441 protein-coding genes, 5 tRNA genes, 11 pseudogenes and 1 other annotated feature (1 of these 458 only partly in view) are annotated in these 453,272 nt (G+C 73.5%); of the genes and pseudogenes, 238 read left to right on the top strand and 219 right to left on the bottom strand.

Translation table 11 applies throughout. The features are described from left to right. The 5 genes from Ae150APs1_RS17520 to Ae150APs1_RS17505 all read right to left on the bottom strand — a co-directional run. Positions 1–872, bottom strand: the 5' portion of a protein-coding gene (locus Ae150APs1_RS17520) for a carboxylate--amine ligase (RefSeq protein ID WP_075299022.1). It extends 370 nt beyond the left edge of the window; only the first 872 of its 1,242 coding nucleotides appear in the window; it begins with the start codon at positions 870–872; its stop codon lies off the left edge, out of view. Between the two features lie 97 nt (positions 873–969). Further along, positions 970–1,911 (bottom strand): DNA-binding protein WhiA, encoded by a 942-nt coding sequence (gene whiA, locus Ae150APs1_RS32115; protein WP_075299020.1) that lies wholly within the window; start codon positions 1,909–1,911, stop codon positions 970–972. Between the two features lie 110 nt (positions 1,912–2,021). Continuing rightward, complete coding sequence (locus tag Ae150APs1_RS32110; RefSeq protein WP_010225175.1) at positions 2,022–2,225, bottom strand: hypothetical protein; 204 nt, start codon at positions 2,223–2,225, stop codon at positions 2,022–2,024. A gap of 129 nt (positions 2,226–2,354) precedes the next feature. Next, a complete protein-coding gene (locus Ae150APs1_RS17510) occupies positions 2,355–3,062 on the bottom strand; it encodes a TetR/AcrR family transcriptional regulator (RefSeq protein ID WP_139316961.1) in 708 nt (235 codons plus the stop codon). A gap of 124 nt (positions 3,063–3,186) precedes the next feature. Next, positions 3,187–3,792: a TetR/AcrR family transcriptional regulator gene (locus Ae150APs1_RS17505; RefSeq protein WP_033198788.1), complete on the bottom strand. Its 606-nt coding sequence runs from the start codon at positions 3,790–3,792 to the stop codon at positions 3,187–3,189. Between the two features lie 255 nt (positions 3,793–4,047). Here Ae150APs1_RS17505 and Ae150APs1_RS33695 point away from each other — a divergent pair, with 255 nt between their 5' ends. The 4 genes from Ae150APs1_RS33695 (at position 4,048) to Ae150APs1_RS32885 (ending at position 7,059) form a co-directional block, all read left to right on the top strand. Further along, positions 4,048–4,317: a hypothetical protein gene (locus Ae150APs1_RS33695; protein WP_249266376.1), complete on the top strand. Its 270-nt coding sequence runs from the start codon at positions 4,048–4,050 to the stop codon at positions 4,315–4,317. Beyond that, the gene (locus tag Ae150APs1_RS17495; RefSeq protein WP_075299016.1) at positions 4,314–5,129 is read left to right on the top strand and encodes an ergot alkaloid biosynthesis protein; all 816 of its coding nucleotides are present in this window, start codon (positions 4,314–4,316) and stop codon (positions 5,127–5,129) included. The genes Ae150APs1_RS33695 and Ae150APs1_RS17495 overlap by 4 nt, the downstream gene beginning before the upstream one ends. 21 nt (positions 5,130–5,150) lie before the next feature. Beyond that, the gene (locus Ae150APs1_RS17490) at positions 5,151–6,113 is read left to right on the top strand and encodes an NADPH:quinone oxidoreductase family protein (protein ID WP_075299014.1); all 963 of its coding nucleotides are present in this window, start codon (positions 5,151–5,153) and stop codon (positions 6,111–6,113) included. A gap of 106 nt (positions 6,114–6,219) precedes the next feature. Continuing rightward, positions 6,220–7,059 carry an excalibur calcium-binding domain-containing protein gene (locus Ae150APs1_RS32885; RefSeq protein ID WP_075299012.1) on the top strand — a complete coding sequence of 280 codons (840 nt, stop codon included), beginning with the start codon at positions 6,220–6,222 and terminating at the stop codon, positions 7,057–7,059. 13 nt (positions 7,060–7,072) lie between these two features. Here the strand turns inward: Ae150APs1_RS32885 and Ae150APs1_RS17480 are convergent, their stop codons facing one another. Next, a complete protein-coding gene (locus Ae150APs1_RS17480) occupies positions 7,073–7,561 on the bottom strand; it encodes a class I SAM-dependent methyltransferase (RefSeq protein ID WP_083680193.1) in 489 nt (162 codons plus the stop codon). Positions 7,562–7,608: 47 nt separating this feature from the next. On the opposite strand from Ae150APs1_RS17480, the gene Ae150APs1_RS17475 reads away from it, so the two are divergent. Continuing rightward, positions 7,609–8,040 carry a DUF1707 domain-containing protein gene (locus tag Ae150APs1_RS17475; RefSeq protein ID WP_157178924.1) on the top strand — a complete coding sequence of 144 codons (432 nt, stop codon included), beginning with the start codon at positions 7,609–7,611 and terminating at the stop codon, positions 8,038–8,040. Between the two features lie 24 nt (positions 8,041–8,064). Here Ae150APs1_RS17475 and Ae150APs1_RS17470 read toward each other — a convergent pair whose 3' ends face one another. Further along, on the bottom strand, positions 8,065–9,231 hold the full coding sequence (locus tag Ae150APs1_RS17470) for an LLM class flavin-dependent oxidoreductase (protein ID WP_075299008.1): 1,167 nt from the start codon (positions 9,229–9,231) through the stop codon (positions 8,065–8,067). Positions 9,232–9,395: 164 nt separating this feature from the next. Here Ae150APs1_RS17470 and Ae150APs1_RS17465 point away from each other — a divergent pair, with 164 nt between their 5' ends. Further along, positions 9,396–9,992, top strand: a complete 597-nt coding sequence (locus tag Ae150APs1_RS17465; RefSeq protein ID WP_010225699.1) for a TetR/AcrR family transcriptional regulator — start codon at positions 9,396–9,398, stop codon at positions 9,990–9,992. A gap of 8 nt (positions 9,993–10,000) precedes the next feature. Here Ae150APs1_RS17465 and Ae150APs1_RS17460 read toward each other — a convergent pair whose 3' ends face one another. After that, positions 10,001–10,402 (bottom strand): hypothetical protein, encoded by a 402-nt coding sequence (locus Ae150APs1_RS17460; protein WP_139316960.1) that lies wholly within the window; start codon positions 10,400–10,402, stop codon positions 10,001–10,003. A 77-nt stretch (positions 10,403–10,479) separates the two neighbouring features. On the opposite strand from Ae150APs1_RS17460, the gene Ae150APs1_RS17455 reads away from it, so the two are divergent. Beyond that, complete coding sequence (locus Ae150APs1_RS17455) at positions 10,480–12,321, top strand: prolyl oligopeptidase family serine peptidase (protein WP_075299006.1); 1,842 nt, start codon at positions 10,480–10,482, stop codon at positions 12,319–12,321. 7 nt (positions 12,322–12,328) lie between these two features. Here Ae150APs1_RS17455 and arsC read toward each other — a convergent pair whose 3' ends face one another. Next, positions 12,329–12,673 (bottom strand): arsenate reductase (glutaredoxin), encoded by a 345-nt coding sequence (arsC, locus tag Ae150APs1_RS17450; protein ID WP_075299004.1) that lies wholly within the window; start codon positions 12,671–12,673, stop codon positions 12,329–12,331. Between the two features lie 64 nt (positions 12,674–12,737). Beyond that, on the bottom strand, positions 12,738–14,189 hold the full coding sequence (locus tag Ae150APs1_RS17445) for a catalase (protein ID WP_075299002.1): 1,452 nt from the start codon (positions 14,187–14,189) through the stop codon (positions 12,738–12,740). A gap of 134 nt (positions 14,190–14,323) precedes the next feature. Between Ae150APs1_RS17445 and Ae150APs1_RS17440 the strand changes: the two genes are divergently transcribed. Together Ae150APs1_RS17440 and Ae150APs1_RS17435 are read left to right on the top strand one after the other, a co-directional pair. Beyond that, entirely contained in the window at positions 14,324–15,517 is a 1,194-nt protein-coding gene (locus Ae150APs1_RS17440) for an MFS transporter (RefSeq protein WP_075299000.1), read from the top strand. A 184-nt stretch (positions 15,518–15,701) separates the two neighbouring features. Beyond that, positions 15,702–16,724: an endonuclease/exonuclease/phosphatase family protein gene (locus tag Ae150APs1_RS17435; RefSeq protein WP_075298998.1), complete on the top strand. Its 1,023-nt coding sequence runs from the start codon at positions 15,702–15,704 to the stop codon at positions 16,722–16,724. Between the two features lie 75 nt (positions 16,725–16,799). Here the strand turns inward: Ae150APs1_RS17435 and Ae150APs1_RS17430 are convergent, their stop codons facing one another. From Ae150APs1_RS17430 to Ae150APs1_RS17420, 3 genes are all read right to left on the bottom strand, one after another. Beyond that, a complete protein-coding gene (locus Ae150APs1_RS17430) occupies positions 16,800–17,879 on the bottom strand; it encodes an aspartate-semialdehyde dehydrogenase (RefSeq protein ID WP_075298996.1) in 1,080 nt (359 codons plus the stop codon). 6 nt (positions 17,880–17,885) lie between these two features. Next, positions 17,886–19,151: an aspartate kinase gene (locus Ae150APs1_RS17425; protein ID WP_075298994.1), complete on the bottom strand. Its 1,266-nt coding sequence runs from the start codon at positions 19,149–19,151 to the stop codon at positions 17,886–17,888. 226 nt (positions 19,152–19,377) lie between these two features. Further along, complete coding sequence (locus Ae150APs1_RS17420; protein ID WP_010243961.1) at positions 19,378–19,866, bottom strand: CGNR zinc finger domain-containing protein; 489 nt, start codon at positions 19,864–19,866, stop codon at positions 19,378–19,380. 56 nt (positions 19,867–19,922) lie between these two features. On the opposite strand from Ae150APs1_RS17420, the gene Ae150APs1_RS31305 reads away from it, so the two are divergent. Next, the gene (locus Ae150APs1_RS31305; RefSeq protein WP_139316958.1) at positions 19,923–20,105 is read left to right on the top strand and encodes a hypothetical protein; all 183 of its coding nucleotides are present in this window, start codon (positions 19,923–19,925) and stop codon (positions 20,103–20,105) included. A 15-nt stretch (positions 20,106–20,120) separates the two neighbouring features. Here Ae150APs1_RS31305 and Ae150APs1_RS17415 read toward each other — a convergent pair whose 3' ends face one another. Beyond that, complete coding sequence (locus Ae150APs1_RS17415; protein ID WP_075298992.1) at positions 20,121–20,426, bottom strand: hypothetical protein; 306 nt, start codon at positions 20,424–20,426, stop codon at positions 20,121–20,123. A gap of 285 nt (positions 20,427–20,711) precedes the next feature. Between Ae150APs1_RS17415 and leuA the strand changes: the two genes are divergently transcribed. Next, the gene (gene leuA / locus Ae150APs1_RS17410; RefSeq protein ID WP_075298990.1) at positions 20,712–22,508 is read left to right on the top strand and encodes a 2-isopropylmalate synthase; all 1,797 of its coding nucleotides are present in this window, start codon (positions 20,712–20,714) and stop codon (positions 22,506–22,508) included. A 68-nt stretch (positions 22,509–22,576) separates the two neighbouring features. On the opposite strand, the gene Ae150APs1_RS17405 is transcribed toward leuA, so the two are convergent. Together Ae150APs1_RS17405 and Ae150APs1_RS33690 are read right to left on the bottom strand one after the other, a co-directional pair. Next, positions 22,577–23,626, bottom strand: coding sequence for a DDE-type integrase/transposase/recombinase (locus tag Ae150APs1_RS17405; protein ID WP_249266375.1), 1,050 nt, complete (start codon positions 23,624–23,626; stop codon positions 22,577–22,579). After that, positions 23,619–23,786: pseudogene (locus Ae150APs1_RS33690) on the bottom strand (helix-turn-helix domain-containing protein); the annotation flags it as partial. The gene Ae150APs1_RS17405 and the pseudogene Ae150APs1_RS33690, both read right to left, overlap by 8 nt. Positions 23,787–23,978: 192 nt before the next feature. On the opposite strand from Ae150APs1_RS33690, the gene Ae150APs1_RS17400 reads away from it, so the two are divergent. Then, the gene (locus Ae150APs1_RS17400) at positions 23,979–25,385 is read left to right on the top strand and encodes an FAD-binding oxidoreductase (RefSeq protein ID WP_075298988.1); all 1,407 of its coding nucleotides are present in this window, start codon (positions 23,979–23,981) and stop codon (positions 25,383–25,385) included. Positions 25,386–25,401: 16 nt separating this feature from the next. Next, complete coding sequence (locus tag Ae150APs1_RS17395; protein ID WP_010243854.1) at positions 25,402–26,157, top strand: decaprenylphospho-beta-D-erythro-pentofuranosid-2-ulose 2-reductase; 756 nt, start codon at positions 25,402–25,404, stop codon at positions 26,155–26,157. An 18-nt stretch (positions 26,158–26,175) separates the two neighbouring features. Here Ae150APs1_RS17395 and Ae150APs1_RS17390 read toward each other — a convergent pair whose 3' ends face one another. The 3 genes from Ae150APs1_RS17390 to Ae150APs1_RS17380 form a co-directional block, all read right to left on the bottom strand. Beyond that, positions 26,176–26,826, bottom strand: coding sequence for a nitroreductase family protein (locus Ae150APs1_RS17390; protein WP_075298986.1), 651 nt, complete (start codon positions 26,824–26,826; stop codon positions 26,176–26,178). A gap of 23 nt (positions 26,827–26,849) precedes the next feature. Then, the gene (locus tag Ae150APs1_RS17385; RefSeq protein WP_075298984.1) at positions 26,850–27,527 is read right to left on the bottom strand and encodes a hypothetical protein; all 678 of its coding nucleotides are present in this window, start codon (positions 27,525–27,527) and stop codon (positions 26,850–26,852) included. A 164-nt stretch (positions 27,528–27,691) separates the two neighbouring features. Next, positions 27,692–29,515, bottom strand: coding sequence for an acyltransferase (locus Ae150APs1_RS17380; RefSeq protein WP_083680190.1), 1,824 nt, complete (start codon positions 29,513–29,515; stop codon positions 27,692–27,694). Positions 29,516–29,908: 393 nt separating this feature from the next. Between Ae150APs1_RS17380 and Ae150APs1_RS17375 the strand changes: the two genes are divergently transcribed. After that, entirely contained in the window at positions 29,909–33,130 is a 3,222-nt protein-coding gene (locus Ae150APs1_RS17375; protein WP_083680189.1) for an arabinosyltransferase domain-containing protein, read from the top strand. A gap of 54 nt (positions 33,131–33,184) precedes the next feature. Beyond that, positions 33,185–35,080 (top strand): glycosyltransferase, encoded by a 1,896-nt coding sequence (locus tag Ae150APs1_RS17370; protein ID WP_075298978.1) that lies wholly within the window; start codon positions 33,185–33,187, stop codon positions 35,078–35,080. On the opposite strand, the gene Ae150APs1_RS17365 is transcribed toward Ae150APs1_RS17370, so the two are convergent. The 4 genes from Ae150APs1_RS17365 to Ae150APs1_RS17350 all read right to left on the bottom strand — a co-directional run bounded on the left by Ae150APs1_RS17365 (position 35,040) and on the right by Ae150APs1_RS17350 (position 42,207). Further along, on the bottom strand, positions 35,040–35,696 hold the full coding sequence (locus tag Ae150APs1_RS17365; RefSeq protein ID WP_075298976.1) for a hypothetical protein: 657 nt from the start codon (positions 35,694–35,696) through the stop codon (positions 35,040–35,042). The genes Ae150APs1_RS17370 and Ae150APs1_RS17365 overlap by 41 nt on opposite strands. A 214-nt stretch (positions 35,697–35,910) precedes the next feature. Further along, complete coding sequence (locus Ae150APs1_RS17360; RefSeq protein WP_075298974.1) at positions 35,911–38,907, bottom strand: arabinosyltransferase domain-containing protein; 2,997 nt, start codon at positions 38,905–38,907, stop codon at positions 35,911–35,913. After that, positions 38,904–40,913 (bottom strand): glycosyltransferase, encoded by a 2,010-nt coding sequence (locus Ae150APs1_RS17355; RefSeq protein ID WP_075298972.1) that lies wholly within the window; start codon positions 40,911–40,913, stop codon positions 38,904–38,906. The genes Ae150APs1_RS17360 and Ae150APs1_RS17355 overlap by 4 nt, the downstream gene beginning before the upstream one ends. A 181-nt stretch (positions 40,914–41,094) precedes the next feature. Continuing rightward, positions 41,095–42,207 carry a mandelate racemase/muconate lactonizing enzyme family protein gene (locus Ae150APs1_RS17350; RefSeq protein ID WP_075298970.1) on the bottom strand — a complete coding sequence of 371 codons (1,113 nt, stop codon included), beginning with the start codon at positions 42,205–42,207 and terminating at the stop codon, positions 41,095–41,097. 181 nt (positions 42,208–42,388) lie between these two features. On the opposite strand from Ae150APs1_RS17350, the gene Ae150APs1_RS17345 reads away from it, so the two are divergent. Then, entirely contained in the window at positions 42,389–43,177 is a 789-nt protein-coding gene (locus Ae150APs1_RS17345) for an IclR family transcriptional regulator (RefSeq protein WP_075298968.1), read from the top strand. Between the two features lie 6 nt (positions 43,178–43,183). Here Ae150APs1_RS17345 and glf read toward each other — a convergent pair whose 3' ends face one another. Continuing rightward, the gene (gene glf, locus Ae150APs1_RS17340) at positions 43,184–44,389 is read right to left on the bottom strand and encodes a UDP-galactopyranose mutase (protein ID WP_139316957.1); all 1,206 of its coding nucleotides are present in this window, start codon (positions 44,387–44,389) and stop codon (positions 43,184–43,186) included. Between the two features lie 133 nt (positions 44,390–44,522). Here glf and Ae150APs1_RS17335 point away from each other — a divergent pair, with 133 nt between their 5' ends. From Ae150APs1_RS17335 to Ae150APs1_RS31300, 4 genes are all read left to right on the top strand, one after another. Beyond that, positions 44,523–46,607: a DUF6541 family protein gene (locus Ae150APs1_RS17335; RefSeq protein ID WP_075298966.1), complete on the top strand. Its 2,085-nt coding sequence runs from the start codon at positions 44,523–44,525 to the stop codon at positions 46,605–46,607. Between the two features lie 146 nt (positions 46,608–46,753). Continuing rightward, positions 46,754–48,970 (top strand): DUF6541 family protein, encoded by a 2,217-nt coding sequence (locus Ae150APs1_RS17330; RefSeq protein WP_075298964.1) that lies wholly within the window; start codon positions 46,754–46,756, stop codon positions 48,968–48,970. Between the two features lie 52 nt (positions 48,971–49,022). Continuing rightward, positions 49,023–49,802 (top strand): class I SAM-dependent methyltransferase, encoded by a 780-nt coding sequence (locus Ae150APs1_RS17325; protein ID WP_075298962.1) that lies wholly within the window; start codon positions 49,023–49,025, stop codon positions 49,800–49,802. Positions 49,803–49,807: 5 nt separating this feature from the next. After that, positions 49,808–51,757: an arabinofuranosyltransferase gene (locus tag Ae150APs1_RS31300; protein ID WP_075298960.1), complete on the top strand. Its 1,950-nt coding sequence runs from the start codon at positions 49,808–49,810 to the stop codon at positions 51,755–51,757. On the opposite strand, the gene Ae150APs1_RS17315 is transcribed toward Ae150APs1_RS31300, so the two are convergent. After that, positions 51,738–52,136 (bottom strand): VOC family protein, encoded by a 399-nt coding sequence (locus Ae150APs1_RS17315; protein ID WP_075298958.1) that lies wholly within the window; start codon positions 52,134–52,136, stop codon positions 51,738–51,740. The two genes, Ae150APs1_RS31300 and Ae150APs1_RS17315, sit on opposite strands and share 20 nt — an antisense overlap. Positions 52,137–52,291: 155 nt before the next feature. Here Ae150APs1_RS17315 and Ae150APs1_RS32880 point away from each other — a divergent pair, with 155 nt between their 5' ends. The 3 genes from Ae150APs1_RS32880 (at position 52,292) to Ae150APs1_RS17305 (ending at position 54,819) form a co-directional block, all read left to right on the top strand. Next, the gene (locus Ae150APs1_RS32880; RefSeq protein ID WP_212567223.1) at positions 52,292–52,840 is read left to right on the top strand and encodes a glycosyltransferase family A protein; all 549 of its coding nucleotides are present in this window, start codon (positions 52,292–52,294) and stop codon (positions 52,838–52,840) included. Beyond that, the gene (locus tag Ae150APs1_RS32875) at positions 52,818–53,174 is read left to right on the top strand and encodes a hypothetical protein (protein WP_212567222.1); all 357 of its coding nucleotides are present in this window, start codon (positions 52,818–52,820) and stop codon (positions 53,172–53,174) included. The genes Ae150APs1_RS32880 and Ae150APs1_RS32875 overlap by 23 nt, the downstream gene beginning before the upstream one ends. Positions 53,175–53,244: 70 nt before the next feature. Next, a complete protein-coding gene (locus Ae150APs1_RS17305) occupies positions 53,245–54,819 on the top strand; it encodes a hypothetical protein (RefSeq protein ID WP_075298956.1) in 1,575 nt (524 codons plus the stop codon). Here the strand turns inward: Ae150APs1_RS17305 and Ae150APs1_RS17300 are convergent. Beyond that, positions 54,801–55,685 (bottom strand): glycosyltransferase family 2 protein, encoded by an 885-nt coding sequence (locus Ae150APs1_RS17300; RefSeq protein ID WP_212567221.1) that lies wholly within the window; start codon positions 55,683–55,685, stop codon positions 54,801–54,803. The two genes, Ae150APs1_RS17305 and Ae150APs1_RS17300, sit on opposite strands and share 19 nt — an antisense overlap. A gap of 81 nt (positions 55,686–55,766) precedes the next feature. Here Ae150APs1_RS17300 and Ae150APs1_RS17295 point away from each other — a divergent pair, with 81 nt between their 5' ends. After that, positions 55,767–56,843 carry a hypothetical protein gene (locus Ae150APs1_RS17295; protein ID WP_075298954.1) on the top strand — a complete coding sequence of 359 codons (1,077 nt, stop codon included), beginning with the start codon at positions 55,767–55,769 and terminating at the stop codon, positions 56,841–56,843. Positions 56,844–56,864: 21 nt separating this feature from the next. Here Ae150APs1_RS17295 and Ae150APs1_RS17290 read toward each other — a convergent pair whose 3' ends face one another. The 3 genes from Ae150APs1_RS17290 to pseB are packed head-to-tail and all read right to left on the bottom strand — an operon-like array spanning position 56,865 to position 60,390. After that, positions 56,865–58,277 carry a lipopolysaccharide biosynthesis protein gene (locus Ae150APs1_RS17290; RefSeq protein ID WP_075298952.1) on the bottom strand — a complete coding sequence of 471 codons (1,413 nt, stop codon included), beginning with the start codon at positions 58,275–58,277 and terminating at the stop codon, positions 56,865–56,867. Continuing rightward, positions 58,274–59,404 carry an aminotransferase class I/II-fold pyridoxal phosphate-dependent enzyme gene (locus Ae150APs1_RS17285; protein WP_075298950.1) on the bottom strand — a complete coding sequence of 377 codons (1,131 nt, stop codon included), beginning with the start codon at positions 59,402–59,404 and terminating at the stop codon, positions 58,274–58,276. The genes Ae150APs1_RS17290 and Ae150APs1_RS17285 overlap by 4 nt, the downstream gene beginning before the upstream one ends. 2 nt (positions 59,405–59,406) lie before the next feature. Beyond that, complete coding sequence (gene pseB / locus Ae150APs1_RS17280) at positions 59,407–60,390, bottom strand: UDP-N-acetylglucosamine 4,6-dehydratase (inverting) (RefSeq protein WP_029239670.1); 984 nt, start codon at positions 60,388–60,390, stop codon at positions 59,407–59,409. An 83-nt stretch (positions 60,391–60,473) separates the two neighbouring features. Here pseB and Ae150APs1_RS17275 point away from each other — a divergent pair, with 83 nt between their 5' ends. The 9 genes from Ae150APs1_RS17275 to Ae150APs1_RS17235 all read left to right on the top strand — a co-directional run bounded on the left by Ae150APs1_RS17275 (position 60,474) and on the right by Ae150APs1_RS17235 (position 68,715). Next, positions 60,474–61,199 carry a glycosyltransferase family protein gene (locus Ae150APs1_RS17275; protein WP_010232775.1) on the top strand — a complete coding sequence of 242 codons (726 nt, stop codon included), beginning with the start codon at positions 60,474–60,476 and terminating at the stop codon, positions 61,197–61,199. 4 nt (positions 61,200–61,203) lie between these two features. Continuing rightward, positions 61,204–62,814, top strand: coding sequence for a bifunctional UDP-2,4-diacetamido-2,4,6-trideoxy-beta-L-altropyranose hydrolase/GNAT family N-acetyltransferase (locus tag Ae150APs1_RS33685; protein ID WP_075298948.1), 1,611 nt, complete (start codon positions 61,204–61,206; stop codon positions 62,812–62,814). A gap of 70 nt (positions 62,815–62,884) precedes the next feature. Next, positions 62,885–63,466, top strand: coding sequence for a biotin transporter BioY (locus tag Ae150APs1_RS17265; RefSeq protein ID WP_033200020.1), 582 nt, complete (start codon positions 62,885–62,887; stop codon positions 63,464–63,466). Next, complete coding sequence (locus Ae150APs1_RS17260) at positions 63,463–64,794, top strand: AMP-binding protein (RefSeq protein ID WP_249266374.1); 1,332 nt, start codon at positions 63,463–63,465, stop codon at positions 64,792–64,794. Before Ae150APs1_RS17265 ends, Ae150APs1_RS17260 begins: the two co-directional genes overlap by 4 nt. Continuing rightward, positions 64,791–65,951, top strand: coding sequence for a thiolase family protein (locus tag Ae150APs1_RS17255; protein ID WP_075298946.1), 1,161 nt, complete (start codon positions 64,791–64,793; stop codon positions 65,949–65,951). The genes Ae150APs1_RS17260 and Ae150APs1_RS17255 overlap by 4 nt, the downstream gene beginning before the upstream one ends. Beyond that, on the top strand, positions 65,948–66,625 hold the full coding sequence (locus Ae150APs1_RS17250) for an ABC transporter ATP-binding protein (protein WP_075298944.1): 678 nt from the start codon (positions 65,948–65,950) through the stop codon (positions 66,623–66,625). Before Ae150APs1_RS17255 ends, Ae150APs1_RS17250 begins: the two co-directional genes overlap by 4 nt. Continuing rightward, a complete protein-coding gene (locus Ae150APs1_RS17245; protein WP_075298942.1) occupies positions 66,622–67,257 on the top strand; it encodes an energy-coupling factor transporter transmembrane protein EcfT in 636 nt (211 codons plus the stop codon). Before Ae150APs1_RS17250 ends, Ae150APs1_RS17245 begins: the two co-directional genes overlap by 4 nt. 28 nt (positions 67,258–67,285) lie before the next feature. Further along, positions 67,286–67,759 (top strand): MarR family transcriptional regulator, encoded by a 474-nt coding sequence (locus Ae150APs1_RS17240; RefSeq protein WP_010240588.1) that lies wholly within the window; start codon positions 67,286–67,288, stop codon positions 67,757–67,759. Beyond that, on the top strand, positions 67,756–68,715 hold the full coding sequence (locus Ae150APs1_RS17235) for an alpha/beta hydrolase (protein WP_075298940.1): 960 nt from the start codon (positions 67,756–67,758) through the stop codon (positions 68,713–68,715). Before Ae150APs1_RS17240 ends, Ae150APs1_RS17235 begins: the two co-directional genes overlap by 4 nt. Positions 68,716–68,731: 16 nt before the next feature. Here the strand turns inward: Ae150APs1_RS17235 and pseI are convergent, their stop codons facing one another. Next, a complete protein-coding gene (pseI, locus tag Ae150APs1_RS17230; RefSeq protein ID WP_060576376.1) occupies positions 68,732–69,790 on the bottom strand; it encodes a pseudaminic acid synthase in 1,059 nt (352 codons plus the stop codon). A 14-nt stretch (positions 69,791–69,804) separates the two neighbouring features. Continuing rightward, entirely contained in the window at positions 69,805–70,800 is a 996-nt protein-coding gene (locus Ae150APs1_RS17225) for a putative sugar O-methyltransferase (RefSeq protein WP_075298938.1), read from the bottom strand. Positions 70,801–70,932: 132 nt separating this feature from the next. Between Ae150APs1_RS17225 and Ae150APs1_RS17220 the strand changes: the two genes are divergently transcribed. The 3 genes from Ae150APs1_RS17220 (at position 70,933) to Ae150APs1_RS17210 (ending at position 73,143) form a co-directional block, all read left to right on the top strand. Beyond that, on the top strand, positions 70,933–71,610 hold the full coding sequence (locus Ae150APs1_RS17220) for a glycosyltransferase family 2 protein (RefSeq protein WP_202796449.1): 678 nt from the start codon (positions 70,933–70,935) through the stop codon (positions 71,608–71,610). After that, on the top strand, positions 71,607–72,092 hold the full coding sequence (locus Ae150APs1_RS17215) for a DUF2304 domain-containing protein (protein WP_075298936.1): 486 nt from the start codon (positions 71,607–71,609) through the stop codon (positions 72,090–72,092). The genes Ae150APs1_RS17220 and Ae150APs1_RS17215 overlap by 4 nt, the downstream gene beginning before the upstream one ends. Before the next feature lie 103 nt (positions 72,093–72,195). Next, positions 72,196–73,143, top strand: coding sequence for an NAD-dependent epimerase/dehydratase family protein (locus Ae150APs1_RS17210; protein WP_075298934.1), 948 nt, complete (start codon positions 72,196–72,198; stop codon positions 73,141–73,143). A 22-nt stretch (positions 73,144–73,165) separates the two neighbouring features. On the opposite strand, the gene Ae150APs1_RS17205 is transcribed toward Ae150APs1_RS17210, so the two are convergent. The 3 genes from Ae150APs1_RS17205 to Ae150APs1_RS17195 all read right to left on the bottom strand — a co-directional run bounded on the left by Ae150APs1_RS17205 (position 73,166) and on the right by Ae150APs1_RS17195 (position 75,940). Next, the gene (locus Ae150APs1_RS17205; protein WP_075298932.1) at positions 73,166–74,323 is read right to left on the bottom strand and encodes a decaprenyl-phosphate phosphoribosyltransferase; all 1,158 of its coding nucleotides are present in this window, start codon (positions 74,321–74,323) and stop codon (positions 73,166–73,168) included. 4 nt (positions 74,324–74,327) lie between these two features. Then, positions 74,328–74,918, bottom strand: coding sequence for a phosphatase PAP2 family protein (locus Ae150APs1_RS17200; RefSeq protein WP_083680186.1), 591 nt, complete (start codon positions 74,916–74,918; stop codon positions 74,328–74,330). A gap of 182 nt (positions 74,919–75,100) precedes the next feature. Continuing rightward, a complete protein-coding gene (locus tag Ae150APs1_RS17195) occupies positions 75,101–75,940 on the bottom strand; it encodes an HAD family hydrolase (protein WP_010240571.1) in 840 nt (279 codons plus the stop codon). Positions 75,941–76,025: 85 nt separating this feature from the next. On the opposite strand from Ae150APs1_RS17195, the gene Ae150APs1_RS17190 reads away from it, so the two are divergent. Further along, positions 76,026–77,138, top strand: a complete 1,113-nt coding sequence (locus tag Ae150APs1_RS17190; RefSeq protein WP_075298930.1) for a nucleotide disphospho-sugar-binding domain-containing protein — start codon at positions 76,026–76,028, stop codon at positions 77,136–77,138. 21 nt (positions 77,139–77,159) lie between these two features. On the opposite strand, the gene Ae150APs1_RS17185 is transcribed toward Ae150APs1_RS17190, so the two are convergent. From Ae150APs1_RS17185 to Ae150APs1_RS17175, 3 genes are read right to left on the bottom strand one after another with little or no spacing between them, the layout of a single operon-like run. Continuing rightward, positions 77,160–77,612 (bottom strand): DUF350 domain-containing protein, encoded by a 453-nt coding sequence (locus Ae150APs1_RS17185; protein WP_083680185.1) that lies wholly within the window; start codon positions 77,610–77,612, stop codon positions 77,160–77,162. A 31-nt stretch (positions 77,613–77,643) separates the two neighbouring features. After that, positions 77,644–78,807, bottom strand: coding sequence for a glutathionylspermidine synthase family protein (locus Ae150APs1_RS17180; RefSeq protein WP_075298928.1), 1,164 nt, complete (start codon positions 78,805–78,807; stop codon positions 77,644–77,646). Between the two features lie 3 nt (positions 78,808–78,810). After that, entirely contained in the window at positions 78,811–79,482 is a 672-nt protein-coding gene (locus Ae150APs1_RS17175; protein WP_050802298.1) for a hypothetical protein, read from the bottom strand. A 254-nt stretch (positions 79,483–79,736) separates the two neighbouring features. Here Ae150APs1_RS17175 and Ae150APs1_RS17170 point away from each other — a divergent pair, with 254 nt between their 5' ends. Together Ae150APs1_RS17170 and Ae150APs1_RS17165 are read left to right on the top strand one after the other, a co-directional pair. Next, entirely contained in the window at positions 79,737–81,092 is a 1,356-nt protein-coding gene (locus Ae150APs1_RS17170; protein WP_075298926.1) for a septum formation family protein, read from the top strand. A gap of 11 nt (positions 81,093–81,103) precedes the next feature. Continuing rightward, the gene (locus Ae150APs1_RS17165) at positions 81,104–81,454 is read left to right on the top strand and encodes a metallopeptidase family protein (RefSeq protein ID WP_075298924.1); all 351 of its coding nucleotides are present in this window, start codon (positions 81,104–81,106) and stop codon (positions 81,452–81,454) included. A 19-nt stretch (positions 81,455–81,473) separates the two neighbouring features. Here Ae150APs1_RS17165 and Ae150APs1_RS17160 read toward each other — a convergent pair whose 3' ends face one another. Genes Ae150APs1_RS17160 through Ae150APs1_RS17150 form a run of 3 tightly spaced genes read right to left on the bottom strand, consistent with a single transcriptional unit; the run spans position 81,474 to position 84,060 of the window. After that, positions 81,474–82,205 (bottom strand): histidine phosphatase family protein, encoded by a 732-nt coding sequence (locus tag Ae150APs1_RS17160; protein WP_083680184.1) that lies wholly within the window; start codon positions 82,203–82,205, stop codon positions 81,474–81,476. Then, on the bottom strand, positions 82,202–83,149 hold the full coding sequence (pheA, locus tag Ae150APs1_RS17155) for a prephenate dehydratase (protein WP_060574374.1): 948 nt from the start codon (positions 83,147–83,149) through the stop codon (positions 82,202–82,204). Before pheA ends, Ae150APs1_RS17160 begins: the two co-directional genes overlap by 4 nt. A 2-nt stretch (positions 83,150–83,151) precedes the next feature. Further along, positions 83,152–84,060: a hypothetical protein gene (locus tag Ae150APs1_RS17150; protein WP_075298922.1), complete on the bottom strand. Its 909-nt coding sequence runs from the start codon at positions 84,058–84,060 to the stop codon at positions 83,152–83,154. A 140-nt stretch (positions 84,061–84,200) separates the two neighbouring features. On the opposite strand from Ae150APs1_RS17150, the gene Ae150APs1_RS17145 reads away from it, so the two are divergent. Beyond that, positions 84,201–84,980, top strand: coding sequence for a DUF2470 domain-containing protein (locus Ae150APs1_RS17145; protein WP_010227522.1), 780 nt, complete (start codon positions 84,201–84,203; stop codon positions 84,978–84,980). A 3-nt stretch (positions 84,981–84,983) separates the two neighbouring features. Here the strand turns inward: Ae150APs1_RS17145 and Ae150APs1_RS17140 are convergent, their stop codons facing one another. Both Ae150APs1_RS17140 and Ae150APs1_RS17135 read right to left on the bottom strand, forming a co-directional pair. Beyond that, complete coding sequence (locus Ae150APs1_RS17140; RefSeq protein WP_010227524.1) at positions 84,984–85,307, bottom strand: DUF3817 domain-containing protein; 324 nt, start codon at positions 85,305–85,307, stop codon at positions 84,984–84,986. Next, entirely contained in the window at positions 85,304–85,861 is a 558-nt protein-coding gene (locus tag Ae150APs1_RS17135) for a hypothetical protein (protein ID WP_083680183.1), read from the bottom strand. Before Ae150APs1_RS17135 ends, Ae150APs1_RS17140 begins: the two co-directional genes overlap by 4 nt. A 93-nt stretch (positions 85,862–85,954) precedes the next feature. Here Ae150APs1_RS17135 and Ae150APs1_RS17130 point away from each other — a divergent pair, with 93 nt between their 5' ends. Then, positions 85,955–86,767 carry a CPBP family intramembrane glutamic endopeptidase gene (locus Ae150APs1_RS17130; protein WP_227012736.1) on the top strand — a complete coding sequence of 271 codons (813 nt, stop codon included), beginning with the start codon at positions 85,955–85,957 and terminating at the stop codon, positions 86,765–86,767. A gap of 19 nt (positions 86,768–86,786) precedes the next feature. On the opposite strand, the gene Ae150APs1_RS17125 is transcribed toward Ae150APs1_RS17130, so the two are convergent. Continuing rightward, complete coding sequence (locus Ae150APs1_RS17125; protein ID WP_083680182.1) at positions 86,787–87,737, bottom strand: pyridoxal-phosphate dependent enzyme; 951 nt, start codon at positions 87,735–87,737, stop codon at positions 86,787–86,789. On the opposite strand from Ae150APs1_RS17125, the gene Ae150APs1_RS17120 reads away from it, so the two are divergent. Together Ae150APs1_RS17120 and Ae150APs1_RS17115 are read left to right on the top strand one after the other, a co-directional pair. Continuing rightward, the gene (locus Ae150APs1_RS17120) at positions 87,736–88,236 is read left to right on the top strand and encodes a hypothetical protein (protein ID WP_075298920.1); all 501 of its coding nucleotides are present in this window, start codon (positions 87,736–87,738) and stop codon (positions 88,234–88,236) included. The two genes, Ae150APs1_RS17125 and Ae150APs1_RS17120, sit on opposite strands and share 2 nt — an antisense overlap. Positions 88,237–88,309: 73 nt before the next feature. Beyond that, positions 88,310–88,843, top strand: coding sequence for a ferritin (locus Ae150APs1_RS17115; RefSeq protein ID WP_010227536.1), 534 nt, complete (start codon positions 88,310–88,312; stop codon positions 88,841–88,843). A gap of 72 nt (positions 88,844–88,915) precedes the next feature. Here Ae150APs1_RS17115 and Ae150APs1_RS17110 read toward each other — a convergent pair whose 3' ends face one another. Further along, positions 88,916–89,851 carry a DUF5926 family protein gene (locus Ae150APs1_RS17110; protein ID WP_010227538.1) on the bottom strand — a complete coding sequence of 312 codons (936 nt, stop codon included), beginning with the start codon at positions 89,849–89,851 and terminating at the stop codon, positions 88,916–88,918. 20 nt (positions 89,852–89,871) lie between these two features. Here Ae150APs1_RS17110 and Ae150APs1_RS17105 point away from each other — a divergent pair, with 20 nt between their 5' ends. From Ae150APs1_RS17105 to Ae150APs1_RS17095, 3 genes are all read left to right on the top strand, one after another. Next, the gene (locus Ae150APs1_RS17105; RefSeq protein WP_075298918.1) at positions 89,872–91,095 is read left to right on the top strand and encodes a cytochrome P450; all 1,224 of its coding nucleotides are present in this window, start codon (positions 89,872–89,874) and stop codon (positions 91,093–91,095) included. Between the two features lie 202 nt (positions 91,096–91,297). After that, positions 91,298–92,026 (top strand): hypothetical protein, encoded by a 729-nt coding sequence (locus Ae150APs1_RS17100; RefSeq protein ID WP_075298916.1) that lies wholly within the window; start codon positions 91,298–91,300, stop codon positions 92,024–92,026. 142 nt (positions 92,027–92,168) lie between these two features. Beyond that, positions 92,169–92,597, top strand: coding sequence for a hypothetical protein (locus tag Ae150APs1_RS17095; RefSeq protein ID WP_010232647.1), 429 nt, complete (start codon positions 92,169–92,171; stop codon positions 92,595–92,597). 606 nt (positions 92,598–93,203) lie between these two features. Here the strand turns inward: Ae150APs1_RS17095 and Ae150APs1_RS17085 are convergent. The 12 genes and pseudogenes from Ae150APs1_RS17085 to Ae150APs1_RS17030 all read right to left on the bottom strand — a co-directional run bounded on the left by Ae150APs1_RS17085 (position 93,204) and on the right by Ae150APs1_RS17030 (position 106,101). Continuing rightward, entirely contained in the window at positions 93,204–94,112 is a 909-nt protein-coding gene (locus tag Ae150APs1_RS17085) for a DUF4328 domain-containing protein (RefSeq protein ID WP_075329490.1), read from the bottom strand. Positions 94,113–94,253: 141 nt separating this feature from the next. Beyond that, positions 94,254–94,583, bottom strand: a complete 330-nt coding sequence (locus tag Ae150APs1_RS17080; RefSeq protein ID WP_010232649.1) for a rhodanese-like domain-containing protein — start codon at positions 94,581–94,583, stop codon at positions 94,254–94,256. A gap of 474 nt (positions 94,584–95,057) precedes the next feature. Then, positions 95,058–96,560, bottom strand: a pseudogene (locus Ae150APs1_RS17075) (cation acetate symporter); the annotation flags it as partial. Positions 96,561–96,652: 92 nt separating this feature from the next. Then, a complete protein-coding gene (locus Ae150APs1_RS17070; protein ID WP_060576379.1) occupies positions 96,653–96,997 on the bottom strand; it encodes a DUF485 domain-containing protein in 345 nt (114 codons plus the stop codon). A 217-nt stretch (positions 96,998–97,214) separates the two neighbouring features. After that, entirely contained in the window at positions 97,215–98,972 is a 1,758-nt protein-coding gene (locus Ae150APs1_RS17065; RefSeq protein WP_075298910.1) for a cation acetate symporter, read from the bottom strand. Continuing rightward, entirely contained in the window at positions 98,969–100,864 is a 1,896-nt protein-coding gene (locus tag Ae150APs1_RS32865) for a hypothetical protein (protein WP_212567220.1), read from the bottom strand. The genes Ae150APs1_RS17065 and Ae150APs1_RS32865 overlap by 4 nt, the downstream gene beginning before the upstream one ends. Next, entirely contained in the window at positions 100,861–101,727 is an 867-nt protein-coding gene (locus Ae150APs1_RS17055) for a LytTR family DNA-binding domain-containing protein (protein ID WP_075302217.1), read from the bottom strand. Before Ae150APs1_RS17055 ends, Ae150APs1_RS32865 begins: the two co-directional genes overlap by 4 nt. A 171-nt stretch (positions 101,728–101,898) precedes the next feature. Beyond that, positions 101,899–102,795: a S49 family peptidase gene (locus Ae150APs1_RS17050; RefSeq protein WP_075298908.1), complete on the bottom strand. Its 897-nt coding sequence runs from the start codon at positions 102,793–102,795 to the stop codon at positions 101,899–101,901. A 100-nt stretch (positions 102,796–102,895) separates the two neighbouring features. After that, on the bottom strand, positions 102,896–104,137 hold the full coding sequence (locus Ae150APs1_RS17045; protein WP_010242571.1) for a histidine kinase: 1,242 nt from the start codon (positions 104,135–104,137) through the stop codon (positions 102,896–102,898). Continuing rightward, positions 104,138–105,016: a DNA-formamidopyrimidine glycosylase family protein gene (locus tag Ae150APs1_RS17040; RefSeq protein WP_010242573.1), complete on the bottom strand. Its 879-nt coding sequence runs from the start codon at positions 105,014–105,016 to the stop codon at positions 104,138–104,140. A 10-nt stretch (positions 105,017–105,026) separates the two neighbouring features. After that, complete coding sequence (locus tag Ae150APs1_RS17035) at positions 105,027–105,467, bottom strand: hypothetical protein (protein WP_010242575.1); 441 nt, start codon at positions 105,465–105,467, stop codon at positions 105,027–105,029. An 85-nt stretch (positions 105,468–105,552) separates the two neighbouring features. Continuing rightward, a complete protein-coding gene (locus Ae150APs1_RS17030) occupies positions 105,553–106,101 on the bottom strand; it encodes a cupin domain-containing protein (RefSeq protein ID WP_075298906.1) in 549 nt (182 codons plus the stop codon). A 271-nt stretch (positions 106,102–106,372) separates the two neighbouring features. Between Ae150APs1_RS17030 and Ae150APs1_RS32105 the strand changes: the two genes are divergently transcribed. Beyond that, positions 106,373–106,858, top strand: a complete 486-nt coding sequence (locus Ae150APs1_RS32105) for a MarR family transcriptional regulator (protein WP_010242579.1) — start codon at positions 106,373–106,375, stop codon at positions 106,856–106,858. After that, positions 106,859–109,621 carry an MFS transporter gene (locus tag Ae150APs1_RS17020; RefSeq protein WP_075298904.1) on the top strand — a complete coding sequence of 921 codons (2,763 nt, stop codon included), beginning with the start codon at positions 106,859–106,861 and terminating at the stop codon, positions 109,619–109,621. It abuts the gene before it with no gap. A gap of 83 nt (positions 109,622–109,704) precedes the next feature. Here the strand turns inward: Ae150APs1_RS17020 and Ae150APs1_RS17015 are convergent, their stop codons facing one another. Both Ae150APs1_RS17015 and Ae150APs1_RS17010 read right to left on the bottom strand, forming a co-directional pair. Beyond that, positions 109,705–111,516 (bottom strand): gamma-glutamyltransferase, encoded by a 1,812-nt coding sequence (locus tag Ae150APs1_RS17015; RefSeq protein WP_249266372.1) that lies wholly within the window; start codon positions 111,514–111,516, stop codon positions 109,705–109,707. An 11-nt stretch (positions 111,517–111,527) separates the two neighbouring features. Beyond that, on the bottom strand, positions 111,528–113,315 hold the full coding sequence (locus Ae150APs1_RS17010) for a TM0106 family RecB-like putative nuclease (RefSeq protein WP_075298900.1): 1,788 nt from the start codon (positions 113,313–113,315) through the stop codon (positions 111,528–111,530). A 167-nt stretch (positions 113,316–113,482) separates the two neighbouring features. Between Ae150APs1_RS17010 and Ae150APs1_RS17005 the strand changes: the two genes are divergently transcribed. Further along, positions 113,483–114,361 (top strand): DUF6474 family protein, encoded by an 879-nt coding sequence (locus Ae150APs1_RS17005; RefSeq protein WP_083680180.1) that lies wholly within the window; start codon positions 113,483–113,485, stop codon positions 114,359–114,361. A 43-nt stretch (positions 114,362–114,404) separates the two neighbouring features. Here the strand turns inward: Ae150APs1_RS17005 and Ae150APs1_RS17000 are convergent, their stop codons facing one another. The 3 genes from Ae150APs1_RS17000 to Ae150APs1_RS16990 are packed head-to-tail and all read right to left on the bottom strand — an operon-like array spanning position 114,405 to position 117,004. Then, on the bottom strand, positions 114,405–115,814 hold the full coding sequence (locus Ae150APs1_RS17000; RefSeq protein WP_075298898.1) for an NAD(P)/FAD-dependent oxidoreductase: 1,410 nt from the start codon (positions 115,812–115,814) through the stop codon (positions 114,405–114,407). Between the two features lie 31 nt (positions 115,815–115,845). Further along, entirely contained in the window at positions 115,846–116,508 is a 663-nt protein-coding gene (locus Ae150APs1_RS16995; RefSeq protein ID WP_075298896.1) for an NAD(P)H-binding protein, read from the bottom strand. A gap of 40 nt (positions 116,509–116,548) precedes the next feature. Further along, positions 116,549–117,004, bottom strand: a complete 456-nt coding sequence (locus Ae150APs1_RS16990) for a DUF4442 domain-containing protein (RefSeq protein ID WP_075298894.1) — start codon at positions 117,002–117,004, stop codon at positions 116,549–116,551. 229 nt (positions 117,005–117,233) lie between these two features. Between Ae150APs1_RS16990 and Ae150APs1_RS16985 the strand changes: the two genes are divergently transcribed. The 3 genes from Ae150APs1_RS16985 (at position 117,234) to Ae150APs1_RS16975 (ending at position 120,119) form a co-directional block, all read left to right on the top strand. After that, on the top strand, positions 117,234–118,262 hold the full coding sequence (locus Ae150APs1_RS16985; protein ID WP_060574387.1) for an NAD(P)-dependent alcohol dehydrogenase: 1,029 nt from the start codon (positions 117,234–117,236) through the stop codon (positions 118,260–118,262). 88 nt (positions 118,263–118,350) lie between these two features. Continuing rightward, a complete protein-coding gene (locus Ae150APs1_RS16980; RefSeq protein WP_010231261.1) occupies positions 118,351–119,382 on the top strand; it encodes an amidohydrolase family protein in 1,032 nt (343 codons plus the stop codon). Then, positions 119,379–120,119 (top strand): iron-sulfur cluster assembly protein, encoded by a 741-nt coding sequence (locus Ae150APs1_RS16975; RefSeq protein ID WP_075298892.1) that lies wholly within the window; start codon positions 119,379–119,381, stop codon positions 120,117–120,119. Before Ae150APs1_RS16980 ends, Ae150APs1_RS16975 begins: the two co-directional genes overlap by 4 nt. A 64-nt stretch (positions 120,120–120,183) precedes the next feature. Here Ae150APs1_RS16975 and Ae150APs1_RS16970 read toward each other — a convergent pair whose 3' ends face one another. From Ae150APs1_RS16970 to Ae150APs1_RS16950, 5 genes are read right to left on the bottom strand one after another with little or no spacing between them, the layout of a single operon-like run. Continuing rightward, on the bottom strand, positions 120,184–120,942 hold the full coding sequence (locus Ae150APs1_RS16970) for a methyltransferase domain-containing protein (protein WP_075298890.1): 759 nt from the start codon (positions 120,940–120,942) through the stop codon (positions 120,184–120,186). Positions 120,943–120,955: 13 nt separating this feature from the next. Continuing rightward, positions 120,956–121,297, bottom strand: a complete 342-nt coding sequence (locus Ae150APs1_RS16965) for a TfoX/Sxy family protein (protein ID WP_075298888.1) — start codon at positions 121,295–121,297, stop codon at positions 120,956–120,958. Between the two features lie 40 nt (positions 121,298–121,337). Further along, complete coding sequence (locus tag Ae150APs1_RS16960) at positions 121,338–122,480, bottom strand: 5-methyltetrahydropteroyltriglutamate--homocysteine S-methyltransferase (protein ID WP_075298886.1); 1,143 nt, start codon at positions 122,478–122,480, stop codon at positions 121,338–121,340. A 60-nt stretch (positions 122,481–122,540) separates the two neighbouring features. Further along, the gene (locus tag Ae150APs1_RS16955; protein WP_075298884.1) at positions 122,541–123,320 is read right to left on the bottom strand and encodes an enoyl-CoA hydratase/isomerase family protein; all 780 of its coding nucleotides are present in this window, start codon (positions 123,318–123,320) and stop codon (positions 122,541–122,543) included. A 59-nt stretch (positions 123,321–123,379) separates the two neighbouring features. Continuing rightward, positions 123,380–124,180, bottom strand: coding sequence for an IclR family transcriptional regulator C-terminal domain-containing protein (locus tag Ae150APs1_RS16950; protein ID WP_060574391.1), 801 nt, complete (start codon positions 124,178–124,180; stop codon positions 123,380–123,382). 50 nt (positions 124,181–124,230) lie between these two features. Between Ae150APs1_RS16950 and Ae150APs1_RS16945 the strand changes: the two genes are divergently transcribed. Beyond that, complete coding sequence (locus Ae150APs1_RS16945) at positions 124,231–124,902, top strand: uridine kinase (protein WP_349289885.1); 672 nt, start codon at positions 124,231–124,233, stop codon at positions 124,900–124,902. A 73-nt stretch (positions 124,903–124,975) separates the two neighbouring features. Here the strand turns inward: Ae150APs1_RS16945 and Ae150APs1_RS16940 are convergent. Continuing rightward, positions 124,976–125,061 (bottom strand) — tRNA-Leu (locus Ae150APs1_RS16940). Between the two features lie 241 nt (positions 125,062–125,302). On the opposite strand from Ae150APs1_RS16940, the gene Ae150APs1_RS16935 reads away from it, so the two are divergent. From Ae150APs1_RS16935 to Ae150APs1_RS16890, 10 genes and pseudogenes are all read left to right on the top strand, one after another. After that, a complete protein-coding gene (locus tag Ae150APs1_RS16935) occupies positions 125,303–126,550 on the top strand; it encodes a DUF3662 and FHA domain-containing protein (RefSeq protein WP_075298882.1) in 1,248 nt (415 codons plus the stop codon). A gap of 108 nt (positions 126,551–126,658) precedes the next feature. Beyond that, positions 126,659–127,129 carry an FHA domain-containing protein gene (locus tag Ae150APs1_RS16930; RefSeq protein ID WP_010231234.1) on the top strand — a complete coding sequence of 157 codons (471 nt, stop codon included), beginning with the start codon at positions 126,659–126,661 and terminating at the stop codon, positions 127,127–127,129. Positions 127,130–127,252: 123 nt separating this feature from the next. Continuing rightward, positions 127,253–128,602 carry a PP2C family serine/threonine-protein phosphatase gene (locus Ae150APs1_RS16925; RefSeq protein ID WP_075298880.1) on the top strand — a complete coding sequence of 450 codons (1,350 nt, stop codon included), beginning with the start codon at positions 127,253–127,255 and terminating at the stop codon, positions 128,600–128,602. Then, positions 128,602–130,080 carry an FtsW/RodA/SpoVE family cell cycle protein gene (locus Ae150APs1_RS16920; RefSeq protein ID WP_075298878.1) on the top strand — a complete coding sequence of 493 codons (1,479 nt, stop codon included), beginning with the start codon at positions 128,602–128,604 and terminating at the stop codon, positions 130,078–130,080. The genes Ae150APs1_RS16925 and Ae150APs1_RS16920 overlap by 1 nt, the downstream gene beginning before the upstream one ends. Then, the gene (locus tag Ae150APs1_RS16915) at positions 130,077–131,546 is read left to right on the top strand and encodes a penicillin-binding protein 2 (protein WP_075298876.1); all 1,470 of its coding nucleotides are present in this window, start codon (positions 130,077–130,079) and stop codon (positions 131,544–131,546) included. Before Ae150APs1_RS16920 ends, Ae150APs1_RS16915 begins: the two co-directional genes overlap by 4 nt. Positions 131,547–131,604: 58 nt before the next feature. Further along, positions 131,605–132,444 (top strand): annotated as a pseudogene (locus Ae150APs1_RS33680) (serine/threonine-protein kinase); the annotation flags it as partial. Between the two features lie 892 nt (positions 132,445–133,336). Then, a complete protein-coding gene (pknB, locus tag Ae150APs1_RS16905) occupies positions 133,337–135,322 on the top strand; it encodes a Stk1 family PASTA domain-containing Ser/Thr kinase (protein WP_075298874.1) in 1,986 nt (661 codons plus the stop codon). Positions 135,323–135,339: 17 nt separating this feature from the next. Then, a complete protein-coding gene (locus tag Ae150APs1_RS16900) occupies positions 135,340–135,975 on the top strand; it encodes an aminodeoxychorismate/anthranilate synthase component II (protein WP_075298872.1) in 636 nt (211 codons plus the stop codon). Positions 135,976–136,152: 177 nt separating this feature from the next. Next, on the top strand, positions 136,153–136,413 hold the full coding sequence (gene crgA, locus Ae150APs1_RS16895; protein WP_010233083.1) for a cell division protein CrgA: 261 nt from the start codon (positions 136,153–136,155) through the stop codon (positions 136,411–136,413). Between the two features lie 62 nt (positions 136,414–136,475). Next, entirely contained in the window at positions 136,476–136,931 is a 456-nt protein-coding gene (locus Ae150APs1_RS16890) for a PH domain-containing protein (RefSeq protein ID WP_139316953.1), read from the top strand. Positions 136,932–137,350: 419 nt separating this feature from the next. On the opposite strand, the gene Ae150APs1_RS16885 is transcribed toward Ae150APs1_RS16890, so the two are convergent. Then, positions 137,351–138,082 carry a rhomboid family intramembrane serine protease gene (locus Ae150APs1_RS16885; protein WP_249266370.1) on the bottom strand — a complete coding sequence of 244 codons (732 nt, stop codon included), beginning with the start codon at positions 138,080–138,082 and terminating at the stop codon, positions 137,351–137,353. A 313-nt stretch (positions 138,083–138,395) separates the two neighbouring features. Continuing rightward, on the bottom strand, positions 138,396–138,941 hold the full coding sequence (locus tag Ae150APs1_RS16880; RefSeq protein WP_033198699.1) for a peptidylprolyl isomerase: 546 nt from the start codon (positions 138,939–138,941) through the stop codon (positions 138,396–138,398). Between the two features lie 43 nt (positions 138,942–138,984). Between Ae150APs1_RS16880 and Ae150APs1_RS16875 the strand changes: the two genes are divergently transcribed. Continuing rightward, complete coding sequence (locus Ae150APs1_RS16875) at positions 138,985–139,377, top strand: hypothetical protein (RefSeq protein WP_010224599.1); 393 nt, start codon at positions 138,985–138,987, stop codon at positions 139,375–139,377. 4 nt (positions 139,378–139,381) lie between these two features. On the opposite strand, the gene Ae150APs1_RS16870 is transcribed toward Ae150APs1_RS16875, so the two are convergent. Continuing rightward, positions 139,382–140,533 (bottom strand): alpha/beta fold hydrolase, encoded by a 1,152-nt coding sequence (locus Ae150APs1_RS16870; protein ID WP_075298868.1) that lies wholly within the window; start codon positions 140,531–140,533, stop codon positions 139,382–139,384. Positions 140,534–140,771: 238 nt separating this feature from the next. Between Ae150APs1_RS16870 and Ae150APs1_RS16865 the strand changes: the two genes are divergently transcribed. Continuing rightward, on the top strand, positions 140,772–141,482 hold the full coding sequence (locus tag Ae150APs1_RS16865) for a hypothetical protein (protein ID WP_075298866.1): 711 nt from the start codon (positions 140,772–140,774) through the stop codon (positions 141,480–141,482). 126 nt (positions 141,483–141,608) lie between these two features. Here Ae150APs1_RS16865 and Ae150APs1_RS16860 read toward each other — a convergent pair whose 3' ends face one another. From Ae150APs1_RS16860 to Ae150APs1_RS16835, 6 genes are all read right to left on the bottom strand, one after another. Continuing rightward, positions 141,609–142,169, bottom strand: a complete 561-nt coding sequence (locus Ae150APs1_RS16860) for a GNAT family protein (protein WP_170918100.1) — start codon at positions 142,167–142,169, stop codon at positions 141,609–141,611. Positions 142,170–142,238: 69 nt separating this feature from the next. Continuing rightward, a complete protein-coding gene (locus Ae150APs1_RS16855; RefSeq protein WP_083680179.1) occupies positions 142,239–143,003 on the bottom strand; it encodes a dihydrofolate reductase family protein in 765 nt (254 codons plus the stop codon). Continuing rightward, complete coding sequence (gene folP, locus Ae150APs1_RS16850) at positions 143,000–143,866, bottom strand: dihydropteroate synthase (RefSeq protein WP_010224605.1); 867 nt, start codon at positions 143,864–143,866, stop codon at positions 143,000–143,002. The genes Ae150APs1_RS16855 and folP overlap by 4 nt, the downstream gene beginning before the upstream one ends. Positions 143,867–143,962: 96 nt before the next feature. Then, on the bottom strand, positions 143,963–144,979 hold the full coding sequence (locus tag Ae150APs1_RS16845; protein WP_075298860.1) for a lipase: 1,017 nt from the start codon (positions 144,977–144,979) through the stop codon (positions 143,963–143,965). A 110-nt stretch (positions 144,980–145,089) separates the two neighbouring features. After that, entirely contained in the window at positions 145,090–145,719 is a 630-nt protein-coding gene (locus Ae150APs1_RS16840) for a dihydrofolate reductase family protein (RefSeq protein WP_075298858.1), read from the bottom strand. Between the two features lie 63 nt (positions 145,720–145,782). Further along, the gene (locus Ae150APs1_RS16835; RefSeq protein ID WP_075298856.1) at positions 145,783–146,679 is read right to left on the bottom strand and encodes an NmrA/HSCARG family protein; all 897 of its coding nucleotides are present in this window, start codon (positions 146,677–146,679) and stop codon (positions 145,783–145,785) included. 144 nt (positions 146,680–146,823) lie between these two features. On the opposite strand from Ae150APs1_RS16835, the gene Ae150APs1_RS16830 reads away from it, so the two are divergent. Beyond that, the gene (locus Ae150APs1_RS16830; RefSeq protein ID WP_075298854.1) at positions 146,824–147,180 is read left to right on the top strand and encodes a MerR family transcriptional regulator; all 357 of its coding nucleotides are present in this window, start codon (positions 146,824–146,826) and stop codon (positions 147,178–147,180) included. Positions 147,181–147,460: 280 nt separating this feature from the next. On the opposite strand, the gene Ae150APs1_RS31290 is transcribed toward Ae150APs1_RS16830, so the two are convergent. Continuing rightward, positions 147,461–148,933, bottom strand: a complete 1,473-nt coding sequence (locus Ae150APs1_RS31290; protein ID WP_139316952.1) for a HEPN domain-containing protein — start codon at positions 148,931–148,933, stop codon at positions 147,461–147,463. Positions 148,934–149,459: 526 nt separating this feature from the next. Here Ae150APs1_RS31290 and Ae150APs1_RS16820 point away from each other — a divergent pair. Beyond that, positions 149,460–150,038: an NUDIX hydrolase gene (locus tag Ae150APs1_RS16820; RefSeq protein ID WP_075298850.1), complete on the top strand. Its 579-nt coding sequence runs from the start codon at positions 149,460–149,462 to the stop codon at positions 150,036–150,038. Here the strand turns inward: Ae150APs1_RS16820 and Ae150APs1_RS16815 are convergent. Both Ae150APs1_RS16815 and Ae150APs1_RS16810 read right to left on the bottom strand, forming a co-directional pair. Continuing rightward, on the bottom strand, positions 150,019–150,831 hold the full coding sequence (locus tag Ae150APs1_RS16815; RefSeq protein ID WP_075298848.1) for a hypothetical protein: 813 nt from the start codon (positions 150,829–150,831) through the stop codon (positions 150,019–150,021). The genes Ae150APs1_RS16820 and Ae150APs1_RS16815 overlap by 20 nt on opposite strands. Before the next feature lie 24 nt (positions 150,832–150,855). Beyond that, entirely contained in the window at positions 150,856–151,146 is a 291-nt protein-coding gene (locus Ae150APs1_RS16810; RefSeq protein WP_139316951.1) for a helix-turn-helix transcriptional regulator, read from the bottom strand. Positions 151,147–151,338: 192 nt separating this feature from the next. On the opposite strand from Ae150APs1_RS16810, the gene Ae150APs1_RS16805 reads away from it, so the two are divergent. The 12 genes from Ae150APs1_RS16805 to Ae150APs1_RS16750 all read left to right on the top strand — a co-directional run bounded on the left by Ae150APs1_RS16805 (position 151,339) and on the right by Ae150APs1_RS16750 (position 158,588). Then, the gene (locus tag Ae150APs1_RS16805) at positions 151,339–151,668 is read left to right on the top strand and encodes a hypothetical protein (RefSeq protein ID WP_075298844.1); all 330 of its coding nucleotides are present in this window, start codon (positions 151,339–151,341) and stop codon (positions 151,666–151,668) included. Between the two features lie 44 nt (positions 151,669–151,712). Then, positions 151,713–152,039 (top strand): hypothetical protein, encoded by a 327-nt coding sequence (locus Ae150APs1_RS16800; protein WP_075298842.1) that lies wholly within the window; start codon positions 151,713–151,715, stop codon positions 152,037–152,039. Between the two features lie 141 nt (positions 152,040–152,180). Next, positions 152,181–152,996: a hypothetical protein gene (locus Ae150APs1_RS16795; RefSeq protein ID WP_075298840.1), complete on the top strand. Its 816-nt coding sequence runs from the start codon at positions 152,181–152,183 to the stop codon at positions 152,994–152,996. A gap of 90 nt (positions 152,997–153,086) precedes the next feature. Next, positions 153,087–153,926 (top strand): FtsK/SpoIIIE domain-containing protein, encoded by an 840-nt coding sequence (locus Ae150APs1_RS16790; protein ID WP_075298838.1) that lies wholly within the window; start codon positions 153,087–153,089, stop codon positions 153,924–153,926. Positions 153,927–153,972: 46 nt separating this feature from the next. Then, a complete protein-coding gene (locus Ae150APs1_RS16785; RefSeq protein WP_139316950.1) occupies positions 153,973–154,260 on the top strand; it encodes a hypothetical protein in 288 nt (95 codons plus the stop codon). Further along, the gene (locus Ae150APs1_RS16780; RefSeq protein WP_212567219.1) at positions 154,257–154,574 is read left to right on the top strand and encodes a hypothetical protein; all 318 of its coding nucleotides are present in this window, start codon (positions 154,257–154,259) and stop codon (positions 154,572–154,574) included. Before Ae150APs1_RS16785 ends, Ae150APs1_RS16780 begins: the two co-directional genes overlap by 4 nt. Continuing rightward, the gene (locus Ae150APs1_RS16775; protein WP_075298834.1) at positions 154,571–154,867 is read left to right on the top strand and encodes a hypothetical protein; all 297 of its coding nucleotides are present in this window, start codon (positions 154,571–154,573) and stop codon (positions 154,865–154,867) included. Before Ae150APs1_RS16780 ends, Ae150APs1_RS16775 begins: the two co-directional genes overlap by 4 nt. After that, positions 154,864–155,244 (top strand): hypothetical protein, encoded by a 381-nt coding sequence (locus tag Ae150APs1_RS16770; RefSeq protein WP_075298832.1) that lies wholly within the window; start codon positions 154,864–154,866, stop codon positions 155,242–155,244. The genes Ae150APs1_RS16775 and Ae150APs1_RS16770 overlap by 4 nt, the downstream gene beginning before the upstream one ends. Before the next feature lie 81 nt (positions 155,245–155,325). Next, a complete protein-coding gene (locus Ae150APs1_RS16765) occupies positions 155,326–155,646 on the top strand; it encodes a hypothetical protein (RefSeq protein WP_075298830.1) in 321 nt (106 codons plus the stop codon). Positions 155,647–155,652: 6 nt separating this feature from the next. Next, positions 155,653–157,140, top strand: coding sequence for a replication initiator (locus Ae150APs1_RS16760; protein ID WP_075298828.1), 1,488 nt, complete (start codon positions 155,653–155,655; stop codon positions 157,138–157,140). Between the two features lie 53 nt (positions 157,141–157,193). Then, positions 157,194–157,355 carry a helix-turn-helix domain-containing protein gene (locus tag Ae150APs1_RS16755; RefSeq protein WP_075312812.1) on the top strand — a complete coding sequence of 54 codons (162 nt, stop codon included), beginning with the start codon at positions 157,194–157,196 and terminating at the stop codon, positions 157,353–157,355. A 3-nt stretch (positions 157,356–157,358) separates the two neighbouring features. After that, a complete protein-coding gene (locus Ae150APs1_RS16750; protein WP_075298824.1) occupies positions 157,359–158,588 on the top strand; it encodes a site-specific integrase in 1,230 nt (409 codons plus the stop codon). Between the two features lie 68 nt (positions 158,589–158,656). On the opposite strand, the gene Ae150APs1_RS16745 is transcribed toward Ae150APs1_RS16750, so the two are convergent. Both Ae150APs1_RS16745 and Ae150APs1_RS16740 read right to left on the bottom strand, forming a co-directional pair. Continuing rightward, positions 158,657–159,865, bottom strand: coding sequence for an acyl-CoA dehydrogenase family protein (locus Ae150APs1_RS16745; protein WP_075298822.1), 1,209 nt, complete (start codon positions 159,863–159,865; stop codon positions 158,657–158,659). 31 nt (positions 159,866–159,896) lie between these two features. After that, on the bottom strand, positions 159,897–160,427 hold the full coding sequence (locus Ae150APs1_RS16740) for an SCP2 sterol-binding domain-containing protein (protein WP_075298820.1): 531 nt from the start codon (positions 160,425–160,427) through the stop codon (positions 159,897–159,899). A gap of 100 nt (positions 160,428–160,527) precedes the next feature. Here Ae150APs1_RS16740 and Ae150APs1_RS16735 point away from each other — a divergent pair, with 100 nt between their 5' ends. Continuing rightward, a complete protein-coding gene (locus tag Ae150APs1_RS16735; RefSeq protein ID WP_083680177.1) occupies positions 160,528–161,166 on the top strand; it encodes a TetR/AcrR family transcriptional regulator in 639 nt (212 codons plus the stop codon). Positions 161,167–161,498: 332 nt separating this feature from the next. After that, entirely contained in the window at positions 161,499–161,873 is a 375-nt protein-coding gene (locus tag Ae150APs1_RS16730; RefSeq protein ID WP_075298818.1) for a hypothetical protein, read from the top strand. A gap of 68 nt (positions 161,874–161,941) precedes the next feature. Here Ae150APs1_RS16730 and Ae150APs1_RS16725 read toward each other — a convergent pair whose 3' ends face one another. From Ae150APs1_RS16725 to deoC, 3 genes are all read right to left on the bottom strand, one after another. Continuing rightward, complete coding sequence (locus Ae150APs1_RS16725) at positions 161,942–162,550, bottom strand: DsbA family protein (RefSeq protein WP_029239192.1); 609 nt, start codon at positions 162,548–162,550, stop codon at positions 161,942–161,944. Further along, entirely contained in the window at positions 162,456–164,033 is a 1,578-nt protein-coding gene (locus tag Ae150APs1_RS16720) for a hypothetical protein (protein WP_075298816.1), read from the bottom strand. The genes Ae150APs1_RS16725 and Ae150APs1_RS16720 overlap by 95 nt, the downstream gene beginning before the upstream one ends. A 97-nt stretch (positions 164,034–164,130) precedes the next feature. Then, positions 164,131–164,853: a deoxyribose-phosphate aldolase gene (deoC, locus tag Ae150APs1_RS16715; protein WP_010230041.1), complete on the bottom strand. Its 723-nt coding sequence runs from the start codon at positions 164,851–164,853 to the stop codon at positions 164,131–164,133. A gap of 192 nt (positions 164,854–165,045) precedes the next feature. On the opposite strand from deoC, the gene Ae150APs1_RS16710 reads away from it, so the two are divergent. After that, complete coding sequence (locus tag Ae150APs1_RS16710) at positions 165,046–165,510, top strand: STAS domain-containing protein (RefSeq protein ID WP_075298813.1); 465 nt, start codon at positions 165,046–165,048, stop codon at positions 165,508–165,510. Positions 165,511–165,531: 21 nt separating this feature from the next. Here Ae150APs1_RS16710 and Ae150APs1_RS16705 read toward each other — a convergent pair whose 3' ends face one another. The 4 genes from Ae150APs1_RS16705 to Ae150APs1_RS16690 all read right to left on the bottom strand — a co-directional run bounded on the left by Ae150APs1_RS16705 (position 165,532) and on the right by Ae150APs1_RS16690 (position 169,049). Continuing rightward, complete coding sequence (locus Ae150APs1_RS16705) at positions 165,532–166,167, bottom strand: AmiS/UreI family transporter (RefSeq protein ID WP_075298811.1); 636 nt, start codon at positions 166,165–166,167, stop codon at positions 165,532–165,534. A 115-nt stretch (positions 166,168–166,282) separates the two neighbouring features. Further along, complete coding sequence (gene fmdA, locus Ae150APs1_RS16700) at positions 166,283–167,536, bottom strand: formamidase (protein WP_010230048.1); 1,254 nt, start codon at positions 167,534–167,536, stop codon at positions 166,283–166,285. 63 nt (positions 167,537–167,599) lie between these two features. Beyond that, positions 167,600–167,887, bottom strand: coding sequence for a zinc ribbon domain-containing protein (locus tag Ae150APs1_RS16695; RefSeq protein ID WP_010230050.1), 288 nt, complete (start codon positions 167,885–167,887; stop codon positions 167,600–167,602). A gap of 82 nt (positions 167,888–167,969) precedes the next feature. Further along, positions 167,970–169,049, bottom strand: a complete 1,080-nt coding sequence (locus Ae150APs1_RS16690; protein WP_075298808.1) for a substrate-binding domain-containing protein — start codon at positions 169,047–169,049, stop codon at positions 167,970–167,972. Positions 169,050–169,112: 63 nt separating this feature from the next. Here Ae150APs1_RS16690 and Ae150APs1_RS34655 point away from each other — a divergent pair. Further along, positions 169,113–169,370: pseudogene (locus Ae150APs1_RS34655) on the top strand (helix-turn-helix domain-containing protein); the annotation flags it as partial. Positions 169,371–169,419: 49 nt separating this feature from the next. On the opposite strand, the gene Ae150APs1_RS33670 reads toward Ae150APs1_RS34655, so the two are convergent. Next, on the bottom strand, positions 169,420–170,310 hold the full coding sequence (locus Ae150APs1_RS33670) for a GntR family transcriptional regulator (RefSeq protein ID WP_083680174.1): 891 nt from the start codon (positions 170,308–170,310) through the stop codon (positions 169,420–169,422). 108 nt (positions 170,311–170,418) lie between these two features. Here Ae150APs1_RS33670 and Ae150APs1_RS16675 point away from each other — a divergent pair, with 108 nt between their 5' ends. Beyond that, positions 170,419–173,298 carry an FAD-binding and (Fe-S)-binding domain-containing protein gene (locus Ae150APs1_RS16675; RefSeq protein ID WP_212567218.1) on the top strand — a complete coding sequence of 960 codons (2,880 nt, stop codon included), beginning with the start codon at positions 170,419–170,421 and terminating at the stop codon, positions 173,296–173,298. Here Ae150APs1_RS16675 and Ae150APs1_RS16670 read toward each other — a convergent pair. The 7 genes from Ae150APs1_RS16670 to Ae150APs1_RS16640 form a co-directional block, all read right to left on the bottom strand. Beyond that, positions 173,253–173,489, bottom strand: a complete 237-nt coding sequence (locus Ae150APs1_RS16670) for a hypothetical protein (protein WP_075298800.1) — start codon at positions 173,487–173,489, stop codon at positions 173,253–173,255. The two genes, Ae150APs1_RS16675 and Ae150APs1_RS16670, sit on opposite strands and share 46 nt — an antisense overlap. A 71-nt stretch (positions 173,490–173,560) precedes the next feature. After that, positions 173,561–174,397 (bottom strand): alpha/beta hydrolase, encoded by an 837-nt coding sequence (locus tag Ae150APs1_RS16665; protein ID WP_075298798.1) that lies wholly within the window; start codon positions 174,395–174,397, stop codon positions 173,561–173,563. Positions 174,398–174,436: 39 nt separating this feature from the next. Further along, a complete protein-coding gene (locus Ae150APs1_RS16660) occupies positions 174,437–175,576 on the bottom strand; it encodes a DUF6596 domain-containing protein (protein ID WP_075298795.1) in 1,140 nt (379 codons plus the stop codon). Positions 175,577–175,584: 8 nt separating this feature from the next. Further along, positions 175,585–175,992, bottom strand: a complete 408-nt coding sequence (locus Ae150APs1_RS16655) for a YciI family protein (RefSeq protein WP_075298792.1) — start codon at positions 175,990–175,992, stop codon at positions 175,585–175,587. A 60-nt stretch (positions 175,993–176,052) separates the two neighbouring features. Continuing rightward, positions 176,053–176,481, bottom strand: coding sequence for a cupin domain-containing protein (locus tag Ae150APs1_RS16650; RefSeq protein ID WP_075298789.1), 429 nt, complete (start codon positions 176,479–176,481; stop codon positions 176,053–176,055). 53 nt (positions 176,482–176,534) lie between these two features. Then, positions 176,535–177,152, bottom strand: coding sequence for a stage II sporulation protein M (locus Ae150APs1_RS16645; protein WP_060574415.1), 618 nt, complete (start codon positions 177,150–177,152; stop codon positions 176,535–176,537). A gap of 154 nt (positions 177,153–177,306) precedes the next feature. Further along, positions 177,307–177,789, bottom strand: coding sequence for a MarR family winged helix-turn-helix transcriptional regulator (locus Ae150APs1_RS16640; RefSeq protein WP_249266368.1), 483 nt, complete (start codon positions 177,787–177,789; stop codon positions 177,307–177,309). Between the two features lie 92 nt (positions 177,790–177,881). On the opposite strand from Ae150APs1_RS16640, the gene Ae150APs1_RS16635 reads away from it, so the two are divergent. Beyond that, entirely contained in the window at positions 177,882–178,532 is a 651-nt protein-coding gene (locus Ae150APs1_RS16635; RefSeq protein ID WP_075298783.1) for an NAD(P)H-dependent oxidoreductase, read from the top strand. 21 nt (positions 178,533–178,553) lie between these two features. Here Ae150APs1_RS16635 and Ae150APs1_RS16630 read toward each other — a convergent pair whose 3' ends face one another. From Ae150APs1_RS16630 to Ae150APs1_RS16620, 4 genes are all read right to left on the bottom strand, one after another. Next, positions 178,554–179,801 carry an AMP-binding protein gene (locus tag Ae150APs1_RS16630; RefSeq protein ID WP_249266367.1) on the bottom strand — a complete coding sequence of 416 codons (1,248 nt, stop codon included), beginning with the start codon at positions 179,799–179,801 and terminating at the stop codon, positions 178,554–178,556. A gap of 36 nt (positions 179,802–179,837) precedes the next feature. Then, entirely contained in the window at positions 179,838–180,005 is a 168-nt protein-coding gene (locus Ae150APs1_RS33665; protein WP_249266366.1) for a hypothetical protein, read from the bottom strand. Between the two features lie 91 nt (positions 180,006–180,096). Beyond that, entirely contained in the window at positions 180,097–180,858 is a 762-nt protein-coding gene (locus tag Ae150APs1_RS16625; RefSeq protein ID WP_249266364.1) for an SDR family oxidoreductase, read from the bottom strand. Positions 180,859–180,905: 47 nt separating this feature from the next. Then, positions 180,906–182,015, bottom strand: a complete 1,110-nt coding sequence (locus tag Ae150APs1_RS16620; protein ID WP_075298777.1) for an LLM class flavin-dependent oxidoreductase — start codon at positions 182,013–182,015, stop codon at positions 180,906–180,908. A gap of 229 nt (positions 182,016–182,244) precedes the next feature. On the opposite strand from Ae150APs1_RS16620, the gene Ae150APs1_RS16615 reads away from it, so the two are divergent. The 8 genes and pseudogenes from Ae150APs1_RS16615 (at position 182,245) to Ae150APs1_RS16575 (ending at position 189,996) form a co-directional block, all read left to right on the top strand. Next, complete coding sequence (locus tag Ae150APs1_RS16615) at positions 182,245–182,622, top strand: OB-fold domain-containing protein (protein WP_249266062.1); 378 nt, start codon at positions 182,245–182,247, stop codon at positions 182,620–182,622. Then, positions 182,619–183,749, top strand: coding sequence for a thiolase family protein (locus Ae150APs1_RS16610; RefSeq protein ID WP_075298771.1), 1,131 nt, complete (start codon positions 182,619–182,621; stop codon positions 183,747–183,749). The genes Ae150APs1_RS16615 and Ae150APs1_RS16610 overlap by 4 nt, the downstream gene beginning before the upstream one ends. Further along, positions 183,746–185,017 carry a cytochrome P450 gene (locus Ae150APs1_RS16605; RefSeq protein WP_075298769.1) on the top strand — a complete coding sequence of 424 codons (1,272 nt, stop codon included), beginning with the start codon at positions 183,746–183,748 and terminating at the stop codon, positions 185,015–185,017. Before Ae150APs1_RS16610 ends, Ae150APs1_RS16605 begins: the two co-directional genes overlap by 4 nt. Continuing rightward, the gene (locus Ae150APs1_RS16600; protein ID WP_075302205.1) at positions 185,004–185,813 is read left to right on the top strand and encodes an SDR family oxidoreductase; all 810 of its coding nucleotides are present in this window, start codon (positions 185,004–185,006) and stop codon (positions 185,811–185,813) included. Before Ae150APs1_RS16605 ends, Ae150APs1_RS16600 begins: the two co-directional genes overlap by 14 nt. A gap of 41 nt (positions 185,814–185,854) precedes the next feature. Further along, positions 185,855–186,499: a TetR/AcrR family transcriptional regulator gene (locus tag Ae150APs1_RS16595; RefSeq protein WP_060574421.1), complete on the top strand. Its 645-nt coding sequence runs from the start codon at positions 185,855–185,857 to the stop codon at positions 186,497–186,499. 267 nt (positions 186,500–186,766) lie between these two features. Continuing rightward, positions 186,767–187,945, top strand: coding sequence for an MBL fold metallo-hydrolase (locus Ae150APs1_RS16590; RefSeq protein ID WP_249266363.1), 1,179 nt, complete (start codon positions 186,767–186,769; stop codon positions 187,943–187,945). Between the two features lie 9 nt (positions 187,946–187,954). After that, positions 187,955–189,201 (top strand): annotated as a pseudogene (locus tag Ae150APs1_RS16580) (IS3 family transposase). Continuing rightward, positions 188,236–188,364: a sequence feature (AL1L pseudoknot), on the top strand. (Overlaps the previous pseudogene by 129 nt.) 27 nt (positions 189,202–189,228) lie before the next feature. Continuing rightward, positions 189,229–189,996, top strand: a complete 768-nt coding sequence (locus tag Ae150APs1_RS16575) for an alkyl sulfatase dimerization domain-containing protein (RefSeq protein WP_249266361.1) — start codon at positions 189,229–189,231, stop codon at positions 189,994–189,996. On the opposite strand, the gene Ae150APs1_RS31280 is transcribed toward Ae150APs1_RS16575, so the two are convergent. From Ae150APs1_RS31280 to Ae150APs1_RS16560, 3 genes and pseudogenes are all read right to left on the bottom strand, one after another. Then, a complete protein-coding gene (locus Ae150APs1_RS31280; protein ID WP_139316949.1) occupies positions 189,983–190,564 on the bottom strand; it encodes a hypothetical protein in 582 nt (193 codons plus the stop codon). The genes Ae150APs1_RS16575 and Ae150APs1_RS31280 overlap by 14 nt on opposite strands. A gap of 60 nt (positions 190,565–190,624) precedes the next feature. Continuing rightward, a pseudogene (locus Ae150APs1_RS16565) lies at positions 190,625–191,410 on the bottom strand (SDR family oxidoreductase). A gap of 40 nt (positions 191,411–191,450) precedes the next feature. After that, positions 191,451–191,813, bottom strand: a complete 363-nt coding sequence (locus Ae150APs1_RS16560) for a nuclear transport factor 2 family protein (RefSeq protein WP_075298763.1) — start codon at positions 191,811–191,813, stop codon at positions 191,451–191,453. 78 nt (positions 191,814–191,891) lie between these two features. Between Ae150APs1_RS16560 and Ae150APs1_RS16555 the strand changes: the two genes are divergently transcribed. Together Ae150APs1_RS16555 and Ae150APs1_RS33660 are read left to right on the top strand one after the other, a co-directional pair. Further along, positions 191,892–192,686, top strand: coding sequence for a MerR family transcriptional regulator (locus Ae150APs1_RS16555; protein WP_075298760.1), 795 nt, complete (start codon positions 191,892–191,894; stop codon positions 192,684–192,686). A 371-nt stretch (positions 192,687–193,057) separates the two neighbouring features. Further along, on the top strand, positions 193,058–193,792 hold the full coding sequence (locus Ae150APs1_RS33660; protein ID WP_249266360.1) for a hypothetical protein: 735 nt from the start codon (positions 193,058–193,060) through the stop codon (positions 193,790–193,792). 837 nt (positions 193,793–194,629) lie between these two features. On the opposite strand, the gene Ae150APs1_RS16540 is transcribed toward Ae150APs1_RS33660, so the two are convergent. The 11 genes from Ae150APs1_RS16540 to dnaA all read right to left on the bottom strand — a co-directional run bounded on the left by Ae150APs1_RS16540 (position 194,630) and on the right by dnaA (position 208,388). After that, positions 194,630–194,705: transfer RNA gene (locus tag Ae150APs1_RS16540), tRNA-Ala, on the bottom strand. Between the two features lie 32 nt (positions 194,706–194,737). After that, positions 194,738–194,848 (bottom strand): DLW-39 family protein, encoded by a 111-nt coding sequence (locus Ae150APs1_RS32860; protein ID WP_010230562.1) that lies wholly within the window; start codon positions 194,846–194,848, stop codon positions 194,738–194,740. Between the two features lie 39 nt (positions 194,849–194,887). Then, positions 194,888–194,961 (bottom strand) — tRNA-Ile (locus Ae150APs1_RS16535). Positions 194,962–195,042: 81 nt separating this feature from the next. Further along, entirely contained in the window at positions 195,043–195,792 is a 750-nt protein-coding gene (locus Ae150APs1_RS16530) for a DUF3566 domain-containing protein (RefSeq protein ID WP_075298754.1), read from the bottom strand. Between the two features lie 103 nt (positions 195,793–195,895). Beyond that, a complete protein-coding gene (gyrA, locus tag Ae150APs1_RS16525; RefSeq protein WP_075298751.1) occupies positions 195,896–198,406 on the bottom strand; it encodes a DNA gyrase subunit A in 2,511 nt (836 codons plus the stop codon). 55 nt (positions 198,407–198,461) lie between these two features. Further along, positions 198,462–200,528: a DNA topoisomerase (ATP-hydrolyzing) subunit B gene (gyrB, locus tag Ae150APs1_RS16520; protein WP_029239554.1), complete on the bottom strand. Its 2,067-nt coding sequence runs from the start codon at positions 200,526–200,528 to the stop codon at positions 198,462–198,464. 396 nt (positions 200,529–200,924) lie between these two features. Next, a complete protein-coding gene (locus Ae150APs1_RS16515) occupies positions 200,925–201,635 on the bottom strand; it encodes a DciA family protein (RefSeq protein WP_337819672.1) in 711 nt (236 codons plus the stop codon). Positions 201,636–201,698: 63 nt separating this feature from the next. Continuing rightward, positions 201,699–202,895, bottom strand: a complete 1,197-nt coding sequence (recF, locus tag Ae150APs1_RS16510) for a DNA replication/repair protein RecF (RefSeq protein WP_010230548.1) — start codon at positions 202,893–202,895, stop codon at positions 201,699–201,701. 7 nt (positions 202,896–202,902) lie between these two features. Continuing rightward, the gene (gene gnd, locus Ae150APs1_RS16505) at positions 202,903–203,850 is read right to left on the bottom strand and encodes a phosphogluconate dehydrogenase (NAD(+)-dependent, decarboxylating) (protein WP_075298748.1); all 948 of its coding nucleotides are present in this window, start codon (positions 203,848–203,850) and stop codon (positions 202,903–202,905) included. Positions 203,851–204,017: 167 nt separating this feature from the next. After that, on the bottom strand, positions 204,018–205,178 hold the full coding sequence (gene dnaN / locus Ae150APs1_RS16500; protein WP_010230543.1) for a DNA polymerase III subunit beta: 1,161 nt from the start codon (positions 205,176–205,178) through the stop codon (positions 204,018–204,020). 1,497 nt (positions 205,179–206,675) lie between these two features. Further along, positions 206,676–208,388, bottom strand: a complete 1,713-nt coding sequence (gene dnaA, locus Ae150APs1_RS16495; RefSeq protein ID WP_075302201.1) for a chromosomal replication initiator protein DnaA — start codon at positions 208,386–208,388, stop codon at positions 206,676–206,678. A gap of 505 nt (positions 208,389–208,893) precedes the next feature. Here dnaA and rpmH point away from each other — a divergent pair. From rpmH to Ae150APs1_RS16455, 8 genes are all read left to right on the top strand, one after another. After that, the gene (gene rpmH / locus Ae150APs1_RS16490; protein ID WP_029239552.1) at positions 208,894–209,031 is read left to right on the top strand and encodes a 50S ribosomal protein L34; all 138 of its coding nucleotides are present in this window, start codon (positions 208,894–208,896) and stop codon (positions 209,029–209,031) included. A gap of 28 nt (positions 209,032–209,059) precedes the next feature. Beyond that, positions 209,060–209,446 (top strand): ribonuclease P protein component, encoded by a 387-nt coding sequence (rnpA, locus tag Ae150APs1_RS16485; RefSeq protein ID WP_075298745.1) that lies wholly within the window; start codon positions 209,060–209,062, stop codon positions 209,444–209,446. 80 nt (positions 209,447–209,526) lie between these two features. After that, the gene (yidD, locus tag Ae150APs1_RS16480) at positions 209,527–209,862 is read left to right on the top strand and encodes a membrane protein insertion efficiency factor YidD (RefSeq protein WP_050802367.1); all 336 of its coding nucleotides are present in this window, start codon (positions 209,527–209,529) and stop codon (positions 209,860–209,862) included. 40 nt (positions 209,863–209,902) lie between these two features. Further along, positions 209,903–211,069: a membrane protein insertase YidC gene (yidC, locus tag Ae150APs1_RS16475; protein WP_075298740.1), complete on the top strand. Its 1,167-nt coding sequence runs from the start codon at positions 209,903–209,905 to the stop codon at positions 211,067–211,069. A 97-nt stretch (positions 211,070–211,166) separates the two neighbouring features. Next, positions 211,167–211,697 carry a R3H domain-containing nucleic acid-binding protein gene (locus Ae150APs1_RS16470; protein ID WP_075298737.1) on the top strand — a complete coding sequence of 177 codons (531 nt, stop codon included), beginning with the start codon at positions 211,167–211,169 and terminating at the stop codon, positions 211,695–211,697. After that, entirely contained in the window at positions 211,694–212,368 is a 675-nt protein-coding gene (gene rsmG, locus Ae150APs1_RS16465; RefSeq protein ID WP_075298734.1) for a 16S rRNA (guanine(527)-N(7))-methyltransferase RsmG, read from the top strand. Before Ae150APs1_RS16470 ends, rsmG begins: the two co-directional genes overlap by 4 nt. Positions 212,369–212,442: 74 nt before the next feature. Beyond that, positions 212,443–213,336 (top strand): ParA family protein, encoded by an 894-nt coding sequence (locus tag Ae150APs1_RS16460; protein WP_010230521.1) that lies wholly within the window; start codon positions 212,443–212,445, stop codon positions 213,334–213,336. Between the two features lie 30 nt (positions 213,337–213,366). Then, positions 213,367–214,338, top strand: coding sequence for a ParB/RepB/Spo0J family partition protein (locus Ae150APs1_RS16455; RefSeq protein ID WP_060574428.1), 972 nt, complete (start codon positions 213,367–213,369; stop codon positions 214,336–214,338). 2,410 nt (positions 214,339–216,748) lie between these two features. Here Ae150APs1_RS16455 and Ae150APs1_RS16450 read toward each other — a convergent pair. Both Ae150APs1_RS16450 and Ae150APs1_RS16445 read right to left on the bottom strand, forming a co-directional pair. Then, positions 216,749–217,699, bottom strand: a complete 951-nt coding sequence (locus Ae150APs1_RS16450; RefSeq protein ID WP_075302199.1) for a D-alanine--D-alanine ligase — start codon at positions 217,697–217,699, stop codon at positions 216,749–216,751. Between the two features lie 76 nt (positions 217,700–217,775). After that, complete coding sequence (locus tag Ae150APs1_RS16445; protein ID WP_249266358.1) at positions 217,776–219,176, bottom strand: PLP-dependent aminotransferase family protein; 1,401 nt, start codon at positions 219,174–219,176, stop codon at positions 217,776–217,778. A 260-nt stretch (positions 219,177–219,436) separates the two neighbouring features. On the opposite strand from Ae150APs1_RS16445, the gene Ae150APs1_RS16440 reads away from it, so the two are divergent. Continuing rightward, positions 219,437–220,168 carry a GNAT family N-acetyltransferase gene (locus tag Ae150APs1_RS16440; RefSeq protein WP_212567217.1) on the top strand — a complete coding sequence of 244 codons (732 nt, stop codon included), beginning with the start codon at positions 219,437–219,439 and terminating at the stop codon, positions 220,166–220,168. 52 nt (positions 220,169–220,220) lie between these two features. On the opposite strand, the gene Ae150APs1_RS16435 is transcribed toward Ae150APs1_RS16440, so the two are convergent. The 8 genes from Ae150APs1_RS16435 to Ae150APs1_RS16400 form a co-directional block, all read right to left on the bottom strand. Next, positions 220,221–221,381, bottom strand: a complete 1,161-nt coding sequence (locus Ae150APs1_RS16435) for an N-acetylmuramoyl-L-alanine amidase (protein ID WP_010243084.1) — start codon at positions 221,379–221,381, stop codon at positions 220,221–220,223. Between the two features lie 216 nt (positions 221,382–221,597). Beyond that, a complete protein-coding gene (trxA, locus tag Ae150APs1_RS16430; protein WP_075298729.1) occupies positions 221,598–221,921 on the bottom strand; it encodes a thioredoxin in 324 nt (107 codons plus the stop codon). A 43-nt stretch (positions 221,922–221,964) separates the two neighbouring features. Continuing rightward, complete coding sequence (gene trxB / locus Ae150APs1_RS16425; RefSeq protein ID WP_075298726.1) at positions 221,965–222,969, bottom strand: thioredoxin-disulfide reductase; 1,005 nt, start codon at positions 222,967–222,969, stop codon at positions 221,965–221,967. Positions 222,970–223,144: 175 nt separating this feature from the next. After that, positions 223,145–223,711, bottom strand: a complete 567-nt coding sequence (locus tag Ae150APs1_RS16420; RefSeq protein WP_139316948.1) for a hypothetical protein — start codon at positions 223,709–223,711, stop codon at positions 223,145–223,147. Positions 223,712–223,797: 86 nt separating this feature from the next. After that, positions 223,798–224,316: a sigma-70 family RNA polymerase sigma factor gene (locus Ae150APs1_RS16415; RefSeq protein ID WP_075298720.1), complete on the bottom strand. Its 519-nt coding sequence runs from the start codon at positions 224,314–224,316 to the stop codon at positions 223,798–223,800. A 72-nt stretch (positions 224,317–224,388) separates the two neighbouring features. Next, entirely contained in the window at positions 224,389–226,194 is a 1,806-nt protein-coding gene (locus Ae150APs1_RS16410) for a protein kinase family protein (RefSeq protein WP_075298717.1), read from the bottom strand. 232 nt (positions 226,195–226,426) lie between these two features. Continuing rightward, complete coding sequence (locus Ae150APs1_RS16405) at positions 226,427–228,763, bottom strand: DUF6049 family protein (RefSeq protein WP_075298714.1); 2,337 nt, start codon at positions 228,761–228,763, stop codon at positions 226,427–226,429. Continuing rightward, positions 228,760–229,254 (bottom strand): NUDIX hydrolase, encoded by a 495-nt coding sequence (locus Ae150APs1_RS16400; RefSeq protein ID WP_075298711.1) that lies wholly within the window; start codon positions 229,252–229,254, stop codon positions 228,760–228,762. The genes Ae150APs1_RS16405 and Ae150APs1_RS16400 overlap by 4 nt, the downstream gene beginning before the upstream one ends. Before the next feature lie 259 nt (positions 229,255–229,513). On the opposite strand from Ae150APs1_RS16400, the gene Ae150APs1_RS16395 reads away from it, so the two are divergent. Then, positions 229,514–230,923 (top strand): CCA tRNA nucleotidyltransferase, encoded by a 1,410-nt coding sequence (locus Ae150APs1_RS16395; RefSeq protein ID WP_283160270.1) that lies wholly within the window; start codon positions 229,514–229,516, stop codon positions 230,921–230,923. Between the two features lie 61 nt (positions 230,924–230,984). Here Ae150APs1_RS16395 and Ae150APs1_RS16390 read toward each other — a convergent pair whose 3' ends face one another. Further along, positions 230,985–232,442, bottom strand: coding sequence for an MFS transporter (locus Ae150APs1_RS16390; RefSeq protein WP_139316947.1), 1,458 nt, complete (start codon positions 232,440–232,442; stop codon positions 230,985–230,987). Positions 232,443–232,486: 44 nt separating this feature from the next. On the opposite strand from Ae150APs1_RS16390, the gene Ae150APs1_RS16385 reads away from it, so the two are divergent. Beyond that, entirely contained in the window at positions 232,487–233,083 is a 597-nt protein-coding gene (locus Ae150APs1_RS16385) for a YqgE/AlgH family protein (protein WP_010227262.1), read from the top strand. A gap of 23 nt (positions 233,084–233,106) precedes the next feature. On the opposite strand, the gene Ae150APs1_RS16380 is transcribed toward Ae150APs1_RS16385, so the two are convergent. Continuing rightward, positions 233,107–233,577, bottom strand: a complete 471-nt coding sequence (locus tag Ae150APs1_RS16380; RefSeq protein ID WP_075298708.1) for an SdpI family protein — start codon at positions 233,575–233,577, stop codon at positions 233,107–233,109. Positions 233,578–233,796: 219 nt separating this feature from the next. On the opposite strand from Ae150APs1_RS16380, the gene leuS reads away from it, so the two are divergent. After that, positions 233,797–236,652 (top strand): leucine--tRNA ligase, encoded by a 2,856-nt coding sequence (gene leuS, locus Ae150APs1_RS16375; protein WP_075298705.1) that lies wholly within the window; start codon positions 233,797–233,799, stop codon positions 236,650–236,652. A 48-nt stretch (positions 236,653–236,700) separates the two neighbouring features. Continuing rightward, positions 236,701–237,450, top strand: coding sequence for a hypothetical protein (locus Ae150APs1_RS16370; protein ID WP_075298702.1), 750 nt, complete (start codon positions 236,701–236,703; stop codon positions 237,448–237,450). Between the two features lie 11 nt (positions 237,451–237,461). Here the strand turns inward: Ae150APs1_RS16370 and Ae150APs1_RS16365 are convergent, their stop codons facing one another. The 4 genes from Ae150APs1_RS16365 to Ae150APs1_RS16350 are packed head-to-tail and all read right to left on the bottom strand — an operon-like array spanning position 237,462 to position 240,119. Further along, a complete protein-coding gene (locus tag Ae150APs1_RS16365; RefSeq protein WP_075298699.1) occupies positions 237,462–237,962 on the bottom strand; it encodes a HEPN domain-containing protein in 501 nt (166 codons plus the stop codon). Continuing rightward, positions 237,959–238,720, bottom strand: coding sequence for a UPF0158 family protein (locus Ae150APs1_RS16360; protein ID WP_075298696.1), 762 nt, complete (start codon positions 238,718–238,720; stop codon positions 237,959–237,961). Before Ae150APs1_RS16360 ends, Ae150APs1_RS16365 begins: the two co-directional genes overlap by 4 nt. 58 nt (positions 238,721–238,778) lie before the next feature. Then, positions 238,779–239,219, bottom strand: coding sequence for a DUF1707 domain-containing protein (locus Ae150APs1_RS16355; RefSeq protein WP_010227250.1), 441 nt, complete (start codon positions 239,217–239,219; stop codon positions 238,779–238,781). Positions 239,220–239,237: 18 nt separating this feature from the next. Beyond that, on the bottom strand, positions 239,238–240,119 hold the full coding sequence (locus Ae150APs1_RS16350; RefSeq protein ID WP_139317625.1) for a DMT family transporter: 882 nt from the start codon (positions 240,117–240,119) through the stop codon (positions 239,238–239,240). Positions 240,120–240,280: 161 nt separating this feature from the next. On the opposite strand from Ae150APs1_RS16350, the gene Ae150APs1_RS16345 reads away from it, so the two are divergent. Next, on the top strand, positions 240,281–241,192 hold the full coding sequence (locus Ae150APs1_RS16345) for a LysR family transcriptional regulator (RefSeq protein WP_075298693.1): 912 nt from the start codon (positions 240,281–240,283) through the stop codon (positions 241,190–241,192). Here Ae150APs1_RS16345 and Ae150APs1_RS16340 read toward each other — a convergent pair. From Ae150APs1_RS16340 to Ae150APs1_RS16320, 5 genes are all read right to left on the bottom strand, one after another. Next, the gene (locus tag Ae150APs1_RS16340) at positions 241,161–241,853 is read right to left on the bottom strand and encodes an SDR family oxidoreductase (protein ID WP_075298690.1); all 693 of its coding nucleotides are present in this window, start codon (positions 241,851–241,853) and stop codon (positions 241,161–241,163) included. The two genes, Ae150APs1_RS16345 and Ae150APs1_RS16340, sit on opposite strands and share 32 nt — an antisense overlap. Further along, positions 241,850–242,575 (bottom strand): nucleoside/nucleotide kinase family protein, encoded by a 726-nt coding sequence (locus tag Ae150APs1_RS16335; RefSeq protein ID WP_083680172.1) that lies wholly within the window; start codon positions 242,573–242,575, stop codon positions 241,850–241,852. Before Ae150APs1_RS16335 ends, Ae150APs1_RS16340 begins: the two co-directional genes overlap by 4 nt. 103 nt (positions 242,576–242,678) lie before the next feature. Then, the gene (locus Ae150APs1_RS32855) at positions 242,679–243,278 is read right to left on the bottom strand and encodes an NlpC/P60 family protein (protein ID WP_075298687.1); all 600 of its coding nucleotides are present in this window, start codon (positions 243,276–243,278) and stop codon (positions 242,679–242,681) included. Positions 243,279–243,638: 360 nt separating this feature from the next. Further along, positions 243,639–244,718, bottom strand: coding sequence for an inositol-3-phosphate synthase (locus tag Ae150APs1_RS16325; protein ID WP_075298685.1), 1,080 nt, complete (start codon positions 244,716–244,718; stop codon positions 243,639–243,641). A gap of 1 nt (position 244,719) precedes the next feature. Beyond that, positions 244,720–245,346 carry a PadR family transcriptional regulator gene (locus Ae150APs1_RS16320; RefSeq protein ID WP_010228793.1) on the bottom strand — a complete coding sequence of 209 codons (627 nt, stop codon included), beginning with the start codon at positions 245,344–245,346 and terminating at the stop codon, positions 244,720–244,722. Positions 245,347–245,546: 200 nt separating this feature from the next. Between Ae150APs1_RS16320 and Ae150APs1_RS16315 the strand changes: the two genes are divergently transcribed. From Ae150APs1_RS16315 to Ae150APs1_RS16295, 4 genes are all read left to right on the top strand, one after another. Next, positions 245,547–245,945, top strand: a complete 399-nt coding sequence (locus Ae150APs1_RS16315) for a DUF5318 family protein (protein WP_075298682.1) — start codon at positions 245,547–245,549, stop codon at positions 245,943–245,945. 576 nt (positions 245,946–246,521) lie between these two features. Continuing rightward, complete coding sequence (locus Ae150APs1_RS16305) at positions 246,522–248,585, top strand: transglycosylase domain-containing protein (RefSeq protein WP_075298676.1); 2,064 nt, start codon at positions 246,522–246,524, stop codon at positions 248,583–248,585. A 182-nt stretch (positions 248,586–248,767) separates the two neighbouring features. Continuing rightward, complete coding sequence (locus Ae150APs1_RS16300) at positions 248,768–250,324, top strand: glycosyltransferase 87 family protein (protein ID WP_075298673.1); 1,557 nt, start codon at positions 248,768–248,770, stop codon at positions 250,322–250,324. Between the two features lie 356 nt (positions 250,325–250,680). Further along, positions 250,681–251,358, top strand: a complete 678-nt coding sequence (locus tag Ae150APs1_RS16295) for a CoA pyrophosphatase (protein ID WP_075302189.1) — start codon at positions 250,681–250,683, stop codon at positions 251,356–251,358. 36 nt (positions 251,359–251,394) lie between these two features. Here Ae150APs1_RS16295 and Ae150APs1_RS16290 read toward each other — a convergent pair whose 3' ends face one another. Next, entirely contained in the window at positions 251,395–252,168 is a 774-nt protein-coding gene (locus Ae150APs1_RS16290; RefSeq protein ID WP_010226883.1) for a deoxyribonuclease IV, read from the bottom strand. A gap of 235 nt (positions 252,169–252,403) precedes the next feature. Between Ae150APs1_RS16290 and rpsF the strand changes: the two genes are divergently transcribed. From rpsF to dnaB, 5 genes are all read left to right on the top strand, one after another. Further along, complete coding sequence (rpsF, locus tag Ae150APs1_RS16285; RefSeq protein ID WP_029239343.1) at positions 252,404–252,718, top strand: 30S ribosomal protein S6; 315 nt, start codon at positions 252,404–252,406, stop codon at positions 252,716–252,718. 13 nt (positions 252,719–252,731) lie between these two features. After that, positions 252,732–253,325 carry a single-stranded DNA-binding protein gene (locus Ae150APs1_RS16280; RefSeq protein WP_075298670.1) on the top strand — a complete coding sequence of 198 codons (594 nt, stop codon included), beginning with the start codon at positions 252,732–252,734 and terminating at the stop codon, positions 253,323–253,325. A gap of 54 nt (positions 253,326–253,379) precedes the next feature. After that, positions 253,380–253,616: a 30S ribosomal protein S18 gene (gene rpsR / locus Ae150APs1_RS16275; RefSeq protein WP_010226886.1), complete on the top strand. Its 237-nt coding sequence runs from the start codon at positions 253,380–253,382 to the stop codon at positions 253,614–253,616. A gap of 14 nt (positions 253,617–253,630) precedes the next feature. Then, positions 253,631–254,077, top strand: coding sequence for a 50S ribosomal protein L9 (rplI, locus tag Ae150APs1_RS16270; RefSeq protein WP_010226887.1), 447 nt, complete (start codon positions 253,631–253,633; stop codon positions 254,075–254,077). A gap of 622 nt (positions 254,078–254,699) precedes the next feature. Next, complete coding sequence (gene dnaB, locus Ae150APs1_RS16265; protein ID WP_010226888.1) at positions 254,700–256,112, top strand: replicative DNA helicase; 1,413 nt, start codon at positions 254,700–254,702, stop codon at positions 256,110–256,112. A gap of 52 nt (positions 256,113–256,164) precedes the next feature. Here dnaB and Ae150APs1_RS16260 read toward each other — a convergent pair whose 3' ends face one another. Together Ae150APs1_RS16260 and Ae150APs1_RS16255 are read right to left on the bottom strand one after the other, a co-directional pair. After that, positions 256,165–256,506: a DUF3040 domain-containing protein gene (locus Ae150APs1_RS16260; protein WP_010226889.1), complete on the bottom strand. Its 342-nt coding sequence runs from the start codon at positions 256,504–256,506 to the stop codon at positions 256,165–256,167. A gap of 157 nt (positions 256,507–256,663) precedes the next feature. Further along, positions 256,664–257,182: a dTDP-4-dehydrorhamnose 3,5-epimerase family protein gene (locus tag Ae150APs1_RS16255; RefSeq protein WP_170918097.1), complete on the bottom strand. Its 519-nt coding sequence runs from the start codon at positions 257,180–257,182 to the stop codon at positions 256,664–256,666. 236 nt (positions 257,183–257,418) lie between these two features. On the opposite strand from Ae150APs1_RS16255, the gene Ae150APs1_RS16250 reads away from it, so the two are divergent. Both Ae150APs1_RS16250 and Ae150APs1_RS16245 read left to right on the top strand, forming a co-directional pair. After that, positions 257,419–258,549, top strand: coding sequence for a class I SAM-dependent methyltransferase (locus Ae150APs1_RS16250; protein ID WP_075302187.1), 1,131 nt, complete (start codon positions 257,419–257,421; stop codon positions 258,547–258,549). 53 nt (positions 258,550–258,602) lie between these two features. Next, the gene (locus Ae150APs1_RS16245) at positions 258,603–258,965 is read left to right on the top strand and encodes a BlaI/MecI/CopY family transcriptional regulator (RefSeq protein ID WP_010226892.1); all 363 of its coding nucleotides are present in this window, start codon (positions 258,603–258,605) and stop codon (positions 258,963–258,965) included. Positions 258,966–258,980: 15 nt separating this feature from the next. Here the strand turns inward: Ae150APs1_RS16245 and Ae150APs1_RS16240 are convergent, their stop codons facing one another. The 3 genes and pseudogenes from Ae150APs1_RS16240 to Ae150APs1_RS16230 form a co-directional block, all read right to left on the bottom strand. Next, positions 258,981–260,639, bottom strand: coding sequence for an SDR family oxidoreductase (locus Ae150APs1_RS16240; protein ID WP_075298663.1), 1,659 nt, complete (start codon positions 260,637–260,639; stop codon positions 258,981–258,983). Between the two features lie 148 nt (positions 260,640–260,787). Next, positions 260,788–260,907: pseudogene (locus Ae150APs1_RS34345) on the bottom strand (AI-2E family transporter); the annotation flags it as partial. Next, positions 260,859–261,689 carry an AI-2E family transporter gene (locus tag Ae150APs1_RS16230; RefSeq protein ID WP_283160248.1) on the bottom strand — a complete coding sequence of 277 codons (831 nt, stop codon included), beginning with the start codon at positions 261,687–261,689 and terminating at the stop codon, positions 260,859–260,861. The gene Ae150APs1_RS16230 and the pseudogene Ae150APs1_RS34345, both read right to left, overlap by 49 nt. 872 nt (positions 261,690–262,561) lie before the next feature. Here Ae150APs1_RS16230 and Ae150APs1_RS16225 point away from each other — a divergent pair. After that, positions 262,562–263,020: a hypothetical protein gene (locus Ae150APs1_RS16225; protein WP_075298657.1), complete on the top strand. Its 459-nt coding sequence runs from the start codon at positions 262,562–262,564 to the stop codon at positions 263,018–263,020. 675 nt (positions 263,021–263,695) lie between these two features. Next, positions 263,696–264,916: a D-arabinono-1,4-lactone oxidase gene (locus Ae150APs1_RS16220; RefSeq protein ID WP_075298654.1), complete on the top strand. Its 1,221-nt coding sequence runs from the start codon at positions 263,696–263,698 to the stop codon at positions 264,914–264,916. Between the two features lie 6 nt (positions 264,917–264,922). Here the strand turns inward: Ae150APs1_RS16220 and Ae150APs1_RS16215 are convergent, their stop codons facing one another. Together Ae150APs1_RS16215 and Ae150APs1_RS16210 are read right to left on the bottom strand one after the other, a co-directional pair. Beyond that, the gene (locus tag Ae150APs1_RS16215) at positions 264,923–266,254 is read right to left on the bottom strand and encodes an amidohydrolase family protein (protein ID WP_083680168.1); all 1,332 of its coding nucleotides are present in this window, start codon (positions 266,252–266,254) and stop codon (positions 264,923–264,925) included. Then, entirely contained in the window at positions 266,254–266,898 is a 645-nt protein-coding gene (locus Ae150APs1_RS16210) for an NYN domain-containing protein (RefSeq protein WP_029239764.1), read from the bottom strand. The genes Ae150APs1_RS16215 and Ae150APs1_RS16210 overlap by 1 nt, the downstream gene beginning before the upstream one ends. An 82-nt stretch (positions 266,899–266,980) precedes the next feature. On the opposite strand from Ae150APs1_RS16210, the gene paaI reads away from it, so the two are divergent. Then, complete coding sequence (gene paaI, locus Ae150APs1_RS16205) at positions 266,981–267,436, top strand: hydroxyphenylacetyl-CoA thioesterase PaaI (protein WP_075298651.1); 456 nt, start codon at positions 266,981–266,983, stop codon at positions 267,434–267,436. 35 nt (positions 267,437–267,471) lie between these two features. Here paaI and Ae150APs1_RS33655 read toward each other — a convergent pair. From Ae150APs1_RS33655 to Ae150APs1_RS16185, 4 genes and pseudogenes are all read right to left on the bottom strand, one after another. After that, positions 267,472–268,575 (bottom strand): annotated as a pseudogene (locus Ae150APs1_RS33655) (nitric oxide synthase oxygenase); the annotation flags it as partial. Between the two features lie 520 nt (positions 268,576–269,095). Then, positions 269,096–269,893, bottom strand: a complete 798-nt coding sequence (gene trmB, locus Ae150APs1_RS16195; protein ID WP_075298648.1) for a tRNA (guanosine(46)-N7)-methyltransferase TrmB — start codon at positions 269,891–269,893, stop codon at positions 269,096–269,098. Beyond that, positions 269,886–270,890, bottom strand: coding sequence for a glycosyltransferase (locus Ae150APs1_RS16190; RefSeq protein WP_075302181.1), 1,005 nt, complete (start codon positions 270,888–270,890; stop codon positions 269,886–269,888). The genes trmB and Ae150APs1_RS16190 overlap by 8 nt, the downstream gene beginning before the upstream one ends. A gap of 77 nt (positions 270,891–270,967) precedes the next feature. Beyond that, positions 270,968–271,930: a glycosyltransferase family 2 protein gene (locus tag Ae150APs1_RS16185; RefSeq protein WP_227012742.1), complete on the bottom strand. Its 963-nt coding sequence runs from the start codon at positions 271,928–271,930 to the stop codon at positions 270,968–270,970. A 689-nt stretch (positions 271,931–272,619) separates the two neighbouring features. Here Ae150APs1_RS16185 and Ae150APs1_RS16180 point away from each other — a divergent pair. Then, positions 272,620–272,970, top strand: a complete 351-nt coding sequence (locus Ae150APs1_RS16180) for a hypothetical protein (RefSeq protein WP_139316945.1) — start codon at positions 272,620–272,622, stop codon at positions 272,968–272,970. Positions 272,971–273,004: 34 nt separating this feature from the next. Beyond that, a complete protein-coding gene (locus tag Ae150APs1_RS16175) occupies positions 273,005–273,313 on the top strand; it encodes a DUF6802 family protein (RefSeq protein ID WP_075298643.1) in 309 nt (102 codons plus the stop codon). Between the two features lie 10 nt (positions 273,314–273,323). Here the strand turns inward: Ae150APs1_RS16175 and Ae150APs1_RS16170 are convergent, their stop codons facing one another. Both Ae150APs1_RS16170 and Ae150APs1_RS34340 read right to left on the bottom strand, forming a co-directional pair. Then, entirely contained in the window at positions 273,324–273,779 is a 456-nt protein-coding gene (locus Ae150APs1_RS16170; protein WP_010241904.1) for a hypothetical protein, read from the bottom strand. An 88-nt stretch (positions 273,780–273,867) separates the two neighbouring features. Beyond that, positions 273,868–274,431, bottom strand: a complete 564-nt coding sequence (locus Ae150APs1_RS34340) for a TetR/AcrR family transcriptional regulator (RefSeq protein WP_033200591.1) — start codon at positions 274,429–274,431, stop codon at positions 273,868–273,870. Positions 274,432–274,565: 134 nt separating this feature from the next. On the opposite strand from Ae150APs1_RS34340, the gene Ae150APs1_RS33640 reads away from it, so the two are divergent. From Ae150APs1_RS33640 to Ae150APs1_RS16130, 7 genes and pseudogenes are all read left to right on the top strand, one after another. Further along, positions 274,566–275,483, top strand: coding sequence for an MFS transporter (locus tag Ae150APs1_RS33640; RefSeq protein ID WP_075298640.1), 918 nt, complete (start codon positions 274,566–274,568; stop codon positions 275,481–275,483). After that, a complete protein-coding gene (locus tag Ae150APs1_RS33635; protein ID WP_283160269.1) occupies positions 275,484–276,173 on the top strand; it encodes an MFS transporter in 690 nt (229 codons plus the stop codon). 183 nt (positions 276,174–276,356) lie between these two features. Next, on the top strand, positions 276,357–276,704 hold the full coding sequence (locus Ae150APs1_RS16150) for a hypothetical protein (RefSeq protein ID WP_010241909.1): 348 nt from the start codon (positions 276,357–276,359) through the stop codon (positions 276,702–276,704). 362 nt (positions 276,705–277,066) lie between these two features. Beyond that, positions 277,067–278,893 (top strand): phosphoenolpyruvate carboxykinase (GTP), encoded by a 1,827-nt coding sequence (locus Ae150APs1_RS16145; protein ID WP_010241910.1) that lies wholly within the window; start codon positions 277,067–277,069, stop codon positions 278,891–278,893. Between the two features lie 200 nt (positions 278,894–279,093). After that, a pseudogene (locus Ae150APs1_RS16140) lies at positions 279,094–281,297 on the top strand (carbon starvation CstA family protein). Then, positions 281,294–281,473 (top strand): CstA-like transporter-associated (seleno)protein, encoded by a 180-nt coding sequence (locus Ae150APs1_RS16135; RefSeq protein ID WP_010241913.1) that lies wholly within the window; start codon positions 281,294–281,296, stop codon positions 281,471–281,473. The pseudogene Ae150APs1_RS16140 and the gene Ae150APs1_RS16135 overlap by 4 nt, the downstream one beginning before the upstream one ends. A 325-nt stretch (positions 281,474–281,798) precedes the next feature. Then, complete coding sequence (locus Ae150APs1_RS16130) at positions 281,799–283,841, top strand: hypothetical protein (RefSeq protein ID WP_060574454.1); 2,043 nt, start codon at positions 281,799–281,801, stop codon at positions 283,839–283,841. A gap of 18 nt (positions 283,842–283,859) precedes the next feature. Here Ae150APs1_RS16130 and Ae150APs1_RS16125 read toward each other — a convergent pair whose 3' ends face one another. Continuing rightward, positions 283,860–284,204, bottom strand: coding sequence for a hypothetical protein (locus Ae150APs1_RS16125; RefSeq protein ID WP_010232052.1), 345 nt, complete (start codon positions 284,202–284,204; stop codon positions 283,860–283,862). A gap of 111 nt (positions 284,205–284,315) precedes the next feature. Here Ae150APs1_RS16125 and Ae150APs1_RS16120 point away from each other — a divergent pair, with 111 nt between their 5' ends. Beyond that, on the top strand, positions 284,316–284,894 hold the full coding sequence (locus Ae150APs1_RS16120; RefSeq protein WP_060574456.1) for a peroxidase-related enzyme: 579 nt from the start codon (positions 284,316–284,318) through the stop codon (positions 284,892–284,894). Here the strand turns inward: Ae150APs1_RS16120 and Ae150APs1_RS16115 are convergent. The 3 genes from Ae150APs1_RS16115 to Ae150APs1_RS16105 are packed head-to-tail and all read right to left on the bottom strand — an operon-like array spanning position 284,891 to position 287,501. Further along, entirely contained in the window at positions 284,891–285,643 is a 753-nt protein-coding gene (locus Ae150APs1_RS16115; protein WP_075302179.1) for an amino acid ABC transporter ATP-binding protein, read from the bottom strand. The genes Ae150APs1_RS16120 and Ae150APs1_RS16115 overlap by 4 nt on opposite strands. A 20-nt stretch (positions 285,644–285,663) precedes the next feature. Next, positions 285,664–286,569, bottom strand: coding sequence for an amino acid ABC transporter permease (locus tag Ae150APs1_RS16110; RefSeq protein WP_075298635.1), 906 nt, complete (start codon positions 286,567–286,569; stop codon positions 285,664–285,666). Continuing rightward, entirely contained in the window at positions 286,566–287,501 is a 936-nt protein-coding gene (locus Ae150APs1_RS16105) for an ABC transporter substrate-binding protein (RefSeq protein ID WP_083680442.1), read from the bottom strand. The genes Ae150APs1_RS16110 and Ae150APs1_RS16105 overlap by 4 nt, the downstream gene beginning before the upstream one ends. Positions 287,502–287,700: 199 nt before the next feature. Between Ae150APs1_RS16105 and Ae150APs1_RS34650 the strand changes: the two genes are divergently transcribed. The 9 genes from Ae150APs1_RS34650 to Ae150APs1_RS16060 all read left to right on the top strand — a co-directional run bounded on the left by Ae150APs1_RS34650 (position 287,701) and on the right by Ae150APs1_RS16060 (position 298,230). After that, positions 287,701–288,051, top strand: coding sequence for an antitoxin (locus Ae150APs1_RS34650; protein ID WP_060574458.1), 351 nt, complete (start codon positions 287,701–287,703; stop codon positions 288,049–288,051). A gap of 211 nt (positions 288,052–288,262) precedes the next feature. Beyond that, on the top strand, positions 288,263–289,453 hold the full coding sequence (locus tag Ae150APs1_RS16095; RefSeq protein ID WP_010224214.1) for a thiamine pyrophosphate-dependent dehydrogenase E1 component subunit alpha: 1,191 nt from the start codon (positions 288,263–288,265) through the stop codon (positions 289,451–289,453). Continuing rightward, positions 289,453–290,427, top strand: coding sequence for an alpha-ketoacid dehydrogenase subunit beta (locus Ae150APs1_RS16090; RefSeq protein ID WP_010224216.1), 975 nt, complete (start codon positions 289,453–289,455; stop codon positions 290,425–290,427). Before Ae150APs1_RS16095 ends, Ae150APs1_RS16090 begins: the two co-directional genes overlap by 1 nt. A 10-nt stretch (positions 290,428–290,437) precedes the next feature. Beyond that, positions 290,438–291,958: a dihydrolipoamide acetyltransferase family protein gene (locus tag Ae150APs1_RS16085; protein ID WP_075298633.1), complete on the top strand. Its 1,521-nt coding sequence runs from the start codon at positions 290,438–290,440 to the stop codon at positions 291,956–291,958. Between the two features lie 29 nt (positions 291,959–291,987). Further along, on the top strand, positions 291,988–292,566 hold the full coding sequence (locus tag Ae150APs1_RS16080) for an FxsA family protein (RefSeq protein ID WP_249266356.1): 579 nt from the start codon (positions 291,988–291,990) through the stop codon (positions 292,564–292,566). 631 nt (positions 292,567–293,197) lie between these two features. Continuing rightward, positions 293,198–294,388 carry an ATP-binding protein gene (locus tag Ae150APs1_RS16075; protein WP_075298631.1) on the top strand — a complete coding sequence of 397 codons (1,191 nt, stop codon included), beginning with the start codon at positions 293,198–293,200 and terminating at the stop codon, positions 294,386–294,388. A gap of 198 nt (positions 294,389–294,586) precedes the next feature. Beyond that, entirely contained in the window at positions 294,587–294,910 is a 324-nt protein-coding gene (locus tag Ae150APs1_RS16070; protein WP_010236182.1) for a co-chaperone GroES, read from the top strand. A 73-nt stretch (positions 294,911–294,983) separates the two neighbouring features. Further along, the gene (locus tag Ae150APs1_RS16065; RefSeq protein WP_170918096.1) at positions 294,984–297,710 is read left to right on the top strand and encodes a VanW family protein; all 2,727 of its coding nucleotides are present in this window, start codon (positions 294,984–294,986) and stop codon (positions 297,708–297,710) included. Positions 297,711–297,804: 94 nt separating this feature from the next. Then, positions 297,805–298,230, top strand: coding sequence for a CBS domain-containing protein (locus tag Ae150APs1_RS16060; protein WP_010229623.1), 426 nt, complete (start codon positions 297,805–297,807; stop codon positions 298,228–298,230). Between the two features lie 67 nt (positions 298,231–298,297). On the opposite strand, the gene Ae150APs1_RS16055 is transcribed toward Ae150APs1_RS16060, so the two are convergent. Then, positions 298,298–300,136, bottom strand: a complete 1,839-nt coding sequence (locus Ae150APs1_RS16055) for an acyl-CoA dehydrogenase (RefSeq protein WP_010229621.1) — start codon at positions 300,134–300,136, stop codon at positions 298,298–298,300. 264 nt (positions 300,137–300,400) lie between these two features. On the opposite strand from Ae150APs1_RS16055, the gene Ae150APs1_RS16050 reads away from it, so the two are divergent. Genes Ae150APs1_RS16050 through Ae150APs1_RS16040 form a run of 3 tightly spaced genes read left to right on the top strand, consistent with a single transcriptional unit; the run spans position 300,401 to position 302,912 of the window. Then, entirely contained in the window at positions 300,401–300,694 is a 294-nt protein-coding gene (locus Ae150APs1_RS16050) for a hypothetical protein (protein ID WP_075298629.1), read from the top strand. Then, entirely contained in the window at positions 300,695–301,645 is a 951-nt protein-coding gene (locus Ae150APs1_RS16045; protein WP_349289908.1) for an N-acetylmuramoyl-L-alanine amidase, read from the top strand. It abuts the gene before it with no gap. A 58-nt stretch (positions 301,646–301,703) separates the two neighbouring features. After that, a complete protein-coding gene (locus Ae150APs1_RS16040) occupies positions 301,704–302,912 on the top strand; it encodes a class I SAM-dependent methyltransferase (protein WP_075298625.1) in 1,209 nt (402 codons plus the stop codon). Between the two features lie 12 nt (positions 302,913–302,924). Here Ae150APs1_RS16040 and Ae150APs1_RS16035 read toward each other — a convergent pair whose 3' ends face one another. Then, complete coding sequence (locus Ae150APs1_RS16035) at positions 302,925–303,497, bottom strand: TetR/AcrR family transcriptional regulator (protein ID WP_075298623.1); 573 nt, start codon at positions 303,495–303,497, stop codon at positions 302,925–302,927. Between the two features lie 128 nt (positions 303,498–303,625). Here Ae150APs1_RS16035 and Ae150APs1_RS16030 point away from each other — a divergent pair, with 128 nt between their 5' ends. Continuing rightward, positions 303,626–305,251 (top strand): GMC oxidoreductase, encoded by a 1,626-nt coding sequence (locus Ae150APs1_RS16030; RefSeq protein WP_075298622.1) that lies wholly within the window; start codon positions 303,626–303,628, stop codon positions 305,249–305,251. Positions 305,252–305,261: 10 nt separating this feature from the next. Here the strand turns inward: Ae150APs1_RS16030 and Ae150APs1_RS16025 are convergent, their stop codons facing one another. Then, positions 305,262–305,897, bottom strand: a complete 636-nt coding sequence (locus Ae150APs1_RS16025; RefSeq protein ID WP_010235791.1) for a 2-C-methyl-D-erythritol 4-phosphate cytidylyltransferase — start codon at positions 305,895–305,897, stop codon at positions 305,262–305,264. 92 nt (positions 305,898–305,989) lie between these two features. On the opposite strand from Ae150APs1_RS16025, the gene Ae150APs1_RS32845 reads away from it, so the two are divergent. Further along, complete coding sequence (locus Ae150APs1_RS32845; protein WP_075298621.1) at positions 305,990–308,680, top strand: LuxR C-terminal-related transcriptional regulator; 2,691 nt, start codon at positions 305,990–305,992, stop codon at positions 308,678–308,680. Here the strand turns inward: Ae150APs1_RS32845 and Ae150APs1_RS16015 are convergent. From Ae150APs1_RS16015 to Ae150APs1_RS16000, 4 genes are all read right to left on the bottom strand, one after another. Beyond that, entirely contained in the window at positions 308,677–310,146 is a 1,470-nt protein-coding gene (locus Ae150APs1_RS16015) for a dynamin family protein (RefSeq protein ID WP_075298619.1), read from the bottom strand. The genes Ae150APs1_RS32845 and Ae150APs1_RS16015 overlap by 4 nt on opposite strands. After that, the gene (locus Ae150APs1_RS16010) at positions 310,143–311,951 is read right to left on the bottom strand and encodes a dynamin family protein (RefSeq protein WP_075298617.1); all 1,809 of its coding nucleotides are present in this window, start codon (positions 311,949–311,951) and stop codon (positions 310,143–310,145) included. Before Ae150APs1_RS16010 ends, Ae150APs1_RS16015 begins: the two co-directional genes overlap by 4 nt. A 185-nt stretch (positions 311,952–312,136) precedes the next feature. After that, positions 312,137–312,949, bottom strand: a complete 813-nt coding sequence (locus Ae150APs1_RS16005) for an IniB N-terminal domain-containing protein (protein WP_010223740.1) — start codon at positions 312,947–312,949, stop codon at positions 312,137–312,139. Between the two features lie 114 nt (positions 312,950–313,063). Continuing rightward, the gene (locus Ae150APs1_RS16000) at positions 313,064–313,894 is read right to left on the bottom strand and encodes a hypothetical protein (protein ID WP_075298615.1); all 831 of its coding nucleotides are present in this window, start codon (positions 313,892–313,894) and stop codon (positions 313,064–313,066) included. Between the two features lie 276 nt (positions 313,895–314,170). Here Ae150APs1_RS16000 and Ae150APs1_RS34335 point away from each other — a divergent pair, with 276 nt between their 5' ends. The 9 genes from Ae150APs1_RS34335 to Ae150APs1_RS15955 all read left to right on the top strand — a co-directional run bounded on the left by Ae150APs1_RS34335 (position 314,171) and on the right by Ae150APs1_RS15955 (position 321,639). After that, positions 314,171–316,213 carry an Hsp70 family protein gene (locus tag Ae150APs1_RS34335; protein ID WP_075298613.1) on the top strand — a complete coding sequence of 681 codons (2,043 nt, stop codon included), beginning with the start codon at positions 314,171–314,173 and terminating at the stop codon, positions 316,211–316,213. A gap of 262 nt (positions 316,214–316,475) precedes the next feature. Next, complete coding sequence (locus Ae150APs1_RS15990) at positions 316,476–316,817, top strand: hypothetical protein (RefSeq protein ID WP_139317624.1); 342 nt, start codon at positions 316,476–316,478, stop codon at positions 316,815–316,817. Between the two features lie 79 nt (positions 316,818–316,896). After that, entirely contained in the window at positions 316,897–317,709 is an 813-nt protein-coding gene (locus Ae150APs1_RS15985; protein WP_139316941.1) for a hypothetical protein, read from the top strand. 11 nt (positions 317,710–317,720) lie between these two features. Next, the gene (locus tag Ae150APs1_RS15980) at positions 317,721–318,443 is read left to right on the top strand and encodes an alpha/beta hydrolase (protein WP_010226091.1); all 723 of its coding nucleotides are present in this window, start codon (positions 317,721–317,723) and stop codon (positions 318,441–318,443) included. 43 nt (positions 318,444–318,486) lie between these two features. Beyond that, complete coding sequence (locus Ae150APs1_RS15975) at positions 318,487–318,834, top strand: MmcQ/YjbR family DNA-binding protein (RefSeq protein ID WP_060574470.1); 348 nt, start codon at positions 318,487–318,489, stop codon at positions 318,832–318,834. Positions 318,835–318,848: 14 nt separating this feature from the next. Further along, entirely contained in the window at positions 318,849–319,814 is a 966-nt protein-coding gene (locus tag Ae150APs1_RS15970; RefSeq protein WP_075298609.1) for a 2-dehydropantoate 2-reductase N-terminal domain-containing protein, read from the top strand. Continuing rightward, a complete protein-coding gene (locus Ae150APs1_RS15965) occupies positions 319,811–320,455 on the top strand; it encodes a maleylpyruvate isomerase N-terminal domain-containing protein (RefSeq protein WP_075298606.1) in 645 nt (214 codons plus the stop codon). The genes Ae150APs1_RS15970 and Ae150APs1_RS15965 overlap by 4 nt, the downstream gene beginning before the upstream one ends. Before the next feature lie 119 nt (positions 320,456–320,574). Next, positions 320,575–321,198 carry a pyridoxamine 5'-phosphate oxidase family protein gene (locus Ae150APs1_RS15960; protein ID WP_075298604.1) on the top strand — a complete coding sequence of 208 codons (624 nt, stop codon included), beginning with the start codon at positions 320,575–320,577 and terminating at the stop codon, positions 321,196–321,198. Positions 321,199–321,264: 66 nt separating this feature from the next. Beyond that, complete coding sequence (locus Ae150APs1_RS15955; RefSeq protein WP_010226082.1) at positions 321,265–321,639, top strand: hypothetical protein; 375 nt, start codon at positions 321,265–321,267, stop codon at positions 321,637–321,639. Here Ae150APs1_RS15955 and Ae150APs1_RS15950 read toward each other — a convergent pair. Then, a complete protein-coding gene (locus Ae150APs1_RS15950; RefSeq protein WP_010226080.1) occupies positions 321,636–322,166 on the bottom strand; it encodes a barstar family protein in 531 nt (176 codons plus the stop codon). The genes Ae150APs1_RS15955 and Ae150APs1_RS15950 overlap by 4 nt on opposite strands. 208 nt (positions 322,167–322,374) lie before the next feature. On the opposite strand from Ae150APs1_RS15950, the gene Ae150APs1_RS15945 reads away from it, so the two are divergent. Beyond that, the gene (locus Ae150APs1_RS15945) at positions 322,375–323,118 is read left to right on the top strand and encodes an alpha/beta hydrolase (RefSeq protein ID WP_170918095.1); all 744 of its coding nucleotides are present in this window, start codon (positions 322,375–322,377) and stop codon (positions 323,116–323,118) included. A gap of 1,233 nt (positions 323,119–324,351) precedes the next feature. Here Ae150APs1_RS15945 and Ae150APs1_RS31260 read toward each other — a convergent pair. The 3 genes from Ae150APs1_RS31260 to Ae150APs1_RS15920 all read right to left on the bottom strand — a co-directional run bounded on the left by Ae150APs1_RS31260 (position 324,352) and on the right by Ae150APs1_RS15920 (position 328,625). Beyond that, complete coding sequence (locus Ae150APs1_RS31260) at positions 324,352–324,879, bottom strand: hypothetical protein (RefSeq protein ID WP_139316939.1); 528 nt, start codon at positions 324,877–324,879, stop codon at positions 324,352–324,354. Positions 324,880–326,982: 2,103 nt separating this feature from the next. Next, positions 326,983–327,789, bottom strand: a complete 807-nt coding sequence (locus tag Ae150APs1_RS15925; RefSeq protein WP_075298592.1) for a protein phosphatase 2C domain-containing protein — start codon at positions 327,787–327,789, stop codon at positions 326,983–326,985. Further along, the gene (locus Ae150APs1_RS15920; protein WP_075298589.1) at positions 327,789–328,625 is read right to left on the bottom strand and encodes a hypothetical protein; all 837 of its coding nucleotides are present in this window, start codon (positions 328,623–328,625) and stop codon (positions 327,789–327,791) included. Before Ae150APs1_RS15920 ends, Ae150APs1_RS15925 begins: the two co-directional genes overlap by 1 nt. 119 nt (positions 328,626–328,744) lie before the next feature. On the opposite strand from Ae150APs1_RS15920, the gene Ae150APs1_RS15915 reads away from it, so the two are divergent. The 11 genes from Ae150APs1_RS15915 (at position 328,745) to Ae150APs1_RS15870 (ending at position 335,645) form a co-directional block, all read left to right on the top strand. Beyond that, positions 328,745–329,146 carry a hypothetical protein gene (locus tag Ae150APs1_RS15915; protein ID WP_075302169.1) on the top strand — a complete coding sequence of 134 codons (402 nt, stop codon included), beginning with the start codon at positions 328,745–328,747 and terminating at the stop codon, positions 329,144–329,146. Continuing rightward, positions 329,143–329,412 carry a hypothetical protein gene (locus tag Ae150APs1_RS15910; protein WP_083680159.1) on the top strand — a complete coding sequence of 90 codons (270 nt, stop codon included), beginning with the start codon at positions 329,143–329,145 and terminating at the stop codon, positions 329,410–329,412. Before Ae150APs1_RS15915 ends, Ae150APs1_RS15910 begins: the two co-directional genes overlap by 4 nt. Before the next feature lie 264 nt (positions 329,413–329,676). Further along, positions 329,677–329,868 (top strand): hypothetical protein, encoded by a 192-nt coding sequence (locus Ae150APs1_RS31255; RefSeq protein ID WP_139316937.1) that lies wholly within the window; start codon positions 329,677–329,679, stop codon positions 329,866–329,868. Between the two features lie 3 nt (positions 329,869–329,871). After that, complete coding sequence (locus tag Ae150APs1_RS15905) at positions 329,872–330,207, top strand: hypothetical protein (protein ID WP_075298586.1); 336 nt, start codon at positions 329,872–329,874, stop codon at positions 330,205–330,207. A gap of 4 nt (positions 330,208–330,211) precedes the next feature. Beyond that, positions 330,212–330,400 (top strand): hypothetical protein, encoded by a 189-nt coding sequence (locus Ae150APs1_RS15900; RefSeq protein ID WP_075298583.1) that lies wholly within the window; start codon positions 330,212–330,214, stop codon positions 330,398–330,400. A 101-nt stretch (positions 330,401–330,501) separates the two neighbouring features. Beyond that, positions 330,502–331,929 (top strand): FtsK/SpoIIIE domain-containing protein, encoded by a 1,428-nt coding sequence (locus tag Ae150APs1_RS15895; RefSeq protein WP_075298579.1) that lies wholly within the window; start codon positions 330,502–330,504, stop codon positions 331,927–331,929. Further along, positions 331,929–332,144 (top strand): hypothetical protein, encoded by a 216-nt coding sequence (locus Ae150APs1_RS15890; RefSeq protein ID WP_075298576.1) that lies wholly within the window; start codon positions 331,929–331,931, stop codon positions 332,142–332,144. The genes Ae150APs1_RS15895 and Ae150APs1_RS15890 overlap by 1 nt, the downstream gene beginning before the upstream one ends. Continuing rightward, positions 332,141–332,818 (top strand): hypothetical protein, encoded by a 678-nt coding sequence (locus Ae150APs1_RS15885; RefSeq protein WP_249266353.1) that lies wholly within the window; start codon positions 332,141–332,143, stop codon positions 332,816–332,818. Before Ae150APs1_RS15890 ends, Ae150APs1_RS15885 begins: the two co-directional genes overlap by 4 nt. An 85-nt stretch (positions 332,819–332,903) precedes the next feature. Further along, on the top strand, positions 332,904–334,250 hold the full coding sequence (locus Ae150APs1_RS15880; RefSeq protein WP_075298573.1) for a replication initiator: 1,347 nt from the start codon (positions 332,904–332,906) through the stop codon (positions 334,248–334,250). Continuing rightward, a complete protein-coding gene (locus Ae150APs1_RS15875) occupies positions 334,243–334,473 on the top strand; it encodes a helix-turn-helix domain-containing protein (RefSeq protein WP_075298570.1) in 231 nt (76 codons plus the stop codon). The genes Ae150APs1_RS15880 and Ae150APs1_RS15875 overlap by 8 nt, the downstream gene beginning before the upstream one ends. Then, positions 334,473–335,645, top strand: coding sequence for a tyrosine-type recombinase/integrase (locus Ae150APs1_RS15870; protein ID WP_075298567.1), 1,173 nt, complete (start codon positions 334,473–334,475; stop codon positions 335,643–335,645). Before Ae150APs1_RS15875 ends, Ae150APs1_RS15870 begins: the two co-directional genes overlap by 1 nt. Before the next feature lie 102 nt (positions 335,646–335,747). Here the strand turns inward: Ae150APs1_RS15870 and Ae150APs1_RS15865 are convergent. Continuing rightward, a tRNA-Gly gene (locus Ae150APs1_RS15865) sits at positions 335,748–335,821 on the bottom strand. Positions 335,822–335,984: 163 nt separating this feature from the next. Here Ae150APs1_RS15865 and Ae150APs1_RS15860 point away from each other — a divergent pair. Genes Ae150APs1_RS15860 through Ae150APs1_RS15850 form a run of 3 tightly spaced genes read left to right on the top strand, consistent with a single transcriptional unit; the run spans position 335,985 to position 338,914 of the window. Continuing rightward, positions 335,985–337,157 (top strand): UDP-N-acetylglucosamine 2-epimerase, encoded by a 1,173-nt coding sequence (locus Ae150APs1_RS15860; RefSeq protein WP_075298564.1) that lies wholly within the window; start codon positions 335,985–335,987, stop codon positions 337,155–337,157. 25 nt (positions 337,158–337,182) lie between these two features. Continuing rightward, positions 337,183–337,767 carry a dCTP deaminase gene (gene dcd / locus Ae150APs1_RS15855; protein ID WP_010226059.1) on the top strand — a complete coding sequence of 195 codons (585 nt, stop codon included), beginning with the start codon at positions 337,183–337,185 and terminating at the stop codon, positions 337,765–337,767. 52 nt (positions 337,768–337,819) lie between these two features. Then, a complete protein-coding gene (locus Ae150APs1_RS15850; protein WP_075298561.1) occupies positions 337,820–338,914 on the top strand; it encodes a hypothetical protein in 1,095 nt (364 codons plus the stop codon). A gap of 72 nt (positions 338,915–338,986) precedes the next feature. Here the strand turns inward: Ae150APs1_RS15850 and Ae150APs1_RS15845 are convergent, their stop codons facing one another. Then, complete coding sequence (locus Ae150APs1_RS15845; RefSeq protein ID WP_075298558.1) at positions 338,987–341,560, bottom strand: heterodisulfide reductase-related iron-sulfur binding cluster; 2,574 nt, start codon at positions 341,558–341,560, stop codon at positions 338,987–338,989. A 618-nt stretch (positions 341,561–342,178) separates the two neighbouring features. On the opposite strand from Ae150APs1_RS15845, the gene Ae150APs1_RS15840 reads away from it, so the two are divergent. Genes Ae150APs1_RS15840 through Ae150APs1_RS15810 form a run of 6 tightly spaced genes read left to right on the top strand, consistent with a single transcriptional unit; the run spans position 342,179 to position 349,753 of the window. After that, complete coding sequence (locus tag Ae150APs1_RS15840) at positions 342,179–342,451, top strand: hypothetical protein (RefSeq protein ID WP_010244125.1); 273 nt, start codon at positions 342,179–342,181, stop codon at positions 342,449–342,451. Between the two features lie 3 nt (positions 342,452–342,454). Then, entirely contained in the window at positions 342,455–343,231 is a 777-nt protein-coding gene (locus Ae150APs1_RS32840; protein WP_060574489.1) for a hypothetical protein, read from the top strand. Further along, positions 343,218–346,232, top strand: coding sequence for an ATP-binding protein (locus Ae150APs1_RS15825; protein WP_249266352.1), 3,015 nt, complete (start codon positions 343,218–343,220; stop codon positions 346,230–346,232). Before Ae150APs1_RS32840 ends, Ae150APs1_RS15825 begins: the two co-directional genes overlap by 14 nt. Beyond that, on the top strand, positions 346,229–348,142 hold the full coding sequence (locus Ae150APs1_RS15820) for a hypothetical protein (RefSeq protein ID WP_075298547.1): 1,914 nt from the start codon (positions 346,229–346,231) through the stop codon (positions 348,140–348,142). Before Ae150APs1_RS15825 ends, Ae150APs1_RS15820 begins: the two co-directional genes overlap by 4 nt. Beyond that, positions 348,132–348,728 (top strand): hypothetical protein, encoded by a 597-nt coding sequence (locus Ae150APs1_RS15815; RefSeq protein WP_075302163.1) that lies wholly within the window; start codon positions 348,132–348,134, stop codon positions 348,726–348,728. The genes Ae150APs1_RS15820 and Ae150APs1_RS15815 overlap by 11 nt, the downstream gene beginning before the upstream one ends. After that, positions 348,725–349,753, top strand: coding sequence for a C40 family peptidase (locus tag Ae150APs1_RS15810; protein WP_060574492.1), 1,029 nt, complete (start codon positions 348,725–348,727; stop codon positions 349,751–349,753). Before Ae150APs1_RS15815 ends, Ae150APs1_RS15810 begins: the two co-directional genes overlap by 4 nt. Before the next feature lie 6 nt (positions 349,754–349,759). Here Ae150APs1_RS15810 and Ae150APs1_RS15805 read toward each other — a convergent pair whose 3' ends face one another. The 4 genes from Ae150APs1_RS15805 to Ae150APs1_RS15790 form a co-directional block, all read right to left on the bottom strand. Beyond that, on the bottom strand, positions 349,760–350,578 hold the full coding sequence (locus Ae150APs1_RS15805; protein ID WP_075298544.1) for an ESX secretion-associated protein EspG: 819 nt from the start codon (positions 350,576–350,578) through the stop codon (positions 349,760–349,762). Beyond that, positions 350,575–351,987 (bottom strand): hypothetical protein, encoded by a 1,413-nt coding sequence (locus Ae150APs1_RS15800; RefSeq protein ID WP_139316936.1) that lies wholly within the window; start codon positions 351,985–351,987, stop codon positions 350,575–350,577. The genes Ae150APs1_RS15805 and Ae150APs1_RS15800 overlap by 4 nt, the downstream gene beginning before the upstream one ends. A 9-nt stretch (positions 351,988–351,996) precedes the next feature. Further along, positions 351,997–352,380 (bottom strand): PE domain-containing protein, encoded by a 384-nt coding sequence (locus Ae150APs1_RS15795; protein WP_139316935.1) that lies wholly within the window; start codon positions 352,378–352,380, stop codon positions 351,997–351,999. A gap of 72 nt (positions 352,381–352,452) precedes the next feature. Further along, on the bottom strand, positions 352,453–353,007 hold the full coding sequence (locus Ae150APs1_RS15790) for a DUF3558 domain-containing protein (protein WP_139316934.1): 555 nt from the start codon (positions 353,005–353,007) through the stop codon (positions 352,453–352,455). A gap of 778 nt (positions 353,008–353,785) precedes the next feature. On the opposite strand from Ae150APs1_RS15790, the gene dnaK reads away from it, so the two are divergent. The 4 genes from dnaK (at position 353,786) to Ae150APs1_RS15770 (ending at position 358,209) form a co-directional block, all read left to right on the top strand. Continuing rightward, positions 353,786–355,660, top strand: a complete 1,875-nt coding sequence (dnaK, locus tag Ae150APs1_RS15785; protein WP_075298532.1) for a molecular chaperone DnaK — start codon at positions 353,786–353,788, stop codon at positions 355,658–355,660. A gap of 35 nt (positions 355,661–355,695) precedes the next feature. Next, positions 355,696–356,418, top strand: a complete 723-nt coding sequence (grpE, locus tag Ae150APs1_RS15780; RefSeq protein WP_075298529.1) for a nucleotide exchange factor GrpE — start codon at positions 355,696–355,698, stop codon at positions 356,416–356,418. A 97-nt stretch (positions 356,419–356,515) separates the two neighbouring features. Then, positions 356,516–357,730, top strand: a complete 1,215-nt coding sequence (dnaJ, locus tag Ae150APs1_RS15775) for a molecular chaperone DnaJ (RefSeq protein ID WP_075298526.1) — start codon at positions 356,516–356,518, stop codon at positions 357,728–357,730. Positions 357,731–357,822: 92 nt separating this feature from the next. Then, positions 357,823–358,209 carry a helix-turn-helix transcriptional regulator gene (locus Ae150APs1_RS15770; RefSeq protein WP_075302161.1) on the top strand — a complete coding sequence of 129 codons (387 nt, stop codon included), beginning with the start codon at positions 357,823–357,825 and terminating at the stop codon, positions 358,207–358,209. Positions 358,210–358,263: 54 nt separating this feature from the next. Here the strand turns inward: Ae150APs1_RS15770 and Ae150APs1_RS15765 are convergent, their stop codons facing one another. Continuing rightward, the gene (locus Ae150APs1_RS15765; RefSeq protein WP_249266351.1) at positions 358,264–359,568 is read right to left on the bottom strand and encodes an MFS transporter; all 1,305 of its coding nucleotides are present in this window, start codon (positions 359,566–359,568) and stop codon (positions 358,264–358,266) included. A 158-nt stretch (positions 359,569–359,726) separates the two neighbouring features. Here Ae150APs1_RS15765 and Ae150APs1_RS15760 point away from each other — a divergent pair, with 158 nt between their 5' ends. From Ae150APs1_RS15760 to Ae150APs1_RS15740, 4 genes and pseudogenes are all read left to right on the top strand, one after another. After that, entirely contained in the window at positions 359,727–361,286 is a 1,560-nt protein-coding gene (locus Ae150APs1_RS15760) for an ABC transporter substrate-binding protein (RefSeq protein ID WP_075298520.1), read from the top strand. Beyond that, a complete protein-coding gene (locus tag Ae150APs1_RS15755; protein ID WP_075298518.1) occupies positions 361,283–362,224 on the top strand; it encodes an ABC transporter permease in 942 nt (313 codons plus the stop codon). Before Ae150APs1_RS15760 ends, Ae150APs1_RS15755 begins: the two co-directional genes overlap by 4 nt. Before the next feature lie 543 nt (positions 362,225–362,767). After that, positions 362,768–363,079, top strand: a pseudogene (locus Ae150APs1_RS33620) (ABC transporter permease subunit); the annotation flags it as partial. A 57-nt stretch (positions 363,080–363,136) separates the two neighbouring features. After that, positions 363,137–363,946: a TauD/TfdA family dioxygenase gene (locus Ae150APs1_RS15740; RefSeq protein ID WP_139316933.1), complete on the top strand. Its 810-nt coding sequence runs from the start codon at positions 363,137–363,139 to the stop codon at positions 363,944–363,946. Between the two features lie 60 nt (positions 363,947–364,006). Here Ae150APs1_RS15740 and Ae150APs1_RS15735 read toward each other — a convergent pair whose 3' ends face one another. Further along, positions 364,007–365,179, bottom strand: a complete 1,173-nt coding sequence (locus tag Ae150APs1_RS15735; protein ID WP_010241398.1) for a globin domain-containing protein — start codon at positions 365,177–365,179, stop codon at positions 364,007–364,009. A gap of 304 nt (positions 365,180–365,483) precedes the next feature. Here Ae150APs1_RS15735 and Ae150APs1_RS15730 point away from each other — a divergent pair, with 304 nt between their 5' ends. From Ae150APs1_RS15730 to Ae150APs1_RS15695, 8 genes are all read left to right on the top strand, one after another. Beyond that, positions 365,484–366,266: a pyridoxamine 5'-phosphate oxidase family protein gene (locus Ae150APs1_RS15730; RefSeq protein ID WP_075298512.1), complete on the top strand. Its 783-nt coding sequence runs from the start codon at positions 365,484–365,486 to the stop codon at positions 366,264–366,266. 380 nt (positions 366,267–366,646) lie between these two features. Further along, positions 366,647–369,268 (top strand): ATP-dependent chaperone ClpB, encoded by a 2,622-nt coding sequence (clpB, locus tag Ae150APs1_RS15725; protein WP_010241393.1) that lies wholly within the window; start codon positions 366,647–366,649, stop codon positions 369,266–369,268. 50 nt (positions 369,269–369,318) lie between these two features. Then, positions 369,319–369,648, top strand: coding sequence for a YbaB/EbfC family nucleoid-associated protein (locus Ae150APs1_RS15720; protein ID WP_010241392.1), 330 nt, complete (start codon positions 369,319–369,321; stop codon positions 369,646–369,648). Beyond that, positions 369,645–369,980 carry a type VII secretion target gene (locus Ae150APs1_RS15715; protein ID WP_075298508.1) on the top strand — a complete coding sequence of 112 codons (336 nt, stop codon included), beginning with the start codon at positions 369,645–369,647 and terminating at the stop codon, positions 369,978–369,980. The genes Ae150APs1_RS15720 and Ae150APs1_RS15715 overlap by 4 nt, the downstream gene beginning before the upstream one ends. Beyond that, on the top strand, positions 369,977–370,813 hold the full coding sequence (locus tag Ae150APs1_RS15710) for a hypothetical protein (RefSeq protein WP_075298505.1): 837 nt from the start codon (positions 369,977–369,979) through the stop codon (positions 370,811–370,813). Before Ae150APs1_RS15715 ends, Ae150APs1_RS15710 begins: the two co-directional genes overlap by 4 nt. Before the next feature lie 82 nt (positions 370,814–370,895). Next, positions 370,896–371,543, top strand: a complete 648-nt coding sequence (locus tag Ae150APs1_RS15705) for a hypothetical protein (protein ID WP_010226297.1) — start codon at positions 370,896–370,898, stop codon at positions 371,541–371,543. An 89-nt stretch (positions 371,544–371,632) separates the two neighbouring features. Then, on the top strand, positions 371,633–372,676 hold the full coding sequence (locus tag Ae150APs1_RS15700) for an SDR family NAD(P)-dependent oxidoreductase (protein ID WP_083680155.1): 1,044 nt from the start codon (positions 371,633–371,635) through the stop codon (positions 372,674–372,676). 54 nt (positions 372,677–372,730) lie between these two features. Then, on the top strand, positions 372,731–373,750 hold the full coding sequence (locus Ae150APs1_RS15695) for an adenosine deaminase (RefSeq protein WP_075298499.1): 1,020 nt from the start codon (positions 372,731–372,733) through the stop codon (positions 373,748–373,750). 13 nt (positions 373,751–373,763) lie between these two features. Here the strand turns inward: Ae150APs1_RS15695 and Ae150APs1_RS15690 are convergent, their stop codons facing one another. After that, the gene (locus Ae150APs1_RS15690) at positions 373,764–375,353 is read right to left on the bottom strand and encodes an NAD(P)/FAD-dependent oxidoreductase (RefSeq protein ID WP_083680154.1); all 1,590 of its coding nucleotides are present in this window, start codon (positions 375,351–375,353) and stop codon (positions 373,764–373,766) included. Between the two features lie 149 nt (positions 375,354–375,502). Between Ae150APs1_RS15690 and Ae150APs1_RS15685 the strand changes: the two genes are divergently transcribed. Genes Ae150APs1_RS15685 through Ae150APs1_RS15675 form a run of 3 tightly spaced genes read left to right on the top strand, consistent with a single transcriptional unit; the run spans position 375,503 to position 377,513 of the window. Next, positions 375,503–376,276, top strand: coding sequence for an SDR family oxidoreductase (locus Ae150APs1_RS15685; RefSeq protein WP_139316932.1), 774 nt, complete (start codon positions 375,503–375,505; stop codon positions 376,274–376,276). Continuing rightward, positions 376,273–376,830: an orotate phosphoribosyltransferase gene (pyrE, locus tag Ae150APs1_RS15680; protein WP_075298493.1), complete on the top strand. Its 558-nt coding sequence runs from the start codon at positions 376,273–376,275 to the stop codon at positions 376,828–376,830. The genes Ae150APs1_RS15685 and pyrE overlap by 4 nt, the downstream gene beginning before the upstream one ends. Further along, on the top strand, positions 376,827–377,513 hold the full coding sequence (locus Ae150APs1_RS15675; protein ID WP_060574509.1) for an RNA methyltransferase: 687 nt from the start codon (positions 376,827–376,829) through the stop codon (positions 377,511–377,513). Before pyrE ends, Ae150APs1_RS15675 begins: the two co-directional genes overlap by 4 nt. A gap of 29 nt (positions 377,514–377,542) precedes the next feature. Here Ae150APs1_RS15675 and Ae150APs1_RS15670 read toward each other — a convergent pair whose 3' ends face one another. From Ae150APs1_RS15670 to Ae150APs1_RS15660, 3 genes are all read right to left on the bottom strand, one after another. After that, on the bottom strand, positions 377,543–378,508 hold the full coding sequence (locus Ae150APs1_RS15670; RefSeq protein WP_083680153.1) for a DedA family protein: 966 nt from the start codon (positions 378,506–378,508) through the stop codon (positions 377,543–377,545). A 79-nt stretch (positions 378,509–378,587) separates the two neighbouring features. Continuing rightward, positions 378,588–378,941: a hypothetical protein gene (locus tag Ae150APs1_RS15665; RefSeq protein ID WP_060574510.1), complete on the bottom strand. Its 354-nt coding sequence runs from the start codon at positions 378,939–378,941 to the stop codon at positions 378,588–378,590. Beyond that, positions 378,938–379,606 carry a sigma-70 family RNA polymerase sigma factor gene (locus tag Ae150APs1_RS15660; protein WP_060574511.1) on the bottom strand — a complete coding sequence of 223 codons (669 nt, stop codon included), beginning with the start codon at positions 379,604–379,606 and terminating at the stop codon, positions 378,938–378,940. Before Ae150APs1_RS15660 ends, Ae150APs1_RS15665 begins: the two co-directional genes overlap by 4 nt. A 177-nt stretch (positions 379,607–379,783) precedes the next feature. On the opposite strand from Ae150APs1_RS15660, the gene fbaA reads away from it, so the two are divergent. The 4 genes from fbaA (at position 379,784) to Ae150APs1_RS15640 (ending at position 383,307) form a co-directional block, all read left to right on the top strand. Further along, positions 379,784–380,812, top strand: a complete 1,029-nt coding sequence (gene fbaA, locus Ae150APs1_RS15655; protein WP_075298490.1) for a class II fructose-bisphosphate aldolase — start codon at positions 379,784–379,786, stop codon at positions 380,810–380,812. Positions 380,813–380,904: 92 nt separating this feature from the next. Continuing rightward, on the top strand, positions 380,905–381,318 hold the full coding sequence (locus tag Ae150APs1_RS15650; protein ID WP_060574513.1) for a DUF3151 domain-containing protein: 414 nt from the start codon (positions 380,905–380,907) through the stop codon (positions 381,316–381,318). A gap of 4 nt (positions 381,319–381,322) precedes the next feature. After that, on the top strand, positions 381,323–382,495 hold the full coding sequence (locus Ae150APs1_RS15645; RefSeq protein ID WP_075298487.1) for an FUSC family protein: 1,173 nt from the start codon (positions 381,323–381,325) through the stop codon (positions 382,493–382,495). Positions 382,496–382,626: 131 nt separating this feature from the next. After that, the gene (locus tag Ae150APs1_RS15640) at positions 382,627–383,307 is read left to right on the top strand and encodes a lysophospholipid acyltransferase family protein (RefSeq protein ID WP_010225289.1); all 681 of its coding nucleotides are present in this window, start codon (positions 382,627–382,629) and stop codon (positions 383,305–383,307) included. A gap of 10 nt (positions 383,308–383,317) precedes the next feature. Here Ae150APs1_RS15640 and Ae150APs1_RS15635 read toward each other — a convergent pair whose 3' ends face one another. Continuing rightward, positions 383,318–383,893: a hypothetical protein gene (locus tag Ae150APs1_RS15635; protein ID WP_075298484.1), complete on the bottom strand. Its 576-nt coding sequence runs from the start codon at positions 383,891–383,893 to the stop codon at positions 383,318–383,320. A 219-nt stretch (positions 383,894–384,112) separates the two neighbouring features. Here Ae150APs1_RS15635 and Ae150APs1_RS15630 point away from each other — a divergent pair, with 219 nt between their 5' ends. Continuing rightward, positions 384,113–385,387, top strand: a complete 1,275-nt coding sequence (locus tag Ae150APs1_RS15630; protein WP_075298481.1) for an adenylosuccinate synthase — start codon at positions 384,113–384,115, stop codon at positions 385,385–385,387. 10 nt (positions 385,388–385,397) lie between these two features. Here the strand turns inward: Ae150APs1_RS15630 and Ae150APs1_RS15625 are convergent, their stop codons facing one another. From Ae150APs1_RS15625 to nth, 5 genes are read right to left on the bottom strand one after another with little or no spacing between them, the layout of a single operon-like run. Then, on the bottom strand, positions 385,398–386,594 hold the full coding sequence (locus tag Ae150APs1_RS15625; protein ID WP_075298478.1) for an MFS transporter: 1,197 nt from the start codon (positions 386,592–386,594) through the stop codon (positions 385,398–385,400). Positions 386,595–386,654: 60 nt separating this feature from the next. Further along, a complete protein-coding gene (locus tag Ae150APs1_RS15620) occupies positions 386,655–387,854 on the bottom strand; it encodes a MarP family serine protease (protein WP_075302153.1) in 1,200 nt (399 codons plus the stop codon). Positions 387,855–387,856: 2 nt separating this feature from the next. Continuing rightward, a complete protein-coding gene (locus Ae150APs1_RS15615; RefSeq protein ID WP_075298475.1) occupies positions 387,857–388,624 on the bottom strand; it encodes a CoA pyrophosphatase in 768 nt (255 codons plus the stop codon). Then, complete coding sequence (locus tag Ae150APs1_RS15610) at positions 388,621–389,277, bottom strand: TlpA disulfide reductase family protein (protein WP_212567215.1); 657 nt, start codon at positions 389,275–389,277, stop codon at positions 388,621–388,623. Before Ae150APs1_RS15610 ends, Ae150APs1_RS15615 begins: the two co-directional genes overlap by 4 nt. Then, the gene (gene nth / locus Ae150APs1_RS15605) at positions 389,274–390,074 is read right to left on the bottom strand and encodes an endonuclease III (RefSeq protein ID WP_212567214.1); all 801 of its coding nucleotides are present in this window, start codon (positions 390,072–390,074) and stop codon (positions 389,274–389,276) included. The genes Ae150APs1_RS15610 and nth overlap by 4 nt, the downstream gene beginning before the upstream one ends. A gap of 227 nt (positions 390,075–390,301) precedes the next feature. Here nth and Ae150APs1_RS15600 point away from each other — a divergent pair, with 227 nt between their 5' ends. From Ae150APs1_RS15600 to Ae150APs1_RS15585, 4 genes are all read left to right on the top strand, one after another. Next, entirely contained in the window at positions 390,302–390,550 is a 249-nt protein-coding gene (locus Ae150APs1_RS15600) for a hypothetical protein (protein WP_010236842.1), read from the top strand. A 171-nt stretch (positions 390,551–390,721) separates the two neighbouring features. Beyond that, positions 390,722–391,396 carry a Crp/Fnr family transcriptional regulator gene (locus tag Ae150APs1_RS15595; protein WP_010236840.1) on the top strand — a complete coding sequence of 225 codons (675 nt, stop codon included), beginning with the start codon at positions 390,722–390,724 and terminating at the stop codon, positions 391,394–391,396. A gap of 64 nt (positions 391,397–391,460) precedes the next feature. Further along, positions 391,461–392,723 carry an MFS transporter gene (locus Ae150APs1_RS15590; protein WP_075302147.1) on the top strand — a complete coding sequence of 421 codons (1,263 nt, stop codon included), beginning with the start codon at positions 391,461–391,463 and terminating at the stop codon, positions 392,721–392,723. Further along, a complete protein-coding gene (locus tag Ae150APs1_RS15585) occupies positions 392,720–393,424 on the top strand; it encodes a hypothetical protein (RefSeq protein WP_075298472.1) in 705 nt (234 codons plus the stop codon). The genes Ae150APs1_RS15590 and Ae150APs1_RS15585 overlap by 4 nt, the downstream gene beginning before the upstream one ends. Before the next feature lie 16 nt (positions 393,425–393,440). Here Ae150APs1_RS15585 and Ae150APs1_RS15580 read toward each other — a convergent pair whose 3' ends face one another. Further along, positions 393,441–394,229 (bottom strand): MBL fold metallo-hydrolase, encoded by a 789-nt coding sequence (locus tag Ae150APs1_RS15580; RefSeq protein WP_075298469.1) that lies wholly within the window; start codon positions 394,227–394,229, stop codon positions 393,441–393,443. Continuing rightward, positions 394,226–395,035 carry an NUDIX domain-containing protein gene (locus Ae150APs1_RS15575; protein WP_075298467.1) on the bottom strand — a complete coding sequence of 270 codons (810 nt, stop codon included), beginning with the start codon at positions 395,033–395,035 and terminating at the stop codon, positions 394,226–394,228. The genes Ae150APs1_RS15580 and Ae150APs1_RS15575 overlap by 4 nt, the downstream gene beginning before the upstream one ends. Positions 395,036–395,087: 52 nt before the next feature. On the opposite strand from Ae150APs1_RS15575, the gene Ae150APs1_RS15570 reads away from it, so the two are divergent. Then, on the top strand, positions 395,088–395,984 hold the full coding sequence (locus Ae150APs1_RS15570; protein ID WP_075298464.1) for a Gfo/Idh/MocA family oxidoreductase: 897 nt from the start codon (positions 395,088–395,090) through the stop codon (positions 395,982–395,984). Here the strand turns inward: Ae150APs1_RS15570 and Ae150APs1_RS15565 are convergent, their stop codons facing one another. Genes Ae150APs1_RS15565 through Ae150APs1_RS31245 form a run of 4 tightly spaced genes read right to left on the bottom strand, consistent with a single transcriptional unit; the run spans position 395,985 to position 399,712 of the window. Further along, positions 395,985–398,465 (bottom strand): hypothetical protein, encoded by a 2,481-nt coding sequence (locus tag Ae150APs1_RS15565; RefSeq protein ID WP_075298461.1) that lies wholly within the window; start codon positions 398,463–398,465, stop codon positions 395,985–395,987. It abuts the gene before it with no gap. A 53-nt stretch (positions 398,466–398,518) separates the two neighbouring features. Then, a complete protein-coding gene (locus tag Ae150APs1_RS15560) occupies positions 398,519–399,085 on the bottom strand; it encodes a hypothetical protein (protein ID WP_075298458.1) in 567 nt (188 codons plus the stop codon). Positions 399,086–399,089: 4 nt separating this feature from the next. Continuing rightward, complete coding sequence (locus Ae150APs1_RS15555; protein WP_075298455.1) at positions 399,090–399,545, bottom strand: RidA family protein; 456 nt, start codon at positions 399,543–399,545, stop codon at positions 399,090–399,092. Then, entirely contained in the window at positions 399,542–399,712 is a 171-nt protein-coding gene (locus Ae150APs1_RS31245; protein WP_010241690.1) for a DUF4177 domain-containing protein, read from the bottom strand. Before Ae150APs1_RS31245 ends, Ae150APs1_RS15555 begins: the two co-directional genes overlap by 4 nt. Positions 399,713–399,870: 158 nt before the next feature. On the opposite strand from Ae150APs1_RS31245, the gene Ae150APs1_RS15545 reads away from it, so the two are divergent. Continuing rightward, a complete protein-coding gene (locus Ae150APs1_RS15545) occupies positions 399,871–400,923 on the top strand; it encodes an ArsA-related P-loop ATPase (protein ID WP_075298452.1) in 1,053 nt (350 codons plus the stop codon). Beyond that, positions 400,920–402,056: an ArsA family ATPase gene (locus tag Ae150APs1_RS15540; RefSeq protein WP_010241693.1), complete on the top strand. Its 1,137-nt coding sequence runs from the start codon at positions 400,920–400,922 to the stop codon at positions 402,054–402,056. Before Ae150APs1_RS15545 ends, Ae150APs1_RS15540 begins: the two co-directional genes overlap by 4 nt. A 6-nt stretch (positions 402,057–402,062) precedes the next feature. Here Ae150APs1_RS15540 and Ae150APs1_RS15535 read toward each other — a convergent pair whose 3' ends face one another. Together Ae150APs1_RS15535 and Ae150APs1_RS15530 are read right to left on the bottom strand one after the other, a co-directional pair. Then, entirely contained in the window at positions 402,063–402,758 is a 696-nt protein-coding gene (locus Ae150APs1_RS15535; RefSeq protein ID WP_010241695.1) for a class I SAM-dependent methyltransferase, read from the bottom strand. Between the two features lie 24 nt (positions 402,759–402,782). Further along, positions 402,783–403,157 carry a WhiB family transcriptional regulator gene (locus Ae150APs1_RS15530; RefSeq protein ID WP_083680152.1) on the bottom strand — a complete coding sequence of 125 codons (375 nt, stop codon included), beginning with the start codon at positions 403,155–403,157 and terminating at the stop codon, positions 402,783–402,785. 163 nt (positions 403,158–403,320) lie between these two features. Between Ae150APs1_RS15530 and Ae150APs1_RS15525 the strand changes: the two genes are divergently transcribed. From Ae150APs1_RS15525 to Ae150APs1_RS15500, 6 genes are all read left to right on the top strand, one after another. Next, a complete protein-coding gene (locus tag Ae150APs1_RS15525; protein WP_060574527.1) occupies positions 403,321–405,735 on the top strand; it encodes a penicillin-binding protein in 2,415 nt (804 codons plus the stop codon). Positions 405,736–405,838: 103 nt separating this feature from the next. Continuing rightward, positions 405,839–406,420 (top strand): hypothetical protein, encoded by a 582-nt coding sequence (locus Ae150APs1_RS15520; RefSeq protein WP_139316931.1) that lies wholly within the window; start codon positions 405,839–405,841, stop codon positions 406,418–406,420. Positions 406,421–406,572: 152 nt separating this feature from the next. Next, complete coding sequence (locus Ae150APs1_RS15515; protein WP_075298449.1) at positions 406,573–408,534, top strand: MFS transporter; 1,962 nt, start codon at positions 406,573–406,575, stop codon at positions 408,532–408,534. Next, positions 408,531–409,682: a DNA polymerase III subunit delta' gene (locus Ae150APs1_RS15510; protein WP_010225396.1), complete on the top strand. Its 1,152-nt coding sequence runs from the start codon at positions 408,531–408,533 to the stop codon at positions 409,680–409,682. The genes Ae150APs1_RS15515 and Ae150APs1_RS15510 overlap by 4 nt, the downstream gene beginning before the upstream one ends. Then, complete coding sequence (locus Ae150APs1_RS15505; RefSeq protein WP_075298446.1) at positions 409,675–410,190, top strand: 2'-5' RNA ligase family protein; 516 nt, start codon at positions 409,675–409,677, stop codon at positions 410,188–410,190. Before Ae150APs1_RS15510 ends, Ae150APs1_RS15505 begins: the two co-directional genes overlap by 8 nt. A 68-nt stretch (positions 410,191–410,258) precedes the next feature. Beyond that, positions 410,259–410,335 (top strand) — tRNA-Thr (locus tag Ae150APs1_RS15500). A 61-nt stretch (positions 410,336–410,396) separates the two neighbouring features. Here Ae150APs1_RS15500 and Ae150APs1_RS15495 read toward each other — a convergent pair. The 3 genes from Ae150APs1_RS15495 to Ae150APs1_RS15485 form a co-directional block, all read right to left on the bottom strand. Next, a complete protein-coding gene (locus Ae150APs1_RS15495) occupies positions 410,397–411,452 on the bottom strand; it encodes a substrate-binding domain-containing protein (protein WP_075298444.1) in 1,056 nt (351 codons plus the stop codon). 84 nt (positions 411,453–411,536) lie between these two features. After that, entirely contained in the window at positions 411,537–413,567 is a 2,031-nt protein-coding gene (locus Ae150APs1_RS15490) for a cation-translocating P-type ATPase (RefSeq protein ID WP_075298441.1), read from the bottom strand. Next, positions 413,560–413,961 (bottom strand): metalloregulator ArsR/SmtB family transcription factor, encoded by a 402-nt coding sequence (locus Ae150APs1_RS15485; protein WP_075298438.1) that lies wholly within the window; start codon positions 413,959–413,961, stop codon positions 413,560–413,562. Before Ae150APs1_RS15485 ends, Ae150APs1_RS15490 begins: the two co-directional genes overlap by 8 nt. 112 nt (positions 413,962–414,073) lie before the next feature. On the opposite strand from Ae150APs1_RS15485, the gene Ae150APs1_RS15480 reads away from it, so the two are divergent. Further along, the gene (locus tag Ae150APs1_RS15480; RefSeq protein ID WP_139316930.1) at positions 414,074–414,451 is read left to right on the top strand and encodes a hypothetical protein; all 378 of its coding nucleotides are present in this window, start codon (positions 414,074–414,076) and stop codon (positions 414,449–414,451) included. 73 nt (positions 414,452–414,524) lie between these two features. Then, positions 414,525–415,232, top strand: coding sequence for a thioredoxin domain-containing protein (locus Ae150APs1_RS15475; RefSeq protein WP_139316929.1), 708 nt, complete (start codon positions 414,525–414,527; stop codon positions 415,230–415,232). Positions 415,233–415,278: 46 nt separating this feature from the next. Here the strand turns inward: Ae150APs1_RS15475 and Ae150APs1_RS15470 are convergent, their stop codons facing one another. Next, positions 415,279–416,325, bottom strand: coding sequence for an alcohol dehydrogenase catalytic domain-containing protein (locus Ae150APs1_RS15470; RefSeq protein WP_075298432.1), 1,047 nt, complete (start codon positions 416,323–416,325; stop codon positions 415,279–415,281). A 226-nt stretch (positions 416,326–416,551) separates the two neighbouring features. On the opposite strand from Ae150APs1_RS15470, the gene Ae150APs1_RS15465 reads away from it, so the two are divergent. Then, positions 416,552–416,941 carry an ATP-binding protein gene (locus Ae150APs1_RS15465; protein ID WP_075298429.1) on the top strand — a complete coding sequence of 130 codons (390 nt, stop codon included), beginning with the start codon at positions 416,552–416,554 and terminating at the stop codon, positions 416,939–416,941. Positions 416,942–416,963: 22 nt separating this feature from the next. On the opposite strand, the gene Ae150APs1_RS15460 is transcribed toward Ae150APs1_RS15465, so the two are convergent. After that, positions 416,964–417,338, bottom strand: coding sequence for an ATP-binding protein (locus Ae150APs1_RS15460; RefSeq protein WP_075298426.1), 375 nt, complete (start codon positions 417,336–417,338; stop codon positions 416,964–416,966). 208 nt (positions 417,339–417,546) lie between these two features. On the opposite strand from Ae150APs1_RS15460, the gene Ae150APs1_RS15455 reads away from it, so the two are divergent. The 3 genes from Ae150APs1_RS15455 (at position 417,547) to Ae150APs1_RS15445 (ending at position 419,508) form a co-directional block, all read left to right on the top strand. Then, positions 417,547–418,218, top strand: coding sequence for a hypothetical protein (locus Ae150APs1_RS15455; RefSeq protein ID WP_075298423.1), 672 nt, complete (start codon positions 417,547–417,549; stop codon positions 418,216–418,218). A 234-nt stretch (positions 418,219–418,452) separates the two neighbouring features. Then, positions 418,453–418,797 (top strand): hypothetical protein, encoded by a 345-nt coding sequence (locus Ae150APs1_RS15450; RefSeq protein ID WP_083680150.1) that lies wholly within the window; start codon positions 418,453–418,455, stop codon positions 418,795–418,797. Positions 418,798–419,115: 318 nt separating this feature from the next. After that, complete coding sequence (locus Ae150APs1_RS15445) at positions 419,116–419,508, top strand: hypothetical protein (RefSeq protein WP_075298421.1); 393 nt, start codon at positions 419,116–419,118, stop codon at positions 419,506–419,508. Between the two features lie 87 nt (positions 419,509–419,595). Here the strand turns inward: Ae150APs1_RS15445 and Ae150APs1_RS15440 are convergent, their stop codons facing one another. Then, a complete protein-coding gene (locus tag Ae150APs1_RS15440; protein WP_075298418.1) occupies positions 419,596–422,103 on the bottom strand; it encodes a cation-transporting P-type ATPase in 2,508 nt (835 codons plus the stop codon). After that, positions 422,100–422,654, bottom strand: coding sequence for a Chromate resistance protein ChrB (locus Ae150APs1_RS15435; protein WP_010223908.1), 555 nt, complete (start codon positions 422,652–422,654; stop codon positions 422,100–422,102). Before Ae150APs1_RS15435 ends, Ae150APs1_RS15440 begins: the two co-directional genes overlap by 4 nt. 102 nt (positions 422,655–422,756) lie before the next feature. On the opposite strand from Ae150APs1_RS15435, the gene Ae150APs1_RS15430 reads away from it, so the two are divergent. After that, positions 422,757–423,719: an aldo/keto reductase gene (locus Ae150APs1_RS15430; protein ID WP_075298416.1), complete on the top strand. Its 963-nt coding sequence runs from the start codon at positions 422,757–422,759 to the stop codon at positions 423,717–423,719. Here Ae150APs1_RS15430 and Ae150APs1_RS15425 read toward each other — a convergent pair. After that, positions 423,683–424,705, bottom strand: a complete 1,023-nt coding sequence (locus Ae150APs1_RS15425; RefSeq protein ID WP_075298413.1) for a helix-turn-helix domain-containing protein — start codon at positions 424,703–424,705, stop codon at positions 423,683–423,685. The genes Ae150APs1_RS15430 and Ae150APs1_RS15425 overlap by 37 nt on opposite strands. Before the next feature lie 122 nt (positions 424,706–424,827). Between Ae150APs1_RS15425 and Ae150APs1_RS15420 the strand changes: the two genes are divergently transcribed. Further along, positions 424,828–425,574, top strand: a complete 747-nt coding sequence (locus tag Ae150APs1_RS15420) for a hypothetical protein (RefSeq protein ID WP_075298411.1) — start codon at positions 424,828–424,830, stop codon at positions 425,572–425,574. After that, on the top strand, positions 425,571–426,485 hold the full coding sequence (locus Ae150APs1_RS15415) for a hypothetical protein (protein WP_075298408.1): 915 nt from the start codon (positions 425,571–425,573) through the stop codon (positions 426,483–426,485). The genes Ae150APs1_RS15420 and Ae150APs1_RS15415 overlap by 4 nt, the downstream gene beginning before the upstream one ends. A 77-nt stretch (positions 426,486–426,562) precedes the next feature. Here Ae150APs1_RS15415 and Ae150APs1_RS15410 read toward each other — a convergent pair whose 3' ends face one another. From Ae150APs1_RS15410 to Ae150APs1_RS15390, 5 genes are all read right to left on the bottom strand, one after another. Further along, positions 426,563–426,775 carry a hypothetical protein gene (locus tag Ae150APs1_RS15410; protein WP_075298405.1) on the bottom strand — a complete coding sequence of 71 codons (213 nt, stop codon included), beginning with the start codon at positions 426,773–426,775 and terminating at the stop codon, positions 426,563–426,565. Between the two features lie 8 nt (positions 426,776–426,783). Further along, positions 426,784–427,263 carry an Asp23/Gls24 family envelope stress response protein gene (locus Ae150APs1_RS15405; RefSeq protein ID WP_075298401.1) on the bottom strand — a complete coding sequence of 160 codons (480 nt, stop codon included), beginning with the start codon at positions 427,261–427,263 and terminating at the stop codon, positions 426,784–426,786. Positions 427,264–427,431: 168 nt separating this feature from the next. Further along, positions 427,432–427,905: a hypothetical protein gene (locus Ae150APs1_RS31235; RefSeq protein ID WP_075298399.1), complete on the bottom strand. Its 474-nt coding sequence runs from the start codon at positions 427,903–427,905 to the stop codon at positions 427,432–427,434. 11 nt (positions 427,906–427,916) lie between these two features. Beyond that, the gene (locus Ae150APs1_RS15395; RefSeq protein WP_075298396.1) at positions 427,917–428,846 is read right to left on the bottom strand and encodes an SAM-dependent methyltransferase; all 930 of its coding nucleotides are present in this window, start codon (positions 428,844–428,846) and stop codon (positions 427,917–427,919) included. Between the two features lie 112 nt (positions 428,847–428,958). Next, positions 428,959–429,498, bottom strand: a complete 540-nt coding sequence (locus Ae150APs1_RS15390; protein WP_075298393.1) for a L,D-transpeptidase — start codon at positions 429,496–429,498, stop codon at positions 428,959–428,961. 357 nt (positions 429,499–429,855) lie between these two features. On the opposite strand from Ae150APs1_RS15390, the gene Ae150APs1_RS15385 reads away from it, so the two are divergent. Then, entirely contained in the window at positions 429,856–430,383 is a 528-nt protein-coding gene (locus Ae150APs1_RS15385) for a hypothetical protein (RefSeq protein ID WP_139316926.1), read from the top strand. A gap of 71 nt (positions 430,384–430,454) precedes the next feature. Here Ae150APs1_RS15385 and Ae150APs1_RS15380 read toward each other — a convergent pair whose 3' ends face one another. Further along, positions 430,455–430,781, bottom strand: coding sequence for a putative quinol monooxygenase (locus tag Ae150APs1_RS15380; RefSeq protein WP_010241481.1), 327 nt, complete (start codon positions 430,779–430,781; stop codon positions 430,455–430,457). Positions 430,782–430,877: 96 nt separating this feature from the next. Beyond that, positions 430,878–431,903, bottom strand: coding sequence for an NAD(P)-dependent alcohol dehydrogenase (locus Ae150APs1_RS15375; RefSeq protein ID WP_075302139.1), 1,026 nt, complete (start codon positions 431,901–431,903; stop codon positions 430,878–430,880). 196 nt (positions 431,904–432,099) lie between these two features. Here Ae150APs1_RS15375 and Ae150APs1_RS15370 point away from each other — a divergent pair, with 196 nt between their 5' ends. The 6 genes and pseudogenes from Ae150APs1_RS15370 to Ae150APs1_RS34330 all read left to right on the top strand — a co-directional run. After that, positions 432,100–432,627, top strand: coding sequence for a PadR family transcriptional regulator (locus tag Ae150APs1_RS15370; RefSeq protein WP_075298387.1), 528 nt, complete (start codon positions 432,100–432,102; stop codon positions 432,625–432,627). A 60-nt stretch (positions 432,628–432,687) separates the two neighbouring features. Continuing rightward, positions 432,688–433,098, top strand: a complete 411-nt coding sequence (locus Ae150APs1_RS15365; RefSeq protein ID WP_212567213.1) for a DUF1707 domain-containing protein — start codon at positions 432,688–432,690, stop codon at positions 433,096–433,098. Positions 433,099–433,107: 9 nt separating this feature from the next. After that, positions 433,108–433,497, top strand: a complete 390-nt coding sequence (locus Ae150APs1_RS15360; RefSeq protein WP_075298384.1) for a hypothetical protein — start codon at positions 433,108–433,110, stop codon at positions 433,495–433,497. Between the two features lie 197 nt (positions 433,498–433,694). Then, positions 433,695–434,165 carry a class I SAM-dependent methyltransferase gene (locus tag Ae150APs1_RS15355; protein WP_249266350.1) on the top strand — a complete coding sequence of 157 codons (471 nt, stop codon included), beginning with the start codon at positions 433,695–433,697 and terminating at the stop codon, positions 434,163–434,165. 14 nt (positions 434,166–434,179) lie between these two features. Then, positions 434,180–434,572, top strand: coding sequence for a hypothetical protein (locus Ae150APs1_RS15350; protein ID WP_075298381.1), 393 nt, complete (start codon positions 434,180–434,182; stop codon positions 434,570–434,572). A 419-nt stretch (positions 434,573–434,991) separates the two neighbouring features. Then, positions 434,992–435,372, top strand: a pseudogene (locus Ae150APs1_RS34330) (transglycosylase family protein); the annotation flags it as partial. Positions 435,373–435,448: 76 nt separating this feature from the next. Here Ae150APs1_RS34330 and Ae150APs1_RS15340 read toward each other — a convergent pair. The 4 genes from Ae150APs1_RS15340 to Ae150APs1_RS15325 form a co-directional block, all read right to left on the bottom strand. Continuing rightward, positions 435,449–436,453: a TIGR03617 family F420-dependent LLM class oxidoreductase gene (locus Ae150APs1_RS15340; RefSeq protein ID WP_249266349.1), complete on the bottom strand. Its 1,005-nt coding sequence runs from the start codon at positions 436,451–436,453 to the stop codon at positions 435,449–435,451. A gap of 5 nt (positions 436,454–436,458) precedes the next feature. Next, positions 436,459–437,349, bottom strand: coding sequence for an alpha/beta hydrolase (locus Ae150APs1_RS15335; protein WP_060576401.1), 891 nt, complete (start codon positions 437,347–437,349; stop codon positions 436,459–436,461). A gap of 64 nt (positions 437,350–437,413) precedes the next feature. After that, positions 437,414–438,358, bottom strand: coding sequence for an alpha/beta hydrolase (locus tag Ae150APs1_RS15330; RefSeq protein ID WP_075298375.1), 945 nt, complete (start codon positions 438,356–438,358; stop codon positions 437,414–437,416). Between the two features lie 93 nt (positions 438,359–438,451). Further along, positions 438,452–439,117: a nuclease-related domain-containing protein gene (locus Ae150APs1_RS15325; protein ID WP_010241465.1), complete on the bottom strand. Its 666-nt coding sequence runs from the start codon at positions 439,115–439,117 to the stop codon at positions 438,452–438,454. Positions 439,118–439,201: 84 nt separating this feature from the next. Here Ae150APs1_RS15325 and Ae150APs1_RS32095 point away from each other — a divergent pair, with 84 nt between their 5' ends. After that, positions 439,202–439,696, top strand: coding sequence for a DUF1992 domain-containing protein (locus Ae150APs1_RS32095; RefSeq protein ID WP_170918092.1), 495 nt, complete (start codon positions 439,202–439,204; stop codon positions 439,694–439,696). 19 nt (positions 439,697–439,715) lie between these two features. Here the strand turns inward: Ae150APs1_RS32095 and Ae150APs1_RS15315 are convergent, their stop codons facing one another. Genes Ae150APs1_RS15315 through Ae150APs1_RS15300 form a run of 4 tightly spaced genes read right to left on the bottom strand, consistent with a single transcriptional unit; the run spans position 439,716 to position 441,549 of the window. After that, complete coding sequence (locus Ae150APs1_RS15315; protein WP_075298370.1) at positions 439,716–440,204, bottom strand: SRPBCC family protein; 489 nt, start codon at positions 440,202–440,204, stop codon at positions 439,716–439,718. After that, positions 440,188–440,520, bottom strand: coding sequence for a metalloregulator ArsR/SmtB family transcription factor (locus Ae150APs1_RS15310; protein ID WP_075298368.1), 333 nt, complete (start codon positions 440,518–440,520; stop codon positions 440,188–440,190). The genes Ae150APs1_RS15315 and Ae150APs1_RS15310 overlap by 17 nt, the downstream gene beginning before the upstream one ends. A gap of 31 nt (positions 440,521–440,551) precedes the next feature. After that, positions 440,552–441,052, bottom strand: a complete 501-nt coding sequence (locus Ae150APs1_RS15305; RefSeq protein ID WP_075298364.1) for a hypothetical protein — start codon at positions 441,050–441,052, stop codon at positions 440,552–440,554. Then, complete coding sequence (locus Ae150APs1_RS15300; protein ID WP_083680149.1) at positions 441,049–441,549, bottom strand: DUF1707 domain-containing protein; 501 nt, start codon at positions 441,547–441,549, stop codon at positions 441,049–441,051. The genes Ae150APs1_RS15305 and Ae150APs1_RS15300 overlap by 4 nt, the downstream gene beginning before the upstream one ends. Before the next feature lie 167 nt (positions 441,550–441,716). Between Ae150APs1_RS15300 and Ae150APs1_RS15295 the strand changes: the two genes are divergently transcribed. The 3 genes from Ae150APs1_RS15295 to aroQ are packed head-to-tail and all read left to right on the top strand — an operon-like array spanning position 441,717 to position 444,101. Beyond that, positions 441,717–442,943, top strand: coding sequence for a sensor histidine kinase (locus Ae150APs1_RS15295; RefSeq protein ID WP_139316925.1), 1,227 nt, complete (start codon positions 441,717–441,719; stop codon positions 442,941–442,943). After that, positions 442,940–443,608: a response regulator transcription factor gene (locus tag Ae150APs1_RS15290; RefSeq protein WP_075298361.1), complete on the top strand. Its 669-nt coding sequence runs from the start codon at positions 442,940–442,942 to the stop codon at positions 443,606–443,608. Before Ae150APs1_RS15295 ends, Ae150APs1_RS15290 begins: the two co-directional genes overlap by 4 nt. A gap of 19 nt (positions 443,609–443,627) precedes the next feature. Continuing rightward, the gene (aroQ, locus tag Ae150APs1_RS15285; protein ID WP_010243642.1) at positions 443,628–444,101 is read left to right on the top strand and encodes a type II 3-dehydroquinate dehydratase; all 474 of its coding nucleotides are present in this window, start codon (positions 443,628–443,630) and stop codon (positions 444,099–444,101) included. 75 nt (positions 444,102–444,176) lie between these two features. Here the strand turns inward: aroQ and Ae150APs1_RS15280 are convergent, their stop codons facing one another. After that, on the bottom strand, positions 444,177–444,584 hold the full coding sequence (locus tag Ae150APs1_RS15280; protein WP_060574549.1) for a VOC family protein: 408 nt from the start codon (positions 444,582–444,584) through the stop codon (positions 444,177–444,179). Positions 444,585–444,711: 127 nt separating this feature from the next. Between Ae150APs1_RS15280 and Ae150APs1_RS15275 the strand changes: the two genes are divergently transcribed. Then, positions 444,712–445,734 (top strand): Gfo/Idh/MocA family oxidoreductase, encoded by a 1,023-nt coding sequence (locus Ae150APs1_RS15275; RefSeq protein ID WP_075298358.1) that lies wholly within the window; start codon positions 444,712–444,714, stop codon positions 445,732–445,734. A gap of 87 nt (positions 445,735–445,821) precedes the next feature. Next, positions 445,822–447,288, top strand: coding sequence for an oligopeptide:H+ symporter (locus Ae150APs1_RS15270; RefSeq protein ID WP_075298355.1), 1,467 nt, complete (start codon positions 445,822–445,824; stop codon positions 447,286–447,288). 85 nt (positions 447,289–447,373) lie between these two features. On the opposite strand, the gene Ae150APs1_RS15265 is transcribed toward Ae150APs1_RS15270, so the two are convergent. The 3 genes from Ae150APs1_RS15265 to Ae150APs1_RS15255 all read right to left on the bottom strand — a co-directional run bounded on the left by Ae150APs1_RS15265 (position 447,374) and on the right by Ae150APs1_RS15255 (position 449,034). Continuing rightward, positions 447,374–447,652 carry a hypothetical protein gene (locus Ae150APs1_RS15265; RefSeq protein WP_075298353.1) on the bottom strand — a complete coding sequence of 93 codons (279 nt, stop codon included), beginning with the start codon at positions 447,650–447,652 and terminating at the stop codon, positions 447,374–447,376. A 129-nt stretch (positions 447,653–447,781) separates the two neighbouring features. Continuing rightward, positions 447,782–448,198, bottom strand: coding sequence for an anthrone oxygenase family protein (locus Ae150APs1_RS15260; RefSeq protein ID WP_010243637.1), 417 nt, complete (start codon positions 448,196–448,198; stop codon positions 447,782–447,784). Continuing rightward, entirely contained in the window at positions 448,195–449,034 is an 840-nt protein-coding gene (locus Ae150APs1_RS15255; protein ID WP_075298350.1) for an NmrA family NAD(P)-binding protein, read from the bottom strand. The genes Ae150APs1_RS15260 and Ae150APs1_RS15255 overlap by 4 nt, the downstream gene beginning before the upstream one ends. Positions 449,035–449,167: 133 nt before the next feature. Here Ae150APs1_RS15255 and Ae150APs1_RS15250 point away from each other — a divergent pair, with 133 nt between their 5' ends. Then, on the top strand, positions 449,168–450,157 hold the full coding sequence (locus Ae150APs1_RS15250; protein WP_145982848.1) for an AraC family transcriptional regulator: 990 nt from the start codon (positions 449,168–449,170) through the stop codon (positions 450,155–450,157). Positions 450,158–450,479: 322 nt separating this feature from the next. On the opposite strand, the gene sigJ is transcribed toward Ae150APs1_RS15250, so the two are convergent. Both sigJ and Ae150APs1_RS15240 read right to left on the bottom strand, forming a co-directional pair. Further along, a complete protein-coding gene (sigJ, locus tag Ae150APs1_RS15245) occupies positions 450,480–451,361 on the bottom strand; it encodes an RNA polymerase sigma factor SigJ (RefSeq protein ID WP_075298347.1) in 882 nt (293 codons plus the stop codon). After that, a complete protein-coding gene (locus Ae150APs1_RS15240) occupies positions 451,358–452,404 on the bottom strand; it encodes an FAD-dependent oxidoreductase (protein ID WP_075298344.1) in 1,047 nt (348 codons plus the stop codon). Before Ae150APs1_RS15240 ends, sigJ begins: the two co-directional genes overlap by 4 nt. Before the next feature lie 125 nt (positions 452,405–452,529). Here Ae150APs1_RS15240 and Ae150APs1_RS15235 point away from each other — a divergent pair, with 125 nt between their 5' ends. Continuing rightward, a complete protein-coding gene (locus Ae150APs1_RS15235; protein WP_075298342.1) occupies positions 452,530–453,267 on the top strand; it encodes an SDR family oxidoreductase in 738 nt (245 codons plus the stop codon). Positions 453,268–453,272: the final 5 nt, after the last annotated feature.

Raw genomic sequence — 453,272 nt, 5'->3', positions numbered from 1 at the left:
TTGAAGCCCGGCGGCCGGTAGGCGACCTCGCCGAAGTACATCTCGCCGTCGGAGGTCACGAAGTACTCCGGATGCACGAACCCGAACTCGATGTCGAAGGTCTTGATGAGCTTCTCGATCTGCGCGGTGATCGCCGGGCGGTACTTCTCGAGCTCCGGGGTCGCCGGGACGAACACCGAGTAGCCCAGGGTGACGTACTCGGAGATGTTCAGGAATTTGATCTTCCCGTTGTGGACCCAGGCCTCGACGGCGAACTCCCAACCGTCGAGGTGGGATTCCATCAGGACCGGGAACTCCTCGTCCGGAATGGTGTCGACCTCGTCCGGAGTACGGATGACGCGGTGCCCGAGGCATCCGGCTTTGTCGAACGCCTTGAGGTGGATCGGGTCGTTCGGGTCGCCGTCGAGCTTGAGGAGCGTCTGGTTGACCCGCTTGAGGAAGCGGATCACGTCCTCACGGTCGTGGGCCTCCTCGAAGATCCCCACCCGGATGCCGCCGAGCTGCGCACGGCGCTTCATCAGCGCCTTGTCGCGGAGCAGCATCGCCTGGCCGAAGAGCCGGGGGTTGTCCATCAGGACGGAGTTGATCGCCCCGGCCCACTCCACCGTCTCCTCGAACAGCGGGATCGCGACGTCGACGCCCTTCTCCTGCAGCGTCTCGGCGATCTCCATCGATCGGTCGTTGAGTCGCTCGAAGTTCCACGGGACGTAGGGGATGTCGTGCTCGGCGCAGTACTCCTCGGCCCATTCCGGAGCGACGACGACATATCTCCGGTCGAAACGGTCGAGCGCCTCGACCGCGTTCAGACTCCATCCGAGGAGAGCGACGTAACCCTTGTCGGAATTCTTGGCGACCGGCTCGGACCGAGGCATCGAAACAGTTCCCCCGTGATAGCGCTTTTCCCAATGAATTCGGGCGGACCACTCGACCCTACCTGCCATGTGTTTGTCCGGCCGGTCGTGGCGTGGATCAGCCCGGTCCGGCGTGCTCCTCGGCCAGGGCGACGAGCCGGCGGAGACGGCCGGCCACGGCGTCCTTCGACAGCGGCGGGTCGGCCCGCTGCCCGAGCCGGGACAACGACAGCGCCGGGTGCCCGACACGCAGCAGACCCGCACTGCGCAGCTGCTCCGGCGCGTCCGGCCCGAGCACCTCGAGTGCCCACCGGACGCGGGCGACGGTCCGGTCGGCGGCCTCGGCCGCCCGGCGCGCGTTGACGGTCTCCAACGGGACGTTCAGCGTCCGCGACGCGACCGGGGGCGCCGCCGCCGCGCACCGGCGCAGCAGGTCGGCGACGCCCGGAGCACCGGTCGCCCGGAGCAGCGCGTCGATGCAGTCCTGATCACGGACCACGACCCGGTGCTCGGTCGCCGTCTCCTGCGCGACGGCCAGCACCCCGAGCCCCCGGGCGGCCCCGACCAGTGCCAGCACCACGGCGGGCCCGGGGCAGCCCACCTGGATCCGGACCCGGCCCGACGACCGCAGGATCCGGCCACGGGCGAGCAGCGCACCGCGCCAGGCGCCGGCGGCGACCGCGGGCCCGCCGCCGACGACCGCGGGCGGGAGCCCGAGGACGGCACGGCCCGTCCGGTCGACGAGGCCGGTGGCCCTGGCCAGGTCGGAGCCGGTAGCCGTCACCCTGACGAAATAGCGCAGCGGGTGGCCCGACACGTCGACGGCGTCGGCGCGGGCCGACGCCCGGCCGTACAGGTCCACCAGTTCACGGCGCAGCCGGACCGCGGGCTCCGGCGAGGTGAACTCGGCACGGACGACGGTGCGGCCACCGGCCGTCGTCACGTCACCCGAGATCCGGAGCTGGGTCGCCGTGGCGGCGTGCCGGACCACGGGACGTTCCTCGCAGACGGCGCCGAGCTCGCGGTGCAGCTCGGCGGTGACGCGCTCGGGATCGAACACGGTCTCTCCTGCAGGTGCGCACGAGGGCGGGGCGGGGTCACGAATCCCCCGATGTGACCCCACCCCACCGGGCCGGACGGGACGTGGGAACGGCCCGTCGTGGTCGTGGGTCAGGCCGGCCCGTCCGGCCCGGCGTGCATCGGGCACCGCGGATCGACGCACGGCTCGTCGACGGCACCCGACCGGAACGCGGCGTTGGCCAGCACCGAACAAAGGCAGCCCCGGGCCTTCGCCCGCGGTCCACCCGGTGCCAGGTCGTCGCGCGATCCGGACGCCGAGGGCTCCGCCCCCTGCCCGCTCGTCGCCTCCGTCATCGGTCCCCCTCCGCACACGATGCGCGCCCGGCGTTCCCCGAGAGGCCCGTGCGCATGTACACGCAGCGACCGGGCACGAACCCGTCGTGCCGGTCGGACACGGAGAGTACTCTATACGCGGAGTAACGCCTATTTCGGCTTGGTACTCACCGGAAGGGGGGCATCGGGGTCGAGATCGATCCCGTTCTCGCGGGCGAGGCCGTCGATCTGGGCCCAGATCAGGGCCGTGAGGTGTTCGGTGACGGCGTCCCGGGACACCGCCCGGTGCACCAGCCACCACTCGGCCGTCGCCTGCACCGACCCGACCAGTGCCTGCGCCCAGATCTGGACCAGCTCCGGCTCGTCGAACCCGAGCGACTCCACGTAGCTCCCGAGCAGACCGGCCAGCGCGCCGGAGATGAACTCCCGGCCGGCGTCGGCGACCTCGTCGCCCTGCCCGGGCAGCCGGCGCCGGAACAGCAGGTGGATGTTCGGCGAGTCGTCGAGGAAGCGCATGAAGGCGTCCAGCGAGGCGCGGATGCGCGGGCGGATCGCGCCCTCGTCGTAGATCGCCGGCATGAGGCGTTCCATCAACCGGTTCGTCGCGCGCTCGGCCATCGCGTCGAGCAGCGCCGCCCGGTCGCCGAAGTGCCGGTAGATCACCGGCTTGGTCACCCCGGCCTCGTGGGCCACCTGGTCCAGACCGAGGTCCGGACCGTCCCGCCCGAGGACGGCCAGGGCGGCGTCCACGAGCTCCTCCCGCCGCCGGGCGCGGTGGGCGGCCCAGCGCGTGCTCCGGCCGTCGACCGGACATCCCGCGGGCGCGGGACGCTTCTCGGGTCGGTCGACGGCGGACACGATCGGGATGATCCTCCTTCGGACGTCTGCCGGGTAGCGCGCGTGCGGCCCCCGGCGAGCACCCGGGCGCCGGATCCAGCCGTACCCGGACGCCAGTGGATCATGCCCTTTCCTGCGCCCCGGTTCACCCTGTGGTGAGCCCCCGGACGACGAACGCGACGAGCCGGTCGGCGAGATCGTCGTCGAGGGGTGCGCCGTGCACGGTGAGCCGCCAGAACGGCACGCTCCCGAGCACGTCCACGACCAGTTCGGCGTCGGCCCCGGCGGCCCGTCCGGCCGGAATCTCGCCGCGCGCGACGGCGCGCTCCAGCACCGCGCCGGAGCGGGCGCGGCGCGGCCCGGCGAGCCGCTCGCGGAACGCCGACGCGAACTCCGGTGAGCGACGCGCCTCCGCCAGCAGGTCGGGCAGGACGAGGCCGAGGCGCGGGTGGTCGAGCCAGTCCCGCATCCCCGCGACGAGCTCGCGGAGGTCCCCGGCGAGCGTCCCGGTGTCCGGGGCGGGGTCGTCCGGCACGCCGAACCGCCCGACGACGTCGACCACCATGCTGTCCTTGCCGGGCCAGCGCCGGTAGAGGGCGCTCTTGCCCACCCCCGCGCGCGCCGCGACGCGCTGCATGGAGAGCCGGCCGTAGCCGACCTCCGCGAGCTCGACGAGCACGGCCTCGACGACGGCCTCGGTCAGTTCGGGCCGGAGCACGGCGGCCCCGGTCGCGGGTCGGCGAGCGGTCATGGTCACAGCATACGACTGGACGAGACGGCCCCGTCCCGTCCATAGTTGGTCGGGACGGGACCGTATCGACCAGACCGGAGTCCCCGATGGACGAGCAGGACCGCCGCGAGCGCGCACACCGCGCGATGGACGCGGCACTCGACCGGATCCTCGGCCACGACATGGCCGGTTTCGCCGCGCTGTGGGCCCCCGGCGGCACGATGGACTTCCCGTTCGCGGCCGCGGGGTCCGTCGCACCTGGACGGGCGGGACGCCGTGGCGCGCTACGTCGACGGCTACAACGACCTGCTGCTGCCCGGCTCCGTCGTGGCGCAGACCCGGCACGAGACCACCGACCCGGACACCCTGGTCGTCGAGTTCACGGTCGAGGGCCGGATCGTCGCGAGCGGCGAGCCCTACACGATCGGCTACGTCGCCGTCGTGACCGTCGGACCGGACGGGATCACCGGGTACCGCGACTACTGGAGCCCACTCGCGGTGCAGGACACGTTGGGGCGCACCGGGCTCGCGGAGCCGACGCGATGACCGTCCTCGTCACCGGCGCGACCGGCACCACCGGCTCCCGGGTCGCCGCACTGCTCGACGACGCCGGTGCCGACGTCCGCCGCGCCGCCCGGTCCACCCCGGTCCGGTTCGACTGGGCCGACCCCGCGACGCACGACGCCGCGTTCGACGGCGTCGACCGCCTCTACCTGCTCCCCCCGCTCGCCACGCCCGACCCGGCGCCGGTGGTCGCCCCGGTCCTGGAGCGGGCCGTCGGACGCGGCCTGCGCCGCGTGGTGCTGCTGAGCGCGGCCGCCGTCGAGCGGGGCACCCCCGGACTCGGCGCCGTGCAGGACCTCGTGGCGGAGACCGTCCCGGAGCCCGTGCTGCTGCGCCCGTCCTGGTTCACCCAGAACCTGCTCGGCGACCACCTCACGGCCCGCGGCCTGCGCTCCGGCGAGCTGGTGACCGCCACCGGCGACGGCCGGCTCCCGTTCGTCGACGCCGGGGACATCGCCGCCGTCGCCGCCGCGCTGCTGCTCGCCGACGGCCCGCCCGAGCCCGACGTCGTCGTCACCGGCCCGGAGGCGCTGTCCTACGACGACGTCTGCGCGGTCTGGACGGACGTGACCGGCACCCCGGCCCGGCACGTGGCGGTGAGCGTGGCCGCGATGACCGACCGGCTCGTCGCCGACGGGATGCCCGCCGACTACGCCGCCGTCCTGGCCGGGCTCGACGGGTTGATCGCCACCGGCGCGCAGTCCGGGACGAGCGACGCGGTGCGGCGGTGGACCGGGCGGGAACCACGGAGCGTGCGGGAGGTGCTCGCGGCCGCCGTGGCAGGCTCGCACTGATCCACGACACGAGGAGGCGCGGTGCGACGGGTGCTCTGCCGGGAGTTCACCGATCCCGAGCGGCTGGAGGTCGTCGAGGAACCGGCGCCGCGGCCGGGTCCGGGCGAGGTGCTGCTGGAGGTCGAGGCGGCGGCGGTCAGCTTCGTCGACGGGCTGATCGCCCGCGGCGGCTACCAGCTGCGGCCGGAGCTGCCCTTCACGCCCGGGTCCGCGGTGGCGGGGACGGTCGCGTCCGGGCCCCGCGCGGGCGAGCGGGCCGTCGCGCTCCTGGGCCTGTTCGGCGGGTTCGCCTCGCACGCCGTCGTCGCGGAGGACGAGCTCGTGCCTGTTCCCGACGGCGTGGACGCCGGCGTCGCGGCCTCCTCGATGGAGGGCTACGGGACGGTCGCGTTCGCACTGGGACACCGGGTGACGGTCCGCGGGGGAGACCGGGTCGTCGTGCTCGGCGCGGGCGGCGGGATCGGGCTGGCCGCCGTCGACCAGGCCCGTGCCGCGGGCGGCCGGGTGCTCGCCGTGGCGTCCACGGAGGACAAGCGGGAGGCCGCGCTGGCGGCCGGCGCCGAGGACGCGATCGGCTACGGCGACTCCCCCGCGGCGCTCAAGGACGCGCTGCGGGACCGGACCGGCGGCGGCGTCGACGTCGTGATCGACCCGGTCGGCGGCCCGAACGCGGAGGCCGCGCTGCGGGCGCTCGGCACCGGGGGCCGGTTCTGCGTCATCGGCTTCACCTCGGGCGAGATCCCGCGGCTGCCGGCGAACGTGGTGCTGCTCCGCAACCGGACCGTCGTCGGCGTCGACTGGGGTGACTGGTCGCGGAACGACCCGGGTGCGGCACGGGACCTGGCCGCGGAGGTGCTGCGCCGGATCGCCGCCGGGGAGCTGCACCCGCCCGCGCCCGCCACGCTCCCGCTGGAGCGGGCGCAGGAGGCGACCCGGCGCTACGCCGAGCGCACCGCCGTGGGGAAACTGGTGCTGGTCCCCTAGCCGTCATCACCCTTGATGACGCCCGGTAATGGCCCGGTGACACCTCCCGATAGGCCGTTCGCAGGCGCGGCAGCAGCGCCGCACGGACCACTCGGGAGGACAGCCGATGACCGCCACCCAGCCCTGGGCCACCACCGTCGAGCAGGCGCCGGTGGCGCGCGGGAACGCACCGGCGACCGCCGGGTTCTGGCTCGGCCTGGTCGGTCTGGTGGCCGGGTTCGTGCCGATCCTGGGGCTCCTGGTCACCGTGCCCGCGGCCGTCCTCTCGCACGCCGGGCGGGCGCGCTTCCGCAGCGGCCGCGCGGCGGGTCCCGGACGGTCGACCGCGGGGACGGTGCTGGGCTGGACCGGTAGCGCGATCTGCGTGCTGATGTCGGTCTTCATGATCGTCGCCGCCGCGAACGCCCCGGTCCAGGCCGTCCAGCCGGTGGCGGCCGCGCCGGTCGCTCCGGCCCTGCTGACCGTGCCGAACGTCGTCGGGATGGACGACCGACAGGCCCGCGAGGTGCTGGCGGCCGCAGGCTTCAGCAACGTCGTCCTCGGCCCGTCGACCGGGTCGATCGCGGGGGTCGCCGCCGGCACCGTGACCACCCAGCTCCCCGGCGTCGCCGCCCTGGCCGCCCCCGGCGACCCGATCGTGCTCGGGGAGGCCGCCGCCCCGCCCGCCCCGCCGGCGCCGGTCGTCGCCCCGCAGAGTGCGCCGACCACCGCCGCCGCACCCGCGGCGCAGGCGCCGGCCCTCGTCGCGGAGCCGGACACCGACGTCGACCGGCCCTACGTCCCGGCCGCGCCGCAGCCGCTCGTCTCGTCCGGCTCGGGCAGCTCGTCGGCCTACTACGCCAACTGCTCGGCGGCCCGCAGCGCCGGCGCCGCGCCGCTGTACCGCGGGGACGCCGGCTACAGCTCCAAGCTCGACCGCGACGGCGACGGTGTCGCCTGCGAGTGACGGCGACGGTGTCTCAGGCGGGGCGGGCGGAGACGCCCGCCCCGCCGTCGCCGGTCACCGGCGTGACCACCCACCCGTGCCGGACCAGCCCCGCCGGTACGGCGTCGGGCGGCGGGCCTTCGTAGAGCACGTGCAGGACACCGCCCGGCGCGAGCGCGGCCCGCAGCACGGCCAGCTCGGGGGCGGGGTCACGGGTCCAGAACAGGTTGACGTTCACGGTGAACGCGACGTCCACCGCCCCATCGGGCACGACGAGGTCGTGCAGCGCGGACTCGCGGACCTCGAGCACCCCGGACGCGACGTGCGCGGCGTTGCGCTCCGTGGTCCGCCGCACCGCGACGGCCGACCGGTCCACCGCGAGCATCCGGCCCCCGGACAGTCGCGGGCAGAGCAGTTCGGCGGCCGCGCCCGGGCCGCACCCGATCTCGAGCACCCGCGTCGACGGCGACGGGTCCACCACGCCCGCCGCGAACCGGATCCGCTCCGGAACCACCCTCGTCACTCCCGCAGCGTGGCACGACCGGGCCGGACACGGGCATAGTCGATGTGGTGAACGAGCCGGTGCACCACGACGACGTCAGGATCTCCGACGCCGACCGCGAGGTGGTCGCCGCTCGGCTGCGTGCCGCCCACTCCGACGGCTACATCGACCTGTCCGAGTTCGACGAGCGCGTCGCCGAGGTGTGGCGGATGCGCACCCGCGGCGACCTGTCCCGGGTGACCCGCGACCTGCCGGTCGCGCGGCCGCAGCCGCGCCGGGACGGGCTGGTGTTCTCGTCGTCGCCGGGTGGCGTCGCGATGCGGGTGCTGTCGATCATCTGGCTGTGCGTGACGGCTGCGGCCGCCGCCGGGACCGGGGTCGTCGCGCTGCTCACCGACCTGTCCCCGTGGTGGTTCCTGCTGGTCGCCGCCCCGCCCGGCGCGGTGCTGGCGTCGCTGTGGCTGGCCGGGATCGGCCGTCCCCGGCGCGGCGGCCGCTAGCCGGCCGCCGCGCCGGGGCGGTGCTCAGCCGGCGCTCCGCTCCTCCTCGTACCGCTTCGTCATCGTGTCGACCGCGTCGAGCTGGGTCTGCGCGTGCCGCTCCCGGGTCGACGACGCCCGGTCCTTCGCCGCGAGCGTCCCGGCGGCCTGGCCCTGGAACTCGGGCATCACGTACTGGGCGATGAGCTCCCCGGACCGGCGGGTCGCCTCCGGGTTGGCCCACTCGTGGCCGAGCAGCAGCATGCACCCGAAGCCGCCGGACTGGTCGGCGAGCTTCTGCACCTGGGCCTTCGCGTCGTCGACGGTCCCGATCGCGCCGATACCGGCGTCGTTGATGAAGTCGATCATCTCCCGGACGTTCGAGCCGTCGACGGCCATCTGCGGGAACGCGGCGACCTTCTGGAAGTAGTTGAACCAGTGCTCGATGCCGTACTCGACGTCGCGGTAGGCCTGCTCCCGCGTCTCCGCGACGTGCATGAGCCCGACCAGCCGCCACTTGTCCCGGTCCGGGGCGGGCTGCCCGTGGTGGGCGGCGCGCTCCTCGACGACGTCCCAGTGGTGGGCGAGCGCGTCGAAACCGTCCTGGGTGAGCGTAGCGCCGATCGACATCAGCCCGACGCCGTGCTGCCCCGCCATCCGCGGGCCGGTCGGTGAGGCGACCGCGGCGACGGCCACGTCGAAGCAGGGATCGGTGTAGGGCGCGAGCTGCAGCTGGGCGTCGATCAGCTTGTGGGTCGGCGTCTCCGCGTTGACGACCTCGCCGCGCAGCAGCCGCATGATGATGTCGAGGTTCACCGCGAGCAGCTCGCGGGTGGCGGTGGGATCGAGACCGATCATCGCCGAGTCGGTCGGCAGCGAGCCGGGTCCGCAGCCGAGCATCGTCCGGCCGCGGGTGAGGTGGTCCAGCATCACCATGCGGTCCGCCACCCACAGCGGGTTGTGGTACGAGATCGACGTGACGCCGGTGCCGAGCCGGATGTTGCGCGTGCGCTCGGCCGCGGCGGCGATGAAGATCTCGGGCGACGCGATGATCTCCGACCCGGCCGAGTGGTGCTCACCGATCCACGCCTCGTCGAAGCCGAGCCGGTCGAGGTGCTCGACCAGTTCGAGATCGCGTTGCAGGGCCAGGGTCGGGTTCTGGCCGGGCTTGTGGAAGGGGGCCAGGAAGGTTCCGAATCGCAGTCTGCTCACGGGGACTCCTCGTCGGGCGCGGGCACCCGCTCCGGTGGGGGCACCCTCCCCGAAGTCCTTACCCGTCGTGACCGGCGTCACGCAACTGTCGAATATTCGGGAACCGGTGATCGGTGAACGGCCGGTGTACGGCCGTCCGTCCCGCTCGGATAGGTTTCCCGATCATGGGACACCGCGAGGAGCTGCTGGACGGGGCGGCGCAGTGCCTCTACGAGAAGGGCTTCGGCCGCACCACCGCCCGTGACGTCGTCGCCGCCTCCGGCACGAACCTCGCGTCGATCGGCTACCACTTCGGGTCGAAGGACGCACTGCTCACCGAGGCCCTCCTACGCGCCACGACCGCGTGGGGCGAGGAGCTCGACCGCGCACTCGCCGAACCCGACGGTGCCGCGACCTCCGACCCGGACCGCCGGGTGGAGGACACGTGGGGCCGGGTGATCAGCCTGTTCTCCACACAGCGACGGCTGTGGGCCACCCACGTCGAGGCGCTCGCCCAGGCGGAGCGCCTGCCCGAGCTGCGGGCCAAGCTCGCCGAGGCCCAGCACGAGGTCCGCGAGGGCCTCGCCCTGACCTTCCACACCCTGCCCGACGACGACCCGGCCGCCGCCGACCGGCGGGTGCACGTACTCGGCGCCGTCTACCAGGCACTGCTGACCGGCGTCATGGTGCAGTGGATGCTCGACCCCGAGTCCGCGCCGAGCGGCGTGGACCTCGCGGAGGGCCTGCGCGCGATCGTCGAGCGCGCCGACGCGCTGGCCTGACCCGGGCCTCAGTGCCGGGGCACGACGCGGCCGATCACCGTGCCGCCCCGGTCCGCGCCCGGCTCGGCCACCCGCACCGACAGCGTGCCGAGGGCGAGGAACCGGATCGTGACGGTCCCGCCCGCGGTGACGTCCACGGCGCGTCCCTGCTCGGGGACCAGCACCCGTCGTGCGACGTCGCTGCCGACCGTCAGCACCACCGTCGTCCCACGGGGTACGACGACCGTTCCCACCGCCTCGACCCCGGCGGCCGAGGAGAAGTCGAACCGCACCGGGGTGAGACCGCTCGCATCGGCCGTCGCGACCCGGGTCGGACCGGCCTGCGCCGCGCCGCCCGCCGTGCCGCACGCCGCCAGCGGCGGCGTCACGACCAGCAGACCGGCGAACAGCAGGCCGGCCGATCTCCGCATGCCCTCCATGCTGCCCGATCCGGTGGTGTGACCCCCGCCCGGTACACCCGGTCGTGGCATTGGGCACGATCGGGAGCGTGACGTCCCACCCCGCCGCCCCGGTTCCCGAGAAGCTCTTCGACGACGAGCGCGAGCAGCGCTGGCGCTCGCGGTTCACGGCGGTCCGGATGTCCCGCCCGGACTGGGCGCTCGACGCGCCGAACCGCACCGCCTACGTCTCCAATGCGACCGGCACGTTCGAGATCCACGTGTGGGACCGGGACTCCGGCGAGCACCGGCAGGTGACCGACCGGCGCAACGGCACGACCTCGGCCGTCCTGCCGCCGGACGGGGAGCACCTGTGGTGGTTCGCCGACACCGACGGCGACGAGTTCGGGCACTGGGTCGCCCAGCCGTGGTCCGCGGCCGCCGGCGCGCCGACCGAGCCCGCCGTCCCCGGCGCCGGTGACGGCTACCCGGCCGGTCTGGAGATCGGCAGGCGGCGGACCGCGGTCGGCGTCTCCACCGACGACGGCACCACCCTGCTGGTCCACGAGCGCGGCTCGGCCGGACCCGCCGGGGTCGTCTACCGGCACACCGAGGACGCCGGGGTCGGCGCGCTGTCCGAGGACGAGACGCTGCTCGCGATCTCGCACTCCGAGCACGGCGACTCCCGCCACCCGTCGCTGCGGGTGCTGGACCTCGACGGCGGCGGGGTCGTCGGCGAGCTGCACGACGGTCCGGGCAAGGGGCTCGCCCCGCTGGAGTTCGCGCCGGTCGCCGGGGACCAGCGGCTGCTGGTCTCGCACGAGCGCCGTGGCCGCGAGGAGCTGCTGATCTGGGACCCGACCACGGGGGCGGTCACCGAGCTGGAGGTCGACCTGCCCGGGGAGCTCGTCGGCGGCTTCTACCCGGACGCGTCCGCGCTGCTGATCGCGCACACGCACGCGGCGCGGACCCGGCTGTTCCGCTACGACCTGGCCACCGGCACTCCCGTCGAACTGGCGACGGCACCGGGCTGCGTCGGCTCCGCCGAGGTCCGCGCGGACGGCACCGTCGAGTACTCGTCGTCGTCGGCGGCGACCCCGTCGCAGATCCGGGCGCTGCGCCCGGACGGCACCGACGACGTCCTGGTCGCGCCGCCCGGGGAGCGCCCGCCCGGCTCGCTGCCGGTGCGCGACGTCTGGACCACCGGCCCCGGTGGCGACGTGCACACCCTGGTCACCGAGGCACCCCGGACCGGCGACCGCCCGGCACCGGCGGTGTTCGTGCTGCACGGCGGCCCGCACGCCGCCGACGAGGACCGGTTCGACGCCGGCCGCGCCACCTGGGTCGACGCCGGGTTCACCGTCGTCGAGATCAACTACCGCGGTTCCACCGGGTACGGCTCGGCGTGGCGGGACGCGATCGAGGGCCGGCCGGGCCTGACCGAGCTGGGCGACGTCGCCGCGGTGCAGGACGCGCTGGTCGCGGACGGCACCGTCGACCCGGCCCGCTGCGCCGTCGACGGCTGGTCCTGGGGCGGCTACCTGGCGCTGCTCGCGGCGGGATCGCAGCCGGAGCGGTGGGCGGCCGCCGTCGCCGGGGTGCCGGTGGCCGACTACGTGGCCGCCTACGACGACGAGATGGAGCAGCTGCGGGCGTTCGACCGGGCGCTGTTCGGCGGCTCCCCCGCCGACCTGCCGAACCTCTACCGGGAGGCGTCGCCGCTGACCTACGTCGACGCGGTGCGGGTGCCGGTGCTGGTCCTGGCCGGGGAGAACGACCCGCGCTGCCCGATCCGGCAGATCGACAACTACCTGGACGCCCTCGCCGGCCGCGACGACGTCGCCTACGAGGTCAGCCGGTTCGACGCCGGCCACGGGTCGCTGGTCGTGTCCGACCAGCTGGACCTGATCGCGACCGAGGTCGACTTCGTCCGCCGGGCCCTGGCCAGCTGATCCGGCCTCAGCCCTCGATCAGCGGCAGCACGTTCTCCGGCGGCCGGCCCAGCACGGCCCGGTCGCCGGAGCGCACCAGCGGACGCTCGATCAGCTTCGGCTCGGCGGCCAGGGCGTCGAGCAGGGTGTCCCGGTCAGCGCCCTTGAGGCCCTGCTCCCGGAACGCGGCCTCGCCGGTGCGGGTGATCACGAGCGGATCGTCGGTGCCGAGCGCGGCGAGCGCGCCCTCGATCTCGGCCCGCGACGGCGGGGCGTCCAGGTAGCGCCGCACGGCCGGCTCGACGCCGTGCTCCTGCAGCAGGGCGAGCGTGGCGCGGCTCTTCGAACAGCGCGGGTTGTGCCAGATCTCCATGGCGCCTCCGGCGCTCGTGAGTGGTTATCGCGGCCAGAGCCACGATAACCACTCACGGGCGGCGTCAGCCGCCTCGCACGGCCTGCTCGATCCGGTCGCCGATGTCCTTGTCGACGTTGCGCCAGTACTCGAAGGCGCGCTGGAGGATGGGCTCGGTGACGCCGTCGGACAGGTGCCCGGCCACGTTGCCCACGAACCGCTCGCGCGCGGCGTCGTCGAACACCTCGCGGACCATCGTGCCGGCCTGGCCCCAGTCGTCGTCCTGCTCGCGCAGGGCGTACGCGGTCCGGACCATGTCGCCGTCGGCGTGCCACTGCGCCTCCGCGACCCGCTTCGGGTCGGCGGCGGGCCCGCCGTAGGAGTTCGGCGCGTAGATCGGGTCACGGGAGTTCGTGATCCGCATGGCGCCGTCCTTGGCGTAGTTGTTCACCTCGGACCGCGGCGCGTTGACCGGGATCTGCTTGTAGTTGACGCCGAGCCGGGCGCGGTGCGCGTCCGCGTAGGAGAACCCGCGGGCCAGCAGCATCCGGTCCGGCGACAGCCCGGTGCCCGGCACCAGGTTGTTCGGCTCGAACGCGGCCTGCTCCATCTCCGCGTGGTAGTCCTCGACGTTCCGGTCCAGGGTCAGCGTCCCGACCTTGATCAGCGGGTAGTCGGCGTGCGGCCAGACCTTGGTCAGGTCGAACGGGTTGAACCGGTAGGTCGTCGCGTCGGCGAACGGCATGACCTGCACGTACAGCGTCCAGCTCGGGTGGTTGCCTGCCTCGATCTGGTCGTAGAGGTCGCGCTGGTGGTAGTCGGCGTCCGCCCCGGCGAGGTGGTCAGCCTCGTCCTGGGTCAGGCACTCGACACCCTGGTCGGTCTTGAAGTGGTACTTCACCCAGAACATCTCGCCGGCGTCGTTGATCCAGCTGTAGGTGTGGCTGGAGTAGCCGTTCATGTGCCGCCAGGTCCTCGGGACACCGCGGTCGCCCATCAGCCAGGTCACCTGGTGCGCGGACTCCGGGGAGAGCGTCCAGAAGTCCCACTGCATGTCGTGGTCGCGCAGGTTGTTGGACACGCGACGCTTCTGCGAGCGGATGAAGTGCTGGAACTTCATCGGGTCGCGGACGAAGAACACCGGCGTGTTGTTGCCGACCATGTCCCAGTTGCCCTCGTCGGTCCACAGCTTCAGCGAGAACCCGCGCGGGTCACGCCAGGTGTCGGGGCTGCCCCGCTCCCCGGCGACCGTCGAGAACCGGATCACGCCGCGGGTCTCCGCGCCGGGCTGCAGGAACGAGGCCTTCGTGTACCGCGAGACGTCCTCGGTCGTCTCGAACCTCAGGAACGCTCCGCCACCCTTGGCGTGCGGCTGGCGCTCCGGGATGCGCTCCCGGTTGAAGTTCGCCATCTGCTCGATCAGGTAGTGGTCGTTGAGCACGATGGGACCGTCGGCACCGATGGTCAGCGAGTGCTCGTCGCTGGCGACCGGGCTGCCGGAGTCGGTGGTGGTCGGCTTGGGCTGCGAGCTCGTCACTGCCGCGCCTCCTCGTGGTGGTGGTCGGCGTTCGTTCGGGTGTTCCCGTCGGGGATTCCCGCGCCCTCCGGAGCCAAACCGGATCCGGCCGGCCCGGCCGCAATCCGGTGGACACCGCCCCGCACGATGGACACGTGCCCGATGCCACGACCACCGCGCCACCGCGTTCCGGGATCGGCGCCTTCGCCGACGTCCTGCGACGGCCGGGGGTCGGCACGATCACCGGGATCGGCATCGCGGCCCGGATCCCCGCGACGGCCGTCGGCGTCACCCTGACCCTGCACACGGTCCTGACGCTCGGCTACGGCTTCGGCGCCGCCGGGCTGGTCGCGGCGGCCGTCCCCACCGGGATGGCGGTCGGCGCACCCCTGCTGGGCTCGGTGATCGACCGCTTCGGGCTGCGCCCGATGGTGGTGCTGACGACGACGTCCGGCCTGCTGTTCTGGTCGGTCGCCCCGTTGCTGGGGTACGCCGGGCTGCTGGCTGCGGCGTTCGTCGCGGGCGTCCTGACGTTGCCGGTGTTCTCCCTGGTCCGGCAGGTGATCGCGGCGATCGTGCCGGCCGGGCACCGGCGTCCGGCGTTCGCACTGGACTCGATGTCGGTCGAGCTGTCCTACATGACCGGCCCGGCCATCGGCTCGCTGCTGACGGTGTGGCTGGGCTCCGCGGTCTCGCTGCGGGTGATCGGGGCCGGGTTCGTGCTGGCCGGGCTGGCGCTGTGGTGGCTCGATCCACCCGTCCGCGCCGACGGCGGCGCCGCCCGCTCCGAGCCCCGGCCACCGGTCCGCAGCTGGCTGTCCCGCCCGCTGGTGGGTGCGCTGCTCACGGTGACCGCCGCGGTCATCGCGATCATGGGGACCGAGTTCGCGTTCGTCGCGGCGCTGACCGCCGCCGACCAGGCGTGGGCGATCGCGCTGGTCAACGCCGGATGGTGCCTGGCGTCGCTGGTCGGCGGGTTCGCCTACGGGGCCGCCCGCCGGGCCGTGCCACTCCCGCTGCTGCTCGCCGTCCTCGGCCTGCTGACGCTGCCGGCCGCGCTCGCCTCGTCGTGGTGGGGCCTGCTGCTCCTCCTGCTCCCCGCCGGACTTCTCGTCGCACCGACGCTGGCCGCCGGCAGCGACGCCGTCGGCGGGCTCGCCCCGGACCGGGTCCGCGGGCTGGTCACCGGTCTGCAGGGCTCGGCGACGACGCTCGGCATCGCCATCGCGAACCCGCTGTCCGGGTTCCTCGTCGACGCCGTCTCGCCGGGCGCCGCGATCGCCGTGTGCGGCTCGGTCGCCGTCGTGTTCGCCGGGATGTCGGCGTGGCTGATGCGGGTGCGCACCTGACCGTCCGCTGCGGAGACACAGCTCACGGGCCTCCCGTCCAGGAGGCGCCGACCCGCGTACCGGCAGCGTGGAGCGGTCGACGGGCGATCACGCAAGCCGGTGTCTGAGAGGGTCCACAGGCGATCGGCGCACCGTCCCCCGGATCCTCCGCTCCGGGGCGGCCCGCTCGGGCAGACTGGACCGGGTGAGCGCGCCACCCCACCCCGACTCCGAGACCCAGCCGATCCGCCGGGGGCCTCCCCGCCGCCGGTTCGGGCCGGTCCGGTGGGCGTTCGCGCTGTTCCTGGGTGTCGGTGCCGCCGGCGCCACACTCCCCGACCTGGTCGGGCTCGACGCCTACTCGCCGTTCGCACAGCTCATCGCGTTCCGGCCCCTCGGGGTCGCGGCGCTGACGGTCCTGGTGCTGGTCGCGCTCGTCGTCACCGCGTTCGCCCGGCGGTTCTGGCCGGTGCCCGTCGTCCTGGCGCTGATCGCGCTGGTGGGCGCCTCGCTGGTGCTCCCCCGCACGACGGCGTCGGCCACCCCCCCCTCGGGCGGGAGCACCCTCAAGGTCCTCGCCCTCAACGTCTACGAGGGCGAGGCCGACGCCGGATCGCTCGCCGCGCTGATCGACGACGAGGACCCGGACATCGTCTCGATCCCCGAGGCCGGCGGTCGCTACAAGCAGCAGCTCGAGCCGTTGCTCGAGCCGATGGGCTACCGCCTCGAGTCGTCGGTGTCGCCCCGGCGGGCCGACGTCACGGGCAACACGGTCGCGATCGCGGAGCGCCTCGGCGACGTCCGCACCCGCGCCGGCGACGACGTCCGCTTCCCCTACATGGAGGCGACCGGCGGCGGGCTGGGCGAGCTGCGGTTCGTCGCGTTCCACTCGGTCGCGCCGGTGCCGCGCTCGGTCGGCCAGTGGCGCTCGGACCTGGGGACGGTCGGGCAGTGGTGCTCGGGCGACACCCCCGCCGTGATCGCCGGGGACTTCAACGCCACGCTCGACCACTCGGTGTTCCGCGAGGCGACCGCCGGGTGCGGCGACGCGGCGGCACAGACCGGCAACGGGCTGTCCGGCACCTGGCCGACCTGGGCGCCTGCCTGGCTGGGCCCGCAGATCGACCACGTGCTGTCCACCGGCGGCATCACCGCCGAGTCGTTCTCGACGCACGTCGTGCCGGGCACCGACCACCGGGCCGTCGTCACGACGCTGCGGCTCCCCTGAGCCGGCCCCACACACGACGACGGCCGCCGTCCCGGGAGTCCGGGCGGCGGCCGTCGGTACGTGCGGCGGGTCCGGTCAGCCTGCGGCGGCGACCGTCTCCGCGACCTCGTAGGTGTTCAGCGCGGCACCCTTGCGCAGGTTGTCGCCGCAGACGAACAGCTCGAGGGTGTTCGGGAAGTCCAGCGCCTGCCGGATCCGGCCCACCACGGTCGGGTCCCCGCCGACGGCGTCGGCCGGGGTCGGCCACTCGCCGGCCGCCGGGTCGTCCTTGACGACGATCGTCGGCTGGGCTCCCAGCACCTTGCGGGCGGCGTCGACCGCCACCTCGCGGGAGAAAGTCGCGTGGATCGACAGCGCGTGCGTCGTGACCACCGGGACGCGGACGCAGGTCGCCGAGACCTTGAGCTCCGGGATCCCGAGGATCTTGCGGGACTCGTTGCGGACCTTCAGCTCCTCCGACGACCAGCCGTCGTCCTTGAGGGACCCGGCCCACGGCACGACGTTGAGCGCCAGCGGCGCCGGGAACGGCGAGCCTGCCTCGGACCCGACCGGGACACCGGCGTCGGACAGCGCCTTCGCGACGTCGCCCGAGACGTTGCCGGCCTGCTTGCCCGCCACCGCCTCGATCTCGGCGTAGAGCTGGTCGATGCCGGGCTGCCCGGCACCGGACGCGGCCTGGTACGAGGCCACGACCAGCGACTCCAGTCCGAACTCGCGGTGCAGCGCACCCATCGCCGCCATCATCGACAGCGTCGTGCAGTTCGGGTTGGCGATGATCCCCTTGGGGCGCTCGGTGACCTTCTCCGGGTTCACCTCGGGCACCACCAGCGGCACGTCGGGGTCCATCCGGAACGCACCCGAGTTGTCCACCGCGACGGCACCGCGCGCCGCGGCGATCGGCGCCCACTCGGCGCTGACCTCGTCCGGGACGTCGAACATCGCGATGTCGACGCCGTCGAACACCTCGGGCTTCAGCTCGAGGACGGTGACGTCCTCGCCGCGGACCCGCAGCACCTTGCCCGCCGAGCGGGCGGAGGCGATCAGGCGGATCTCGCCCCACGGCACGGACTCGCGGGAGTCGATGATCTCGATCATGGTGGTGCCGACGGCACCGGTGGCGCCGACCAGCGCCAGTACGGGCTTGTCCATGGCCATCTCAGCTCACCGGCCCGTTCCCGCGGCGACCACCGCGTCGTCCTCGGCGCCGAGCTCGAAGGCCTCGTGCAGCGCCTGCACCGCGTCGTCCAGCTGGTCCGAGCGGCAGATGACCGAGATCCGGATCTCGGAGGTGTTCATGGTCTCGATGTTGATGCCGGCGTCCGAGAGCGCCTCACAGAACTTCGCGGTGACGCCCGGGGGGTTCCGCATGCCGGCGCCGACCAGCGACACCTTGCCGATGTCGTTGTCGTAGATGATCTCGGAGAAGCCGATCTCGGACTTCGCCCGCTCCAGCGCCGCGACGGCGGTGTCGCCGTTCGAGCGGGGCAGCGAGAAGGTGATGTCGGTCTTCTTGTCGGAGACGTTGGAGATGTTCTGCAGGACCATGTCGATGTTGATCTCCGCGTCCGCGACCGTGCGGAAGATCTTCGCCGCCATGCCGGGGGTGTCCGGCACACCGGTGACCGTGATCTTGCCCTCGGACCGGTCGTGCGCGACGCCGGTGATGATCGGGTTCTCCAACGGAATCTCCTCGATCGAGCCGGAGACCAGCGTGCCCGGCTTGTCGTTGTAGGAACTGCGCACCCGCAGCGGGACGCCGTAGCGGCGGGCGTACTCGACCGCCCGCAGATGCAGGACCTTCGCCCCGGACGCGGCGAGCTCGAGCATCTCCTCGTAGGTCACCGTCTCCAGCAGGCTGGCCTTCGGGACGATCCGCGGGTCGGCGGAGAACACGCCGTCCACGTCCGAGTAGATCTCGCAGACGTCGGCGTTCAGCGCCGCGGCGAGGGCGACGGCGGTCGTGTCCGACCCGCCGCGGCCGAGCGTGGTGATGTCCTTCGAGTCCGCGCTCATCCCCTGGAAGCCGGCGACGAGGACGATGTGCCCCTCGTCCAGCGCCTCGCGCAGCCGGTACGGGTTCACCTCGGTGATCCGCGCGTCGCCGTGCTTCGAGGTGGTGAGCATGCCGGCCTGGGAGCCGGTGAACGAGCGGGCCTCGGCCCCGAGCGAGTGGATCGCCATCGCCACGAGGGCGTTCGAGATCCGCTCACCGGCGGTGAGGAGCATGTCCATCTCGCGGGCCGGGGGCTTGGGCGAGATCTGCTCGGCGAGATCGGTCAGTTCGTCCGTGGTGTCCCCCATGGCGGACACGACGACGACGACGTCATGGCCCTCCTTGCGGGTACGGACGATGCGCTCCGCGACCTTCTTGATGCGTTCCGCGCTCTCGACCGACGAACCGCCGTACTTCTGCACGACGAGGGCCACGCCGACCTCCTGTCCTGGCTCCGGGGTCCGGAGCCGTCGGGTGCTCTCTCTGGGCCGCGGGAACGCGTGGGGACACACCCGCGGCGCTGGTCGGAACGGCACACTACCGGCGGGGGCACCCGATTTCAGGCTCTGGCCCGGCCTCGATGACGCAGCCCACACGGGCGGGCCTTCGCGGCCCCGATCGGGTATCCCGCGCCGCGCGCGGCCCCGCGGGTACATGCGGTCAGGCAGCAGCCCGCCGCCGGTGCCGCCGGACGGCGTCGGTGTTCCCGCAGCGGGCGCTGCAGTACCGCTGCCGGCCGGTCCGGGAGACGTCGGCGTACACCCGTCCGCACTCCGGGGCGGCGCAGCGCCCGAGCCGGTCCATCCCCTTCGTCGCCAGGTGCGTCGCGGTGCCCATCGCGATCAGCGCGTGCAGCACCCCGGCCAGGCCGAGCCCGTCGTCGCGGTGGTGGAGGTGCCAGTGCCCGTCGTGGTCGGTCAGGCGGGGCGGACCGGTCCCCTCCGCGAGCAGCGCGTTCAGGAGCCGGGCGCGCTCGGCGCCCGGACCGGCGTCGACGACGGCGGTCCAGCGTTCCAGCAGGACGCGGACCGCGCCGAGATCGGCCTCGACCGGCTCCCACTCCCGCGCGACGCCCGCGGCCACCGCCCGCTCGGCCAGCTCCCGGAGCGACGACGGCGGGTCGTTCGCGAGGTCGGCGGCGAGCAGCACGGGATCACGACCGTAAGGGTTGATGTGCACTGAGGCATTACAGCACCGTCGTCGTCGTGAGCACACCCCTGGAACACGAGTGGGAACCGGTGTCCCGTCACCGGACGTCCGACGGCGTCGTCAGCTACCTGCGGTGCCGATGCGGGTCGTGGCGCATCCACATGGCAGCGCAGGAGGCGGCGCCGGCCACGTCCGGGACGGTGGCCGAGCCCTTCCCCGGACGCCGGGTCGCGTCCTGACGGTCCGGATCCGGACTAGACGCGGCGCAGCAGCCGGACGACCACGGCCGTCACGATCATCCAGAGGATCGCCGCGACGCCGTAGTTCAGCGTCACCGCCATCTTCGGCTGCTCGGGGGTGAACAGGTTCGCCAGGCCCAGGTTGAACTGTGCGGCCCAGGTCGAGACGAACTCCGTCAGGAAGTTCTGCGGGTTCGCGTCGAGCAGGGTCAGCACGATGTGTGCGACCAGGATCGCGACGATGACCAGCCCGACGATCCGCACGATCGTCGCGATGATCCCGATCCCCTGCCGCACGGTGGTTCCCACGGTTGCCGCCATCGCACACCCTCCACATCGTGACGGGTGCCATGTTCGCACCCGGAGCGCCTTCGCTGCCGGTCCAACGAGGGGGAACGCCCACAGTTGTGATCACTTCGTTGCGACCCGGCAACGATCGATCGGGTCTCCGGGTTGCCGTGCAACGGGGGTCCGGGTCTAACATGGGGTCCATGGCGCGCCTGCTCCTTCGCCGCCGCGGCGGGGTCTGACCGACCGGCCCCTCGTCGCGGGGTTTCGCGTGTCCGCCGGTCGACGACCGCCGAAGCGCACACATGGAGCACCGAAGTGACCACGTCCCCGGACGCGTACGAGTCCCGCGCCAGCAGCAACGTCCGCACCCCCGCGGGTGCCCCGCACGCCGCCCAGCCCGCCTGGAACCGCCAGCGGGGCTCGCAGATGCCGTTCCACCGGTACAAGCCCTTCCATCAGCTGGTCGAACCGGTCTCGCTGCCGGACCGCACCTGGCCGGACAAGGTCATCGACCGCGCCCCGCTGTGGTGCGCGGTGGACCTGCGCGACGGCAACCAGGCGCTGATCGACCCGATGAGCCCGCTGCGCAAGCGCCGCATGTTCGACCTGCTGGTACGCATGGGCTACAAGCAGATCGAGGTCGGGTTCCCGGCGGCCAGCCAGACCGACTTCGACTTCGTCCGCGAGATCATCGACGAGGACGCGATCCCGGACGACGTCCAGATCCAGGTCCTGACCCAGGCCCGTCCCGAGCTGATCGAGCGGACCTTCGCCGCCTGCGAGGGCGCGCACTCGGCGGTCGTCCACCTCTACAACTCGACGTCGATCCTGCAGCGCCGGGTCGTGTTCCGCTCCGACCGCGCCGGGATCGCCAAGATCGCCACCGACGGCGCCGAGGAGGTCCAGCGCTTCTCCGAGAAGTACCCGGACACCGACTGGACCTTCCAGTACTCGCCGGAGTCCTACACCGGGACCGAGCTGCAGTACGCCGTCGACGTCTGCAACCAGGTCTCCGCGATCTGGCAGCCGACGCCGGAGCACCCGATGATCGTCAACCTGCCGGCGACGGTGGAGATGGCGACCCCGAACGTCTACGCCGACTCCATCGAGTGGATGCACCGGCACCTGGACCGCCGCGACGCGCTGGTCCTGTCCCTGCACCCGCACAACGACCGCGGTTCCGGGATCGCCGCCGCCGAGCTGGGCTACCAGGCCGGCGCCGACCGGATCGAGGGCTGCCTGTTCGGCAACGGCGAGCGCACCGGCAACGTCGACCTGGTCGCGCTGGGCATGAACCTGTTCACGCAGGGCGTCGACCCGCAGATCGACTTCTCGGACATCGACGAGGTCCGCCGCACCGTCGAGTACTGCAACCAGCTGCCGGTCCCGGAGCGCCACCCCTGGGGCGGCGACCTGGTCTACACCGCGTTCTCCGGCTCCCACCAGGACGCGATCAACAAGGGCTTCGACGCGATGCGCGCCGAGACCGCCGAGGCCGGGCACCCGGTCGAGGAGCACCCGTGGGAGGTCCCGTACCTGCCGGTCGACCCGAAGGACATCGGCCGCACCTACGAGGCCGTCATCCGGGTCAACTCGCAGTCCGGCAAGGGCGGCATCGCCTACGTCATGAAGACCGAGCACCAGATGGAGCTGCCGCGCCGGCTCCAGATCGAGTTCTCGCACGTGATCCAGGCCTACACCGACACCGAGGGCGGTGAGGTCGAGCCGAAGACGATGCGCGACGCGTTCGACACCGAGTACCTGGGCCGCGAGACCCCGCTCAAGCTCGTGCGGCACCGGATCTCGAGCGACGGCGGGGGCCGCGACGAGATCGTCGCGACCGTCCGGGTGGAGTCCGACCTGCACGAGATCACCGGCTCCGGCAACGGCCCCATCGCCGCGTTCGTCGACGCGCTGGCCGGCATCGGGTTCGACGTCCGCGTCCTCGACTACCACGAGCACGCCATGGGCGGCGGGGACGACGCCCGCGCCGCGGCCTACGTCGAGTGCGCCGTCGACGAGAAGGTCTTCTGGGGCGTGGGCATCGACAGCTCGATCACCAGCGCGAGCCTCAAGGCCGTCGTGAGCGCGATCAACCGGGCACTGCGGTAAACGCTCGTGAGTGGTTGTCGCGGTCCGGACCGCGTGTCGTGTCTCAGCACATCTAAGACAGATCTGTCTCAGCACATCGTGGACGGTTTGCTGGTGGTCCGCTGGTAGCGGACGCTGCGATCGAGGGTAAGGCTGGCGGCGACCGCGTCGTCGATGAGGATGGTGACGCGGTCGCCTTGCCAGAACACCTCCGCGGTGGTGCCGGCGTGGCGGCGGCCCAGACCGATCGAGGTTCCGGAGAAGCTGATGACTCCGGTCTCGGAGACGGTGCGGGTGAGGTGTCCGGCGATGCGGGGTGCGGGTCCAGCCGGTCGGGCGGGTTCGCGGGTGTGGAAACGCTGGTGCGGGGTGTCGCCGTCGAGGCTTTGGTGGCGGCGGTGGTTGTAGCCCTGCCGGTAGGTCTCGAGCAGGTTCTGGAGTTCGGTCAGGGTGGCCGGGGTGGGTCGGGCGGCGAGCCAGCGTTGCAGGGTCTGGTGGGCGCGTTCGTTCTTCCCGCAGGTCTGTGGGTGTCCGATCGAGGACACGATGGTGGTGATGCCCAGCGCGGCCAGGCGGCGTTCGAGGTCGACCAGGGGCCACTGGCGGCGCCGGCCGGAGAAGGCGGTGCCGTTGTCGGAGAGCACGCAGGCCGGGTGGCCGTAGCGGGCGAAGCCGGCGCTGAGCGCGGCCCAGGCGGCCTCGCCGTTCTCGCTGCTCGCGGCGTGGCAGGCGATGTCGAGCCGGGAGTGGTCGTCGATGACCTGCACCACCGTGGCGCGCCGGCCATCGGCCAGTACGGTCCGGGCGCCGTCGATCTGCCAGACCGCGTTCGGGGCCGGCCGGGTGGACGAACCGGTGCGTGCTGCGGCGGGGTCGTTTACGTGGTTGCGGGGTGATCTGGCCGCGGTCGGCCAGCAGCCGGTGGATCGTGGCCCGCGACGGGACCTCGGCCTGCTCGAGTGCCGGGCCGCTGCCGCCGCTACTGCCAGGGCCGCTGCCGGGGCGGGCCGCGTCGAGCAGCCGCCAGCGGATGGTCTGGGCTCCGTGGTCCCAGCCCTGGTCGGCGAGTTCTTTGCGGGCCCGCACCACCGCCTCGGCCACGTGTTCGGCCACCGCGCTGGGACGGGTGTGCGGAGCACGTGAACGCGGTGCCAGACCGGTGCTGCCCTGGTCTCGGAAACGGGACAGCTTGCGATAGAACACCGACCGGGACACGCCGAGTTCTCGGCACACCCGAGCGATGTTGATCTCTTGCCCGGCGGCGGCCCGGGCGACCGCCGCGACGCGGTCGGGATCCATCTCGAACCCTGTTCCACCCACCTGGACCAGGCTGGCCGATCACCAGGATCGACCAACCCGGCCAGCGGGCTACTCAGTGTCCTCGATGTGCCGAGACATCAACTGTGTCGGATGTCCTGAGAACAGGCACGCGGTCCGGACCACGGTAACCACTCACGGGCGCGGAGCGCCCTCTCGGTAGCCTGGGCGGCGATGACGGACACGACCGTTCCCACCAGCATCAGGACCGACGCCCCGGCGCGCCGGACCGCGTCCCTGCACGGCTGGGGACGGACCGCACCCACGCTCGCGCAGCTCGTCACCCCGCGCGGCGCCGAGGACGTCGCCGAGGCGGTTCGCACCGCAGGCGACCGCGGGATCATCGCCCGCGGCCTCGGCCGCTCGTACGGTGATCCCGCGCAGAACGCGGGCGGGGTCGTCCTGGACATGCCCGGGATGAACCGGATCCACGCGATCGACGAGGGCTCCGGCGTCGCCGACGTCGACGCCGGCGTCTCGCTCGACCAGCTGATGCGGGCCGCGCTGCCGCTGGGGCTGTGGGTCCCGGTGCTGCCCGGCACCCGCCAGGTCACGATCGGCGGCGCGATCGGTGCCGACGTGCACGGCAAGAACCACCACACCAAGGGCAGCTTCGGCAACCACGTCGAGTGGCTGCAGCTGGTGACCGCCGACGGCTCGGTGAAGGAGCTGACCCCGGACGGTCCCGAGAAGGACCTGTTCTGGGCGACCGTCGGCGGCATGGGCCTGACCGGCGTCGTCGTGCGGGCGAAGGTGCGGCTGCACCGCACCGAGTCGGCGTACTTCGTGGTCGACATCGACCGAACCGACGACCTCGACGGCCTGCTGGAGCTGCTCACCGACGGCTCCGACGACACCTACGGCTACTCCGCCGCCTGGTTCGACACCACCGCCACCGGGGCGCGGACGGGCCGCTCGGTCCTCACCCGCGGCTCGCTGGCGACCGTCGACCAGCTCCCGGAGAAGCTGCGCGCCGAGCCGCTGAAGTTCGACGCCCCGCAGCTGCTGACCTTCCCCGACGTCTTCCCGAACGGGCTGGCCAACAAGCTGTCGCTGACCGCGTTCAGCGAGCTCTGGTTCCGCAAGGCCCCGCGCCGCCAGCGCGGCGCCGTGCAGAACATCACCGCCTTCTACCAGGTGCTCGACCTCTTCGGTGAGTGGAACCGGATCTTCGGTTCGAAGGGCTTCCTGCAGTACCAGTTCGTCGTCCCGATGGGCGAGGAGGCCGCGCTGCGCCGGATCGTCGAGCGCATCACGCGGTCCCCGCACAAGTCCGGGCTGAACGTGTTCAAGCGGTTCGGCGACGGCAACGACGCGCCGCTGTCCTTCCCCACCAAGGGCTGGACGATCACCGTCGACTTCCCGATCGCGCCCGGCCTGTCCCGGTTCTGCACCGAGCTCGACGAGCTGGTGCTCGCCGCGGGCGGCCGCCTGTACCTGGCCAAGGAGTCGCGGACCTCGCCGGAGGCGTTCGCCGCCGGCTACCCGCGGTTCGACGAGTGGAAGGCGATCCGCGACGCCGCCGACCCGGCGGGCGTCTTCGCCTCCGACATGTCCCGCCGCCTCTCCCTCGCACTCTGAGTCTGGAGCTCCCCACATGATCGACGCCGTCGGCAACCCGCAGAGCATCCTGCTGCTCGGCGGGACCTCCGAGATCGGCCTCGCCACGGTCCGTGCGTTCGCCGCGGACCGCCCGCTGCGGGTCGTGCTGGCCGCCCGTCCCGGGCCCCGCCTCGACGCGGCCCGCACCGAGCTCGAGGAGCTCGGCTGCGGGGTCGAGACCGTCGAGTTCGACGCCGCGAAGATCGAGACCCACGCGGAGGTCGTGACGAAGGCCTTCGCCGGCGGGGACATCGACGTCGCCGTCGTCGCGTTCGGCCTGCTCGGGGACAACGAGCGCGGCTGGACCGACGTCGAGCACGCCGTCGAGCTGGCCCAGGTCAACTACACCGCCACCGTGTCGACCGGCGTCGCGCTGGCCGAGCGGTTCCGCGAGCAGGGCCACGGCTCGATCGTCGCGATCTCCTCGGTCGCCGGTGAGCGGGCCCGGCGCTCGAACTTCGTCTACGGCTCGACCAAGGCCGGGATGGACGCGTTCTACACCGGCCTGACCGAGGCGCTGCGCGAGTTCGGCGTGACCGTCACGATCGTCCGGCCCGGCTTCGTCCACTCGAAGATGACCGAGGGGCTCGACCCGGCGCCGCTCGCGACCACCCCGCAGGCGGTCGGCGACGTCATCGTCGACGCGGTGCGCAACCGCAAGGAACTGGTCTGGGCACCGGCCCCGATGCGGTTCGTGATGAGCGCCCTGCGGCACGTCCCGCGCCCGATCTTCCGCAAGCTGCCGATCTGACGCGGGACGCGCGGCGGCTCACCAGCCGTCGACGTGCAGGACCGTGTCCAGCGGCTGCCGCTTCGCGGGCTTGAAGGTGTCGCCGGTGTAGTACGCGACGGGCAGCAGCACGCCCTGGCGGACGTCCGCCGGCACACCGAGCAGCTCCGAGATCTCCTTCTCGTACTGCAGGTGCAGGGTGGTCCAGGCGCTGCCCAGCCCGCGGGCGCGCAGCGCGATCTGCAGGCTCCACGCGGCGGGCAGCAGCGAGCCCCACAGCCCGGCCTGGTTGCTCGCCGGCAGGTCCGCCGAGGCCTTCAGCGCGCCGATGACCAGGACCGGGACGTCGCTCATCCGCTCCGCGAGGTACAGCGCGCTGTCCGCGACGCGGTTCTGGGTGGCGTCCCGGTCGGCGTCGCCCGAGGTCCTGTTGGTCGGGTACGCCGAGGAGTTGCGGTAGGCTATGAAGGCCTGCCGGTAGTACTCACCGACCGCCTTGCGCTTCTCCGCGTCGGTGATCACCAGCCAGTGCCACCCCTGCTGGTTCGACCCGCTCGGGGCCTGCAGCGCAACCTCGAGGCTCTCCCGGACCACGTCCATCGGGACCGGCCGGTCCAGGTCGAGGCGCTTGCGCACCGAGCGGGTGGTGGTCAGCAGTTCGTCGGGGCCCAGGTCCAGAACGTCGGTCATACCCGCATCCTGCCCCGCACACCTCACTCCGGCCTGCGGGCCACCAGGACGGCGTGCTCGCCGGCTCCCGCGTCGAGGGTCAGCCGCCCCGACGAGCGCTGCGCACGGGCCGGCGCGGTACGCGGGTCGAGCAGGGCGGGGACGCCGCCGTAGGGACCTCCGGTCAGGCCGTCCGATCCCTCGCGGACGATCTCGAACCCGTGCGTGACGAGGATCTCCCGGATCCGTACGTGCCCGCGCGGGACGCGCGGCGGCACCCAGCGGGCCCCGGTGAGCTCCCGCCCGCGGCCCTCCGCGTCGGTCGCGACGACGAGGACGTGGCCGCCCGGCTCCAGCGCCCGGAACCAGCCACCGGGGCCGGTGTCGGATCCGAGGGCGGAGTCCGGTGTCCGGTCCAGCACCCCGACCGCGGTGAGCGACGGCAGCGGGCCGGGCAGGTCGTCGACGCGGCGGTGGACCGGGTAGCCGGGGGCGCCCGCGCGCATGGCGGCCGCCTCCTCGTCGGAGCCGGCGAGGCCGGACACGGGGCCGAACCGCGCGAGCCCGGCCAGCAGCAGCCCACCGGCGCCGGCGACGTCCAGGTAGGGGCCGCGGCCCAGGTACAGCCGGACCAGGCGCAGATACCACTGGCGGGACGCCTTGTCCGGCGGCGCCGGGGTGGGGTCCGGCAGGGCGTCGCGCGGCGGGGTCGTGGGGATCATCGGTCCACAGGGGTCTCGGCGACGGTGGTCGCCGCCATTCTCACCCGTCGCGACCGGCCGCGGCGCCGTACCCCGGCCCCCGACGCGGCCGTGCCCCGGACCGCGGCGGCGGTCCGGGGCACGGCCGGTGTCTCCCGCTCCCCAGCGGAGGTCGTGCAGGCCGGTCAGGCCCCGTGCGCGGGCCGCTTGCGACGACGGCGGGCCGCCGCACCCGACGCGGCGACGATCGGCGTCGCGGCGCTGGAGTGGCTGTCGTCCCGGCGGCGACCGGCGCGACCGCAGTGCTCGGCACCGGAGCGGCTGCCCGGAAGGGCCGCCGCCGACCGGATGGCGCGCGGGGCCGGGACGACCCCGCCGCGCCCGGCCGGGACCTGCGCGTCGCCGGTGGTCGTGCCGGTACCGGCGGCGCCGGTGGTGTCCGGCCGGCCCGCGCGGGAGGCCGCCTGCAGCGACCGCAGCCGCTCCACCCGGTCGGCGGCCCCCGGCCCGTCGACGGTCGGAGTGAACAGCGCCGACCCGGTGCCCGGGCCGCCACTGCGCAGCCGGGCCGCCGCGACCAGGTCCGCGGAGACACCGTCGCCCGGCCCGTCGACACCGGCGGAGCGGGCCGCGGCCAGCCGGTCGAGCACCCAGCGGGCCGACCCGGCCGGGGCGGGCTCGTCCGTGGTCTGCGCCACCGGCCGGGCCGGTGCCGCGTGCTCGCGGCGGGGCCGCGGGGCGACGGCCGGGGCAGGGCGCTGTCCACGCACGGTGTCCACAGGGTTGTCCACAGTGTGGCCGGCCGGCCCGCGGGACTGGACCGGCAGTGCCTCGGTGGCGGCCACGTCGCTCTCCGCGGTGATCACCGGCAGCACGGAGGTCTCCGGGTCGCGACGGGCTGCGTCGGAGTCGATGTGCAGCACGGCCCGCGCCGCGGGCGGCTCGACGGCGTCCGGGCGGGCCGGCGCCGCCGTACGACGGGTGGGCAGCGCGCGCAGCCAGCGACGGGCCGGACGTTCGACGAGCGTGTAGAGCAGGTGTGCCACGGGCAGAGTCCCCACGAAGACGGTGAGCGCGATCAGGTGTCCGGTCTCGCCGCCGGCGGGGACGACACCCGAGTCGCTCAGGAACCAGAAGACCTCGAACACGGGGATGTGGACGAGGTAGAGCGCGTACGAGACGCGCCCGCCGTGCACCACGGGCGCACGGGTGAGCAGGTGGTGCACCGGTCCGCGGTCGGCGAGCGCGAGCGCACCGACGAGGACCGGGAAGAGCAGGACGGCCGTGCCGTGCAGCCCGCCGCCGTGGGCGGCGCCGGCGAGGAGGACGAACGGGACGGCCACCGCGGCGAACGTCGCGACCGACGACGCGGCGGACGCGACGTCCCGGCCGCGCAGCCTGCGCACCGCCAGCATCGCGAGCACACCGGCGGAGAACCCGCCGAGGACCCGCACCAGCCAGCTGTACGGGTAGTAGGGCGACCCGACCACGACGAACGCCGCGGCCAGCGGCGCGACGCAGAGCAGCGACCCGGCGGCGAGGACCACGAACGGCAGGTTCCGCAGGCGGAAGAACACCACCGCGAGCAGCGGGAACAGCAGGTAGGCGAGCCACTCCGCGCTGATCGACCAGGTCGGCCCGACCCAGGACGCTCCGTCCAGGTACGGCTCGGTCCACATCTGGATCCCGACGAGTTGCTCGAACCACGCCACGACGCCCAGCGACGGCTGCACGGCCTGGTAGGCGACCTCGTCGGTGTCCCCGAACACCGCCCGGGCCACCAGCCACACCCCGAAGAGGTGGAAGACGACGGCGTAGGCCGGCCACATCCGTGCCACCCGGGCCCAGACGAACCGGCCTGCCTCCCGCGCCCGCAGCCGCGGACCGAGCTGCTCCAGGTACGTCCAGGCGATGACGAAGCCGCTCAGGACGAAGAACAGGTCCACCCCGAAGGCACCCTGTGTGACCAGCGGACCGAGCCAGTCGGTGACCATCTCGACCCCTGGCATCGGGGGTGAAATGGAAATGGAACGCGACCACCCAGAGCGCCGCGACGATCCGCAGACCGGTCAGCGCGGCGACCTCCCCACGCCCCTCCTGGACGCCGGCCGACGCCGTCCCGCCCAGCTCGGGCGGTACGTCGGGGGTGCCTGACGTCACCGCGGCCGGACCGTCGGCCGCGGAACGCTCGGGGGCGTGGATGCTCACGACGGGGCCAACGAGAATTGCGCGTCACCGTCACCGGTGACCCCCGAAATGGGCCCGAATGTCGCATACCGTAACTGAGCATGACGACTACCGGCTGTACACGACCTTGATACCCCGGCCGAGCGAATCCCGGCCCGCGCGGGCATGCCGGGGGCGTCACGGACGATCCCCGGCGCACGTCTAGCCTCGGACGCGTGCTGACCGCCGACACGGAGCCTGCCCATCAGGCCGGGACCCGGTCCGGCGACCGCGGATCCCGATCCAGAGATCAGGTCCTCGCTGCCGTGCTCGGGCTGGTCTCGGCGGTGCTGGCGCTGGCGATCCCCTTCCTCCCCGTCGTCCAGAACACGGCCACCGTTACCTGGCCGACGGCGGAGACCGGCACGGCGCCGCTGAACGCGCCGCTGGTCGCCTACCGCCCGGAGACCCTGCGGATCACCATCGGCTGCGACGCGATCCGCAGCCTCGACGACCGCACCCCCGGCCCGGCGACCGTGGTGAGCACCGCACCGGAGCAGTCCCCGTCCGCGCAGGCCGTCGGACTCCGGGCCGCCGTCGACAACGGTGTCCTCACACTGGACAACCGCGGCCAGCGCGTCGCGACCGAGGCGATCCCGCCGGCCGGCCCCGGCTGCGCCCTCCAGGTCGACTCGACCGACGCGGCGACCACCGCCACGCTCGGCGGCACCACCCTGCTCGACTTCGACGGCGACGCCCGTCCCCAGGTCACCGGCGTCTACTCCGCCCTCGACGGCGGCCTCGACCCCGTCGCCGGCACGTCGGTGTCGTTCGACGCCGACAACCGCTACGACAGCGACGCCTCCGTCCTCAAGATCGTCGCCGGGGCGATCGCCATCGTCACGCTGTTCGGCTGCCTCTACTACCTGCGCCGGCTCGACGAGCGCGACGGCCGCCGGATCATGCACACCCACCGGCTCGCCGTCGGGCTCCGCGGGCGGGACGGCATCCGCGACACCCTCGTCGTCGCCGTCCTCGCGGTGTGGGCCGTGATCGGCTCGATGACCTCGGACGACGGCTACATCCTGGCGATCTCCCGGGGCAACGACGCTGCGGGCTACGTCGGCAACTACTACCGCTGGTTCAACTCGCCCGAGGCGCCGTTCGGCTGGTTCTACCAGCTGTACTCGCTGTGGAGCGGGGTCTCCGAGGCCGTGCTGTGGCTGCGGATCCCCGCGCTGGCGATGGGCATCGCGTCCTGGTTCCTGATCAGCCGGGCGCTGCTGCCGCGGCTCGGGACCCGGGTCCGCCGGAGCCGCTCGGCCGGTTGGGCGGCGGACGCGGTGTTCCTCTGCTTCTGGCTGCCGTTCGACAACGGACTGCGGCCGGAGAGCGTCGTCGTGATCGCGGCGCTGGTGTCGTTCGTGATGCTCGAGCGGGCGCTGGTCGTGCGCCGCCTGCTGCCGGTCGCGGGAGCTCTGGTGGCGGCCGCGGTCGCCGTCGCGGCGACGCCGACCGGCCTGATCGCCCTGGCCCCGTTCCTGGCGGCCGCCCGGCCGTTGCTGGCGTTGTTCAGCGAGCGCGCCCGGAAGGCGGGCTGGGTGCCGACGCTCGCCCCGCTGCTCGCCGCCGGGCTGATCGTCCTGGTCGCGATCTTCGGGGACCAGACGTGGGCGACGGTCGCCGAGGCGACCCGGGTGCGCACCGACCTGGGCCCGAACCTGTCCTGGTACGAGGAGCTGTCCCGCTACCAGCTGCTGTTCACCGAGTCCCGCGACGGTTCCCTGCAGCGACGCTTCCCGGTGCTGCTGCTGTGGCTGTGCACCGCGGTCGCCGGTGCGGTGCTGCTGCGTCGCGGCCGGATCCCCGGCGCCGCGCTCGGCTTCTCGCGGCGCCTGCTGGGCAGCACCGTGCTGTCGTTCGCCGTGCTGGCGCTGACCCCGACCAAGTGGACGCACCACTTCGGTGCATTCGCCGCACTCGGCGCCGGCGTCGCGGCACTGGCCGCCCTCGCGACCAGCACCGGCGTACTGCGGTCCCGGCGCAACCAGGCGCTGTTCCTCGCGGCGGTGCTCGCGGTGACCGCGCTGGCCTTCACCGGCCCGAACACCTGGTGGTACGTCTCGAACTGGGGCGTGCCGTGGTTCGACAAGCCGCCGTCGGTGGCCGGGTTCTCGGCGACGACGCTGCTGCTCGGGCTGGCCGGGATCTCGCTCGTCGTCGGGGTGATCGAGCACCTGCGCGGCCCCGGGATCCCGCGCCCGGTCGCGATCCCCGGACGGCGACGGCGGCGGATGGGCCAGGCCCAGGCCGTCCGGCTGGGGTCCGCACCGGTCGCGCTGATCTGCGCGCTGATGGTCCTGTTCCAGGTCGCGTCGCTGGCCAAGGGCCTGGAGAAGCAGGTGGGCTCCTACTCGCTGGGCGCCGACATCGTCTCCGACCCGACCGGGTCGGAGTGCGGTCTGGCCGGCCGGCTGCAGGTGGAGACCGACCCGGCCGCCAACGTGCTGGCCCCGGCGCCCGCCCCGGCCGGGGCGGAGCCCCCCGTCGAGCAGGGCTTCACCCGCGACGGCCTGCCGCCGACCGGCCCCGGGTCGCTGCGCGACAGCGACGGCACGGGCTCGACGCAGCCGGCCGTCACCGGTGCCGGCCCGCAGGGCGGGCCGGTCGTCGGCAGCTGGTCGCCGGACCCGGACAACACCGGCGAGTACCGGTCCGGCTGGTACACGCTCCCCGAGGCGGCACGCGACGGCGGCGCCCCGCTCGTCCTCGGCATCGCCGGGACCGTCGGTGGCGGCAACTCGCTGACCCTGGAGTTCGCCTCCGGCGACCGGATCGTCGACGAGATCTCGCCGAGCGGCTCGACCGGCACGGTCACCTCGGTCGCCGACACCGCGGGCACCGCCGCGGGCGGCCGCAGCTGGCGTGACGTCCGGCTCGACCTGGCCGGCCGGGACGCCGCGCAGGCCGACCGGGTGCGCGTCGTCGCGACCGACGACGGGCTGGGACCCAACTCCTGGATCGCCGTCGCCCAGCCGCGGGTGCCGCAGCTGACCCCGCTGACCGACGTCGTGGGGGGCAGGCCCGGTTACCTGGACTGGCCGACCGCGTTCGTCCACCCGTGCCTGCGGCGCTTCGACGTGAACGCCGGGATCGCCGACGTGCCGGCCTACCGCCTGCTGGCCGACACCCAGCAGCGGTCCGTCGGCGACGAGTGGGGCGCGGCATCCGGCGGCGGCCCCCGGGGCTGGACGGCGCTGCTGGGTGCCGAACGGGTGCTGCCGACCTACCTGCCGGGCCAGTGGGACTTCGACTGGGGCCAGTTCCGGGTCTACGAGCCGTACTCCCCGCAGGCGACCCAGGCACTCACCGAACGGGGCACCCGCACCATGTGGGGCTGGGAGCAGGTGGCCCGGATCGGGGACGCGCCGGGAGACCCGGCGCCGCTGCCCCGCTGACGGCGCGGCAGACTTCACCGAAGACCCGATCCCGGCGAGAGGCGACCGCGAGACATGCTGGACACGGCCCGTCCCACCCGCGACGGCGATCCCGCACCGGCCACACCCCCGGCCGGCGAGCCGCGGCCCGGCAGGCTCGTCGTCCAGCGCGGGCACTTCACCGGGCCCACGGCCCTGGTCCCGGAGGACCTCTACGCGGAGGTCCTGCGGGGCGCGGCCCGGCGGGAGCGCGCCCGGATCGAGCTGGCGCCGGCGACGCTGGTCAGCACGAACACCTACTGGGGGCGGCTGCACGCCACCTACTGGCAGCGCTGGACGGCCGTCCCCGAGGTGCGGGTGACACTGCGGGCGAGCGGCCGCGGCCGGGTCTGGCTGATGGCGTCGGACACCAACAAGGTCGCCCGCGCGGTCGAGGTGGCCGACGTCGACGGCGACACCGCGGTCGAGCTGACCGGGTCGGTCGACCGGTTCCTCGACGGCGGCGGCCTCTGGCTGGAGATCGGCACCGACACCGGTGAGCTCGCGGTGTCCGGCGTCGAATGGACGGTGGCCGTGCCCCGCCCGCCGCGACCGACCTCGCTCACGATCTGCACGTACAACCGCGTCGAGGACTGCCTGAACACCCTGCAGGCGCTGCTCGACGACCCGACGGCGCTGGCCCGCGTCGAGCTCGTGCGGGTGGTCGACCAGGGCAGCGACCCGCTGGAGTCCCGGGACCGGTTCGCCGCCGTCGCGGACGCGTTCGGTGCGACGCTCGTCTACCAGCGCCAGCCGAACCTCGGCGGCGCCGGCGGGTTCACCCGCGGCCTGTATGAGGCGACCGCCGGGGACCCGGCGGACGACCACGACGTCCTCCTGATGGACGACGACGTGCTGCTCGACCCGGAGATCGTCGTCCGGCTGACCGGGTTCGCGGCCTGCACCACGAACCCGGCGATCGTCGGCGGACAGATGCTGAACCTGCTGCACCCGGGGCACGTGCACATCACCGCCGAGTACGCCGAGCCGGAGAAGCTCCGCGTCGGCCGCCTGGTGCCCGGTGCCCTCGAGGAGGGCTTCCTGCTCGGGCGCGACGAGCGGCAGCTGCCGATCGTGCAGGACCGCCGCGTCGACACCGAGTACAACGGCTGGTGGTCCTGCCTGATCCCGGCGCCGATCGTGCGCGCCATCGGCTACCCGCTGCCGCTGTTCTTCCAGTGGGACGACGTCGAGTTCGGCTACCGCGCCCGCGAGCACGGCTTCGCCACCGTCTCCCTGCCCGGCGCCGGCGTGTGGCACGCCGACTTCGGCTGGAAGGACTGGGACGAGTGGCACCGCTACTTCAACCAGCGCAACGGCCTGATCACCGCGGCGCTGCGGACCGGCTTCGACCGGCGCACGGTGACGTCGACGGTCGTCGAGCTGCTCGCCCAGTACCTCGTCGCGATGCAGTACGGGCTCGCCGCGACGCTGCTGACCGCGGTCGAGGACTTCCTGGAGGGTCCCGCCGTCCTCGACGACGGCTCCGCCGCCGCGGCCGCGCGGATCCGCCGGATCCGGGCCGCCTACCCCGAGACGGCCGCCGTGCCGATCGCCGACGCGGGCCTCGACCCTCGGGAGTCCGTCGTGCACCTCGCCGGGCACAAGCCGTCGAAGATGGTGCGGACCTGGCTCAAGCGTGTGGTGCTGCAGGCGACCGGCCGGGTGCCGTTCCGGTCCGGGATGGTGCCGGCCGGTGAGGCGCACTGGTGGCACGTGGCGCTGTTCGAGCGGGCGATCGTGACCGACATGGCCGAGACCGGCGTGCGGATCCGGACCCGCGACCGGGAGCGCCTGCGCGAGCTCGCCACCCGGGCCGTGCACACCGTCCGCCGGCTGTACACCGAGGGTCCGGACGCGGCACGGGCCTGGAAGGCCGCCGAGCCGCGGCTCACGGCACGGGAGACGTGGACCCGGCTCTACGAGGACTGATCCCCGGCCGGGGCCGGCCCACCAGCACGACGACCAAAACCACGACCGACGCCACGGGCGCCGGGTGGCCCAGGCCGAACCCCAGACCCAGATCGACGACGACGGCCGCGCACGCCGACGCGAACATCCAGCGCGGCCCGGTGACCGGTCGCGGCCGTCCGGTGGACCAGCGCGTCCGGCCCCAGGGCTTGTCGATCGACAGCCAGGCCTGGAACGCGATCGCCGCGACCATCAGCAGGGTCAGCGGCAGCAGGCCCGCGGGCGAGGTGCCCGCCGGGTCGGCGTGCGCCGCGTCGAGCCGCGCGGACAGCACGACGATCCCCAGGTGGAGCTGGGCCACCGTGATCGCGAACTTCACCGCGACCCAGCGGTGGTGGAAGAACCCGAAGGGCGTCGCCGCCGCGAGCACCATCCCGGTCAGTGCGGAGCCGACGGCGAGCGGGGCGAGCAGCACGGCGTCGAGATGGTGGGCGGCGAGCAGTGCGGGCCCGCGGACCGCAGGGTCGACGCCGAGCACCTGCAGCGCGGCGAGCGACGCGGCGAGCGCCATCCAGCCGACCGAGGTGAGCACGTGCAGCCAGACGGTCAGCCGGCGCCAGGTCTTCGTGGTGAGCACGGACCCAGCCCACCGGAACCGGCACCGCGGCCCATCCGGCCCCACCCCCACTCCACCCGGACCCCCGCCTCGTCACGTCGACGTACCGAGCCACGCCCCGGGACGCTCACCGGTTACGTCGGCGCTCATCCGATCGCGCGAGCGCCGGCTGAACCGGTGAGCGTCTCCGGGAGAGTCCGCCCGGGGAAGGGACGGGGAAGGGGGCGGGGCGGGGTCAGCCCAGGAAGTCCCGGCCCGTGTAGTCCTTGTCCGCCAGGGTCGGCAGGCGCTCCCAGCCCCATCGGCGCTCGGTCCCGACGGCCACGTCGTAGCCACCGGTCGGGTGGTCGTACCCGACCCGCTCGACGTGGCCCCACGCGAACATCGCGCGCCCGGGCGGCGGGTCGAGCCGCGAGGGCAGCTCGTCGAAGGTCGCCGTCCGCCCGATCCCGGCGAGCGCGCCGCCGTTGCCGGTGAAGAACGCGTTGTCCTCGGTGGCGCCCTCGAGGTCGTCGCCGGTGCGGAGCCGCCACTGCGGGGTCTCCGCGATGCCGTGCCGCACGACGATCTGGTCCTCGCACGGCCACAGCAGCGCCGTGACCTGGTCGGCATAGACCGGGTCCCCGCGGACGACGTCGGACGCCGGCCGGTCCCGGGCCGGCACCGGCGCACCGATCCCGAGCCAGCTGTCGGCGCCGTCGGTGGCGTCGGTCACGACCAGCCGGACCTGGGTGACCGGTCCGGGGAGGTCCCCGGCCGCGGCGAGGTCGATCTCCAGGTCGGTCCAGTCCGCGACCTTCTCCCCGGGCAGCGACGCCGTGATCTCGTGGGTCGCGTCGGGCGCACCGACCGGGCCGGAGCCGGCCACGACCTGCACGGTCTGGTCGGATCGGAGGTCGCCGGTGGCGGGCACGAGCAGCCGTGACCGGTCCTGCGGGACCGGGAACCAGCCGGTCTCCAGGGTGCCGGTGCCGGCGTCGTCGGTGTGCCAGACGGGGCCGTCGAGTGCGGGCCGGTCGGGCGGCGGGCCGTCGCGCAGGGCGCCGGTGAGCTGCGGCGGGCCGGCGGCCGGTCCGAGCGGTCCGCCGTCGGGCACCGTGACGGTGACGGCGTCGGCGAACCCGCACGGCCGTCCCGCGAGGGACGCCAGGTTCATCGACGCGACCGACGGTCCGGGCGCCTGCTGGACCGGGGCGAGCGCGAACACGAGGAGCATGAGCGCGACGCCGCCCGCGGTGGCGGTCCGCAGGACCGCACCGTCCGGCCCGGTCCCGGACGCGCGTCCGGCGCGCCGCCTGCGGTGTGCCCACCACAGCGCGACCACGGCCACGAGCAGCCACAGCACCGGGTTGCGCAGGTAGACCGGCCCGAGGTGCGGGGCAAGGACCTGCTGGTGGATCGGGGCGTCGACCACGGAGTGGTTGCCGAACGGCTGGCCCCAGTCCCCGAGCGGTCGCCACAGGTTCGGCCCGGCGTAGATCACCGCCGCCGCGAGCCCGAGCACCGCCGTCCCGACGGCGACGAGCCGGGCGGGCGCCCGGCGCGGCAGCGGGCCACGGGCCAGCGCGATCGCGAGCAGCAGGGTGGCGGGGGCGGCGACGGCACCGAAGTGGTTGACCCACTTGGTGGGGCTCAGGCCGATCGCGACGAGTGCGAGCGCCGTGGCCGCGAGGGCGAACCCGAGCGCCCGGCCCAGCGGCCCGCCGGTGCCGCGCCGGGTCGCCAGGCGGACCGTGCCGAGCAGCAGCACCCCGACGGTCAGCAGGACGGGCAGCCGGCGGCCCCACGTGCCCTGGTCGTCCGGGCCCAGGAGGTTGGCGTAGTGCACGAGTTCCTGCCACCACGAGTACTGGAAGTAGTACCAGCGGTGCACGGCGACGGACTCGCGGACGTCGGCGAGGGTCTGGTCCGCCAGCCCCAGCGGGACGACGACGCTCGCGGCGGCGAACGCGACCGCGACCGTCGCGCACCGGGTGACCCACCCGGAGTGCACGAGGTGCCACCACACCAGGGGCAGCGCGACCAGCAGGGGGACGGCCGCGACGACCGCAGCGGGCGCCGTCGTCACCCCGAGGACGGCGACGGCGGTGGCCGGGGCGAGCAGCCCGACCGCGCCGGTCCGCAGCGCGGCCGCGACGAGGAACAGGACCCCGGCGGCGGCGAGCGTGCCCGCGGGCTCCGGCCGCAGGCTGATGCCGTAGGGCAGGAACCAGGCCAGGTGGGCGACGGCGAGCGCCGCCACGACGACCGGGCGGGTGCCGGCCCGGTCGGCGAGCGCGACCAGCGTCAGCCGGAGCAGCACCCACGTCCCCAGACCGAGCACGACCGGCACGACCCGCATCGGGAGCAGGCCCCAGCCGGCGATCCCGCCCCACAGCTGCAGGAGGTACTGGCTCGTCGCGAACGGGGCCTCGGTGACGTTGAACTGGTAGATCGCGTTGCCGATGGTCCCGGTCTCCGCGCCCTGGCGGGCCATCAGCGCGTACCAGGAGTCGTCGATGTTGACCGGGCCGAGCACGGCCCAGGCCAGCGTCACGACGAGGACGACGGCGTCGGCGATCCCGGGCCGGGGCCGCACGGCGAGGATCCGCCGGGTCCCGGTCCAGGTGCGGACGGCGACCGCGAGCGTCGCGGCCAGCGCGAGCAGGTGCGCGACCAGCAGCGCGACCTTGAGCGGGGACGGCGACGACTCGTAGCGGGCGTCGGTGTGCAGCTGCACCCCGAGCCCGTCGGCGGCCGGTCCCGCGACGGCGGTGGACAGCTCGGCGACCTGCGGCGGCGCGAGCTCCGGGTGCTCGGCGACGGTCGCCCCGTCCCGGGTCACGACGGTCCCGTCCGCTCCCGCGGTGACGACGAGGGTGCAGCCGCCGGCGACGGGCCCGGCCCACAGCTCGGTCGGGCCGGAGCGGATCGTGAGCGTCCCGCCGGCGACGCCCGCCACCAGCCCGGGGGCCGCGACCGGGTCGTCGGCGGCCGCGGGCATCGTGCGCAGCACGTCGCCCTCCGGGAGCGACGCGGCGGCCGCGCACGGGATCGACGCGGTGAACTCCAGCGGCCGGTACGGCGACAGCGGCAGCACCGTCGACGCCGGTGCCTCGCCGGCGCGCGGCCAGCTGACGACCGGGTCGTCGGCGTCGACCGGGGCCAGCGCGGCCCCGATCCCGAGCAGGCAGGTCAGCCCGCCGAGCAGCAGCAGGAGCAGTGGCCGGCGGGTGGACGCCGCCGGGCTCACTCGAAGATCTGCTTCCAGCCGTCCTTGCCGGTGAGAGTGGGCTCGGCCGCCCGGTAGCGGCCGCGCAGCGTCTCCCAGTCCGCGGCCACCGCACGGTGCAGCCGGAACGACTCGGCGACCATCCGCTTGAACATCTGCGGGTCACGACGCCGGAAGGTGACCCCGCGACCGTCCGGTGTGGACACCGTCGCGGAGTCGAGCCCCGAGAGGACGAACCACTGCGCGTTCGCCCACGGGACGTTGCGCTGCGGGCGCTCCTTCCGCCCCGGCGCCGGGGACCTCAGGTTCCGCAGGACGCCGCGGGCCAGCCCGAGCGCGACCTTGGCCTTCCCGACCGGCGGCTCCGGGAACAGCTGGGCACCGAGCGCGTCCAGCTCCGCGAGCGGGACGTCGGTGGCGGAGTCCAGCGGGCGGCCGTCGTCGTACTCGGCGCGGACCGCGCGGATCTCGTCGAGCACCACCGGCAGCTTCGGGAACAGCGCCTCGGGCCCGGCGAGGAAGTCGGTGAACGCCTTGATCTGCAGCGCGACCGCCGAGTACTCCATGAGCATCAGGTGCCGCAGGGTCCGCTTGAACGTCTCCTTCAGCATCGCCCGCGGGTCGTCCGGGCCCCGCAGCGCCGCGGCGACCAGGCGGTTCCGGTAGTGGAAGTACGCCTGCCAGTCCGACGAGTCGTCCTTCTCGATGAAGGACATGTGCCAGATCGCGATGCCGGGGACGGTCGCGGTGCGGTAGCCGGCGGTGCGGGCGCGGAGGCCGTACTCGGCGTCGTCCCACTTGATGAACAGCGGCAGCGGCAGCCCGAGGTCCTCCGCGACGCGGCGCGGGATCAGGCACATCCACCAGGCGTTGTAGTCGACGTCGACGCGGCGGTGCAGCCACGGCGTCTGCCGCAGCGTGCGCGCGGCGAGGTCGTGGTGCGCCTCGGTCCTGGGGGCGGGCCGCCAGAGGAACTGGTTACGGTCGACGACCTCGCCCATCGTGGAGAGCTGCGAGCGGGCCTGCAGCGACAGCATCTGCCCGCCGACCAGCATGGGCTCGCGCGCGAACCGGCTGAACGCGACCGCGCGGAGCACCGAGTCGGGCTCCAGCAGGATGTCGTCGTCCATGTAGAGGATCTGCTCGCAGTCGATGCCGCCCGCGTGCGGGCCGGTCCCGTGGAGCACCTCGTACATGATCCGGGCGTAGCCGCCGGAGCCGCCGAGGTTGGGCTGGTCGATGATCCGCAGCCGGTCCCCGAGCACGGCAGCGGCCTGCTCGTACCCGGCCTCGTCGCGGACCTTCCGCGTGCCCTGGTCCGGCAGGACGATCGCGGTGATCGTGTCGAGGACCTGCGGGTCCGAGCCGAGCGCGGTCAGGGTGGCGACGCAGTCGGCGGGCCGGTTGAACGTCGGCATCCCGACGACGACGGCGGCCCGGCCGGGCGCGTCGTGCGGCGCGTGCCAGCCCCCGCCGTGCAGCGTGAGGTCGCCCTCGTCGGTGGAGAGGTCGAACCAGTACCAGCCGCCGTCCTCGAACGGGCGCAGGTCCAGCTCCATCGTCACCCGGCGGCGGCCCTGCACGACCTCGCCGCCGACGAAGATCTGCGACCCGTCGGCCTTGGTGCGGTACACGTCGACGCGGCCCGAGCCCTCCAGCTCCAGCCGCAGCTCGATCGCGGTCAGCGTCGACCACGCGCGCCAGTAGCCGGCGGCGAAGGCGTTGAAGTAGGCACCGAACGACACCTCGGTCGCCGGGGGCACGGTCGCGCTGGTCCGGTCCTGCACGCGGGTGCGACGGCCCGCCGTCGTGGAGACGGTCAGCGACAGCGGACGGCTCGTCTCGTCCGGCAGCGGGTCGACCGGCGCGAGGGTCGTCCCGGGGCGCTCGTCGAGGTAGAGGGCGCGCACCGCGAACGGGTCGGCGGGGCGGGGAAGGATCACCCGCTGCAGGAGCGTCTCGCCGCTGGTCGGGTCGGGGGTGTCGGGCACCTGGTGGCCTCGCTGGTCCGTGGGGGCGGTGGTCATCGCAGAAACGGCCTCGGGGGTCGGCGGGTTCCGGTCGTGCCCGCGCCTGGACGGCTGCGCCGCCGCACCGCCCGGGCCCGGGAGGAGGTACCCGAGCGTAGCCGCGGCTCGGGGCGGCGGCGGCAGGCGGGCGGGCGCGCCGTGCAAGCGGAGTGGAACGTCCGGTTCGCCGTGCCGGAACTCAGCCGATCCGCCACCGCGCGATCGCGTCCTCGTCGAGCTCGACGCCGAGCCCCGGCGCGTCCGGGACGGCGAGGCACCCGTCCGGGCCGACGGTGACGGGCGTCGCCAGCGGGAAGTCCCGCCGCGCCGGCGTCCAGTCCGGCGGGTCGTAGGGGACCTCGAACCACGGCCCGCCGCCGACGCCGGTCGCGACGTGCAGGTTCGCCAGCACCCCGATGCCGTTGGTCCAGCTGTGCGGGGTGAAGGAGCGGTGCCGCAGCATCGCCAGCTCGGCGAGCGTCCGGGCGCGGCTCATGCCGACCGAGAGGACGACGTCCATCTGGTAGACGTCGAGCACGTCCTCGTCGATCCAGCGCAGGATCTCCGGGACCGAGTGCTGCATCTCCCCGGCCGCGATCCGCAGCCCCGGGTTGTCGGCGCGCAGCGTCCGGAACCCGTCGGTGTCGGGGTACGGCAGCGGCTCCTCGACCCAGAAGACGTCGAGGTCCGCGAGCCGGCGCGCCAGCCGACGGGTGGCTGCCAGGTCGGTGGCCGGTACGACGTCACCCGCCGTCCGCCAGGACTGGTTGAGATCGACCATGATCGTGAACTCGTCGCCGAGCGCGCCCCGGACCGCGGCGACGGTCGCCACGCCCTCGTCGATCCGGTTCCGGTCGATCCTGATCTTCGCCGCGCGGAAGCCCTCCTCCGCCACCTGCGCGGCGATCTCGACCCGATCGGAGGAGGCACGCGGCACGCAGAACGACGCGTACGCGGGCACCCGGTCGTAGGTCCCGCCGAACAACGTGGCGACGGGCAGGCCGGCTGCCTTACCTGCCAGGTCCCACAGCGCCGCCTCGAGCGGCCAGTAGTGGCCGCCGTGCACGGCGCAGGTCTCCAGGGCGCGGACGTGCCGGGCGATCGCGAGGGCGTCCTCGCCGACGAAGACGTCGCGGAAGGCGTCGAAGCCGTCCATCGTGTCGCCCGAGCCGATGCCGACGAGCCCGTCGTCGGTGTACACACGGACGATGGTGGCGTCGAACGCTGTACGCGGCCGGGGGTCCCAGGCGACGCGCAGCGGCGGGTCCAGCGGCAGCCGCACCCGGTCGAGCGTGATGTCGGTGATCTTCATGTCGTCCGGGGGGTTCGCGCCGACTGGTGCCGGCCCGGAGCGCGATCGGGGGCTTCCGCATTCCGAGCCGGATATCCGACGACTGTAGGAAAGTATCCGCTGAGCGACCAGCGCGGGCCGTGGATCGCAATCCACGTTGCGTTCACGCCAACGACGACCACCGTCCCAGTACGGTCGGAGGGTGACCGATGCGCCTCGCAACAGCTACGGGCTGAGCCGGGACGTGGCACTCCTGGAAGCCCTCGCGTCGGACGAGGCGCACCGTGCCGACGGCCTCGGTGTCGCGCAGGTCGCGCGGCTGACCGGCCGGGAGAAGAGCCAGGTGTCCCGGGCGCTGCGCGCACTGGCCGAGGCCGGGCTCGTCGAGCGCGACGACGACAGCCTCGTCTACCGGCTCGGCTGGCGGCTGTTCTCGCTGGCCGCGCGCGGCGCCGACGGGCGGCTGACCGGGGTCACGGAGCCCGCACTGCGCCGCCTGGCGGTCGAGACCGAGGAGACGGCGCACCTGTGCGTGCTGCGCGACGACGCGCTGCTCACCCTGCGGACGGTGTCCGGGCACTCGTTCCGCACGTCCGGCTGGGAGGGGCGCAGGTCGCCGCTCGTCTGCACCTCGGCGGGCCGTGCGCTGCTCACCGACGCCACGCCCGACGAGCTCTACGTACGGTTCGGCACCGTCGAGGACCTGGCACCGGACTACCCCGGCTGCCGGGTCCGGACGGTGCCCCAGCTGTGGCGGGCGATCCGGGAGGCCGCCGAGCGGGGCTGGGCCGAGGCCCGCGACGAGCTCGAACCGGACCTCTCCGGCGTCGCGGCCCCCGTGCGGGACTTCCGCGGCCGGATCGTCGCGGCGCTCAACATCGTCGGGCCGACCGCGCGGATCGGCGAGCGGCTCGACGAGCTGGGCCGGACGACGGCGGCCGCCGCCCGCGCGGTGTCCACCGAGCTGGGCTGGAACCCGGAACGGCCCTGAGCCGGATCAGTCCTCCGACTCGGTGCCCGAGAGCGGGCGCCCCTCGGTGAAGTGCGGGACCAGCCGGTTCTCGAACATGGTCAGCGCCGACCCGATGGCCATGTGCATGTCGAGGTACTTGTAGGTGCCCAGCCGGCCACCGAACAGCACGTTCCGGTTCGCGGTCTCCTTGCGGGCGAGCTCGCGGTAGCGCTCCAGCTTGGCGCGGTCGTCCGGCGTGTTGATCGGGTAGTACGGCTCGTCCCCGGACTCGGCGAAGCGCGAGTACTCGCGCACGATCACCGTCCGGTCCTTCGGGTAGTCCCGCTCGGGGTGCATGTGCCGGAACTCGAGGATCCGGGTGAAGGGGACGTCGGCGTCGTTGTAGTTGATCACCGAGGTGCCCTGGAAGTCGCCGGTCGGCTCGACCGACATCTCGAAGTCCAGGGTGCGCCAGCCGAGCTCGCCCTCGGCGTGGTCGAAGTAGCGGTCCAGCGGCCCGGTGTAGAGGACCGGGGTTCCTGCCGGCAGCGCGTCGCGGACCTCGAAGAAGTCGATGTCCAGCACGACGTCGATGTTCTCGTGGTCGGCCATCCGCTCCAGCCAGGCGGTGTAGCCGTCGACCGGCAGACCCTCGTGGGTGTCGTTGAAGTACCGGTTGTCGTAGGTGTAGCGCACCGGGAGCCGGGTGATGATCGACGCGTCCAGCTCGGTCGGGTCGGTCTGCCACTGCTTGGCGGTGTAGCCCTTGACGAACGCCTCGTAGAGCGGGCGCCCGACCAGCGAGATCGCCTTCTCCTCCAGGTTCGCCGCCTGCTTCGTGTCCACCTCGGACGACTGGTCGGCGATCAGCGTGCGCGCCTCGTCGGGCGTGTGCGCCTTCCCGAAGAACTGGTTGATCAGCGCGAGGTTCATCGGGAACGCGTAGACCTGCTCGCCGACCCGGGCGAAGACCCGGTGCTGGTAGTTCGTGAACGCGGTGAAGCGGTTCACGTACTCCCACACCCGCTCGTTCGAGGTGTGGAACAGGTGCGCGCCGTACCGGTGGATCTCGATGCCGGTCTCCGGCTCGGGCTCGGAGTAGGCGTTGCCGCCGATGTGGTCGCGGCGCTCCAGGACCAGGACGCGCTTGCCGAGGCCGTCGGCCACCCGCTCCGCCACGGTCAGCCCGAAGAACCCGGACCCGACGACGATCAGGTCGTAGCTGGCGAGGTCGTACCCGTCGAGGCTCACGGCACCCGAGGGTAGGACAGGCGTGATCGGGGGCACCGGGCGGCTTCGGTATCCTCGCAGACGGGCCGCGGAAGCGGACGAATCAGGCGCCCCTGCTCGTGTCATCCCGTTCGGTAAAGGAGGCGGACCTGTCGTGAGCTGGCTGTCCGCCGTCCCCCTCGTGGTGCTCGCCGCCGCCTGGCTGACGCTGCCGGGCCTGTTGGTGGGCGTCGCCGCGGGGTTGCGCGGCATCGCCGTGTGGGGCGCGGCCCCACTGCTGTCGGTCGGCCTGATCGCCGGCTCCGCGGTCGCCGGGAGCATGGTGGGCGTCCCGTGGAGCGGTGCCGTGCCGGTCGCCGCGGCGTGCGTGTTCGCGCTGGTGGTCGTCGGCGCCCGGCGGCTGGTACTCGGGCGTCCGCTGGTGCCGGGGCCCGCGCTCGCCCGGGCCCGCACCGCGCAGGCGTGGGCCTCGCTGCGGCAGGGCGGGCCGGACCGCCGCTGGACCGGCCTGGCCGCACTCGGCGGGATGCTCATCGCCTGGGCGCTCGGCTTCCGGGCCGCGATCCGCGGGATGGACCGGCCGGACGCGCTGTCCCAGACGTTCGACGCGAACTTCCACTACAACGCCGTCGCCCGGATCCTCAACACCGCCGACGCGTCCTCGCTGACCGTCGGCGGCCTGGTGAACTCGCCCGGCTTCTACCCGTCGGCGTGGCACGGCGTCGTCTCGCTGGTGGCACCGCTGACCCCCGGACCCGGCGAGATCGTCGTCGCCTCCAACGTCGTCGCGCTGGTGACGACCCTGCTGGTCTGGCCCCTGTCGGTGCTGATGCTGGTGCGGACGCTGACCGGTCGCTCGGCCGGTGCCGCGCTCGCGGCGCCGGTGCTGGCGCTGGGCTTCATCGCGTTCCCGTGGACCCTGGTCACCTACGGCGCGCTGTGGCCCAACCTGCTCGGGGTGGCACTGGTGCCGGCCGCGCTCGCCGCCGTCGCGCTGGCCGCGCGGCCCGGTCTCGGGCCCGACCCGGTCAGCCCGGCCCGGCCCGGCCCGTACCCGCCGGGGCGGGTGGCGCGCTGGTTCCCGGTCGTCGTCGGCGTGCTCGCGCTGGGCCTCGCGCACCCGAACGCGCTGTTCGGCGCCGTCGTCGTCGCCGCGCCGCCGGTGCTGTGGGGGGTGACCGGCGCGATCCGCCGGGGCCTCCGCGCCGGCCGGTGGCAGACCGTGCGCGCGCTGGCGGCGGTGCCGGCCGTCGCGGGCGTCGGCGGGGTGCTGGCCTGGTTCATGTTCGTCTCGCCGGTGCTCGACGGCATCCGCGGCTACTACTGGGAGCCGCAGGTCACCGTCGCCGGGGCGATCGGCAACGCGGTGCTGCACAGCCCGAACGGCAACGACCCCGCGTGGTCGATCGCGGTGCTGACGCTCGCCGGCGCCGTGGTCGCGCCGCGCCGCGCGCGGACGTCGTGGCTGGTGCCCGCGCACGTGCTCGTCTGCGCCCTCTACGTCGTCGGGGCCAGCTCGTGGTCCTCGATCTGGACCGGGGTCTGGTACAATGACGCGCCCCGGATCGCCGCACTCGTCCCGGTGACGGCCGCACCGCTCGCCGCGCTCGGCCTGGTCGCGCTGTGCTCGCTGGTCCGCCGGGTGGCCTGCCTCGTGCGCGACGCGCTCACCCGGGCCGCGCCCGCCGTCGAGTCGTGGCCGCGGCCGCGGGCCGCGGTGCTGGTGGCGGTCGGGGTCCTGGCCGTCGTCGCGACCTCGGGCGGGCTGTACCAGCGCTCGCACATCGACCAGCTCGCCGGCATCTACCAGACCCCGGAGCAGGTGCTGGTCGGCCCGGAGCAGGCCCAGTTCCTGCGCTACGCCGGTGAGCTGCTGCCCGCCGACGCCGTCGTCGCGCAGAACCCGTGGGCCGGTACCGCGATGCTGTGGCCGCTGACCGACCGGAAGGTGCTGTTCCCGCACCTGACCGGGGTGTGGTCACCGGACCAGCAGCTGATCGCGGAGCGGCTGCGGGACGCCGCGAACGACCCCTCGGTGTGCGCGGCCGTCGCCGAGACCGGCGTCGGGTACGTCGTCACCGCGCCGCCCACGTTCTGGCAGCCGGACCCGCTCGCGGAGAACTGGCCGGGGCTCGACGACCTCGCCGACGCCGACGGCTTCGAGCTCCTCGCCGAGGACGGCGACAACGCGCTCTGGCGGATCACGGCGTGCGACGCGGGGCGGATCGTCGGATCCTGATCACTCCCCGGCGCCGGAGAGGCGTCCCGCGCCCGGTGGTGTCCGAGCGGTAATCTCCGGCGCGCCCACCGTCCGGCGCCGGCTGGCCGCGCGGTGACCGACGACGGATCCGGGGCGCTCGCTCCCGGGAGAGGAGCGCCCGCCCGATGGGCACACCCACCTGGCTGTCCGCGGTACCCGTGGCGCTCGCCGCGGCGTTCTGGGTGGTCGTACCGGGACTGCTGGTCACCCGCGTCGGCGGGCTCCGCGGGATCACGGCCTGGGGCGCGGCCCCGCTGGTGTCGGTGGCCCTGATCGCGACGTCCGCGGTCGCCGGGACCGCGCTGGGTGCGCCGTGGAGTCCGTGGGTGCCGTCGGTCGCGGCCGTGCTGGTCGCGGTCCCGGCCGGGCTCCTGCGCGCGTTCGTCGCCCGCCGTCCGGCCGGCAGCCCGCTGCACCGGGGATGGCGCTCCGCGCTGCGCGGCTGGGAGCCGGGCAGACGGCTGCGCACCACGTTCGTCCGGCTGCGCACCCCCCGCGGGATGTTCGCCCAGGGCCCCGAACCCCTGACGACGGCGCTGCCGCAGACCTGGCGCACCTCCGCCCAGCGGGAGGGGGCCGACGGCCGGCGCGCGGGGCTCCTCGCCACGGCCGGGACGCTGCTCGCGGCCGCGCTGGCCTGGCTGGCGGTGGTGCTCGGCTTCGGGCCGGTGGACCAGCTGTCGTCGACCTACGACGCCGTCTTCCACTACAGCGCCGTCGCCCACATCCTCGCGACGCACGACGCGTCGTCGCTCACCCTCGGCACCCTCACCAGCCCGGGCTCGCCGACGGCGTTCTACCCGGGCGCGTGGCACGACCTGGTCTCGCTGGCCGCGATGACGGCCGGGGCCGAGGTGCCGGTGGCCACCAACGTGGCGTCCTGGTCGGTCGCCGCGCTGGTCTTCCCGCTGTCCGCGCTGCTGCTGACCCGGCAGGTCCTCGGCCGCTCGGCCGGTGCCGCGTTCGCCGCACCAGTGCTCGCGACGGCGTTCACCGGCTTCCCGTGGGCGCTGATGTCCTTCGGGGTGCTGTGGCCCAACCTCCTCGGCGTCGCGCTGCTGCCCGCCGCCCTGGCCGCGGTCGCGGTACTGGCCGGGACCGTGCGGGAGCCTGCGCTCCCCCGCGCGGGCGCCGTCGCGCTCGGGGTCGCGGCCCTGCCCGCGCTGGCGCTCTCCCACCCGAACGCGGTGTTCAGCCTGGCCGTGCTCGGGGTGTTCCCGATCCTGTGGGGGCTGGTCCGGCTGGCCCGGCACCGCCTCCTGACGCGGCGGTTCTGGCAGCCGGTGGCCGGGCTGCTGGTGACCGTCGGCGGGGTGGCCGTCGTCGGGTGGCTGATGGTGGCGTCCCCGCTGCTCGCCGGGGTCCGCAACTTCGACTGGCCCGCGTTCACCAGCACGCCCGAGGCGATCGCCCAGGTCCTGCTGCTCTCGACCAACACCCGGCCGCCGCTCTGGCCGGTCGCGGCGCTCGTCCTCGTCGGGGCGGTCGTGTCGTTCCGCCGGGTCGCGACGTCGTGGCTGGTACCGGCGCACGCCGCGTCCGGGTTCCTCTACGTGCTGGCCGCCTCCCAGGAGGGCGACCTCACGGCCGGGTTGACCGGTGCCTGGTACAACGACTCGTACCGGCTGGCCGCGATGGTGCCGGTGACCGGTGTCCCGCTCGCCGTGATCGGTGTCGTCACCGTCGCCGGGCTGCTGCGCCGGGTGCTGCTGCGCGCCCCCGGCCCGGTCGCCCCCGTCGTGCGACGCCGGGGGGCGCCCGCCGCGCTGGTCCTCGCCTGCACCCTGGCGCTCGTCGCCGGGTACGGCGGCCTGCGGGTCGGGGTCCACGCGCTCGTCCTCGCGGGCACCTACCAGGACTCGTCGGACGTCCTGGTCGAACCGGGCCAGCGGGAGTTCTTCGCCGAGGTCGCCGCGCTGGTCCCGCCGGACGACGTGGTCGCCGCGGACCCGTTCACCGGCAACTCGCTGCTCTACCCGATCGCGGGCCGCGAGGTGCTGTTCCCGCACCTGATCGGGAACTGGACCCCGGGGCAGAGCCTCGTCGCGACCCGCCTGCGCGACGCCGCCACCGATCCCGCGGTGTGCGAGGCCGCCGCCGCGACCCGTGTCGGCTGGGTGATCAGCGGCCCGATCACGTTCTGGCCCTCGCACGGCGGCGCGCGCTGGTACCCGGGGCTGCACGACATCGCACCGGTCCCCGGGTTCGAGCTCGTCGCCGAGGGCGGCGGGCAGGAGCTGTGGCGGCTGACCGCCTGCGACCCGGCGGCCCCGGACGAGCCCGCGCCGCAGGCGATGGTCCCGGCGGAGCCGCCCGTCCCCGTGCCCGTCCCGCAGCGGTGACTCTCGTACGGTGAGTCGCCCCCCGACCGTACGAACGGAAGAGTTCCCCGCCGTGGACCCGAGCGAGCACACCGACCTCCCCGAGTACGAGCGCTCGCTGCGCATGGTCGAACGGCGGCGGCTCGCCACCGGCTTCGCCCGGCAGATCGCGATCACCACCGGACCGGTCCTGGACCGGCCGTTCGCCGAGTGCCGCGTAGCCGACCTGGGTTGCGGCTACGGCTACACCGCGCTCGAGCTGGCCGGGATGTGCCGCGAGGTGGTCGGGATCGAGCCGAACGCCGCGCTGGCCGCCGAGGCGACGACGCTGGCCGAGGAGGGCGGCGCCGACAACTTCACCTTCCGCGTGCAGGGCATCGGCGAGTTCGGGCACGGCGAGGACACCGGCGCGTTCGACGTCGCCGTCCTCGACAACGTGCTGGAGCACCTCGACGACCAGCCGGACGCGCTGGAGCGGATCGCGTCCTGCCTGCGCCCCGGCGGGGTCGCCTACATCCTGGTGCCGAACCGCTGGTGGCCGATCGAGGCGCACTACTCGCTGCCGTTCCTGGCCTGGCTGCCGCTGCCGCTCGCGAACCGGTACCTGCGCCTGTCCGGCCGCGGCCAGGACTACACCGACGCCAGCTACGCGCCCGGATACCTGCGGATGCGGAGGCTGCTGGCCCGGCGCCCCGAGCTCGACGCCCGGTTCACCGTGCCCGGCGACGTCAGCCTCGCCGAGGGCGGTGGCTCGGCGCTGTACTCGGCGGGGGTGTCGGCGCTGCGCCGGTTCCCGGCGCTGTGGGCGATCTCGAAGGCGTTCCTCGTCGTCGCCGTGAAGAAGCCGGCCTGAGCCCCGTGTACGACGGCGGCGGCCCGGCTGCGGTGGACGGCTCGCGACCGTGGCCGGCCACCGTGCACCGGGGGCCGGCCGGCTCCGGGCGACCGCGCTCCACCCGCCGTCCGGCGGCGCTCGCGGACCTGGTCGTCGGGCCGGTGGTCGCGGTCGCCGTGACCGTGGTCGTGCTCGCCGCGGTGGACGGGCTGTCGATCCCGGCGTCGTCGAACGTCGGGCTGGCGCTGACCGCGTCCGGCGGCGCGGTGGTCGCGCTCGTCCTAGTCCTGGCGGCCCGGACCGCCCGCCCGCTGCTCGCCGCGCCGCTGACCTGGGCGGGCCTCGCGGCGCTCCCGTCGGTGCCGCTGGCGCTGTTCCTCGCGAACACCCCGCACTACCTGTTCGGGGTGTCCGGCGACCAGCAGTTCCGGGTGCAGTTCCTGACCCGGTTCGCCAACTCCGCCCGGCTCGCCGACTTCGCCTACGCCGACCTGCCGCCGTACTACCCGGCGGCGTGGTTCTGGGTGGGCGGCCGCGCCGCCGCGCTGCTCGGCGTGGAGGCGTGGCAGTTCCACAAGGCGTTCTCGATCGCGACGCTGGCCGTGACGGCGGTCCTGGCGTTCGCGCTGTGGGCGCTGGTGACGACGCGGCGCCGCGCGCTGGGCGCCGCCGTCGCGACGACGCTGGCCGGGCTCGCGACGCTGGCCGCGTACACGCCGTACTCGTGGTTGACCGGTGCGCTCGTCCCGCCGCTCGCAGTCCTGGGCCTGCGGCTGGTGCGCCGCCGCGACGGCGGGCCGTGGGTCCGGACGGCGGTGCTGGTCGGGCTGGTGCTCGGGGTCGCGGCCGTCACGCACACCCAGATCCTGGTGTTCGCCGGGCTCGTGCTGACCGTGCTCGCGGTCGCCGGCCTGGTGACCCGCACCGCGCGCCCGCTGCCGCTGCTGGGGACGGTCGGCGTCGTGCTCCTCGCGGCGCTGCCCCTGACACTGCTGCACTGGCTGCCCTACCTCGTCGCCGCGGCCGGGGAACCGACCTACAGCGCGGGTCAGCACTTCCTCGCCGAGGCCGGGTCGCGCTGGCCGGTGCCGATGCTCGAACCGACCGCGCTGGGCGGGCTGTGCCTGGCCGGGACGGTGTGGATCGTCGCCGCGGCCGGCCGCTCCCCGGTCGCCCGCGCCCTCGGGGCGACGGCGGCCTGCGGGTACCTCTGGTACCTCCTGTCGACGCTGGCGCTGGCCGCGGGGACGACGCTCCTGGCGTTCCGGATCGAGCCGATCATGACGGCCGCGCTGGCGTCCGGGGCGGTGTGGGCGGCCGCCGACCTCCTCGGGCTGCTCCGCCGGTGGGGCCGCGACGCGTCCGCCCGCCGGGCGGGCACCGCCGTGGTCACCGTGCTCGCCGCGGTCGCCGTCGTCGCGCAGGTCCAGACCGTCCCGGAGACGTACGAGTGGGCGGGCTCCGCCCAGGACTACCGGCCCGACGGCACGAAGCCCGACGGCTCCCGGAACCCGGACGAGCCGAACGCCTGGCTCGGCGAGCTCCGCGGCACGATCTCCGGGCTGACCGGGCTTCCGGAGCGGGAGGTCGTCGTCGCGAGCGCGAACCCCGCGTTGCTGACCTACCACCCGTACTTCTCGTTCCAGGCGTCCGGCGCCCAGTACGCGAACCCGCTGGGGAACTACCCGGAACGCACCGACGAGCTCCGCCGCTGGTCGGCCGCCGCCGGCCCGGTGGAGCTGCTGGCCGCGCTGGACCGCGGCCCGGCCCGCGCCCCGTCGGTGTTCGTGTTCTCCCGGACCGCGGACGGATTGCTGCAGCTGCCGACGACCGAGGACCGGTTCCCCGACCCGAGCTCCGGCGCCCCGCCCGCGACGTTCGGCCCGCAGCTGTTCGAGCACCCCGCCTGGCAGCGGCGGGACGTCGGGCCGTACGCGGTGCTGGTGCGGACCGCTACACCTGCACCACGGTGACGACGTTGCCGTCCGGGTCGCGGAGCATGAACAGCTTCGGGGCGCCCGGGGTGTCGTCGGTGGGCATCGGCTCCATGTCGGCGACGCCGACCGCCGACAGCCGGGCGTGCTCGGCGGCCAGGTCCGCGGTCTCGACGCCGATGGCGCTGCCGCCCGGCTCGCCGTACATCGGCGGGTTCAGCGCGAGCCGCGCGGTCGAGCCGGGCGGGGCGACCTCGAGCCAGCGGTACTCGTCGTTCTCGCCGAACCGGGAGTCGCCGCGGACCTCCCAGCCGAGCTTCTGCGTGTAGAACGCCAGCGCGGCGTCCTGGTCGGCGACGGTGAACATGGCGACGCCGATGTTCGTGACGGTGGTGGGTGCCTGGGTGTCGGTGCTCATGCCGGTACGACCGCGCTGCGCACCGGGACTCATCGGTGCGGGCCGGATCGACTCGAACAGGTGAAACCCAGATTCTTGTCATTCTGCCGCAATCTGCTCATAGCGCACCTCGTTGCTCGGGACAGGGAATCGCGAAGTGGCGAGGAGATTGACCGATGACGCTCGACATCCTGCTGCCCTTCTACGGCGACGCGCGCCTGCTCCGGCTCGCTGTGGACAGCGTCCGTGCCCAGAAGAACCCACGGTGGACGCTGCTCGTACTCGACGACCACTACCCCGACCTCGAAGCCTGCCGGTGGATCACCGAGATCGGTGACTCCCGGATCCGCTGCCTGCGGAACGAGGTGAACCTCGGGGCGAATGCCAGCTACCAACGCTGCCTGTCGCACGTCGGCAACGAGTGGTTCACCGTCATGGGCGCGGACGACGTCATGTCGCCGGACTACGTCGACGTCGTGACCTCGGCGACCGAGGCCGCACCGGACGCGGGAGTGGTCCAGCCGGGCGTCACCGTCATCGACGGGTCAGGGCGCGACGTGCAGCCGCTGGCGGATCGGATCAAGACGTTCTACCGACCACGCCACCGTGGCCGCACCGTCCTCGGTGGCGAGGAACTCGCCACCGAGCCTCCTCCGTGCGAACTGGACCTACTTCCCCTCGCTCTGCTGGCGCCGGGAGGCTGTGCCCGACTACGGCTTCCGTGACGACCTGCACGTCGTGCAGGACCTGGCGATGATCATGGACGTCCTCGGCCGGGGCTGGTCGATGGTGCTCGACGACCGGGCCTGTTTCCAGTACCGCCGGCACACGGGCAGCGATTCGGCGATCAAGGCGATGAACGGGACCAGATTCGACGAGGAACGCGCCTTCTTCGTCACCATGGCGCGGGAGATGGACGCCCGCGGGTGGCCTCGGGCGGCACGGGCCGCCCGCCGGCACCTGACGTCACGGTTGAACGCAGCGACTCTCGTACCCGTCGCGCTCCGCCACCGCAGGCGCTCGGATCTCCGCGCCCTGGGCAGACACCTCGTCGGCTGACATTCCGAGCCGCATGTGACACCGCCCGCGTCCGCTCCCGAGGTGCTCCGGGTTCCGGGAGACTGCGCGCATGCTGCGCAGATCCCGCCGGGGCGCCGAGCGTGATCGCGACGCGACCTCACCGTCACCACGGTCCCGCCTGCTCCTCCTGACCGCTGCGCTCGTCACCCTGGCGGTCGGATTGTGGGCCTGCTGGTCGGTGACCGTGGACGACGCCTACATCACCTACCGCTACTCCGCGAACCTCGCCCTCGGACACGGGCCGACCTGGAACCCCGGTGAGAACCCGGTCGAGGGGTACACCAACTTCCTCTGGATGCTCTGGCACGTTCCGTGGGTGTGGGCCGGGGCGTCTCTGCCGGTCGTCTCCAAGCTCACCGCTGCGGCGTGTGCAGGGGCGATCGTCTGGATCCTCGTCTCGGAGCCGAGGACTCGTACCGGCGCGGCGGCCGCCGCCGGGGCGTTCGTGCTGTTCCTGCCCACCTGGGTGCACGTGGACGCCGGTCTCGAGACGGCGCCGTTCGCATTGGTGGTCCTCCGGTCGGTCGTCCTCGTCTGCCGGCTGCTCCGCGACCGGACGGCCTACATCCGGTCGTGGGAGCTGCCCGCTCTGCTGCTCGTGGCCGGGATGCTGCGGCCGGACGGAATCCTCGCCGTCGCGCCCCCGCTGCTCGTGTGGGCATTCCTTCGGCGGGCCGAGCGCCGCACCTGGATCTGGCTCGTCGGAGGAGCGGTCGTCGGCGGGGCCTACACGGCGTGGCGATGGACGTACTTCGGTCATCCCCTGCCGAACACCTTCTACGTCAAGGTCGGGGTCGAGGCGGCGACGGACCTGCGCTGGGCCACGACGACAGTCGTCCTCCTGCTGCCGCTCCTCCTGCTCACCGTGTCCGGACTGACACGGCGGCCCACCGCCGGTCCGGCGGCCCTGCTCGTCGCGAGCTGCGCTGCCCTCTACCTCATACCGGCTCTGACGGCCCCGGCGATGGACTACCTGTCGCGGTTCGCCTGGCACGGGCTCCCGCTGCTCTGTCTGGGTGCCGCCTGGACGCTGGACGGCATCGCACGGCGCCGCCTCGCGGTCTTCGTGGCACTCATCACCGTCGCCTGGACCTGCACTGCGGGGTCCCTGCACCGAGACGGACCCACGATGGTCAACTACGGCGAAGATCTTCGCCGGGCTCACATCGCGATCGGCCAGGGCCTGGCCGACGCCGGCCTCCCCGAGGCCCGCCGGTCGGTGGCGATGACGGATGCCGGTGCGATCCCCTACTTCTCCGGCTGGCGCGCGACCGACTACATCGGCCTGAACGACGAGCGGATCGGACACGGAGCGAGTGCGACCGAGGTCCTGCTGGCAGACGCACCGTCGGTGATCGTGGCCACGGGCCCCGGCCCGGAACTCCCCGCCACCTCATGGGCTACGGACCTGCCCCGCGCCGTGGGCGATCGCGAACTCGTGGCCGTCGTACGCGTGCGCCCCACCTACTTCGAGCAGGTGTATGCCGACCGTGACGTCGCCCAACAGGTCCGTAGCGCGGTACAACGCAGGCTCGTAGAGGCCGACGCGGATACCGACGCGCGGTTCGATCAGACCTACGACCGGTGGCTCGACCGGCTGTCCGGTCAGAACGTCAGCAGGTGATTCCCCAGCGCCCGGACCGCCGCTGCGTCCCGCCGGGCGAATGCCTGAGGTAGCTGGACAGCGGCGTTGAGCCGCGACGAGACGTGGGCCCGGGCAGCCCGCGCAGCCCGGGGCCAGCCCCGCGCCGTCATCCGGTCGCTCTCGGCCCGGAAGTAGCGCCGCTCCTCCGCGAACCGGTTCCCCGCGGCCGCGCCCGATCCGGAGTCGCTGGAGCGGTGCCGCCGGTAGCGGAAGCAGACGTGGTCGTCGATCACCATCGTCCCGCCGTCCGCGATCACCGCGACCGGGAGGGCCAGGTCAAAGACGTCGGCGGACTGCGGGATCTCCTTCAGCGCCGACGTCCGCCAGCACAGCGACGGGTTGTACAGCCAGTTCCCGCGCAGCAGGCTGACGACGAGGTCCTCCCCCGTCACCAGCCGCGGACCGTGGCCCTTCGGCGCGAGCAGCGCCTTCACGCGGTCGGCGAGCGGCCGGACGGGCTCGTCGTGCTCGTCCATGATCGCCACCCCGGGCTGGACGACCGCCGCGTGCGACCACCGGTCGTGCAGCGCGAGCACGGTCTCCAGGTAGTCGGGCGCCATCAGGTCGTCGGCACCCATCATCACGAAGTACGGCAGCTCGACCGCCTCGATGCAGTACCGGTTGTTCGGCTGGGCACCGAGCCGCTGCGGGTTGCGGAGGTAGCGGATCCGGTCGTCGCCGAGGCCGGCGAACCACGGCCCGATCGAGTCGTCGGGGTAGCCGTCGTCGACGACGGTGAGCCGCCAGTCGTCGCGGCTCTGCTCCTGGACGCTGCGCACCGCGCGGCGCAGCAGCTCCGGATCGCCGTAGAAGGGGAGCATCACGTCGACGGTCGGGGCAGGCACGCGCCCGACGGTAGCGATCGCCCTGATCGCTAGGATCGCCCGGCCTCAGCGATACGACGCAGGACGGACCGGAGCACGGCCTTGGACATCCAGAACCACTACTACGGCCACTCGGCGGTCCTCGCCGCGTACGCGGGCCTGCCCCGCCCCCGGCACATCGCCGGCCTGCTGCAGCACGGCTGGACCGCGACGTCTCCGGTGCCGGCACACTTCGCCGACTTCCCGAAGGTCGGGACCGACCCCCGCCAGCGTCGCCTTCTGGTCTGGTCGCACGACTGCCGCGGCTGGTCTCCTACCGACGAGGACCGGACGACCACCGCGATCGGCGCCCCACTGCTCTATCTGGAGCGACTGCTGCGCCGCGGCGGGTGGGAGTCCTCGACGCAGCTCGGGCCGGTCTTCATCCCGTTCCACGGCACCCGTCTGGTCCGGGTGACGGGCGCACACGCCGACCTTGCACGGCAGGTCGCCAAGGTCGACGGTCCTTCGACGGTGTGCCTGCACCACGAGGACATGACCGATCCCGAGATCACGACAGCGTGGGCAGAGGCCGGACACACCCTGGTCACCGCCGGTCGCCGGGACGACCCCCACTTCCTGCTGCGGATCATGCACCTGATCGGTCACGCCAGCCGGGTCTCGTCGAACCGGCTGTCGACCGCGGTGCTGTATGCCGCCGCGATCGGGACTCCCGCCGCCGTCTGGGGTGACCCGTTGACGTTCGGCCACCAGGGCGCCGAGGCGCTCGCGATGCTCCGCGACCGCTGGCCGGAGTTCCATGTCTCCGACCCGGCCGACGGGTCCCGTCCGGTCACCGGCGCCGCCGAGGCGGACGCTGCCGCGACGGAACTCGCCCGCCGTGAGCTCGGTGCTCATCACCTCCTGGAACCGGATGTCCTCAGAGACGCGCTGGGCTGGGGGCGCACGCCGAGCATCGGCCCGGGCCTCCAGTACTACGCCGCATCCCCCGTCAACAAGGCGGCGATGGTCCTGGGCCTGACGAAGCGTTCCGAGGCCAGCCAGAATGCGATGACGGCAGGCGGGTTCGTCTCGTTCAGCCCCATGCTGTGGCTGAAGAACCCGCTCGCGGCGGTCCCCCGGCCGTTGCCGAAGGGACTGCCGGTCCCGATCGCGACGGAGCAGCCGCTCGACGCGTGATCACCCGCCGGGCCGCCCCGGTCAGCGGGTGAAGGTCCGCCGCACCATCCACAGCAGCGCGACCCCGAGCATCGCGGCGAGCCCGAACCGCACCGACAGCCACAGCACGCCGTCGGCGGGCAGGACCACCCCGGCCCCGCAGACGACGAGCCCGGCGGCGAGCGGGCCGAGCAGCACCTGCTCGCGCCAGCTGGTCTCCGACACCCGTCTGCGCAGCAGCGACGTCCCCACGGCGAGCGCGACGTAGATCAGCGGGAACCCGACGGCGACCGCCGTCAGGGACCCGGTCTGCGCGAGCGCGACCGCGGCGGCCAGGCCGACCACCAGGCTGATCGGGCTCGCGACGGCCAGCCCACCGCTGCGTCCGGAGGCGAACACGAGGTGCACGTTCGCCAGGTAGGCGACCGAGACGACGGCGCCGATCGAGGTGACGGCGGCGACCGGGACCAGCTGGGCCGGGGCGAACTCGGCCGGGGCGAGGATCTGCAGGAGGAACGGGGCGAGCAGCGCCACCCCGCCGGACAGCGCCGCCGTCACGGCGGCGACGTCGCGGGCGCTGCGCTCCAGCGCCGCGCCCCGCTCGGCCGGGTCGGTCCGGTAGACCACCGGCGCCCACGCGTTGTTCAACGCCGAGACGATCATCGCGGGCGCCGACCCGAGGAGCAGCGCGATCTGCATGCGGCCGCCGTCGTCGATGCCGAACCAGCGGGTCGCGATCAGGACGAGCGAGTTCTGCACGAGCAGCAGCGCCACCAGGTGCGGGACGGCGGGCAGGCCGACCTTCAGCGCCTTCCGCAGGTCACCGCGCTCGGTCCGCGGCCATCCGTCGCGCAGCGCGAGCACGATCCCGGTCAGGCCGGCGGCGAGGTAGCCGAGCAGCAGCCCGAACAGGTAGTCGTCGGCGTCGCTGGCCCGCCAGACCACCATCGCCAGGCCGAGCAGCGGGCCGCCGAGGGTCGCGACCCCGGACATGACCACGAACGGCACCGGACGGTCCTGCACCCGCAGGAACGCCTGCGCGTTGAGCACCATCGCGAACCCGGCCGCGGCGAGCGCGGCGAACGCCAGCCCGGTCTGCCAGGGCACCGACAGCACCGGCTCGCTCCACAGCGGGCCGGCCAGCACGGCGGCGACGACCAGCAGCGTCGACAGCGCGCTGCCCTGCAGCACCAGCGCCCGCGCGCCGTCCACACCGGACTTCTCGAGGATGCCGTGCCGGGTGATCGACGACGCCAGCCCGAAGCCCGCGACCATGGCGCCGACCTGCACGAGGATCAGGCCGATCGCGACGACGCCGTACTCCTCGCGCCCGAGCACGCGTGTCACCACCGGCGTGACCAGCACGTTCGCCAGGATCGGCGCGACGCTGCCGAGGGTGTAGAGGGAACCGCGACCGAGGACGTCCTTGCTCGCGTTCCCGGCCACGGACGTCATTCCCCGTGTCCGAAGAACTCCCGTACGAGGGCCGCCACCCGGTCCACGTCGGAGTCGGTGAGATCGGGGAACAGCGGCAGCGAGAGCTGCTGCGAGTAGTAGGTCTCCGCGTTCGGGCACAGCCCGCGGCGGTAGCCGAGATCGGCGAACACCGGGTGCCAGTAGGCGGGGACGTAGTTGACCTGCACCCCGATCCCGTTCGCACGCAGGTGCTCGAACAGCGCGCGGCGGCGGCCGTCGAGCACGCGTAGCGGGTAGAGGTGCCAGGCCGGGTCGGCGCCGTCGCGCCGGGACGGCAGGCGCACCTCGGCGACGCCGGCCAGCGCCGCGTCGTAGCGGGCGTGGATCTCGGCCCGGCGACGGGTGAAGGCCGCCAGCCGGCCCAGTTGCGACGACCCGAGCGCGGCCAGGAGGTCCGGCAGCCGGTAGTTCAGGCCGAAGGCGTGCACCTCCTGGTGCCACGGGCCCTCGTCCGGGAACCGCTGCCGCTCCCTGTCACGGACGAGTCCGTGGTTGCGGAACGACCGGGCGCCCTCCACGAGCGACGGCCGCGGCGAGACGACGGCGCCGCCCTCGGCCGTCGTGAGGTTCTTCGTGGGGAAGAAGCTCAGCGTCGTCAGATCCGCCAGGTCGCCCACCGGACGGCCGTGCCAGGTCCCGCCGACCGAGTGCGCGGCGTCCTCCAGCAGCAGGGCGCCCGCGCCGTGCGCGATCTCCCGCAGCGGGCCGGCGTCGATCGGGTGACCGGCGTAGTCCACCCCCGCGACGACGGTCGTGGACGGCGTGAGCGCGGCCTTCGCCGCGTCCGGATCGAGGTTGCCGGTGTCCTCGCTGACGTCCGCGAAGACCACGTTCGCCCCGTGCAGCGCCGCGGCCGACGCCGTCGCGACGAACGTCAGCGGTGCGACGACGACGTCCTGACCGGGCCCGACGCCCGCCGCGGCGTAGGCGACGTGCAGCGCCGCCGTGCCGCTGGTGACAGCCACCGCCGGGTGCCCGGTGACGGCCGCGAGGTCGTCCTCGAACCGGGTGACCGCCGGGCCGGTCGTGAGCCAGTCCGTGCCGAGGACCGCCGTGACGGCCTCGACGTCGTCGGAGGAGATCGACTGCCGTCCGTAGGGAAGCATGCTCAGTCCAGGGCCTCGACCATCTGGCGCAGCTGCTCGGGCGACAGCCACAGGTCGTTGGTGTCCGAGCGGTACGCCTCACCGTCGGGCACCTGCTCGCCGCCCTCCGGCGAGGTGTAGCCCCAGCCGGCGATGTACGGCTCGACGACGTAGCGGTCGGCCAGCTTGAGGGTCCGCCGCGAGTCGTCGGCGGCGATCATCTCCTCGTGCAGCTTCTCGCCGGGCCGGATCCCGATCTCGTGGGTCGCGGCGCCGGGCGCGATGGCCTCGGCCAGGTCCGTCATCCGCATCGACGGGATGCGCGGCACGTAGAGCTCGCCGCCCTGCATCCGGTCGAACGAGTCGATAACGAACTGGACGGCGTCCGGGAGGGTGATCCAGAACCGGGTCATCCGCTTGTCGGTGATCGGCAGCGACTGCCCGTCGGCGGCCAGCTTCTTGAACAGCGGCACGACCGATCCGCGGCTGCCCAGCACGTTGCCGTAGCGGACCACGGCGAACCGGGTCTCGTAGGCGGCCGCGTAGTGGTTCGCGCTCACGAACAGCCGGTCCGCGCACAGCTTGGTGGCGCCGTACAGGTTGATCGGCGACGACGCCTTGTCCGTCGACAGCGCGACGACCTTCTTCACCCCGGCGTCGATCGCGGCCTCGACCACGTTCTGCGAGCCCTCGACGTTGGTCCGGATGAACTCGAAGGGGTTGTACTCCGCGGTGTCGACCTGCTTCAGCGCGGCGGCGTGCACCACGTAGTCGACGCCGTGCATGGCACGGCGCAGACGGGGCTGGTCGCGGACGTCACCGAGGAACCAGCGCAGCCGCGGGTCGTCGCCGAACAGCGAGCGACACTCGTACTGCTTCAGCTCGTCCCGGGACAGGATGACCAGACGGCGCGGTTCGTAGCGGTCCAGCAGGGCGCGCACGAACGCCTTGCCGAAGGACCCCGTCCCGCCCGTGACCAGGACCGACGAGCCCTTGAGTACCGACATCACGCCTCCACATCCACGGTATTTCTCCCGCCCGGCATGATGGCACGCGCTCATCCGGACGAATCGAAGCAGGTAGCGAGCAGGTGCGGATCAACGCGGTCATCCAGGCGCGGACGGGATCGTCCCGCCTGCCCGGAAAGGTGTTGCGGGACCTGGGCGGACGCCCGGTCCTCGACCGGGTGGTCACCGCGGCGCGCACGGCGCCGGGGGTCGACGAGGTCGTGGTCGCGACGTCGACGGCCACCGGTGACGACGCCGTCGCCGACCGGGCCGCCGAGCTCGGCGTCCGGGTGGTCCGCGGTTCCGAGGACGACGTCCTGGACCGCTTCGTGCGGGCCGCCGACGAGCACCCGTGCGACGCCGTCGTCCGGCTCACCGCGGACTGCCCGCTGCTCGATCCGGAGCTGATCGGCCTGGTCGCCGCGACCTGGCGGAACGCGCCGGAGCACGACTACGTGGCCAGCACCCTGGTCCGCACCCTGCCCCGCGGGCTCGACGTCGAGCTCGCGACGGTGGCCGCGCTGCGCGACCTGGCGACCACCGCGACCGGCCACGACCGGATCCACGTCACCTCCGGCCTCTACGCCGATCCCGAGCGGTTCCGGTGCCTCGGGATCGTCGTCGCCCCGGCCGCGAACGACCTGCGGGTGACCCTGGACACCGCCGACGACCTGCAGGCCCTGCAGGGACTGGTGGAGCTGCTCGGCGACCGGACGGACTGGCGGTCCGTCGTGTCGGTGCTCCGGTCACACCCCGAGCTGGTGGCGCTCAACGCGCACGTCCGGCAGAAGTCCCTGGCGGAGGGCTGAGCCGGTGCGGTTGCTGCTCCGCTGCGACGCCGGCCCGTCGACCGGGGTCGGGCACGCCGTCCGGTGCGCCGCCGTCGCCGAGGCGGCGGCGATGTCGGGCCACGAGGTGTTCTGGTCCGGGCGACTGGAGGCTCTCGGCTGGTTGTGGGCCGGACTTCTGCACCTGAACTTCGCTCCCGGCCGACCCGGAGCTCCCGTCGTGCACGAGCCACCCGCGGGCCCGCCCGGAACACTGCTCGACCCGACCACGCCTGCCGGTCCCGCCGACACCCCCGACGACGTTGTCGCACTGTCCCGGGAACTGCGCATCGACGCGGTGCACGTCGACCACTACCTGCTCGGCACCGACCTGCGCGCATCGCTGAACGCGGCCGGCATCGCGCTGTCCACGGTCGAGGACTTCACCACCGGCCGTCGGCCGGGTGACCTGGTCGTCGACCCCAACCTGGGTGCCGACGACCATCCCCGGCCCGACGACGGCTCGACGACGCTGCTGCGCGGACCCGCGTACGCCCCGCTGCGGATCGCGGCCCGGCGCGCCCGCCGGGTGCGGGAGGTCCGCGACCGGGACCTCCGTCCCGCCACCGCCGGGGTCCCGCCCCGGGTGCTGGTCGTCATGGGCGGCACCGACGCGGCCGGGCTGCTCGGGCGGGTGGTGGCGGCGCTGGCCGCCGCGGACGTTCCGGCCGAGGTCGACGTCGTCGTCCCTGCGGGCCGGTCGGTCACGCTCCCGGAGGGCGGCCCGGCGCGGTTCCGCGCGATCGCGCCGCTGCCGGACCTGCCCGCGGCGATGGCCGAGATGGACCTGGTGGTCAGCGCGGCCGGGACGACGGTGTGGGAGCTGTGCTGCGTCGGCGTCCCGATGGCCCTGGTCCTGGCCGCGGACAACCAGGTCGAGGGCTACCGGACGGTCGTCGCCGCGGGCGCCGCGGCCGGGCTCGGCGGGGCCGCGGACCTCGCCGACCCGGAGCCGGGGGCGGCCGTCCTGCGGGACCTGCTGACCGGCCCCGGCCGCAGGGACGCGCTCGGGGCGCGGGCCCGGACCGTCGTCGACGGCGAGGGGGCGAACCGGATCGTGGACGCGCTCGCCGCCGCCGTCGGCGAACCGGACGGGGCCGCCCGGCGGGAGCACGTCGAGCACACCGTCCTCGCGGGTGCCCTGCACGCCCGCCCCGCCCGGCTCGACGACGCGGAGATGCTGCTCGGCTGGCGCAACGACCCGGAGACCCGGCGGTGGTCGCGCTCCACCGGCGAGATCGACCTCGACGCGCATCGGCGCTGGCTCGCGGGCTCCCTCGACCGCACCGACCGGCGGCTGCTCGTCGTGTCCGACGTGGACGGTGCGGTCGGCACGGTCCGCTGGGACCGGGACTGCACCGGCTGGGAGGTCTCGATCACGGTCGCCCCGGAGCGGCGCGGGTCCGGGCTCGCCGTCCCGCTGCTGCGGGCCGGCGAGGACGCGCTGCGGGCGTCCACCGGCCCCGGGACGCCGGTGATCGCCGTCGTGCACACCGGGAACGCCGCGTCGGCCCGGCTGTTCGCCCGCGCCGGGTACGCCGACGACGGCACCGGCCCGGACGACGACGGTTTCCGCACCCTCCGCCGGACGCTCTGACCGGTCGTGTCGCGGTGACACAACCCGCATGATGTGCCGCCGACACGCCGGGGTGACCTACCCTTCGCGCGTGTCCGGATCCCGCCCCGCGCTGCCCGCCGCCGACCTCGCGCGGGTCGTCGTGTTCGCCGCGTTCATCGCCGTCCTCGGCCTGTTCCCGGGGATCGGCGGCGTCGCCGGCGTCCCGATCGTCGTGCAGAACGCCGGTCCGATCCTGGCCGGCGCCATCCTGGGCTGGCGGCTCGGGACGGCGGCGGTCGCGCTGCTGCTCGTGCTGACCGCGATCGGGCTGCCGCTGCTGTCCGGGGGCCGCGGCGGGATCAGCGTGTTCGTCGGTCCGAGCGCCGGGTTCGTCCTGGGCTGGCTGCTGTCGGCGCTGGTCACCGGCCTGATCGTGCAGCGGTCCCGCAGGCGGACGTTCCCGGTCCTGCTCCTCGCCTGCCTCGCCGGGCTGCTAGCCGACTACCTGATCGGCATCCCGGTGATCGGTGCCTACGTCGGTGACCTGGGCGCCGGCCTCGTGCAGTCGCTGGTGTTCGTCCCGGGTGACCTGATCAAGGTCGTGCTGGCCGCGGTGATCGCCGGGCTGGTGCACCGCGCGCTGCCCGACCTGCTGCCGCCGCCGGCGTCCGCGGAGCCCCGGGTCCGGTGACGGCGGGGCACCCCGCCCCGCCCGGACTCGGGCTCCGGCTCCCGGACGACCTGTCCGGGGCCGTCGACGCGGCCCGGACCCGGCTCGCCGCCCTCGGCGCCCGGGCCGGGGACCGGATCGTGCTGGACGCTCCGGCGCGGTCCCGCTGGGACGTCCTTCCCTACCTGCTCGCGGCCGACCGGCTGGGCGCCGCGTCGCTCGTCGCGGACCCGGGGTGGTCGGCCCGTGAACGCGCGTCGGTCCTCGCCGACGTCGACCCGGACCTGGTCCTCCCGACCGGCGACGACCCGGCGCCGGCGGCGCGCGCCGACCGGCCCGCGCGGGCCGGGGACGGCCTCTTCCTGCTCCCGACGACGTCCGGCAGCACCGGTCCCCCGTCCGTCCTCGCCCGGACCCGCCGGTCCTGGCGGATCGGGTTCGACGTGCTCGGTCCGCTGCCGGGACCGGTCCTGGTGCCGGGGCCGCCGTCGTCGACGCTGTACCTGTTCGGCGCGGTGCACGCGCTCCACCACGGGCTCGACGTCGTCACGACCGACCGGCTCGATCCCGCCGACGCCCGCGCCGCCGGCACCGTCCACCTCGTCCCGGCACTGCTGTCCGCGCTGCTCGACGACCGGGAGCGGCACCCGGCCGGGCCCGCGCCGTCGGTGATCGTCTGCGGGGGCGCGCACGTCGCACCGGCGGTCCGCGAGCGGTGCGCGCGGCTGCTCCCGGACACCCTGCTGCTCGAGTACTACGGCTCGGCCGAGCACTCGCTGATCGCGATCCGGCGCGACGGCGGCCCGCTGCGTCCGGTCCGGGACGTGCGTACCGAGCTGCGCGACGGGGTGCTCTGGCTCGACAGCCCGCAGGCCGTCGCCGGACGGCTGCGCCACGGTGTGCTGGAACCGGCAGCGCCCGGCCCGAGCACCGTCGGCGACCGGGCCGAGATCACCGCCGATGGGTCGCTCACCGTGCTCGGCCGCGCCTCCGCGACGATCCCCTCGGGCGGGACGCTGGTCGTCGCCGAGGAGGTCGAGCAGGTGCTGCGCGCGGTCCCGGGCGTCGCGGACGTCGTCGTCGCCGGTACGCCGCACCCGTCGCTGGAGATGCTGGTGACCGCCGTCGTCGAGCCGGTGCCGGGCCACGCGCCGGACCGCCGGGCGCTGCGGGCCGCGGCCCGGCGGGCGCTGTCCCCGGCGAAGCGTCCGCGGCGCTGGCTGGTCACGGACGAGCTGCCGCGGCTCGGCTCCGGCAAGCCCGCGCGGGCGGCCGTCGACGCGGGCCTGCGGGACGGCATCCTCGACGCCCGGCCCTGCGGGACCGGCGGGGACGGGAGCGGCGGATGACCCCCGACGACACCCCGGTCGTGATCGCGGCCCGCCGCACCCCGATCGGCACGGCGGGCGGCGCGCTGCGCGGCCACACCGTCGACGCGCTCGCGGCGCCGGTGCTCGCCGCGCTGGCCGCGGAGATCGACACCCCGGTAGACGACGTGCTGCTCGGCAACGTGTTCGGCCCCGGCGGCAACCCGGCGCGGGTCGCCGCGCTGGCGGCCGGGCTGGGCGAGACCGTCCCCGGGATGACCGTCGACCGGCAGTGCGCGAGCGGGCTCGCCGCGATCGTCTCCGCGGCCGGCTCGGTCCGGGCGGGCGACGGCGCCGCGTACCTCGCCGGCGGTGCCGAGTCCGCCTCCACCGCACCGGCCCGGACCTGGCCGGACGGCACGTCGTACACCCGGGCACCGTTCGCCCCGGCCGGGAGCCCCGACCCCGACATGGGGCCGGCCGCGGACGTCCTCGCCGCGCGGTCCGGGATCTCCCGGGAACGCCAGGACGCCTTCGCCGCACGCAGCCACGCCCGCGCCGTCGACGCGCAGCGCGCGGGCCGGTTCGACGGCGAGATCGTCGCCGTCGGCGGGATCACCGCCGACGAGCGTCCCCGCGACCGGTTCACCACCGAGCGGCTCGCCCGGTTCCGGCCCGCCTTCACCCCGGACGGCACACACACCGCCGCGAACTCGTGCGGCGTGAACGACGGGGCGGCCGCCGTCCTCCTGGTCTCCGAGGCCCGCCGCCGGGAGCTCGGCGTCCCCGGTCTCGCGCTGGAGGCCGCGGCCACCCGCGGCTGCGCCCCCGAGCTGCTGGGGCTCGGCGCGGTCCCGGCGATCGTCGCGACGCAGGGACTGCCGCCGCTGCGTCCGGTCCCGCTGTCCGGCGGTGACCCGCCACCGGGGGATCCCGCCGCGCCGGACGCGATCGAGTTCACCGAGGCCTTCGCCGGGCAGGTCCTGGCCTGCGTCGACGCCGCCGGGCTCGACGAGGACCGGGTCAGCCCGGACGGCGGCGCCATCGCGCTCGGGCATCCGTGGGGTGCGTCGGGGGCCGTGCTCGTCGTCCGGCTGTTCCACCGTCTCGTCGTGCAGGGGCTCGGCGAGACCGGCCTGGCCGCACTGTCGTCCGGGGGCGGCCTCGGCGTCGCCACCCGCTGGAGGGTCGTCCGATGATCGAGTTCGACGGGATCGGCCACCGGTACGGCGAGCGCGTCGTCCTCGACGGCGTCGATCTCACGCTGCCCCAGCAGCGGGTCGCGCTGGTCGGGGCGAACGGGTCCGGCAAGTCGACCCTCGCGCGGACGGTCAACGGGCTGGTCCGCCCGACCGCGGGCAGCGTCCGGGTCGACGGCCGCGACCCCGCTCGCCACGGTTCCGCGGTCCGGCGCCGGGTCGGGTTCGTGTTCAGCGACCCCGACTCGCAGATCGTCATGCCGACGGCCGGTGAGGACGTCGCGTTCTCACTGCGCCGGACCGTCCGGAACCGTGCGGAGCGGACCCGGCTGGCCGCGGAGAAGCTCACCGAGTTCGGCCTCGGCGACCACGTGGAGCACCCCGCGCACCAGCTCTCCGGCGGGCAGAAGCAGCTCCTCGCGCTGTGCGCGGTGCTCGTCCTCGACCCGGACGTGCTGGTGTGCGACGAGCCCACCACCCTGCTCGACCTGCGCAACAAGCGTGCGTTCGCGGAGCGGCTGGCCGGGCTGCGGCAGCAGGTCCTGCTCGCCACGCACGACCTCGACCTGCTCGACGGCTTCGACCGCGTGATCGTCCTCGACGGTGGCCGGGTCGTCGCCGACGACGAGCCGGGCCCCGCGGTCGCGTACTACCGGAAGATCTGTGCGGAGTGACCCCGCTCGGCCTCTACGAACCCGGCACGAGCCCGCTGCACCGCGCGCCGGCCGGCCCGTCGCTGCTCGTCGTCCTGGTGGTGGCCGGGGGCAGCGTCCTGACCTCCGACCCGCGGATCCTCGGGGCGGTCTGCGGGGTGGTGGCGCTCGGCTACGTCGTTGCCCGGATCCCGTGGCGGCGGATCAGGCCGCTGCTGCGCACCCTGGTGCTGCTGCTGGTGCTGATCGGGGTCGTCCAGTGGTGGCTGCTCGGCCCGGACCGGGCGCTGGTGATCGCGCTGCGGCTGGTCGCCGCGATCGGGGTGGCCACCCTGTTCACGCTCACGACCCGGGTGGACGACCTGGTCGGTGCGGTCGAGCGCGGCCTCGGGCCGTTCCGCCGGTTCGGCGTCGACCCCGAGCGCCTCGGTCTTCTCGTCGGGCTGACGATCCAGTCCGTGGGGACGCTGTCCGGCATCGCCGGGCAGGTCAGGGCCGCGGCCCGGGCCCGCGGTGCCGGCAGGTCGGTGACGGCGTTCGCGGTGCCGTTCATGATCCGCACACTGCGGCACGCCGACGCACTCGGCGAGGCACTGGCCGCCCGTGGCTGGGGCGACGGCCCCGACGACCGCAGCGGCCAGTCTTTGCAGTAACTGCTGCAAAGACTGTAATGTCTGTTTCGTGCCACCCACGGAACAGGAACTCGACGTCGTCGACGAGATCGCCGCGTCCTTCGAGCGCGAGGGCCTGCCGCTGATCACCGGCCGGGTGATCGGCTGGCTGCTGATCAGCGACCCGCCCGAGCAGAGCGCCGCCCAGCTGGCCGAGGTGCTCGGTGTCAGCCGCAGCTCGATCAGCACCGCGACCCGGATGCTGACGCCCGGCGGCCTCGTGGAACGGGTGCGCACCCGCGACTCGCGGGTCGAGCTGTTCCGGATCGCGCCCGACGGCTGGAGCCGGATGCTCGCCGAGCGCCACGCCCGGGCCACCGCGTTCCGGCGGGTGCTGGAGCACGGCCTCGACGTGCTCGCCGACGAGCCGGACGCCCGCCGCGACCGGCTCGTGAACGTCCACGAGCTCTACCTGTTCCTGGAGTCCGAGCTGCCCGCCCTGTGGGAGCGGTGGGAGTCCCGGCGCACCGGAGGCGACCGATGACCACCCCGCGCGACCATGTGATCGAGCGGCCCGAGGGGAACCTGCACGTCCACCTCGCCGGGGACACCGGCCCGCCGGTGCTGCTGCTGTCCGGCGCCGGCCTCGACAACGCGATGCTGAGCTGGAAGCACCTGATCCCGGACCTCGCGCGCGACCACCGGGTGATCGCGCCGGACTGGCCGAAGCAGGGCCGCAGCCGGCCGTGGAACGGCCGGGCCACGCACGCCGTCCTGCTGCGGACGGTCACCGACGTGCTGGACGACCTCGGCGTCGAGCGGGCCGCCGTCGTCGGGCTCTCCCAGGGCGGCGCACTGGCGCTCGCCTCCGCGATCGAGCACCCGGACCGGGTGGAGCGCCTCGTCGCGCTCGCCCCGGCCGGGACCCTGGAGTTCCCGCCGGGGGTGCACCAGCTGCTGTGGCTCACCGCGAGGGCGCCGCTGCTGTCGCGGACCCTGCCGAATCTGGCGTTCCGCAGCCGGGTGGCCGTCACCGCCTTCACCCGTCGGGCGCTGTTCGGCTCGGCCGACCGCGTCGCCGACCTCGACGAGATCGTCGACCGGGTGCTGGACGAGGCCCGGGCCGGGAACGCCGGCAGCTCGGACTGGCAGAACGACTCGATCGGCTTCCGCCGCATGCGGCTGGACCTGCGTCCGCGGCTACCGGAGATCCGGTGTCCGGCACTGTTCGTCCAGGGCGACCGGGACGCCGGCGTCCCCCTGGCGCGGACCCGCGCGGCGGCGGACGCCGTCCCAGGTGCCCGGCTGGAGGTCCTGCCCGGGCGGGGGCACTGGTCGAACCGGGAGTCCCCGGACGAGGTGAACGCACTGGTCAGGACTTTCCTGGCAGAGGACGAACCTCGGATCCGCTCCGACGACAGCGACGTCGAAGGGCTCGATCCCGACATCCAGCGGATGTTCTACGGCGACGAGCAGGGTGGCGATGCTGCTCCTCGATAGCCGGGCTCCGACCGGCTTAGACCAGGTCCCAGGTCAGCGGCGTTCCGCGGGCGACGTCGCGGGTGAAGGTGCGCCCCAGCACCGTCGTGATCGCGTCCGTCGGCAGCCCACCGGCGGGGCGGATGGACCGCACGTTGTCGTCGGTGACCTTCTCGCCGGCGGCGACGTCGGCGACGACGTAGAGCGAGCGGCGCAGCGCGAGGGTGTCCCGCTCGGACTCCCGCGGGCCGAACCGGGCCGGGCCCAGCGCGCGCCGGGCCACGTCGGTCTCGGTGACCAGCGACGCCAGCTCGCCGGGCTCCAGGGAGAAGTCCGAGTCGACCCCGCCGTCGGCCCGCTGCAGCGTCACGTGCTTCTCGATCGCGACGGCGCCGAGCGCGACCGCGGCGACCGGCACGCCGATGCCCGGGGTGTGGTCGGACAGGCCGACCGGCACGCCGAACGCCTCGCGCAGCGCCGGGATCGTCTGCAGGTTCGCGTCGACCGGGTCGGCGGGGTACGACGCCGTGCACGCCAGCAGCACGATCTCGGTGGCGCCACCGTCCCGGGCGGCGGCGACGGCCGCGTCGATCTCGGCCAGCGTCGCCATCCCGGTGGACATCACCATCGGCTTGCCGGTGGCCGCCATCCGCCGGATCAGCGGCAGGTCGACGAGCTCGGCCGACGCGACCTTGTAGGCCGGCGCGTCGAGCGACTCCAGGAGGTCGATCGCCGTCGGGTCGAACGGGCTGGAGAACGGGACGAGGCCGTGCTCGCGGGCCCGTGTGAAGAGCGGCGCGTGCCACTCCCACGGCGTGTGCGCCTGCTCGTAGAGCTGGTAGAGGTTCCGGCCGCCCCACAGTCCGTGGTCGTCGCGGATCCGGAAGGCCGGGCCGTCGGCGTCGATGGTGATCGTGTCGGCGCGGTAGGTCTGGAACTTGACCGCCTGCGCGCCGGTGCCGGCGATGGCGTCGACGATCTCCAGCGCGCGGTCCAGCGAGCCGTTGTGGTTGCCGGACACCTCCGCGATGACGAACGGCCGCTCGCCGGGCCCCACACGGTGGCCACCGATCTCGATCGCGTCGGGGATGCGCATGCCGCCGAGGGTAGTCACCGGCGGGCCAGCACCATCACCTCGGACACCGTGCCCTCCGAGTCCTGGCCGTACAGGCCGGCGTCGGAGTCGACGAGCTCGAAGCGGTCGAACATCTCCAGGTACCGGTGCCGGAGCATCGGTTCGCGCACGCCGGGCTTCCCGGTCGGCGAGTTGCGCAGCAGCAGCCAGCGCGCGCCGAGGTCGGTGACCAGGTTCGCGTAGTTCTCGACGACCTCGGGTTCCATCTCCTGGAACGAGATGAAGTTGGCTAACAGGTCGACGGTGCCGGTCAGCCGGGGCAGCTGCCAGGAGCAGAGCACCGTCGCCGGCCGGTCGATCTCGTCGATCGCGATCTTCTCCTGCTCGCGGGTGGCCGCGTAGTCGAGCACCCGGCCCTCCCCCAGCACCTCGCGCAGGTAGTGCGTCGCGACCGCTGCGACCGGCGGGATGTCGACGTCGATGTAGCGCACGTCCTCGGTGCCGGCGAGGATCTCGCCGAGCGTGCCGAACCCGCCGCCGATCTCCAGGACGGTCGTCACGTCGAGATCGGGCACGGCCCGCTTCAGCATCACCAGGCCACGCAGGTAGTTCAGCGAGGACCGGCTGAACCGGCGGCCGGCGAACACGAGCTGCTCGGCCGGCGCACCCGCGGTCGACTCGGAGAACCCGCCGAGGAACGGCGGCCGGTCGGCCGGGTCGAGCGCCGTGACCGAGGCGTGGTGCGCCCGCGCGACCGGGACCTGGTCGATGCGCTCACGCACCAGCCTTCCCGGCTCACCCGCCGTCCCCAGCACCCGCGCGAGCGCCGCCGCGGGCCGGGACACCGGGGCGTACTGCGGCGCGTAGAAGTACTGCGCGGACGGGTGCCCGCGGAACTCCGCGAACCCACGGTCACGCAGGTCGGAGACGACCTTCTCCAGTCCGGTCCGCCAGAAGTCGGTCGGCCGGTACAGTTCCGGCGCGTCATCCAGGTCGGACAGCATCAGCTCGAGCAGCGTCCTCGCATCCATCCCCTCCACCGTACGGAATGCCCGTTAGGTCCGGATCGCGGCCGACCGTCGCGTACCGCCCGGAACGGGACCGATAGCCTGCGGGGTGGCGGACGGGAGCACCCGGCGCCCGGGAGGAGCGAGGGAGTGGACGTGGCCGCCGACACCGGCACCTGGGTGGTGGTCCCCGTGTACAACGAGGAGACCGTCATCGCCGAGGTGGTCGACGGGATCCGCACCCGCTTCCCGAACGTCGTGTGTGTCGACGACGGCAGCCGCGACGCCTCCGCCGAGCGCATCGCGGGGACGGCGGCGCACCTCGTCAAGCACCCGATCAACCTCGGCCAGGGCGCGTCCCTGCAGACCGGGATCGACTACGCGCTGCGGCGCGGCGCCGAGCGGATCGTCACCTTCGACGCCGACGGGCAGCACGACATCGACGACGCCCACCGGATGGCGGAGCTCGTCCGCACCGGTCAGGCCGACGTCGTACTCGGCTCCCGGTTCCTGGAGTCCACCGAGCCGATCCCGCTGCTCAAGCGGATCGTGCTGCGCACGGTCGCGGCGCTGTCGCCGTCGAGCCGGAAGCTGAAACTGACCGACGCCCACAACGGCCTCCGGGTGCTGTCCCGGCCGGTCGTCGAGGAGCTGCGGATCTCGATGAACGGGATGGCGCACGCGTCGGAGATCGTCGCGGCACTGGCCGGGTCGCCGTGGCGGATCCGCGAGGTGCCGGTCACCATTCACTACACCGAGTACTCCCGTTCCAAGGGGCAGTCGTTGTTCAACGGGGTGAACATCCTGTTCGACCTGTCGGTCCGGCAGCGATGACCCAGGAGACGAACACCGTGATCCTGCAGATCCTCCTGCTGGTCGCCACGATCGGCGCGCTGGTCTACTTCGTCCGGAGCGGGCAGAGCGTGGGGGTCCGGGCGAGCAAGCGGCTCGCGTTCGGCGCCTTCGTGGTGCTCAACATCTACGCGATCCTGCGGCCGGACGACGTCACGTTCGTCGCCCGCGCCCTGGGCATCGGCCGCGGTACCGACCTGATCGTCTACCTGCTGGTCGTCGCGTTCGTCTTCGGGATGCTGAACACCTACCTGCGTGGCCGCGAGATCAGCCAGCACCTGACGAACCTGGCCCGGCAGATCGCCGTCCGCGACGCGGAGCTGAGCCGCCGTGAGGAGGAGCTCGCCCGGCGCCTGGACGCCCTCGACGCGCGCGACGCGCGGTCGGCGACGCTCTCCACCAACGGCAACCGCCTGGACGCGGAGGACACCGCTGCCGGCGCGGCCGGCCGGTCCGAGACCTGACCCGGACGACGCTCGCCCGACGACGAGGTCCACGGCCCGGGAAACGTCCGGCTCGTCCGGGACGACCCCACCCCCGCACCGCTCGCTGACACGGGAGGACCCATTGCGCGCGCTCGTGACCGGCGGCGCCGGTTTCATCGGCTCCACCCTCGTCGACACCCTGCTCGCCCGCGGTGACGAGGTGCTCGTCGTGGACGACCTGTCGTCCGGCAAGCGGGAGAACCTCGCCCCCGGCGTCGCGCTGACCGAGCTCGACATCCGCGACACCGACGGGTTCGCGAAGTGCGCCGCCGAGTTCGCACCCGAGGCGGTGTACCACCTGGCCGCGCAGATCGACGTCCGCACGTCGATGGCCGACCCGGTGCACGACGCGTCGGTGAACGTCCTCGGCACGCTCTCGGTCCTGCAGGCCGCGCGGGACACCGGCGCCCGCGGGGTCGTCGTCTGCTCCACCGGTGGGGCGATCTACGGCGACGGCGCGCCGCTGCCGACGACCGAGGACGAGCCGGCCGAGCCCGAGTCGCCGTACGGGATGAGCAAGCTCGCCGCGGAGCGCTACACGCGGTTCTTCGTCCGGGCGCACGGCCTGCCCGCGCTGGTGCTGCGGTTCGCGAACGTCTACGGCCCGCGTCAGCACCCGGCCGGGGGCGCCGGCGTCGTGTCGCTGTTCTGCGACCGCGCGCGGAGCGACCGGCGGCCCACCGTGTTCGGTGACGGCGGCCAGACCCGCGACTTCCTGTTCGTCGGTGACGTGGCGCGGGCCGCGACGGCCTCGGCGGACCGGCTCGCCGACGGGGACCTGGCCGGCGAGGTGTTCAACGTCGGGACCGGGACCGAGTCGACGATCACCGAGCTGGCGGCGACGATCGGCCGGATCGCCGGGATCGACGAGAGCGCCTTCACCCCCGAGCACGAGCCGGCGCGGCCCGGGGAGCTACGGCGCAGCTGCCTGGACCCGTCGCGCGGGATCGCGGCGCTGGGCCTCCCGGCCCCGACGACCCTCGCCGACGGTCTGGCGGCCACCTGGGCCTGGCACACGGGTCGTTCCTGACCCGTGCGCCCGGCCGGGGCGGTCAGCTGTAGACGGCGAGCGTGAGCATCGCGATCCAGGCCACCGCGAGCACCTGGAGCGCCCGGTCGCCCAGCGCGATCTCCTCGGGCTCCCCACCGGAGCCCTTGTCGACGTCGACCGAGTACCGCAGCACGGCGATCACGAACGGGACGATCGACAGCACCGACCACACGGTGTTGTGGTGCGCCTCGCGGATCTCGAACGCCCACAGGCCGTAGGTCATGATCATGACCGTGGCCGACAGCGACCAGATGTAGCGCAGGTACGAGGCCGAGTAGCTCTCCAGCGACTTCCGGATCTTCGCGCCGGTGTCCTCGGCGAGGCGCATCTCGGCGTACCGCTTGCCGGCGACCATGAAGAGCGAGCCGAACCCGGTGACCAGCAGGAACCACTGGGACAGCGGGATCTCGGTCGCGACACCACCGGCGATGGACCGCATCAGGAAGCCGGACGCGACGATGCAGATGTCCAGCACCGGCTGGTGCTTGAGCCACAGGCAGTACGACAGCTGCACCGCCACGTAGACGGCGAGCACGACGATGAGCTGCCAGGTGCTCAGGATCGACAGCACGATCGCCGCCGCGAACAGCACCGCGGACGCCGCGTAGGCGAGCGGCACCGGCACGATGCCGGCGGCGATCGGGCGGCGGCGCTTCGTCGGGTGCGCGCGGTCGGCCTCGACGTCGAGCGCGTCGTTGACGAGGTAGACACCCGACGCGGCCAGCGAGAACGCCACGAACGCGATGAGGCAGTCGATCAGGACCTCGACGCCGAAGAGCCCGCCGCCGACGAACGGCGCGGCGAACACGAGGACGTTCTTCACCCACTGGCGCGGGCGCATCGTCTTGAGCAGGCCGCGGGCGACCATCGCCGTGGTCCGCTCGGACGGGTCCAGCGGGACGTGCGGCGCGGGGGTCCCGCCCGCGGCGTCGGCCTCGTGGCCCTCGGGGGTGCCGGCGTCGTCCGGGGCGTCCGGCTCGACGGGGGTGGTCGGGTCGGCGGCCTCCGCGACGGCGGCCTTCGACGGCGTGCCGGACCCGTCCGCGGAGGCGGCGGTGCCCTTGGAGCCGTCGGTGCCGGACGAGCCGTTCGACGAGGACGGGGATCCCTCGTCGTCGCGGTCGGTGCGGTCGACCTTCGTGGGGTCGGTGCTGGTCATGCGCTCACCCTCCGGTGCTGGGGTTGCGGCGGATCGCGCGTCGCGCGCCGGCGGCGACGGCCGCGCCGAGCGCGGTGCCGGTGGCGACGTCGGTCGGGTAGTGCACGCCGAGGACGAGGCGCGAGAGCGCCATCAGGCCGACCGTGGCGGCGGCCGCCGGCCGGGCGCGACGGCCGAGCAGGCCGCCGTAGAGCACGGCGGCCGCGGTCGTGGACGTGGCGTGCGAGGACGGGAAACTCAGCCGGCTCGGGGTGCCGACCAGGACGCGGACCGAGGGGTGGTCCGGGCGGTGCCGCCGGACGACGCGCTTGACGCCGATCGAGGCACCGTGTGCGAACGCCACCGCGGCCGCCGAACCGAGCCACTCACGGCGGCGCGGACGGTCCAGCGCGGCTCCGGCGAGGCCGATCGCGAGCCAGCCCGCGGCGTGCTCACCGAACAGCGACATGCCGCGCGCGACGCGGACGGAGCCGTCGTTCGCGAGCGTGTCCTGGACGGTCGCGAGCACGGCGATCTCGCCGGTCGCGGACGCGGTGTTCGGGGCGCCGGCGTCGGCGGTCGGTTGCGGACCGGAACGGTCCAGGGTGTCTGCCACGGGGTGGGGCCCTCCTGGCGTGCCGCTGGCACCCGGCTGGCCCGGGCGATGACAGCCCGTGATGGTACGCGCGGGCGGGTCCCCGGCCGGGATCGGGGCACGTCACGGACCCGCGGATGAGGGCGGGGTGAACGGCCGGCGACCACCGCCCGCCCCGCGGGTGCACGGGTGGGCGACCGCCGTCAGAACCAGCGTTCGAGGACCTCGGCGATGCCGTCGTGGGTGTGCGGCGCGGTGACCTCGTCGGCCAGTCCGATCAGGTCCGGGTGCGCGTTGCCCATCGCGACCCCGGTGCCCGCCCAGCGCAGCATCTCCCGGTCGTTCGGCATGTCCCCGAACGCGATCGTCTCCGCGGCGGTGACGCCGAGCCGCTCGGCGACGGCGGCCAGCCCGGTGGCCTTCGTGACGCCGGGCGCGGACGCCTCGATCAGCCCGGACGGGTGCGAGAACGTCAGGTCGGCCAGCCCGTCCACCCGCGGTGCGAGCGCCTTCATCATCTGCTCGCTGGTCAGCTCCGGTGCCCGGACGAGCACCTTGGTGGCCGGGTGGGCGAGGAGCTCGTCGTGGCCGGCCTCGCCGCCGTCGTGCTCGCCCCAGGCGTGCACGTAGCCGGGGCCGGTGAGGAACTCGTCGACGGTGCCCCGCGCGATTCCGCCGGAGACCGCGTTCCCGACCCGCTCGACGCCGAGCCCGCAGCCCGGGAACAGCTCACCGGCGAGCGCCGCGAGGGTGCGGACCGCGTCCGGGGCCAGCGTGTGCGCGCCGAGGACGACGTCGTCGACGGCGTCGTAGAGCACGGCACCGTTCGCGCACACGCACAGCCGCACCAGCCCCTCCGGGAGCCGCGCGACGATCGGGGGGATCCAGCGCGGTGGCCGTCCGGTGACGAGCACGAAACCGGCGCCCGCACCGACCAGCCGTCCGACGACGGCGGCGGTGCGCGGGGAGACGGCGCCGCCGTCGTCGAGGAGGGTCCCGTCGACGTCGGTGGCGACCAACCGCGGTGGCTTCTCGGCGATCACGACACCGAGCCTACGGATACCGGGACGGCTGCCCGATGTCGATGTTCGGCCCCGCGGGGGACGGCGGGGTGGATACCCTCGTCGGGTGCGTGTTCTGGTGGTCGCGGCCCCGCTGGCGGGGCACCTGCCGCCGCTGCTCCCGTTCGCGCACGCGCTCTGGGACTCCGGTCACGAGGTCCTGCTGGCCAGCGGCGGTGAGGCACTCCCGTCGGGCGGTCCCGGGCCGCTGCCCTTCATCGACGTCGCCCGGAACCTGCGCATCGGACGGCTGGCGGCGCGGTCGCTCGTCGCGCACCCGGCGACCGCACGCGCGGAGCTGGCCGGAAAGGGAGGGGACGCCGGTGTCCGGTCGCTGTTCGCGCCGGTCAACGAGGAGCTGACCGACGCGCTGGTGACCGTCACCGAGCAGTGGCGGCCGGACGTCGTCCTGCACGAGCCGCTGGCGGTGGCGGGGGCGCTCGCCGCCGCGCGGCACGACGTCCCCGCCGTGCTGCACGAGAACGGCCTGCTCGACGGCCTCGCGACCGCCCGCACCCTGCTCGACGCCCGCCCGCTGGAGCGCGCCCGGATCCGGCACGGCCTGCGCAGGGTCCCGGCACCGGCGATGGTCCTGACCATCGCCCCGGCGAGCCTGGTCGGGGCGCGGGACGCGCTGGCGGTCCGTCCGGTGTGGCGGTCCTCGGGCGGCGCACCGCCGGCGTGGCTGCAGGAGCCGTCGGTCCGGCCCCGGATCCTGGTCCTGCGCGGCGGCGGTCCGGTCCGCGGTGACCTGCAGGCCTCCGCCGTGCGCATCGCCCGGAGCGGCGACGGCCCAGACTGCGAGCTGGTGCTGGTCCGCCCGCCCGCCCGGCTGGGCCGCAGGCTCGGCCCCGGGATCCGCTCGGTCGGCCGGGTCCCACCGGCGCAGCTGTTGCCCGCCTGCGCGGCGGTGCTGCACGGCGGGAACTCCGGGCACGTGCTGTCCGCGCTGGCCGTGGGCGTACCCCAGCTGGCGCTGCCGGGACCGGGCGACCGCAGGCACAACGCCGCGCTCGTCGAGGCCCGCGGCGCCGGGATCGGCGGCCCTCTCACCCCGGACGCGCTCCACCGGCTCGTGCACGACGGCGAGCTCGCCGCCGCGGCGCGGGAGGTGCGCGCCGAGATCGCCGCGATGCCGCCGCCGCAGGCCCGGGTCGACGTCGTCGCCGCGCTGGCCTGACCCGGCCGCCCCCGACCGGGGTCAGAAGACGGCGACCGCCACGATCAGGCCCAGCGCCAGGTGGGCCGCCGCGACGACCTTCGCCGCCGCGCGGGGCTCGTCGTCCTGGATGACGTCGCCGATGTCGATGCCGGTCACCCACTCCAGCAGCCGCACCGCACCGACCTGGGCGATGATCCCGACCAGGCCGAACACCAGGGACGAGATCATGCCCTGGAGCAGCGACCCGGCCGAGGCGTAGATCGCGAGCACGATGATGAACGCCATCGAGATCATCCCGGCGGCGGTGATGGTGACGGCGTTGGGCAGGCCGGCCCGGACCATCTGCGGCAGCTTGCCCGGCGTCGTCAGGTCGATCGCCCAGAAGCCGACCAGCATCAGCAGCGTGCCGATGACGGCGTAGAGCAGGATCGCGCCGATGCCACGGCCGAGGAAGCCCCAGTAGGTGGCGTCGAGCGCCTGGGCGAGGATCACGGAATGCCTCCGGAGGAGATGCGGGGAGCGGTCAGGACGTGATGCGGTGCGGCACGAACGCCGCGCCGTCGTCGGTGATCAGGCCGGCGGTCTCGCGGATGCCCAGGCCCGCGGCTGTGTCACCGACCAGCCAGGCGCCGAGCACCGGGCGGTAGCCGTCGAACTCGGGCAGCGGGTCGAACATCTGGTAGACGAAGCCCTCGTCGCCGTAGACGCCGCCGGTCGCCGTCTCGTACCCGGGCGCGACGACCTGGATGTTCGAGCCCTCCCGGCCGAGCAGCGGCTTGCGGACGTACTCGGTGAGGATCCCGGGGTCGTTCAGCGACGCGGGCAGCAGGTTGGGGTGCCCGGGGTAGAGCTCCCACAGCACCGCGAGCAGCGCCTTGTTCGACAGGAGCGTCTTCCACAGCGGCTCCAGCCAGAGCGTCTCCGGCAGGCTGCGGGTGACGTGCTTGCCGAAGTCGTCGGAGAGCATCCACTCCCACGGGTAGAGCTTGAAGACGCCCGACATCGGCGCCTCCTCCAGGTCCACGAACCGGTCCAGCGCCGAGTCCCAGCCGATGTCCTCGATGGACAGACCGACGGTGTCGATGCCGGCCGCGGCCGCGGTCTCCTGCAGGTACCCGACGGTGATGTGGTCCTCGCCGGTGGACTCCGCGCCGGACCAGGTGAAGTGCACCTCGGACGACGGCAGTCCCTGCCGGATCTCGCCCCAGCGCTCGACGAGCTTCTCGTGCAGGGAGTTCCACTGGTCGTCGCCGGGGTGGACGTCCTGCAGCCAGTACCACTGCAGGATCGACGCCTCGAGCAGCGACGTGGGCGTGTCCGCGTTGTACTCCAGGAGCTTGCCCGGGCCGGAGCCGTCGTAGCGCAGGTCGAACCGGCCGTAGACGTACGGGTCGGCCCGCCGCCACGACTCGGCGACGGCCTGCCAGCTCCACTCGGGCAGCGCGAAGTCCTTGAAGCGCTCCGTCGTCACCACGTGGTCGACGGCGGTCAGGCACATCGAGTGCAGGACCTCGACGTCGGCCTCGAGGGAGAGGATCTCGTCCATCTCGAAGACGTAGTGCGCCGACTCGTCCCAGTAGGGCCGCTCACCGCCGGAGCCGTCCCGGCCGGGCGTGCCGAACACCAGGCCCTGCTCGGCGACCGTGCGCTGCCAGTCCGGACGCGGGGTGCCGCGCTCGCGTCGCACCGATCAGCTCCCGGACGACGAGGACGAGCCACCCGAGGACGACGAGCTGGACCCGCCCACCCCGAGGCCACCGCGCGAGATGGTGCTGCCGGAGGTGCCGCTGCGCACGGTCGTCCCGCTCTTCGACGCCGCCGGCGGCGGGTTGACCGAGCCACCGGTCGCGACCTGGCCGACACCGCCGGTGCTGCCGTAGTTGTAGTGGTACTGGCGCCCGCCACCACCGAGGAAGATCGGGACGAACGCGAACCCGCCACCGCCGTTGCTGACCTGGCCCTGCTGCGAGGCGCCGGCGCAGTTCTCGTCCGGGACGACGACCTGGTTCTCGTCGACGCACTGGGCGACGACCTCCTCGTCCGGCGAGGACGCGGCGTAGACACCGGCGATCAGCGCGACGACGCCGATGGTGGCGCCGGCCCCGATCAGCACCCGCTTCGTCGTCCGGGAGCGGGCCTCCTTCTGCCGCACGGCCTCGCGGTCGGCGCGCAGCTTCTGCTCGCGGGCCCGCTTCTCGGCCAGCGTGGGCTCGCGGGGTGCGGTGCTGCCGTCCTGCTGACGGATCCGGCCGCGCGGTGCCGCACCGGTGCGGTCCGGCTGCGCCGCAGGCGTACCGGCCGGCGGCGTGCGGTCGTCGGCGCCCTCGGCCGGGTCGTGACCCGGCTGCCGTCCATCGCTCATCGAAGATCACCCATCGCGCTGCATCCCCCCGGGCCGCAGGCTACCCGGCCCATGGCCGGCCCCGGCGCGCGATCCTGATCTCGATTCGGCTGCGTTTCGTCGTCCGCCGGCCCGACGAGTGGTCGCACCGGTTCCGCGTCGGTCCCGCACCGGCGCCGTCACCTGCACGTTCACAGCACGCCGCCGACCGATGACCGCGCCGGCGACCCGGCCGGGTGAGGGTGCGGCGCGCCGGACTGCATCATGGACGGGCCATGGATCCCAGCTCCCCTGCCGGCTCCGCGCCCCGCCGGCCCGCCGAGACCGGTCCCGAGACGACCGGCGAGCAGGCCTACGACGGGTACGACGGCCGCTACTCCCGCGCCACCGGTGGGGCGACGTCGGTCATGGCCCCGCCGGAGCGTGCGACGTCCGCGACCCCGGTGGCCCCCGGCCGCCGTCGTCGCCGGGACGAGACCGACGCCGCCTCCTCCGCGTCGGACGACGGCTCCGTCGTGACGCAGGGCGGCAGCCCCGCCGGGGGCCCGTTCGGTGCCCGCCGGATCGGGATCGGGGTCCTCGTCGGCGCGATCCTCATGTTCACGGTGGCGTCGCTGGACTCGCTGCTCGGCGCCGAGGTGCCCGTCCTGGGGTCGTTCGCCTCGTCCGGGGTGCCGCGCGTCGAGGAGCCGCCGCCGCTGCCGCCCCCGCCGGACGTGCCCGGCACCTGCCTGAGCTGGGACCGTGCCGACGCGACCGACACCGCCGCCGTGAACTGCGCCCAGCCGCACCTGTTCGAGCAGGCCGGCCGGGTCGCGCTCGCCGACCAGCCGGTCTTCCCGACCGACGCGGCCTGGCAGAAGCTCGTCGCGGACCGGTGCACCCCGGTCGCGACCAAGTACCTGAACGGGAAGTTCGACCCAGACGGCAAGTTCCGGGTCGGCGCGCTCAAGCCCTCCGAGGCGCGCTGGAACGAGGGCGACAAGGGCATGCGGTGCGGGCTCCAGATGGCGTCCCGCAGCGGGAAGATGTTCCCGATCACCGGCAAGGTCGCCGAGCAGGACCAGTCCGCGGTCCAGCCGGCCGGCACCTGCCTCGGGATCGACGGCCGCACCGTCGGCGACCCGACGGACTGCGCGGGCCCGCACGCCGTCGAGACGGTGGGCGTCGTGGACCTCGGTACGGAGTTCAAGGAGGGCTGGCCCGCGGTCGAGGACCAGGACAAGTTCCTCCAGCCGGCCTGTACCGACGCCGCCAACAAGTTCGCCGGCAACGACAAGGTGATCGGCGAGAAGAAGCTGACCGTCTACTGGGGCAACCTCGGTGAGGAGTCCTGGAAGGCCGGCAGCCGCAAGGTCAACTGCAACATCGGCACGCTGCTGCCCGACGGCAGCGGGTTCGCGTCGGTGACCGGGTCGGTCAAGGGCAACATCGTGGTCGGTGACCAGGCGGCGCCGTCCGCACCGGCCTCGCCGGGCGCCACCGCCTCCCCCGAGGAGTCGTCCCCGCCCGCAGAGGGCTCGCAGGCCCCGGTCGAGCAGCCGGAGTCCGAGCAGCCGGCCGCCCCCGACACCGGGGTGGCGCCACCGTCGCTGGACGTTCCGCCCGGGCTCCCCGGGCTCGGCGACTGAGGCCGGCTCGGGTGCCGGTCCCGATGCCACCGGACCGGTTCGACGAACTGGTCGGCGAGGCGCTCGATCTCGTCCCGGAGGAGCTGACCCGGGAGATGGACAACGTCGTCGTGCTGGTCGAGCCGCGGAACCCGGAGGAGCCCGAGCTGCTGGGCCTCTACGAGGGTGTCGCCCTGACCGAGCGCACGGCCGACTACGCGGGCGAGCTACCGGATCGGATCACGATCTACCGGGATGCGGTGCTGGAGTTCTGCGAGGACGACGACCACGTCGTCGACGAGGCCGCGATCACCGTGGTGCACGAGATCGCGCACCACTTCGGCATCTCCGAGGACCGCCTGCACGAGCTCGGCTGGGGCTGACCCCGGCCGCCGCCCGGGGTCAGTGCGACGAGGGGGTCCGGTCCGGCATCGGGTCCCACAGCTCCCGGGTCCAGCCGCCGGGGTCCCGGCGGAGGACGACCCGTCCGGTGTTCGGGATCGGGTTGTCCCGGCCGAACTGCGCGTCCGGGCCGTCCAGCAGCGCGAGCGTGAGGAGCCGGATCGCGGCGCCGTGGCTCACCACGACGACGGCCCCGGAGGTGACCGGCTCCAGCGCCGTGGACACGTCCGGCAGGAACCGGTCCCACACGTCCTGCACGGACTCGCCGCCGGGCATCGGCCGGGTGACGTCGCCGTCCCACCAGGCCTCGAAGATCCCGTCGAAGATCTCGCGGGCGTCGTCGTCGGCGCGCCGGTCCAGCTCGCCGACGTAGACCTCGTGGGCGCCGGGCAGCGACCGCACGTCGAGCCCGAGCACCTCGCCGATCGGGGCGGCGGTCTCCTGGGCGCGGACGGCGCGCGAGGCGTACAGCGCCCGGACCGGCCAGCCGCCGAGCAGCCCGGCGACGGCGCGGGCCTGCTCGTGCCCGAGCTCGTCGAGCCCCGGGCCGGACAGCCCGGTGTCGAGGGCGTGCCGGACGTTCGACGGGGTCCGCCCGTGCCGGACCAGCACCAGCCGGACGGCGCCGTCGTCGGGCGGTACGGACGGCAGGCGGGCACCGACCCCGACGGCGGCGAAGGACGCGGCGCCGTCGTGCTCGTCGTCGGGTCGGCCGTCGTGCGGCGCGGTCATCTGCGGGCCCCCTCGCGGACGGCGGCGAGCCAGCGCTCGGACGCCGCGTAGTCGTCGGCGGTGGCGGTGTCCAGCGGCACCACCGGGCTGCCGGTCCCCTGCACGGGCTCCGGCGGCACGTCGGAACGCGGGAACGAGCCGAGGTAGATCAGCCGGTCGCAGCGGCGGTACAGGGCGGCGAGCGCCTCCCCCATCGCCGGCTCCGAGACGTGCCCGGAGCAGTCCAGGTGGAACCAGTACTCGGCGTGCCGGTCCTTGACCGGGCGGGACTCGATCCGGGTCAGGTCGATCCCGCGCACGGCGAGCTCGGTGAGCAGGCCGAGCAGGGTCCCGGGCCGGTTGGTGGTCGTCGCGGCGAGCGTGGTGCGGTCCCACCCGGTCGGCGACGCCGGCGGCGCGGGCCGGGTGAGCAGCACGAAGCGGGTGACGGCGCCGGCGTTGTCGGCGATGTCGTCGGCCAGCACCGCGAGCCCGTGCCGGTCCGCGGCGAGCGGGGCCGCGACGGCCGCGTCGACCTCGCCGCGGGCGGCCTGCGCGGCGGCCTCGGCGGTCGAGGAGCTGACTCGGACCTCGGCGCCGGGCAGGTTCGCCGCCAGCCAGCCGCGGGTCTGGGCGATGCCGTGCCCGTGCGAGGCGACCGTCCGGATCGCGGCGGGATCGGTGCCGGCCCGCCCCAGCAGGCAGAACCGGACCGCGATCCGGGCCTCCCGGGCGATCACCAGCGGCGGGTCCTCCACGAGACCGTCGAGGACCGGCGGGACGGCCCCCTCGACGGTGTTCTCGATCGGGACGCAGCCCGCGTCGACGGAGCCGTCGCGGACGGCCGCCAGCACGGCGGGCGCGCCCGGCAGCGGGACCAGCTCGGCGTCGTGCGACTCGGGCAGCGTCCGCAGGGCCTGCTCGGTGAAGGTGGCGTGCGGGCCCAGGAATCCGATCCGGGCCATGCTCAGTCCAGCAGACCGAGCGCGACGAGATCGGCGATCGGCACCGGGTCCGGGTCGACGCCGCAGCGCGGCAGCACCGTCCGGACCTGCTCCACGGCGGCCTCGGGCAGCTCGTCGAGCTCCCGGGCGAGCGCCTCGCCGTCGGTGGTGTCCAGGGCGTCCTCGACCGGTTCGGGCGAGGCGCTGACCCCGGTCATCCGGGCGACGGCGACGATCAGGTTCAGCAGGCCGTGCCGGCCGCGGGTGAAGGACCCGGACGGCTCCTCGCGCACGATCCGGTCGAATCCCTGCGCGGAGATCCCGCCCGTGCTGCTCTCCAGACCGGCCTGGAGGAACCGGTGCACGTCGCCGGTCTCCGGGACGTCCGACGGCCGGGGGCCGCCCATCCGGATCTTCGGCGTGCAGCCGTGCCCGGCGACCTTCCGGACGGCGGCGAGCCAGGCCTCCGTGCCGTCGGCGTCGCCCTCGACGGGGCGGCGCGGCTCGACGACCGGCGTCACCTCGTCCGGGACGAACTCGGAGACCCGCTCGAGCCACACGCCGTCGACGTCCGGCGGGGCGGCGCACTCGACGGTGCTCGGCGTGAGCAGGCTGGAGCGGGAGAACACGGTCGACAGGGCCTTGGGCACCGCGCCGAGGCCGGTGTCCACGACCAGGGCGAGCTCGGCCGGCCTGTTCGGCGCGGACCGGGCGAGTTCGGTGACCACGGCGGGAAGCTGCGAGGCCGGGCACACCAACCGCCCGACGAGGCCTCCGTAGTGACCGTCGCGAGCGGCGAGGTAGCGGGACACCACCGCGTCCACTCCCGGTGCGACGGCCCGGGGCTGCAGGAGGCTGGTGTCGTCGACCAGCGCGGCCAGCAGCGGACGGATCGGCCACGGGTCGGCAGCTGAACCCGAGGGCACGGTCATCACGCCGACGACGCTAACGGTCGGGTCACGGCCGGTGGACAACGGGGGTTCTCCCCACGTGCCCAGCAGCACAGCCACCGCACTATGGACAGGCAACACTCACGACTGATTAGGTAAGGGTTGCCTAATCGGAGGTGAGAGTGGGAACCACCCGCACGCGACGTCCGCCGACGCCCGCCGTCGCCGAGCGCGCACGCAGCCTGGTCATGCGCGGCGGCACCGCCGCACTCGTCGGGACCGGCGAGCCGGAGCCCTGTGCGCCGCTGATGCACCACACCTGGCCGGACGGCACGACCGACCTGCTGCTGCCCGACGACCACCGGGTGCGCGAGCAGGCACGGCTGTCGGCCGACGGGCTGCCGGTGATGCTGGAGCTCACCGGGCGGACACCGGTGCCGCTGCCCGAGCCGGTCCGCGAGCTGCTGTGGCTCCTGGGGCGGCTGCACGAGCCGGACCCACGGACCGGACGGGAGCGGGCGCTGCGGCTGGCCGAGAAGGCCCCGCACCCCAACCTGCTCGACGCCGGCCGTGGCGCGACGCTGCTGCGGCTGCACCCGTCGTCGGGGGTCTACTCCGACGCCGAGGGCTGCGCGTCGGTCTCGCCCGCCGAGCTGGCGGCCGCCGACCCGGACCCGTTCTGCCAGGTCGAGCAGCCCTGGCTCGAACACCTCGACCAGGCGCACCCCGAGATGCTGTGCGCGCTGCGCCGGCACCTGCCGCACGGCCTGCGCGGGGTCGACGGCCGGATCCGGCCGATCGGCGTGGACCGGTGCGGGCTGCGGGTGCGGGTCCCGGCGCCGGGCGGCGGGACGCAGGACGTCCGGCTGTCGTTCTCCTCCGAGGCGACCACCCCGGCGGAGCTGCAGAAGCGCTTCGCGGAGCTGGTCGGCTGCCCCGCGGTACCGCAGACGGAGGGCTGAGCGTCAGGAGCCGGCGCCGGCGAGGTGCTCGGCCTGCACCTTCTGCGTCACCTTGCGCTCGGCCACGAACGACGCGACCGGGACGGTGCCCGCCGCCAGGATGACGACGGCGAACACCGGCTTCCAGCGGCACCGCTCGGCCAGGATCAGCGTGCACACGATGTAGATCATGTACAGGAAGCCGTGCACCATCCCGATCAGCGCGACCGGGCGCGGGTCGCCGAACAGGTACTTCGCCGGCATCGCGTAGAAGGTCAGGAGCAGCAGCCCCACACCGGTCACCCAGGCCGAGATGCGGTAGGCCCGCAGGGCGGTCGCGACGGTCACGGGGTGGACTCCTCCCGGTGCCGGACCGACAGGCGGGCCAGCTCCTCGTTGTAGGCCCGCAGCTGCGGGTCCGTGCTCCGGGGCGCGGTCACGCCGGCCGGACGGGCGGTGAAGGGCGACGGCCGGGCGGGCTCGTCAGCCGTGGCGTCGGCGGCGTCCGCGGTGGGCTCCGGGGCCACGTCGCGGGGAGCCGGCACGGCGCCGGCCGGCCGGCCGCCGTCGTCCGTGGACGGAGCGGCGGGATCACCGGGCTCGACGCCCACGCCGGCGGCACGCAGGTCGCGGATCTCCATCCGCAGGAAGCGGAACCACATCACGCCGAAGAACACGGCGAAGACGGGCCACTGCAGGCCGTACCCGATGTTCAGGGCGGAGCCCATCGCCGAGCCGGCCCGCTGCCACTGCCAGACGGCGAGCCAGCCACAGGCCACCATCGCGCCGAGCGTGAGCACGTGCCAGACCATCCACCTCGGGGACAGCAGCAGCCGCATCACGCCGACCAGGGTACGCAACCGCCGGACCGGTGAGCCGCGCCCGCCCGAGCGGTACGTCACGTACCTCCCGGGACCGGTCCGACGTGCACGGTGTGCCACTCGACGGGTGTCCGCCGCGGGGGCCGGTCCCGCCGCGATGCCATGATCGGCCGTGTGACGACGGCGAGCACGCTGCGGACCTGGCTGATCCCGCCCCGCCCCGCCGACCCGGCCCCGGTGACCGACCGCCGGGAACGACGGCTGATCGGGCTGGAGATCGCCGTCGTCCTGACGGTCACGCTCGGGCTCTCCGGGCTGCGCAGCGCGCTGTCCCTGCTCGAGGCGCTCCTCGCCCCGGCCCCCCTGGCCGACCAGCAGGTCACCCTGAACGCACCGGCGTCCACCGACGCCTGGATCGACCTCGCGTTCCAGCTGGTCCGGGCGCTCCAGCTCGCCGGCTGGGGCGCCCTCGCCGCCTACCTCCTGCTGCGCGCCGGGTTCGCGCTGCGCCGGGTCGGGCTCGACGGACGACGTCCGTGGCGGGACGCGCTGCACTCCGCCGGGCTCGCCGCGCTGATCGGGATCCCCGGGCTGGGGCTGTACCTGATCGGGCGGCTCGCCGGGATCACCCCGGACGTCGCCCCGAGCACCCTCACCGACGTCTGGTGGCGCATCCCGATGCTCGTCCTGTCGGCGGCGGCGAACTCCTGGGCTGAGGAGGTCGTCATGATCGGCTACCTGCTCACCCGGTTCCGGCAGCTGGGCTGGTCGGAGAACCGCTCCGCGCTCACCGCCGCCGTGGTGCGCGGGTGCTACCACCTCTACCAGGGGATCGGGGCCTTCTTCGGGAACCTGGTGATGGGCCTCGTGTTCGCCCGGTACTGGCAGCGCACGAACCGGCTCTGGCCGCTGGTCGGGGCGCACCTGCTGATCGACATCGTCGCGTTCGTGGGCTACGCGCTGCTGGTGGACGTACTGCCGTTCTGACCGCGGAACGGCGGACGGATCACTCCTCCTCGGCCGGGCCGGAGACCAGCAGCACGACCGTCTCGCCGGCGAACCGGCCCTCGCCGATCGACGTCACCAGCCCGAGCAGCGCCTTGCCGACGTAGACCCGGTCGGGCGCCCACCCGTGCCGGCCGCGGAACCCGGTGAGGAACGTGTCGAGCTCGGGGCTGCGCCGGGCGAACCCGCCGCAGTGGAACCGGTGCTCGATGGTCCAGTTGTCCAGGCCGTGCCCGAGCGCGGCCCGGTGCAGGGCGTCGACGTCGCCGTCGAGCGAGTGCGCCCCGCGCAGCGCGCTGATCCCGACGACGCGGCGCCCCGCCGGCAGCGCCGCCGCGATGCCGGCGACGGTCCCGCCGGTCCCGACCGCACACACGACGGCGTCGTAGGGCCGGTCGAGCTCGCGCACCATCTCGGCGAGCCCGGGCAGCGCGAGGGACGACGTCCCGCCCTCGGGCACCACGTACGGGTCGCCGAACCGCGCGTGCAGCTCCGCGAGCACGTCCGGGTCCGTCTTGCGCCGGTAGGTGCTCCGGTCGAGGTAGTGCAACACCATCCCGCGCTCCTCGGCCCGGCGCAGACCGGGGTTCGTCGGCCGCTCCTCGCCGCGGATGACGCCGATCGTCCGGAGGCCGAGCCGCTCACCGACCGCCGCGACGGCACGCACGTGGTTGGAGTGGGCGCCGCCGAAGGTGAGCAGGGTCCCGGCGCCCCGCTCCCGGGCGTCGCGGACGAGGTACTTCAGCTTGCGCCACTTGTTGCCCGGCACGTCGGGGTGGAGGAGGTCGTCGCGCTTGAACAGGACACGGGTCCGCCCGAACGCCGGATCGCGGATCTCGACCAGCGGCGTCGGCAGCGTCAGCTCCGCCTCCCACACCCCGTCCACGACGGTGCAGCGTACGGCGATCGTGGCGTTGCCCGGCCGGAGCCGACCGGCCACGATCTCGGACATGGGACTCGGGTCGTGGCGGGCACGGCGGGCCTCCGGCGGGGTCGCGCCGGACGGGATCTGGCTCAGCCACTACGGCTACACCAGCACCTCGCGCGGTCCGCTGGAACGCCGTCACCACGTCACCGTCCGGACGAGCAGGCGCGGGCGGATCGTGATCGCGAGCATCCCGGGGTCGAACGACTCGCGGCTCCGGCTCGACCTGGTCCGGGCCGATCTCGTCCTCACCGGCACCTGGACCGAGCACACCGCCACCGACGGCCACTATCGTGGCGCCCGCTACCACGGCGCGATCCAGCTGGTGGTCGACCCGACGGGACGTTCCGCGCGGGGCCGCTGGGTGGGCTACGACCGGGCGGGAGAGGTCGACAGCGGGCCGTGGGAGTTCACGTTGCTGACCACCGACGCCGGCCCCGCCGCGGTCCGTGAACACGCCCGTCCGGCCGCCCCGACGGAGGTCACCCGTCCTGACGAGAAGGGCCCCTCACCAGGGGAAAGGTGACCCTGTCCAACTGAGACGGACCTCAACTCTTGAGCGGTTCAAGAAAGCTCGCGAGAGCGCTAACCTGGGAGCCATGACCGACGTGACCAAGTTCCACGCCCTGCTCCGCGACCAGATCCGGAGCGAGTTCACCGCGAGCCAGCAGTACCTGGCCGTCGCCGTCTGGCTGGACGACGAGGACCTCCCCCAGCTGGCCGCGCACTTCTACGCGCAGGCCCTCGAGGAGCGCAACCACGCCCTGAGCATGGTCCAGTACCAGCTGGACAACGACCTCAAGGCGACCATCCCGGGCGTCAACGACGTCCAGACCGAGTTCGCCTCCGTCGAGGAGGTCGTGCAGCTCGCACTGACCCAGGAGAAGCAGGTCACCGAGCAGATCACCACGCTCGCCCGGACCGCCCGCGACGAGGGCGACTACCTCGGCGAGCAGTTCCTGCAGTGGTTCCTGAAGGAGCAGGTCGAGGAGGTCGCCTCCATGCAGACCCTGCTCACCGTCGTCCGCCGCGCCGGCGACAACCTCTTCCACATCGAGGACTTCGTCGCCCGCGAGCTCAAGGCCGAGGCCGCGGACCCGACGGCGCCGGCCGTCGCCGGCGGCCGCGCCTGAGTCACCCCCGTCGGTCCGCCCGGGGCCCGGTGCCACGCGCACCGGGCCTCCGGGGCCGCGGATCAGCGCAGATCAGCGCAGCGTGATCTGCTTCCCCGCCAGCACCTCGCGGGCCCGGTGCTCGGCGTCCGTCAGCGGCTTCTCGGCCAGCCCCGCCAGGGCCTCGTCCAGCCGCTTCGCGAACTCCGCGGCAGAGCCCGCCCACTCCGACGAGTGCATCTCCCGGTCGACGTCCCAGACCGGGACCAGGAGGCCGTGCGCCCGGAACGATCCGGCGTAACGGGACCCCTCACCGAGCTCTAGCCCGTCCTGGTCGGACAGCCGGGCCAGCGCGTTCATCAGGGCCGTCTCGTCCTCGGTCCGCACCCAGCGCACGTGCGCCTTCGAGCCCGTGTCCACCCAGTACGCGCCGCGCACACCCGGCGCCGCGACCGCCTCGGTCGGCATGATCACCGCGTTGGCGCGCTCCAGCATCGCCTGCGCCTCGGGGTCCGGCTCGTCCCCCGGGATCCACCAGGAGAAGTCGCCGTGCACGGTCGGCTCCAGCGGCGTGTCCGGGTCGAGCACGTCCTGCAGCCGCTCGCCGGTGCGGCGGTCCGGACCCACGACCGGCAGCGACGAGCCCGGCTCGGCCGAGCGGGCCCAGGCCAGCGCGCCCGCGAGGTCGGCGGACAGGTCACCGGAGCGGGTCTGCACCTGCATCCCGATCAGCACGTCGCCGTTGTCCCGGACGATCGCTGCGGACGCACCGGGCAGCACCGACGCCAGCGTGACCGGGCCGCCCGAGCGGACCGGCAGCGGCGCCGTCGCCGACGGCAGGAACTCCCGCATCGCGACGAGATCGGGTTCCACGGCCAGACCCTCGAACGGCCGGATGACGATCACGTCGTCCCCGGCGCCGTGGCAGGCCTTGTACCGCTTGCCCGACCCGCACGGGCACGGCCGGCGGGGGTTGTCGGCCGCGGAGCCCTCGGTACGGGTGGCACGGTTGCGCGTCTTCTTGCCCATCGGAGGCAAGGTAGCGGGTCATGCATGCGTTCGATCCGGCCGACCCCGGTTTCCTCGCCGATCCGTACCCCTCCTACGCCGAGCTGCGCGCCGCGGGCCCGGTGCACGACCACCCCGGGCTCGGCCTCCCGGTCGCGGTGAGTCATGCGGCGTGCTCGGCCGTCCTGCGCGACCGCGGGCTGGGCCGGATCTGGTCCGACGCGGAGCCGGCGGCGGAGCTGGCGTCGTTCAACCTGCTGCACCGCAACTCGCTGCTGGAGCGCGAGGGCGAACCGCACACCCGCCTCCGACGGCTGGTGGCGTCGGCGTTCGCCCGCGGGCACACCGAGCGGCTGGCCCCGCTGGTGCGCTCCCGTGCCGAGGCGCTCGTCGACGACCTCGTCCGGCGGGTGCGCGACGGCGAGCCGGCCGATCTCGTCGCGCTGGTCGCCGAGCCGCTCCCGGTCGCGGTGATCGCCGACCTGCTCGGGGTGCCGGAGGACCGGCGGGAGCCGCTGCGGGACTGGTCGGACGCGATCGTGCGGATGTACGAGCCCGACCCCGGCGACGACGGCCGGGCCGCCGCCGAGCGGGCCTCCACCGCGTTCGTCGCGCTGCTCCGCGAGCTCGTCGCCGAGCGCCGCGCGGGTGGCGGCGGACCCGGTGGCCCGGACGGGCGGGACCTCGTCGGGGACCTCCTCGCCGTCCGTGGATCGGCCGACGAGTCCTCCGACCGGATCTCCGACGACGAGCTCGTCGGGACCGCCGTGCTGCTCCTCATGGCGGGCCACGAGGCGACGGTGAACGTCGTCGGCAACGGGGTGTACGCACTGCTCCGGCACCCGGAGCAGTGGCAGCGGCTGCTCGCCGACCCGTCGCTGGTCGGTACGGCCGTCGAGGAGCTGATCCGCTTCGACGCCCCGTTGCAGCTGTTCGACCGCACCGCCGTGACGGACACGACCGTCGGCGGACACCCGGTGCCCGCCGGGACCCGGATCGGGGCCCTGCTCGGCGCCGCCGGACGCGATCCGGCCGTGTTCGGCGACGACGCCGACCGGCTCGACGTGGGCCGCTCCCCCAACCCCCACCTGGGCTTCGGCGCCGGCGCGCACTACTGCCTCGGCGCGCCACTGGCCCGGCTGGAGATCGCCGAGGCGCTCCGGGCACTGGTGCGCGAACTGCCCGGCGCCGCGGTGCACGGGACACCGGTCCGCCGCCCGCGGTTCGTGATGCGCGGCTGGGCGGAGCTGGCCCTGACCGGCTGAGCCGGACGGACGCTGTTCCACTGCGCCGTCCGACGTACTACGAGATCCGTTCGCTGAATTGCCGACGCCTGCGCGCAATCACAGTTCCAGGAATTGCGGGAACCGGTGGAGGGGATCGGAGAACGCTCGCAGGCCTCGTGGTGAAATCATGCGGGTGGAATCATGGTCGGAAGTGCTCCGCGGCGCATGGGACGCTCCCGGCGTGCGCTATGCGTGCCTGGCCGATCCGGTCGCCGGGACCGTCGTCGCGGCGCACGGAACGACCGGGCACGACCCGGAGCCGGACGGTGGGCACCCGCCGGCGGGGAGCGACGATCCGGCAGGCGCCGTGCCGGACGACGTCGCTGCGGTGCTCGGCTGGGGATCGGCCGAGGCCGGGCGCACCGGACCAGCCTTCGAGGACGCGGTGATCACCACCGGCGAGGCGTACCACCTCGTCCGTGTGCTGCCCCGGGACGGCACGGCGCTGCTCGCCTACCTCAGGGTCGACCGGGTGCGCGGCAACCTCGCGCTCGCCCGCCGGGCGCTGCTGGCCCTTCCGGCAGACCCGTCTCCACCTGCGAATACGTCGATCCTGGAGCCGGCCCCTCCCGCGACGGACCACCCGGACGCGACCGCGTCCACGATGCCCCGGCTCCCGGCCGTCGTCGTGCCGGAGCAGGCCGCGGCCCCCGCGGTGGAGCGGACCCCGCGACCGGTGATCCCGCTCCCGCGCCGGGAGCCCGGTCCGGCCGGCGGCTCGGGGACCCCGCCCGCGGCACTCGCGCCGGCGCCCCGCACCGCCGGGCCGGCGGCCGCCGACGAGCCCGCCGCCGTCCCGTCCGGACCGCCGGACGGACCGGGTGGCGGATGGGCCGACGATCTCCGCACGATGGCCCGGATCCTGGCCGGCCTGCGCCGGCTGGATCGATCGCCCACGACGGACGGTTGACGGTCGGGAATTCAGGGTTATCGTTGTCGTTCTCCACGGTGAAATCGACGAAGATCCGTTCCGGCCCCCCGCAGGAATGGCCGTAGGAGTCGGCTCCCTCGAACTCGAACGCGGCGCTCTGTGCCGTGCGGAGGCAACTGTAATGAACAACATCGATCGTTCGCTGGACATGGCCGCCAACATCAAGGGCGCCTTCGCGGTCGCGATCGTCGACTTCGACAGCGGCATGACGCTCGGCTCCCGCGGCGGCAGCCCCGAGTTCGACCTCGACGTCGCGGCCCCCGGCAACTCGGAGGTCGTCCGCACGAAGCTCGAGGTCATGCAGAAGCTCGGCCTGCGCGAGACCATCGAGGACATCCTGATCACGCTGGACACCCAGTACCACCTGATCCGGATCATCCGCGGCACCGACGAGCAGCTGTTCTTCTACCTCGTCCTCAACCGCGCACAGGCGAACCTGGCGATGGCCCGGCGCGACCTGCGGGTCATCGAGCAGCAGTTCGCGATGGCGTCCCCGCAGTCCGCCCCGCAGGCGCAGGGCCAGACCTACTTCCCCGCGCAGCAGCGCTGACCGGCGCGGAGCCGCCTACCCGCATGGGACGTCACCGGCATGCCGTGGCGGTCCGGACCGACGGCCTCGCCGCCGTGCTCGGACCGCTCCTCGGCGACCCCAGGATCCGGTCCGCCGCGCTGATCGACGTCGACAGCGGCATGGTGCTCGACGTCTGCGGCCCGGACACCGCGGCCGGGCGGTTCGGCAACGGCCGGGCCGCCGAGCACGACCACCGGGACGAGGTGCGCGGCGCCGCACACGCCGAGCTGGTCCGGATCGGGCTCGCGCTGTCGCCCGGCTCGGGTGGGGTGCTCGGGCTCGTCCTGGAGGCGGGCCCGGACCGGCACGTGCTGCACACCGTCGCGGACCCGCACGGCGGGTTGCTCGCGCTGTCCGTGGTCGTGCGTGGCCCGGACCGGGTGGTGGCCAAGGTCCGCAGGCAGCTGCGGTCGGTGTCCGAGGCGGCGCTGACCGCGGGACCCTCGGTCGCGGTCCGGCCCGGTTCGACGGCGTGGTCGGTGGCCCGGCCGGACGGCGCTCCGGCCGATCCGGTGCACCCCGGCCCTGTGAGCTCGGGACCGGTCGACGAAGCGGCCGTGGAGACGACCGCGCCGCACCGGCCCGTCACCGAGCTGCAGGCGCCTCCGCCGGCTCCGGTGGTGTCGGGTCCGGCCGCTCCGCTGCGGGTGGCGCCGCTGTCGGCGATGCTCCCGGCGCCGCGCCCGGAACCGCCCGTACCAGCAGCTCCCGCGGACCCTGTGGATCCGGCTCCAGCAGACCGGTGATCCACCGGACGACGCGGATCGTCCGGTACGCGGTGACCGCGGCGACCGCGTTCGCCCACACGTGCAGCACGACCCCGTCGGCCAGCGCCTGCGTGCCCGACCGGAAGCGCCAGACCAGCGCGACCGTCGCGAGCAGCAGCGACGCGATCCAGAGCCCCCACCACACGAGCAGCTCCCGCGACGGCGAGGGCCGGCGCTGCGGCTCCAGCCCGAGCGCCGCGTGCTCGGTCTCCGCCAGCAGGGATCCGGGAGCGGCGAGGTTCCAGCCCGGCACGACCCAGCCGGCCACGATCCACCGACGGCTGCGCCAGGCCCGCGTCCCCGACCTGTCGGCCGCCGCGCGATAGGCCCACAGGCTCCAGGACACGGTCAGCACACCGGCCGCGATCACCGCCGCCACCGAGGACCAGCCGCCGAACCAGACCATCGCGTCGGACCAGCCGACGGCGACCGGGGACAGCGCGTCGGACCGGCTGACCAGCAACAGGCCGTACCGCCACGCCTCCGCGACCGCGGCGATCGCGCTCACGACGACGAGCACCCACAGCACCGGGATCAGCTGGCCGGCCAGCCACCGGGCCCGGTCGATCGGCTGGGCCGGACCGTCGCCCGGCGACACGGGCCGCCGCCACGGCCCGACCGGCAGACCCCATCCCGGCACCGACCGGTAGCGGGGCGGACCGGCGTAGCGGTCGGTGCCGCCGGACGCCGGCGCCGGATCGGACACGGTGCCCGGCACGGTCGCCACCCAGTCCAGCGCCGCCAGGTACCGGCCGCACCACGGGCAGAAGGCACCACTGCCGGGCGGAGCCGTCCGGCCGCACCGCGGGCACGGCGGCGGTACGCGGCCACCGGTCTGCGGCGGGATCCGCCCGGGTACGGACACGGCTCAGGCGATCCGGGGGGCGCTGCCGTCGTCGGTGATCACGTCGCGACCCGAGGCCGCCCAGTCCTGCATCCCGCCGGCCACGTTCACCGCGGGGAAGCCCTGCTGGGCGAGGTAGGCGACGACCCGCCCGGAGCGGCCGCCGGAGCGGCACACGACGAAGAGCGGGTCGTCGGTGGGCACCTCGCCCATCCGGCCGGCCAGCTCCGACATCGGCAGGTGACGGGCGGCCGGGGCATGGCCTGCGGTCCACTCGTCGAGCTCGCGGACGTCCAGCAACGGGGCGTCGGCGGGCACGTCGGACACGCTCACGGTGGGCACCTGGTCGGACATGGCGCCATCCTGCCACGCACCACCGTCAACACCCGGTGAGAGACGGACGCGCCGGCCCGGGGGTCCCGGACCGGCGCGTCGGACGACGGGTCAGTTCCGCCGGTCGTCGCGGTAGAGCGATCCGTGCGGGATCGTCACTTCGTTCGGGTCCACCGGCGGCACCTGGCGGTACCCGCCGGTGGCGTGCACCGGCCGGTGCCCACCGGTCCCCTGCCCGCCCTGCCACCCGGGCCGGCCGGACGGGCCGACCGCGGGCTGGGTCCCGGTCAGGCCGGTGTTGCCGAACAGATCGCCCGCCTGGCTGCTGGTCCGCGACCGCATGCCCGGCTCGCCGCCGTTGCGGCCGTCACGGCCGTCGCGCGGGGGCCGCGGTGCCTGTGCCGACCGGTCCTGCACCGGCCGGTGGCCGGCCCGGTCGGCCAGCTCGGAGGCCGGCACGGCGGTGGGCCGCGGCTCCTCCTTGGGCGGTGCGGTGGACCGGACCGCACCGGCACCGGTCAGCGAGCGGACCTCCATCTCGGCGTAGCGGGCGGCGTTGAACCGCTCGCGGCCACCGAGCACGGTCCCGATGACGCCCAGCAGGAACGACGCGGGGATCGACACCAGGCCCGGGTTCGACAGCGGGAAGATCGCGAAGTCGGCGCCCGGGATCATCGAGGTCGGCGACCCGGAGACCGCGGGCGAGACCAGGATCAGCCCGACGCAGATCACGACACCGCCGTAGATGCTGCACAGCGCGCCGGTCGTGTTGAACCGCTTCCAGAACAGCGAGAACAGGATCGTCGGCAGGTTCGCCGACGCGGCCACCGCGAACGCCAGCGCCACCAGGAAGGCGACGTTCTGGCCGTTCGCGACGATCCCGCCCGCGATCGCGACGAGCCCGATGACCAGCGCCGTCGTGCGGGCGACCTTCACCTCGGAGTCCGGCGAGGCCTGCCCGCGGCGCAGGACGTTGGCGTACACGTCGTGCGCGAACGACGCCGACGCGGTGATCGTCAGGCCGGCGACGACCGCGAGGATCGTCGCGAACGCGACCGCCGAGATCAGGCCGAGCATGATCTCGCCGCCCAGCGCGTACGCGAGCAGCGGCGCGGCGTCGTTCTGGTTCGCGCGGGTGATCGTCCCCGGCGGCAGCAGGGCCGTCGCACCGTACCCGAGCACCAGCGTGAACAGGTAGAAGATGCCGATCAGCCAGATCGCCCAGACCACCGAGCGGCGGGCCTCCTTGGCCGACGGCACGGTGTAGAACCGCATCAGGATGTGCGGCAGGCCCGCGGTGCCCAGCACCAGGGCGAGGCCCAGCGAGATGAAGTCGACCTTGTTCGTGTACTGCAGGCCCGGGTTGAGCAGGGCCTCACCGCGGTCGGAGTTCTCGGTCGCCCGCTCCATCACGGTGGACAGGTCGAACCCGTACCGGCCCAGCACCCAGGTGGTCATCACGGCCGCGCCGGTGAGCAGCAGGCCGGCCTTGATGATCTGTACCCAGGTGGTGCCCTTCATGCCGCCGAACAGCACGTAGACGACCATCAGCCCGCCGACGACGATGATCACCAGCGCCTGCGAGAACGAGTCGTCCTTCGGGATCTGCAGCAGCAGCGAGATCAGGCCGCCGGCACCCGCCATCTGGGCGATCAGGTAGAAGAGCGAGACGACCAGCGTCGAGGTCGCGGCGGCCGCGCGGACCGGGCGCTGACGCATCCGGAACGCCAGGACGTCGCCCATCGTGAACCGGCCGGTGTTCCGCAGCAGCTCGGCGACCAGCAGCAGGGCCATCAGCCAGCCGACCAGGAAGCCGATCGAGTAGAGGAACCCGTCGTAGCCGTAGAGGGCGATCGCGCCCGCGATGCCCAGGAACGACGCGGCGGACAGGAAGTCGCCCGCGATCGCGGTGCCGTTCTGCGGGCCGGTGAACGCGTGCCCGCCGGTGTAGTAGTCGGCCCGGGTCGCGTTGGTGCGGCTGACCCGCAGCACGATCATCAGCGTCACGATCACGAACAGCAGGAAGAACCCGAGGTTCGCGGTGACCGACCCGACCGACTCGGCCTGCGCGAGGACCTGCGTCGTCGCCGTCATGCCCGCACCTCCCCGCCCTGCTCGACGCGGGCCCGCAGCTCGGCGGCCGGGCCGTCGATCTCGCGCTCCGCGAACCGCACGTACAGCGTCGTGATCAGGAACGTGCTGACGAACTGCCCGAGCCCGATCAGCAGGCCGACGGTGATCGTCCCGGTGACGCGGATGGACATGAACTCGGGGGCATAGCCGGCGAGGCCGATGTAGACGAGGTACCAGGCGAGGAAGATCGCCGTCATCGGGAACACGTAGCGGCGGAGCCGACCGCGGAACGCACGGAACTCCGGGCTGGCCTGGACCTGCTGGTAGATCGTGCCGGTCGAGCGCTCAGCGGGGCTGCTCATGGCGCCGTTCACCGGTCCTTTCACATCACGGGGAGGCGGGGAGCCGGGGCCGGCGCGGTGGGGACCACGCCGTCCCCTCGGGGACACACTTCACCTGCCCAACGACGAGCTCACGGCGCGGGGAACGTCGTTGCGCGGCACACCGTCGAAGTCCCCCGATCCGGCCCAACACGTGGCCTCTTCCGGCTACGCAGCGTCAGCCGTTCGGAGTATCCCTTCAGGTGCGGTCATCCAAACGATCACGCATCAGCCCCAGACGTTCGGGAGCGTGCAGGCGCAGCAGTACCTGACCGGCGTCCGCGGGGCGCCGCGACCGGGTCAGCTCCGACACCACGACCATGGTCAGGAAGGCCAGCGGCGCGCTGACGATCGCCGGCCGGTACAGCAGCACACCGGCCCAGCCGCCCGAGCCACCCGGGAGGAACGCGTCCAGCCCGGCCAGGGCAGCGATCACCGCACCGGCCGAGGCGACCCCGCCGACGACGACGCCCGCGATCGCCCCGATGTCGGTGAGCCCGCGCCACCAGATCCCCAGGATCAGCAGCGGGCAGAACGTCGACGCCGCCACCGCGAACACCAGCGCCACGGCCTCGGCGAAGTTGAGCCCGGTCGGGACCAGCGCGACGACCGTCGGCACGATCCCGGCCAGCACCGTGGCCAGCGGGAAGCGCCGGGTCATCTTGCCGCGCCCGGCGAGGACGTCGGTGGAGATGACGCTGGCCAGGCTCACCAGGAGCCCGGACGCCGTGGACAGGAACGCCGCCCACGCCCCGGCCGCCACCAACCCGCCCACCAGGATCCCGAGCACACCGCTGCCCAGGATCGCCGACGGCAGCAGCAGGACGGCCGCGTCGGTGCGGCCGGTGACCAGCAGCTGCGGCGTGTACACCCGGGACAGCACGCCCATCAGCGTCACCAGCAGGTAGAAGCCACCGAGCATCGCGATGACGAGGACGGCGCTGCGCCGGGCCGCGCGGCCGTCGGAGTTCGTGTAGAAGCGGCCGAGCACGTGGGGCAGGCCCATCGTGCCCAGGAACGTCGCGAGGATCAGCGAGTACGTGGCGAGCAGCTGGTGCTGCTCGCCGCCGCCGAAGGGGCGCAGCCAGCTCTCGTCGTCGGACGGGGAACCGCTGGTCACCGGCACCGGCTCCCCCGCGGCGAAGTCGAGCTCGGTGCCGGGGGCGACCTCGTGGGAGGAACCGGCGACCCAGCGGAGCGGGCCGTCGACCGGCTGCCCGTCGACGGTGCCGCGGGCGGTCACGTCGACCGAGAGCCGGACGTCGAGGGTGACCGGGGTGGTCACCGAGACCGTCGTCGGCTCACGGAACTCGGGCGGCTCGTCACGGGCGAAGGTGTGCGAGTCGCCGAACCAGACGGCCAGCCCGATGACCACCGGGACGGCCAGGGCGGTGAGCTTGAACCAGTACTGGAAGGCCTGCACGAACGTCACCGACCGCATGCCGCCCAGCGCCACCGTGGCCAGCACGATCACGCCCGCGGCGGCGGCACCGATCCAGTCCGGCAACCCGGTGACGATCCCGAGCGTCAGTCCGGCGCCCTGGATCTGCGGCAGCAGGTAGAGCCAGCAGATGACGATGACGACGCTCGTGCACACCCGGCGCAGCGCGGGCGAGGCGAGCCGGGCGTCGGCGAAGTCCGGGACCGTGTAGGCCCCGGACCGGCGCAGCGGGGCCGCGACGAACAGCAGCAGGAACAGGTAGCCGGCGGTGTACCCGACGGCGTACCAGAGGGCGTCGACACCCTGGAGCAGGATCAGCCCGGCGATGCCGAGGAACGACGCCGAGGACAGGTACTCGCCGGAGATCGCACCGGCGTTGAGCCGGGACGGCACCGACCGCGAGGCGACGAGGAAGTCCGAGGTGAGCCGGGTGCGGTGCGCGATCGACCCGATCACTCCGGACACCACCGCGACCAGGACGATCGCGATCAGGGAGACGACGGCGGTCACGGTCATCGATCGGCCACGTCCTCGGCGAACTCCTGCTCGGCTGTCTCGGCGGACCGGACATACCACCAGCCCAGGCCCAGCAGGAACGGGTAGACGAGCACGCCGAGCAGCAACCACGGGAGCCGGATGCCGAGGACCGATATCCCGCCCAGCGCCGGCACGGCCATGAACAGTGCCGGGAGCATCCCGATCCCGAACAGTGCGACCAGGCTGACCCGCAGCGTCAGCAGCAGCTGGGTGCGGACCAGCGAGTTGCGCAGGAGGGTGCCGACCGCGCCCGGATCCTGCACGTCGGAGAGCCCGCGGGACGAGTGGGCCGTCGAGCGGCGCTCGGAGAGCACGATCCGGACCCGGCCCGCGCCGGGGCCCTCGTCGGACTGCTCGGCCTCGTCCTGCTCGGGGGCCGGGGCGTCGGTGGGTGCGGCGGCGAAGCGGCGCGGCCGGGCGCCGGTGTACGGGGCCGGGGAGGAGACGGTCAGAGCGGCCGGTGTCGCGCCGGTGTCGGGAGCGGGGGCGGGCGCGACCGGGGCGTCCAGGCCGGGGGCGCGCCAGATGACCTCGGTGCGTTCGGTCTCGTGTTCCGGCAGGTGCGGACGGCCTGCGTCGTCGGTGTCGTCGTCGTCGAGGTCGTCGCCATCATCGAGGTCCCCGAGGTCGTCGGGCAGGGCCCCGCGCGTCCCGTCGTCGGGAGCGCCGGCCGGATCGGCGAAGGCCGCCGGGCCGGGGAGCGAGACGATCCCGTCCGCGGCGTCGTCGGTCGGCTCGACGGGGGCGGGGGTGCTGCGCCGCCCCGCCGCGGTCCACCGGGTCGGGACGGGCCGGGTCTCCGGATGTTCCTCGGTGGCCGTCCCGTTCTCGGTGGCGGCACCGGCGTGCAGCGCGTCGGGATCGGGCGACCAGCCCCGGTCCCAGACCGGCGACGACGCCCCCGGCACCCGCCGGGGGAGCCCCGAGCCGCCGTCCGCGGGCGGCCACTGCTTGCCGCTGTCGGACGGGCCCGGTCCGGTGGGCGGGGTCCCGGCGACGTCGCGCACGCCCTCCGGGGCGTAGGGGTCGGGCATCCGGGTCGAGCGGGGCCGCGGACCCGACGGACGGCGCGGGCCGGCGGACGGTGCGGGCGCATCGTCGCCGCGCTCGTCGCGACCGGCGGGGGCGTCGTCGGCGGCGGCCGTGCCGGCGGGTGACGACGCGGCGCGGGTCGCGCCGGAGCCGCGGGGCAGGGCGGCCGCCTCGTCGGACGCTCCGTCGCCCGGCTCGTCCTGCGGTGTCGTGGCCCGACCGCGGGCGGGATCGACCCGGGCGTGCCGCCCGGACTCCCCGGACCTCCCGGCGACCCGGCGGGCGATCTCCTGCTGCAACCACGCGGAACCGCTACCCGGGTCGGACGCGGAGTCCGGTCCGGTGTCGTCACGGCGGGCGCGCCGCCCGGACCGGCCGGACGGCTCCGGTGCGTCGCTCGTCTCCTGCGGGGTGTGCGGTGCGGCGGCGCCGGCATCGGTGGACCGCGGAGCAGGGGTGGGACGTTCCCCGCCGGGGTGCGGCGTGGGCGACGGCTCCGCGGCGCCGGTGGCGTACGGCGGCGCCGGACGTGGTGTCCCACCGGTCGTGCCGGAGCGCGGGGGCTCGGCGGGGCGCGGGTGACCGGCCGAGAGGTCCGGGCTGCGCGGGCGCGGCGGGACGGCGCCCGGCGCACCCCCGCGGGGGTGGCCGTCGGCGGGGGTGGGCCCGTCGGCGGAGGCCCCCGGCCAGGACGACGTGCCGCCGGGACCGGCCGGGTGCGCGGCGCCGTCGGCGCGGTCGTCGCCGGCGTAGGGGTCCGCGGACCCGTCGTGGGTGTCCGACGCCTGCTCCGGCTTCGGACGCACCGACGGCTGGACGCCGCCGGTGGGCCTGCTCACCTCTGGCTCCACGCCTGCTTGGTCGCGCGGACGAGACGGTCCTTCAGCTCACGGGTGTGCCGGCGGCTGACCGGCAGCTCGGCCGTCTCCGCGCCGGACCCGATCCGGACGACGTACCCGGACCCGGCCAGCCGCAGCTCGGTGACCAGCGGCAGCGCCACCAGGAACGAGCGGTGGATCCGGACGAATCCGGCATCACGCCAGCGGTCCTCCAGCACCGACAGCGGGATCCGGACGAGGTGGCTGCCGTCGGTGGTGTGCAGCCGGGCGTAGTCGCCCTGGGCCTCGACGTAGCGCACCGCGGACCGTGGGACGAGCTTCGTGGTGCCGGCCAGCTCGACCGGGATCACCTCGTCGTCGCCGCCACCCGTGACGGTGCCCTCCTCGCGGACCGGCTCGACGGCCCCGGCACGCCGGGTCGCGAGGATGCGGTCCACCGCGGCCGAGAGCCGTTCGGTGCGCAGCGGCTTGAGCAGGTAGTCGATGGCACCGACGTCGTAGGCGTCGACGGCGCGGTCGTCGTGCGCCGTCACGAACACGATCGCCGGCTGCACGGCCATGTTCTGGAGCACCCGGGCGAGCTCCAGGCCGTCGAGCCCGGGCATGCGGATGTCGAGGAACACGGCGTCGATGTCGGTCTGCTCGGCGACGTCGGTCCCGCCCCCGGGGCCGGACTGGCCCCCGGCGGGCGCTCCCGCGCGGCGACCGTTCAGGATGCGCAGAGCCTCGGTGGACTCTCCCGCCTTCAGGACGGTCGCGACCCGCGGTTCGTCGTTCAGCAGGAAGGCCATCTCCTCGAGCGCGGGCTGCTCGTCGTCCACCGCAAGCACGACGAGTCCCCGAGCGGTGTCGTTGCTGTCCACGATCTCCTCATCCTGCTTTCGGGCCTGCACCGGAAGCCCATCGTCGGTGATGATCGCCCGGCGCCGCGACCATGGTGACGCGCCGAGGCGCCGGATGCCAGGGCGCGAACCGGATCGGTGACCGTCCGGACACGGCGGGCAGCCCCCTCCAGGGCGTCACCCGGCGCCGGGTCACAGCCCGTAGCGGGCCCAGGTGGCCTTCGTCTCCACCGCCGAGAGCAGTTCGAACGCGACGTCGGCCGGATCACCGAACGAGTGAGCCCGGGCCGCGCCACCACCGGCCCCGAGCCGGGCGAGCAGCGGCCTGCGCTGCTCGACCGGGCGCTGCTCGGCGTCCGGGAACCGCTCGTCCAGGACGTCGTGCACGGTGCCGATGCCGTCGACGAGCCCGAGCTCGCGGGCGCGCTCACCGAGCCACACCTCGCCGTCGAACAGCTCGGTGTCCCCCGCGAGCCGGTCGCCGCGGCGCTCGCGGACCCAGCCGGTGAACCGCTCGTGCAGCTGCTCCTGCAGGCCGGTGAGCCAGGCGACGTCCTCGGCCTTCTCCGGCAGGAACGGGTCCAGCCGCGACTTCGAGCCGCCGGCGGTGTGCAGCCGGCGGGACACGCCCCACTTGTCGATCAGGCCGTCGAGCCCGAACCCGGCACTGACGACACCGATCGAGCCGACGATCGAGGTGGAGCAGGCGTAGATCTCGTCGGCGGCGCAGGCGAGCCAGTAGCCACCGGAGGCGGCGACGTCCTCGCAGAACGCCAGTACCGGCACCTCGGCCTCCGCGGCCAGGCTGCGGATCCGGTCACCGATCAGCTGGGACTGGGTCGGCGAGCCACCCGGTGAATTGATCACCAGGGCGACGGCGGCGAGCCGCTCCGGGGCGAACGCCCGCTCCAGCACCTTCTCGACCGAGGCGGCGTTGAGCACCTGGCGGGGCACCGGTGCGGCCTGGGCGCTGATCACACCGTGCAGCCGGACCACCGAGACCACCGGCGCCCCGGCGGCTCCGACGGTCTCACCGAGCTTGCCGGGCAACCGGGAGGTGACGGCGGCCGGTATGCGCAGGACGTCCATGCCCGTCCACCGTACGCGGGAGCGCTGGGTGACCGCTGGTGACCGGATCGGCACAGTGGGCAGCCGCTCCGCCACCCGTGCGGAGCAGCGCCGGGGGCCGTCAGGCCCGGATGCCCGCCCGGAACTTGGGCACCCGCAAGGTGATCTTCATACCGGCGCCGACGTTGGTGTCGACGACCAGACCGAAGTTGTCGCCGAACGCCGACCGCATCCGGTCGTCGACGTTGCCGAGGCCGACGTGGGCTCCGGACAGGTGGGCGTCGTCGAGGTCCTCGTTCAGCCGGGCCGGGTCCATGCCGACCCCGTCGTCCTCCACGACGATCACGCACTCGGACCCGGCGTTCTCCGCGCGGATGGTGACGGTGCCGCCGTTCGGCTTGCCGGAGAGGCCGTGCCGGACCGCGTTCTCCACCAGCGGCTGCAACGCCAGGAACGGGAGGACCACGTTCTTGATCTCGTCGTCGATCTGCAGCCGGATGTTGAGCCGATTGCCGAACCGGGCCTTCTCCAGCTGCACGTAGCGCTGGATGTTGTCGAGCTCGTCGGTCAGCGTCGTGTACTCGCCGGCGGAACGGAACGAGTACCGCGTGAAGTCGGCGAACTCGATCAGCAGCTCGCGGGCACGGGACGGGTCGGTCCGGATGAAGGACGCGATCGTGGTCAGCGCGTTGTAGACGAAGTGCGGCGAGATCTGCGCCCGAAGCGCACGGACCTCGGCCCGGTTCAGCCGGGCCCGCGAGTCGTCGAGCTCGGCCAGCTCCAGCTGGCTCGACACGTACCGGGCGACCTCGCCGGTCGCCCGCAGGACGGGCGGCCCCGCGGTCGCCGGCGTGAGCGCGGCCAGCGTGCCGATGATGGTGCCGTCGCTCTCCAGCGGCACGACGACGATGCCGCGGACCTCGCAGCCGGGCTGGCTGCACTTGATGGAGGTGTGGCTCATCAGCTCCATCCGGCCGGTGGAGACCACCCGGTCGGCGAGCGTCTGGACGTCCTGCTGGTGCTGGTCGGCGCTGCCGTCCCAGCCCAGGACCGTGCCGCGCGAGTCGGTCATCGCCATCGCGGTCGTCTCGAGCAGCTGGCGCAGGTAGGGCAACGCCTGCGACGCCGAACGCGCCGAGAGCCCCTCGCGCAGCACCGGCGCGGCCAGCGCCACCGTGTGCAGCGCCGAGAACGTGGCCTTCGCCAGGGGGGAGACCATGTTGTTGCGGCGGTTGCGCTGCCAGAGGAAGACGAACACCGCGACCGCGAGGACGACCACGACGACCGCCAGCAGCAGCACCAGCGACGGCGTCAGCACCGTCGTGCCGTCGACGACGGCGAGCACCCCCGACTCCACCCGCACCTACCTCACCAACCGGGACAGCCGCCGGTCGGCGAGCGGCTTGCCACCGGTCTGACAGGTGGGACAGTACTGGAACGATCTCTCCGCGAAGGAGACCTCCCGGACGGTGTCACCGCACACCGGGCAGGGCAGCCCGGTGCGGGCGTGCACCCGCAGCCCGGAGCGCTTCTCGCCCTTCAGCTCGGCCGCGCCCTGCCCGACCGACCGGCCGACGGCGTCGGCGAGCACCCCGTGCACGGCCTCGAACAGCGCGTCGCGCTGCTCGGTCGTCAGCCGGCCGGCCGTCGCGTACGGCGACAACCGGGCGGTGTGCAGGATCTCGTCGGAGTAGGCGTTGCCGATCCCGGCGACCGTCGACTGGTCGGTCACCAGCGTCTTGAGCCGGCGGGTGTCGCCGTCGAGCAGCTCGTCCAGGCCCGGGCGGGTCAGCTCGAGCGCGTCCGGCCCGAGCTTCGCGATCCCGGGGACCAGGGCGGGGTCGTCGACCAGGTACACGGCGAGCCGCTTCTGGGTTCCGGCCTCGGTGAGGTCGAAACCCGGGCCGCCGACGGCGTCGAGGTGCACCCGCAGCTGCAGCGGACCCCGGCCGGGCTTGGGCGGGGTGGCGCCCGCCGTGGCGTGCCAGCGCAGCCATCCCGCCCGGGAGAGGTGGGTGACCAGGTGCAGCTCGCCGTCGTCCGGCCGGTCGGCGAAGTCGACCGACAGGAACTTGCCGTACCGGGACGCACCCGTCACCACGCGGCCCACCAGGGCGGACACCGCGGGATCGAACGTCTTGAGCGCGCTCATGGAGGCCACGTCCACCCGCGCCACCGGGCGGTACACCGCGTGCTCGCGCAGGTGGTGGGCGAGCGCCTCCACCTCGGGGAGTTCCGGCACCGCGCGCCTCCTAGTTCATCGGCTGCAACGGGCTGTCCGCGTGGCCCGGGGTGGACCGGTTCTTCAGGCTGCGCACGACCACCCGGGTCTCCTCGCGCGCGGTCGCGAGCCCCCGGACCATCCCGGTCCAGCTCTCCGGGGGCAGGTCGTACCCGCCCTGGGTCTTCGCGGTGATCGTGAACGGGCGCCGCAGCAGCCAGCGGGCCGGGAAGAAGCCCAGCCCGACGACCACGACGAGCCAGTAGAACCACGGGAAGATCACGTTGTCCGGGACCCAGACCAGCAGCATCAGCCAGAAGAAGGCGAGCGAGGAGAGGATCAGCACGACGGCGCCGCTGCCGGCGTCCACGTCGTGCTCGAACTCGTCGCCCACAGCGGGCGTCGCCCACTCGATCCGCCGCTGGACCTGCCACTCGCGGTAGTCCGCCGCGATGACCGTCTTCGTCGCCAAGGTCTCCGCTCCCCTGCCCGTACCCGAGTCGATGTTCCCACAGGTCACCGACAGAACCGAGTGTCCGCGCGGGAGCGCCGGGACGTCAGCAGGCCGGTTCGGTGGACTCCCGATCGGGGACGCCGGGCGCCAGCAGCTCGGAGCGGGTCAGGACGACCGGCTCGGGCCCGTCGTTGCGGAGCTCGTTCGGCTCGCCGTCACCGAGGAAGAACGCCTGCTCGGCCCCGAACGTCTGCGGCTCGCAGCGGCCGGCCCGCTGCACCGTCACGGTGCCGGAGCGGACGGCCGACACGGCCGTGCCGGGGTGCCGGATCCATCCGGTGGCCTGACCGGGCTGCAGCACCTCGGTCCGCACCAGCAGCTCCGACGGGCCGGGCGTGCCGATCTCGATCGGCCGCTCCAGCGCGCCCCGCGCGTCGGACCCGGCCTGGGCGACCGGGACCCCGGGGACACCGGGCGCCGCGGCCGGCTCCTCGCCGGGACCGGTGGACGGTCCCCGCGCCGGTGCGGACTCCCCGGCGGGAGCGGCGGCGGGGTCGTCGGGATGGCCGAGCTGGCCGGGCTGCGCGCATCCGGCGAGCAGCGCGCCGATCAGGACGAGCAGGACGGTGCCGGTCAGGGAACGGATGCGCACGGACGGTCCTCCCGGGGAGCGAGACGGATCACCCGCGAGGCTAGTGGCGCGTCACCACGCCGGCCGCAGCCGGGTGACGACGACCGCGCCGTCCGGTGTGCGCCATCCCCTTCTCACGACCGAGCCGGGTCCGCCGAGGCAGGTCGTACCGGCACGGCAGGCCCATGGTGTAGGTCACAGCGAACCGGTTTGCATTGCGCAACGCAGAAGCGCATCCTTGCATCCGTCAACTAGTTGCGTGATACATGCACCACCGGGAGAGGGGCGCGCGATGAGCACCGCGAAGCCCGCGACGGCCGAGCCGGACGAGGCCGACATCGAGCTCGCCGACACCGTGGTCCGTGAGCTGTTCATGCTGGTCCGCCAGGTCAAGAGGTCGGCGGAGCGGCACCGCCCCGACATGATCGTCGACATGGCCGGCTACCACGTCCTGGCCCACCTGCACTTCGGCGGACCGCAACGGGCCACCGAGATCGCGGCGGCCTTCCACTCCGACCCCTCGACGATCAGCCGCCAGGTCTCGGCGCTGGTCAAGGCCGGCCTCGTCGAGCGCCGCGCCGACCCCGGCGACGGCCGCGCCTCGCTGCTCGCCGCCAACGACGAGGGCGTCCGGGTGATCGAGACCGAGCGACGGCGCCGCGCCCACGTGATCGCCGAGGTGCTCGGCGGGTGGGACCCCGCCGACCGCGTCGCGCTGACCACGCTGCTCGACCGCTTCCTCGACGACTACCAGACCTTCGAAGCACGGGAGTCCTGAATGTCCACCGCTGCCGCCGCTGCGCGGCCCGCCGCCGCGAGCGCCGACGGAGAGCTGACGCACCGGCAGATCCTCACCGTCCTGGGTGGACTGATGCTGGGAATGTTCCTGGCCGCCCTGGACCAGACGGTCGTGTCGACCGCCATCCGCACGATCGCCGACGACCTCTCCGGCCTGTCCCTGCAGGCCTGGGCGACCACGGCGTTCCTCATCACCAGCACGATCACGACGCCGCTCTACGGCAAGCTCTCCGACATCTTCGGCCGCAAGCCGCTGTTCATGACCGCGATCTCGATCTTCCTGATCGGCTCGGTGGCCTGCACCCTGGCCTGGTCGATGTACTCCCTCGCCGCGTTCCGTGCGCTGCAGGGCCTCGGCGCCGGTGGCCTGATGTCGCTGGCGCTGACCATCCTCGGTGACATCGTGCCGCCGCGGGAGCGGGCCCGGTACCAGGGCTTCTTCCTGGCCGTGTTCGGCACGTCCAGCGTCATCGGCCCGGTCGTCGGCGGCCTGCTGTCCGGTGTGGACACCATCGCCGGGATCGACGGGTGGCGCTGGATCTTCCTGGTCAACGTCCCCATCGGACTGATCGCCCTGGTCGTCGTGCAGCGGATGCTCAACATCCCGCACGTCCCGCGGAAGGCGCGGATCGACTGGCCCGGCGCGATCGCGCTGGCGCTGTGCCTGGTGCCGCTGCTGATCGTCGCCGAGCAGGGCCGCGAGTGGGGCTGGGACTCCACGAACTCGATCGTCTGCTACGTCATCGGCGGGATCGGGCTGCTGCTCTTCCTGCTGGCCGAGCGGGCCTACGGCGACGACGCGCTGCTCCCGCTCCGGCTGTTCCGCACCGGCGTCTTCTCGCTGTCCAGCGTCATCAACCTGATGATCGGCATGGCGATGTTCGGCGGGATCGCGCTGCTCCCGCAGTTCCTGCAGATCGTGCACGGCGCGACCCCGATCGAGGCCGGCTTCATGATGCTGCCGCTGGTCGGCGGGATCATGGTCGCCTCGGTGCTGTCCGGCCAGCTGACCTCGCGGACCGGTCGCTACAAGATCTTCCCGGTGATCGGCACCGCGCTGATCACCGTCGCGATGGTGCTGCTGTGGCTGACCGTCACACCGGAGATCCCGCTGCCGCAGCTCTTCGCCACGATGGCGGTCCTCGGCCTCGGCCTCGGCCTGTGCATGCAGACCCTGGTGCTGGCCGTCCAGAACGCGATGCCGGCCCGCGACATGGGCGTGACGACCTCGGCCGTCACCTTCTTCCGGCAGATGGGCGGCACGCTGGGCACCGCCGTGTTCCTCTCGGTGGTGTTCTCCACCGCCGGGGACCGGATCGGCGAGGCGCTGCGCTCCGCGATGGGCACCGCAGGCTTCCAGGCGGCGGTGACCGATCCGGCCGTGCTCGCCGACCCGGCGAACCGGCAGGTGGTCGAGGGGCTGCAGACCGGCGCGATCAACTCGTCGGTGCTGAGCGACTCGTCGTTCCTGCAGCAGATCGACCCGCGGCTCGCCGCCCCCTTCCAGGAGGGCTTCACCAGCTCGATGACGCTGGCGTTCCTCATCGCCGCCGTCGTGATCGCGGCCGCGTTCGTGCTGGTGCTGTTCGTGAAGGAGCTGCCGCTGCGGACGATGTCCGGTGCGCAGGCCGCGCGGGCGGAGGCCCAGGCCAGTGCGTCGGCGAGCCTCCCCACCGGTGACGCGACGACCGCGGCCCCGGTGCCCGCCCCGGCCGGTCGCGGTGCGGGCGTCGAGCCCGGCCGCGCGATCGACGCCCCGCCCACCACGCCGATCCCGGTGATCGGCCGTGCCGACGGCTCCCGCAACGGCACGCCGCAGCCCGACGGCGCCGCACACCCGGCTCCCGCCACCGGGCAGCCGGCAGCCGCACCGGTCGCGCCGCCCGCGCCCGCGGCGGCCCCGCCGGCCCGGGGCGGCGGCCCGGCCGTCACCGGACGCGTGCAGCACGGTTCCGGTGACGCGCTCACCGGGGCGGTCGTCACCGTCGCCCGGCTGTCGGGTGACCAGGTCGGCCGCACCACCACCGACGACGACGGCCACTACCGGATCGCGCTCGACGGCCCGGGCCGCTACCTGGTCGTCGCCGCCTCCGGCGCGCTGCCGCCGCACGCCGCGACGGTGTCGGTGGGCACCGAGCCCGTCCGGCACGACGTGCGGCTGGCCGGTGGCAGCGGGATCCACGGGACCGTGCAGGACGCGGCCGGCCACGGCGCGGCGGGCGTGACCGTCTCGCTGATCGACGCCGGTGGCGACGTCGCCGCGTCGGGCCGCTCCGGCGAGGCCGGGCGCTACGCCCTCACCGGGGTGCCGTCCGGGCGGTACACGCTGACGGCCGTCGGCGAGGGGGTCGACCCGGTCGCGGTCGGGGTGGAGGTCCCGGCCACCGGCTCCGCACTGCAGGACCTGCGGCTGCCGCAGCGCTCGCGCCTCACCGGCCGGGTGACCGCCGCACCGGACGGCCTGCCGGTCGGCCAGGCACTCGCCACCCTGATCGACTCCGAGGGTGCGGTCGTCGGGTCGCGGCTGTCCGGACCCGACGGCACCTTCACCTTCGAGGGCCTCGCCGCGGGCAGCTACACGCTCGCGACCAGCGGCTACCCGCCGGTGGCGACCGTCGTCGCGCTGGAGCCGGGCCGGGTGACCCACTCCGACGTGGAGTTCCCGCACCCGCTCGACGAGCCCGGCCCCGTCCCGTCGCCGAACGGCAACGGCCGGCACGTCCGGGAGGGTGACCCCCGGTAGGGGTTCCACGTGGAACGGCCCGGCACCCGAGCAGGAGGGGTGCCGGGCCGTTCCCGTCGAACGCCCGAGTGCACGGCCGGTCGCTACACCGCGATCGCGGCGCCCACCCCGGACCGCGGGTCCACCGCCGCGTGCAGCGTCCCGGCGCCACCGCCACCGGGCACCGCGTCGCCCCGGCCGGCCGCACACATCCGCCCGAGCGCCCACGGCCCGGCGTCGTCGACCGCGTGCCCGCGGTCCCGCAGCGACGCCAGGGTCGCCGCGCCGAGCCGCGACTCGACGACCAGCCCGTGCGGCTCCCACCCGCGCGGCGCGAACGACGCCGGGAAGGCCGTCGAGTGCCAGGCCGGGGCGTCGATCGCGGCCTGCAGGTCCAGGTCGCCGTGGATCATCGCGAGCAGGAAGCACAGCTGCCACTGGTCCTGCTGGTCGCCACCCGGGGTCCCGAACGCGACCGCGGGCTCGCCGTCGCGCAGCGCCAGCGACGGGCTGAGCGTGGTCCGCGGCATCCGGCCCGGCGCCAGCGAGCTCGCGAGGCCCTCCTCCAGCCAGGACATCTGACCGCGGGTCCCCAGGCAGAACCCGAGCGACGGGATGGTCGGCGAGGACTGCAGCCAGCCACCGGACGGCGTCACCGAGACCATGTTCCCGGCGGCGTCGACGACGTCGACGTGCACGGTGTCCCCGCGGGCGACCCCGTCCCGGCTCACCGTCGGCTCGCCGGTGCCGGGACCCTCCGTGCCCGAGCCGCGGGCAGCACCCGGGGTGGCGGCGTGGCGGCCGATCCGCGGCTCGCGGCCGCCCGGGGAACCCGGCCGCAGACCCGGATCGGACGTCGCTCCGAGCAGCGCCCGCCGGGCGTCGGTGTAGGGGTCGGAGAGCAGGTCCGCGACGACGCCGTCGCCGCCGGGGTCGCCGTACCAGGCCTCCCGGTCCGCGAACGCCAGCTTCGCCGCCTCGGCGGCGAGGTGCACAGTGTCCGCGGTCGCGACACCGCCGGGCAGCTCGACGCCGGTACCGGCCAGCAGCCGCAGCTGCTGCAGCAGCACCGGGCCCTGCGACCACGGCCCGCACTTGGCCACCGACCAGCCCCGGCCCGCGTCGGCGACCAGGGCCGGCTCGTAGTGCGCCGACCAGCCGGCGAGATCGTCGGCGGTGAGCAGGCCCGTGCGGTCGAGCCCCGTCTCGTCGCGGACCGGGGTGGTCGCGCAGAAGCGTCCGATCTCCTCGGCGACGAAGCCGCGGTACCAGGCGTCGCGGGCCGCGTCGATCCGCGCCTCCCTGCTCGGGCCGGTCGCGGCGGCGAGCAGCCGCCGCCAGGTCTCGGCCAGCGCGGGGAGCCGGACGCTCTCGCCCGGTGCCGGGACGCGGCCGTCGGGCAGCCAGGTCGCCGCCGACGTCGGCCAGTGCGCGCGGAAGTGGCCGGCGACCGTCGCCAGCGCGGCGGAGATCCGCGGGACCAGCGGGAACCCGCCCGCGGCGTAGCCGAGCGCCGGTTCGAGCACGTCGGCGAGCTCCCAGGTGCCGTGGTCCCGCAGCAGGGTCAGCCAGCCGTCCCAGGCGCCGGGAACGGTGGCCGGGAGCAGGCCGGTCCCCGGGACGGTCTCGCAGCCGGCGTCGCGCATCCGGTCGATCGTCGCCGCGGCCGGGGCGACGCCCTGGGCGCACAGCACCGTCGGGGACGGGTCGGCGGCGGTGACGAACACCGCGGGGAGCTCACCGCCGGGGCCGCACAGGTGCGGTTCGACGACCTGCAGGACGAACCCGCAGCTCACCGCCGCGTCGAAGGCGTTTCCGCCCCGGGCGAGCACGGTCGCCGCGGCGGCGGTGCCGAGATGGTGGGTGCTGCTGACCGCGCCACGCGGGCCGATCCGGTCGTATCCACGGGGAGCCACGCCCCGCATCGTCACACGGGCAGGTCGGTCAGCTCCGTCACCAGTGGCACCTCGAGCACCCGATCCGACGACATCCACTCCCGCAGCGCGTGGGTCGCCAGCACGTCGTCGGTGTTGTAGCCGAGCAGCCGCTCGCGCTGCGCGGGATCGGGCTCACCGCCCTCCAGCGCGACGGCGTCGCGGTACCACCGCATCGAGTTCTCTCCGCCGGCCTCCGGGTCCCGCCAGGAGAAGCCCGCCGCGGGCGCGATCTTCTTCAGTCCCTTGCCCTGCGCACACAGGAACCAGGTCGACACGACGCCGTAGAGATCGACCCAGCACGGGTCCTCGATGAACTCGCGGACTTGTGCCTCGGTCGGGACGCCGGGCATCCCGGCGAACCGGTGCGCCGACGACAGCATCCACCGGTTCTCGGCCTGCTCGTTGTAGCAATAGGCGGCGAACGACCGGCCCGACGCGCGGGCGGCCGCGCGGATCCCGGACAGCCACGTCCAGAACTCGCCGAACGAGCGGCCCTCGTCGCGCGTGGGGAGCGGGTCCCAGGTGGCGAACGCGCGGTAGCCCGGGTCGGGGTCGCCGTCGCGCGCCCCGCCGGGCAGCGACAGCAACGCTCCCCAGAGGTACGCGCCGGACTCGCCGAAGCTCTCCATGTCGACGTCGACCTCGACGTCGGCACGCGGCACCTCCACCCGCGGCACCCGGCGGGCCACGGCCAGCCCGTGCCTGCGAGCCCGCGCCAGTGCCACGAGATCCCCGAACGGCGGTCCGGGCAACGGCGCGGCCAGCTCCGACGGCGGGTCGGCCGGATCCAGCCCGGCCAGTCCGGCGACGGTCGCCACACCGGCCGACCGCAGCAGCCGCGCCGTCTCGCCGTGGGCGACCAGGCTGACGTCGTCGGCGCTCTCCAGGGCGGCCTCGCACGTGGGCCACCACGGGCAGCGGCGGCACTCGGTGATCCGCGACGGCGCCGCGAGCGCCGGCCCCCCGGCCGCGGCCGACCGGGCGACCGCGGCGCGGTCGGCGAACCGGACGTCGTACTCCTCCAGGGTGGAACGCCCACCCGGCCAGTGCCCGGTGTCCAGGTCGTGCCAGACGACGACGTCGGCATCCAGCCCGATCACCCCGCCGAGCCGCGGCGCGGGCTCCGGCGGCGCCCAGCCCGCGGCCTCCAGCAGCCGGGTCAGCTGGGCCAGGGCCAGGAGGTCGCGGGGCTGCGAGCGGACCTTGCGGTCCGGGTCGTGCCGGGCGCGCTGCGGCCAGGGGTCGGTGACCGCCGTGGTCCGGGCGCCCTCGCCGGGATCAGTGATGCGCCGCCGCACGACGAGCAGCGGGACGTAGCCGCCGCCGGGCGCCCGCACCAGGAGCTCCGCGGTGCCGCGGCGGTCGTCGTCGAGCGGGAGCACGGCACCCCAGATCAGCGGGGTGCCCGCCGCCACCAGTTCCGCCGTCCGGGCGGCCCGCGCCGCGCGGGACCCGGCGGGTGGCCCGGACGCCTCGCCGTCGGACGCGGCCGCGACCGGGACGCCCGCCGGACCCTCCGCCGTGGCCGGGCCCGTCGCGCCGCCGGGCCAGGTGCTCGCCCAGGCCCCGCCCCAGGTGCCGGCCAGCAGCTCGCCGATCCGCGCACGGTGCGCGGCCGCGTCGGCCCGGCGCTGCTCGATCGCGGGGTCGGGCAGGGCCCGGGGTGCACCGCTCGCCGACGGGTCGTGGTCCAGGTGCACCCGGCGGCGGCACCCGGTCAGCGCGGCGGCGTCGAGCAGGACGCGCGGCGCCGCACGGGATCCGGTCGAGGTGCTCACGGTGGTCGAGGGTAGAGACCGTCCCCGACAGTTCCGACGGGTACCGATCCGGTGGACGACGCCGTCACTCCGCGGTGTCGGACCTGCGCGGGCGGTGGGACGGGCCTTAGGCTCCGGCGACGACATCGCGATCAACTGTGGTCGGACCGACCCCGGGAGGACACGACATGGGACTGCTGCGCAGGAAGCCGCGCGCCGGCGAGCGCGCCGCCGCGGCGACCAGGGAGGCGGCGGTCGACGCGTCCGAGCGGGTGCACACCGCCGCCGTGCAGACCGCCGAGTTCACCAAGGAGACCGCGGACCTGGCGTCGGAGAAGCTGCACCGCCGGGCCGAGTCGGCGAGCCGCCGCGCCGAGAAGGCGGGCCGGCGGGCGGCCCGGACCACCCGTCGTGCGGTGGACTCGGGCACGCACTCGGTCGCCGCCGCCGCGAACGGTCTGCTCACCGAGGCCGACCTCAAGGCGCGTTCGGCCGACCGGAAGACCGCGAAGACCGCCGCGAAGGCGGACGCCGGCGCCCGCAAGGCCGAGGCCAAGGCCGCGCAGGCCGCGGAGAAGGGCCGGCTCAAGAGCGAGGCCCGCGCCGCGAAGGACGCCGAGCGCGAGCGCGCCGCCCGCGAGTGGAACGCCAAGCGGGTGCAGCGCTACCTCGGCATCGCCAAGATCGTGGCGCCGCTGGTGGCCCCGTACGCGATGGCCGCCGCGGGCACGCTGCGGCACCGGCTCGACGACCACCGGTCCCGGCGGCTCGGCGTCTCGCCGGACGAGCTGGGCGGCTACTCGGGCCCCGGCGGGAAGCTGCACGCACGGCTGTCCCGGATCTCGCGGACGATCGCCGAGCTGCGCGCGGACGGCACCACCGACCGGGACGCGAACGCCAAGCGGTTCGCCGACGAGACCGAGCCGCGGCTGCACGACCTGGCCGCCGCCGTCCGGGCCGCGGAGAACATGCCGGCCGCCCGCCGCAAGGCGGCGTTCCGCACGATCTCGCACGACCTGGACCGCATCGAGGTCGAGCTGCTGGACCACCTGGGCGTCCGGGCCTGAGCCGGACGGGCGCCGCACGCACCGTGCGCGCGGCGCCCGTCGCTCAGCCCGCGCGGTAGGTCTCCAGCAGCCGCAGCCACACCTCGCTGACCGTGGGGAACGCGGGTACCGCGTGCCACAGCCGGGCCAGCGGGACCTCGCCGACGACGGCGATCGTCGCCCCGTGCAGCAGCTCCGCCACACCGGGTCCGACGAAGGTCACCCCGATCAGCACCTCCCGGCGGGTGTCGACGACCGCGACCACGCGACCGGCCCAGTCGTCGGCGGTGAGCGACGACCCGGCGACGGCGATGTCCATGTCGACGACCCGCACGTCCAGGCCGTCCCGCCGGGCGGCGTCGGCGGTCCGGCCGACCCAGGCGACCTCGGGATCGGTGAACACCACCTGGGGCACGGCGTGGTGGTCGGCCGTCGCGGCGTCCTCGCCCCAGGCGCCGTCGTCGAGCCCGCGGCCTGCGGCCCGGGCGGCGATCGCGTGCGCGGCGATCCGCGCCTGGTACTTGCCCTGGTGGGTGAGCGGTGCCCGGCCGTTGACGTCCCCGACCGCGTAGAGCCAGTCCCCGCCACCGTCGACGAGGCCGGAGTCGTCGACCGGGACGGCGCCGCGCCCGGTCGTCGTCACCCCGACGGTGTCGAGGCCGAGTCCGTCCGATGCTGGACGGCGCCCGGTCGCCACCAGCAGCCGGTCCACCTCGACCACCTCCCCGCCGAGGTGCAGGCGGGTCGCGTCGCCCGCGGCCTCGACGCGGTCGAGCCCGGTGTCGAGGCGGACGTCGACCCCGGCCTCCCGCAGCCCGTCGGCGACCCGCTCGGACGCGACGGGCTCGGCGTTCGGCAGCACCCGCGGTCCGTGGTTGACCAGCGTCACCCGCGACCCGAGCCGGGCGAAGGCCAGCGCCATCTCGCACCCGACGACCCCGCCGCCGAGCACGCCGAGCCGGGGCGGGATCTCCTTCGCCGAGGTCGCGCCCCGGGAACCCCAGTACTCGACCGTGTCGAGGCCGGGCACCGGCGGCGTCACCGGCACGCTGCCGGTCGCGAGCACCACCGCGCGGCGGGCCGTCACGGTCGTCTCCGTCCCGTCGGCGCCGGTGACGACGACGGTCCGCTCCCCGGCCAGGCGGCCGCGGCCGCGCAGCACCGCCGCCCCGGCACCCTCGGCCCACTCGACCTGCCCGGTGTCGTCCCAGTTCGAGGTGAAGGACGTCCGCCGCTCCAGCACGGCGGCCGGGTCGAAGTCCGCGGTGACGCCGGGCAGCCGCCGGGCGTCCGCGACCGCCTGCGGGGTGCGCAGCAGCGCCTTCGACGGGATGCACGCCCAGTAGGAGCACTCCCCGCCGAGCAGCTCGGCCTCCACGATCGCCGCGGAGAGTCCCGCGTCGACCGCGTAACCGGCGGCGTTCTCGCCGACCGGCCCTGCTCCGATGACGACGACGTCGTACTCGTGACTCATGCCACCAGCATTCCCCGCCGTCGCCGGGTTATCACCCCTGGAGTGCGGCGACCGCCTGCGCGAGCTCGACGTCGCCCTCGCGGAGCTCCAGGGTCGACCCGATCGTGTGGTCCGCGGTCAGCAGCGCCGCCAGTACGGCGGCGGTGTCGTCACGGGTCACGTCGTCGCGGTCGACCGGCGGCGGCGCCAGCAGCACCGCGCCGGTCCCGGGGTCGTCGGTGAGCCTGCCGGGACGGAGGATCGTCGCGTCGAGCCGGTCGTCGGCGCGGATCGCCTCCTCGGCGGCCTTCTTCGCCCGGATGTAGGCGGCCCAGACCTCGCCGCGCTCCGGATCCGGCTCGGCGTCCACCCCGGTCGAGGAGACCAGCAGGTAGCGGCGGATCCCGGCGGCCGCGGCCGCGTCGGCGAGCAGCGTCGCGCCGTCGCGGTCGACGGTCTCCTTGCGGGCCGCCGTGCTGCCCGGCCCGGCGCCCGCCGCGAACACGACCGCGCCGGCGCCCCTCAGCTGCACGGCGAGCTCGTCCGCGGTCGCCGACTCCAGGTCGGCCACGACCGGCCGGGCGCCGGTCGCCGCCACCTCGTCGGTGTGGTCGGGGTTGCGCACGATCGAGCGGACCGTGTGCTCGTTGCCCGCGAGCAGCGCGGCCAGCCGCATCGCGATCTTCCCGTGTCCTCCGGCGATCACCACGTCCATGGTCCGAGGCTAGGCCCGGACCGCACGTCGCGCGCGGTACCTACCGGCGGTTCGGCTTCAGCGTCCAGACGATCGTCATCGCGCCGGTCTGCACGCCGTCGGCGTCGGTGATCGTGACGTCGACCGAGAACTCCGGCCGGGTGCCGCCGTCGAGCTCGGCGAGGACCTCACCCGCCGGACGGGTCAGGACCGCCTCCGCCCGCAGGTCGCCCGTCGCCAGCTTCAGGTAGCGGATCTCGGAGCGGACGACGAGCGGGACGGCCCGGTCGCCCGCCGAGGCGAAGGCCGCGAGGCCCACCGCGCCCGAGGCGGTCTCCCCCAGCCCGAACATGACCGCGGCGTGCGGGCCGCCGACATGGTTGTGCTGGTCGGAGCGATCGGGGAGGAACGCCTCCACCCGCTCGGTGGTGATCTCGCCGAAGGTGATCCCTGCCGTGCCCACCCACGGCACGGCCTGCGTCATCGCCCCGGCCACCCAGCTCGCGTCGTCAGCCATGACCCGGAGGCTACTCGTCAGTAACCGGTTCGGGTAGCCGCCCGATTCGTCCGTCGTATCGCTGGGCGAGAAAGGATCCCCTTGTCCGCGGTCCGCGGTGGGGTTCTGATCGATGTGACAGGCGGCACAACGCGATCACGGTCACGTCGGCGCCGCTCCCACAGCAACGACCGCGAGTCCCACCACGATCGACGCGCACCGCCGCGCGTCCGACGCCAGGAGGTACCCCGTGAAGGCCGTGCGGGTGCACGCGTACAAGCAGGACCCCCAGCTCGAGGACATCCCCGAGCCGACGATCCAGGGACCGCTCGACGTCATCGTCAAGGTCGGCGGTGCCGGTGTCTGCCGGACCGACCTGCACATCATCGACGGCGACTGGGCCGACATCCAGAACCCGGACCTGCCCTACGTGATCGGGCACGAGAACGCCGGGTGGGTGCACGCCGTCGGCGACGGCGTCACGAACGTCAAGGTCGGCGACACCGTCATCCTGCACCCGCAGCCGTCGTGCGGGCTGTGCACGATGTGCCGCTACGGGCGGGACATGCAGTGCACCGGCGACGCCTTCTTCCCCGGCCTGTCGAACAACGACGGCGGCATGGCCGAGTACCTGCGCACCACCGCCCGGGCGTGCGTGAAGCTGAACCCGGACACCAACCCGGCCGACGTCGCCGCGCTCGCCGACGCCGGCATCACCGCCTACCACGCGGTCCGCAAGTCGGTGCCGTTCCTCTACCCGGGCACCACCGCCGTCGTGCAGGGCGCGGGCGGGCTCGGGCACATCGGCATCCAGGCGCTCGCCGCGCTGACCGCGACGAAGATCATCGTCGTCGACAAGAACCCGGCCGCGCTGGACCTGGCGAAGAAGATCGGGGCGGACGAGACGGTCGTCGCCGACGGCAACCACGTCGAGGCGGTCCAGGAGATCACCGGCGGCGGCGCCACCGTCACCTTCGACTTCGTCGCCGAGCAGGGCGCCGAGCTCGACGCCTGGGCGATGACCGGTCCGGCCGGCTACCAGTTCATGCTCGGCTACGGCGGCGAGTTCAAGGCCCCGACGCTGGACTTCGTCGCCGGCGAGAAGAACGTCATCGGCAACATCGTCGGCACCTACAACGACCTGGCCGAGCTGATGGTCCTGGCGCAGGCCGGGAAGGTCACCCTGCACACCGTGCAGTACCCGCTGGACCGGGCGCTCGACGCCCTGCACGACCTCGACGCGGGCAAGGTCCGCGGCCGGGCGATCCTCGTTCCCTGATCCCTGATTCATACGTCCGTCCAGGACGTACGTACGGAAATCCTGATCCACCACCGATCAGCAGAGCAGCTGACGCAGGAGGAACCACATGTACGAGAAGGATGGCGAGAAGTACTTCGTCGTCGACTCCCACTCGCACTTCTGGGACGCGTCCCGGGAGAACTGGGTCGAGGGTCGCGAGCAGTACGCCAAGGGCTGGATCGACTGCTTCTACGGCTACCACCAGCTCGGCCCGCCCGAGACGCACTGGGACTGGGAGCACTACCTCAAGGTCTCCGCCGACGACTTCGAGCGGGACATGTTCATCGAGGGCCACGTCGACTACGCGATCTTCCAGTCGACGTACCTGAAGGAGTGGTACAAGAACGGCTTCAACACGATCGACCAGAACGCGGAGCTGCTCGAGCGGTTCGGCGACCGGGTCATCGTCAACGGCCGTTTCGACCCGCGCGAGGGCGACGCCGGGCTCCGCCAGCTCGAGGCGGACATGGAGAAGTACCACTTCAAGGGCGTGAAGCTGTACACCGCGGAGTGGAACGGCGACTCCCGCGGCTACAAGCTGACCGACCCCGAGGCCTACCGCTTCCTGCAGGCGGCGCAGGACCTGGGCGTGAAGAACGTCCACGTGCACAAGGGCCCGACGATCTGGCCGCTGGACAAGGACGCGTTCGACGTCGCCGACGTCGACCACGCGGCCACCGACTTCCAGGGCCTCAACTTCATCGTCGAGCACGTCGGCCTGCCGCGCATCGAGGACTTCTGCTTCATGGCGGTGCAGGAGCCCAACGTCTACGCCGGCCTGTCCGTCGTCGTCGGCGGCCTGATGCACGCCCGCCCGAAGTTCTTCGCCAAGGTGATGGGCGAGCTGCTGTTCTGGGTCGGCGAGGACAAGATGCTCTTCGGCGGCGACTACAACATCTGGACGCCGAAGTGGCAGGTCGAGGGCCTCGTCGACTGGCAGATGCCGGACGACGACCAGTTCGCCGACTACCCGCGCCTCACCACCGCGAGCAAGAAGAAGATCCTCGGTCTGAACGCCGCCCGGCTCTACGACATCCCGGTGCCGGACGAGCTCAAGCTGCAGGACGCCCCGGGCGAGCAGCTGGTCGCGGGACAGTGACGCCCGGGCCTGTCGACAGCACCGTCCGGCAGGCCGTGTGGTCCGCGCTGGGGACGGTGCTCGATCCGGAACTGGACGAGCCGATCACGGACCTCGACTTCGTCGAGTCGTGCACCGTCTCCCCCACCGGTGAGGTCACGGTGGGCCTGCGGCTGCCGACGTTCTTCTGCGCCCCGAACTTCTCGTTCCTGATGGTCGCCGACGCCTACGACGCGGTGACGGCCGTCCCCGGGGTGAGCAGGGCGCAGGTGACGCTGGCCGACCACCACGCCTCCGACGAGATCAACGGAGGGGTCGCGGCGCACGCCGGGTTCGTGAAGTCCTTCGAGGGCTCGCTGAACGGCGAGGCCGCGGCGGAGCTGGACGAGCTGCGCCACACGTTCCTGTCCAAGGCCGCGCTGGCCGGGCAGGACCGGGTGGCCCGGCCGCTGGTCGACGCCGGTCGCGGACCGGAGGAGCTCGCCTCGCTCACGCTCGGCGCGCTCACCGGCACCGACGCCGACACCGATGAGCTCGCCCGGATGCGTCGCCGCCGGGAGGCCATCGGCCTACCCGCCGGGGACGACGCGCCGCTGCTGGTGCATCCGGACGGAAGCCCCGTACAGGTCGAACAGGTCCCGCTCCACCTGCGCCGGGCGCGGCTGCAGCGGGTCGGGATCGAGACCAACGGGGAGTACTGCAAGTCGCTGCTCAAGATCCGTTACGAGCAGCGGGAACCCGCCGCGACAGGCGGGTGAGGACGGGCCGGACCCTGCCGGCCCCGCACCACGTGAGCCGTGCCCCTCTCGCCGGGGGCACGGCTCACGTGCGTTCCGGGGTGGCGTCGAGGACGCGCACGGTGTCGACGAGCCGGTAGCCGTCACCGGCCCGGAACGGCTCCAGGGCGTCCAGCAGGGCCGTCCGGACGGCCGCCGGTCCCGCCGAGCGGGCCGCGTGCCGGCCCGGGCCGGACTCCAGGACCCCGGCGACGAGGTCGTCGGCGTCCGGGTGGTCCGCCGGCACCCGGACGACGGCGATCTCCCGCACCGCGAGCCCGGCGAGGCCGGCGAGCCTCGCCAGCCGCTCCGGGTCGGTCAGCGGCGGGGCCCCGGTGCCGCTGCGGTCCGGGCCGGGCGGCCGGTCCTGGCGGGGTGCGGGGGCCGCGTCGGTGAGCGGGGCGAGCGCCGCACCGATCACCGCCGCGTCGCACTCGTCGGGGGTGCCCCAGACGGTGGCCCGCACCGTCCCGCCGGGTGCGCACACCCGCCCGGCCTCCCGGAGCGCCTGCACCGGGTTCGTCAGGTGCTCGAGCACCTGGACCAGGGTGACCAGGTCGAACGCGTCGTCGTCGAACGGGAGCTCGTGCGCGTCGGCGACGGTCAGCGCGGCCGACGGCGCGGCCCGCTCCGCCATCGCGAGGGCCCGCCGCTCGACGTCCACGCCGGACACGACGAGGCCGTCGCCCACGGCGCGGGCGAGCAGGCCGCCGGTGCCGCAGCCGACGTCGAGCAGCCGGGCGCCGGGTCCCGCACCCGCCAGCACGCGGTCGTGCAACGGGGAGGCGGCGGCAGCGGTGCTCACACCGGTGAGGATCTCACTTCGGCGGCAGGGTCCGCACGAAACCGGCGCCCTCCGCCACCCATCCGGCCAGCTCCGGACCGTCGAGGTCGTCGATGTCCGGCTCGCCCGCCACCCGCAGCCAGCCGGCCGTCTCGCGGCCGCTCATCACCATGCGCGAGGCCCCGCGGCGGGTCAGCAGCTCGGCGGACCGCGCCGGGTCCACCCGCACCATCAGGCCGCCGCTCCCGCTGGCGGCGACGGCCATGTGGCCGTCGAGCAGGAAGGCGAGGCCGCCGAACATGCGCCGCTCGGTGAGCCCGGGCTCGTCCGCGAGCAGGGTGCGGATGCGGGCGGCGAGCCCCTCGTCGTAGGCCACCCGACGAGTATGTGCCCGGCCGGGGTCGTGCGGGGAGGTCTCAGCGTCCCCAGACGTCCTCCGCGACCGAGACGATCAGCTCCAGCTTCCGCCGCTGGTCGTCGACGGTGAGTTCGTTGCCCTCGACGGTGGAGGAGAAGCCGCACTGCGGGGACAGGCAGAGCTGGTCCAGCGGCACGTACCGGGCGGCCTCGTCGATCCGCCGCTTCAGCACGTCCGGGTCCTCCAGGGCACCGGTCTTGGTCGTCACCAGCCCCAGCACCACCTGCTTGCCGGACGGGACGAACCGCAGCGGCGCGAACGTGCCGGAGCGCTCGTCGTCGAACTCGCAGAAGAAGCCGTCGACCTCCAGGCCGCCGAACAGTGCCTCGGCGACGTGGTCGTAGCCGCCCTCGGCCGCCCAGGACGACCGGTAGTTCCCGCGGCACATGTGCGTGGTGACGGCCAGGTCCGCGGGACGGCCGGCGATCGCCGCGTTGATCTGGCGGATGTAGCGCAGGTGCTGGGTGTCCGGGTCGTCGCCCTTCTCCGCCAGCTGCTCGCGGTGCGCCGGGTCGTTGAGGTAGGCCAGCGCGGTGTCGTCGAGCTGCAGGTAGCGGCAGCCGCGGTCGTACATCGCGGCGAGCTGGTGGGCGTAGGCACCGGAGAGGTCCGCCCAGAACTCCTCGATGTCAGGGTAGACGTCGGAGGAGATCACGGCCCGGCCGCCACGGGCGTAGACCATGCTCGGCGAGGGGATAGTCAGCTTCGGCGTCGCCGTGGTGACCTGCGACGCGAGGAAGTCGAACGCGGTGCCGAAGATCGGCTCGTCGAGCCCCACCTTCCCGTCGACCGCCATCCCGGCCGAGGTGAAGTTGTTCTGCCCGGTGGCATTGCGCATCGCCACCTCGACCTTCCCGGAGGTCCGGGAGACGCCGCCGAGGGCGTAGATGAAGTCCATGTGCCACGACGTGCGGCGGAACTCGCCGGCGGTCGCGGAGCGGAGACCGACCGACTCCTGCAGCGCGACGACGTCGGCGATCGCGGTGTCCTCGGCGGCACGCAGACCGGCGGCGTCGAGCTCACCGGCGGCGTGCCGCTCCCGGGCGGCGAGCAGGGCCGGCGGCCGCAGCAGGCTGCCGACGTGGTCGGCGCGGAACGGCGGGACCGTGCGGACGAGTTCGGACTGCGCTGTCTCCGGCATGCGCCCGAAGGTATCGCCGCGCGTGCATGTCCGCCGACCGCGCTTCCGGAGGGCGGAACGTCAGCGGGCCCGCCAGACCGGCGCCCGCCGCTCCCGCGCCGCCGCCGCTCCCTCCGCCGCGTCCTCGGTGGCGCCCACGACCCGGCGCATCGTCTCGCCGAACCGGATGGCCTCCGTCGTGCCCATCTCGGGCCCCCGCACCGCCATCTCCTTGATCGCGCGCTGGGCGAGCGGGGCACCCGCGGTGAGCCGCTCCGCCAGGCCGCGCGCCTCCTCCATCAGGGACTCCCCGGGGACGACGCGGCCGGCCAGCCCGATCTCCCGCGCCCGGTGGGCGTCGATCGTCTCCCCCGTCATCAGCAGCTCCATCGCGGCCTGCCGGTCGATCATCCTGGGAAGCCGCAGTGCGCCGACGATCGTCGGCACGCCGAGCCGCACCTCGGGGAAGCAGAACGTCGCCTCCTCCGCAGCGATGACGAAGTCGCACCAGGTCAGCAGGGTGACCCCGTAGCCGACGGCGGCGCCGTTCACCGCAGCGACGATCGGCTTGAAGATCTCCCAGCCACTCTCCAGCGAGTTCACGGTCGGGCGTTCCCAGAAGCTCCCGGGGAAGTCGCCGGCGGGGTTGCCGGTGGTCGAGCGCAGGTCCGCCCCGGCGCAGAACGCCTGCCCCGCGCCGGTCACGATCGCCACCCACGCGTCGTCGTCGGTGCGGAACCGGTCCCAGGCCGCGTTGATCGAGCGGCGCATGTCGCCGTCGATCGCGTTGCGCTTCTCCGGCCGGTCGTAGGTGATCGTCACGACGTGCCCGTCCCGCTCGTAGCGGACCTCATCAGCCATCCGGCCATCCTCGCGGGACCGGCGCGGGCGGGCACCCCGGCGGTGAAGTCCGGGGCCGCTCAGCCCGGCGCGGCGAGGGGCGTGGCGGCAGCGAGGTGGCGGGCCAGCGGACCGGCCGCCTCCCGGACGGCCTGCTCCAGCTGCCACCGCCGGCCGGCGAAGTCCGCCCGGCTGACGACCACACCGAGCGCCGCCGTGCCGTCCCCGGACGGGACCGCGACGGCCAGCCCGGCCCGGCCACGGGCGTGCTCCTCGACCTCCACGGCGACGCCCGCCGAGCGCACCCGCAGCAGGTCCCGGTCGAGGAGCCTGCGGTCGGTCAGCGTGTGCGGGGTCAGCGCGCCGAGCGGGCCGGCGCCGAGCACCTCCGCGAGCCGTCCGGCGTCCAGCCCCGCGAGCAGTGCCTTCCCGGGTGCGGTGGCGTGCGCGGGGACGGGCTCGCCCGGCATCGCCCCCGGTCCGGGGTGCGCGGCGCACGTCTCGCTGTGCGCGACCACGACGTCGCCCGCCCGCAGCACGGCCAGCACGGCGGCCGCCCCGACCCGGACGTGCAGGTCGGCGAGGATCTCCCGGGCAGGCGCCGGCGGCACGATCCGGTCGGTCATCCCGCGGTAGAGCCCGACGACCCGGTAACCGAGGCCGTAGCCGCGCACCGCGTGCAGCCGGACGAGGTAGCCCTCCTCGACGAGCGTGCCGAGCACCCGGTACGTCGTCGGGAGGGGCAGGTCGAGGCGGCGGGCGAGCGCCTTCGCGGTCACCCCGTCGCCGATCTCGGCGACGGACTCCAGCACCCGCAGCGCACGCCGCAGCGCGGTGCCGGCCGTTCCGCCGGGGACACCGGTGCCGTCCTCACCCGCCACCCGCCTAGTGTCGCCGCCGGACACGACGGGCACCAGCGGACGGAGGACGCGTGGCGGGTGGGTTCCGGCCGACGGACCGCGACGGGCTCGCCGCCCACCTCGTGGAGCGGGTCACCGCCGTGCCCGGACGGCTGCGGGTCGTCGTCGACGGCTCGCCGCCCACCGGGCCGGTCGAGCTGGCACGCGCCGTCGCCGGCCTGCTCCGGGACCGGGGCCGGGACGCGCTCGCCGTCGACGCCGACGACTTCCTGCGGCCCGCATCGGTCCGCCTGGAGTTCGGCCGGACCGATCCCGCCATGTTCCTCGACGGATGGCTGGACGAGCCGGCCCTGCGCCGCGAGGTGCTGGGGCCGATGGCCCCGGACGGCAGCGGATCGGTGCTGCCCCGGCTGCGGGACGTGCACCGGGACCGCGCGTTCCGCGACGAACCGGTACCGCTCGGCGCAAGCGGTGTCGTCCTGCTCGGCGGTGGCCGGCTGCTGGGACGAGGCCTCCCCGCTGATCTGACGGTCACCTGCGGATGGGACGGGCCGCCCTGGAGCGCCGGCTGTCGCCGGATCTCGCCTGGACCGCGGCCGCCTACACCCGGTACGAGGAGGAGGGCGATCCCGGCGCGTACGCGGACGTGCTCGCGATGGCCGACCATCCGGAGCGTCCCGCTGTACGTGACCGCTAGGCGCCGGACGGTGACCGACATGCGTGCGCCACACCGGAACGGGTGATAATGGATACCGATCGCGCGATGGCGACGGTGACCCTCGGGGAGGAAGAATCTCTACCGGAGGTGAGAAGTTGTGGTGGGCGAGGAGGGAGTTGAACCCTCACGTCCTTTCGGACACACGGACCTGAACCGTGCGCGTCTGCCATTCCGCCACTCGCCCGGAGCGACAGGAAGAAAGCTAGCACCCCGCCGCGGACCCGTTCGCAGGGGGTCCCCGCCGGCCGCCGGCCGGTGCCGGGGGGTGCGCGGGACCGGCCGGACGGGTAGATCGGAGAGGGCACGGGTGACCAGCGGACGGCGACGGCGTGGGCCGTTCGGTCGGGCGCCGCCGGGGCCGCGGGTTAGCACAGATACCATCGGTCGCACATCACCGACACGCCGATGCGGACGGAGGAGATCATTTGGGCCGCGTGGATCGCTTCGAGCGCCGATTGCAGGGGTTCGTGGGCGACGCCTTCGCGCGGGTCTTCGGAGGCAGTGTCGTCCCACAGGAAGTCGCACAGGCACTGCTGAGGGAAGCCGAGGACCACGTCGAGCAGCTCGCCGGAGGTCGCCTGTTGGCGCCCAACCGGTACACCGTTCTGCTCAGTCCCAGCGATCTCGACCGGATGGCGGGCGACGAGGACGGGGTCGTCCGATCCCTCTCGTCGCACGTGGCGAAGGAACTCACCGACCAGGGCTGGGACACCTACGGTGAGGTCGTAGTCTTCCTGGAGCGCTCCGAGGCGCTGCACACGGGACAATTCCGCACCCGCTCCGCTGTCGATCCCGACGCTTCCCGTCGGGCCGCCACCAGAGCACGCACCGCAGGAGAAGCACCCATGAGCCAGCAACCGGGCCACCCCGAGGAGAACGGGCAGTACGGGTACGACCGTGGCGCCCCCGGCAGGTACGGCCAGCAGACCTACGCGCCTCCGGGGTACGACCAGGAGCAGGGTCAGCAGGGCTACGGCCAGCAGCAGGGCGGGTACGACCAGTACGGCCAGCCGCAGGGCGGGTACGGACAGCCCCAGGGCTACGACCAGTACGGCCAGCCCGCCTACGGGCAGCCGCCGCAGGGCTACGGCCAGCCGCAGCAGGGCTACGCGGACCCGAACCAGGGCTACGGCGGATACCCGCAGCAGCAGCCCGGCTACCCGCAGCAGGGCTACGACCAGGGCTACGACGGCTACGGCCAGCCCCAGGGCTACGCCCAGCCCGGCGGGTACCCGCAGCAGGGCTACGACCAGGGCTACGACGGCTACGGCCAGCCCCAGGGTTACGGCCAGCCGCAGGGCTACGGCCAGCCGCAGGGCGGGTACGACCAGGGCTACGACGGCCAGGGTTACGGCGGCCAGGGCGGCTGGGGCGCACCGGTGCAGCTCACCGCGATGCTGATCCTGGACGACGGGTCGAACCGCAACTACCAGCTGGTCGAGGGCACCCACGTCATCGGCCGCGGTCAGGACTCCCAGTTCCGCCTCCCGGACACCGGCGTCTCCCGCCGGCACCTCGAGGTCACCTGGGACGGCCAGGTCGCGACCCTGAACGACTTGGGCTCGACCAACGGCACCACGGTGAACAACTCGCCGGTGCAGTCGTGCCAGCTCACCGACGGCGACGTGATCCGCGTGGGTCACTCCAGCCTGGTGTTCCGGACCCAGGGCTGAGCCCGCTCGGGCGACAGGTCAGACTGGACGGGACATGACGGTCCGTCCGCCCGGCCCCGATCCGGGTGGGCGGACCGTGCAGGCGGACGAGAAGGGCGAGCAGGCGAAGTGCCGGAACTGGTGCTGCAGCTGACCAGAGGTGGCTTTCTGGCCCTTCTCTGGCTGTTCGTCCTGCTCGCACTGCAGGTGGTCCGCTCGGACCTCTACACCGCCTCCGGGCTCAAGGGCGCCGTGCCCGGCCGGTCGGGAGGCAAGGCCCCCCGTGCCCGTGGCGCAGGCCGCGGGAAGGTGGCCCGCCAGCTGCTCGTCACCCAGGGCCCGCTGACCGGCAGCCGGATCACCCTGGACTCGCGGCCGATCCTCATCGGCCGCGCGGACGACTCCACCCTCAAGCTCGACGACGACTACGCATCCACCCGGCACGCCCGCATCTCCCAGCAGGGAGACGAGTGGTACGTCGAGGATCTCGGGTCGACGAACGGCACCTATCTCGAACGTAATAAGGTCACCGGGCCCACCCGGGTCCCGTTGGGGACGCCGGTCCGCATCGGCAAGACGGTGATCGAGCTGCGATCGTGACGGCCCTGGACCAACCATGACCACCACGCCGCGACCGCCCGCTCCCCCGGTGCCGCGGCCGCTCGACCGGTCCCGCGGCGCGGGATCGCCCCGACGTGCCCCGACCGAAGCCGGAGCCGCCCCGTGACACTGGTGCTGCGCTACTCGGCCCGCAGTGACCGCGGACTGGTCCGGCAGAACAACCAGGACGCCGTCTACGCCGGCCCCCGACTGCTCGCCCTCGCCGACGGCATGGGTGGGCACGCCGCCGGCGAGGTCGCCTCGTCCCTGGTGATCTCCGCACTGGCCCCGCTCGACGACGACGTTCCCGGCGACGACCTGCTCGCCGAGCTCCGCGACGCGACCCACGAGGGCAACGACGCGATCTCCCGGCACGTCGCCGACGCCCCCGATCTCGAGGGCATGGGCACCACGCTGACCGCCATCCTCTTCGCGGGGTCGCGGCTGGGCATGGTGCACGTCGGCGACTCGCGCTGCTACCAGCTGCGCGGCGGCGAGTTCGCCCAGATCACGAAGGACGACACGTTCGTCCAGTCGCTGATCGACGAGGGGCGGATCACCGAGGAGGAGGCGCACACGCACCCGCAGCGCTCGCTGCTGCTGCGCGCCATCACCGGGCAGGACGTCGACCCCTCGCTGTCGATCCGCGAGTCCCGCGCCGGCGACCGCTTCCTGCTCTGCTCGGACGGGCTCTCCGGCCCGGTCAGCGACGAGACCCTGCAGCAGACGCTGGAGGACTACGCCGACCCGCGCGAGTGCGCCGACCGGCTGATCGAGCTCGCGCTGCGTGGTGGCGGGCCCGACAACATCACGTGCATCGTGGCGGACGTGGTGGACGTGGACTACGCCGACGACGCGCCGATCATCGGTGGGTCGGCCGGGCGGAGCCCCCGCGCGGGCGACGGCGACTACCGGCACGACGAGCGTGCCCCGGACACCTCCGCGCAGCGGGCCGCGGCGACCACCCTGCCCCGCACCGAGCCGGTGCGGCTCGAACCCGACCGGACCGGGTCCGACGGGCGCCGGCGCGGGCTGCGGCCCGTGCTCGCGCTGCTCGGCGTGCTCGTGGTGCTGGTGGCCGGCGTCTTCGTCGCCCGGGCACTGGTTCTCCAGCAGTACTACGTGGGCGTGGACCAGAACCAGGTCGCGATCTACCAGGGCGTGCGCGGGAACGTGCTCGGGGTCCCGCTGCAGCGGGTCGCCGAGCGCTCCGACATCGACCTCGACGACCTCCCGCAGTCGGTGCGCACCCAGGTCTCCGGCGGGATCGTCTCCGACGACGGCGACACCGGCGCCCGCGACACCGTGGACCGGCTGCGCGAGCAGATGCTGCCGCTGTGCTCGACGCTGAACCCGCCCCCGGCGCCGCCCGTGGTCGCACCGCCCGCCGTGCCCGGCGGACCCCCGGTGACCACCACGCCGCTGCCGACCATGACCCCGGACCCGGGCCGCAACTGCCGGCTCGACAGCTGATGACGGCGGGCAACGGCGCGCCGGAGCCGACGACCGGCACCGGCCGCGGGATCGAGTTGGTCATGCTCGGCCTGGCGGCGGTGCTGACGACCGGTGCACTCGTCCTGGTCGAGGCGAACCAGGAGCAGTCGCTCACCACGGACCTGCTCCTGGTCGGGCTGGCCTACCTGGTGCTGTTCTCCGGCGCGCACCTCGCGGTGCGGTGGCTGGCGCCCTACGCCGACCCGCTGATCCTCCCGTCGGTGGCGCTGCTCAACGGCATCGGCCTGGTCATGATCCACCGGCTGGACCTGGCCAGGGCGGCACGCGCGGAGCTGCTCGGCCGGGAGGTCCCGAGCGGGCTCATCACGGCCCAGATCACCTGGACGGTGGCCGGGCTCGCGCTGTTCGCGCTGGTCCTGTACTTCCTGCGCGACCACCGCGCCCTCGCCCGCTACGGCTACACGGCCGGCTTCCTCGGGCTGGTGCTGCTCGCGCTGCCCGCCGTGCTGCCGTCGTCGATCTCCGAGGTCAACGGCGCGAAGCTGTGGATCCGGATCCCCGGCGGCCCGGGCATCCAGCCCGGCGAGTTCGCCAAGATCCTGCTGATCGTGTTCTTCTCGGCCTACCTGGTCCAGAAGCGCAACCTGCTCTCCACGGCCGGCCGCCGGTTCCTCGGCATGGAGCTGCCGCGCGCCCGCGACCTGGCGCCGCTGCTCGCCGCCTGGGGCCTGTCGATCGGCATCATGGTCTTCTCCCGCGACCTCGGCAGCTCGCTGCTGATCTTCGGGCTGGTCCTGGTCCTGCTCTACACGGCCACCGAGCGGATCTCCTGGATGGTGATCGGGCTGACGGCCTTCGCCGTCGGCGCGTCGATCGCCTACCAGCTGTTCGGGCACGTGCGGGTCCGCGTGCAGATCTGGCTGGACCCGTTCGAGGACTACGACGGCGGCGGCTTCCAGCTCGCCCAGGCACTGTTCGGGCTGGGCACCGGCGGGGTCGGCGGGACCGGCCTGGGTGCCGGCCGGCCGGACCTCGTGCCCTTCGCCGAGTCCGACTTCATCTTCTCCTCGCTCGGCGAGGAGCTCGGCCTGATCGGGCTGGCGGCGATCCTGGTCGTCTACCTGGTCCTGATCACCCGCGGGCTCCGCTCGGCGCTGGCCGTGCGCGACTCCTACGGCAAGCTGCTGGCGACCGGGCTGGCGTTCTCGGTGGCGCTGCAGATCTTCGTCGTCATCGGCGGGGTGACCAAGCTGATCCCGCTGACCGGTCTGACGCTGCCGTTCCTGTCCTACGGTGGGTCGTCGCTGCTGGCGAACTACGTGCTCGTCGCGCTCCTGCTGCGGATCTCGCACGTGGCACGGGCGCCGCTGCCGAAGCGGCCCGCCCAGCAACGGGCGCCGATCGCGGAGGCGAGCACCGAGCTCGTCCAGCGCCCGCAGAGCTCCCGCCCGTCGACCACACCCACGCCCGCGTCCCAGGAGAGGAGCGACCCGTGAACCGCCCGGTACGCCGCGTCGCCCTCGCCGTGATGGTCATGATCGTGGCGCTGCTCGCGAACATCACCTACGTGCAGGTCGTCGTGGCCGGCCAGTACCGCGACGACCCGCGCAACCAGCGCACGCAGATCGACGAGTACTCCCGCCAGCGCGGCCAGATCACCGCGGGCGGCCAGGTCCTGGCGCAGAGCGTCGACAGCGACGGCCGGCTGCGTTACGCCCGGCAGTACCCGGAGGGCCCGGCGTTCGCGCCGATCACCGGGTTCCTCTCCACCGTCTACGGCAAGGGCGCCCTCGAGCGGTCCACCGACGACGTGCTGAACGGCACCGACGACCGGCTGTTCGTGCGCCGGCTGTCCGACCTGATCACCGGCCGGGACCCGGCGGGCGGGAACGTCGTGACCACGGTCGACCCGGACGTGCAGCGGGTCGCCTACGACGGCCTGCAGTCGCGCGGCTACACCGGCGCCGTCGTCGCGCTGGAGCCGCAGACCGGCAACATCCTGGCGATGGCCTCGACGCCGTCGTACGACCCGAACCGGCTGGCCGCCCCGGACGCGGCCGAGCAGCAGGCGGCCTGGCGCGAGTACAACAACGCCGAGCTCAACCCGCTCACCAACCGCGCGATCAACGAGATCGAGCCGCCCGGGTCGACGTTCAAGCTGGTCACGACCGCGGCAGCGCTGCAGAACGGGTACACCCCGGAGAGCAGGCTCACCGCGGCCCGCAACATCCAGCTGGCCGACTCGACGACCACGCTGGAGAACTACAACGGCTCGCAGTGCGGCGGCGGCGACACCGCGTCGCTGCGCGAGGCGCTGGCCCGCTCCTGCAACACCGCGTTCGCCCAGCTGGGCCAGGAGCTCGGGGCGGACAAGCTCCGGGCGCAGGCCGAGGCGTTCGGGATCGGCCGGTCGGACCTGCAGATCCCGATGCCCGTCACCGCGTCGCAGGTCGGTCCGATGTCCGACGTGCCCTCCACCCAGCAGTCCGCGATCGGCCAGCGCGACGTCCGGCTGACCCCGATGCAGCTGGCGATGATCGGCGGCTCGATCGCCAACGGCGGCCAGACGATGGCCCCGCACCTGATCAAGGAGATCCAGGGCGCGACGCTCGACGTCGTCGACACCACCGAGCCGGACCGGATGGCCCGCTCGATGCCCGGCGACGTCGCCCGCACCCTGACCGACCTGATGATCGGCTCCGAGGACCGGACCCAGGGCGGCGGCAAGATCACCGGCGTCCAGATCGCCTCGAAGACCGGTACCGCCGAGCACGGCACCGACCCGAAGAACACCCCGCCGCACGCCTGGTACGTGGCGTTCGCCCCGGCCGACAACCCCCGGGTCGCGGTCGCGGTGCTGGTCGAGAGCGGCGGGGACCGCGGTGCCGAGGCCACCGGCGGTTCGGTCGCGGCACCGATCGGCCGCGCCGTCATCGCCGAGACCCTCCGGGACGCCCAGTGAGGCGGGGACACGCCGCGGGAACGGCACGGCGCAGGTCCCCGGCGGGCCCGTGAGCGCGCTGGCGGCCGGGCAGCTGATCTCCGAGCGCTACCAGCTGGACCGGCGGATCGCGGTCGGCGGGATGGGAGAGGTCTGGGAGGCCTCCGACACCCGTCTCGGGCGGAGCGTCGCCGTGAAGGTGCTCAAGGCCGATCTCTCCGACGACCCGGAGTTCCTGCACCGGTTCCGGATCGAGGCGCGCACGGTGGCGTCGCTGGACCACGCCGGCATCGCCTCGGTGCACGACTACGGCGAGGACGACGGCCCCGTCGGTGGCGGCCGCACCGCGTACCTGGTGATGGAGCTCGTCCGCGGCGAGCCGCTGTCGACCCGGATCGGGCGCGGGCCCATCCCGTCCGACGAGGCGCTCGACATCCTCGAGCAGGCCGCGCGGGCGTTGCAGGCGGCGCACGAGCGCGGGTTCGTGCACCGCGACGTGAAGCCCGGCAACATCCTGCTGCGCACCGACGGCGTCGTGAAGCTGACCGACTTCGGCATCGCCAAGGCCGCCGACGCCGTCCCGGTCACCCGGTCCGGGATGGTCATGGGCACCGCGCACTACATCGCGCCGGAGCAGGCCTCGGGCGACGAGGCCGGCCCGTCGGGCGACGTCTACTCCCTCGGCGTGGTCGGCTACGAGTGCCTGGCCGGGGTGCGCCCGTTCCGCGCCGAGAGCGCGGTCGCCGTCGCGATGATGCAGGTCCGCGACGACCCGCCGCCGCTGCCCGACGAGATCCCCGAGCGGATCCGCGAGCTGATCACCACGGTGCTCGTGAAGGACCCCGAGCAGCGCTACACCGACGGCGCCGAGTTCGCCGAGGCCGTCGCGGCCGTACGACGCGGGCACCGCCCGCCGCCCGCCGGCATCCCGGCCCCGACCGGGCACGCACCGGGTTTCCGGCCCGACGACGACCCGCAGGGCGGGCCGCGCCGGCACGCCCGTTCCGACGCCGACGGCCCGGAACCCGCGGGCCGCCCGCCCGAGATCCCCGGCCCGGCGGACCCGCCGGCCCGGTCCCCGCGGCACGGACTGCAGGCCGGTGACGACGCCGGCGGCCGCCCGCCTACGGGACCGGGGTCCCGTCCCGTCACCGGCGGGAACCGGCCACCGGCCGGACCGCCGCCCGTGCGCCCGCGTTCGGGTCCCCTCCCCGTCCCACCCCCCGCTGGGCCGGGTTCACCCGCCCACGGCTGGACCCCGGCGCGGACGCCGTACCCGCCGGGCGGGCCAGCAGCGGGGCACGGCGGCCGGCCGCCGACCGGACCGCAGGTGCCCGCGCACCCGGGTTCCGGGCCGCCCGCCGCACAGCGACCGGCACCGGCCCGGCCGCCGACCGGCCGCGGCTCCGGCGACCGCGCGCCCGAGCAGCACCCGTCCGGCCCCCTGGACCTGACCCCGAAACGGTCGGGCCGGGCGAAGGCCTGGCTCGCGGTGCTCTTCGTCCTGCTGAGCGTCGCGGCGGTGGTGCTGGCGGTCATGATCCTCCGGGAGACGTCGCCGGGCGGTAGCCGAACCGGCTCGCTGGGCCCGGCCCCCGGTACCGTGACGGTGGCCTCCGGGTGGGAGGCCGACCGCACGGGACCGGCGGCCACTTCCCGGCCGCTCACCGCCACACCTCCACGTGGCGGACCGGAGGTCGGCCGGTGATCCCACGCAACGGACGGCCCGGCGCACACGACGACCGCGCGGGAGTGATCACGTCCACCGACCGGCATGATGAGTACGCCTCCGACCCCGGGAACCTGAACCGATGACGACACCGCGACTGCTCTCCGAGCGCTACGAGCTGGGCGACCCGCTCGGCTACGGCGGGATGTCCGAGGTCCACCGCGGCCTCGACACCAGGCTCGGCCGGGACGTGGCGGTCAAGGTGCTGCGCGCCGACCTGGCCCGCGACCCGCAGTTCCAGCTGCGCTTCCGCCGCGAGGCCCAGAACTCGGCGTCGCTGAACCATCCGGCGATCGTCGCCGTGTACGACACCGGCGAGATCGAGTCCGAGTTCGGGCCACTGCCGTACATCGTCATGGAGTTCGTCGACGGCCAGACGCTGCGCGAGATCGTCAAGACGACGGGGCCGCTGTCCCAGCAGCGGGTCGTCGAGGTGATGGCCGACGTGTGCGCCGCGCTCGACTTCTCGCACCGGCACGGGATCATCCACCGCGACGTCAAGCCGGCGAACGTGATGATCAACGGCGTCGGTGCCGTCAAGGTGATGGACTTCGGCATCGCCCGTGCACTGGGCGAGGGTCAGAACGTCACCCAGACCGCCGCCGTGATCGGCACCGCGCAGTACCTGTCCCCGGAGCAGGCCCGCGGCGAGTCCGTGGACGCCCGGTCGGACGTCTACGCGGCCGGCTGCGTGCTCTTCGAGCTGCTCACCGGCGAGCCGCCCTTCACCGGCGACACCCCGGTCGCGGTCGCCTACCAGCACGTCCGGGAGGACCCGCGCGCCCCGTCGGAGCTGAACCCGTCGGTGCCGCCTGCGCTCGACGCGGTGGTGCTGAAGGCGCTGAGCAAGAACCCGGCCAACCGCTACCAGTCGGCCGCCGAGATGCGGGCCGACCTGGTGCGGGTGCGCAACGGTGAGCCGGTGCACGCGCCGCTCGTGATGAGCGAGTACGAGCGCACCCAGATGATGGCGCACGACGATGCCACCACCACGATGCCGACCCGCCGGATGGCCGGGAACGGGGCCGGCGGCCCACCGACCGGCCGGCACGTCATGCCCCCGGACCACGACGGGTACGACGACGACTCCGGTCGCGGCCGCGGGAAGAAGATCGCGCTCTGGCTCGTCGGGCTGATCGTGCTGGGCCTGCTCGGTTTCGTCGGGTTCCAGATGTTCTCGAACTCCTCCCCCGACCAGGTCTCGGTGCCCGACGTGCTCGGCCAGACCCCGGAACAGGCCCGCTCGACGATCTCCGCCGTCGGTCTGCTGCCGGACCAGCAGAACCAGCCGTCCGACGTCGCGCAGATCGGCAAGGTCGTCCGGACCGACCCGGGCGGTGGCAACCAGGTCGCGGAGAACAGCCGGGTGACGGTGTTCGTCGGGACCGGACCGGCCGAGGTGACGGTCCCGTCGCTGGTCGGGAGCTCGCCGTCGGACGCCGAGGTCCAGCTCCGCGAGGCCGGCCTGCAGGTCGGCGGGACGACCGAACAGAAGACGTCGGACTCCAGCCAGATCGGGAAGATCATCCGCACCGATCCCGGCCCAGGGCAGCGGGTGCCCGGCAACACGTCGGTGGCGCTGGTCGTCGGCAAGGAGCAGACCACGGTCTCGGTGCCGGACGTGACGGGCCAGAGCACCGAGCAGGCGGCGAACACGCTGCGCGGCGCCGGGTTCACCTCGGTGAGCACCACCGAGGTCGACGGCGGCGGCTCCGCGGGTTCCGTGGTCGGCACCGATCCCGCCGCGGGCACCCGGGTCCAGAAGGACCGGGCGATCTCGATCCAGGTCAGCCGGGGCAACCAGTCGCAGATCCCGAACGTCGTCGGCCAGCGGGTCGACAACGCGGTCAACACCCTGCGCGAGGCCGGCCTGTCGTTCCAGATCCAGACCGTCGACGTCTCCGACTCCTCGCAGAACGGCATCGTGCTGAACCAGAGCCCGTCCGGCGGGTCGCAGGCGTCCGACGGCCAGTCGGTGTCGCTGACGGTCGGCCGGGCCTCCGGCAGCGGTAACGACGGCGGGGACTCCACCGACGAGACCGGCAGCAGCGGCTTCCCCTTCAACTGATCAGGGAGGATGAGGGCGTGCGCGTACTCGTCGTCGACAACTACGACAGCTTCGTCTACAACCTCGTCCAGTACCTGGCCCAGCTCGGGGCCGAACCGGTCGTCCGCCGCAACGACGAGGTCGATCCCGACGAGCTCGGCGAGGTCGGTGCCGTGCTGGTCAGCCCCGGCCCCGGTACGCCGGAGCGGGCCGGGCGCAGCGTCGAGGCGATCCGCCGGGCAGCCGAGCGCGGCACGCCGCTGCTGGGTGTCTGCCTCGGCCACCAGGCGCTGGCGACGGCGTGGGGCGGGATCGTCGAGCGGGCGCCGGAGCTGCTGCACGGCAAGACCTCGCAGGTCTTCCACGACGACACCGGCGTCCTCCGCGAGCTGCCGTCGCCCTTCACCGCGACCCGCTACCACTCCCTCACGATCGCCCCCGACGGTCTCCCGGCCGAGCTAGAGGTCACCGGGCGGACCGGGACCGGGCTGATCATGGCGGTGCGGCACCGCGAGCTGCCGATCGAGGGTGTGCAGTTCCACCCCGAGTCGGTCCTGACCGAGGGCGGTCACCGCATGCTCGCGAACTGGCTCCGTCAGGCGGGCGCCGACGTCTCCGAGGACGTCGTGCAGCAGCTATCCGACGAGATGGCGGGACTCGTCGCGGGCGTCTAGATCCCCCGTTCGTTTCGCCCGTGTGACGCAACCCGGCGGGCATCCGCGCTACCGTGGTGGCGGATCTGTCCGGGTCGGCCGCTCCCACGACGTGCACCGCCGACGTCGCAGGTCCCGCCCCCGGCCGGCGCACCGGCCGGTACTCGTGTCCGCAGCACAGCCGATGAGGTCCGCCACATGCCCAAGTCGAAGGTCCGCAAGAAGGCGGCCTACACCCCGCCGCCGGTGAACCGCACCCCGCAGAAGCTGGCCGGTCCTACGCATCCCGCGTACATCGCGGTGATGGTCGCGATGTGGGTCCTCGGGCTGGCCTGGCTGGTCGTCAACTACCTCGCGGGGCCGGCGATCCCGTTCATGGCCGCACTGGGGAACGCGAACTTCATCATCGGATTCTCACTCATCGTGATCGGCCTCCTGATGACGATGCGGTGGCGTTGACCTGCAGAAATACATGAACGTCAGTTATCCTCACTGTGGATGACGGCTGTGGACAACCTCTCGTGAGCACACTGGGTGATCAACAGGGCCGGCATTCCTGGTCGACGCCGGCCGGTGCCGTCGTCGCACTGTGGGTGCTGGCCGCCGCCGCGGCCGCCTGGCTCGTGGCACTGGTCGCGACCGGGGCGGACCCGGCCGGGCAGCTGATCTCCGGGCTCGCCGCACTCGGTCTGGCCCTGGCGGCGGCGTCCGGGACCCGGGCCCGCCCGCGGCTCGAGGCCGGACCGGACGGAGTGACGATCCGCCGTCTGACCTGGACCCGGCACGCGCCCTGGTCGCGGGTCGACGACGTCCCGGTCCTGCGGACCCGCCGCTTCGGCCGGGAGTCCGCCCTCCTGGAACTCGACCTGCGCGACGTCGACGGCCACGAGCGACTGATCGTGCTGGGACGCCCGGAACTGGGCGAGGACCCCGAGGACGTCGCCGAGGTGCTCCAGGACCTGCACCCGCGCCTGTGACCCGCGTGGGCCGGACGCGGTGCGCCCCGCGCACCCCTTCACCGGCCCGCGCACCCGCTGCGGCAGGTGCTCGGGCCCGTAACAGGGTGCGCGACCCGGCAACGAGGTGCGCGGGCGCGTAATGGGGTGCGCGAGCCGGCAACGAGGTGCGCGAGCCTCTCCGCCGCCCGGCCGCGGACCCGTGGGGACCCTGCCCGGCCGGCCCGGGCACGCACCCCACGAACCGGACCATTCGCTCGGCCGCGTCCCCCTTCACCGGCCGCGCACCCCGTGACCGGCCCGCGCACCTGCCGCAGCGGGTGCGTGGGCCGGTGAAGAGGTGCGTGGGCCGGTGAAGGGGTGCCTGAGCGGCTGCTGTCCTCTGTCGTCGAGCCGGCACCGCCGCGTTCGGCCGCGCGGCGGTGCGGTGCGGCGGCGGCTCAGACGAGCGCGACCCCGGCGCCGATGAGGATCAGAGCGAGCAGCGCCAGCCCGGAGATCGAGGCGATCTGCACCTGCCGCCGGTTCGGCGAACCCGCGCCGAGGTAGACCAGTGCGGCGGTGACCGCGGCACCGAACACGAGGCCGCCGAGGTGCCCCTGCCAGGAGATCCCCTGCAGGGTGAAGCTGATGACGACGTTGATCGCGATCACGCCGATCACCTGACCCGCGGGCAGGCGCAGCCGGCGTAGCAGCACGAACAGCGCACCCATCAGGCCGAACACCGCGCCCGATGCGCCCGCCGTCGGACCGAGCGGGTTGCTGAGCAACATGACCGCGGCCGAGCCGCCGAGCAGCGAGACGCCGTACGCGGCGGTGAACCGGGCCCGGCCCAGCACCGCCTCGACCTCACGCCCGATGACCCACAGGGCGAACATGTTGAACGCCAGGTGCAGCGGACCGATGTGCAGGAAGCCGGACGTCACGAGCCGCCACAGCTGGCCGTCCGCGACGTCCACGGGTGTCAGGGCGCCCAGCCCGAACAGCGGGGAGTCGAAGTTCCGGTTGAGGCTGCCCGCCGTGACCACGGTCAGCACGAAGACCGCCACGTTCACGGCGATCAGGGTGGGCACGATCACCGGCTTGCCGGCACGGGTCGCCCCGGCGACGTTGCGCCAGCGCGGCGCCGACCGCGACGACTCGGCGAGGCAGTCCACGCAGTGCTGGCCCACCGAGGCGGGACGCAGGCACTCCGGGCACGCCGGACGGTCGCAGCGGGTGCACGCCAGCCCGGTCGGACGATCCGGGTGGCGGACGCACACCGAGCCGCCGCCGCGGCCGGCGGGGACGCCGCCGGCAGGGGGCGGTGCCGAGCCCGGCGCGCCCTGCTGCCACGGCGCGGGCCCGCCTCCGGGCGCGGCCTGCCACGGCGCGTTCGGGGGGCCGGGGTACGGGGCTCCGCCCGTCCCGCCGGGCCCCGGAGAGCCCTGTGGGCCCGGGGACGCGCCGTGTGCGGTGGGGTCTGGTCGTTCGGTCAGGGCGGACTCAGCTCCGCTCGATCTCGACCTTCTCGATGACCACGTCGTTGAGCGGGCGGTCGGCCTGCCCGGTGGTCGTGTTCCCGATGCCGTCGACGACCGCGCGGGACTCCGCGTCGGCGACCTCACCGAAGATGGTGTGGCGCCGGTTCAGGTGCGGCGTCGGGCCCACCGTGATGAAGAACTGCGAGCCGTTGGTGCCCGGGCCGGCGTTCGCCATCGCGAGCAGGTAGGGCCGGTCGAACTTGAGGTCCGGGTGGAACTCGTCGCCGAACTGGTAGCCCGGGCCACCGCGACCGGTGCCGGTCGGGTCGCCGCCCTGGATCATGAAGCCGCTGATCACCCGGTGGAAGATCGAACCGTCGTAGAACGGCCCGGTGTCGCCGCCACTGGCGTTCGGCCCCGTATAGTCCTTCGTTCCCTCTGCGAGACCGACGAAGTTCGCCACCGTCTTCGGGGCGTGGTCGCCGAACAGCTCGACCCGGATGTCGCCCTCGTTGGTGTGCAGGACGGCCGTCGTCTTGGCGTTTCCTGGTTCCGTCACGGCTACCATCGTGCCAGTACGCAGCCGCATCCGTGGGAAGCAGGTCCGGAACATGAGCACCGACCGCAAGCGGGCGAAGGCCCGCAAGGACGCCGCCGAGGCCGTGCACACGCTCGCCGACGCGGGACGGATCGCGGGCGGGGCCGCCGCCTCCTCGGTGTCCGACGCGGTGGCGGACCTGTCCGGTTCGGTCTCTCACCAGGTGGAGGACGCCCGCCGGGCGCTCGCCGCGGCGATCGATCCGGCCCCGGTGCGGACCCGTCGCGCGCCGTGGATCGTGGCCGTCGTCCTGCTGACCGGTCTCGCCGCCTACGCCTGGGCCACGCTGCTCCGCCGGGAGCGCGCCGTCGACCCGGGCACCCCGGTGCCGACCACCCCGCCGTCGGACCAGCAGATCCACGGCAAGCCGATCGGGCAGGGGCCGGCTCAGAACTCCACGAGCTGACGGGTCAGCCCGGGAGGACCGTCCCGAGGAACCCGGTGACGGCCGCCTCGTAGCCGTCCGGGTCGGCGTTCCAGCTGCCGGTGTGCTCGGTACCGGCGAACTCCCGGTAGGTGACCGGCCAGCCCCTGGCCGGCGCGGTGGTCGCGAGGTCGCGGCTGAGCTCGACGGGGACCGCCGTGTCGGCGTCGCTGTGCAGCAGGAGCGTCGGCGGGCGGACCGCGGGCGGGTTCCGGACCAGGTCGAACCGGTCCAGGTCGATCCCGATCCGCCGCTCCGTCAGCAGGGCCGCGAGCCCCGCCAGCGACGGCGGCAGCGCCCGGTTGCGGGCCTGCCTGCGCAGCCTGCGGCGCCAGTCGAGCAGCGGCGCGTCCCAGACGACGGCCGCGACCCGGCCGGCGTGCGCCGACCGGTCGAGGAACGCGCCGCCGACCGCGGCCCCCATCGACCAGCCCACCAGCACCAGCCGCCGGGCCCCGTGCACGACCGCGTAGGCCGCCGCCGCGGCGACGTCCTCCCACTCGGTGTCACCGAGGTGCGAGCGTCCGTCCGGCGCGGCCGGGGCCGTCCCGTCGCCGCGGTAGCTGACCACCAGCGAGGTCAGGCCGGCCGCGTGCAGGGCGGGCAGCATCCGCAGGGCCTCCCGCCGGGTCCCGCCGCGGCCGTGGACACACAGCGCCCAGGTCCCGTCGTCCGCTCCGGACGGTGGCGCGACCCGCCATGCCGGTGCCGGACCGAGGTCGGTGGGCACCTCGACCTCGTCGAACTCCAGGCCGCGGGCACCGGGATCGGGGTCGAATGGCCCGGCGTCGAGCACGGCGGCGCCGGTCTCCGGCACGGGTCCGGCCCGCAGCTCGCGCACGACCCTCCTGCGGTCCCGTTCCAGCACCGGCCCGACGACGCTCAGCCCCGCGGCACCGCGCAGCCCCCACACCCCGGGCTGGGACACGAGCCGGGTCCGCGCCAGCTCGACGGTCCCGTCACCGGCCGCGAGCACCCGCTCGGGCAGCCCCGGGTCACCGGAGGGGTGGAGCAGGACCGTGGAGTAGTGCCAGCAGACCGCCGCCGCTCCCCCGGCACCACCGAGTGCACCGGCCAGGACGCCGGCGGCCGCGTAACCGGGAACCGGCCGGGAGGACGGGATCGGAGCGGCGCGCACGCAGCCATCCTGCTCTGCACCTCGTTCGCACCACACGGGGCCTCTGCGAAAACGGTCGGTCACGACGGATCGCACCTATACGTGCGAGACCCCTCTCAGGTTGCCACTCGTTCGGGTGACATTAGCTTCAAGATCACTGCGTAGCGAAACCGGCACCCCCACCCATCGTTGGGCCGTCGGAGGGACAGTGCGGTCCCCCAGCTCCCCATGACCCCCATCAGTTCGAAAGGACGCGCGAATGAACTCGCTCGCCCGCAACGCGCTCCGGTTCTCCCTGGCCGGCGCGGGAATCGCCGTGCTGGGTGCCGGCGTCGCCGGTCAGGCCTCGGCCGCCGAGCTCCCCGAGATCCCCGAGGCCCCGGACGCGTCCTCGCTGACCGACGCCCTCCCGACCCCCGACGAGGACGGCACCGTCGCGACCGACGACAACTCGGTCACCTTCGGCCAGATCCAGGGCCCCGAGATGGAGGCCTCCGGCCTGCCGGAGCTCCCGACCGCGGACTCGCTGCCGGGCCTCCCGGAGCTGCCCACCGGCGACTCCCTGCCGTCCACCGACGCGCTGCCCTCGGCCGACTCCGTGCCGTCCGGCGTCCCCTCGGGCGCGCTGCAGGAGGCCGACCTGCAGGCCGCCGAGGACGAGCAGTCCGACGACGAGGAGTCGAGCTCCCCCGCCGACGCGCTCCCGACCGACGCCCTGTCGACCGACGCGCTCCCCACGGACGCCCTGCCGACCGCCACGACGCTCCCCGCGCCGTCGCTGCCCGGCGCCGACGCCCTGTCGACCGACGCCCTCCCGATGGACGCGCTCCCGACCGACGGCCTGCCGGAGCTCCCCTCCGCCGACGCGCTGCCGTCCGCCGAGGACCTGCCGCTGCCGGACGCCGAGGCGCTCCCCACCCTCTCGATCCCGGACGTCATGTACGTCGAGGCGCCGAACGTCACCCTCTGACGTCCGGTCTCCCCCGATCGTCGGTCGCCGGGCTCCCCGACCGGCACCCCACGGCCGTCCGTCCCCGCTCCGCCCGCCGCACCGGGCGCATGGCGGGACGGGCGGCCGTACCTCGTTCCGGGCGGGTCAGAACCCGCGGTGCCGTGGCTCCGGCGGCGGAGCCGGCACCACCGGTGCCCGCACGATCAGCTCGTAGCGGTCGAAGGCGCCCTCGTCGTCGCGCACGTGCCGGAGGAACCGGAACCCGGCCCGGCGCGCCACCCCGATCGAGGCCGTGTTCGCCGGATCGACGTCGATCGAGATCCGGTGCACGTCCCCGCGTTCGCCCAGGTAGCGGGCCGCGAGACGGACGGCCCGGGTCGCCAGCCCCCGCCGCCGGTAGGCCGCGTAGATCCCGTACGACAGTCCCGCCCGGCGGGCGAGGGGATCGAGCTCGGCGTCGATCGTCCCGGCCAGCACGGTGCCGCCGTCGAGCCGGATGCCGAAGCTGAGCTTCGGGCCGTCGTCGGCCCACCGGTCGATCGCGCGGCGCACGTGCGCCCGGACGGTCGCGGGCGTCCCCGGGCCGCCGCTCAGCCAGCGGACCAGCTCGGCGTCCTCGCCGGCCAGGTGCGGCTCCACGTCGTCCCAGCCGAGCGGGCTGAGGACCACCACGCCGTCCGCCAGCGTGTTCGAGGGCCTGGGCACGACACCCATCCTGCCGCACCCGTCGCCGTCCGTGACCGCACCCTCCCGGAGAATGACCCGGAGGCGGGATCAGGTCGTGGCCGCCTCCCTGACCCGGTACCGCACCAACAGCGTGTCGTCACCGGTGACGACACTGACCAGCTCGAGCCGGGCCGGGTCTATCCCGGCGCCGCGGGCGATCCTCCCCGCCTCCCCGGAGACGAGGAACGGCGCCAGGGTGAGGCGCAGCTCGTCGACCAGACAGGCCTCGGCGAGGCCGCCGAACAGCGCCGGGCCGCCCATGCAGTTGATCCGCCGCAGACCGCGCCGGCCGAGCTCGGCGACCGCCACGGGCAGGTCGACGGCGCCGTCGCCGGTGAGCACCACGTCGGCCCCCGCGTCGGCCCAGCGCCGCCGCAGGTCCTCGGGGGCGGCGGCGCAGGTCAGCACGATCGTCGGGACCAGGGTGTCGGTCAGCACCGGCGACGCCGGATCGAGGGACCGCCCGGACGCGGTGACCACCGCCGTGGACGGGATCGGGGCGAGACCGAAGCGGCGGCGCCGGTCGTCCATCCGGCCGCCGTGCTTCACCCCGGTGAAGCCCTCGGCGGTGGCCGTCCCGGCCGCGACCAGGACGACGTCGGCGAGGTCGGTGCCCAGATCCAGCACCGCCCGGTCCGGTGGGGTCGACAGGCCCGCCGAGCCGCCCGCGACCTCGACGGCCCCGTCCGCGCTGGACACGAAGTTGACGCACACCCGCAGCCGGTCGTCGGGGTAGGCGTAGAGCCGTTCGAGCTGTTCGGTGGACAGCGGACCGGCGTCCCCGGCGGGAAAGATCTGGTGGATCACGCTCACGCGAGCAGTCTCACCGCGCGCGACGGTCGCCGCTCGCCGCGCACGGTCGCGACCATCTCGCAGGTCTCCCGGGTGGCACGGGCCTGGTGCGCACGGACCATCGCGACGCCGCGGTCCGCGGCGATCGCGGTCGCGGCGAGCGTCCCGGTCAACCGCTCCTCCAGCGGGACGGCCAGCGACTCCCCGACGACGGTCTTGTTCGACATCGCGAGCAGCACCGGCCAGCCGGTCGCGACCATCTCCTCGATCCCGCGCAGCACCTGCAGGCTGTGCAGGGTGTTCTTGGAGAAGTCGATCGCCGGGTCGATGAGGATCCCGCCGGCCGGGACGCCCGCCGCCACCGCCTTCTCCGCGAGCGCGACGGTCTGGGTGACCACGGTGCCGAGGACGTCGGCGTAGCGGGGCCGGTGCGGTTCGGTGCGCGGGGTGACGTGATCGGTGTGCGCGCTGACGTAGCCGGCGCCGTAGCGGGCGGCGACGTCGAGGATCCCGCCGTCGGCCGCGGCCCAGTTGTCGTTGACGAGATCGGCCCCGGCCGCGCAGACGGCCTCGGCCGGTCCGGCCCGGAACGTGTCGACCGAGATCACGACGTCCGGGAACTCCCGGCGGGCCCACTCGACCGTCGGGACGACCCGGTCGATCTCCTCCTGCTCGGTGACCTCGGTGCCGGGGCTGGCCGGCACCCCGCCGATGTCGATGACGTCGGCGCCCTCTCGGACGACGGCGGTGATCCGGTCCCGTGCGGCCTGCTCGGCGAAGGTGACCCCGTGGTCGTAGAACGAGTCCGGGGTCCGGTTCACGATCGCCATGACCATCGCCCGGTCGCGGTTCCAGGTGCGTCCGCGGAACGTCAGGCTCGGCACAGGTCCTCCTCGCAACACGGCCGGGCCCGTCGGACCCGGCTCGTGTCCCATCTTGACCACCACCGGGCCGTCCCGGCCACCCGGTGCGGGCCGGGATCAGGCGTCGTCGCGCGCGTAGTCCCGCAGCGGCTCCTCGGCGACGGTCCGCGGCTCGGTCGCGATGCTCGTCCCGACCTGGCCGAGCAGCCGGGCCTCGTTCACCGGCAGCGCCACCGGGTCGACGGCGGGCATCACGGCCTGCAGGCAGGTCGCGCGGTCGATCCGGTCGGCGGACGCCGGGCCGTCGTGCTCCAGCGCGTCGGCGACGACGGCGTACCCGACCGGGTCGGTCGATCCCATGATCAGGTGCTCGGCGACGTGCGCGGGGCAGATCCGCTGCACGGGGATGTTGGCGGTCGCACCCTCGCCCCCGCGCAGCTCGGAGCTCGCCGCCGGCGGGAGGTTGGGGACGACGACCTCGTCGGTGACGGTGTAGACGACCGTGTAGTCGATCCCGGCGAAGGTCTCCGGCCCGTCGTTGAGGGCACCGAGGAACTGCGACCCGGTCTGCTGCTGGTGGAACGCCGGGACGCAGCCGGGCGCGCAGACTGGGTAGGCGTCGAGCGTGCCGTGGTTGGACGGGTCGATCCCGATCATGTCGGAGACCATGCCGCGGGTGTCCGGCCAGTACTTGAGCGCCCAGCGGGGCACCATGCCGCCCTGGCTGAACCCGACGACGGCGATCCGGTCGCCGGACTCATCGTGCATCGTGCGGACCGCGTCGACGATGTGCTCGGCCGCGACCTGGATGTCGCCGGTGGCGTGCCGCGGCAGCTCCACCCAGCAGTACGACCGGCCCTCGGCGGCGAAGGCGCGGGCGTAGTTCCAGTCGAAGTTGACGTCCGGGTCGAGCGTGGTGCCCGGCACGAGCAGGACGGGTGCGCCGGCCGTGTCGTCGGACAGGTCGCCGAAGCAGGTGAGGTCCTCCCCGACCCCGGGGGCGGTGAGCTCCGGGCCGGTGGTGCCGTCGTCCCCGGGGGACGCCACCGCCACCCCGGCCGCACCCAGCAGGCAGGCCCCGGCCGCGGCGAGCGCCAGCAGCACGGACCGCGCGGACGTCGTCGTCCGGATCATGGTCGTCCCCCGATCTCGATCTTCTGATCGGGCAACGACGCAGCGGCGCCCAGGTGACGCGCACCCGGACGTCCTGCAGCTCCGGGCCGGTTCTCGTCGAAACGATGGGATCAGTGGCGGGTCCGGGTGAACGTCAGGTGGGTGACACCGGTGGGTGACGACGTGGCCTCCACGGCGTAGTCCCGCTCGATGCCCTCCAGCCCGTCCCAGAGCCGCACGCCCCGGCCCAGCAGGATCGGCACGACGACGTGCAGGTGGTCGACGAGCCCGGCCGCGACGAAGTCACGGACCACGGTGGCGCCGCCCCCGATGCGGACGTCCTTGCCGCCGGCGGACTCGCGGGCCGCCGCGAGTGCCTCGGCGGGCGCCGCGTCGAGGAAGTGGAACGTCGTGCCGCCCTCCATCTCCAGCGACGGGCGGGTGTGCCGGGTGAGGACGTGGACCGGTGTGTGGAACGGCGGGTTCGGGCCCCAGTGCCCGCGCCACTCCGGGTCGGCGTGCCAGCCCGGAAAGCCGTACTTCCCGGCGCCCATGATCTCGGCGCCGATGCCGTCGTCGAACCGCTGGACGAACGCGTCGTCGACGCCGCTGCCGCCGCCGGCGCCCCACCACCGGGTGGCGAACATCCACTGGTGCAACCGCTGCCCGGTGTGACCGAACGGTTCCTCGCGGGTCCGTCCCTCACCGGTGCCGAAGCCGTCCAGGGAGACGGCGAAGTTGTGGACGCGGACGAGTGACATGACGGGCTCCTCAGGCGGCCGGGGCGTCGCTGCTACCCGTACGACGTCCCGGCGGCCCGGAACTCATCGGACGGCCGGGCCGAGCGCCTCCGCGAGGAGGGGCGCGCCGGGACCCGCCAGCCAGTCGTCGGCGCGCAGCAGCGACGGGAACTCCGCGCGGAGGGCGTCGAGGTCCGCGTGACCGGCGAGCCTGCCGTCCTCGAAGAGCGCCGCCAGCCGCCCGAGCACCGCGTCCTGCTCCAGCACCGCATCGGGCAGGCGGCTGTAGCCGATCGGACGGCCGGCGGCCCGGGTCAGGTGCTCGGCCAGGACCCTGCCGGTGACGGCGTCACCGGCGATGTCGAGGGTCCGGCCCGCGTAGCGTTCGGCCGCCCCGAACACCCCGGCGACGATCCGTCCGATGTCGCGGACCGCGATGACCTGGACGACCCGGTCCGGGGTCGTCAGGAACGACATCCGCCCGCGGTCGAGCCCCGCTCCGGGGGCCACCAGGAGCTCCAGGAACGTGGCGGGCCGGACGATCGTGGTGGCGATGCCCAGCTCCCGGACGCGGGCCTCGATCCGGCTCTTGGTGTCCAGATGGGGGACGCCGGTCGGCGTCGGCCCCGCGGCGACCGTCGAGCTGTGGACGAGGTGCACGACGCCGCAGCCCTCGGCGACGTCGGCCACCGTCGTCCCGAACCGGACCTCGTCCTCGTCCGTCACGGTGGCGCCGGCCTGGCCGGAGTTCGGCTGGACGCTGAAGACCCCGTGCGCGCCGGCGAAGGCCGCGCGGAGCGACCCCGGATCGTCGAGATCGCCGCGGACGGTCTCGGCACCGGCGGCGGCGAGGGACCGGGCCCGGTCGGTCGACGGGTCGCGCACGACCGCGCGGACCTGCCAGCCGTCGTCCAGCAGTGCCGCGGCGACCGCACCCCCCTGCTGTCCCGTGGCACCCAGCACGGCGACGGTCCTGTCCATGGTCACGTCCGGTCCTCCCCGAAGCCCCGGGGCGCACCGTCCTCATCGGTCGGGACGGTGTCACCCGCGTCGATGACGGCTACGCTAGAACCTGACACCGACGTCAGGTGCAAGCCTCGGACGGAGATCGACACGGGAGGCCGGGTGCGGATCGGCGAGGTCGCCGCCAGGGCGGGCGTCAGCGTGCGGTCGCTGCGCTACTACGAGGAGCAGGGTCTCCTGCGGTCCACCCGGAACCCCGGTGGCCAGCGCCGCTACCCGGACGGCGCCGTCGACCGGGTCGGGCTGATCCAGCAGCTCTACGCCTCCGGCCTGCCCAGCAGGGCCGTCCGCGAGATCCTGCCGTTCGCGGACTCCGGCGAGGTGTCACCCGAGCTGCTGGACCTCCTGGTCGCCGAACGCGACCGCCTCGACCGGCGGCTCGCGGAACTGCAGGACGTGCGCGACCGGCTCGACCGGTGCATCGGCGAGGCGCACGGGCAGGTCCCGCACGACCCCTGACCGGCCGAGGCCGCGCCGCTCAGGCCAGGTGCTTCCCCGAGATGGCGCGGGCGATCACGAGCTGCTGGATCTGCTCGGTGCCCTCGAAGATGTCGTAGATCTTGCTACGGGAACGGCACTTCTCGGCCTAAAGCCTTGAGCGAGACTGGTAGCCAGGTCAACGGACGTGGTTGACAGCGGACGCTAGTAAGCAACAGTCGACGCAGGACGGCCTGAGGACGGCCTACGCAAGACCGTGTCGAGGGACAGCTCGTAGCGCTCAGAGATTCAACCGGTCGACTCACTCTTCTGCTGCAGCGCCACTTGCCTCTCCGTACACTTCAGGGAGCATCGCGGGCGCCTGACGTTGAAACTGAAAATAGGGCTGGAACTGCTGCAGTCGATCTCTAATCACTTCGCGATCGACCCCCGCTTCCAACAGCAGAATAATCACCAGAAGCCAACGTAAGGAGTAGACCACTGCTGCATACTTTCCGGATGAGTCTGGCGTCATAAATGCAACATCACGATGAGCAAACTCATTTCGACAGTCTGTCACTACGCTCGACCACTTATCGAAGTCGTTCCCGAAGATTTCAGGAGCGATCTCTTCGACTTCGTCATGAAGTTGTCTGAGACGGTCTCGATATGAGGGCCTACGTAAGCCTTCGAGGCATCTCTTGGTTAGCTCAACCAGCCGTTCGGGCTCGCCAGACAGGGCTTCAACCACCAGGCTACGAACCCGCTTGAAGGTAGGCCTGTCAACAAGAGCAACAGCCTCACCTGATCGCCGCGAGTGTAAGCCTTCAGTCACCGAAGTGAGTTCGGCCAGAACTGTCTCAAGCCTAATAGATCGTAAGCCGACTGAGCTTGCAACAACAGGCGGAAGGGGACCGAGCCTCTCCACATTATCGAGCCAAGAGGCCAAGCCCTTGACTCCAACATCGTCCATCGTCATCAGGATGTCCCAGGGCTTGACCTCTGACTTCGCAGACGACTGCTCAAAAAGGGCCCCCGACAAGATCTGAACCCAGGTTCCATCATACGAGACGCACACATGAGAAGCTTCTGACTGACGGAAAACACACACAGTCACAAGAGTGCCAAGCGGAACCAAGTAGAGGCGTTCGACTTCACGATAATCGGAGGCTGGGAAGCCAGCAACTTCAATATAGATCCGACGAGAAATGCTGCCGCCAGTCGGACTCGGTGTAGTGTACGTTGTCTCGTAGTGAAGAGCTACCTCCGCTCCATTCTCAAGTTCTGCCGACTCGCGACTCGGCTCGTCGTAGACGAGTTCAGCAGATCCACCCTCGCGCAGCCTCGTAGTAAAACCGGGAGCCCGAGTCCATTCGGGCAAGTGTGACTGTTCGATTCGAACACCAGAAATCCCGCCGCTTTGATGACGATGTATGCCACGAACACCAAAGGCCGGGCGGAGAATCTGCAAAGAAGTCTCCATCGACAGAAGGTCACCGCTGCGATGGACTGTATAGCACTCGAATAGCGAGACCTTTTTATTGTGTCCTACTCGGAGGCGCCCAAAAATAGTGAGCAGCTCAACTTCTGGACCATCGGCAACACATCCATACTCCAGAACCACTTCACCAGATTCAGTCTCGCGTCGTTCTTTAACCTCGAACGCCGGGGTAACTGCACCTTCGAGTTCCAGACGAAGCTCGCTCGATAGATACAGTCGACCATGAACAGCATCCCCTTCAGATGACCCCGCCAGCCAGAAACTCCCAGGGATCCATTCCTCACCTTGCGGCATTCCACTACTCCTCATCGCCGCTGTCCTGGCCAATCCTTGACGGGCACCTGCGGCGTCCACCCGGAACCCTCGATCCCGCTACGAAACCAGCGTCGAACAGCAGCCTCGAAGCGTTACGGGACCGGAGCGGGATCGAGGCGCGCGGAGCGCGGGGTTGACGCTGCAGGTGCCCGTGAAGACGATTGTGGCCAGCGGGGATGCCCACCCGAGCCGTCTCATTCCCACCCTGCCGGCGCGCAGCCGGCGGCCCCGAGGTCCGCTCCGCACGGAGGCCGTCAGGCCGGAGGTCGCGGAGCGGTTGCCGTCCGGCCGAGTCCGGCCCCGCGCCCCGGTGGGGCGCGGCTTGAAGACGTATAGAAAGTTCTCACCACCCGCCAACCGCACCCGCCCGACCAGGCCGAACCCTGCCCCGCGCTCCTGCGCCGAGTCTCAGCTGATGCTTGACACCGACCCTGTCCGAGACCGGTTCAACCGGTAGCGTGTCGAGAGCCAGCAAGGACTCCCGCACGTTCTAGAATTGGTGCCAGTGGAATCGTCGGAATCGCTACCGCGCACGGCCAAGCGTGGTGAGCGCACGGTCTATGACAGCGAATGGCTCCGAGTGGGCCTCGCTGATATCGAGCCGCCCGATGGAAGACGTTTCGAGCACCACGTCGTCCACATGAAGCCGGTCTCCATCGCTGTCCTCGTCGATGACTCTGACCGCGCCCTGATGCTGCACCGGCACCGCTGGGTCACCGACGAGATCGGATACGAGTTCCTGGGTGGCCTGATCGAACCCGGAGAGGACCCGGCCGACACCGCACGTCGCGAGGCCGAGGAGGAGAGCGGTTGGCGCCCCTCCGGTCCCCCACAGCACCTCGCCTCGTTCCAGCCGCTGCCCGGGATGGTCGACTCCCCCACCCACATCTACCTGTGGCGCACCTTCGACCACGTCGGAGAGCCGTCCGACCTGGAAGAGGCCGGCCTCCTGGAGTGGGTCCCGCTGACGGAGCTGCCCGCGCTCGTCGCGGGGAACCGGCTTCTCGGTGCAGGCACCCTGATCGCTGCACTCCAGATCCTCGCCCGGCAAGCCGGTGTGGAGTTCACGCCAGGAGCCGAGTGACCCGGTCGATCCTGCGGAGCTGTCGGATCGAGCCCGTCCGCCGCGCCAGGTCCCGCGCCACCCGTGCGTGTTCCAGCGACGACACCCGCTCTCCCCGCGCCGCGTAGGACTGCGCGACGTCGCAGTGCAGGGACGCAGTCGCCCGTACCGACATTCCCGGAGTCCGCCCCAGCGCGCTCAACAGGGCGTCCAGCGCCCCGGAGTCCCCGAGACCGGCCAGGACGTTGCCCCGCCACCTCGCGAGCTGCCAGTCGTCGAGGGACACGTACGGAACCGCGCTGTTGTCCGGCTCCGCCGGCATCGCCTGCTCGGCCAGCCTCAGCGCCTCCCGGCACCCCACCGGATCACCTGTCGCCGCCAGTGCCTCCGCCTCGGCTGCGTGCAGCCACGCGCCCAGCAACCCCGGCACCTTCGACCCCGCGGCTGACCTCGCCGCCTGCACGAGCTGCAGAGCCAGCTCCGGACGCTCGACATCGAGCAGGTCGTAGGCCTGTTCGCCCATCGCATGCGAGAGCAGCGCGGGATCTCCGGACTCCCGGCCCGCGGTCTTGGCGAGATCGTGCAGCCTCCACGCCCTACTGGTGTCCCCGGAGTTGAGCACCTGCCAGCCGTGCAGCGCCGCGACATCGGCCAGCACACCGGCGAGCTGCTGCCGCTCGGTCTCGCTGATCACATGGGACATCAGGTCACGCACCGTCGTGACCAGGGTGCCGGTCTGCTCGATCACCATCTGCGACCCGAGCTGCTGATCGAGCCGACGCAGCCCGTCCACCTGCTGCTGGAGCCCGGACACGGTGACAGCGTCGACGACCGCCGCCTAGTCCAGCATCAGTTCGAGCCCCTGGGCCGGGGCCACCGACAACGGCGCAGGCGCCGCATCCGGGAACCCGAGTTCATCGGCGGTCCGTCCGAACAGGTCGCAGAGAAGCTGTCGGTAGTGCCCGGGCTTGCGCTTGCCGCGCTCCCAGTCCGACACCATCTGCTTCAAGCTCGCCCGGCTGACGCTCAACGCCGCACCGCGCGACTCGGCCAGACGCAACAGACGTCCCGCGAGCTGGTCCTGTGTCCAGCCCTGGGCCTCACGCGCTCCCCGCAGCGCTGAGCTCATCACCGGTCTCCCTCGTCTTCGGATTCCGCGCTTCTCATTGTGCCTGGTCAACGCGGTAAACGGAACGGTAAACACGAACCTGTTTACTATCGTGAATTTACGGCCTCACGTGCTCGCTGGTGTTCTGGTCTGGCACACCCCGTCCGGGGTGAGCGAACTGCCAAGTTGATCCCCAGAAGGAGCACAGCAGCCATGCAGTTGATTCTCGACACCAATGCCATGCGTTTCCAGGCGTCCGGCGGATTCGAGCCGCGTCTGGACAAGGACGGTGTCCACCGTCGGGACAAGAGCGGTGGCACGAACCACCCCCTGTGGGCCGTCAAGCTCGTGGCCTGGAGTGACGGCGACGCGGAGACGATCCTGGTCACGGTGGCGGCCGACAACCCGCCCAAGGTCGATCAGGGTCAGTTCGTGTACGTGGACCGTCTGCAGGCGATGCCGTGGGTTCAGAACGGCAACTCGCGGGTGGCGTTCCGTGCCAAGTCCGTCCTTCCCGAGGGAAACACCGGCGCGTCCAAGTAGGCCGCGATTCCGGTCCCGATCTCTGCGGAAGGGATGAGTGAACGATGTCCGACAACAACGGCACCCCGGTCACCGTGACCCCGATGGCGGAACGGCACGAGCCGTACCGCGCACCGGAAGCAAACATCTCGAAGGTGCACGACGCGATCTGCGGATCGCACTATTCCGTCGTGTTCGAGGCCGCTCACCAGGCCTCCAAGTTCGCCATCGAGGCGAACTCCTCGCAGGTCGACACGGCCACGAGGCTCGGGCACCTGGTCGACATGACCGAGTGCCTGGAGATCGCACTGACCCACGTCGGTCAGTGGAAGGCGGCGATGTCACACCGCCTGCACGTCGAGGACGAGCACAACTCCGGCTCCGGCTTCTAGCCGGCCTACCCGGACTCGCCCGATGAAGGGCAGAGGTGGACACGGGACCGCCGAGGTTTCCCGACCACATACGCGGCCCCGCGTCCGCCTCTGTCCGCCCTTCCACCCCGGTTCAGCCAGAGCAGTCGGAAGGACTGATCGATGATGGCACGTACCTCACGTGCGCAAGGCCGCTCCGGCGGCCGGAACTCGTCCCGGACCTCGTACCGGAGCGGGACGATCGAGATCTTCACCCGCCCACACCAGAACCCGTACCTGCGGGTCGTGGGCTGGATCATCCGCTTCCGAGCGGAACTGACCTGCATCGCCGTGATCCTGACGATCACGTTGGTCCTGCGGGACCACATCGGCCCCGCGAACACCGCCCTCGCACTGGGCTTCGTCACCGTCATGGTGATCGGTATCCCGGCGTCTCGCCGGTACATCACCGCCCGCTGCTGGGCCGTGACGACTCGCCATCGGATGCGGGCCTGCTTCGGCCAGACCCGGACCATGACCCACGACGGCAAGATGCCGCTGCTGCTGTGGTCACGGCCGTCCCCGGTCGGGGAACGCGTGCGAGTGTGGCTCCCGGCCGGTCTCTCGGTCAAGGACATCGACCAGGTCACCGACCGGATCTCCACCGCCTGCTGGGCCCGCACCACCCGGGTCACCCCGGTCCGCGCCCAAGCAGCACTCGTCGTCGTGGACGTCGTCCGCCGCGACCCGCTCACCGTCGGAGACATCGTTCCGACCGGTATCCACGACCTCGCCGACCTCACTGAGACCGAGGCTGACGAGCACATCACGCCCGAGGACACCGGCAACGTCGTCGCCCTGCCCTCCCGCGACACCCTCACCGGCGCCCGCACCACGGCGCCCGCACCACCGGCCGAGAAGAAGTCGGGACGCACCAGCGGCAAGAACGCCACCGCGCGTCGGCCCGCCGACGACGAGGACGCCGACCCGAGCCTGTAGCGCTCACCCGACCCGCCGCCCGGCGGGCCGGACCTCGGCGACCACACCCGCACAAGCACTGCGCATCCACGCCGAGTGAAGGACACCGCCATGACGATCCTCAACCGCCGGCGCACTCGCCGGAACCGACCTGCCGGCCCGCGCTCGATCTACGACCCGATCAGCTTCGGCATCGACGAGAACGGCGACCCGGTCGAGGTCACCCTGATGTACCGCAACCTGCTCGACGGCGGCGAACCCGGCTCCGGGAAGTCCTCACTGCTCAACACCATCATCGGCCACGCCGCACTCTGCACCGACGCCCGGCTGTGGCTCTTCGACGGCAAGATCGTCGAACTCGGACTCTGGCGCCCGGTCGCCGACGTGTTCGTCGGCAACTCCATCGGCCTCGCACTCGAAAAGCTCCGCGAACTCCAGTCCGAGATGGACATCCGATACACCCAGCTCGACGCCGCCGGACGACGCAAGATCGTCCAGACCGACGGCCTCGACGTCATCCTCTGCGTAATCGACGAACTCGCCTACTACTCGGTCACCATCGGCACCAAGGACGAGCAGGAAGAGTTCCGCACCCTCGTCCGCGACCTCGTCGCCCGGGGCCGCGCCGCCGGAATCATCGTCGTCGCCGCCACCCAACGCCCGTCCGCCGACATCATCCCGACCAGCCTGCGGGACCTGTTCGGCTACCGCGTCGCCTTCCGCTGCACCACCGATTCCAGCTCCGACATCATCCTGTCCGTCGGCTGGGCCAAGGAAGGCTTCTCCGCCAAGGACATCCGCCCCGAGGACCGGGGCGTGGGATGGCTGCTCGCCGAAGGCGGAATCCCCCGCCGGTTCAAGGCCGCCTACCTCACCGACGCCCACATCCGCGCCGTCGTGAACGCCGCCCGTCGCCTCCGCGACAACGCGCCCGGCGATCCCGCCGCATAAGCGCGATCTCGCAATTCCACCCGCCCGCCGAATAGCACCGCTATTCGTGACCCAGGAGAAGTGTGCCCAGATGAAGAACGACATCCGTCACCTGCTCGTCGCCACTCCGTTCGTCGCCGCCGCGACCGGCCTCGTTCTCACCGCCCGCAACACCTTCGGCGAGGCCGCCCCGCTGGTCCTGCTGATCGGCTTCCTCATCACCTTGCCCGTTCTGCTGACCCTGGTCGCCCTGACCGACCGGCTCACCTCGTCGCACCGGACACGCATCGCCCTGCGCGACCCTCACGACACAGAGGCAAGCACCCGGGCCCCCTACGCCGGAGCCCTCCGGTGACCGCGCCGACCGTCAAGACCGGCTTGACACCCGAGCGCCCCACCCACCGCCACCGCGGTCGCACCCGCCGGATCTGCGAGAACGACGACTACGCCGCCTTCTCCCGCCGCGTCGTCACCGCCCACGGGCGCCGCATCGGCCACGGCGACATCGCAGGACTCGCCGACCTCGCCCGCCTCGCCGAGGACATCGACACCGCCGTCCGCCACGCCGTCACCGGACTGCGCGCCGCCGGCTTCTCCTGGGCCGACATCGCCGCCCGCCTCGGCACCACCCGACAGGCCGCCCACCAGCGCTACGGAGACCACCGATGAACCGCACCCTCACCGACCGGATCCGCCGCCACATCCGTCAGCGCGTCGAAACCGCGGTCGTCACCACCCTCGCTGCCGTCCTCAACCGCCACCGACGGCACGTCCTGACCACCAACGACGTCGACCGGCTCGCCGCACTTGCCCAGCTCGCCGACCACGTCGACGACACCCTCGACCGCTCCGTGGGCGCCTGCCTGTCCGGCGGCCACCACTGGCACAGCATCGGCGACCAGATCGGCCCCGGCCGCCTCGCCTACTACCGGAGCTACCCCCGCACGGGGGCACGCCGATGAGCGTCCGGGCCGTCACCTGCTACGCGATCACCTGCGACATCTGCTCGTCCGAGTACGACACCAACGGCATCGAGGAACGCCCGCTGCACTTCGAGACCTCCGAGCAGGCGTTGCAGCACATCACCACCGACGGCTGGACCGCCGACGACGGACGCCTCATCTGCCGATCCTGCGTCCTGGGACGCAACCGCGCCCGCTGCGTCTTCGAGGGCCACATCTGGTGCCACTGGACGCCCTGCCACTGCCGGGGCCTCATCCCTGACCACGCCCTGTTCGGCTGCGACCTCTACCGCTCGTGCCTGCGTCCCGGATGCGACGCCCACGAGACCACCACCCTCGCCGCACTCCCGACCACCGACGACGCACCCGGTCGTTGACGGCGACCCCGCACCCCCGACCCCACCCGGCCGGGGGTGCCCGGTGACCGCCAACCACCCACCAGAGCAAGGAGAACCGCCATGACCGCCACCCTCGACACCCCGACCGACCGCCACGACGCCCGCACCGAGCAGCCGTTCCTGACCGCCGCCGAGTACGTCCTCACCGCCCGGCAGCTCGTCCTGGCCCTCGCCGCCCACCTCGCCCGCTACGGCGACACCCTCGCCGTCAAGGTCGTCGATCCGCTCTCCGCAATCGATGCCGTCATGCGGTTCGACGGCGGGGACCTCCACACCTGGACCACCAGCCGAACCGCCGACGACGTCGCTGCCATCCGCGCCCGCGCCGAGTACATCGCCCGCGACTACTTCGGCCACGCCTTCCCGGCCGTCCCCTGGTAGCCGCCCGTGACGACCACGACGACACCCCGACCACCCGGATTCACCACCACACGCACCGCGCTCCTGCGCCGTGCCGGATCCCGCGACCACCGACGCTGGCTCGACCACACCGCCGCCACCCGCGGATGCGTCCGCCCCGTCCGACTCACCGGCGAACTCCACGACGTCGACACCACCACCGGCGCCATCACCCGCACCCGCCACACCCACGAGCTGCCCGACGGAGTCATCTACGTCCCCTGCGGCGACCGCCGCGCCAGCGTCTGCCCACCCTGCGCCGAGACCTACCGCGCCGACACCTACCAGCTCATCCGCTCCGGCCTCGTCGGCGGCAAGGGCGTCCCGGACACCGTCGCCGGACACCCCGCTGTGTTCGCCACCCTCACCGCTCCGTCTTTCGGCCCCGTCCACACCCGCGTGGTCAACCCCCGCACCGGACAGGTCCGCCCCTGCCGCCCGCGCCGCAACGCGACCCCCTGCCCCCACGGGCGCCTGCTGACCTGCACCCAGCGCCACACCGAGTCAGCGGCCTGCCTCGGCCGGCCGCTGTGCCTGGACTGCTACGACCACGCCCACCACGTCGTCTGGAACGGCTGGTCCGGAGAACTCTGGCGCCGCACCATGATCGCCCTCAACCGGTCGCTGCGGCCCCTGGCCAAGGTCCACGGCACGAAGCTGCGCGTCTCCTACGGCAAGGTCGCCGAGTACCAACGCCGCGGCGTCGTCCACTTCCACGCCCTCATCCGCCTCGACACCGTCGACCCAGACAACCCCGATGCGATACTCCCGCCGCCGGCCACCATCACCCCGGCCCACCTCGCCGAGCTCGTCGCAGGCGCCACCCGGGCCACCGGCTTCGGCACCCCTCCCTACGCCGACACCGGCCACACCTGGCCGATCACCTGGGGCCCACAGACCGACATCCGCGCCGTCACCCACGGACTCGACTCCGGCGCGATCACCTCCGACGCCGTCGCCGCGTACCTCGCCAAGTACGCCACCAAGGCCACCGAACCCGCCGGCCTCCCCATCACCGGACGGCTCACCGCCGACCTCGTCGAGCACTACGCCGACGCCCACACCCACCTCGGCCGCCTCATCGCCTACGCCCGCCAACTCGGCACCCGCCCCGCCGACTGGACCAGCGACGACGACCGCGCCACCTGGCACGACACCTACGGCCGACTCGAGCGCTGGACCCACATGCTCGGCTTCGGCGGCCACTTCGCCACCAAGTCCCGGCGCTACTCCACCACCCACACCCGGCTGCGCGCCGAACGCCGGACCTGGCGCCGCACCAGCCGCACCGACCACTGGCGCCGCCACCACGGCGACGACGACCAGGACCTCGACGACACCACCCTCGTCGTCTGCCGCCTCACCCTCGCCGGGATCGGCTGGAACAGCACCGCTGACGCCCAGCTCGCCGCCGACGCCGCAGCACGCGCCCGCGAGCACCGCGCCCTGGCCCGCGAGGAACGCACCACCAGCTAGGAGAACCCGTAAACGTCATCCTGAGGAGAACCATGAACGACCAGCCGGAACCCATGTGGACGATCGAGGACGTCTCGCGCTACCTGCGCATCCCCGTCGAGACGCTGTACCAGTGGCGCCGCAAGAAGCAGGGCCCGCCGGCCTGTAAGATGGGCAAGCACCTGCGCTACGACCCAGCAGGTGTCCGCGACTGGTTCACCGCTCACGCGGCCTGACCCGTGGGGCACGTCCAGGACCGCTGGTACCGCCCGGAGGTCGACCCCACGACCAAGAAGGTCCGCAAGGTCAAGACCTCGATCCACGGCAAGGGCCAGCGCTACAAGGTCCGCTACATCGACCCGGACGGCGTCGAACGCTCGCGCACCTTCCCCGACCGCTGCAAGAAGGAGGCTGACGACTTCCTCGTCGAGGTCGAGTCGGCCAAGCGTGAGGGCAAGTACGTCAGCGTCAACGCAGGAAAGATCAGCTTCAAAGCTCACGCCGAGAACTGGCTGAAGGGGCAGTCGACCGACCGGGCCACCCGGGGCGCGCTCCGGAGCCGTCTCGACGCCCGCATCTACCCGTTCTTCGAGAAGCGCCCGCTCAACTCGATCACACCGGCGATCGTTCGGAACTGGCTCGGCGAACTCGACGACCGCGGCTACAGCGCCAACTACCGGACCGTGCTGTTCACGATCGTTTCCTCGGTGCTCGACTCCGCCGTCGAGGAACGACTGATCGCCCACAACCCGTGCAAGGCACAGACGATCAAGCGCCCGACCTCGTCGGCGAGCAACATCGTCATCTGGCCCCGCACACGGCTCGCCGCGATCGAGCAGCACATCAGCGAACGGTTCCGCCTCGCCGTGATCATCGGAGCGGGTTGCGGTCTGCGCCAGGGAGAGATCCTGGGACTCGGCACCGAGGACATCGACCGCGACTCCATGGTCGTCTATGTCCGCCGTCAGATCAGGACGGTCGAACGACGAATCGTGTTCGCGCTTCCCAAGGGTGGGAAGACGCGCGTCGTGCCGTTGTCCGGCGCAGTCCTCGACCACATCACCGCGCACCTGGACGACTTCCCGCCGTCATCGATCACGTTGCCGTGGGATAACCCCGACGGGGAGCCCGTCACCACCGACCTGCTGATGACTGGAGACGAGGGCCGTCTCTACAGCGGAGACCTCTTCAACAAGGTCATCTGGCAGGGCGCATTCCGGTCCGCCGGCCTCGTCTACCGCAAGCGTGCCGACGGGATGCACGCCCTACGTCACTTCTTCGCCTCGACCCTGCTCTCGCAGGGCGTGTCCGTCAAAGAGCTGGCGGCCTACCTCGGCCATAGCGACCCGGGCTTCACGCTGCGGACCTACACCCACCTCGTGCCGTCCAGCTACGAGCGGGCCCGCGCAGGCATCGACGGTGTCCTCGGTCCTTCGCCGTCGTCCTCGAACGGCCTGCACACGGCCTGATCATGAGGATGCCCGGCGCCCGACCATACGGCCGAGCAACCGGGCAGACCTCCGACAGGGCTCTGACCTCAGGAAAGGTGCTTCCCGGAGATCGCCCGGGCGATGACGAGCTGCTGGATCTGCTCGGTGCCCTCGAAGATGTCGTAGATCTTGGAGTTGCGGTGCATCCGCTCCACCGGGTGCTCGCGGGAGTACCCGGCGCCGCCCAGGATCTGGATCGCCCGCTCGGTCGACCACACCGCGACCCGGCCGGCCTTGAGCTTCGACATCGACCCCTCGCCGGCGGTGAAGGGCACACCGTTGCGGCCCATCCACGCGGCCCGGTGCACCAGCAGCCGGGCGGCGTCGATCTCGGTCTTCATGTCGGCGAGCATGAAGGAGATCGACTGGTTCTCGATGATCGGGCGGCCGAACGCGACCCGGTCCTTCGCGTACTCCAGGGCGTACTCGTAGGCGGCACGGGCGATGCCGACCGCCTGCGAGCCGACGGTCGGCCGGGACAGCTCGAAGGTCTGCATCGCGGCCGAGCCGGTCGACCTCGCCCCCTCACGGGCGCGGGCCAGCCGCTCGTCGAGCTTCTCCTTCCCGCCGAGCAGGCAGCTGCCGGGGAGCTTCACCTCGTCGAGGAAGACGTCCGCGGTGTGCGACGCCCGCAGTCCCATCTTCTTGATCTTGCGGGTGGACTCCAGTCCCGGGGTGCCGGGCGGGACGACGAACGCCGCCTGCCCCTTGCTCCCCAGCTCCGGGTCCACGACGGCCTGCACGACGTGGATGTTCGCGATGCCGCCGTTGGTCGCCCAGGCCTTCTGCCCGGTCAGCGTCCACTCGTCGCGGGCCTCGTCGTACACGGCGCGGGTGCGCATCGCCGAGACGTCGGAGCCGGCGTCGGGCTCGGACGAGCAGAACGCGCCGACCTTCGGGTCGGAGGCGTCGCCGTAGCACTGGGGGATGAACTCGACCATCTGGTCCGGGGTGCCGGAGGCGAAGATGCCCGCCACCGCGAGTGTCGTCCCGAAGATCGCCATCCCGATGCCGCCGTCGCCCCAGAAGAGCTCCTCGTTGACGAGCGGCATCGACAGGCCGGTCTCGTCTCCCCAGAACGACGCGAGCGTCTCGAAGTTGTAGAGCTCGATCTTCGCGGCCTCCTGGAGGATCGGCCACGGGGTCTCCTCGCGCTCGTCCCACTCGGCGGCGGCCGGGCGGACGACGTCGGCGGCGAACCCGTGCACCCACTCCTGGAGCTCGCGGTGCTCCTCGGACAGTTCGAAGGAGGTCATCTACTTCTCCGCAGGTCGGTGCCGGTCGTCGTCAGGCGGACGGGATCTGGAACATCTTCTGCAGGGCGGTCGCGAATCCGACGTCGCCCTCGACCTTCAGCTTGCGCATCATGAACAGCGTCACCGGGTTGGCGTTGTTCGTGGCGACCTTGAGGAACTCGGTGCCGGGCATGGTCAGCGCGGTCCGGGGGTCCTCGTCGGTGCCGTGGGTGACGGTGCAGGTGCCCTCGTGCAGCACGGTCTGGAAGCTGTCGACGGTCGCGCCGTCCTTGATGTGCCAGTGCACGACCTGACGGTTCCCGCCCGCGCCCTTCGACGAGTAGAACTCGCTCATCCGCCCGAAGATCGCTTCCAGCACGGTACGGCGGATGTCCGACGACATCACGGTCGCGAGCTGCTGCTTCGACGCGCTCTTCACCAGCCGGGCGAAGATCGACGGATCGACGTCCTTCGGGTCGCCGTCGCGGAGCGCCGTCCCGAGCGTGGAGAGGAGCTCCTCGTCGGACAGGGACTTCGGGTCCACGCTGCGGCCCAGCTCGTTGATGTCGACCGTCTCGGCCATCGTTCGCTCCACCTCGCCGTGGTTGCCGTAAGTGCCCGGTACTCGCGGTACCGGGGTCGGGATGCTCGGTACTTTACGCATGAGTAGTTAAGGTGTCGAGATGGCATCCCCGCCGGGCTCCCGCCGCCGTCGCCTGCCCCCCGAGCAGCGCGAGAAGCAGGTGCTCGACGCGGCCGTGCGCGTGTTCTCCCGCTCCGGCTTCCACGACGCGTCGATGGACGCCGTCGCCGAACAGGCCGGGGTGTCGAAGCCGATGGTCTACACACACGGCGGCGGCTCGAAGGAGGAGCTGCTGCGGCGCTGCATCCGGCGCGAGTCCGAGCGCCTGCTGGGGTCGGTGTCCGACGCCGCCGGCGGCCCCGCCGCGGACGCCGAGGAGCGGCTGCGACGCGGACTGCGGGCGTTCTTCACCACCGTCACCACCCACCGGGACGGCTGGGCGGTGCTCTACCGGCAGGCCAGGACCGGGGTGTTCGCCGACGAGGTGCACGAGGCCAGGTCCCGCATCGTCGGACGGATCGCCGAGCTGCTGGCCGCCGAGCTCGCGATCCCCGCGGGCGCCGACCCGGCCGCCGTCGCCGGACCGGTGGCCGCGGCCCTGACGGGTGCGGCGGAGGGTCTCGCCGACTGGGCCGGTACGGCCGGCATCCCCGGAGCGGAGGATCCCGACGCGCTGGCGGAGACGCTGACGACCCTGATCTGGCCCGGACTCGAACGGATCCGCGACACTCTCACCTGAGCCGCCGAGGGCCGGTAAACATTTCTCGGCGCATTTCTAACCGCAATTCTGCTGCGCACGGCATTATTCGGGTGCACACCCGATCGTGGATGTCACCCGACCGAGTGAGACCTGCGTCCAAGCAGGTCAGCACCCTTCGTTTGCTCCCGCTCCGCCGCAGGTCCGACCCCTACGAGCGACCCGGGACACCGGTTCACCGAATGCGGTGCCGAATTCGTCACCGCCGATCCGGTGGGCGTCCACGGTCGATCGCCACTACCTTTCGGGGCAGCGCGTACCGCCATTCCAGGTACGTGCACGTGAGAAGAGAACTGTCGAAGGGAACACCTTTCATGCGTCAGACCGTGCGCACCCTCACCGCCACCGCGCTGGCGGTGCCGATGACCCTCGGCGTCGCCGGCATGGCCGTCGCCGACGACAGCTCCGAGCAGAACCAGACCTCGGACGCGACCGCCTCGTCCGGCCAGGCGGCCGGCACCGACCAGGACAACACGTCGCTCGCCCCGGTCACCCAGGCCAACCCGGCCGTCAACGCGACCGACGTGCTCGGCCTGGGCGCCGTCGCGAACGAGGACTCGGACACGGGCACCGAGCAGTCGATCGTCCAGGACAACGGGATCGACTCGGCCAACGAGCAGGACAACGCGGCCAAGACCGACCAGGCCCAGAAGACCGTCGTGGAGCAGATCGCCGGCCTCGCCGGCTGACCGGACTCCCGGCGCACCGGTCCGGGAGGCGGCCCCCCGCCTCCCGGATCCGGGACAGGTCGGAAAGATCAGGACGCCAGGTCTATCCCGCCGCTCCGGGTGCGCTTGAGCTCGTAGAACATCGGGTTGCGGGCCAGCAGCACGGCGCCGTCGAAGGCGTCGAGCGACTCCTGCCCCCGCGGGACCGCACCGAGGACGGGACCGAAGAACGCCACGCCCTCCACGTGCAGGACGGGTGTCCCGACGTCGTCGCCGACCGGCTCCTGGCCGGCGGCGTGCTCGGCCCGCACCTCGTCGTCGTGGGCGGGGTCGTCGGCGAACCGGTGCAGGCCGGCCGCACCGACGTCGTCGAGCGCGGCGCGCAGGGCGGCGTCCCGCGGGCGGACCCGCTCCTGGTGGTAGCGGTCCCCGAAGGCCCGGACGAACTCCCGGACCCCCGGCTCGCCACGCTCCCGGCGCAGCGCCGTGCCGGCCCGCACCGGGCGCCAGGCGCTGTCCCCACCCTTCTCGTGCTCGGGGGTGTGTCCCTCGCGGCCCTCGTTCAGCACGGCGAGGCTCATCAGCCGCACCCGCAGATCGACGTCACGGGCCGGGACCACCTCCTCGGTCAGCCACCGGAAGGCGATCCAGGCGAACGGGCAGACGGGATCGACGAACAGGTCCACACGGGTCGTCACACCGGCCCTGTTCCCACCGGCGAGCCGGATCACGCCTCCGGCGCGGGACGGGTGACGAGGCGCCGCATGCGGTCCGGCAGCCGGTCGACGATCCGCCCGATCCGCTCGGTCGTGCCCTGCAGCGGCGCGAGCGCGTCGGCGAGCACCCCGATCTGCCGGTCGAGGGCGTCGATCCGGGCCGCCACCGCACGCAGGTCCGGGGCGACCGCGGTGAGCCGGTCCGCAGCCTGGGCCAGGTTCGTGTCGAGCGCCGCGAGGCGGGGGCGGAGCCGTCGGCCTCGGTCGCGGGGTCGGCGACGGCGGAGGCGATCCGCTGCACCGCGCCGTCCTCCCCGATCGATGCGGCCAGCGCCGCCAGGTCGTCGCGGGTCAGGGCCAGCTCGCGCAGCGGTTCCACGGCGCCCGCGAGTGCGGCCAGGTCCTCCCGGGTGCGCGCCAGTTCGCGCAGCGGCGGTACCGCGCCGGCCAGCTCGCCGAGGTCCGCACGGGCCCCGGCCAGCTCCTGCAGCGGTCCGACGGCCTCGGCCAGCCGGGCGAGGTCGCCCCGGGCGGCAGCGAGCTCCTCGACCGCTCCGACCGCGCCGGCGAGCCCCTCGAGGTGGAGTCCCGCCGCGGCCAGCTCACGCAACGGCCCGACCGCCGTGCCCAGCTCGCGCAACGGGGCCACGGCGGAGCTCAGCTCCCGCAACGGTCCGGTCGCCGTGCTCAGCTCCCGCAACGGGTCCACGGCCGTGCTCAGCTCCCGCAGCGGCTCCACCGCGGTACCGAGGTCCCGCAACGGGCCGACGGCGGTGCCCAGCTCCCGGAGCGGTTCGACGGCGCCTGCCAGCTCCCGCAGGGGCTCGACGGCGGTGGCCAGCTCCCGCAGCGGCCCCGCGGCGGACGCGAGTTCGTGCAGGTCCGCGCGGACCGCGGCCAGCTCGTGCAGGTCCTCCCGCACCGCCGCCAGCTCGCGCAGCGGCTCGACCGCGGCACCGAGCTCACGCAGCGGCTCCACCGCGGACGCCAGCTCCCGCAGCGGCTCCACCGCCGAGGCCAGGTCACGCAGCGACCCGACCGCCCCGCCGAGCTCGCGCAACGGCTCCACGGCACCGGCGAGCACGCCGAAGTCGCGCCGGGCCCCGGCGAGCTCGGTCAGCGGACCGGCCGCCCCCGCCAGCTCGACGACCGCCGCGGTCAGCCGGTCGACACGCTCGACCGTGGCCGGGTCGTCCCAGAGCGCGACCACCCGGCCGAGGACGTCGTCGAGCACCGGGGCGAGCCCGCTCAGCGCGGCGTCGACGCCGGCGATGCGGCGCGGCAGCGTGCCCAGCTCCCCGGCCACCGCGGGCAGTGCCTCGACCGCGCGCGGGGCGTCGGCGAGCCAGCCCGGGAGCCTGCGTCCGATCTCCACCGCGGCACCGACGGTCCCGACGGCGGCGCCGATCAGCGTCCCGGTGACGCCGGCGGGCGACCACGCGGACGGGAGGGGCTGCTCGGCCATCGCTCTCCTCGGCCATCGCTCTCCTCGGCCATCGCTCTCCTCGGGCTGTCGTACGGTCGCCGGTCAGCTTCGCAGATCGGGCGTCCGCACGGAGCACTCAGTACGAGGTGTCGTCCACCCGTGCCCCGCCGGTGGCACCGGACTCGCGGGCGGCGGCGTCGTCGAGGATCGTGGCCGTCCCGCTGGTGCCGAAGCGGGTCACGCCCGCGGCGTGGAAGGCCAGGACGGTGTCCAGGTCCCGCACCCCGCCGGACGCCTTGACCTGCACCTGCGGCCCGACGGTGCGGCGCATCAGCGCGACGTGCTCCGCCGTCGCCCCGCCGCCGGCGAACCCGGTCGAGGTCTTCACGAACGCGGCCCCGGCGCGTTCGGCGGCCCGGCAGCCGGCCTCGATCTCGTCGTCGGAGAGCAGGGCGGTCTCGAGGATGACCTTGACGACGCGCCCTCCCGCCGCCCCGACGACGGCCCGGACGTCGGCCTCGACGTCGTCGAGCAGCCCGCTGCGCAGGCGTCCGACGTTGACCACCATGTCCAGCTCGGCCGCGCCGTCGGCGACCGCCTGCGTGGACTCGGCGACCTTGGCCGCCGTGCTGGTCGTGCCGTGCGGGAAGCCGATCACGGTCCCGACCGCGACGCCGGTGCCGGCGAGCCGGGCGGCCGCGTGCGCGACGTCGCTCGGGCGCACGCACACGCTGAAGATCCGGTACCGCGCGGCGACGTCGAGCTGGGCGTCGACGTCGGGCCGGGTCAGCTCGGGGCGGAGGATCGCGTGGTCGATCATCCCGGCGATCTCGGTGGCGGTGAGGGTCGGCGCGGGCACGGCGGTCCTCCTCTGTGGCGGGACGGTCCCCGCGACGGCGTGTGCTGGCGTGCACCGGGCAGGCTACGCGCCCGTGACCCCGGGTCGGCCGCGCCGACGGCCTGGCCCTCCGGTCACCACATGCGGTGACGGCCGGGCGCTGCGATGCTGACCCGGCGTGCCGGAGGTACCGGTCCGCCGAGAGGACTGGCGATGGTCGACGACGAGCAGCACCTGCCGGTCCCGGAGCCCGCCGAGGAGATCGGTCCGGCGCTGCGCTTCGAGCGGTCCCACCATCCCTCCGGCGCGACCGTGCTGCGCGCGATCGGCGCCGTCGACGACGAGACCTCGCCCGACCTCTGGGTGGAGCTCGGCATGTGGTCCGAGGAGAGCTCCGACCTCGTCCTGGATCTGTCCGGTGTGGACTTCCTCGGCACCGCGGGCCTCACCTCGCTGCTGGAGGCCAGGGACGTGATCGGCGCCGAGGGCAAGCGGCTGCGGGTCGCCTGCGGCACCAGCCGTGCGGCCCGGCGCGCACTGCAGGTGACGGGCGCGATGGAGCTGTTCGACGTCGTCGACCGCATGCCGGAGGAGCCGGCCGCCTCGGCGGGCATGCTCTTCGCTGTTCCCGCGCCGGACGTCCGGCTCGACGGGATGCCGCGCCGCGACGACGCGTAGCCGCCGCGGCACGGTCCCCGGTCAGGCGGGCACGGCCGGGTCCGAGGCCGCCACCGCGCCACCGGAGCGCCGCCGTCCCAGCAACGGGAACAACGCCCCGAAGACGACCACGCCGAACACCGCGAGGACGACGGCCAGCGGGCCGGTCAGGGCGTCGTACGCCCCGGTGAGCAGCAGCAGCGCCGGGAGCCATCCGGTGACCCAGCCCTGGATGGCGCAGACCGCGCCGGTGTAGCGCCCGAGCTGCTCCTGTTTGAGCCCCAGCAGCAGGAAGAACAGCAGCCAGAGGAACGCCCAGTACAGCCAGATGACCCCGAAGCCGGGATCGGCGAAGCGCGTGAAGTTCAGCCACGAGAACACCAGCGCCGAGATGAAGACGAACAGGCAGAAGTAGCCCAGCCCGGTGCCGTCCAGGTTCAGCGTGAGGTTCAGCGCGACGTACAGGTAGGTGAAGGAGAACAGGTAGAGCCCGGACGCCGCGAGGATCACGTCGGCGTCCCCGTTGGCGGTGAAGATCAGGTAGGTCGGCGTGATGATCTGCAGGCCACCGACGAAGAAGTTCATCGGCGCGGCGGACTTCGCGTCCACCCAGCCCAGCAGCATCACCCCGTTGATGAACAGCACGGCGCCGACGAACAACAGCCCGACAGATGCCATCGCTGACTCCCTCCCGTGCGGAGAAGTAGGGGTGCCCGGTGCCGGGCCGGATCGGGGGCGGTCGGGCTCCGGCACCGGGCGGTGCACCCGGCCGGAGCCCGGGTGCGGTCCGTGGTCAGGCGCGCGAGACCGGGACGCCCTGACCCGGGTCGATGCGGGTCGGACCGTCCTTGCCCGGCCGGACGTCGAAGCCGAAGATCTCGGTCGGGATGTAGACCGTCGAGCACGAGTTCGGGATGTCCACGACGCCGGACAGCCTGCCCTCGATCGGTGCCGCCCCCAGGATCATGTAGGCCTGGATGTCCGAGTAGCCGAACTGCTGCAGGTAGTCGATCGCGTGCAGGCAGGCCCGCTGGTACGACAGGTGCGAGTCCAGGTAGCGCTGCTCGCCGCCGAGGGTGACCGAGGTGCCGGAGAACGCCAGCCACTCGCTGTACTGCGGGTCGGTCCGGCCGGGCATGAAGATCGCGTTCTCGGAGACGCCGTACTTGTCCATCCCACCCTTGATGACGTCGACGTGCAGGTCCATGAACCCGCCCATCTCGATCGCCCCGCAGAAGGTGATCTCGCCGTCGCCCTGGGAGAAGTGCAGGTCGCCCATCGAGAGCTTCGCCCCGTCGACGAAGACCGGGTAGAAGACCCGGCTGCCCTTCGTGAGGTTCTTGATGTCCTGGTTGCCGCCGTTCTCCCGGGGCGGCGCGGTGCGTGCGGCCTCGGCCGCGGCCCGGTCGAGGTCGGCGCCGGACAGGCTGCCGAGGATCGCCGAGTCCGGGTTCGGTGGCAGCGCGAGCGGCGGCACCCGCTGCGGGTCGGTGTCGATCAGCGCCTGCTCGCGGGCGTTCCAGGTGCCGAGCAGCTCGCGTGACGGCGCGGTGCCCATCAGGCCGGGGTGCACGATCCCGGTGAAGGACACCTGCGGGACGTGCCGCGAGGTGGCGACGCCGCCCTGGAAGTCCCAGATGACCTTGTAGGCGTCGGGGAACTGCTCGGTCAGGAAGCCGCCGCCGTTGCGGGTGGCGAACACGCCGGTGTAGCCCCAGCCCTGGCCTGCCAGCGGGCCGGAGTCCTCCTGCGGGATCGGGCCGACGTCGAGGATGTCCACGATCAGCAGGTCGCCCGGCTGCACGCCCTCGACGTGGATCGGGCCGGAGAGCACGTGCACGCTCGCGAGCGGCGCGTTCAGGATGTCGTCGGCGGAGTCGTCGTTGTGGATGGCTCCGTCGAACCACTCGCGGCAGTCGACCCGGAAGCTGTCGCCGGGACGGACGCGGACCTGGGCCGGCACGTCCGGGTGCCAGCGGTTGTGGCCGACGATCTGCTGGTCGGTGAACTTCTTGCGGGAGTCGAGCGGGAACACGACCTCGGGCATGACGACTGCACCTCTCATCGGATGACGGGTGGTCGCGCCTGGAAGGGGCCGTTCCAGGCGGGATCAGGGACGCGGGAGACCCCGGGTACGCGGGTCCGGCACCGCCGACGGCCGCACCCGGGTGCCCCGGCCCGGGAGCGAGGTGACGACGTCCGGCTCGGTCCGCGACCGCTCCGCGCGGTCGATCACCGACGTCCGGGCGCGGTCGGCGAGCCCCAGCATCGGCGCGGTGACCACGCGCGGGCACGGCTGCCCGCAGGCCGGGCAGGCGACGGTCTCCGGCGCCGTGCCGATGGGCCTGCGGACGTCGACCGGTCCGTCGTCCGCGCAGCGGTAGGTGTAGGTCGCCACTGCCCGTCACCCCGCCGATGATCGAGGAAATAGTTTCCTGGGAAACATAGAGTCGGCGGCGAAGACGTGTCAACCGTCACAATTACTGAATGACGTCCCAGGTCAGACCGTCCGCGGCAGCGAGGAACACGCGTTGCTGCAGGTGCCGGTCACGGACCTCGACGGTGCCCCGCGGGCTCTCGTAGGACAGCCCGTCGGACACCGCGGTCATCGGCCCGACGTCGGCGGAGCCGGCCCGGCGCATCAGCGACGTCAGCAGCAGCACGCCCTCGTAGCAGGACTCGCCGAGGCTGTTCAGGACCGGCGCCTCCGGACCGAAGCGGCGCGCGTGGGCGGCGGCGAAGTCCAGCCCGGAGGCCGTCGCCAGGTCCTCGAAGTACCCCGCGGACGTCATCAGGCCCCTGGTGTTGTCCGCGCCGGAGGCGAGCAGCACGTTCTCGTCGATCAGCGAGCTGAACCGCAGGATGTCCCGGTCCATCCCGGCCGCGGCGAACGCCCGGTTGAACTCGACCGCGTCGTTGCCGATCAGCAGCATCAGCACCGCCTCGCAACCGCTCCGGTCGACCCGCCGCAGCACGGTGTCGAACCGGGTCGTGCCGAGCGGCACGTACATCTCGTCGCACACCGTCCCGCCGATCCGGCGGAGGTAGCGGCGGGCCTCGTCGGCGGACCGGCGCGGCCACACGTAGTCGTCACCGACGATGGTCCACCGGCGGACCCCGACCGTCCCCGCGAACCAGTCCAGCGTCGGGCCGAGCTGCAGGTCCGGGGTCTCGCCCGTGAGGAAGACACCGGGGCGGCGCTCGCCGCCCTCGTAGAGCGCGGTGTAGGCGTACGGGACGCGGCCGTCGATCGCCGGCGCGACGGCCTCGCGCACCGCCGAGATGTGCCAGCCGGTCACCGCGTCGACGGAGCCGGCCCGGATCAGCGCGTCGACCTCGCGCGCGACGTCGGCCGGTGCCGCGCCGCCGTCGACCGGGAGGAGCCGCAGCTCACGGCCCAGCACACCCCCCGACGCGTTGATCTCCTCGGCCGCCAGCGTCCCGCAACTCTCGCAGGACGGACCGAAGATTCCCGCCGGTCCCTGGAGCGGGACGACGAGAGCCATCGTGATCGCGTCCCGCCGGCGCTCAGGCGGTAGCGAGAGACGCGGTGCCCCCATCCCGCTACGCTAAGACCGTTCCACCTGCGAGAACTGCTCCGTTCGGAGGGATAGTCGCTGTCGATGTCGCACCCGGATCCAGCGGAGACGCTTCGACTCCTCTCGATGGCGGAGCGGGAGGCCTCCCATCGGATGGAGGAGGCACTGCGTGCCGTGGGAGCCGACATCGACCGCTGGCGGGTGCTCTCGCTGCTCGTGGCCCGGGGCGGCTGCCCGATGAACGTCGTCGCCGAGCACGCGCTGCTGCTCGCACCGAAGTGCTCGAAGCTCGTCGACCGGATGGTCGCGGCGAACCTGGTCCTGCGCCGCCCCGACGACCTGGACCGGCGGCGGGTGCTGATCTTCGCCTCGGCCCGGGGCCGGGAGGCGCTCACCCGGTGGGACGCGGCCGTCGACGAGGTGGGGGCGCAGCTCGCCGAGCTCCTGGGTGACGACGCCGCGGTGCTCGACGCCGTGCTGCGCCGGCTCGCCACGGGGGCCCGGAGCGACCCGGCGGCATCCCGCACCGCGGGCTGACCCGAACCGCGGGCTGGCCCGAACCGCGGGCTGGCCCGTGCCGGCGCCAGCACCCCGGGGACACCAGGCCGGGCCGCGCCGCCTCGGGGCCGGGGGTCCCGCCGAGCGCACCGGCGAGGAGCTCCCTGGCCCGCGCCAGGTGCTCGTCCAGCAGCGCCGCTGCGGCGTCCCCCTCCCCCGCCCCGACCAGGTCGAGGATCCGCTCGTGCTCGGCGATGATGATCTCCGGGCTGAGCAGCTCGCGGCCCTGCACCTGGGCCATGCACAGGGTCACCTCGGACGTCAGCGAGCGGTACATCCGGCTGGTCCGGGCGTTTCCCGCGGCGTCGACGAGTGCGGTGTGGAACCGCATGTCCGGCTCGACGACGTCGAAGCCGGCGGCGTCCCACCGGCGCCGGATCTCCGCGTTCGCCGAGCGCGCCTCCTCGGGCACCGGTGTCCCGGTACGGGCCAGCCGCCGCAGCACCTCGGCCTCGAGGATGGCCCGGGAGAGGTAGATGTCGCGCACGTCGTCCGGGCCGAGCCGGACCACGCGCGCGATCTTGTGGGTGCTGCGTTCCAGCACCGACTCCGCGACCAGGCGCTCGATGGCCGCCTTCGCCGTCGCGCGGGCGACCTCGTAGCGGCCGGCGACCTCGGCCTCGGTGAGCGACGTCCCGGGGGCCAGCTCGCCGGTCAGCACGCTGCCGCGCAGGTCGTCGGCGATCGCGTCGACGACCGACGTCACGGTCACGCGGGCTACCACGACGACTCCATGAGGAGACCCTAACCATCCGTCGTCGAGCCGGAGGCTTTGCCCTACGAGTAATTCTGCTGAACAATCCGACGGACCGCGCTCGACAGGAGGATCCCGGTGGCGTCACGCAACAGCTCCGAGCCGCAGCCCGCGACCGTCACCGACGACCCGCGGGCCCGGCTGCTGGCCGAGCTGCACGGGTGCGTGGCCGATCCCGGCCAGGTGCGCGACGGCGAGCTGGCCCGGCACGTGGGCGCGCACGACGCGTCGCACTTCCACCTGCTGCCGACCGCGGTCGTCGCGCCGCGCGGCGGGGCCGAGGTCGGCAGGCTGCTCGCACTCGCCCACCGGCACGGCGTCCCGCTCACGTTCCGCTCGGGCGGGACCAGCCTCTCCGGGCAGGGCGTCACCGACCAGCTGCTGGTCGACACCCGGCGGCACTTCCGCGACGTGGAGATCCTCGACGACGGGCTGCGGGTCCGGGTGCAGCCGGGCGTCACCGTCCGGCAGCTCAACGCCCGGCTCGCCCGCCACGGCCGGCGGTTCGGGCCGGACCCGGCGAGCGAGGCGGCCTGCACCGTGGGCGGGGTGCTGGCCAACAACGCCAGCGGGATGGCCTGCGGCACCGTCGAGAACAGCTACCGGACGCTGGAGTCGGTGGTCGCCGTCCTGCCGTCGGGCACGGTCGTCGACACCTCCGGGCCGGACGCCGACGAGCGCCTCCGCGCCCTCGAACCGGACCTCCACAAAGGACTGCTCGTGCTCCGGGACCGGGTGCTGGCGAACCCGTCGTCGGTCGCGACGATCGGCAGGCAGTTCGCCATGAAGAACACCATGGGCTACGGGCTCAACGCGCTCGTCGACCACGCCGGACCGGCCGAGATCCTCGCCCACCTGCTGGTCGGCAGCGAGGGGACGCTGGCCTTCGTCGCCTCGGCGACCTTCCGCACGGTCCCGCTGCGCACCCGGATCTCGTCGGCGCTGCTGGTGTTCGACGACCTGTTCGCCGCCAACGCCGCACTCCCGGAGCTGGTCGCGACCGGGGCGGCGACGCTGGAGCTGATGGACGCGACCTCGCTGTGGGTCGGCCAGTCGTTCGCCGACTGCCCGCCCGAGGTGGCCCGGATCGCGGTCCGCGAGCAGGCCGCACTGCTCGTCGAGTACCAGGAGCTGGCCGACGACGAGCTCGCCGAGCGGGTCGCCGCGGCCGGACGGACCCTGGCCGGGCTGCCGACCGCCGAACCGGTCGAGCTGAGCACCGATCCCGCCGTCCGCGGCCCGCTGTGGAAGCTGCGCAAGGGGCTCTACTCGTCGGTGGCCGGGGCGCGGCCGCAGGGCAGCACCGCCCTCCTGGAGGACGTCGTCGTCCCGGTTCCGGCGCTGGCCGGCACCTGCCGCGACCTGGCGGTGCTGTTCGACCGCTACGCCTACCGCGACAGCGTCGTGTTCGGGCACGCGAAGGACGGCAACATCCACTTCATGCTGACCGACCGGTTCGAGACCGACGAGCAGCTGGGCCGCTACCGCGACTTCACCGAGGAGATGGTCGATCTCGTCCTCGGTCACGGCGGCTCGCTCAAGGCCGAGCACGGCACCGGGCGGGTCATGGCGCCGTACGTGCGCCGCCAGTACGGCGACGAGCTCTACGACGTCATGCGGGAGATCAAGCGCCTCTTCGACCCGCACGGCGTGCTCAACCCGGGCGTGGTGCTCAGCGACGACCCGGACCTGCACCTCAAGCACATCAAGCTGTCCCCGGTGGTCGACGCCGAGGTCGACCGGTGCACCTCCTGCGGGTTCTGCGAGCCGGTCTGCCCGAGCCGCGACCTGACGCTCACGCCACGGCGGCGGATTGCCGCCCGGCGCGCGATCCGCGAGGCCGAGCTGGCCGGTGACACCGCGCTCGCCGGGCGGCTGGAGGCCGAACAGGACTACGAGTCGGTGCAGACCTGCGCCGTCGACGGCATGTGCCAGACCGCGTGCCCAGTCCTGATCAACACCGGTGACCTGGTCAAGAAGCTCCGCCGCGACGACCGGTCCCGGGTCGACACCGCCGCCTGGACGACGGCGGCGAAACACTGGTCGACGGCCACCCGGGGCGGCTCGGCCGCGCTGACCACGCTGGCGAAGGCCCCTGCCCCGGTCCGGGCCGGGGTGACCGCGGCCAACCGCGCCGTGGCCGGGACCGACCGGGTCCCGCTGTGGTCCGGCGAGCTGCCCGGCGGCGGCCCGCGGCGGCGACGCCCGGCGCCCGCCGCGGTGTACCTGCCGGCCTGCGTGAACACCCTGTTCGGCCCGGCCGGGGACGGACCCGGGGTGCAGGCGAGCGTCGAGGCACTGTGCGCGGCGGCCGGGATCACGCTGCTGGTGCCGCCCGGGATCGACGCGTTGTGCTGCGGGACGCCCTGGTCGTCGAAGGGGCTGCCCGACGGCTACGCGGCGATGCGGGAGCGGGTCGTCCCCGCCGTGCTGGCCGCCACCCGCGGCGGGGAGCTGCCGGTGGTCGGCGACGCGTCGTCGTGCACCGAGGGGTTCCACACGATGCTCGCCGACGCCGGCGTCCGGGTGGTCGACGCGATGCGGTTCGTCGTCGACGAGGTGCTGCCCCGGCTCGGGGAGCACCCGAGGGTGGCGTCGGTGTCGGTGCACCCGACCTGCTCGTCTGCCCGGCTGCAGCTCGATCCCGCGCTGCTGACGCTGGCGGCCGAGGTGGCCGACGACGTGCACGTCCCGGACTCCTGGGGGTGCTGCGCGTTCGCCGGTGACCGGGGCATGCTGCACCCGGAGCTGACGGCGGCGGCGACCGCGGGCGAGGCGGCCGAGGTCCGCGAGCGCGACGCGGCCGCGCACGTGTCCTGCAACCGGACCTGCGAGCTGGGGATGACGCGGGCCACCGGCCGGCCCTACGAGCACGTGCTGGAGGTGCTCGCGAGGCAGGTCGGCGGGAGCGCTCAGCCGGTGGACCCGTCCGGCGGGTCGGCCCCGAGGTCCCGGTAGGGACGGTCGTCCCAGTGGGCCTCGGCGCGGCCGACGCCCTCCCCGCGGTCGAGACCGAGGTACCGCTGCACGAACAGCGCCCGTCGCCGCTTCAGCTCGGGTTCGAGCGCGTCCTCGACGGCGGCGCCGAGCTCGGCCTCGGACCGGGCGCGCTCGTCGTCCGGGTCGTCGGTGGTTCCCTCCGCTGCCATGCGGCGCTCCTCCGGTCGTCGGGCCCCGTCCCCCGAGGATGCCTGTCCGGGGAGGTCTCGGCCAGGGCCGGTCAGGGCCGTCCGGCGGCGCGGACCCGGGCGTGGAAGCGTTCGACGAGCAGCGCGAACAGGTAGGGCTCCTCGAGGTTCGTGAGGTGCCCGGAACGGGGCAGCACCGCGAGGTCCGCGGCGGGGAGCGTCCGGCGCAGCATGAGGTTCGCGTCGAGGATGCCGTCGTCGCCGTCCCCGGCGACCAGCAGCGTCGGGACGCCCATCGCGGCAAGCGGCCCGCGCAGGTCGTAGAGCGAGGGCCGGGCGGCCTGCACCCCGCGCATCGTCGACGCCGCACCCACCGGATCGTGCTCGGCGAGGACGGTCAGGTGCTCAGCGTAGGTCCGCGGGTCCTTCTCCGCCAGGAACATCCGGCCGGGTGACGCGCCGTAGGACGCCGCGACGGCCGCCGCCCCCTCGGCGTCGTAGCGGTCGGCCAGCGCCCGCGACTCCGCCCGGAACGCCGCGTCGTGATCCGGGTGGGCGCCGTACCCGCACCCCGCGACGACGAGCGATCGGCACCGCCCCGGCGCGGTCAGGCCGAGGTGCAGCGCGCAGAACCCGCCCATCGAGTTGCCGATCACGTGCGCGGTGTCGGCGCCCGCCGCGTCGAGGACCGCGAGCGCGTCGGCGACCGCACGCTCCTGCGAGTAGGCGGCCGGGTCCTCCGGCACCTCCGACGGCGGGTAGCCGCGGGCCGCGTAGGTGATCACCCGGTGGCTGCGGGCGAAGTGCGCGACCTGGGGGCGCCAGGAGCGCTGGTCACCGCCGAACTCGTGGATCAGGAGCAGCGGCTCGCCCGCGCCGTGGGAGTCCCAGTGCAGGGCGACGCCGTCGTCGGTCCGGGTGCGCGGCATGGGTCCAGCAGAGCACATCCCGCGCGGCCCGGCGGCCGGTCAACCGCCGGTGTTGAGCCGGGCGGCCCGGCGGGTCAGGTGGTCCCGCTCGGCCACGTTGGACGCCGCCCGCGCGGCCTCCGCGTACAGCCGCGCCGCCGTCGCGGTGTCCCCGGCCCGCTCGTGCAGGTACGCGGCCACCGCGGCGTGCCGGGGCACCGACCCGTCCACCTCGGCGAGCGCCGCCAGCCCGGCGGACGGGCCGTCCGCCTCCCCCACGGCCACGGCGCGGTTGAGCCGGACGACCGGGCTGTCGGTCAGTTTCGCCAGCTCGTCGTACCACTCGACGATCTGCACCCAGTCGGTCTCCCCGGCGGTGCGCGCGTCGGCGTGCAGCGCCGCGACGGCCGCCTGCGCCTGGAACTCGCCCAGCCGGTCGCGGGCCAGCGCGGCCTGCAGGATCGCGACGCCCTCGGCGATCGCGTCCGTGTCCCACCGGCGTCGGTCCTGCTCGGCGAGCGGGACCAGGCTGCCGTCCGGTGCGGTCCGGGCGGCGCGGCGGGCGTGGTGCAGCAGCATGAGGGCGAGGAGCCCCGCCACCTCGGGATGGTCGATCGCGGCCGCGAGCCGCCGGGTGAGCCGGATCGCCTCGGCGGCCAGGTCGACGTCGCCGGAGTAGCCCTCGTTGAAGACCAGGTAGAGCACCCGCAGCACGGTCGCGACGTCGCCGGGGCGGTCGAACCGCATGCCCGAGACGGTGCGTTTGGCGCGGCTGATCCGCTGGGCCATCGTCGCCTCGGGCACGAGGTACGCCTGCGCGATCTGCCGGGTCGTCAGCCCGCCGACGGCCCGCAGCGTCAGCGCGACCGCCGACGACGCGGTCAGCGACGGGTGCGCGCACAGGAAGTAGAGCTGCAGCGTGTCGTCGGTGTCCGGTGCGGGCCCGGGTTCCGGCTCGGTGTCGGCGACGTCCTCGCGCCGCCGGCGGGCCACGTCCGCGCGGGTCGCGTCGAGGAACCGGCGCCACGCCACGGTGACCAGCCAGCCCTTCGGGTCGCGGGGCGGATCGTCCGGCCACACCCGCCACGCCTCGAGCAGCGCGTCCTGCACTGCGTCCTCGCCCGCCGCGAAGTCGGCTCCGCGGCGGGCGAGGATCCCGAGCACGCTCGGTGCGAGGCTGCGCAGCAGTGCCTCGTCCACCGGTGACGTCACTCGGTGATGGTCGGCGGCGCGGTCAGGAACGGGCGCAGCTCGAGCCACTCGTGGATCGGCTTCCCGCCGGCGCCGGGGGCCGCCGACAGCTCGCCGGCCAGCTCGCCGGCGCGGTCGTAGCTGTCCACGTCGATGACCATCCAGCCGGCGACGAGGTCCTTCGTCTCGGCGAAGGGGCCGTCGATGACCGGCGGGCGCCCCTCGCCGTCGTACCGGACGAAGGTCCCCTCGGGGGCGAGCGCCTGGCCGTCGACGAACTCCCCGGTCCCCTCGAGCCGGGCCGCGAAGTCGTTCATGTAGCGGATGTGCGCCGAGACCTCCTCCGGCGTCCACCGGTCCATCGGCACGTCGTTCACCGCCGCCGGAGCTCCGCGGTAGTGCTTGAGCAGCAGGTACTTGGCCATCGTCGTCTCCTCGGTGTGTGCGGCCCATCCTGGCCGCTCGCACCACGGGGACGGAGCCGGTCAGCCGTTCTCGACACCGCCGGCGGAATTTCTCTCCGCCGCGTACTCGTCGTCGGTGACCTGACGGCCCCACGTGACGGGAGTACCCGTCTCGTCGTTCTGCTGCATCGCGACGTGGACCATGAACCGGTTCGGTGCCGCGCCGTGCCAGTGGTTCTCCCCCGGCTCGAAGAACACCCGGTCCCCGGCACGGACGACCTCGACCGGTCCGCCCTCGCGCTGGCACAGCCCGACCCCCTCGGTGACGTAGATCGTCTGTCCGTGCGGGTGGGTGTGCCAGGCGGTCCGCGCGCCGGGGGTGAAGTGCACGAGCGCGGCGGCGAACGTCGAGGTCCCGGCGGGCTCCGCGACGGGGTCGATGTAGACGTCACCGGTGAACGCGTCGGCCGGGCCCTTGCGGGTGTCGGGACCACTACGGGTGATCTGCATGGCTCCGGACGGTACGACGTGCGGACCGGCCGGGACGAGCCGAACCGCCGGGCTCAGCCCGCGAGCAGCGGCGGGATCAGGTAGATGATCTCGAAGGCCTCGTACACCGCGCCGACGACGAACAGCACCAGCGCGGGGACGGCGAGCCGGCCGGCCTGCCGCAGCCCGGCGACGTACCCCTGACGTCGGCTCTCCGCGCCGACGGCCTGCGGGCGCAGCCAGGCGCGCCCGATCAGGTAGGCGGCGAACATGACCACGACGTAGGCCTGGAACTCGATCAGCATCGTCAGCGAGTGCGGGATCAGCATCGTCGCCACGGTCTCGTCCACCGGCGCGAGGGCGACCCCGAACTCGAACGCCTTGTACCCGGCGAGGGCGATCCCGGCGAACGGCACGACCAGCGACGGCAGCAGGATCATCGCCAGGCCGACGGTCACGGTGTTCACCGCGAAGATCGTGAGGCTGAACAGCCAGACGTTGCCGAGGAGGGACACGACCAGATCGGTCGTCCCGTCTCCGTCCAGCGCTGCCGTCCGGGCGGCGGTCAGCTCGGGGAGGACCAGCGCCGTCGCCATCCCGACGAGGCACAGCCCGTACATGAGGGCGTTCAGGACGAGGTAGGCGCGCAGGTTGTCGCGGACGAGCGTGAACGCCGGGCGGACGAGTCTCATGTGGTCACCCCTTCCCGGGCCGGCTGGGTGCCCTGCCCGGATCCGGTGGCGACGGTAGGGACGCCGTCCGGCTGACCGGATCGGTCGAGCGGCCGGGACCTGCCGACCGAAGGAGGAGTGGGCCGGGACGGACGTCACGGCATCCGGCGCCCGGTCACGAACCGGCGGCGGAGGAACCCTCGTCGGGCGAGCCGACGTCGGCGGTGGCGACCCGGCGCAGCAGCGTGCGCAGCACGGACTGCTCCTCGCCGGAGAGCGGCGCGAGGATCCGCGCCTCCGCCTCCCGCAGCGCGGCCTCGGTGTCGCACAGGCGGGCCCGCCCGGCGTCGGTGAGCACGACGCGTCGTGCGCGGCGGTCGGCCGGGTCGGGACGGCGCTCGACGAGGCCGGCCTCCTGGATCTCGTCGAGCAGGTAGGTCATCACCGTGCGGTCGACGCCGAGCTTGCGGGCGAGCGCGAGTTGGGTGGACGGACCGTCGCCGGCCGCCGTGGCGAGCACCTGGAAGCCACGCTGCCCGCCGGGGAGGTCCCCGATCACGCACTGCACCGCCGTGGCGTGGTCGCGGGCCACCCGTCCCAGTGCCCAGGCCAGGTCGCACTCCACGCCCTGCGGAGCCGGGATCTGCGAAGTGGACACGGTCACAGGATACGCGCTTGCCAATGCGTTCTGTCGTGCAGATACTCTGTTTGACAGAACATCTTCACGAGAGATCACCACCGGAGGTCGCCATGTCCCTGCTCCGACTCGACTCGAGCATCCGTACCGAGAACTCGGTGAGCCGCGAGATCACCGACGTCGTCGAGCGCGCCTACCGCGAGGCGCGGCCGGAGGCCACGGTCGTCCGCCGCGACCTGGGCGTGCAGCCGGTGCCCATCGATCTCTGGAACACGGGGGTCGTCGCCGGCGCCGTGGCCGACTCCGATCGGACCCCCGAACAGCAGGCGGCGGTCCGGGAGACGGCGCGGCTCGCCGACGAGGCGGTCGCCGCGGACGCCCTGGTGATCGGGCCGCCGCTGTACAACTTCAACGTCGCCGCCCACCTCAAGACCTGGGTGGACACGATCGTCACCGACGCCCGCTTCGCCCCCGGCGCGACGCCGCTGGCCGGGAAGCCCGTCGTCCTCGTCGTCTCCCGGGGCGGCGGCTACGGCCCGGGCACCCCGCGCGAGGGATGGGACCACGGCACCGGATGGCTCGTCCGCATGTTCGGCGACGTCTGGGGCGGTGACGTCAGCGTGATCGAGGCCGAGCTGACCCTCGCCGACGTCGTGCCGGCGATGAGCGAGCTGCGCCCGCTCGCCGCGGAGAACCGCGACCGGGCCCGCGCCGAGGCGCAGGCCGCGGGAGCGCGGTGCGCGGGTGCGGTCGCGGTGGCGTGAGCCGGGGCCCGGCGGCGACCCTCAGGAGGTAGCCCCCGAGGGGACGGGGACGTGCCGCTCGCGCTCGTCGACCACGCGCCGGGCCTTGAAGGTCGTCTCGGGCAGGGCACCGGGTTCCAGCAGCCGCACCGGCACCCTGATGTTCACCGCGAGCCGCAGGGCGTTCTCCACCCGCCGGGCCAGCGCGTCCCGCGCCGCGGCGGCGTCCGCCGCTGGCAGGGCGGTGAGGGCCGCCGCGGTGTGGTGCGAGAGCTCGGTGTGGACGCTGATCTCGTCGAGCGCATCGGGCCGGGTCACCCGGATCTGGAACTCGGGGCCGAGCTCGTCCACCGTGCGCAGCGCGGTCTCGACGGCCGAGGGGAAGATGTTGGCCCCGCGGACGACGAGCATGTCGTCGAGCCGCCCGAGGACGCCCTCCGGCATGCGCGGGTAGGTGCGTCCGCACGGGCACGGGCCGTCGTCCAGGTAGGTCTCGTCGCCCGGCGCGAAGCGGATCATGGGCTGGGACTCGCGCCAGAGGTGGGTGTAGACGACCGCGCCCCGGTCCCCGACCGGCAGCGCCGTGTGCGGGTCGTCCGTCCCGACCACCTCGACGTGAACCTCGTCGGAGATCAGGTGGGTGCCCGTGCCTGCGGTGCACCCGACGCTGGTCTGGAAGGGATACATCTCCGACGTGGAGCCCGCGTCGACCACGGTGGCGCCCCAGCCCTGCTCGATGATCCGGCGTGTCCCGGGCAGGGAGCCCCCGGGCTCGCCGCCCACCAGCAGGGTGCGGACGGAGCCCGACGCGAGGTCGATGCCCATCCGCTCGGCCACCGAGAGCAGATGGATGCAGTAGGAGGGCGTGGCGGTGAAGACCGTCGAGCCGAGCCGGGTGATCAGTTCGAGGTGCCGCTCGGAGTCGGTGACGCCGAGCGGGAAGACCGTCGCGCCGATCCGTTCGAGGCCCTGCAGGACACCCCAGCCACCGAAGAACAGGCCGAACGGGAACCCGACCTGGGCGATGTCGTCCGGGCGGATGCCGGCACACCACTGGGCCATGGCGTGCACGTCGGCGGCACGGTCCCAGTCGCCGTGGGAGACGGCGTACAGGGTGGGTGTGCCCGAGGTCCCCGACGAGCCGTGGATCCGGGCCAGCCCGCTCGACCCGTCCGCACCGGTGAAGTCCCGGGTGTAGCTGCCGAACGGCGGATGCTCGGCCTGGTCGGCGACCAGCATCTTCTTCGTGATCACCGGGACCTTCGCGGTGAAGTCCTCGAGCGAGCGCACCTCGTCGGGGTGGAAACCGTGGGCGTCGTAGTGCCGTCAGTAGAACGGCAGCTGCTCGTAGGCGTAGTGCAGCTGGTGCCGGAGCCGATCGAGGACCACCGTGTCCCGGTCACGGGGGTCGCGGGTCTCGCGTTCCTGGTCCCAGTAGCGCGGGAAGCCGCGTCCGTCCCGGTCGGCCGCACGCGGCCCGGCGGCGGTGCTCATGCGGGTCCTCTCGTCACGTGTCGTCGGTGGTCCTCGGACCGCAGAGCCGGTCCGGGGCCGGCGGACGTCCGCTGCGGCCCCGGACCGGAGATCAGCCGGCGCTGCCCTTCGCGTTCCAGCCGCCGTCGACCGGGAGGACCTCGCCGGTGCAGAAGCTCGCGTCGTCGGACAGCAGGAACGCGGCCGCGGCGGCGATGTCCGCAGGCGTGCCCAGACGCGGGATGAGGTGGGCAGAGACGAAGTTCTCCCGCATGCTGTCGGTGATGCCGGCGAGGATCGGGGTGTCGATCGTGCCCGGGCAGATGCAGTTCACCCGGATCCCGCGCGGGCTGAACTCCATCGCGACCTGCTGGGTGAGGCTCACGACCCCGCCCTTCGCCGCGGAGTAGGCGGCGAGGTTCTCCAGCCCCTTCAACGCCGCCATCGAGGCGATGTTGAGCACGGCACCGCCACCGTCCGCCAGCATCCGCGGGATCACGGCCTGCATCCCGAGCCAGACGCCCTTGAGGTCGGTGTCGACGACGTGGTCCCAGCCGGCCTCGTCGAGATCGACCACGTTGTCCGGGCCGAGGGTGTTGGTGACGCCCGCGACGTTCCCGAGGGCGTGCACGCCGCCGAAACCGCCGACCGCCTCGTCGACGAGGCGCTTCCAGTCCCCGGGCTTCCGCACGTCCATCACGACGTGGGCGGCCATCCCGCCGCCGTCGACGATCTCCCGGGCCGTCGTGTCGTCGTCCTGCAGGTCGCCGATCACCACGGCGGCGCCCTCGGACGCCAGCCGCAGCGCGATGCCGCGGCCGATGCCCTGCACACCACCGGTGACGACGGCGACCTTGCCGTCGAACCTGTTCATGCTCACTCCGATGTCGATGGGAAGTCGGGGGTCCGGTGCCGGACGGGTCAGGCCTTGCCGAGCGCGACGTCCGCGAGCTTCGCGCGGCGCGCGAGGTTCTCCCGCGGGGTGAACTGCGGCGTGACGTAGCGGGCGAAGAGCTCCAGCGACCGGTTCCACTTGTCCGTGGTCACCCAGTCCCGGGTGTTGATCAGGAAGGTGCCGAAGCCGCCGGTCTGCTCCTCGACCTCCTTGATCTGACGGGTGCAGTCCTCGGGGCTGCCGATGATCCAGGGGATCTCCTCGACCATCCACTCGAAGGTGAGGTCGGCGTCGTCCATTCCCTCGCCCTTCTTCATGAGCGCACCGAGGCCGAGACCCAGCAGGTACTCGTAGGAGCGCCGGACCCCCTCCCGGATCTCGTTCATCGCCTGGTTCTTGCTGTCCGACACGTAGACCTCGCGGCTGACCCGCCAGTTCTGCCGCGCGACGGCCGGGTCGAGGCCGGCTTCCTCGGCCGCACCGGTGAGCGCCGCACCGTGGGCGAGCAGGTCGGGCGCGTCGGTGTAACCGCGGTTGTCGGTCGGTGCGAAGTAGACCGACAGGGCCTTCCAGCCCTTCGCACCGCAGCGCGCGTAGTTGTGCGTCCCCGTCAGGCCGGCGATCGCGAACGGCGGGACGTCCTGGTACGGACCGACCCGCAGCTGCCGGTTCTCGTACTTCCAGTAGACGCCCTCGTAGCTAACCGGGTCCTCGGAGGTGAGCAGCTGCCAGATGATCTCCAGGGCCTCGGTGGTGCGGGGGGCGGCCTCGGAGCGCTCCAGCCCGAAGAGGGCCTGGTCGGTGGGCAGCCCGCCGCCGCCGAAGCCGTACTCGAGGCGGCCGTGGGTGAGGTGGTCGAGGAACGCCATCCGCTCGGCCACCTGGAACGGGTCCTGGTACGGCAGGTTGATCACGCCGGTGCCCAGGCGGATCCGGCTGGTCACGGCGGACGCCTTGGCGATCATGTACTCGGGGACCGGCACGTTCTCGTAGCCGCCGGTGTGGTGCTCACCGATCCAGTACTCGGAGAACCCGAGCTTCTCGGCCAGGACGATGTCGTCGATGTCCCGGTCGTAGGACAGCGTCCAGTTCTCGTTCGGGGGGTGCTCGGGCATCGTGAACAAGCCGAACCGCATCGGTCGGACCTCCTGGCCGCAGTCGTCCGGCGCCCGGCACCCATCGTTGCCAAACGCAGAGTCGTTTTATGTGTGGCAAACAGTGACCTGCTTCACCCCGGGGTGTCAAGGTCCTTCCGGACCAGCGCAGATGAACCGGGTATTTCCGTGCGGATCACGCATCGGGGCTCGATTGATAACCGACCCATGGTTTGTTTACATGGAGGCACTTCGACTCAGGGGAGTTCACGTGTCACACGTCGACGCCGTCGATCCCCGCCCCCACGCCCGGCTCGACGCCGGCGGTGCGTGGCGGCTCCACGGCCTGCGCTGCCCCCGCTGCGGCGCAGTGTCCGCCTACGCGTGGCCGCGCTGTCCCGGCTGCGCCGGCCCGGCCGAGCCCGCCGTGTTCGGCCCCGGGGGAACCGTGTGGAGCAGCACCGTCGTGCGCATCCCGGTCCCCGGCCGGACGCCGCCCTTCGCCCTCGCCTACGTCGACCTCGACGACGGACCGCGGATCCTCGCCCACGTGCCCGGCCCGGCCGCCCCGCCCGTCGGCGGCCGGGCCCGGCTCGTCGCCCCGACCGGGTCCGGTGACCTGGCGGTCGAGCCGGACGCCGCGTCGTGAGCCGGGTCGCGGTCCACGGCGTCGGGACGTCGCACTTCGGCCGCCGGCCCGACCGGGACCTCGTCGGTCTCGCCCACGACGCCGTACGCGAGGCCCTCGCCGACGCCGCGGTCGACGCCGTCGACGCCGTCTGGGTCGGCACGGTCTTCGGCCCACCCGGCGTGGCCCAGCGGACGCTGCGTGCCCTGGGGATCACCGGCGTCCCGGTGATCACGGTCGAGAACGCGTGCGCGAGCGGGACCACCGCCTTCGCCGAGGCGCACGAGGCCGTCCGCACCGGACGGTACGGCCGGGTGCTGGCGCTCGGGATCGAACAGATGAGCACCGCCTTCTCCGGTGCGATCACCCCCGAGCCCACGGATCCCGAGCAGAGGTCCGGGCTGGCGCTGCCGGCGTTGTACGCGATGAGCGCCGCGCGCTACCTCCACCTCGGCGCCGTCACCCCCGCCCAGCTGGCCGCCGTCTCGGTGAAGAACCACGCGCACGCGTTGCACAACCCGCGCGCCCAGTACGCGGGGAGCTACACCGTGGACGAGGTCCTCGGATCGACGATGATCTCCGACCCGCTGACCCTCCTGCAGTGCTGCCCGACGTCCGACGGCGCGGCCGCGGCCGTCCTCGCACCGGCGTCGGGAGGCGACCGCGAGGTCGTCGTGCGCGGTGTCGCCCTGCGCAGCGGGGCACCGTGGAACGAGACGTCGCCCCACGTGTGGGGATACGACATCGTCCGGGACACCGCTGCCGACGCGCTGGCCGCCGCGGGCCTGGACACCGTCGGCGACGTCGACGTCGTCGAGGTGCACGACGCGTTCACCATCGGCGAGATCGTCACCACCGAGGCGCTCGGCCTGGTGGCGGAGGGCGAGGGTGGCAAGGCCGCCGAGGCCGGGGTGACCGCGCTGGGTGGCCGGCACCCGGTCAACCCGTCGGGCGGGCTGCTCTCCCGCGGGCACCCGCTCGGTGCGACCGGGCTCGCCCAGGTCGCCGAGATCGTCTGGCAGCTGCGGGGGGAGGCGGGCGGCCGTCAGGTCGGCTCCGCCCGGATCGGCCTGGTCGAGACCATGGGCGGCGGGGTGTCCGTGCTGGACGGGAACGCCTGCGTCGTCGCCGTACTGGAGGGGCCGTGAGTACTTCCCGTGTCGACGTCAGCGGGATCGATCTGCTCGGCCCCGAAGCCGTCGCGGACCCGTACCCCGTCCTCGCCGCCCTGCGCGAGCACGACCCGGTGCACTGGAGCGGGAGATACCGGTCGTGGTTCGTCACCCGGTTCGACGACGTCTCGGCGGCACTGCGGGACGTCCGGTTCTCGTCGGACCGGATCGCCCCGTACCGGCGGGCCAAGCTCGACGGCCCGGACGCCGATCCCGGGCTCCGGTCGGCCTTCGGCGTCCTCGAGGAGTGGATGGTCTTCAAGGATCCGCCGGACCACACCCGGCTCCGCAGGCTGCTCAGCCGGGGGTTCACCCCGCGGGCGGTCGACCGGCTCCGGCCACGGATCGAGGAGCTCGCCGACGAGCTGCTCGGCACGGCGACGGCGGACGGGTCCGGGACCGTCGACCTCGTCCGGGACTACGCCTACCCCCTGACCGCCTCGGTGATCGCCGAGATGCTCGGCGTCCCCCGGCAGGACCAGGACCGCTTCAAGCACGGGTCCGACCAGATCACCGGACTGGTCTTCGGCGGGATGGGCGACGCCGGACGGCACGCCAGTGGCGCGTCCGGCATGGCCGAGCTGACCGGGTACCTGTCCGACCTGGTGGCCGCGCACGAGCGCGAGCCCGCCGACGACCTGCTGTCCGCACTGATCGCCGCGCGGGACGAGCACGACTCGCTGAGCCACGACGAGGTCATCGCGACCGGTGTGCTGCTGCTCTTCGCCGGCCACGAGACGACCACGAACCTCATCGCCAGCGGCGTGCTCGCGCTGCTCCGGCACCCCGGGCAGCGGGCCCTCCTCGACGCGGACCCGACGCTCCTGAACGGTGCCGTGGAGGAGGTGCTCCGGTTCGACGGCCCCGCCAAGACCGTCGCCCGGGTCATGGCCGAGGACGTGGAACTGCGCGGGCGCACCCTCCGCCGCGGCCAGCGGGTGTTCCTCAGCCCGTCGGCGGCCAACCGCGACCCCGAGGTGTTCGACGACCCCGACACCTTCGACATCACCCGCCGCCAGGGCCGCCAGCTGGGCTTCGGCGTCGGGCTGCACTACTGCCTGGGCGGCCCGCTCGCGCGGCTGGAGGCGGCCGTCGCCATCCCGCGCGCCCTCGCTGCGCTGCGGAGTCCGGAGGTCGACGAGGAGCAGCTGCGCTGGGCCCCCGTCCTCCTGTCCCGCGGCATGGAGCACTTCCCCGTCCGTGTCGACCCGGCAGGAGGCCCGGGCGGGCATGGGACACGATGAGCGGGTGACGGAGCCGGCAGAGGTGGTACCCGGCGGTTTCCGGCTCGACGGCGAGGTCGCGATCGTGACCGGTGCGTCGTCGGGGCTCGGCGCCCATTTCGCCCGGGTCCTGGCCGCCGCCGGGGCCGGCGTCGTGATCGGTGCACGGCGGCCGGCGGAGCTGGACGCGGTCCGGTCCTCGATCGTCGACGCCGGGGGCAGGTGCGTCGCGGTCACCACCGACGTCGCCGACCCCGAGCAGTGCCAGGCGCTCGTCGACGCCGCGGTCGACCGGCTGGGACGGGTCGACGTCCTGGTCAACAACGCCGGGACCGGCTACGGCGCCCGCGCCGAGCGGGACGATCCCCGCCGGGCCGCGGCCCTGCTGCAGGTCAACCTGCTCGGCGCGTACCAGATGGCCGCCGCCGCGGGCCGCGCGATGATCGCGGCCGGGCGGGGCGGGTCGATCGTCAACATCTCCTCGGCACTGGGCCTCACCGCCGGGACCGTCCCGCAGGCCGCCTACTCGGCGTCCAAGGCGGGGTTGACCGGACTGACCCGCGACCTCGCGGCCCAGTGGTCGGGCCGGCACGGCATCCGGGTCAACACGCTGGCCCCCGGGTACGTCGACTCCGAGATGACCGCGCCCCTGATCGAGCACGAGGAGGGACTGGCCGCGGCGGTCGGACGGATCCCGCTGGGCCGCCTCGGTACCCGGGAGGAGCTCACCGGTCCCCTGCTCCTGCTGGTGTCCCGGGCCGGCTCCTACGTCACCGGCGCCACACTGTGCGTCGACGGCGGCTGGACGATGCACTGATGCCCGGCCGTCGCGACCGCCGGACCGGGGAGGACTGACCGATGCCACGACCGAGCCGCTGGCCCGACCTCGTGCACGCCGCCGGTGAGGAGTTCCGGGAGCGCGGTTACGACAACGCCACCCTGGAGAGCATCGGCGCCCGTGTCGGGATCCTCAAGGGCAGCGTCTACAACTACGTGAGCAGCAAGGAGGAGCTGCTGCTCGCCGTCGTGGAACAGCCGGCCCAGGCCCTGCTCGCCGAGCTCGACCGCCTGCGTGCGGACACCGGCAGCAGCGTCGCGATGCGACTGCGCGAGCTGGTCCGCACCCAGATCCGGATCTTCGCCGACTACTACCCGGCCGCGTTCGTCTACCTGCAGCACGTCGGCAGGTTCCGGTCCCCGACCTTCGCCCGGTTCGACGACATGGACCGCCGGTACATCGCCGCGGTCGAGTCGCTGCTCGCCGAGGGCGCCCGGAACGGGGAGTTCTCGCTCGCCGGCGATCCCGCCGTGGCGGCCCGGGCGATCGTCGGGATGCTGGACTGGATGCAGCACTGGTTCACGCCACACGGCGAGGAGGCGGACTCGCAGCTGGCCGACCAGATCTTCGCGCTCGCGCTCGGCGGACTGGTCGCCGCGGGCGGCATCCACGGTCTGGCGAAGGGGACCCCGTACGCCGCGCGGACGGTGCCGACGGGGAGCTGACCGGGCGGAAGGTGTCTCCCGTCGAGCGTCGTTCATCGCCCCGGACATCTCGTCCTCTTCGGGAATCGATGGCCGCACACAACGCCGCATCATGACGGTCCTCCTGCTGGTCATCGGCCTCGAGCTCCTGGGGGACGCGCTCGCCGGCCCGGCGTCGGGGTCCAGCTGAACCAGGTCCGGCGCGGGTCGATGGCCGCACGGTCACCGTCCGAAGGTCACCCGTCCCGGAGGAGGCGCCCGGATCCAGGTCGATGCGAGCGTCGGTGGATGACAACCACGTCGAGGTCCGCAACGCCGTCGATCGCCCAGCAGCAGGAGGATCTGCGGGGCCGCCTACCCTTCGACGACACGCTGGACTTCGACGACGCCGAACGGGGACTGATCGCCTCGATCGATCAGCCGGTCGTCGGCGCGGACGGCACGGTCCTGTGGGACAACTCGACCTACTCCTTCCTCAGCGGCGACGCTCCGGACAGCGTGAACCCGAGCCTGTGGCGCCAGTCCCAGCTCTCCGCGATCGGAGGCCTCTTCGAGGTCGTCGAGGGGATCTACCAGGTGCGCGGCATGGACCTGTCGAACACGACATTCGTCGAGGGCGACCAGGGCGTCGTCGTCATCGACACCCTGCTGTCGAAGGAGACCGGCGCCGCGGCGCTGGAGCTGTACCGGCTCCATCGCGGAGACCGGCCGATCAAGGCGGTCGTCTACACCCACTCGCACGCCGACCACTTCGGCGGGGTGAAGGGATTCGTCACCGAGGAGGACGTGGATGCGGGAGCAGTGCGGATCCTCGCTCCCGACGGTTTCACCGAGGAGGCGGTCGCGGAGAACGTCTACGCCGGAACGGCGATGGCCCGTAGAGCGGGATACATGTACGGCGCCGCACTCGCCCGCAGCCCGGAGGGCCAGGTCGGTGCCGGCCTCGGGCAGACGGTGTCCGTCGGCACCGTCACCCTGATACCGCCGACCGACATCATCACCACGACCGGTCACGAGGAGACCGTCGACGGAGTGCGGATGATCTTCCAGATGGCGCCGGGCACCGAGGCACCGGCCGAGATGCTGGTGTACCTGCCCGACTTCAAGGCACTCTGCGCGGCCGAGGACGCGACGCACAACCTGCACAACCTGCTGACCCTGCGCGGCGCCGTCGTGCGCGACCCGCACGCCTGGGCCCGCTACCTCACCGAGTCGATCGACCTGTTCGGCGGTGACGCCGAGGTCGTGTTCGCCTCCCACCACTGGCCGACCTGGGGAGCCGACCGGGTCGTCGAGTTCCTGTCCACCCAGCGCGACCTCTACGCCTACCTCCACGACCAGACCCTGCGCATGCTCAACCAGGGACTGGTCGGCCCGGAGATCGCCGAGGAGATCGTCCTGCCTCCCGCACTCGAGAACGCCTTGTCTCGCGCCGGGTTTGATGGAGGGTGTCAAGCCAGGAGATGATGAGCAGCGATGGCAGCCCCACGGAAGCACCCCAACGAGCTGCGGGAACGAGCGATCCGGCTGGTCCTCGACGCCAAGGCCGACCCTGTCAACGCCGGCACGAACGTCTGCCGCCGTATCGGTGACCAGCTGGGAATCCTTCCGGAAACCCTGCGCGGCTGGGTGAAGCAAGCCGAGATCGACGCTGGATCCCGGCCTGGGACGACGACCGATCAGGCCGCTCGGCTGGCGGAGCTGGAGCGGGAGACCCGTGAACTCCGCCGGGCCAACACCATTCTCAAGTCCGCTTCGGCTTTCTTCGCGGCGGAGCTCGACCGCCCGCAACGGTAGTCACCGACTACATCGACAAGAACAGGAACGAGTTCGGGGTCGGGCCGATCTGTGCCGTGCTGAAAGACGCCGGTATCCCGATCGCCCCGAGTGCCTACTATGCGGCGAAGACCCGTCCACCCTCGGCCCGGGCGGAACGCGACATCCTCGTCTCCGCCGAGATCGCACGCGTGCACGCCGAGAACTACGGCGTCTACGGCGTCCGGAAAGTCTGGGCACAGCTGGGCCGCGAAGGCGGCGTGGACGACCGGCCGGTCGCGCGGTGCACCGTCGGCCGGCTCATGAAAGCCGCAGGCCTGCGCGGTGTCCGGCGGCAGCGGGTGCCGCGGACCACCATCCGTGCCGACAGCCCCGACCTGCGCCCGGACCTGGTCGAGCGCGACTTCACCGCGACGGCCCCGAACCGGTTGTGGGTCGCCGACATCACCTACATCTAGACGCATTCCGGTTGGGTGTATGCCTCGTTCGTCTTGGACGCGTTCTCCCGGAGGATCGTGGGTTGGCAGCTGTCACGTCATCTCTACACCGATCTCGCCCTAGACGCACTCAACATGGGGATCTGGATCAGGGAACGCAGCGGTGCAGATCTGTCGCGGTTAACGCATCATTCGGACCGCGGTGTCCAATACGTTGCCATTCGCTACACTGAGCGGCTCGGCGAAGCTGGTGTCGTCGCTTCCGTCGGGTCGGTCGGCGATTCCTATGATAACGCGATGGCGGAGGCATTCAACTCGTTGTTCAAGGCCGAATTGATCCGCAACAAGGGGCCGTGGGCGGGGATCAGCGACCTTGAACTCGCGGTCGCCGAGTACGTCGACTGGTACAACCACCGCCGACTACACGGCGAACTCGGCTTCGTCCCGCCGGTCGAGTACGAGATCCATAACGCCACCACCACGACCGCCCGGCAGCCCGCCGGAGCATGAGAACTCAGCCTCTACCAAACCCGGCACTTGACACCTTGGAACGCCCGCGGCTACTACGGCTCTGTCAGCCACAACGTCAAGGCCATCTACCAGCGCTACCTGGGCTGGTTCGACGGCAACCCCGCCCACCTCTGGGAACACCCACCGGTCGAGAAGGCCAGGCGCTACGTCGACTTCATGGGCGGCGCCGACACCGTCGTCGACAGAGCACGCGCCGCCTACGACGCCGGCGACTACCGGTGGGTCGCCGAGGTGGTCAACCATGTCGTGTTCGCCGAGCCGGAGCACCCGGACGCGCGCGAGCTACTCGCCGACACCTACGAGCAACTCGGATACGGCTCGGAGAACGGCACCTGGCGCACCTTCTACCTGTCCGGGGCCACCGAACTGCGCGACGGCAGATTCGGCACACCGACCGAGACCAGCGCCCCCGACGTCGTCGGTCAGCTCACCCCGCCGATGCTGTTCGACGCCCTCGCCATCCAGATCGACGGACCCAGCGCGTGGGACGAGAGACTGAGCCTCGATGTCGTGCTCACCGACATCGACGAGCGCTACCGGCTCACGCTCGCGAACGGTGTGCTGACCTACAGTTCCCGGCCACAGAAGGGCGACGCCGACGCCGTGCTCACGACAGACCGACGTGCGCTCCCGGCACTCGCGGGCGGCGGCCTGAGCGCGGAGGGGCTCGCCGCAGCCGGCCTCACCCTGACCGGGGACCCGACCGTCATCACCCGCCTGGCCCGCGTCCTCGACCCGGGCGACACGAACTTCGCCATCGTCACCCCGGACTGATCCGCATACATCCATCCTGCGGTCGGGGTGCCACGGCCATGGGATCCCTCGAGACGATCCACTGACGACGTCCTGCGACGAGCGTCAGCGCCATCACCGGTCGTAGAGATCCGCGACAGATCGCAAGTGCGCAGTTCAGCGGTGGTGGAGACGAGGGGGTGCTGCGGGTAGCGGAGCCGGATACGGGAGAGGAGGCCGTGCCGGGATGGAGGGGCGGGCCGTTGACCGCGCAGTGCGGCACGTCCACGACGCGCACCCGCTGCGGCGGATCCGCGGCCCGGGGGCGACCGGCCGGGGCGCGGTCTTCGGCGGACGAGCCGATCGGCCTGGGCGAGGTTGTGTCGGCGACGCCTGGGTCGGAGTGGGTGTCGGCGCCAATGTGGGTGTCGGCGCCGGTGGCGCCGAGGCGCCCGCGGATGAGGACGGCGGCGAGCAGCGCCCCGGCGACCAGAAGGGCCGACGAGAGCAGGATCGGGTCGAGCGCGGCCGGGTAGGTGTAGTCGTCGCCGCTGAGGCCGGCGACGACGGGGATAACCGCGACCGCGAGGAGCCCGGCGGCGCGCCGCACCGAGCCGGAGCTGAGCTCAGGTCTCCCCCGTGCAAGCGGCTTGAGCGGCCAGATTCGGGCTCAGACTGTCGGAACAGTCCCGCCGTCGATCACGTACTCGGCGCCCACGACGGCCGAGGCACGATCCGAGACCAGGAACCCGACCAGGTCCGCGATCTCCTCGGGCTTCGCGAATCGACCCAGGAGAACTCCTCCGAGGGAGTCGTAGATGGTCTGCTTCGCTGCTTCACGGGTGAGCCCGTTGCCCTCGGCGATCCGGTCCACGAATCGTTCGTAGGCTTCCGTCTCGATCCCGCCGGGACTGATGGCATTAATCCGGACACCGCGCGGCCCGAGCTCGTTGGCCAGCCCCTTGCTGTACGTGCGCAAGGCGGCCTTCGCGGCGGCGTACGCCAGGGATGCGTCGTACTGGGGCAGTTCGCGCTAGATCGAGGTGAAGTGCAGCACGACTCCCGACGCTGACTCGATCATGGCTGGGAGAAGGGCTCGATCGAGCCGCACCGCCCCCAGGAGGTTGAGGTTCAGCTCGGTGAGCCACTGGTCGTCGGTGATGACCGCGAATCCGCCGGACGGCGTCGATGCGCCTCCGACGACGTGCACGAGGATGTCGAGCGGGCCGGCCTCGGCGATCCGGGCGGCGACGTGGTCGGCGCCCTCGATCGTCGAGGTGTCCGCCTCGACGAAGCGGTCAGAGTGCTCGTACCCGTCGGGCATGATCCGGGCCGTCACGTACACGTCGGCGCCCATCTGGCGCAGCCGCTCGGCGACGGCCTTGCCCGAGCCCTTCGAGCCACCCGTGACCAACGCCCGGCGACCGTCGAGGCGGTCGGGATTCGAGTTCGGCATTGTCTCTCTCCTTGGTGACGATCGCCGTGGCATGGTGCGGTCAGGCTTCGTGGTTGGCGATGACGAGCTCGGCGATGAGGTCGTCGCGCAGCGCGAAGCGGTAGTCGAGTTCGGCGACCCCACCGGGGAAGGTCCCTTCGAGCCGAACGGTCGCCACGGAGTGGGTGTCGTCGACGCGGTGAGCGCCGACCAGTTCGGTCGTGTACTCGAACTGCGACCCGGCGTCGCGCAGGAACGCGTGGGCCTGCTCCCGCCCACGGACGGTCTCGCCCTGGTCGACGAGGACCACGTCCTCGGCGAGGAACGTGGAGGCGGTGTCGTCGTCACGGACGACGTGGGCGGCGAGGAAGTCGCGCACCTTGGCCGGGAGCGAATCGGGCTGAAGGTCGGTGTGCTGTGTCATGAGCCCACCGTGTGGCCTCGCGTTGCGGGAAGGTCAAGCCGTGGACTCTCCCCCAGGGGGAGGGTCCAGGCTGGAGGGGTGCTGACCATCGGGGAGTTCTCGCAGTTGACCCACCTGAGCGTGCGTACCCTGCGTCGCTACCACGAGGCGACCCTGCTGACGCCCGCCGTCGTGGACGAGGCCACCGGATACCGCTACTACGGCGTCGACCAGATCCCGACCGCCCAGGTCATCCAACGGCTCCGCGAACTCGACGTCCCCCTGACCGACGTCCAGCGGATCCTGCGGACTCCCGACCCCGTACTCCGGGCGAACCTGGTCGCGGACCACCTGCACCGCCTCGAGGACCAGCTCGACCGCACCCGGGCCGCGGTCGTGTCGCTGCGCCGCCTGCTCCAGCCCGACCCCGCCCCGATCGACGTCGAGCTGCGCGCGGAGCCCGCCCGGACCGTCGCCGCGGTGGAGGCCGTCGTCAACCTTCACGACGTGGAGACCTGGTTCGCCGGCGCGATGGCCGAGCTGGAGGCGGCCGTCGGCACCGCGGTGACCGGGCCGCCGGGCGGTAGCTACGACAACGCCCTCTTCGAGCAGGAACGCGGTCACGCGCTCCTCTACCTGCCGACCGATACGCCGCCTCGCACCGGACGCGTGCACCCCGTGACCCTGCCGGCCGCGGAACTGGCCGTCACCACCCACGTCGGCGAGCACGACGGCATCGAGGTCGCCTATGGCGAACTCGGGACCTGGGTGGTGGAGAACGCGATGTCGGTGGCCGGACCAGTGCGGGAGGTCTACGCGGTCGGGCCACGCGACACACCCGATCCCGGTGCGTGGCGCACCGAGATCGGCTGGCCGGTCTTCCGGGTCGGCTGATCCTCGTGGGGACGATGGATGAGATGATCGACGCGTCGGTAATCAGTCACCTCGCCCAGCTGATGCGGCAGCGCCACGTCCGACCGACGGCACTGATGGCGAGTCGCGTCGGTGATCAGAAACTCCGCCGGCGGGTCGACGTCGTCCGTGACGCCCTCCTGGCCGATCTCCCGCCCGGGTACGACGAGACGGCCGCGGTGGTCCGCGCCGCGTTCGAGGACGACACGTTCACCGGCTGGATGCTGTGGCCGGTCTCGGAGGCGGTCGTCGACCGCGCCCTGGAATCAGGGTCCGCGCGGAGTTTCGACGACGCCCTGGACGTCCTCGCTCTGCTCACCACTCGACTCAGCGGTGAGTTCGCCATCCGGAGGATGCTCGACGCGGGGTTCGAGCGGACGCTCGCGGTGGCCACGGGATGGACGTGCAGCGTGGACCTGCACGTGCGCCGGCTCGCGAGTGAGGGGACGCGCTCCCACCTCCCGTGGGCCAGAGGCGTTCCGGAGCTGGTCCGACGTCCGGGGGTCACCCGCCCCATCGTCGACGCGCTCTACACCGACCGATCGGACTACGTGCGGCGGTCGGTGGCCAATCACGTCAACGACCTCGCGCGAGACGATCCCGACCTCGCGGCCGACATCGTGGCGGGCTGGCTGGACCACCCCGACGAGAACACGCCTCGTGTCGCCCGCCACGCGATGCGCACGTTGATCAAGAAGGGTCATCCGAGAGCCCTCGAGCTGATGGGGTTCGAGGGTGCCGATTTCTACGTGGACGGACCGTCGGTCGTCGAGCACGAGGTTCCCGTGGGCGCGAAGGTCCGGTTCACCGCGCGGATCACCAACACCGGAAACGTCCCGGCGCGGACCGCGATCGACTACATCATGCACTTCCAGAGAGCACGCGGTGTACTGCGACCCAAGGTGTTCAAGATCGTATCTCGGTCGATCGCACCGGGTGAAACGGTCGTCGTCGACACGTCGTACTCGTTCCGAGCTCGGACGACCCGGACCTTCCACCTCGGCGAGCACGCAATCGAGCTGCAGGTCAACGGGCGGCCCTACGGCCGCGACACCTTTCTACTCGTGGACCCGGAGGAGTCGTCGTGAGTGCGAGGGAGCAGATTCTCGGGATCGTGGAGTCGATACCGGCGGGCGGGTGACGACCTACAGGTCGATCGCCGACCTCGTCGAGGGCGCGACCGCGCGCAGCGTGGGTCACGCACTCAAGACGGATGGTCACGCAGTGCCGTGGTGGCGTGTCGTCACCGCGAGCGGTCGTCCCGCTCCTGGTGCCGAGCGAGCCGCGTACGAGCGTCTCCTCGGGGAGGAGATCCCCTGTCGACACGGCCGACGACGGGACCTACTCGGTCGACGTCGCGGCTGCGATATGGCACATCCCGAGTTCGCCATCCCCTTCTGCGGGACGGAGCGGGGCGGTTCGTGCCGAGGTCGAGTCGGATGCGCAACGAGTACACGTACCCGGCAGACCAGCGAGCGGCACGAGATGATCGAACCGCGGCTGGGCGGGCGTTGCACACGTTGATCGCACACCGTGCCGATTCCGCCTCTGTGGGGTGGTAAATGGGGGCGATGGAGGGGCCGACCTCTGCTGGCCGGCGGCGTCGTCGGCCAACTCCCAGGCGACCGGCCCGACCTGCACCCGCAACATCGTCGGCAGGTTCAACCCGGGCCGAACAGGCATCAGCAGTGCCTCCACCCGGGGCGTCCGCCCGAACCGGGCCGGCGCCGACAGCGACCCCACGGGCCCGGAGCCACCGCCCGACAGCGGTAGAACCGGGGACAGGGAGCGGGCCTGCGCTGCGGTCTCGCCCCATTTGATCGCCGCTGTGCACGCGGTCAGGTAGGTGCTCATGTAGATCAGCACCGTGCCCAGCGAGATCCCGAGCTGCTGCTGCGGCAGTTGCTAACTGTGCAGTTCAGCGGTGGTGGAGACGAGGGGAATCGAACCCCTAACCCCCGCCTTGCAAAGGCGGTGCTCTGCCAATTGAGCTACGTCCCCGGGTGGGTGCCGTTCACGGTACCCGGACGGACTCAGCGGGTGGTGGCCTCGTGCCAGAGATCATCGGACCCGACGCCCCGGAGCCGGGACCAGCCGACGTACGCGGCGCCGGCCACCACGGCCAGGGCGAGCAACTTCTTCATCGACGGGCCTCTCACGAGAGCTTCGGAGGGGAGAAGGTGTGGGCCTAGCTGGATTTGAACCAGCGACCTCATCGTTATCAGCGATGCGCTCTAACCAACTGAGCTATAGGCCCTTGCAACGTCGAGAAGACTACCCCACGGGTTCGAGCGGGTTACGCCGGGGGCCCGCCCGAGCCCGTGCGGAGCGGTCTCCGTCAGTCACGCTCCGACAGCGTCACCTCGATGCCACCGACCAGGTCGGCGGCGACGTTGTAGACGAACGCCACGATCGTGATGGCGACGGCGAACAGCAGGCTGTTCACGGCCCCGACGACGGCGGCGAGGCCGAACACCCGGCCGGCGCTGATGAGCGCACCGCCCGTCTCCGGCTGGGCGGTGACCAGGTCGGCGTAGGTGCCGTTCAGCCGGTCCCAGACGCCCATGCCGCCGAGCACCCCGTAGAGCACCCCGGCCGCGACCATCCACACCAGCCACAGCACGACCGCCAGCGCCAGCGCCATCTTGAGCACCGACCAGGGGTCGAGCCGCTTCAGCTGGAGCAGCGCCTGCCGGGGCGGCCGGTTGCGCACCGACGCCCTGGGGACGTCGGAGCCCGGCGCCTGCTGCTCCGGGTCGCGGACCGCGGTGGCGGTACCGCCGCCCTCGGCGGCGGCCGGGCCGGGTGCGGCGAGGAACGCGGTCGGGGCCTCGCTCAGCAGCGAGTCGGCCACGGTCCCACGGTCCGCGTCACGGGCACCGTCATGTGCGTCGGGCACCCGCCGCCACGGGGGCGGGGACGTGCCTGCCTGGTCGGCCACCGGCTCCTCCGGCTCGGGCTCGGCGGCCCGGGGGGTGGGGCTCGGCGGGACGTCCGGGGAGGACGCGGTCGTCGACGCGTCGTGGTCCGCATCGGTGGCGACGGTGCGGCCCTCGCCCTCCGACGGGGTGCGGTCGTCGGTGCTCACGAGCTGGAGCTCTCCTCGCTGGTCGTCGCTGCGGTCGTGCGGACGATCCGGGCCGGCGGGTGCCGCGGGCGGCCGGTCGCGTGGACCGGCCGCCCGCGACGACCTACGCCTGCTGGCCCGGGTCCTCCTCGGTCTCCTCCGCGTTGCGGGCGACCGCCAGCAGCGTGGAGCTCTCGCCCAGGTTCATCAGGCGCACTCCCTTCGTCTGCCGGCCGGCCTTCCGCACCTCGCGGGCCGAGGTCCGGATGACCCCGCCGGTGGAGGTGATCGCGTACAGCTCGTCGTCGATGCCGACGATGAGCGCACCGACCAGCGTGCCACGCCGACGGTCGTACTGGAGGGTCAACACTCCCTTCCCGCCGCGGCCCTGCACCGGGTAGTCCTCGATCGGGGTGCGCTTCGCGTACCCACCGGTGGTGGCGACGAGCAGGTAGGTGTCGGGCCGGATCACGCCGAGCGCGAGCAGCTTGTCGCCGCTGTTGAACCGCATCCCGAGCACACCGGAGGTGGCCCGGCCCATCGGGCGCAGCGCGTCGTCGGTCGCGGTGAAGCGGATCGACTGGCCCTCGGCCGAGACGAGCAGCAGGTCGTCGTCACCCGAGCAGAGGACGGCGCCGACCAGCTCGTCGTCGTTGCGCAGGTTGATGCCGATCAGGCCACCGGTGCGGTTGGAGTCGAAGTCCGTCAGCCGCGACTTCTTCACCAGGCCGTTCCGCGTCGCGAGGACGAGATACGGCCGCGCCTGGTAGTCCTTGATCTGCATGACCTGGGCGATCTCCTCGTCCGGCTGCAGTGCCAGGAGGTTCGCCAGGTGCTGGCCGCGGGCCGTGCGGTTCGCCTCGGGCAGCTCGTAGGCCTTCAGCCGGTAGACCCGCCCGCGGTTGGTGAAGAACAGCATCCAGTCGTGCGTGGAGCACACGAAGAAGTGGTTGACGATGTCGTCCTGCTTCAGCTGCGCGCCCTGCACACCCTTCCCGCCGCGCTTCTGCGCCCGGTACAGGTCGGTCTTCGTGCGCTTCGCGTAGCCGGTGCGGGTGATCGTGACGACGACGTCCTCGACGGCGATGAGGTCCTCGTCGGTGACGTCGCCGTCGTAGCCGACGATCCGCGTGCGCCGGTCGTCGCCGTGCTGCTCGACGATCTCGGCGAGCTCGTCACGGACGATCTCCCGCTGGCGCTCGGGGCGGGCCAGGATGTCCTCGTAGTCGGCGATCTCGCGCTCGATCTCGGCGAGCTCGTCGACGATCTTCTGGCGCTCCAGCGCTGCGAGGCGTCGCAGCTGCATGTCCAGGATCGCCTGGGCCTGGATCTCGTCGACGGTGAGCAGGTCGATCAGGCCGGCCCGGGCGACGTCGACCGTCGCGGAGGCCCGGATCAGGGCGATGACCTCGTCGAGGGCGTCGAGCGCCTTGACCAGGCCACGCAGGATGTGGGCCCGCTCCTCGGCCTTGCGCAGCCGGTAGCGGGTCCGCCGGACGATGACCTCGATCTGGTGCCGCACGTAGTGCCGCACGATCTGGTCGAGGCGCAGCGTGCGGGGCACGCCGTCGACGATCGACAGCATGTTCGCGCCGAAGCTGTGCTGCAGCTGCGTGTGCTTGTACAGGTTGTTCAGCACGACCTTGGCGACCGCGTCCCGCTTCAGCGTGACCACGATCCGCATGCCGATGCGGTCGCTGGACTCGTCGACGATCTCCGAGATCCCGGCGATCTTGCCGTCGCGCACCATCGTCGCGATCGACTCGATGAGGTTGTCCGGGTTGACCATGTAGGGCAGCTCGGTGACCACCAGCGTGGTCCGGCCCTTGGCGTCGTCCTCGACCTCGACGACGGCGCGCATCCGGATCGAGCCGCGCCCGGTCCGGTACGCCGACTCGATGCCGTCCCGCCCGACGATGAGGCCGTGGGTCGGGAAGTCCGGCCCCTTGATGCGCTCCATCAGCGCCTCGAGGAGCTCGTCGTCGGTGGCGTCCGGGTTCTCCAGGCACCACGTGACGCCGGCGCCGACCTCGCGCAGGTTGTGCGGCGGAATGTTGGTCGCCATGCCGACCGCGATGCCGGAGCTGCCGTTGATCAGCAGGTTCGGCACCCGCGACGGCAGGACGACCGGCTCCTGGGTCTTTCCGTCGTAGTTCTCGAGGAAGTCGACGGTCTCTTCCTCGATGTCCTGCAGCATCGCCATCGCCAGCGGCGAGAGCCGGCACTCGGTGTACCGCATGGCGGCGGCCGGGTCGTTGCCGCGCGAGCCGAAGTTGCCCTGCCCGGTGATCAGCGGGTAGCGCATCGACCAGGGCTGGGCCAGCCGCACGAGGGCGTCGTAGATCGCCGAGTCGCCGTGCGGGTGGTAGTTGCCCATGACGTCGCCGACGACGCGGGCGCACTTCACGAAGGAGCGGTCCGGCCGGAAGCCGTTCTCCCCCATCGAGTAGAGGACGCGGCGGTGGACCGGCTTGAGACCGTCCTCCACCAGCGGCAGCGCGCGCCCGACGATCACGCTCATCGCGTAGTCGATGTAGGAGCGCTGCATCTCCTGCTGGATGTCGACCGGTTCGACCCGGCCCCCACCCTCGCCGTCGCCCGCTGCGGGGGCGGCGGGGTCGATCGTGTCCGTCACGGAGTGATCCCCTCGTGGTGTTCAGACGTGCGTATGGGACAGACGTACGGACGGATCAGACGTCCAGGAAGCGCACGTCCTTGGCGTTGCGGGTGATGAACGACCGGCGGGACTCGACGTCCTCGCCCATGAGCACCGAGAACAGCTCGTCCGCGGTGGCGGCGTCGTCCAGGCTCACCTGCAGCAGCAGCCGGTTCGTCGGGTCCATCGTGGTCTCCCACAGCTCCTTGGCGTCCATCTCGCCGAGACCCTTGTAGCGCTGCACGCCCTGGTCCTTGGGGAGCTTCTTGCCCGCCGCGCGGCCGGCCTCGATCAGGCCGTCCCGCTCGCGGTCGGAGTAGGCGTACTCCGGCTCGGCGCCGCGGCCGCCCCACTTGAGCTTGTAGAGCGGCGGCTGGGCCAGGAACACGTGCCCGTTCTCGATCAGCGGGCGCATGAACCGGAAGAGCAGCGTGAGCAGCAGTGTCCGGATGTGCTGGCCGTCGACGTCGGCGTCCGCCATCAGCACCAGCTTGTGGTACCGCAGCTTGGAGAGGTCGAAGTCGTCGTGGATGCCGGTGCCCATCGCGGTGATGATCGACTGGACCTCGGTGTTCTTGAGGACGCGGTCGATCCGGGCCTTCTCGACGTTGATGATCTTGCCGCGGATCGGCAGGATCGCCTGGTGCATCGAGTCGCGGCCGGCCTTCGCCGAGCCGCCCGCCGAGTCGCCCTCCACGATGTAGAGCTCGCAGCTCTCCGGGTCGCGGGACCGGCAGTCGGACAGCTTGCCCGGCAGACCGCCGATGTCGCCTGCGCTCTTGCGACGGACCAGCTCGCGGGCGCGGCGCGCGGCGAGGCGGGCCTGGGCCGAGGAGACCGCCTTGTTGACGATCGTCTTGGCCTCGTTGGGGTTGCGCTCGAACCAGTCCGCGAGCCACTCGTTGGACACCCGCTGCACGAACGACTTGACCTCGGTGTTGCCCAGCTTGGTCTTGGTCTGGCCCTCGAACTGCGGCTCGGAGATCTTGACCGAGACGATCGCGGCGAGCCCCTCGCGGATGTCGTCCCCGGACAGCGCCGGGTCCTTCTCCTTGATCAGCTTCTTGTCGCGGGCGTACCGGTTGACGGTCGCGGTCAGCGCGTGGCGGAAGCCCTCCTCGTGGGTGCCGCCCTCGTGCGTGTTGATCGTGTTCGCGAACGTGTAGACGGACTCGGAGTAGCCGGAGTTCCACTGCATCGCGACCTCGACCTGGTGGCCGGGGCCCTCGCCGGTGTAGGCGACGATCTTGCGGTGGATCGGGTCCTTGGACTTGTTCAGGTGCGCGACGAAGTCCTCCAGCCCGTTCGGGTAGTGGAAGACGTACTCCTTGGGCTTCGCGACGTAGCCCTCGGCGTCCGGCTCCTCGTCGACGTCGACGACCGGAGCGGCCTCGACCGGGTTGCCGTCCTCGTCGACCGCGTCGGAGGAGGGGACGCCGGTCGCGGGGGTCTCGGGGCGGCGCTCGTCGCGCAGGACCATGGTGAGGCCCTTGTTCAGGAACGTCTGCTCCTGGAGCCGGCGCCGGATCGTCTCCAGCGTGTAGCTGGTCGTCTCGAAGATCGTCGGGTCGGCCCAGTAGGTGATCGTGGTGCCGGTGTCGGACTTCTTCGTGGTGCCGGCCTCGACGAGCTCGCCGGGCTTGGCGTGGTCGTAGCGCTGCTTCCAGATCTTGCCGTCGACCCGGACCTCGACCTCGAGCGCCGTCGACAGGGCGTTCACGACCGAGACGCCGACGCCGTGCAGACCACCGGAGACCGCGTAGGACTTGTCGTCGAACTTGCCGCCGGCGTGCAGGCTGGTGAGGACGACCTCGAGGGTCGGCTTCTTCTCCACCGGGTGCATCTCGACCGGGATGCCGCGGCCGTCGTCCTCGACGCGGACGCCGCCGTCGGGCTGCAGGGTCACGACGACCTTCGTGGCGTGACCGGCCATGGCCTCGTCGACCGAGTTGTCCACCACCTCCCAGATCAGGTGGTGCAGGCCCCGTTCACCGGTGGAGCCGATGTACATGCCGGGCCGCTTGCGGACCGCCTCCAGCCCCTTGAGGACCGTGATGGACGACGCGCCGTAGGCGTTCTTCGCTGCCTTGTCCTGAGCCACGAGTAGCTGGTTCTCCTCGCCACGTGAACCGGCCACGGGCGGGCACGTCGCGACGACGCGGACGACCGTGGATCCGGTTCCACCTACCGGGCGCTCTGGTCATGTCAGGGGAGCCACCCGGGAACACCTTTCCATCCTACCCGCAGGCACCCCCGGAAAGGCGGTCAGGACCCGCCCAGAACCGCCACAGACGGGCGAACGGCTTCCGGTGCGGGATCGGACGTGCCCGGGCGGGGCCGAGCGGTCCGGCGGCCGTGTCATCCCGCGCTCACCGGCGGCGAGAGCCCTGCGGCTCCCGGTCCACGGCTCCTCACCCGTAACGGGCCCTCCCGGCCGGGTACGACGGCGTGACGCGTCCGTACCGCTCCCGGGTCGGCCGGTGACCGCGCCGCGGACTCAGCCGTAGGTGTCGCGCGGGCCGCGGCCGCGGACGTGCCGCGGACCGTGCCGCCAGCTCGGCCCGCTCGGGCCCACCACCCGGATCCGGCGGACCACGTCCGGCCCGACCGCCGCCGCGAGCCGGGTGAGCAGTTGCCGCTGCAACGTCCGCAGCTGGGTGGCCCAGGCCGTCGACTCGGCCTGCAGGGTCAGCTCGCCGTCGCGCAGCGACACCGGGGTGCAGTGGTCGGCGACGTCCGACCCGACCAGCTGCGACCAGCGCCCGAGCACGGTGGCGTCGGTGAGGCGGGACGACCAGCCGCGGTCCATCGACACCCGGGACACCACGCGGCCGAACGGCTGCGGGTCACGGTCGTCCGGGCCCGATCCCGACCAGCGGCGGCGCCGGCCCTTCCCGGAGACGACCCGCAGCTTGGGGCGCGCCTCGTCGGCCCGCTCCTCCGCCTTCCGCGCGGAGGTCTCACGGGCCGCGCGCAGGGCGTCGCGGGCCAGGTCCGCGCCGCGCAGTCCGGCGCGCTCACCGGCGAGCAGGTCCCCCTGTTCACCCGGGACGCCGCCACCCGTGACCGGGCCGTGACCCGACTCGCCGGACTCTCCATCCCCAGGGCGGGCGCCGTCGGGACGGGCCGCACGAGCCGTTGTCCGGCGGTTCCCCGTCCCCCGACGCCGTCGCTCCCCCGGCCCGCCGGAGTTATCCACAGAATCCACAGGCTTGTCCCCAGTTCGCCGTGATGTGGCCGAGATCTGCTCCGTGCCCTCGCGGACGGCCGGTCATCGAGCCTCCCCGACCGGCTCCGTGCCCTCGCGGACGACACTCCGGTCACCGACGGCGAACCGGACCCCGTCCAACTCGGGGGGCACGTCCTCCCCGACCGCGGCGGTCACCAGCACCTGCTCGGCGTCCGCGACCAACCCGGCCAGCGCCCGCCGGCGAGCGGAGTCGAGCTCGGCGAAGACGTCGTCGAGCACCAGGACCGGCTCCACGTCGTCCGCCTGCAACAGCCGGTACGACGCCAGCCGCAGCGCCAGCGCGAACGCCCACGACTCGCCGTGGCTCGCGTAGCCCTTCGCCGGGCCGTCGCCCAGTGCCAGGTCCAGCTCGTCGCGGTGCGGGCCGACCAGGCAGACGCCGCGCTCGATCTCCTGCGTCCGGACCTCGGCGAGCCGCTCCAGCAGCAACGCCTCCAGCTCCTCCGCCGGGGCGGGCAGCTCGGCCACCCCGCCCGGCCCCAGGCTGGACCGGTAGTCCAGGCCGATCGGGTCCGACGATGGCGCGATCTGTGCGAACGCCTCCCGCGCGTACGGGGCGAGTGCGACGACGAGCTCACGACGGCCGGCCAGCAGCGCCGCTCCGGCCCGGGCCAGGTGCCCGTCCCACACCTCGAGGGTCGTGAGGTCGTCCGGGACGTCCGGGTCCGCCGGCGCGGGCCGCGCGCGCCCACGCGGGCCGCGCAGGGCGGGCTTCGCCGACTTCAGCAGGGCGGAGCGCTGGCGGAGGACCTTCTCGTAGTCGGAGCGGACCCCGGCGTAGCGCGGGAAGCGGGCGACGAGGAGCTCGTCGAGGAACCGTCGTCGTTCCGAGGGGTCGCCGCGCACCAGCGCGAGGTCCTCCGGGGCGAACAGCACGCTCCGCAGGATCCCCAGGACGTCCCGGGGCCGGGACACCGGCGAGCGGTTCACCCGGGCCCGGTTCTGCTTCCCCGAGTTGATCTCCAGTTCGACGCCGAGCTTCCGGCCGTGGTGGTGGACCTCGCCGCGCAGCACCGCCTGTTCCGCGCCGCGCCGGATCAGCGGAGTGTCCGACGAGACCCGGTGCGAGCCGAGGCTCGCCAGGTAGCCGATCCCCTCGACGAGGTTGGTCTTGCCGACGCCGTTCGATCCGACCAGCACGGTGACACCGGGGTCGAGCTCCAGCTCGGCCTCCGGCCACGACCGGAAGTCGGTGACCGCGAACCGCCTGAGGTACACCGCGTGGTCAGCCCCCCTGGGTCGAGCCGGAACCGGAGCTCGGACCCGCCTTGTCACCGGGGGCGCCGGCCGGGCCGGACTCCTTGACCGCGTGACCGCCGAACTGCTGGCGCAGCGCCGCGACCGCCTTCATCGCCGGCGACTCGTCCTGCCGGGAGGAGAATCGGGCGAACAGCGCCGCCGAGATCACCGGCAGCGGGACGGCGTGCGCGATGGCCTCCTCGATCGTCCACCGGCCCTCGCCGGAGTCGTCCACCCAGCCCTCGAGGTCGGCGAGCTCCGGGTCCTCCTTGAGCGCGTCGACCAGCAGGTCCAGCAACCACGAGCGGACCACGGTGCCGCGCGACCACGCCTGGATCACGCCGGGCACGTCGGTGATCAGCTCGCTGGCCTGCATGAGCTCGAAGCCCTCGGCGTACGCCTGCATCAGGCCGTACTCGATGCCGTTGTGGACCATCTTCGCGAAGTGGCCCGCACCGACCGGGCCGGCGTGCGCGAGGCCCTCCTCGCGCAGCCCCTCGGGCCGGAGCGCGTCGAAGATCGGCATCGCGCGCTCGATGTGCGCGGGCTCCCCGCCCGCCATCAGGCCGTAGCCGTTGTCCTTGCCCCAGATCCCGCCGGAGACGCCGCAGTCGACGTAGCCGATGCCGTGCGCCTCGAGGAGCTCGGCGTTCGGCTTGTCGTCGGTGTAGCGGGAGTTGCCGCCGTCGATCACCAGGTCGCCGGACGCGAGCGTGGTGGCGAGCGTGGCGACGGTGTTCCGGGTCGGCTCGCCGGACGGGACCATCACCCACACGACCCGCGGCGCCTCGAGCGCCCCGGCCAGTTCCTGCAGCGACGCCACGTCGCTCACCTCGGGCCGGGGGTCGAACCCGACCACCTCGTGCCCGGCGGCGCGCAGCCGCTCACGCATGTTGCCGCCCATGCGGCCCAGGCCGATCAGACCGATCTGCACTGCGATGCCCCCTTGTGTCACGCGCCGCCGGCCCGCCGCGTCGCGGGGGTCTGGCGGCCCTCGTCGATCACGCCGGGGGCGAGTCTTCCCCTCCGGCGCCGCGCTCGCCCGGCGGGGTCGCCGATCCGGGGACCCCGCTCACGGCGGCCCTGCCCGGTGGGACCCGGTCAGCCGGGCAGGCGGACCGGCATCAGCAGGTGCAGGTACCCGGACTTCTCGGGCGACGGCGCCTCGCCGTCGTCGGTGGCGGGCTTGGGCACCGGCCGGACGAGTGCCGGACGGTTCGGCGTCGTGAAGGTCAGCTGTGCCCGGTCGGTGTGCAGGGCACCGAGCGCGTCGAGCAGGTAGCCCGGGTTGAACGCGATGGTCAGCGGGTTCCCGTCCAGCGCACAGGGGAGCTCCTCCTCCGCGGACCCGACGTCGTCGCCGCCCGCGGCCAGGCGCAGGCCGTCCTCGCCGAACTCCATCCGGATCTGGGCGACCCGGTCCGCGACCAGCGACACGCGCTTGATCGCCTCGACGAGCATCGCGACGTCCAGCTCGACCGCGGTCGTGTGCTCGGCCGGGATCAGCTGGCGGAACCGCGGGAACTCGGCGTCGAGCAGGCGGCTGGTCGAGCGGCGGCCACCGCCGGTCAGCCCGAGCATCCCGTCGCCGGCCGACAGCGCGACGTCGACCGTCCCGGAACCGGCGAGCGTCTTGGCGACCTCGGCGAGGGTCTTCGCCGGGATGAGCACCGCGGTCGAGATCGACGCGTCCTCCGGGGACCACTCGAGCTCGCGGACGGCCAGCCGGAACCGGTCGGTCGCGGCGAGCGTCAGCTGCGATCCCTCGATCTCCAGCCGGATGCCGGTCAGCATCGGCAGCGTGTCGTCGCGACCGGAGGCCACCGCGACCTGTGCGACGGCGGCAGCCAGCGCGTCTGCGGCGACCGAGCCCGCCTTCTGCGGCATGTCGGGCAGCTGCGGATAGTCCTCGACCGGCATGGTCGGCAGGCTGAACCGGCTGTTCCCGCAGTTGATCGTGGCGCGCGCCCCGTCGACCACCAGGTCGACCGGCTTCGACGGCAGCGCCCGGGTGATGTCCGCGAGCAGGCGGCCCGAGACCAGCATCCGGCCCGGCTCACCGACGGTCGCGTCCAGCTCGACCCGGGCCGAGGTCTCGTAGTCGAAGCCGGAGACGGTCAGCTTCTCGCCGGCCGTCTCGTCAGAACCGTCGGACTGGATCAGGACCCCGCCGAGCACGGGCACCGGAGGGCGCGCCGGAAGGCTGCGGGCCACCCAGGCGGCCGCGTCCGCGAGGACGTCGCGTTCGACCCGGAACTTCATCAAGGACCTTCCCCGGTAGCGCCGCGACCACGGCCGGTGGGCCGGGCCGTCGACGGGACGGCGGTGCTGCGGCGGACGGACCCCTCCCCCGTCGCCCCGCCGGACGGTGCCGCCCGGAGCGGGCGGCGGCCGAACGGCCGGTGCGGGATCGGGACCCGGGGTTCGCCGGGACGTTCACGGTAGAGCCTCGCCCCGACAGTTTCCACGCCACCCCGGCACTCGGGGACGGCGGAGCGACGTCCGGTCCGCGACGGGGTGTGCCCGGACCGTGAGCCCCCTTCGTGTCCCTTCCACACAGGTGTTTTGGGGAAGAAGTTCTAGAGAGAGAAAACCCGTAGTAGGGATAGGTCCTGTGCACAGTGTGGATGGGCCGCATCGGTGCTGGTCAGCAGGCCGCGTCGACTGGGGACGTGCCCGTGGGGGCTTCCGTTGACAGCTCGCGCCGGCGGTGGACGGACGACGTCGACCCCCATCCGTCCCCGATTCATCCCGGGTTCACCACAGGGTTGTCCACCGATCCCGGGCCATCCGTCCACGGGCTCGGCGCGGTCCATCCACAGAGTTGTCCCCAGATGTGGGTGGAAACGTGGTGGATCGTGGACCGTGGGTGATGGCCGTCGCACGCCTCGCAGCACTCCTGCGTTGCGCGATGAACCCACATACGCCTCATCCGTTACCGCGATCTCCACGGAGAGTCACGGCTCCTACGTCGATGACGATCACCTGCCGGAGTGGCGGAGCGCCGAACGCCCGTTACCGGACGACGAACGGGAACCGTGGGAGCGACACGCGGGTGACGCCACGCCGGACCCGATCGGGATCGACTCGACCGGCCTCGGGGTCGGGTCGGCCGCCTCGACGGCGGTGTGGCGCGGGTACCCGATCATCCCGGACGGCTCCTCGTAACGCCGGAGAACGGATCTCAGGGCTGTTGTCCGTGTGGGTGCGGCGGAATCGGTACCGGTGCGAGCCGTGATCGGCCCGGCAGGGCCGTGATGATCACCCCGGGCCCTGTGGAGACGGGGCCGTGCCTGTGCAGGAACGGCTGCCCGACGCGGCCGTCCCGTCGGCGACGCGCGTCGTGCCGCCAGAGCACGACGCGCGGAACGGTCGGCTCGCCCACCGCGCTCGCCGCCGCGTGCCGGATGCGCCCGTGCCGCCCCTCTCGTGCCGCCCCTCTCGTGCCGGCCCCCTGTGCCGGACCCCGCCGTGCCGGACCCCGCCGTGCCGGATCCCCCGTGCCGAACCCGCAGGCGCTGCGGAGGGTTCGTGCCGCAGAGGGCCGCGCTGCACCTGCCCGCGCCGGTTCGGAACCCGGCGCACCCGTTCGCGGCCTGACGCACCCCACGCGTGGGGTGCGCGGGCCAGTACCGGGGTGCGTGGACTGGTACCGGGGTGCGTGACCGGCACCGGGGAGGCCCACGACACGTCGACCGGACCGGGTGTGTCGGCGGAGCGGAGCCCGGCGACGCGGGGGAAAGCCGGGTCGGTGCCGGGTCAGTGCCGGGCGCGCAGCTTGATCCGCGCGGTCAGCTCCTGCACCTGCTCGAAGGTCTTCCGCCGGAGCGAGATCTCGTTGCGGATCTTCTTGTCGGCGTGCATGACGGTCGTGTGGTCCCGGCCGCCGAACGTCTGCCCGATCCGCGGGAGGGAGAGGTCGGTCAGCTCGCGGCAGAGGTACATCGCGATCTGACGGGCCTGGGCGAGCGCCTTCGTCTTCCCGGGACCGGAGAGGTCGTCGAGCGTGACGCCGAAGAACTCGGCGGTGACCGCCATGATCGTCGGCGCGGTGATCTCGGATGCGGCGGAGTCGGGGATGAGGTCGCGCAGCACGATCTCGGCGAGCTGGGTGTCGACGGCCTGCCGGTTCAGCGACGCGAACGCCGTGACCCGGATCAGCGCACCCTCGAGCTCGCGGATGTTCCGCTCGATCCGCTCCGCGATGAACTCCAGCACCTCACCGGGCACGGCGAGCCGGTCCTGCGCGGCCTTCTTCCGGAGGATCGCGATCCGGGTCTCCAGCTCGGGCGGCTGGATGTCGGTGATCAGCCCCCACTCGAAGCGCGTGCGCATCCGGTCCTCGAGCGTCTCGAGGCGCTTCGGCGGCCGGTCGGAGGAGACGACGATCTGCTTGTTCGCGTTGTGGAGGGTGTTGAAGGTGTGGAAGAACTCCTCCTGTGTCCCCTCCTTGCCCTCCAGGAACTGGATGTCGTCGACCAGCAGGACGTCGACGTCGCGGTACCGGCGCTGGAAGGCGACCTTGCGGTCGTCCCGCAGGGAGTTGATGAAGTCGTTCGTGAACTCCTCGGTACTGACGTACCGGACGCGCATCCCGGGGAACAGCCGCTGAGCGTAGTGCCCGACGGCGTGCAGCAGGTGGGTCTTGCCCAGCCCGGACTCGCCCCAGATGAACAGCGGGTTGTACGCCCGCGCCGGCGCCTCGGACACCGCGACAGCGGCGGCGTGGCTGAACCGGTTCGACGCCCCGATCACGAAGGTGTCGAAGGTGTAGCGCTCGTTGAGCCGGGTCTGCGACCGCGGCGCGACCGGGTCGCCGGCCTGCGGCGCGGTGTAGGCGGGCCAGGAGGTCCCGCCGCCGTCGCGCGAGCCGCTGTCCGCCGACGGCGGCTGCGGTGCCCATCCCCCGGACGACACGGTCGTCTCGGACGGGTAGGCCCGGCTCCGGCCGGTGTCGGCGGCCGGGAGGTCGTCCGCGGCGGTGCCGGGCCCGTCGTCCCCGGTGCCGGTCGCCGGCTCGGTCCCGTCGTCGAGGGCGACGGTCCCGGAGGTGTCGTCGGAGCCCTCGGACAGCGCCGCGGAGGCCGCGGCCTCGGGTGTGCCGGTGTCCCGCGCGCTGTCGCCGGCGGTGACACCGCGCGGCAGGTCGAACCCGGGCGGGTCGGGCACCTCGGTGCCGCCGAAGGCGGCAGAGGCGTCGACGACGACGGCCAGGTTGACGCTCACCCCGAGGTGGCGGCCCAACGCGTCGCTGATCGGCCGGCGGAGGATGCGCTCGATGGCGTCCTTGGCGAACTCGCTCGGGGCGGCCAGCAGTGCGGTGCCGTCCAGGAGCCCCAGCGGGCGGGTGAGTCGGAGGAACGCGCGTTGCTGCGGGGAGAGTGCGGGAGTGCCCGAATCGGCCGACGAGCCCGACAGATCGGCGATGACCCGGTTCCAGACCGCGCCGAGATCGCCCGGCTGGTCGGTCATCCGCGGTTCCCCCTCCCGCTCGTCCCCGTCGGTGTGCTGCTCCCCCTGTAGTAGCGGTTCGACCGCCACTCGGAGGCGTCCACTGCTACCCAGGGTTGCTGCATCCCCAGAGTTGTCCACACTTGTGCGTAAAGGTACGCAGGAGGCGTCGCCCGGCTCGCAACGGGGCGGCCGGTCCGGCGTCGTGTGTGGTCTTCGGTCGAGCTACGGGCAGTCGTTACCGCCCGCCGGTGGCGGGTGGGGCGGCGACGCTAGCAGCAGCCGCCGGACGGGCGTCCCGCCGGGCGGCCGGGGGCGCCCGGGGGTGGTTTGACCCTCCGGAAACGCGCTGCGTACCCTTGACGACTGGACACTGGTCAGGAAGGGCGTGTCGCGCCCGTCCGCCACGACCATCGCCACCGCGCGACGGCCGGAACGACGACCGGTGCCCCACGAACCCGAGCCAGACCGCAGAGAACATCGGCGTCGCAGGGCGCCTGCGAGCCGCCGACCAGGAGAGCCGACCGTGAGCAAGCGTACTTTCCAGCCGAACAACCGCCGCCGTGCCAAGACGCACGGTTTCCGGCTTCGCATGCGCACCCGCGCCGGCCGGGCGATCCTCGCCGCGCGCCGCCGCAAGGGGCGCAACGCCGTCTCGGCCTGACCGGCCGGCGCCCCCACCGGCCCGCGCCGTGCTGCCGGCACACGCCCGGCTCACCCGCCGGCCCGAGTTCGCCTCGACGATCAAGCGTGGCCGACGTGCCGGCCGGTCGAGGCTGGTGGTGCATCTCGACCTGACCCGCCCCGGCGGCGTGCCCGAGCACGCCTCGCCGAGGGCGGGTTTCGTCGTGAGCAAGGCCGTGGGCAACGCGGTCGTCCGGCACCGGGTGACCCGGCGCCTGCGGCACCTCGTCTCCGACCGCATGGACCAGCTGCCGGCGGGAGCCGCGCTCGTCGTCCGGGCGCTGCCCCCGGCGGGCCGGGCCACGTCCGCCGAACTCGGAGCGGATCTCGACTCGGCCCTGCGGGCGGCACGCCGTCCGCGCAGGCCGCGACCGGCTCCGGAGAGTGCGCGGTGATCCGCCCCGAAGACACGGCGCGGGACGCCGTCGACGACCACACCGCCGGCGAGTCGCCGACGGGCGACGAGCCCACCCCGGTGCGGCCCCGGTCGCTCGGGGCACGGGCCGCGGTGGGCGCCGTCCGCTGGTACCAGGTCTGGATCTCCCCGAACCTCATGCCCAGCTGCCGGTTCCACCCGAGCTGCAGCGCGTACGCCGTCGAGGCGCTGGGTGTGCACGGCCTGATCCGGGGGCTGGGACTCACCACGTGGCGGCTCCTGCGCTGTGCACCGTGGCACCCTGGCGGCTGGGACCCCGTGCCACCGCGACGACGGCGGCGGGGTCGGCGCCGTCCGCCCGCCGGCGAACAGCCGGAACGGCCGTCCACCGACCCGCCCCGAACCGAAGGCTTCCCGAGCGGCACGGACCGCTGACCAGCGGCCCCGGCCCGAGACCACGAGGAGCAACACACCTGTGCTGGACTTCATCTACTACCCCGTCAGCTTCATCATGTGGGTCTGGCACAAGGTGTTCGGCTTCGTGCTGGGCGAGGACAGCGGCTTCGCGTGGGCGCTGTCGGTGGTCTTCCTGGTCTTCACCCTGCGGCTGATCCTCTACAAGCCGTTCGTCACGCAGGTCCGCTCCATGCGCAAGATGCAGGAGATGGCGCCGGAGATGCAGAAGCTCCGGAAGAAGTACGCCAACGATCGCCAGAAGCTCGCCACGGAGATGCAGAAGCTCCAGCAGCAGAACGGCGCCAACCCGCTGATGGGCTGCCTGCCGATCCTGGTGCAGATCCCGGTCTTCATCGGTCTGTTCCACGTGCTGCGGGAGTTCAAGCCGGGCAAGACCGAGAACTACTTCTTCAACGCCCAGGAGAACGCGTCGTTCGTCGACTCGGACCTGTTCGGGTCGAAGCTGGGGTCGGCGATCTTCCCCCTGCAGAACACCGCGTCGGTCACGGACCTGGGCGGCAACTACGTCGCGCAGTGGGTCGTGATGGTCCCGCTGATGATCGCGGCCGGCATCTTCACCCACATCACCGCGCGCCACTCGGTGGATCGCCAGCAGGCGCAGATCGCGGCCGGTACCGCTGCGGCGAACCCGCAGGCCGAGATCATGCAGAAGCTGATGCTCTACGTGTTCCCGATCGGTGTCGTCGTCGGTGCGCCGTTCCTGCCGCTGGCCGTTCTCTTCTACTGGGTCTCGAACAACCTGTGGACCCTGTGGCAGCAGCACCACGTCTACAAGCGGATCGACGCCGAGGAGTCGGAGAAGCGCGAGAAGGCCGTCGAGACGGCCAAGAGCCTCGCCCCGCGCCCCGGCCAGAAGCCGGTCCGCAAGGACGGTAAGAGCACCGCGAAGGACGTCCGCGACATCGCCGACGAGCCGCTGTCCGAGGACGAGGAGGCTGCCGCGCCGAAGGGGTCCGACGGCGCCTCCGCCGGGTCCGGCGCCGACGGTGGGACTGCCGACGGCACCGCCGCCAACGGCATGTCCGCCGGCGGTTCGGGCACGAACGGTTCCGGAACGAACGGTTCCGGAGCGAATGGCTCCGCCGGGAACGGTGAGAAGAAGCCCGGGGCGAAGCCGGTGCAGCGCCGTCAGGGCGCCAAGTCCAAGCGCGGCAAGCGCCGCTGACCACAGACCCGCGAGCCGACGACGGCCCCGGCGGTCCCCCGACCGCCGCGCGGGCCCGGGCATCGCGAACCCGCGTTCCGACGAGAGGAGAACCCCTGTGCCCACCACTGCGAAGGACCCTGCCGAGGGAACCGACGTGCAGGACAAGCCGTCCGGTGACGACATGCTGATCCAGGAGGGCGACGTCGCAGGCGACTACCTGGAGCGCCTGCTCGACATCCTGGACTTCGACGGCGACATCGACCTCGACGTCGACGGTGGCCGCGCGATCGTGAGCATCGAGGGCGCCGACGACGACACCGATCTGGAGAAGTTGGTCGGTGACAAGGGAGCGGTGCTGGAGAGCCTCCAGGAGCTCGCCCGGCTCGCCGTCCAGCAGCAGCTCGGCAGCCGCAGCCGCCTCATGCTGGACGTCGCCGGCTGGCGCAAGCGTCGGCGTGACGAGCTGACCGACCTCGGGCTGGAGACGGCGCGAGAGGTCAAGTCGTCCGGTGAGTCGGCCCGGCTGCGCCCGATGACGCCGTTCGAGCGCAAGGTCGTCCACGACGCCGTCGCGACCGTGAAGGGCGTCGTCAGCGAGAGCGAGGGCGAGGAGCCGCGCCGGCAGGTCGTCGTCCACCGCAAGTGAACGGACATCGGGAGCCGGTCCCGGAGGTCGCGGGCACGGTGTTCGGCGAGCGGGCCGGTCTGGCCGCCCGCTACGTCGAGCACCTCGCGACCTCCGGGATCGAGCGCGGCCTGATCGGGCCGCGGGAGCTGGACCGTCTGTGGGACCGGCACGTGCTCAACTGTGCGGTGCTCGCCGAGATGGTACCGCCCGACGCGAAGGTCGTCGACGTGGGCTCCGGAGCGGGCCTTCCCGGGATACCGTTGGCGCTGGCCCGCCCGGATCTCCGGATCGTCATGATCGAGCCGCTGGCCCGGCGGGTGGACTGGCTCGACGAGGTGGTCTCCGATCTCGGTCTCGACGTCGCCGTGGAGCGGGGGCGGGCCGAGGAGCCTGCGGTTCTGCGACGATGGGAGGGCGCCGACGTGGTGACCGCCCGGGCGGTCGGGCCGCTCGCCCGGCTCGCGGGGCTGTGCCTGCCGCTGCTCCGTCCCTGGGGTGCGATGCTGGTACTGAAGGGCGCCTCCGCCCCGGACGAGATCGCGCGCGACGCGGAAGCGGTCCGGGCACTGGGGGGTGGTGATGCCCGGTTGCACGAGGTCGGCAGCGGTGTCGTCGACCCGCTGACCACGGTGGTCGAGATCCCCCGCATCGGCGCGCCCCGACGCACTCGCAGGAAGGAACGGCGATGATGAGGAGCAGGACATCGTCCTCGGCTGTTCCACGTGAAACAACGGCAGGGGAAACGACGGAGAGAGGGCCGCGCGTGAGTCTTGGTTGGACCCCCATCGCGGACGAGGCCGAACGGGCCGCCCGCGTACTGCATCCCGACGACCACAGCATGCCGCGGCCGGCCGAACGACGGGTCCTGGGCGTCGCCAACCAGAAGGGCGGCGTCGGGAAGACCACGAGCACCGTCAACCTGGCCGCGGCGCTCGCGATGCACGGCGTGCGCGTGCTCGTGGTCGATCTCGACCCGCAGGGCAACGCCAGCACGGCGCTCGGCGTGGAGCACCGGACCGGCACGCCGTCGGTGTACGAGGTCATGCTCGGTGAGATCCCGCTCGAAGAGGCTGCGGCCGTCAGCACGGCGTCGCCGAACCTGCTCTGCATCCCGGCGACGATCGACCTCGCCGGTGCCGAGATCGAGCTCGTCAGCATGGTGGCCCGGGAGTCCCGGCTGTCCCAGGCGCTGAACGAGGAGTCCCTCTCGAAGCTGGACGTCGACTACGTCCTGATCGACTGCCCGCCCTCGCTCGGCCTGCTGACGGTGAACGCGCTCGTCGCGGCGTCCGAGGTCCTGATCCCGATCCAGTGCGAGTACTACGCGCTGGAGGGCCTCGGACAGCTGCTGTCGAACATCGACCTGGTGCGGTCGCACCTGAACACGTCGCTGCACGTGTCGACGATCCTGCTGACCATGTACGACGGCCGCACCAAGCTGGCCGACCAGGTCACCTCCGAGGTGCGCCAGCACTTCGGCCCGACGGTCCTGCGCACCGTCGTCCCGCGCAGCGTGAAGGTCTCGGAGGCGCCGGGCTACAGCCAGACCGTGCTCGCCTACGACCCCGGTTCCCGCGGCGCGATGAGCTACGTCGACGCCGCCCGTGAGATCGCCGAGCACGGCGCCTCGGGCGCGTACCGCACGGGCGGGCGCTGACATGGCCGACCGGACAGAGGGCTGCTCCTGATGGCAGAGCGCAAGGGCGGCCTCGGCCGCGGCCTGGCCGCACTGATCCCGACCGGCCCGGCCGAGGGCGGGGAGCAGCCCGGATCCAACGGTGCCGGTGCGCCGCTGCACCGGCCGGCCCCGGCGGTGCAGCGCGACGACGCGGAGACCGAGACCCCGGTCGTCGACGGCGGCGCCGAGTACCGGGAGATCCCGCTGAAGCGGATCGTCCCGAACCCCAAGCAGCCGCGCACCCAGTTCGACGACGAGCAGCTCGGCGAGCTCGAGCACTCGATCCGCGAGTTCGGGCTGCTGCAGCCGATCGTGGTCCGCCGATCCGGCCGGGACTACGAGCTGATCATGGGCGAACGCCGGTGGCGTGCCGCCCAGCGGGCCGGTCTCGACACGCTGCCCGCGATCGTCCGGCACACCGCCGACGACGTCATGCTCCGCGACGCGCTGCTGGAGAACATCCACCGCGTCCAGCTGAACCCGCTCGAGGAGGCGGCCGCCTACGAGCAGCTGCTCGGCGAGTTCGGGGTGACGCACTCGGAGCTGGCCGACCGCCTCGGGCGCAGCCGCCCGGTCGTCACGAACATGATCCGGCTCCTGAAGCTTCCGGTGACGGTGCAGCGACGGGTCGCGGCCGGAGTCCTGTCCGCCGGACACGCGCGTGCGCTGCTCGGTCTCGAGGACGCCGGCCGGCAGGAGGACCTCGCGACCCGGATCGTCGCCGAGGGATTGTCGGTCCGGGCGACCGAGGAAGCCGTGGTGCTCGCCCGCCAGGACGGACCGCCGCGGGAGCGTCGTGCCCGGAAGCGGGGCGAGCAGCGCCCGGAGTTCACCGAGCGGGCGGACCGGCTGTCGGACAGGTTCGACACCCGGGTCAAGGTCGAGATGGGTCAGCGGAAGGGCCGCATCGTCGTCGAGTTCGGTTCGGTCGAGGACCTGGATCGGATCACCGGGATGATGGGCATCCGCGAGCAGGACTGACGATCACTCCCCTGCGGCCGCCGTCCGGATCCGGGCGGCGGCCGCAGGTGTTTCGGTTGCCCGTGGAGGAAGACGGGTTCCGGTGGCGCCCCCGCTGGCACCGTCGGGAGCGTGCGTTTGAGGGCGTCCTGAGATGGACGGAGACGGCCTTGCGTGGCTCTCCTGTGGTTGTTGGGCCCGGGGGGCTCACGGAAAGGGCTGCGGGGATCTGAGGGCCTGGAGTCGGGATCTGTATCGGTTAAGTCCCGGGATGGAGTCGGACCGGTCCGGTTTCACGTGAAGCGGGCACGCTCGGGGCATGACGTGGGTCTGCTCCCCGGCTTGGCGCTCCACTCACCCCGGAGTCCTGCCGGGTAGGGGCGGAGCCGCACACGGACGAGGCGGATCGCCGGACCCCGGATCGCCGGATCGCCGGACCGCCGGACGGCCGGGCCGTCTGGCTATCGGGCCGCCGGCGATCGGATTGCCGGCCGACGGATTGCCGGGCCGACGGATTGCCGGGCCGTGGGACCGTCGGGCCGCGGGGCCAACAGGCCGTCGGGCTGCCGGGCCGACGGATTGCCGGGTCGTCGGGCTGCCGGGCCGTCGGAGCGCCGCGCCTCGAACGGCAGGACCGCACCGCCGAGCATCGGGCATCGGACTACAGGACCGCACCACCCGAGCGCCGTGCGTCCGACTGCTGGACCGCGCAGCGGCGAGCCCTGTGGGATCGGAAGGTCCCGGCTGTTCCGGGCCGTGGAGGCGCGGTGCAGAGCGATCGGGGGTGCGGGAGAAGCCGGCTCAGACCGCGCAGATCTCAAGGGGGGTTGATCACGGATCAGGACGAGATCCGGCTAAAGATGGCCGTTCGACTGCCCGATCCGTGATCACCGGAGTTGCCCAGGGGCGGGAGATCGGACCGGAGCGAGGGCGGAGACCCATGCCGGAGTCTTGACGACGTCGAGGCGCGGCTCCTGGACGAGCGGGGCGGCGCGGATCTCGGCTCCTGCCCGGCCCGGACGGTCGTCCGCACCAGATGTCCGGGCCGCCCGTTCCGCGGTCCCGCAGTCCACGATTCCGGCCCGCTGGGTGGTCAGCTCCCGCGGCTGGGTGTGCCGGCCGGTCTCGGCGCGCTCGGCTCCGTCGTGGCTTGGGGGTGTGTGGACAGGAGCCGGTGGCCAGGGCGGCGGGACGGATCGCGTTCCCATGAGCAGATCTCCGGCCCAGAGGTGGTGTTCGGCGGACGAGCGGGTCGCGTGGCCTTCGTCGGCGTCGCGGTGCGGGTCGGCGCGAACGACGCTGCCGTGGCGCTCGGTCAGGCTCGTCGGTGACGCGCGGTCGTCGTGGATCGTGTGGCATGTGGTGGGCGGGGCCGCGCCTGTGACGGACGCGAATCTCCAGCGGCAATCTGTCGCCCCCGGCCTCGGGCGGGATCGTGGTAGCCGTGCGGGATCGTCGTCAGGAACGGCGGGCGGACCGTTCTGAAGGACGCTCGCGGCACGGTCGGGGACCCGTCAGGGCGGCATGAAAGATCCGGGAGCTCCCGCAGGGCGTCTCGTCTGCGGCGTGGTGTTTCACGTGGAACAGCCGATCCCGGGTCTTGCATGTTCCACGTGGAACCGCGGCACCACCGAGCGGCGCCCCGGTCGACGGTTAGCGCCGAGCAGCGGTTCGTTCGGTCGCGCGAGGCTGCGTGTCTTGCGCACTGGTGAGAGTGCGGGGCCGGCTGGTCTGCGGGGCGGCGATAGTGCGAGGGCTGAGGGCTGAGGGCTGAGGGCTGAGGGCTGAGGGCTGCGGGCTGTGGGGCCGCGGGGCTGCAGAGCCGCGGGGCCGCAGAGCTGCGGGCTGTGGAGTTGGCGGGGCTGTGGGCAGTGGGGCTGCCGGGCTGCCGGGCAGTCGGGCTGTGGGGCTGCCCAGCTGTGGGACTGGGACTGCTGCGCCGTGCAGCTGCGGAATCGTGGACCGCCGGGGTGCGTACCCGTGGGCCGGGACCTGGCCGGGCTGCAGCCACACGAACTCCGAGTCCTGACGGTCTGCGCTGAGAGATGCCGTACAGGTCCCTCCGCCGCGCCCACGGAGCACGGGAGTGGGACCGCCCCCGCCGTCGTCCCGAGTCGAGCTGCGCTGTCGATGCCACGCGACCGGGAGTTCCTCCCCTCCCCCGAGGGCCTGCTGCCCGACGGCCACATCCCTGCGCCAGGTGTGGCTGGCCGCGCCCCCGGCGGGCCGGGATGCGACCGCGGAAGAGCCGAGACGCCGGGCACGACGCGATGCCGCGCAGTCGTCGATCAGGGTGGCGCGGCCACGAAATTCGCGACGTGCAGCAGATTCGGCCGTGCGCCGCCTGACTGCCCGGGGTGACAACCACTCCCCGACCGCATGGTTTCACGTGGAACCAGGCCGCGGTCCGGCCGGTTCCACGTGAAACACGTCAGTCGTCCCGGGTCGCCGCGCGATCGACGAGCGCCTGGTACACGGTCGCGAGATCTGACCCGTCGGCCGCGACAGCGGTCGGCAGCAGCGACGTGTCGGTCAGTCCCGGCGACACGTTCATCTCGAGGACGTGCACCTGGCCGTCGCCGTCGACGATCGCGTCCATCCGGGACACGTCCCGCATCCCGAGCAGCCGGTGCGCCGTCAGGGCGGTCTCGGCGAGCGTCTGCTGCACGTCCGAGGAGAGCCGGGCCGGGCAGTGGAACGTCGCGGCTCCCGGTGTGTAGCGGGAGGTGTAGTCGTAGAACCCGGACGGCACCTCGACCTCCACGGGGGGCAACGCGCGCGCCTCGTCGCCGTCGTGGACGACCGACACGGCGACCTCGGTCCCGGCGACGAACTGCTCGGCGAGCACCGTGTCGGCGTAGGCGAAGGAGCTGACCATCGCGGACGGGAGGTCGTCCGCGGATCGAACCACCTGCACGCCGAGCGCCGAACCGCCCTGGTCGGGCTTCAGTACCAGCGGCAGCCCCAGCCGGTCCACGATGGCGCCGAGCACCCCTTGAGCGCCCAGCTCCCGGAACGTCGAGTGCGGCAGCGCCACCCAGTCCGGAGTCGTCAGTCCGGCCCGTACGAGCTCGGCCTTGACGCTCGGCTTGTCCCAGGCCCGCCGGCACGCTCCGGAGGGGGTGCCGACGAACGGGATCTGCAGCAGCTCCAGGATCTGCTGGACGGCACCGTTCTCCCCTTCGCCACCGTGCAGCGCGACGGCGACGACGTCCGGACGGTCGCTGTGCAACCGCTCCAGCAGGGCGCTGTCGACGTCCCACTCCCGCACGTCGACGCCGTTCGCCCGCAGCGAACCCGCGAGCCGGCGACCGGATCGCAGGGACACCTCGCGCTCGTGGGACAGACCTCCGGCCAGCACGGCCACCGTTCGATCGCTCACCCGGGCATTCTGCGGCATGCCTGCACACGGGAACGCCCCGGACCTGCCGGTCCGGGGCGTTCCACGTGAAACATGCTCAGTTCGTGTCGGGCGACGGGCTCTGCGGCCCACGGCTCAGCTCGGTCCGCGCCGACGTGCCGAACGTCCGGACGACGTCGAGCTCCGCCTCCAGCACCGCCGCGAGCCGGCGGACGCCCTCGGTGATCCGCTCCGGTGTCGGGTAGCAGAAGGAGAGGCGCAGCTGCCGGCTACCGAAGCCGTCCGCGTAGAAGCCGGTGCCGGACGCGTACGCGACCCGTGCCGTCACCGCCCGCGGCAGCATCGCCTTGGTGTCGACGCCCGGCGGGACGGTCAGCCAGACGAAGAAGCCGCCGTCCGGGACCGTCCAGCTGCATCCCTCGGGCAGGTACGTCTCCAGCGCGGCCAGCATCGCGTCCCGGCGCTCGCGGTAGTTCTCCCCGAACGTCTTGATCTGGCTGCGCCAGTCGTGGTGCGACAGGTACCGCGAGACCAGCATCTGCGTGAACGAGGGCGGACACAGGGTGGCCGACTCGGCTGCCAGCACCAGCCGGTCGCGCACCAGCGGGGGCACCAGCGCCCAGCCGACCCGCAGCCCGGAGGCGAACGTCTTGGAGAACGAGCCGAGGTAGATGACGTCGGCGTCGTAGGACCGCAGTGCGGGGTGCACCTCGCCGGTGAACCCCAGCATCCCGTACGGGTTGTCCTCGATGACCATGACGCCGTAGCGGCGGCAGAGATCGAGAATCTGCGGGCGCCGATCGTGCGCCAGCGTCACGCCGGCCGGGTTGTGGAAGTTCGGGATCGTGTACAGGAACTTCGGGGTGATCCCCTGCTGGGCGAGCGAGTCGAGTGCCTCGTGCAGCAGCTCGGGGACGAGCCCGTGCTCGTCCATCGCGACGTGCACGACCCGCGCCTGGTACGCGGCGAAGCTGCCGAGCGCGCCCACATAGGACGGCCCCTCGGCCAGCACGACGTCACCGGGGTCGACGAAGATCCGCGTCAGGAGGTCGAGCGCCATCTGCGACCCGACGGTCACGACGACGTCGTTCGGGTCGCCCTCGATCCCCTCCTCCCGCATGACCTCGCAGATCTGCTCGCGCAGTTGCGGGACACCCTGGGCGGAGCCGTACTGCAGCGCGGTCAGACCGTCGGTGTCGACCAGCTCGGCGACCTCGGTCGCCAGGGACTGCAGCGGGAGCGCGGCGAGGTTCGGCATCCCGCCGGCCAGCGAGACGACCTCGGGGCGGCTCGCGACGGCGAACAGCGCCCGGATCTCCGAGGCCGTCATCCCCGCGGTACGGGCCGCGAAGCGCTCGGTCGGGGGCAACAGCGCCGGGGACGCCGACGAGTCCTGCGAGGTGGGCACGACCTCGCTGCCCTCCCCTGCCGCTGCGGCCGCCGCCGCTGCCGCGGTGCGGCGGGCGTCGGGCTGCTGCGGGCGGTCGGGCGAGGCCATCGGCGTGCTCCCCTTCGACGAGATGAATGGTGGCCAGAGTGTAACCGCGTCGGGTGACCGGCCTGCCCTTCGTCGTGACGTACGTACCGGTGAGCCGTTCCGGGGTGACGTACGTGCGGGGATCCGCTTACCCTCGCGGGAGGCGGGGCATCGGATCGGGCGCAGGCACCACTGCGCCGGGCCGGGTCATCCGGCCGACGTCCGGCCGTCCCGCGCACGGCGCGTCACCCGCACGACTACGACAGCCGGAGGTCTTCCTCGTGTCCTGGCATGTGGCCGCGCTCAATCTGGACAATCTGGGTGATCTGCCCAAACGGTGCCGGAACTGCGTCTACTGGGAGCTGTCGCCCGCGCTGGCGGACCAGGCCGAGGGCTACGGCACGACCGACCTGGAGAAGGAGGCCTGGCTGTCGGAGGTGCTCCTCGAGTGGGGCTCCTGCGGCCGGGTCGTCTACGTCGGTGGCGCGCCTGCCGGCTACGTGCTGTTCGCCCCGCCGGCCTCGGTCCCCCGTGCGACCGAGATGCCGACCGGCCCGGTCAGCGCGGACGCCGTCCTGCTGACGACGATGCAGGTGCTGCCCGAGTTCGCCGGAGAGGGGCTGGGCCGGGCTCTCACCCAGGCCGTCGTGAAGGAGCTGACGCGACGCGGGGTGAAGGCCGTCGAGGCGTTCGGTGACGCCCGTCCCGGAACCGAGGCCGACTGCGTGATGCCTGCCGACTTCCTGCGCTCGGTCGGGTTCAAGACCGTCCGGCCGCACCACCGGTGGCCCCGGCTGCGGATGGAGCTGCGGTCCGGTCTGGAGTGGAAGTCCGATGTCGAGGCCGCGCTGGAGCAGCTGTTCAACACGGTGACGATCCCGATGCAGACCCCGGCGCCCGTCCCGGTGGCGACGCCCGCGCGTGCGGGCCGGTGCCACGTGTCGTTCCTGCCGACGGACGGCAGCAGCGACGACCGCACGGACGATCTCAGGGGCCGCGGAGAGCCTCGCTGAGCGGTCGTCCGGCCCGGCCCCGGGTTGACGGGGCCGGGAAGCGGGACCGGCCTCAGACGGCCCGGATCTGGTCGCGGCCGTACTCGCGGGCCAGCACGTCGTTGAACGTGAACGTGCCGGTCGGCTGGTCGTCCTGACCGAGCAGGTAGAGCCGCTTGACGGCGACGAGGATCCCCTCGGCGACGACGTCCCGGAACCCGGGGTCGAGCAGCTTGCGGCGGTCCCCGAGGTGGGTCAGGTACCCGGTCTCGATCCGCACCGCCGGCATCCGGGTCCGTCGCACGAGTTCCCAGGTGCACGTCTGGCTGCGGCAGTCGAGCATGGACGTGCGGGTCAGCAGTTCACGCTGGACCAGCCCGGCGAGCGCCTCGCCCACGTTGGACGTGGTGCCCGACCCGTTGCCGAAGAAGTAGGTCGCCAGGCCCTGCGCGTGCGGGCTGAAGCTGGCGTCGGTGTGCAGCGAGACGACGAGGTCCGCGCCGACGTCGTTCGCGAACTGGGCGCGCTCGGTGTCGGGCGGGTTGCCGTTCTCCGGACGGGAGAGCAGCGCCTCCATCCCGGTGGCGGACATCCGGCCGACCAGGCGGCGGGCGAGATCCCACATGAGATCGGCCTCGGTGACCCCCGCGACCTCGACACCGCGGTCCGGGCCGCCGTGCCCGGGGTCGATGACGATCCGCTTGCCGCGCATCCGCGGTCCGGCGCGGCGCAGCAGCTCCTGCTCACGGAGGAGGTGCGGTCGCCCACCGGTGACCTTGCGTCCGAGCTGGCGCAGCGCACGCAGCGTCTCGGGCCCGCACATGCCGTCGGGGACCATGCCGTAGTCGCGCTGGAACCGCATCAGCGCCTGCTCGGTCTGCTGGTCGAAGAGCCCGCTGGGACGGCCCGGGTTGTACCCGAGCTCGAGCAGCCGCTCCTGGAGCGTGGCGACGTCGTCCCCGTTGGTCGGGGTGGACAGGGTGAAGGAGAGCATCCGGTCGCCGAGCGACCAGCCCGCCTCCCGGAGGGCCCGTGCGGTATCCGGACCGACGATGCCGTCGGTGATGAGGCCCCGCCCCTGCTGGAAGACGCGGACGGCGTGGTCCACCTCGTCGTCGAAGACGTCCCGGTCCGAAGTGCCCGGCGACAGAGCCGGGAGCAGGCCGAGTTCCCGCAGCGTCGCTCGGATCTCGCGTACGGCAGGACCGGAGTCCCCGCGCCGGAGCAGCTGCATGCACCCCTCGCTCGAAGTCGTCAGGCGTCGTCGTGACGCCGTGATCGTTCGGATCCGCACGGTGAGCCGGGCGGGTGGCCGAGGCCCATTGTGCCCTGCGGCGCGACCGGAGGAGCGCAGCGGGGCGGGCACCCGCGTGTCCCGGTTGTGATCAACCGGGACACGCAGCGTGACCTCGGTGCGCTAGAACGCGCACGAGAGATACCGGGATGCGGCTCAGATGTGGTCCGCGAGATCGGCGAGCAGGGCGGCCTTCGGCTTCGCGCCCACGATCTGCTTCACCGGCTTGCCGCCGTTGAAGAGGATCATGGTCGGCACCGACATGACCTGGTAGTCGCGGGCGACCTCCGGGTTCGCGTCGATGTCGAGCTTCGCGACGGTCAGCTTCTCGGTGTTCTCGCCGGCGATCTCGTCGAGCACCGGGGCGACCATCTTGCACGGACCGCACCAGGTCGCCCAGAAGTCGACCAGGACGGCCTTGTCGCTCTTCAGGACGTCCTGGTCGAACGAACCGGTGGTGACGTCGATGGTGTTGGCCATGGGGTTCTCCTCGGTTGGAAGGGTCGGACGGTCTGCGGGCGACTCAGTGCGCGGCGTCGGCGACCGCGGCCACGGGGGCGTCGCCGTACCCGCCACCGGCCAGCTCGGGCGACACCGGGTGCCCGGCGAGCCAGCGCTCCGCGTCGATCGCGGCGGAGCAGCCGGAGCCGGCGGCGGTGATCGCCTGCCGGTAGGTGTGGTCGACGAGGTCGCCGCAGGCGAACACCCCGGGGACGTTCGTGTAGGTGGAACGTTCGTCCACCGTCACGTAGCCCTCGTCGTCGGTCTCGACCTGGCCCGTCACCAGCGCGCTGCGCGGGTCGTGGCCGATCGCGACGAACATGCCGGTGACGTCGAGCGTGTCGGTCTCGCCGGTCACGGTGTCCCGGAGCTGGAGCTGCTTGACCGAGCCCTCCCCGGTCACCTCGGTGACCTCGGAGTTCGTCCGCCAGCGCATCTTCGGGTCGTTCCGCGCGCGCTCCAGCATGATCTTCGACGCGCGGAACTCGTCGCGCCGGTGGATGACCGTGACGGTCTCGGCGAAACGGGTGAGGAACGTGGCCTCCTCCATCGCCGAGTCGCCGCCGCCGATCACCGCGATGTTCTGGTCGCGGAAGAAGAACCCGTCGCAGGTGGCGCACGAGCTGACGCCCCGGCCGAGCAGCTCCTGCTCGCCGGGGACGTGCAGGTAGCGCGGCGCGGCGCCCATCGCGAGGATCACGGAGCGGGTACGGAAGGTCTCCTTCCCGACCCGGACCTCCTTGATCTCCCCGTCGAGCTTCACCTCGTCGACGTCCTGCGGGCGCAGGTCGGCGCCGAAGCGCTTCGCCTGTCCGCGCATCTGCTCCATGAGCTCGGGGCCCATGATGCCGTCGGTGAAGCCGGGGTAGTTCTCCACGTCGGTCGTGGTCATCAGGGCGCCGCCGAACTGGCTGCCCTCGAACACGAGCGGCGCGAGCTGTGCCCGCGCGGCGTACACCGCAGCGGTGTAGCCGGCCGGCCCGGACCCGATGATGATCAGGTCGTGCACCGTGTCGTCGGTGGTCACCGGTACCGATCCCTCCTGGCGCCGCCCGCTGCCGGGCGCGCGATGACGGGGCGTGCGGTCCGGCCGGTCCGGCCGGTCCGCCTCGATTGCTGCCGTGTGGCTGGAACGCGATCCTAGACAGGGGCATTCCCCGGTGCGGGTCCCGCCGGACGCGCCCCCGGTCACTCCGGCCCGTTCATCCGGTGCGGGTCTCCGCCAGTACGCGGGCGGTGCCCGGCCCGCAGCCGGCCGGGACGACGAGGAGCCGGTGCCGTCCCGCCCGTCCGGTCCCGAGGACGAGCAGCACCCCCGGCTCCCCCGCGACGGCGTACGGCCGCGAGCCGAGCAGCGGTGCGGCGGGATCGGCGACGCCGGCGGCGGTCAGGCACGCCCGCACCCAAGCGGGGTCGGTGGCCCGCCCCGGCGCGTCCGCGGCCCGGCGCAGCGCCTCCGGGGTGTGCTCGGCGACGCCGACCGGTCCGGGCGCGGGCCCGAGGACCACCGGGACCCCGACGAGCGTCCCGACGACGGCCGCGGCGGCGAGCAGGACCGCCGCGCGCCGGGTCCGGTGGCAGGGGTGCGGCGGACGCTGCGGCTCCCCGGTCCGACCCGCCACGTCGTTCTCGTCGGCGAGCCGGGAACGGATCCGCTCCGCGACGTCGGCGGGCATCCTCACGGGGTGCGCCACCGCCACGATCGCGATCCGGACCCGGGCGCACTCCGCGTCCACATTAATGTCGTTATGGCGAGTGCCAGCGTTCACCAGCGTGGAATCGTCAGCCGATGATCTGTTGTCGTCGAGTGGACCAGAATCGCGCCGCTCGCTGATGTCGTCATGACGAGAATCGGTCATCGGTCGTCCTCCCGCAGGTGGCCCAAGGACCCGGCGAGGCGCCGGCGGCCCCGGGCGCACCGGCTCTTGATCGTCCCGGGTGGTACGCCGACGATCGCCGCGGTCTCCGCGACCGAGTAGCCGAGACCGTCCACCAGCACCACCGCGGCGCGCTGGTCGGCGGGGAGCCGGGCGAGGGCCTCGTCGACGGCGAGCCGCGTCACGAGCCTCCCGGCCGGGTCCGACGCCACCGCCGGGGTCGTGGAACGGGTGTGGCCGCGCCGGCGCCCGGCGGCCCGGATCCGGTCCACGCACCCGTTGACGAGGATCCGGTGCAGCCACGTCCCGGCGGCCGCCTCACCCCGGAAGCCGGGTGACCGCAGAGCTGCCAGGAATGCCTCCTGGACCGCGTCCTCGGCCTCCCCCGGATCCCCGAGCATCCGCAGCGCGACCGACCAGAGACGGTCCGCGTACCGCCGGAACACCTCGTCCAGATCGGGCGCGGCGGGCCGCGGAGGCCGGTCGACGGCGGTCACCCGGGCACGGTACGGAGCCCTGGCCGGCGGGCACGGGCGTCCGGTCGGGACGGGTCGCGATCGCGAAGGGCGTCAGCCGGCGGCGCGGGCGAACGCGATCTCGCCGATCGCGCTCTGGTTCCCGGAGCTCAGCGTCGTGATCCACAGGAGCACGTGGCCGGTCGGCCGGGCCGCGTCGAGCGGGACGACCGTCTCGCCGTCGCGCAGGGTCACGGTGGTGATCGGGGTGGTCTCGTCGAGGCTCGCCTCCGCCGACGGGGCCGAGCGGACCTCGACGACGGTGCCCGGGCTGGCGGAGTCGATCGTGAGCCGGGAGACCGGCTGCGGTGCGTCGAACGACGCCATCACGCCGATGCCCGGCTTGAGTGCCGGGAACGGCTGGAAGTAGCGGCTCGTCGTCCACGTCGTGGCCGGGTCGCCGTCGAGGACGCGGTCGACGGTGCCGGCGTTGTCTCCGTCGCCGGTCGGGTCGAACACCTGCACCGACACGTCCCCGACCGGCACGATGGCCGCCGCCGGCGCCGCCCCCTGTGGCGCGGTGCCCTGTGGCGCGGCCGGGGCGGTCGCCGCCGGTGGGATGACGACGGGCGGGGCGCCCGATCCGCCGAACAGCGCGCCCACCTGGACCGAGAGGTAACCGAGCACGATCAGCACACCGACGGCGAGCACCGTCAGCCCGATGCGCAGGTTGCGACGGCGCTGCGGGTCGTTGCGGGTGTCCGGGAGCCGGTCGGAGTCCTGCCAGACGTCGTCCGGGTCGGCCGGGGCACCGTCGTGCACGGGCGGGAAGAACGCCTGGTCGGCGTCCTCGGCGACGACGTCGGTGAGCATCCGGTGCATCGCCGCCGCGGTGTGCACGCGGCCGAGCCCGTCGCCGGCCTGCCCCAGCGCGCCCATGCACAGCGTGTCGAGCTCCAGCGGGACGCCGGGGCGCAGCTGGGCCGGGGAGCGCAACCGGCCGGCCGGGGTGCGGTCGGCGGCGACCAGCCCGGCGCGGGCGGAGTCGGCGACCGAGAGCGGCCAGCGGCGGGTGAGCAGGCAGTAGAGCAGCCCGCCGAGCCCGCGGACGTCGTCCGCGGCGGACACCGACGGCCGGGGCAGCAGGAACGCGAGCATCGCGCGCCCGTCCGGCGTGATCCGCACGCGCTGCGGGTGGTCGCAGCCGAGCACCAGCCCCTGCTGGTGGGCCTCGGTGGCCGCGGACGCGAGCGCCTCGACGGCCTTCGCGGCCCGCTGGGCGCGTACGGGGCCCTCGGCGACGGTCTCGGCGAGCGACCGGCCCGGCACCCACTCGGCGACGGACGCACCGAGCACGTCGGCCGGGAGGCCGTGCGTGCCGGGGGCCAGGACGTCGAGCAGGCGGGCGCTGCCGGGGTGCTCGAAGCATCCGGAGCGGAGCGCGCGGACGATCATCTCGCCCGCCCGGGCGGTGCCCTCGGGGTCGTCCGACCGGTCGTCGGCCGGGAGCCTGCGGAGCAGGGTGACCCCGACCGGACGGCGGAGGACGGTGTCCTCCGCGCGCCAGAACTCGGCACCCGCCGCGGCGTCGGTGCCGATCCGCTGGCGCAGCACGTAGCGGTCGGTGAGGTTCGAGCCCGCCGCGGTGCCGAGCGCGTCCTTCGCGGCCGGGATCCGCTCGGTCGGCCGTGCCTGGGCCGGGACGCGGGCGGTCGGCTGGTCGGCCGCCGGACGCGCCCGCGGGTGCGGTGACGGCCGGGGGGACGGCGACGAGGTGGCGGTGGTCCCGGTGGTCTCGGTGGCCGCGGGGGTCTCCGCCGGGTCGAGGGAGGGATGGTCCTCGACCGTCGGTAGATCCGTGTCGGTGCGGGCACCGGTCCGGGTAACGCCCTGGTCGGTCTGCCCGTTCAACGGCCCCACCCTCCCCTGGCTTGCGTCCCCTGCGGCCGCCAAGCCTACGTCACTCCACGGCGTCCGGACGAGACACGAGACGCGCTCGTGACCCGTACGTACTGTCTTCGGTGGACAGCCTCGTTCGGTTTGCCTCGACGACCCATCAGTGCGCCGAAGTGTCCTTCTAGTGCGATGAACGGTCGTTTCCGGCCGTCGAGTGCGGTAAAGGCCGTGGCGACCCCCCGGATCTCCGCGGAGATCATCCGGCGGGCGGCGGGCCCGGGTGACGGGCCGGGACACCGTCGGGCGGGTGGGTGCGCCGGCTGTCCGCGGGCGTGTCCCGGAGGCCGTCGCCACTGTCATCGGGACCGCCGTCACCACCGCCGCCGGGACCGCCGCCGGGGCCCGGACCCGGACCGCCGCCACCCGGACCGCGGCCCCGGCCCGGGGGACCCGACGACCCCGGCGGACCGGACGACCGGATCCGCCGGACCACCCGGCGCACCACCAGGACGACGAGCACCGCCCCCGCCGCCGCGGTGAGCCAGCCGGTGACCGTCCCGTAGACCGTCGAGCGGACCCGGAGCCGGGTGTCGGGACCGAGCGCCACGCCGTCCGGCGTGCGCAGCCCGGCGTCGACGCTGAACTGGCCGGACCGGGTCACCTGCGCGCTCACCCGGACCTGCACCCGGCCCAGCGGGGGCACCGCCTGCACGGGGATCGGCGCCACCCGCAGCCCGGGCGTGCTGGACAGCACCACCCGGACGTTCATCGTCACCGGCAGCCCGTTCGCGACCGTGACCAGGATCGGCGCGTCGCTGGTGCCCAGCGAGTACGGGCTGGGCGGTTGGACGACCCGCACCGATCCGCGGATCTGCTCGATCCGCTCGCCGACCGTCCGGGACTCCCGCCCGGCCCGCGCCGGGTCCCCGCGCCACCACGACGACGCGGCCCGCAGCGTCCCGCGGACCAGCGGATCGAACACCTCGGCGGGGGTCGCGCCGACGCCGGTGCGGGCCTTGGCGGCACCACGCAGCCCGTCGATCGAACGGACCTGGTCGGCGATCGAGGCGACCACCTGCGCGGGGACCTCCGAGGCTCCGGCCTCGGGCGGGTAGAAGAGCCGCGCCGTCCCCCCGGTGGGTGCCGCTCCGGCGCCGGGCAGCCCGGCCGGGACGAGCCTGCCGTCGCCGATCAGGGCCGACAGCGCGGACAGCACGCCGCTCGCCGCGGGCCCGTCCGCCGACCAGCGGTGCGGCGGTGCGACGAGCAGCGGGCCCGGTCCGGCGTCGTCCTCCCCGGTGCGGAACGCCAGCGCCCCGGCCAGGTCCTGCCCGGCCAGCCCGCCGGCGTCGCCGGTCTGCAGCTCGATCCCGGACGGCCCGGACGCGGCCTCGGTCAGCAGTGGGTCGGCCAGCAGGCCCCTGGCCGGGTCCTCGGCGCCGTCCAGCGTGACGACCCCCGAGCTCTCCGGCGTCGTGACGCCGTCCGCGGACAGGACCAGCCTGCGGCCGCCGCCGAGCGCCTCCAGGGTCGGCTCGTCGAGCACGCCGTCGACCGGCCAGACGACGTCGTCGACGACCGGCGCGCCGAGATCGGCGGACAGCTCCTCGCGGCCCTGGGCGAGTGCGGTGCGGGCGAGCTCCGCCTGGCCGCCGCGGACCAGGCCGACCAGGTCGGCGTCCGACGGCGGCAGCGCCACCACGCACGTGCCGCGCGCCGCGCCCTGCAGGGCGGTCAGCCACTGGGCCGCCGCCTCCGCCCCGCGGCCCGGGGTGGTCGCGCCGTCGGGGCCGGTCGTGACCTCGTAGCCGCCGCGCATCGCGGCCGCGGTCGCGACGAGCTCCGGGTCGACCGCCAGGCACAGCGCGGTCCGCGCGGGTGATCCCGGCGGGGCACCGGACCCCACCGCGTCGACCAGCCCGCGGAGCCGCCCGCCCGGTGCGAACGACGCGGCGAGCTCGTCGTCGGCCAGGACGGGGGTCTGGCCGGGCACCGGCGGCAGGCGTCGCGGGGCGTCGGTGACCGGGTAGAGCATCGTCACCGGCGTCGCGGCGGGCGGCGGCGCCGGCGGTGGCGTGCCGGGCAGCGACGACACCGGGAGCACCGTGCGGATCCCGGCCAGCCGGGACGGGGTGCCGTCGACGGTGCCGTTGAGGTTCACGAGCAGCGGGTAGGTGCCCGGTCCGGGCAGTGCCAGCGACGCGTTCGCCGGGCCGGTGAGCGGCACCGCGTACCGGAACGGCACCGACGCGCCGGGGGCCAGCGGCCCGATCTCGGTGAAGGGCGGCACGGCGTCGTCGACGGCCGCCTCGCCGTCGAACGCCGCGCGCAGCGCCGACTCGCCGCCCACGGCGGAACCGCGCTGCACGCGGAGCGCGAGCTCGTCGACCGGGTCGTCTCCGGTGTTGGTGATCGTCCCGGTGACGACGAGCTCGGGCGGCCCCGAGGCGGTGACGACGCGGGGGGACATCGCCTCGACGTCGAGCCGGACCGGGGCCGCCGGTGCCTCCTGTGCCCGGGCCGGCGCGGCGGGTACGAACGTGCCCACCAGGGCGACGAGCACGATCGCGACCAGGGCCGCGACCCGGCTCACGCCGTCTCCTCCAGCAGGTCGGCCGCGTGCCGGATCAGTCGGCGCTCGTCGGCGTAGGCGAGCCGGCCCTCGAGTTCGCCGAGCGGCACCCAGGCGACCTCGGACACCTCGACGTCCTCGTCGGAGAGCTCGCCGCCGAGTGCGCGCATGAGGTAGTGGTGCACGGTCTTGTGGACGCGGCGGTCCTCGGCGACGAACCAGAAGCCGATGGTGCCCAGGGGTGCCAGCACCTCTCCGATGATGCCGGTCTCCTCCTGGACCTCGCGCACCGCCGCCTGCTCGGCCGTCTCACCGGCCTCGATGTGCCCCTTGGGCAGCGACCACAGCAGCCGCCCCCGCCGGTCGAGACGGCCGATGAGCGCGGCCTCGCCGGTGCGCGGGTGCACGACGAGACCGCCGGCGGAGGTCTCGTCCACCGTGCGCAGACGGCGGCGCCGGTCTGCGGAACGTCCCGCGCGGCGCCCCCCGGAGCGGCCGCGGGAGGTGGACATGTGGCGATGGTAACGAGGAGGTGGCCGCTCGGGGCGGTGGCGACGGGTGCCCGGCGGTGCGTCACCCGGCCGGCGGGGCCCTGATCTGCGGGCGGTGACGGGCCCGTGCCCCTGTACCCGCGGGCGCCGCCGGGCGCGTTGCCTACACTGGCCGGTCGTGTCCTCGTCGTCCGTGACCTCCCGACCGACCCGACCCGCGTCCCGTCCGTCCGGCGCCGGTGCGGAGCCGGACGAGCTGCAGCGCTCCCAGGAGAACGCCGTGGTCCAGATGCTCGACGTCCCCGACGCCGCCGACCGGCTGGCGGCCCGCTTCGCCGAGCGCGGTCACCGGCTCTACCTCGTCGGTGGCAGCGTCCGCGACGCGCTGCTCCGCGGCACCGGCGCCGCCGACCGTGACCCGGGTGATCTCGACTTCACCACCGACGCCCGGCCGGAGACGATCCTGAAGATCGTCGAGGGCTGGGCCGACGCGATCTGGGACACCGGCATCGCCTTCGGCACCGTCGGGCTGCGCCGCGGCGACGACATCCTCGAGGTGACGACGTTCCGCGCGGACTCCTACGACGGCGCCTCCCGCAACCCCGAGGTCCGCTTCGGCGACACGGTCGAGGGTGATCTCGTCCGGCGGGACTTCACGGTGAACGCGATGGCGGTCGAGCTGACCGGTCCCGAGCGCCGGTTCGTGGACCCGCACGGCGGGTTCGCCGCGCTCGCCCAGGGCATCCTCGACACCCCCGACCTGCCGGAGCGGTCGTTCGCCGACGATCCGCTCCGTATGCTGCGCGCCGCCCGGTTCGTCTCCCAGCTGGGGTTCACCCCGGCCGAGCGGGTGACGGCCGCGATGACCGAGATGGCCGGCGAGCTCGCCCGGATCACCGCCGAGCGCGTCCAGGCCGAGTTCTCGAAGCTGATCCTCGGCGCCCACCCGCGCCGTGGCGTGGAGCTGCTCTGTGACACCGGGCTCGCCCGGCACGTCGTCCCGGAGGTCTCGGACATGCAGCTCGAGACCGACGAGCACATGCAGCACAAGGACGTCTACACGCACTCCCTCGTCGTCATGGAGCAGGCGATCGAGCGCGAGACCGACGGCCCGGACCTCACCCTGCGGCTGGCGGCGCTGCTGCACGACATCGGCAAGCCGGCGACCCGCCGCAAGGAGCCGGACGGCCGGGTCTCGTTCCACCACCACGAGGTGGTCGGCGCGAAGATGACCCGCAAGCGGATGCGGGCGCTGAAGTACCCGAAGGTGCTGATCGACGACGTCTCCCAGCTCGTCTACCTGCACCTGCGGTTCCACGGCTACGGCAAGGGCGAGTGGACCGACTCCGCCGTGCGGCGCTACGTGACGGACGCGGGTCCCCTGCTGGACCGGTTGCACGATCTCGTCCGGTCGGACTGCACCACGCGGAACCGGCGCCGGGCCGCCGCGCTGCAGCGCAACTACGACGGTCTGGAGGACCGGATCGCCGCGCTGCGCGAGAAGGAGGAGCTCGACGCGATCCGGCCGGACCTCGACGGCAACCAGATCATGGAGCTGCTTGGGATCGCCCCCGGACCGGCGGTGGGCAAGGCGTACAAGCACCTGCTCGCGCTGCGGATGGAGGAGGGCCCCCTCGGCCCGGAGCGTGCCGAGGCCGCACTGCGGGCGTGGGCTGCGGAGAACCTCTGACGGTGTGTGTACGTACGTATCACACGTATGTATGACACGGACGTACGACTCGTCTCCCTGTTCAGGTGACGGTGCTGTCGGACGTTCGTACACGACGTCCGTCCAGGTAGACGACGTGCGCCACGAGCCTGGCCGCGTACAGCCCGGCGGCGAGCCCCAGCAGCGCTGGTGACCGGCCGTCGGGCGGTCCCACGACCGCGGCGAGCGTGACGGCCGCGACGTAGCAGACGCTGAACACCGCGTCGAAGAGCGCGAACACCCGCCCACGGACGGCGTCCCCGGCGCCCGACTGGACACCCGTGTCGGCGCACAGCTTCACGACCTGCCCGAACACGCCCAGCAGGAACGCGCTCACGAGCACCGTCGGCAGCGTCAGCCAGACCGCGACCGCGTCCTGGGAGAGCACCGCGCCGGCGAGCGCGACCCGCACCGCCCGGACCGTCCCGACCGTCCGTACGAGCGCCGGGGTGACGAGTGCGGCGACCGCGAGCCCGGCCGCCGTCAGTCCGGCGACGACCCCCACCCCGAGCAGTCCACCGGCGCCCGGGACGTTCTCCGGGGTGAACACGTGCCGGAACAGCATGAGCAGGAGCAGCGTGTTGATGCCGAAGGCCAGCCGGTGCGCGACCAGGCCGAGGAACGGCGCGCAGACCGCCGGGGTGGTGACGGTCGCGCGGGCGCCCGCCGTGAAGCCACCGAGCACGTCACGCAGGACCGACGGGCGGGAGCCGCCCGGGCCGGGCGCCGTGCTCCGCACGCTGCCGTCGCCACCGCCGGGCCCGGGCACGACCGTCCGGCCGGTCCCCGCGACGGCCGGGCCGGGCGCGTCGCCGACGGTCCGGCCGGGCCCGAGCGCACGGCGCGTGAACCCGGCGGCCAGCCCGGCGGCGACCAGCGACCCCAGCGCGGCGGCCAGGACTGTGGCGGCCGAACCGGCGTCGCCGTCGCCGAACACCGCCCGCAGCGCGACGGCGCACCCGGCGCCGGTCGCCGAGATCCCGGCCCCGACGGTCACCGAGAGGGTGTTCGCGGGCACCAGCCGCGCCGTGCCGGGCACGACGTGCGGCAGTGCCGCCGACAATCCGGTCAGCACGAAGCGGTTCACCCCCGTCACCGCGAGCGCGAGGACGTAGAGCGGTGTCCCGGCCCAGCCCGCCGCGACCGCCGCGGCGACGGCGGCGACCAGTACCGCCCGCACCGCACTCGCGCCGGCCAGCACGCGTCGCCGGTCCCAGCGGTCGAGCAGCGACCCGGCGAACGGGCCCAGCAACGAGTACGGCAGCAGCAGCACCGCCAGTCCGGAGGCGACGACCAGCGGATCCGCCTCACGTTCCGGGTTGAACAGCACCGCGCCGCCCAGCGCGGCCTGGAACAGCCCGTCCGCCCACTGGGCCGAGAGCCGTACGGCGAACAGCCGGGCGAACGGTCCCCGGCGCAGGAGGGCGAGCGCCGCCGGGAGCCCGGCACTCTCCCCCGGCCCGCCGGTGGCGTCGTCCGGACGGGTGGGAGTACTGCGCACGGGTGCCGAGCCTACGTCCGTGGCGCGGGTGCGAACATGGGGTCGTGCGGGAACACCGCGCCACGCGAGGCGCCGCTCTTCCCCCGGTCACACCGGGGAGTCTGCTCGTCGCCGCCCCCGGACTCGGCGACCCGAACTTCGCCCGCTCGGTCGTCTACATGATCGAGCACCGGCCGCACGGGAGCCTCGGTGTCGTGCTGAACCGGCCGGGCCCGGCCGCCGTCCGCGACGTGCTGCCGCGCTGGGCCGGGGTCACCAGTGATCCCGGTTCGATGTTCGTCGGCGGACCGGTGGAGGCGCAGACCGCGCTGTGCCTCGCGGCACTGCGGACGGGCGAGTCGGGCCGCGGGCTGTCCGGCCTGATGCCGGTGCGCCCGCCGGTGCAGCTGGTCGACCTCGACTCGGATCCGGCGCGTCTCGCGCCCCGGCTGCGCGGCCTGCGGATCTTCGCGGGGTATTCGGGGTGGGACGCGGGGCAGCTCGGCGGGGAGATCGCCCGCGGGGACTGGTTCGTCGTCCCCGGGCTGCCCGACGACCTCCTCACCGTCGCGCACGACCGGCTCTGGGAGCGGGTGCTGCGCCGGCAGGGCATCCCGCTCGCGCTGCTCGCGACGTTCCCGCTGGACCCGGCGCACAACTGACCGGGCCGCGGGCGCGCTCCGCGTCAGCCCGTCGTGGCGTCCGTCGACGCGGTGCCCGGGGTGGTGCCGGTCGCGTCCCGGCAGCCCGCGATCAGGTCGCAGCCGCTGCACACGCCACCACAGCCGGCGGCGGGCGCCTGCGCGGCGATCGCGGCGTCCGCGGCCCGGGCCCCGAGCGCCCCGCCGATCCCGGCCATCACGACGAGGCCGACCACGGAGATGGCGCCCAGCACCCACGGCGTCGCCCCGGCGCGGGTGAACAGCAGTGCGGCACCCCCGGCCAGCCCGACCACGCCCGCGGCACCCATCGGACCGGCGGCGACCCGATTGGCCAGCAGGAACGCGTCGGCGGTCCGCAGGCTGTTCGGCGTCCGCACGCCGGCGACGCGGTTGCGCGGCAGCCGGCCGCTCGCGCCGAGCGCGGCGAGCACGACGAGTACCGCCCCGGCCAGCAGGAGCAGGGCAGCGACGATCAGGCGCACTGTGGTGGGCACGTGACCAGGGTAGAACCCGGCTGAACCGGGTCGCCCGCCCCGGCTACCCTGGTCACATGTGCGCGGCTCGCCGGCTTCCCGGCGCCGCGTCGTAGGAGGTCCGCAGGAGCGGACCGATCGGCGCGGCGACGACCCCTCATGCCCACGCGGTGCGAGGGGTCGCAGCGTGTTCCGGGCCCCGACGGGCCGTCGCGACAGGTTTCCCGAGGTGAGACGGACATGAGCACCGAGACCAGCACCGCCCCCGCCACCGGCGGTGAGCGCCCCGACCGCCCCGCGTACCGCTACGACGCCGCGATGGCGGGCCGGATCGAGCGCAAGTGGCAGGACTTCTGGGAGGCCGAGCAGACCTTCCACGCCCCGAACCCCGGCGAGCCGGGTTCGGAGAAGCCGAAGTTCTACCTGATGGACATGTTCCCGTACCCGTCCGGGGCGGGGCTGCACGTCGGGCACCCGCTGGGCTTCATCGGCACCGACGTGCTGGGCCGCTACCTGCGCATGACCGGGCACAACGTGCTGCACCCGATGGGCTTCGACGCCTTCGGGCTGCCCGCCGAGCAGTACGCCGTCCAGACCGGGACCCACCCGCGCACCACGACCGAGGCCAACATCGCCCGGTACCGCGAGCAGCTGCGCCGCCTGGGCCTGGGCCACGACCCGCGCCGCTCCGTGTCGACCACCGACATCCCGTTCTACCGCTGGACCCAGTGGATCTTCCGGGAGATCTTCGAGTCCTGGTACGACGCCGAGGCAGGCCGCGCCCGCCCGATCGCCGAGCTGCGGGCCGCCTACGAGTCCGGCGAGCGCGCCACCCCGGACGGACGTCCGTACAGCGCGCTGTCCGAGGGCGAGCGCCGCGCGCTGGTCGATGCGCACCGGCTGGCCTACATCTCCGAGGCGCCGGTGAACTGGTGCCCCGGCCTGGGCACCGTGCTGGCGAACGAGGAGGTCACCCCCGAGGGACGCTCCGAGCGCGGCAACTACCCCGTCTTCCGCCGCAACCTCAAGCAGTGGATGATGCGGATCACCGCCTACGCCGACCGGCTGGCCGACGACCTGGACCGGGTCGACTGGCCGGAGTCGGTCAAGGCGATGCAGCGCAACTGGATCGGCCGGTCCGAGGGCGCCAGGGTCCGGTTCCCCGTCCAGGACGGGGCAGACGCGATCGAGGTCTTCACCACCCGCCCGGACACGCTGTTCGGCGCCACCTACACGGCGCTGGCCCCGGAGCACCCGCTGGTGGACACGATCGTCCCGGCGGCCTGGCCGTCGGAGGTCGACGCCCGCTGGACCGGCGGCGCCGCGACCCCGGCCGACGCCGTGTCGTCGTACCGCGCGGAGGCCGGGCGGAAGTCCGAGCTGGACCGCCAGGAGAACAAGGACAAGACCGGCGTCTTCACCGGCGCGTACGCGGTGAACCCGGTGAACGGCGCCTCCGTCCCGGTGTTCGTGGCCGACTACGTGCTGATGGGCTACGGCACCGGCGCGATCATGGCGGTGCCGGGCCAGGACCAGCGGGACTGGGACTTCGCGACCGCGTTCGGCCTGCCGGTCGTGCGCACCGTCGACCCGGGCGAGGGCTGGGACGGCGAGGCCTTCACCGGTGACGGACCGGCGATCAACTCGGCGAACGACGAGATCAGCCTGGACGGGCTGGACGTCGACGAGGCGAAGCGGACGATCATCGACTGGCTGGCGGCACGCGGCGCCGGCGAGGGCGTCGTCCAGTACAAGCTGCGGGACTGGCTGTTCTCCCGGCAGCGCTACTGGGGCGAGCCGTTCCCGATCGTCTGGGACGAGCACGGCCCGGTCTCGCTGCCCGCGGACCGGCTGCCCGTCGAACTGCCCGACGTCGACGACTACGCACCGAAGACCTACGACGCGGACGACGCCGGCAGCGAGCCCGAGCCCCCGCTGTCCCGGGCGGACGAGTGGGTGACCGTCGAGCTGGACCTGGGCGACGGGCCGAAGACGTACCGGCGCGAGACGAACACGATGCCGCAGTGGGCCGGTTCCTGCTGGTACTACCTGCGCTACCTGGACCCGGAGAACTCCGAGCGCTTCGTGTCCCCGGAGGCCGAGCGGTACTGGGTGGGCAAGGACCCGGAGCGCGCCGCGGACGACCCGGGCGGCGTCGACCTGTACGTCGGCGGTGTCGAGCACGCGGTGCTGCACCTGCTGTACTCGCGGTTCTGGCACAAGGTCCTGTTCGACCTGGGCCACGTGAGCAGCGAGGAGCCGTTCCGGAGGCTGTTCAACCAGGGCTACATCCAGGCCTTCGCCTACACCGACGCCCGCGGCATGTACGTGCCCGCCGAAGAGGTGATGGAGTCACCTGATGGTGGTTTCACGTGGAACGGCGAGCCCGTCACCCAGGAGTACGGGAAGATGGGCAAGTCGCTGAAGAACGTGGTGACGCCCGACGAGATGTGCGAGCGCTACGGCGCCGACACCTTCCGGCTGTACGAGATGTACACCGGCCCCATGGACGCCTCGCGCCCGTGGTCGACGCGTGACGTCGTCGGGCCGCAGCGGTTCCTGCAGCGGGTCTGGCGCAACCTGGTCGACGAGGGCACCGGCGAGTCGACGGTCGTCGACGCGGAGCCCTCCGACGACGTCCGCCGTGCCCTGCACAAGGCCGTCGCGGGTGTGCGGGAGGACCTGTCCGCCCTGCACTACAACACCGCCGCGGCGAAGCTGATCGAGCTGAACAACCTGCTGACCAAGCGCGCTGCGCCGGTGGAGCGCGAGGTCGCGGAGCCGCTGGTGCTGATGATGGCGCCGCTGACGCCGCACCTGGCCGAGGAGCTGTGGCAGAAGCTGGGCCACGACGGCTCGCTGGCCTACGCGCCGTTCCCGCAGGCCGACGAGCGGTACCTGGTGGCGGAGACCGTCGAGTACCCGATCCAGGTCAACGGCAAGGTCCGGTCCCGGGTCACCGTCCCGGCCGATGCCGGCCAGGACGAGATCCGCGGGGCAGCACTGGCGGACGAGAAGATCGCCGCGGCGCTGGACGGCGCGGAGCCGAAGAAGGTCATCGTCGTGCCCGGGCGTCTGGTCAACATCGTCCGGTAGCGGGAACGCCCCGGACCTCCCGCCCGTTGTCCGGGTGGGAGGTCCGACATGACCGGAGCACTGCTGACCCTGATCGTCGCGCTGGCCGTCGTCGCCGGTGTGGTGTGGCTCGTCTGCCGGCACAACGCGGACAAGGCCGCCGCCCTCGACGACGCGAAGGCCGACGCCCGACGCTGGGTGGAGCGCCTCGGCGGCCAGGTCCTGTCGCTGCACGGCACCGACGAGCCCAGCCGTCAGGCACTGGCCGACGCGGCCGAGCGCTACACCGCGGCCGGCTCCCAGATGGAGCAGGCCCGCACCGCCGCGCAGTGCCGCCAGGTCACCGAGACGGCGTACGAGGGCCTCTACTACGTGCACGCCGCCCGCAGCGCGATGGGCATGGACCCCGGTCCCGAGCTCCCGCCGCTGCCCGGGCAGGCCCGCGCCGGTCAGGTCACCGAGGACCGTGAGGTCGAGGTCGAGGGCCGCACGCTGGGCGCCTCGCCGAACCCGACCGAGCGCAACAACCACTACTACCCCGGTGGCACGGTCGCGGGCCGCCCGGTCCCGCGCGGCTGGTACTCCGAGCCCTGGTGGAAGCCGGCGCTGGTCGCCGGGGCCTGGGGCGTCGGGTCGGCGCTGCTGTTCTCGTCGATGTTCAGCGGCATGGCGGGTGCCGAGCAGGCCGCCTACGCCGACGGGTTCGCCGACGGGGCCGGTGCGGACGGCATGGACGGGGGCCTCGAGGACCCGGGCGCGTTCGACGGCGGCGACGGGGACTTCGGCGACTTCGGGGACTTCGGCGGCGACTTCTTCTGACCGGGCCCCGGTCAGCGGGCCGTCCGGCGCGGGGGCCTGGCCGGACGCCGGGTGGCGCCCTCCACCGCGTCCGGCGGCCGGCTCAACGACGGCTCCGCCAGCCAGGACTCGACGGCGTCGATCACGAACGCGGCGTCGTCCAGCGCCGACTTCGCCTCCCGTCCCGGTGCGCCGACGTCGGAGTCGTCGGCCAGCCCGCGCCGGTTGAACAGCGACCGCAGCAGGCGTCCGGCCCGGGGGTCCAGCGACCGCTCGCGCACGACCCGCCGGACGAACGCGCTGACGACGTCGGAGTGCTCCGCCCGGGTCTCCCCCAGGACCAGCAGCGCGGTCTCGGCCGCCCGGAACGCGGCGTGGAACGACCGGGAGACGGCCGCGTCGGTGAACCCGTGCTCGGCGAGCACCCGGGCGCCGCCCAGCTCCGTGCGGGCCCGTGCCATCCCGGACCGGGTGCGGCGCTCCCCGTCCTCCCCCGGCTCGTCGTGCTCCTCGTGCGGCGGGATCGGGATCACCGCACTCGCACCGCCTCGGCACGCGCACGGATCACCGTCGGGTCCCCGGGCCGGGTGAGCTCGTGCTGCCCCACGGGGAGGGCGCTGATCGTCAGGCCGGTCCGCTCGGTGTGCTGCCAGAGGACGTCGTCCATCGCCCGCAGCTCCTCCCACGCCAGGATCGAGGCGCGGTCGTCGTCGAGGACGACCAGAAGGTCGATCGCCGACTCGACCGAGCCCTCACCGCTGGCCCAGGAACCGAACAGCAGCACCTGGCGCAACCGCGGGCCGTAGAGCGCTGCCAGGTCCTCGGCGACGGCGGCCGGCACGTCGTCGTTCGACGGGTCCGGATCGGGGTACCGGGCACGCAGGCGCTCCGCGTCCGGCTCGGTGATCAGCCCCGCCCCGGCCAGCCAGTCGACCGCGCGGCGCCGGGAACGGGCGTCGCGGAACCGGTACCACTGGTCGCGGACCTCGGGGAACTCGAACAGGGTGTTCTTGAACCGGCGGAACGCCCCGCGGCCGTCGATCGCCCGGTCCAGCAGCGCCGCCGCCCTGCGGTGCTGCACACCCGCGGTGAAGTCCGACATGTCCCGGTAGGACTCCCGGCTGGTGACACGGTCGATCTCCACCCAGTCGCCCGGCGGCGGGCCGGTCTCGCCGGGTCCGTACGCCGCGATCCCGCCGCCCGACGGGTCGAGGTACCAGAGGGTGTCCGGTGACCGGTCGTCGAGCGCGTCCGCCAGCGCGGCCAGGTCGACGCGGCCGGGATCGAGCATGGACCGACTCTAGGCCGATGCCCGCCGCCGCAGGGGGAATCGGGCCGGGGAGCCCGCCTCAGTCGTCGTCGCCGCCCCAGAAGAGCTGTGCGACGAGCACGGCACCCCAGATCCCGATCGGGAAGACCGGCCAGAAGAAGACGGCGTCGCCCGCGGCCAGCGAGGTCACCGCCCAGATCCCGGTGAGCAGCACCGCGACCCCGGCCCACGACCGCCACTCCTTGACGTACTCCCGTGTGGCCTCGGCCTTCTCGGCCTCCGCCTTCTCCGCACGGACCGCCGGCAGGTGCTTGCGCTTCACCACCGGCAGGTCCGCGACGAGCACGTCCAGATCGGCCCGGACGGTCGCCGCGTAGGCGCTCTGCAGGCGCTGGTCGTACTCGCTCAGCGACAGCCGCCCCTCGTCGTGCGCGAGCTTCAGCCGTTCGGCGGTCTCCTGACGGTCGGCGTCCGACACCCGGATCAGCGCCTTGCCGTCGTCCCCCTGCTGCTCCCCCATGGATCCGAGGGTAGCCAGTCAGCGGCCGGAGGGGATCCGTCCTCCGACCGACTCCGGGGCGGGCCCGGCGGTCGTGCGCCGGCGCCGGCGCCGGGTGGCGACGACGACGCCGGCCAGGCACAGCACCCCGCCGGTCAGAGCGAGGGGCGCCGGGACCTCCCCGAGCAGACCCCAGGACAGCAGGACGACGATCGGCGGGACGGCGTACGTGGCGGCGGCGAGCCGGCCCGCCGTCGTCCGGGACAGGGCGTATCCCCAGGTCAGGAACGCGATCGCGGTCGGGAAGACGCCGAGGTACACGGTGCCCGCGATCGCCGTGGCCGGCACGGACCCCAGCTCGGTGAGCAGCGTGGGCAGGTAGGGCATCAGCGCGACCGTCCCGGCGACGGCGCCGAGCCAGGTCACCGTCAGGGCGTCGAGCCGGGCGAGCAGGCGCTTCTGCGCGACGGCGGCACCGGCGTAGACGAGCGCGGCCACCAGCCCGAGCAGCACCCCGGCGACGTCGGTGCCACCCGCCGAGGTCGTCGTCGCGATCAGCACCACACCGGCGAACGCGATCGCCATCCCGGCCAGCAGCCGGGCCGGGAACCCCTCGCCGAGCAGCAGCCCGGCGAGGACGGCGACGACGACCGGCGCGACGTTGACCAGCAGCGCGGTGGTGCCCGCGTCGAGGTGCCGCTCGGCCGCGTTGAGCGCGAGGTTGTAGAGACCGCACCAGGCGGCGCCCCACAGCGCGACCGCGCCGAGCAGGCCCCGGGTGGGCGGACGCCGTCCCAGCAGCGGCGGGCCGCCCCGGCGGCCCCGCACGACCAGCACGATCACGGTCAGGGTCAGCGACCCGACGACCATCCGCCCCAGCGCCAGCGCACCGGGCGAGAGGTCGTGCCCGACCGCCCGGATCCCGACGAAGGCGGACGCCCAGAGGACGACCGTGGTCGCCGCGGCCGCGAGGGGGGAGCACCTGCCGGGAGAGCGTCATGGATCCGAGACTGCCGCCCGGGACACTTCAGCACCAGCGATTGTTCCTACCGCTGGATTCAGTGCAGCTGTACAGTCCTGGGGTGCTCGACACCCATCGTCTGCGCGTCTTCCGGTCCGTCGTCGCGAGCGGCTCGGTGCAGGGCGCCGCCGCCAACCTCGGCTACACGCCGTCGGCGGTGAGCCAGCACGTGACCGCACTCCAGCGCGAGACCGGCCTGGCGCTGTTCGAGCGGGCCGGCCGCGGGCTGCGGGCCACGGCCGCCGGGCTGGTGCTGGCCGACCAGGCCGACGCGATCCTCTCCCGGCTCGGCGAGGCCGAGGTCGTCGTGGCGGACCTCCGGGCGGGGCGGACGGGCGCGCTGTCGCTGTCGTACTTCGCCTCCGTCGGTGGCGCCTGGCTGCCCCGGGTCGTGCGCAGGCTCGGGACCGAGTTCCCGGACGTCCGGCTGGACCTCGCCCTGCGTGAGTGGCTGCCCGACGACCCGGCCGACCGCTCCGACTTGCAGATCGCCGTCGAGCGGCCGGACTTCGAGGCGTGGCCCGGGTTCACCGCGCACCACCTGCTCGACGACCCGTACGTCGCCGTGCTGCCGGAGACGCATCCGCTGGCGGACCGCGCCGAGATCGAGTTGGCCGAGCTGTCCGGTGAGCGCTGGGTGGACAACGACTTCGCCCGCGGATGGTGCCGGCGCAACCTGGTCGAGGCGTGCACCGCCGCCGGGTTCCGCCCGCCGTTCCACGTGGAGGCGCACGACTACCCGACCGCGCTCGCGTTCGTCGCGGCCGGGATCGGGATCACCGTGCTGCCCGAGCTCGGTGCGGTCCGGATCCCGGCCGGGACGTGTGCGGTGCCGGTCGTCCGGCCGGTGCCGGTGCGCTCGATCCTGGCCGTCGTGCGGGACGCGGCCGCCCACACCCCGCCGGTGCTCGCCGCGCTGGACGAGCTGCGTGCGGTCGCTGCTATCCCTGTGGGCGCACCACGATCTCGGTGAGGTGTGCGTCGCGGGTCGCGGTCAGCGCGGCGAGCACCGCGGAGGCGACGGACTCGGGCCGCAGGAACCGCGACCCGTCGTACTCGCCGCCCTCGTGCGCCACGACCCGCTCCTGCATCGCGGTGTCCACCCGGCCCGGGTGCACCGAGGTGACCCGGATGCCGTTGCCGGACTCCTCGGCCCGCAGCGCGTCGCCGAAGGCGCGCAGCGCGAACTTGCTCGCGGCGTAGGAGCCCCAGCCCGCCCGCGCGGTGATGCCGGAACCGGAGTTGACCAGCACGACGTCCGCGCCGCCGTCGGCACCGGCCGCCCGGAGCGCGGGCAGCAGCAGCCGGGTGGCCTCCGCGACCGCGACGACGTTGACGTCGAACTGGGTCCGCCAGGTCGCGGCCGGGGTGTCCGCGACCGTGCCGAGCTCGCCGATCCCGGCGGAGTGCACCAGCGCGTCGAGGCGGTCGATGCCGGACAGGGCACCGGCCAGCGCGTCGTCGTCGGTGAGCTCCACCGGCAGGGTCGTCACGGTGACGGGGCCCGCCGTCGTCAGCTCGTCGGTCAGCGAGGCCAGCCGCCGCTCGTCGCGCCCGCCCAGGATCAGGTCGTACCGCGGGGCGATGAGCTTCGCGACGGCGGCGCCGATGCCCTGGGAGGCACCGGTGATCAGGGCGAGGGGGCGGCGGGGCGAGGTCGTGGACCTGAACCTACGGACCCGGCACCGGCGGTGCCGGGCACCACCAGATCCGCGCGCCGACGGGTCGACTCGATCAGGTCGGCGTTCGCGCCGTCGACGTCACGGGCCCACGCCCGGGCCGCCTCCGCGGTGCGGCCGTGCCGGGTGTGCCGCTCGACCAGGCGACGCAACCGTTCGTCCTCCGGCGTCCCGACGAACCAGGCCGCCGCGAGCAGCGGCCGGATCCGGGCCCACGGCTCGTCGGGCACCAGGAGGTAGTTGCCCTCGACCAGCACGATCCGGTGCCCGGGCTCGATCGCGATCGAGCCGGCGACGGGCTCGTCGACTGCCCGGTCGAAGCCGGGCGCGTAGACGGTCTCGCCGGTCGTCGACGTGACCCGGTCGAGAAGCGCGGCGAACCCGGCCCCGTCGAACGTGTCCACCGCACCCTTCCGGTCCCGGCGCCCGAGCCGGTCGAGCGTGACGTTGGCGAGGTGGAACCCGTCCATCGGCAGTGCGACCGCGGCCGGGCCGAGCCGCTCGGCCAGGGCGGCGGCCAGGGTCGTCTTGCCGCTCCCCGGGCTGCCGGCCAGTCCGATCAGGACGCGCGGCCGGTCGCCGAGGAGGCGGACGGCACGGCGGGCGAGCGCGTCGGGCCCGTCGGCCGTCACGCGGTCACCGGGCGGGTGGGCGGGGCCGTCCCCGTCGACGTTCATGCGGTGATTGTCGACGCCGGACACCGGTACGCGACGACGACGGCCCCGGGACCGTGCGCGTGGCACGGTCCCGGGGCCGCCGGTCCGGTCGTCCGGGGCCGGATCAGATCCGGCGCGCGGAGTTGAACGGCATCGCGTCCATGTCGGACACCTTGACCGGCTCGCCGCTGGTGGAGGCGTGGACGATCTTGCCGTCGCCCATGTAGATGCCCACGTGGCTGACCGGGCTGTAGAAGAAGACCAGGTCACCGGCCTGCAGGTTCGACTTCGACACCTTCGTGCCCGCCGACGCCTGGGCCTTGCTGGTACGCGGGACGTCCTTGCCTGCCTTCTTGTAGGCGTAGCTGACCAGGCCGGAGCAGTCGAACGCGCTGGGCCCGGTGGCACCCCAGCTGTAGGGCTTGCCGAGCTGGGCCATCGCGGTGGACAGCGCGCTGCTGCGGGCGGCCGCGGCACGGGCGGCGGGCGCGGCGGCCTTGGCGGCCTCGGCCACGTTCTGCGCGGCGGGGTTGACCGCGGGTGCGGGGGCGGCGGGCAGGACGGCGGCGGCCGGCGCGACGTCACGGGTCACGGACGCGGCGGGGGCCGGGGCGGCGTCGGCGGGGGCCGCCGCGGCCGCGGGGAGCACGGACAGGGCGGCCGCCGCGGCGGCGGTGGCCACGACGGCGACGCGGAGCGCCGGAGCGGTGGTGCGCTGGGGCACGGGAAAATCCTCGGGAGTAGCACCCCGGGCGTGCGGTGGAGGCGGAAGCGCCGGTTCTTCAGGGGAGTGACCGGCGTGCCGAGGGAGCGACGTGCCGGGACCGGCTTCCCGCCCGCGTCGTCGCCCGGCGGTGACCCCGCGCCCCTCCGCCCCGGGTGGGCGTCGGTCGCGCAAGGCCGACGCGCACATTACGAACACATATCGTTCGAATAAATGACGCAGCACACAATCAATGCATGACTGCGCTCACGAACAATTCCGAGAAGATTCCGGATCGGGAACTTCCTGCTCCGGAAACGGCGACGGCCCGGCGGTGACCTGCGTGGTCACCGTCCGGGCCGGCACCGGAACGGAAAGTGATCAGGCGTCGCCCTCGCCCCGGATGAACTCCTCCACCTTGTCCCGCGCCTCGGAGTCGCGGTACTGTTCCGGCGGGGACTTCATGAAGTAGCTCGACGCCGAGAGGATCGGTCCGCCGATCCCGCGGTCCATCGCGATCTTCGCCGCGCGCACGGCGTCGATGATGATCCCGGCCGAGTTCGGCGAGTCCCAGACCTCGAGCTTGTACTCCAGGCTCAGCGGGACGTCACCGAACGCCCGGCCCTCCAGCCGCACGTAGGCCCACTTGCGGTCGTCCAGCCAGGCCACGTAGTCCGACGGGCCGATGTGCACGTTGTCCTTGCCCATGTCCCGGTCCACCTGGGACGTCACGGACTGGGTCTTCGAGACCTTCTTCGACTCGAGCCGCTCCAGCTCCTTCATGTTCAGGAAGTCCATGTTCCCGCCCACGTTGAGCTGCATCGTGCGGTCGAGCTGCACGCCGCGGTCCTCGAACAGCTTCGCCAGCACCCGGTGGGTGATGGTGGCGCCGACCTGCGACTTGATGTCGTCGCCGACGATCGGCACGCCGGCCGCACGGAACTTCTCGGCCCACTCCGGGTCGGACGCGATGAACACCGGCAGCGCGTTCACGAAGCCGACTCCGGCGTCGATGGCGGCCTGGGCGTAGAACCGGTCGGCGTCCTCGCTGCCCACCGGCAGGTAGGACACGAGGACGTCGGCGCCCGAGTCGCGCAGCGCCTGCGCGACGTCGACCGGCTCGTCGTCGGACTCGGTGATCGTGTCCCGGTAGAAGCGCCCGAGGCCGTCGAGGGTCGGCCCGCGCTGGACGGTCACGCCCAGCGGTGGCACGTCCGCGATCTTGATCGTGTTGTTCTCGCTGGCCGAGATGGCGTCGGAGAGGTCGTGCCCGACCTTCTTCGCGTCGACGTCGAACGCGGCCACGAACGTCACGTCCCCGACGTGGTAGCCGCCGAAGTCCACGTGCATCAGGCCGGGGACCTTGGTCGACGGGTCGGCGCCCGCGTAGTAGCGGACACCCTGCACCAGCGACGCCGCGCAGTTGCCCACGCCGACGACCGCGACCCGAACCTGGCTCATGTCAGGCTCCTCCTGTTGTCTCGTCCTGTCGTTGCCCGCCGGATCCGGGTCCGGCGTCCGTACCGGCTCCCGTGCCGGGGATGGTCTCGTCGAGCTGCTCCGCCCGTTCGGTCGCGAGCAGCTCGTTCAGCCAGCGCACCTCGCGCTCGGAGCTCTCCAGCCCGAGGCGGTGCAGCTCGCGGGTGTAGCGGTCGATCTGCTCACCGGTGCGTCCCAGCGTGACGCGCAGTCCGTCCCGGCGTTCCTCCACCGTCCGGCGGCGACCCTCCAGGATGCGGATCCTCGTCGCCACCGGCGTCCGCGAGAAGAACGCCAGGTGCACGCCGAAACTTCCGTCCTCCCACGCCTGTGGCCCGGCCTCGTCGAGGATCTCGGCGAAACGGTCCTTCCCGTCGCCGGTGATCCGGTAGACCCGGCGGCCGCGCCGCAGCCGGCCACCCGCGACACTGTCCGCGGGATCGCCGGTGTCGGCGATGAGCCCGGCCCGGACGAGCCTGCGCAGCGCCGGATACAGCGACCCGTAGGAGAATGCCCGCGGGCCGCCCAGCCGGCGACCGAGCTGCTTGCGCAGCTCGTACCCGTGCAGCGGGCCGTCCTGGAGCAGGCCGAGCACGGCGAACTCCAGCACGGCACACCTCCTCGTCACCCCCGGGCCCCGCCCGGGGTCGACCCGGAGGACTATATCGGTCCGATACATCGGCGCGCCTCATGCATGATCGTCATCACAGACCGTCGTGACCCGGGTGGACGGCCGTCACCTGGGCCGGGACCGCTACTCCGACGGGGCGGCCGCTGGGTACGACGGACGGCCGCGCGTACCCTGGAAGGGTGCTCAATCCGCGACAGGTGGTGGACTACGCCCTGCAGCGCCGCGCGCTGCTGGGCGACGTCCGCGCCGGTCGGGTCGGTCCGGAGGAGGTGTGCGATGCGGGTGCCTACCTGCACCGCGCCGCCCGGTTCCACGGCACCACGGTCGACGAGACCTGCCCGGTGTGCCGCAAGGAGCCGCTCGCCCAGGTGTCCTGGGTGTTCGGCGAGAGCCTCCGGCACGTCTCCGGTTCGGCCCGCTCGGGGGCCGACCTGGAGCAGCTGGCCGCGCACCATCCCGAGTTCACGGTGCACGTCGTCGAGGTGTGCCGGGCGTGCGGCTGGAACCATCTGGTCCGGTCGTTCGTCCTCGGCACCGGCCGGCGGCAGCGCCGCGGACCCAGGATCGCGGGCGGATGACCCGCACACCGAGCGCCGCGACGACCCGGACCGCATGCACGGCACCGGACCGCGAACGGACCACCGCCCCGGGCTCCCCCGGCCCGGACGGCGGACCAGCGAGACCGCACCCCACGGAGCCGCCCGGTGAACGACGAGCGTGACCCCCGGCGCACCCCGCCACCCGGACCCCCGCCGCCCCCCGGCCGTCCCCTCCCCCCACCGGCCCCCCGTCCGGGTCAGGGACCCCGCCGGAACGGGCCTCCGCCTCCGCCGCCCGGACCGCCTCCCGGCCGTCCGGGGCCGAACGGTCGTCCGGGACCGCCCCCGGGGCCCCCGCCCGGGCCGCCCCCCGGTCAGCGGCCGCCGCCGCAGGCGCCGTACGCCCAGTCGCCGCCGCCGCTGCTGACCCACGAGGACTCCGGCGTCGGCAACTTCGACCCGGTCGACCGCCCGTACCCGGCACAGCAGCCGCCACCCGGCCGCGCCGGTGGCGGTCCGCCCGGCCCGCCCGGACGTGGCGACGGCCGCCGTCCCGGTGACGGCGGCGAGCCCCCGAAGGGCGGCAGGTCGCGCCGGTGCCGGATCCGGAACTGGGTGCTCGGGGCGGCCGCACTGGCGGTCATCGGCCCGCTCGTCGCGTTCGCGATCGGCTGGCTGGTGTTCCCGGTGCCGAACGCCGACGACATCGCCGTCAGCCAGGTCGCCACGTTCTCCTACGCCGACGGAGCGCCGTTCGCGACCGTCCGGCCGGACAACGTCAACCGGACCAGTGTCGGCCTCGACCAGGTCCCGCTGCCGGTGCAGCAGGCCGTGCTGTCCGCCGAGGACCGCTCGTTCTACTCCAACCCCGGCTTCGACATCTCCGGCATCGGCCGCGCGGTGATCAACCAGCTCACCGGCGGGATCGGTGGTGGGTCGACGATCACCCAGCAGTACGTGAAGGTGACCACCGGCAACGACCAGTACTCGCTGTTCCGGAAGTTCCGCGAGGTCGTGCTCGCGGCGAAGATCTCCAAGGAGATGACCAAGGAACAGATCCTGGAGAACTACCTGAACGCGATCTACCTCGGTCGCGGTGCCTACGGCGTGCAGGCCGCGTCCCAGGCGTACTTCGGGAAGAACGTCCAGGACCTCGGCCCCTCCGAGGGCGCGATGCTCGCCGGCCTCATCCAGTCGCCGTCGCGCTGGGACCCGGCGAAGAACCTCGAGATGTCCCAGCAGCGCTGGGCGTTCGTCCTCGACGGCATGGTCCAGCAGAACTGGCTGTCCCCGGCGGAGCGCTCGCAGCAGCAGTTCCCGCAGTGGCGGGAGTCCGCGGGCAACCAGGGCGGCGGCATCCCCGGCGACGACCGCGGCCACATCTACAACGCCGCCCGCGCCGAGCTGGAGAGGCTCGGCATCTCCGAGGCGGAGATCAACACCCAGGGACTGACGGTCACCACCACGGTCGACCCGAAGGCCCAGGAGGACGCCACCCGGGCGGTCAAGGACATCATGGAGGGCCAGCCGGAGAACCTGCGCTCGTCGCTGGTGTCGGTGGACCCGAAGACCGGCGCGGTCCTCGCCTACTACGGCGGCGAGAACGGCGTCGGGCTCGACTACGCGAGCGTGCTCAAGCAGCCGGGGTCGTCGTTCAAGCCGTTCGTGCTGGCCGCGGCCCTGCAGGCCCCGGACCCGATCGGGTTGGGAGCCACCTACGACGGCTCCTCCCCGCAGACCCTGGCGGGCGCGAAGGTCACCAACTCCGAGGGCGTCAGCTGTGCGAGCTGCTCGGTCAAGGAGGCCATGACGAAGTCGATCAACACGGTCTTCTACCGGATGGGTCTCGACGTCGGCCCGCAGAAGGTCGCCGAGGCCGCGCACCAGGCCGGCATTCCCGGCGACCTCCTGCCGAACCCCACCGGCGGCATCTCGCTGGGTGACCGTGAGGTCCACCCGGAGGACATGGCGTCGGCCTACGGCACCTTCGCCGCGGACGGTGTGAAACGCGAGCCGTACCTCGTCGCCAAGGTCACGGCGAGCGACGGCCGGGTCATCTTCGACCGCGGCTCGACCGACACCGGCGAGCAGGTGATGGACCCCGAGGTGGCGCGCAACGTCACCGAGTCGATGACCGACGTCGCGGACTCCTCGCGGATCGGCCTGAGCGGCGGCCGGCCGGTCGCCGCCAAGACCGGCACCGTGCAGAGCGGCACCGAGGGCCAGAACAACGACGCCTGGACGGTCGGCTACACGCCGTCGGTGTCCACCGCGGTCTGGGTCGGCACCGACGACAACAGCCCGATCAGGAACTCCTCCGGGAACCCGATCTACGGCCGGATGCTGCCGGGGTCGATCTGGCAGTCGTTCATGGACGACGTGCTGGACGGCACCCCCGTCGAACGGTTCTCCGGCTTCGAGCCGATCGGCCAGGCGCCCCCCGCACGGGAGGCCTCCACCGACACCGGCGAGCAGCCCACCGGGAGCGCCGAGCCGAGCGGGGAACCGGGACGGGACAAGTCCGGCGACGGTGACTCCGGAAACGGTGACTCCGGCCGCGGCGACGGCGGCGACCGGACCCGCGAGTCCACGGACAACGACCGCCCCGGCCGGGACAACCCGTTCGCCGACGACGAGGACCCGGACGGCGGCGGCGAACCGACCGGGGAGAACAACTGACCGGAGCCGGCCGTCCCGGCCCCGCCCCGCCCGAGGAGCGGCGGACCGGGGACGGCCCGACCGGCCGGGTCGTCCCGACGTGGACCGAGCCGCTGGCGCGCTCGGCCAGCCGGATCGCCGGGGGCCCGCTCGGTAGGCACGCGCTCGTCGGCCGGGCCCGGTACTGGACGCCGCTGCGCACCGTGCTGCTGTTCGCGGTGGTCGTGCTGGCCGTGAGCTGGCTCGGCAAGGCGGCCTGCCTGCAGGAGTACCGCACCGCGGACGGGGTGCTCGCGCTGGACTGGCGCAACGACCGCCAGTACGTCGCGATGTGCTACTCCGACACCGTTCCGCTCTACGGGCTCGAAGGTCTAGCCGACGACGGCGTCCCCTACCGCGACGCCTGGTTCGAGTCCGCGGCCGACGGGTCCCGGGTCGAGCGCTACATGGAGTACCCGGTCCTCACCGGGTTCTTCCAGTACCTGAACGCCCAGCTCACCGACGGGTGGATGTGGCTGTCCGAGCGGCTGCCGCTGCCGAGCGCGCTCGACGTCGTCGTCTACTTCGACATCACGGCGTTCTGGCTCGCCGCCGGATGGCTCGCGGTGGTGTGGGCGGTGCTGATGCTCCGCCCCGAACGCCCGTGGGACGCCGCGCTGGTCGCGCTCTCCCCGCTGGCGCTGGTGCACGCCTTCACCAACTTCGACACCGTCACCGTCGCGCTCGCGACCGGCGCGTTGCTCGCGCTGCGCCGGGACCGGCCCGGCTGGGCGGGCGTGCTGATCGGGCTCGGCGCCGCCGCGAAGCTCTATCCGGCGTTGCTGCTGCTGCCGATCCTGCTCGTCGGGTGGCGACGACGGTCCTCCGGTGGCCTGCCGCGTGCGGCGTGGGTCGTCGGTGCGGCGATCGGGTCCTGGGTGGCGGTGAACCTGCCCGTCGCGCTGGCCTGGCCACGCGGCTGGGCGGAGTTCTTCCTGCCCAACCGCACGCGTCCGGCCGATCCGGACTCGATCTGGTACTCGCTGTACTGGTTCACCGGCTGGGCCGGGTTCGACGGCCGGCTCGCCGACGGTGCCGCGCCCTCCGTCCTCAACGCCGTCACCGCCGCGCTGATGGTGCTCGCGTTCGCTGCGATCGCCTGGCTGGCGTGGCGCGCCCCGCGCCCGCCTGCGGTGGCGGAGCTGGGTTTCCTCGTCGTCGCGGCGTTCCTGCTGCTGAACAAGGTGTGGAGCCCGCAGTACTCGCTGTGGCTGGTGCCCCTCGCCGTGCTGGCGCTGCCGCGGTGGCGGCTGCTGCTGGCCTGGATGACGGTCGACGCACTCGTCTGGGTGCCGCGGATGTACCAGTACCTCGGGGTCGAGGCCAAGGGTCTGCCGGTCGAGCCGTTCCTGGTCACGGTGCTCGTCCGCGACGCGGTCGTGGTCTGGCTGTGCGTGCTCGTGGTGCGGCAGATCCTGCGCCGGGAGCCCGAGCCCGGCCAGGACCCGGACCCGGTGTGGCCGCGGGCGACCGGGCCCGTCGCCGCGGCGCCGGTGCCGCCGGGGCCGGGCGCGGGGCCGTCGAGCTCGCTGCTGGGCGCGGGACAGAGCGCGGGACCGGTGGCAGCGGACGAGATCGGCCTTACCGCCGGAGCGACGGGGACCGATCGTCCGGAACCGCCGCGGCGGCGCCGTGTGCGGGGCACTCCGGAGCGGGGCGCGGCCGTCCGGGAGCCGTGGCCGAACCGGTCCGAGCGGCGCGATCCGCCCACGCGATCCTGAGCGCTCCGCCGCTCCGCCGCTCCGCCGCTCTGCCGTTCTGCTGGGTCGCCGCGCAGCTCGGCCGGGCGTCGCGGGGTCTGTCGGGTCGCCGCGCAGCTCGGCCGGGCGTCGCAGGGTCCGCCCGGTCGCCGTGCGGGGGCGCCGGCCCCGCAGGGCCCGGCGCGGCACAGGCCGGGCGCCGCCTCGCACAATCTGCCCTCAACCGCACACGTCCAGGGCTCCCCGCACGGTCTCGACCTTGTGCGGGGCGCAGAGAACCCGTGCGGTTCGGCGACGACCTGTGCGACCGGCGAGACCAGGGTGACCCGGGTCTCGCTGTCGGCGCCGGTGCGGGGACGGTGCGGCAGGATCGGGCCATGGGCGACGACGCGGTGGTCCCGGACCGGGTGCAGCAGCGGCTGTGCGAGCGGATCGGGGAGGCACTCACCGTCCTCCCGCCGCACGCGCGCCACACCGCGTCGGACGCCGACCGTGCCGGGAAGCGCGCCGCGGCCGTGACCATGACGCTGCTCCCGGTCCCTGGTGCCACCGGGGACGGGCCGCTGGCCGACGAGATCGCCTTCGTCCTGACCCGGCGGGCCCGGTCGCTGCGCGCGCACTCGGGACAGTGGGCGCTGCCCGGCGGCCGCCTCGACGACGGCGAGACCGCCGAGCAGGCGGGCCGGCGCGAGGTGTCCGAGGAGATCGGTCTGGAGCTCGGTCCCGATCGTGTGCTGGGCCTGCTGGACGACTACCCCACCCGTTCCGGCTACGTGATCACGCCGGTCGTGCTGTGGGCCGGCGGCGCCGGGGAGCCCGTGCCGAACCCCGACGAGGTCGGCGAGCTGCACCGCCCGCCGCTGGCGGAGATCGACCACGAGCCCCGGTTCCTCACCATCCCGGAGTCGGACGCCCCGGTGATCCAGGTGCCGCTGTTCGACCGCTTCGTGCACGCCCCCACTGGCGCGGTGCTGCACCAGTTCCGGGAGGTCGTGCTGCACGGCCGCGCGACCCGGGTGGTGCACCTGGAACAGCCGGTGTTCGCCTGGCGGTGAGCCCGGTGAGCCGGTGGCCCGGTGGCCCGGTGAGGCTCAGGCCGTGGCGTGCTCGCGGAGCCAGGCGATGTCGCGGGCCTGCCCCTCGGCCGGGGTCTCCACCACGACCGGGGCACCGGCCTCGGCGACGACGGCGGCCAGCTCGTCCGGCGGGATGGTCCCGGAGTCGATGTTGGCGTGCCGGTCGCGTGCCGAGTCGAACGGGTCGCGCGAAGAGTTCAGGTGGATCAGGTCGATCCGCCCCGTGATCGCCCGGGCGCGCTCCACGAGACCGGCCAGCTCCTCCCCGCCGGCGAAGGCGTGACAGGTGTCGAGACAGAACCCGACGCCGAACTCGCCGACCGCGTCCCACAGCCGGCCGAGCGCGTCGAACCGGCGGGCCATCGCGTTGTCCCCGCCGGCGGTGTTCTCGATCAGGACGGGTACGTCGAACCCGTGCTCACCGGCCTGGCGCTCCACGAACTTGCGCCAGTTGTCGACACCGGTGGCCGGGTCGTCGTCCTTCGTGACGTGACCGCCGTGCACGACCAGGCCGAACGCGCCGACCTCGGCCGCACCCGCCAGGTGCTGCTGGACGATCTTGCGGGACGGGATGCGGATCCGGTTGTTCGTCGACGCGACGTTCGCGGTGTAGGGCGCGTGCACGACCACCGCGACCTCGGAGGCCGCCAGCTCCGCCGCGCGCGGGTGCGGTGGCGGTTTCTTCCAGCCCTGAGGATCGGACAGGAAGAGCTGGATCACCTCGGCGCCCACCTCGCCGGCCTCGGCCAGCGGGTCCTCGGCGTCCCGGACGTGTGCTCCGATCTGCATGCGGGCAACGGTAGCGAGGCCCCCCGACAGCGGGCGCCCGCCGCCCCGGGGACCCGGGAGCGGTGTACCCGCAGGTCGGGGCCCGGACGGGCGTTGGTAACCTTTCCCAGCTCTCCTGCAGTGTCGTCGCCGCGACGTCGTCGCGGATCGAGAACTGTCGGGGGGCACTGAGAACCTCCTGTCACGGCCGTCGGGGTCGTGACCGTCACGAGTCCATAGGAGGTGAGTGGTTCTCATGCGTCATTACGAGGTCATGGTCATCCTCGACGGCAGCCTGGACGAGCGCACTGTGCAGCCGTCCCTGGAGCAGTTCCTCACCGTCGTGAAGAGCGACGGCGGATCGATCGAGAAGATCGAGGTCTGGGGCAAACGCCGGCTGGCCTACGAGATCAAGAAGCAGGGCGAGGCCATCTACGCGGTCGTCGAGATCGCCGCGGAGCCGGCCACCGTCGCCGAGCTGGACCGCCAGCTGGGCCTGAACGAGTCCGTGCTGCGCACCAAGGTGCTGCGCAAGGACGTCACCCGCACGCCGGCGCCCGCCGCCGGCTGAGAGAGGGGCAGTCATGGCCGGCGAGACCGTGATCACCGTCGTGGGCAACCTGACGGCGGATCCCGAGCTGCGGTTCACCCCCTCCGGCGCCGCGGTCGCCAACTTCACCGTCGCGTCCACACCGCGCACCTTCGACCGCCAGTCCGGCGAGTGGAAGGACGGGGAGGCGCTGTTCCTGCGCTGCAACATCTGGCGGCAGGCGGCGGAGAACGTCGCCGAGTCGCTGACCCGCGGTGCGCGGGTCGTGGTGCAGGGGCGACTCCGCCAGCGGTCCTTCGAGACCCGCGAGGGTGAGAAGCGCACCGTCGTGGAGATGGAGGTCGACGAGGTCGGCCCCTCGCTCCGCTACGCGACCGCCAAGGTCAACAAGGTCAGCCGGGGCGGAGGCTTCGGTGGCGGTGGCGGTGGCGGTGGCGGTGGCGGCGGCGGTGGCGGCGGCGGTGGCGGTGGCGGCGGCTACGACGGCGGCGGTGGCGGCGGATTCGGCGGCGGCCAGCAAGGCGGCGGCGGGTCCGGTGGAGGCAACTCCGGCGGCTATGACGACCCCTGGGGTTCGGCCCCGCCCGCAGGCAGCGGAGCGGCGTCCGACGACGAGCCCCCCTTCTGATCCACGTTCGCATCCCGCCCGTCACGGGCGGTGGACTACTCCAGGAGCACCACCATGGCCAAGGCCATCGTGCGCAAGCCGAAGAAGAAGGTCTGCGCTTTCTGCAAGGACAAGGCCCAGCCGATCGACTACAAGGACACCGGTCTGCTGCGGAAGTTCATCTCCGACCGGGGCAAGATCCGCGCCCGCCGTGTGACCGGCAACTGCCGACAGCACCAGCGTGACGTCGCCGTCGCGGTCAAGAACTCCCGCGAGGTGGCCCTGCTGCCCTACACCTCGACCGCTCGCTGAGGAAGGGGAGACACGTGAAGCTCATCCTCAACGCCGACGTCCCGAACCTGGGCGCCCCGGGTGACATCGTCGAGGTCAAGGACGGCTACGGCCGTAACTACCTGCTGCCGCGCAAGCTCGCGGTCGTCGCCACCCGTGGCGCCGAGAAGCAGGTCGAGCAGATCCGCCGGGCCCAGAAGACCCGCGAGATCCGCGACCTGGGCCACGCCCAGCAGGTCGACTCGCAGCTGAAGAACCTGAACGTCACCGTGCCGGCCAAGGCCGGCGCCAGCGGTCGTCTGTTCGGTTCGGTCACGCCGGCTGCCGTCGTCGACGCGGTGAAGACCGCGGGCGGCCCGGCGCTGGACAAGCGGACGGTCGACGTCCCGGGTCACATCAAGACCCTGGGCAAGCACCAGGTGCAGGTCCGCCTGCACCCGGAGGTCACCACCGAGCTGCCGATCGCGGTCGTCGCCGGCTGATCTGTGGCCGTGGTCACTCGACCACGCAACGTAGTGAGGGCGGTGCCCGGAGCCTCTGCTCCGGGCACCGCCCTTTCTCGTCGGTACCGATCGGGATCGCGGTCTCGCCCTCCGGAGTCCTACGTGGACTGCGACACCCTGTCGGGTGAATGGGGCGGGATCCGTTGTCACGCAGGCGACACGCCGCAGGGTGACGCCCCGGTCGTCGGACGGGGTTGTGGACGCGACGGACGGTGAGCGGTGCCCCGGGGAGTCCGACACGCCCACGACAGGTCTGCGCCGACACGCCAGAGCAAAGTTGTCCACACCCGTCCCCATGCCTCTGACCTGCTGTTCCGGCACGAATCCGGCTGTTGTCCCCAACATGTCCACAGCACGGTCCCGGGATGGGCGGTGTTGGTGCACAGTTCATCCCCAAGTCGATCACCAGACCGGTTCGCGCGCGGTGCCCGCACCGACCTAGCCTCGGTCGTACCGGCCCGGCGAGAGGCCGTGCGCGAGCCGCGCACGGACGTCGCCGTGAGAGCCGGAGATCGCGGGAGATCAGCGCGGGCGACACCCATCCGTCGCTCGCGCATCGAACGTGTGTTCGTTAAGCTGTTCACCGGGGGTGACGCTGCGTATGGCTCTGACCGACGACCGTCCTGCCGGGCGGCCTCGGGCCGTCCGTGACGGCGAGGCCGGTGGCTCCGGTGAAGGCGGCAACGGCACCTTCGACCGTCAGCCCCCACAGGACCTCACCGCGGAACAGTCCGTGCTCGGCGGCATGCTGCTGAGCAAGGACGCGATCGCCGACGTGGTCGAGGTGCTGCGCCCGGAGGACTTCTACCGGCCCGCGCACCAGACCGTCTACGAGACGATCCTGGACCTCTACGGCCGTGGTGAGCCGGCCGACGCAGTGACCGTGTCGGCGGAGCTGCAGCGGCGCGGCGAGCTCGTGCGGCTGGGAGGGGCGCCGTACCTGCACACCCTGATCGCGACCGTGCCGACCGCGGCGAACGCGGCGTACTACGCCGAGATCGTCGGGGAGAAGGCGATCCTGCGGCGGCTGGTCGAGGCCGGCACCCGGATCGTGCAGCTCGGCTACCACGGCAACGAGGGCGGTGAGGTCGAGGAGGTCGTCGACCGGGCACAGGCCGCGGTCTACGAGGTCACCGAGCGCACCACCACCGAGGACTACACGGTGCTGGAGGAGCTCCTCCAGCCCACGATGGACGAGATCGACGCGATCGCCTCCCAGGGCGGGATGGCCGCGGGCGTGCCGACCGGGTTCGCCGATCTCGACGCCGTGACCAACGGCCTGCACCCGGGGCAGATGGTCGTCGTCGCGGCCCGTCCGGGTCTGGGCAAGTCGACCCTCGGCCTTGACTTCGCCCGGTCGTGCTCCATCAAGAACGGCATGACCAGTGCGTTCTTCTCGCTGGAGATGAGCAAGTCCGAGATCGTGATGCGTCTGCTCTCGGCGGAGGCGCGGATCCGGCTGGCCGACATGCGTGCGGGCCGGATGTCGGACGAGGACTGGACGCGGATGGCGCGGCGGATGTCGGAGATCTCCGAGGCGCCCCTCTACATCGACGACTCACCGAACCTGACGCTGATGGAGATCCGGGCCAAGGCGCGCCGGATGAAGCAGCGCAACGACCTCAAGCTGATCATCCTGGACTACCTGCAGCTGATGACCTCGGGCCGCAAGGTCGAGTCGCGTCAGCAGGAGGTGTCCGAGTTCTCGCGTCAGATCAAGCTGATCGCGAAGGAGCTCGAGGTGCCGGTGGTCGCGATGAGCCAGCTGAACCGTGGTCCCGAGCAGCGCACGGACAAGCGGCCGATGTTGTCGGACCTGCGTGAGTCCGGTTCGATCGAGCAGGATGCCGACATGGTGGTCCTGCTGCACCGGCCCGACGCGTTCGAACAGGACGATCCGCGCGCCGGCGAGGCGGACCTGATCCTGGCCAAGCACCGTAACGGCCCGACCACGACGATCACGGTGGCCCACCAGCTGCACTACAGCCGGTTCTCCGACCTGGCGCACGGCTGAGCCGCGCCGGGCGGCGGTCCCGCCCGCGAGAGGCGGGGCTCGGCGGGCTCGGTCAGGCCGTACCGGGCTGGGCCCGCGGGCCCGTCGTCGCGGCGACACCCAGGGACAGGGCTGCCAGCACGATGCCGGCGATCACGACCGGCACGCTGACCGCGACGGCGCCCACCAGCAGCACCAGCAGGGAGAGACCCAGCAGGGTCGAGGGGAGCGGGCCCGAGCGGTGCACGGAGCGGCCGCCGCCGTTGCCGGAGAGACCGCTCAGCAGCCCACCCGGCCCGATCGGTACGCGGCCTGCTGCCGCCAGTGCGGCGAAACGCCGCACCAGGCGCGGGTCGGTCAGTCGCAGCTGCACCTCGATCTCGTGCAGCCGACGGCGCTCACGGTCGCTGAGCACTGCAACACCCCTCTTAGGGTCTCGGACGGCACACCACGTGCCGGCGGAACGCCAGGGGCGTCGTCGATCCGGGCTGATGCGACAGTACGTGACCGAATCGTGATCTTCGGCGCGGGGGCGGCGGCGTCACACGTGCCGCGGCTCACCCGCGGCCGGCTTACCAGAGCGAGACGCGGTCGTGACGGGGGCCGGCCGGGGCACCGAGCCGGGTGCAGAGCCCGGCCCAGGAACGGTCGTCGGCCGGGGTCCGCACCGGGCGCGGACGCAGCCAGCGGATCTTCAGGTCGGGGTCGTCGGGGTCGACCTCGAGCCGGTCCCGGCGGGACGGCCGGGTGGCCGTCCGGATCTCGACCAGTGTGTTGCCGGTGGCCGCCTGTACGCCGTAGAGGCAGCCGGGCGGGACCAGCAGGGTGCGCGGGCCGTCGAGCAACGCGACGGCGAGCCGTCCGAAGGTCTCGGCCGCCGGCCGCGTGTCGATCACGACGGCGTAGCCGGACCCGCGCGGGACGCCGAGGAGGACGGCGCCGTCGGGGTGGCCGTGCAGCCCGTGCACGGCGCCGTCGGCGGGACGCCGCCGACGACGGACGGTGAACGCTCCCGGGTCGACGGCCGCACCCGGGCCGCCACCGGGTGCCGTGGCGTCGAGCAGCAGCGCACCCGGCACCACGGTCGTCACCACCTGCACCTGTTGCTCCCGTCGTCGTGGCCGCCCGCCGCGCGCCGGGCGCGGTGCGATCGATCTCGCGTACCGGTGACGACAACGAGTGATCGGGTCCTCGGTGACGCTCCGCGAGACTTCACTACTCCGAACGGGTGCGCAGCGCCCGCTCAGTGCCGACTACTACTATCCCGGATAGTTGATCGTCGGGCCGGCGGTCGTGACCGTGGTCGGGAGGGTGTGTGCCGGACCGGATGCGCTGTCGCTCCTGCCGCGGTGAGCAGGGTGGGATCGTCCTGGACCTGGGCGAACAGCCCTCGTGGGACAGCATGCCGCCGGCCGCCACGCCGCTGCCCGATCCCGTATCGCCGTTGCGGATGTGGCTGTGCCGTTCCTGCGGACTGGCTCAGCTCGAGGCCGGTGCGGACGTGGGCGAGGAGATTCTCGGCGTCGAACCGCGGGCGGTCGCCGAGCAGAGCGACCGCGCCGTGGAGCGGCTGGTCCGGGAGGGACTGGTCCGGCCGGGCGATCGGGTCGTCGAGTACGGCAGCCCGCACGGCGAGTCGTGGCTGCCGCGCCTGACGGGGCGCGGGATGACGGACGCCGGGCACGCCGCCCCGCCGGGTACCGCCGACCTCGTCGTCGACTTCTACGGGCTGCTGCACGAGCCCGACCAGGACGCCGCGTTGCGCCGCCGGGCCGGGGTGCTCGCGTCGGGTGGGACGCTCGCCCTGCAGCTGCTGTCGCTGGGCACCGTCCTGCGTGACGGCCAGTGGTACGACCTGCGGCACGGCCACTACGCGTACTGGTCGCTGCCCGCGCTGGACACCGCGCTGCGCCGGTACGGCTTGGCCGTGCACCGGGCCTGGCGGTACCCGCTGTCCGGCGGGACGCTCCTGGTGACGGCCCGGGCCGGTGCGACGCCGGACACCGGGACCCGGCGCCTGCTCCGCGAGGAGGACGAGCAGGGCGTCACCACCCCGGGTGGGCTCGCCGGGCTGCAGCGGTCCGCCGACCGGGCCCACGACCTGTGGGGATGGCTGGACGCGGAGCGGCGGGCCGGGCGCACCGTGGCCGCGTACGGCGCCGCGTCGAGGGCGGTGCCGGTGATGTGTCACGCGGGGCTGGACGCCGGCCTGCTGGCCGCCGTCGGCGACGCCTCGCCCACCAAGCAGGGCCGCCGGATGCCCGGCACCGACATCCCGATCGTGTCCCCCGCGGAGCTGGCCGCACTGCGCCCGGACCGGGTCGTGCTCTTCCTTGCCGAGCTCACCGACGAGGTGCGTGCGGCGCTGCCGGAGATCGAGGCGGCCGGCGGTCGCTGGGTCGTCCTCGATCCGGTCCCGCGGCTGGTCAGGCCCGTCCCGGGGGCGTTCGCCGGCTGATCCCGACCGGGGGAGCATGGGGGGTTGCGGCTACCCTGTGTCCGGGAGGCGGGATGCGGGGTCGACTGGGTGAGCTCGAGGCCGTCGTGATGGACGTGCTGTGGTCTGGCGACGAGCCGCTCCGCGTCCGTGACGTCCGGCTGCGCCTGGCTCCGGAGCGTCCGCTCGCGTACACCACGGTGATGACCGTGCTCGACAACCTGCACCGCAAGGGCTGGGTGCGCCGCGAGCTCGACGGCCGTGCCTACCTCTACCGCCCCGCGGCCAGCCGCGAGGAGGAGACCGCGCGGGCACTGCGGGACCTGCTCGACACCGGCGGTGACACCGAGGCCGTCCTGATGCACTTCGCGCGCTCGGTCTCCGAGCGGGAGTCCGCCGTCCTGCGTGACGCCCTGGCCGGCCCGGACCGGGGCTGATCCGGGCGGCGGCCCTCAGGCGGCGCGGTCCGGGCGCCGGGCCCGGGAGCGCAGCCAGGCCGGCCGCCTGCTCGCGGGGACGTCGCCGTCGTCACCGGAACGTTCGGCGGTCCGGGTGATGTTGCGGACCATCCCGCCGAACACGATCCCGTGGAACGGGGCCACCGACCACCAGTACAGGTAGCCGGGGAGCCCGTGCGGGATGAAGACGGCCCGCTGGTGGTAGGTGGAGCCGCCGTCGCGCGGGGTCACCGACATGTCCAGCCACGCCTGTCCGGGCACCTTCATCTCGGCGCGCAGCCGCAGGAGCCCCTCCTGTGGTCCGAGATCGCTGCCGGGCGAGCGGCTCCCACCCGGCTCGACCAGCCGCTCGACCCGCCACCAGTCCAGGGCGTCGCCGGTGTGCAGGTCGTCCGGGTCGCGCCGGCCGCGGGACAGCCCGACCCCTCCGACGGCCCGGTCCATCCAGCCACGCACCGACCAGGCCAGCGGGAACGAGTACCAGCCCCGCTCACCCCCGATGCCCTCGATGACCGTCCACAAGCGCTCCGGTGACGCGGACGTCGGCTGCTCGCGCTCGTCGAGGTAGACGCTGCCCCCGGCCCAGTCCGGGTCGCTCGGAAGCGGATCGGACGGCACGTTCTCCACCGTCGCGCCGGACCAGCGGGTCTCCACCTCGCCGCCGGTGATCCGGGCGAGGGCGAGCCCGACGGCCCGCTCGTAGCCGATCAGCCCACCGGGCGGATCCGGCACGTGGTCGGCGATGTCGTTCTCGGTGCAGACGACCTCGTGCACCAGTGACTCGATGAGCGGCTTCGCGATGGACTTCGGCACCGGGGTCACGACGTTCACCCAGTGGGCCGACAGCGCGGGCGACAGCACCGGCACCGGCAGCACCCGGCGCCTGCCCAGGTCGGCGACGGCGGCGTAACGGCGCATCATCTCGATGTAGGACAGGACGTCCGGACCGCCGATGTCGAAGGTCCGGTTCAGCTCCTCCGGGATCTCCGCGACCCGGATCAGGTAGCGCAGCACGTCCCGCACCGCGATCGGCTGGATGCGGTTGTGGACCCAGCGGGGGGTGACCATCACCGGCAGCCGCTCGGTCAGGTGGCGCAGCATCTCGAAGCTCGCCGAGCCGGACCCGAGGATCACTGCGGCCTGCAGGACGACCGTCGGCACCCCGGACCGCAGCAGGGTCTCCCCCACCTCCACCCGGGACGCCAGGTGCGCCGACAGCTCGTCCGGATCGCCGTCGGGGTGTAGGCCGCCCAGGTAGACGATCCGCTTCACCCCGGCCTCGCGTGCAGCCTCGCCGAGGATCAGCGCCGCCCGCCGGTCGGTGGCGGCGAAGTCGGTGTCGGACAGCGAGTGCACGAGGAAGTAGACGACGTCGACGTCGGTGCACGCGGCACGCACGCTCGCCGGATCGAGCAGGTCCCCCCGGACGATCTCGGCGTCGGCCGCCCAGGGCACGTCGGCCAGCTTGTCCGGGTTCCGGACCAGGCACCGAACCTGCACCGGACCGGACGCTGGGTCCGGGGTCAGGTCGTCCTCGGGACCGTGCCCGAGCAGCCGGGGCGCGAGGCGCCCGCCGATGTAACCGGTCGATCCCGTGACGAGATAACGCACGACGGCGATCGTGCCACCGGTGCGCCCGGACGGCAGGGTCACGCATCACGGGTGGGGCGGTCGCCGGATTGGCGTCGCGTGGCAGCAGCGGGTCCACCTGCTCCGGTGCGACCTCGTGCGGCGCGGCCAGGGACCGGACCGCCGCGGTGAGCACCGCCATCAGCGGGACGGCGAGCAGCGCGCCGGTGATCCCGGCGATGACGACACCGGCCGCCACCGCGAGGGCGATCGCGAGCGGGTGCAACCGCACGGCCCGGCCCATCAGCACCGGTTGCAGCACGTGGCTCTCCAGTTGCTGCACGGCCAGCACCACCCCGAGCACGACGAGTGCGGTGCCGATCCCGTTCGCGACCAGCGCGATGAGCACGGCGATCCCCCCCCGGTCAGCACCGCGCCGACGATCGGGACGAACGCGCCGACGAACACCAGCGCCGTCAACGGCAGGGCCAGCGGTACGCCGGTGATCCACAGCCTGAGCCCGATCCCGATCGCGTCCACGATCGCGACCAGGACGGTCGCGCGGACGTACCCGACCAGCGACGCGAAGGCGCGGCGGCCGGCGACGTCGACCCGCTCGCGGCGCCGGGCGGGGGCCAGGAGCCGGAGGAACGACCAGAGGCGCGAGCCGTCGTACAGCATGAAGATCAGCGCGAACAGGCAGAGGGCGAACCCGGCGAGCACCTCCCCGACCGTCGCCGCGGTGCTCACCGCGCCGGACGTGAGGGTCTGCTGGTTGTCCTGCAGGGTCTGCAGCAGCTGGGTGCCGAGCTGCTCGACGTTCACGTCGAACGGGGTCGCGTCGACCAGGCCCTGCAGCGACGCGACGCTGATGGTCAGCTGCCCGATCAGGTCGGACGTCCCGTCGACCAGCGTGTTGACGACGGCCGTGAGCAGCCCGCCGAGCGCGGCGAGCCCGCCGACCATCACCAGCCCGGTCGCGAGGGAACGCGGCACGCGGTGGTCGTGCAGCCACTGCACCAGTGGGGCGAGCAGCGCCGCCAGCAGCACCGCGCTCGCGACCGAGATGACGACCACCCGGAGCTGGACCGCCACGAAGATCAGCAGTGCGAGGCCGGCGGCGATCACCAGCATCCGGGCGCACACCTCGGAGGCGATCCGGAGCGGGGGAGGGGACCTCGGAGCGGGGCGGGGGCCTGCGGAAGCGCTGCGGGACGTCCTCGTCGCGGGGCGGTTCGGCGGCCGTCCGGCCGGTGGGCACGGCACCGTCGGGACCGCTCGCCGCGTGCCCGTCCACCTCGGCGCCGTGCGGCTCCGCTGTCGTCTCCGGGGCCGTTCCCGGGTCCGGCGCCGGAGAGGCGGGCGCGGGTGAGACGGGCGCGGGAGAACCGGACACCGTCTCCGGAGCAGCACGCGGACCGTCCCCGGGAGGTGCCCCGTCGGGCTCCCGCGGGGTGTCCGCCGCCCCGCTCCGCTCCGTCATGCGCCTGACGCTAGACCCGTGCCGCCCGCTGGGCGCGGTGCGCGATCCGGTGAGCCCGAGCGCCGCTCGGTCGGCCCAGTGCGCGGGAGGACGGAGCAGTCGTCGCGTCCTGTGATCACCGAACGTCGAACTACACACGTGTAGTGGACACTCTGAGGTCCGTCGTGGACACCGATGGGCGGCGTGCCGGTCACGCAATGCGGCACAACGGTTTCTACGTGGCGATCTGCACGCGTGGCGAGAGGTGTGCCGCGTCGCGGCCGGCCTCTCCGACCGGACGACGACTACGCACTGCTCCACAAGGACCCCAGATACACACTCTCCGTGTACACAACCGAGTGTGACCCTCTGGCTACGCCACCCGTACGAGGGGACTTCTGAGAGGAGCTGTAACCACCGTTTCCCCGCTCGTGTGTCACCCGTTGACGGGATGAGTGGGCCGAACGGCGGTACGCCGGGTGCGGGTTCCGGCGGAACCCGGCAGGGCCTGCGACGGACGTCAGGGGAGCAGGAGGTACGGCGGGTGTACGAGTTCGAAGACGTTCCCGGCTGCGGTGGTCTCGAGGCCTCGATCCGGGCGCGGCGCGCCGACCGGGACGGCTGGCCGTTCCCGGGCCGGCACGAGTCGCACGCCGAGATCCACGATGAGACCCCGATCTTCCACGCACTCACGGTCGGTGGCTGGCGGGACCGCGGCCCCACCGGCAACGCGGTCCGCCGGGTGCACCGGGCGACCGTGCGCACCACCCGGCGGGACGCGTCCCGGACCGCCGACACCATGGCGGCGTTCCGCGCCGACCCGCTCGCCGCGCCGGTCCCCGCGCAGGCGGAGGCGCCGGACCGGCAGGCGGCGAACGCAACGGGCGACGCCGCCATGGCGATGCTGCGCCGCCGTCGCGACGCCCGCCGGGCCGCCGACCGCGCCGCGGTCGTGGACCTGCTCGGCGGGGCGGGCCGGCACCGGACGGCGCGCAGCGCCTGACCGCGTCCTGCGTCCCGGTTGCACCGGCTCCGGGGTGGGCGTCGGGCCCTGCCGGAGCGGATCGCACCGCCGGGCGCGGCGCAGGCAACCGAACGGCGTCCGGCACGTCCCGGATGACGAGGGCACGGCGACGCGCCCGACGGGGAGTACCCGCAACACCCCGGCCGGTGGGGACCGGCCGGAGACCGCGGCCCGCCCGACGGGGATCGGGCAGGCCGCACGAGACGTCCCGCGGAACCTTGGGCCGCGGGGTGGATGACGACCGGCTGGGGAGCTGGGTCGTCAGCACGCAAGGCGAGGGCCGGGCCCGGAATCGGAGGGAGCCGACACCGGACCCGGCCCTCGCGCCTGTGCGCACCCGTCCGGCGCGGTCGTGCGGCGCCGGGTGCGGTGACGCCGTGCCCGGAGCCGTGGGGAGCGCGGTTCCGGACAGGGCGGTCCGTCGAGAGCGGGACGTCGTCGGCCCGGTCTCGGGTGGCGACAAGATCGCCACGGAGTGTGACCGTATCGGTCGGCCGTCCGGGTCACAAGGGGTGTGAGCAGGTCCGTTCTCCCGTCCCGTGTGGCACAGCAGTCACCCGGTTCACCGGTGCCCCACCGGCCGTCCCGCGGAGGTGTCCGTGTCGCACACGAATCGATGCGCACGGTGACCCCGCGCGTTCTACCCTTCATCCGATGAGCACCGACGCCGCGGCGACCGGCCCCCGTCGCACCGACCGCCCGCTCGACGAGGCGGGCGTGGTGACGGCGGTGCGGCGCGCCGCCGAGCGCGGCACCGCGGTGCGCCCCACCGGCGCCGGTGGCCGGGTACCCGGCCCGCTGGTCCGCACCGACGACGTGCTGCTCGACGCCTCCGCGCTGACCGGCGTCGTCGGGATCGGCGCGGACACCGTCCGGGTCCGCGGCGGCGAGACCGTCGCTGCGCTCTGCACCGAGCTGGCCGCCTCCGGGCGCGCGCTCGCCACCGTCCCCGACGCCCCCCGCGCGACGGTCGCCGGCGCCACCGGGCTCGGGATGGCCGGCGGCGCGCCGGACCGGGGCTCGCTCTCCGACCAGGTCGTCGCCGTCCGGCTGGTCGACGGCCGCGGCACCGTCCGCGAGGTCACCGGACCGGACCTCGACGCCGCGCGCTGCGGGCTCGGCGCGCTCGGGGTGGTCACCGCGCTGGAGCTGCGCACTGTCCCGCTGCGCCGGCTTCGGGTGCACGAGGAGGCGACCGCGCTCGCCGACGTCCTCGCCGACGGGGGGCTCACCGGGCACGCCTGGACCGAGTGCGACGTCGCCGTCCACACCGGACAGGTCGTGCTGCGGTGGGCCGAACCGGAGCCCGACGAGGACCCCGATGGCGAGTCCGCCGGCCGGGGCGGCTGGGGGCAGGCCGTGTCACGGCTGGCGTCGTCGTGGTGGCAGTCGCGCTCGGCGTGGCCGCCGCCGCAGCGCTGGGCCCCGGGCACCGCCGGGCCCCCGCACGAGGTGCTGCCCGACCCGCAGCCGTGGGACCCGGACCTGGCCGAGTGGGCGGTCCCGCGGGCCGCGCTCGGGACCGTGCTGCGCGAGCTCGGCGCCGCCGTCGCCGCCCGCGGGCAGGAACTGCGCCCGGTCCGGGTGCGGACCGGGCGCGCCGAGACCGGCCTGCTGCACCCGGCGTCCGGCCGGGACACCGCCTACCTGCGGATCCGGACGCGCGGACCCGCGGAGGAACCCGTGCGGCGCCTCGCCTGCGCGGTGCTGGAGGACGCCGCCGGCCGCCCGTGCTGGACGACCCGGCACGAGTGGGGACCCGACGAGCTCGCCGTCGCCTACCCGGGCTGGGGGGCGTTCGCCGAGGTCCGCGACCGGTTCGACCCGGACCGCCGGTTCACCGACCCGTACCTCGCCGCGGTACTCGGGTCCTGAGCCGGGTCAGCGCGCGAGCGTCTCGCGCAGCCGGGCCGAGATCGCGCGGACGGCCGTGAGGGACTCCCGGCGGTCGGCCATCGTCGGCTCCCCGCCGGCGACGACCTGCTCGCCGCCCACCCACACGTCGCGCACGAGGCGGGACCCGCCCGCCCAGACCAGGTTGGACACCAGCTGGGCGTCGTCCTCCGGCGCGACGAAGGCCGAGTCGTCGGTGTCGACGTGCACCACGTCGGCCCGGCGGCCGGCCTCGAGCACCCCGAGGTCGTCGCGGCCGATCGCGTGCGCGGCGTCCGCGGTGCCCATCAGCAGCACGTCGGCGGCGGTGAGCGCGGCCGCGTCGTCGGACCCGACCCGGGCCAGCAGCCCGGCCAGCCGGGCCTGGTGCCAGAGGTCCAGGTCGTCGCACGACGCCGGGCCGTCCGTACCGAGGCCGACCGGGACCCCGGCCCGCCGCAGGTCCAGCAGCCGGGCGGTGCCGGCGGCGAGCTTGGCGTTGGAGCCGGGGCAGTGCGCGACCGCGACGCCGTGCCGGGCGTAGGTGTCGATGTCGTCGTCGGACAGGTGCACCGAGTGCGCGGCCAGCATCCGCCCGCCGAGCGCGCCGCCGGCGTCGAGCATGGCCGGGACCGAGCCGTGCGAGTCCCGCACCGCCGAGTCCTCGCCACGGGACTCCGCGACGTGGGTGTGCACCAGCGCGCCCCGCTCCCGGGCGGCCTCGGACACCGACTCCAGCGCCCCGGGCGGCAGCGTGTACGCCGAGTGCGGGCCGTAGCCGAGCTCGATCCGGCCGTCGGCGTCCGGGATCACGCCGTGGGCGTCGATTCGGGCGGAGACGTCGTCGCGCATCTGCTCCCAGGTCCCCAGCCGGTCCCAGCCGGGCGCGGCGATGATCCCGGGCGTCAGCACCGCGCGGGACCCTGCGGTGCGGACGGCGTCGACCAGCGCGTCGGTGTAGAAGTACATCTCCACGCTGGTGGTGCAGCCGGTCCGCAGCAGGTCCAGACAGCCGGCGAGCATCCCGGCGTGCACGTCGGACTCGGTGAGCAGGCCCTCCGCGGGCCACATGACGTCGGTCAGCCACGGCATCAGCGGCAGGTCGCCGCCCATCCCGCGCAGCAGCGACATCGGAGTGTGGCAGTGCGTGTTGACCAGCCCGGGCATGAGCAGGCCGGGCAACGGCCGGACGACGGCGTCGGTCGCCGGGGCCGACGCCGCCGGGCCGAACCAGGCGATCCGGCCGGTGTCGTCGACGTCCAGCACCGCGTCCCGGACGATCGGGAAGCCGGGCGCGCAGCTGAGCGCCACCGGCGCGGTCAGCCGCTGCAGGATCGCCATCAGCGCCGCTCGAGCAGCGAGCGCAGCGAGCGGAACGGCGGCAGCCAGGCGCCCTCGTCGGGCAGCGTGTCGAGGGAGACCCGCGGCAGCGGCTCGCGGAACACCCCGTCCATGTCCTCGAGGTCGAGGAACGAGATGACCTCGGACGCCTGGGCGAACCCGGCGTACTCCCGGAAGCCGATCACCGTGACGTCGGTGCCGCCCTCGACGAGCTTCTCGAGGGGGTCCTTGAACGCACGTCCGTCCCCGGAGGCGACGACGACGTGGCGCAGCCGCCCCTCGCCCGACCGGAGGTCGATGTGGGCGAGCATGTCGTCGTCGACGTCGGAGTCGTCGCTGGTCTTCGGCTTGGCGAAGACCGCGAACCCGACGTTCCGCAGCGCCTCCACCCACGGGCGGACGATCTCGATGCTGCCCGGGGCGACGTTGGTGAACACGCACGCCTCGGCCTCGGCCTCGGTGCCCGCGAGATCGAGCAGCCAGCGGCCGACGGCGTCGAACCGCGGGCGGTAGGCCGAGGTCGGACGGGCGCCGAGCAGCGAGCCGAGGCTCATGTCCATGTTCGGGGCGTCCCAGACCAGCAGGACCCGCTCCAGCGGCCCCGTCGGCACGCCCCGTCCGTCTTGCCCCGCGCCGCTGCTCATGACGGCGAGCCTAGTCTCCGCGGGGCGGAGCGATCGAGGCGCCGGTACCGGCGGTCGTGGGCCGCCGGGAGAGACTGCACCGGTGAGCGAGACGGGAACCACGGATCCGCAGCGGACCGCCGAGGAGTCGGCCGCGGCCATGCGCGCCGCGGACCACGCCGCACGGGCGGCGGACGTCGAGATCGTCGACGTCGGGCCGGGCCGGGCGGTCGCCACGATGACGGTCTCCGGCGAGCACGCGAACGGCCACGGCGTCTGCCACGGCGGCTACCTCTTCCTGCTGGCCGACTCGGCGATGGCGTACGCCTGCAACGCCTACGGGGTGTCCGCGCTCGCGACCGGAGCGGACATCGCGTTCCTGCGGCCGGCAGCTACCGGCGAGGTGCTCACCGCCGAGGCGGTCGAGCGGTCGCTCGCGGGACGGTCCGGGCTCTACGACGTCACCGTCCGGACCGGGGACGGCACCGTCGTCGCGGAGTTCCGCGGACGGACGCGGCTCGTGCCGGGGTTGGCGGCTCCGCCGCCCGTGAGTGGTTGAGTCGGTCCTGACCGAATCAACCCACTCACGAGGGCTCAGCTCAGGCCGTGCGGCTCCAGGAAGGCGGGGCGCAGCGAGGCGTCCGGCTCGTCGTAATACCGGTGGAAGACCGGGGTCTGCGAGCCGGACATCGGCGGGACGATCCAGCTCCAGTCCGCCGGGCAGCTGCGTCCGGCGGCCTCCTCCTTCTCCAGGTGGCGGAGGAACCGCTCGGACTCCGAGTGGTGGTCGGCCATGGTCACGCCGTCGGCGTCGAACGAGTAGGTGACGGCGCGGACCAGCTCCACCATCGCCCGGTCCTTCCACATGGTGCGGACGGACCGGGTGTCCAGGCCGAGCCGGGTGGCGATCTCCGGCAGGAGGTCGTAGCGGTCCGGGTCGGCCAGGTTGCGGGCGCCGATCTCGGTGTCGAGGTACCAGCCGTTGAACGGGGCCGCCGGATAGGTGATCCCGCCGATCTCCAGCGGCATGTTGCTGATCGCGGGCACCGAGTGCCAGCGCAGGCCCAGCCGCGCGAACCACGGGTGCTCGGGGTGGCGCAGCGGGACCTCGTGCACGGCGTCCGGCGGGACGTCGAACAGCCGGGACCGGCCGTCCGGACCGGTGATCAGCAGCGGCAGCACGTCGAACCGGCCCCGCGGCTGCGGACGCGGCCAGCCCATCGCGACGACGTGGTCGGTGAAGCCGGTCTGCGCCGGGTCACCGGTCACGGAGCCGTCCGGGTTGCGGTGGCCCGCGTACCGGACGAGCTGGTCGTTGCGGATCCGCGGACCGGGGCGGCCGGGGGCGTCGGGTGCGAACACCGTCATCGTCGAGCGGATCTTCCCGCCGCGGGTGGCCGCCCGCAGGTGCCCGACGCTCTCCTGTGCGACGTCCGCCGGGTCGTGCAGGTTCCGCAGGTCGCGGACCTGCAGCGACTGCCAGTAGAGCCGGCCGATGCAGCGCGCCGAGTTCCGCCACGCGACCCGGGCGCCGAACACGAGCTCGTGCGTGGTGTGGGTGTACGTGCCGCTCCGGTCGATCTCGCCGCGGACCTGGCGGAGCCGCTCCGCGAGCGGCGTCTCCGGCTGCGTCTCGACGTACACCTGACGCAGGAAATCCTCGGCGACGGCCGGGTCGACCGGGCGCGGGTTCCGCTCGTCGGCGACCCCGGAGGGCGGCGGGTGCCCGCCGGACCGGCCGTGCCCGGTGACGGGGCAGCCGCGCTGCGTGGCCGGGACGGCCGTCGTCGCGGCGCCGGGGCCGTCGACCCGGTTGAGGACGGTCGCCTGCTCGGCCTCCCGCGCCGGGACGGCGACGGTCGCCCGTTCGGGCGCCGGCGTCGCGACGGTGGCCTGGTCGACGTGCTCGCGGGTGACGACCGCGGTCGCCTCGGCGCCCGCGTCCGGCGCGACCGGTACTGCGGTCGTGGCCTCGACGGCCCCCGCCAGCGGTACGACGGCGACCACTCGGGTCCGCTGCTCCGCGGGACCCCCGGAGGTGTCGGTTCCGGGCGCCGGGGCGCCCTCCGACGGCGCCGTCCGCGGGCCGTCCGGGGTGCGCGGCGTCGGGCTCGGGCGGAAGCCGGACGGGCGCCGCACCGGCTGGGTCGGCTGCGCGGGCGCAGGCTGCTGCTGGCTTGTGGCGTGCTCCACCGTCGTCACGGGCGTCCTTCGGGGGTCACTCGAGCGGGGATACATCTCGGAGGATGTCACGATCGTAGTCGGTCACTCTGGGTATGTCATCGGGGGCGTTTCCGTGATCAGCGACGTAGAGGAGGTCACGGACGGGGCGCCCCTCCTCCTGTGCCCGGTCCTCGAACTTCGTGACCGGACGCCAGCCGGGCCTGGCCTGCCAGCCGTCCGGGCCCACCGGGAAGGCGTCGTCCGGACGCAGGTCCGGCTCCGCTGCGACCACCCGGCGCATCTGCTCGGCGTAGTGCGGCCAGTCGGTGGCCAGGTGCAGCAGCCCACCGGGGACCAGCCGCGACACGGCCAGCCGGACGAACTCCGGCTGGATCAGCCGCCGCTTGTGGTGGCGCCGCTTCGGCCACGGGTCCGGGAAGAAGATCCGCAGTCCGTCCAGCGACCGGGGCGCCACCGCGTGCTGCAGGAGTTCGACGGCGTCGCCGCGCAGCAGCCGCTGGTTGGCCAGTCCGCCCTGCTCGACGCGCATGAGCAGCTGGGCCAGCCCCGGCTCGTAGACCTCGACCGCGACGTGGTCGATCCCGGGCTCGGCCGCGGCCAGCAGCGCCGTCGTCTCCCCCATCCCGGAGCCGATCTCCAGCAGCACCGGCGCGGTGCGGCCGAAGGCGGCGTGCGGGTCCCAGGTGCCGGAGCCGACGATCTCGCCGATCTCCCCGCCCCACACCGGCCACAGCCGGCGCCAGGCCGACTCCTGGCCGTCGGAGAGTCGGACGCGCTGGTGGACGTAGGAGCGGATCCGGGTGTCGCGGGGGTCGGTGGCCTGCTCAGGCACCGGGGTCGTTCCGGCCGGCGGCGGGCAGCCGCACGTGCGCGGTCGCGCCGGGCAGCCGGCCGCGCACGTAGCCCGCGGCGGTCACGCCGAAGCAGGCGACGATCGCGGCCGCCGAGGCGGGGTTGCGGTCACGTGCCTCGCGGACCACGCCCTTGGGCAGCACCTTCATGGTGTAGCTGCTCTCGGTGGACAGCGAGTCACCGGTGCCGACGACCTTGGAGACGGCCGCCTTCGAGATGCCCTCGGCCCAGCCGCGGCGCAGCAGGTACTTCCAGGAGACCCGGTCGTCGGACACGCGGTGGTCGACCGCGGCCCTCGGCTCGAACAGGATCCGGGGGTTCCGGCCGTCGGCGGTGTAGGCCTGCCGGGCCCGGATGCAGAGCTCGGTCTCCTCGCAGCCCAGCGGGTTCTTCCCGATCCGGCCCATGTCCTCGGCGAAGCCGCCGACCCGCTTGAACACCTCGGAGCGCAGCGACATGTTGCAGCCCATGAGGTTGCGCATCTCGGCGCGCTCGGTGGGCTGGCCGGTGTAGGTGCAGCCGATGACCCAGTCCAGCTCGCCGGTCGCGTCGCGGTCGCCCGGCGTGGCGCCGGGGAGCGTGCGCGGACGCCCGTCGGGCCACTTCGGGTGCGCGATCCCGCCGACCCCGACGACGTCCGGGTCGGCGTAGGGCGCGAGCAGCGCGGCCAGCCAGCCCGGGCGGGCCGACGCGTCGTCGTCGAGGAAGACGACGACCTCGCCGGAGGCCAGTTCGACCGCGGTGTTCCGCGCGCCGGACAGGCCCTGGGTGCGTTCGTTCGCCACGACGACGACGCCGCGCGGCCCGAACTCCTGCTCGGCGCGCTCGAGCAGCCGGTCGTTGTGGTCGACAACCACGATCGTCTCGACCGGCCGGACCTCCTGGGCCTCGACCGACTCGACGGCGGCCTTGATGTCGAACCAGCGCTTCTCGGTGTAGACGCAGACGACGACACTGGCGGTCGGCAGGGCGCTCACGGCGTTCTCGCTCCTCGGGTCGGCGCACACCACGGTCGCGGGTCGCGCGACCGGTGGGTGGGTGTCGTCGAGCAGCGTCAGCGGGCGTAGCCCGAGGACTTGCGGCGCTGCTCCATGCGACGGTGCTCGGCCATCAGGGTACGCAGCACCCGGGTGCCGTCGGCGAAGGTCCGCAGGTTGGTCTCACCGAACATGCGCTCACGCTCGACGGACGGCACCTCGGTGATCTTCAGCTCGGCCGCGGCGACCCGGCAGTTCAGGACGGTCTCGATCTCGAAGCCGTCGCCCCAGAGCATCGAGCCGTCCTCCGGCTGCGGGGCGGCCGGGTCCGGCAGCTCCAGCTGCGGGATCAGGTCGGCCCAGAAGGCGTTGTAGCCGTAGCAGAGGTCGGAGTAGCGGGTGCCGAACAGCCGGTTCGCGACGGTGTTCAGCCCGGCGTTGCCGGACTTGCGCAGCAGCGTGATGTCGTCCGAGCCGCCGCCCTTGCAGAACCGGCTGCCCTTGGCGAAGTCGGCGCCGTTCACCAGCGCGTCGACGAAGGCCGGGATCTCGTTCGGGTCGGCCGAGCCGTCGGCGTCGAACATGACGATAACGTCACCGGTCGCGGCGGTGAATCCGCAGGCCATCGCGTTGCCCTTGCCCTTGCGGGTCTGGGTGATCACGCGGGACCAGGGCAGCGTGCGCCGGGCGACGGCGACCGTGTTGTCGGTCGAGTTGCCGTCGACCACGATGACCTCGTGCACGGCCGGGCGCACCGCGGCGATGGCCGGCAGCACGATCTCCAGGTTCCGCGCCTCGTTGCGGGTCGGCACGATCACCGAGACGGCCGGGTTCGCGCTGCGGCGCGGGGCCGGACGGGGCCGCGGGCGCCGGAAGCCCTCGGGGCCCTCCGGCTGCGGGGGCCGGGAACCGCCGTGGGGCCGGGCAGGCGTCGCCGGGAGGGGCGTCTGTCCCACTCCGGTGCCGGTCTGGTGCCCCGGGCGCGCGGGCGCGCTCGACTCGGGCGTGACGGCCGGGCGGGCGGGCGTAACGGCGCTCACACTTCCTCCATACAGGTCCGCTCTACTCGTCCAACGACGAAGTCACGGTCTGGTTGCGGTTCTCGTGTCGGGCGGCTTCCTCGGCCCCGACTGTGCAGACGTGCGGGCCACCGAAGGGGTTGCCCCGGTAGGTTGATCCGTCCGCATCCAGCGCGCGGTTCAGCGTGGTCCATGTCCCGGTCCGCCGGACCGGCGGGGGTGGTTGCGCAGTCCTACGCATCCCCCGCCGCACGGGACGCACCACCCTGTCCACATGTCGCCGAACCGCCGTCCCGCCCTCCTCGCGGCCGAGCTCCGCCCGGTGCTCGCACTGGCCAGGATGGACTGTGTCGCAGCACTGTCGTCGCAGGTCGACGGTCTGGTGGAGCGCGCGGCCCGGCAGCCGCGCCGGGCCGTGGACCCGGCCTGGTGGGCGGCGGAGCTCGGCGGGCCGGCGCGGGCGTTCGACGACGCCTGGGCCCGCGCCGCGGGCCCCGCGTCCCGCCGCGCCGCAGCCGCGGGGGCGTTGCGGCATCGGAGGTTGGAAGTGACACGTATCACTCACGGTGCGTCACGACCGGCCGCGCCGCCGCTGATCTCCGCGGCCACCGGGGGCGCTGCCGCGCCCCCGGCGTCGGTCGTCCCCCGCGCGGCCGGCGCGGCGCGGCGCGCCGGGTGCCGGCCTGTCGGGTGCGGTGCTCTCCGGGACGGTGCTGTCGGGATCCGCGGTCTCCGGCCTGGCCGGCGCCGGCCGCGCGCTGCCCGCGGCCTGGCCGGGAGCGCTGCTCGTGCTGTCCGGAGTGCTGCTGCTGGCGGGGGCGGGTGCCGGCCTGCGGGTGCGGGCGGTCCGGGAGACGCGGGCCCGCGAGGTCGCGGCGCGGGTGCGGACGGCGGTGCTCGCCGCGGCGGAACGGGAGCTCGTGCGCCGCTCACTGGACGTCGAGCGCGCGGCGGGGGCGCCGGCACGGCCGGCCGCCGGGGTGCGGGCGGCGCTGCGCGGTGTCGTGACCGGCGCCGGGCGCGGCACGGGGTCGGCAGGCGGGGCCGGTCGTGCGGCCTGACGGGCGCGCCGCGGCCCGGCACACGAGCGGTCCGGTGCCGGCCGTGCGGTGGCCCTGGGGGACGACGGCCGCCGCGGCGGCGGCCGGGGCGGCCCCCTGGTGGCTCGCGGTGCCGGTGCCGAGGGGTTCCGGGAACCTCCCGGCCGGGGGCTCGCGGGTTCCGGTGAGCGGCCCGGCCGCCCGCGACACCGACGGCGACGGTGCGCCGGACGCGCTCGTCGTCGACGTCCCGGGTGGTACGTCGATCTGGTCGGACCTCGACGGCGACGGCCTCGCCGACCACGTCCGGCACGTCGGACCGTTCGACGACCTGGTCGCCCGCACCCTGGAGGCGGGGAGGTAGGAGCCGGGGCTCAGTCCTCCGGCTGCTCCGACGGCGACCGCGGCTCGGGCTCCGCCGCACCGCCGCGCCGGAACCGGCCCGCTCCGCGCCGCTGCTCGGCGATCTTCTGGTCGATGTCCGCGGACATCTTCATCTGCCGGCGACGCTCCCGGATCCGCAGCAGCACCAGCATGCAGATGCCGTAGGCGATCCCGACGAGCAGCAGCACCACGCCGATCTTGAAGACGATCGTCTGCGCCGGGCCCGCGTCCTGGGGGAAGTCCGCGATCGAGATCATCGCGAGCACACCCAGGGTGAGCAGGTGGAACAGCACGACGAGCAGACGGTTGATCGAGTCGGCGGTCTCCTTGCTCTGGAAGACGTCCTCGAGGAACGGCTTCCCGGAGCGGAGCAGGATCTGGCCGACACCGACCGTGATCAGCACGCCGATGACGACCAGCGTCAGGTAGCCGCCGGTTCCCTCCACAGTGGGCCCCTCCCCGTGTCCGACCAGGGTGCGAGCCTACCCTGAGCGACCGCTCCGACGCGCTCCGCGAGTCCGGGGTTCATCCGGTTCAGGGGCGTGCGGCGAGCAGCGCCCTGAGGGTGTCGAGCAGCTCCTCCGGGGAGACGCCGCCGGTCAGCGGTGCGCCGGTGAGCGTGCGGAGGTAGAGGCCGTCGCCGACGAGCTGGACCAGCCACGCGAGGACCGGGTCGGTGATCTCCTCGCGGAGCGCGGCGAGGCCGTCGGCGTCGACGGCGGCCAGGGCCTCCCGGGCGAGCTCGCCGGAGGTGGTGCCGTCGGCGATCCGCAGCGTCGCGAGGTAGGTGCGGGTCAGGCCGGCCGGCGAGCCGCCGCCGGGCACCGAGGTGCGGAGGTAGTAGGCCACCGCGCCCTCGTCGTCGCCGCGCATGAACTCGGCGTCGGTGGCGCTGCGCTGCCGCAGCCGGTCCAGCAGGCCGGAGGCCAGCGACTCCTTCGAGTTGAAGTGGTAGAGCAGCCCGCCCTTGGAGACCTCGGCGGACGCGGCGACGGCGTCCAGCGTGGCCCCGCCGGGCCCCTGCTCGATCAGGAGGGTCTCGTACGCGTCGAGCACGCGGTCGCGGGCCGGTCCTGCTGCGTTCCGCCGCTCCGCCATGCGCGCACCCTACCGGCGGTGCCCCGCCTCACAGCCCCGGCCGCAGCGCTGGACTGTACCGTCCGGACGGTATATGACTGTACCGTCTGGACGGTACAGTCCAGCAGGTCTGCGAAGTGACGAGGAGACGAGAGATGTCACGGCCCGAGCTCACCGACCGGGCGGCACCGACGGCCCGGCCCGGTCCGCGTGCCTGGCTCGCGCTGGCGGTGCTGGCGATCCCGACCCTGCTGGTCTCGATCGACAACACGGTCCTCGGCGTGGCGCTGCCCGAGCTCACCGCGGCGCTGCGCCCGGACGCCACGACCCTGCTCTGGGTCGTCGACGTCTATCCGCTGGTGCTGGCCGGGCTGCTCGTCACGATGGGGACGCTCGGCGACCGCATCGGCCGCCGCCGGCTCCTCATGATCGGTGTCGGCGGGTTCGGCGCGGTCTCCCTCGCGGCCGCCTTCGCGACGTCGGCGGAGCAGCTCGTCGCCGCCCGTGCGCTGCTCGGTGTCTTCGGCGCGATGCTGATGCCCGCCACGCTCGCCCTGCTCCGGACCGTCTTCGTCGACCGCGTCCACCGGCGGCTGGCGCTCGCGATCTGGGCGACCGGGTTCGCCGCGGGGGCGGCGCTCGGCCCGATCGCCGGGGGCCTGCTGCTCGAGCACTTCTGGTGGGGCTCGATCTTCGTGATGAGCGTGCCGCCGATGGCCGTGCTCCTGGTGGTCGCGCCGCTGCTCCTGCCGGAGTCGCGTGCGGAGGCACCGGGCAGGCCGGACCCGGTCGGCGTGCTGCTGTCGCTGCTGGCGATGGGGCCGCTCGTACTGGCGATCAAGCTCGTCGGCTCCGGCGGGCTCACGCCTGCGGCCGGCCTCGCCGTGCTGGTGGGTGCCGGATCGGCGGTCGCGTTCGTGCTGCACTCCCGGCGCCGGGTCCGCAACGGACTGGACCCGCTGATCGACCTGGAGCTGTTCGCCCGGCCGGTGCTGCGCTACAGCGCGCTGGCCAACGCGACGACGATGTTCGGCCTGACCGGGCTATTGTTCTTCTCCGCGCAGTACCTGTAGCTGGTCCTCGGCGCCTCGCCGCTGCAGGCCGGGCTGCTCCTGCTCCCGGGCTTCCTGGTCACGACCCTGGCCGGGTTGCTCGCGGCCCGCCTCGCCCGGCGGTACCCGCTGCACGGGCTCGTCACGACCGGGCTGGCCCTGGTGCTCGCCGGCTTCGTCGCCTGCCTGTTCCTGCGGGCCGACTCCGCCGTCGCGCTCCTGATGTCGGCGGCGGTGCTGATCGGTGCGGGCATCGGGCTCTCCGAGACCGTCACCAACGACGCCATCCTCGCCGCGGCGCCGCCGGAGAAGGCGGGTGCCGCGTCGGCGGTGTCGGAGACGGCCTACGAGATCGGTGCGGTGCTCGGTACGGCCCTGGTCGGGGGCGTGCTGTCGGCGGTCTACCGGGCGGGCGTCGTGCTGCCCGACGGCGCACCGGCGGCGGCCGGGGAGACCCTGGGGGCCGCCGTCGGTGCCGCGGCGGACCTGCCGGCCGGGGTCGCCGACGCGCTCACGGCGTCGGCGCAGGAGGCCTTCGTCGCCGGGGCCGACGTCGCGGCCGGGGTGGCCGCCGTCGTCGTGGCGGTGGTGCTGGTGACGGCCGGGCTCGGGCTGCGCCGGGCGCACCGGACGGTGCTGGCAGCGGGTGCGACCGGTCTGGACGGGGACGCGGCACGGCGTTCCGGGGCCACCGCTGATCGCACGCGGTGAGCGAGCGGCAACCAGCTGTGACGATGCCGGGTGACCGTCCGGCGGCCCGGACGGGTGGTTCCGGCGACGCGCCGCCCGTCCGGTAGCCCGATCGGGGCTCACACGTGCCCCCGGCTGGTTCACTACGGCCGACCGCGGCGGCCGCGTCGTGCCGCCGGAGCCGACGTCATCCGGGAGCGATCCGTGCCGTACGAGGTGGTCAGCGCCTACACCCTGGTCCTGGGGGAGGCGGCGGTGGACGGCACCGCCGACGGCCGGCCCGAGGTGTCCGTGCACTCCACCGCCACCGACGCCTGGCGCGCGCTCGACACCGGCGTCCGGGAGCGGTGCGGCATGCGGCCGCGGCCGCGTCGCAGCATCGACCCGGACGCCGTCGTCCGGCTCGCGGACGCCTGGCGCGCGGCCGACCCGGACGCCCGCTACTGGCAGGTCACCGCGCACCGGCTCCCGATCATGCTGCCGGAGCTCGCCCGGCCGACCGCGGTGCCGGCCGTCCCCGCCCGCACCCCCTTACGCACTGCGAATGCCTAAGTCGGAACAAGGAATGCGTTGAATCGCGGGGTTCCGATCGACGAGTGTCTTTCCCTGACGCGAGTCCGCGCATTTCCGCCGCATCGTCGCGCGGCGTCGGCGAATACGTCACCCGCGCCGGGTTGCGTTCGTGTGACAACCCCGTCACCAGGGACGACGACGGCGTACGCGATTCTGTTCTGGATCGATCTACATGATCGGTGCTGTGCCTGACCTCTCAAAGAGGCCCATGGGTGCGTCCCGATTCCGCGGGTAGCCTCGCCGTACACCTTTTCCCGTCAGGGCCCGTACCGACTCCGGTAGCGGGCTCGCAGTAGTTCCCCCGGAGGACGGGCCGGGGCCGGCGAGGAGAACAGGACGACATGACTGCAGCGACCGTTCCGGGTACCGACCGCGCACCGACCACCAACCAGGGCGTCGTGGCCTGGGTTCAGGAGATCGCCGAGCTGGCCACCCCGGACCGCGTCGTGTGGTGCGACGGGTCCGAGGCGGAGTGGACGCGGTTCACCGACCAGCTGGTCGACCAGGGCACGATCGTGCGGCTGGACCCCGAGAAGAAGCCCAACTCGTTCTACGCGGCGTCCGACCCGGGCGACGTCGCGCGCGTCGAGGAGCGGACCTACATCTGCACCGAGACCGAGCGCGGCGCCGGGCCGACGAACAACTGGGTCGCCCCCGCCGAGATGAAGCGGACGATGACCGAGCTGTACCGCGGCAGCATGAAGGGCCGGACCCTCTACGTCGTCCCCTTCTGCATGGGCCCGACGGACGCGGACGACCCGAAGCTCGGCGTCGAGATCACCGACTCCGAGTACGTCGTCATCTCCATGCGGATCATGACCCGGATGGGCGCGGACATCCTGCCGCTGCTCGACGCGGCCGGTGACCGCTGGGTCAAGGCGCTGCACTCGATCGGCGCCCCGCTCGCCGACGGCCAGGCCGACGTGCCGTGGCCGCACAACGAGGACAAGTACATCAGCCACTTCCCGGAGACCCGGGAGATCTGGAGCTACGGCTCCGGCTACGGCGGCAACGCCCTGCTCGGCAAGAAGTGTTACGCGCTGCGCATCGCCTCGGCCATGGCGCACGACGAGGGCTGGCTCGCCGAGCACATGCTGATCCTCAAGCTGATCAGCCCGGAGGAGAAGGCGTACTACGTCGCGGCCGCGTTCCCGAGCGCCTGCGGCAAGACCAACCTCGCGATGCTGCAGCCGACCATCCCGGGCTGGCGTGCCGAGACCGTCGGCGACGACATCGCCTGGATGCGCTTCGGCGAGGACGGCAGGCTCTACGCCACCAACCCCGAGTTCGGCTTCTTCGGCGTCGCGCCGGGCACCAACTGGAAGACCAACCCGAACGCGATGCGCACCATCGAGGCCGGGAACGCGCTGTTCACCAACGTCGCGCTGACCGACGACGGCGACGTCTGGTGGGAGGACCTGGAGGGTGACCCGCAGCACCTGACCGACTGGAAGGGCAACGACTGGACGCCCGACTCCGGCGTCAAGGCCGCGCACCCGAACTCCCGCTACACCGTGCCGATCGACCAGTGCCCGGTCGTCGCCCCGGAGTGGAACGACCCGAAGGGCGTGCCGATCTCGGCGATCCTGTTCGGCGGCCGCCGCAAGACCACCGTCCCGCTGGTCACCGAGGCCCGCAGCTGGCAGCACGGCACCTTCATGGGCGCCACCATGTCGTCGGAGAAGACCGCGGCCGCGGCCGGCAAGGTCGGCGAGGTCCGCCGCGACCCGATGGCCATGCTGCCGTTCCTCGGCTACAACGTCGGCGACTACTTCGCGCACTGGGTGAACGTCGGCAAGAGCGCCGACGAGGGCAAGCTGCCGAAGATCTTCTACGTCAACTGGTTCCGCCGTGGCGAGGACGGCCGCTTCCTGTGGCCCGGGTTCGGCGAGAACAGCCGCGTCCTGAAGTGGGTCATCGAGCGGCTGGAGGGCTCGGCGGCTGCCGTCGAGACCCCCATCGGCTTCGTGCCGACCGCCGACCAGATCGACCTCGAGGGCGTCGACGCCGAGCGCGCCGACGTCGAGGCCTCGCTGGCCGTCGACGTCGAGGAGTGGAAGGCCGAGATCCCGCTCATCGAGGAGTGGTTCGAGAAGATCGGTGACGACAACCTGCCGTCGTCGATCCGCGACGAGTTCGAGGCCCTGAAGCAGCGCCTCGGCGCCTGACCGGGAGCCCACCGGAGCCCCCGGCGGCCACTGGCCGCCGGGGGCTCCCGTGTGTCCGCACCCTCCGCGGGCGGTCCTCCGCGGCGACTCCATAACGTCACACCGCGCAACGATGACAGCCGTGATTGCGCGACGTAACGTCCCCGACCGGGCCGGCGCCGGCGGGGCACCGGTCGCGCACGGTGCACGGAGGGGGCGTCATGGTCACGACGGAGCGGCCGCGGGAACCCGAGGGACCCGGCACGGGAACGGCCGGTCCCCGGCGCCGTGACCCGAGGCAGATCGCGATCTGGACGGCGGTCGCCGTCGTCGGTGCCGTCGCCTGGGCGATCGTCGCGTTCGTCCGGGGCGAGCAGATCTCGGCGGCCTGGCTGGTCTTCGCCGCCGTCGCGTCCTACGCGATCGCCTACCGCTTCTACTCCCGCTGGATCGCGCACCGGGCGCTGCGGGTCGACGACACCCGGGCGACCCCGGCCGAGCGCCTCGACGACGGGCAGGACTACCAGCCCACCGACCGGCGCGTCCTGTTCGGACACCACTTCGCCGCGATCGCCGGTGCGGGCCCGCTGGTCGGGCCGGTGCTGGCCGCGCAGATGGGATACCTGCCCGGCACAGTCTGGATCATCGTCGGCGTCGTGTTCGCCGGCGCGGTCCAGGACATGGTCACGCTGTTCTTCTCGACCCGCCGTGGCGGCCGCAGCCTGGGCCAGATGGCCCGCGAGGAGATCGGGCCGGTCGGCGGGATCGCCGCCATCGTCGCCGTCCTCGCGATCATGGTCATCCTGCTGGCGGTGCTCGCGCTGGTCGTCGTCCAGGCGCTGGCCGACTCCCCGTGGGGCACGTTCTCGCTGGCGATGACGATCCCGATCGCCCTGTTCATGGGCGTCTACCTGAGGTACCTGCGCCCCGGGAAGATCATCGAGGCGTCGGTCCTCGGGGTCGCGCTGCTGCTGCTCGCGATCGTCGGCGGCGGCTGGGTGCAGGACTCGTCGTGGGGCGAGGTCTTCCACCTCTCGGCGAACCAGCTGACCCTCGCACTGGTCGTCTACGGCTTCGCCGCGTCGGTGCTGCCGGTGTGGATGCTGCTGGCGCCACGGGACTACCTGTCGTCGTTCATGAAGGTCGGCGTCGTCGTGCTGCTGGCCGCGTCGATCGTGCTGGCCTGGCCGACGCTGCAGATGGCGCCGCTGACCCGGTTCGCCTCGGACGGGCTCGGCCCGGTCTCGGCGGGCTCGCTGTTCCCGTTCGTGTTCATCACGATCGCCTGCGGTGCGCTGTCCGGCTTCCACGCGCTCGTCGCGTCCGGCACGACGCCCAAGCTGATCCAGAAGGAGTCCCAGGTCCGGGTGATCGGCTACGGGGCGATGCTCACGGAGTCGTTCGTCGCGATCATGGCGCTCGCCGCGGCCTGCATCCTCGACCCCGGCCTGTACTTCGCGATGAACATGCCGGCCACCGTGCTCGGGCCGACGGTGGAGTCGGCGTCGGCGGCGGTGCAGCAGATCGGGTTCACGATCTCGCCCGCGGACCTCGCCGCGGCGGCGTCGGCTGTCGAGGAACAGACGCTGGTCGGCCGCTCCGGCGGCGCCCCGACCCTGGCGGTCGGCCTGTCGACCGTGTTCTCCGAGGTCTTCGGCGGCGACGCGCTGCGGGCCTTCTGGTACCACTTCGCGATCATGTTCGAGGCGCTGTTCATCCTCACCACGGTGGACGCCGGCACCCGGGTCGGGCGCTTCATGCTGCAGGACACCGTCGGCAACGTCTGGCCGCGGTTCGCCGACACGAGCTGGAAGCCGGCCGCATGGCTGTCCAGTGCGGTGATCGTCGGTGCCTGGGGCTACCTGCTCTACGCCGGGGTGAAAACGACCCGCTGGGCGGCATCCACCAGCTCTTCCCACTGTTCGGCATCGCGAACCAGCTGCTCGCCGCCGTCGCGCTGGCGGTCTGCACGACCCTGCTGATCAAGACGGGACGCGCCCGGTACGCCTGGATCACGCTGGTCCCGCTGGTGTTCGACGCGGCGGTGACACTGACCGCGAGCTACCAGAAGATCTTCTCGGACAACCCGAAGCTCGGCTTCTGGGCGCAGCGGGCGCAGTACCAGGACGCGCTCGACGCCGGGAAGACCAGCATGGGCACCGCGAAGTCGGTGGAGGACATGCAGCAGGTCGTGTTCAACACGACCCTCGACACCGCTCTCACCGCGCTGTTCGCGGTCCTCATCGTCGTCGTGCTGGCCGACTCGGTCCGGGTGTGGATCGCGGCCCTGCGCGGGCGCCCGCTGCGCAGCGGTACCGAGGACCCGTACGTCGAGTCGCGGATCTGGGCACCGTCGGGTCTGGTACCGACCCGGGAGGAGCGGGCGCGGGAGCGCGAGCTCAGCGAGAGCGGGACGGGCGGATGAGCCGGCTGCGGTCGCTCTGGCGGTTTGTGCGCGAGCTGGCCGGGGAGCGGGACTACGAGCGCTACCTGGAGCACCGGGCACGTCACCATCCGGGCGCGCCGGTGCTGTCCGAGCGTGCCTTCTGGCGGGAACGGACCGACCGCCAGGACCGGGTTCCGTCCGCCCGGTGTTGCTGACGGGGGATTTCACTCTCTCGGAGCAGTGTGCCCTGTACAGCTGTCACTCAGGGTGGTGCGCGGAGGCTGCGCGTGTGGCGTCGTTGCGTGATGTCGTGAGAGATCGGCGCAGCGTGACGATGTGACAGGTAGCCTCTGGAGGGGACCGGACCGATCCCGCGGTGTCCCGTTCGGGTCGAGGCCTCGTCGCTGATCGTGACGAGATCCGGTTCGGCCCGGAACGGAGCACGCGGCGGGACGGAACGCCGCGCGCTCCACGGCGATACACACCGTGAGCGCCGTCCTCGGTGCGGGAATGCTGGTTACGGCGGAGGTGTGAGGCGCGATGCTGGATGTCCGGGTGTCCGAGGGCACGGACCCGGAGGCTCTCGTCGCGTTCGTGGAACGACTGGCGGGCAGCGGCCGGGGTGGACCGGCGACCGGGGCGGCTCGGTCGCGGATCGTCGACGAGGTGCACGACGGCCGGGTCCCCGCAGGTATCCGCACCCTGGCCGGTGCGCTGGAGTCCCCCGTACCGCCGCGTCAGCGGCGTGGCGACGAGGACGAGGAGACTCTGCTCGGTGCGGTCTCCGAGGAGCCGCTGGTCGTCCTGTCCGAGGCCGGTCCGGCCGAGCTGGCCCGCGCGCTCGCCGACCTGACCGGCTACGGCATGCGGGTCCTCCTGACCGGTGCGCAGGCCGAGCGGCTCGGCGCGGTGCGCGCCGCGCTGCCCGCGGACGTCGCCGGCCGGGTCGTCGACCGGCTGCCGGCACTCCCCTCGACCGAGCTGCGGCGGCTCCGCAGGCTGCTCGCGACCGCCGGCGTCGACCGGTACGGCCGCGCCGGCCAGCAGCTCCCGCCGGAGGACGCGCTGCCCGGCCCGGCCGACGTCGCGGGCTGTTGCGACCGGGCGAACCGGGTGGTCGACGGCACCGACACCGGCGCCTCCGGTGAGGCCCGCATCGTGCCCGGGCTGCTGCGCGATCTCGAGATCGACCGGCGGGCCGCGGTCACCCAGGTCGCGCGGTGCGCGCTCGCGTCGCTGGAGACCCTGACCGGGGCTCCCGACGCCGACCGGCTGCAGGGCGTCGCCGGTCGGCTGGTGCACAGCGGGCTGCGGGCCGAGTTCGAGTCGCTGCAGGGCCTCGCCGCCCGCCAGCGCGACGACCGGGCCCGCCTCGCGAGCGGTGCGCGCGTCGAGGTGGTGGAGCCGCTGCCCGAGGGCGGCGACGTCACGATCCGCCGCTACCTCGACTTCCTCGACAGCGGCGGGCGCAGCCGCTCGTACTTCAAGCCGCAGGAGCAGAAGGAGGCCGAGCCGTTGCTGCGCGGCTTCCGCCTCGACGGCGCGGCCCCGCAGACCTACGACCAGATCGCCACCGTCTCCCAGCACCTGCACCTCGCCCGGCGCGACGACGAGATCGCCCGGCTGTGCTCGGTGCTCGGCCTCCCCGTCCCCCGCTCGCCGCAGGACCTGCCCGGTCTCGTCGACGCGCTGGACAAGATCGCAGCCGCCGCCCGGTCCGTCGGGGCGCTGCGGCACGACGTGCTGTTCCTGCAGCAGGACTCGCCGGTCTCGGTCCCCGACCTGGCCGCCGCCGAGCGGGTGGCTCGGGCCATCGTCGACTACGACGAGCACGGTGACCCGGCCGAGGCCGCGGACGAGCTCGAGCGCCTCGCGCTCCGGTGCGAGGCCGCGGTGCCGTTCGACGCGACCGCCCCCGAGCACACCGCGGTCGTCGCGGCGCTGCGCCGGCACGACGCGGAGGCCTACGCCGCGGCGCTGGAGGAACTGGGTCGCGCCCGCCGGGAGATGCTGGACCGCGACGAGCTGCAGCGGCTGCTGGGTGAGCTGTCGGCGTCGCACCCGGACCTGGCGCGGGCCTGGGCGGCCGACGGCGCGGCGGAGGTGCCCGGCTTCGGGCTGCTGCACGTGGCGGGCAGCGACGACCTGCTCCGGAACCTGCCGTCGGCGGACTCGGCCGACCTGGTCGTCGTGCTGGGGGCCGGGGCGCTGCAGGCCGACGGCCTGCTGCTGACCGCGGCCGCGCCGCGGATGCTCGCCGTCGTCGGGGACGAGCCGCGTGCCGAGTCGTCCGGGACGACCCTGCTCGAGGTGCTCAACCAGGCGTCGGCGCGGTTCCTGCGCGGCACCGGCACACCGGCCGGCGAGTCGTCCGGCACCGGCGCGGAGGTGCCGGTCGCCGACGTGCCGGTCCCGGCCGTCCCCCCGGAGTCGTCGGTCCCGGACCGGGCCGGCGTCGCCGACATCGTGTCCGCCCCGGCGGTGCCGGCCCCGCGGACCGGTCCCCCGGCCGCCGGTGGCGAGAGCCGCCCGTCGGCGCCGTCGGCGATGGCCCCGGCCCGGCGCGGTACCGAGCGGAGCTGACCCCGAGCCCGGCCGGGCTCAGCCCGAGCCGACCGCGCGGATGCTGTCGGCGATCCGGTCCAGCAGCTCGAACGGGTCCGCGGCCGGTGGCCGCACCCGTTCCCAGCGTCCGCGGGAGCCGGGTGCGGCCGGGATGTAGAGGGTCCAGCTGCCCGCCTCCGGGTCGTCGGCGCGCAGCTGCGCCAACGCCGTCGACGCCCACGCCGCTCCCAGCTCGGGGAAGGCGGGCGGCCGCCGGTCGAGGATGGTGACGACGTCGCCGGCGGTCGTGTAGCCGATCCGCCGCCGGTCACGTTCCCCTGCGGGCACCAGCTCCGCGCACCACGCCGCGAGTTGCTCGCGTACCTGCTCCGGAACTCCCATGGTGCGCATGGTCCCGGATCGGGGTGGGCGCGCCAACCCCGGGGGACCGTCCCGTCCCACCGGACGGCCGGGCGCCGCGTCGCGGCCGGTCGAGGCACTACCGTCCGCGGTATGGCAGAGCACGAGGTGAGCCGATTCGGGCACGTCGACCTCGACGGTCTCCCGCCGGACCTGGCGGAACGGATCGGCGCGATCGCGGAGAGGTCGGGTTTCGTCCCGAACGTCTTCCGCGCGCTGGGCCGCCGTCCGCGGGAGCTGCGGGCGTTCCTGGACTACCACGACGCGCTGATGGACTCGGACGACGGACTGTCCCGGGCCGAGCGGGAGCTGGTCGTCGTCGCGACCTCGGGGGCGAACCACTGCACCTACTGCGTCGTCGCCCACGGCGCGATCCTGCGGATCCGCTACAAGGACCCGGAGATCGCGGACCGGGTCGCGACGAACCCGTACGCGGTGGAGCTCTCCGAGCGCGAGCGCGGGATCGTCGACCTTGCGCTGCTGATCGCCCGGCAGTCCGAGGCACTCACCGAGGCCGACCTCGACGACGCCCGCGCCGCAGGCCTGACCGACGACGAGATCTGGGACGTCGGCGCGATCACGGCACTGTTCGCGATGTCGAACCGGCTCGCGCACCTCACCGCGCTGCGCCCGAACCCGGAGTTCTTCCTGATGGGCAGGCAGCCCCGCTAGAGCACCTTCGACAGGAACGCGCGGGTGCGCTCCTCCTGCGGGTCGGAGAGCACCGCGCGCGGGTCCCCGGCCTCGACGATCCGGCCCTCGTCCATGAACACCAGTGTGCCGCCGACCTCGCGGGCGAACCCCATCTCGTGCGTCACGACGACCATCGTCATGCCGTCGCGCGCGAGCTCGCGCATCACGTCGAGCACCTCCCCGACGAGCTCCGGGTCCAGCGCCGAGGTCGGTTCGTCGAACAGCATCAGCGACGGCCGCATGGCCAGCGCGCGGGCGATCGCGACCCGTTGCTGCTGCCCGCCGGAGAGCTGGGCGGGATAGGCGTCGGCGCGGTCCGTGAGGCCGACGCGTTCCAGGAGCTCCTGGGCGTCCCGGCGGGCGTCGGCCCGCTTCCGGCCGCGGACGACGACCGGTGCCTCCATGACGTTCTCCACCGCCGTGCGGTGCGGGAACAGGTGGAAGCGCTGGAACACCATCCCGATGTCCCGGCGCTGCCGGCCCAGCGCGGCCTCGGAGAGCCGGTGCAGCCGTCCGCCCCGCTCCTCCAGGCCCATCAGCGCGCCGTTCACCCGCAGTCGTCCGGTGTCGATGCGCTCCAGGTGGTTGATGCAGCGCAGCAGCGTCGACTTGCCCGAGCCGGACGGCCCGATCACGCAGCACACCTGGCCCGGCTCGACCACCAGGTCGACGCCGCGCAGCACCTCGACGTCGCCGAAGCTCTTGCCGACGTCCTCGATCTGCACCATCGGCGTGCCCACGGTGTCGCTCACGACGCACCTCCGCTCGTCCCGGCCAGCTTCCGCAGCAGCGACGGGCCCGGGGCACCCGCGGCGACACCGCGCCCGAACCGGCGCTCGACGGCGCGCTGCCCGACCGTCAGCAGCGACGTGAGCACCAGGTACCAGGCGGCCGCCACGATCAGCAGCGGGATGACCTCGAAGTTCGCCGAGTAGATCCGCTGCACCGAGGTGAGCAGCTCCAGGTACCCGATGACGACCACCAGCGACGTCGTCTTCAGCATGCCGATCGTCTCGTTGCCGGTCGGCGGGACGATCACCCGCATCGCCTGCGGCAGCACCACCCGGCGCAGCGTCTGGGCGCGGGTCATGCCGAGCGCCCCGGCCGCCTCGGACTGGCCGCCGTCGACCGACTGGATCCCGGACCGCACGATCTCGGCCATGTACGCGGCCTCGTTCAGCCCGAGCCCCAGCAGGGCCGCGGCGAACGGGCTGATCAGCGTGTTCGTGTCGACGACGACGAACTCCGGCCCGAACGGGATCCCCAGCGACAGCCGCGGGTAGAGCGCGGAGAGGAAGTACCAGAACAGGAGCTGCGCGATCAGCGGCGTCCCGCGGAACACCCACAGGTAGACGGCGGCGACCGAGCTGAGCACCGGGTTCGGCGACAGCCGCATCACGGCCAGCCCGATCCCGCCCGCGATGCCGATCGCCATCGACAGCGCCGTCAGCACCAGGGTGTTGCGCAGGCCGTTGAGCACGGGCTCGGAGAACAGGTACTCGCCGACCGTGCCCCAGCGGAAGTTCTCGTTGGTGAGCAGCGTGTTGACCAGCATCGACGCCAGCACGGCGAGCACCGTGACCGCGACCCAGCGCAGCGGGTGCCGGACGGGAACGGCGTCGCGTGGCTCCGGACGGGCCCCGGGCGATGTCATCGGCCGACCTCCGAGGTCGTGATCGCGCCGTCGCCGACGTTCCAGCGGTCGAGGATCCGCCGGTAGGTGCCGTCGTCGATCAGCTCCTGCAGTGCCGCGCGCACCGGGTCGCTCAGCTCCCCGTCCTTCGGGAGGACGATCCCGTACGGCGCGGTGTCGTAGGGCCGTCCGACGATCTCGGTGGTGCCGCGCGACTGCGTCACCGCGTAGGACGCGACCGGCGAGTCCGCCAGCATCGCGTCCACCCGGTTCGCGACGAGTGCCAGCGTCACGTCGGTCTGGGCCAGCAGCTCCGTCACCCGGATCGGCTCCCGCCCGGCGCCGACGCACGCCTCGTCCCGGCCCACGACCTCCTCGGTCTGGGTCGTCCCGGCCTGCACCCCGACCGGGCGCCCGCACAGGTCGTCCGGCGTGATGCCCTCCGGGTTCCCGGCCGCGACGACCAGGCTCGTCCCGGCCGAGAAGTACGACACCATGTCGACCACCCCGGACCGCTCCGGGTTGATCGTGAACGACGACATCCCGGCCTCGTACCGGCCGCCCTGCACGCCGGGGATGATCCCGGAGAACTGGCCGGTCTCGTACCGGACACCGAGGCCGAGCTTCGCGGCGACCGCGGTGCCGAGGTCCACGCTCATCCCGACGACGGTCGAGCCGTCCGGCGCGGTGAACTCGTTCGGCGGGTACGTCGGTTCGACGCCGACGGTGAGCACGCCGTCGGCGCGGACCGCCGCCGGGACGCGTGCGGCGAGGGCGTCGTCGCGGGCCACCGCGGGCAGCGGCGTGTCCGACCCCGGGGCGACGCCGGCGCCCGCGGCCGGGTCGCGCCCGCCGCTGCCGTCACCGCCGACCCCGCAACCGGCCAGCGCCAGCACGGCGGCGACGGCGAGCCCGGCGAACGGGCGTGCGCGACGGCGTCGCAGACGGGTCATCGTGTGGTCCAGACAGTCGAACCGGACGTGCTCGGAACGGCACGATCGTGCCACCGCCCGGTCCCACCACCGTCGGTCGGGCCGTCCGGGCGGGGAACTTCCTGCCGCCGGGCACGCGTTCCCCTACCGTGGGTTCGACGAGACACGCGAGCCCGCGGCCCCTCGAGGAGCCGCGCCCCGTCACGGAGGTCCAGACACGATGTCCCTGATCCGACGACTCACCGTCCTCGCCGGTGCCGTGGAGGCCGCCCGCCGCTACGCCCGGTCCAACCCGGACAAGGCCGGCAAGGCCCTGGACTCCGCCGCCCAGTTCGTGGACAAGCAGACCAAGGGCAAGTACACGAACCAGATCTCGGGCGCCGCGCGCAAGGCCAAGGACGCGGCCGGCATCCCGCAGCCGGGCTTCGGCTACGGCGCCCCCGGCACCACGCCGCCGGCCCCGGGCCGCCCGGGCAACCCGCCGGTCCAGGGCAACGGGCAGCCGACCACGCCGAACCCGCAGCAGCCGCCGGCGTTCCCGCCGCCGTCGCCGGGGCAGCAGGGCTCCTGAGGCCCCCGGCGTCCGGCCCCGGCACCGCGCGCGGTGCCGGGGCCGTCGTGTGTGGACACCACGGGCGGCTCTCCTGTCCCCGGCGCCCGCTCCCGTGCCAGGATCGGCGGTGACGCGACGGCGCGTCCCTGGCCCGCCCACCCGTGCGGGTCACGGCGGAAGAACCATCCGGCCGGTACCCCGGCCCGGGTGACCCCCGAGGAGGTACGCCGTGCAGGAACCGCAGGCGTGGGTACCGACCGATCCGCGGTCACGCCCCAGCCCGAACCAGGTCGTCGCCGGTCTGAAGGGGGTCGACGAGGGCGGCGCCGAGCTCGTCCAGCTGCTGACCCCGGAGGGTGAGCGGGTGCCGGACGAGCGGTTCGACCGCTACGCCGACGACATCACCGTCGACGACCTGAAGTCGCTCTACAGGGACCTGGTCCTGGTCCGCCGGGCCGACCGCGAGGGCAACTCGCTGCAGCGCCAGGGCGAGCTGGGGATCTGGGTGCCGCTGCTCGGGCAGGAGGCCGCCCAGGTCGGGTCCGGGCGCGCGCTGCGCCCGACGGACATGTGCTTCCCCAGCTACCGCGAGCACGGCGTCGCCTGGACCCGGGGCGTCGACCCGACCGAGCTGCTCGGGATCTTCCGCGGCACCGACCACGGCGGCTGGGACTTCACGGGGAAGCGCTTCCACCCGTACACGATCGTCATCGGCAACCAGTGCCTGAACGCCGCCGGGTACGCCATGGGCCAGCGGTTCGAGTCGAAGGTGGGCGACCCGGAGACGGGTGAGGCCACCATCTGCTACTTCGGCGACGGCGCGACCAGCCAGGGCGACGTCCACGAGGGCTTCGTCTGGGCCGCCGCGTACGACGCCCCGCTGGTCTTCTTCTGCCAGAACAACCAGTGGGCGATCTCGGTGCCGCTGGACCGGCAGACCCGGGTGCCGCTCTACCAACGCGCCCGCGGCTACGGCTTCCCCGGCGTCCGGGTCGACGGCAACGACGTGCTCGCCTGCCTGGCCGTCACCCGCTGGGCGCTCGAGGAGTGCCGCACGGGCAACGGCCCGGTCCTGATCGAGGCCTTCACCTACCGGATGGACTCGCACACCACCTCCGACGACGCCACCCGCTACCGGCTCGCCGACGAGGTCGAGCTGTGGAAGCTCAAGGACCCGATCGAGCGGGTCCGGGTGCACCTGACGCGCCGGCACGGCGTCGAGCCGGAGTTCTTCGACGGCGTCGACGGCGAGGCGGACGCGCTCGGCGAGCGCCTGCGCGCGTTCTGCCGGTCGATGCCGCAGCCCGGCCCGGAGCGCATGTTCTCCGAGGTCTACGCGCAGGCGTCGCCGCAGGTCGACGGCCAGCGCGACGAGTACCTGGAGTACCACGCGTCCTTCACCGGCGAGGAGGCGTCCTGATGGCGACCACGCTGGCCAAGGCGCTCAACGACGGACTGCGCGCCGCGATGGAGCGTGACCCGAAGGTCCTGGTCATGGGTGAGGACGTCGGCCGGCTCGGCGGCGTCTTCCGGATCACCGACGGGCTCCAGAAGGACTTCGGCGAGCAGCGCGTGCTCGACACCCCGCTGTCCGAGTCCGGGATCATCGGCGCCGCGGTCGGGCTCGCGGTGCGCGGGTTCCGGCCGGTCTGCGAGATCCAGTTCGACGGCTTCGTCTTCCCCGGCTACGACCAGATCGTCTCCCAGCTCGCGAAGCTCCGGTACCGGACGCAGGGCGCGGTCCCGGTCCCCGTCGTCGTCCGGATCCCGTTCGGCGGCGGGATCGGCGCGGTCGAGCACCACTCGGAGTCCCCGGAGTCGCTGTTCGCGCACGTCGCGGGGCTGAAGGTGGTGGCATGCTCGAACCCGGCCGACGCGCACTGGATGATCCAGCAGGCGATCCTCTCCGACGACCCGGTGATCTTCTTCGAGCCGAAGCGCCGGTACTGGGAGAAGGGCGAGATCGACACCGACCTCGGCGCGGCACCGCCGCTGCACTCCGCGCGGGTCGTCCGGCCCGGTTCGGCGCTGACCCTCGCCACCTACGGCCCGATGGTGAAGACCTGCCTCGACGCCGCCACCGCGGCCGCCGAGGACGGCCAGGACCTCGAGGTGATCGACCTGCGGACGCTGTCGCCGCTGGACCTCGGGCCGGTCGCCGAGTCGGTGCGCCGGACCGGACGGCTGGTCGTGGTGTCCGAGGCGCCGTCCGAGTCGTCGATCACCTCCGAGGTCGCCGCCCGGATCCAGCAGGAGTGCTTCTTCTCGCTGGAGGCCCCGGTGCTGCGGGTGACGGGGTTCGACACCCCGTACCCGCCGTCGCGGCTGGAGGACGAGTTCCTGCCCGACCTGGACCGGGTGCTCGACGCCGTCGACCGTTCGCTGGCCTGGTGAGGACCTGAGGATGCGTGAGCTGTTCAACCTGCCCGACGTGGGCGAGGGACTGACCGAGGCCGAGATCGTCGCGTGGCGGGTGTCGCCCGGCGACACCGTCGCGGTGAACGACGTGGTCGTGGAGATCGAGACGGCGAAGGCCGCGGTCGAGCTGCCGTCACCGTGGGCCGGGACGGTCGGCGAGCTGCTGGCCGAGCCGGGGGCGACCGTCGAGGTGGGCACGCCCATCATCGCGATCGACACCGCGGGATCCGGTGCGCCGGCCGGCGGGGCCGGGCCGCCGGATGAGGGTGGCGCGAAGATCGGCGAGGCCGGGAAGGACGGCCGGATCGCGACGCTCGTCGGCTACGGGCCGCGGCAGGGTGCGGTGAAGCGCCGGCCGCGGCGGGGCGCGGGCGGCGGCGACGCCGGGACCGCACCTGCCCCGGCGGAGGCGCCGGCCGGGGCCGCGGCGGCCGCCGCGGTGGGGCCCGACGAGGCGGCCGAGGTCCGTGCCGAGGCGACCGCGACCGGAACCGCGACCGGAACCGCGACGGGGCCGACGGCCGGGCTCGTGCCGCTCGCCCCGCCGCCGGTCCGGCTGCTGGCCCGCGAACTCGGCGTCGACCTGCGGACGGTCGCGGGGACCGGGGCGCACGGCCGGATCTCCCGGGACGACGTCCGCGCCGCGGCGGCATCTACCGCCGTGCCCACCGCGGTGCCCGCCGGTGGGTCGTCGACGGCCGCGTCGCCCGCCGCAGCCGCGCCCGCCGCACCCGCGCCGGCCGCAGCCGCACCCGCCGCCGTGCCGCCGGCTGCGCAGCCGCCGGCCGCGGCGGCCCGCCCGGCCGGGGCCGGGGACCGGCGCGAGCCGATCCGCGGCGTCCGCAAGGCGACCGCGGCCGCGATGGTGTCCAGCGCGTTCACCGCCCCGCACGTCACGGAGTTCCTCGACGTCGACGTCACCGCGACCATGGCGCTGCGCGAGCGCCTGAGGTCCTCCCGGGAGTTCACCGGGGTCCGGCTGACCCCGCTCGCGTTCGTCGCGAAGGCGGCCTGCCTCGCGGCGGGCCGCACCCCCGCGGTGAATGCCAGCTGGGACGAGCGCGCCGGTGAGATCGTCTACTACGAGCGCGTGCAGCTCGGGATCGCCGCAGCGACCCCGCGCGGCCTGGTCGTGCCCAAGATCCGCGACGCCGACCTGCTCGACCTCCGCGGGACGGCCGAGGCGCTGGGCACGCTGACCGAGACCGCCCGGGCCGGGAAGACGGCCCCGGCGGACCTGGTCGGCGGCACCTTCACGATCACGAACGTGGGGGTCTTCGGGGTCGACACCGGTACGCCGATCCTGAACCCCGGCGAGGCTGCGATCCTGGCCGTCGGCTCGATCAAGCCGGCACCGTGGGTGGTCGACGGCGAGCTGGCCGTCCGCACGGTGTGCCGGCTGGCGCTGTCGTTCGACCACCGGCTCGTCGACGGGGCCGAGGGATCCCGGTTCCTGGCCGACGTCGGGTCGCTGCTCGAGGATCCCGGTATCGCCTTCACCTGGTGATCGATCTGTGATCGTTCCGGAGAATTCGGGTGATCCGGGAGCAGAACGGCGTGCTCGTGCGTTCTACGGGCATGCCGTTCGTGCTGCTCTACGTCGTGCTCGAGGTGGTGGCGATCGCCGGGCTGATCGCCTGGATCGGGCTGGGCTGGACGTTGCTCGCCCTGCTCGCCGGTTCGGTGCTCGGTCTGCTGCTCGCCCGCAGTGAGGGTGCCCGCGCCGCCCGCGCGCTGGCCACCGCGGTGCAGCGCGGGAAGCTGGCGCACGAGGAGGCGACCGACGGCCTGCTCATCGCGATCGGCGGTGTCCTGCTCTTCGTACCGGGCCTGATCACCGACGTGCTCGGCCTGGCGCTGGTGTTCCCGCCGACCCGCGCACTCGCCCGGCGCCGCATGGTGGCCGCGGCGGAGCGTGCCGCCCCGGGCCTGCGCACCGCGCGGATCCGGTACGGCGCGACCGTCGTCGACGGCGAGACCGTGGTGGACGGCGACACCGTCACGGAGGAGCGCCGCCGGCCGGGCGCCGTTCCGCCGAGGATCACCGGGCCGGTCGTCGACGGCGAGGTCGTCGAGGGCGAGATCGTCGACGGTGGGGACCGCCGGGACCGCTGAGCGGCAGGGGCGGCACGGGGCCGGGAGTACGGCGGGGGCGGTCGGGGCCACCCCCGCCGACGATCACCAGCCGGGCCGGGCTCCGGCGAGGAGACTGCGCAGCCCGTCCAGCGGTCGGCGACGCTGGGTCGTCGAACGCTGAGTGATCGGGCGCATCCGCAGTGTGGAGTGGTGCGTCTCGGTGGCGCGGTGCCGTCCACGACGTCGGTTCACGGCACTTCCTTCCGGGGCAGGGCGGGGCGACCGGATCGTCCCGATGTGAAGTGTCGCCGGTCGTCGCAGGTCACGGAAGGCTCACCGGCCGAGGCCACCGGATCGTGACGACAGCGATGTGATTCACCCCGCGGGTACGCACCGACCGTTCCCGGATCGCCGGGCCGGGGTCCCCGGAACCGGGACCGGCGCGGTGAGCAGTCACGTTCCGTGAACAGTGCGGACGGTGGCGGCCGGGCCGGGTGGTGACCCTTTCCGTGGAATCGCTGCCCGGGGAAGCGAATTCGCAGAAGAGGCGCCGTCGAAAGGCGGCGCGGTCCCGTCCGGCACTGGGCCGGCCGGGTGGATCGGGGCGACACGCCGTGCGCCCGTCGTCGCCGTCTACGGAATCCGGAAGACCGCCGGATACCGTCGGTCCATGGATCCGGTGCGCAACCCGTTCGCCCCCGGGGCCGGGCAGCGCCCGCCCGAGCTGGCCGGACGGGACCGCGAGGTGGACGCCTTCGAGATCGTCCTCGAGCGGGTCGCGCGGGGCCGTCCGGAGCGGAGCCTGGTGCTCACCGGCCTGCGCGGCGTCGGGAAGACGGTGCTGCTCGGCGAGCTCCGCTCGATGGCGATGCACGCCGGGTGGGGCGCCGGGAAGATCGAGGCCCGGCCGGACGCCGACCTGCGCCGTCCGCTCTCCGCCGCCCTGCACCGCGCGATCCGCGACCTCGCGGTCCGGCACCGCGCCCCGGAGCGGATCGACGAGGTGCTCGGCGTGCTCAAGGCGTTCGCGCTGCGGTCGTCGCCCGAGGGCACGAAGCTGCGCGACCGCTGGCAGCCGGGCATCGACGTCCCGGTGCGCAACGGGCGGGCCGACTCCGGGGACGTCGAGATCGATCTCGTCGAGCTGTTCACCGAGGTCGCCGAGCTGGCGCAGGACGTCGGTTCCGGCATCGCCCTGCTCATCGACGAGATGCAGGACCTGCGGCCGGACGACGTCTCCGCGCTCTGCGCCGCCTGCCACGAGCTGTCCCAGTCGCGGGTCCCGCTGGTGGTCGTCGGCGCCGGGCTCCCGCACCTGCCCGCGGTGCTGTCGGCGTCGAAGTCGTACTCCGAGCGGCTGTTCAAGTACTCGCGGATCGACCGGCTGGATCGCAAGGACGCCGACTTCGCGCTGCTCGCACCCGCCGAGCGGGAGGACGCGACGTTCGACCAGGACGCCCTCGACGATCTCTACCAGCGGTCGGGCGGCTACCCCTACTTCGTGCAGGCCTACGGCAAGGCGGCCTGGGACGCGGCCCCGACGAGCCCGATCGGTCCCCGCGACATCGCGATGGCGGCGCCGGAGGCGGAGGCCGAGCTCGCCGTCGGGTTCTTCGGGTCCCGTTTCGAGCGCGCCACCCCCGCCGAGCGCGAGTACCTGCGCGCGATGGCGGAGCTGACCGACGGCGAGGACCTGCCCGTCGACACGGCCGGCGTGGCGAAGCACCTCGACCGGCGGGCGTCGTCGCTCTCGCCGTCGCGGGACAGCCTCCTGAAGAAGGGCCTCGTCTTCTCCGCCCAGCGCGGGCAGATCGCCTTCACCGTGCCGCACTTCGGGCGCTACCTGCTCGCCAACGCCTGACCCCCCGACTACTCCGGACGAGTGAAAACAAGTTGCGGTGTAACAGGACGGCGTGTGGTCGCGAAATCTCTGATGAGCCCCGCGGCGCCACCGGACCCCCGACTCGGTCGCGCCGCGGGGCGTTCCACGTTCGGGACCGGTCGTCACGACCCCCGGGCGCTGCCGGGCGCGTCGGCGCCGGGCCGTAGCATCGGCCGGGTGGTCGAGCCCAAACTCGAGATCCAGATGCTCCATGACCGGGTCATGATCAAGAAGATCGAGGGCGCCGGTGAGCGACGGAGCTCGGCCGGAATCGTCATCCCGGCAACCGCACAGGTCGCCAAGCGTCTTGTCTGGGGAGAGGTCGTGGGGGTGGGTCAGCACGTGCGCACGGTGAAGCCGGGTGATCGTGTCCTCCTCGCGCCCGAGGACCAGTACGAGGTCGAGGTCGGCGGGGTCGGACACCTGGTGATGCGCGAGCGGGACCTGCACGCGGTCGCCTCCGAGGCGTCCGCCGAGCACGGAACCGGTCTCTACCTCTGACTCCTGCACGTCGCCCTCCCGAGGGTGCGGCGTGGCCCGGTACGACGGCAGTGCGGAAAGGAAGTCCCAGGTCATGCCCGAGCGTCAGTCCCCGCCCGGAGAGGCCGCCGACCAGCCGGTGACCCCCGCACCGGAAGCGGGAACGGGAGACCGCGGCACGGCCGGTGAGGCCCCCGCCGCCACGGGAGAGCCGGTCCGCCCGGTGATGCCCGACCGTCGTCCCTCGCCCGGCCCGCAGGCCACGAACGACGCCGGTGCCGCGCGCCCGTCCCCGTCGCCGCGTCCGGCGGACCCCGCCGCGGCCGCCGACGGTGCACCGCCCGCCTCGCCCGCCGCCCGCTCGGTCGCCGGTCAGGCGGTCGACCCGGAGGCCGATCCGGCCGCACGCGCCGGAGGAGCGGCGCCGGTCGCGGATGCCGTCACCCCCACGGCCTCGCAGCCGGGTGCGGGCCGGCCCGGCGGCGCCGAGGGCGCCCCCCAGGGCGACGGCGCCACCCGTCCCACGCCGACGTCCCGCCCGTCCCCCGGCCCGGTCGCACCGACCACACCGGTCGCACCGACCACACCGGTCGCACCGACCACACCGGTCGCACCGGCTGCACCGGCTGCACCGGCTGCACCGGCCACACCGGTCGCACCGGCTGCACCGGCCACACCGATCGCACCGGCTGCACCGACCGCACCGGCCGCGGCGCCCGGCGCCGCGGGAGCAGGAGCCACCGGAGCGGGAGTCGCGGGAGCAGGTGCTGCCGCAGGAGCGGGCGCCGCCGCGGCCGCGGCCGGCGCGGACACGACCCGCACGCCCGCCGGACCGGGCGCGGAGCAGCCCACCGTGGCCGGCGCCCCTCCGCAGGCCCCCGGCGCGGCGACGAACGGTTCGGCCGAGGACACGGTCCGCGTCGCCCCGCTGAGCGAACAGAACACCCAGGTCATGCCCCGGGTCGCGGCCGCGCAGGCCGGAGCGGGCGACCCCGGCGAGCGCACCGAGCGGATCCAGACGGCCGGGACGGCCGTCTTCGGCGGTGCCGCGGGCGCCCCCGGCCCCGGTGGCCCGGGCGGCCCCGACGACCCCGGTGCGGGCGGTGGCCAGGGTGACGGCGGTTCCGGTGACGGCGACGGCGGCTCCGGCCGCACGCGCCCGACCGGGCTGATCGTCGCCGCGGCGGTGCTCGGTGTGCTGGCCCTCGGCTACGTCGGTGACCTCGTGTTCTCCTCCGGGAGCGTGCCGCGCGGCGTCGTCGTCGCCGGTCAGGAGATCGGCGGGCTGTCCCGTTCGGCCGCCACCGAGAAGCTGCAGGCCGCGATCGAGCCGCGTTCGTCGGCGCCGGTCCCGGTGCAGGCCGGTGAGATCCGGAGCGAGATCGACCCGAAGGCCGCCGGCCTGCAGGTCGACTACGCGCGCACCCTGGACGAGGCCGGCCAGCAGCCGCTGAACCCGATCACCCGGATCTCGTCGTTCTTCACGACGCGCGACGTCGAGATCGTCAACTCCGCCGACGACCGCGCCGTGCGCACCGCGCTCGAGCAGATGGCGCCGCTGGCGCTCAAGGAGCCGAAGGAGGGCTCGATCGAGTGGCAGGGCGTGGAGCCCACCCCGGTCGCGCCGGAGCCCGGCCAGCAGCTGGACGTGGACGCGGCCGTCGGGGTCGTCGAGCAGCAGTGGGCGTCCGGGCAGCCGGTGCAGCTCCCGCTGATCATCGAGCAGCCGGAGACCACCCCGGCCGACGTGCAGCAGGCCATCGACGAGGTCGCGAGGCCCGCGGTGTCCGGCCCGCTGACGATCACCGGCGAGGGTGCGAACGCGACGGTCCCGCCGGAGGACATCGCCAAGGCGCTGAGCTTCACCGCGGACCCGGAGGGCGCCGCGAAGCTGAAGCCGGTCATCGCGAACAAGACGCTCGAGGACTCGGCCAAGCCGCAGCTCGCGAGCACCGAGAAGCCCGGTGTCGACGCCCAGCTGGACTTCGCCGCGAACCCGCCGCGGGTCATCCCCTCGCAGGACGGCCGCGGGATCGACTACGACGCGACGTTCACTAGCGTCCTCCCGATCCTGACCGGGGAGGGCCCGCGCCAGGTCGCGGCGGTCTACGCCCAGAAGCCTGCCGAGATCACCACCGCGGACCTGGAGTCGCTCGGCAACGCCGGAGAGATCAGCACCTTCACCACCGGCGGGTTCGCCGCGGACTCGGGTCAGAACATCCGGCGGGCCGCCGAGATGATCGACGGCCAGATCGTCCAGCCCGGCGAGACGTTCAGCCTGAACGGGGTGACCAACCCGCGGAACGCGTCCAACGGCTACGTCGAGGCCGGGATCATCGAGGATGGCCATCCGGCGCGCGGCGTCGGCGGCGGTGTCTCCCAGCTCGCGACGACGCTGTACAACGCGTCGTACTTCGCCGGCATGACCGACGTCGAGCACAAGGAGCACAGCTACTACATCAGCCGCTACCCGGTGGCCCGCGAGGCGACGGTCTTCGACAACCTGATCGACGTCAAGTTCCGCAACGAGGGCCCGACGGCCGTGCTGATCAAGACGGCCTGGACGCCCAGCAACGTCACCGTGACGTTCCTCGGCCAGAAGATGTACGACGTGACCTCCGAGACCGGTCCCCGGACCAACCCCACGGAGCCGCAGCTCGTCACCATCCCGCCGGGGCAGCCGTGCAGCGCCAGCAAGGGCTCCCCGGGCTTCACCGCGACGGACACCCGGACGATGCGCAACGTCCAGAGCGGGGAGACCCAGAGCGAGACCCGGACGGTCAAGTACAACCCTCAGCCGATCGTGCAGTGCGGCGGCTGATCCGGTGACGATCTCCGCCAGAGGCTGACGAGACCCACGTCATGTTCGTACCCTGATCTCTCCGACGCAGCGACGCGAGGGATCGGGGTACGCCATGCGGATCGCGGACGTTCTGAAGGGCAAGGGCAGTGCGGTGACGACGGTGTCACCGGACGAGGCGGTCACCGAGGTGCTGCGCTTCATCACCGAGGGGAACCTCGGCGCGCTGCCGGTCGTCGACGGTGAACGGATCGTCGGCATCGTCTCGGAGCGGGACGTGGTCCGCCGCCTGCACCAGCAGGGCGGGGCGATGCTGAACGCCCGGGTCTCCGAGATCATGACGGCGGAGGTCGTCACCTGCTCGCCGGACGACGGCGTCGGTGATCTCGCGAAGATCATGACGGAGCGGCGGGTCCGGCACCTGCCGGTCGTCGTGGACGGTGTGCTGTCCGGGATCGTGTCCATCGGTGACCTGGTCAAGGCCCGGATCGACATGCTGGAGCAGGAGCGAGAGCAGCTCGAGAGCTATATCGCCCAGTAGGTACCGGGCAGAAGAAAGGGCCCCGGGCGGGGAGTCCGCGTCCGGGGCCCTTCCGTCTCCCGTGCGACTAGAACGCCGCCTCGTCCAGCTCCATCAGCGCGTTGTCGGCGCCCTCGACGATCGCCTTGTCCGAGGTGAGCCGCGGCAGGACGGTCTTCGCGAAGAACGACGCGACCCCGGCCTTGCCCTCGTAGAACGCGCGGTCCTTGGCGGAGACGCCGTCGGTCCCGAGCGCCTCGAGCGCGACCGACGCCTGGCGCAGCAGCAGCCAGCCGACGAGCAGGTCGCCGACCGCCATCAGCAGCCGGACGGTGTGCTGCCCGACCTTGTAGAGGTTCTTCACGTCCTCCGCGGAGGCGTACAGGTACCCGGTCAGTGAGCCGAGCATCCCCTGCACGTCGGTGAGTGCGGTCCGCAGCAGCTCACGCTCCTCCTTCAGCCGGCCGTTGCCCGCGTCGGAGTCGATGAACGCCTGCACCTCGCCTGCGACGTGCGCGAGTGCCTGGCCGTTGTCCCGGACGATCTTGCGGAACAGGAAGTCCTGGGACTGGATCGCGGTCGTGCCCTCGTACAGCGAGTCGATCTTCGCGTCGCGGATGTACTGCTCGATCGCGTAGTCCTGCAGGAAGCCGGAGCCGCCGAGGGTCTGCAGCGACTGCACGAGCTGCTCGGTGGCCCGCTCCGAGCCGACACCCTTGACGATCGGCAGCAGCAGGTCGTTGACCTTCTCGGCGAGCTCGGTGCTGACGCCACCGCCCTCGTCGCCGAGGCGGATCCGGTCCTGGAAGGTGGCGGTGTAGGTGTACACCGCGCGCATCCCCTCGGCGTAGGCCTTCTGCAGCATGAGGCTGCGGCGCACGTCCGGGTGGTGGGTGATCGTGACGCGCGGCGCGGTCTTGTCCGTCATCTGCGTCAGGTCGGCGCCCTGGACCCGCTCCTTGGCGAACTCCAGCGCGGTGAGGTAACCGGCGGACAGCGTGCCGATCGCCTTGGTGCCGACCATCATCCGGGCGTACTCGATGACCTGGAACATCTGGGCGATGCCGTCGTGCACGTCGCCGAGCAGCCAGCCGACCGCCGGGGTGCCGTGCGCGCCGAAGGTCAGCTCGCAGGTCGTGGAGGCCTTGAGGCCCATCTTGTGCTCGACGTTCGTGACGAAGGCGCCGTTGCGCTCGCCCGACTCGCCGGTCTGCGTGTCGAAGTGGAACTTCGGGACCAGGAACAGCGACAGGCCCTTGGTGCCCTGCTTCGCGCCCTCGGGGCGGGCCAGCACCAGGTGCATGATGTTCTCGGTGAAGTCCTGCTCGGCCGAGGTGATGAAGCGCTTCACGCCCTCGATGTGCCAGGTGCCGTCGTCCTGCTGGACGGCCTTCGTGCGGCCGGCACCGACGTCGGAGCCCGCGTCCGGCTCGGTGAGCACCATCGTGGCGCCCCAGCCGCGCTCGACCATGATCTCGGCCCAGCGGCGCTGCTCGTCGTTGCCGTTCTTGTGCAGGATCCCGGCGAAGTTCGGGCCGGCCATGTACATGAAGACGGCCGGGTTGGCGCCGAGCATCATCTCGGCCGCGGCCCACTGCACGGAGGGCGGGATGCCCATGCCGCCCAGCTCGTTCGGCACGCCGAGACGCCACCACTCGCCGTCCCAGAGGACCTTGTAGGCGTCCTTGAGCTCCTGCGGGGTGGTGACCGAGAAGGTCTTCGGGTCGTAGACCGGCGGGTTGCGGTCGATGGTGGCGTAGTGCTCGGCGAGCGGGCCGGTGCAGACGGTGGACAGCTCGGACAGCACGCCCTTGGCGGTGTCGACGTCGACGTCGGAGAACGGCCCGGTCCCCAGGTGGTCCTGGATCCGGAAGACCTCGAAGAGGTTGAACTCCAGGTCGCGCACGTTGCTCTTGTAGTGGCCCATCTGTCCTTCACCGCCGTTCCTGCCAGGGCCGATTCCCTTACCGGCCAGTAACCGACTCCAGAGTATTACTCACCGGTAACCGAGGCAAGGCCGGGCTCTCCGCACGGCGACGCGACATGGCCGGGTGACAGGACGACCGGCGCGTCCGCCGCAGAATTTCGGACTACTGGTCGACAATCACCCGTGAGACGCACGAGGTGTGCGTGGCACGTGGGACTCGAACCGGCACCGGATCGTGCGGTGCCGCCGGAAGGGCGGACGGCGATGGGCGAACCCGACGAGCACGCCGGCCCCGGGCCGGTGCCCGCCGGGCCGGACGGTCCCGGCGCCGCGGACGCCGCCACGGGCCGCCGGCGGACGAGCCGGCGCGGGCTGCTGGTCGCCGGCGCGGCCGCGGGTGCCGGGCTCGTCGTGCCCGCCTTCGGGGGCCGTGCGCACGCGGCCGAGCCGCCGTCGCCGGTCCCCCCGCCGTCGTCGACCCGGGTGCCGGGCCCGGCCGGGATGCCGGGCCCCGCGGCCGGCGCCGGTGCGCTCGCCGAGGCGGTCCGCGCGCCCTAAATCGCCCGCTGCTCGGAGTGGGGTGCCCGCCGGCCGTCGTCGCCGCCGAAGATCTGGGACCGGCGCCCGATCCGGATCCTGGTGCACCACACGGCCGGCGCGAACACGCCGGACTTCAGCGTCCCGGCGGCGCACCGGATGGCACGCGGGATCCAGGCCTTCCACATGGACCGCAACGGCTGGCTGGACTCGGGCCAGCACTTCACGATCTCCCGGGGCGGGCACGTCCTCGAGGGCAGGCTCTACAGCCTCGGCGAGCTCAACGGCGGCCGCCGGGTCGTCGAGGGCGCGCACTCGCCGGGGCAGAACATCATCGCGATCGGGATCGAGAACGAGGGCACCTACATCGGCGTCGATCCGCCCGCGCCGCTGTGGAACTCGCTGCGCGCGACGTGTGCCTACATCTGCTCGCGGTACGGCATCGCCCCCAGCGAGCTCTACGGGCACCGCGACTACCGCAACACGATCTGCCCCGGCGATCGCCTCTACGGGATGCTGCCGCGGCTGCGGAACGAGGTCGCCGGACTGCTCGGACGACGGCTGTCGCGCACCGAGGCGACCAAGGCGACCTGGCCGTTGCTGCGCGAGGGCGACTCCGGGCCGCTGGTCGAGGCGGCACAGCTGCTGCTCCGCGACGCCGGGACGCTGCGCGGCGATCCGGACGGCCGCTACGACGACCGCACGCTCGGTGCCGTCACCGAGTTCCAGGTCCTGCACCGCGCCGAGGACGCCAACGGGCTGCTCGGCGGCGAGTCCTGGCCGGAGCTGGCACGCACCGTGCGGGCGGGCTCGGAGGGTGACGCGGCGCGTGCGGTCGAGCTGCTGGCCCGGCACCGGAAGGTGGAGAGCGTGCCGGACGTCGTCGACCACCCGGTCTGGCAGAAGCTGCTCGGCACCGGCGGGGCGCCCGTCCCGGTGGCGCAGGACCCGTCGGGCGTCGCCGACCGCTGACCGGGCGGGAGCCGCCCACCCGCTCGGACGGGTGACGCGGGCTCGCTAGTCTCCCCGGGTGCTGAACCGCTGTCCCGCCTGCGACGCCCCCGCCGCCGACCCGTTCTTCTCGGTGACCGGCCTGCCGGTGCACGGCACGGCGGTGCTCCCCGATCCGGCGTCGGCCCGGTCGGTGAGCGTCGGAGACCAGGTCCTGGTGCTGTGCGAGCGCTGCGGCACGGTCTTCAACCGCGACTTCGACGCCGGCCTGCTCGACTACACCGGCGACCACGAGGAGTCCCAGCACCACTCCCCCCGGTTCGCCGCGTACGCCGCCGAGATCACCGCGGACTGGGTGTCCCGGTTCGGGCTGGCGGGCGAGCACGTCGTCGAGGTCGGGTGCGGTTCCGGCGACTTCGCCGCCGAGCTGGTCGGCGCGGGCGTCGGCCGGGTCACGGGGATCGACCCGCACTTCGCCCCGGCACGGGTCCGTGCCGAGCTGGCGGGGCGGCTGACCGCGCTCCCCGCCGAGTTCGCCAGGGACCAGGTGGAGCCGGGTACGGCCGCACTGGTCTGCCGGCACACGCTCGAGCACATCCCGGCGCTGGCCGCGTTCGGTGCCGAACTGCGCGCGGGTCTCGTCCGGGGCGGCGGGCGGGCGCTGCTGGCCGAGGTCCCGGATCTCGGCCGGATCCTCGACGAGGGCGCGTTCTGGGACCTGCAGTACGAGCACTGCTCCTACTTCACCCCGGCGACCATGCGCACCTTCCTGACCGGGGCGGGATTCTCCGACCCGGCCGTCCGGCTGACCTACGCCGACCAGTACGTCGTCGCCGAGGCAGGGCCCGACGGCACGCCGGGCACACCGGAGCTGGAGCCGCACCTGCGCGAGGCGCTGCACGACGCCTGCCACGCCTTCGCCACCCGGGTCCGGGAACAGGTCGGGCGGTGGCGGGTCTGGCTGGGCGAGCGCGCCGCGGCCGGGGACGAGGTCGTCGTGTGGGGTGGCGGGGCGAAGGGCCTGACCTTCCTCAACGTCGTCGAGGGCGACAGCGGCCTGTCCGGTGTGGACGGCCCGGCGCCGGGGGCGGTGCAGGCGGTCGTCGACATCAACCCGGGGCTCCAGGGGCACTACATGGGCGGTCTCGGGCTGCCGATCCGCGCGCCGAAGGACCTCCTCGACGCACCGCCGCGGTCGGTGCTGCTGATGAACCCGGTCTACATCGGAGAGGTGCGGTCCACCCTGGACGAGCTGGGCCTGGGATCGACGGAGCTGCTGGCGGTCTGACCCGGTGCGCCGTCAGCCGTCCCGGCGGGCCTCCGCCCGCAGGACACGGACTGCACGGACCAGGTCTTCCCGCATGCGATCCGCCGGCTCGATCCCCGTCCCGGCCAGCACCATCGCTCCCGAGAACAGCAGCCGGGCCGCGCGGCGTGCGTCGCCGGTCAGGTCGTCGCCGCAGGCCCGGTCGAAGCGCAGCTCGAAGTCCTCCACCACCGAGTTCCTGACCCGGCGCACGTCCGGGTCCCGGCCCAGGAAGACGGCGCGGAGTGCGGTGTCCAGGGCCGTCCCACCGGCGAGCCCGGCGACCAGGTCGTCGACGAACCGGGCCAGCCGCTCCTCCACCGGCGCGCCGGGGCCGGTGGGGTCCTCGTCCGGTGCTGCCCGGAGGTGGGTCAGGAACACCGCGGACAGCAGGTGCTCCTTCGATGCGAAGACCTTGTAGGCCGTCGCCGGGGAGACTCCGGCCCGTCGGGCGACGCGGCGGACGGTGAGGGTCCCCGACCCGTTCTCCGCCAGCTCGGCGGCGCCGGCCGCCAGCAGGCCGTCCCGGGTGGCCGGGGTGACCTCGCTGCGCCGGGAGATCTCCACGGGGCGAGGGTAGACGGTCGACCGAGAGACGACCCCGTTACCTGGGGTAGCACCCTGATGGGTTAACGTGCGCCGCTGAGTGGACAGGTGTCCATTCAGCTGTCCGATCCCGACGAGGGGAGAGCCGGATGCAGGCGATCAGCCGCCGGTCGGTACTTGCCGGGGCCGCCGCCACCGGGCTCGGCCTGCTGGGGGCCGGCGCCGCGGCCGCCGCTCCCGGTCGTGTGCCCGTCCGTCGCGAAGAGCACCGGGTCGTCGTGGTCGGCTCCGGGTTCGGCGGCGGGGTGACCGCCCTGCGGTTCGCCGAGGCGGGCATCCCGGTGACGGTGCTCGAGCGCGGCCGTCGCTGGCCGACCGGCCCCGACGCCGACACGTTCCCCCGCCCGACCCGCACCCCCGACGAGCGGATGATCTGGATGGGGTCGGTCACCGACCCGCTCGACGAGCAGACGACACCGCTGTCGCTGCTGCTCGGCGGCCTCGGCCGGGGCACCCCGCTGGGGGCGCTGGGCCGCTACGTCGGTGTCCTGGAACGGGTCTCCGGCGTCGGCATGGACACGTTCTGCGCCGCCGGGGTCGGCGGCGGGTCGCTGCTCTACCAGGGCATGTCGCTGCAGCCGACCCGGGAGCTGTTCGAGACGACGATGCCGTCCGATCTGGACTACGGCCTGCTCGCGCGCGAGCACTACCCGCGGGTCGCGCGGATGCTCCGGCTGGCCACCGCACCGGACGAGCTGGTCGAGAGCCCCACCTACGCCGCCGCCCGCGCCTTCTGCCACAACGCCGAGGCTGCCGGGTACGACGTCGAGAAGATCCCGATGCCCATCGACTGGGACTTCGCACTGCGCGAGCTGCGCGGCGAGATGGCGCCGTCGTACACCAACGGCGACTGCGCATTCGGTGTCAACAACGGCGGCAAGCACTCGGTCGACGTCACCTACCTGGCTGCGGCCGAGGCGACCGGCCTCGTCACCGTCGCCCCGCAGCACCAGGTCACCGACGTGGCCCGGACCGCGGACGGCCGCTACGAGGTCCACGTCGACCGGATCGCGGCCGACGGCACCGTCCTGGAGAGGAAGATCCTCACCACGACCGCGCTCGTGCTCGCCGCGGGCACCGCCAACACCAACCGGCTGTTGCTGCGGGCCCGCGAGCAGGGGACGATCCCGGATCTCCCGGACGCCCTCGGTGAGAACTGGGGCACCAACGGCGACCGGATCTGTACCTGGACCTCGCTCACCGACGACTTCGGATCGCCGCAGGGCGGACCGGTCGTCTACGGCAGCAAGGACTGGTCCGACCCGGCGACGGCGAACACCGTCATCCAGGCATCCCTGCCGCCGTTGCCGGACCTGCGCACCACGATGACCGTGGGCTACGGGGTCAGCGAGGGCCGCGGCCGCTACCGGTGGGACCCGGTCCGCGGGGAGGCCGTCCTGCACTGGCCCCCGGACGGCGACGCGGCACTGACCCGCCGCATCCACGAGCGGATGAACCGGATCATCGGTCCCGGCGGGGTCCTCCTCGACACCACCTACGTCGTCCCCACCACCTGGCACCCGCTGGGCGGTGCGTGCATCGGCACGGTGTGCGACGCCGCCGGCAGGGTGTACGGGCAGCGCGGTCTCTACGTCCTCGACGGATCGCTGATGCCCGGGACGACCGCGGCCTGCAACCCGTCGATGACGATCGCCGCCGTCGTCGAGCGCGCCACCGACGAGCTGGTGGCCGCCGACGCCGGCACGGTCTTCTAGGACACCGGCCTCACGGCGCCGCCAGCCGGCGCACGACGGCCAGGTCCTCCTCCGTCGCGACGTGCAGGTTCCCCGGGTCCCCCGCGACCGTCACCACCCGGTGTCCGAGCGCGGCGAGCATGCCCGAGTTCTCCACCGGGCGGGGCGCGTCGGCGTGCGCGGCCCGCAGCACGTCCGCCCGGAACGCCTGGGGCGACTGCGCCAGCCAGGTGTCCTTCTTGGGCAGCGTCTCCACCACCACGCCGTCCTCCACCCGCTGCACGACCTCCAGCATCGGGATCACCGGCACCGCACCGTCGGCACCGGCCCGCACCTCGGCGACGGCGTCGGTGAACAGCCGGTCCGCGGCGAGCGGGTGCGCCGGGTCGGCCAGCACCAGCACCGACGCCGAGTCCGGCACCACGGCCAGCGCGTTGCGCAGCGATGCCGACTGGTGGTCCCCGCCGACGGCGAGCAGGTCGACGGGCTCGCCGTCCCACACGACCCCGGGCGGCAGCACGAGCGCGACCCGGTCGCAGGTGCGCCGTGCGGCGGCGACCGTGTGGTCGACCAGCCGGAGCCCGGCCAGCTCCTCGAGCTGTTTCAGCCGCCCGTAGCGGGTCCCGCTGCCACCGGCCAGCACGATCGCCCACACCTCGTCGACCACAGGGGTGATCCTGCCCGGACCCCACAGGTCTCCCGCGGCCGCACCCGATAACCTCGGCCACTCCCCGATCGGGGGACGGGCGAGGAGGTTGCGTGAGCACAGCGGCACCGACCGGGACCGCACCGGGAACCGGCCCGCTCGCCGGTGGCCCGGTGTCGATCGCGCTCGTCCGCGCGGTGGCCGATGACCCGTCCGCCCCGCGCACCGTCGCCGTCGGCGGGCCGGCCGGGTCGGGCAAGTCCACCGTGCTCCGCGCGCTCGCCCGGACCTGGGCCGACGCCGGTGCGGACGTCGTCGAGGGGGTGCCCGGCGGTGCGCCCGACCCGTCGGCGGTGGTCGTCGTCGACGATGCGCACGAGCTCGGCGACGGCGAGCTGGGCGCGCTGCGTGAGCTGGCAGGGCGCCCCGGGGCACGGATGCTGGTCGCGTTCCGGCCCTGGCCGCGCGGGCGGGCGCTGGCCCGGCTCGGCGCCGTCCTCGCCGCCGGTGCCCCGCCGCTGGTGCTGGGCTCCCTCGACGCCGCCGGGGTCGCCGCGCGCGCGGTGCGGGTCACCGGGGAACGGATCACCGACGAGACGGTCCGCGCCGTCCTGGAGCGCACCGCGGGCTCGCCGATGCTGGTGGACCGGCTGCTGGCCTCCGGCGCGACGATCGGTGCGGTGCCGGCCGGGCTGGCCGAGCAGATCGGCTACGTCGTCGACGCCGAGGACCCGCGTGTCGTCGACCTCGTGACCGCGACCGCGCTCGGCGCGCCGTCCGACAGCGAGGTGCTGGTGCCGCTGCTGGGCCTCGCCGACGCCGCCGGGTCGGGCATCGACGAGCTCGACGAGCTGGTGCAGCGCGCCGCCGCGGCCGGCCTGTGCACCCCCGACGGCCGGGTGGTCCCGCTCGTCGGCGAGGTGGTGCGGGGACGGGTCGCGCCCGCCCGGCGCACCGAGCTGCGGCGCTCGCTGGCCGAGATCGAGCTCGATCGCGGGGGGAGCGTGCTCGCCGTCGCCCGGATGCTGCGCGGCTCGGGTGCGACCGGCGACCGGGCGGCCGCGGTGTTCGCCGCCGCGGCGGCCGAGGCCGCCCGCTCCGAGCACCCCGACGCCGTCCGGTTCTACGCCGAGGCCGTCGCCGCCGGGACCCCGCCGCTGGCCGTGGCCGCCCACCGGGCGGCGTCGCACCTGGTCGCCGGGGACCTCGACGGGGCGCTCGGTCACGCCGACGCCGTGCTCTCCGCGACCGACGCCGTCGAGCCCGACGACGCCGTCCGTGCCGGGTCGGTGGCCGCCGCGGTGCTCGCGCGCCGCGGCCTGCTCGCCCGCAGCGCGGAGCTCTACCGGTGGACGGCGGCGGTGGCCGGTGAGGGCATGCCCGCCGCGGCCGTCCCGGTCCTGATCGGGACCGGCGCGCTGGCCGAGGCCCGCGAGGTCGTCGACGGCGCGGGCGGGTTCGTCCCGGGCCGGGCTCCGACCCTCGTCGACGGGGCCGACGACCTCACCGCCCGCGGCATGCTCGACTCGGTCCAGGGTTCCCCGACGGCGGCGCTGTCCGGTCTGGCGCGTGCCGCAGGGTTGCTGGAGAGCGCGCACGGTGCGGCGCTGCTGCCCGACACCCCGGCCGCGCTCGCCGCGCTGGTCGCGGTGCACACCGGTGAGTTCGACGTCGCGTCCTCGGTGCTGGACCGTGCCCTGCGCACCGGGCTCGGCGGCGCCCCGGCCCGGCCGCGGCACCGGCTGCTGCTGGGCTGGATCGCGTTGCTGCGCGGGGCGACGGGGCCGGCGGCCGAGCGGCTCGCGGCCGTCGACACCGCGAGCGGTGACCGCCCGCTGGAGCCGCGCGACGAGTTCCTGGCCGCGTCGCTGCAGGTCGCGATCGCCCGCCGCAACTCCGACGTCGGCGCGCTCATGCGGTCCTGGACCCGGGCCAGGCAGGCGATCGTGCGGCACCCGGTGGACCTGTTCGTCCTGCAGCCGCTCGGCGAGCTGGTCACCGCGGCGACCCGGCTGCGCGAGGAGAGCTGGGTCCGCCCGCACCTCGACGAGGCGACCGCGCTGCTGGACCGGCTCGGGCGTCCCGCGCTGTGGGGGGCACCGCTGCACTGGGCGCAGCTGCAGGCGGCCGTCATGGTCGACGACGTCGACACCGCCCGGGCCCACACCGAGGCCCTCGAGCGGGAGGCGGGTGGAAGCCGGTTCGCCCACGCCATGGCCGCCGCGGCGCCGCACTGGGTCGGGGTGCTGGAGAACCGGATCGACGCGGCGGCCGTCGAGGAGGCGGCCCGCGGGCTGCACGCGGTCGGCCTGTCGTTCGACGGCGGCAGGCTCGCCGGGCAGGCGGCGCTGCGCACCGACGACCGGCGTGCCGTGTCCGCGCTGCTGGCCTGTGCACGGGCGCTGCAGGCGGCCGGAGCGGACGTGCGGGCCGCCCCCGCCGAGGACGCCGGTCGCGCGGAACCCGTCCCCGCCGGGCCGGGCGGCACCGCGGCGCCGTCCGTGCCACGGGGGAGCGAGCCCGCCGCGCCCTCCCCCGCCACACCGGGGAACGGGACGGGCGGCACCGGGGAACCGGGCGGCAACGGGAGCGCGGAGCCGCCGTCGCTGCTGTCCGAGCGGGAGCTGGAGGTCGGCGAGCTCGTCGTCCAGGGCCGCACCCAGAAGGAGATCGGCGAGGCGCTCTTCATCTCGGCGAAGACCGTCGAGCACCACGTCGCGCGGATCCGGCAGCGCCTCGGCGCCGGCAGCCGCAGCGAGCTGCTGGACGGACTCCGCCGGATCCTCGAGGACCGCCGAGGCTAGTGGTGCACCGGGGCCGCGAGCAGGCCCTCGCAGCTGCGCACCACGATCCGGGCCGCCTCCGCCGACGCCCGCCCGGTCAGCGGGCTCTCGGCGCGCCTGCGCCAGCGGCGCAGCGCGTCGGCGGCGGCGTCGCGGACGTCGCGCGGGCCCGCGCCGTCGTCGAGACCGAGCCGGGCGACCGCGGACCCGCCGTCGCCACCGAGCAGACGCTCGGCGTCGGCGAGTGCCTCCGCCGGAAAGACGATCTTCCCGGCGCGCAGGTCGGACAGCGCCCGCAGCTCGACGAACTCGTGCGCCCCCGCGAGGATCCGCTCCACCTCGGCGCGCAGCGCGGCCGTGGCGGGTCGCGGCTCGCGGGTCAGCACGAGATCCACGGCCAGCAGCGCCGACCGGGACTTGAGCAGGTCCCGCCGCTCGGAGAACTGGGTGTCCAGCACCCGGCGCAGCTCGTCCAGGCCGGAGCGGCGGACGAGGTCGTCGGCCAGCGCGGAGGGGTCCTTCACCCCCTGGCGGATCAGCGTGCTCGCCAGCCGCACCCCGAACAGGCCGAACCGTTCGAGCAGCCGGACCCGGGTGGCGGAGTCGGGCCGGTCGAGCTCGGTGCGCCCGAACCGGTCCGCCGAGAGCAGCAGCGCCTCGACGTCGGCCCGCGGCAGCGCGGCCAGCTCGGAGAGCGCGACGAACTCGTCTTGCCGCATGGTCCGGGCCGTCTCGGCGACCAGCCCGGCGACGGCGACGACGGTCTGGCACAGGCCGCGCAGCTTGTCGTCGCCGCGGTAGCGGCGCGCGATCCGGCGCGCCGAGGTGAGCGCGTCGAGCCGCCCGACGCCGATCTCGTCGGCCCGGGACAGCACGGCGATCGTGTTGACCGGCGTCGCGCGGGCGACGCCGCGGTCGTGGAACGCCTCCAGGAACCGCACGTCACCGGCGTGCAGGTGGCGCATCAGGTAGACGACGGCGTCGGCCGGGGACGGCGCGTCCTCCGGGGTGAGGAACTCGCCGGCCCGGGCCGAGATGTCCGACGACAGCGACGCGATCCCCGGGGTGTCGATCAGGTTGGTGCGCCGCAGGTGCTGCGACGGCCAGTCGACGAGCAGCCGGTCCACGTTCTCGACCGGTGTGCCCTGGAGGTCGATCCGCAGCGCGCCGTCCCGGCGGGACAGGGTGAGCGGGCGCTCCGGGCCTCCGCCGCGGGGCCGCATCCGGACGCCGGGGGCGGCGGCGTCGGCGTACCAGGTGACGATCCGGGTGCACTCGCCCGCGTCGGTGGTGGCGATCCGCTCCCCGACCAGCGCGTTGAGCAGCGTCGACTTGCCCGCCTTCACCTTGCCGGCGATCGCGACGCGCAGCGGCTCGTCGAACCGCTCCAGGTGGTGCCGCAGCCATCCCGCGGCCTGCGGCGAGTCGCCGTAGACGTCGAGGGTGTTCCGCAGCAGCGCGCGGGTCTGGTCGGTCAGCGCGCTCACGACGACGCCTCCACGGTCGCGGCGAGCGAGCGGGCCCGCTCGGCGAGCCCGCCGACCCGCTCCAGCTCGGCCTCCAGGTCGGCGACCCGCTTCTGCCGCTCCTTGTCGTCCTTCATGGCGGTCTGGGCGGCCGTGACCGACTCCTTGAGGGACTCCGAGAGCTCCTCGGCGAGCACCGTGAAGTGGTCGCGGAGCTCGCGCTGGATCTGGCGCAGGTTGTCCCGGGAGTCCTTCCCGACCTGGAACGTGACCTCGTCGATGTGCCGGCGGACGGCGTTCTTGGAGTCGGCCTGCCTGCGCTGCACGAGCCGCTTCTTCTCGTCCCGGACGGTCTTGGCGCCGAAGAGCAGCCCGGCGCCGATGGACAGCGGGTTGAGCAGCGCGAACCCGGCGAACGTCGACGCCAGGCCGAGCATCAGCAGGCCGCCGTAGCCGCCGCGCATCCCGACGAACAGCTTCTGGCCGGGGCCGAAGTTCTCGCTCGCCGGCAGCTCCAGCGCGTCGACCTTCCCGGCGACCGCGCCGCCCGCGATCCGGAGATCGGGCAGCTGGACGTCGATGTCCTCGGCGAAGTGGTCGGCGACCTGCTCGGCCAGCCAGCGGGCCCGTTCGGTGGTCCACACGAAGTTCTGCGCGACGGCGTGCGAGACCTGCTTGTGGAACCACTCCGCGAACTGCTCCCAGATGTCCGCCGGGTCGGCGTCCTCCAGCAGCTGCTCGGCGTCGCGGGACACGGCGCGGAGCCGGTCCCGCAGGTCGTACTCGATGTCGGCGATCAGGTCGGCGACGCCGTCGTTCAGGCTGGTCTGCCAGCGCGCCGACCGCTGCCGCAGCGCGTCGACCCGGGACCGGGCCGCCTCGAGGTCCTTCGCCAGCGCACCCGCCTTCTCCGGGGCGTTCTGCGACATCAGCTCGGCGCGCATGCTCGACTCGAGCGACTGGCAGGTGACGAGCACGTCCTGGCTGGTCGAGCGGCGGCTCAGGTCGTCGGCCCGGGACACGACCTTGCGCAGCAGGAAGCTCACCAGCGCCTGGAAGCCGGACTCGGCGATCAGGTCGAGGTCCTGGGTACGGGCCGCGTGCAGCCGCAGCGCCGACGACACCGGCAGCAGATCGGCCTCGATCCGGGCGTTCCGCAGGTGGCCCTCGTCGAGCTCCACGATCCGCCGCCAGTGCGGGTAGAGGTCGGTCTTGGTGACCACGCACGCGACGTTCGGGCACAGCTTGCGGGCGGCCTGCAGGAAGTCGATCTCCGGCGAGGTGTACTCCTGGCTGGCGTCGGAGACGAGCAGGACGGCGTCCGCGGTCGGCAGCGCCGACATCGTCGCCGCCCCGTGCGCGGAGCCCAGCCCGCCGACGCCGGGGGTGTCGACGAGGACGAGCCCGCTCTGCAGCAGCTTTCGCGGCAGGGTGACCTCGGCGCGGGTGAGACCGGACCGGTTGCCGGGGTTGCCGCCCTCGGAGACGTGGTCGGCCAGCTGCTCCAGCGGGACGGGCGTGCGCTCGGCCCGCTCATCGCCCGCCTCCTCACGGACCAGGGTGACGGTGGTGTCCTCACCGAACCGGACCAGCGTGGGGACGGCGGTCGCGATGTCGTCGTCGACCGGGCAGACGGTCGCGTTGACCAGCGCGTTCACCAGCTGGCTCTTGCCCTGCTTGAACTCGCCGACGACGAGCACCCGCACCGCGGGGTCGGTCAGCCGGGTCTTGGCCTGGGTCAGCCGAGGCGTGAGATCGGGGCGGTCGTAGGCGGAGACCGCTTTCAGGGCCAGGTCGACGAGGCCGACCGCCTCCGGTACCGCCACGTGCCGACGCCCCCCACATGCTCGTGCTCCGGAGCGGTCCGGGTACCGCTCGTCACGTTCCTGTCATGGATACACGAACGCCATCGGCCCTGGTCACCCACGTGGGGGTGACCAGGGCCGATGGGCCGTGCGGCCCAGCGCACTGCTCCGGAGAGCAGGTGCGACATCCTATCCCGAAGAAGGGATCAGAGGATGTCGACCGCCAGGTTCGCGTTCACGTCGTTGTGCGACAGCAGGTCGTTGTGGGTCTCGCTGTTGTCGACGACCGACGTGTCGTTGTCCTGGCTGAAGTCCTGGTTGTAGGAGTCCGAGACGTCGGTCGAGGTGCTGGTGTTCGTCTCGGTCTCGTTGAACGAGCCGGTGGCGTCGTGCGAGCCGGAGGCGTTGCCACCGACCGCGACGGCCGAGCCGTCGTCGGCGGAGACGTCGCCGACCGTGGTGGCGTCGCCGTCGCCGAAGGCGATCGTGTTGTCGTCGCCCTTCACCACGTTGTTGCCGTCGCCGACGACGTTGTCGTCGCCGGTGGTGATGGTGGAGTCGGAGATGTCCCGGCCGGCCGCGACCGAACCGTCACCGGATGCGACGACCGAGTTGGTCTCGATGTCCTGGCGGAAGTCGCCGCCGCCGGTGTCGATGTTCTGGTTGATCGAGTTGTCGACGATGGTGTCGCGGTCGTCGACGTTGTAGGTGTAGTGGTTGTTGGTCACGTACTTGTCGAGGTACTTGACCGGGTCCTCGCCGTGCTCGACCGGCGGGGGCGGCGGGGTGTGGTGGCCGCCGCCGGAGTGGCCGGAGCCACCGGTGTTGTAGCTGCGGTCGAACGACACGTCGTCGTTGTCCTGGGCCAGGACGATCGCGTCCCGCACGTCGTCGGCGGAGACCTCGGACAGGCCGCACTGGGCGAGCAGGCCCTGCGGGTCGTCCTTGAACTCGGCCAGCAGCTTCGGGTCCTTCAGCAGGTCCAGGATGAACTGGATCAGCGACTTCTCAGCGGACATCACGCGCTCCTCGGAAGGTGTCGTCGCGCTCGGGCGCGCGACGGAGGTTCGGAAGGGGGGAGGTGAGCGGGCCGGTGTCGGGAACCGGCCCGCTCACCGGGCGGGTGGGCCGGATCAGGCCTCGACGCCGAGGTCGATCGAGTTGTGCGAGCCCACGTGGGTGTGGGTCTCGCTGTTGTCCTCGAAGCGCGAGTCGTTGTCCTGGCTGAAGTCCTGGTTGTACGAGCCGTCGATCGAGGTCTCGTTCGTCGTGGTCGTGGTGGTCTCGTTGAACGAGTTCGTGGCGTCGTGCGAGCCGGAGGCGTTGCCACCGATGGAGACGGCGGAGCCGTCGTCGGCCTTGACGTCGCCGGTGCTGGTGGCGTCGCCGGAACCGAACGCGATGGTGTTGCCGTCGCCCTTGACCACGTCGTTGCCGTCGCCCACCACGTTGCCGTTGCCGGTCGTGGTCGTGGAGCCGTCGATGTCGCGGCCGGCGGCCACCGCGCCGTCGCCGGAAGCGGTCACCGAGTTGGTCTCGATCGACTGGCGGAAGTCGCCGCCGCCGGTGTCGATGTTCTGGTTGACCGAGTTGTCGACGATGGTGTCGCGGTCGTCCACGTCGTACGCGTAGAAGTTGTCCGTGACGTGGACCTTCTCGCCGGCGGCGTGGTGGTGGCCGCCCTCCTTGCCGCCGTCCCACTTCCAGCCGCCCTTGCCGCCGTCCCAGTCGAAACCGGTGTCGTAGTTGCGGTCGAAGGAGACGGTGTCGTTGTCCTGGGCGATCAGGACGGCGTCGCGGACGTCCTCGGCGGTCAGGTCGCCCAGGCCGTAGTGCTCGAGCGCGGCCTGCGGGTCGTCCTTGAACCAGTCCCGGAGCTGGATGTTCTCGTCCTTGTCCGGGCCGAGGCCCAGGAGCATGCGGACGAACTCGATCAGGGTCACGTCGTGGGCGTGGTCGGCCATGGTCGCCTCCGGGGCTTCGGTGGTTACCGGCTCGAGGGCGTCGGCCGGTGTTGACGAGAAAGCTAGGCAGACCGGACGCGACGGCCATCGGGGATCGTTCCGGGTCCCGATGGGGGCCCCTAGGGGATCGCTCCCCCTCTGCGAATTGCTGCGCCGCACGGGCTAACGCCGGGGCGGCAGCGATCGATGGGTCTCGGGAAGGGGCCGACGCCTGCGGCGTCGCGCGCCACCGGATGCGGCGGGTCGGGGGATTCGGCGCCGACGAGGGGAAGGGACATGTCCTACCTGCTCGGGATCGACCTGGGCGCCACCGTGGTGACCGCCGCGGTGCTGCACGGCAGCGCCTGCGACACCCGTGCGCTGCCCGCCGTCCTCGTCGCGACCCCGGCCGGTGACCTCCTCTGCGGCGAGCCCGCACGCCGCCGCGCCGCCGCCGACCCGGACCGGGTCGCCCGCGGTTTCCTCGAGCGGGTCGGCGACCCGACCCCCCTGTCGCTCGGCGGTGTCCCGTACCGCGCCGAGGACCTCTGCGCCCGCCTGGTCCGCTTCCTTGTCGACGAGATCGGCGCCCGGCACGGCGGGGCGCCGTCCCGGATCGGGGTGACCCACCCGGTGTCCTGGGGCCGGCACAAGCGCGACCTGCTCGCCGCCGCGCTCGACCGGCACGGCCTCACCGTGTCCCTGGTCGCCGCACCGCAGGCGGTGGCGCTCGCCCACCATGACGGCGCGCCGGGCGACCGGCCGCTCGCCGTCGTCGACCTGGGCGGGAACGGGTCGACCGCGACCGTGCTCGCCCCCGCCGGGCCCGGCGTGCTCCCCGCCGTCTCCGGGCGGACCGAGGCGTGCCGGACCGGTGGCGCCGACGTCGACGACGCCGTGTTCGCCTTCGTCCGGTGCGCCACCCCGGACCTCGCGGCCGCGTTCGACGCCCTCGACACCGACGACCCGCGGGTGCTGGCCGCCCTGACCGCGCTCCGCGACGACTGCCGGGCCGCCAAGGAACTGCTCTCCCGCGACACCGTCGCGACCGTCGGCGTGGACCTGCCGGGGGTGCGGACCTCGGTCCGGATCCACCGCTCCGACCTCGACGAGCTCGCCCGGCCGCTGGTCGAGCCGCTCGCCTGGCCCGTGGAGGCGGCGCTCGCCGCCGCCCCGGACGCTGAGGTGCTGCTCGCCGGTGGTGCCGCCCGGATGCCGGTCGCGGTCCAGGTGCTCTCGGCCGCGCTCGGCCGTCCGCTGGCGGTCGCCGCGGACCCGGTGCACGGGGCCGCACGGGGTGCGGCTCTCGCCGTGGCACCGGGTGCGGGGACGTCGTGGCCGGGTGTCCGGATCGCCCCCGTCCCCGCGGCCGGTCCGACGACGTCCCGGATCCCGGCGCCGCGGGGACCCGAGCGTGCCGTACCGGTCGGTGCGGGTGGCGTCCCCGCGGCGTGCGAGGCGGCGACCGCCTCGCCGTGGGCCCCGCCCGGCGTCCGTACGGAGACGGTGGCCGAGCGGGACGGGGGAACGGCCGTCGGTCTCCTGGACGCCGCGACCGGGCCGCTGCCCGCGGTCCCCGCCCGCCGCGGCGCCGCGCAGCCGGACGGGCGGGCCACCCTCCCGGCGGCCCCGGTCCGCCCGTCGCTGCGCACCGCGGCCGCGCCGGTCACGGGGGTCGCGCCGGCCCTCGACCGGCTCGCGGCGCCGGAGCGGCCCGCGCCGGACACCCTGGTCACCCGGGACGCCGACCGTGCCGTGGCCGCCCGGTCGCAGCTCCGGCAGCGGATCCTGATCGGGGCCGGTGGGCTGGCCGGGATCGCCGCGGTGGCCGGCGCGATCCTGTTCTGGCCGACCCAGCCGTCGTTCGGGGAGCTCAGTGCGGCCCCGACGCTGCCGGACACCACCTCCGCGCCCGCCGCCCCGGCGCCCGTCGTCCCGGGGGCACCGGCCGCCGCGGGGCCCGCAGCGGCACCGGGGACCGCGTCCCCGGGGACCGCGGTCGCGACGGCCGCGGCGCAGGCCGGGAAGCCCGCGGCGAACACCGCCCGGGGCACGGCGGGTGCACCCGCCGCAGCGGCACCGGCCCGGCCGGGGGTGCCCGCTCCGGTCGTCCCGCCGCCGGCGGCCGCGGTACCCGCGCCCGCCCCGGCGCCCGTGCCCGTGCCGGCCGGTCCGTCGACCGGCACTCCCGCGAGCCCTGCGCCGACCACCCCGGTCACCCCGGTGACGCCTCTGCCCACCGAGGGTGGGACCGACCCGGGCCCGACCACCCCGCCACCGGCGACCGGCACCACCACCCCGGTGCCTCCGGCGGCGACGCCCGCGGGTGCTCCCGCGTGACCCCCGATCACCCACTGCGCTGCGGTGACAGCGGCGAGTGACCCCCACCCCGCCCGGCATCCCGCCGGGACGGGATGATTCGGACCGCCGGGCCGGCGTGGAAACGGGAGCCCCCACGCCGGCTCGGCCCCATCCCGGGCCTCGTGTCACCCGAAGGCCCGAAGTGTGTCCCGCGCCGCGTCGTGTGAGCCGGGGACACCCCTCCCGAGGTGGTAGAACCACGGGTGGTCACTGGTCGGACACGGTACGAGGGGAGCGCGTGGTGACGCGGTTGGCAGGGGCGGTCATCGGCATGGCGGCGGTGGCACTCGTCGTGGCGTATCTGGCCTTCGGATGGCCGGTGCTCCTGGTCGGCGGACCGCTGTTCGCCGGCGTCGCGATCACGGTGCTCGCGCTCGTGCTCACCGAGCGTCCCCGGGCCGCGCTGCGCGAGCGCCGCGCGGCGCACACCGGCGACTCCCCGTGGAAGAGCGCGGTGGACCGCGGCGAGCGTGCGGGCAGCGGCCTGATGAGCGGCTTCTTCGAAGCCGGCCCGCAGCCGGGTGCGCTTCCCGAGCAGCGTCCCGCACCGGCTCCCGGTGCCCGCCTGGCGGGCGCCCGGTAGCGATAGGTGAGAATCGGGCGGTGACGATCTTCGGCACCGCCCGTACCCGGACCCTCCGGGGGCGGCCGTGCTGATCGGGATGACGTTCGCCGTCCTGGCCATGCTCTGCAGCACGGTCGCGGCGATCCTCCAGGCCGACGCCGCCCGCCGGGGCGGCCGCACCAGCGCGGTGCTGACCCGTCCCCGCTTCATCGGCGGGATCGGGATGGACGTCGTGACCTGGCTCTGCATGGTCGTCGCGCTGCAGTTCATCCCGATCTTCGCCGTCCAGGCCACGCTGGCCGGGGCGATCGCGATGACGGCCCTGTACGCCCGCTGGTTCCGCGGTGAGTGGCTCCGCCCGGTGCACCGGCTCGCGATCGGCTGCAGCATCGTCGGCCTCGCCCTGGTCGCGGGCAGCGCCGGGACCGAGCGGAAGGAAGCGGTCACCGGGTACGGGACGACGGTGGCCGTGCTGGTGGCCGCACTCGTCGCCGTCATGGTGGCGACGCTGGCGACCAACCGGACGACGAGGCCGTGGCCGCCCGCGGTGCTCGCCGGGCTCGGGCTCGGCGGCGGCTCGGTGTGCATCCGCGCGATGCACGTCTCGGAGGGCGTCAGCGTCTCCGGACTGCTCGCGGAACCGCTGGTGTACCTGCTGCTCGGGATGGCGGCGACCGGGCTCTACAACTACGCCCGCGCCCTGCAGCTCGGCGACATCGCGACCGTCACCGCGCTCTACATGGTCGTGCAGGTCGTCGTCCCGGGACTGGTCGGGATCACGCTCCTGGACGACACCGTGCGCCCCGGTTTCATGTGGCTGCTGCTGCTCGGGCTGGTCCTGGTCGTCTACGGGACCTCGATCCTGGCGCGCCGCCGTCCGGAGAAGCGGACGCCCCCGCGGGTGGCCTAACGTCGGACGGCATGGCGACCTTCGAGCGTCCGGGTCTGACCCTGCACCACGAGGAGCGCGGCTCCGGCTTCCCGATCCTGCTGATCGCGCCGGGCGGGATGCGCTCGACCATCGACGCCTGGGGGAATGCCCCCTGGGACCCGGTCGAGCACCTCTCCGACCGCTACCGCGTGATCGCGATGGACCAGCGCAACGCCGGTGGCTCGGCCGGTGAGGTGCACGGCACCGACGGCTGGTCCACCTACACCGCCGACCAGCTCGCGCTGCTCGACCACCTGGGCGTCGACGAGTTCGCGGTGCTCGGCATGTGCATCGGCGGCTCCTACATCGCGAGCCTGCTGGCCACCGCACCGGAGCGGGTGCGCGCCGCCGTCACGCTCCAGCCGATCGGCCGGGACGACAACCAGCAGATGTTCGAGGAGAAGTTCGACGAGTGGCGGGCCGGGATCGAGGCCGACCACCCCGAGGCGTCCGACGACGACTGGGCCGCGTTCCGCTCGAACATGTACGCGGGCGGCGGGATGCTCTACTCCGTCCCGGACGAGGCCCTCGCCCGGTTCACGACGCCGTGGCTGGTCCTGATGGGCGGCGACCCGTTCCACCCCGAGCAGGTCTCCCGCCGGCTGGTCGAGCTCGCTCCCGGCGCCGAGCTGGTGGAACGCTGGAAGGCCGAGGAACACGTCCCTGCCGGCAAGGCGGCCGTCGACACCTTCCTCGCGAAGCACCTGCTCTGATTCGTCCACGACCGGGCCGCCCCGGCACGGCACGATGAACCGCATGCCGAACTGGGACGACGTCGTGCGGATCGGGTCAGGGCTGCCGGAGGTCGAGGAGTCGACCTGGTACCGGACGCCGTCGCTGAAGGTCCGGGGCAAGGGTTTCGCGCGGCTGCGCACCGAGGACTCCGCCCCGGACACCGGCCTGGTCCTGATGTGCTCGCTCGAGGAGAAGGAGGCGTTGCTCGCCTCCGGCGACCCGGCGTTCTTCACCACCCCGCACTACGACGGCTACGGCGCGATCCTCGTCGACCTCGACCGGGTGGACCCGCAGCAGCTCGCCGAGCTGGTCGAGGAGGCGTGGCGGCGCAAGGCCCCGGCGACCGTGGTGCGGCACCACGACGGCTGAGCAAGGATCACCCCGTGCGCTACGTGGTGATCGGGGCAGGGGCCGTCGGCGGGACGATCGGGGCGCGGCTCGACGGCGCCGGGCTCGACGTCGTCCTCGTCGCACGCGGGGCGCACCTCGACGCGATCCGGGAACGCGGCCTGCGCCTCGACTCCCCCGACGGGTCACGGACCCACCGGATCCCCGCGGTCGCGTCGGTCACCGAGGTGGACTGGGCGGACGGCGACGTCGCGGTGCTCGCGGTGAAGTCGCAGGACACCGGCCCGGTGCTGACGTCGCTGGCCGCGGTCGCGCCGGACGTCACCATCGCCTGCGCACAGAACGGCGTCGCGAACGAGCGCGCCGCCGCCGAGCGCTTCGACCGGGTCCAGGCGGTGCTCGTCATCCTCCCGGTCGAGCACTACGAGCCGGGCGTGGTGATCGCGTCGTCGTCGCCGGTCCCCGGGGTGCTCGACGTCGGTACCTACCCGGCCGGCACCGACGACGCGAGCGCCGCGCTCTCCGCCGACCTGCGCGCCGCCGGGTTCGCCTCCCGCCCCGACCCGGCGGTCATGGACGCGAAGTACGGCAAGCTCCTGACCAACCTCGGCAACGCGGTCGACGCGATCTGCGGGACCGCCGACCCGGACGCGGCCCGGGTGACCGCGGCCGCCACCGCCGAGGGCGAGGCGTGCCTCGCGGCCGCCGGCATCACCGCCCGCACCGGCGACGACGACCGCGTCCGCCGCGAGGGCATCCTCACCGAGCAGGCGGTCGGCGGGCGGCCCCGGCGGGGCTCGTCGTCCTGGCAGAGCCTGAGCCGGGGCAGCGGGTCGATCGAGGCCCGGTACCTCAACGGCGAGATCGTCGCCCTCGGCGCGGCCCACGGCGTCCCGACCCCGGTGAACGGGGAGCTGCTCCGCGTGGCGGAGGAGATGGCCGCGTCCGGGGAAGCTCCCGCCTCGCGGCGTGGTGCCACCCTCCTCACCGTGTTGGCATGACGTACCCGCTCGCGACGGCCCGTGCCGCGTTCCTCGCGTCGCTCGACGGGCTGTCGGCGCTGCTCGACCAGCTCGACGACGATGCGTTGCACGCCCGCAGCCGGTGCCGCGGCTGGCTGGTCGCGGACGTACTCGCCCACCTTCATCTCGGGCTGGTCGAGATGCTCGCCGGTTTCCCTGCCCGCACCGAACGGCTGGCCGACGCCGATCTCGCCACGTACGGGACCGCGCCGTCACCGGGCGCGAGGCAGCCGGAGTGGGCGCACGTCCGGTTCGCCCGCGCGCTGGCCGCCGCCTACGCCCGGCCGACAGGACAGCTCCCGCACGTCCGGACCACGGTGCGCGGACTGCGCCGGCTGGTGGCTGACCTGGACCGGGAGTACCGCCTGGAGTTCCAGGGCGTCGTCCTGGAGGTGTCCGACTTCGTCGGGACCTGGGCGGTGGAGGTCGTCGTCCACCATCTCGACATGATCGTCGACCTGGCGGGCGCGCCGGAGCCGCCCGCGTCCGGCCTCGAGGTCGTCCGGGACACGGTGACGCGGCTCGTCGACGATCCCGTCGCGCTGGACGGCTGGGACGACCGCGCCCTCGCCCTCGCTGCGACGGACCGCGAGCCGGGCCTGCCCCCGGTCCTCGGCTGAACCCGGTGATCACGGATCCGGCAGGGATCCGGCCGGATGTGGCCGCGCCCCTGCCCGATCCGTGATCACCGTCGGAAACGCCGTGAACAGGTCCCGGGGGGACGGCCTACTGTCGGGGCATGTCGGCTGCTCAGGAGATCCGTACCGTCGCCGAACTGCAGGAGCTCACCGGTGAGGCCACTGCGCCGGCGATCGCCAAGGAGCGCGACCACCTGCTCGACGTGCACCGCGAGTGGATCGCGGTGTCCCGGTTCCTGCTGCTCGCGACCTCCGGTGCGGACGGCACGTGCGACGTGTCGCCGAAGGGCGATCCGGCGGGCTTCGTGCACGTCGTCGACGACCGCACCGTCGCGATCCCGGAGCGGCCCGGCAACGGCCGGGTGGACGGCTGGCGCAACGTCCTGGAGAACCCGCACGTCGGGCTGATCCTCCTGGTGCCCGGCCGCAACGACACCCTGCGGATCAACGGCCGGGCCCGGCTGGTCCGGGACGCGCCCTACTTCGACGAGCTCGCGGTCAAGGGACGCCGGCCCCTGCTGGCCTGCGAGGTCGCCGTAGACCAGGTCTTCACGCACTGCCCGAAGGCGTTCCTGCGCTCCGAGTTGTGGAAGGCGGCGACCTGGCCCGAGAAGGACCGGCTGCCGTCGGTCGCCGCGATCGCCCAGCAGCTGGCCCGGCCCGACGAGCCACTGGAGAAGATCGAGGAGTACTACGGACCGTCCTACGCGGAGCGGCTCTACTGATCCGTACCCGGAGGGTCACGCAGATTACATCGAAACCGCTGGTCAGGGTGTGAATAATGGGCCCACGTGAACACCCCCGTCCCGCCGGTCCGGCGATCCGTGCGCGCCCTGCTGTCCGCCGTCCTCACCGCACTCGCGATCCCGATCGCGCTCGCGGCGGGGGCCGCGCTGCCGGGTCCCGCGATCGTCGTCTGTGTGGTTCTGGCGGTGTTCGTCGGTCTCGTCGCCAGGACACTGTCCTGGGTGGCCGGTGAGCCCGGTGGCCAGGCCGCGACCGTGCTCGCGCTGAGCGCCGGCCTCGGTTCCGGGATCGCCGTCGTCGTGCTCGGGGTGCTCGCGGTGCTGGCCGGACCGGTCGTCCTGGTGGTGATCCCGCTGGTCACCGCGTTCGCCGTCGTCGGCTGGTGGGTCGTCCGGGGCGACGCAGGTCCCGTCGTCTAGTGCGGTGTGTGGGCCTCCAGGACGGGGGCCGCACCGACGTCCGCGAACGGTTCGGGCGACTCGACCAGGCACAGCATTGGGTGGCCGTACAGCGCGGCGAGCCGTGCCTCCCGGGCGAACGCGTCGAGCACCGCGTGGGCGAGCCCCGGCCGGAACGTGTCCAGTACATCGTGGTGCCGGATCAGGACGGCCGTCCCCGTGGAGGCCGGGTCGGCGCCGCCGAAGGTGAACTCGGCGACGTCGCTGAGCGCGTCCGCGAGGGCGTCGAGCCCGGAGCGGCCGTAGCCGTCCGGTAGGCCGAAGATCCCGGCGAAGCCGTCGTAGAGATCCGCCTCGCGGGTCCAGCGCCCCGCGTCCAGGCGCAGTACGACCCAGCCGAGCTCGGACAGCCGGCGGGCGGCCGCGTCGAGGACCTCGGGGTCGTCCACCCGGTGGACGAACGAGTTCATCAGCAGCTGGTGGTCATAACGCGAGTACGACGCCGTGTGGTCCGGCGCCGTCGGGTCGAACAGCACGTGGCGCACCATCGCGACGATGGTGCCCGGGTGCGTGCCGGGCGGCAATCACGTCGCCGATCCTCTCGACGCAGGCGCACGGCCGTCCCGACGTGACGGAACGGCTCGTACACACAGGTCCACCCAGGGACGGCGTCCACCGACCTTTCGCGTGGTTCCGGAGTCGTCACGCACCCGCGACCACGATGTCCGGGCCGGTCCGGCCAGTACCGTGCCGCCTGTGGAGGAGTTCACCGTGCGGAGTGGCAGCGTCCCGATCCCCGTGACGATCGCGGGTGACGGGCCCCGTGCCCTGTTCGTGCCCGGGATGAGTATCACCCGAGCCGGGCTGGGTGAACTGATCGACGAGTTCCGCCGTTTCCTCCGACTCGCGACGTTCGATCTGCGCGGACACGGCGACAGCGGTTCCGCCGACCGGTACGGCTATGAAGCCTTCGCCGCCGACACGGCAGCGGTCACCGACGCTCTCTCCGACGCAGGACCCGTGATCATGCTCGGATTCTCGCTGGGCGCCGACCTCGCTCTCGATCAGGCGGCTGTGCGAGCGGAGACCCCGGCGGTGTTCCTGCTCGACGGCGGGACCCCGATGACCGGACCGTTCCTCGACGAGGCCGAGCTGGCCGACATGCACGACATGATCCGGGAGAGCCCGCCCGAGCAGTACGACCTCACAGCCGACCAGCATGTCGCCGCGCTACGGGAGATCGACGTTCATCGGCGTTCGGCGACCCAGCGGTTCGATGCCGTGACCTGCCCGATAACTATGATCATGTCGACGAGTCTGGCCGGCACCGAGGGTGCTCGAGCGGCGGAGCTGAACGACACCTGGCGCCACGGCGTCGACGATCTCGTGGCCAGTCGCCCCGCGATCGAGGTGCACCGGCTCCCGGGCGGACACGACATGCCGTTGGTCCACCCACGGACCATTGCGGAGATCGTGCGTGAGCGGGTGGCACGGCTGTAGACCGACTCGGCCGACCACAAGATCCGCCGGTCGCTCTGCGGTGCCCCGTATCGCACGGGATGGCACGCGGGCTGTCCTCTGCGACGACGAAGGCCCAGGAGCTGCTCGCTGACCTGGGCCTTCGTGTTCTGAGCGGATGACGGGAATCGAACCCGCGTATTCAGCTTGGGAATCCGATGCACGTCGCTGGATCTGGGCCTGACCTGCGGGTCGTGGTGGTTACGAGTGACCGCTGTTGACCCTCGTGGACCCTGCCGTATCGCACGTTCGTTGCACGCAGTCGCAGCGCTGCTGCTCTGGCAGTGCCATCCCGTCGACCTGCTGTAAGCCGTCCGCGTGGTAGCCCGGAGGGAGGTCGGCGGGATGGCACGGTGCGGCACAATCCCGGAGACCAGCCCGCCCGGCGAGGGCGCGCCGTTGGCCCTCGGTCCCTCGGCCCCCAGCCAACCTCATCAGAGGTCGCCAAGCCGGGAGCATGCTGGACGAGTAATAGAGATCACGCACACCTCACCTGGGCTAGAAGCTGCAGCCTCCCAGGCCCGAACCGACGCCGTCGTACCAAGACAGAGTATACTGCTCTCGGAAAGAGAATTCTAAGGCAGGTATCGATGAGTCAAGGGTCTCGCACTTACCGAATGGATCTGCTCCGTGCAGCTGCGATCGGGGCGACGGGAGGGCTAGTCCTTGCAGCTGCCCAGATGGGGCTTGCATTGTGGATATTCTCGACCCCCGTCATTCCAGCGATCTTATCTGGACTGTGGATCGTCCCCGGAGTCGCAGCCTTAACTATCACAAGACGCGGCGGAACTGGTTTACTTGCAGGGGCGCTGGCCGCTGTAATCTGCAGCGTGCCATCTTTCTCGCTAACCGGACTTTTTCTGTCCGTCATCGCCTACGGAGCCGCTGCGGAACTGCCATTCTTCATCACCCGCTACAGAACGTGGGGCATGGGCATTTTTCTACTTTCTGGCCTAGCTGGTGGGATCGCATTGGCGGCGACCAATTTTCACTTGGTTGCCCTTGCAGCTGACGGGTCCTTCATAATTCAGGTGCTCGGAATTACCATAATTCTGGTTTCTAGTCTCTTATGTGCTGCCTCAGTCATAGGGGGAGTCTGGTTCAGGGTTACGGGTACGACGAGCGCAGGGAATCGAGTCTAGCCTTACAAATAGGTGGGCCCGCACGGAAGTCTATTGACAAGTACGAACCCACCTACCATGCGATCGGCAGCGCCTAAACAGCCCCACCCGCGCCAGCAGGTTCCTTCGGGAACTTGCTGTTGATGTTATTGGCGAAGGTCTGCCATGCCCCGTTGGCGAGCGTTTCTGAATTCAGCGGGCCGGCAAGCGAGGCCCCACTGACAGGCCCCCAGGCATCGACCTTGAGTGACTTAAGAGTCGCATTCCCCGGAACATCGTTCGTGCGGAACTGAAAGTTAATGAACCTGTCAGCGCCCTCAGGATGCCCAGGAAGCGACTTCAGTGAGAACCCATATTCTTCGACGGCAATGACCTCCACTGGAGAGGTACCGCCTGCCAGTCGGCATACCTGACCGACACGGATACTCTTGCCACACCCAGCGAACGTAAAGTAGCCGTCAAAGTTTCTCTGAAGCTCTGGCATGATGTCGGCGGCTCCGTACTTCGGGATACCGTTGATCTGGTACTCCTTCGAGTAGCTACCGTATCCACCCTGCGGCGGAGGCAGCGCGTATGCAGGAGAGACGAGGACGGCCCCGCTAAGGGCGAGCAATGCAGCCATGACTACCGCAGTGGCTACGCCGCGCCCGACGCTCAGCCACCTCGGCGCGTTGGAAGTTTCCTTCATTTTTGTACCCCTCCGAAGTGTGCAGGCTGGTGTCCTATATGGACACGTTACGAGGGAGGTGTACCTCACGGCTGGGGATTGGAGCAAAATATCTCACCTGATCGTGTCGATATCCTATCGGCGCAGAGCTATCGCGTGATACACTTTATAGGGTATAGGGGTGACGGCAAGTGTGAGGGCGTGGATGAGATCATTAATTCCCAGTCCGATTCTTGCCCGCGCTTACGGTGGAGCGTGCCAGGAGGAGTTGAACTATTCGAGGTCTGACCTGGAAAATGTCGCGTCGCAATCTCGGAATTTTACGCATACCGCCAAGCTCGGGAGCGGGTCTGCGAGATTCCAACACGCATCAATGAGCCTGAAGAACTGGGAGATGCACTCCCGTGCAGGAATTGCAGTGTACGCACCTTCTGGCGCTCCAGCTGTTGACGCTACGGTTATCTTAGCCATCGGAGTTGCTCCGATCTCGATCACCGCACCATGCCGAGTTGTTCACTGCTGGGATTATTCGCGTTCGTACGGATTCACCTACGGGACGCTCGGAAGCCATCCAGAGTGTGGCGAAGAAACGTTCCAGGTGGATCTCGATTCGAATGAATCTGTCACGCTCCAGATTTCAGGGATCTCGACTCCCCGATATTCGATTCTTCGAATCTTTCGTTCAGTGCAGGACTGCGCCCAGGACGTCATAACGAGAAAATATGCCCGAAGCATGAGATCCATCTGTGCGGAAAAGATGCCGAAGTAGAATGGGGTCAGACTCAGTGCGAGACAGTGGGGCGCCTTTGCGCATAGTTGTGCTTCTGGCGGCCACAGTTGCGCTGGGCGCCGTAGGTTCTGCACTTCCGGTGCCGCTTGTGTCTGAGTCGGCAGGTCCAACGGTCGACGTGCTTGGTGAGTCAGATGGACGTCCTGTCATCGCAACCCCATCGACAGCGCCAAATCCACCGGCGGGACGATTACTCTTAACGACCGTTTCGGTTACGGACGACCTTAATGGCCTGACAGCGGCCAAATTCTGGTTCGATGGGGACCATCGTCTCGTTCCGAGGAGCTCCGTATATCCGCCCGGGCTTAGCTATGACGAGCTGCAAAATCGAAATTCGTCCGACTTTGCAGACTCTGAAGTGGATGCGGTAGCGGCAGCGCTGTCACTTCTCAGAATCCCCCAAGACGTATCCGTTCACAACTTGACTGATGGATCTCCGGCTGCGGGCATATTGCGGCCAGGAGATCTGATTACCCGGATCGACGGCCAAGAGATTGGCTCGATTGAGAGCGTGCGGTCAATTCTCAGTCAGCGCCTCCCAGGAGACGTCGTAACGATAGAGGCACTTCGCTCCGGGCATCCAGAGAGTGTAGATATTAGGCTCAGCGAGGGGTCCGAAATCGGTTCCGGTGTTGTTGGTGTTACTCTCTCGGTTCGCCCCAGGTCGTCGGATCAAGTAGAGATTTCTCTGAAGGGAATTGGAGGCCCGTCGGCAGGCCTCATCTTTGCGCTAGGAGTTTTCGAGCGCCTAAGTCCAAAATCAATTATACGAGGCCGCGACTGGTCTGGAACCGGCGTAATCACACCTGAAGGTGCGGTGAAACCAATTAGTGGGGCAGAGTTCAAGGTCGCAGCCGCGCGCAATGCTGGCGCAAAGTATTTTCTGGTGCCGCGGGAGAATTGCTCTATTGCAGCTGGAGCGAACGTTGATGGAATCCAGGTTCTTGGAGTTTCGGATCTGAAAGAAGCCGTTTCGATAATTTCTGCCCCTGATCTCCCGCCAGGGAACCGCTGCTAGGCCTTCGGGCTAGAACCGAGCCCAACGCCAACGGCACCCCTGCGGGCCGCGGCAGCAAGTGACTCCACAGAATAGTCACCGGATGACCGCGATTCGTAAGGTCCGACTAAAGAGCTTTAGGCGTTATGGGTCGGGCTGCTCGGCGGCCGGGGACCGGCCGGCGGCCGCACGCCGCGGCCGCCGAAGGCGGCCACTTGATACCGAATGGAGAGTATAGACACGGCGCGCTCTTGCTCCGTGTCTCCGCAGGTCAGAGCTGGTTCGGCGGCCAGGTCACGAGCGTCTTGTCGTCGTGGCGCTTGGCGCGTGGGAGCTGCTTTCCCTCGGGGTCGGTCTCAGCTTCCCAGCGGTGCAGCTCGTCCAGGAGGGCCGTCAGCTCGGTATCGCCCATCGCGGCGACGTCGGCCCAACGTCGGTCGAGATGGTCGATGCCCCGCTGGGCGCCGTCTGTGGCGAGCACGGCCCATCTGACGTCGTCCGCGCGATACCGGCGAACCTCGGCATGGTCCGCGGCGTTGCTGTCGGCCTCGGCGATCCAGTAGCCGCCCGGGGTGTTCCGCGCGTCCCGCTCGTGGTTCTGAAGTCCTACGAGTAGTCGGCGGTGCTCGTCGTCGTACCCCGCTCCGGCCGCAAGGCGGCTCAGATAAGCGCGTCGCTGCTCCGGCGCAATGGAGGCCAATCGGTCGTCGGTGAGCCGTTCCGTGGTCCCGTCGCGGGTACCGAGCACGATGGTGCTGTCCCCGAGCACGGCGGCATCGACGACGTCCTCGGCCCACCGGAGCAGGGCCACGGTGGACGAGGGCCCCTCCCCCGGCACGAGATCGAGATCCGCGGATACTGCCGCGATCGCGTGACCGAGGATCGTCCGCAGGTCTGTGGTGGTGTCCAGGCGTCGCCGGAGGTCGTCGAGCAGGGCATCGACATAGCGCTCGGCGGAGGGCACGCTCGGAGTGACAGCGGTCGCGCCGTCCATAACGATGAGCCCGTTCGGGGTCGCTGCCCAGCGGTCTTGTCCGGGGCCGGGGCCGCCGGGCAGGAGCGCTCCGTGTGTGGTCATTACGGCCATCGTCGCGGAGGGACGAGGACGTCCAGCGCGGTGGGGCTCAGGGCGTCGAAGGTGCCGCTGACGGCCATGCTGAACGAGCTGTCGCCGAACTCCGACCACAGCTCGGCGACGTGCTCGCCGAGGTAGTGCGCGGCCCCGACGGAGCCGAGGGCGTGAATCCCGGCGATGTGGACGACCACGGCCCCTGAGGGCATGGCGTGGCGGGCGAGGTAGGCGACGTCGGCGCGGCGTGGCTCTGGGTCGTCCATCGGGGACAGGAACCGCTCCCCCGACTCGCGGTCGGTGATCGCCCAGCGGGCGCCGTCGCCGAGCGACATCGTCAGCAGTGGGTCGCGCTGCATGAGCATGTTGCCCACGTGGGCCGAGGCCGGGCCACACACCACGATCGCGTCGCGCTCGGGTTCCCACTCCTCGCGCGGGTCGATGATCAGGCGCTCGACGGAGAACGCGAGTCGTTCGGCTTCCTCGGTGAGGTGCACGCCGGTGGCGTCGTCCTCGGTGGCGATGACGACATCCTCGCGGTCGAGCAGGCGCCGCCCGGGTAGCGCGATGTCCAGTGGGCCGACGCCGAAGAACGCACGGTGGGCCGGCGGGGCGCTGCTGCGGATCTGGGTGATCCTGCCCTTCGTCAACCCGAAGGCCCGGGCGACCTCGGTGTAGCTGCCGCCGAGCTGATCGCGGGCTTCCTCGATCGCCGCCTTGCGCAGGCGTGCGAGTTCCACCGATCGCTGCTGGTAGGTCGCCAGCAGGTCGGTTGCGCGGCGCCCGCGCCGGACAGGGTCCAGCTCCAGGCGCAGCGCATGGAACTCGTCATCAACATCCGCCACACCGCCAGTTTAGGTCCCTTGACAAGCAGGCGCGCCCGGCGCAAGCTGGTTTAGCCCCCTGAACGAGCAGCTCGACGGGCAAGTTGTTTAGTGGTATCAACCAACGAGAGGTGGAGACGATGAGGGATCTTCCGGTGGTGCTGGACGGCTACAAGCTCACGGTGGTGGAGCCGCCCGCGCCGAAGACGCGTCAGGACGCCAACGGCGCCGAGGTGCCGGTGACTGACCGCGAGGGCGTGATCCCGTTCGTGGTGTCGCTGTTCGCCAAGCTCCAGGTGCAGGCGGGGCAGCGGGCGCCGAAGGGTGAGGAGATCAAGGTGACCCTGACTGCCGACCCCGGGGAGGGATTCCCGGAGGACGCCCGGGTGCAGCTGATCGACCCGAAGATCAACCCGTACTCGATCGAGTCCCCCGACGGCCGCACCGTCTCGGGGATCGCGTTCAAGGCGATGGGACTGCGCCCGGCCCACCCTGCGCCCGCTCCGATGCGCCGGGGCAAGGACGACGGGGGTGACCAGTGAGCCGCCCCGACTACCTGCCGTCGTCGACGGTGACGGTCAGCGTGCACGTGTTCGCCTCGACCTCGACCACGTTCCCGGTGCGTCACTACCCGCAGGAGGACAGGGTGACGGTGGATGTGTCGGGTTCCGGTGGGTCGGTGACGTTGTTCCTCGACCGCGCCGAGCTGGTCCGGCTCCGGACGGTGCTGGAGTCCACCGAGCGTGAGCTGACCGACTGTCAGAACGAGAGCAGCGCGGTCCGCTCGATCAGCGCTACGTCCGCCTGATGTAGCGGCGAGCCAGTCCGCCGGAACTGCTTTCCGGCAATCCGATTAATTCCGAGACGGGGACACCTGTGTCTCCGGCCAGGGGTGAATGCCAGTGGTGTGCAGCGAATGCAACGGCAGCCAAGCCTGCGACATCTGCGACGGCTACGGCACCGATATCGGCGACATCGAATGCGCGGCATGTGGCGGTACCGGGGTCTGCCCGGGCTGCTTCGGAGATGGCGAGATCAGCGGGTCCGGTTCGCTGGTCGGAATGGAGAAACGATGACGAGCACGGCAGTCATGTCCCGCCCGCGGGCCACGACCGGTGTCGGTCGACTGGTGCGGCGGCTGGAGATCGAGCGGCGTCGCTGGAACCGCCCCGAGACCCCGACCGTGCCGACCGAGCAGGCATGGCGGGCCGGTGTCGCCGAGGGCTTGCGCCTGGCGCAGCTCGCGATCCGTAAGGGGGTCTGAGCGATGGCGATCAACCTCGGGGCCCGGGACAGGGTGCGGACGCTGCCGAAGGTCAACCGGCGTGCGCTGCGCCGCTACGGCGAGTTCTGGCGGGCGTTGCAGCTCGTCGGGGACGCCCTGGCCGAGGCGGAGAAGGTCGCCGCGAAGACCACCGACGCGGGCAAGGGCAAGCGGGCCGGCAAGGGCGTCTCAGCGAAGACCGGCGGTCAGCACTGGTCGACCGCGTCCCCGGACGAGGTGTCGGCGTCGGCGAAGAAGGCCCACGGCTCGCTACGGGTGATGGCCAGTTCGGCGAAGCGGTGGGAGGCCGAGTTGGTCTCCCGGGAATGGAGGAAGTGATCCGATGTCGAAAGCCGTGGATCGCACCGTCGAGGACCTGGACGCCGCCATGCGCGAGTTGAAGCGCTCGCTGCACGGGATTCCGTATCGGACGGGTGGTTTCAAGAACACCCACGACAAACTCGCCCGTGATGTCGCCGTCCTGACCGTTCAGTTGGATTCGGCGCGTGGGGCGTTGCGCGAGCAGAAATGACCCTCCGTGGTGGTGGGGCGCCCGCCGGACTCGATTCTTGGCGGAACAGATCGACGGGCGCCCCGCTACCCGCACACCACTTCTCGTGAGGACCGGCAGCAATGACCAAGCGTAGTAGCTCTGCCACACGTATCAACGGGCCCGCCCGCACACAGTCGGGTCGCGCCACCCGGGCCCCGGGCCGGGAGTTCCAGGCCGCCGCCTGGCTCGCCCACCACCCCGGGTTCCTGGCCGCCCCGCTCGCCCTGCTCGGGCTCGCGGTGGTGCTGGGCCCGATCGTCACCGGCGCCGTCGTGGGTGCTCTCGTGCTGGGCGTCGTGGTCTGGGGCCGGGCACACCCGGCGACGTTCGACCGGTTCGCCGCCCCGATGCTGCGGGCGACCTGGCGTCGGTGGACGGTCTACCGGGGCCGCCGCTGGGCCCGTCTCATGGCCGACTGCGGTCTGACCCGCGAGCACCGCCACACCGGAGACCAGCTCGTGCCCCGCGTCCTACGGGTCCGCTCGTCCTCGCCGACGATCGACACCGTCTACGTGCGGATGGTCCGCGGTCAGGACGTCGCCTACTGGCAGGAACGCGCCTCGGTGGTCTATGAGGCGCTGATCGCGCACCGGGTGGCGATCACCCGCCACCGCCCCGGCGTGGTCGCGATCGTCATCGAGTGGGAGTTGCCGTTCACCCGCACCATCCCCGCCCCCGACATCCCCGAGACCGCCGAAGATGTCGACCTGGGCGCGGTGGAGATCGGGGACAACGAGCGCGGCGAGGCGTTCACCGCCCCGGTGATCGGTGGGCACCGCCTCGTCGCCGGAGCGTCCGGGGCCGGTAAGGGCTCGGTCCTGTGGTCCACGCTGCGCGGGGTCGGGCCCTGCATCCGCGACGGCGTCGTGCGCGTGTGGATGGTCGACCTCAAGGGCGGCGTGGAGACCGAGCAGGGTGCCCCGCTGTTCCACCGCTACGCCACCGACATGGCCCAGGCCCTCGACCTGCTCACTGAGTTCCGCGACGCCATGCGCGACTGGCAGGACGACATGCGCGAGCAGAACATCCGGGCTGCAACGCCATCGGTGGCGACGCCGGTGGAGCTGCTGGTGATCGACGAGATGGCGATGCTCACCGCCTACGGCGACCGCTCATCCGTCCGCACCGCCCTCGGGCTGCTGGCGGAGGTCATGACGCAGGGCAGGGCCTCGCTGTTCTCTGTGCACGGCTACCTGCAGGAGCCCAGCAAGGACGTCGTCGACGTGCGGGAGCTGTTCACGCAGCGGATCTGCCTCGGCGTCACCGCCGCGAGCCACGTCGACATGGTGCTCGGTGAAGGTGCACGGGAGCGGGGTGCGCTGGCCGACGAGATCCCCGGCGACGCCCGCCACGCCGGGATCGGGTTCGTCATCGACCGCGGCTCACGGCTGCCGGTCCGGTTCCGCGCCGCCTACGTCAGCGACGACGACATCACCGAGCTCGTCGCCCGGTGCACGCCGCCGCCGGACGCCGACGTGATCACCATCGACGGACGGGACGTGGCCTGATGCGCACCACGACGCTGTGGGCCCTGGCGATGTGGGCCAAGACGACCCTGCTGCTCGCGCTGCTCGTCGGCGCCGCCTGGTGGTGCCTCGGTACCGGCTCCGGCTGGTTCTGGGTCGCGCTCGCCGCTGCCGGGGTCACCGAGTGGTACGTCGTGCGCCAGCTCGCCCGTGAGTGGGCCTGGGAGGCCCGGGCGACCTGGTGGTGGTCGGCATGACCGGCCAGAGCGGCACCGTTCAGGACGCCTTGTTCGGCGGCGCGGTCATCGTCGAGAACGCCGAGCATGGCCCGGCCGCCACACAGGACCCGCGCGAGGTCGCCCGGATCGTGGCAGGCGCGCAGGACCCCGGGTTCTTCGTGATCGAGCGCACCGGCCGGGTCATCCAGGCCGATCCTGCCCGGCCCGGGTGCGCCGAGGCTGTCTCCCGGCACGACGGCGACACCGTGGCCCAACTCCTCGACTCCGGACACCTCAAGCTCGGCGGCAACCACCACATCCACCACGCCGGGCAGGAAGGCCCGGCCCGGGCGGTCCTGGTCCCGAAGGCGACCCGGGACATGGTCACCCGGTGGGGCCACCTGCGGCCCGTCCCGGACCCGCGTCCGGCACCCGAGCCGAAGAGGGCCACCGGCCAGGGCGCCAGTGGGGTGATCTGGGTCGACGTCGTTCAGCCGGGTAAGGCGCTGGTCCTGCTCGCCGGGACGAGCCAGGGCGGCACCGTCCTGCGCGAGGCAGGCCGCTACCGGGTCGAGAACGACCACGGCGCCCTCGTCGGCCATGCCTCCACCTACCGGGCCGCCGGGCGGCTGCTGGCCCGCTACTACGGCCACCGCCCGGGCCCGGGCCCGGTCGAGATCGAGCACGAGCACCGCGCCCGCCCCCGCCGGTGACGGCCCGGCCCCGCCGCAGAGCACCCACAGCCCCGGCGGGGCCGGAGCCATCCACCCCACACGCTCATCCCGGAGGGATGCCGCCATGACGGCTACCCAGCACGACAACGACCTGTCCCACCTGCTCCGGTCAGAGAACTTCCAGACCTGGCGCCGCGAGGTCACCGCCCTGGGCGGCTGCGCCGCCCCGATCCACCTCACCGGCTCGGCCCGCATCCAGGACCGCGCCACCGGCACCGTGCTGGCCGAACGCGACGGCGACATCCTCGCCCCCTGCGGCAACCGCCGCGCGAGCGTCTGCCCGGCCTGCTCGGACCGCTACGCCTCCGACGCCTACCACCTGATCCGCGCAGGAATGGCCGGCGGAAAGGGCGTCCCCGACACCGCCACCGACCACCCCCGGGTGTTCGTCACCCTGACCGCACCCTCGTTCGGGCCCGTCCACACCCGACGCGTCAGCCCGAGGGGCCTGGTCATCCCCTGCAGCTGCGGCGACAAGCACCACCCCGACGACCCGAGGATCGGTACCGCCGCCGACGCCGACGCCCACGACTACGTCGGCGCGATCCTCTGGCAGGCCCACGCCGGGAAGCTCTGGAACCGCTTCACCATCCGCCTGCGCCGCCTCCTCGCCGGAGTCCTCGGCGTCAAGGTCCGCGACTTCCCCGCCCACGCCCGGCTGTCGTATGCCAAGGTCGCCGAGTACCAGCGGCGCGGCCTCGTGCACTTCCACGCCGTCGTCCGCCTCGACGGACCCGACGGCCCCGTCACCGGCCCACCCACCTGGATCGACACCGACAGCCTCAACGCCGCGGTGCGCCAGGCGGCCCAGGAGATCTCGTTCTCCGTCACCCGCCCTGACGGCAGTCCGCTCGTGCTCGCGTGGGGCTCCCAGGTCGACACCCGGCCCATCACCTCCACCGCAGCCGCCGCGCTGGAGAACGACGGCGGCGAGATCATCGACGCCGCCTTGGCCGCCTACGTCGCCAAGTACGCCACCAAGGGCACCGGCAAGAGCGAGGCCACCGACCGGCCCATCCGCGACATCACCCACCTCGCCCACCTCGACATCACCCCGCACCACCGACGGCTGATCGAAACCGCCTGGGAGCTCGGCGGCCAAGACCAGTACGAGGCCCTGAACCTGCGCCGCTGGGCCCACATGCTCGGGTTCCGCGGCCACTTCCTCACCAAGTCCCGCGCCTACTCGACCACCTTCGGCGCCATCCGCGGCGACCGCCGCACCTACCAGCTCGGACAGACCCTCGCCGCCCTCGACAACCCGGCCGAACCCGGCTCCGTGCTGGTGGTCAACGACTGGGCCGTCGTCCACATCGGCCACCGCAACGATGCCGAACGAGAGATCGCCCTCGGCATCGCCGAACGACGACGCGAGCAGCGCACGAGCAGGAAGGAGCCCCGTCGTGGCTGACACGACCACTGCGCAGTACCTGACCGTCCCGCAGGCGGCCGAGCACCTGAATACCTCCGTGCGCTTCGTCCGCCGGTTGATCGCCGAACGCCGGATCACCTTCTTCCGGGTCGGGCGGCATGTGCGGTTCGCCGTCGCCGACCTCGACGCCTTCGTGCAGGCGGGCCGGGTCGAGCCGGTGACCGCCGCGAGTGTCTGGCGGGACCTCGGGGGTGTGGCCTGATGGGTAACCGACGAGGCCACCGCCGGTTCGGGCACGTCCGCAAGCTCCCGTCCGGCCGCTACCAGGCGAGTTACCTCGGGCCGGACGGCCAGCGTCGGACCGCATCGACCACCTTCGCGCGCAAGGCGGACGCCGACGTCTACCTGTCCCGCGTCGAGGCGACGATCAGTCAGGGTGAGTGGACGGACCCGTCCCGGGCCAAGGTCCGGCTCGTCGACTACGCCGAGAGCTGGGTCGAGCAGCGTGCCGGACTCCGGCCCCGCACCGTGGAGCTGTACCGGTGGCTGCTGGCCCGGCACATCGTCCCCACTCTGGGCGGGGTCGCGCTCGGTGAGCTGACCACGGCGCTCGTCCGGCAGTGGCGGGCCGACCTGCTCGCCGCCGGGGTCTCCCAGACGATGGCTGCCAAGGCGTACCGGTTGCTCCGGGCCGTGCTGAACACCGCGGTAGAGGAGGATCGCATCCTCGCCCGGAACCCGTGCCGGGTGCGCGGCGCTGACCAGGAGAACCCGGCAGAACGCCCGGTCCTGACGCTGCCGCAGGTGTTCGAGCTGGCCGACGCGATGCGCTACCGGCGGCTACGGATGCTGATCATCGTGACCGCGTTCGCGACGCTGCGGTGGGGAGAGGCGACAGCACTGCGACGGCAGGACGTCGCCCCCGACGGGAGCTGGGTACGGGTCAGCGTCGCCCACACCGAGGTCGTCGGCCGCGGGATCGTCGTCGGGCCGCCGAAGTCCCGTGCCGGAGTCCGGACGATCAGCATCCCGACAGCGGTGCGCCCGGAGCTGGTCGAGCACCTGCGCGAGTACGTCGGCGCGGCCCCGGACGCGCTGCTGTTTACCGGGCCCAAAGGCGGGGCCCTGCGTCGGGCGCACTTCAACAACTTGGTCCGATGGGTCGAGACGGTGAAGAAGATCGGAGCGCCCGGCCTGCACTTCCACGACTTGCGGCACACCGGCAACCTCTGGGCCGCCCAGACCGGCGCGAGCACCAAGGACCTGATGTCCCGGATGGGGCACGACGACATGCGGGCGGCCCTGATCTACCAGCGCGCGACCAGCTCGGCCGACCGCCGGATCGCCGACGGGCTGAGCGGCCTGGTCGACGACCAGCGGCGTGGGGCCACGCGCTCCCAGGACGACGAGCGCGATCCGCCGGTCGCCGGGTGAGCCATCCCGAATCGCACGGGGATAGCACGCGAGGCCGTTCACCGAGAACGACGAAGGCCCAGGTTCGGCGGAAAATCTGCCGCTGACCTGGGCCTTCGTTGATGGAGCGGATGACGGGAATCGAACCCGCGTATTCAGCTTGGGAAGCTGATGTTCTACCATTGAACTACATCCGCACGGCGTGAGATCACCCTAGCACCACGCCCTCCCCGCCCGTCACGGGCCACCCGGGCCCGGTCGCCGCACGAACCGACCACCCGGCGCGGGTGTCTCGACCCCTCCACCGGCCGTCACGCACACTCGCGGCGTCGGTCTGTCAGCCGGCTGGAGGGGGCCACGATGAGCGGGTTCGAGCCGCTGCCGGGCGGTGGGTCCGACGATACGGACCACGAGCACGACATCCTCCTCATCGCGGGGAGCCGCCCCGAGGTGGCCCGGCTGGCGCCCGTCGCGGCGGCCGTCGCCGCCGCGGACCGGATCCGCGGCATCACCGTCGCGACCGGGCCCGACCCGATGGCGGTGCACGAGGCGTTCGAGGCCCTCGGTGTCCCGACCGACATCACGGTCCTGCTGCCCAGCGACGTCGCGTCCGGCGTCGCCGACGTCGCGGCGGCGCTGCTGGTCCGGCTCGACCGGCTGATGGTCGACCAGGACCCGTCCGCGGTGCTCGTGCACGGAGGCGGGATGGCCGCCGCCGTCGCCGCCACGGTCGCGTTCTGGCGCCGGATCCCGATCGTGCACATGCAGGCCGGCATGGGTACCGACGACCTGCTCTGCCCGTTCCCGCAGGAGGCGCACCGCCGGGTGATCGGGCAGCTGGCGTCCCTGTTCCTGACGACGAGCGGGTCCGCGCTGGGCAGTCCCCTCGGCCCGAACGTGCTCACCATCGGCGACACGGTCAACTCGCTGCCGGCGCCGTCCGACCAGGGCTGTGTGGACGTTCTCGAACGGGTGCGCGACGCGCAGCGGCGGCTGGTGCTCGTGGACCTGGAGCGGTCGTCGTCGCTGCCGGTGCTCGGCGCGCTGGCGGACCTGCTGGAGCGCTACCCGCGGGTCGAGTTCGTCGTCACGGGTGCGCAGGCCACCGCCGACCCGGTGCCGGTACTGGGCCGGCACCCGCGGGTGACCGTCGTCCCCGAGCTGGCCCTGCCCGACGAGCTGGCCGTGATGGCCGCCGCGACCGTCCTGATCAGCGACGACCACGAGCTGGTCGCCGACGCCCCCGGTCTGGGCACCCTCGCCGTCCTGGTGGACGGCCCGAACGTGCCGCAGCCGGGTGACTCGATCCGCAGCATCGCCGCGCACGACGCCGTCCCCGCCGTCGCGCAGGTGATGGACGGGGACCACGGGCGCCGACCGGCCCCGTCGGACGGGCTCGAGGCGGCCCGGGCCGAGCAGGCGGTCGCGTGGATGTTCGGACTCTGCCGCTCCCCACAGCTGCCCGACGGCACCGGCGGGGGCCGGCACAGCGCGGACGGGAGCGCCACGGAGGAGGAGTCGTCCGAGGCGTGATCCGCGCGCTCGCTAGGGTGTCCCGGTGCTGCTCTCCGACGGCGACCTGCGCAAGGAGATCGAGTCCGACCGGCTCGTGCTCGATCCGTGGGACGTCGAGATGCTCCAGCCGTCCAGCATCGACGTCCGGCTGGACCGGTACTTCCGGGTGTTCCAGAACTCGCGCTACACCCACATCGACCCGTCCCAGCAGCAGGACGAGCTGACCACGTCGGTGGAGACACCCGACGGGGAGCAGTTCGTGCTGCACCCGGGCGAGTTCGTGCTCGGCTCGACGTTCGAGCGCGTCGGCCTGCCCGACGACCTCGCGGGCCGGCTGGAGGGCAAGAGCTCGCTGGGACGGCTGGGCCTGCTGACCCACTCGACGGCCGGGTTCATCGATCCCGGTTTCACCGGGCACATCACGCTGGAGCTCTCCAACGTGGCGAACCTGCCGATCACCCTGTGGCCGGGGATGAAGATCGGCCAGTTGTGCCTGTTCCGGCTGTCCAGCCCCGCCGAGCGGCCCTACGGCAGCGAGGGCGTCGGCTCCCGCTACCAGGGCCAGCGGGGCCCGACTCCGTCGCGCGCCTTCCGGAGCTTCCACCGCACCGACACCCGCCGCACCTGATCCCGTTCCGCGTACCCCGGGAGAGACCGCCGGATCGCTACGCTGGCCGGTGATGGACGCCGAGCGAAGCTCCCCGGAGCACCCCGACCCGTGGGCGACCGGGCGTCGCCGCCCGGGCCGTCCCGACCGGGGCCGACGGCCTGCCGCACCCACCGGCACGTCCGGCACCGCTTCGCCCGGCACCGCTTCGCCCGGCACCGCCGCCCCCGCTGAGCCGCCCGGCCGGGCGCTGGAGCGCCGTCCCGCACCCGCCGGACGGGACGACCCGCCCCGGACCGTCGACAGCTCGGTCGCCGGGCCGCCGCGCGACCGTCCCGCCCCGGAGGAGCCCGTCGAGGACCCCTGGCGGCACTGGCGCAGGCTCCGCCCCCGCAGCGTCCGGGGCGCGACCGCGCTCGGGCTCGCCGGGACCGCCCTGTTCCTGTTCCCGTTCCTGGACGAGCCGGGCCGGTGGTGGGTCCCGGCCGGGCTCGGGTTCGGGACCCTCGTCCTGCTCGCCCTGCTGCGCCTCGATCGGCTGCTGTTCGGGTGGGCTCCGCACGTCGCGGGCGTCGTGCTGATCGCCGCGCTGGTGTACGGCACCGCGCGTAACCCGTGGGCCTGGGGCCTGGCGCTGGCGACGGGCGTCGTCGTCGCCGGGCTGCTCCTGCTGCCCCGCTGGAGGGTCCTCGCCGTGGGCGGGGTGCTGCTGGTGCTGGCCGGGATCGGCTACACGTTCCGCTCGGCCGAGATCCAGCAGGACCAGGCGCGGGTCGACGCCCAGGCGGGGGCGCAGTTCCGCGCCGAGCTCGGGGTGGAGCGGCCGCAGCTCGCGCTGGTCACGCTGGACACCGGCGTCGCCGACGGGAACCCGGCGCGGGTCTGCCGGGTCGCCCAGGAACCGGCTGTCGCGCAGCTCCGGGCAGCCACGGGGGCTGCGACCTGCGAGGACGCCGTCGCCGTGCTGCATTCGCGGCTCCCGGCCGGGGCGGAACCGACGCGTCCGGACCGGAAGTCCGAACCGGACGTCCCGCCCGGTGGCACCACGACCGTCGACGCCTGCGCGTCCCCCTGGGGTGCGGCGGCCCCGCAGCTCGGGCGGGTCGAGCTGACCCGCACCGGGGCCGCTCGGCCGACCTTCCAGGTCAGCTCCTTCGCCCCCTGCTGAGCGGAGCCCCTCCCGACGCGGAACGGCCGGGCACCCCGTGGGGTGCCCGGCCGTCGCCGTCGGTGCGGTGGATCAGTTCTCGTTGGACCGTTCCTGCGTCGCCTGCTCCGGGGTGGAGCCGTTGGACGACCCGTTCCCGGACGACGACGGCGCCGCCGTCCCCGTGCTGGACGCCCCGTCGGACCCGGCCGGTGCAGGGTCCTGCCGGGCGGCCTCCTCCGCGACCTCCGGCTCCGGCGTGGCGACGGCCGGGGTCTCCGTGGTCGGCGCGGCCTCACCGGTGGTGTCGGCGGCGACCGGCTCGGCCGTCGGCTCGGACTCCTGCTCCGGGGTCGCGCCCGGCTCGGCGGCGGGCTCGCTCCCGGCCTGCGCGTCGGTGTCGGCGGTGTCCCCGGCCTCGGCGGCCACGACCGGCTCCGGGGTCGGCTCCGGCGCGGGGTCGCCGCGCCGCACGGCGGCGAGCAGCATCTGGGAGACGTCCTTGACCTGCACCGAGTCGCCGGCGGTCTGGTTGACGCCGTCGGTCATCATCGTGCGGCAGAACGGGCAGCCCACCGCGAGGGTGCCGGAGGGCTCGTCCCCGCCGCCGGCCTTCGTGAGGGTCTCGGCGGCCTCCTTGGCGCGGGTGAAGTTGATGCGCTTGCCGATGCGCTCCTCCATCCACATCCGGGCGCCACCGGCACCGCAGCACATCGACCGGTCGGCGTGCCGCGGCATCTCCGACAGCGTCGCCCCGGCGGCGCCGACGAGGTCGCGGGGGTCCTCGTAGACCTCGTTGTGCCGGCCCAGGTAGCAGGGGTCGTGGTAGGTGACCGGGCCCGTCTCCTCGCCCGCGGGGGCGTTGACCGGGACCAGCTTCTTCTCCCGGACCAGCTTGTTCAGCAGCTGGGTGTGGTGCACGACCTCGTAGCGCCCGTCGAGCTGGGGGTACTCCCGGCCCAGGGTGTTGAGGCAGTGCGGGCAGGTCGTGACGATCTTGCGGGTCCCGGCCTCGCGCTTCTCGAACACGCCGTTGAGGGTCTCGACGTTCTGCTGGGCCAGCATCTGGAACACGAACTCGTTGCCCGAGCGACGGGCCGGGTCACCGGTGCAGGTCTCGCCCGAACCGAGCACCGCGAAGTCGACCCCGGCGCGGTGCAGCAGCTCCGCGGTGGCCTGCACGGTCTTCTTCTGGCCGTCGTCGAACGCGCCCGCGCAGCCGACCCAGAACAGGTACTCGGTCTCGGCGGGCAGCTCGCTCTCCACGACCGGGACCTCGAAGTCGAGGCTCTTGGTCCACTCCAGGCGGTCCTTGGCGTTCTGGCCCCAGGGGTTGCCCTTGTTCTCCAGGTTCTTGAACAGCGAGTTGAGCTCGGTCGGGAACTCGGACTCGATCAGGACCTGGTAGCGGCGCATGTCGACGATGTGGTCGACGTGCTCGATGTCGACCGGGCACTGCTCGACGCAGGCGCCGCACATGGTGCAGGACCACAGGATGTCCGGGTCGATCACACCGAGGACGTCCTCGCCGCCGATCAGGGGGCGCTCGGCCTCCTTGCGGGCGGCCTCGGGGATCGCGGCCAGACGGGCCTCGGCGTCGTCGCCGGTGATGCCGACCTCGTCGCCGGCCATGTCGGTCGAACCGCCGGCCAGCAGGTAGGGCGCCTTGTCGTAGGCGTGGTCGCGCAGCGCGTTGACCAGCAGCTTCGGCGAGAGCGGCTTCTCGGTGTTCCACGCCGGGCACTGCGACTGGCAACGACCGCATTCGGTGCAGGTCGTGAAGTCGAGCAGGCCCTTCCAGGTGAAGTCCTCGACCCGCCCGACACCGAAGGTGTCCTCGTCCGGGTCGGCCTCCTCCAGCTCCAGGACCTGACCCTTGGACATCATCGGCCGGGTCGCGCCGAGTGCCTTGCGGCCGTCGTCGTCGCGCTTGAAGTAGATGTTGGGGAACGCGGTGAACCGGTGCCAGGCCACACCCATCGTCGGCTTGGCCGCGATCACGATCAGCCAGATCGTCGCCGAGAGGACCTTGACCGCGGCGAACACCGTGACCAGCGTCGGCGACGCGGGCAGGATCGTGCCCAGCGCCTTGGACACCGGCGCCGACCAGGTCGGGACGTCGAACACGCCCAGCGCGTCCTTCGCGCCACGCACCACCAGGATGCCCAGGCCCTCGAGGAACACGATCGCCTCGACGAAGTACGCCCGGCCCTGGTTCGAGCCGTAGAACCGCGACATGCGGCCCTTGGTCCGCGGGTTGCTCAGCTGCCGGATCACGATCAGCACGCCGATGCCGACCACCGTGCCGACACCGAGGATCTCGACGAACAGGGAGTAGACGCTCCACTCACCCAGCAGCGGCAGGTGGAACGTCGGGTTCCAGACCTCGACGAACGCCTCGATCAGCGCCAGGAACAGGCCGCCGAACCCGACCATCACCAGCCAGTGGAAGACACCGACGTGACTCCACTTGAGCATCCTGGTGTGACCCAGGGTCTCCTTGAGCATCGTCGCGAACCGCGGCCCGAACGGCCCGATCCGCGTCGCGTCCTGCTCACCGAGCCGGATGACGCTCACCATGTAGGCGACCGTGCGCCACACCAGCGCCACCGCGGCGATCGCCGACAGCACCGTGACGATGCCCAACGTGTACTGCACCCAGGTCATGCGGGGGAACCTCCCTGTAGAACGCCCAGTGGTCCCGGCCCGAGCGCGGTGCGGGGCCGTGCCGGCCGGTGACGGGAGGCGCCGAGGCGCGTCGCACCGCAGAGAGCGATGACGGGGCGCGCGTCGGCACTGACGTCGAGGCGGAACGGGACGGGAATCGAGGAGCCGGTCCGGGAGGTCGCCGCGCGGGGCCGGGGGTCACGCGGGCACGGCGGACCGTGCCGCCGGGACCGGGCGGGCCTCTCCATCGCAGTGCCTCCTCGGACGTCGCCGTCGCGTTGCTGTGGTGGGACGCGACGGCGGTCGGGCGAAGGGTAGTGCGCGTGGACGCGGCGCGCGCTGCCCCACCTCCCGACGGGTGGTGCTTTGTTACCGAACAGTAGCCACCCGTGACCATGACATTCGCGGGTGGGGAGATCCCACCGGGGTGCCCGATATGAGGTACGAGTCACGCCCCGGAGCGTGCTCGACCGTTCGGCCGACCGTGTCCACCCGGATGCGGTGCGTGGCGTTCACACCGGGCGTACGGGTCACTCGTCTATTATCACCGCCGGGTCTCGTGGTCTACTCGCCTGCGGGAGCGATTCGGACGAGTGGATTCCGCAAGGAGGAGCTGAGATGACCTCGCACGAGGCGATCCAGCTGGTGCTGGCCCAGGGCGAGCTCACGACGGTCAACCTCCGTGACTGGATCACGAACAACATCGTTCCGCTGATCCTGCTTGCGATCGCCGTGATCCTGCTCTGGATCGGTGGCAGGGGTGACAACGCGGGCGTCGCCCGCCGCAGCGTCGGCCTGCTGGTCGGCCTCATCGCGCTCGGCATCGCCGTGACCGGCAACGGTCCCGCGGTCGGCCAGGCGCTGGCCAACCTCCTCGTCTCCACGGGCTGATCCGTGCTCGTTCGCACGGACGACGAGGTCTACCGGGTCGACGCCGTCTGGCTCGGCCCACCGCGCGCCACCTTCCCCTGGCGGGCCCGGTACGTGAGCTACGGCGTCGGGCTGCTCGTGATCATGCTGATCATGATGGTGCAGCGCAGGCTGGGCATCGGGCTCGACTTCTTCTCGGTCGCGTGGGCGCTCGTGGGCACCGTCGCCATCACCCGCTTCCTCGGCAAGAAGATCGACTACGAGCGTCCGCTCGGTCAGGTGCTCGGCCAGTTCTGGGCCGAGGTCACCGGGCCGCGTGCGGGTCGTCGTTCGGGTGGTGGGTCGGTGCGGGCCGGGCACGTCCGGGTCCGCACGTCGCGCGCGCACCCGGGGCAGCCGCCCCGCGGGGGCCGGCCGCGCCCCTGGAAGGTCGCCGACCGGTCTGCCGCGCCGGCGCTGCCCGACACCTCCCCCGCCACCGGCGGGCAGTTCGGACGCCCGGTCGCCACGAAGGGCGCGCTCGTCGGTGCCGCGGCCGGTCCCGCCACGACACCGCGCCGGTCCCCCGCCGGCGGCACGGTCGTGGACGTGACCGGCGAGACCGAGCCCGCCGTCCCGGTCGTCCCGGCACAGGCCGAGCCGGAACGTGTCGTCCCGCCGCTGCCCGAGCCGGGCAGCGCCCCGCGGCAGGGCCGGTTCCGCCGGGCCCGCGGGCGGGGCCGTGGCCGCGGCGCGACCACCCCGGCCCGCGTCAGCCGTCCGGAGCCGTGGCGCAAGGGTGGCCACCGTGGCCGCACCTGAGCGGACGTCCCGCCGGCGGCGTGGCCGCGCCCGTGCCGGCGAGGGCGGTTCGGGCTACACGCCGTCGATCGCGCTGCGCTCGATCGACGGCCACCTGACGCGCACCGGTACCCAGGTCATGGCCTGGTACCGGCTCGCCGCGCAGGCCTGGAGCTTCCGCAGTGACGGCCAGCGCGAGGTGCTGATCCGGCAGATCGCCGCGCAGCTCGGGGAGATGCAGGGCCGCTGGGTGCACCTGCGCGTCACGACGCGGCCGTACCCGGTGCACATGTGGGCGGAGTCGTTCGACCAGAACGCGCTCGGCCGGATGCCCGACGTGCCCGGCGCGCTGGGCTGGGACGGCTTCCTGGAGGGCGAGCAGCGCCACCTGATGGGCCTGTCGATGGCCGACAAGGAGGTCTTCCTCGGCATCGAGGTGTCCGGACGCGGCCTGCTGGACCGCTGGGTGGAGCGCGCCGCGCCGGTGCTGGACCGGATCGCGCCGTCGGCGGTGCGGGCCGAGCTCGCCGCGCTGGAGTCCGAGGTCAGCCACCTCGACGTCCTGGTCGCCGGCTCCGGGCTCGACGCCGTACCGGCCAGCTCCGAGGACATGGCCTGGCTGATGCACCGCTCCGTCGCGCTGGGGCTGCCGGCGCCGCGCGGGCTGTCGTCGGTCCCGCGCGGGGTCTCCACCTGGGAGGCCGAGGACCTCGCCGCCTTCACCGAGGGTGTCGACCTGCACCAGGAGCCCTACGCCCCGACCGTCCAGGTGGTGGGACGGATGCGGTCGCAGGCCGTGTCCCGCAACGTCGCCGTGCTCTCGGTGGGCCTGATGGAGGGCCTGCGGATCCCCGAGATCGACGACCCGTGGATGCAGCACTCCGACCGCCTGCCGTTCCCGGTCGAGTGGTCCGCGCGGATCTACATCCGGCGCCCGGAGGACGTCACGGGCGAGCTGCAGCGCCAGATGGGCAAGGTGCGCAGCCAGATCCGGCACTACACCCACGACCATGACCTCGACCCGCCGATGTCGCTGGCCCGCCAGGCCGACCGCGTGCTCGAGGTCGAGGACGAGCTCACCACCGGGCTCACCCAGATGAACACCCGGTTGTACGGCTGGTGGCGGATCGCCGTCTCCGGCCGCGACGAGGCCGAGGCGACCACCCGCGCCCAGCAGATCGTCGACATGTACCGGCCGAAGGTGCAGATCGAGCACCCCGAGGCCCAGTACCGCTACGCCCGTGAGTTCATCCCCGGCGAGCCGCTGGCGTCGACGGCCTACCGCCGGCGCGGCTCCGTCACGTGGGCGGCGGCCGCGGTCCCCGCGGCGACCGCGAGCGTCGGCGACCGGCGCGGGATCATGCTCGGCGAGACCTGCACCGCGACCCGGCGTCCGGTGGCCTGGGACCCGTGGCTCGCGCAGGAGGTGCGGCGCGCGTCCGGCCTGACCGCGATCGTCGGTGGCCTGGGCTCCGGGAAGTCGTTCCTGACCGGGCTGGTCGTCTACAAGACGCTGCGCGGCGGGGCACGCTGGACGGTGCTCGACCCGTCCGGTCCGCTGGCCGAGCTGACCCGGCTCCCGGAGCTGGCGCCGTTCTCCCGGCACATCAACCTGCTGCGCGCCGACCCGGGCATCCTGAACCCGTACCGGGTGGTCGCCGAACCCCGCCCGGACCACTTCGCCGACGACGAGGACCCCGAGCGCGCCTGGAAGCGGGAACGTTCGCTGGCGGCGGCCACCCGTCGTCGTCTGGTGCTGGACGTGCTGTCCGGCCTCCTGCCCTACGAGATCTCCCGGCAGCCGCACACCCGGATCGTGCTGCTGCGTGCCGTACGCGAGGTCGGCGGCGCGCCCGACCGGCACCCCGGCATGGTCATCGACACCCTGCGTCGGCACGCGTCCGAGGGTGAGGAGCACGCCGGCGTCGTCGCGGACTTCCTCGACGAGCGCCGTGAGCTTCCGCAGGCCGCGCTGCTCTTCCCGGACGAGACCCGGGCCGACCCGTGGCACGCCGACCGCGACTACCGCCTCACCGTGCTGACCATGCAGGGCCTGTCACTGCCGCGGCCGGGCAGCCCGCGCGAGGAGTGGACCGACAACGAGTCGCTCGGCGTGGAGCTGCTGAACCTGGCGTCCTGGCTGACCCAGCGCACGATCTACGACGCCGACCGCAACCTGCGCAAGGGCGTCGCGCTCGACGAGACGCACTTCCTGTCCCAGGTGCCCACCGGCAAGGTGCTGATCGACCGGCTCGCCCGCGACTCCCGGAAGTTCAACGTCCGGGCGCTGTTCGCGTCCCAGCTGGCCGGCGACCTGCTGCGGGTCTCCGGGTTCGCGTCGCTGGTCAACGCCGTGTTCGTCGGCCGCACCGACGACGAGGAGGCCCAGTCCGAGGCGCTGCGGCTGCTGCGGGTGCCCACCGACGTCGGCTACGAGGAGATGCTCGGGACACTCTCGCCGCGCCCCCGGCACGACGACCGGCCGGACGACACACCGCGCCAGTTCGTCTTCGCCGACGGGCACGGTGGCGTCGAGAAGATCCGGATCGACCTGGAGGCCCCGCACCTGGAGCACATCCGGGAGGCACTCGACACCAACCCGGACGCCGCCCGTGCCACCGCGCCCCGCCCGCCGTCCGGCCCGGAGATCAACGCCCCGGACGAGCCCACGCCGCTGCCCGCCGCCCGCCAGGTACCGCCGGCCCCGGCGTTGCCCGATCTCGACGGCGACGACCTCGACGTCGACACCCGGATCGGACCCGGCGAGACCGATCCGGTGCTGGCCGGACGGGTCCGCGCCGGCGGGGTGCAGGTCGTCTCGCCCGGCACCGGGTCCTCCACCGAGCTCTACGACGATGAGCAGATCGACCTGCTCGACGAGTACGACGAGGACTGGATCGTCGACGAACCCCCGCCCCCGGACGACGACGGCGGGCACGGTCCCGCCGGCAACGGGCACCGACCGGCCGCATCGCGCGCCGACGCCCACGACCCGCCCGATCCCGGCGGGGACGGGCGGTGACGGCCGGGCTGGATCCGTCCGGTGGCGCCGGTGTCTGGGTCGTCCTCGGCATCGTGCTCGCGGCCGTCGTCGTCGCGGTCCGCCGGACGCGCACCGAGCGGCCGCCGCGCCGGCCACGCCGCCGGGCGGTCCTGGTGGTCGCCGCGCTGGCGGTCGGCACGATCCTCGTCGGCACCCCCGCCATGGCCCAGGCCCTGGACTGCAAGACCCCGCCGGAACCGGACCGGCCCGGGACCGGTCTCGTGGGCTCGCTCGACCGGCCGTCCGCGCTGCACGGTGAGCTCGGCAGCGTCTACGAGGAGGTCGGCTACGCCGGGCTCGTCTGGCACAACTACGACCTGGGCTGCGCCGCCTCCGGGGTGCTGAACCCGTCGGTCACCACCGACACCTGGCTCGGCAACCAGGTCTTCAACCTGGCCAAGCTCAGCGTCGGTGGCGTCAACTGGGCGCACTACCTGATCGCCGACGGCGGCGCGCTGTTCGAGCCGCTCGACACCGTCATCTCCACCGCGACCCGCGCGATGTACGAGACGGTCTTCACCACCTGGGTCGGGCTCGCCCTGCTCGGGTTCGCGATCATCGTCCTGCTCCTCGCGATGCGCGGCGACCTCGCCCGCCAGGCCCAGCGCACCGCGATCGCGGTGCTCGCCCTGATGATCGGTTCCGCGGCCTATCTCGCCCCGGTGAACTGGTCGCGGGCCGCCGACGACCTGCTGCTCGACGGCGTCACGCAGATGCAGGAGGGCTTCCTCGGCCAGATCGGGCTCGGCACCCGGGACACCCTGCCGACGATTCTCGTGGACCAGGTCGCCTACCAGAACTGGCTGCGCGGGACCTTCGGCGCGCCGGACGTCCCGCAGGCCCAGGAGCTCGGGCGTGACCTCCTGCGTGCCCAGGCGTTCACCATCGACGCGATCGACCAGGGGCAGGACACCTCCGAGACGGCCGAGCGGAAGAAGGCCGACTACTCGGCGATCGCCGACCGGATGGGCGACCGCTACGCCTACTTCACGGGCGCGACCGGCAGCCGGATCGGCGCCGGCACGCTGGCCCTCGTCCAGGCGGCCTGCATCGCGCTCTTCCAGCTCCTGGCGAAGGTCCTGGTCCTGGTCGCGTTGCTGATCATCAGACTGCTGGTGGTGTGTGCGCCGGCGGTCGCGGTGGTCGCGCTGCTGAAACCGGACGTCATCCCGGCGATCCTGCGCATCGCGGGTGCGGCGGTCGTCAACACGCTCGTCGTGGGCGCGCTCGCGGGCCTGCACGCGTTGCTCGTGGTGTCGCTGTTCGCCCCCGGCTCCGGGATCGACCTGTGGCTGGCGCTGCTGGTCACCGGGGTCGTGACCCTGGTGATGTGGGCGGTCGCCCGGCCGTTCCGGCGGCTGGTGTCGATGGTGTCGCTGACCCGGGAACAGTTCGGCGGGATCGTCCCGGGCGTCGGCGACGGGCCGATGTCGAAGGTCTGGAACCGGATGCGCGGTCCGCTGCCGGGCGACGAGCGTCAGTCCCGCTGGTGGTCCGAGCGCGGCACCGGTCCCGGCGCCGGTGATCCCGACGCCGCCCGGCCGGAGGCGGAGACGGTCGCGGGGCCGGGTGCCCGTTCGTGGCGCCGCAGGCCGCAGCCGGAGGTCCCCGGCCGGCAGGAGAGCAACCGGATCGCCGAACCGCGTCGCGGGCAGCTGCCGGTCGGCGCGTCCGGACGCCCCGGCACCGGCCCGGCCGTCCCCGGCCGGACCGACCCCGGCGAGATCGACGACCGGTCGATCTACCGTCGCGACGAGGCGTCCGCCCGCCGCCCCGGCGACCCGTCGCCGGTGACGCCCGAGCTGGTCGACGGCGTCTCCGTCTACAAGATCTACCGTCCGCGCGCCGCGCGGACCGCCGACGGCCGGGACGGTGGCCGTGCCGATTAGGTCCCCGCGCGGCCGGACGGCCGCCTACCGGATCATCTGGCAGTGGCCGCTGCGCTCACCCGCCCGGCTGGCCGTGACCGTCGTCCTGATCGGCGGGCTCGTGTTCGGGCTGGTCCTGGTCGGCGGCCAGGTCGGCGGCGGCGCGTCGAGCGGTGGTCTCCTGGCCGGCGGCGGTCAGGGCGAGCGGTGGGAGCAGGGCTCCGGTGTCTCCGCCACGCCGACGCCGACGATGCTGCCCCCGGTGTCCCCGCTGACCCCGGAGTCCCGTCCGGTCGACCAGGCGCCGCCCCAGGCGCTCGAGGTCGCGCGGGTCTGGGCGTCGGCCTGGGTGAACCACCCCGAGGGCATGACGACGCAGCAGTGGGTGGCCGGCCTGCGCCCGTACACGACCGACGAGTTCCTCGGTGTGCTCGCGGGCGTCGACCCGGCCAACGTCCCGGCCTCCCGGGTGACCGGCGCGGCCACGCCCGTCCGGGTCGCGCCCAAGAGCGTCGAGGTCGAGGTCCCCACCGACTCCATCCGGCTGACGATCCTGGTCGTGGACACCGAGGCGGGCTGGAAGGTGTCCCGCTACGACCGGGCATGAGCACACCGGTCACCCGGGCGCTGCGCCCGCTGCGGCTCCTGCTGCCGTTCGTCGCCATCGGGATGGCGCTGGTCCTGTTCCTGACCGTCGGGTTCCTGGCGTTCAGCCCGAACATCGGTGGCGGGCGGACCGGCGGTTCCGCATGGTGCGACACCGGGATCTCGACGGCGACCGTCGGACGCGGGGGCGGTGGCGCGACCATCGAGACGCTGGCCGACGACCAGCGCCAGAACGCCTCGTCGATCATCTCGGTCGCCAAGGACATGGACCTGCCGCCGCGCGCGTGGCTCGTGGCGCTGGCCACCGCGATGCAGGAGTCCACCCTCCGCAACATCGACTACGGCGACCGTGACTCGCTGGGCCTGTTCCAGCAGCGGCCGTCGCAGGGCTGGGGCACGCCCGCGCAGGTCACCGATCCGGCGTACAGCAGCCGGATCTTCTACGAGCGGCTGCTCGAGGTGCCCGGCTGGGAGAGCATGCCGATCACGGTCGCCGCGCAGACCGTGCAGCGCTCGGCCTTCCCCGACGCCTACGCCAAGTGGGAGCCCCTCGCCGCAGCGCTCGTCGAGCAGGTCGGTGACGTCGCGAACCCGACCGGGTGCGAGCCCGGGACGACGGGTGCGCTGCCCCCCGGCGCGGCCGGCGCCGCGATCGGCTTCGCGCTGCGCGAGCTCGGCAAGCCCTACGTGTGGGGCGCGACCGGCCCGAACGCCTACGACTGCTCCGGGCTGCTGATGCGCGCCTACGAGGCGGCCGGGATGACCATCCCGCGGGTCTCCCGCGACCAGTACAACTCCGGCGGGCACCTGCCCAACCGGGACGTGCAGCCGGGCGACTTCCTGTTCTACGCCCACGACACGTCGGACCCGTCGACGATCTACCACGTCACGATGTTCATCGGCGACGACAAGATGGTCGAGGCGCCGAACAAGGACCATCCGGTGCGGGTGCAGCCGGTGCCGTGGGACTTCGAGGACCTGGTCCCGCTGGCCACCCGGCCGGGAACGACGCCGAACCCGGCGTAGGGCAGGTCAGCTCCGTACGGGCCCGACGCGCGCCCGGCGACACCGCGCCGCGTCCGCGAGCCGCTCCAGCTCGCCGACGAGGAGCGGCCCGTCGGCCGGACCGGCGTGGACCGTCGCACCGTCCGGCAGCGCCCCGCCGACGACGGCCGGGGTGGGGCGGCGCTGGTGGAAGCAGCCCTCCGCCGTCGCGTGGACCAGCAGGACGCCCGGTGCCCGGCACGGGTCCGGCCCTCGCCTGCCCGCGCCGAGCTGTGCCATCCCGTCGATCTCCCCCATCCGCCGGACGAGGTCGGCCTCGGCGCCGGTGCACCCGCGCCGCAGCAGCTCCGTGACGAACCGCGCGCCGTCGTACCCGGCCGCGGCGACGGCGTCGGCCAGCACCCCTGCCGGGATCCGCACGGTCGGTCCCGGTGCCGCGACGACGGGGCCGAGCAGCGACACCAGGGTCGCGGCGGCGTCCTCCGGCCGGATCCGCAGCAGCGCCACCTCGTCGCCGATGCGGGTCGCCAGCACGGCCCGTCCGGCGCGGTGTCCGACGACCGCTCGCTGCCGGGACGGCGGGGCGACGACGAGGTCGTGCTGGAACTCGGCCCCGACCACGGTGCGGAGGTCGTCGGCCAGTGCGGGCAGGAACCCTCCGTCGGCGACGAGCCCGCGCGCGGCCAGCGCGGCGATCCCCCCGCGGACGACCCGAGCCCGCTCGACGTCGGTGGGACCAGGGCTGAGCAGCCCCAGGACCGCGGGGTTGCGACCGAGGTCGAGCAGGTCCCGTGCGACGTCGAACTCGGTGGCGGTGAGGACGGTGGCCCGCCTCCAGTCGATCATCGTGGGTCCTCGTCGGGACCGAGGACGGCGTCGATGGCGGTGATCTCGACGGCGAAGACCTCGTCGGTGGGGACGACGTAGCGGTTGCGGTGGTCCTGCCCGTCACGGGCGCCGCCGACGCCACCGGCCATCGGGCCGTAGCCGCCCGCACCCGTCGCGGCGCGGGCGGCCCCGGCATCGGCGGCCCGGAGCGGGTGGGCCTCGCCGAACCCGCCGCGGGCGCCGGGGCCGCGGGGCTCCGTGCCCCACCCTCCGGCGGATCCGCCGCCCGGGCGGCCCGCGGTCGGCGGGTACGGTTCGGCGAGCCCGCCGCCGGAGCCGCGGCCGGCGACGGGCACCCCGCCGCGCGGCCCGGTCGGCAGCTGGTGCCTCCGTGCCTCCTCGGCGAACCGGGCGGCGCGCTCGTCGCGGGCCCGCGCGGCGTCGGGGGCGCCGACGGTGGGGACCGGGGCGGGGAACGCCCGGTCGGACGGGGACGGGTACCGGTCGGTGCCGATGTCCCCGCCACCCGTGCCGGGCAGCCGTGTCAGGTCCTGGCCGCCCCCGGGCACGTGTCCCGACGGGGTGGTCCGGTCCGGGCCGGGTCTCCCGCGTGAGGTCGCCCCAGGGGTCGCGCGGTCCGGCCCAGGAGGTGTGGGGGCGGGGGTGACGCCCACCGGGGCGGGTCCGCCGGATGTCCCGGGGCCGGGGACGGGCCCGCTCGAGCCTCCACCGACCGTGCCACCGCCCGCGCCGCCGATGCCTGATCCACCACCCGCACCTGCGACACCGCCGGACACCCCACCGCCTCGGTCCCCGCCACCGGCCACTGATCCTTCGGATCCGGGACCCGCTCCCTGGCCGGGCGAGACCCCCGCGGGTGCCGTCGCCGTGGTGAAACGGCTGTCGGTCTCGAACGTCTCGCTCTGGTACCGGGCGAGTGCGCGGTTGGCGACCTCGTCGTTGGCCTGGTTGTGCTCGGCGATCGTGACGTGGTCGTCGCCCCTGCCCCACAGGGAGTGCCACGCCTCGCTGCCGTTGTCGACGGCTCGGGCGAACCAGGTGTGGTCGTCAGGATCCGTGTAGGTGATCTGCCGACGCATCGCCTCGAACGACCGGCCGTGGTCGGCCATCCGATCCGCGCCGTTCCGTACGACGGTGGCGGTGTCGGCGATCCCACCGGCCGTCGTGGCGAGCGAGGTCCGGGCGGCGTCGCCCGCCCGGCCGGTCCACGAGACCCCCAGATCCCCGACCCCGCGGTCGGTGGACTGCCGCGTCGTGTCGAGAGTGGTCGCGAGGGTGGTGAGACCGTCCGAGGTCTGCTGGGCCACCGTCATCCCGGGCTGACCGTTCACCCAGGCGAACTTCGTCGCCATGTCGAACGCCGCGAAGTTGTAGCAACCCAGGACGGGCATGTCAGGTACGGCCATGGTCGCCTCCTACGCGCGGTATTCGTGGAGGCGCGCGGTCAGCCGGGGGCGTGCCGCGTCCAGGGATGCCGTGATCGCTTCCTCGGTGTAGCCGTAGTGGTGGGCGGTCTCGGTCAGTCGGTCGACCGCTTCGATGATCTCGTGGAGGTGAGCGGTGTGCACGGCGATGATCTGCTCGACCTTCCGGCCGAAGGACAAGGCTGCGTCGAGTGAGACGACGTCCTGACCGCACGGATGAACGCGGCACTCGTGGTCTGCTCGCATCAGCGCTGCCTGCATCTGCTCGGCCTGGAACCGCAACTCGTTCCGCACCGCCAGGACGTTCGACTTGTTGATCTGCACCATGAGCGCGTCTGATTCCGTTCCGCGCGGAAGCAAAGGATTGTTGTCCACTCGGGCATGCTAGGGCTCGCTGTTCACAGCCATGATGTATCGGCCGGTTCGATTCGCTTCCGTGAACGAGCGTCAGCTCGCGAGGTGCCGGGATTCGAGGATGACGGTTTCGGCCAGTCGGGATGCGTCGTCGCAGACGTCGGCGATGGGTCGGGGCCGACCGCCTTGATAGTGAGTCGAGCGGACAAGGACCCGAGCCATCTGGCCGTCGTTCATGTCAATGACGAGGCTGCAGAGCGGTGCGGAGTCGACGTTATTCACCTGTCGGACCGCTCCGAATCCACCTACGACTGTGATCAGCCGGTCGTCGCCGACGGCCTTGCCGGCATCGATCCCGACCAGCTGCACGCTGTAGCTGACCCCCGTGTCGAAATTGTTCCACCCGCAGTTTCGGGCGCGGGCCCCTTCGTCGAGAAGATTCTCGCTCGGCTCTCCCGTCTCGACGTCGAGTCGAGCCTGTTCGCCGGGAGGCAGCAGGGCGCACGGGTCGAGCTGTGCGATGTCGATGTCCTGCGGCCGATCAGGGAACGGGCCGGCGGGTTCCGATCCGCCGCATCCGCTGAGGACAGCACCGACGGTGAGTGCGACAAGAAAGACGGACATACGAGACCGGACCGGGACAGCCACGTGATCCTCCGGAGCAGGCGGGAAACCACAGACTAACTGCCCCGTCGACTCACCGGACTCGCTTTCCCGCACCCCACAGCCGCACAGATTGCGGGCTCGCCGCACAAGCTGGAATCGGTGCGGCAGCCCTGAATCCTGTGCGGTCGCGGTTCAGGCTGTGCGGTTGGCCGAGCGGTGCCGTGTCACCGTCGGACGTGCCTTCGACGGCTCCGAATCCGGCCACGGCCGTCGGTCGCGGCTCTTCGGCTCCGCCGCAATCCGACGCGGGGACCGGGAGGGCCTGCGCGGCGAGACACAAGGACGGACATGCTGCGCCGGGACGGTCGTGCCAGTGATCCTCCAGGCCACCGACCCCCATCCCCACCACGACCGCACAGGTTGTGGTCCCTCCGCACAGGACGGAACCAATGCGGCAAGCCCTGAACCTGTGCGACTGCGGACAGGCTGTGCGGTCGGGGGCAGGGGCGCGTGTTGTCGGTACCGGGAGGCGTGGCGGGCGGCGCCGGGGGTGGCGCGTCCGGCCGTGGGCGGTGATCGGCGGGCTGCTGTGCGATCGAGGTTCGGGTCTCTTACCAGCGGGAACGAGAAAGTTTCCGGAGAAGTTGAGTCGAGTGGGAACAAGTCTGCATGGTCGCCCGTTGGATCGGGTACCAAGAAGTTGAGCAGCGCCCACTCAAGATCTGACCCCGGACCGCTCCCCGGTCTGATAGAACTTGAGCCGGAGGCACTCACCCCCCGCAAGTATCGACTCGCACGCATCAACACGGAGGCAGTCACCATGGCTCGTACGGTCGGGATCGACCTCGGGACCACCAACTCCGTCGTCGCCGTCCTCGAGGGTGGCGAGCCGACGGTGATCGCGAACTCGGAGGGTGCACGCACCACTCCGTCCATCGTCGCGTTCGCCCGCAACGGCGAGGTTCTCACCGGTCAGTCCGCGAAGAACCAGGCCGTCACGAACTCCGACCGCACCTTCCGCTCGGTCAAGCGCCACATCGGCACCGACTGGAAGACCCCGGAGATCGACGACAAGACCTACGCCGCGCAGGAGATCAGCGCCCGCGTCCTTCAGAAGCTGAAGCGTGACGCGGAGTCCTACCTGGGCGACGAGGTCACCGACGCGGTCATCACCGTCCCCGCCTACTTCGAGGACGCGCAGCGGCAGGCGACGAAGGAGGCCGGCCAGATCGCCGGCCTGAACGTGCTCCGCATCGTCAACGAGCCGACCGCGGCCGCGCTGGCCTACGGCCTCGACAAGGGCGAGAAGGAGCAGACCATCCTGGTCTTCGACCTGGGTGGCGGCACGTTCGACGTGTCCCTGCTGGAGATCGCCGAGGGCGTCGTCGAGGTCAAGGCGACCAACGGCGACAACCACCTCGGTGGCGACGACTGGGACGAGCGGATCGTCACCTGGCTCGTCGACAAGTTCAAGTCCTCCCAGGGCATCGACCTGACGAAGGACAAGATGGCGATGCAGCGGCTCCGTGAGGCCGCGGAGAAGGCGAAGATCGAGCTGTCGAGCTCGTCCTCGACCAACATCAACCTGCCCTACATCACGGTCGACTCCGACAAGAACCCGCTGTTCCTCGACGAGTCGCTGTCCCGCGCGGAGTTCCAGCGGATCACCCAGGACCTCCTGGACCGCACCCGCCAGCCGTTCAATCAGGTCATCAAGGACGCCGGCATCTCGGTGAGCCAGATCGACCACGTCGTGCTCGTCGGTGGCTCCACCCGGATGCCCGCCGTCACCGAGCTCGTCAAGGAGCTGACCGGCGGCAAGGAGCCCAACAAGGGCGTCAACCCGGACGAGGTCGTCGCCGCCGGCGCCGCCCTGCAGGCCGGCGTGCTGCGCGGCGAGGTCAAGGACGTCCTGCTGCTGGACGTCACCCCGCTGTCCCTCGGCATCGAGACCAAGGGCGGCGTCATGACCAAGCTGATCGGGAAGAACACCACGATCCCGACCAAGCGTTCGGAGGTCTTCTCCACCGCGGACGACAACCAGCCGTCGGTGCAGATCCAGGTCTTCCAGGGCGAGCGCGAGATCGCCGCGTACAACAAGAAGCTCGGCATGTTCGAGCTGACCGGCATCGCGCCGGCCCCGCGCGGCGTCCCGCAGATCGAGGTGTCCTTCGACATCGACGCCAACGGCATCGTCAACGTGTCCGCGCAGGACATGGGCACCGGCAAGAGCCAGGAGATGACGATCACCGGCGGGTCGGCGCTGTCCAAGGACGACATCGACCGCATGGTGCAGGAGGCCGAGGCGCACGCCGAGGAGGACGCGAAGCGCCGCGAGGAGGCCGAGACCCGCAACCAGGCGGAGACCCTCGTCTACCAGACGGAGAAGTTCGTCAAGGAGAACGGCGAGAAGCTGCCGTCCGACGTCAAGGAGTCGGTGAACGCGTCCCTGGGCGAGGTCCAGGAGGCGCTGAAGGGCACCGACCACGAGGCGATCAAGTCCTCGATGGAGAAGCTGGCGACCGAGTCCCAGAAGATGGGGTCCGCCCTGTACTCGCAGCCGGGCGCCGACGGTGCCGCGGGTGCGGCCGACGGCGACGCCGCCGGTGGCGCTGCCGGTGGGCAGCAGGAGCAGGACGACGTCGTCGACGCCGAGATCGTGGACGACGACAAGGACGCCAAGGGCGACAAGTGACGGCCGGCGGCCATCCAGAGGACAGGACGGTCGACATGGCAGGCGACGAGAAGCAGCAGGACGAGCCGGTGACCTTCCGGGACCGCCGCAAGGTGGACCCGGAGACCGGTGAGGCCCGCCCGCAGGAGACCGGGGCCGCCGAGCAGGCGGCCCCGGCCGGGGACGGCACCGACCAGATCGTGGATCCGGTCGCCGGTCCGGCCGACGGGGTGGACCCGGAGGTCGAGAAGCTCACGGCCGAGGTCGCCGAGCGCACCGCGGACCTGCAGCGGGTCACCGCCGAGTACGCCAACTACCGGCGCCGGGCGGACCGGGACCGCGAGCAGACCCAGCTCGCGGCGAAGGTCTCGTTCGTCTCCGACCTGCTCACCGTGCTCGACGACTTCGAGCGCGCCGAGCAGCACGGGGACCTGACCGGGGCCTTCAAGTCGGCGGCCGACAAGGTCGGCGGCGTGCTCACCAAGCTCGGCCTGGAGCCCTTCGGGGCCGAGGGCGAGCTGTTCGACCCGCAGCGGCACGAGGCCGTGCAGCACGAACCGGCCGAGGGCTCCGGCTCCACGGTCACCGTGCTGTCGGCGGTGCTGCGCCGCGGCTACCGGATCTCCGACCGGGTGCTCCGGCCGGCGATGGTCACGGTGCAGGACCGGCCGGAGGCCGAGGTCTCCCCGGAGGCCCGGGCCGAGGCCGCCGAGGGCGGCACGGATCCGGCGGGCGGCGACGCCGGGCCGGGCACCGGCGAGCCGGAGAACCCGGCCTGACCGGAAACCACAGTGGACGTCGGCACGCGGTGCGGTGGACGGGCCCCGGGAGGGGCGTGTTCCACCGCACCGCGGGCGTGACCGGGAAGGGGGCGGGGTGACCCAGCGCGACTGGATCGAGAAGGACTACTACCGCGAGCTGGGCGTCTCCTCGACGGCGTCCCAGGACGAGATCAAGAAGGCGTACCGGAAGCTCGCCCGTGAGCTGCACCCGGACGCCAACCCGGGCGACGAGAAGGCCGAGGCCCGCTTCAAGGCGGTGTCCGAGGCCTACGGTGTCCTCGGGGACGAGGCCAAGCGCAAGGAGTACGACGAGACCCGCGCGATGTTCGCGGGCGGCGGCGGTTTCGGCGGTTTCGGCAGCGGGGGCGGCTTCCCCGGCGGCGGCGCAGGCGGTGCCGGCGGACCCGGTGGAATCGACATCAACGACCTGTTCGGCCAGGCCGGACGGGGCGGCGGCGGCTCCGGCGACTTCAGCGACATCTTCGGCCGCACCGCCCGCAACAGCGGTGGGGCCGGTGCCGGTGGCTTCGGCGCCGCCGGTGCCCGCCGCGGCCAGGACGTCGAGAGCAGCCTGACCATCTCCTTCGACGACGCGGTCCGGGGCGCGACCGTGCCGATCCAGCTGTCCTCGCCCGGCCGGTGCGAGCGGTGCGGCGGCACCGGCTCCCGTCCGGGCAGCACCCCGCGTACCTGCGTGACCTGCGGTGGCGCCGGCCTGGTGAACCGGAGCCAGGGCGCGTTCTCGTTCTCCGAGCCGTGCCGCGACTGCCGCGGGACCGGGCGGATCATCGACGACCCGTGCCCGGAGTGCCGCGGCGACGGCGTGTCCACCCGGACCCGCTCGCTGTCCGTGCGGGTCCCCGCCGGCGTCGACAACGGCCAGAAGGTCCGGCTCGCGGGCCAGGGCGAGCCCGGCCGCGGCGGGGCACCGGCAGGCGATCTGTACGTGACGGTGAGCGTCACCCCGCACAGGATCTTCGGGCGGTCCCCGAAGAACGCCGACGATCTGACGATCACCGTCCCGGTGACCTTCCAGGAGCTCGTCCTGGGTGCGACCCTGACGGTGCCCACACTCGACAGCACGGTCTCGCTGAAGATCCCGGCCGGGACCTCCAGCGGCCGGACCTTCCGGGTCGCGGGTCGCGGTGTCGAGCGGAAGAACGGCAAGAAGGGCAACCTGCTGGTGACCGTCGAGGTGGCGGTGCCGCAGAAGCTGGACCAGGCGGCGACGGACGCGCTGCAGGCGTACGCCGAGGCGACGAAGTCGATCGATCCGCGGGCGGACCTGCTCGGTAGCTCCAGGAGGTGAGTGCGGTGGCCGGACGGCCCCAGGGCGGCGACGGCCGCGGCCGCGCCCCGTCCGACGCGACGGGTCCCGACGCGGTCGCGCACGACAGCCCGGTGTTCGTCATCTCCGTCGCCGCGCAGCTGTCCGGCCTGCACGCCCAGACCCTGCGCAGCTACGACCGGCTCGGGCTCGTCAGCCCGGGCCGGGCCTCCGGCGGCGGCCGTCGCTACTCGCAGCGCGACATCGCCCTGCTCCGCGAGGTCCAGCGCCTCTCCCAGGAGGAGGGCGTCAACCTGGCCGGGGTCAAGCGGATCATCGAGCTGGAGCAGCTGGTCGACGAGCTGCACGCGCGGCTCGAGGAGACCACCGCCGAGCTCGACGCCGTCCGCGCGGCCGCCGCCCAGGCGACGGCGGCGGTGCACCGGTTCTATCGGCGCGATCTCGTCCCGGTGGGCCGCCGGGCCGTCGTCCGGTGGCGGCCGGGCCGCCCCGAGCAGTAGGCCGGTCCGAGCGGGCGGTCGCGTGGCACGGCGGACCGTGCCGGGCGGGTGGTTTCAGGCCGCCACGGGTGCGGGTGCCAGCCCTCCGCGGCGCGCGAGCGTGCCCAGGACCGCCGCCCCCGCCAGCGGGATCGCCGCGAGCACCACGAACGGCACCGCGGCAGGAGCCGACGGATCGAGCAGCGCGCCGACGACGGTCGATCCGATCAGCACCATCAGGCCTCCGAACGAGGCGAGCACCCCGAAGTGGGCGCCGAGCCGGCGTTCCCCGGCCAGCCGGGGCACCAGGTCCTGCGCGACCGGGACGGCGAGCATCTCGCCGACCGTCAGTAGGAGCACCATCGCCACCGCCGGCGTGATCGCCCACCAGCCGGGCAGCCCCGGCAGCAGCCGCGCCACCGCGACCACGGCGAAGGACGTGGCGATCAGGCAGAAGCCGATCACGACCGAACGGCCGGGCCCCAGCCGTCGTCGGGACCAGCCGGTGACCCGCAGCTGCAGGCTGATCACCAGCACCGACATCATCACGAACAGGAAGCCGAGTGCGGCGGTGCGGTCGACGCGTTCCAGCTCTGCGGGCAGCGCCAGGTAGAGCTGGTTGTAGGAGAGCAGCCAGCCGGAGTAGCCGGTGGCGAACACCATGAATCGGCGGTTGCCCAGCACCTCGCCCCACCCGGCCAGGATCGGCTGCCCGGCGTGCTCGGCGGGGCTCCACGGCAGCAACCGCCAGTGCGCGAGCCCGACGAGCACGAACCCGGCCGCGGCCACCAGGCACGCGGTCCGGAAGTCGACCAGCAGCAGCGCCGTGCCGACCAGCGGGCCGGTGACGGTCCCGACCTGACCGGCGACGGAGAACATCGCGAACACCTCGGCCCGCGGCGGGCCCTCCCCGGAGCGCTCCAGCTCCCCGCCCGCGCGGGCCAGTGAGGACTCCACCGCCGGCGAGAACAGGGCGGCGGCGAACCCGGTGAGGAGGGCACCGCCGATCACGGCGGGCAGCGTCCCGGCGGCGCCGAGGAGGATGAAGCCGATCACACGCAGTGCGCAGCCGACGAGCACCACCGGCTTCGCGCCGTAGCGGTCGGTGAGCGCCCCGCCGACGACGAACAGCCCCTGCTGGCTGAACGTCCGCAGCCCCAGCACGAGCCCGACGGCCGCTGCGGCCAGCCCGAGATCGTCCGCCAGGTGCGTGGCCAGGTAGGGCAGCACCATGTAGAAGCCCACGTTGAACGCCAACTGCGTCGAGATGAGCAGCTGTACGACCGGGGGGAGGGCCCGGAACGCGGCCCAGCGGGGCGCGCGGCCGGGGAGGGCGGCCGGTGCGGGCCCGGTCGGCCGCCGGCGGGTGTTGCGGAGCACCACCCAGTGGTATCAGGTCACGGATCGCAATCGCGACTCGATGGCAACAGGCACATATGCGCACAGATGCACATGCTTGACCGTCTACACACACTTTCCGAGGATCTTCCGGGCGCCGGGTGACATCCCGTCGAGGCGCCGGAGAGGACGATCCCGACATGCCCGCCGAACCGGCCGTCGTTCCACCACGCCGTCGATCGCCCGTCCGGGTCGCCGCCGTGCTCGCCGTGAGCACCGCGATCCTCACCGCCTGCGGTGGTCCCGGCGGCGGGACGGGGCAGGTCGTCCCGGACGGCACGCTCACACTGGCGATGGCGTTCGCCCCCGCGGCCGGTTACGCCGTCGACACCGACGACGCGTTCGTGGTCTCCCAACTGGGTGTGACCGAGTCGCTGGTCGCCTCCGGCCCCGACGGGCAGCCGCGGCCGGCGCTGGCCACCGCGTGGGAACAGCAGTCCGACGCCCGGACCTGGCGGTTCGAGCTGCGGCCGGGGGTGACCTTCCAGAACGGCGAGCCGCTCACCGGGCAGGCCGTCGCGACCGCTCTGAACCATGTCGCCGGCGTCGAGGCGCCCCCGCGCGCGGTCAAGGGCACCGGCCTGCAGGCCGCGGCCGACGGCGGCGCCGCCGTCCGGGTCACCACCACGGCTCCGGACCCGATCCTCCCGCTGCGGCTGAGCAGCGCGAACACCGCGATCCTCGCCCCGTCGGCGTACGGGGCGACGCCGCCGTCGGTGCAGGGCACCGGCACCGGGCCGATGACGATCACCGAGCTGAACGACACCCAGTCGGTGACGCTGCAGCGCAACGACACCTACTGGGGTGAGCGTCCGCAGGCCGCCACGGTCACCGCGAACTTCGTACCCGACCCCGCCGCGCGGGCGCTCGCCCTGCGGGCCGGCGACGCCGACATCGCGCAGGAGCTGCCCGAGTCCAGCGCCCTCGAGTTCACCGGCGACGGGTACACGAACGAGACGGTGCCTGCTCCCCGGACCGCGTCGCTGATGCTGAACCAGTCCCGTCCGCCGTTCGCCGACGTGCGGGTGCGGCAGGCCGTCACCGCCGCGATCGACCGGACCGCGCTCGGTGAGCAGGCCCTCGCGGGGTCGGCGATCCCGGCGTCCGAGCTGTTCGGCCCGGCCGTCGCCTGGGGTTCGCAGGAGGCCCCGCCGCCCGCCGACCCGGCCCGCGCCCGCGCGCTGCTCGCCGAGGCCGGCTACGACGCGGGCAACCCGCTGCGCGTCGAGCTCGGCACCTACAGCACCCGGGCCGAGCTGCCCACCCTGGCGACGGCCGTGCAGCAGATGCTGCGCGAGGCCGGCATCGAGGCGACCATCCGCGTCGGTGGCTACGACGCCCGCGAGCCCGACCTGCTCGCCGGGAACTACGACATGTATCTCGGCTCCCGCAGCTACCTGCTCGACGTCCCCGACGCCGGAGCCACCCTGACCAGTGACTACGGCTGCGAGGGCTCGTACAACATCAACCGGTACTGCTCGCCGGAGTTCGACGCCCTGCTCGCGCCACTGGCGACCGTGACCGATCCGGCCGCCCGCCAGGACGTGTTCCGGCAGGCCGCGGCGAAGCTGAACGACGAGGCCGTCGGCGTCCCGCTGGTGCACACCAGTGCCAACGGCGTCGGGAGCCGGGTGGCCGGCTACACCGTCGACCCGCTCGCGAAGACCCTCGTCGTCCCCGGGCTGGCGAAGACGGAGTGACGACCCTCCTCCTCCGCCGGCTGCTGGCCCTGCCGCTGGTGTTCGTGGCCGGGGCGGTGCTGGTGTTCCTGCTGCCCCGGCTGTCCGGTCAGGACACCGCGCTGGGCATCCTGCGCAGCCGGACGGGGGAGGCGGATCCCGATCCGGCGGTGCTGGCCGCGCTGCGCGAGGAGTACGCGCTCGACGGCGGCTGGTGGGACCAGTTCACCGCCTGGTTCGGCGCGCTGCTCGGCGGCGACCTCGGGATCTCCTACGCCAGCCGGCCCCCGGTGTCCGGGCCGCTCTGGCCCGCGCTGGGCGTCTCGCTGGTGCTGACGGTCGCGGCCCTGGTCGTCGCGGGGCTCGTCGGCGTCCCGGCCGGCGTGCGGGCCGCGCGCCGGCCCGGCGGGCGCTTCGACCGGATGCTGACCTCCGGATCGGTGCTCGGCGTCGCGGTGCCCGAGTTCGTCCTCGGCACGGTGCTCGTGCTGGTGTTCGCCGTGGTGATCCCCCTGTTGCCGGCCACCGGCTGGGGATCGCCCGCGCAGGCGGTGCTGCCGGTACTCACCCTGGCGGCGTTCCCGGCCGCGCTCTCCGCGCAGCTGGTGCGCGCCGAGACCGTCGACGTGCTCGGCCGCACCCACGTGACGGTCGCGCGGGCGAAGGGGCTGCCGGACCGTGTCGTGCTGTGGCGGCACGGCGGGCGGCTCCCACTGACGTCGGTGGCCTCGATGTCCGGGCTGTTCCTGGGTGGCCTGCTGGGCGGCTCGGTCGTGGTCGAGATGCTCTTCTCCGTACCCGGGGTCGGCCGCCTGCTCTACGACGCGGTGCTCGGGCAGGACCTCCCGGTCACCCAGGCCGGGCTGCTGGCGATCATCGTCCTGGCCTCGGTGGCGGGGATCGCAGCCGAGCTGCTCGCGCTCGCGCTGGACCCGGTCGCCCGGAGCGCGGTCCGGTGAGCGCCGGGGTGATGGCCGGACGCCGGTACGTCGGGCGCGGCCGGTCGGCGCGCCTGCGCCGGCCGCTGCAGGTCGGCGCGATCGTGCTCCTGGGTGTGCTCGTCGCACTCGCGCTGCTGCCGCTCGACCCGACGACCAACGACCTCTCGCAGCGGTTCTCCGGTCCCACGCCGGAGCATCCGCTGGGGACCGACCAGCTCGGCCGGGACATGCTCGCCCGGCTGGCGGTCGGGGCGCGGATCTCGGTCGGGTTCACGGTGGTGGCGCTCGCGGTCTGCGCGGTGACCGGCACGCTCCTCGGGGTGGTAGCCGCCTGGGCCGGCGGGGTGGTGGGCCAGCTGTTCCAGTGGATCGTCGACGTGCTCGTCGCGATCCCGGCGGTCCTGATCGGACTGATCGTCGTGGCCGCGTCGGGCGGCGCGCCGGGAGTGTGGTCGCTGCTGGTGGCGGTCGTCGTCGCCGGGTGGACGCCGTTCGCGCGGTTGACCTACCAGCTCGTCGTACGCGAGCGGAGCCGCGAGTACGTCGAGGGCGCTCGCCGTCGGAGCCGGACCCGGGCGCATCGCGTTCCGGCACGTGCTGCCGAACCTGACCCGGCCGCTGCTGTCGCACCTGTGCCTGCGGTTCGCGAACATCCTGCTCACGGTGGCCGGACTGTCGTTCCTCGGGCTCGGGCCGCAGCCGCCGACCCCGGAGTGGGGGGTGATGCTCGCCGACGGGAGGCAGTTCCTGTTCAACGCACCGCAGCTCGTCGTCCTCCCCGCGCTGGCCGTCGTGGGCACGGCGCTGATCGTGACCGCGATCGGCCGGGAGATCGAGCGACGGACCGTCACCGGACCTTCCGGACAGTTCTGAAAGAGCGCCGTTCCTGCCAGACTTGTGCGAGAGCGCACGAACGGCAGGAGGCACGACGTGGCGGTGACGGCAGCGGACGGACGGCGGCGGGGCGAGGCCCGGCCCGAGCTGAAGTGCCTGGTGGACGAGACCGGGGTGGTGCCGCGCACCGCCTCGGTTGACGACGCCCGCGAGGTGCTCGCCGAAGACGGTGTCGTGCGGATCCCCGGGGCGGGGCTCGACCCGGAGTGCCTCGTCGTGACCGCGGCCCGGGTGCTCGGGGGCCGGTTGCGCGAGCTGTTCGGGATCCGCCCGCAGGGCGGGACCGACTCCCCCGCACTGGGCCTGCACAACGACGGCGCGTACCTCCAGGGTGACGTGCACGGGCGCACCGTGCGCCTGCGCGACCCCGACGAGGACTACCTGCTGATGCACTGCACGTCGCCGGCGCCGTCCGGCGGGGACTCGGTGCTCGTCGACGGCTACGCCCTGGTCGACCGGCTGGCCACCGACCACCCGGAGCTGCACGCGTTCGTCACCGGCGCCGACACCGACTTCTTCGGGACGCGGGTGGACCCGCCGCGCGGGGTGCCGGCCACACCCCTGCTCCGCAGGATGGTCGAGTACACCCGGGGTGGCCGCCGCGCGGTGCGGGCCAGCGACTACGCGCTCCCGGTGCCCCGTGTCCCCGAGTGGGACGAGCACCTCGCCCGGATCGAGGAGTACGCCGACCTGCTCGCGACGGCGTCCGAGGCGGCCCCGCGGTTCCGGATGGACAGCGGTGACCTGCTGATCCTCGACAACTACCGGTTCCTGCACGGTCGCGACGCCTTCAGCGGCTCGCGCACCCTGCACGTCCTGTCGGTCAGGACGACCGAGGCCTTCTGAGACACCGACGGCCGCCCTCCACACCGGGAGGGCGGCCGTCGCCCTCGTGCGTGGTGGCGCTCAGTCCATCGTGAACGGGTCGTAGGTGATCCGGTCCAGCGGCGTGCCCGCCACCAGCATCCGGGACACCGTCGAGCGGATCATCGCCGGCGAGCCGCACACGAGGACGTCGTGGTCGCTCCAGGCGCCGAACCGGGTCACGACGTCGGCCAGGGTGCCGGTCTCGGCGCCGGACGGCTCGTCCTCGTGCTCGACGACCGGGATCACGTCCAGCCACGGGAAGCTGTAGGACAGCTTCCGCAGCGAGGTGAAGTCGTACAGGTCGTCCCAGGTGCGGCCACCGACGAACACCTGGGTGCGCGGCGGCCGCGGCCGCTGCCGCACCTCGTCGAGCAGGGCCTTCATCGGGGCGACGCCGGTGCCACCGGCGACCATCAGCAGCTCACGCTCGGTGTTCTGCGGGACGGCCATCCGGCCCATCGGCGGGCCGATCCGCCAGGTCTCGCCGATCTGGCTGTGCGCGACGATCGCCCGGCTCACCCAGCCGTTCTCGACGGCGCGGACGTGGAACTCGATCGTCCCGTCGTGCCGCGGCGCGTTCGCCGGGGACAGGTAGCGCCAGAGCCGAGGGCGGTGCGGCGTCTCCACCGAGACGTACTGCCCGGCCTGATAGGGCACCTGCTGCTCGGTCGCGACGGTGACGACGGCCAGGTCCCAGCCGATCCGGCGGTGGTCGACGACCCGGCCGAGCCAGGACGCCGGCCCGCGCTCGGCGGCGGCGGCCTGCTGCATCGCGTCGGCGACGATCCCGTACGCGCCGGTCCAGGCCTTCTCGACGTCGGGCGTCCAGTTCTCGCCGGAGTACGTCGCGATCGCCGAGATCAGCGCGTCGCCGACCGCGTCGTAGTGCTGGGAGAGCACGCCGAACTTGCGGTGGTCGCGGCCGAGCTGCTGCAGGAAGGGGACGAGGTCGTCCGGCTGGTCGACCATCTGGACGACGTGGACGAGGGCGCGCAGCAGGCGGCTGCGCTGCACCTCCATGTTCACCGGGAACAGGTCCCGCGTCTCCGGGGCGCGGCTGAACAGGCGCGCGTAGAAGTGCTTGCCGAGCTCCTCGGCCTGGGGCTCGACGAGGGCGAAACTGTTCCGGATGAGCTCGACGGTCCGGTCCGCCTCCGAGGCGGGGCGTCGCGGCGGGGCGACGTCGCCGGCGATCAGCTGGTCAGCAGTCATGCCTGGCGGACACTCTCCTCGGTCGTGCTCCGTGCCGCGGTGCCGGTGGGCCTCGACGCCCCGGCACCGCCGGTCAGGGTACGCGAGTTCCTCCGCCCGCCGGTGCGACGCGCAGCAGCCGGCTCACTCGGTGGCAGCGAGCTGGTACGCATGGTCACGAATCATCCGTTCGGGGACGGTGGGCACTCGTCATGGCGTGGGTGGCGCCACGGTCAGGATAGCGCCCGCGCCGGAGAATGCCGACGTGGCGGGGGCGGTGTGTGCATCCTGCGTCCGTTTGGTCCTGGGCCCTCCGGATGGCACGGTGGTGTCCGTGCCCCTGCGAACCCCCGCCCCGGTGCTCCCCGGCCGGGAACGTCCCGCGAGCCTTCCGGAGACCCTCCCGCACCCCGAGGAGTCCCACCGGCCGGGATCGGCGGGCGAGCACGTGTTCCAGGACGAGGTCGGCAGCACCGCCCGCGCCGACCGCTTCTACGACGACCAGCTCCGTGACCGGCTGCTCCCCACGATGGTGGAGTTCATCGGCCGGATGGAGATGGCGTTCGTCGCCACCGCCGACGGCCACGGGGAGTGCGACAGCTCGCTGCGCGCGGGCCCGCCCGGCTTCGTCCAGGTGATCGACGAGTTCACGCTGGCCTACCCCGAGTACCGCGGGAACGGCGTCTACGCCAGCCTCGGCAACCTCGTCGAGAACCCGCACGTCGGGATGCTGATGGTGGACTTCACCGAGTCCCTGATCGGGCTGCACGTCAACGGCCGCGCCCGGATCATGGACGACGCCGCCTTCCGCGCGGCCTTCCCCGGCCACGGCGGCGAGCAGGTGGCCGGCCGCCGCGCCGAGCGCTGGGTGGTCGTGGAGGTCGAGGAGGCCTACATCCACTGCCGCAAGCACATCCCGCGGATGGAGCGGGTGACGCAGCGGCGGGCGTGGGGGACCGACGACCCGGCCCGCAAGGGCGGCGACTTCTTCGGTGCGAAGGGGACCCCGCGGCGGGTGCCACGACCGGCGCGCCGCCGGTTCCCGAGCACCACGCACCTGGGTGCCGGTGCCTCCCGCGCGCTGCGCCGCCGTCCGCACTCCCGCTGAGCGGCGCCACTCCGCACCTCTCCCCGGCACTCCCCGGGCGGCGCCCGGCAAGGGCGTCCGGGCCGTGAGCCGTGCGCGCCGTCCGGCGAGGACGCGCGCGCACCCCGATGCCGTACTCCCATGCCGCCGTCCGATGTCGACGGCCGCGGTCCGCGTCGGATCCGCCGGTGCCCCGTGGGGTGGCGGCCGAGCCGGTCCCCGCGCCCCTGGGGAACAGAGGGTTCGAGAAATTTCGACCTGAGCGGAACAGACTCAACTTTCCTGCCGTTGTCACTGTCGAGAGGTGCGCCGGCGGGCAGACTGTGCGGACAGCGGTCCGCGGTGCCGCTCCCCACCACGGACCACCAGACGACAGAGAAGGACCAGGAGGAACGCGGAGCATGGACTCCTTCAACCCCACCACCCGTACTCAGCAGGCCATCTCCGCAGCCGTCCAGGCCGCGACGCTGGCCGGCAACCCCGATGTCGGGCCGACCCACCTGCTCGGCGCGCTGCTCGCCCAGGGCGACGGCATCGCCGCGCCGCTGCTGGAGGCGGTCGGGGCGGACGCCGGCGCCGTGCGCAAGGACGTGACCGCGCTCGGGAACCGGCTGCCGTCGGCGTCGGGATCCTCGGTGAGCGCGCCGCAGCTGTCCCGGGACGCGCTCGCCGCGATCACCGCGGCCCAGCAGCTCGCGACCGAGATGGGCGACGAGTACGTCTCCACCGAACACCTGCTCGTCGGGCTCGCGCAGTCCGGCGGCCCGGTCGCCCAGCTGCTCCAGCGCTACGGCGCCACGCCCGACGCGCTGCGCGAGGCGTTCGGCAGGGTCCGCGGGTCGGCCCGGGTGTCCAGCCCGGACCCGGAGAGCAGCTACCAGGCGCTGGAGAAGTACGGCCAGGACCTGACCGCCCGCGCCCGTGACGGCGGGCTCGACCCGGTCATCGGCCGGGACACCGAGATCCGCCGCGTGGTGCAGGTGCTGTCGCGCCGCACCAAGAACAACCCGGTGCTCATCGGCGAGCCGGGCGTCGGCAAGACCGCCATCGTCGAGGGGCTCGCCCAGCGGATCGTCGACGGCGACGTGCCCGAGTCCCTGCGGGGCAAGCGGGTCGTCGCGCTCGACCTGGGCTCGATGGTCGCCGGTGCGAAGTACCGCGGCGAGTTCGAGGAGCGGCTCAAGGCCGTCCTCAAGGAGATCACCGACTCGGCCGGCGAGATCATCACCTTCATCGACGAGCTGCACACGATCGTCGGGGCCGGCGCGTCCGGCGAGGGCGCGATGGACGCCGGCAACATGATCAAGCCGATGCTCGCCCGCGGTGAGCTGCGGATGGTCGGCGCCACCACGCTCGACGAGTACCGGCAGCACATCGAGAAGGACGCCGCGCTGGAGCGCCGGTTCCAGCAGGTGCTGGTCGGCGAGCCGAGCGTCGAGGACACGATCGGCATCCTGCGCGGGCTCAAGGAGCGCTACGAGGTGCACCACGGCGTCCGGATCACCGACGCCGCCCTGGTCGCCGCCTCCACCCTGTCAGACCGCTACATCACCGCCCGGTTCCTCCCCGACAAGGCCATCGACCTGGTCGACGAGGCCGCGTCCCGGCTCCGCATGGAGATCGACTCGCGACCGGTGGAGATCGACACCGTGGAGCGGGCGGTCCGCCGGCTGGAGATCGAGGAGATGGCGCTGGAGAAGGAGTCCGACGCCGCCTCGGCCGACCGGCTCGTCGCGCTGCGCGCCGAGCTGGCCGAGAAGCGCGAGGAGCTCACGGCCCTGACCGCACGCTGGCAGAACGAGCGTGGCGCCATCGAGTCGACCCGCGAGCTGAAGGAGCAGCTGGAGCAGCTCCGCGGGGAGTCCGACCGCGCCGAGCGTGACGGTGACCTGGGCCGGGCCGCGGAACTGCGCTACGGGCGCATCCCGCAGCTGGAGAAGGAGCTGGCCGAGAAGACGGCGGTCGTGGAGACCCACGAGGACGTCATGCTCAAGGAGGAGGTCGGCCCGGACGACGTGGCCGACGTCGTCAGCTCCTGGACCGGCGTCCCGGCCGGCCGGATGCTGGAGGGCGAGACCGCGAAGCTGCTGCGCATGGAGGACGAGCTCGGCCGCCGGGTGATCGGACAGGCCGAGGCCGTCCGCGTCGTCTCCGACGCGGTGCGCCGCGCCCGCGCGGGCATCGCCGACGAGAACCGGCCGACCGGCTCGTTCCTGTTCCTCGGCCCGACCGGTGTGGGCAAGACCGAGCTGGCCAAGGCGCTCGCCGAGTTCCTGTTCGACGACGAGCGCGCGATGGTCCGCGTCGACATGAGCGAGTACTCCGAGAAGCACTCGGTGGCCCGCCTGGTCGGCGCCCCGCCCGGCTACGTCGGCTACGACCAGGGCGGCCAGCTCACCGAGGCGGTGCGGCGACGGCCGTACACCGTCGTGCTGCTCGACGAGGTGGAGAAGGCCCACCCGGACGTCTTCGACACGCTGCTGCAGGTGCTCGACGACGGCAGGCTCACCGACGGCCAGGGCCGCACGGTGGACTTCCGCAACACCATCCTGGTGCTGACGTCCAACCTGGGCAGCCAGGCGATCGCCGACCAGGCGCTCGACGAGAAGGCGCGCGAGGACGCCGTCATGGCCGTCGTCCGGACGCACTTCAAGCCCGAGTTCCTCAACCGGCTCGACGACGTCGTGGTCTTCCACGCGCTGTCCACCGACGAGCTGACCCACATCGTCGACATCCAGGTCGGTGTGCTGGGCGACCGGCTCGCGAAGCGGCGGCTGACGCTCGAGGTCTCCGACGCGGCCCGCGAGTGGCTGGCGATGAACGGGTTCGACCCGGTCTTCGGTGCCCGCCCGCTGCGCCGGCTGGTGCAGAGCTCGATCGGTGACCAGCTCGCCCGCGAGCTGCTGTCCGGATCGGTGCGCGAGGGCGACACGGTGCGGGTCGATCTCGACCCGTCGGCGTCCGGTGGGACCGGTGCGCTGGTCGTCGGCAGGTCGACGAGCCCGGTCGCGATCGCGAACTGATCCCCGGACCCGGCCGTGGGCCGGGGCGGTGGAGGCCATCGTCCCGGTCCATGGAGCGACCGACATCGGCTCCGCCGTCGGCGGAGACCTGGCTGGCCGAGTACCGCGAGCGGCTCGACGTGATCCGGGTACGGGTCGAGCAGGCCCGGGACCGGGCGACGGCGGTGACCGCCACCGCGCAGACCCGGGACGGCGCGGTCGCCGTCACCGTCGACGCGTCCGGCGCCGTCACCGACCTGCGGTTCGGGGTACGGGCCGACGACCTTCCCCGTGCGCGGCTGGCCGGGACCGTCCTGCGGCTGTGCCGCGAGGCCGCGGCCGACGCCCGATCCCAGGTCGAGAAGATCATGGAGCCGTTGACGTCCGGCGGCAGCCGGTGACGGCCGCGGACGGCGGCTTCCGCGCCGATCCCGCCGGGATGGCGGCCGTCGCGGCCCGGCTCGACGACGTCGCCACGGCCGTCGACGCGGCGCGGCCGACCGCCGGCCAGGTCTCCGGGGACGCGTTCGGGCTGGTCGGCGGCCTGTTCGCCGGGGCGGCGACGTCGGCGGTGCACACCGGGGCCGAGGCCGTGTCCGCGCTCGCGGCGTCCCTGCTCCGGACCGCGGGGGAGCTGCGGCACGCGGCGCGCGACTACGAGCTGACCGACGCCGGCGCGGCCCTGGCCTTCGCCGGGGTCGGGGTCCCGGCGGTCCCGGCCGGTGAGCGGTGACCGCGCCGTCCGCTCCCCCCGCCCCGGAGGGCGACGCCGGCGAGAGCGCGGACGCCTGGTTCGAGGGCAGCGGGATCGTCTCGTCGTACCGGGACGTGGGCACGGCCGTCGACGAGCAGGACGCCGCGGGCGTCGCCTGGGCCGCGGCCGCCGCCGGCCTGGACACACTGGGGTTCGTCGCCGACCCGTTCGGGTCCCTGATCTCGGCGTTCGCCGGCTGGGCCATCGAGCACCTGTGGTTCCTCCGCGAACCGCTGGACGCCCTCGCCGGTGACCCGCAGGAGGTCGGCGACCTCGCGGCGGGCTGGCAACGCCTGTCCCACGTGCTGACGGCGCAGGGCACGGCGGCGCGGACGGCGGTGGAGGAGGCGGGCCGCGCGTGGGAGGGCGCGGCGGCCGCCGGGTTCGCCGGCACCACCACGGCCGTCGCCGCCGGAGCCGACCGGATCGCCGAGCAGGCACGGGCGACGGCCGAGCTGGTCCTGCACACGGGAGCGATGGTCGGTGCGGAGCGCGCCCTGATCCGCGACGCCGTCGCGGACTTCCTGGCTGGCCTGGCCACGTCGGGGGTGCTCACGGCGATCAGCGGCGGGGCCGCCGCACCGGTCACCGTCACGAACGCGCTGCTCGACGCCGTGCAGCTGGGCCGGCGGCTGGGCGACCGCGTGCAGACGCTGGTCGACGCGCTCCGGGAGTCCGCCGAGCTCGCGGGACGGGCCGAGACGGCGTTGCACGCCGCGATCGGCACGCCGGACCGCACGGTCGAGCACGGCAAACAGGAGGCCGCGGCCCGCGCCTCCGCCGCCGGAGGCGACGACCCGGCACCGGAGTGAGAGCACCTCGTACCCGGAAAGGTGCACGTCCGGGTCGTGGCGCTACCACGTCGCCACGCCGATCGGGACTACGCTCCGCGGCATGTCGGTCTGGTTCGTCATCGCCCTCGTCGCGGTCGTCGTCGGCGTCGGTCTGCTGGTCTTCGACCGCTTCCGCGGGGGCGCGACCCGCGACCGGAAGCGCTGGGCCTCGCTGCGCGAGTGGGAGTACCTCGACTCCGATCCCGTCCTGCCCAGCCGCTGGCGCTACGGGACCATCCACCAGGGTGGCCCCGGTGTGGCCCGCAGTCTGGTCACCGGGGACGTCCCGACGCCGGACGGCCCGCGCCGCGCCTACGCGTTCGACCACGAGCAGGCCGGACGGGTCAGCTCGGTGCTCTGCGCGGTCCAGGTGCAGGAGTCGCTGCCGGCCGCCGTCGAGCTCCGGCTGCCGTCGGCCCCGTTGCCCGACGACGCCGGGCTGGACCTCCTGGAGCCCGTCGGCGAGCGCTACGCCTTCGTCAGCGACGCCGACGCCGTCCGCCCGTTGCTGACGCCGCGACTGGCCGACGCGAGCGACGCGGTCGGCGAGGACGTCGAGCTGCTCTGGGCGGAGGACTCCTGGGTGCTGGCCGCCGCCCCGGTCGGCATCTCCGCCGACCGGATGCAGGACCTGCTCGCCGATCTCGCCGAGGTCGCCACCGCCCTGGAGGAGGGCCTCCACGTCCGGGGTCCCGCTGTCGAGTCCTGACCAGCGGACATCGCGCTGCGTTGATCAACAGACACGACACGTGACCACCCGATCGCGCTAGCTCGATCGGGGGTGGATACCCTGTTCGAGTGGCTGTGGCACTCATCACCGGCGGTGGCTCCGGGCTCGGCGCGGTTCTGGCCGAGCGGCTCGCCTCCCGCGGACATGACCTCCTCCTCGTCTCCCGGGACTCCGCGCGGGCGCACACCGCGGCCCGGTCGCTCGCCGGCCGGTACGGCGTCCGCGCCGACGTCCTGGTGACCGACCTGGCGACCCGGCGCGGCCTGTTCCGCCTGGAGGCGCTGCTCACCGGGCCCGAGGCCCCCGCGGTGGACGTGCTCGTCCACGACGCGGCGTCCGAGGTGACCGTGGCCGCGGGCGGTGTCCCCTCCGTGGACGACCGGCAGGCGCTCGTCGACCTCGGGGTGACGGCCACGATGCGCCTCACCCACGCCGCGCTGCCCGGGATGCTGCGCCGCGGCACCGGCACGGTCCTCGCGGTCGGGCCGGCACCGGCCCCCGGCGACACCGGTGGCGAGCCGGGCACGGTGTGGGCGACGGCCTTCACCGCCTCGCTGGCGGCGACGCTGGACGGCAGCGGGGTGCGCGCCGCCGTCGTGCGCGCCGACGACCGTCCGGAGCGGGCACTCGCCGTGCTCGACGCCGAGGAGCCGGCCGCCGCGCCGGACCACCCGTCGGTGCTGCGGGACCTGCCGCGCCGCGCGGTCGGCGCGGGGGTACGTGCCGCCCGCCGCGGCGCCGAGCTCCTCTCCGACGCCACCCGCGAGCCGCTCATGCCGGCCGCGGCGGCCCCGCGCACCGGGTCCGGGCCGTCCGTCCCGCGCCGCGACGTGGCCGCCCCCGGGTGCGGCCACGCGCCCGAGGAGCTCCTCGCCGGTGCGGGCGCGCCGGCCGCCCCGGTGCGGGCGCCGTCCCGGCTGCCGGACCTGCCGACCCGTCCGGGTGCGGGCCGGTCGACGGCCGCCGCCTCCGGGTGCGGCCGCTCGACGCACTTCGTCGCCGGGTCGCTGCGGACGGCCGAGCAGCGCTCCCGGGCGACGGCCGCCGCCCGCGACCGCGCCCGCACCCGGCACGTCTCGCCGCACGGCAGCGCCGTCGTCAGCGGAACCTGACCCGGTACCGGGGCGCCGCGCGGGATCCGGCACCCCGGACGGGATGATGAACCGATGACGACGACCGGGACCCCGCCGCTGCCGAAGGCCGAGCTGCACCTGCACATCGAGGGCACGCTCGAACCCGAGACGGTCTTCGAGCTGGCCCGCCGGAACGACGTCGAGCTGCCCTACGCCGGGGTCGAGGACCTGCGGGCCCGGTACGACTTCACCGACCTGCAGTCGTTCCTGGACGTCTACTACGCCAACATGGCCGTCCTGCGCACCCGCGACGACTTCGCCGAGCTCGCGTCGGCGTACCTGCGGCGCTGCCCGGAGCAGGGCGTCCGGCACGTCGAGATGTTCTTCGACCCGCAGGCGCACACCACCCGCGGTGTCCCGATCGCCGACGTGGTCGGCGGTCTGACCGACGCGATCGACGAGCACGCCGGCACCGTCTCGGCCGGGCTGATCCTCTGCTTCCTCCGGGACCGGCCCGCCGACGAGGCGGAGGCCACCCTCCGCGCCGCGGAGCCCCATCTCGACCGGATCGTGGGGGTCGGGCTCGACTCCGCGGAGGTCGGCCATCCGCCGTCGAAGTTCACGGCGGTGTTCGAGCGGGCCCGCGGCCTGGGCCTGCGCCCGGTCGCGCACGCCGGTGAGGAGGGTCCCGCCGGCTACGTCCGCGAGGCACTCGACGAGCTGGGAGTGCACCGCGTCGACCACGGCATCCGTGCGATCGAGGACGAGGAGCTGGTCGCCCGGCTGCGCCGCGACCGGACGCCGCTGACCGTCTGCCCGCTGTCGAACGTGCGCCTCGGCTGCGTCCCCGGGATCGGGCTGCACCCGCTCCCGGAGATGCTCGCGGCCGGCCTGCACGTGTCGGTGCACTCCGACGACCCGGCCTACTTCGGTGGGTACGCCGACGCGAACTACGTCGCCGCCCGCGACGGGCTCGGCCTCACCGCGGACCAGCTGCGGACGCTCGCGGCGAACTCGTTCGAGGCCTCGTTCCTCGACGACGCCGCCCGGCAGGCGTTCGCCGGGGAGGTCCGCGCCTGGGGCGGTGACCCCACCGGCGGGCGCCCGGCCTGACCGGCCCGAGGGATCAGGCGGTCGCGGCGAGCCGGACCGGGCGCAGCGGCTCCAGCGGCCGTCCGGCGCCGGTCCGGCCGTGCTCGGCGTGGAACGGCGCGAGCCGGAACCGGCGGGTGCGCAGCTGGTACTCGGCGGTGTTCGCCGGCCACATGACGACGTTGTGGCCCTCGCCGTTCTGGTAGTAGCTGGTACAGCCACCGGTCTCGTAGACGGTGCGGGCCGAACGCCTGCGGATCCGCCGGGTCCACCGCTCCTCGACCTCGGGCCGCACGTCGAGGGCGCGGATCCCCTCGTCGGCCATCCGGCAGACGGCGTCGGCGACGTAGCGGGCCTGCGCCTCGGAGAACAGCAGCGTCGAGCTGGCGCCGCTGGTCGCGTTGGGGCCCTGCATGAGGAACAGGTTGGGGAAGCCGGGGTAGTTCATCCCCAGGTAGGCGCGCGGGTAGGAACCCCAGTGGTCGTGCAGCGACCGGCCGGACGAGTCCTGGATGCGCCGAGCGATCGGCGCGGTGGCGCCGACCTCGAACCCGGTGGTGAGGACGATCGCGTCCACCTCGGCCGCCGTCCCGTCGCCGGAGACGACGGTGCCGCCGTCCACGTGGGACAGCCCGCCGGTGTGCAACGTCGTGTTGGACGCGCACATCGCCGGCAGGTAGTGGTTCGAGACCAGCGGGCGCTTGCAGGCGTAGTCGAAGTCCGGGGTGAGCCGGTCCCGCAGCTCGGGGTCGGGTACCTGCGTCCCGAGGTGCCTGCGGCCGACCCGGCTGAGCGTCTCCCGCAGCAGCTTCGACCGCCGGGTCGCGGCGAGCAGCTCCGCCCCGACGTAGATCAGGTCGAACTGCATCCGGGAGAGGATCGGGTTCGCCGCCAGCGCCCGCCGGGTCAGGTCACCGACCGGCCGCTCCGGCTTCGGCAGGATCCACGCCGGGGTGCGCTGCAGGACGTGCAGCTCGGCGACCTGCGGCTGCAGCTCGGGGATGAGCTGGATCGCCGTCGCGCCGGTGCCGACGACCGCGACCCGCTTCCCGGTCAGGTCGGCCGAGTGGTCCCAGCGGGCGGAGTGGAACACCGGCCCGGGGAAGTCGGCGAGGCCGTCGACGTCGGGCTGCTTCGGGTCGGCGACGAGCCCGGCCGCGCTGACCAGCACGTCCGCGGTGAAGGCGCCCAGTGGTGTCGCGATCCGCCAGCGTGCCGCCGCGGCGTCCCACCGGGCGGAGTCGACGGCGGCGCCGAAGCGGATGTGCGCCAGCAGACCGGTCGAGTGGGCCAGCCGCCGCGCGTAGTCCTGGACCTCGTGCCCGGGCGCGTACAGGTCGGACCAGTCCGGGTTCGTCATCGCCCGCAGCTGGTAGAGCGGGGAGGGGGTGTCGACGCCGACGCCCGGGTAGGTGTTGTCCCGCCACACGCCGCCGACGTCGTCGGCGCGCTCCAGCAGGACGAAGTCGTGCACACCACGGCGCAGCAGGGCGAGACCGACGGCCAGGCCGGTGAAGCCCGCGCCCACGACGGCGACCCGGGAGCGCCGCGGGGAGGGACCGGTGACTCGCTCGCCGGCAAGGGGTTCGGCCGGTCGCCGGATCCGCAGCGCCTCGGACGTCATGCCTCGACGGTAAAGGGTTCATAACGACGGGGCACGCGAGAGCGGTCCGTCTCACGATGTCACCGGACCCGAGTGTCGCCGGGATCACACCCCGGCGCCCGCGGCGGCGTCCGGGGTGCGGGCACGGCCCGACGGACTAGGCTCGCCGCGTGCCCTCCGTCATGATCACGGGCGCGTCGTCGGGAATCGGGGCCGCGTTCGCCGACCGGCTCGCTGCCGACGGCCGCGACCTCGTGCTCGTGGCGCGCGACGCGGACCGCCTGCAGGCGGCCGCGAACCGGTACCGCGACCTCGGCGCCGCCGTCGAGGTGCTGCCCGCGGACCTGTCCGAGGCCGGCGAGCGCGCGCGGGTGACCGCGCGCCTGGCGGACCCGGACCTGGCGCCGGTCGACCTGCTGGTAAACAACGCCGGCCTCGCGCTCGGGGCGGCGTTCCTGGAGAACGACCCGGCGGACCTCGCCCGGCAGCTCCAGGTGAACGTCGCGAGCGTGCTCGAGCTGACCCGGGCCGCGCTGCCCGGGATGGTCGACCGCGGCACCGGTGCGGTGGTCAACGTGGCGAGCGTGGCGGGCTTCCTCGCCGGGCGCGGGTCGACCTACCCGGCGGACAAGGCGTGGGTCATCTCCTTCACCGAGGGCGTGGCCGCGTCGCTGCAGGGGACCGGGGTGCGCGCGATGGTGCTGTGCCCCGGGTACGTACGGACGGAATTCCACGAGCGGGCCGGCATCGACGTCGGCGGCCGGCGCGGCCCGCTCTGGCTGGAGGCCTCGCAGGTCGTGGACGAGGCCCTGGCCGACCTGGACAGGGGACGGGTGGTGTCGGTGCCCTCGAGGCAGTACAAGGCGATCGTCGGGCTGGTCGGGGTGCTCCCCCGCGGCGCACTGAGGCGGCTCACCGCGGCGTTCGACCGGGACCGCACGTGAACGCCCACGCGGACCGGGCCCGGCTGGCCGCGCTGGTGCGCGAGCTGGCGGTCGTCCACGAGAAGGTGACCCTGTCGTCGGGTGCCGAGGCCGACTACTACGTCGACCTGCGCCGGATCACGCTGCACCACGAGGCGTCGCCGCTGATCGGGCGCCTGCTCCGCGAGCTGACCGCGGACTGGACGTACCGGTCGGTCGGCGGCCTCACACTGGGCGCGGACCCGGTCGCGACCGCGGTGCTGCACGCCGCGCGGCAGGAGGACGGGACCGAGCCGGTCGACGCGTTCGTCGTGCGCAAGGAGACGAAGAAGCACGGCATACAGCGGCTGATCGAGGGGCCGGACGTGGCCGGGCGGCCGGTGCTCGTCGTCGAGGACACCTCCACCACCGGTGGATCGGCACTGACGGCGGTGCGGTCGGTGCTCGCAGCCGGTGCGCAGGTCGTCGGGGTGTGCACCGTCGTCGACCGGGACACCGGGGCCCGGCAGGCCGTCGAGGCCGAGGGCGTGCCCTACCGGGCGGTGCTGGGGCTGGCCGACCTGCAGCTGGGGTGAGCGACCCGGACGGCCCGTCCGGTGGGCCCGGGCCCGCCGACGAGGCGGGGCCGAGCGAGTGGCAGGTGCCCGGTCAGGTCGGGGTCGGTCCGTGGACCGGACCCCCGCCGGCCGGCGGGCACTGGGACCCGGAGCTGCTGGCGGAGGGCGACCGCCGCAACGTCGTCGACGCGTACCGCTACTGGCGGCGCGAGGCCGTCGCGGAGGACCTGGCGCGCCGGGCCCACCCGTTCCACGTCGCGATCGAGAACCTCGGCCACGACCACAACATCGGCACCGTGGTGCGCACGGCGAACGCGTTCGGCGCGGGCGGGGTGCACATCGTCGGACGGCGGCGCTGGAACCGGCGCGGCGCGATGGTGACCGACCGCTACCTGTCGCTGCACCACCACCCCGGCGCCGCCGGGCTCGTCGCGCACGCCCGTGCCGCCGGGCTCGCGCTGGTCGCGGTGGACAACCTGCCCGGCGCCGTCCGGCTGGAGGAGACGGCACTGCCGCGGGACTGCGTGCTGGTCTTCGGCGCGGAGGGTCCCGGGCTGTCGCCGGAACTGCGGGAGGCCGCCGATCTCGCGGTCTCGATCGCCCAGTTCGGCTCCACCCGGTCGATCAACGCGGGCGTGGCGGCCGGGATCGTCATGCACGCGTGGGTCCGGGAGCACGCGGACCTGTCCGGCGCCTGGTGACCCGGAGCCCCGGCCGGGCCCGGCCGGGCTCAGCGCTCGTGGCGGGGGGCCATCGGCGGACGCCCGGTGCTGTGCCGGTACGGCGGCTCGCCCGTACCGTTCCGCGGCGGCTGCGCCCCGGGGCCGTGCTGCACCCCCGGCTGCGGCGCGCGGTGGGCCTGCGGGGCCGCGTCCGGCCGCGGTGCGGGGTGCGAACGGGGCGCGCCGTCCTGCGCCGCCGGGCCGGGCCGTCCGACGGCCGGCATCTGCACGGTGGCCGGGTCGTCGTCGGCCGCCCGGCCGGTGACGGTCGCGGCGGCGGCACCCGCGGCGGTGGCGCCGACGGCGGCCGCCCCGCCCGCGTCGGCACCGCGCTTCGACCGGGCCCGGATCACCTCGAACACGATCGGCAGCACCGACACGAGCACGATGGCGATCAGGATCAGGTCGATGTGCTCGCGGACGAAGGCGAACTGGCCCAGGAAGTACCCCAGCACCGTGACGCCGGCCGCCCACGCGACACCGCCGATCAGCGAGTACGTCAGGTACCGCCGCGGGTCCATCCGGGCCACGCCGGCGCTGACCGTGATGAAGGTGCGCACGATCGGCACGAACCGGGCCAGGACGATGGCGCGGTTGCCGTAGCGCTCGAAGAACTCGTGGGTCTTGTCCACGTGCTTCGGGTTGAACAGTTTCGACCGTGGCTTGTCGAAGATCGCCGGTCCGGCGCGGTAGCCGATGCCGTAGCCGACCGCGTTCCCGGCGAACGCGGACACCACCAGCACCAGGCACACCAGCCACAGGGGAACGCCGATCGCGCCCTGGGCGACGAACAGGCCCGCGGTGAACAGCAGCGAGTCACCGGGCAGGAAGAAACCCAGCAGCAGGCCGCACTCGGCGAAGATGATCGCGGCCACCCCGACCAGGGCCCACGGGCCGAGGGACTCGATGATCACCGCCGGGTCGAGCCACGAGGGGCCGAGGGCGAGCGTCTGGGTCGCGGCGAGAACCGTCACGCGGAGAAACGGTACCGGCCGGGTGACGGGCCCGGCCGGGCGCCGTCGGCCCGGCCGTGCGCGGCCGGGGCCGGGACGGTCAGCCCAGTGCGGGCAGCGCGCCGGGCAGCAGCACCGAGACCAGGGCGATCCCGCCGCCGAGGAGCGCGCCGACGAGCAGCGTGATCAGCGCGGCCCACAGGATCTGCGGGACCGGCGACCCGGCCGGGGCCGCCGTGGCGCGGGGTGCGGCCGCGACGGGAGCGGGACGGTGGTGCACCTGCGGGGCCGGGCGCGGCGCCGGCGGCGGGACCCGGCCCGGGACGCGGGGCGGCGCGGGCGGCGGACCGCCGGGGCGCGGCGGCGGCATCGGACGCCCGCGCGCCTGCGCCTGCAGCGCCTCACCGACCCGGCGGGCGGCGTCGTCGCGGTGCGGGTTCTGCGGGCCGGTCATCGTGGCTCCCCCGGACGACGGCCGGTCGCCGCACCCGCCCGCTCCTCCATGATCCGGGCGACGGAGTCGAGCGCGCGGCTGGCGGTGGACTTCACCGTCCCGCGGCTCATCCCGGCCGCCTCGGAGATCTCGGACTCGGTCAGGCCGCCGTAGTAGCGCAGCACCAGGACCTCGCGCTGGCGGGGCGGCAGCGCCGACAGCGCGTCGACGACGGACTGGTGCTCGGCCGACAGCATCGCCAGCGACTCCGCGGAGCGCGCGTTGGCGGAGTGCGGCGGCACGTACTCCCGCGCCGTCCGGCGGCGGCGCAGGACCGACCGCGAGCCGTTCACGACGGCGGCGCGGAGGTAGGCGACCGCGGCGGTCTCGTCGCGCAGGCCGGTCCAGTGCCGGTGCAGCCCGGTGAAGGCCTCCTGCACGACGTCCTCGGCGGTGGCCGGGATGTCGACCAGCAGCATCGCGAGCCGCATCAGCCGCAACCGGTGGTCGCGGTAGAGGTCGGCGAGGGTGAGCGGGTGCTCCGCCTGCGGGCCGGGTACGCCCGGCCCGTCCGGGACGGGATCGGCCGGGAAGGGACCGGGCCCCTCCGGCGCCGGTCGGCTGTCGATGGCGCGCAGCCGGCCCAGCGTCCGGTCTACGGCGTTCTCGGCCTGGTCCTCCTCCACGTGCCCCAGCGTAGCGACCGCCTCCGACAGTCGTCGCGGCGTCGCCCGTTCCGCCGTCCGGCCGAGGTGACCAGACCCATCCGCACGATGACTCCCGCCCCACAGCGGGTACGTGATACTCACCGGAGGAAAGAGCGCTGCGACGAGCAGCGACCGCCGAAGACGAGGAGGCCGGCCGTGCCGATCGCCACGCCCGAGATCTACAACCAGATGCTGGACAACGCCAAGAACGGCGAGTTCGCCTACCCGGCGATCAACGTGACCAGCACCGAGACCCTGAACGCGGCGCTGCGCGGGTTCGCCGAGGCGGGTTCGGACGGCATCGTCCAGATCTCGACCGGTGGCGCGGAGTTCCTCTCCGGCACCCGGGTCAAGGACATGGTCACCGGCTCCGTCGGCCTGGCCGAGTTCGCCCACGTCGTCGCGGACAAGTACCCGGTCAACATCGCGCTGCACACCGACCACTGCCCCAAGGACAAGCTCGACGGCTTCGTCCGGCCGCTGATCGCGGTGTCCCAGGAGCGGGTGGACCGCGGCCTGAACCCGCTGTTCCAGTCGCACATGTGGGACGGCTCGGCCACCGAGCTCGAGGAGAACCTCTCCATCGCGGCCGAGCTGCTCGACGAGGCGGTCAAGGCGAAGATCATCCTCGAGGTGGAGATCGGCGTCGTCGGCGGCGAGGAGGACGGCATCGCCCACGACATCAACGAGAAGCTCTACACCGCGCCCGGCGACTACGAGCGCACCGTCGAGGTGCTCGGCGGCGGCGAGAAGGGCCGGTACCTGCTCGCCGCGACCTTCGGCAACGTGCACGGCGTCTACAAGCCGGGCAACGTGAAGCTGCGCCCGGAGATCCTCAAGCAGGGCCAGGACGTGGCCGTGCAGAAGCTGGGGCTCGACGCCGGCAGCAAGCCCTTCGACCTGGTCTTCCACGGCGGCTCCGGCTCGCTGCTCGAGGAGATCCACGAGTCGCTGAGCTACGGCGTGGTGAAGATGAACGTCGACACCGACACCCAGTACGCCTTCACCCGGCCGATCGCGTCGCACATGTTCGAGAACTACGACGGCGTCCTGAAGATCGACGGCGAGGTCGGCAACAAGAAGGTCTACGACCCCCGCTCGTACCTCAAGAAGGCCGAGGTCGCGATGGGCGACCGCGTCATCGAGGCGTGCGAGTCGCTGAAGTCCGCCGGCAAGGCGCTCTGAGCGGTCCCCCGGGAGCACGTCGGGCACGTGCGTGGTCGCCCGGGCCGGGCCCGGCCCGACCACGCACGCGCCCGAGGGGCCAGGATGGGCGCATGAGTCTGCACGGCAACCTGCTCGAACCCGACGACACCCGCCTGCCGGTGGACCCGGCCGCGGCGGAGCTGGCCGCCGGGAGGGACCCGGCCGAGCTGGCGGCGGGCAACCCGTCGTCGTCGATCGCCTGGGCGGTCCTGGCCGAGCGTGCGCTGGAGTCCGGTGAGACGGTCGCCGCGTACGCCTACGCCCGTACCGGCTACCACCGCGGTCTCGACCAGCTCCGTCGCAACGGCTGGAAGGGCTTCGGCCCGGTGCCGTGGTCGCACGAGCCGAACCGCGGCTTCCTGCGCTCCTGCGGTGCCCTGCTCCGGGCCGCCGACGGCGTCGGCGAGGCCCCCGAGGTCGAGCGCCTGCGCACCCTGATCGCGGACTCGGACCCGGAGGCGATCACCGCTCTGGGCCTCGGCTGAGCCGGTGCCGTCCGTGACGCCGGCCGGCTGGCGGCGGGCCGGGGACCGTGTCCGGGCCCGCCTCCGGCTCGGCGTCCGGCGGGTGCGGGCGTCGTGGCTGCCGATCCTGCAGTGCGCGTTCGCGGCGGGCCTCGCGCTGTGGGTGGCCGGCGACCTGGTCGGGCACACCCGCCCGTTCTTCGCCCCGATCGCCGCGGTGATCAGCCTGGGCCTCTCGCTGAACTCGCGGCTGCGCCGGGCCGCCGAGCTCGTCGTCGGCGTCAGCCTCGGCGTGCTGGTCGGCGACCTGCTGATCGCGCAGATCGGCAGCGGCGTCTGGCAGCTGGTCCTCGTGGTCGCGCTGGCCATCACGCTCGCGACGTTCTTCGACGGCGGCAACCTGATCGTCGCCCAGGCGGGCGCGTCCGCCGTGCTGGTCACGACGCTCCTGCCCCCCGGTGAGACCGGCGGGATCGACCGCTGCGTGGACGCGCTGATCGGCGGCGTGGCCGGGATCCTGGTCGCGGCGGCGATCCCGGTGCACCCGGTCCGGATCGTGCGCCGGGAGGCCCGCCGGGTGCTCGACGACCTGGTCACCGTCCTCACCGAGGTCGCCTCGGCGCTGCGCGACGACGACCGGGAGAGCGCCTCGCGGGCGCTCCGCCGGGCCCGTGACACCCAGGCCGTGATCGACGGGCTCCGCACCGCGGTCGGGTCCGCCGGCGAGGTCGCCGCGGTGTCCCCGCTGCACCGGCCCCGGCGGCGGATGCTGCGCCGCTACCGCGAGCTCGCCGAGCGCGCCGACTACGCGCACCGCAACGCACGGGTGCTGGCCCGGCGGGCCCTCACCGCGATCGAGGACGGCGAGCGGATCCCGCCGGAGCTGGCCGACGCGATCGCCGATCTCGCGACCGCGGTCGGTGCGCTGATCCGCGAGCTCGGGCAGGACGGTGACCGCGAGCGCGCCCGCGGGCCGCTGCTGGAGGCGGTGCAGGGCGCGCCGGTGCTCGCGGAACCGCCCGTCGCCCCGGCCCCCGCCCCGGACGGCGGCCACCCGGCCGGGCCGGCCGTGTCGGTCCCGGTGCTGGTCGCCCAGACCCGCTCGATCGCCGTCGACCTGCTGCAGGCCACCGGCCTGTCCCGCACCGAGGCGATGCACGCGCTGCGTGACCGGCTCCCCGCCCCGGACCTGGGCTGATCGGGGGAGTGGGGTTCCGTGACCGTCCGGTCACGGCGCAGAATCGGGCGCTGTTCGGCGCCGGGACCGACCGCGTCCCCCTGCACGGTGTGGTGTGGCCGACGCCGTCGACCGCGAACGGGGTCCCACCAGTGCAGCTGTTCATCCGCTACGTCCTCGCTCCCCTCGTCCGGCTGATCTGGCGCCCCCGTGTGCAGGGCGCCGACCACATCCCCGCCACCGGCCCGGTGATCCTGGCCGCGAACCACCGGGCCGCGGTCGACACGGCCTTCATCCCGCTGGTCGCGTCGCGCCGGGTCGCGTTCCTCGGCAAGTCCGAGTACTTCACCGGCCGCGGTCTGCGCGGGCGGCTGATGGCCGCGTTCGTGCGCGCGCTCGGCTACATCCCGGTCGACCGGGGCAACGCCCGCGCCGGGCTCGCCGCGCTCGACGCGGGCCGCAGGGTGCTGGAGACCGGTGGCGTGTTCGGGATCTACCCGGAGGGCACGCGCTCGCTCGACGGCAGGCTGCACCGCGGGCACACCGGGGTGGCGAGCCTGGCGCTGTCGACCGGCGCGGTCGTCGTGCCGGTGGGCCTGATCGGGACCGAGCGGGTGCAGCCGATCGGCCGGCTGTTCCCGCGGCTGGCCCGGGTGCAGATCCGGTTCGGCGCCCCGCTGGAGTTCAGCCGGTACGACGGCCTGGAGGGCGCGCCGGCGATCCGCCGCGCGGTCACCGACGAGATCATGGACGTGATCGCCGACCTGTCCGGCCAGACCTACGTCGACTCCTACCACCGGCGCCCGGACGAGCAGCTGCCCGCGGCCGCCTGAGGAGGCCCGATCAGCCCGGCAGGACCGGGTTCCAGGGCTCGGTGTGCCGGTACCAGGCCCAGCGCCGGATCTCGCGGGGATGCGGCTCGCCGTCGCGCACCGGGGTGGCGCCGGTCGTCCCGATCTGGATCGCGCGCCCCTGCGCGGCGGTGACGCCGCGCCCGCCACGGATCCGCACGCCGTCCGGTCCCGCGTCGACGACGAGCCGCGGGACCCGGCCGCGGAACACCCGGGTCGCGTCGCAGTACGCCTCGCCGTACAGGTCGGGGATCTCGCCACGGCCGACGAGGACGCCGCCGTTGTCGTCGCGCACCAGCGGCTCCGGTCGCGCGGCGCCGGTCCGGGCGAGCCGGGCCGCCGCCGCGGGGGACACCGGCACACCCCAGCTCGCCGCCGCGGCCGAACGACGGTCGACCGGCAGGTACGCGACCTCGGTGCCCAGCGCCGAGCGCCGCAGCAGACGCAGGACGACGGCGGCCAGGTCGGCGTCGTCGCCGTGCACGATCAGCCGGGCCCCGGGGTGCTCGGCGAGCAGCGGGTCGACGACGTCCTTGCCGGGACGCGGCGGAACGGTGACCGACCGCACCGCAGGATCGGACTCCAGGGACGCCGGTGGGCGTTCCCGCCGGGCACCGGGCCGGATACCGTGGAACGGAAGACGGTGTCGCCGCTGCGGCACACAGGCGAGCAGCACCGCTTCGGGATCGGTCGAATCCACTGATCGAGTACCCTCCCCGCCGCGGAATCCGGTAACCACGCCCGGATCCGCGGCCGTGACGAGCGTGTGTGAACTGGAGTCTCTTACATGCCCGCAATCGTGTTGATCGGCGCCCAGTGGGGCGACGAGGGCAAGGGCAAGGCGACCGACCTGCTCGGCGGCGAGTACGGCTGGGTCGTCCGCTACCAGGGCGGCAACAACGCCGGGCACACCGTCGTCACCCCGGACGGCCGCGACTTCGCACTCAAGCTCATCCCGTCCGGCATCCTCTCGCCGGGCGTCAAGAACGTCATCGGCAACGGTGTGGTGGTCAACCCCGAGGCGCTGATCGAGGAGAAAGCCGGGCTGGAGAAGCGCGGCGTCGACACCTCCGGCCTGCTGATCTCGGCCGACTCCCACCTGATCATGCCGTACCACGTGGCGATCGACCGGGTCACCGAGCGCTACCTCGGCAAGGCCAAGATCGGCACCACCGGCCGCGGCATCGGCCCCGCCTACCAGGACAAGGTGGCCCGGGTCGGCGTCCGTGCCGCGGACCTGCTCGACGAGAAGATCCTGCACCAGAAGGTGGAGGCCGCGCTCGAGCTGAAGAACCAGATCCTGGTCAAGGTCTACAACCGGCGTGCGCTGGACTTCCACGAGGTGGTCGACACCGTCCTGGAGCAGTCCAAGGAGTTCGCCGAGAAGATCGTCGACACCCGGCTGATGCTGAACGAGGCCCTGGAGCGCGGCGAGACGCTGCTGCTGGAGGGGTCGCAGGGCACGCTGCTCGACGTCGACCACGGCACCTACCCGTTCGTGACCTCGTCGAACCCGACCGCGGGCGGCGCCTCCGTCGGCTCCGGCATCGGCCCGAACAAGATCACCCGGGTGATCGGGATCCTGAAGGCCTACACCACCCGCGTGGGGTCCGGCCCGTTCCCGACCGAGCTGCACGACGAGATGGGCGAGTTCCTGCGCAAGACCGGCGGCGAGGTCGGCGTCAACACCGGCCGCGCCCGGCGCTGCGGCTGGTTCGACGCCGTCATCGGCCGGTACGCCGCCCGTGTCAACGGCATCACCGACTTCTTCCTGACCAAGCTCGACGTGCTCTCCGGCCTCCAGTCGGTCCCGATCTGCGTCGGCTACGAGGTCGACGGCCACCGGGTCGACGAGATGCCGATGACCCAGACCGGCTTCCACCACGCCGTCCCGGTGCACGAGGAGATGCCCGGCTGGTTCGAGGATCTCTCCGGCGCCCGGACCTGGGAGGATCTGCCGGCGAACGCCCGCGCGTACGTCGGGCGGATCGAGGAGCTCACCGGGGCGCGGGTGTCCGCGATCGGCGTCGGACCCGGCCGGGACCAGACGATCACCCGCTGACCGGCGCGGGTCAGGTGTCGGCGCGGACGGCCGGTTCGTCGCGCACCGGGGTCACCGCGACCGCGGCCAGCGGTGCCAGCGCCGCGACCGCGAAGCCGACGCCGTAGCCGGCGACGTCGACCAGGGCGCCGAGCGCGACCGGGACCACCGACCCGAGGGCGTTCTGCCCGGTGTTCTGGATCCCGAGCGCCCGCCCCGACCAGGTGCGGCCGGCGAGCTCGGCGGTGCTGGTGTAGGCCAATCCGTTGTCGGCGACGGTGACGACGGCACCGACCGCCAGCATCGCCACCGCCAGCCAGGCGGCGACGGCGTCGCCGAGGGCGAACAGCAGGAGGACGACGACGGCGGCGACCGCGATCTGGCGCATCGGCCGCATCCGTGACCCGACCCGGTCCGACCACCAGCCGGACCCGATCCGGCCGAGTGCGCCGGCGACCTGGCCCGCCGCGACGAACGCCCCGGCCGCCGCCGCACCCCAGCCCTGCTCGCGCACCAGGTACTCGGTGCCGAACGAGGCCACCGCGAACTGCGGGACGACGAGCAGGGCGGACGCGCCGTGCACCCGCCACAGCAGCGGCGTCCGGTACGGCGAACCCTCCGGCGCCGCCCCGGCCGGCCGGGGCACCCGGGGCGGGTCCGGGGCCAGCAGCAGCACCAGGACGGCGGAGAGCAGACACAGCACGGCGGGCAGCAGCAGCGCGGGCCACGGGCCGACCGCCGCCCCCAGCGACGGCAGCGTGAGCCCGGCCAGCGCGACACCGAGCGGCTGGGCCGTCTGCCGGATGCCCATCGCCGTGCCGCGTTCGTGCGCGCCGAACCAGCCCATGACCATCCGGCCGCTGGCCGCGAACACCGACGCCGCCCCGGCACCGCCGACCAGCAGGAACGCGAGCGTGCCCGGTCCCGGCAGCAGGGCCGCGCCCGTCACCCCGGCCGCGCACACGGTCAGCCCGGCGGCGATCACCCGGCGCTCGCCGGTGCGGTCGGCCAGCGCGCCCCAGACGATCAGGGTCAGCAGCAGCCCGGCGGTCGGGGCGCCGACGTAGATGCCGACCCGCGCGAGCGAGAGACCACCGGCGTCGCGCAGCAACGGGACCAGGAACGGCACCCCGTAGACGAACGAGCAGGCCGCCGTCTGGGCGAGCACACCGGTGCCGAGGACCACCCATCGACGGGCGCTGCGGGTGACGTCGGTCGTGGTGGGCACCCGCCCACGCTAGGCCGACGTCTCACCAGATGACGATTCCGTCCCACCGGGTGGAACGCGTCAGGAGGCGCACCCCCCCGTGTCCACCGGCGACGCCGACTCGTTCGCGGCCACGTTCAGCGCCTGTGCGGCCTGCTCGGCGGTCAGCACGAAGCCGGTCTCCGAGTCGTCCAGCGCGGCGCCGAACACCACGCCGACCACCCGGCCGTCCGGGGCGATCATCGGACCGCCGGAGTTCCCGGAGCGGACGACCGCGCGGACCGTGTAGACGTCGCGGACCACGCTGCCCTGCTCGTAGATGTCCGGGCCGCGCAGCCGGATCCGCTCGCGGACCTTGCCGGGCGTCACCGTGTACGGGCCGTCCAGCGGGTAGCCGAGGATGACGACGTCGTCGCCGACCCGGGCGGGGTCCGGGCTGAACTGCAGCGGCTCCTCCTCCAGGGCCGGCACGTCCAGGACGGCCACGTCGACCTGCGGGTCGTAGAAGACGACCTCGGCGTCGAGCTGGCGGGTCCGCCCGCTCGCGGTGGTCACCTCGACGGTCGTGCTGGAGGTGCCCGCGACGACGTGCGCGTTCGTCATGACCCGCTGCGGGGCGACGACGAACCCGGTGCCCTCCAGTGCCCGCCGGCAGGACGGCGCCCGCCCGCGCACCTTGAGCACCCGGTCCCGGACCTCCGTGACCACCGGGTTCTGCACGAGGTTCGCGTCCGGCGGGCCGACCGCGGCGACCGGTGTGCGGGAGAACGGGCTGACCACGTCCGGGAACCCGGAGTCGTCGAGGATCTGGCGCAGCTCGGACGGGAGCTGGCGGGCCGCGTCGGGCATGACGCCGTCGACCGCGCCGAGCACCCGCGAGTCGCGCAGTCCGCTGGTCAGCGTCGCGAAGCTGGTCGAGGCCAGCGGCAGGGCGATCAGCCAGGCGGCGACCACCACCGCGACGGCCTGCACCCCGGCCCCGAGGGTCGAGTCGACCTTCAGCGTGCCCTCGCCGCGGATCCGGTCCCGGATGAACCGGCCGAGGTACACCCCCGTGGCCTCGCCGAGCGCGACCAGGAGCACCACCGCGCCGATGCCGAGCAGCACCTTGGCCTGCTGGGACTCCACCTGCGCCGCCAGCAGCGGCGCGAGCCGCAGGCCCAGCACCGCGCCGGTCAGCACCCCGAGGAACGAGAGCAGCGCGACCGCCACCCCGTGCCGCCATCCGGACGCCGCCGCCAGCAGCGCCAGCACGACGACCACCACGTCGACCCAGCTGATGCTCACCGGCCCACCTCGTCATCACGGTCGACGGGGTCGGTCACGCGCACTCCTCGCAGGTCGTCGGGGCGCCGGTCGTGGTGTCCAGCCCGGGCGACGGCCCAGGCGTCGTCGAGATCCTCGATCCGGGAGCGGTCCCAGGGATGCTCCCAGCCGGACCGTTGCAGCAGCGCCGAGAGCAGGCCCGCGGTGAACCCCCAGACCAGCAGCCCGGACGTCCGGAACGCGGGCCCGGTGTGCCCGCTCGGGCCGCGGACGGTGAACCGGTTGGTCGGATCGGTCAGCACCGGCACGGGGACCCGCGCCACGCTCGCCACCTCGGCCGGGTCGACCGCGCGCACCGGGACCGGGGCGGCCCAGTGCGCGAGCACCGGTGTCACCAGGAAGCCGGTCGGCGGGATGAACAGCTCCGGCAGCACCGCGAGCGGGACGACGCCGGCCGGATCGAGCCCGGTCTCCTCCTCGGCCTCGCGCAGCGCGGCGTCCACCGGTCCGGTGTCGCCGGGGTCCAGGCGGCCGCCGGGGAAGGCGACCTGACCGGCGTGCGATCGCAGGGTCGCGGCCCGCTCGGTGAGCAGGACGTCGGGTCCCCCGTCGTCGCCCGTGCCGAACAGCATCAGGACGGCGGCGCGGCGGCCCTCGGCGCGCCCCGCCGGGTCGCGGCGCGGGCCGAACCAGCCCGGGTCGAGCCCCAGCGCGCCCTCGACCAGCGGCTTCAGCGCGTCCGGTGCGGCGCCGGGATCGGGCTCCGGCACGACGACGGCGGTCACCGCAGCCGTTCCACGGCGGCAGCGACGTCGTCCGCGTCCCGGAACGGGACCGGCGGATCGACCATCGCCGGCGTGCCGTCGGCCCGGACGACGTAGGTGAACGGCAGCACCGGAGGCGTGTCGAGCGCGGCGCGCAGCTCGCCGCGCGGATCGGTGACTGCCGGCAGCGTGATGCCGAGCCGGGCGGCCAGGTCCAGGGCGGCGACGGGATCGTCCTGCACGTCGACCGTCAGCACCGGGACCGATCCCGGGCGCCCGGCGTACTCCTGGAGCGCCGGCAGCTCGTCGCGGCACGGCACGCACCACGACGCCCAGAAGTTGACCAGCGCCGGGCCCCCGGCGAGGGCGGCGCCGACGTCGACGGTGCCGTCCGCGCCGAGGCACGGGACGGAGACGCCCGCCAGCGGCCCGGCGGCGGGTGCACCGGACGCGACCGGGCAGGGTCGCAGCGCCGCGGAGGCACGCGCCGCGGCCAGTGCCGCCGGGTCGGCGGCCGCCGGATCGGAGTCCGGCCGGCCCGCGGCGGCCGGCGGCGCGGCGGGGTCCGGCGTACCGCCCTGCGACGGCCAGAGCGCCCACACCGCGAGCGCGACCAGCAGGGCGACGACCACCGTCGAGACGATCTCGGACCGGGTCGCGCCGGTCCGGCTCACGGACCGGCCCCGGAGATCCCCGCCAGAGCCAGCAGGTGCTCCCGCTCCACGCCCTTGACCAGCGCGGCGGCTTCGCCGGGATCGGTGGGGCCCAGGCCGTAGGACGGGCAGTCCGGCGCCAGGGTGCAGGCTCCGCAGGCGGGCTTGCGCGAGTGGCACACGCGGCGGCCGTGGAAGATCACGTGGTGCGAGACGATCGTCCAGTCGCGGCGCGGGACGAGCTCGCCGACCGCGTGCTCGACCTTGACCGGGTCCTCCTCGGTCATCCAGCCCCAGCGGCGCACCAGCCGCCCGAAGTGGGTGTCGACGGTGATCCCGGGGACGTCGAACGCGTTGCCGAGGATCACGTTCGCGGTCTTGCGGCCGATCCCCGGCAGCGCCACCAGCTCGTCGAGGGTGGCGGGCAGCTCCCCGCCGTGCTTCTCGACCACCGCGGCGCCGAGCCCGGTCAGCGAGTTCGCCTTGTTCCGGTAGAAGCCGGTCGGCCGGATCAGCTCCTCCAGCTCGGTGCGGTCGGCTCCGGCGTAGCCCGCCGCGGTGGGGTAGCGGGCGAACAGTGCCGGGGTCACCTGGTTGACGCGCTCGTCGGTGCACTGCGCGGACAGGATCGTGGCCACCGCGAGGTCCAGCGGCGTCGAGAAGTCGAGCTCGCAGTGCGCGTGCGGGTAGGCCTCGGCCAGTGCGCGCAGGATCCGGTTCACCCGTCGCGCTCGTCCGATCGGGTTCTCCCCGGCTGCGACCCGCGCGGCGAGACCGGCCGCGGCGCGCCGGGTGGGCCGCCGGACGGAGGTGCTCACGTCACCGAGCGTACGGGTGCCCTCCGACAGCCGTGGCACCGTGTCGCGCGGCCGGCCGCCGCCGTGCCCGGGCCCGACGGCGGCGTGTGCACGGCGCCGAGCGGCCCGTTCCGGCCGCCGAACGTCCGATCACCGGTCGCGGAGATCACGAACGCATCACGAAGCACGCGGACCGGCTACCCCCGGCGGGCTGCGGTGCGAAGCAGTGAGAGAGGATCGGAGGTGCCATGACTGCCTGGTTGAGCGTCCTCGTCCCGCTGCTCGTGATGTTCTTCGCGCTCGGTATGGAGCGCGTCGAGTCCCGCCTGCGGGAGTCCACGGTGCGGCAGGACGAGCTGGACGAGATGCTCGAGCAGCCCCGGCCCGACGAGGTGCGGGCCCTGTTCCGGTCCGGTACCAGCCGGGCGCTGGAGCTGTTCCGGCTCCGCAACCGCCGGCGCAGGACCGGTCGCCGTAGCCAGGTTCCGTCGGCCTGACGGGAACTGACAAGATCGAAATCGGGGCTGCGGGAGCGGCCGAGGCAGGAAGCGGGCCCGATCGGACGAGAGCCGATCGGGTCACTGGTGCGCACGTGTGTGGCGAAGGCCTCTACACTGGCGCGCCGACGACCCGCCGTGACGATCGCGGCCGGTGAACGAGGAGTTGCAGTGGACGAGGTTCTGATCCGGGCCGGGATCTTCCAGGGTGTGGAGCCCCAGGCCGCCGAGGCGCTGGCCGAGGCGCTGGAGACCGTCGAGTTCTCCCGTGGGCAGGTCATCTTCTCCGAGGGCGAGCCCGGTGACCGCCTCTACATCGTGGCCGGCGGGAAGGTGAAGCTCGGCCGCAAGTCCCCCGACGGCCGGGAGAACCTGCTGATGGTGGCCGGCCCGTCCGACATGTTCGGCGAGCTGTCCATCTTCGACCCGGGCCCGCGCACGTCCTCGGCGACCGCGGTGACCGAGGTGCGGACCTACACGATGGACCGCACCGCGCTGCGGGAGTGGATCGGCAAGCGCCCCGAGATCGCGGAGCAGCTGCTGCGCGTGCTGGCGCGCCGCCTGCGCCGCACCAACAACATGCTCGCGGACCTGATCTTCACCGACGTGCCCGGCCGCGTCGCGAAGTCGCTGCTGCAGCTCGCCCGTCAGTTCGGGTCGCAGGAGTCCGGTCTGCTGCGGGTCACGCACGACCTCACGCAGGAGGAGATCGCCCAGCTGGTCGGTGCCTCCCGGGAGACCGTCAACAAGGCGCTCGCCGACTTCGCGCACCGCGGCTGGCTGCGGCTCGAGGGCAAGAGCGTGCTGATCCTGGAGCCGGAGCGCCTGGCCCGCCGGGCCCGCTGAGCGGCGTCCCACCCCCCGGAATACCGCTGGTACGTCCGTACCAGACCATGTGATCCTGGGCGGCGTGGCCGCCTCCCTCTCCGACTACCGGGCCGCGCTCGGTGCGCCCGGAGCCGCCGCGCCGGTCTGCGCGTCGGTGATCGGGCGGTTCCCGATCGCGATGCACAGCCTCGCGACGCTGCTCTACGTCCGCGAGGTCCAGGGGTCCTACGCCGTCGCGGGTGCGATCTCGGCGGCGCTGCTGGTCGGGACGGCCGCCGGGACCGTCGTCCAGGGGCGGGTGCTCGACCGGCTCGGCCCGACCCGGCCGATGCTCGTCCTGGTCGCGGTCTACGCCGTCGCCGTCACCGGTCTGGTGGTCTGCATCGAGGCCGCGTCGCCGGTCGTGGTGACCGCCGCGGTCGCGGTGCTCGCGGGCCTCGCGACACCCGCGATCGAGGGCTCCTCGCGCGCCCTGTGGACCGACCTGGTGCCGTCCGGGCCGCGCCGCGAGGCGGCCTACACCTACGAGGCGATCAGCCTCGAGACGTTCTTCGTCCTCGGGCCCGCGCTCGCCGCGGTGCTGGTGGTGGCCACCCCGTGGCCGGGGACGGCACTCGTCGTCGCCGCGTCGGCCGAGCTGGTCGGGACGACCTGGTTCGCACTCACCCGATCGGTGCGCCGTCGTTCGGAGCGGATCCGCGCCGAGCGCGCGACCGGGGCGCTCGCCCGCGAGACCGGGCTGCTCGGTGTCTTCCGCCGGCCGGGACTGCGGACCGTGGCGCTCGCGTCGCTCGGGTTCGGCCTGGTGGCGGGCACCGCCGAGGTCGGGGTGTTCGCCGCGGCCGAGTTCGCCGGCTCCCCCGCGGCCGGCGGGATCCTGCTGTCCGCGTGGTCGGTGGTGTCGGTGCTGGCCGGCGTCGCCTACGGGATGCGGCCGTGGCCGCGCCCGCTGCACCTGCGGCTGCCGGTGCTGCTGGCCGGGTTCGCCCTGCTGGTGACGGTGATGGGACTGGTCTCCCCGCTCGGCTCGCTGGTGCTGCTCGCCGTCCCGATGATGGCGGCCGGAGCCCTGATCACCCCGCAGGTCACCGGGCACTCGCTCGGGGTGGAGCTGACCGCACCGGCGGAGTTGGCCACCGAGGCGTTCAACTGGATGGTGATGGCGGCGGTGCTGGGCGTCTCCGCCGGGCAGGCGCTGGCCGGGACGATGATCGACCTGCTCGGCCCCGCCGGGTACGCCACCGGCGGGGCGGTCGGGATGCTGGTCGCGCTGCTGCTGTGGCTGCGCCGCGGCTCGGTCGCGGCCGCGGGTGACCGGCGGGAGCCGGCCGGGAGCCCCGCGTGAGGGGCGCCGCGGACCTGCGACGGCTGCGGGACGCCGTCGCCGCGGACATGGTGGGCGCCGACGTCGCCCACGACCTGGGGCACCTCGACCGGGTCGCCGGGCTGGCGGCGCGGCTCGCGGTGCGGGAGGGGCACGACGGGTTCGTCGTCGCCGTCGCCGCCTACGTGCACGACCACCACCGGGCCGCGGAGGCCCGGCTGGGCCGGGTCGTCGCCCCCGCCGAGTGCCGGGACGAGGCCCGGGACGCGTTGTGCCGCGGTGGGATCCCCTCGGAGCTGTGGGAGCCGGTGCTCGACGCCGTCGAGGCGACCGGCCGCTACTCCTTCTCGGCGGGCGACCGGGGCCCCGCACCACCGGCCGCGGCCGCCGCGATCGCGGCCTGCCTGCACGACGCCGACATGCTCGACGCCATGGGCGCCACCGGGATCGCGCGTGCCTTCGCCTACGGCGGGGCGATCGGTGAGCCGCTGTGGGACCCGGCGGCGCCGCCGTCGTCGGACGGGTACCGCTCCGGGCCCACCGGCTCGGTGATCGCGCACTTCCACGAGAAGCTGCTCCGGCTGCGCGGGGAGCTCCGCACCGCGGCCGGCCGGGAGATGGGCGGACGCAGGCACGCGGCACTGGAGGAGTTCCTCCGCCGCTTCCGCGAGGAGTGGATCGACGCGCACGACGACGCGGGGACGGCGCCGCCCGCGCCGTGACCGCCGACGGGCCGGGTCAGGCGCGCAGGTGGTCCAGCTGGGCGCGCACCGAGAGCTCGGCGGCGTCCCACAGCGAGGTGTCGACGTCGGCGTAGACGACCTCGACGACGTCCCGCGCCGTCGACTCCGGCCCCAGCTCCTCCAGGGCCGCGCGCACCTGGTCCAGCCGCTGCTCGCGGTGCGCGAGGTAGGCGTTCGCGATCTCCGCGGCGTCCGGGAGCTCCGGCCCGTGCCCGGGGAACAGCGGGGTCCCCGCCGGCAGCTCGGCGATGCGGCGCAACGACTCCAGGTAGGGGCCCAGCGCGCCGTCCGGGTGCGCGATCACGGTCGTCCCCCGCCCCAGGACGGTGTCGCCGGCCAGCAGCGCCGGCCCGTCCGATCCGGGCCCCTCGAGCAGCAGGGACACCGAGTCGGACGTGTGTCCCGGCGTCGTCATGACGGTCAGCTCCACGCCCGCCCCGGCGATGACCGTGCCGTCGGTGAGGGGGTCGGTGCCGACCGCGAGGGACGGGTCCGCGGCGTAGACCGGGGCGCCGGTCAGCTCGACGAAGCGACCGACCCCGCCGGCGTGGTCGTGGTGCCGGTGGGTGAGGACGACGGCGGCGACCGGGGCACCGTCGGCGAGCGCCTCCAGGTGGGTGCCGTCGTCCTCCCCGGGGTCGACGACGATCCGCTGCCCGGAGTCGGGCACCGCGACCACCCAGGTGTTGGTGCCGTCCAGCGTCATCGGGCCGGGGTTGTCCTGCAGCAGCACCGACGCGAGCGGGTGCACCGCGCGCAGGCTGCCGTAGAGCGGGTGGCTCACGTGCGTGCCTCCTCGTATCGCCAGTCCGGGTCGCCGGGCAGCGTGATCGTCACGACCTTGCCCTCCCGGCGCACCTCGGGGGTGATCGGCTCGATCTCGCGGTGGACGGCGGCGTCGAGCACCGCGGCGGCCGATCCGTGCCGGCCCAGGTCCTGCAGCGTGTGCAGGGTCGGGGGCATGAGCGCGACGTCGCCGGCCTCGTACCCGGCGAGTGCCGCGGCGGGGGTCCACCAGCGCGCCTCGACGGCCTCGGTCGTGGCGTCGTCGGCGACCTGGCCCTCGGGCAGGCGTGCGACCAGGAACGCGGTGTCGTAGCGCTTCGGGTTCCGCGGCGGGGTGATCCAGCGGGCCCACGGCACCAGCAGGTCGGCGCGCAGCTCCAGGTCGTGCTCGGCGAGCAGGGCGGGCAGCGTCGCGTGCCGTCCGACGAGGTCGTCGCGACGGTGGGCCGCGAGCCCGTCGGGGCCGGGCTCGGCCCCGGGCCGGGACGCCAGCAGCACCCCGCACTCCTCGAAGGTCTCCCGCACGGCGGCGGTGACCAGCGCGGCGGCCTGCGGCTCGGGGAGCCCGAACGCGGTGCCGAACCGGGCGGGCTCCGGGCCGCGCCAGCGGGCGGGGTCCGGGACGTCGTCGGGCGAGACACCGCCGCCGGGGAACACGGTCATGCCGCCGGCGAAGGCCATCCCGGCCACCCTGCGCTGGAGGAACACCTCCAGTCCGCCGTCCGGCGCGTCGCGGACGAGCAGGACCGTCGCGGCGGGTTTCGGCTCGACCGGCTGCGCCGGCGTCGGAGCTGCGGTGCTCATGACCGCCGACCCTAGGTCACGATCACGCCGGTCCGATGGTGAGAATGCCCGCATGCGCATCGGACTCGTCGGGGCCGGGCCGTGGGCCCGCACCGTGCACGCACCCGCGATCGCCGGGTACCGGCGGTGGACACCCGCCGGGGTGTGGGCCCGGCGCCCGGAGGCCGCGGCCGAGGTCGCGGCGATCACCGGCGGGCCGGTGCACGCGACGTTCGACGACCTGGTCGACGCGTGCGACGCCGTCGCGTTCGCCGTCCCGCCGCAGGCCCAGGGCGAGCTGGTGCCCGTCGCCGCGGCCGCGGGACGGCATCTCGTGCTGGAGAAGCCCCTCGCCGCGGACCTGGCGGCCGCCGAGCGGGCCGCCACCGCGATCGCCGACGCCGGTGTCTGTTCCGCGACCGTGCTGACGCTGCGGTTCGACCCGGCGATCCGCGCCTGGCTCGATGCGGTCCCCGAGGGCCCGCACGGTCCGGGGACGGTCGGGACGGCGCGCTGGCTGTCCGGGGCGCTGCTGGGCGGGCCGTTCGCGTCGTCGCAGTGGCGGGCCGAGCACGGCGCGCTGCTCGACGTCGGGCCGCACGTGATCGACCTGCTCGATGCGGCACTCGGCCCGGTCACCGGCGTCGAGCAGGCCCGGCGGGACGAGCCGGACCTGTGGCGGATCGGGCTGCTGCACTCCGGTGGTGCCCGCAGCTCGCTCGTCCTGTCGCTGCGCACGCCGGTCGAGCCGACCGACTTCGAGATCGCGATCACCGGAGGTCTCGGCCCGGACGGCCGGGGCCGGACAGCGCTCGACTCCCGCCCGGCCGACGCCGTCGCCTGCTACGCGAGCCTGCTCGACGACCTCGCCGACGCGGTCGAGGCCGGGGACCCGCGGCTGCCCGTCGACGCCGCCCGCGCCCTGCACCTGCAGCGGATCGTCGACGAGATCGTGCGGGCCGCCGGCTGATCAGTTCCGGTCGGTCCGGGCGGTCCCGTTCCGCGGGGTCGGCTCGCCACCGCTCTCCCGTGCGGCGAGCTCCTCGTGGAGGCGTTGCAGCAGGTCCTGCTCGGTCGGGCTGAGCCGCTCCGCGAGCGCACCGGCCGCGGCGGGCTCCGGCGCGGGACGCGGCTGCGGGCTCGGTCGCGGATCGTCGTCGGCGGGCGCCCCGCCGGTGGGGCCGTCGGTGTCCTCGGTCAGGAGCAGGTGCCGGGGGCGGTGCGATCCGTCCGTACCGCCGGTCGACGGCGGCACGGCGGGCGCCTGCACGATCGGCGTCCCGGGCGGCGGGGTCGGGGCGTCGATCTCGGCGCCCTCCGCGGCCGGGGCCGGCCGCGGGTCGGAACCCGCGTCGGCGGGAGCCGTCTCCCCGACCCAGGCGCCGGAGGCCCAGTCCCGCATCCAGGCGTCCTCGTCGGCCGCGGGGACGTTCGCCGGCCTGCCGTTCGACCGGGGCCGCAGCGGCGCGACGGCGCCGTTCGACGGTGCCGGGCCCGGGGCCGCCCGGCCGATCGGTGGGGCCGGGGCGGCGACCGGCTCCTGCGCGACCGGCTCCTGCGCGACCGGCTCCTGCGGAGCCGGCGGATGCGGCGCCGGGGCCTGCGGGACTCCCGTCCGGAGGGCCGGCTCCGGCTGAGCCGGTGGCGGCGGCGCTGCGGGCGACTGCGGAAGGGGTGCCGGGGGGACCGGCGGCACGGGTGCCGGTGCGGGTGCCGGCGCCGGCCGGGCGGTCCGGCCGGCATCCGCCGGGACGTCCGGGGTGGCGCCGTCCGGCGCGACCGTCCCGCCGGACGGGCCGGCGTCGGACCGGTCGCCGGTGCCGTCCGGTCCGGGGCCGGCCGGGCGTGCCGGGAGCGCCACGGGCGCACCGTTCACCCGGGATCCGTCCCGGTGTCCCGACGACTCCGGCTGCGGGGGTACGTCGTCCCGGTCGTCCGTGGTGGTCGCGGTCACGGGACCGGTGGCAGGGGACCCGGAGACCGGCGTGGGCGTCCCGTCGTCGGGGACGTCGTCCGGTGCCGTGCGGTGTGCGGGTGGGTCCGCGGTGGTGTTCCCGGGCTCCGTGCCGTGGTCCGCACCGGACGGGGCGGCGGGCTCCTGGTGGTCGTCGGCGTCGAACCAGTCGCCGGACGTCGCCTCCCGCAGCGCGCGGATCGGCGGCGACGGCCGCGGTGCCGGGTGCAGCGGCTCGTCGGCCGCCGCGGGCTCGGGCAGCGGGGACGTGACCGGGCGGTGCTCCTCCGGGGGCGGAGGGGTGGGGCCGGTGTCGAAGGTGCCCGCGCCGGGTGGGGTCCCGGTGCCGGACGGGAGGTCGCCGGTGGTGTCGATCCGGCCGGCCGGGCCGGTGCGTCCGCCCGGGGCGGCGTCGTCGACCGGAAGGGCCGGGGTGTCGGCCCGGCCGCGGGGGAACCCACCCGTGCTCCGGCGGGGACCGGGACCGCCGTACCCGGAGCTCGCGTCGTGATCGGCATCGGCGAGATCGTCGGTGAACTCGGCGGCATGCCTGCCGGCCAGGTCGTCGGCCAGGTCGTCGGCGGGATCGTCGGCCACGTCGTCGTCCGACCTGTCGTCGGCCGGGACGGCGGCGGGCGTGGCGAAGGGACCGTCCTCGGCGTCCTCGACGGACCGGCCGGGTCGTCGACGGACGAGCCCGTCCGTCATGGACGGAACCGGCGGAAGGGACGGAGTGGGCGGAGCGACCGGTCCGGGACGATCGGCCACGTCCTCGGACGCGGACGCGATCGCCGGGCCGGCCTCCGACTCGGCCTCCGACCCGGCCACCGGCTCGGCCACCGCCTCGGCCACCGGCTCGGCCGTCGCCACGGTGGCGGCGCCGGATCCACCGGCCACCACCGGAGCGGGCCCGTCCGGGACCGGACCCGGCCCGGCGTGCACCGGCACGGCCGTCCCACGGGCGGCCCGGTGGTAGGGCGTGTCCGGGTCGCCGTCGCCGCGCACCTCGACCGAGGCGGCGATCCCGGCCCCGGCCAGCGCCGACTGTGCCCGGTAGGTCAGCACCTCGGCGGACCCGTCGCCGTGGGTGCGGCCCAGCAGCACCGGGTGCGGGAGCGGCCCGGGCGCCGACCCGGCCGGGGTGACCCGCCACGCCAGCATCCAGCCGTCGTCGGGGGCGGTGACCCCCGCGAGGGCCCGGGCGATCTCGTCGGTGGGGCCGTCGCCGGTGAACCGGTGCGGGGTGTCCGCTCCCGGTCCGCCGCGGGGCAGGAACCGGTCGGCGTCCGGCTGGATGCGTCGGGTGCCGGCCTCGGCGACCAGCTCACGGCGCACCGCGGACGGCAGCACCACCCGCCCGGCGACCAGCTCGGCCACCAGCAGTTCCAGCGCGTGGCCCTCCTCGTCGACGGTGACGAGCTCCCGCCCGGTGGCCAGCAGGTCGTCGTCCACCCGGCCGGCCAGCTCGAGCAGCAGCCGGTACGTGGGGTCGGACATGGGGCCTCCTTCGCGGGCGGGCCGTGAGCGCGGACGGACCGCGGGCGGTCGGCTCAGCCGGTGGGCACCGGCGGCCGGTTCCACAGCGACGCGGCGGCCGCACACGCCGCCTCGTGGTACGGGCTCGGGGACCGGTCGCCGGCCCACACCTCGACCTTCGGGACGCGCTCGCCGTGCACCCGCAGCAGCCGCTGCAGACCGGCGGTCAGCAGGTGCGGCCGTTCCGCACCACGGACCAGGACGACCCGGGCGCCGTCGCCGCGGACCGCGAGCAGCAGCTCGCGGGCGTCGTCGCGGAGCACCGACAGGGCCGACCAGGCGGCCAGGTCCGGCTCACCCGGACCGAACGACGGCGGCACCGGCTCCGCCCCGGCCAGCACCGCACCGACCAGCCGGTGCGACGCCGAGCCGGACGGGACGACCGCGGACAGCAGCTCGCGCTCGTCGTCGGTCAGGCCGATCCGGTGCCGCAGCAGGGTCCGCGGGAGGACGGCGCCGATCGCCTCGTCGTCGCCGGCGGCGACCCAGTCACGCAGCCGCCACAGCAGCTCGTCGGGCACCCGGCCGGCGAGCCGCAGGAGCAGCTCGTGCGCGGCCGGCGCGGCGGCGACGGTGGTCATGGCCTCAGCCGACCTCGACGACCAGTTCCACCTCGACCGGCACGTCCAGCGGCAGGACCGCCACGCCGACCGCGGACCGGGCGTGCGCGCCGGACTCGCCGAACACCTCGCCGAGCAGGTCGGAGGCGCCGTTGACGACACCGGGCTGCCCGGTGAAGGACGGGTCCGATGCGATGAACCCGACCACCTTGACGACGCCGGTGACGGAGTCCAGCCCGACCAGGGCGTCGATGGCGGCGAGCGCGTTCAGCGTGCAGATCCGGGCCAGGTCGTAGGCCTGCTCGGCCGACACCTCGGCGCCGACCTTGCCGGTCGCCGCGACCACGCCGTCCACGAACGGCACCTGGCCCGCGGTGAACACGAGGTTCCCGCTGCGCCGTGCCGGGATGTAGGCACCGGCCGGCGCCGCGACCGGGGGCAGGGCGTGCCCCAGGTCCTTCAGGCGGGCGAGTGCACTCACTGCTGCACCGGCCGCTTGAAGAACGCGACGAGCTGCTCGGCGTTGGCGCCCGCCGTCACCGTGACCAGCTCCCAACCGTCCTGGCCGAAGTTGTCCAGGATCGCCTTGGTGTTGTGGATCAGCAGGGGGGCGGTCAGGTATTCCCACTTCACGACCGGGGAGCTCATGCGCGGACTCTAACCCGTCCGGACCGCGCCGGGCCGCCCCGGACGGCGGATGGCCGTCCCGCTGCGACGGACGTCCGTGTGGCGGCCCGACGGGGCACGCGTGTGGGGCCCGCCTCGCCACCGGGCCGCTCGCGCGCCCACTCCGTACGCTTGATCGCGTGACGTCGACCGTCCACCCCGAATCCACGGCCCGCCCCGCGCCCTGGCCCGACGAGCTGGCGCACGCGCGGCTGCACGTCGTCTCCGGCAAGGGCGGCACCGGCAAGACCACGGTGGCGGCTGCCCTGGCGCTCGCACTGGCCACCGGCGGGAAGCGGGTGCTGCTGGTCGAGGTCGAGGGCCGGCAGGGCATCGCCCAGGTCTTCGACACCGCCCCGCTCCCGTACGAGGAACGCCGCATCGCGGTCGCCGCGGGCGGTGGCGAGGTGCGTGCGCTGGCCGTCGACACCGAGGCCGCGCTGCTCGAGTACTTCGAGATGTTCTACCGGCTCGGGATGGCAGGCCGGACGCTGCGCCGGATGGGCGCCATCGAGTTCGCGACGACGCTGGCCCCCGGCCTGCGCGACGTCCTGCTCACCGGCAAGGCGAAGGAGTGCGTCACCCGCACCGAGGCCGACGGGCGGCCCGCCTACGACGCCGTCGTCCTCGACGCGCCGCCGACCGGTCGCCTGGTGACGTTCCTCGACGTCACCAAGGCGATGGCCGACCTCGCCAAGGTCGGCCCGATCCATGGTCAGGCCAAGGGCGTCGACCAGCTGATCCACTCCCCGCTCACCGCGGTGCACCTGGTCACGCTGCTGTCCGACCTGCCCGTCACCGAGACCCTCGACACCGTCGCCGAGCTGGACCGGGCCGGTATCCCGCTCGGCTCCGTCGTGGTGAACCGGATGCGGGAGCAGTGGCTGCCGGACCGGTCGGTCACCGCCGCCGCCGGGGGCCGGGTCGACGCCGGCCGGATCCGCAACGGCCTGCAGAGCGCCGGGATCGAGCTGGCGCCCGACGAGATCGACGGGCTGGTCGCCGAGACCGTCGAGCACGCCGTCGCCGTCGCGGGGGAGACCGCGGCACTGCGCCGGCTGGACACCGAACCCGACCCGCCGCTGCCCCGGCTGACGCTGCCCGCCCTGCTCGGCGGCGTCGACCTGGGGTCGCTCTACGAGCTGGCGGAGTCGATGACCGCACCGGGCGTGCACCTGGAGGCCCGGCGATGAGCGAGCTGGAGATCGACGCGCTGATCGACGACCCGGACACCCGTGTCGTCGTGTGCTGCGGGTCGGGCGGCGTGGGCAAGACGACGACGTCGGCGGCACTGGCGCTCCGCGCGGCCGAGCGGGGCCGTCAGGTCGTGGTCCTCACCATCGACCCCGCCCGCCGGCTGGCGCAGGCGCTCGGGCTCGACGAGCTCTCCAACGACCCCGCGCCCGTCCCAGTGGCGACCGGCGAGCTCGCGGCGATGATGCTGGACATGCGCCGCACCTTCGACGAGATGGTGCAGGGGCACGCGCCACCCGAGAAGGCGCAGAAGATCATCGAGAACCCCTTCTACCAGGTCGTCTCCTCGTCGTTCTCCGGCACGCAGGAGTACATGGCGATGGAGAAGCTGGGCCAGCTCGTCGCCGCCGGGACCTGGGACCTGGTCGTCGTCGACACGCCGCCGTCGCGCTCGGCGCTCGATTTCCTCGATGCGCCGCAGCGCATGTCCCGGTTCCTGGACGGCCGGATGATCAAGCTGCTCGCGGCACCGGCGAAGGCCGGCGGGCGGGGCCTGCGCCGGATCGTCGAGGCCGGGTTCGGGCTGTTCGCCAAGGCCGTCGGGACGATCATCGGCGGGCAGATGCTGCAGGACGCGTCGGCGTTCGTGCAGGCCTTCGACACCCTGTTCGGCGGGTTCGCCGAGCGGGCCGACAAGACCTACGCGCTGCTGCGCTCGCCGGGGACGGCGTTCCTCGTCGTCGCCGCGCCGGAGCCGGACGCGCTGCGGGAGGCCGCCTACTTCACCGACCGGCTGTCGTCGGAGGGCATGCCGCTCGCCGGTCTGGTGCTGAACCGGACCCACCCGGTGCTCGCGCCGGTGTCGGCGGCGCGCTCCCGGGCCGCCGCCGAGCAGGTCGGCGGGCCCGGCTCGCAGATCGCGGCGGCCGTGCTGCGGCTGCACGCCGACCGGGCGGACCTGCACGAGCGGGAGGAGCACCTGCTCACCCGGTTCTCGGCCGCGCACCCGTCGGTGCCGGTCGTGCGGGTGCCGTCGCTGGCCGGGGACATCGCCGACCTGGACGGGTTGCGGCGGGTCGGTGGCCTGCTGGCCGGGGAGGCCCCGGCGGGGACCGCCGCGACCGGGAGCTGACCCGGGTCAGGGCATCTCGAAGAAGATCATCGGGTTCCGGGTCGTCCCCCGGGCCCCGGTGATCCCCACCTCCGCGCGCACCGCGTCGAGCTCCCGCAGGTTCTCCCGCGCCGCGGCCCGCGCGGCGGTGAACCAGCCGGTGTCGCGCTCGCGCAGCCAGTGCAGGACCTCGGCACCCTCGGTGAAGGGACGGGCCCACCGCAGGTGGAAGACGTCGTGCACGCTCGCCGGGGTGCCCGGCGCGATCCGCGGGAACAGGTTCTCCAGGTACCAGCGGCCGAACCGGCGCCCGTGGTCGGCGTCGACGAACAGGTAGCCGGTGTCGTCCGGCAGCTCGCCGACGGTGTCCCGCAGGTCTCCCTGGTGGAACGTCCAGCGGTCGCCGGCCAGCGCGGGCGGCACGGTGCGGCGCACGTGGTCGACGAGGTCGAACGAGTGCAGGTGCCCGTGGTCGTTGTCCTGCAGCGCGGACAGGATCCAGGTGGTCGACCAGCCGAAGAACGTGCCGATCTCCACCACGTGCGACGGCCGGTGGTGCCGCAGCAGCAGGTAGGTCAGCTCGGCCTCGACGTCGTCGAGCTGCGGCGTCACCGACGGCGATTCCGCGAGGAACGCCCGTTGCCGGGTGATCACGGCCGACAGGTCGCCGGCGTGGGCCCGGTACAGATCGGACAGGAACCCGAGCCGTTCGGTGGTCTGCACGGGACGACCGTAGCGAGCAGCCGATCATGCCCCGCGTGTGCGTCCGGAGTAGTGGTCGCTGCGCGCCCGGCCGAGCAGCCCCGCCCAGTCGGCGACGTCCGGACGCCTGCGCAGCACCGCCCGCCGCTCCCGCTCGGTCATCCCGCCCCACACCCCGAACTTGACCTGCTGGTCGAGGGCGTGGGCCAGGCACTCGGTGCGGACCGGGCAGGAGTGACAGAACCCGCGGGCCTCGCGCTGGCGGGCGCCGGTGACGAAGAGGTCCTCGGCGTCCCCGGTCCGGCAGCGCGCGGCGACCCGCCAGTTCCAGACCGGACCGGCCGGGCGCCGTCCCGCGGGGCGCAGCCGGGGCCTGCCGGCGCGGCGGGCGTCGATCGGGGTGACGTTCTGCTCGGTCATCGTCGGCACCTCGGCGGGTACGGGCGGGCGCCTGCGGGGCCCGCGGTGGACTCCCGTCGATTCTCGGAAACGGAGGGTGCACGGGGCAGCGCGCAAAACTACGCAACCCGGGGGACGCCGACCTGACGGATTCCTGACCTCCGGCGCCGTAGGGTTGGTCCTCGTGAGGTTCCCCCGCCGCCTGCTCCGCCCGCTCGGCGTCCTCGCGGGCCTGTGCGTCCTGCTCGGTGTGGTCACTGCGGGAATGGCGTTCCCGCTGGCCGGCGGCATCGGCGTGCTGTCCAACGCGGCCGGGGACAGCGTGACGTCCAGTTCGGTGGACCTGGTGAACAACCCGGCCCCGCTGACGACGACCGTCACCGACTCCGAGGGCCGCCCGCTCGCGTACCTCTTCGACCAGAACCGCACCGAGGTCGGGAACGAGCAGATCTCGCCGGCCATGAAGGCGGCGACGCTGGCGATCGAGGACCGCCGGTTCTACGACCACCAGGGCGTGGACTGGCAGGGCACGTTGCGCGCGGTCGTGGCGAACTCGACCTCGGGCGACGTCGTGCAGGGTGCCTCGACGCTGACCCAGCAGTACGTGAAGAACTACATGCTCTACGTGGACGCCCGGACCGAGGCGGAGCGGCTGAAGGCGACCGAGCAGACGGCGGCCCGGAAGCTGAAGGAGGCCCGGGTCGCGCTGCAGCTGGAGCGCCAGCTGTCCAAGGACGACATCCTCAACCGCTACCTCAACATCGTCTTCTACGGGAACGGCTCCTACGGGGTCGCGGCCGGCGCGCGGACGTACTTCAACACCACACCGGACAAGCTGACGGTTCCGCAGGCGGCGATGCTCGCCGGGATGGTCCAGTCGACCACCCGGTTCGACCCGGTCCGGAACCCGGACACCGCGCTCCAGCGGCGCAACCTGGTCATCGAGCAGATGCGCCAGCAGGGGATGATCGACGACGCCCAGGCGAAGCAGGCAACGGCCTCGCCGCTCGGCGTCGCGAACCCGCTGGTCCGGGTGCCGAACGGCTGCAACGGTGCCGGTGACATGGGCTTCTTCTGCAAGTACGTCGTCCAGTACCTCACCGAGGCCGGCTTCTCCGAGGAGCAGATCACCCGGGGCGGCTACACGATCAAGACCACCCTGGACCGGCGCGCCATGACGGAGGTCAAGCGCTCGCTGGACAAGGAGGTCGCCCCGGACACCCCGAACGTCGCCAACGTGATGTCGCTGGTGCAGCCCGGCCAGGACCAGCACCGCGTGCTGGCGATGGGATCGAGCCGGACGTTCGGGCTGGACGCCGACGCCGAGGAGACCAGCTACGGCCTGCCGTACCAGCCGGTCAACCTGGGTGCCGGATCGACGTACAAGATGTTCACGGCGGCCACGGCCCTGGAGAAGGGCCTCGGCATCAACTACTCGATGCAGGTGCCGCCGTCGGGCTACGCGTCGCCGATCTACGTCGACGGCAGCGGGCGCCCGATCCCGGTCGGCAACGCCAGCGAGGGACTGCCCCCGCGGATGAGCATGACCGACGCGCTGGCGCAGTCGCCGAACACCGCGTTCATCAAGCTGGAGGAGTTCACCGGCGTCCCGGACGTCGTGGACATGGCGGTCCGGCTCGGGATGAAGTCGCTGGCGACGACGCCGTTCGTCGACCCGGGCAGCGGTGAGCGCACCGACCGCTCGATCGCCGAGGTGATCAAGGAACAGAAGCTGGCGTCGTTCACGCTCGGCGTGACGCCGACGTCGGTGCTGGAGCTGGCAAACGTCGGCGCCACCCTGTTCTCGCAGGGCAAGTGGTGCCCGCCGACGCCGATCGACACGATCACCGACGCGAACGGCGAGAACGTGCCGATCACCGAGGAGCCGTGCCAGCAGGCCGTCGATCCCGCCCTGGCCAACACTTTGGTGACGGGGATGAGCAAGGACGACATCAGCGGCACCTCGGCCGCGGCCGCCCGCGCGGCGGGCTGGAACCGGCCGATGGCGGGCAAGACCGGGACGACCCAGCAGCACAAGTCGGCGGCGTTCATGGGCGCGGTGCCGGAGATGGCCGGCGCGGTCATCACCTTCGACAACTCGAACTCGCCGCGACCGCTGTGCGACGGCGGCGGCGCCCCGTTCGCCTGCGGCAACGGCAACATCTTCGGTGGCAAGACGCCCGCCCGGACCTGGTACGGCGCCGTGACGCCGCTCCTGGCGGGGACACCGCCGACGCCGTTGCCCCCGACCGACCCGCGCTACCTCGACGGCGGGGCCGAGTCGCGGATCCCGGACGTCGTCGGGCGGTCGATCGACGGGGCCCGGGGCGAGCTGGAGGGCCAGGGCTGGCAGGTCACGAGCCGCACCGTGGACAACCGGGCGCCGGAGGGGACCGTCGTCGGGCAGGAGCCGCGGGGCGCGGCGCTGCCGGGTGAACAGGTGACGCTGCAGGTCAGCAGCGGCAGCGTGCCGGCGCCGCCTCCGCCGCCGGGCCGGCCGAGCGGGCCGCCGCCCCCGAACGAGGGGCAGCCGCCGAACGGCGACCCGAACGGCGGCGACGGTGGCGGTGAGGGTGGCCCGCCGCCCGACGGCGGCTGACCGCGGATCCGGGCGGTCCGGTCCGTCACCCGGCCGGGGTGTGCCGGGCCGTGTCCGGTGTCGTACCGAGACGAATGCGCTGGTCCGGGCCTAGCATGCGGGCATGGCCGTGCGGTGGAGGAGCAGGCGTACCGCGCCCGGCCCCGCCGACGACGGGCGCTGGGGCGTGGCGCGGCTCGTCGCGGAACGGGAGGCGTCCCGGCTCGCCCGGGAGCGCGCCGGGACGGCGGTGCCGGAGGCCGTGGCCCCCGAGGGGGGAGCGGATGCGGCAGAGCCCGGAACCGCCGGAGAGCCGGCGGAGACCGCGGAACCGGAGGAGACCGGGACGGGCACCGCGGGGTCCGGGGCGACCGCCCGGGATCCCGTCCCCGGCCCGCGTCGCCCGGCGGGCCCGCCCGATCCCCCGCCGTCCCGGACCCCGTCCCCGCCCGCACCCCGCCGCGCCCCGGCCGGCCCGGTCCCGGGACTCCCCGCCCCGCGGCGCCCGCGCCCGTCCACGAGCAGGATCGACGGCCCGGTGTACCGGCCGCCCGCGGTCTCCGCGCGTCCCCCGGTGGACCTGGACCCCGGCCTGATCGGCTTCTCCCGGCTCACCCGTGGCCGCACCGGCGCGCGGGTGTTCACGCTGTTCTTCGTGGCCGTCTTCCTGGTGATCCTCGTCCAGACGCTGTCGACGATCGTCTGAGGCCGTCGCTCCCGTCCGAGGGATGTCGGACCGCCCGACTACCCTGGGACCCGGACGGGCCGTCCGGTGCACGCCGTCCGGCCGGGCACGTCAGGAGGTGAGCCGCGATCGCGTCCCCCGAGTCGCCGCAGCCGGCCCCCACCGCACACCGCGTGTCGTCGGTGCTGGCGATCCCCGCGTTCCGCCGTCTCTGGTCGGTCACGATCCTGACCTCGACCGGCGAGTGGATGTCGCTGCTCGCGCTCACCTCGCTCGCGACCCACCTCACCGCGCAGGCCGGGTACACGGCGCAGAGCTTCGCGCTCGGCGGCGTCGTCGCGACGAAGCTGGTCCCGTCGCTGCTGTTCGGGCCGCTCGCCGGCGTGCTCGCCGACCGCTTCGACCGGCGCAAGGTGATGGTCACCTGCGACCTGCTGAAGTTCGCGCTGCTGGCGTCGATCCCGTTCGTCGGGTCGCTGTGGTGGCTGCTGCTGGTCACCCTGCTCATCGAGCTGTGCACGATGTTCTGGATCCCCGCGAAGGACGCCGCGGTCCCGAACCTCCTGCGCCGCCCCGACCAGATGGAGGCGGCGGCGCAGCTGGGGCTGATCGTGACCTACGGGGTCGCGGTCGTCGGCGGTGCCGGGCTGTTCGCGCTGGTCAGCAAGGTCGCCCCGCTGATCGACGCGGATCCGGTGGCGGCCGTCCACGTCGCGCTGTTCGTCAACTCGTTCGCGTTCCTGATCTCGGCGCTGGTCGTGTTCTTCCGGGTCCGGGAGATCTCCGGGCGGCCGTCCGCCGCGGACCGCCGCGCTGCGCCGCCGTCGATGCTGTTCCTGCTGCGCGACGGGTTCCGGTTCGTCGTCGACACCCCGCTGGTCCGCGGGCTGGTGATCGGCATCGTCGGCGCCTTCACCGCGGGCGGCGCCGTGATCGCGACCGCGAAGCTCTACGCGGCCAGCCTCGGCGGTGGCGACGCCGCGTACTCGGTGCTGTTCGTCGCCGTCTTCGGCGGGCTCGCGATCGGCATGGGGATCGGGCCGCGGCTGGCCCGTCGCCTGCCGCACAACCGGCTGTTCGGCACCGCGATCGTCGCGGCCGGGGCGTCGCTGGTCGTCGTGGCCGTCGCGGTGCACCTGTTCATGGCGATCGCCGCGGTGATGTTCGTCGGGGGGTTCGCCGGGATCGCCTTCCTCACCGGCCTCACGATCATCGGCACCCAGGTCGCCGACGCGGTCCGCGGCCGGATCAACGCCTTCGTCCAGTCCCTGGTGCGGCTGGTGCTGCTCGGGTCGATGTCGCTCGTACCGATCGTGGTCGGGGTCGTCGCGACCCGGACGGTCGAGATCGGTGGCGCCGCGTTCGTCGTCGACGGCACGCGGTTCGTGCTGGCGGGCGGCGGGATCGTCGCCGCGGTCGTCGGCACCGTCGCCTACCGGCAGATGGACGACCGCGGGTTCGAGCCGCTGGTCCGGGACCTGGTCGCGGCCCTGCGGTCCGGCGACCGGCGGACCGGGACGGGGCTGCTCGTCGCCGTCGAGGGTGCGACGCCCGAGGAGACGGTCACCCAGGCCCGCCGGCTCGCCGACGCGTTGCGCGAGCGCGGGCACCGGGTCGTCGATCCCGGCCCCGGCGAGCAGGACGCGACGCGCTGGGCCGCCGCGACCCGCGAGGCCGATCTCGAGGGACTGCGTGCCCGGGCGCTCGCGGCCGCGGCCGTCCGGGCGGACCTGGTGGAGCGCGTCGTCCGACCGGCGCTCGACGGGGGCGCCGTCGTCGTCGTGGACCGGTTCATGGCCAGCCCGCTGGCCCGGTTCGGCGTCGCGGCCGAGCAGATCGGCGCCGGCCCGGACGACGGCGAGCTCGAGGACCTGGCGCGCTGGGCCACCGGTGGGCTGCGCCCGGACGTCTCGGTGCTGCTGGACCGCGCGCCCGAGACCGGGCCGGAGCCCGGTGTGGCGGGTGCCGAGCACGCCCGCGTGCAGCGCCTGCTCGCGAGGACGGTGACCGCCCACGGACCCCAGCGCTCGGTCGTCGTCGACGCCGCGGGCACCGAGGACGACGTGGCCGCCCGCGTCCTCGACGGGGTGCTGCCGTTGCTGCCGGAGGCGGGGATCACGGAGGGGGCGCCGTGAGCGTCTGGGCCGACGTCGTGGGCCAGCCCGCCGCCGTCGCCGAGCTGGGTGCGGCGGCCGCCGACCCGTCGGCGATGACGCACGCCTGGCTGTTCACCGGCCCGCCCGGGTCCGGCCGGTCGAACGCGGCGCGGGCGTTCGCGGCCGCCCTGCAATGTCCCTACGACGGCTGCGGCGAGTGCGCGGCCTGCCGGACGACGCTGGCCGGGACCCACTCCGACGTACGGGAGATCAACCCCGAGGGCTTGTCGATCAAGGTCGACGAGATGCGGGCCCTGGTCCAGCTCGCGGCCCGCCGCCCGGCCACCGGCACCTGGCAGATCGTGATCATCGCCGACGCCGACCGGCTCACCGAGGGCGCGTCGAACGCGCTGCTCAAGGCGGTCGAGGAACCGGCTCCCGAGACGGTGTGGCTGCTCTGCGCGCCGTCCGACCACCCCGAGGACGTGCCGGTCACGATCCGCTCCCGCTGCCGCCCGGTGCAGCTGCGCAGCCCGTCCGCCGAGGCGGTCGCGGGCGTCCTGCGGGACCGCGACGGGATCGAGCCCGAGCAGGCGCAGTGGGCGGCGTCGGTGTGCGGCGGGCACGTCGGCCGCGCCCGCCGCCTCGCCCGCGACCCCCAGGCCAGGTCCCGGCGGGAGGAGATCCTCGCCGTGCCGACCCGGCTGCGGCGGCTGGGCGACGCGTTCTTCCACGCCGACGTGCTGATCCGGTCGGCCGAGGGCGAGGCCGAGGAGCTGCGTGCCTCGCGCGACGAGGCCGAGCGGGAGGAGCTCGCCGTCGCGATGGGCGCCGGCGGCACCGGGAAGGGCGCCGCGTCGGCCGCCCGGTCGGCGAAGGCCGCGGAGCGCGACCTGGAGAAGCGGCAGAAGAGCCGGGCCACCCGGACGCAGCGCGACGCCCTCGACCGGGCGCTGGTGGACCTCGCCGGGTTCTACCGGGACGCGATCGTGGCCGCGTCCGGCGCGCAGGTCCCGCTGGCGAACCCCGACCGCGACCGCGAGATCCGTGTCGCGGCCGCCGAGTGGGGGCCGGAGTCGTCGCTGCGCAGGCTGGAGGCGGTGCTGGCCTGCCGGGACGCGCTCGAGCAGAACGTGAAACCGCGGATCGCGGTCGAGGCGATGATGACGGCCCTGCACCGTGGCTGACCGCGACGACCGGCCGCTCGTCCTGACCGCCCTGCTCGACGAGCCCAGCCGGCGTCACCTCGACGACCTGCGGGCCCGGCACTTCCCGCCGGAGCGCAACCACCTCGCCGCGCACCTGACGCTGTTCCACGCGCTGCCCGCCGACACGGCTGCCGCCGTGACCGACGACGTCGCCGCCGCCGCGCAGGGGGAGCCCGTCACCGCCCGGGTGTCCGGTCTGCGCCTGCTCGGCCGCGGGGTCGCGTACACGGTGGACAGTCCGGAGCTGCTCGCCCTGCGGCGCGACCTGGCGTCGCGCTGGGCGGAGCGGCTGCCCCGGCAGGACGCCGGGAAGTCCGACCTCCACGTGACCGTCCAGAACAAGGTCGACCCGGCCGTCGCCCGCGCGCTGCACGACGACCTCGCCGCCGGGTTCGTCCCGTGGGAGGCGACGGTCACCGGGCTCGCGCTGTGGCGCTACGACGGGGGCCCCTGGGAGCCGGGACCGCGGTTCGCGTTCGGCCGGTGACCGTCCGCGGGCGCCGGTGGGTGCTACACGAGGGGCTCGGGGCGATCGCTACACTGGGTCCGCACCACGCCGCCTTAGCTCAGACGGCCAGAGCGACGCACTCGTAATGCGTAGGTCGCGGGTTCGATTCCCGCAGGCGGCTCCACGAAGCCCCTGGTAGCGCCGCTACCGGGGGCTTTCGCATGCCGGGTGCACGCCCGCCGGGATCAGAGGGCGGCGAGGACGTCGTAGTCGGTGCCGTCGGTCGTCGCCAGGTAGATGCGTTGCCGGGCGCGCGACCGCTCGACCGCCACGGTTCCCCGCGGGCCGTGGTAGGTGAAGGCCTCCGCGGTCGCGCAGAGTGCGCCGACGTCGCAGGTGCCGGTCTCCTCGACCAGCGCGGCCAGCATCCGCACGCCCTCGTAGCAGGACTCGCCGGGTGCACCCGGGGCCGGCGCCTCCGGGCCGAAGCGGCCGACGTAGCGCGCGCCGAACCGGAGGCTCTCGGCGGTGGGGAGGGCCTCGAAGTAGCCGGCCGAGGCGAAGACGTCCCGGGTGGCGGGCGAGCCGATCGCCCGGAGCATCGACTCGTCCATGAGCGTGGAGAAACGGGCGCACTGGTCCTCGAGGCCACGTGCGGCGAACTGCCGGTGGAAGTGGACGGCGTCGTCGCCGACCAGGAACAGCAGCACCCCGTCGCAGCCGCTGCTCTCGATCTCCCGCAGGACCTCCCCGTAGTCCGAGGTCCCCAGCGCGACGAACCGCTCACCGTCGACGCCGAGGCCGCGGCGATCGTCGAGGAACCGCCGGACGAGCGCGGTCGACCGGCGGGGCCACACGTAGTCGTCGCCGACGACGAACCAGCGGCGGACGTCGATCTCGCCGGTCATCCAGTCGAGGGCGGGCAGGAGCTGGATCGCGGGTGTCTCACCGATGGCGAACACCCCGGGCGTCGTCTCGCCGCCCTCGTAGAGGGCGGTGTAGACGTAGGGCACGCGCCCCTCCGTCGCCCGGGTGAGGTGCTGCCGGACCACCGAGAGGTGCCAGCCGACCACCGCGTCCACCTCGCCTGCCACGACGAGGCGGTCGATCTCGGCCGCCACCTGCCGCGGCGGGCCGCCGCCGTCGACGATGCGGAGCTCCACCTGCCGGCCGAGCACGCCGCGTCCGGCGTTCAGCTCCTCGGCGGCCAGCCGGGCACACAGGACGCACGACGGTCCGTAGATCGCCGACGGTCCCCGCAGCGGGACCACGACGGCCACCCGGAGGCTGTCGCGGTTCACGGTGCGTCCCGGACCGCGCGTCGGTTCGACGTGCGCACGGTCACATCAACCCGCTCCTGCCGGCGGGCATTCCCGCCCGCACGGTCACCGCCGGGCCGGTCCCCCACGGCGGGACCCCGGCTCCGGGGAGCAGCAGGGGTCGGCCGGGCCGGGCCCCGGCGCGACCGTGACGTGGTGCGGGCCGTCGACGCGCGGCGTCACGGTGAGACCGGGCAGCGCGGTCGTCCGGGCGGCCCGGACGGCGTTGAGGATCACCAGGACCTCGGCTGCCTCGTGCACGACGACGACGGCGGCCAGGCCGAGCACGCCGACGGCCGCGAGCGGCACGAGCACGCCGATGATCAGCAACGAGAGGCCGACGTTCTGCAGCATGATCCGGCGGGCACGCCGGGCGTGCGCGAGGTTCTGCGGGAGGTGGCGCAGGTCCTCCCCCATGAGCGCGACGTCGGCGGTCTCGATCGCGACGTCGGTCCCCATCGCGCCCATCGCGATGCCGACGTCCGCGGTGGCGAGTGCCGGGGCGTCGTTGACGCCGTCGCCGACCATCGCGATGCGCCGCCCGCCCGCGAGGACGGGCAGCAGGGCGGCCTTGTCCTCCGGCCGCAGCTCGGCGTGCACGGTGCCGATGCCGGCCCGCCGGGCGAGGGTGTCCGCGGTGCGCCGGTTGTCGCCGGTGAGCATCGCGACCTCGATGCCGAGGTCACGGAGCCGGCGGACGGCCTCGGGTGCCTCGTCGCGGAGCTCGTCGCGGACCGCGACGGCGCCGAGCAGCGTCCCGCCGCGTTCCACCAGCACGACGGTGGCGCCCTCGCCCTCCAGACGGGCGACGTCGTCGGCCAGCGGGCCCGGTCCGATCCAGCCGGGCCTGCCGAGCCGCAGCGCGATCCCGTCCCGGGTGCCGGTGAGCCCGTGACCGGCGACGGCGGTGACGTCGTCGGCGGGGCGCACGGTGACCGGCCGGTCCGGTCCGCCCGCGGCGCCGAGGATCGCGCGGGCCAGCGGGTGCTCGCTGCGGGACTCCAGCGCGGCGGCGCAGGCGAGCACGTCGGCGCGGTCCCCGACGGGCACGGCGAGGACGTCGACGACCTCGGGCTCGTTCCGGGTCAGCGTGCCGGTCTTGTCGAGGGCGATCGCGCGGATCCGGCCGAGCTCCTCCAGCGCGGCGCCGCCCTTGACCAGTGCGCCCTGCCTGCCGGCGGCGCCGATCGCGGCGACGACGGTCATCGGCACCGAGATCGCCAGCGCGCACGGCGACGCGGCGACGAGCACCACCAGCGCCCGCTCGATCCACAGCGCCGGGTCCCCCAGCAGTGCACCGGTCGCCGCGACCAGGGCGGCGAGCACCATGATGCCCGGCACGAGGGGCCGGGCGATCCGGTCGGCGAGGCGCTGGCCGGAGCCGCGGCGCTCCTGTGCCTCCTCGACGACGTGCACGATCCGGGCCAGCGAGCTGTCCGACGCCGGCGCGGTCACGTCGACCTCGACCGCGCCGCCACCGTTGATCGTCCCGGCGTGCAGGACGTCGCCGGGCCCGGCCTCGACCGGCACGGACTCGCCGGTGACGGCCGAGGTGTCGAGGCTGGTGCGCCCGGCCCGGACGACGCCGTCGGTCGCGGCCCGCTCGCCAGGGCGCAGGACCAGGACGTCGCCGACGACGAGGTCGCCGGGCGCGACGGTGACCTCGCGCCCGTCCCGCAGCACGGACGCGGTCGGTGGGACGAGTGCGAGCAGCGCGCGCAGCCCGCGCCGGGTCTTCGCCACGGCGTGGTGCTCGAGGCCCTCGGCGATCGAGAACAGGATCCCGAGCAGCGCGGCCTCGGTGATCCGGCCGAGGAGGACGGCGCCGACCGCCGCGATCGTCATCAGGGTGCCGACGCCGATCCGGCCGTGGCGCAGGGCGCGCAGCGCGCCGGGGACGAACGTCGACGCCGCGACCACGGCGGCGAGGAGCTCGATGCCGGTGACCAGGGGCGCCGGGCCGTCGAGGACCGGGCCCACGAGCAGCGCGACGACGAGCAGCGCCGCCGCCACCGCGGCCGGTCGCAGCTCCCGGACGTCCCGGAGGCGGGCGGGCGCCTCGTCGTCCGGCCCGGGGTCGCAGCACGCGTCAGCCACGGCCCGCTCCGGACGGCAGCCCGGTGCCCGTGCCGGCGTCTGCGTCGGTGTCGGTGTCGAACAGGACCGACAGCAGGGCCCGGCCGCGGCCGGTGAGTCGGTACATGACCATCCGGCCGTCCTTGCGGGAGGCGACGATCCCGGCCGTGCGGAGCCGACGCAGGTGGTGCGAGACCAGGGCCTGCGAGGACCCGACGATCCACGCGGTGTCGCACACGCAGAGCTCGTCGCCGGCCAGCAGGGCCCGCGCCACACGGAGCCGGGTCGGGTCACCGAGCCCGCGGGCCAGCCCGGCGACGGGTTCGAGCGCGGCGAGCCCGGGCAGCGCGGTCCGGATCCGCTCGGCGTGCGGCAGGTCCAGGCACAGGAGCTCGCAGGTGTCGTCCTCGGTCACGCGGACATACTAATACTCGTACGGATGTTTCTACAGGCATGCCGCGGTGGTGGAGCGGCGGTCGCTAGGGTCGGCCCGCACAGGACGCGACCGCGGGAGGGTGACGGGCACCGTGCGGCGACCCACGTACCGCCCCGGACCGGCCCTCGTCGTCGTCCTGCTGGCCTTGTTCGCCCACGTCGTGCTCGGCCCGCTCGTGGCCTGTCACGGGACCGGTGCGGTCCCGGTGGCGGTCGTGGAGCAACACCCGGCCGGGCACGCCGGGTGCGCGGAGGACCATCCCTGCCAGCACGGCCCGACCGGTGACCACGGCACCGACGACTCCACGGCCCGGGCCCTCGACGCCCCGCGGACGCCGGCGGCCGTGCTGCCGCTGTGCCCCGCCCCCGCGCGTGCGGTACCCCCCGTGGTGCCCGTCCGGCCGTCCGGGCCGGTCGAGCTCCTCGCGGTGCGCGAACCCGTGACGGTGCTCTGCGTCGATCGGAACTGACCGGACCGAGCGTCCCGTCCGTGTCGTCCGATCGTCCGCGGCCCGCGCGCCGCCCAGCCCCGAAGGGCATTCCGTGTCTCCGATCATCCGCACGCGATCCACCCCTGCCGCGCCGAGGCCCGGCGGGCTGTCCAACCTGAGGTTCTCCCTCGTCGCCGTCTTCGTCGTCGCGGTCGGTGTCCTGCTCGCCGTGACCCGCGGCGGCTTCGCCGGCACCGAGGCCGGCACCGGGGCCGAGGCCGAGGCGGCCGCCGTCGCCTCCCGGGAGGACAGCCTCCGGCTGTCGACCGCGCCCGGCTCCACCGTCGATCTCGTCGAGTTCCTCGACTTCGAGTGCGAGGCCTGCCGCGCCGCGTACCCGGCGGTCGAGCAGCTGCGCGCCGAGTACGGCGACCGGGTCGACGTCGTCCTCAGGTACTTCCCGGTGCCGAGTCACGTCAACGCCGAGCGCGCCGCCCGGGCCGTGGAGGCCGCGGCCCGGCAGGGCAGGCACGAGGCGATGTACGCGCTCATGTTCGAGACCCAGACCGAGTGGGGCGAGCAGCAGGTGCCGATGGACGACCGGTTCCGCGGCTACGCCGAGCGAATCGGCCTGGACATGGGCCGCTACGACGCCGACTACACCGACCCGGCCACCGCGGAGCGGGTCGAGGCCGACCGCCGGGACGGGCTCGCCCTCGGCGTCCGCGGCACGCCGACGTTCTTCGTGAACGGCCGGATGCTCGAACCGCGGTCGCTCGACGACCTCCGGACGGCGCTCGACGAGGCACTGGCCGGCTGACGGTGCGGGCCCGGCAGCCGCGACGACGCTGCCGGGCCCGGCCGGCTCAGCCCGGCGTGATCACGACCTTGAGCGCCTGGTGGGCGGCCGCGTTCGCGAACACGTCGTACGCCTCGTCCATCCGGTCGAACGTGAACGAGTGCGTCCCCATCTTCTCGGCCGGGATCCGGCCGCTCGCCACCATCGTCAGGAGCGTCGGGATCGACACGGTGTCGACCAGGCCCATGGTGAGGGTGACGTTCGAGATCCACATGTCCTGCATCGGCAGCTCGACCGGGGCGCCGTGCACGCCGATGTTGGCGATCGTCCCGCCGGGACGGACGAGCGACGCCGCGGTCAGCAGGGTCTCCGGGTAGCCGACGGCCTCGATCGCGACGTCGACGCCGAGCCCGTCGGTCAGCGCGGTGACGTCGCCGACGGTCCCCGGGCCGACGTCGACGGCGTCGGGCGCGCCGAACTCGAGCGCCTTCTCCAGCCGGAACTTGTCCGAGTCGACGGCGATGACCTTCGACGCGCCCCACCGGCCGGTGGTCAGTACCGCCGACAGCCCCACCGCGCCGGCGCCGACGACCGCGACGGTGTGCCCGGGCCGGACCCGGCCCGAGAGCACGCCGACCTCGTAGCCGGTCGGGAGCGAGTCGGCGAGGAAGATCGCCTGCTCGTCGGTGACACCCTCCGGTACGGCGTGCAGGGAGGTGTCGGCGAAGGGGACGCGGACGTACTCGGCCTGGGTGCCGTCGATGAGATGGCCGAAGATCCAGCCGATGCCGCCGACGGTCCGGCAGTGCGAGGGCATGCTGCGCCGGCAGTACTCGCAGCGTCCGCACTGGGTGATCGCGGGGACGAGGACGCGGTCGCCGACCGCGAACCCGGAGACCGCGTCGCCGACCGCGGTGACGGTCCCGACGGCCTCGTGGCCGAGGACGCGACCGTCGGTGACGGCCGGGACGTCGCCCTGCAGGATGTGCAGGTCGGTCCCGCAGATCGTGGTGGTGTCGACCTTCACGACGACGTCGGTGGGGTCCTGGACGGTCGGGTCCGGGACGTCCTCCCAGGACTTCTTGCCGGGACCGTGGTAGACGAGTGCCTTCATCTGCTCACTCCGTTGTTCGCAGGCTCGCGTGACGGCCGACCGCGTCGGCCCACCCGAGGGTCCCGAGCCGCGACGGTCACCGGTACCGCTCCGCGGGCCCGGCCCGGCGACCCGTCGATCGGCGGATCGGACCCGGCCGGCACGTCCGCCTGTGGGTACCGCCCCGGCGTTTCCGTGTCGCAGCGGTGGGGAACCCGGGATCCGAGGTCGGGGGAAGGGGTGCGGGATGATCCGGAGTGCGGAGCGCCGTCTGCGCCGGAGGGTGTGCGTGCCGTCCGAGGAGAGCACGTGCCGGGTGCGCCGCGAGCTGCGCGGGGCGCTGTCCCGATGGGACCTCGGCCCCGACGTCGTCGACGACGCGCTCGTCGTCGTCGAGGAGCTCGTCGCGAACGTCGTCGACCACGCCCGTACGCGCTGTGACCTGGTCGTGGAACTGATCGGGCACGTCCTGTCCGTCGCCGTCCGGGACCGGTCCGCCGGGGCCCCGGTGATCCGTGCGGTGGACACCACGGCACCTCGCGGACGGGGACTGCAGCTGGTCGACGGCCTGTCGGAGAGCTGGGGCTGTGCGCCGCACCCCGACGGCAAGACGGTCTGGGCCCGCCTCGCCGCCTGAGCGCCGTCCGCGGTGACGGCGCTCAGAGTTCGGCCCAGACGGTCTTCCCCGTCCGGGTCCGGACGACGCCCCAGGAGGCGACGGCGTCGATGATGGCGAGGCCCTTGCCGCGGTAACCGCCCAGCCGGGAGTGCCCGACGGTGAGCATCGCCGACGGGTCGCCGTCGTCGACCTCGATGTGGGCACCGTCCTGTTCGGACACGGTGATGCGCAGACCGCTGGCGCCGCCGCCGTGGTCGGCCGCGTTCGCGACCAGCTCGGTGACGACGAGCTCGGCGTCGGTCGCACGCCCGCGGTCCGGGAGCCGCCGGCGCAGCCAGCGCCGGACGGCGGGCAGCTCGGTGACCTCGCACCCCTGCCTGCGGAGCGAGGCCGCGGAGGCGCCCGGTTCGGCCACGTCGCTCCTCTGTCCGTCGGCTCGGGCGCAGGACGATGCCGCCCGTCCGTTCGTCGTGCGCCGACGGGACCAGTCTCCCCGCCCCGTCACCGATCGGCAGCGCGGAGCGGGGAGGACCGGTCCTCGTGGTGAAGGGCTTGACCGTGCCGCGACGGCACGGTCTTTCCTGGAACGTGACCGACCCTGCGAGCCGCACCCGGGAGGCGCGATGACCGCGTTCGAGCCGTACGACCGTCCGCCGCACCCGGCCGGCGACGGCTGGGGCACCGGCCCCGCGCGCGGGGAGGGACTGCGTCCGGTCCGTCGGCGCGACGTGCTGCACCGGATGCTGTACGAGATTGCCCGGCCCGGTCCGTACGGCGGCACGGTCCGGTACACGGTCGAGGTCGACGCCGGCGAGGGCGACGGGTCCCCGGTGCTCTACGTGGACGGCCGGCGCGCGGCGGAGGCCGAGTTGCCGGCGTCGTTCCCCGTCCACGGCGGGGTGGTCGAGGTCGAGGTCTCCCTCTACGGGATGGGACGCGTCCATTTCGTCGGCCACGACGGGACGGAACAGCGGCTCGCGCCGGTGCCCGGCACCCTCGAGCACCTGCGCGGCCGCCTGCACCACCGCAACCCGCGGCTCAGCCGGGGTATCGGGCGGGTGGCGATCGCCGTCCTCGTCGTCAACCTCGTCCTCGCCGTTCCCCAGGCGCTGGAGCTGGTGACCGGCATCGACCGGGTCGCCGAGCTCGTGGGGACCTTCACCTCGCCGGTGCACCTCCCGTACTGGCTCAACACCGGGCTCCTCCTCGCGGGCGCGCTCGCCGCGGTGGAGCGGACGCTCACCCTGCGCCGGAACCGGGTGCTCGATGTCGAGACCCTGTGGACGAACTTCTGATGACGGCTCCGCGACGGCTGCCGCCCGTCGCGCGCAGGTGCCGGGTTCGGCGATCCGCACCGAAAAGGTGAGTAACCATACGGAAAGTAATGTGCACCCTCGATGGTGTTGCACGGTTTGAACAGCACGTTTCCGACGGTTACGTTCTTTGCAGCCGGTACGGGCTCCCCCATTTGTCAGCGTGCCGGCAGGAGCCTGGGGTCGAACGGCCCTGCAATCATCAGGAGAAGAACTGTGCTGAAGAAGAAGGCTGGCATCCTCGCCGCGTCCTCCGTCGCGGGCCTGCTCGCGCTGTCCCCGCTGGCCTTCGCCGGCGGCGAGATCGACAAGGACGCCAAGGGCCTCGTCGCGGGCGCCAACGGCAACAACGGCAACGTGCCGGTCGAGGCCTGCAACAACAACGTGCCGGTCAACGTGCTGGGCGTCCAGGTCCCGGTCGAGGACGCGGCCGGCGGCAACGGCCTCACCGGCGGCGCCGGCATCGCGGGCGAGGGCGAGGCCAAGTCGGGCGACTCGGCCACCGACCAGTCCGACACCTGCGGGCAGGAGTCGGGCGCCGGCGACGCCATCGGCGGCTGATCCTCCCGGATCTCTCGTACGCCCCCGGGACCTCGGTCCCGGGGGCGTACGTGTGCCGGGGGTCACCCCCGGCCCTGTGACCCTGTGTAGTTCCCGGGGCGATCCGGGGTGTTTCGTCCGGAGCAGGACGACCCGATCGTCGCAGTAACCGGACGGAAAGTAATAGTGCTCGCACGATGGTGGCAGACAAATTGTGCTGATCATTGGCGGTAGCTAGATTCGCTCGTAGCCGGTACGGGCTCCCCCCTTTTGTCAGCGTGCCGGCAGGTAGCCGGGGCCGTCTTCGCACGGACTCCGAGACTCATCAGGAGAAGAACTGTGCTGAAGAAGGCCGGAATCATCGTCGCGGCGTCCGCCGCCTCCCTGCTCGCCATCTCCCCGCTGGCCTTCGCCGGCGACTACGCCGGTGACAGCAGCAAGGACGCCAAGCACCAGGGCCACGACGGCGGTGTGATCGACAAGGACTCGAAGGGCGGCCTCGTCTCGGGTCTGAGCGGCAACAACGTCAACGTGCCGATCCAGATCTGCAACAACAACATCCCGGTCAACGTCCTGGGCGCGCAGGTGCCGGTCGAGGACGGCGCGCTGCTGAACGGCCTGACCGGTGCCCTGGGCATCGCGGGCGACGCCAAGACCAAGTCCGGCGACTCGGCGACCGACCAGTCCGACAGCTGCGGCCAGGCCTCCGGCTCGGGCGACTCGATCGGCTGATCACGCCCCGGCGAGCTTCGCCGACGTGCCCCCGGGACAGTGCGGTCCCGGGGGCACTCGCGTGTCCGGGGCCGGTCGCCCGGGTGGTCACGCCGCCGCGCGCGCCCGGAACGTCTTGCGCACCTCGATCCAGGACACCGCGACGACCGGCACCAGCACCGCGGCCGTCCACTGCGGGCCGGTGAGGGGAACCAGCCGGAGCGTGTCGCGCAGCAGGGGCACCGTCATGATCACGACGGCGGCGACGGCCGTGACCACCGTCCACACCGGGAGGAACCGGTTGGACAGCAGCCCGGCCCGCAGCAGCGGGGTGCGTTCGGTCCGCATCACCCAGGCCAGCGCGAGGTAGCCGGAGAGCCAGCCGACGAAGGCCAGGGTCTGCGCGGTCGCCGTCGCGGCATCGGCGAACGAGGCCACCAGGTACAGCCCACCGACGGCGACGAACAGCGAGGCCCCGCCGGTCAGGAGGTCGGTGACCAGTGGCCGGTCGAGGAAGCGTGCGGCCGGGTCGCGCGGCTTCCGGTCCATCGAGTCGCGTTCCGCGGGTTCCGCGGCGAACGTGGCGCTGCCCGCGATGTCCATGAACATCTCCAGCACCACGATCTGGATCGGGGCGAAGGGGACCGCGAACCCCGCAGCCACCCCCGCGGCCGCCGTCGCCACCAGGCCGGCCTTGCAGGCCAGGTAGTACCGCACGCCCTTGCGCAGGTTGTCGTGCAGCGTGCGGCCCTCGCGCAGCGCCCGGGTGAGGGTGGCCGCGTCGTCGTCGGCCAGGACGAGGTCCGCGGCGTCGCGGGCGACGTCGGTACCGGAGGCGCCCATGGCGACCCCGACGTCCGCGCGGGCCAGCGCCGGGGCGTCGTTGACGCCGTCGCCGGTCACGGCGACGACCTGGTCACGGGCCTGCAGCGCCTCGACCAGGCGCAGCTTGTGGGAGGGCGTCACCCGGGCGTAGATCGAGGTCCGGGCGGCGGCGTCGGCGAGGGCCTCGTCGTCGAGCCGGTCGAGGTCGCGCCCGGTCAGCAGCGTCGCGGTGTCGATGCCGACCTCGGCGGCGACGGCGCGGGCGCACGCCGGATGGTCGCCGGTCACCATCACGACCCGGATCCCGGCGCGCCGGGCGGCGGCGACGGAGCCGGCGGCCCCGGCCCGCGGCGGGTCGGCGAGCCCGACGAGCCCGGCCGGGACGAGATCGCGTTCCGCCTCCTCGGCGTCGTCCGGGAGCGTCGACGCCCGCCGGGTCGCCACCGCGATCACCCGGAGGCCGCCGGCGGCCATCCGCTCCGCCCGGTCGAGCAGCGCCGAGTACTCCGGGAGGCACCGGGCGAGCACCGACTCCGGTGACCCGGTGGTGACCACCAGACCGTCGGGGAGCACGACCGTCATCGACTCCCGGGCCGGGTCGAACGCGAACCGCCGGACCGGGTCGCCGGGCAGTTCGAGGCCGCGGGCCTCGGCGGCGACGAGGAACGCGACGTCGGTCGGGTCGCCGGACCAGCCGCCGCCCCGCTCGGGCACGGCATCGGTGCAGACGGCGCCGAGGGCGACGAGCTCGTCGGAGGAGACGTCGACCGGCACGGTCCGCGCGACCGTCATCCGGTTCTCGGTCAGCGTCCCCGTCTTGTCGGTCGCGATCACCGTGACCGTGCCCAGCGCCTCGGCCGCCCGCAGCCGCCGGACGAGCCCACGCCGGCGGGACAGGCGGTAGGCGCCGAGACCGAGGACCAGGCTGATGATGATCGGCAGTTCCTCGGGGACGGTCGCGAACGCGAGCGTCAGCCCGGTGAGCACCATCTCCCGCCAGGGCTGCCCGGTGAGCACCCCGACGAGCGGGACGAGGACGCTGAACCCGATCGCGAGCGTGGCGAGGGCCTTCGACAGCTCCCGCATGGCCTGCTGCAGCGCGGTGCGGGGTGGTTTCGCGGCGACCACGAGGCCGGTGATCCGGCCCAGCTCGGTCCCGGTGGCGACGACGACGCCACGGCCACGGCCGGCGGCGACGGTCGTCCCGGCGAAGGCGAGGTTCGCCCGGTCGCCGAGGTCGGCGTCGCCGTCGACGATCCGGGTCGCGTCCTTCGTCGCGGTGACGGACTCGCCGGTCAGCGCGGACTCGTCGATCCGCAGGCCCCAGGTCTCGGTGAGCCGCAGGTCGGCGGGCACCCGGGCGCCGGTGGCCAGCGGGACGACGTCGCCGGGCACGACCTCCTCGGTGGGGACCGACACCGTCCGCCCGTCCCGCACGACCGGCGTGGTCGGCGCGGTCAGCGTGCCCAGCGCGGCGATCACCGACTTCGCGCGGAACTCGGCGAACACCTCGACCAGCACGACCGCGGAGATGATCACGACGATCGCGACCGTGTCCTCGACCCGGCCCCAGACGCCGTAGAGCACGGCGACGGTGGCCAGGAGCAGCATCATCGGCTCGGTGATCTCGTCCGCGAGGACGTTCAGGAACGTCACCCGGCGCGGGGCGACCCGCCGGTTCGGGCCGTGCCGGACGAGCCGGGCGGCGGCCTCCGCCGCGGTCAGTCCGGAGGCGGGGTCGGTGCCGAGGTCGCCCGCGACCGTCGTCCCGGTCGCGGTGTGCGGGTTCATTCCGGCCGCGGCGGCAGGTCGGGCGCGACGCCCTCGGCCCGGTAGACGCCCGCGGTGAAGGCGTCGAGCGCCCGGCGGCAGCGGTCGAGGAGGGACTCGGCCTCCTTGAGGTGCTCGTCCGGGAAGAAGTCGCGGGCGCCGATCTTGGCGATCCACCCGGTGAGCCGGTCGAGGTCCTGCTCGTTCTCCTCCAGCTCGGCGAAGGAGAAGTTGTCCTTGCGGGTCTCCTTCTCGAGCTCGGCCAGCAGCGCGTTCCCGCGCTCGGCGAACTCGGCGAACTCCTTGGCGCGCTCGGCCCGGAACCGGGCGACGATGCCGTCGTCCTCGTGGGCCGCGGCGTGCAGGGTGTAGGCCGTGCCCCCGTGCTCGCGCACGTAACCGGCGAGCCGCTCCACGAACTCGCGGTGCTCGTCGGTGGCGGGCAGCACCCACGCGCCGTTCTGCAGGCCGACGGCGCCCGCGGCCCGGGCCCGCCGCCAGAGCGTCACCCGTGGGCTCGACGGGGACGCTGGCAACTGGGCGAGCAGGAGGACCCAGCCCTCGGTCGGCATGTCCGAGACGCTACGGACCACGTCAAGATCAATGCAACAGGTGTTTCGTCCGGGCCGGCTCCCGTGTGCGCGCCCGTAGGTGCGGGCGGGCACGCTGTCCCCATGTCCCGACCCGTGTCCCGGCTCGGCCTGGGCCTCGCCGCGATCGCCCGCCCCGCCTACATCACGTCCGGCCGCGCGTCCGGTCTCGGCGACGACCGCGACGTCGCCACCCTGCGCGCCCGCACCCACGAGCTGCTCGACGCGGGGTACGCCGCGGGCATCCGCTACCTCGACGTCGCCCGCTCCTACGGCCTCGGTGAGGAGTTCCTGGCCGGCTGGCTCGCCGGCCACCCGGAGATCGACGACGTCGAGATCGGGTCGAAATGGGGGTACCGCTACGTCGGCGGCTGGCGGATGGACGCGGAGAAGCACGAGATCAAGGACCACTCGCTCGACGCGTTCACCGAGCAGTACGCGCAGACCCACGAGCTGCTCGGCGACCGGCTCGGCGTCTACCACGTGCACTCGGCGACGCTGGACACCGGCGTCCTCGACGACACCCGCGTGCACCGCGCGCTCGCGCACCTGCGCGACGCGGGCGTCCGGGTCGGGATCTCCACCTCGGGACCGGCGCAAGGCGAGGCGGTCCGGCGGGCCCTCGACGTCCGGGTCGACGGGGAGCCGCTGTTCACCTCGTTCCAGTCGACCTGGAACCCGCTCGAGCCGTCGGTCGGGCCCGCGCTCGCCGAGGCCGCCGACGCCGGCGCGGTCGTGCTGCTCAAGGAGGTCTTCGCGAACGGACGTCTGGCCCCCGGCGGGGACGACGGCACTCCGGGCGCACGGGCGGCCGCGGCGCTCGCCGACCGCGCCGGCGTCCCGCTGGACCGGCTCGCCGTGGCCGCGGCGCTGGCGAACCCGTGGGCGACCCGGGTGCTGCTCGGACCGGTCGGGACGGCCCAGCTGGAGTCCAACGTGGCCGGTGCACTCGCGACGCTCCCGCCCGGCGCGGAGGAGGAGCTGGCCGCGCTCGCCGAGGAGCCGGAGAGCTACTGGGCGACCCGCTCCGCGCGCCCCTGGTCCTGATCGGACGGTGCCTGACCGGGCGGTGCCTGCCGCCGCCGGGTCGCCCGGAACCGTGACGGGGAGAGCCCGTACCGGTCGGTGAAGGCGGTCCGCAGGGTCTCGGCCGACCCGAGCCCCGAGCGCCGGGCGACCTGTGACAGCGGCAGGTCGGTGGTCGCGAGCAGCTGGGCCGCCGCCTCGACCCGGATCCGGCGCACGACCCGGGCAGGGGAGTCGCCGAGCCCGGCGGCGAACAGCCGGTTCAGCTGGCGGGTGCTCACCCCGGCGCGATCGGCGAGCGCTCCGGCGCCGAGGTCGTCGCCGGGGTGTGCGGTGGCGTGCTCCAGGAGGCCGCGGACCAGCGCGTCGTCGGTCCGCGGGGCCGAGGTGAACATGCTCGCCTGGGCCTGGTCGCCGGGGCGTTGCAGGTAGGTGACCAGCTCGCGGGACACCCGCCGAGCCAGCTCGGACCCGTGGTCCTCCTCGACGAACGACAGCGTCAGGTCCAGCGCCGACGTCACCCCGCCGGAGGTGGCGACGTCGCCGTCGCGCAGGAAGATCGGGTCCGGGTCCACTGTGACCCGCGGGAACCGCGCGGCGAGCTCGGCGGCGAACCGCCAGTGCGTCGTGGCCGTCCGGTCGTCCAGCAGTCCCGCCGCGGCCAGCAGCGTCGCGCCGGTGCAGACGCTGGCCGTCCGCCGCGCGGCCCCGGCGACCCGGCGCAGGTGGTGCAGGGCCGCCCGGTCCCCGGCGGCGACGGTGTGTCCCGTGCCGCCCGAGACGACGACCGTGTCCACCGGCTCGTCCCAGTCCGCCAGCCGGGTCCGCGCGACGAGCTCGATCCCGCCGTCGCACGGCACGACCGGACCGTCGAGGCCGACGACCGTGACCCGGTACGGCGGTCGCGCCCGGTGCCGGTTCGCCATGGTCAGGGTGCTCGTCACCGAGGTGACGTCGAGCGGCTCGACGCCGTCGTAGACGACGACCAGCACGGCACGCTCCTCCACGGTGCGCAGAGTAGGTCGTTCCGGACCGGAACCCCAGGGGAACGGACGGGATCGCCCGGGCCGCCGCCGCCAGGTCGCCGGCCGCGCTACCCCTGGGGGGTATCCGATCCGAGGAGGTCCCCATGAGTGCCACGACCACGTCCACCGGCCGCTCCGCCGCGCGGCGGTTCGTGAATCGCTGGCCCGCCGTGGCGGGGATCGTCGTCGCCGTCCTGAGCGCGGCCGCCGCCGACGGCGCGGCCCCGGTCCTCGTCGCGGCCGGGTTCGTGTACCTCGGCGCGGCGGCGCTCGGCCGGCCCGGCGCGGCCTGGCCGATGTTCTGGCTCGCGTTCGTCGTGATCGCGGTGTCCCGGTTCGTCCCGGGCGTCGAACCGGTGCCGGCGATGCTCGTGGTGGCGGGGGCCCTCCTCGTCGCAGGGCTCGTGCGGGGTGCGCTCCGGCCCGCCGGCGGGATGCCGCTGCAGGCCGGGGTGCTGGTGGCGGTCGGCGGGCTCGTGTTCGCCGCGTCGACGGCGTCGCCGCAGGTCGCGGGCCTGATCGTCGCGGCGGGACTGCTCGGGCACGCCGGGTGGGGACCTGTGGCACCACCGCACCGGCCGGGTGGTCTCACGCTCCCTGGCGGAGTTCTGCGGGGTGCTCGACGCGGTCCTCGCCGCACTGGTCCTCTGGGCGACCTTCGGCTGAGCCGTGGCACACGCCGAGCGGCGCGGCCGTTTCCGACGGGGTGTTCGATCGTTTACCTTCCAGCCACCTGGCGGTCGGTCTCCCGACGACCACCCGTAGCCTTCTGCTTCTCGTCGGGGCCGACCAGGACCGCCGGGGCATCCGTCCGGATCGGGGGGTCCGGCCGCGCAGAGGAGGGGACATGACCGCCCAGCACCACCTGGACCGTCAGCAGTCACGCAATGCCGACGACGATCCGGCCACCGAGGTGATCCCGCGCGTCGGGCGGTCCGGCCCGGCGTCCGCGGCGGCACCCGCACCGGTCGAGCCGTCACCCGCACCGGTCGAGCCGTCACCCGCACCGGTCGAGCCGTCACCCGCACCCGAGGCGCCGGCCGCGGCCCCGCACCTGGCGCTGCTGCGCCCGTCGAGCGTCGTGAAGGTCGCCGGTGGGCTCACCGCCGTGCTCGTGTTCGCGCACTTCGCGGCCGCGGTCTACGGGATCGGCCGGCCCGGCTTCGAGATCCCGGCGGCGATCCGGCTGGGCAACGAGCTGAACATCTCGACCTGGCTCAGCTCGGCGATGCACCTGGTGAACGCGGGCATCCTCGCGCTGATCGCTGCGAACTCGGTGCGCCGCGAGCGGTGGAAGTGGATCCTGCTCAGCGTGTCCTGCGCGGTGGTCGCGATGGACGAGACCGCCGCGAACCACGAGCAGGTCGGCTGGATCATCCACACCACCTTCGGCACCAGCGGTTTCCTGACCTACGCCTGGATCATCCCGGCCGTGGTGGCCGTGGTGGCCGTGGTGGCCGTGGTGGCCGTCGCGGTCGTCGCGGCGCTGTGCCTGCCGATGATCCTGCGGCGCCCCGGTGCCTGGATCGTGATCGCGGGAGCCGCGCTGTTCCTGTTCGGTTCGGTCGGCCTCGAGTCGGCCGGTGGCGCGCTGTTCGAGCAGACCGGTGACGTCCAGGCCTTCGGCTACTCCGTGCTCGCCGGGGCCGAGGAGAGCTGCGAGATGTTCGGTCTGGTGATCGCGATGGCCGGCCTGATGCGGATGGCGGGCGGCAGCGGCCTGCGCATCGCGGGCACCGCGTTCGTCGACCGCTCCCGCTGAGCGACCCCACACGACGGGCCCGGCCCCGGAGCGGCACATCGCCTCCTCCGGGGCCGGGCCCGTCGCGTCGTGCGGGGTCAGCGCCCCCGGTCGGAGCCGCGGCCGGTGAGGCCGGAGCGCTCGACGAGTCCGGCGAGGTCCCGCTCACCGTCGAGCCAGCGCCCGGTGAGCAGCCCGGCCGCCCCGAGCAGCAGCGCGACGACGAACCCCTCGAACCCGCCGGCGATCCCGGCGATGGCGAGCAGCAGGCCCACGAACAGGCCGATCCGGGCGTTGGCGCCGAGTGTCACCGGTCCGCTTACGACACCCGGGCGGGGTTCTCGATCTTCTTGGCCGGCTGGGTCTCCTCGGCCGGCTCGTCGGTCGGCAGGTGGACGTCGTCGACCGAGATGTTGACCTCGACGACCTCCAGGCCGGTCATGCGCTCCAGGGCGGTGATGACGTTGCGGCGGATGGCCTTCGCCAGGTCGGCGATCGAGACGCCGTACTCGACGACGATGTTGATGTCGACGGCCGCCTGCTTCTCGCCGACCTCGACGGCCACGCCCTGCGAGGCGTTGGTCGTACCGCCCGGGATGCGCTCGCGCAGCGCGCCGAACGCGCGTGCGGCGCCGCCGCCGAGGGCGTGGACGCCGTTGACCTCGCGCGCGGCCAGCCCGGCGATCTTCGAGACGACGGTCTCGGCGATCCGGGTGCTGCCGTGCTCGGACTGCAGCGCCGACGGGGTGCCGGTGGTGCCGGTCGTGGCGGGAGCCTTCGTGTCGGTGCCGGTGCTCATGGGGTGCGCCTCCGCGTTTCGTGGGCCCGGGATCCGCCGGGCCGGTGTGGGCTGACGGAGCGGGGCCGGGGTCGCGCCGTCCTGCCCCGCCGATCCGTCCGACACCTGTGGGAGGCACCGGGGGGCGGGATCCTCACGCGGAAAGCAGCGTGACGGTCGTCACACCTTCTACTCCGGGGGGAGGCCGATGGTCCAGCCGGTGACGTCGCGCATCGCGATCTGCCAGCAGGCGGGCTCGGTGTAGTTCGGTGCGGCCGCCGACGTCGGCACGATCAGCGCGTCGGTGAAGTAGATCCACCGGATGTCCTTGACCGGGATGGGGGCGCCGGGCCGGTCGCCGTCCCGGCCCTCGGCCATGTCGAGGAACATCTGCACCATCGCCTCGGCGGACTCGTTGCGCGCGTGGCTCTGGGTGAGGTGACGCAACTGCTCGCCGAGCCGTCGCAGCCAGCTGGCGGGGTGCACGGCGTTGCCGAAGACGAGGCCGGCCGAGGTGGCGACCGTCAGCGGCACGCTGTTGCGCTCGTCCCGGTAGGCGACCGACAGCACGGCCTGCAGGTAGCTCGGCGCGCTGAGCTCGGGGATCGTCACCACCCGTTGCGCGTCCGACATGTCGGCGGGACCGTCGGCGTTGACCGTCATGCCCGCTGACGCTAACGGGGGACGGGCTGCTCCGGACAGGTCCGCGTCGCCCTGACGAGAACCCCCGCCCGGCGGAGTGCACGCTCCGGCGGACGGGGTAACCCGATGCTCAGGAAAGTGGCGTGCCGGTCGGGGCGTCGGTCTCGGCGCGGCGCGGGCACGTTCCGCAGGGCGTCGTCCGCCACCGGGACCGGCGCGGTGATCACGCCGAACCGCACGCCGGCTCCGCCGGGGCCGACGCCGGAACGGTGCTCGTGCACCGGCACGTCGAAGCCGCGCTGCAGGGCCGCCGTCCGCAGGGCGTCGTGCACCCGGTCGGCGGTGCCGGCCTGCCCGAAGTCGCCGCGGTAGTGGTACGCCAGCAGCGTGCCCCCCGGACGCAGCCGGTCGAGCAGCGCGGTCGTGCCGACCCGCAGGGTCACCGGCTCCCAGTAGTAGAGGACGTCGGTGCAGACGATGAGATCGAAGGTGCCCTCGGGCATCTCCCGCGGCATCGTCCGCCGGGCGAACTCGGCGGAGGGCACCCGGACGGCGGCGCGTTCGACGGCGGCGTCGCAGATGTCCACGCCGAGCAGCGCGTCGGCGTGCGAGGCGAGCCGCACCGACAGGTCGCCCTCGCCGCAGCCGACCTCGAGCACCCGCTCGAACCGGCGCCCGCTCAGGGTGTCCATCACCGTGCCGTACTTCTGCTGCTCGTACGGGTTGACGCCGATCGCGTACGGGTCGGGACGGCTGTAGAGCCGGTCGTGCGTGCGCCGGCCCCAGCCGGGCTGCCAGATCCAGGTCAGGTCCGCCCAGCGGGGGTCGGTCTCCGGGCGGCCGGCCCGGGCGATCCGGCGCACCGGCGCGGCGGCGGCGCGGGCGCACCCGCTGAGCGTCATGCGGACGACGCGGCGGGCGAGATCGACCGGCGACGGGCGGGTGGACTGGCTGTCTGCCATCGGGCACTCCGGGGTCTGGGGAGCGGTCACGCCCGGTGTGTCGCCGGTGACCGGTCCGTTCGTTACTCCACTCGCCGGAGCAACCCCCGATGCGGTGATCGGGTGACCGCGGTCAGGGCGTGCCCTTGCGGGCCGCCGCCTCCTCCGAGGCCTTCACGACCTGCACCTGGTCGCCGATCTGCAGGTAGTCGAAGTACGCCTTCGCGTCGGCGTCCGGGAGGTGGATGCAGCCGGCCGAGGAGCGGTCGGGGTCGCCGCTGTGGAAGGCGATGCCGCCGTCGTTGAAGAAGACCGACCACGGCATCGGCGCCGGGCGCCCGTCGGCCGTGCGGGACTCCTGGCTCTTGTGCTCGGCCTCCTTGCGGTAGACGCGCAGCGAGTGCCCCACCGGGGTCTCCTGCCCGTTCCCGCCGGAGGAGATGCCGATCGGCCCGCGGATCACCTTGCCGTCCTGGATCAGCCACGACTTCTGGGACTCGAGGTCCACGCAGGCCTTCGCCGCGACGGAGCACGGGGTCCCGGGGACGAGGGGCTGCGCGCGGGCGTCGTCGGCGGCCGGGGAGCCCGCTGCGGCGCTGCCCGCCAGCGCGACGCCGGCGACGCCGAGCGCCAGCGCGGCGAGACGGCGCGGTCGCTGCCGGTCGGTGTCCATGGGAGGTGCTCCTGTTCGTCCGCGTCGCCCGGGGGTGGCGACGCCGCGTGGTCGATCCGTCACAGGAGGAGACGCGTGGGCCGCCCCGGGGTTGCGTGACGTAAAGATCGGCGTGCGTGCCCAGTCTGCCGGTCCGCGGACGGCGTCCCGGCGGCGGTGCGCTCCCGTCCCGATCATCCGGATCGCCCGGTGGGCCGGTCCTGTCCGGTCCTGTTCGGTCCCGTCCGGTGCCCGCCGTCCGGAGCAGCCCGGGATGCACACCCGGCGCACAGCCGGTGCACACCGGATCCGCGGGATGTGCCCGGAACCTGGATCACGAGCGGCCGGGACACCCGGCCCGGATCCACGGAGGACACGATGAGCCCGACCACCCGCGACGACCGGGCCACGCCGGCCACGGAGGAGACCGCCGTCCTGCGGTGGCCGGACCGGTCCGCGCCCGCCGGTGGGCAGCCCGGGCCGGGGGAGGCGGCGGAGCCCGGCCCCGGCTCACCGCAGGACGGCGGCACGGCCCCGGCCGCGGCCGGGTCGGGGAAGGCCGGCCGGGCGCGGCGCACCGTCGGCGTCCGGATCACGGCGCTGATCGCGGGCATCGCGCTGGTGGCCGGCGTGGCGCTCGGCGCACTGGCCGGGTCGCTGTTCGGCGGACCCGGCGGCCCGGGCGGTGGCCCCGGTGGGCCGGGTGGCGCGGCCGGCGGCCCGCCCGGGACGTCCGCCCCGCAGGACGGCGGCTCGGGCTCCCGGGACTCCGGCACGGGCTCGGGCGCGGACTCCGGCGCGGACTCCGGCACGGGCGGTTCGGGCACGGGCGGTTCGGGCACCGGCGGCTCCGGAACCGGTGGCGCGGGCGCGGCGACGGACTCCGGGACCACCTCGGGCACCTGACCCACACACGACGACGCCGGCCGTCCCGCGGTGGGGACGACCGGCGTCGTCGTGTGCGTGCGGCCGGGTGTCTAGTGCGGGGTGACCTCACCCATCTCGACCCACGCGTCCTTGCCGTCCTCGCTCTGGAAGTTGATCAGCGGCTTCTCGGGGACGACGGTCCCCATGAAGTCGAAGAACTTCTGCGCGTGGTCGGTCTTGACGTGCTCGTCCCCCGCCTTGCTGTCGCGGAAGACCTCCACGATGACGAACTCGTTCTCCTTCTCGAAGTTCTCGTGGTAGTCGAAGGAGATGTTGCCCGGTTCCGAGTTCACGTTCTTCTTGTACTCGGAGATCCCGGACAGCCATTCGGCGCGCTTGTCCGGCCGGATCTGCGCCTTGAGGACGATGAGGATCACTGTGGCCTCCGGCTCACGGTCGTCGGGAACGTCGGCGGAATCTTTCCACGGACCGGCCGCGTGCGGGCGTCTCAATCGTGGACGCCCGGCCCTTGATCAGGAGAAGGTCTTCGTGTCGATCACGAAGCGGTACCGGACGTCGCCCTTCACGACCCGCTCCCAGGCGTCGTCCACGTCGTCGCAGGAGATCGTCTCGATCTCGGTGCCGAGGCCGTGCTCCGCGCAGAAGTCCAGCATCTCCTGGGTCTCGCGGATACCACCGATCTTCGAGCCGGACAGGCTCTTGCGGCCCGCGACCAGCGAGAAGCCGTGGTACTCGAGCTTCCCCTCCGGGACGCCGACGTTGACCATCGAGCCGTCGAGCTTGAGCAGGCCCAGGTAGGCGTCGACCGGGATCTGTGCCGCGACGGTGTTGACGATCAGGTCGAACGTGCCGGCCAGCGTCTCGAAGGTCGCCTCGTCCTCGGTGGCGAAGTAGGCGTCCGCACCGAAGCGCTTGCCGTCCTCCTCCTTCGACAGCGACCGGCTGAGGACGGTCACCTCGGCGCCCATCGCCTTGGCGATCTTGACGCCCATGTGGCCGAGGCCGCCCATCCCGACGACGGCGACCTTCTTCCCGGGGCCGGCGTTCCAGTGGTTGAGGGGCGAGTAGAGCGTGATGCCGGCGCAGAGCAGCGGTGCGGCGACGTCGAGCGAGACGCCCTCGGGGATGCCGAGCACGTAGTTCTCGTCGACGACGATCTGCGTCGAGTAGCCGCCGTAGGTGAACTCGCCGTCGTAGTGCTGCGAGTTGTAGGTCTGCACCTCGCCCTTGAGGCAGTACTGCTCCTCGCCCGCCAGGCAGTTCTCGCACTCACGGCAGGAGTCGACGAAACAGCCGACGCCGACCCGGTCGCCGACCGAGTAGCGGGAGACGTCGCTGCCGACCGCGGAGACGGTTCCGGCGATCTCGTGACCCGGGACCATCGGGTAGATGCCCTCGCCCCACTCGTCGCGGGCCTGGTGGATGTCGGAGTGGCAGATGCCGGCGTAGGCGATGTCGATGACGACGTCGTGCGGCTTCGGGTCGCGGCGCTCGACGGTGCCGCGCTCGAAGGGCTTGTTCGGGCCTGCGGTCGTCATGGCGGGCACGGTGGTGGGCACGGTTTCCTCCACACGGGGATCGGGTGCTGGCGTACGACTGGGCGTCATCGCCGCGGTGATGTCGGTGGCGGCTCGCGAGGGGCCGCATCGTCACATGGCTACCCGGGAATGGTTGTGCGCAATCGTTCTGCGGCACAGGTCACCCGGCGCTCCCGCGGGGTCCTAGGCTGACCCCATGCGACACGCCGCGGACCAGGGCCGACACCGGCTCGGGCTTCCGGAGTGGACGGTCCTCGCCGTGGCCGCCGAGCGGCCCGTCCACGGGTTCGCGGTCGCCGCGCTCACCGCGTCCGACGGCGAGCTGGGCCGGGTCTGGCAGATCCCCCGCCCGGTCGTCTACCGCGCGATCGGACGACTGGTGGACGCCGGGCTGATCACCGCCGAGGCTGTCGAGACCGGTGGCGGGCCGCCCCGCACGCTCTACGCCTCGACCGCCGAGGGGCGCGGGCTCGTCGACGCCTGGCTGCTCTCCCCGGTCCCGCACGTGCGGGACCTGCGGTCGGAGTTCCTGCTCAAGCTCGCGATCCGGCACCGGCGCGGCGCCGACCCGGCCCCGCTCGTCGCCGCCCAGCGGGAGGCGCTGGAGCCGATCGTCGTCGCGCTGCGGGAGGAGCAGGCGGGTGCAGACGACTTCGATTGCGCGCTCGTGGCGTGGCGGCGGGTCTCGGCGGAGGCCGCGCTGAGGTTCCTGGACGAACTCTGACTTGTGCTCCGACGTCGGATAGCGGATAGTTCTACTATCCAAACGGGAGGCGGAGTCGTGGTGGAGATCCGGATCGGGGACGACGAGCGGGAGCGCGCCATCGCCCAGCTCGGCAGGCACGTCGGAGCGGGCAGGCTCGACCTGGCCGAGTTCACCGAGCGCAGCGAGCGGATGGCCGCCGCGCGGACCCGCTCGGAGCTCGACGCGGTGCGGGCGGACCTGCCGCACCTGCCCGACCCGGAGCGGGAGGCGCGCGTCCGCCGGACGGTGCTCGCCGCGACCTGGGGGCCGTGGGCGGTGACGGCGGTGATCTGCCTCCTGATCTGGACGGCCGTCGCCGTCGCGGGTGGTGGTGGGTACTTCTGGCCGGTCTGGGTGATCGGCCCGTGGGGCGCGCTGCTGGCGCTCGGCACGCTGACCGGTGCCCGGGTGTTCCCGTGCGGAGGGGTGCGGCACGGCCGGACCGGGTAGACCGGGTCCATGGCCCGACGCGACCTGACCTGGATCCCGCGCCTGCTCGGCGCGGCCACCGCCGCCTACAGCGTGGCGATCACCGCCAAGCCGGAGCTGTTCCTGCGCCCGACGAAGCTGCTCGGCGACGGCGAGCGGCCCGACGCCGGGCAGCGGGCCCTCACGATGGCGATCGGCGGCCGCGACCTGGCGTCCGGGCTCGCGATGCTGTTCGCCCCGGCCGGAACCCCGCTGAAGACGGCCGTCGCGGTCCGGGTCGGCGCGGACGTCGCCGACCTCGCGGTGCTCGGTTCGCAGCTGCCCGACCGCGACGCCCGGGAGAAGGCGACGATGGTCGCCGCGGGCTGGGGTGCGCTGTGCGCGTTGTCGATCCTCACCGCCGACCGGCCGCGCCGGTGACCTGACAGCGACGCCGCCCATCGACGATGATCGGTGGATGGCCACGAGCACCGGGGGCGACCCCCATCTGGAACGCGCCTACACACTGACCGGCCCGGACGACGCGCGCGCTCTACGACGACTGGGCCGCCACCTACGACGCCGACCTCACCGGCGACGCCCAGGGCTACGTCGCCCCCTCGGTCGCCGCCGACGCGGTGGTCGCCGCCGCGGGCACCGGCGGCGAGATGCTGGACGCCGGCTGCGGCACCGGCCTGGTCGGTGTCGCGCTGCGCGAGCGCGGGGTCGGCACCGTCGACGGGCTCGACCTCTCGCCCGGGATGCTGGAGCGGGCCCGCGCGACCGGCGCCTACCGCGACCTGCGTGAGGCCGATCTCACCGCCGCGCTGGAGCTGCCCGACGACCGGTACGACGTCGTCGTCTGCGTGGGGACCCTCACCCACGCCCACGTGGGCCCGTCCGCCATCGGCGAGTTCACCCGGGTCGTGCGGCCCGGCGGGTACCTGGTCGCCACCGTGCTCGACGACGTCTGGGAGGACGGTGGCTACCGGGCCGAGGTGGACCGGCTGGCCGCCGCCGACGTCTTCGAGGCGGTCTCGATCGAGATCGCCCCGTACCGCTCCGGCCAGCAGGTGGACTGCCGGCTGCTGGTGCTGCGGGTGCGGTAGCCACACTGTCCGGTATGAGTTCCGACCGCGGCCCCGTCGTCGGGCGCCGGATCCTGATCGCGCTGCTCGCGCTGGCCGTCCTGGTGCACGCGCGGCTGGTGGCCGTGGTGGGGTCCGCCGCGCCCCTGATCGCCGTGCTCGACGGCGTGGTGGCGATCGCCGCGATCGCGGCACTGGCGCTGGTGATCCGGCGGGCGGACGGACCGGCACTGCTGGCGTCCGCCGTCGCCGGTGGGCTCGGGGTCGCGCTGTTCCTCGTCCCGGGGCTGGTCGTGCTCGCCCAGGGGCAGACCTGGACCGCGTGGCTGGACCCGTGGGCGTTCGGCGCGCTGCTGCTGGACGCGATGGTAGTGCGGATCGCCGTCTTCACGCTCCGAAAGGTCGACGGGACCCCCACCCGCACCTAGTCACCGCGGTGTAAGCCACGGCACCGGAACCGCCGGAACATCTCCGTATCGAAAGCAACAGCGGTCTGCGTTGATCGTTCGTAACCATTGAAATGTGGTTGTGACCAGCGGATATGTCAACTCCCGTTATTTCCGTGTGATAGGTCACGAGGGCCCGGCTTGACCCGATCTCGCACTTTCGGCGACCTTCGATGTCGCTCTCGGCCGTCCCGAGGTCGGAGCGAACACCACAACGCCGGAACCGCCACGCCAGGACGGCCCCGTCCCACGGTTTCCGGGTAGTCGACCTGCTTCGGGCGGGACGGGGCCGCGGGCCGCGAGCGATCCCTCGCGTGAAACCGGACGGCGCTCCCCGCGCGGCCGGCCCGCCCGGAAAGTCGTGGGTCCGGAACCAGGTGAATCAGATGAGCAGCACGCGCATGTCCATCGTTGGGCGTTTTGTTGGAACTCTGACGGCCGGCATCCTGGCGTTCGGGGCTCCGCTCGCCCTGGCCGGGACCGCGAACGCCGCCCCCGAGACCACCGCCGCGGTCACCCCGGCCGCCGCGACCGCCCCGACCCAGTCCGTCTCCACCTCCACGTGGGACAAGCTCGCCAAGTGCGAGTCCGGTGGCGACTGGACCACCAACACCGGCAACGGCTTCTCCGGCGGCCTGCAGTTCACGCCGTCGACCTGGAAGGCCTACGGCGGCAAGGGCAAGCCGCAGAACGCCAGCAAGTCCGAGCAGATCCGCGTCGCGGAGAAGGTGCTCGACGGCCGGGGCTGGGGTGCCTGGCCGGCCTGCTCCAAGAAGCTGGGCCTGGCGTAAGACCCCTGCTGCGACGGGCGGTGACCTCCACGGTCGCCGCCCGTCGTCGTGCGGCAGGACCGTGTGGTCAGGCCGCGCGCAGCCGGGTGACGACGTCGAGGACCAGCGCGGGATCGGCGTCGTACGGCGTGTTCAGCGAGATCCGGTCCACCAGGTCCCCGTAGCGGGAGACCACACCCGCGGCGACCGCGTCCGGTGGGCCGGAGACCGCGAACAGGTCCAGCACGTCGTCGTCGACCAGCCCGGCCATCTCGTCCCAGGCCTGCTGCCGGGAGAGCCTGTTGAGCCGGTCGGCCAGCTCGCCGCGACCGTGGTGCTCCAGCACCGGACGGTACGGCGGCGTCGACGCGTAGAACGCGATCTGCCGGCGCACCCCCGCCTCCACGGCGGCCCGGGCGTCGGCGTCCGCGCCGAGCACCACGAACACCGGCAGGCAGACGTCGAACCCCGTCAGGTCGTCGGTCCCGCGGCCGCGGCGCAGCGCGGGCAGCGTCACCTCCGCCAGGTACGACGGCGAGGTCAGCGAGTGAGCGAGCAGCCCGTCGGTGACCCGGCCGGCCACCTCCGTCATCCGTTCCCCGACCGCCGCGAGCATCACCGGCGGCGGGCCGTGCGGGTTCGGGCCCGGCGAGAAGAACTCCGTCATCAGGGTGTGCGAGTAGAACTCGCCCTTGTAGCGGAGCCGGTCGCCGGTCGCCCACGCGTCCCAGATCGCCCGCAGGGCACGGACGAAGTCCTCCATCCGGGCCGCGGGCCTGCTCCACGGCATCCCGAACCGGCGCTCGATGTGCGGACGCACCTGCGAGCCGAGGCCGAGGTCGAACCGCCCGCCGGAGACCAGCTGCACGTCGTTGGCCTGGTACGCGAGCGTCATCGGGTTGCGGGCGAACGCGACCGCGATCGCCGACTGCAACCGGATCCGGCTGGTCGCCCGCGCGGCGAGGCCGAGCGCGACGAACGCGTCGTGCGAGGTCTCCGGCACCGAGAGGGTGTCGTAGCCCTCCTTCTCCGCCTCGACGGCGGTCGTCTCGGTCTCGAGCGGACCGGCGGAGAACCCGCCGGTGGTGTCCACGCGCACTAGTGGCTCCTCGTGTCGGGGACGACGCGGTCGAGCCAGGTCAGCAGCTCGGCGACGATCTCGTCGCGGTTCGTCTCGTTGAACACCTCGTGCCGGGCACCCGGCCAGATCCGCAGCGTCACGTCGTGCATCCCGGCCGCGGCGTAGCGCTCGGTGAGCGGGCGGACCAGCGCCAGGCCCCCGTTCACCGGGTCCTCGTCGCCGACGACGACGTGCACCGGCAGCCCGCCCGGGATCCGCCGGAGCGTTCCGGCGTCGGCGAGCGGCCGCGCGCGCTCGAACATCGCGCGGGTGCCGGGCAGGTCGATGCCGAAGCCACAGCGCGCGTCGCCGACGTACGCGTCCACCTGGGCGGTGTCACGGGACAGCCACTCGTAGCCGGTGCGCTGCTCGAACGGCGCGTTGAACGACGACAGGTCCATCGGGACCGAGAGGTCGAGCCCCTGCTCCATCAGGTCCAGCACGGCGGTGCCGGACAGCACCACGGCGTCCGGCGGTGGCGCGTCCGCGACCAGGTACTGCTGCACCGCGAACGAACCCATGCTGTGCCCCAGCAGCACCAGCGGCACCCCGGGCTGCTCCTCGCGGGCCTGCGCGGACAGCACGCCGATGTCGGCGACGAGCTGGTCCCAGCCGTCGTCACCGAGCACGCCGTAGCCCTCCGGCCCGCCCGCGGTGGCGCCGTGACCGCGGTGGTCCTGGGCGTACACGGCGAAGCCGCGGCCGGTGAGCGCCGCGGCGAGCGCGACGTAGCGCAGCGCGTGCTCGCCCATCCCGTGCGTCAGCTGGACGATCCCCCGCACCTCCTCCCGGTCGTGGGGGAGCCACCGGTAGGCGGTGACGGCCGTGCCGTCCCGGCCGGAGAAGGTGAAGGTCTCGGTCCCGCTCATGTAGCGCACCGCCTCGTGCGTCGGATCGATCTCGCCGGATCGTCCGTCACGGCGAGTCGGACGGTCAATGCTCACCGGGCTCGAGCGTGCCGCGCAGCCAGTCGACGGCGCGGGCGCTGAAGCCGTCGGCGATCGTGGTGCCGGTGCCCCAGCCGTCGAAACCGTGCGGTGCGCCGGGCACGACGTCGAGGGTCACCGGCACGCCCGCGGCGCGGAGCCGGTCGGCGTAGTCGACGTCCTCGTCGTGGAACAGGTCGACGTCGCCGACCCCGATCCAGGCCGGTGGGAGACCCGCGAGGTCCTCGCGCCGGGCCGGGGCGGCGTACGGCGGCGGGGTCACGGTGCCGGGCGCGTGCCCGAGGTAGCTGCGCCAGCCGACCTCGTTGTTGCGGTTGCTCCACACGCGGTGCCGGGGCAGGTCGAGCTCCCGGCGGGCGGCGGTGCGGTCGTCGAGCATCGGGTAGAAGAGCCACTGCGCGAGCGGCTGCGGTCCCTGCTCGTCGTGCAGCCGCTGCGCGAGGGCCGCGGCCAGGCCGGCCCCGGCGCTCGCCCCTCCGACGACGACCCGGCCCGGGTCGATCCCGAGGTGGGCGGTGTCGTCACGCAGCCGGGTCCAGGCGGCGTGGCAGTCGTCCACCGCGGCGGGGAACGGGTCACCGGGGGCGAGCCGGTAGTCGACCGAGACCACGACCACGCCGAGCTCGGCCGCGAGCGTGCCGCAGCGCTTCTCGTCGATCATCGGTGAGCCGAGGACCAGGCCACCGCCGTGGATCCACAGGAGCGCGCCGCCGGACGCCCGGTGGTCGGGCACGTAGATCCGGACCGGTGGCGGGCCCGGCTCGGTCGTCGTGCGGACGCCGTCGACGGCGACCGGGCGGCCGCGCCGGGACAGGCGCTGCCCGAGCCGCAGCAGCCACGGGAGGTGCAGCGGCAGCGGCGGGACCCGGCGCACGGGGCGCCGGAGCTCCCGGGCGATCCGGTCGGTCGCTGCGGTCCGGTCGGTGCCCACCCGTGTACCTCCCCCGCGACGGCCCGTCCGTCGCCCGTCCGATCATGGCCGAGCCCCCGTCGTCGTGCCCGGCCGTGCACCGGGACCGGGCGCTCAGCTCCAGCTGTCCGGGCGGCGGGCGACCGTGTGGATGTGGTCGACCTCGGCGGCGCCGAGGGCCGGTGCCATCCCGCGCAGCGCGAACACGAGCGCCCCCTCGGTCGCGACGACGACGTCGTCGGGCCAGCGCCGGACCCGCATCGGGGTGCCGACCACCGCGACGACCGGCCGGACCCGCACGTCGGCGGCACCGGGCCCCAGCCGGGGGAGCAGCAGCTCCCGGACCCGCCGGGCCTCCGCACGGGCCCGTGGGATCGCGTCCGTCGCGACACCCGAGACCACCAGGCGGTCGCCGTCGAGGAGGACCGTGCGGTGCCGGTGGTGCCGGGTGTTGATCACGCAGATCCCGGGCGGGCCGATCAGGACGTGGTCGAGGTCGGCCGCGCCGCCGTCGAGCGGGACCGAGTGGAGCACCCGCCAGCGCGGTGGCCTGCCCAGCAGCCGGTCGCGCCGGGTCCGCCCGGTCAGCCGCTCCAGCAGGTGCGCGGTGCGCACCTCACCGTCGGCACCGAGGCGCCAGTTCCGGTCGGGCCGGCCGGCGCTGCGGACGTGGGCGGCCACGTGGCCCGCCCGGCGCCCCGGGTAGTGCTGGGCGAGGTCGAGTGTGCGGGAACGGTCGACGGTGTCGTGGGTCCCGGTCCTGCCTGTCGTGTCCGTCATGGGCGGAGTGTGGACCCGACCCCCGATAGGAACCGGGCCGCGCGGTGGTGGCGGCGCCGGTACCGTCGCGAGGGGGTGGTGGCCGTGGATCCGCGATTCGAGTCGCCGGTCGACCGGGCCGTCCGGGAGGCGGCCGAGCGGGGCGAGTTCGACGACCTGCCCGGCAGGGGCCGCCCGCTGCCGGGCGCCGGGACCACCGGCCCGGTCGACGAGAACTGGTGGGTCCGCGGCTACCTGCGGCGCGAGGGACTCTCCGGCGACGCGCTGCTCCCGCCGTCGGTCCAGCTCCGCAAGGAGCTCGACGGGATCGACGCGGCGGTCGTGCGGTTCGCCGACGAACGCCGGGTCCGCGAGCACGTCGACGAGGTCAACTCCCGGGTCGTCGACTTCATGCGATACCCGATGGGGCCGCGGGTGCCGATCCGGAAGCTCGACGCCGACGAGGTGGTGGCCCGCTGGCGGGCCGGCCGCGCGCCGCGCCGTACCGGACCGGCGGCCGGGGCACCGTCGCCGGCACGCGCCGCCGGCGCCCCGCCGCCCGGCCGCGGGTGGTGGCGCCGCCTGCTGCGGCGCCACTGACCGGGGCGGTGCAGCGGCCTCAGCTGCGTGCCGGGACCCGGGGCGCGAAGTGGCCGGGCGAGGCCAGCGGACGCTCGGTCTCCAGCAACGTCTTGAGCGCCGCGAGGATCGCGGGCCAGCCCTCGCCGACGTCGCGCATGTCCTGGGTGCCCTGCTCGTCCGGGGTGAAGCCGGTGTGGGTGACCTGCAGTTTCACCGCCTCCTCGCCGAACGCCGAGATCCCGAACTCGACGACCGTCGGCGGCCGTCCCGCGGCCTCCTCCGCCCGCCCGGTGAAGGTGTACGAGAGCCGGTGCGGCGGCTCGACGGCGAGGATCCTCCCGATGAAGTCGTCGCGGTTGGGGTGTACGGCCTCGAGCGGGCTGCCGACCTGCCAGTCCGAGGTCAGCTCGGCGCCGCCCCAGTACTGCATCGTGAACTCGGGCGTGGTCAGCGCCCGGAAGACCTGCTCGGGCGTGCTGCGGATGTAGGTCGTGTAGACGTAGGTGCGGTCAGGTGCCTCGGTCATCGTCGTCCTCCAGCGCGGCGCGCAGGGACGTGATCGCCTGCACCCGGCTGCGCTCGAACTTCCCGATCCACCGGTCGTGGATCTCCTGGATGGGCACCGGGTCGAGACGGTGGAGCTTCTCCCGGCCGCGGCGGACGGCGGACACCAGCCCGGCGGACTCCAGCAGCCCGAGGTGCTTGGAGACCGCCTGCCGGCTCATCTCCAGGCCATCGCACAGCTCGCCGAGCGTCTGCCCGCCCCGTTCGTGCAACCGGTCGAGGATCTGCCGCCGGGTCGGGTCCGCGAGGGCCCGGAAGACGGCGTCGACGTCGGTCACGCGGCCAATTATGCAACCAAAAGGTTGCGTGTCAAGCGCGGCGCCACCGGCCCCAGGGTTTCTCCACCGACAGCACCGTCGCGGTCAGCAGCATCACCTGGTGCACCGCCGAGCTCAGGACGAGCGACCAGAGCAGCGACCGGTCGTCCCCCGCGGCGGCGGCCTCGATCCATCCGGTGTTCAGCACGACCGAACCGACGATCACCGTCAGCGCCAGCACGGTCTTCGCGACCACCCAGCGGTACCGGACCAGCCCCCACGGCGTCCCGATGCCGAGGGCGGCCCCGGTCAGGACGGTGCCGACCGCGAAGAACGGGATGATCCCGTTGCCGACCAGCGCCATCGCCGGGACCGCGAAGCCCGCCCCGGCCCCCTGCACCAGCACCGACGCGGGCAGCACGAGCATCACCAGGGACAGGCCGGTCCAGCCGGCGGCGAGCACGACGTGCCCGGTGCGCAGACCGCTCCGTGCCCGGCGGGGCAGCCGCCGGGCCGGTGCGGCTCGGGCGGAGGGGACGGCCGTGGCGGTCACCGGAGCTCCGCGGGGACGGCCTCGTCCGGCGACGGCTCGCGCTCGGCCCGCCGCGAGTGCACGAACAGGATCAGCCCGAGCCAGAACGCCGGCCCGATCGGCATGAACAGCGGAGCCGGGCCGAACACGGCCGCGACCACCAGGAACAGCAGCACGGCGACGGTGATCCCGGCGTGCACGCCGAGGATCCGGCGGGCCCGCGGGGTGAGTGGCCCGCGCCGGGGCCTGCGGGGCTGCGGCGTCGGCGGCAGGCCGGCCAGCAGCGGGACGAGCTGGGCGCGGGTCCGGGCGGCGTAGGCAGCGGCCTGGCGCTCGTCGGCCTCGGCGAGGGTCAGGCGGCCCTCGGCCGCCGCGTGCCGGAGCCGGTCGGTGACGTGCTCGCGTTCGGCGTCGGAGGCGAGGACGGCGTCGTCGCCGGTGCTGGTCGTGGGTGCGGGGACCGCGTCGGTCGTGGTGACCGCCGGGACCTCGTCGGTGGTGTCCGGTGTGGTCGTCATGGCGGCAAGCCTGGCTGCGGGACGTGCCCGCACGCGTCCGTCCGCGGTCGCCGATCCGGCTGCTGCCCGGGTGGCAGGGCGGCGGGCGGGCGTACTCCCCACGGGGTACCTGGCCGGTCACCGCCCGGACGACGCCCGCCGCCGCTGTCGCGGTCTACCGTGTCGCCGTGCCCGCCGATCGCCGTCCGCGCTGGTGGGGCGGGGTCGTGCGGACCCTCGTCCTGCCCGCCGTCGTCGCGCTGCTCACCGCCGGTGGGACGGCGTTCGGCGCGGCCCGGCGGGGTGGCTGGGAGTGGTACGGCGGCCCGGTGCTCCCCGGTGGCGGGCCGTCGATCGACGGGCTGGCCGTCGTCCTGCTGGCGATCGGGCCGCTCGCGCTGGTGTTCCGGCGGGCCGACCGGATCGTGGCGCTGGCCGTTGCGGCCGGGGCCGTCGTCGCCTACCTGGGGCTGGGGTACCCGCCGGCCGGCCCGACCGGGCTGGCGCTCGGGGTCGCGATCGTCGCCGCGGTCGCCGCCGGGCTGCACCACCGGGCGCTCGTGGTGGTCGTCGCGGCCGCCGTCGTGCTGGTCGGCTGGGTGCTGCTGAGCGGACGCCCGGTGCCGTGGACCGCGGGTGGTCCGGTCCTCGCCTGGCTGCTGGCACTGTTCGCGGTGGGCGCGCTGTGGCGGGTCCGCCGGGAGCGCATGGAGCAGGCCCGCCGCGCGGCCGAGGAGCAGCGCCGCCGCCGGGCGGGCGAGGAGCGGCTGCGGATCGCGCAGGAGCTGCACGACGTGCTCGGTCACCACGTCTCGCTGATCAACGTGCAGGCCGGGGTGGCGCTGTTCCTGATGGACGACGACCCGGAGCAGGCCCGGACCGCGCTCACCGAGATCAAGCGGGCCAGCCGCGACCTGCTCCGCGAGATGCGCTCGACGCTGGGCGTGCTGCGCGCCGTCGACGAGGAGGCACCCCGGCTGCCGACCCCGGGCCTGGACCGGCTGGACGCGCTGCTCGACGAGGTCCGCGCCGCCGGGCTGCCGGTCGACCGGCGCACCGAGGGCGAGCCCCGGCCGCTGCCGACCGGCGTCGACCTGGCCGCCTACCGGATCGTGCAGGAGTCGCTGACCAACACCCGCCGGCCCGCGGGGGCCGCGGCCGCCGTCGTCACGCTGCGGTTCCCGGCCGGCGAGCTGGAGCTGACCGTCGACGACGACGGCACCGGCCCCGCCGGGGACGCGGTCGAGGGGACCGGACTGACCGGCATGCGGGAACGGGCCCGGTCGGTCGGCGGCACGCTCGACGCGGGCCCCGGGCCGGAGCGCGGGTTCCGGGTGCACGCCCGGCTCCCCGCCGCGCCGCTCGGCGAGCCGGACGGCGACGGCGCCGTCGGAGCCGGGAGGGTGGACGCGTGATCCGCGTGCTGCTGGCCGACGACCAGGCCCTCGTCCGCTCCGGGTTCCGGGCGCTGCTCGGCTCCCAGCCCGATCTCGAGGTCGTCGCCGAGGCCGGGGACGGCGCGGAGGCACTCGCCGCCACCCGGGCCCAGGCGCCCGACGTCGTGCTGATGGACATCCGGATGCCCGGCACCGACGGCCTCACGGCCACCCGGGAGATCACCGGCGACCCGGGCCTGAGCGGGACGAGGGTGATCGTCCTGACGACCTTCACCGACGACTCGTACGTGTTCGAGGCGATCCGGGGCGGCGCCAGCGGGTTCCTGGTGAAGGACTCCGAACCGGCCGACCTGATCCACGCGATCCGGATCGTGCACGGCGGCGAGGCCCTGCTCGCGCCGGCCGTGACCCGCACCCTGATCGCCGAGTTCGCCGCCCGGAGCCGCGGCGGCCCGGCCGCGTCGCCCCGGCTGGACGCGCTCACCGAGCGGGAGCGCGAGGTGCTTGCCGAGGTCGCCGCCGGACTGTCCAACGACGAGATCGCCGACCGCCTGCACATGAGCCCGACGACGGCGAAGACGCACGTCAGCCGCACGATGACGAAGCTCGGTGCGCGGGACCGCGCCCAGCTCGTGGTGGTGGCCTACGAGTCGGGGCTGGTCCGGCCGGGCTGGACCGGGTGAGGGTGCGAGGATCCCGGGGGTGACCTCCACGACGACGGTGTTCGTGTTCAACGGCCCGAACCTGAACCTCCTCGGCACCCGCAAGCCCGAGGTGTACGGCACCACCGTGCTCGCCGACGTCGAGGCGCTGTGCCGCCGCAGCGCCGGCGACCACGGCCTCGCGCTGGACTTCCGGCAGACCAACCACGAGGGCACCCTCGTCGACTGGATTCACGAGGCCGGGAGCGCGGTCAAGCGTGGTGAGGCGCTCGGGCTGGTGCTGAACGCGGCCGCCTACACCCACACGTCGGTCGCGCTGCACGACGCGATCGAGGGCACCGAGCTCCCGACCGTCGAGGTGCACATCTCGAACGTGCACGGCCGGGAGACCTTCCGGCACCACTCGTACGTCTCGCCCGTCGCGACCGGGATCGTCGTCGGGTTCGGCATCGACGGGTACGCACTGGCCATCGACGGCCTGGTCCGGAAGGCCCGGCCGCTGCGGTCGGTCTGAGGCGGGCGCGCCCACGGTCCGGACGCGGGACCGGGCCGCCGCACCCCCTCGTGTGCGACGGCCCGGACGCCCGGCTCAGCCCTCCATGGCCGACGGGTCCATCCAGACGAACTCCCAGCGGTGGCCGTCCGGGTCGTCGACGCTGCGGCCGTACATGAACCCGTGGTCCTGGGTCTCGCCGCCTTGCGTGCCGCCGGCGGCCAGGCCGGCGTCGGCGATGCGGTCGACCTCCTCGCGGCTCTCCGCCCCGAGGGCGTTGATCACCTCGCGGGCGGTGCCCGCGTCGGCCACCGACGACTGCTTGGTGAACTCCGCGAACCGCTTCTCGGTCATGACCATCGCGACGATCGCGTCGCTGATCACGAACGAGGCGGTCTGCTCGTCGGAGAACTGCTCGTTGAGCGTGAACCCGAGCGCGGCGTAGAACGCCTTCGAGGCGTCCAGGTCGCTCGCCGGCAGGTTGACGAAGATCATGTTCGGCATCGGGGGCTCCTGGGATGTGCTGTGGCGCCGGGGTTCCGGTGCCGTTCGAAAGGGGAGACCGGGTCGCTCCCGGGAACTCATCGGGCGGGCTCAGGATTTTTCCGGGCGGTCCGGCAGGATCGGGGGCATGACCGATCGGAACGCAGGCGGAGCGAGCACCGGCACCGTGAAGTGGGGGATCGTCGGGCCCGGCCGGATCGCCGACAGCGTCGCACCGGACTTCGCGCACGTCCCCGGCGCCGAGCTGGTCGCGGTCGCGTCCCGGTCGGCCGAACGCGGCGAGGCGTTCGCCCGCAGGCACGGGATCGAGCGCGTCCACACCGGATACCGGGCGATCCTCGACGACCCCGGCGTCGACGTCCTCTACGTCGCCACCCCGCACCCGCAGCACCGGGCGATGGCGCTGGCGGCGCTGGAGGCCGGGAAGGCGATCATGGTGGAGAAGGCCTTCACGGTCAGCTCCGTCGGCACCCGTGAGGTCGCCGCGGCGGTCCGCAACCACGGCGTCTTCGCGATGGAGGCGATGTGGACCCGGTTCTTCCCGGCCGTCGTCCGGCTGCGGGAGCTGGTCGCGGAGGGCGCGATCGGTGAGGTCCGCTCGGTGCAGGCCGACCTCGGCGTCCGGAACCGGACCGCCGCCGACGACCGGTTCTTCTCGCCCGAGCTGGGCGGCGGTGCGCTGTTCGACCTGGGCGTCTACGTGATCTCGTTCGCCCAGATGCTGCTCGGCAGCCCCTCCGAGATCGCCGCGAGCGGCGCGCTGGCCCCGACGGGCGTCGACCTCGAGGAGTCGATCCTGCTGGGCTGGCCCGACGGCCGCAGCGCCGCACTGCAGGTCAGTCTGCAGTGCGCCATGCCCGGCTCGGCCCGGGTCATCGGGACCGAGGGCTGGATCGAGGTGCCGCCGCGGTTCCACCACCCGGACCGGATCGTCGTGCACCGGCACGGGGCCGACCCGGAGGAGATCGTGCTGCCCGCCACCGGGCGCGGGTACGCGCACGAGATCGAGGAGGTGACCCGCCGGGTCGCCGCCGGCGAGACGGAGAGCCCGGTGATGCCGCTGGCGGACACCGTCGCCGTGCAGGACGTGATGGCCGCGGTGGCCGACCGGATCGGGATGGTGCCGGAGGAGGGCCCGGCCACGCTGTGAGGCCGCGCCGTCGCAGCTCGTTGCTGTGAGCTAACAGTCGGGTGCAAGACCTTTACCTCGTGCAAACCAGCGAGTAAACCGGGCCCGGTGACCGACCTCACCACACCACCAGAGGGCCGCGAGAAGACCTTTCTCGGCCACCCCACACAGCTCGGGACGCTGTTCGGCGTCGAGATGTGGGAGCGCTTCTCCTTCTACGGCATGCAGGGGATCCTGCTGTACTACATGTACTTCGCCGTGACCGAGGGCGGACTCGGGATCGACCAGGGCACGGCGGCCGGGATCGTCGGCGCCTACGGCGGGACGGTCTACCTCTCCACGATCGTCGCTGCCTGGGTCGCGGACCGGATGTTCGGCCCCGAGCGGGTCCTCTTCGGAAGCGCGCTCTCGGTGATCGCCGGGCACATCGCCCTGGCCCTGGTCCCCGGCGCCACCGGGCTCGCCATCGGCCTCGTCCTGGTCGCCTTCGGCAGCGGCGGGGTCAAGGCCAACGCCTCCACGATCCTCGCCACCCTCTACGGCCCGGGCGACGACCGCCGCGACGCCGGCTTCTCGATCTTCTACCTCGGCGTGAACATCGGTGCCTTCACCGGTCCGCTGCTGACCGACGGCCTCCGCGTGGTCTGGGGCTTCCACCTCGGTTTCGGTCTGGCCGCCATCGGTATGGCGCTCGGCCTGGTCCAGTACTGGTTCAACCGACGCAAGCTCCCCGCCACGGGCTGGGTGGTCCCCAACCCGCTCCCGGCGGCCGCCCGCAGCCGGGTCCTGGTCGGCGCCGTCCTGGTGCTGGCTGCGATCGCGGTCCTCGTCGCGACCGACGTCATCACCGCGGACCGGCTGAAGTGGATCGTGTTCGGCATCGTGGTGGTCGCGACGATCAGCTACTTCACGCTGATGCTCTCGAGCCCCAGGGTGGAGCGGATCGAGCGGCGACGCGTCCTGGCGTTCCTGCCGATGTGGATCGCCAGTGCGGTGTTCTGGGCGATCTTCCAGCAGATCTTCACGGTGTTGGCGATCTACTCGGAGGAGCGGCTCGACCGGTCGATCTTCGGGATCTTCGAGATGCCCCCGGCCTGGAGCCAGTCCATCGAGCCGGTCTTCGTGATCCTGCTGGCAGGCGTCTACGCGACGGTCTGGACGAAGCTCGGACCGCGACAGCCGTCCTCCCCGATGAAGATGGCGATCGGCACCGTGGTCGTCGGACTCGCCTTCCTGCTGTTCGTGCCGTTCGCCGGGACAGGGCCGAACGGGACCCCGCTGCTCGCCCTCGTGGTCATCCTGCTGGTCTTCTGCCTGGCGGAGCTGTTCACCTCGCCCGTCGGCCAGTCGCTGTCGACGAAGCTCGCCCCGCAGGTGTTCCAGACCCAGATGGTGGCCCTGTTCTTCCTCTCGGTCTCCATGGGCACCGTGATGTCCGGCCTGCTCGCCGAGCTCTACACCGCGGACAACGAGGTGGCCTACTTCGGGATCACCGGTGTGGCCGCGATCGTCGTCGGGATCGTCGTCATGGCCACCGTCCCGAAGCTCAAGGTGCTCATGGAAGGCGTGCGCTGAGGCCCCTTCTCGAACGCCGGTTCGAGCTGTCCCCAGCTGTGTGCACACCTGTGGACAACTCGGCCTGCCTGTGGACGGGCCGGGATCACCGGCGGCGGGTACGACGGACCGAGGGCCGGTCCATCCCGTCGCCGGTCATCTCCCGGGCGACCCGCACGACGTGTGCCCGGACGTCCGGTGGCTGGTCGGCGATCCGCATCGCGAGCAGTTCGAGGACCGACGCGAGACCGAAGGCCATCTCCGGGCGGGCCAGCCCGGCGTAGTGCGCCTGCACCGCCTCGTGCCGCAGCCGCACGGCGGCCGCGAGCACGGTCTCGCGGTCGGTGCGCAGGGCCGCGAGCCGGCGTCGTTCGTGGGCGTTCATGCTCCCCCGGGGTCGGGCTGGCGCTGCCGGAGCAGCCGGTCCGCCCGGGGAGCGGGCGCGGGACCAGCGTGCCTCCCGCGCCCGTCCCGCGGCCAGGGGTGTCCCCGAGATGTCGCACACATGTTCGACTCAGAGGTACGACAGCACCACGCCGAGTACCGACAGGGCGCCCCGGACGTGGTTCGCGCGGGTCCACCGCGGGGCGAACGCCGCCCACTCCCCGCCACGTTCCAGGGCGTCGTTGAGCGGGATGTTCACCGCCGCCGTCACGACGAACCCGGCGAGGACGGCGATCCCGGCCCCGATCCGCAGCGGCGCCCCGGTGAGCACCCCCGTCACCAGCACGGCCGCCGCCGCGACCGCGGTGCCCAGGAACAGCACGAGGAAGACCGGATTGACGATCGCCCGGTTCACCGCGCGCATCACCGCGGCCGCCTCCTGCTCCGGCCTGCGGCGCAGCGCCGGCAGCACCGCGACCGAGAACGCCAGGTAGACGCCACCGAGCAGGCCTGCGCCGGTCGCGGCGACGGCGTCGAGCGGGCTCACGACGCGATCCCCTTCGCCCACTCCTCCACGGTCAGGGCGTCCCCGGCGCCGGGGCGAGGGCCGTGCGCACGCACCCGGCCCTCGTTGAACGCGCGGTGCATCGCCACGTGCAGCCGGGCGGAGTCCGCCGGGAACCCGGCCTGCCGCAGGACCTGCTCCATCTCGTCGTCGGGGAGGCGGACGTAGGACAGGTCCGGCATCCCCAGTGCAGGTCCGAGCGCGGCGACGACCGCGGGCACCGTCCGGTCCGCCGCGCCCTGCACCTCCACGATCTCCGGCGCGTCCGCGTCGAGCAGCGCCGCCGCGGCGGCCCGGCCGACGTCGCGGGTCGCCACCATCGGCAGTGCGACGCCCGGGTCGATCGTGTCGGCGTGCACCCCGTGCGCCCGCATCGCGCCGGCCGCGGCGAGGAACGTCTCGAGGAACAGTCCGGGCCGGATCCGGGTGACGCGGGCGTCGAGCGTCGCGAGCCGGACCTCCTGGTCGTGCAGGGTGCCGAGGTACCCGGTCGCGGAGAGGTCCGGCCCGCCGGGGACCTCCGCGCCGAGCGAGCTCAGCGCGACCACCCGCGGCACCCCGCTGTCGCGCAGCCCGGCGACGACGGACTCCCCGAGCCGTGCCTGGTGCGCCGCGTAGCCGGGCTCGGTGACGTCCAGCGGGAGCAGGACGAAGGCGGCGGCCGCCCCGTCGAACGCGCGGCGCAGGAACGACGGGTCGCCCATGTCGCCGCGGAAACCCGCGCCGCGGGAGACCGCGCGGACCTCCACCCCGGCCGCGGACAGCTCCCGGACGACCTGCGAACCCACGTTCCCGGTCGCGCCCAGAACGGTGATCATGACGTGCTCCTCTCGTCAGTGTCCGTCCACGATCACCGCGATCTTCCGGACGCAGAATCTCCCGTTATCCACAATCGTTGCTCGAACGTCCACACCTGGGGACGGACTGTGGATGAACTGTCATGCTGTCCCGGTGTCCGCCGCGCCGCCGTTCCCGGTCGCCGACCCGCTCGGCGAGGCGCTGCACGTCCTGCGCATGGACGGCGTCTTCTACTGCCGCTCCGAGCTGGGCGAGCCGTGGGGCATGACGCTGCCCGCGACGCCGGGCTGCCTCTGGTTCCACGTCGTCACCTCCGGCGGCGGACGGCTGACGGTCGCCGGCGACGGCGCGGAGCAGGCGCTGCGGCCGGGGGAGCTGGTCGTTGTCCCGCACGGGACGGGGCACGCGCTGCGGAGCGCCCCCGGCGTCCTCGCCCCGGACATCCGGTCCATCCCGCACCCGGTGATCGGCGGCCGCTACGGGCTGCTCCGGCACGGTGGCGACGGTCCGGTGACGCGGATGGTGTGCGGGGCGCTGCGGTTCGGGCATCCCGCCGCCCGCGATCTCGTCGACCGGCTCCCGGAGCTGTTCCGGATCGAGCCGTCGCCACTCGGTGACCGGGTGCAGGACACGTTGCGGCTGCTCGCCGCCGAGGTCGAGGACGGTGGCCCCGGCAGCGACGCGGTGATCACGCGGCTGGCCGACGTGCTCGTCCTCCAGGCGGTGCGCGGCCGGCTGGAGCGCGACCCGGCGGCGCGCACGGGCTGGCTCGGCGCGCTCGCCGACGACCGGATCGGCCGCGCGCTCGCCGCCGTGCACCGCGAGCCCGAGCGGGACTGGACGGTCGCGTCCCTCGCGGCGACGGCGGCGATGTCCCGCTCGGCGTTCGCGGCCCGGTTCACCGAGCTGGTCGGCGAACCCGTGATGGCGTACGTGACCCGGTGGCGGATGCAGGCAGCCGTCGACGTCCTGTCGGGGGGTGATGCCACAGTGGCCCAGACCGCGCACCGGTTCGGCTACCGCTCCGAGGCGGCGTTCACCCGGGCCTTCGCGCGGGTGGTCGGGGAACCGGCCGGGCAGGTGCGGCGCCGGGCGGCGACCCGCGGTCCCGCGGGGCTCGAGCTCCTCGCCGGCCCGGTCTGACGACACACCGGGGGTGTCGTACACATGTTCGATGCAGGGGTGCTACGCTGCGGCGACGCAGAGAGGGACGGGCTCGATCGCCCCGCATTCCGCTGTATCGGAGCGATCGTAGAGAGCGGTATGGCGCGGCATCGAAGGCTGTCGATGCCGTTGTCTGCGCGTATCTCGGTGCAGCGCTAGAAAACGGTAGACAGCTCGATGGGGCCGTCGATGTCGTCGTATGCCGTTTTCTAGTGCTGACGCGAGAGTGCCGGAGAGAGCACGAGCGTCGGGTTCTCTGCTGCGCTCTAGCGGTTTGGGTAGAGATGTGGATACAGCGCGATCACAGGTGGGCCAGCTTCTCCGGGTTCCGCACCGCGTAGACCGCGGTGACCAGGTCCGCGCCGTCGACCTCGGAGACCTCGATCAGGAACGCGGTGTCGACCGTGTCGCCGTCGCGCAGCAGGATCCCCGGCAGGCCGTTGAACACCCCGAACTCCGGTCCGGCACCCGGCAGCGGGTACCGGGTGAGCCCGACCAGCAGCCGGGCCACCCGCTCCCGGCCGTGCACCGGGCGGCGCGCCGCCGAGACCTTCCCGCCACCGTCGGCGACCGAGACCGCGTCCGGGGCCAGCAGCGCCGTGACCCCGGTCAGGTCGCCGCCGAGCGCCGCCCCGACGAACGCCTCCGCCACCCGTCGTGCCCGGTCCGGCGGGACGGTGAACCGCGGCCGGCGCGCCCGCACGTGCTCGCGGGCCCGGTGCGCGATCTGCCGGACGGTGCCCTCCGGCCGGCCGAGGGTCTCGGCGATCTCGGCGTGGTCGAGGCCGAACGCCTCCCGCAGCACGAACACCGCCCGCTCGTCGGGGGACAGCTTCTCCAGGACCAGCAGCATCGCCACCGTCACGTCGTCGGTGCGCAGGACCTGCTCGTCCGCACCCGCAGGGTCGGTGGGCAGCGGTTCGGGCAGCCACGGACCGGGATAGGTCTCCCGGGTCCTGGCGGTGCTGCGCAGCCGGTTCAGCGCCTGCCGGGTGACGATCCGGGCCAGATAGGCCCGGGGATTCTGCACCGTGTCGTGGTCGACGGCGGTCCAGCGCAGCCAGGTGTCCTGCAGGACGTCCTCGACGTCGGCGACGCTGCCGAGGATCTCGTAGGCCAGCCGGAACAGCAGCCCGCGGTGCCGGTGGAACGCGGCGAGCGGATCGTCGTCGGGCCCGGTCACGCCACCCGCCCCCGGATCGCGCGCAGCGTGTACCGGCAGACCTGCTCCTTCACGACGGCGCCGGCCCGCCCGCCGATCGCGAGCCGCCGCGGTGCGTCCCGGCGGTCGACCAGCTGGACCAGGCCCGCCCCGGGCCCGAGCGCGAGGCACTGTGCCTGGTAGCCGATCGACGCGACCGGTGCGGGCCGGCCGCGCAGGCCCGCCCGGACGGTCCGCGCCACCGCCGTGCCGAGCGGGATGGCCGCCTGGCAGCTCGCCCGGACGAAGCCGACCTCCGGGGGCGCGGCGACGGCGTCCCCGGCCCCGACGACGCGCGGGTCCCCGACGCTGGTCAGCGTCGCGTCCACGCGGAGGCGGCCGCTGTCGTCCACCGGGAGACCGCTGCGCCGCGCCAGGTCCGGGACGCCCGGCGCGGTCGCCCACACCACCACGTCCGCGCCGAGCCCCGCCGGGTCGCCGACGGCGGCGTGCTCCCGCAGGCCGATCCCCAGCTCGCGCAGCCGCGCCCGCACCCGCTCCTGGCCCGGCGCGCCCATCCCGGTGGCGACCTCGCCGTCGGTCACGAGTCGCACGACCAGGTCGGGGCGGGCGGCGGCCAGCTCCGTCGCCGTCTCGATCCCGGTCAGGCCGCCACCGACGACGGTCACGACCGCACCCGCGCCGAGCCCGGCGACGGCGTCGCGCAGCCGGGCCGCCGCCTCCAGGGTGTCCACCCGGTACCCCGCGCCGGCGGGCCCGGTCGCACCGCCGCTGCCCACCGCGTACACCAGGCGATCGAACCGCAGTTCGCCGCCGTCGTCGAGGGTCGCGACGCCGTCACCGATCCGGGTCACCCGGGCCGTCCGCGTCCGGACCCGCGGGTCGAGGACCCGGGACAGCGGCACCGTCGCCGGCCCGCTCCCGGCGACGAGCCGGTGCAGCCGGATCCGCTCGACGAACTCCTCCCGCGGGTCCACCACCGTCACCTCGGCCGCACCCGCCAGCTGGTTCGCCGCCGTCACACCGGCGTAGCCCGCCCCGACCACCAGCACCGCGTGTCCCATGACCGTCCCCTTCGCGCTCGTCGGACCGGCCGTACGGCCGGTCGGGGACGGGACACCGGCCGGACCCCCGCCCGTGACGCGCTGTGCGGGGCGTCACACCCGAGGTCCGTGCCAGGGTGGGTCGCATGAGCGGTGTGGCGGTGGTGACCGGGGCCGGATCGGGCATCGGCGAGGCGGTGGCGCGCGGGCTGCTCGACGCCGGATGGCGGGTCGCGCTCGCCGGGCGTCGCGCCGACCGGCTCGACGCCGTCGCGGCCGGCCATGCCGACGCCCTCGCCGTCGCCACCGACGTCGCCGACCCGGACTCCGTCGCCGCGCTGTTCGCGGCGGTCCGCGAGCGCTGGGGGCGGGTGGACCTGCTGGTCAACAACGCGGGCACGTTCGGGCCCGGTGGCACCGTCGACGAGATCGCCGTCGACGCCTGGCGGGACACCGTCGCGGTGAACCTGACCGGCTCGTTCCTGTGCGCCCGGGAGGCCTTCGCCGCGATGCGGGCCCAGGACCCGCAGGGCGGCCGGATCATCAACAACGGGTCGATCTCGGCGCACGTCCCGCGCCCGGGCAGCGCCGCCTACACCGCCACCAAGCACGCGATCACCGGGCTCACGAAGTCGCTGTCGCTCGACGGCCGGGAGTTCGGGATCGCCTGCGGGCAGATCGACATCGGCAACGCGGCGACCGACATGACCGCGGGCATCGCGACCGGGGCGAGGCAGGCCGACGGCACGACGCGGCCGGAGCCGACCTTCGACGTCGCACACGTCGCCGAGGCCGTGACCTACATGGCGGGCCTGCCGCTCGGGGCGAACGTCCAGTTCCTCACGATCGCCGCGACGGCGATGCCCTGGCTGGCCCGCGGCTGAGGCGT

The organism is Pseudonocardia sp. Ae150A_Ps1 (assembly GCF_001932315.1).
Classification (GTDB): domain Bacteria; phylum Actinomycetota; class Actinomycetes; order Mycobacteriales; family Pseudonocardiaceae; genus Pseudonocardia.
Note: the sequence above shows the minus strand (reverse complement) of the source record. Positions and strands in the feature narration are given on the sequence as shown.

Coding starts and splice junctions, on each gene's coding strand:
- Ae150APs1_RS17205 (WP_075298932.1), bottom strand. CDS start 74,323: ATGACCAGCACCGACCCCACGAAGGTCGACCGCACCGACCGCGACGAC.
- Ae150APs1_RS17370 (WP_075298978.1), top strand. CDS start 33,185: ATGCTGGACACGGCCCGTCCCACCCGCGACGGCGATCCCGCACCGGCC.
- pseI (WP_060576376.1), bottom strand. CDS start 69,790: ATGCGCATCCCCGACGCGATCGAGATCGGTGGCCACCGTGTGGGGCCC.
- Ae150APs1_RS15720 (WP_010241392.1), top strand. CDS start 369,319: ATGGAGCGACCGACATCGGCTCCGCCGTCGGCGGAGACCTGGCTGGCC.
- Ae150APs1_RS15280 (WP_060574549.1), bottom strand. CDS start 444,584: ATGCCGAACATGATCTTCGTCAACCTGCCGGCGAGCGACCTGGACGCC.
- Ae150APs1_RS15465 (WP_075298429.1), top strand. CDS start 416,552: ATGATCCGGAGTGCGGAGCGCCGTCTGCGCCGGAGGGTGTGCGTGCCG.
- Ae150APs1_RS31235 (WP_075298399.1), bottom strand. CDS start 427,905: ATGACGGTCAACGCCGACGGTCCCGCCGACATGTCGGACGCGCAACGG.
- Ae150APs1_RS17105 (WP_075298918.1), top strand. CDS start 89,872: ATGCATGCGTTCGATCCGGCCGACCCCGGTTTCCTCGCCGATCCGTAC.
- Ae150APs1_RS16005 (WP_010223740.1), bottom strand. CDS start 312,949: ATGTCCGCTGAGAAGTCGCTGATCCAGTTCATCCTGGACCTGCTGAAG.
- Ae150APs1_RS15520 (WP_139316931.1), top strand. CDS start 405,839: ATGGCCGTGCGGTGGAGGAGCAGGCGTACCGCGCCCGGCCCCGCCGAC.
- Ae150APs1_RS17285 (WP_075298950.1), bottom strand. CDS start 59,404: ATGCTTCCCTACGGACGGCAGTCGATCTCCTCCGACGACGTCGAGGCC.
- Ae150APs1_RS17290 (WP_075298952.1), bottom strand. CDS start 58,277: ATGACGTCCGTGGCCGGGAACGCGAGCAAGGACGTCCTCGGTCGCGGT.
- Ae150APs1_RS15895 (WP_075298579.1), top strand. CDS start 330,502: ATGACCAAGCGTAGTAGCTCTGCCACACGTATCAACGGGCCCGCCCGC.
- Ae150APs1_RS16600 (WP_075302205.1), top strand. CDS start 185,004: ATGGGACACGATGAGCGGGTGACGGAGCCGGCAGAGGTGGTACCCGGC.
- Ae150APs1_RS16710 (WP_075298813.1), top strand. CDS start 165,046: ATGGTCGACGACGAGCAGCACCTGCCGGTCCCGGAGCCCGCCGAGGAG.
- Ae150APs1_RS15980 (WP_010226091.1), top strand. CDS start 317,721: ATGGCGACCTTCGAGCGTCCGGGTCTGACCCTGCACCACGAGGAGCGC.
- Ae150APs1_RS15240 (WP_075298344.1), bottom strand. CDS start 452,404: ATGGGACACGCGGTGCTGGTGGTCGGGGCGGGCTACGCCGGTGTGACG.
- Ae150APs1_RS17170 (WP_075298926.1), top strand. CDS start 79,737: ATGGATCCCAGCTCCCCTGCCGGCTCCGCGCCCCGCCGGCCCGCCGAG.
- Ae150APs1_RS16775 (WP_075298834.1), top strand. CDS start 154,571: ATGAACCGCACCCTCACCGACCGGATCCGCCGCCACATCCGTCAGCGC.
- Ae150APs1_RS17400 (WP_075298988.1), top strand. CDS start 23,979: ATGACGGACACGACCGTTCCCACCAGCATCAGGACCGACGCCCCGGCG.
- Ae150APs1_RS15925 (WP_075298592.1), bottom strand. CDS start 327,789: ATGACCACACACGGAGCGCTCCTGCCCGGCGGCCCCGGCCCCGGACAA.
- Ae150APs1_RS16075 (WP_075298631.1), top strand. CDS start 293,198: ATGGATCCGGTGCGCAACCCGTTCGCCCCCGGGGCCGGGCAGCGCCCG.
- Ae150APs1_RS15390 (WP_075298393.1), bottom strand. CDS start 429,498: ATGGACACCGACCGGCAGCGACCGCGCCGTCTCGCCGCGCTGGCGCTC.
- Ae150APs1_RS16865 (WP_075298866.1), top strand. CDS start 140,772: ATGAACTCGCTCGCCCGCAACGCGCTCCGGTTCTCCCTGGCCGGCGCG.
- Ae150APs1_RS16360 (WP_075298696.1), bottom strand. CDS start 238,720: ATGCTCGATCCCGGCCGCGTCGACCTGGCCGCGCTGGCGGACGCGCTC.
- Ae150APs1_RS16280 (WP_075298670.1), top strand. CDS start 252,732: ATGGCCGGCGAGACCGTGATCACCGTCGTGGGCAACCTGACGGCGGAT.
- Ae150APs1_RS17225 (WP_075298938.1), bottom strand. CDS start 70,800: ATGGATGCGAGGACGCTGCTCGAGCTGATGCTGTCCGACCTGGATGAC.
- Ae150APs1_RS16645 (WP_060574415.1), bottom strand. CDS start 177,152: ATGAGACTCGTCCGCCCGGCGTTCACGCTCGTCCGCGACAACCTGCGC.
- Ae150APs1_RS34340 (WP_033200591.1), bottom strand. CDS start 274,431: ATGGCGGAGCGGCGGAACGCAGCAGGACCGGCCCGCGACCGCGTGCTC.
- Ae150APs1_RS15350 (WP_075298381.1), top strand. CDS start 434,180: ATGAGTTCCGACCGCGGCCCCGTCGTCGGGCGCCGGATCCTGATCGCG.
- Ae150APs1_RS15405 (WP_075298401.1), bottom strand. CDS start 427,263: ATGAGCACCGGCACCGACACGAAGGCTCCCGCCACGACCGGCACCACC.
- Ae150APs1_RS15810 (WP_060574492.1), top strand. CDS start 348,725: ATGAGCACACCGGTCACCCGGGCGCTGCGCCCGCTGCGGCTCCTGCTG.
- Ae150APs1_RS15840 (WP_010244125.1), top strand. CDS start 342,179: ATGACCTCGCACGAGGCGATCCAGCTGGTGCTGGCCCAGGGCGAGCTC.
- Ae150APs1_RS16055 (WP_010229621.1), bottom strand. CDS start 300,136: ATGGGCCACTACAAGAGCAACGTGCGCGACCTGGAGTTCAACCTCTTC.
- dnaB (WP_010226888.1), top strand. CDS start 254,700: ATGGCTCTGACCGACGACCGTCCTGCCGGGCGGCCTCGGGCCGTCCGT.
- Ae150APs1_RS16400 (WP_075298711.1), bottom strand. CDS start 229,254: ATGTCCACCTCCCGCGGCCGCTCCGGGGGGCGCCGCGCGGGACGTTCC.
- Ae150APs1_RS17505 (WP_033198788.1), bottom strand. CDS start 3,792: ATGACCGCTCGCCGACCCGCGACCGGGGCCGCCGTGCTCCGGCCCGAA.
- Ae150APs1_RS15265 (WP_075298353.1), bottom strand. CDS start 447,652: ATGAACGCCCACGAACGACGCCGGCTCGCGGCCCTGCGCACCGACCGC.
- Ae150APs1_RS17125 (WP_083680182.1), bottom strand. CDS start 87,737: ATGTCCGAGATCGTGGCCGGTCGGCTCCGGCCGGGCAACGCCACGATC.
- Ae150APs1_RS16990 (WP_075298894.1), bottom strand. CDS start 117,004: ATGGCTGACGACGCGAGCTGGGTGGCCGGGGCGATGACGCAGGCCGTG.
- Ae150APs1_RS34335 (WP_075298613.1), top strand. CDS start 314,171: ATGTCCTACCTGCTCGGGATCGACCTGGGCGCCACCGTGGTGACCGCC.
- Ae150APs1_RS16050 (WP_075298629.1), top strand. CDS start 300,401: ATGGGCGAACCCGACGAGCACGCCGGCCCCGGGCCGGTGCCCGCCGGG.
- Ae150APs1_RS16755 (WP_075312812.1), top strand. CDS start 157,194: ATGTGGACGATCGAGGACGTCTCGCGCTACCTGCGCATCCCCGTCGAG.
- pknB (WP_075298874.1), top strand. CDS start 133,337: ATGACGACACCGCGACTGCTCTCCGAGCGCTACGAGCTGGGCGACCCG.
- Ae150APs1_RS17385 (WP_075298984.1), bottom strand. CDS start 27,527: ATGATCCCCACGACCCCGCCGCGCGACGCCCTGCCGGACCCCACCCCG.
- Ae150APs1_RS17330 (WP_075298964.1), top strand. CDS start 46,754: ATGGGCACACCCACCTGGCTGTCCGCGGTACCCGTGGCGCTCGCCGCG.
- Ae150APs1_RS15335 (WP_060576401.1), bottom strand. CDS start 437,349: ATGAGCGGGACCGAGACCTTCACCTTCTCCGGCCGGGACGGCACGGCC.
- Ae150APs1_RS32880 (WP_212567223.1), top strand. CDS start 52,292: ATGACGCTCGACATCCTGCTGCCCTTCTACGGCGACGCGCGCCTGCTC.
- Ae150APs1_RS16730 (WP_075298818.1), top strand. CDS start 161,499: ATGCGTCAGACCGTGCGCACCCTCACCGCCACCGCGCTGGCGGTGCCG.
- Ae150APs1_RS15915 (WP_075302169.1), top strand. CDS start 328,745: ATGAGGGATCTTCCGGTGGTGCTGGACGGCTACAAGCTCACGGTGGTG.
- Ae150APs1_RS16120 (WP_060574456.1), top strand. CDS start 284,316: ATGGCAGAGCACGAGGTGAGCCGATTCGGGCACGTCGACCTCGACGGT.
- Ae150APs1_RS16745 (WP_075298822.1), bottom strand. CDS start 159,865: ATGACCTCCTTCGAACTGTCCGAGGAGCACCGCGAGCTCCAGGAGTGG.
- Ae150APs1_RS16995 (WP_075298896.1), bottom strand. CDS start 116,508: ATGGACGTGGTGATCGCCGGAGGACACGGGAAGATCGCGATGCGGCTG.
- Ae150APs1_RS15255 (WP_075298350.1), bottom strand. CDS start 449,034: ATGATCACCGTTCTGGGCGCGACCGGGAACGTGGGTTCGCAGGTCGTC.
- Ae150APs1_RS17120 (WP_075298920.1), top strand. CDS start 87,736: ATGGGACTCGGGTCGTGGCGGGCACGGCGGGCCTCCGGCGGGGTCGCG.
- Ae150APs1_RS15695 (WP_075298499.1), top strand. CDS start 372,731: ATGACGACGACCGGGACCCCGCCGCTGCCGAAGGCCGAGCTGCACCTG.
- Ae150APs1_RS15385 (WP_139316926.1), top strand. CDS start 429,856: ATGAGCCCGACCACCCGCGACGACCGGGCCACGCCGGCCACGGAGGAG.
- Ae150APs1_RS17215 (WP_075298936.1), top strand. CDS start 71,607: ATGACCCAGGAGACGAACACCGTGATCCTGCAGATCCTCCTGCTGGTC.
- Ae150APs1_RS17235 (WP_075298940.1), top strand. CDS start 67,756: ATGACCACCCCGCGCGACCATGTGATCGAGCGGCCCGAGGGGAACCTG.
- Ae150APs1_RS15860 (WP_075298564.1), top strand. CDS start 335,985: ATGAGCGGGTTCGAGCCGCTGCCGGGCGGTGGGTCCGACGATACGGAC.
- Ae150APs1_RS17395 (WP_010243854.1), top strand. CDS start 25,402: ATGATCGACGCCGTCGGCAACCCGCAGAGCATCCTGCTGCTCGGCGGG.
- Ae150APs1_RS15575 (WP_075298467.1), bottom strand. CDS start 395,035: ATGAGCACCGCAGCTCCGACGCCGGCGCAGCCGGTCGAGCCGAAACCC.
- Ae150APs1_RS32105 (WP_010242579.1), top strand. CDS start 106,373: ATGAGCACCGCGAAGCCCGCGACGGCCGAGCCGGACGAGGCCGACATC.
- Ae150APs1_RS15430 (WP_075298416.1), top strand. CDS start 422,757: ATGTCCCGACCCGTGTCCCGGCTCGGCCTGGGCCTCGCCGCGATCGCC.
- Ae150APs1_RS17430 (WP_075298996.1), bottom strand. CDS start 17,879: ATGGCCATGGACAAGCCCGTACTGGCGCTGGTCGGCGCCACCGGTGCC.
- Ae150APs1_RS32860 (WP_010230562.1), bottom strand. CDS start 194,848: ATGAAGAAGTTGCTCGCCCTGGCCGTGGTGGCCGGCGCCGCGTACGTC.
- trxA (WP_075298729.1), bottom strand. CDS start 221,921: ATGGCCAACACCATCGACGTCACCACCGGTTCGTTCGACCAGGACGTC.
- Ae150APs1_RS17175 (WP_050802298.1), bottom strand. CDS start 79,482: ATGAGCGATGGACGGCAGCCGGGTCACGACCCGGCCGAGGGCGCCGAC.
- Ae150APs1_RS16455 (WP_060574428.1), top strand. CDS start 213,367: ATGGCAGAGCGCAAGGGCGGCCTCGGCCGCGGCCTGGCCGCACTGATC.
- Ae150APs1_RS15665 (WP_060574510.1), bottom strand. CDS start 378,941: ATGACCGGCCCGCAGAACCCGCACCGCGACGACGCCGCCCGCCGGGTC.
- Ae150APs1_RS16665 (WP_075298798.1), bottom strand. CDS start 174,397: ATGCCGCGCACCCGGACCGACGACGGCGTCGCCCTGCACTGGGACTCC.
- grpE (WP_075298529.1), top strand. CDS start 355,696: ATGGCAGGCGACGAGAAGCAGCAGGACGAGCCGGTGACCTTCCGGGAC.
- Ae150APs1_RS15540 (WP_010241693.1), top strand. CDS start 400,920: ATGAGCGAGCTGGAGATCGACGCGCTGATCGACGACCCGGACACCCGT.
- Ae150APs1_RS15960 (WP_075298604.1), top strand. CDS start 320,575: ATGTCGGCTGCTCAGGAGATCCGTACCGTCGCCGAACTGCAGGAGCTC.
- Ae150APs1_RS15735 (WP_010241398.1), bottom strand. CDS start 365,179: ATGACTGCTGACCAGCTGATCGCCGGCGACGTCGCCCCGCCGCGACGC.
- Ae150APs1_RS16060 (WP_010229623.1), top strand. CDS start 297,805: ATGCGGATCGCGGACGTTCTGAAGGGCAAGGGCAGTGCGGTGACGACG.
- Ae150APs1_RS16245 (WP_010226892.1), top strand. CDS start 258,603: ATGCGGGGTCGACTGGGTGAGCTCGAGGCCGTCGTGATGGACGTGCTG.
- crgA (WP_010233083.1), top strand. CDS start 136,153: ATGCCCAAGTCGAAGGTCCGCAAGAAGGCGGCCTACACCCCGCCGCCG.
- dnaN (WP_010230543.1), bottom strand. CDS start 205,178: ATGAAGTTCCGGGTCGAACGCGACGTCCTCGCGGACGCGGCCGCCTGG.
- Ae150APs1_RS15435 (WP_010223908.1), bottom strand. CDS start 422,654: ATGCCGACCGAGGGCTGGGTCCTCCTGCTCGCCCAGTTGCCAGCGTCC.
- Ae150APs1_RS16290 (WP_010226883.1), bottom strand. CDS start 252,168: ATGCAGATCGGAGCACACGTCCGGGACGCCGAGGACCCGCTGGCCGAG.
- Ae150APs1_RS16335 (WP_083680172.1), bottom strand. CDS start 242,575: ATGAACGTCGACGGGGACGGCCCCGCCCACCCGCCCGGTGACCGCGTG.
- Ae150APs1_RS16920 (WP_075298878.1), top strand. CDS start 128,602: ATGACGGCGGGCAACGGCGCGCCGGAGCCGACGACCGGCACCGGCCGC.
- Ae150APs1_RS33665 (WP_249266366.1), bottom strand. CDS start 180,005: ATGAGCACCGCCGCCGGGCCGCGTGCGGCCGACCGGGACGGACGCGGC.
- Ae150APs1_RS16590 (WP_249266363.1), top strand. CDS start 186,767: ATGACAACCACGTCGAGGTCCGCAACGCCGTCGATCGCCCAGCAGCAG.
- Ae150APs1_RS31260 (WP_139316939.1), bottom strand. CDS start 324,879: ATGGCTGCATTGCTCGCCCTTAGCGGGGCCGTCCTCGTCTCTCCTGCA.
- Ae150APs1_RS15570 (WP_075298464.1), top strand. CDS start 395,088: ATGCGCATCGGACTCGTCGGGGCCGGGCCGTGGGCCCGCACCGTGCAC.
- Ae150APs1_RS16370 (WP_075298702.1), top strand. CDS start 236,701: ATGACCGGAGCACTGCTGACCCTGATCGTCGCGCTGGCCGTCGTCGCC.
- Ae150APs1_RS15395 (WP_075298396.1), bottom strand. CDS start 428,846: ATGGCAGACAGCCAGTCCACCCGCCCGTCGCCGGTCGATCTCGCCCGC.
- Ae150APs1_RS17115 (WP_010227536.1), top strand. CDS start 88,310: ATGACCGACGTGACCAAGTTCCACGCCCTGCTCCGCGACCAGATCCGG.
- Ae150APs1_RS15375 (WP_075302139.1), bottom strand. CDS start 431,903: ATGACGACCGCAGGCCCGAACAAGCCCTTCGAGCGCGGCACCGTCGAG.
- Ae150APs1_RS16295 (WP_075302189.1), top strand. CDS start 250,681: ATGGGCGACGACGCGGTGGTCCCGGACCGGGTGCAGCAGCGGCTGTGC.
- Ae150APs1_RS32885 (WP_075299012.1), top strand. CDS start 6,220: ATGACCGCCACCCAGCCCTGGGCCACCACCGTCGAGCAGGCGCCGGTG.
- Ae150APs1_RS16795 (WP_075298840.1), top strand. CDS start 152,181: ATGATGGCACGTACCTCACGTGCGCAAGGCCGCTCCGGCGGCCGGAAC.
- rpsR (WP_010226886.1), top strand. CDS start 253,380: ATGGCCAAGGCCATCGTGCGCAAGCCGAAGAAGAAGGTCTGCGCTTTC.
- Ae150APs1_RS16840 (WP_075298858.1), bottom strand. CDS start 145,719: ATGTCACTCGTCCGCGTCCACAACTTCGCCGTCTCCCTGGACGGCTTC.
- Ae150APs1_RS17380 (WP_083680190.1), bottom strand. CDS start 29,515: ATGCCAGGGGTCGAGATGGTCACCGACTGGCTCGGTCCGCTGGTCACA.
- Ae150APs1_RS17150 (WP_075298922.1), bottom strand. CDS start 84,060: ATGACCGTGCCCTCGGGTTCAGCTGCCGACCCGTGGCCGATCCGTCCG.
- Ae150APs1_RS15315 (WP_075298370.1), bottom strand. CDS start 440,204: ATGACCGAGGCACCTGACCGCACCTACGTCTACACGACCTACATCCGC.
- Ae150APs1_RS16110 (WP_075298635.1), bottom strand. CDS start 286,569: ATGACATCGCCCGGGGCCCGTCCGGAGCCACGCGACGCCGTTCCCGTC.
- rpsF (WP_029239343.1), top strand. CDS start 252,404: ATGCGTCATTACGAGGTCATGGTCATCCTCGACGGCAGCCTGGACGAG.
- Ae150APs1_RS15870 (WP_075298567.1), top strand. CDS start 334,473: ATGGGTAACCGACGAGGCCACCGCCGGTTCGGGCACGTCCGCAAGCTC.
- Ae150APs1_RS16105 (WP_083680442.1), bottom strand. CDS start 287,501: ATGACCCGTCTGCGACGCCGTCGCGCACGCCCGTTCGCCGGGCTCGCC.
- fmdA (WP_010230048.1), bottom strand. CDS start 167,536: ATGCCCGAGGTCGTGTTCCCGCTCGACTCCCGCAAGAAGTTCACCGAC.
- Ae150APs1_RS15805 (WP_075298544.1), bottom strand. CDS start 350,578: ATGATCGACTGGAGGCGGGCCACCGTCCTCACCGCCACCGAGTTCGAC.
- leuS (WP_075298705.1), top strand. CDS start 233,797: ATGAGCACCGAGACCAGCACCGCCCCCGCCACCGGCGGTGAGCGCCCC.
- Ae150APs1_RS15850 (WP_075298561.1), top strand. CDS start 337,820: ATGGACGCCGAGCGAAGCTCCCCGGAGCACCCCGACCCGTGGGCGACC.
- Ae150APs1_RS16000 (WP_075298615.1), bottom strand. CDS start 313,894: ATGGCCGACCACGCCCACGACGTGACCCTGATCGAGTTCGTCCGCATG.
- Ae150APs1_RS15885 (WP_249266353.1), top strand. CDS start 332,141: ATGACCGGCCAGAGCGGCACCGTTCAGGACGCCTTGTTCGGCGGCGCG.
- Ae150APs1_RS17350 (WP_075298970.1), bottom strand. CDS start 42,207: ATGAAGATCACCGACATCACGCTCGACCGGGTGCGGCTGCCGCTGGAC.
- Ae150APs1_RS15455 (WP_075298423.1), top strand. CDS start 417,547: ATGACCGCGTTCGAGCCGTACGACCGTCCGCCGCACCCGGCCGGCGAC.
- Ae150APs1_RS16960 (WP_075298886.1), bottom strand. CDS start 122,480: ATGCCGGAGACAGCGCAGTCCGAACTCGTCCGCACGGTCCCGCCGTTC.
- Ae150APs1_RS15370 (WP_075298387.1), top strand. CDS start 432,100: ATGCGACACGCCGCGGACCAGGGCCGACACCGGCTCGGGCTTCCGGAG.
- Ae150APs1_RS17355 (WP_075298972.1), bottom strand. CDS start 40,913: ATGACCACCGCCCCCACGGACCAGCGAGGCCACCAGGTGCCCGACACC.
- Ae150APs1_RS16355 (WP_010227250.1), bottom strand. CDS start 239,219: ATGGGGGAGCAGCAGGGGGACGACGGCAAGGCGCTGATCCGGGTGTCG.
- Ae150APs1_RS17070 (WP_060576379.1), bottom strand. CDS start 96,997: ATGAGCAGCCCCGCTGAGCGCTCGACCGGCACGATCTACCAGCAGGTC.
- Ae150APs1_RS17110 (WP_010227538.1), bottom strand. CDS start 89,851: ATGGGCAAGAAGACGCGCAACCGTGCCACCCGTACCGAGGGCTCCGCG.
- Ae150APs1_RS17080 (WP_010232649.1), bottom strand. CDS start 94,583: ATGTCCGACCAGGTGCCCACCGTGAGCGTGTCCGACGTGCCCGCCGAC.
- Ae150APs1_RS15900 (WP_075298583.1), top strand. CDS start 330,212: ATGTCGAAAGCCGTGGATCGCACCGTCGAGGACCTGGACGCCGCCATG.
- Ae150APs1_RS16215 (WP_083680168.1), bottom strand. CDS start 266,254: ATGGCGATCCTGCAGCGGCTGACCGCGCCGGTGGCGCTCAGCTGCGCG.
- Ae150APs1_RS15470 (WP_075298432.1), bottom strand. CDS start 416,325: ATGAAGGCACTCGTCTACCACGGTCCCGGCAAGAAGTCCTGGGAGGAC.
- Ae150APs1_RS16735 (WP_083680177.1), top strand. CDS start 160,528: ATGGCATCCCCGCCGGGCTCCCGCCGCCGTCGCCTGCCCCCCGAGCAG.
- Ae150APs1_RS15415 (WP_075298408.1), top strand. CDS start 425,571: ATGACCGCCCAGCACCACCTGGACCGTCAGCAGTCACGCAATGCCGAC.
- Ae150APs1_RS16625 (WP_249266364.1), bottom strand. CDS start 180,858: ATGAACAGGTTCGACGGCAAGGTCGCCGTCGTCACCGGTGGTGTGCAG.
- Ae150APs1_RS15600 (WP_010236842.1), top strand. CDS start 390,302: ATGACTGCCTGGTTGAGCGTCCTCGTCCCGCTGCTCGTGATGTTCTTC.
- Ae150APs1_RS15235 (WP_075298342.1), top strand. CDS start 452,530: ATGAGCGGTGTGGCGGTGGTGACCGGGGCCGGATCGGGCATCGGCGAG.
- Ae150APs1_RS16065 (WP_170918096.1), top strand. CDS start 294,984: ATGCCCGAGCGTCAGTCCCCGCCCGGAGAGGCCGCCGACCAGCCGGTG.
- Ae150APs1_RS17095 (WP_010232647.1), top strand. CDS start 92,169: ATGAACAACATCGATCGTTCGCTGGACATGGCCGCCAACATCAAGGGC.
- Ae150APs1_RS16880 (WP_033198699.1), bottom strand. CDS start 138,941: ATGGTAGCCGTGACGGAACCAGGAAACGCCAAGACGACGGCCGTCCTG.
- Ae150APs1_RS16325 (WP_075298685.1), bottom strand. CDS start 244,718: ATGAGCCAGGTTCGGGTCGCGGTCGTCGGCGTGGGCAACTGCGCGGCG.
- Ae150APs1_RS15560 (WP_075298458.1), bottom strand. CDS start 399,085: ATGACCACCGTCGCCGCCGCGCCGGCCGCGCACGAGCTGCTCCTGCGG.
- Ae150APs1_RS17465 (WP_010225699.1), top strand. CDS start 9,396: ATGGGACACCGCGAGGAGCTGCTGGACGGGGCGGCGCAGTGCCTCTAC.
- Ae150APs1_RS16980 (WP_010231261.1), top strand. CDS start 118,351: ATGTACGAGAAGGATGGCGAGAAGTACTTCGTCGTCGACTCCCACTCG.
- Ae150APs1_RS16650 (WP_075298789.1), bottom strand. CDS start 176,481: ATGCAGATCACCCGTAGTGGTCCCGACACCCGCAAGGGCCCGGCCGAC.
- Ae150APs1_RS16955 (WP_075298884.1), bottom strand. CDS start 123,320: ATGGCTGATGAGGTCCGCTACGAGCGGGACGGGCACGTCGTGACGATC.
- Ae150APs1_RS16875 (WP_010224599.1), top strand. CDS start 138,985: ATGAGCACCGACCGCAAGCGGGCGAAGGCCCGCAAGGACGCCGCCGAG.
- Ae150APs1_RS16435 (WP_010243084.1), bottom strand. CDS start 221,381: ATGCAGCTGCTCCGGCGCGGGGACTCCGGTCCTGCCGTACGCGAGATC.
- Ae150APs1_RS15690 (WP_083680154.1), bottom strand. CDS start 375,353: ATGACGTCCGAGGCGCTGCGGATCCGGCGACCGGCCGAACCCCTTGCC.
- Ae150APs1_RS16655 (WP_075298792.1), bottom strand. CDS start 175,992: ATGGCCAAGTACCTGCTGCTCAAGCACTACCGCGGAGCTCCGGCGGCG.
- Ae150APs1_RS17050 (WP_075298908.1), bottom strand. CDS start 102,795: ATGGACGTCCTGCGCATACCGGCCGCCGTCACCTCCCGGTTGCCCGGC.
- pseB (WP_029239670.1), bottom strand. CDS start 60,390: ATGTCGGTACTCAAGGGCTCGTCGGTCCTGGTCACGGGCGGGACGGGG.
- Ae150APs1_RS16115 (WP_075302179.1), bottom strand. CDS start 285,643: ATGGTGCAGATCGAGGACGTCGGCAAGAGCTTCGGCGACGTCGAGGTG.
- Ae150APs1_RS16770 (WP_075298832.1), top strand. CDS start 154,864: ATGAGCGTCCGGGCCGTCACCTGCTACGCGATCACCTGCGACATCTGC.
- Ae150APs1_RS15845 (WP_075298558.1), bottom strand. CDS start 341,560: ATGACCTGGGTGCAGTACACGTTGGGCATCGTCACGGTGCTGTCGGCG.
- Ae150APs1_RS16720 (WP_075298816.1), bottom strand. CDS start 164,033: ATGGCCGAGCAGCCCCTCCCGTCCGCGTGGTCGCCCGCCGGCGTCACC.
- Ae150APs1_RS16620 (WP_075298777.1), bottom strand. CDS start 182,015: ATGCGGTTCGGCTTGTTCACGATGCCCGAGCACCCCCCGAACGAGAAC.
- Ae150APs1_RS15800 (WP_139316936.1), bottom strand. CDS start 351,987: ATGGCCGTACCTGACATGCCCGTCCTGGGTTGCTACAACTTCGCGGCG.
- Ae150APs1_RS17255 (WP_075298946.1), top strand. CDS start 64,791: ATGACCCCCGACGACACCCCGGTCGTGATCGCGGCCCGCCGCACCCCG.
- Ae150APs1_RS16130 (WP_060574454.1), top strand. CDS start 281,799: ATGCTGGATGTCCGGGTGTCCGAGGGCACGGACCCGGAGGCTCTCGTC.
- Ae150APs1_RS16085 (WP_075298633.1), top strand. CDS start 290,438: ATGCGTGAGCTGTTCAACCTGCCCGACGTGGGCGAGGGACTGACCGAG.
- Ae150APs1_RS16595 (WP_060574421.1), top strand. CDS start 185,855: ATGCCACGACCGAGCCGCTGGCCCGACCTCGTGCACGCCGCCGGTGAG.
- Ae150APs1_RS16800 (WP_075298842.1), top strand. CDS start 151,713: ATGTCCGACAACAACGGCACCCCGGTCACCGTGACCCCGATGGCGGAA.
- Ae150APs1_RS16125 (WP_010232052.1), bottom strand. CDS start 284,204: ATGGGAGTTCCGGAGCAGGTACGCGAGCAACTCGCGGCGTGGTGCGCG.
- Ae150APs1_RS17415 (WP_075298992.1), bottom strand. CDS start 20,426: ATGGCGGCAACCGTGGGAACCACCGTGCGGCAGGGGATCGGGATCATC.
- arsC (WP_075299004.1), bottom strand. CDS start 12,673: ATGGAGATCTGGCACAACCCGCGCTGTTCGAAGAGCCGCGCCACGCTC.
- Ae150APs1_RS15565 (WP_075298461.1), bottom strand. CDS start 398,465: ATGTCCGACCCCACGTACCGGCTGCTGCTCGAGCTGGCCGGCCGGGTG.
- pheA (WP_060574374.1), bottom strand. CDS start 83,149: ATGGCCCGGATCGGATTCCTGGGCCCGCACGCCACCTTCACCGAGCAG.
- Ae150APs1_RS15705 (WP_010226297.1), top strand. CDS start 370,896: ATGTCGGTCTGGTTCGTCATCGCCCTCGTCGCGGTCGTCGTCGGCGTC.
- Ae150APs1_RS16145 (WP_010241910.1), top strand. CDS start 277,067: ATGACTGCAGCGACCGTTCCGGGTACCGACCGCGCACCGACCACCAAC.
- Ae150APs1_RS16835 (WP_075298856.1), bottom strand. CDS start 146,679: ATGGACAGGACCGTCGCCGTGCTGGGTGCCACGGGACAGCAGGGGGGT.
- Ae150APs1_RS15630 (WP_075298481.1), top strand. CDS start 384,113: ATGCCCGCAATCGTGTTGATCGGCGCCCAGTGGGGCGACGAGGGCAAG.
- Ae150APs1_RS33660 (WP_249266360.1), top strand. CDS start 193,058: ATGCTCGACGCGGGGTTCGAGCGGACGCTCGCGGTGGCCACGGGATGG.
- Ae150APs1_RS17390 (WP_075298986.1), bottom strand. CDS start 26,826: ATGACCGACGTTCTGGACCTGGGCCCCGACGAACTGCTGACCACCACC.
- Ae150APs1_RS15300 (WP_083680149.1), bottom strand. CDS start 441,549: ATGACGACCACACCGGACACCACCGACGAGGTCCCGGCGGTCACCACG.
- Ae150APs1_RS15965 (WP_075298606.1), top strand. CDS start 319,811: ATGACGTACCCGCTCGCGACGGCCCGTGCCGCGTTCCTCGCGTCGCTC.
- Ae150APs1_RS16230 (WP_283160248.1), bottom strand. CDS start 261,689: ATGCTGGTGATCGCCGCCGGCCTCGCACTGCTGATCTTCGTGGCGGTC.
- Ae150APs1_RS15420 (WP_075298411.1), top strand. CDS start 424,828: ATGAGTGCCACGACCACGTCCACCGGCCGCTCCGCCGCGCGGCGGTTC.
- Ae150APs1_RS16810 (WP_139316951.1), bottom strand. CDS start 151,146: ATGAGCTCAGCGCTGCGGGGAGCGCGTGAGGCCCAGGGCTGGACACAG.
- Ae150APs1_RS15760 (WP_075298520.1), top strand. CDS start 359,727: ATGCCCGCCGAACCGGCCGTCGTTCCACCACGCCGTCGATCGCCCGTC.
- Ae150APs1_RS17005 (WP_083680180.1), top strand. CDS start 113,483: ATGGGACTGCTGCGCAGGAAGCCGCGCGCCGGCGAGCGCGCCGCCGCG.
- Ae150APs1_RS31290 (WP_139316952.1), bottom strand. CDS start 148,933: ATGCCGCAAGGTGAGGAATGGATCCCTGGGAGTTTCTGGCTGGCGGGG.
- Ae150APs1_RS34650 (WP_060574458.1), top strand. CDS start 287,701: ATGTCCCTGATCCGACGACTCACCGTCCTCGCCGGTGCCGTGGAGGCC.
- Ae150APs1_RS17000 (WP_075298898.1), bottom strand. CDS start 115,814: ATGAGTCACGAGTACGACGTCGTCGTCATCGGAGCAGGGCCGGTCGGC.
- Ae150APs1_RS16740 (WP_075298820.1), bottom strand. CDS start 160,427: ATGGCCGAGACGGTCGACATCAACGAGCTGGGCCGCAGCGTGGACCCG.
- Ae150APs1_RS15275 (WP_075298358.1), top strand. CDS start 444,712: ATGACCGATCGGAACGCAGGCGGAGCGAGCACCGGCACCGTGAAGTGG.
- Ae150APs1_RS17460 (WP_139316960.1), bottom strand. CDS start 10,402: ATGCGGAGATCGGCCGGCCTGCTGTTCGCCGGTCTGCTGGTCGTGACG.
- Ae150APs1_RS15360 (WP_075298384.1), top strand. CDS start 433,108: ATGGCCCGACGCGACCTGACCTGGATCCCGCGCCTGCTCGGCGCGGCC.
- Ae150APs1_RS16790 (WP_075298838.1), top strand. CDS start 153,087: ATGACGATCCTCAACCGCCGGCGCACTCGCCGGAACCGACCTGCCGGC.
- Ae150APs1_RS17495 (WP_075299016.1), top strand. CDS start 4,314: ATGACCGTCCTCGTCACCGGCGCGACCGGCACCACCGGCTCCCGGGTC.
- clpB (WP_010241393.1), top strand. CDS start 366,647: ATGGACTCCTTCAACCCCACCACCCGTACTCAGCAGGCCATCTCCGCA.
- Ae150APs1_RS17065 (WP_075298910.1), bottom strand. CDS start 98,972: ATGACCGTGACCGCCGTCGTCTCCCTGATCGCGATCGTCCTGGTCGCG.
- Ae150APs1_RS16135 (WP_010241913.1), top strand. CDS start 281,294: ATGAGCCGGCTGCGGTCGCTCTGGCGGTTTGTGCGCGAGCTGGCCGGG.
- Ae150APs1_RS16690 (WP_075298808.1), bottom strand. CDS start 169,049: ATGGGGGCACCGCGTCTCTCGCTACCGCCTGAGCGCCGGCGGGACGCG.
- Ae150APs1_RS15950 (WP_010226080.1), bottom strand. CDS start 322,166: ATGGTGCGCCACGTGCTGTTCGACCCGACGGCGCCGGACCACACGGCG.
- Ae150APs1_RS16030 (WP_075298622.1), top strand. CDS start 303,626: ATGCAGGCGATCAGCCGCCGGTCGGTACTTGCCGGGGCCGCCGCCACC.
- Ae150APs1_RS31255 (WP_139316937.1), top strand. CDS start 329,677: ATGACGAGCACGGCAGTCATGTCCCGCCCGCGGGCCACGACCGGTGTC.
- Ae150APs1_RS17020 (WP_075298904.1), top strand. CDS start 106,859: ATGTCCACCGCTGCCGCCGCTGCGCGGCCCGCCGCCGCGAGCGCCGAC.
- Ae150APs1_RS16220 (WP_075298654.1), top strand. CDS start 263,696: ATGAGCACCGACGCCGCGGCGACCGGCCCCCGTCGCACCGACCGCCCG.
- Ae150APs1_RS16845 (WP_075298860.1), bottom strand. CDS start 144,979: ATGATCCGGACGACGACGTCCGCGCGGTCCGTGCTGCTGGCGCTCGCC.
- Ae150APs1_RS17160 (WP_083680184.1), bottom strand. CDS start 82,205: ATGACCGCGCCGCACGACGGCCGACCCGACGACGAGCACGACGGCGCC.
- Ae150APs1_RS17250 (WP_075298944.1), top strand. CDS start 65,948: ATGATCGAGTTCGACGGGATCGGCCACCGGTACGGCGAGCGCGTCGTC.
- Ae150APs1_RS16705 (WP_075298811.1), bottom strand. CDS start 166,167: ATGGCATCTGTCGGGCTGTTGTTCGTCGGCGCCGTGCTGTTCATCAAC.
- Ae150APs1_RS15325 (WP_010241465.1), bottom strand. CDS start 439,117: ATGACGGACACGACAGGCAGGACCGGGACCCACGACACCGTCGACCGT.
- Ae150APs1_RS32110 (WP_010225175.1), bottom strand. CDS start 2,225: ATGACGGAGGCGACGAGCGGGCAGGGGGCGGAGCCCTCGGCGTCCGGA.
- Ae150APs1_RS16560 (WP_075298763.1), bottom strand. CDS start 191,813: ATGACACAGCACACCGACCTTCAGCCCGATTCGCTCCCGGCCAAGGTG.
- dnaA (WP_075302201.1), bottom strand. CDS start 208,388: ATGACCGACCAGCCGGGCGATCTCGGCGCGGTCTGGAACCGGGTCATC.
- Ae150APs1_RS17305 (WP_075298956.1), top strand. CDS start 53,245: ATGCTGCGCAGATCCCGCCGGGGCGCCGAGCGTGATCGCGACGCGACC.
- Ae150APs1_RS17315 (WP_075298958.1), bottom strand. CDS start 52,136: ATGAGCACCGACACCCAGGCACCCACCACCGTCACGAACATCGGCGTC.
- Ae150APs1_RS15880 (WP_075298573.1), top strand. CDS start 332,904: ATGACGGCTACCCAGCACGACAACGACCTGTCCCACCTGCTCCGGTCA.
- Ae150APs1_RS16090 (WP_010224216.1), top strand. CDS start 289,453: ATGGCGACCACGCTGGCCAAGGCGCTCAACGACGGACTGCGCGCCGCG.
- Ae150APs1_RS15905 (WP_075298586.1), top strand. CDS start 329,872: ATGGCGATCAACCTCGGGGCCCGGGACAGGGTGCGGACGCTGCCGAAG.
- Ae150APs1_RS15440 (WP_075298418.1), bottom strand. CDS start 422,103: ATGAACCCGCACACCGCGACCGGGACGACGGTCGCGGGCGACCTCGGC.
- dnaK (WP_075298532.1), top strand. CDS start 353,786: ATGGCTCGTACGGTCGGGATCGACCTCGGGACCACCAACTCCGTCGTC.
- Ae150APs1_RS15975 (WP_060574470.1), top strand. CDS start 318,487: ATGCCGAACTGGGACGACGTCGTGCGGATCGGGTCAGGGCTGCCGGAG.
- Ae150APs1_RS16250 (WP_075302187.1), top strand. CDS start 257,419: ATGCGCTGTCGCTCCTGCCGCGGTGAGCAGGGTGGGATCGTCCTGGAC.
- Ae150APs1_RS15530 (WP_083680152.1), bottom strand. CDS start 403,157: ATGACCGAGCAGAACGTCACCCCGATCGACGCCCGCCGCGCCGGCAGG.
- Ae150APs1_RS16805 (WP_075298844.1), top strand. CDS start 151,339: ATGCAGTTGATTCTCGACACCAATGCCATGCGTTTCCAGGCGTCCGGC.
- Ae150APs1_RS16765 (WP_075298830.1), top strand. CDS start 155,326: ATGACCGCCACCCTCGACACCCCGACCGACCGCCACGACGCCCGCACC.
- Ae150APs1_RS33640 (WP_075298640.1), top strand. CDS start 274,566: ATGTCACGGCCCGAGCTCACCGACCGGGCGGCACCGACGGCCCGGCCC.
- Ae150APs1_RS16635 (WP_075298783.1), top strand. CDS start 177,882: ATGTCCCTGCTCCGACTCGACTCGAGCATCCGTACCGAGAACTCGGTG.
- Ae150APs1_RS16210 (WP_029239764.1), bottom strand. CDS start 266,898: ATGAGCAGCGGCGCGGGGCAAGACGGACGGGGCGTGCCGACGGGGCCG.
- Ae150APs1_RS16670 (WP_075298800.1), bottom strand. CDS start 173,489: ATGGCAGCGGAGGGAACCACCGACGACCCGGACGACGAGCGCGCCCGG.
- Ae150APs1_RS15650 (WP_060574513.1), top strand. CDS start 380,905: ATGAGTCTGCACGGCAACCTGCTCGAACCCGACGACACCCGCCTGCCG.
- Ae150APs1_RS16445 (WP_249266358.1), bottom strand. CDS start 219,176: ATGGCCTCGCCCGACCGCCCGCAGCAGCCCGACGCCCGCCGCACCGCG.
- Ae150APs1_RS15890 (WP_075298576.1), top strand. CDS start 331,929: ATGCGCACCACGACGCTGTGGGCCCTGGCGATGTGGGCCAAGACGACC.
- Ae150APs1_RS15985 (WP_139316941.1), top strand. CDS start 316,897: ATGACGTTCGCCGTCCTGGCCATGCTCTGCAGCACGGTCGCGGCGATC.
- Ae150APs1_RS31245 (WP_010241690.1), bottom strand. CDS start 399,712: ATGAGCTCCCCGGTCGTGAAGTGGGAATACCTGACCGCCCCCCTGCTG.